The organism is Planococcus maritimus (assembly GCF_001592825.1).
GTDB lineage: Bacteria > Bacillota > Bacilli > Bacillales_A > Planococcaceae > Planococcus > Planococcus maritimus_C.
Window position 1 is genome coordinate 1 of record NZ_LTZG01000021.1, and the last position, 357,204, is coordinate 357,204.

At 47.6% G+C, this 357,204-nt stretch carries 343 protein-coding genes, 21 tRNA genes, 1 other RNA gene, 4 riboswitches and 5 other annotated features; of the genes, 47 read left to right on the plus strand and 318 right to left on the minus strand.

Annotated elements, in window-relative coordinates:
* Positions 1-836: 836 nt before the first annotated feature.
* From AY633_RS10425 to mce, 3 genes are all read right to left on the minus strand, one after another.
* Positions 837-1,955: a M20/M25/M40 family metallo-hydrolase gene (locus AY633_RS10425; RefSeq protein WP_068488315.1), complete on the minus strand. Its 1,119-nt coding sequence runs from the start codon at positions 1,953-1,955 to the stop codon at positions 837-839.
* A gap of 121 nt (positions 1,956-2,076) precedes the next feature.
* Positions 2,077-3,618, minus strand: a complete 1,542-nt coding sequence (locus AY633_RS10430) for an acyl-CoA carboxylase subunit beta (protein WP_068488316.1) — start codon at positions 3,616-3,618, stop codon at positions 2,077-2,079.
* Positions 3,619-3,633: 15 nt separating this feature from the next.
* On the minus strand, positions 3,634-4,032 hold the full coding sequence (gene mce / locus AY633_RS10435) for a methylmalonyl-CoA epimerase (protein WP_068488317.1): 399 nt from the start codon (positions 4,030-4,032) through the stop codon (positions 3,634-3,636).
* A 165-nt stretch (positions 4,033-4,197) separates the two neighbouring features.
* On the opposite strand from mce, the gene prli42 reads away from it, so the two are divergent.
* Positions 4,198-4,293, plus strand: coding sequence for a stressosome-associated protein Prli42 (gene prli42 / locus AY633_RS16640; RefSeq protein WP_156889046.1), 96 nt, complete (start codon positions 4,198-4,200; stop codon positions 4,291-4,293).
* Between the two features lie 106 nt (positions 4,294-4,399).
* Here the strand turns inward: prli42 and AY633_RS10440 are convergent, their stop codons facing one another.
* The 13 genes from AY633_RS10440 to AY633_RS10500 all read right to left on the minus strand — a co-directional run bounded on the left by AY633_RS10440 (position 4,400) and on the right by AY633_RS10500 (position 21,520).
* Positions 4,400-5,392 carry an aromatic acid exporter family protein gene (locus tag AY633_RS10440; RefSeq protein WP_171900886.1) on the minus strand — a complete coding sequence of 331 codons (993 nt, stop codon included), beginning with the start codon at positions 5,390-5,392 and terminating at the stop codon, positions 4,400-4,402.
* Between the two features lie 53 nt (positions 5,393-5,445).
* Complete coding sequence (locus AY633_RS10445) at positions 5,446-5,886, minus strand: BrxA/BrxB family bacilliredoxin (RefSeq protein WP_068488318.1); 441 nt, start codon at positions 5,884-5,886, stop codon at positions 5,446-5,448.
* Between the two features lie 65 nt (positions 5,887-5,951).
* Positions 5,952-7,019 (minus strand): methylmalonyl Co-A mutase-associated GTPase MeaB, encoded by a 1,068-nt coding sequence (gene meaB / locus AY633_RS10450; RefSeq protein ID WP_068488319.1) that lies wholly within the window; start codon positions 7,017-7,019, stop codon positions 5,952-5,954.
* Positions 7,019-9,166, minus strand: a complete 2,148-nt coding sequence (scpA, locus tag AY633_RS10455; protein WP_068488320.1) for a methylmalonyl-CoA mutase — start codon at positions 9,164-9,166, stop codon at positions 7,019-7,021. Before scpA ends, meaB begins: the two co-directional genes overlap by 1 nt.
* Positions 9,167-10,861 (minus strand): methylmalonyl-CoA mutase family protein, encoded by a 1,695-nt coding sequence (locus AY633_RS10460; protein ID WP_068488321.1) that lies wholly within the window; start codon positions 10,859-10,861, stop codon positions 9,167-9,169.
* A 98-nt stretch (positions 10,862-10,959) separates the two neighbouring features.
* Positions 10,960-12,306 (minus strand): dihydrolipoamide acetyltransferase family protein, encoded by a 1,347-nt coding sequence (locus AY633_RS10465; RefSeq protein WP_068488322.1) that lies wholly within the window; start codon positions 12,304-12,306, stop codon positions 10,960-10,962.
* 372 nt (positions 12,307-12,678) lie between these two features.
* Positions 12,679-13,662, minus strand: coding sequence for an alpha-ketoacid dehydrogenase subunit beta (locus AY633_RS10470; protein ID WP_068488323.1), 984 nt, complete (start codon positions 13,660-13,662; stop codon positions 12,679-12,681).
* On the minus strand, positions 13,662-14,666 hold the full coding sequence (locus tag AY633_RS10475) for a thiamine pyrophosphate-dependent dehydrogenase E1 component subunit alpha (protein WP_068488324.1): 1,005 nt from the start codon (positions 14,664-14,666) through the stop codon (positions 13,662-13,664). The genes AY633_RS10470 and AY633_RS10475 overlap by 1 nt, the downstream gene beginning before the upstream one ends.
* A 13-nt stretch (positions 14,667-14,679) precedes the next feature.
* Positions 14,680-16,107 (minus strand): dihydrolipoyl dehydrogenase, encoded by a 1,428-nt coding sequence (lpdA, locus tag AY633_RS10480; protein WP_068488325.1) that lies wholly within the window; start codon positions 16,105-16,107, stop codon positions 14,680-14,682.
* Between the two features lie 23 nt (positions 16,108-16,130).
* Positions 16,131-17,216, minus strand: coding sequence for a butyrate kinase (gene buk, locus AY633_RS10485; protein WP_068488326.1), 1,086 nt, complete (start codon positions 17,214-17,216; stop codon positions 16,131-16,133).
* Between the two features lie 31 nt (positions 17,217-17,247).
* Entirely contained in the window at positions 17,248-18,348 is a 1,101-nt protein-coding gene (locus AY633_RS10490; RefSeq protein ID WP_068462091.1) for a Leu/Phe/Val dehydrogenase, read from the minus strand.
* Positions 18,349-18,437: 89 nt separating this feature from the next.
* Positions 18,438-19,355: a phosphate butyryltransferase gene (gene yqiS / locus AY633_RS10495; RefSeq protein WP_260804561.1), complete on the minus strand. Its 918-nt coding sequence runs from the start codon at positions 19,353-19,355 to the stop codon at positions 18,438-18,440.
* 122 nt (positions 19,356-19,477) lie between these two features.
* Positions 19,478-21,520 carry a sigma-54 interaction domain-containing protein gene (locus AY633_RS10500; RefSeq protein ID WP_068488328.1) on the minus strand — a complete coding sequence of 681 codons (2,043 nt, stop codon included), beginning with the start codon at positions 21,518-21,520 and terminating at the stop codon, positions 19,478-19,480.
* A gap of 128 nt (positions 21,521-21,648) precedes the next feature.
* Between AY633_RS10500 and AY633_RS10505 the strand changes: the two genes are divergently transcribed.
* Positions 21,649-21,885, plus strand: a complete 237-nt coding sequence (locus tag AY633_RS10505; protein ID WP_068462085.1) for a DUF2627 domain-containing protein — start codon at positions 21,649-21,651, stop codon at positions 21,883-21,885.
* 318 nt (positions 21,886-22,203) lie between these two features.
* On the opposite strand, the gene AY633_RS10510 is transcribed toward AY633_RS10505, so the two are convergent.
* The 18 genes from AY633_RS10510 to AY633_RS10595 all read right to left on the minus strand — a co-directional run bounded on the left by AY633_RS10510 (position 22,204) and on the right by AY633_RS10595 (position 40,317).
* Positions 22,204-22,953, minus strand: a complete 750-nt coding sequence (locus tag AY633_RS10510; RefSeq protein WP_068488329.1) for a glycerophosphodiester phosphodiesterase — start codon at positions 22,951-22,953, stop codon at positions 22,204-22,206.
* 190 nt (positions 22,954-23,143) lie between these two features.
* Positions 23,144-23,902: a sporulation transcription factor Spo0A gene (spo0A, locus tag AY633_RS10515; protein WP_068488330.1), complete on the minus strand. Its 759-nt coding sequence runs from the start codon at positions 23,900-23,902 to the stop codon at positions 23,144-23,146.
* Between the two features lie 33 nt (positions 23,903-23,935).
* Positions 23,936-25,633 carry a DNA repair protein RecN gene (gene recN, locus AY633_RS10520; protein WP_068488331.1) on the minus strand — a complete coding sequence of 566 codons (1,698 nt, stop codon included), beginning with the start codon at positions 25,631-25,633 and terminating at the stop codon, positions 23,936-23,938.
* Positions 25,634-25,651: 18 nt separating this feature from the next.
* Positions 25,652-26,101, minus strand: a complete 450-nt coding sequence (gene ahrC / locus AY633_RS10525) for a transcriptional regulator AhrC/ArgR (RefSeq protein ID WP_058380870.1) — start codon at positions 26,099-26,101, stop codon at positions 25,652-25,654.
* Positions 26,102-26,278: 177 nt separating this feature from the next.
* Positions 26,279-27,124, minus strand: coding sequence for a TlyA family RNA methyltransferase (locus AY633_RS10530; RefSeq protein ID WP_068488332.1), 846 nt, complete (start codon positions 27,122-27,124; stop codon positions 26,279-26,281).
* The gene (dxs, locus tag AY633_RS10535; protein ID WP_068488333.1) at positions 27,121-29,025 is read right to left on the minus strand and encodes a 1-deoxy-D-xylulose-5-phosphate synthase; all 1,905 of its coding nucleotides are present in this window, start codon (positions 29,023-29,025) and stop codon (positions 27,121-27,123) included. Before dxs ends, AY633_RS10530 begins: the two co-directional genes overlap by 4 nt.
* A 93-nt stretch (positions 29,026-29,118) precedes the next feature.
* On the minus strand, positions 29,119-29,997 hold the full coding sequence (locus tag AY633_RS10540) for a polyprenyl synthetase family protein (protein WP_068488334.1): 879 nt from the start codon (positions 29,995-29,997) through the stop codon (positions 29,119-29,121).
* On the minus strand, positions 29,994-30,230 hold the full coding sequence (xseB, locus tag AY633_RS10545; protein ID WP_068488335.1) for an exodeoxyribonuclease VII small subunit: 237 nt from the start codon (positions 30,228-30,230) through the stop codon (positions 29,994-29,996). The genes AY633_RS10540 and xseB overlap by 4 nt, the downstream gene beginning before the upstream one ends.
* Positions 30,231-31,583, minus strand: coding sequence for an exodeoxyribonuclease VII large subunit (xseA, locus tag AY633_RS10550; protein WP_068488336.1), 1,353 nt, complete (start codon positions 31,581-31,583; stop codon positions 30,231-30,233).
* A 72-nt stretch (positions 31,584-31,655) separates the two neighbouring features.
* Positions 31,656-32,531, minus strand: coding sequence for a bifunctional methylenetetrahydrofolate dehydrogenase/methenyltetrahydrofolate cyclohydrolase FolD (folD, locus tag AY633_RS10555; RefSeq protein WP_068488337.1), 876 nt, complete (start codon positions 32,529-32,531; stop codon positions 31,656-31,658).
* Positions 32,532-32,548: 17 nt separating this feature from the next.
* Positions 32,549-32,938, minus strand: coding sequence for a transcription antitermination factor NusB (gene nusB / locus AY633_RS10560; RefSeq protein WP_068488580.1), 390 nt, complete (start codon positions 32,936-32,938; stop codon positions 32,549-32,551).
* Between the two features lie 165 nt (positions 32,939-33,103).
* A complete protein-coding gene (locus AY633_RS10565) occupies positions 33,104-33,496 on the minus strand; it encodes an Asp23/Gls24 family envelope stress response protein (RefSeq protein WP_068462066.1) in 393 nt (130 codons plus the stop codon).
* A gap of 14 nt (positions 33,497-33,510) precedes the next feature.
* Positions 33,511-34,863, minus strand: coding sequence for an acetyl-CoA carboxylase biotin carboxylase subunit (gene accC / locus AY633_RS10570; RefSeq protein WP_068488338.1), 1,353 nt, complete (start codon positions 34,861-34,863; stop codon positions 33,511-33,513).
* A 13-nt stretch (positions 34,864-34,876) separates the two neighbouring features.
* The gene (gene accB, locus AY633_RS10575; protein ID WP_068488339.1) at positions 34,877-35,386 is read right to left on the minus strand and encodes an acetyl-CoA carboxylase biotin carboxyl carrier protein; all 510 of its coding nucleotides are present in this window, start codon (positions 35,384-35,386) and stop codon (positions 34,877-34,879) included.
* Positions 35,387-35,512: 126 nt separating this feature from the next.
* On the minus strand, positions 35,513-36,073 hold the full coding sequence (gene efp, locus AY633_RS10580; RefSeq protein ID WP_068462060.1) for an elongation factor P: 561 nt from the start codon (positions 36,071-36,073) through the stop codon (positions 35,513-35,515).
* Between the two features lie 17 nt (positions 36,074-36,090).
* Entirely contained in the window at positions 36,091-37,149 is a 1,059-nt protein-coding gene (locus AY633_RS10585) for a M24 family metallopeptidase (protein WP_068488340.1), read from the minus strand.
* 5 nt (positions 37,150-37,154) lie between these two features.
* Positions 37,155-37,595, minus strand: coding sequence for a type II 3-dehydroquinate dehydratase (gene aroQ, locus AY633_RS10590; protein WP_068462057.1), 441 nt, complete (start codon positions 37,593-37,595; stop codon positions 37,155-37,157).
* Positions 37,596-37,758: 163 nt separating this feature from the next.
* Positions 37,759-40,317 carry a vitamin B12-dependent ribonucleotide reductase gene (locus AY633_RS10595; RefSeq protein ID WP_068488341.1) on the minus strand — a complete coding sequence of 853 codons (2,559 nt, stop codon included), beginning with the start codon at positions 40,315-40,317 and terminating at the stop codon, positions 37,759-37,761.
* Positions 40,318-40,705: 388 nt separating this feature from the next.
* Here AY633_RS10595 and AY633_RS10600 point away from each other — a divergent pair, with 388 nt between their 5' ends.
* Positions 40,706-41,086 (plus strand): rhodanese-like domain-containing protein, encoded by a 381-nt coding sequence (locus tag AY633_RS10600; protein WP_058380884.1) that lies wholly within the window; start codon positions 40,706-40,708, stop codon positions 41,084-41,086.
* Positions 41,087-41,127: 41 nt separating this feature from the next.
* Here AY633_RS10600 and gcvPB read toward each other — a convergent pair whose 3' ends face one another.
* The 10 genes from gcvPB to comGA all read right to left on the minus strand — a co-directional run bounded on the left by gcvPB (position 41,128) and on the right by comGA (position 49,695).
* Complete coding sequence (gene gcvPB / locus AY633_RS10605; RefSeq protein WP_068488342.1) at positions 41,128-42,600, minus strand: aminomethyl-transferring glycine dehydrogenase subunit GcvPB; 1,473 nt, start codon at positions 42,598-42,600, stop codon at positions 41,128-41,130.
* Positions 42,593-43,960 (minus strand): aminomethyl-transferring glycine dehydrogenase subunit GcvPA, encoded by a 1,368-nt coding sequence (gene gcvPA / locus AY633_RS10610; RefSeq protein WP_068488343.1) that lies wholly within the window; start codon positions 43,958-43,960, stop codon positions 42,593-42,595. Before gcvPA ends, gcvPB begins: the two co-directional genes overlap by 8 nt.
* Before the next feature lie 27 nt (positions 43,961-43,987).
* Positions 43,988-45,088 carry a glycine cleavage system aminomethyltransferase GcvT gene (gcvT, locus tag AY633_RS10615; RefSeq protein ID WP_068488344.1) on the minus strand — a complete coding sequence of 367 codons (1,101 nt, stop codon included), beginning with the start codon at positions 45,086-45,088 and terminating at the stop codon, positions 43,988-43,990.
* A gap of 149 nt (positions 45,089-45,237) precedes the next feature.
* Positions 45,238-45,327, minus strand: a riboswitch (glycine riboswitch).
* Positions 45,328-45,470: 143 nt separating this feature from the next.
* Positions 45,471-45,983, minus strand: coding sequence for a shikimate kinase (locus tag AY633_RS10620; protein WP_068488345.1), 513 nt, complete (start codon positions 45,981-45,983; stop codon positions 45,471-45,473).
* A 200-nt stretch (positions 45,984-46,183) separates the two neighbouring features.
* Complete coding sequence (locus tag AY633_RS10630; RefSeq protein WP_068488347.1) at positions 46,184-46,624, minus strand: ComGF family competence protein; 441 nt, start codon at positions 46,622-46,624, stop codon at positions 46,184-46,186.
* Positions 46,612-46,857: a hypothetical protein gene (locus AY633_RS10635; RefSeq protein WP_260804562.1), complete on the minus strand. Its 246-nt coding sequence runs from the start codon at positions 46,855-46,857 to the stop codon at positions 46,612-46,614. The genes AY633_RS10630 and AY633_RS10635 overlap by 13 nt, the downstream gene beginning before the upstream one ends.
* A 40-nt stretch (positions 46,858-46,897) precedes the next feature.
* A complete protein-coding gene (gene comGD, locus AY633_RS10640; RefSeq protein WP_145915678.1) occupies positions 46,898-47,341 on the minus strand; it encodes a competence type IV pilus minor pilin ComGD in 444 nt (147 codons plus the stop codon).
* On the minus strand, positions 47,326-47,643 hold the full coding sequence (gene comGC, locus AY633_RS10645) for a competence type IV pilus major pilin ComGC (protein ID WP_068462041.1): 318 nt from the start codon (positions 47,641-47,643) through the stop codon (positions 47,326-47,328). Before comGC ends, comGD begins: the two co-directional genes overlap by 16 nt.
* 11 nt (positions 47,644-47,654) lie before the next feature.
* Positions 47,655-48,689 (minus strand): competence type IV pilus assembly protein ComGB, encoded by a 1,035-nt coding sequence (gene comGB / locus AY633_RS10650; protein ID WP_068488581.1) that lies wholly within the window; start codon positions 48,687-48,689, stop codon positions 47,655-47,657.
* Entirely contained in the window at positions 48,670-49,695 is a 1,026-nt protein-coding gene (gene comGA, locus AY633_RS10655) for a competence type IV pilus ATPase ComGA (RefSeq protein WP_068488350.1), read from the minus strand. The genes comGB and comGA overlap by 20 nt, the downstream gene beginning before the upstream one ends.
* Positions 49,696-49,981: 286 nt before the next feature.
* On the opposite strand from comGA, the gene AY633_RS10660 reads away from it, so the two are divergent.
* On the plus strand, positions 49,982-50,224 hold the full coding sequence (locus AY633_RS10660) for a DUF2626 domain-containing protein (protein WP_068462036.1): 243 nt from the start codon (positions 49,982-49,984) through the stop codon (positions 50,222-50,224).
* A gap of 55 nt (positions 50,225-50,279) precedes the next feature.
* Here AY633_RS10660 and AY633_RS10665 read toward each other — a convergent pair whose 3' ends face one another.
* Positions 50,280-50,915, minus strand: a complete 636-nt coding sequence (locus tag AY633_RS10665) for an MBL fold metallo-hydrolase (RefSeq protein ID WP_068488351.1) — start codon at positions 50,913-50,915, stop codon at positions 50,280-50,282.
* Positions 50,916-51,068: 153 nt separating this feature from the next.
* Here AY633_RS10665 and AY633_RS10670 point away from each other — a divergent pair, with 153 nt between their 5' ends.
* Positions 51,069-51,251 (plus strand): DUF2759 domain-containing protein, encoded by a 183-nt coding sequence (locus AY633_RS10670; protein ID WP_058380897.1) that lies wholly within the window; start codon positions 51,069-51,071, stop codon positions 51,249-51,251.
* A 90-nt stretch (positions 51,252-51,341) separates the two neighbouring features.
* Here AY633_RS10670 and AY633_RS10675 read toward each other — a convergent pair whose 3' ends face one another.
* From AY633_RS10675 to AY633_RS10730, 13 genes are all read right to left on the minus strand, one after another.
* Complete coding sequence (locus tag AY633_RS10675; protein WP_068488352.1) at positions 51,342-53,246, minus strand: LTA synthase family protein; 1,905 nt, start codon at positions 53,244-53,246, stop codon at positions 51,342-51,344.
* Between the two features lie 155 nt (positions 53,247-53,401).
* A complete protein-coding gene (locus AY633_RS10680) occupies positions 53,402-53,608 on the minus strand; it encodes a YqgQ family protein (protein ID WP_068462030.1) in 207 nt (68 codons plus the stop codon).
* A complete protein-coding gene (locus AY633_RS10685; RefSeq protein WP_068488353.1) occupies positions 53,605-54,180 on the minus strand; it encodes a 5-formyltetrahydrofolate cyclo-ligase in 576 nt (191 codons plus the stop codon). The genes AY633_RS10680 and AY633_RS10685 overlap by 4 nt, the downstream gene beginning before the upstream one ends.
* Before the next feature lie 112 nt (positions 54,181-54,292).
* A complete protein-coding gene (gene rpmG / locus AY633_RS16370) occupies positions 54,293-54,442 on the minus strand; it encodes a 50S ribosomal protein L33 (protein ID WP_082799233.1) in 150 nt (49 codons plus the stop codon).
* Between the two features lie 163 nt (positions 54,443-54,605).
* Positions 54,606-55,265: a phosphate signaling complex protein PhoU gene (gene phoU, locus AY633_RS10690; RefSeq protein WP_068488354.1), complete on the minus strand. Its 660-nt coding sequence runs from the start codon at positions 55,263-55,265 to the stop codon at positions 54,606-54,608.
* Between the two features lie 71 nt (positions 55,266-55,336).
* On the minus strand, positions 55,337-56,158 hold the full coding sequence (gene pstB / locus AY633_RS10695) for a phosphate ABC transporter ATP-binding protein PstB (protein WP_068488355.1): 822 nt from the start codon (positions 56,156-56,158) through the stop codon (positions 55,337-55,339).
* Between the two features lie 26 nt (positions 56,159-56,184).
* Positions 56,185-57,063 carry a phosphate ABC transporter permease PstA gene (pstA, locus tag AY633_RS10700; RefSeq protein WP_068488356.1) on the minus strand — a complete coding sequence of 293 codons (879 nt, stop codon included), beginning with the start codon at positions 57,061-57,063 and terminating at the stop codon, positions 56,185-56,187.
* Between the two features lies 1 nt (position 57,064).
* Complete coding sequence (gene pstC / locus AY633_RS10705) at positions 57,065-57,991, minus strand: phosphate ABC transporter permease subunit PstC (RefSeq protein WP_068488357.1); 927 nt, start codon at positions 57,989-57,991, stop codon at positions 57,065-57,067.
* A gap of 71 nt (positions 57,992-58,062) precedes the next feature.
* On the minus strand, positions 58,063-59,019 hold the full coding sequence (locus tag AY633_RS10710) for a PstS family phosphate ABC transporter substrate-binding protein (RefSeq protein WP_068462018.1): 957 nt from the start codon (positions 59,017-59,019) through the stop codon (positions 58,063-58,065).
* 195 nt (positions 59,020-59,214) lie between these two features.
* Positions 59,215-61,383, minus strand: coding sequence for a penicillin-binding transpeptidase domain-containing protein (locus AY633_RS10715; protein ID WP_068488358.1), 2,169 nt, complete (start codon positions 61,381-61,383; stop codon positions 59,215-59,217).
* A 112-nt stretch (positions 61,384-61,495) separates the two neighbouring features.
* Positions 61,496-62,104: a superoxide dismutase SodA gene (gene sodA, locus AY633_RS10720; protein WP_068462014.1), complete on the minus strand. Its 609-nt coding sequence runs from the start codon at positions 62,102-62,104 to the stop codon at positions 61,496-61,498.
* A gap of 117 nt (positions 62,105-62,221) precedes the next feature.
* Positions 62,222-62,704, minus strand: a complete 483-nt coding sequence (locus AY633_RS10725; protein WP_068488359.1) for a DUF456 domain-containing protein — start codon at positions 62,702-62,704, stop codon at positions 62,222-62,224.
* A gap of 84 nt (positions 62,705-62,788) precedes the next feature.
* Positions 62,789-64,420, minus strand: a complete 1,632-nt coding sequence (locus AY633_RS10730) for a Na/Pi cotransporter family protein (protein WP_068488360.1) — start codon at positions 64,418-64,420, stop codon at positions 62,789-62,791.
* A gap of 170 nt (positions 64,421-64,590) precedes the next feature.
* On the opposite strand from AY633_RS10730, the gene AY633_RS10735 reads away from it, so the two are divergent.
* The 3 genes from AY633_RS10735 to AY633_RS10745 all read left to right on the plus strand — a co-directional run bounded on the left by AY633_RS10735 (position 64,591) and on the right by AY633_RS10745 (position 67,010).
* A complete protein-coding gene (locus tag AY633_RS10735; RefSeq protein WP_068488361.1) occupies positions 64,591-65,106 on the plus strand; it encodes a DUF1189 family protein in 516 nt (171 codons plus the stop codon).
* A gap of 185 nt (positions 65,107-65,291) precedes the next feature.
* A complete protein-coding gene (gene ispG / locus AY633_RS10740; protein WP_171900920.1) occupies positions 65,292-66,410 on the plus strand; it encodes a flavodoxin-dependent (E)-4-hydroxy-3-methylbut-2-enyl-diphosphate synthase in 1,119 nt (372 codons plus the stop codon).
* A 12-nt stretch (positions 66,411-66,422) separates the two neighbouring features.
* Positions 66,423-67,010 carry a hypothetical protein gene (locus tag AY633_RS10745; protein ID WP_068488362.1) on the plus strand — a complete coding sequence of 196 codons (588 nt, stop codon included), beginning with the start codon at positions 66,423-66,425 and terminating at the stop codon, positions 67,008-67,010.
* A 107-nt stretch (positions 67,011-67,117) separates the two neighbouring features.
* Here AY633_RS10745 and AY633_RS10750 read toward each other — a convergent pair whose 3' ends face one another.
* From AY633_RS10750 to AY633_RS10770, 5 genes are all read right to left on the minus strand, one after another.
* Positions 67,118-67,528 (minus strand): Fur family transcriptional regulator, encoded by a 411-nt coding sequence (locus tag AY633_RS10750; RefSeq protein ID WP_068462005.1) that lies wholly within the window; start codon positions 67,526-67,528, stop codon positions 67,118-67,120.
* Positions 67,525-68,379, minus strand: a complete 855-nt coding sequence (locus AY633_RS10755) for a metal ABC transporter permease (RefSeq protein ID WP_068488363.1) — start codon at positions 68,377-68,379, stop codon at positions 67,525-67,527. Before AY633_RS10755 ends, AY633_RS10750 begins: the two co-directional genes overlap by 4 nt.
* A complete protein-coding gene (locus AY633_RS10760) occupies positions 68,372-69,145 on the minus strand; it encodes a metal ABC transporter ATP-binding protein (protein ID WP_068488364.1) in 774 nt (257 codons plus the stop codon). Before AY633_RS10760 ends, AY633_RS10755 begins: the two co-directional genes overlap by 8 nt.
* A gap of 246 nt (positions 69,146-69,391) precedes the next feature.
* Complete coding sequence (locus tag AY633_RS10765) at positions 69,392-70,291, minus strand: deoxyribonuclease IV (protein ID WP_068488365.1); 900 nt, start codon at positions 70,289-70,291, stop codon at positions 69,392-69,394.
* Between the two features lie 11 nt (positions 70,292-70,302).
* Complete coding sequence (locus tag AY633_RS10770) at positions 70,303-71,598, minus strand: DEAD/DEAH box helicase (RefSeq protein ID WP_068461998.1); 1,296 nt, start codon at positions 71,596-71,598, stop codon at positions 70,303-70,305.
* 131 nt (positions 71,599-71,729) lie between these two features.
* Here AY633_RS10770 and AY633_RS10775 point away from each other — a divergent pair, with 131 nt between their 5' ends.
* Positions 71,730-72,710 carry a 4-hydroxy-3-methylbut-2-enyl diphosphate reductase gene (locus AY633_RS10775; protein WP_068488366.1) on the plus strand — a complete coding sequence of 327 codons (981 nt, stop codon included), beginning with the start codon at positions 71,730-71,732 and terminating at the stop codon, positions 72,708-72,710.
* A 307-nt stretch (positions 72,711-73,017) separates the two neighbouring features.
* Here AY633_RS10775 and AY633_RS10780 read toward each other — a convergent pair whose 3' ends face one another.
* The 8 genes from AY633_RS10780 to AY633_RS10815 all read right to left on the minus strand — a co-directional run bounded on the left by AY633_RS10780 (position 73,018) and on the right by AY633_RS10815 (position 81,483).
* Positions 73,018-74,130, minus strand: a complete 1,113-nt coding sequence (locus AY633_RS10780) for a Nif3-like dinuclear metal center hexameric protein (protein ID WP_068488367.1) — start codon at positions 74,128-74,130, stop codon at positions 73,018-73,020.
* Entirely contained in the window at positions 74,117-74,830 is a 714-nt protein-coding gene (locus tag AY633_RS10785; RefSeq protein WP_068488368.1) for a tRNA (adenine(22)-N(1))-methyltransferase, read from the minus strand. Before AY633_RS10785 ends, AY633_RS10780 begins: the two co-directional genes overlap by 14 nt.
* A 60-nt stretch (positions 74,831-74,890) precedes the next feature.
* The gene (gene cccA, locus AY633_RS10790) at positions 74,891-75,280 is read right to left on the minus strand and encodes a cytochrome c550 (RefSeq protein WP_068488369.1); all 390 of its coding nucleotides are present in this window, start codon (positions 75,278-75,280) and stop codon (positions 74,891-74,893) included.
* A gap of 193 nt (positions 75,281-75,473) precedes the next feature.
* Positions 75,474-76,613: an acyl-CoA dehydrogenase gene (locus AY633_RS10795; RefSeq protein WP_068488370.1), complete on the minus strand. Its 1,140-nt coding sequence runs from the start codon at positions 76,611-76,613 to the stop codon at positions 75,474-75,476.
* 191 nt (positions 76,614-76,804) lie between these two features.
* Positions 76,805-77,959, minus strand: coding sequence for an RNA polymerase sigma factor RpoD (gene rpoD / locus AY633_RS10800; RefSeq protein WP_068461987.1), 1,155 nt, complete (start codon positions 77,957-77,959; stop codon positions 76,805-76,807).
* Positions 77,960-77,992: 33 nt separating this feature from the next.
* Positions 77,993-79,798, minus strand: a complete 1,806-nt coding sequence (dnaG, locus tag AY633_RS10805; protein WP_068488371.1) for a DNA primase — start codon at positions 79,796-79,798, stop codon at positions 77,993-77,995.
* Between the two features lie 226 nt (positions 79,799-80,024).
* Positions 80,025-80,834 (minus strand): pyruvate, water dikinase regulatory protein, encoded by an 810-nt coding sequence (locus tag AY633_RS10810; protein ID WP_068461983.1) that lies wholly within the window; start codon positions 80,832-80,834, stop codon positions 80,025-80,027.
* 10 nt (positions 80,835-80,844) lie between these two features.
* Complete coding sequence (locus AY633_RS10815) at positions 80,845-81,483, minus strand: helix-turn-helix transcriptional regulator (RefSeq protein WP_068488372.1); 639 nt, start codon at positions 81,481-81,483, stop codon at positions 80,845-80,847.
* 311 nt (positions 81,484-81,794) lie between these two features.
* Here AY633_RS10815 and AY633_RS10820 point away from each other — a divergent pair, with 311 nt between their 5' ends.
* Positions 81,795-83,171, plus strand: coding sequence for a glycine--tRNA ligase (locus AY633_RS10820; RefSeq protein WP_171900885.1), 1,377 nt, complete (start codon positions 81,795-81,797; stop codon positions 83,169-83,171).
* Between the two features lie 21 nt (positions 83,172-83,192).
* Here AY633_RS10820 and recO read toward each other — a convergent pair whose 3' ends face one another.
* The 20 genes from recO to lepA all read right to left on the minus strand — a co-directional run bounded on the left by recO (position 83,193) and on the right by lepA (position 103,415).
* On the minus strand, positions 83,193-83,978 hold the full coding sequence (gene recO / locus AY633_RS10825) for a DNA repair protein RecO (protein WP_068488373.1): 786 nt from the start codon (positions 83,976-83,978) through the stop codon (positions 83,193-83,195).
* A 12-nt stretch (positions 83,979-83,990) separates the two neighbouring features.
* The gene (gene era, locus AY633_RS10830) at positions 83,991-84,908 is read right to left on the minus strand and encodes a GTPase Era (RefSeq protein WP_068488374.1); all 918 of its coding nucleotides are present in this window, start codon (positions 84,906-84,908) and stop codon (positions 83,991-83,993) included.
* A complete protein-coding gene (locus tag AY633_RS10835; protein WP_068488582.1) occupies positions 84,892-85,302 on the minus strand; it encodes a cytidine deaminase in 411 nt (136 codons plus the stop codon). The genes era and AY633_RS10835 overlap by 17 nt, the downstream gene beginning before the upstream one ends.
* Positions 85,303-85,353: 51 nt before the next feature.
* Entirely contained in the window at positions 85,354-85,707 is a 354-nt protein-coding gene (locus tag AY633_RS10840; RefSeq protein ID WP_068465661.1) for a diacylglycerol kinase family protein, read from the minus strand.
* On the minus strand, positions 85,694-86,179 hold the full coding sequence (gene ybeY, locus AY633_RS10845; protein ID WP_171900884.1) for an rRNA maturation RNase YbeY: 486 nt from the start codon (positions 86,177-86,179) through the stop codon (positions 85,694-85,696). The genes AY633_RS10840 and ybeY overlap by 14 nt, the downstream gene beginning before the upstream one ends.
* 19 nt (positions 86,180-86,198) lie before the next feature.
* Positions 86,199-88,334, minus strand: coding sequence for an HD family phosphohydrolase (locus AY633_RS10850; RefSeq protein ID WP_068488376.1), 2,136 nt, complete (start codon positions 88,332-88,334; stop codon positions 86,199-86,201).
* A 163-nt stretch (positions 88,335-88,497) separates the two neighbouring features.
* Positions 88,498-89,457 carry a PhoH family protein gene (locus AY633_RS10855; RefSeq protein ID WP_068488377.1) on the minus strand — a complete coding sequence of 320 codons (960 nt, stop codon included), beginning with the start codon at positions 89,455-89,457 and terminating at the stop codon, positions 88,498-88,500.
* 137 nt (positions 89,458-89,594) lie between these two features.
* Entirely contained in the window at positions 89,595-90,146 is a 552-nt protein-coding gene (locus AY633_RS10860; RefSeq protein ID WP_068488378.1) for a hypothetical protein, read from the minus strand.
* 30 nt (positions 90,147-90,176) lie between these two features.
* Positions 90,177-91,169, minus strand: a complete 993-nt coding sequence (floA, locus tag AY633_RS10865; RefSeq protein WP_068461963.1) for a flotillin-like protein FloA — start codon at positions 91,167-91,169, stop codon at positions 90,177-90,179.
* Positions 91,170-92,456 carry an NfeD family protein gene (locus AY633_RS10870; RefSeq protein ID WP_068488583.1) on the minus strand — a complete coding sequence of 429 codons (1,287 nt, stop codon included), beginning with the start codon at positions 92,454-92,456 and terminating at the stop codon, positions 91,170-91,172.
* A 287-nt stretch (positions 92,457-92,743) separates the two neighbouring features.
* Positions 92,744-92,917: a 30S ribosomal protein S21 gene (rpsU, locus tag AY633_RS10875; RefSeq protein WP_006828698.1), complete on the minus strand. Its 174-nt coding sequence runs from the start codon at positions 92,915-92,917 to the stop codon at positions 92,744-92,746.
* Between the two features lie 95 nt (positions 92,918-93,012).
* Positions 93,013-93,681, minus strand: coding sequence for a deoxyribose-phosphate aldolase (deoC, locus tag AY633_RS10880; protein ID WP_068488379.1), 669 nt, complete (start codon positions 93,679-93,681; stop codon positions 93,013-93,015).
* 71 nt (positions 93,682-93,752) lie between these two features.
* The gene (locus AY633_RS10885; RefSeq protein ID WP_068488380.1) at positions 93,753-94,490 is read right to left on the minus strand and encodes a 16S rRNA (uracil(1498)-N(3))-methyltransferase; all 738 of its coding nucleotides are present in this window, start codon (positions 94,488-94,490) and stop codon (positions 93,753-93,755) included.
* Positions 94,491-94,502: 12 nt separating this feature from the next.
* Positions 94,503-95,444, minus strand: coding sequence for a 50S ribosomal protein L11 methyltransferase (gene prmA, locus AY633_RS10890; RefSeq protein ID WP_068488381.1), 942 nt, complete (start codon positions 95,442-95,444; stop codon positions 94,503-94,505).
* A 92-nt stretch (positions 95,445-95,536) separates the two neighbouring features.
* A complete protein-coding gene (gene dnaJ, locus AY633_RS10895; protein ID WP_068488382.1) occupies positions 95,537-96,658 on the minus strand; it encodes a molecular chaperone DnaJ in 1,122 nt (373 codons plus the stop codon).
* Between the two features lie 116 nt (positions 96,659-96,774).
* Positions 96,775-98,604 carry a molecular chaperone DnaK gene (dnaK, locus tag AY633_RS10900; protein WP_068488383.1) on the minus strand — a complete coding sequence of 610 codons (1,830 nt, stop codon included), beginning with the start codon at positions 98,602-98,604 and terminating at the stop codon, positions 96,775-96,777.
* Positions 98,605-98,643: 39 nt separating this feature from the next.
* Positions 98,644-99,246 (minus strand): nucleotide exchange factor GrpE, encoded by a 603-nt coding sequence (gene grpE, locus AY633_RS10905; protein ID WP_068488384.1) that lies wholly within the window; start codon positions 99,244-99,246, stop codon positions 98,644-98,646.
* A gap of 19 nt (positions 99,247-99,265) precedes the next feature.
* Positions 99,266-100,297, minus strand: a complete 1,032-nt coding sequence (hrcA, locus tag AY633_RS10910; protein WP_068488385.1) for a heat-inducible transcriptional repressor HrcA — start codon at positions 100,295-100,297, stop codon at positions 99,266-99,268.
* Between the two features lie 91 nt (positions 100,298-100,388).
* Positions 100,389-101,528 (minus strand): radical SAM family heme chaperone HemW, encoded by a 1,140-nt coding sequence (gene hemW / locus AY633_RS10915; protein WP_068488386.1) that lies wholly within the window; start codon positions 101,526-101,528, stop codon positions 100,389-100,391.
* A 57-nt stretch (positions 101,529-101,585) separates the two neighbouring features.
* Positions 101,586-103,415, minus strand: coding sequence for a translation elongation factor 4 (gene lepA / locus AY633_RS10920; RefSeq protein WP_068488387.1), 1,830 nt, complete (start codon positions 103,413-103,415; stop codon positions 101,586-101,588).
* Between the two features lie 215 nt (positions 103,416-103,630).
* On the opposite strand from lepA, the gene rpsT reads away from it, so the two are divergent.
* Positions 103,631-103,879: a 30S ribosomal protein S20 gene (gene rpsT / locus AY633_RS10925; protein WP_068461938.1), complete on the plus strand. Its 249-nt coding sequence runs from the start codon at positions 103,631-103,633 to the stop codon at positions 103,877-103,879.
* Between the two features lie 109 nt (positions 103,880-103,988).
* On the opposite strand, the gene holA is transcribed toward rpsT, so the two are convergent.
* A complete protein-coding gene (gene holA, locus AY633_RS10930) occupies positions 103,989-105,023 on the minus strand; it encodes a DNA polymerase III subunit delta (protein WP_068488388.1) in 1,035 nt (344 codons plus the stop codon).
* Positions 105,024-105,201: 178 nt separating this feature from the next.
* Between holA and AY633_RS16375 the strand changes: the two genes are divergently transcribed.
* Positions 105,202-105,336, plus strand: a complete 135-nt coding sequence (locus tag AY633_RS16375; RefSeq protein ID WP_082799234.1) for a YqzM family protein — start codon at positions 105,202-105,204, stop codon at positions 105,334-105,336.
* A gap of 35 nt (positions 105,337-105,371) precedes the next feature.
* Here AY633_RS16375 and AY633_RS10935 read toward each other — a convergent pair whose 3' ends face one another.
* The 12 genes from AY633_RS10935 to AY633_RS10990 all read right to left on the minus strand — a co-directional run bounded on the left by AY633_RS10935 (position 105,372) and on the right by AY633_RS10990 (position 114,757).
* Positions 105,372-107,537: a DNA internalization-related competence protein ComEC/Rec2 gene (locus tag AY633_RS10935; protein ID WP_260804563.1), complete on the minus strand. Its 2,166-nt coding sequence runs from the start codon at positions 107,535-107,537 to the stop codon at positions 105,372-105,374.
* A gap of 104 nt (positions 107,538-107,641) precedes the next feature.
* On the minus strand, positions 107,642-108,214 hold the full coding sequence (locus AY633_RS10940; protein WP_068488389.1) for a ComE operon protein 2: 573 nt from the start codon (positions 108,212-108,214) through the stop codon (positions 107,642-107,644).
* 71 nt (positions 108,215-108,285) lie between these two features.
* Positions 108,286-108,708: a helix-hairpin-helix domain-containing protein gene (locus tag AY633_RS10945; RefSeq protein ID WP_082799240.1), complete on the minus strand. Its 423-nt coding sequence runs from the start codon at positions 108,706-108,708 to the stop codon at positions 108,286-108,288.
* Positions 108,709-109,022: 314 nt separating this feature from the next.
* The gene (locus AY633_RS10950; RefSeq protein ID WP_068488390.1) at positions 109,023-109,745 is read right to left on the minus strand and encodes a class I SAM-dependent DNA methyltransferase; all 723 of its coding nucleotides are present in this window, start codon (positions 109,743-109,745) and stop codon (positions 109,023-109,025) included.
* Positions 109,742-110,080: a ribosome silencing factor gene (rsfS, locus tag AY633_RS10955; protein ID WP_068461926.1), complete on the minus strand. Its 339-nt coding sequence runs from the start codon at positions 110,078-110,080 to the stop codon at positions 109,742-109,744. The genes AY633_RS10950 and rsfS overlap by 4 nt, the downstream gene beginning before the upstream one ends.
* Positions 110,073-110,651, minus strand: a complete 579-nt coding sequence (gene yqeK / locus AY633_RS10960) for a bis(5'-nucleosyl)-tetraphosphatase (symmetrical) YqeK (protein ID WP_068488391.1) — start codon at positions 110,649-110,651, stop codon at positions 110,073-110,075. Before yqeK ends, rsfS begins: the two co-directional genes overlap by 8 nt.
* Positions 110,605-111,213, minus strand: a complete 609-nt coding sequence (locus tag AY633_RS10965) for a nicotinate-nucleotide adenylyltransferase (protein ID WP_082799235.1) — start codon at positions 111,211-111,213, stop codon at positions 110,605-110,607. Before AY633_RS10965 ends, yqeK begins: the two co-directional genes overlap by 47 nt.
* The gene (gene yhbY, locus AY633_RS10970; protein WP_068488392.1) at positions 111,210-111,500 is read right to left on the minus strand and encodes a ribosome assembly RNA-binding protein YhbY; all 291 of its coding nucleotides are present in this window, start codon (positions 111,498-111,500) and stop codon (positions 111,210-111,212) included. The genes AY633_RS10965 and yhbY overlap by 4 nt, the downstream gene beginning before the upstream one ends.
* Complete coding sequence (aroE, locus tag AY633_RS10975; RefSeq protein ID WP_068488393.1) at positions 111,487-112,311, minus strand: shikimate dehydrogenase; 825 nt, start codon at positions 112,309-112,311, stop codon at positions 111,487-111,489. The genes yhbY and aroE overlap by 14 nt, the downstream gene beginning before the upstream one ends.
* Positions 112,312-112,322: 11 nt before the next feature.
* Complete coding sequence (gene yqeH, locus AY633_RS10980) at positions 112,323-113,426, minus strand: ribosome biogenesis GTPase YqeH (protein WP_068488394.1); 1,104 nt, start codon at positions 113,424-113,426, stop codon at positions 112,323-112,325.
* A complete protein-coding gene (locus AY633_RS10985; RefSeq protein WP_068461917.1) occupies positions 113,423-113,944 on the minus strand; it encodes a YqeG family HAD IIIA-type phosphatase in 522 nt (173 codons plus the stop codon). The genes yqeH and AY633_RS10985 overlap by 4 nt, the downstream gene beginning before the upstream one ends.
* A 39-nt stretch (positions 113,945-113,983) precedes the next feature.
* Positions 113,984-114,757, minus strand: a complete 774-nt coding sequence (locus AY633_RS10990; protein ID WP_068488395.1) for a phosphatidylserine decarboxylase — start codon at positions 114,755-114,757, stop codon at positions 113,984-113,986.
* 108 nt (positions 114,758-114,865) lie between these two features.
* Here AY633_RS10990 and pssA point away from each other — a divergent pair, with 108 nt between their 5' ends.
* The gene (gene pssA, locus AY633_RS10995) at positions 114,866-115,387 is read left to right on the plus strand and encodes a CDP-diacylglycerol--serine O-phosphatidyltransferase (protein WP_416383631.1); all 522 of its coding nucleotides are present in this window, start codon (positions 114,866-114,868) and stop codon (positions 115,385-115,387) included.
* A 312-nt stretch (positions 115,388-115,699) separates the two neighbouring features.
* Here pssA and mtnN read toward each other — a convergent pair whose 3' ends face one another.
* The 15 genes from mtnN to cymR form a co-directional block, all read right to left on the minus strand.
* Complete coding sequence (gene mtnN / locus AY633_RS11000; protein ID WP_068488396.1) at positions 115,700-116,404, minus strand: 5'-methylthioadenosine/S-adenosylhomocysteine nucleosidase; 705 nt, start codon at positions 116,402-116,404, stop codon at positions 115,700-115,702.
* A gap of 48 nt (positions 116,405-116,452) precedes the next feature.
* Complete coding sequence (locus AY633_RS11005) at positions 116,453-117,163, minus strand: YrrS family protein (protein ID WP_068488397.1); 711 nt, start codon at positions 117,161-117,163, stop codon at positions 116,453-116,455.
* 120 nt (positions 117,164-117,283) lie between these two features.
* Complete coding sequence (greA, locus tag AY633_RS11010; RefSeq protein ID WP_068488398.1) at positions 117,284-117,760, minus strand: transcription elongation factor GreA; 477 nt, start codon at positions 117,758-117,760, stop codon at positions 117,284-117,286.
* An 81-nt stretch (positions 117,761-117,841) separates the two neighbouring features.
* A complete protein-coding gene (udk, locus tag AY633_RS11015) occupies positions 117,842-118,486 on the minus strand; it encodes a uridine kinase (protein ID WP_260804571.1) in 645 nt (214 codons plus the stop codon).
* Positions 118,487-118,492: 6 nt separating this feature from the next.
* Positions 118,493-119,098: an O-methyltransferase gene (locus tag AY633_RS11020; RefSeq protein ID WP_068488400.1), complete on the minus strand. Its 606-nt coding sequence runs from the start codon at positions 119,096-119,098 to the stop codon at positions 118,493-118,495.
* Positions 119,099-119,620: 522 nt separating this feature from the next.
* A complete protein-coding gene (gene mltG / locus AY633_RS11025) occupies positions 119,621-120,745 on the minus strand; it encodes an endolytic transglycosylase MltG (RefSeq protein ID WP_141705852.1) in 1,125 nt (374 codons plus the stop codon).
* Positions 120,746-120,837: 92 nt separating this feature from the next.
* Complete coding sequence (locus AY633_RS11030) at positions 120,838-121,146, minus strand: DUF1292 domain-containing protein (protein ID WP_058380964.1); 309 nt, start codon at positions 121,144-121,146, stop codon at positions 120,838-120,840.
* Positions 121,147-121,159: 13 nt separating this feature from the next.
* Entirely contained in the window at positions 121,160-121,576 is a 417-nt protein-coding gene (ruvX, locus tag AY633_RS11035; protein ID WP_068461903.1) for a Holliday junction resolvase RuvX, read from the minus strand.
* 2 nt (positions 121,577-121,578) lie between these two features.
* Positions 121,579-121,845 (minus strand): IreB family regulatory phosphoprotein, encoded by a 267-nt coding sequence (locus AY633_RS11040; protein ID WP_058383651.1) that lies wholly within the window; start codon positions 121,843-121,845, stop codon positions 121,579-121,581.
* Between the two features lie 87 nt (positions 121,846-121,932).
* A complete protein-coding gene (gene alaS, locus AY633_RS11045; RefSeq protein WP_068488401.1) occupies positions 121,933-124,557 on the minus strand; it encodes an alanine--tRNA ligase in 2,625 nt (874 codons plus the stop codon).
* Between the two features lie 305 nt (positions 124,558-124,862).
* Positions 124,863-127,310, minus strand: coding sequence for an SF1B family DNA helicase RecD2 (gene recD2 / locus AY633_RS11050; protein ID WP_068488402.1), 2,448 nt, complete (start codon positions 127,308-127,310; stop codon positions 124,863-124,865).
* A 26-nt stretch (positions 127,311-127,336) separates the two neighbouring features.
* Entirely contained in the window at positions 127,337-127,996 is a 660-nt protein-coding gene (locus tag AY633_RS11055; RefSeq protein WP_068488403.1) for a tetratricopeptide repeat protein, read from the minus strand.
* 14 nt (positions 127,997-128,010) lie between these two features.
* Positions 128,011-129,129, minus strand: a complete 1,119-nt coding sequence (gene mnmA / locus AY633_RS11060) for a tRNA 2-thiouridine(34) synthase MnmA (protein ID WP_068488404.1) — start codon at positions 129,127-129,129, stop codon at positions 128,011-128,013.
* Between the two features lie 15 nt (positions 129,130-129,144).
* Complete coding sequence (locus AY633_RS11065) at positions 129,145-130,278, minus strand: cysteine desulfurase family protein (protein ID WP_068488405.1); 1,134 nt, start codon at positions 130,276-130,278, stop codon at positions 129,145-129,147.
* A gap of 14 nt (positions 130,279-130,292) precedes the next feature.
* Entirely contained in the window at positions 130,293-130,709 is a 417-nt protein-coding gene (gene cymR, locus AY633_RS11070; RefSeq protein WP_068488406.1) for a cysteine metabolism transcriptional regulator CymR, read from the minus strand.
* 137 nt (positions 130,710-130,846) lie between these two features.
* Here cymR and AY633_RS11075 point away from each other — a divergent pair, with 137 nt between their 5' ends.
* Positions 130,847-132,130 (plus strand): replication-associated recombination protein A, encoded by a 1,284-nt coding sequence (locus AY633_RS11075; RefSeq protein WP_068488407.1) that lies wholly within the window; start codon positions 130,847-130,849, stop codon positions 132,128-132,130.
* Positions 132,131-132,178: 48 nt separating this feature from the next.
* Here AY633_RS11075 and AY633_RS11080 read toward each other — a convergent pair whose 3' ends face one another.
* The 4 genes from AY633_RS11080 to hisS form a co-directional block, all read right to left on the minus strand.
* A complete protein-coding gene (locus tag AY633_RS11080) occupies positions 132,179-132,940 on the minus strand; it encodes a tRNA threonylcarbamoyladenosine dehydratase (RefSeq protein WP_068488408.1) in 762 nt (253 codons plus the stop codon).
* 105 nt (positions 132,941-133,045) lie between these two features.
* Positions 133,046-133,229, minus strand: a non-coding RNA gene (ssrS, locus tag AY633_RS11085) — 6S RNA.
* 44 nt (positions 133,230-133,273) lie between these two features.
* Positions 133,274-135,058: an aspartate--tRNA ligase gene (gene aspS, locus AY633_RS11090; RefSeq protein ID WP_068488409.1), complete on the minus strand. Its 1,785-nt coding sequence runs from the start codon at positions 135,056-135,058 to the stop codon at positions 133,274-133,276.
* A 2-nt stretch (positions 135,059-135,060) separates the two neighbouring features.
* On the minus strand, positions 135,061-136,344 hold the full coding sequence (gene hisS, locus AY633_RS11095) for a histidine--tRNA ligase (protein WP_068488410.1): 1,284 nt from the start codon (positions 136,342-136,344) through the stop codon (positions 135,061-135,063).
* 47 nt (positions 136,345-136,391) lie between these two features.
* Positions 136,392-136,632, minus strand: a binding site (T-box leader).
* Positions 136,633-136,749: 117 nt separating this feature from the next.
* Here hisS and AY633_RS11100 point away from each other — a divergent pair.
* Positions 136,750-138,318: an SH3 domain-containing protein gene (locus AY633_RS11100; RefSeq protein ID WP_068488411.1), complete on the plus strand. Its 1,569-nt coding sequence runs from the start codon at positions 136,750-136,752 to the stop codon at positions 138,316-138,318.
* Positions 138,319-138,743: 425 nt separating this feature from the next.
* Here AY633_RS11100 and dtd read toward each other — a convergent pair whose 3' ends face one another.
* From dtd to ruvA, 13 genes are all read right to left on the minus strand, one after another.
* Entirely contained in the window at positions 138,744-139,196 is a 453-nt protein-coding gene (gene dtd / locus AY633_RS11105) for a D-aminoacyl-tRNA deacylase (RefSeq protein ID WP_068488412.1), read from the minus strand.
* A gap of 9 nt (positions 139,197-139,205) precedes the next feature.
* The gene (locus AY633_RS11110) at positions 139,206-141,398 is read right to left on the minus strand and encodes a RelA/SpoT family protein (RefSeq protein ID WP_068488413.1); all 2,193 of its coding nucleotides are present in this window, start codon (positions 141,396-141,398) and stop codon (positions 139,206-139,208) included.
* A 117-nt stretch (positions 141,399-141,515) separates the two neighbouring features.
* A complete protein-coding gene (locus AY633_RS11115; RefSeq protein WP_068488414.1) occupies positions 141,516-143,069 on the minus strand; it encodes a glycosyl hydrolase family 28-related protein in 1,554 nt (517 codons plus the stop codon).
* Between the two features lie 88 nt (positions 143,070-143,157).
* The gene (locus tag AY633_RS11120) at positions 143,158-143,670 is read right to left on the minus strand and encodes an adenine phosphoribosyltransferase (RefSeq protein WP_068488415.1); all 513 of its coding nucleotides are present in this window, start codon (positions 143,668-143,670) and stop codon (positions 143,158-143,160) included.
* The gene (gene recJ, locus AY633_RS11125) at positions 143,661-146,003 is read right to left on the minus strand and encodes a single-stranded-DNA-specific exonuclease RecJ (RefSeq protein WP_068488416.1); all 2,343 of its coding nucleotides are present in this window, start codon (positions 146,001-146,003) and stop codon (positions 143,661-143,663) included. Before recJ ends, AY633_RS11120 begins: the two co-directional genes overlap by 10 nt.
* An 84-nt stretch (positions 146,004-146,087) precedes the next feature.
* Positions 146,088-146,528 carry a LapA family protein gene (locus tag AY633_RS11130; protein WP_082799237.1) on the minus strand — a complete coding sequence of 147 codons (441 nt, stop codon included), beginning with the start codon at positions 146,526-146,528 and terminating at the stop codon, positions 146,088-146,090.
* A 107-nt stretch (positions 146,529-146,635) separates the two neighbouring features.
* A complete protein-coding gene (secDF, locus tag AY633_RS11135; protein ID WP_068488417.1) occupies positions 146,636-148,912 on the minus strand; it encodes a protein translocase subunit SecDF in 2,277 nt (758 codons plus the stop codon).
* 63 nt (positions 148,913-148,975) lie between these two features.
* Complete coding sequence (locus tag AY633_RS11140) at positions 148,976-149,296, minus strand: post-transcriptional regulator (RefSeq protein WP_068488418.1); 321 nt, start codon at positions 149,294-149,296, stop codon at positions 148,976-148,978.
* A 185-nt stretch (positions 149,297-149,481) separates the two neighbouring features.
* Positions 149,482-149,739 carry a preprotein translocase subunit YajC gene (gene yajC / locus AY633_RS11145; RefSeq protein WP_058380984.1) on the minus strand — a complete coding sequence of 86 codons (258 nt, stop codon included), beginning with the start codon at positions 149,737-149,739 and terminating at the stop codon, positions 149,482-149,484.
* A 40-nt stretch (positions 149,740-149,779) separates the two neighbouring features.
* Positions 149,780-150,922, minus strand: coding sequence for a tRNA guanosine(34) transglycosylase Tgt (gene tgt / locus AY633_RS11150; RefSeq protein WP_068461866.1), 1,143 nt, complete (start codon positions 150,920-150,922; stop codon positions 149,780-149,782).
* Positions 150,919-151,998 carry a tRNA preQ1(34) S-adenosylmethionine ribosyltransferase-isomerase QueA gene (gene queA / locus AY633_RS11155; RefSeq protein ID WP_068488419.1) on the minus strand — a complete coding sequence of 360 codons (1,080 nt, stop codon included), beginning with the start codon at positions 151,996-151,998 and terminating at the stop codon, positions 150,919-150,921. The genes tgt and queA overlap by 4 nt, the downstream gene beginning before the upstream one ends.
* A complete protein-coding gene (gene ruvB, locus AY633_RS11160; RefSeq protein WP_068488420.1) occupies positions 151,995-152,993 on the minus strand; it encodes a Holliday junction branch migration DNA helicase RuvB in 999 nt (332 codons plus the stop codon). The genes queA and ruvB overlap by 4 nt, the downstream gene beginning before the upstream one ends.
* Before the next feature lie 16 nt (positions 152,994-153,009).
* The gene (gene ruvA / locus AY633_RS11165) at positions 153,010-153,606 is read right to left on the minus strand and encodes a Holliday junction branch migration protein RuvA (protein ID WP_068488421.1); all 597 of its coding nucleotides are present in this window, start codon (positions 153,604-153,606) and stop codon (positions 153,010-153,012) included.
* Between the two features lie 455 nt (positions 153,607-154,061).
* Here ruvA and AY633_RS11170 point away from each other — a divergent pair, with 455 nt between their 5' ends.
* Positions 154,062-154,595 carry a transcription repressor NadR gene (locus AY633_RS11170; RefSeq protein ID WP_068461859.1) on the plus strand — a complete coding sequence of 178 codons (534 nt, stop codon included), beginning with the start codon at positions 154,062-154,064 and terminating at the stop codon, positions 154,593-154,595.
* A 53-nt stretch (positions 154,596-154,648) separates the two neighbouring features.
* On the opposite strand, the gene pheA is transcribed toward AY633_RS11170, so the two are convergent.
* From pheA to AY633_RS11240, 14 genes are all read right to left on the minus strand, one after another.
* Positions 154,649-155,509: a prephenate dehydratase gene (gene pheA / locus AY633_RS11175; RefSeq protein ID WP_068461857.1), complete on the minus strand. Its 861-nt coding sequence runs from the start codon at positions 155,507-155,509 to the stop codon at positions 154,649-154,651.
* 19 nt (positions 155,510-155,528) lie between these two features.
* Positions 155,529-155,981 carry an ACT domain-containing protein gene (locus AY633_RS11180; protein WP_068461855.1) on the minus strand — a complete coding sequence of 151 codons (453 nt, stop codon included), beginning with the start codon at positions 155,979-155,981 and terminating at the stop codon, positions 155,529-155,531.
* Between the two features lie 16 nt (positions 155,982-155,997).
* Positions 155,998-157,287: a GTPase ObgE gene (gene obgE / locus AY633_RS11185; RefSeq protein ID WP_068488422.1), complete on the minus strand. Its 1,290-nt coding sequence runs from the start codon at positions 157,285-157,287 to the stop codon at positions 155,998-156,000.
* Positions 157,288-157,291: 4 nt separating this feature from the next.
* Positions 157,292-157,804 carry a Spo0B domain-containing protein gene (locus AY633_RS11190; protein ID WP_068488423.1) on the minus strand — a complete coding sequence of 171 codons (513 nt, stop codon included), beginning with the start codon at positions 157,802-157,804 and terminating at the stop codon, positions 157,292-157,294.
* A gap of 126 nt (positions 157,805-157,930) precedes the next feature.
* The gene (rpmA, locus tag AY633_RS11195; protein WP_068461850.1) at positions 157,931-158,221 is read right to left on the minus strand and encodes a 50S ribosomal protein L27; all 291 of its coding nucleotides are present in this window, start codon (positions 158,219-158,221) and stop codon (positions 157,931-157,933) included.
* Between the two features lie 12 nt (positions 158,222-158,233).
* On the minus strand, positions 158,234-158,563 hold the full coding sequence (locus tag AY633_RS11200; RefSeq protein ID WP_068488424.1) for a ribosomal-processing cysteine protease Prp: 330 nt from the start codon (positions 158,561-158,563) through the stop codon (positions 158,234-158,236).
* A 2-nt stretch (positions 158,564-158,565) separates the two neighbouring features.
* Positions 158,566-158,874: a 50S ribosomal protein L21 gene (gene rplU / locus AY633_RS11205; protein WP_068488425.1), complete on the minus strand. Its 309-nt coding sequence runs from the start codon at positions 158,872-158,874 to the stop codon at positions 158,566-158,568.
* 14 nt (positions 158,875-158,888) lie between these two features.
* Positions 158,889-158,962, minus strand: a sequence feature (ribosomal protein L21 leader region).
* 898 nt (positions 158,963-159,860) lie between these two features.
* The gene (gene minD, locus AY633_RS11210; RefSeq protein ID WP_068488426.1) at positions 159,861-160,664 is read right to left on the minus strand and encodes a septum site-determining protein MinD; all 804 of its coding nucleotides are present in this window, start codon (positions 160,662-160,664) and stop codon (positions 159,861-159,863) included.
* Between the two features lies 1 nt (position 160,665).
* The gene (gene minC / locus AY633_RS11215) at positions 160,666-161,355 is read right to left on the minus strand and encodes a septum site-determining protein MinC (protein WP_068488427.1); all 690 of its coding nucleotides are present in this window, start codon (positions 161,353-161,355) and stop codon (positions 160,666-160,668) included.
* Complete coding sequence (mreD, locus tag AY633_RS11220) at positions 161,355-161,885, minus strand: rod shape-determining protein MreD (RefSeq protein WP_068461841.1); 531 nt, start codon at positions 161,883-161,885, stop codon at positions 161,355-161,357. Before mreD ends, minC begins: the two co-directional genes overlap by 1 nt.
* On the minus strand, positions 161,882-162,763 hold the full coding sequence (gene mreC, locus AY633_RS11225; protein ID WP_068488428.1) for a rod shape-determining protein MreC: 882 nt from the start codon (positions 162,761-162,763) through the stop codon (positions 161,882-161,884). Before mreC ends, mreD begins: the two co-directional genes overlap by 4 nt.
* Before the next feature lie 46 nt (positions 162,764-162,809).
* Positions 162,810-163,838 carry a rod shape-determining protein gene (locus AY633_RS11230; RefSeq protein ID WP_068488588.1) on the minus strand — a complete coding sequence of 343 codons (1,029 nt, stop codon included), beginning with the start codon at positions 163,836-163,838 and terminating at the stop codon, positions 162,810-162,812.
* Positions 163,839-163,933: 95 nt separating this feature from the next.
* Complete coding sequence (gene radC / locus AY633_RS11235) at positions 163,934-164,626, minus strand: RadC family protein (RefSeq protein ID WP_141705850.1); 693 nt, start codon at positions 164,624-164,626, stop codon at positions 163,934-163,936.
* A complete protein-coding gene (locus AY633_RS11240) occupies positions 164,616-165,227 on the minus strand; it encodes a Maf family protein (protein WP_068488430.1) in 612 nt (203 codons plus the stop codon). Before AY633_RS11240 ends, radC begins: the two co-directional genes overlap by 11 nt.
* Before the next feature lie 353 nt (positions 165,228-165,580).
* Here AY633_RS11240 and AY633_RS11245 point away from each other — a divergent pair, with 353 nt between their 5' ends.
* Positions 165,581-167,131 carry an AbgT family transporter gene (locus AY633_RS11245; RefSeq protein ID WP_390176118.1) on the plus strand — a complete coding sequence of 517 codons (1,551 nt, stop codon included), beginning with the start codon at positions 165,581-165,583 and terminating at the stop codon, positions 167,129-167,131.
* A 299-nt stretch (positions 167,132-167,430) separates the two neighbouring features.
* Here AY633_RS11245 and AY633_RS11250 read toward each other — a convergent pair whose 3' ends face one another.
* The 15 genes from AY633_RS11250 to AY633_RS11320 all read right to left on the minus strand — a co-directional run bounded on the left by AY633_RS11250 (position 167,431) and on the right by AY633_RS11320 (position 182,774).
* Positions 167,431-168,186, minus strand: coding sequence for a prepilin peptidase (locus AY633_RS11250; protein ID WP_068488432.1), 756 nt, complete (start codon positions 168,184-168,186; stop codon positions 167,431-167,433).
* Between the two features lie 75 nt (positions 168,187-168,261).
* Entirely contained in the window at positions 168,262-169,008 is a 747-nt protein-coding gene (locus AY633_RS11255; RefSeq protein WP_260804564.1) for a type II secretion system protein M, read from the minus strand.
* 5 nt (positions 169,009-169,013) lie between these two features.
* On the minus strand, positions 169,014-169,742 hold the full coding sequence (locus AY633_RS11260) for a fimbrial assembly protein (protein ID WP_068488434.1): 729 nt from the start codon (positions 169,740-169,742) through the stop codon (positions 169,014-169,016).
* Between the two features lie 2 nt (positions 169,743-169,744).
* Positions 169,745-170,680: a type IV pilus biogenesis protein PilM gene (gene pilM / locus AY633_RS11265; protein ID WP_068488435.1), complete on the minus strand. Its 936-nt coding sequence runs from the start codon at positions 170,678-170,680 to the stop codon at positions 169,745-169,747.
* A gap of 17 nt (positions 170,681-170,697) precedes the next feature.
* A complete protein-coding gene (locus tag AY633_RS11270) occupies positions 170,698-171,156 on the minus strand; it encodes a prepilin-type N-terminal cleavage/methylation domain-containing protein (protein WP_069575836.1) in 459 nt (152 codons plus the stop codon).
* Between the two features lie 136 nt (positions 171,157-171,292).
* Positions 171,293-172,504 carry a type II secretion system F family protein gene (locus AY633_RS11275; RefSeq protein WP_068488436.1) on the minus strand — a complete coding sequence of 404 codons (1,212 nt, stop codon included), beginning with the start codon at positions 172,502-172,504 and terminating at the stop codon, positions 171,293-171,295.
* On the minus strand, positions 172,505-173,557 hold the full coding sequence (locus AY633_RS11280; protein WP_068488437.1) for a type IV pilus twitching motility protein PilT: 1,053 nt from the start codon (positions 173,555-173,557) through the stop codon (positions 172,505-172,507).
* Between the two features lies 1 nt (position 173,558).
* Complete coding sequence (locus AY633_RS11285) at positions 173,559-175,217, minus strand: GspE/PulE family protein (protein ID WP_171900882.1); 1,659 nt, start codon at positions 175,215-175,217, stop codon at positions 173,559-173,561.
* A gap of 23 nt (positions 175,218-175,240) precedes the next feature.
* Complete coding sequence (locus tag AY633_RS11290) at positions 175,241-176,671, minus strand: VanW family protein (RefSeq protein WP_068488438.1); 1,431 nt, start codon at positions 176,669-176,671, stop codon at positions 175,241-175,243.
* 1 nt (position 176,672) lies between these two features.
* Positions 176,673-177,086, minus strand: a complete 414-nt coding sequence (locus AY633_RS11295) for a hypothetical protein (protein ID WP_068488439.1) — start codon at positions 177,084-177,086, stop codon at positions 176,673-176,675.
* A gap of 33 nt (positions 177,087-177,119) precedes the next feature.
* The gene (locus AY633_RS11300) at positions 177,120-178,628 is read right to left on the minus strand and encodes a hypothetical protein (protein ID WP_068488440.1); all 1,509 of its coding nucleotides are present in this window, start codon (positions 178,626-178,628) and stop codon (positions 177,120-177,122) included.
* 10 nt (positions 178,629-178,638) lie between these two features.
* Positions 178,639-179,097, minus strand: coding sequence for a PulJ/GspJ family protein (locus AY633_RS11305; protein ID WP_068488441.1), 459 nt, complete (start codon positions 179,095-179,097; stop codon positions 178,639-178,641).
* On the minus strand, positions 179,097-179,615 hold the full coding sequence (locus AY633_RS11310; protein WP_068488442.1) for a type IV pilus modification PilV family protein: 519 nt from the start codon (positions 179,613-179,615) through the stop codon (positions 179,097-179,099). Before AY633_RS11310 ends, AY633_RS11305 begins: the two co-directional genes overlap by 1 nt.
* A 222-nt stretch (positions 179,616-179,837) precedes the next feature.
* Positions 179,838-181,541, minus strand: a complete 1,704-nt coding sequence (locus AY633_RS11315) for a sensor domain-containing diguanylate cyclase (protein WP_068488443.1) — start codon at positions 181,539-181,541, stop codon at positions 179,838-179,840.
* A gap of 51 nt (positions 181,542-181,592) precedes the next feature.
* Positions 181,593-182,774, minus strand: coding sequence for a bifunctional folylpolyglutamate synthase/dihydrofolate synthase (locus AY633_RS11320; RefSeq protein ID WP_068488444.1), 1,182 nt, complete (start codon positions 182,772-182,774; stop codon positions 181,593-181,595).
* A 74-nt stretch (positions 182,775-182,848) separates the two neighbouring features.
* Here AY633_RS11320 and AY633_RS11325 point away from each other — a divergent pair, with 74 nt between their 5' ends.
* Both AY633_RS11325 and AY633_RS11330 read left to right on the plus strand, forming a co-directional pair.
* Positions 182,849-183,712, plus strand: coding sequence for an ATP-grasp domain-containing protein (locus AY633_RS11325; protein ID WP_068488445.1), 864 nt, complete (start codon positions 182,849-182,851; stop codon positions 183,710-183,712).
* Complete coding sequence (locus tag AY633_RS11330) at positions 183,709-184,503, plus strand: ATP-grasp domain-containing protein (protein ID WP_068488446.1); 795 nt, start codon at positions 183,709-183,711, stop codon at positions 184,501-184,503. Before AY633_RS11325 ends, AY633_RS11330 begins: the two co-directional genes overlap by 4 nt.
* Before the next feature lie 39 nt (positions 184,504-184,542).
* Here the strand turns inward: AY633_RS11330 and AY633_RS11335 are convergent, their stop codons facing one another.
* From AY633_RS11335 to zapA, 36 genes are all read right to left on the minus strand, one after another.
* Positions 184,543-187,176 (minus strand): valine--tRNA ligase, encoded by a 2,634-nt coding sequence (locus AY633_RS11335; protein ID WP_068488447.1) that lies wholly within the window; start codon positions 187,174-187,176, stop codon positions 184,543-184,545.
* Between the two features lie 80 nt (positions 187,177-187,256).
* Positions 187,257-187,474 (minus strand) — a binding site (T-box leader).
* Between the two features lie 21 nt (positions 187,475-187,495).
* A complete protein-coding gene (locus tag AY633_RS11340; protein ID WP_260804566.1) occupies positions 187,496-188,563 on the minus strand; it encodes an AbrB family transcriptional regulator in 1,068 nt (355 codons plus the stop codon).
* 209 nt (positions 188,564-188,772) lie between these two features.
* Positions 188,773-190,059 carry a glutamate-1-semialdehyde 2,1-aminomutase gene (gene hemL, locus AY633_RS11345; protein ID WP_068488448.1) on the minus strand — a complete coding sequence of 429 codons (1,287 nt, stop codon included), beginning with the start codon at positions 190,057-190,059 and terminating at the stop codon, positions 188,773-188,775.
* A gap of 1 nt (position 190,060) precedes the next feature.
* The gene (hemB, locus tag AY633_RS11350) at positions 190,061-191,041 is read right to left on the minus strand and encodes a porphobilinogen synthase (RefSeq protein ID WP_068488449.1); all 981 of its coding nucleotides are present in this window, start codon (positions 191,039-191,041) and stop codon (positions 190,061-190,063) included.
* Positions 191,038-191,724 (minus strand): uroporphyrinogen-III synthase, encoded by a 687-nt coding sequence (locus AY633_RS11355; protein ID WP_068488450.1) that lies wholly within the window; start codon positions 191,722-191,724, stop codon positions 191,038-191,040. The genes hemB and AY633_RS11355 overlap by 4 nt, the downstream gene beginning before the upstream one ends.
* On the minus strand, positions 191,717-192,646 hold the full coding sequence (hemC, locus tag AY633_RS11360) for a hydroxymethylbilane synthase (RefSeq protein ID WP_068488451.1): 930 nt from the start codon (positions 192,644-192,646) through the stop codon (positions 191,717-191,719). Before hemC ends, AY633_RS11355 begins: the two co-directional genes overlap by 8 nt.
* 18 nt (positions 192,647-192,664) lie before the next feature.
* A complete protein-coding gene (gene ccsA, locus AY633_RS11365; RefSeq protein ID WP_068488452.1) occupies positions 192,665-193,495 on the minus strand; it encodes a cytochrome c biogenesis protein CcsA in 831 nt (276 codons plus the stop codon).
* Positions 193,496-193,656: 161 nt separating this feature from the next.
* Positions 193,657-195,039 carry a glutamyl-tRNA reductase gene (hemA, locus tag AY633_RS11370; protein WP_068488453.1) on the minus strand — a complete coding sequence of 461 codons (1,383 nt, stop codon included), beginning with the start codon at positions 195,037-195,039 and terminating at the stop codon, positions 193,657-193,659.
* A gap of 957 nt (positions 195,040-195,996) precedes the next feature.
* Positions 195,997-196,578, minus strand: coding sequence for a ribosome biogenesis GTP-binding protein YihA/YsxC (yihA, locus tag AY633_RS11375; RefSeq protein WP_068488454.1), 582 nt, complete (start codon positions 196,576-196,578; stop codon positions 195,997-195,999).
* A complete protein-coding gene (gene lon, locus AY633_RS11380; RefSeq protein WP_068488455.1) occupies positions 196,575-198,902 on the minus strand; it encodes an endopeptidase La in 2,328 nt (775 codons plus the stop codon). The genes yihA and lon overlap by 4 nt, the downstream gene beginning before the upstream one ends.
* Positions 198,903-199,067: 165 nt before the next feature.
* Positions 199,068-200,336, minus strand: coding sequence for an ATP-dependent protease ATP-binding subunit ClpX (gene clpX, locus AY633_RS11385; protein WP_068488456.1), 1,269 nt, complete (start codon positions 200,334-200,336; stop codon positions 199,068-199,070).
* Positions 200,337-200,739: 403 nt separating this feature from the next.
* Positions 200,740-202,041, minus strand: coding sequence for a trigger factor (tig, locus tag AY633_RS11390; protein WP_068488457.1), 1,302 nt, complete (start codon positions 202,039-202,041; stop codon positions 200,740-200,742).
* A 103-nt stretch (positions 202,042-202,144) separates the two neighbouring features.
* The gene (locus AY633_RS11395) at positions 202,145-203,125 is read right to left on the minus strand and encodes a tetratricopeptide repeat protein (RefSeq protein WP_068488458.1); all 981 of its coding nucleotides are present in this window, start codon (positions 203,123-203,125) and stop codon (positions 202,145-202,147) included.
* A 189-nt stretch (positions 203,126-203,314) separates the two neighbouring features.
* The gene (locus AY633_RS11400) at positions 203,315-203,878 is read right to left on the minus strand and encodes a YdcF family protein (RefSeq protein ID WP_186008769.1); all 564 of its coding nucleotides are present in this window, start codon (positions 203,876-203,878) and stop codon (positions 203,315-203,317) included.
* A gap of 197 nt (positions 203,879-204,075) precedes the next feature.
* Positions 204,076-204,149: transfer RNA gene (locus tag AY633_RS11405), tRNA-Arg, on the minus strand.
* Positions 204,150-204,232: 83 nt separating this feature from the next.
* Positions 204,233-204,829 carry an XTP/dITP diphosphatase gene (locus tag AY633_RS11410; RefSeq protein ID WP_068488460.1) on the minus strand — a complete coding sequence of 199 codons (597 nt, stop codon included), beginning with the start codon at positions 204,827-204,829 and terminating at the stop codon, positions 204,233-204,235.
* Positions 204,826-205,575, minus strand: a complete 750-nt coding sequence (gene rph / locus AY633_RS11415) for a ribonuclease PH (protein WP_068488461.1) — start codon at positions 205,573-205,575, stop codon at positions 204,826-204,828. Before rph ends, AY633_RS11410 begins: the two co-directional genes overlap by 4 nt.
* 76 nt (positions 205,576-205,651) lie before the next feature.
* Positions 205,652-206,461 (minus strand): glutamate racemase, encoded by an 810-nt coding sequence (racE, locus tag AY633_RS11420; protein ID WP_068488462.1) that lies wholly within the window; start codon positions 206,459-206,461, stop codon positions 205,652-205,654.
* A 10-nt stretch (positions 206,462-206,471) separates the two neighbouring features.
* Positions 206,472-206,924: a MarR family winged helix-turn-helix transcriptional regulator gene (locus AY633_RS11425; protein WP_068488463.1), complete on the minus strand. Its 453-nt coding sequence runs from the start codon at positions 206,922-206,924 to the stop codon at positions 206,472-206,474.
* A gap of 68 nt (positions 206,925-206,992) precedes the next feature.
* Complete coding sequence (locus tag AY633_RS11430; protein WP_068488464.1) at positions 206,993-207,466, minus strand: acyl-CoA thioesterase; 474 nt, start codon at positions 207,464-207,466, stop codon at positions 206,993-206,995.
* A gap of 132 nt (positions 207,467-207,598) precedes the next feature.
* Positions 207,599-208,369: a succinate dehydrogenase iron-sulfur subunit gene (gene sdhB / locus AY633_RS11435; RefSeq protein WP_058381037.1), complete on the minus strand. Its 771-nt coding sequence runs from the start codon at positions 208,367-208,369 to the stop codon at positions 207,599-207,601.
* Between the two features lie 25 nt (positions 208,370-208,394).
* The gene (gene sdhA / locus AY633_RS11440) at positions 208,395-210,143 is read right to left on the minus strand and encodes a succinate dehydrogenase flavoprotein subunit (RefSeq protein ID WP_068488465.1); all 1,749 of its coding nucleotides are present in this window, start codon (positions 210,141-210,143) and stop codon (positions 208,395-208,397) included.
* Between the two features lie 45 nt (positions 210,144-210,188).
* Complete coding sequence (locus AY633_RS11445) at positions 210,189-210,800, minus strand: succinate dehydrogenase cytochrome b558 subunit (RefSeq protein WP_068488466.1); 612 nt, start codon at positions 210,798-210,800, stop codon at positions 210,189-210,191.
* A 382-nt stretch (positions 210,801-211,182) separates the two neighbouring features.
* On the minus strand, positions 211,183-212,409 hold the full coding sequence (locus AY633_RS11450) for an aspartate kinase (protein WP_068488467.1): 1,227 nt from the start codon (positions 212,407-212,409) through the stop codon (positions 211,183-211,185).
* Between the two features lie 103 nt (positions 212,410-212,512).
* Positions 212,513-212,688, minus strand: a riboswitch (Lysine riboswitch).
* A gap of 41 nt (positions 212,689-212,729) precedes the next feature.
* Positions 212,730-214,523 (minus strand): excinuclease ABC subunit UvrC, encoded by a 1,794-nt coding sequence (uvrC, locus tag AY633_RS11455; RefSeq protein WP_068488468.1) that lies wholly within the window; start codon positions 214,521-214,523, stop codon positions 212,730-212,732.
* Between the two features lie 53 nt (positions 214,524-214,576).
* Positions 214,577-214,891, minus strand: a complete 315-nt coding sequence (trxA, locus tag AY633_RS11460; protein ID WP_068488469.1) for a thioredoxin — start codon at positions 214,889-214,891, stop codon at positions 214,577-214,579.
* 319 nt (positions 214,892-215,210) lie between these two features.
* The gene (locus AY633_RS11465) at positions 215,211-216,179 is read right to left on the minus strand and encodes an electron transfer flavoprotein subunit alpha/FixB family protein (protein ID WP_068488470.1); all 969 of its coding nucleotides are present in this window, start codon (positions 216,177-216,179) and stop codon (positions 215,211-215,213) included.
* 47 nt (positions 216,180-216,226) lie between these two features.
* Positions 216,227-217,000: an electron transfer flavoprotein subunit beta/FixA family protein gene (locus AY633_RS11470; protein ID WP_058381044.1), complete on the minus strand. Its 774-nt coding sequence runs from the start codon at positions 216,998-217,000 to the stop codon at positions 216,227-216,229.
* A gap of 20 nt (positions 217,001-217,020) precedes the next feature.
* Entirely contained in the window at positions 217,021-217,794 is a 774-nt protein-coding gene (locus AY633_RS11475) for an enoyl-CoA hydratase (protein ID WP_068488471.1), read from the minus strand.
* 18 nt (positions 217,795-217,812) lie between these two features.
* The gene (locus AY633_RS11480; RefSeq protein WP_068488472.1) at positions 217,813-218,397 is read right to left on the minus strand and encodes a TetR/AcrR family transcriptional regulator; all 585 of its coding nucleotides are present in this window, start codon (positions 218,395-218,397) and stop codon (positions 217,813-217,815) included.
* Between the two features lie 98 nt (positions 218,398-218,495).
* On the minus strand, positions 218,496-220,187 hold the full coding sequence (locus tag AY633_RS11485) for an AMP-binding protein (RefSeq protein ID WP_068461742.1): 1,692 nt from the start codon (positions 220,185-220,187) through the stop codon (positions 218,496-218,498).
* 227 nt (positions 220,188-220,414) lie between these two features.
* Complete coding sequence (locus AY633_RS11490) at positions 220,415-220,828, minus strand: DUF350 domain-containing protein (RefSeq protein ID WP_068461740.1); 414 nt, start codon at positions 220,826-220,828, stop codon at positions 220,415-220,417.
* Positions 220,829-220,849: 21 nt separating this feature from the next.
* Positions 220,850-223,210: an endonuclease MutS2 gene (locus AY633_RS11495; protein ID WP_068488473.1), complete on the minus strand. Its 2,361-nt coding sequence runs from the start codon at positions 223,208-223,210 to the stop codon at positions 220,850-220,852.
* Positions 223,211-223,223: 13 nt separating this feature from the next.
* Positions 223,224-224,927 carry a DNA polymerase/3'-5' exonuclease PolX gene (gene polX, locus AY633_RS11500; RefSeq protein WP_068488474.1) on the minus strand — a complete coding sequence of 568 codons (1,704 nt, stop codon included), beginning with the start codon at positions 224,925-224,927 and terminating at the stop codon, positions 223,224-223,226.
* Between the two features lie 61 nt (positions 224,928-224,988).
* Positions 224,989-225,525, minus strand: a complete 537-nt coding sequence (locus AY633_RS11505; RefSeq protein WP_068488475.1) for a CvpA family protein — start codon at positions 225,523-225,525, stop codon at positions 224,989-224,991.
* A gap of 5 nt (positions 225,526-225,530) precedes the next feature.
* Positions 225,531-225,791 (minus strand): cell division protein ZapA, encoded by a 261-nt coding sequence (zapA, locus tag AY633_RS11510; RefSeq protein WP_058381052.1) that lies wholly within the window; start codon positions 225,789-225,791, stop codon positions 225,531-225,533.
* A gap of 82 nt (positions 225,792-225,873) precedes the next feature.
* Between zapA and rnhC the strand changes: the two genes are divergently transcribed.
* Positions 225,874-226,809, plus strand: coding sequence for a ribonuclease HIII (gene rnhC, locus AY633_RS11515; protein WP_068488476.1), 936 nt, complete (start codon positions 225,874-225,876; stop codon positions 226,807-226,809).
* A gap of 46 nt (positions 226,810-226,855) precedes the next feature.
* On the opposite strand, the gene pheT is transcribed toward rnhC, so the two are convergent.
* The 9 genes from pheT to AY633_RS11565 form a co-directional block, all read right to left on the minus strand.
* Positions 226,856-229,255, minus strand: a complete 2,400-nt coding sequence (pheT, locus tag AY633_RS11520; protein WP_068488477.1) for a phenylalanine--tRNA ligase subunit beta — start codon at positions 229,253-229,255, stop codon at positions 226,856-226,858.
* 12 nt (positions 229,256-229,267) lie between these two features.
* Positions 229,268-230,305 (minus strand): phenylalanine--tRNA ligase subunit alpha, encoded by a 1,038-nt coding sequence (pheS, locus tag AY633_RS11525; protein WP_068488478.1) that lies wholly within the window; start codon positions 230,303-230,305, stop codon positions 229,268-229,270.
* A 38-nt stretch (positions 230,306-230,343) separates the two neighbouring features.
* Positions 230,344-230,571, minus strand: a binding site (T-box leader).
* A 36-nt stretch (positions 230,572-230,607) separates the two neighbouring features.
* Positions 230,608-231,381 (minus strand): TrmH family RNA methyltransferase, encoded by a 774-nt coding sequence (locus AY633_RS11530; protein WP_068488479.1) that lies wholly within the window; start codon positions 231,379-231,381, stop codon positions 230,608-230,610.
* 52 nt (positions 231,382-231,433) lie between these two features.
* Entirely contained in the window at positions 231,434-231,877 is a 444-nt protein-coding gene (locus AY633_RS11535; protein ID WP_068488480.1) for a small multi-drug export protein, read from the minus strand.
* Entirely contained in the window at positions 231,874-232,368 is a 495-nt protein-coding gene (locus AY633_RS11540) for a hypothetical protein (RefSeq protein WP_068488481.1), read from the minus strand. Before AY633_RS11540 ends, AY633_RS11535 begins: the two co-directional genes overlap by 4 nt.
* Positions 232,369-232,370: 2 nt before the next feature.
* Positions 232,371-232,571: a helix-turn-helix transcriptional regulator gene (locus AY633_RS11545; RefSeq protein WP_068488482.1), complete on the minus strand. Its 201-nt coding sequence runs from the start codon at positions 232,569-232,571 to the stop codon at positions 232,371-232,373.
* Between the two features lie 245 nt (positions 232,572-232,816).
* Complete coding sequence (locus AY633_RS11550; protein ID WP_068488483.1) at positions 232,817-233,779, minus strand: nuclease-related domain-containing protein; 963 nt, start codon at positions 233,777-233,779, stop codon at positions 232,817-232,819.
* 262 nt (positions 233,780-234,041) lie between these two features.
* Entirely contained in the window at positions 234,042-235,130 is a 1,089-nt protein-coding gene (locus AY633_RS11560; protein ID WP_068488485.1) for a M42 family metallopeptidase, read from the minus strand.
* Between the two features lie 71 nt (positions 235,131-235,201).
* Positions 235,202-235,687, minus strand: coding sequence for a dUTP diphosphatase (locus AY633_RS11565; RefSeq protein ID WP_068488486.1), 486 nt, complete (start codon positions 235,685-235,687; stop codon positions 235,202-235,204).
* Positions 235,688-235,776: 89 nt separating this feature from the next.
* On the opposite strand from AY633_RS11565, the gene AY633_RS11570 reads away from it, so the two are divergent.
* On the plus strand, positions 235,777-236,169 hold the full coding sequence (locus AY633_RS11570; RefSeq protein ID WP_068461713.1) for a sigma-w pathway protein ysdB: 393 nt from the start codon (positions 235,777-235,779) through the stop codon (positions 236,167-236,169).
* A 16-nt stretch (positions 236,170-236,185) separates the two neighbouring features.
* On the opposite strand, the gene AY633_RS11575 is transcribed toward AY633_RS11570, so the two are convergent.
* The 31 genes from AY633_RS11575 to AY633_RS11725 all read right to left on the minus strand — a co-directional run bounded on the left by AY633_RS11575 (position 236,186) and on the right by AY633_RS11725 (position 269,760).
* Complete coding sequence (locus tag AY633_RS11575) at positions 236,186-236,449, minus strand: DUF1294 domain-containing protein (protein WP_068488487.1); 264 nt, start codon at positions 236,447-236,449, stop codon at positions 236,186-236,188.
* A gap of 90 nt (positions 236,450-236,539) precedes the next feature.
* A complete protein-coding gene (gene rplT / locus AY633_RS11580) occupies positions 236,540-236,896 on the minus strand; it encodes a 50S ribosomal protein L20 (RefSeq protein WP_068461708.1) in 357 nt (118 codons plus the stop codon).
* Positions 236,897-237,074: 178 nt separating this feature from the next.
* Positions 237,075-237,275: a 50S ribosomal protein L35 gene (gene rpmI / locus AY633_RS11585; RefSeq protein WP_058381064.1), complete on the minus strand. Its 201-nt coding sequence runs from the start codon at positions 237,273-237,275 to the stop codon at positions 237,075-237,077.
* A 28-nt stretch (positions 237,276-237,303) separates the two neighbouring features.
* The gene (gene infC / locus AY633_RS11590; RefSeq protein WP_068461706.1) at positions 237,304-237,825 is read right to left on the minus strand and encodes a translation initiation factor IF-3; all 522 of its coding nucleotides are present in this window, start codon (positions 237,823-237,825) and stop codon (positions 237,304-237,306) included.
* A 260-nt stretch (positions 237,826-238,085) separates the two neighbouring features.
* Positions 238,086-240,014, minus strand: a complete 1,929-nt coding sequence (thrS, locus tag AY633_RS11595) for a threonine--tRNA ligase (RefSeq protein ID WP_068461704.1) — start codon at positions 240,012-240,014, stop codon at positions 238,086-238,088.
* A gap of 413 nt (positions 240,015-240,427) precedes the next feature.
* Entirely contained in the window at positions 240,428-240,625 is a 198-nt protein-coding gene (locus tag AY633_RS16645; protein ID WP_068488488.1) for a hypothetical protein, read from the minus strand.
* 209 nt (positions 240,626-240,834) lie between these two features.
* The gene (gene dnaI / locus AY633_RS11605; protein WP_068488489.1) at positions 240,835-241,773 is read right to left on the minus strand and encodes a primosomal protein DnaI; all 939 of its coding nucleotides are present in this window, start codon (positions 241,771-241,773) and stop codon (positions 240,835-240,837) included.
* The gene (locus AY633_RS11610; RefSeq protein WP_068488490.1) at positions 241,774-243,150 is read right to left on the minus strand and encodes a replication initiation and membrane attachment family protein; all 1,377 of its coding nucleotides are present in this window, start codon (positions 243,148-243,150) and stop codon (positions 241,774-241,776) included. It abuts the gene before it with no gap.
* A 12-nt stretch (positions 243,151-243,162) separates the two neighbouring features.
* A complete protein-coding gene (nrdR, locus tag AY633_RS11615; RefSeq protein ID WP_068488491.1) occupies positions 243,163-243,639 on the minus strand; it encodes a transcriptional regulator NrdR in 477 nt (158 codons plus the stop codon).
* Positions 243,640-243,760: 121 nt separating this feature from the next.
* Positions 243,761-244,144, minus strand: coding sequence for an adenosylmethionine decarboxylase (gene speD, locus AY633_RS11620; RefSeq protein ID WP_068461696.1), 384 nt, complete (start codon positions 244,142-244,144; stop codon positions 243,761-243,763).
* Between the two features lie 311 nt (positions 244,145-244,455).
* Positions 244,456-245,475 carry a glyceraldehyde-3-phosphate dehydrogenase gene (locus AY633_RS11625; protein WP_068488492.1) on the minus strand — a complete coding sequence of 340 codons (1,020 nt, stop codon included), beginning with the start codon at positions 245,473-245,475 and terminating at the stop codon, positions 244,456-244,458.
* A gap of 109 nt (positions 245,476-245,584) precedes the next feature.
* Entirely contained in the window at positions 245,585-246,181 is a 597-nt protein-coding gene (gene coaE / locus AY633_RS11630) for a dephospho-CoA kinase (RefSeq protein WP_068488493.1), read from the minus strand.
* A gap of 9 nt (positions 246,182-246,190) precedes the next feature.
* A complete protein-coding gene (gene mutM / locus AY633_RS11635; protein ID WP_068488494.1) occupies positions 246,191-247,060 on the minus strand; it encodes a bifunctional DNA-formamidopyrimidine glycosylase/DNA-(apurinic or apyrimidinic site) lyase in 870 nt (289 codons plus the stop codon).
* A gap of 13 nt (positions 247,061-247,073) precedes the next feature.
* A complete protein-coding gene (gene polA, locus AY633_RS11640) occupies positions 247,074-249,710 on the minus strand; it encodes a DNA polymerase I (protein WP_186008770.1) in 2,637 nt (878 codons plus the stop codon).
* Positions 249,711-249,776: 66 nt separating this feature from the next.
* Positions 249,777-250,757 (minus strand): protease modulator HflC, encoded by a 981-nt coding sequence (gene hflC / locus AY633_RS11645; protein WP_068488496.1) that lies wholly within the window; start codon positions 250,755-250,757, stop codon positions 249,777-249,779.
* Positions 250,757-251,728: an FtsH protease activity modulator HflK gene (gene hflK / locus AY633_RS11650; protein WP_068488497.1), complete on the minus strand. Its 972-nt coding sequence runs from the start codon at positions 251,726-251,728 to the stop codon at positions 250,757-250,759. Before hflK ends, hflC begins: the two co-directional genes overlap by 1 nt.
* Positions 251,729-251,898: 170 nt before the next feature.
* Positions 251,899-253,119 carry a carboxylate--amine ligase gene (locus tag AY633_RS11655; RefSeq protein ID WP_068488498.1) on the minus strand — a complete coding sequence of 407 codons (1,221 nt, stop codon included), beginning with the start codon at positions 253,117-253,119 and terminating at the stop codon, positions 251,899-251,901.
* A gap of 9 nt (positions 253,120-253,128) precedes the next feature.
* Complete coding sequence (gene pnpS / locus AY633_RS11660; RefSeq protein ID WP_068488499.1) at positions 253,129-254,529, minus strand: two-component system histidine kinase PnpS; 1,401 nt, start codon at positions 254,527-254,529, stop codon at positions 253,129-253,131.
* Positions 254,526-255,233 carry a response regulator transcription factor gene (locus AY633_RS11665; protein ID WP_068488500.1) on the minus strand — a complete coding sequence of 236 codons (708 nt, stop codon included), beginning with the start codon at positions 255,231-255,233 and terminating at the stop codon, positions 254,526-254,528. Before AY633_RS11665 ends, pnpS begins: the two co-directional genes overlap by 4 nt.
* A gap of 45 nt (positions 255,234-255,278) precedes the next feature.
* On the minus strand, positions 255,279-255,755 hold the full coding sequence (locus AY633_RS11670) for a MaoC/PaaZ C-terminal domain-containing protein (protein ID WP_068461675.1): 477 nt from the start codon (positions 255,753-255,755) through the stop codon (positions 255,279-255,281).
* 157 nt (positions 255,756-255,912) lie between these two features.
* Positions 255,913-256,851 (minus strand): malate dehydrogenase, encoded by a 939-nt coding sequence (gene mdh, locus AY633_RS11675; protein ID WP_068488501.1) that lies wholly within the window; start codon positions 256,849-256,851, stop codon positions 255,913-255,915.
* A 62-nt stretch (positions 256,852-256,913) separates the two neighbouring features.
* Positions 256,914-258,182, minus strand: a complete 1,269-nt coding sequence (icd, locus tag AY633_RS11680) for an NADP-dependent isocitrate dehydrogenase (protein WP_068488502.1) — start codon at positions 258,180-258,182, stop codon at positions 256,914-256,916.
* 78 nt (positions 258,183-258,260) lie between these two features.
* Positions 258,261-259,376 (minus strand): citrate synthase, encoded by a 1,116-nt coding sequence (gene citZ, locus AY633_RS11685; RefSeq protein WP_068488503.1) that lies wholly within the window; start codon positions 259,374-259,376, stop codon positions 258,261-258,263.
* Positions 259,377-259,563: 187 nt separating this feature from the next.
* Complete coding sequence (locus tag AY633_RS11690; RefSeq protein WP_068488504.1) at positions 259,564-259,950, minus strand: FxsA family protein; 387 nt, start codon at positions 259,948-259,950, stop codon at positions 259,564-259,566.
* A gap of 24 nt (positions 259,951-259,974) precedes the next feature.
* Positions 259,975-261,735, minus strand: a complete 1,761-nt coding sequence (gene pyk / locus AY633_RS11695) for a pyruvate kinase (protein WP_068488505.1) — start codon at positions 261,733-261,735, stop codon at positions 259,975-259,977.
* 22 nt (positions 261,736-261,757) lie between these two features.
* A complete protein-coding gene (gene pfkA, locus AY633_RS11700; RefSeq protein ID WP_068488506.1) occupies positions 261,758-262,717 on the minus strand; it encodes a 6-phosphofructokinase in 960 nt (319 codons plus the stop codon).
* Between the two features lie 140 nt (positions 262,718-262,857).
* Positions 262,858-263,823: an acetyl-CoA carboxylase carboxyltransferase subunit alpha gene (locus tag AY633_RS11705; RefSeq protein WP_068488507.1), complete on the minus strand. Its 966-nt coding sequence runs from the start codon at positions 263,821-263,823 to the stop codon at positions 262,858-262,860.
* Positions 263,816-264,688, minus strand: a complete 873-nt coding sequence (accD, locus tag AY633_RS11710; RefSeq protein WP_068488508.1) for an acetyl-CoA carboxylase, carboxyltransferase subunit beta — start codon at positions 264,686-264,688, stop codon at positions 263,816-263,818. Before accD ends, AY633_RS11705 begins: the two co-directional genes overlap by 8 nt.
* Positions 264,688-265,320 carry a FadR/GntR family transcriptional regulator gene (locus AY633_RS11715; RefSeq protein WP_186008771.1) on the minus strand — a complete coding sequence of 211 codons (633 nt, stop codon included), beginning with the start codon at positions 265,318-265,320 and terminating at the stop codon, positions 264,688-264,690. The genes accD and AY633_RS11715 overlap by 1 nt, the downstream gene beginning before the upstream one ends.
* 427 nt (positions 265,321-265,747) lie before the next feature.
* Complete coding sequence (gene dnaE / locus AY633_RS11720; RefSeq protein ID WP_068488509.1) at positions 265,748-268,801, minus strand: DNA polymerase III subunit alpha; 3,054 nt, start codon at positions 268,799-268,801, stop codon at positions 265,748-265,750.
* A gap of 17 nt (positions 268,802-268,818) precedes the next feature.
* On the minus strand, positions 268,819-269,760 hold the full coding sequence (locus AY633_RS11725) for a DHH family phosphoesterase (protein WP_068488510.1): 942 nt from the start codon (positions 269,758-269,760) through the stop codon (positions 268,819-268,821).
* 93 nt (positions 269,761-269,853) lie between these two features.
* Here AY633_RS11725 and AY633_RS11730 point away from each other — a divergent pair, with 93 nt between their 5' ends.
* Positions 269,854-270,153, plus strand: coding sequence for a YtpI family protein (locus AY633_RS11730; RefSeq protein WP_068488511.1), 300 nt, complete (start codon positions 269,854-269,856; stop codon positions 270,151-270,153).
* 70 nt (positions 270,154-270,223) lie between these two features.
* On the opposite strand, the gene AY633_RS11735 is transcribed toward AY633_RS11730, so the two are convergent.
* Entirely contained in the window at positions 270,224-271,531 is a 1,308-nt protein-coding gene (locus AY633_RS11735; RefSeq protein WP_068488512.1) for a DRTGG domain-containing protein, read from the minus strand.
* Between the two features lie 168 nt (positions 271,532-271,699).
* Positions 271,700-272,380 (minus strand): metal-dependent hydrolase, encoded by a 681-nt coding sequence (locus tag AY633_RS11740; RefSeq protein WP_068488513.1) that lies wholly within the window; start codon positions 272,378-272,380, stop codon positions 271,700-271,702.
* A gap of 90 nt (positions 272,381-272,470) precedes the next feature.
* Between AY633_RS11740 and AY633_RS11745 the strand changes: the two genes are divergently transcribed.
* Positions 272,471-273,571 carry a M24 family metallopeptidase gene (locus AY633_RS11745; RefSeq protein WP_068488514.1) on the plus strand — a complete coding sequence of 367 codons (1,101 nt, stop codon included), beginning with the start codon at positions 272,471-272,473 and terminating at the stop codon, positions 273,569-273,571.
* 59 nt (positions 273,572-273,630) lie between these two features.
* On the opposite strand, the gene ald is transcribed toward AY633_RS11745, so the two are convergent.
* Positions 273,631-274,746, minus strand: coding sequence for an alanine dehydrogenase (gene ald, locus AY633_RS11750; RefSeq protein WP_068488515.1), 1,116 nt, complete (start codon positions 274,744-274,746; stop codon positions 273,631-273,633).
* 298 nt (positions 274,747-275,044) lie between these two features.
* On the opposite strand from ald, the gene AY633_RS11755 reads away from it, so the two are divergent.
* Entirely contained in the window at positions 275,045-275,545 is a 501-nt protein-coding gene (locus AY633_RS11755; RefSeq protein ID WP_068488516.1) for a universal stress protein, read from the plus strand.
* 42 nt (positions 275,546-275,587) lie between these two features.
* Here the strand turns inward: AY633_RS11755 and AY633_RS11760 are convergent, their stop codons facing one another.
* Positions 275,588-276,526, minus strand: coding sequence for an NADP-dependent oxidoreductase (locus tag AY633_RS11760; protein ID WP_068488517.1), 939 nt, complete (start codon positions 276,524-276,526; stop codon positions 275,588-275,590).
* A 106-nt stretch (positions 276,527-276,632) separates the two neighbouring features.
* Positions 276,633-276,676: riboswitch (PreQ1 riboswitch) on the plus strand.
* A gap of 8 nt (positions 276,677-276,684) precedes the next feature.
* On the opposite strand from AY633_RS11760, the gene queC reads away from it, so the two are divergent.
* From queC to queE, 3 genes are read left to right on the plus strand one after another with little or no spacing between them, the layout of a single operon-like run.
* Positions 276,685-277,347: a 7-cyano-7-deazaguanine synthase QueC gene (gene queC, locus AY633_RS11765; protein WP_068488518.1), complete on the plus strand. Its 663-nt coding sequence runs from the start codon at positions 276,685-276,687 to the stop codon at positions 277,345-277,347.
* Positions 277,344-277,766: a 6-carboxytetrahydropterin synthase QueD gene (queD, locus tag AY633_RS11770; RefSeq protein ID WP_068488519.1), complete on the plus strand. Its 423-nt coding sequence runs from the start codon at positions 277,344-277,346 to the stop codon at positions 277,764-277,766. The genes queC and queD overlap by 4 nt, the downstream gene beginning before the upstream one ends.
* Complete coding sequence (gene queE, locus AY633_RS11775; RefSeq protein ID WP_068488520.1) at positions 277,763-278,470, plus strand: 7-carboxy-7-deazaguanine synthase QueE; 708 nt, start codon at positions 277,763-277,765, stop codon at positions 278,468-278,470. Before queD ends, queE begins: the two co-directional genes overlap by 4 nt.
* Before the next feature lie 67 nt (positions 278,471-278,537).
* Here the strand turns inward: queE and AY633_RS11780 are convergent, their stop codons facing one another.
* From AY633_RS11780 to ezrA, 11 genes are all read right to left on the minus strand, one after another.
* Positions 278,538-278,867: a zinc ribbon domain-containing protein YjdM gene (locus tag AY633_RS11780; RefSeq protein ID WP_068488521.1), complete on the minus strand. Its 330-nt coding sequence runs from the start codon at positions 278,865-278,867 to the stop codon at positions 278,538-278,540.
* Positions 278,868-278,926: 59 nt separating this feature from the next.
* Complete coding sequence (locus AY633_RS11785; RefSeq protein WP_068488522.1) at positions 278,927-279,346, minus strand: universal stress protein; 420 nt, start codon at positions 279,344-279,346, stop codon at positions 278,927-278,929.
* Between the two features lie 123 nt (positions 279,347-279,469).
* Complete coding sequence (locus AY633_RS11790) at positions 279,470-280,390, minus strand: class I SAM-dependent methyltransferase (protein ID WP_068488523.1); 921 nt, start codon at positions 280,388-280,390, stop codon at positions 279,470-279,472.
* A 53-nt stretch (positions 280,391-280,443) separates the two neighbouring features.
* On the minus strand, positions 280,444-280,950 hold the full coding sequence (tpx, locus tag AY633_RS11795) for a thiol peroxidase (RefSeq protein WP_068488524.1): 507 nt from the start codon (positions 280,948-280,950) through the stop codon (positions 280,444-280,446).
* Between the two features lie 36 nt (positions 280,951-280,986).
* Positions 280,987-281,556 (minus strand): RDD family protein, encoded by a 570-nt coding sequence (locus AY633_RS11800; protein ID WP_068488525.1) that lies wholly within the window; start codon positions 281,554-281,556, stop codon positions 280,987-280,989.
* Between the two features lie 14 nt (positions 281,557-281,570).
* Positions 281,571-282,581, minus strand: a complete 1,011-nt coding sequence (gene sppA / locus AY633_RS11805; protein WP_068488591.1) for a signal peptide peptidase SppA — start codon at positions 282,579-282,581, stop codon at positions 281,571-281,573.
* A 61-nt stretch (positions 282,582-282,642) separates the two neighbouring features.
* Positions 282,643-283,575 (minus strand): EamA family transporter RarD, encoded by a 933-nt coding sequence (rarD, locus tag AY633_RS11810; protein ID WP_068488592.1) that lies wholly within the window; start codon positions 283,573-283,575, stop codon positions 282,643-282,645.
* A 127-nt stretch (positions 283,576-283,702) separates the two neighbouring features.
* Positions 283,703-285,277: an acyl-CoA synthetase MbcS gene (gene mbcS / locus AY633_RS11815; RefSeq protein ID WP_068488526.1), complete on the minus strand. Its 1,575-nt coding sequence runs from the start codon at positions 285,275-285,277 to the stop codon at positions 283,703-283,705.
* A gap of 223 nt (positions 285,278-285,500) precedes the next feature.
* The gene (gene thiI, locus AY633_RS11820) at positions 285,501-286,703 is read right to left on the minus strand and encodes a tRNA uracil 4-sulfurtransferase ThiI (protein WP_068488527.1); all 1,203 of its coding nucleotides are present in this window, start codon (positions 286,701-286,703) and stop codon (positions 285,501-285,503) included.
* Positions 286,700-287,812 carry a cysteine desulfurase family protein gene (locus AY633_RS11825; RefSeq protein WP_068488528.1) on the minus strand — a complete coding sequence of 371 codons (1,113 nt, stop codon included), beginning with the start codon at positions 287,810-287,812 and terminating at the stop codon, positions 286,700-286,702. Before AY633_RS11825 ends, thiI begins: the two co-directional genes overlap by 4 nt.
* Positions 287,813-287,869: 57 nt before the next feature.
* Positions 287,870-289,564: a septation ring formation regulator EzrA gene (gene ezrA, locus AY633_RS11830; protein WP_068488529.1), complete on the minus strand. Its 1,695-nt coding sequence runs from the start codon at positions 289,562-289,564 to the stop codon at positions 287,870-287,872.
* A 150-nt stretch (positions 289,565-289,714) separates the two neighbouring features.
* Here ezrA and hisJ point away from each other — a divergent pair, with 150 nt between their 5' ends.
* Together hisJ and AY633_RS11840 are read left to right on the plus strand one after the other, a co-directional pair.
* Positions 289,715-290,515: a histidinol-phosphatase HisJ gene (hisJ, locus tag AY633_RS11835; protein ID WP_068488530.1), complete on the plus strand. Its 801-nt coding sequence runs from the start codon at positions 289,715-289,717 to the stop codon at positions 290,513-290,515.
* Between the two features lie 29 nt (positions 290,516-290,544).
* Positions 290,545-291,024, plus strand: coding sequence for a GAF domain-containing protein (locus AY633_RS11840; protein WP_068488531.1), 480 nt, complete (start codon positions 290,545-290,547; stop codon positions 291,022-291,024).
* A gap of 38 nt (positions 291,025-291,062) precedes the next feature.
* Here the strand turns inward: AY633_RS11840 and megL are convergent, their stop codons facing one another.
* Complete coding sequence (gene megL / locus AY633_RS11845; RefSeq protein ID WP_068488532.1) at positions 291,063-292,271, minus strand: methionine gamma-lyase; 1,209 nt, start codon at positions 292,269-292,271, stop codon at positions 291,063-291,065.
* A 326-nt stretch (positions 292,272-292,597) separates the two neighbouring features.
* Here megL and rpsD point away from each other — a divergent pair, with 326 nt between their 5' ends.
* A complete protein-coding gene (gene rpsD, locus AY633_RS11850) occupies positions 292,598-293,200 on the plus strand; it encodes a 30S ribosomal protein S4 (protein ID WP_068488533.1) in 603 nt (200 codons plus the stop codon).
* Between the two features lie 160 nt (positions 293,201-293,360).
* The gene (locus AY633_RS11855; RefSeq protein WP_068488534.1) at positions 293,361-294,173 is read left to right on the plus strand and encodes a cobalamin-binding protein; all 813 of its coding nucleotides are present in this window, start codon (positions 293,361-293,363) and stop codon (positions 294,171-294,173) included.
* 56 nt (positions 294,174-294,229) lie between these two features.
* Here the strand turns inward: AY633_RS11855 and AY633_RS11860 are convergent, their stop codons facing one another.
* Together AY633_RS11860 and tyrS are read right to left on the minus strand one after the other, a co-directional pair.
* Positions 294,230-294,778: a general stress protein gene (locus tag AY633_RS11860; RefSeq protein WP_068488535.1), complete on the minus strand. Its 549-nt coding sequence runs from the start codon at positions 294,776-294,778 to the stop codon at positions 294,230-294,232.
* A 130-nt stretch (positions 294,779-294,908) separates the two neighbouring features.
* Positions 294,909-296,174: a tyrosine--tRNA ligase gene (gene tyrS / locus AY633_RS11865; RefSeq protein ID WP_068488536.1), complete on the minus strand. Its 1,266-nt coding sequence runs from the start codon at positions 296,172-296,174 to the stop codon at positions 294,909-294,911.
* A 367-nt stretch (positions 296,175-296,541) separates the two neighbouring features.
* On the opposite strand from tyrS, the gene AY633_RS11870 reads away from it, so the two are divergent.
* Positions 296,542-299,559, plus strand: a complete 3,018-nt coding sequence (locus tag AY633_RS11870) for a transglycosylase domain-containing protein (RefSeq protein WP_068488537.1) — start codon at positions 296,542-296,544, stop codon at positions 299,557-299,559.
* A gap of 34 nt (positions 299,560-299,593) precedes the next feature.
* On the opposite strand, the gene acsA is transcribed toward AY633_RS11870, so the two are convergent.
* Positions 299,594-301,315: an acetate--CoA ligase gene (gene acsA, locus AY633_RS11875; protein ID WP_068488538.1), complete on the minus strand. Its 1,722-nt coding sequence runs from the start codon at positions 301,313-301,315 to the stop codon at positions 299,594-299,596.
* Between the two features lie 166 nt (positions 301,316-301,481).
* Here acsA and AY633_RS11880 point away from each other — a divergent pair, with 166 nt between their 5' ends.
* From AY633_RS11880 to AY633_RS11890, 3 genes are read left to right on the plus strand one after another with little or no spacing between them, the layout of a single operon-like run.
* Positions 301,482-302,114 carry a GNAT family N-acetyltransferase gene (locus AY633_RS11880; RefSeq protein ID WP_068461600.1) on the plus strand — a complete coding sequence of 211 codons (633 nt, stop codon included), beginning with the start codon at positions 301,482-301,484 and terminating at the stop codon, positions 302,112-302,114.
* A 19-nt stretch (positions 302,115-302,133) separates the two neighbouring features.
* The gene (locus AY633_RS11885) at positions 302,134-302,772 is read left to right on the plus strand and encodes an acetoin utilization AcuB family protein (RefSeq protein ID WP_068488539.1); all 639 of its coding nucleotides are present in this window, start codon (positions 302,134-302,136) and stop codon (positions 302,770-302,772) included.
* Positions 302,769-303,923 (plus strand): acetoin utilization protein AcuC, encoded by a 1,155-nt coding sequence (locus tag AY633_RS11890; protein WP_068488593.1) that lies wholly within the window; start codon positions 302,769-302,771, stop codon positions 303,921-303,923. The genes AY633_RS11885 and AY633_RS11890 overlap by 4 nt, the downstream gene beginning before the upstream one ends.
* Before the next feature lie 106 nt (positions 303,924-304,029).
* Here AY633_RS11890 and ccpA read toward each other — a convergent pair whose 3' ends face one another.
* From ccpA to AY633_RS11955, 13 genes are all read right to left on the minus strand, one after another.
* A complete protein-coding gene (gene ccpA, locus AY633_RS11895) occupies positions 304,030-305,028 on the minus strand; it encodes a catabolite control protein A (protein WP_068488540.1) in 999 nt (332 codons plus the stop codon).
* 192 nt (positions 305,029-305,220) lie between these two features.
* Positions 305,221-306,306, minus strand: coding sequence for a bifunctional 3-deoxy-7-phosphoheptulonate synthase/chorismate mutase (locus tag AY633_RS11900; protein WP_068461594.1), 1,086 nt, complete (start codon positions 306,304-306,306; stop codon positions 305,221-305,223).
* Positions 306,307-306,554: 248 nt separating this feature from the next.
* Positions 306,555-306,884: a bacillithiol system redox-active protein YtxJ gene (gene ytxJ, locus AY633_RS11905; protein WP_068488541.1), complete on the minus strand. Its 330-nt coding sequence runs from the start codon at positions 306,882-306,884 to the stop codon at positions 306,555-306,557.
* 17 nt (positions 306,885-306,901) lie between these two features.
* Complete coding sequence (locus tag AY633_RS11910; protein ID WP_068488542.1) at positions 306,902-307,657, minus strand: YtxH domain-containing protein; 756 nt, start codon at positions 307,655-307,657, stop codon at positions 306,902-306,904.
* A 36-nt stretch (positions 307,658-307,693) separates the two neighbouring features.
* The gene (locus tag AY633_RS11915) at positions 307,694-308,188 is read right to left on the minus strand and encodes a DUF948 domain-containing protein (protein ID WP_068488543.1); all 495 of its coding nucleotides are present in this window, start codon (positions 308,186-308,188) and stop codon (positions 307,694-307,696) included.
* A 175-nt stretch (positions 308,189-308,363) separates the two neighbouring features.
* A complete protein-coding gene (gene murC / locus AY633_RS11920; protein ID WP_068488544.1) occupies positions 308,364-309,677 on the minus strand; it encodes a UDP-N-acetylmuramate--L-alanine ligase in 1,314 nt (437 codons plus the stop codon).
* A 154-nt stretch (positions 309,678-309,831) separates the two neighbouring features.
* Positions 309,832-312,483, minus strand: a complete 2,652-nt coding sequence (locus tag AY633_RS16470) for a DNA translocase FtsK (RefSeq protein ID WP_068488545.1) — start codon at positions 312,481-312,483, stop codon at positions 309,832-309,834.
* A 2-nt stretch (positions 312,484-312,485) separates the two neighbouring features.
* On the minus strand, positions 312,486-313,094 hold the full coding sequence (gene ytpR / locus AY633_RS11930) for a YtpR family tRNA-binding protein (RefSeq protein ID WP_068488546.1): 609 nt from the start codon (positions 313,092-313,094) through the stop codon (positions 312,486-312,488).
* A complete protein-coding gene (locus AY633_RS11935; protein WP_068488547.1) occupies positions 313,091-313,906 on the minus strand; it encodes a DUF1444 family protein in 816 nt (271 codons plus the stop codon). The genes ytpR and AY633_RS11935 overlap by 4 nt, the downstream gene beginning before the upstream one ends.
* Positions 313,907-313,970: 64 nt before the next feature.
* Complete coding sequence (locus AY633_RS11940; RefSeq protein ID WP_068488548.1) at positions 313,971-314,288, minus strand: thioredoxin family protein; 318 nt, start codon at positions 314,286-314,288, stop codon at positions 313,971-313,973.
* A 5-nt stretch (positions 314,289-314,293) separates the two neighbouring features.
* Entirely contained in the window at positions 314,294-314,812 is a 519-nt protein-coding gene (locus AY633_RS11945) for a hypothetical protein (protein WP_068488549.1), read from the minus strand.
* A gap of 124 nt (positions 314,813-314,936) precedes the next feature.
* Positions 314,937-315,446 carry a DUF84 family protein gene (locus AY633_RS11950; RefSeq protein WP_068488550.1) on the minus strand — a complete coding sequence of 170 codons (510 nt, stop codon included), beginning with the start codon at positions 315,444-315,446 and terminating at the stop codon, positions 314,937-314,939.
* A gap of 74 nt (positions 315,447-315,520) precedes the next feature.
* On the minus strand, positions 315,521-316,594 hold the full coding sequence (locus AY633_RS11955; protein WP_068488551.1) for a M42 family metallopeptidase: 1,074 nt from the start codon (positions 316,592-316,594) through the stop codon (positions 315,521-315,523).
* A 176-nt stretch (positions 316,595-316,770) separates the two neighbouring features.
* Here AY633_RS11955 and AY633_RS11960 point away from each other — a divergent pair, with 176 nt between their 5' ends.
* Positions 316,771-317,085 (plus strand): PepSY domain-containing protein, encoded by a 315-nt coding sequence (locus tag AY633_RS11960; protein ID WP_068488552.1) that lies wholly within the window; start codon positions 316,771-316,773, stop codon positions 317,083-317,085.
* Between the two features lie 33 nt (positions 317,086-317,118).
* Here AY633_RS11960 and AY633_RS11965 read toward each other — a convergent pair whose 3' ends face one another.
* From AY633_RS11965 to pepV, 6 genes are all read right to left on the minus strand, one after another.
* A complete protein-coding gene (locus AY633_RS11965) occupies positions 317,119-317,976 on the minus strand; it encodes a YtnP family quorum-quenching lactonase (protein WP_068488553.1) in 858 nt (285 codons plus the stop codon).
* A gap of 25 nt (positions 317,977-318,001) precedes the next feature.
* Positions 318,002-318,649, minus strand: a complete 648-nt coding sequence (trmB, locus tag AY633_RS11970; protein ID WP_068461566.1) for a tRNA (guanosine(46)-N7)-methyltransferase TrmB — start codon at positions 318,647-318,649, stop codon at positions 318,002-318,004.
* 21 nt (positions 318,650-318,670) lie between these two features.
* Positions 318,671-319,582, minus strand: a complete 912-nt coding sequence (locus AY633_RS11975; protein ID WP_068488594.1) for a diacylglycerol/lipid kinase family protein — start codon at positions 319,580-319,582, stop codon at positions 318,671-318,673.
* Positions 319,583-319,599: 17 nt separating this feature from the next.
* On the minus strand, positions 319,600-320,136 hold the full coding sequence (thpR, locus tag AY633_RS11980; protein WP_068488595.1) for an RNA 2',3'-cyclic phosphodiesterase: 537 nt from the start codon (positions 320,134-320,136) through the stop codon (positions 319,600-319,602).
* 88 nt (positions 320,137-320,224) lie between these two features.
* A complete protein-coding gene (gene dat, locus AY633_RS11985; RefSeq protein WP_068488554.1) occupies positions 320,225-321,073 on the minus strand; it encodes a D-amino-acid transaminase in 849 nt (282 codons plus the stop codon).
* A gap of 22 nt (positions 321,074-321,095) precedes the next feature.
* Positions 321,096-322,463: a dipeptidase PepV gene (pepV, locus tag AY633_RS11990; protein ID WP_068488555.1), complete on the minus strand. Its 1,368-nt coding sequence runs from the start codon at positions 322,461-322,463 to the stop codon at positions 321,096-321,098.
* Positions 322,464-322,590: 127 nt separating this feature from the next.
* Between pepV and AY633_RS16650 the strand changes: the two genes are divergently transcribed.
* Together AY633_RS16650 and AY633_RS12000 are read left to right on the plus strand one after the other, a co-directional pair.
* A complete protein-coding gene (locus AY633_RS16650; protein ID WP_068488556.1) occupies positions 322,591-322,770 on the plus strand; it encodes a hypothetical protein in 180 nt (59 codons plus the stop codon).
* The gene (locus AY633_RS12000) at positions 322,767-322,988 is read left to right on the plus strand and encodes a DeoR family transcriptional regulator (protein ID WP_058381140.1); all 222 of its coding nucleotides are present in this window, start codon (positions 322,767-322,769) and stop codon (positions 322,986-322,988) included. Before AY633_RS16650 ends, AY633_RS12000 begins: the two co-directional genes overlap by 4 nt.
* 27 nt (positions 322,989-323,015) lie before the next feature.
* Here the strand turns inward: AY633_RS12000 and AY633_RS12005 are convergent, their stop codons facing one another.
* Both AY633_RS12005 and AY633_RS12010 read right to left on the minus strand, forming a co-directional pair.
* A complete protein-coding gene (locus AY633_RS12005) occupies positions 323,016-323,729 on the minus strand; it encodes a pseudouridine synthase (RefSeq protein WP_068488557.1) in 714 nt (237 codons plus the stop codon).
* 11 nt (positions 323,730-323,740) lie between these two features.
* Positions 323,741-325,345, minus strand: coding sequence for a putative polysaccharide biosynthesis protein (locus tag AY633_RS12010; RefSeq protein ID WP_068488558.1), 1,605 nt, complete (start codon positions 325,343-325,345; stop codon positions 323,741-323,743).
* Positions 325,346-325,474: 129 nt separating this feature from the next.
* Between AY633_RS12010 and AY633_RS12015 the strand changes: the two genes are divergently transcribed.
* Positions 325,475-326,761: a BaiN/RdsA family NAD(P)/FAD-dependent oxidoreductase gene (locus tag AY633_RS12015; protein WP_068488559.1), complete on the plus strand. Its 1,287-nt coding sequence runs from the start codon at positions 325,475-325,477 to the stop codon at positions 326,759-326,761.
* Between the two features lie 1,264 nt (positions 326,762-328,025).
* On the opposite strand, the gene leuS is transcribed toward AY633_RS12015, so the two are convergent.
* The 3 genes from leuS to AY633_RS12030 all read right to left on the minus strand — a co-directional run bounded on the left by leuS (position 328,026) and on the right by AY633_RS12030 (position 332,118).
* Positions 328,026-330,437: a leucine--tRNA ligase gene (gene leuS / locus AY633_RS12020; protein ID WP_068488560.1), complete on the minus strand. Its 2,412-nt coding sequence runs from the start codon at positions 330,435-330,437 to the stop codon at positions 328,026-328,028.
* Between the two features lie 83 nt (positions 330,438-330,520).
* Positions 330,521-330,715 (minus strand) — a binding site (T-box leader).
* A gap of 44 nt (positions 330,716-330,759) precedes the next feature.
* A complete protein-coding gene (locus tag AY633_RS12025; protein WP_068488561.1) occupies positions 330,760-331,413 on the minus strand; it encodes a 3-oxoacid CoA-transferase subunit B in 654 nt (217 codons plus the stop codon).
* Positions 331,414-331,431: 18 nt separating this feature from the next.
* Complete coding sequence (locus AY633_RS12030) at positions 331,432-332,118, minus strand: CoA transferase subunit A (protein ID WP_068488562.1); 687 nt, start codon at positions 332,116-332,118, stop codon at positions 331,432-331,434.
* Between the two features lie 163 nt (positions 332,119-332,281).
* Between AY633_RS12030 and AY633_RS12035 the strand changes: the two genes are divergently transcribed.
* Both AY633_RS12035 and AY633_RS12040 read left to right on the plus strand, forming a co-directional pair.
* Positions 332,282-333,235, plus strand: a complete 954-nt coding sequence (locus tag AY633_RS12035; RefSeq protein ID WP_068488563.1) for a TIGR01212 family radical SAM protein — start codon at positions 332,282-332,284, stop codon at positions 333,233-333,235.
* Positions 333,232-333,801: a class I SAM-dependent methyltransferase gene (locus AY633_RS12040; protein WP_068488564.1), complete on the plus strand. Its 570-nt coding sequence runs from the start codon at positions 333,232-333,234 to the stop codon at positions 333,799-333,801. Before AY633_RS12035 ends, AY633_RS12040 begins: the two co-directional genes overlap by 4 nt.
* 46 nt (positions 333,802-333,847) lie before the next feature.
* On the opposite strand, the gene AY633_RS12045 is transcribed toward AY633_RS12040, so the two are convergent.
* The 4 genes from AY633_RS12045 to AY633_RS12060 form a co-directional block, all read right to left on the minus strand.
* Positions 333,848-334,870 (minus strand): zinc-binding alcohol dehydrogenase family protein, encoded by a 1,023-nt coding sequence (locus AY633_RS12045; protein WP_068488596.1) that lies wholly within the window; start codon positions 334,868-334,870, stop codon positions 333,848-333,850.
* A gap of 60 nt (positions 334,871-334,930) precedes the next feature.
* Positions 334,931-336,529, minus strand: coding sequence for a pyruvate oxidase (locus tag AY633_RS12050; RefSeq protein WP_068488565.1), 1,599 nt, complete (start codon positions 336,527-336,529; stop codon positions 334,931-334,933).
* 106 nt (positions 336,530-336,635) lie between these two features.
* On the minus strand, positions 336,636-337,655 hold the full coding sequence (locus tag AY633_RS12055; RefSeq protein ID WP_068488566.1) for an LLM class flavin-dependent oxidoreductase: 1,020 nt from the start codon (positions 337,653-337,655) through the stop codon (positions 336,636-336,638).
* 47 nt (positions 337,656-337,702) lie between these two features.
* Positions 337,703-338,503 (minus strand): alpha/beta hydrolase, encoded by an 801-nt coding sequence (locus AY633_RS12060; protein WP_068488567.1) that lies wholly within the window; start codon positions 338,501-338,503, stop codon positions 337,703-337,705.
* 100 nt (positions 338,504-338,603) lie between these two features.
* On the opposite strand from AY633_RS12060, the gene AY633_RS12065 reads away from it, so the two are divergent.
* Complete coding sequence (locus tag AY633_RS12065) at positions 338,604-339,113, plus strand: gamma carbonic anhydrase (RefSeq protein WP_068488568.1); 510 nt, start codon at positions 338,604-338,606, stop codon at positions 339,111-339,113.
* Positions 339,114-339,148: 35 nt separating this feature from the next.
* Here the strand turns inward: AY633_RS12065 and metK are convergent, their stop codons facing one another.
* Positions 339,149-340,345: a methionine adenosyltransferase gene (metK, locus tag AY633_RS12070; RefSeq protein WP_068461530.1), complete on the minus strand. Its 1,197-nt coding sequence runs from the start codon at positions 340,343-340,345 to the stop codon at positions 339,149-339,151.
* Between the two features lie 204 nt (positions 340,346-340,549).
* Positions 340,550-340,660, minus strand: a riboswitch (SAM riboswitch).
* Positions 340,661-340,897: 237 nt separating this feature from the next.
* Here metK and pckA point away from each other — a divergent pair.
* Positions 340,898-342,487: a phosphoenolpyruvate carboxykinase (ATP) gene (gene pckA / locus AY633_RS12075; RefSeq protein ID WP_068488569.1), complete on the plus strand. Its 1,590-nt coding sequence runs from the start codon at positions 340,898-340,900 to the stop codon at positions 342,485-342,487.
* A 99-nt stretch (positions 342,488-342,586) separates the two neighbouring features.
* Here the strand turns inward: pckA and AY633_RS12080 are convergent, their stop codons facing one another.
* The 3 genes from AY633_RS12080 to AY633_RS12090 all read right to left on the minus strand — a co-directional run bounded on the left by AY633_RS12080 (position 342,587) and on the right by AY633_RS12090 (position 344,328).
* The gene (locus AY633_RS12080) at positions 342,587-343,351 is read right to left on the minus strand and encodes an alpha/beta hydrolase family protein (protein ID WP_068488597.1); all 765 of its coding nucleotides are present in this window, start codon (positions 343,349-343,351) and stop codon (positions 342,587-342,589) included.
* 4 nt (positions 343,352-343,355) lie between these two features.
* A complete protein-coding gene (locus tag AY633_RS12085) occupies positions 343,356-343,814 on the minus strand; it encodes an NUDIX domain-containing protein (RefSeq protein ID WP_068488570.1) in 459 nt (152 codons plus the stop codon).
* 67 nt (positions 343,815-343,881) lie between these two features.
* Complete coding sequence (locus AY633_RS12090) at positions 343,882-344,328, minus strand: Dps family protein (RefSeq protein ID WP_068461525.1); 447 nt, start codon at positions 344,326-344,328, stop codon at positions 343,882-343,884.
* 111 nt (positions 344,329-344,439) lie between these two features.
* Between AY633_RS12090 and yidD the strand changes: the two genes are divergently transcribed.
* Together yidD and AY633_RS12100 are read left to right on the plus strand one after the other, a co-directional pair.
* A complete protein-coding gene (yidD, locus tag AY633_RS12095; RefSeq protein ID WP_068461522.1) occupies positions 344,440-344,670 on the plus strand; it encodes a membrane protein insertion efficiency factor YidD in 231 nt (76 codons plus the stop codon).
* A 107-nt stretch (positions 344,671-344,777) separates the two neighbouring features.
* Positions 344,778-345,818 (plus strand): metal ABC transporter solute-binding protein, Zn/Mn family, encoded by a 1,041-nt coding sequence (locus AY633_RS12100; RefSeq protein ID WP_068488571.1) that lies wholly within the window; start codon positions 344,778-344,780, stop codon positions 345,816-345,818.
* Positions 345,819-345,849: 31 nt separating this feature from the next.
* Here the strand turns inward: AY633_RS12100 and menC are convergent, their stop codons facing one another.
* The 6 genes from menC to AY633_RS12130 form a co-directional block, all read right to left on the minus strand.
* On the minus strand, positions 345,850-346,914 hold the full coding sequence (menC, locus tag AY633_RS12105; protein ID WP_068488572.1) for an o-succinylbenzoate synthase: 1,065 nt from the start codon (positions 346,912-346,914) through the stop codon (positions 345,850-345,852).
* On the minus strand, positions 346,905-348,335 hold the full coding sequence (locus AY633_RS12110; protein WP_068488573.1) for an o-succinylbenzoate--CoA ligase: 1,431 nt from the start codon (positions 348,333-348,335) through the stop codon (positions 346,905-346,907). The genes menC and AY633_RS12110 overlap by 10 nt, the downstream gene beginning before the upstream one ends.
* Before the next feature lie 79 nt (positions 348,336-348,414).
* Positions 348,415-349,236 carry a 1,4-dihydroxy-2-naphthoyl-CoA synthase gene (menB, locus tag AY633_RS12115; protein ID WP_058381162.1) on the minus strand — a complete coding sequence of 274 codons (822 nt, stop codon included), beginning with the start codon at positions 349,234-349,236 and terminating at the stop codon, positions 348,415-348,417.
* A gap of 11 nt (positions 349,237-349,247) precedes the next feature.
* A complete protein-coding gene (gene menH / locus AY633_RS12120; protein WP_068488574.1) occupies positions 349,248-350,060 on the minus strand; it encodes a 2-succinyl-6-hydroxy-2,4-cyclohexadiene-1-carboxylate synthase in 813 nt (270 codons plus the stop codon).
* Complete coding sequence (menD, locus tag AY633_RS12125; RefSeq protein WP_068488575.1) at positions 350,051-351,754, minus strand: 2-succinyl-5-enolpyruvyl-6-hydroxy-3-cyclohexene-1-carboxylic-acid synthase; 1,704 nt, start codon at positions 351,752-351,754, stop codon at positions 350,051-350,053. The genes menH and menD overlap by 10 nt, the downstream gene beginning before the upstream one ends.
* A complete protein-coding gene (locus tag AY633_RS12130; protein WP_068488576.1) occupies positions 351,741-353,132 on the minus strand; it encodes an isochorismate synthase in 1,392 nt (463 codons plus the stop codon). The genes menD and AY633_RS12130 overlap by 14 nt, the downstream gene beginning before the upstream one ends.
* Before the next feature lie 161 nt (positions 353,133-353,293).
* On the opposite strand from AY633_RS12130, the gene AY633_RS12135 reads away from it, so the two are divergent.
* Positions 353,294-354,208 (plus strand): 1,4-dihydroxy-2-naphthoate polyprenyltransferase, encoded by a 915-nt coding sequence (locus AY633_RS12135; RefSeq protein WP_068488577.1) that lies wholly within the window; start codon positions 353,294-353,296, stop codon positions 354,206-354,208.
* A 139-nt stretch (positions 354,209-354,347) separates the two neighbouring features.
* On the plus strand, positions 354,348-355,328 hold the full coding sequence (locus tag AY633_RS12140; protein ID WP_068488578.1) for a DMT family transporter: 981 nt from the start codon (positions 354,348-354,350) through the stop codon (positions 355,326-355,328).
* A 12-nt stretch (positions 355,329-355,340) separates the two neighbouring features.
* On the opposite strand, the gene AY633_RS12145 is transcribed toward AY633_RS12140, so the two are convergent.
* The 20 genes from AY633_RS12145 to AY633_RS12240 all read right to left on the minus strand — a co-directional run bounded on the left by AY633_RS12145 (position 355,341) and on the right by AY633_RS12240 (position 357,165).
* Positions 355,341-355,412: transfer RNA gene (locus AY633_RS12145), tRNA-Glu, on the minus strand.
* Positions 355,413-355,416: 4 nt separating this feature from the next.
* A tRNA-Ser gene (locus tag AY633_RS12150) sits at positions 355,417-355,508 on the minus strand.
* Between the two features lie 4 nt (positions 355,509-355,512).
* Positions 355,513-355,587 (minus strand) — tRNA-Asn (locus AY633_RS12155).
* Between the two features lie 4 nt (positions 355,588-355,591).
* Positions 355,592-355,668, minus strand: a tRNA-Ile gene (locus tag AY633_RS12160).
* A 5-nt stretch (positions 355,669-355,673) separates the two neighbouring features.
* A tRNA-Gly gene (locus AY633_RS12165) sits at positions 355,674-355,747 on the minus strand.
* A gap of 4 nt (positions 355,748-355,751) precedes the next feature.
* Positions 355,752-355,827: transfer RNA gene (locus AY633_RS12170), tRNA-Phe, on the minus strand.
* Positions 355,828-355,846: 19 nt separating this feature from the next.
* Positions 355,847-355,922, minus strand: a tRNA-Asp gene (locus tag AY633_RS12175).
* Positions 355,923-355,925: 3 nt separating this feature from the next.
* A tRNA-Met gene (locus tag AY633_RS12180) sits at positions 355,926-356,002 on the minus strand.
* A 44-nt stretch (positions 356,003-356,046) separates the two neighbouring features.
* Positions 356,047-356,139: transfer RNA gene (locus AY633_RS12185), tRNA-Ser, on the minus strand.
* 15 nt (positions 356,140-356,154) lie between these two features.
* Positions 356,155-356,231, minus strand: a tRNA-Ile gene (locus AY633_RS12190).
* A gap of 8 nt (positions 356,232-356,239) precedes the next feature.
* Positions 356,240-356,313, minus strand: a tRNA-Met gene (locus AY633_RS12195).
* 21 nt (positions 356,314-356,334) lie between these two features.
* Positions 356,335-356,410: transfer RNA gene (locus AY633_RS12200), tRNA-Ala, on the minus strand.
* A gap of 6 nt (positions 356,411-356,416) precedes the next feature.
* Positions 356,417-356,493: transfer RNA gene (locus AY633_RS12205), tRNA-Pro, on the minus strand.
* A gap of 25 nt (positions 356,494-356,518) precedes the next feature.
* A tRNA-Arg gene (locus AY633_RS12210) sits at positions 356,519-356,595 on the minus strand.
* A 25-nt stretch (positions 356,596-356,620) separates the two neighbouring features.
* Positions 356,621-356,709: transfer RNA gene (locus tag AY633_RS12215), tRNA-Leu, on the minus strand.
* A 24-nt stretch (positions 356,710-356,733) separates the two neighbouring features.
* Positions 356,734-356,808: transfer RNA gene (locus AY633_RS12220), tRNA-Gly, on the minus strand.
* Position 356,809: 1 nt separating this feature from the next.
* Positions 356,810-356,894 (minus strand) — tRNA-Leu (locus AY633_RS12225).
* A 21-nt stretch (positions 356,895-356,915) separates the two neighbouring features.
* Positions 356,916-356,991: transfer RNA gene (locus AY633_RS12230), tRNA-Lys, on the minus strand.
* Between the two features lie 9 nt (positions 356,992-357,000).
* Positions 357,001-357,076: transfer RNA gene (locus AY633_RS12235), tRNA-Thr, on the minus strand.
* A 13-nt stretch (positions 357,077-357,089) separates the two neighbouring features.
* A tRNA-Val gene (locus AY633_RS12240) sits at positions 357,090-357,165 on the minus strand.
* Positions 357,166-357,204: the final 39 nt, after the last annotated feature.

Sequence of the window (357,204 nt, forward strand, 5' to 3'; positions counted from 1 at the left end):
AATCCACCATCTGTTGCTTGAATTCACGCGAAAAAGCGCGACGTTCTTGAGACATGATAAGGACTCCTTTTCGGGGGTTGATGTGGTACTAGCTTACGCGCCCTTAATTTTTCTGTCCAACAAAGTGTAGACTATCTATATTGCGTCGGCTCGCCCGTGGGCGCGGTTCGGCTTTTAGAGTTCTTTGAATGGTATGTGCGATGATGTGTCTTTTTCGATTGTATTCATCCACTGGTGGATATTGCTTAGTTGGACTTGCGAGGAAGTACCATTGTTAGTTGTCTTCATCCGGTTTGGAGACGCTTAATTGAACTTGATAGATACAAAGATGCTCAGTATCTATTCAATTTATATATTCTAAGCTGTCCAAAACTGCTCATGCTAATTACAACGGCAGAAGAATTTCAATTCTACACTTCACTTAGAGATGGAGCGGAAAGGGGCGACTCCGGGAGGATCAACGAGACAATTGAGACCCTGCAAGCGAATGCGCGAAAGGCAGTGAGCGGATTCGTTTGCGAAGCGCGAACAACGTGAGAGTTGAGCAGACGGGGGTTTGCGCAGCGATCGAAGCGGCTCAATGAATGAATGAATGAGCGAGTTGAACCGAGTCCATTCATTTGCGACGCATCTGCATGCAGATGTGGGAGCACAAGGGTTTAGCCCTGTACCCGGGCAGCTGAAAGCGCGACGTCCTGTCGCATCAGCTGCATGACCTGCGTCCTGCAGGCCTAAAGCGTCCCCTTGCAGCGCAATCTCCAGAACATTTCTATATACAAACAACTGCCCCCAAAAACCATATTGAATGATTTTCGAGGGCAGTTGTTATAATTTGATTAACGTGTTGCTGCTTCTTTGACGATTTCGACCAGTAGCTCAGTTAGTTTCTCAAGTTCTAGCACCGGCATGCGTTCGTTTGTTGTGTGGATTTCTTCATAGCCGACACATAGATTGACCGTCGGGACGCCATGGCCGTTGATGATATTGGCATCACTGCCGCCTCCGCTTGTGAGGACAGGTGACGGGCGCCCGATGCGCTCGGCTGCAGTTTTTGCAATATCGACGACAGGATCCATTTCGTCAAAACGGAAACCAGGATACATAAGCTGAACGTCTGTCTCTGCACGTCCGCCCATTTCCTTGGCCACTTCTTCGAATACCGATTCCATGTGCGCGGTTTGATCGGCTAATTTGTCCTCGCTAATCGAGCGGGCTTCTGATAAGATATGGACTTCGTCGCAAACGATATTGGTTGCTTTGCCGCCTTCAAAACGCCCGATGTTGGCAGTGGTCTCGTCGTCGATACGGCCAAGCTTCATGCGCGCTATCGCTTTTGAAGCGATGGTGATGGCAGAGACGCCTTTTTCTGGTGCCACGCCGGCATGGGCTGTCTTGCCGTAAATGGTGGTCCATAGTTTTGCTTGGTTCGGAGCGGACGTTACAATGCCGCCGACCTCTCCGTCGCTGTCGACCGCATAGCCGAACTTCGCTTTTAAGAGAGATGCGTCAAATTCTTTCGCTCCGACCAAACCACTTTCTTCGCCGGCAGTGATCAAGAATTGGATATCTCCATGCTCGACGTTTTCTTCTGACAAGTGGCGCGCAAGTTCCAGTAGCGCTGCAACTCCCGCTTTGTCATCAGCGCCGAGGATGGTTGTGCCATCTGAATAAACATAGCCGGCGCGGACTTCCGGCTTGATGCCTTTGCCTGGAACGACAGTGTCCATATGTACGGTGAAGTAGATTGCCGGCGCGTCTTTTTTGGTGCCTTCAAGTGTTGCCACTAGATTTCCAGCCCCGTGCCCTGTCCGTTGTTTGGAATCATCTTCGACAACACTGAAGCCCAACGCTTCTAGTTTATTCGTCAATACTTCCGCAATAGCGGCTTCTTCTTTTGTTTCGGAGTCGATTTGCACAAGCTCCAAAAATTCTTCCAATAAGCGATCGGTTTTCATTCGAAAAACTCCTCTTCTAATGCATTTATTCCAATTTCCATTATAGCCTTAGCACGTGTCGACTTCATGTAAAACGCATCAATCTCTCCCTTTAATAGGAAGAGATTGATCAAGAAATATTTTATAGGGGCATATTGCCATGTTTTTTCTTCGGCCGTTCGTCTTTCTTATTGCGCATCATCTCAAGCGCCTGAATCAATTTAATGCGTGTTTCACGCGGGTCGATGACATCATCGACCATGCCGCGCGAAGCCGCGACGTACGGGTTCGCGAATTTTTCGCGGTATTCTTCAATTTTCGCTGCACGCGTCGCTTCAGGATCGTCGCTTGCAGCGATTTCGCGTGCGAAAATGATATTTGCTGCACCGTTCGGGCCCATGACGGCGATTTCGGCATTTGGCCAAGAGAACACCAGATCCGCACCGATCGATTTCGAGTTAAGCGCCACGTAAGCGCCACCGTATGCTTTTCGCAAGATGACGGTCATTTTCGGAACGGTTGCTTCCGAATAAGCATACAAGATTTTCGCTCCGTGGCGAATAATCCCGCCGTGCTCTTGCTTGATGCCCGGGAAGAACCCAGTGACATCTTCAAAGGTAATGAGCGGGATATTGAAGCTGTCGCAGAAGCGGATGAAACGCGCCGCTTTATCGGAAGAATCAATATCGAGGCCACCCGCCATCACTTTCGGCTGGTTGCACACGAGCCCGACGGTTTCACCTTTAATGCGAGCAAGCCCAACGACGATATTGCGCGCGAATTCCGGTTGCACTTCCATAAAGCTGTCTTTGTCGACAACTTGTTCGACGACTTTTCGGACGTCGTATGGGCGGATTGCTTCGTAAGGGACGACATCCGCTAAATTCGGGCGGTAATCATCTTCCGTGTCGACTTCGAGGCGCGGCGGCATTTCCTGGTTGTTCTGCGGTAAATAGCTGACCAACTGACGCACCATTTCCAATACCTCTTGTTCTGAACCTGAACGGAAATGGGCGTTTCCGCTGATAGCGGTATGTACACGTGACCCTCCGAGATCCTCAGAGGAAATTTTTTCTCCTGTAACTGTTTCGATGACTTTCGGTCCAGTGATGAACATCTGGCTCGTCTTATCGACCATGAAAACGAAATCCGTAATGGCTGGCGAATAGACTGCGCCGCCTGCAGATGGCCCCATAATGACGGATATTTGTGGAATCACACCGGAATAAATGGAATTGCGGTAGAAAATATGGCCGTAGCCATCCAGCGATAAGACGCCTTCTTGGATACGTGCACCGCCGGAATCGTTCAAGCCGATAAACGGAGCGCCGTTTTTAGCCGCCATGTCCATAACATTGGCTATTTTTTTTGCATGCATTTCACCTAAGGCACCGCCAAAAACGGTGAAATCTTGTGAGAACAAATAAATCGGCCGACCGTTGACCTTGCCATAGCCGGTCACGACACCTTCTCCTGGACCTTTGCCCATGCCGAAGTCCGTCGTACGATGCTCAACAAACGGGCTCAACTCGACAAAGCTGCCTTCATCGACCAATAAATCAATGCGTTCGCGTGCTGTCAGTTTACCTTTTTCATGTTGCTTATCGATGCGGGCTTCGCCGCCCCCTAGTTCGATTTCTCTTTTTCTGTCATACAACTCGTTGATGCGTTCATAAATGTCCATTTCCCCACTCCTCCGTCACTTCTTTTCACAAAGTTCGTACAAGACACCGTTTGACGATTTCGGGTGTAAAAAGGCAACCATTGCCCCGCCCGCTCCCGGTTTTGGCTCTTCATTTAATAATTTGACACCGTTTTCACGAAGTTCCGCCATGCGTTCTTCGATGCCGTCGACACCGAATGCGATATGATGAATGCCTTCGCCTTTTTTCTCGATGAATTTATGGATCGGGCTGTCTTCGCTCATTGGTTCTAGCAGTTCCAATTTAATGTTGCCGGCATCGATGAATGCCACTTTCACTTTTTGCCCTTCCACTTCTTCGATTTTCATCAACGGACACCCCAGTGTCTCTGTGTAATAAGGCAGGACCTGCTCTAAATCTTTGACTGCGATTCCGATATGATCGACTTTCTTCATCCTTATTCACTTCCTTTTTTGGCTTCCTCTTCATTGTACCCATTCAAGCTCAAAAACTCTAGTTGTTATGGAATATTAAGAAAATGGCGTGACTGGCAGTTTAAAATCCGGCCCATATGTGGTATGATTCTCTCAAAGTACAGGAGTAAAGGAGCTATGCTATCCATGAGAAACCAAGCTTTCCGTAAAGTCATTGTCTACGCAATGGTCGGATTGATGCTGCTGTCGAGCCTGATGATGGGCTTAAGCTTCGTCATTTAATATGAACGTGCAAAAGGTCATTTACAACGCTTGCAATATGCGTTTGGATGCCCTTTTTTTCTGCTCAAAAAGAGACCCGAGAGTTATGCTCTCGGGTCTCTTTCAATTACACAGCACTTGGGTTTAGCCCTTTTTTATTGTGGAAGCCTTTATAGCTTTGCTTGATTTCTAAATACGTCTCCATTTCCTGGATAATCGCATTTAAGTCGGCCATCGCCAGAAACTTTTCGTGTGTATCGGGAAGTGGCATCGCAGCGAAATTCGCCTTTAGCCGCTCCAATTTGCTGATATACTGATCGGCGGTATTTCCAGAATGCACATGTTCCGATAAATCCTCTAGAAAGTCGGCGACAAGCTCTGTCTGCCCCACAATCACCGGCAGAGCGGTGATTTTCGGCAGGATGCGTTCGATGATTTGAAGCTGCTGCTCTCGCATATCGAAATAATGGTAATACTTATTTTCGTGACGCAACAAATGGTTCTCGACGTCCTGATAGGCGAGCGCCTTAGCTTTATCGATTAGTTTTTCCGATTCCATCAATTCCTTGCCGGTCCAACCAGATTCGCCGTGGCGGAGGAAAATGGTCGTTTCCCGAAAAATGGTCGAGTATAGCCTTTCGACCTCTTCTCTATAACGATCAAGTTTTTTCTCGATGCTCGGCATGTACATGTTAACGATCAAAGCGGTCCCAAAACCGATCAGCATCAACAGCAATTCATTAAGAAATAAATCCATGGTCAAATTTTTCGCATCATATAGATGCATCAAAATAACTGCACTGGATATAAAACCATCCGAAAAGCCGAGGCTCACGAGCACTGGAATGAACAGCAAGATCATAATGCCGAGCACAACCGGATTATAGCTGCCTAGTTCGAAAAAAACCAAAGCAAACACAACCGCGATCATGCTTGCGACAAAACGGGAAAATGCCGCACGAACCGACTTCTTTTTCGTCGGCTGGATGCATAAGATGGTCAAAATACCGGCCGAGACGTAGTATTCGAGCCCGATCATCTGCGCTAAATAGATGGCAATCGCAGCTCCTAATGCAGTTTTCATGGTCCGGTAGCCAATACGGTATGGTTTCAGTTTCATAGGCCTCTCTCCTCAACATGCAAAAATGCCCCCGACAACGGGGGCATTTTTTCTTACATTTCTTCGCAATGCTCTTCGAAAATGGATTGGATATGTGTAATGACCGACATCGGATCGTGCCCTTCGATTTCGTGGCGGCCGATTTCATCCACTAATTTGCCATCTTTCAAGAAAGCAAATGATGGGGATGAAGGCAAATGGTCATCGCCGAACAACTCGCGCGCTTGTGCTGTTGCTTCTTGATCTTGTCCGGCAAACACTGTAAACAAGTGATCTGGACGTTTGTCGTAATGGACCGAGTGAAGAGCTGCTGGTCGTGCAATCCCGCCTGCACAGCCGCAAACCGAGTTGATCATCACAAGGCTTGTGCCAGGTTTAGCGAATGCTGCTTGCACATCTTCAGCTGTTTCAAGCTGTGTATAGCCACCATTTGTTAGTTCTTGGCGGGCTTGTGTAACAATATCATTCATTAAAAAATTAAAATCCATGCTCATCTGTACCACTCCTTCATTATTGCTGTTCTTATCATATCAGGACGGCAGCACAGTTGCAAAAATGCTTACTTGAACAGTTCGGCTACCGCTTGTGAGACGGTTAACCGATCGTTCAAAATTCGCTGTTCCATGTCTTTGACTCGCTGTTTGCGCTCTGTATCGCCGTAAAATTGTCCGAGCAATTCATCGGTGATCATTGAATGGAACCAGTCGCGCGTCTGTTCCTGGCGCCTGGTGTCCCAGTAGCCACTTTCTTTGACAGCTCGTTCGAAGTCCTCGACCATTTCCCAGATTTCTTTCATGCCAGTGCCTTCAACGGAAGAAACCGCCAATGGGCGCGTCGTCCAGCCTTCAGTTGCCGGTTGGAGGAAATGAAGCATTTGTTGATATTCTCTCACGGTTTTTTTCGCCAGCGGCAAATTGTCCTGATCCGCTTTGTGGACGATCATGGCATCCGCCAATTCCAAAATGCCTTTTTTCATGCCTTGCAATTCATCTCCTGCTCCGGTCAAGACAAGCAACAAGAACATATCGACCATGCCGCGCACCAAGGTCTCGCTTTGTCCGACACCGACCGTTTCGACCAGGATAATATCGTATCCTGCCGCTTCGCACAACAGCATTGTTTCGCGGGTCTTTTTATGGACGCCGCCAAGCGTGCCGGCAGTCGGTGATGGTCGGATGAATGCTTTAGGGTTTCGCGCCAGTTCTTCCATACGTGTCTTATCGCCGAGTATACTGCCACCGGTACGCGTAGAACTTGGGTCGATCGCAAGCACCGCCACCCGATGGCCGAGCTCTGTCAGCATTGTCCCAAAAGCTTCGATGAATGTGCTTTTGCCTGCACCCGGCACTCCCGTAATTCCGATGCGGATGCTATTGCCCGTTTTCGGCAGCAGCGCGTTCAGTAATTCCTGTCCATGCTTTTTATGTTTCTGATTGGTGCTTTCTAATAAGGTGATCGCTTTGCCTAAATGCAAACGCGATCCACTCTCGACGCCACGCGCGAGTTCGTTTAAATCGAACGGGTCGGCAGCGGGTTTCTTGAATTTTTTTCGCGGCAAAGCCTTCATGCCATCGTGTGCATCCGAAACTCCCGACATGACCTGTCTGGATTGCTTCTCGCGGTCCATCAGTCTGCCTCTTCCTCGTAGCCTAGGCGCGCGTAGATTTCTTCGATGACTTTTTGGGCAGCTACCGGGATGACTGTCCCCGGCCCGAAGATAGCACTTGCACCGTTATTGCGCAGGAACTCGTAATCCTGCGCTGGGATAACGCCACCCACAACGATTAAAATGTCCTCACGCCCGACTTTTTTCAGTTCTGCCGCGAGATCCGGCACAAGTGTCATATGTCCGGCTGCAAGGGAGCTGACGCCAATGACGTGGACATCGTTTTCCGCTGCTTGCTGAGCCGTCTCGGCCGGGGTTTGGAATAGCGGCCCGATATCGACATCAAAGCCAAGGTCAGCAAACGCAGTCGAAATGACTTTCGCGCCGCGATCGTGCCCGTCCTGGCCCATCTTGGCGATCAGGATGCGAGGGCGCCGTCCTTCGTTGTCGATGAATTCTTCAGTCATTTGTTTGACGATCTGCATTTCTTCTTGGTTCGAGAAGTTTGAACTGTATACACCGCTCACGGAACGAATCACCGCCTTATGTCTGCCGGAAGCTTTTTCAATAGCGTCTGAAATCTCACCGAGTGATGCCCGGTGGCGTGCCGCTTCAATGGCGCAGGCCAGAATATTGTCTTCCCCGCTCTCTGCCGCTTTGGCCAATTCCAGAAGTGCTTTTTCTACTTTTTCCTGATCACGCGTTTCGCGCATCCGCTCGAGTCGCTCGATCTGCTTTTTGCGCACCATTGTGTTATCGATGTTCAAAATATCGATCGGGTCTTCCTCATCCAATCGGTAACGGTTGACGCCGATGATCGTTTCTTCATTCGAATCGATTTGCGCTTGTTTTTTCGCAGCCGCTTCTTCGATGCGCATTTTCGGTAGTCCCGTTTCGATGGCTTTTGCCATGCCGCCGAGCTCTTCTACTTCCTCGATCAATGTCCACGCTTTTTCCATCAATTCTTCTGTAAGTTTCTCGACATAATACGAACCACCCCAAGGATCGATCGTATTATTCATCAAAGTCTCTTCCTGAAGGAATAATTGCGTATTGCGTGCAATGCGTGCAGAGAAATCAGTAGGCAGGGCAATGGCTTCATCCAAGGCATTGGTATGCAAGGATTGGGTATGGCCCATTGCGGCTGCGTTCGCTTCAAGCAATGTACGCGTCACGTTATTAAACGGATCCTGTTCAGTCAAGCTCCAGCCCGAAGTTTGGGAATGGGTGCGGAGCGCTAAGGATTTAGCGTTTTGCGGATCAAAGCTCTTCATCATTTTCGCCCAGATTTCCCGGCCAGCACGCATTTTCGCTACTTCCATAAAGTAATTCATGCCGATGCCCCAGAAAAATGACAAGCGCGGTGCAAACTGGTCTATGCCGATGCCTGCTTCTAGCCCTGTGCGCACGTATTCCAGTCCATCTGCCAGCGTATAGGCAAGTTCGATATCTGCTGTGGCGCCCGCTTCTTGGATATGATAGCCCGAAATGGAAATCGAGTTGAACTTTGGCATATGAGAGGATGTGTATTTAAAAATATCTGCGATAATTTGCATCGACATGGCCGGAGGATAAATATACGTATTCCGGACCATATATTCTTTCAAAATATCATTTTGGATGGTGCCTGCGAGTTGCTCTGGCGATACGCCTTGCTCTTCTGCAGCGACAATGAAAAATGCCATGATCGGCACGACAGCCCCGTTCATCGTCATCGACACTGACATTTGATCGAGCGGAATGCCGTCAAAGAGAATTTTCATGTCTTCTACGCTATCGATGGCTACGCCCGCTTTCCCGACATCACCCACAACACGCGGATGATCGGAATCATAGCCGCGGTGCGTGGCAAGGTCAAAAGCAACAGACAAGCCTTTTTGCCCCATGGCTAAGTTCCGGCGATAGAATGCGTTACTTTCTTCAGCTGTCGAAAAACCGGCATATTGGCGTACTGTCCAAGGCCGTGACACGTACATCGTCGGGTAAGGCCCGCGGACGTTCGGTGCAAATCCAGGATAGCTTGTTTGCTGTTTATTCAAGTCCTTTGAAGAATAAAACGGTTTCACGGCAATGCCTTCATTGGTCATAAAAGCGCTGTCATTTCGTTCGCCCAGTTTAGCCGTATCGAGTTTTGTGACGTCAATTTTCGTGAAATCGGGTGTCGTCATTTACAGCGCCTCCTTTCCAAGTGATAGAATAGCTTCCAATTTGTCGATTAACGGTTTGCCAGCATATATAGAGTCGCTGATCCCGTTCGTTTGCCAACTTTCCAATGTTTTGGCGTCAATTCTTCCAGCGACATCGATCACTGTTTCCGAATCAAGATGCGGAATGAATTTTTCATATGTCTCGCGGCTGCCGCACAACACAGCATAGTCGAGCTCTTCTGCACGAATGTAGCGGTTTACCTCATCAGCGGATGAAAGATATGGGCTTAGTTCAGGCTCTATTCCTGCGACGGATAGGAAACCTTGGACGAAATCCACCTGCGGTTTTACGGATTTTAACGGTTCTAACAGGATAACTGCTGATCTGATCGTCGTTTCTCGGCTTTTCGCTCGCAGTGTCTCGAATGGCGTCGCTAACCGTTTGGCTGTCATGTATTCCAAATGCGCCGTATCGATTTTCGCGTCTTTTACCGGTTCCTGAGGATTGGCGTAAATGTTTGTGCCGATTAACGAAGTTTTCCGATTGGCCACTTGCTGTTCACGATCGAGCCATTTCGCTTGAATATCATCTGTCAGCCAGCCGGTTCGCTTCACCTCGGAATAGCCCCCTGCTTGTTGAATCTCCAGGAAATATTGCCAAGCAACATCTACGTATTCACGCGTCAGGCTTTCAATATAATAGGAGCCCGCTGCCACATCCGTGACATGCGAAACATGGGATTCTTCTTTAATAACCAATTGCACATTGCGTGCGATGCGCCGGCTTGAGCCAGTCGGAACGGTCAGGAAATCATGTGGGTGTACGGTATGTCCATCCGTTCCGGCAAGTACGGCGGAAAAAGTAGAATTGCCGGCCCGCAGCAAATTGACGTAAGGATCCAGTTTGGAGTATGAGCGCACTGAGGTTTCCGTAAATACGGGAATGCGTGGCGCTTGCTTTCCATAAGCAGAACAGAACGCTTGCCATAGTACGCGAAACGCCCGTATTTTTGATATTTCTTGAAAAAAGTGTGTGTCGACTGCAAAACGCACCCAAAAGTTCTTGGCCGCTGATTCGAAATCCTGCTGCTCTACCGCTTCAGCCATCATGCTAAGTGCCACGCCCAGTTCATGAATGATCGTGCCCCCGGCATTATGCGTTGGCAATGTATCAATCAAGCCGGTTCGGACATTCTCAGGTGCCTGAATGGTTTCTTCCGTGAAAATGACACCTTGCACGCTTGCTTGCTGTTCAACTGTCAGGCGATCGAATACGCCCAAAATAGGATCTTCATCTTCTGTTACTTTGAAATAAATCGGATAGCGAACAATCAACTCGGCAAGCTGATCCAGTTGTGCTTCAGTCCAGTTGAATGGTTTTGCCCCGGAATAAACGACCGCTTCATTGCCTCTCGACAAATCCTCTTCTGTGACAGACAAAAACTCTTCAGCATCATGCGCCGTGATTTCCTGTGCCACGATCCACGAGTCGCTGTACTTTCCGCTCTGGACAGCCGCCACTTGCGCATTGATATCTGATACGGAGCGCTCTAGCATATCTTTCGTATAGAGGGGTTCGAGAGTGATGTCTTCAATCGTGCGCGTTCTCATCACCTTTTCAAAATCTTTCCCTTTCAGTGCAGCATCTGCTGCTTGTTTCCATTCCTCGTATGTACGCTCAGGAAACTGAATGTTTTTCATCGATTCAATCGTCAAACTATTCCCTCCTCAAAGCTTTCTGTCTTCATTTTACCTGACTGGCTAAGTTACTGAAAGAAAAAAAAGCTTGAAGTCCGAAGACTCCAAACTTTTTATCAATACACGGATGTATTGTCTTTGTTCATTTTTTCAAGAATTTCTTTAACACGTGCCAAGAATTGACCGCACACGAGCCCGTCGAGCACGCGGTGGTCGAGCGATAGGCATAAGTTGACCATGTCACGTGCAGCGATCATGCCGCCGTCCATGATGACCGGGCGCTTAACAATCGATTCGACTTGGATGATCGCAGCCTGTGGGTGGTTGATGATGCCCATTGACTGAATCGAACCGAATGAACCGGTGTTATTGACGGTGAATGTACCGCCTTGCATATCCGCTGACTTCAATTTGCCGCTACGCGCTTTTTGCGCCAATTCGTTGATTTCGCGGCCGATGCCTTTTGCCGATTTTTCATCAGCATTCTTGATGACCGGAACGAACAATGCGTTATCAGAAGCGACAGCGATTGAGATGTTAATGTCTTTCTTCTGGATGATCTTGTCGCCGGCCCACATCGAATTCATCATCGGGAATTCTTTCAAGGCTTGCGAGATAGCTTTCACGAAGAATGCAAAATACGTGATGTTGAAGCCTTCTTTTTTCTTGAAGTCGCCTTTGATCGAATCGCGGAATTGCGCAAGGTCCGTTACGTCAACTTCAATCATCATCCATGCATGCGGTGCTTCGTGTTTGCTCTTGAGCATATTCGCAGCAATCGCTTTACGCACGCCCGTCACCGGAATTTCGATATCGCCAGGAGCCGATTCAATCGATTGTTCCTTGGCTGCCGGTGCTTTCGGCGCTTGTGCCGGTGCAGCTTGTTGAGCCGGTTCTGCAGCTTCAGTTGCTTGAGGGGCTTGTGCCGTCTCGCTGCCAGCTTGTGGGATGTTGCCGCTGTCGATCAATTTCATCAAGTCCTTGCGGGTGATGCGGCCTTCGTTTCCAGATCCTTCGACTTGGTTCAAGTCGATATCGTGGTCTTGCGCGAGGCGAAGGACGGCTGGTGAATAACGCGCTTTGCCGCCTTGTGGTTTCGCTGGTTTTGCAGAACCTTTTTCACCTTCGAGATTTTTCGTCGGTGCCGCTCCTGCAGCCGGTATTTCATTAGCTTTTTCGCCTTCAGCAGGCTTCGCTTCTTCTACAGGGGCTGAATCTCCACCTTCAGTTTCAATGGTACAGACCACTTCACCGACTTCCAAAGTATCGCCTTCTGAAGCGATCAATTCCTTAATGGTCCCCGTAAAGGATGAAGGAACTTCTGCCGTTACTTTATCCGTATTGACTTCTGCCAATGGGTCATACTTGTTTACATGATCGCCTGGCTGAACGAGCCATTTTTCGATCGTGCCTTCTGTTACACTTTCGCCAAGTTGGGGCATCGTGATTTTTTCAATAGCCAAAGGGATTCCTCCTTTTCAATCTGTGATGCGTATTCCGTTATAGAGTTTGCTGGACGGGCAAAAAGCGCCAGTACCGGCGTTACCTCCAGCGCTTGTCGGGGCTAGATGGGCAACTCCGCTTTTCTTCTGTCTAGCTCCGTTGCCCAGCCCCTCGAGGTCGCTTCGGTCCCACCTGCACTGGCAAAGAGCGCCAGTGCTGGCGTTACCTCCAGCGCTTGTCGGGGCTAGATGGGCAACTCCGCTTTTCTTCTGTCTAGCTGCAACGGCCAGCTTCTCGAGTCATAAGCCATTCTGGCTGTGCGGCAAAAAAGCGCCGCTTCGCCAGCCTGCTTTATGCCTGTCGAAGCTAAACGGCCGTTTCCGCTTTTCTTCTTAAAATTCAGCTAGTTCTCTCATGGCTTTTTCTACTTTATCTGGGTTGATCATGAAGAATTTCTCCATCGTTGGTGCGTAAGGCATGGCCGGGATATCCGGTCCTGCTAGGCGCTTGATTGGCGCGTCAAGGTCGAATAAGCAGTTTTCGGCGATGATCGCTGCCACTTCTCCGATGATGCTTCCTTCTTTATTGTCTTCTGTGACTAGAAGAACTTTTCCGGTCTTTTTCGCTGCTTCGATGATGCCTTCTTTGTCCAATGGATAGATTGTGCGAAGATCCAAAATGTGGACAGAGTAACCGTCTTCAGCCAAACGTTCTGCAGCTTGCAAAGCAAAGTGCACAGCCAATCCGTAAGTGATGACAGTGATGTCTTCGCCTTCGCGTTTAACGTCGGCTTTGCCGATTTCGATTGTGTAGTCATCTTCTGGTACTTCGCTTTTAATGAGGCGGTAGGCACGCTTGTGCTCGAAGAACATGACAGGATCTTCATCGCGGATCGCGGCTTTCAGCAAGCCTTTGGCGTCATATGGAGTGGACGGAATGACGATTTTAAGTCCCGGTTGGTTAGCGAATACCGCTTCCACCGATTGAGAATGGTACAATGCGCCGTGGACGCCGCCGCCGAATGGTGCGCGGAAAACGATCGGGCAAGACCAGTCGTTGTTCGAACGATAGCGGATGCGTGAAGCTTCCGAAATGATTTGGTTGACGGCCGGCATGATAAAATCCGCGAACTGGAATTCAGCAATCGGACGCAGGCCATACATTGCCGCTCCAATTCCGACTCCAGCAATGGCTGATTCCGCAAGCGGCGTATCGACTACGCGGTCTTCGCCGAATTCATCGTAGAGACCTTGTGTCGCTTTAAAAACGCCACCTTTTTTCCCGACATCTTCCCCGAGTACGAAAACGTTTTCGTCACGTGCCATTTCTTCTTTCATGGCGAGCGTGATGGCATCAATATAACTCATAACTGCCATTATTCGTTTCCTCCTTCTTCAGCATAGACATGCTCCATCGCACTTTCAGCGAGTGCATATGGTGCATTTTCTGCATAATCCGTTGCTTCATTGACCAAGACCATGATGCGGTCGTTGATTTCTTTTTCAAGATCGTCGTCCATAATGCCATTTTCTTTCAAATAGGCACCAAACAACAGAATTGGGTCTTTTTCTTTTTGTGCCGCGAGTTCGTCCGCTGAACGGTATTGGCGGTGATCATCGTCGGATGAGTGAGCCGTCATGCGTTCTGATACTGTCTCGATCAAGCTCGGACCTTCGCCGTTGCGTGCACGGTCCGCTGCTTCTTTTACATGTTTATAAACTTCAATTGGGTCGTTTCCATCAATCGTAACGCCTGGCATGCCGTAGCTTGCCGCACGGTCCGAAACGTTTTTGCTCGCTACTTGGCGTTCAAAAGGAACGGAAATGGCATAACGGTTGTTTTCGACCATCGTGATGACCGGCAATTTATGGACGCCCGCAAAGTTCAAGCCTTCGTGGAAATCGCCTTGGTTGGAAGAACCTTCTCCCAGCGTGTTGAATGTAATGAAATCTTTTTTCTTCATTTTTCCGGCAAGCGCAACACCTACTGCATGTGGCAATTGCGTTGTTACAGGTGAAGAACCTGTCAGGATCCGGTTTTTCTTTTGGCCGAAATGTCCAGGCATTTGGCGGCCGCCAGAGTTTGGATCTTCCGCTTTAGCGAATGCTGACAACATCAAATCTTTCGGCGTCATGCCGAAATGGATAACAACGCCTAAGTCGCGGTAATAAGGCGCGACGTAATCTTTCGTGTTGTCGAGCGCATAAGCCGCTCCGACTTGTGCAGCCTCCTGGCCTTGGCAAGAGATAACGAATGGAATTTTACCTGCACGGTTTAAGAGCCACATGCGTTCATCAACGCGGCGTGCCGTCAACATCGTTTCGTAAATGTTCAGGACATCTTCATTTGTCAAACCTACTTCTTCGTGTTTCGTAGCCATTGAATTTCCTCCTTTAACTATGGATCGCTTTGCCGTCTACGGCTAGAGCTGCTTCGCCCATAACCTCTGATAGCGTCGGGTGCGGGTGAATGGTATCTGCAATTTCCCAAGGGGTTGCATCAAGAACCATGGCAAGGCCGGCTTCTGAGATCATGTCCGTCACGTGTGGACCGATCATATGGACGCCGAGAATATCATTCGTCTTTTTATCGGCGATGATTTTCACAAAACCATCTGATTCACCATAGACCAGCGCTTTGCCAATCGCTTTAAAGGAGAATTTTCCGGTTTTCAGTTCGTAACCTTGTTCTTTTGCCTGGTCTTCCGTGATGCCGACACTTGCCGCTTCCGGATTTGAATAAATGCATCGGGATACAAGGTCGTAATCAATAGCGTGCGGTGCATTGCCTTTGATATGCTCAATTGCCGTAATGCCTTCATGTGAAGCTACATGAGCTAGCTGCAATCCGCCGATAACGTCACCAATCGCATAAATATGGGATTCTTTTGTTTGGAAAGTCTTTTTCACTTGGATAAAGCCTTTTTCGACCAATATATCGGTGTTTTCGATGCCGATATTTTCCACGTTTGCTTGGCGACCGACAGATACTAACATTTTTTCAGCTGTAAAGGTTTCGTTGCTGCCATTGATTTCAGCTTGGATGGATACTTGGCCTTCGCCTTTTTCTACTGTTTCTGACAATACTTTTGCGCTTGTCGCGAATTTCACGCCTTTTTTCTTCAATAGTTTCTGCATTTCTTTTGAGATGTCTTTGTCTTCTGTTGGGATGATGCGGTCTGCGTACTCAAGCACCGTTACCTCAACACCGAAATCATTGAGCATAGACGCCCATTCGATTCCGATAACGCCGCCGCCGACAATCAAAATGGATTTCGGCAGCTCAGTCATTGCAAGCGCTTCTTCTGAGCTCATAACAAATTCTCCGTCGATATCAAGTCCTGGCAACGTGCGCGGGCGAGAACCAGTAGCGATGATGACGTAGTTCGGGATGAGCATTTCGTTTTCTTCACCATTGTTCATCTCCACAGAAATCGTACCTGGGTTTGGCGAGAAAATCGATGGCCCAAGAATACGGCCAATGCCTTCATACACATCAATTTTGCCTTTTTTCATCAAGCCTTGCACACCAGCATGAAGTTGATCGACAATTCCCTGTTTACGCTGTTGGACACGCGAGAAATCGAGCGATACCTCTCCAGTATTGACGCCAAAATCAGCAGCGTGATTTTTGGTCGTTGCGTAAACTTCTGCACTGCGAAGCAATGCTTTACTTGGGATACAGCCTTGGTGCAGGCATGTACCACCCAACTTGCCTTTTTCGACAATTGCCGTTTTGAGGCCGAGCTGTGCCGAGCGGATTGCCGCTACATAACCGCCCGTACCGCCGCCTAGGATGACGACATCATAATTTTGAGCCATTGGGTATTCCTCCTTTGGAATGATTAACCGTTTGGATAAATTCGAGCTTGTTCTTCGCCGTCAAGCACACGGCTTGCGCCTTCTGCAAGTGCTTGCAATTCGTTCTCCCCGGGATGGACAACGACATCGCCAATCCAAGAAATACGGTCAGATATCGATTTGACGAATTCTTTCCCATACGCCAAACCGCCCGTTAAAATGATGGCATCGACTTGCCCTTTCAACACTGCGCTTGCAGAGCCGATTTCGCGTGCGACTTGATAAGCCATCGCCTCGTACACCAATTCGGCTTCTTTATCGCCTTTTTGGATGCGCTTTTCGACCGTCACGGCATCATTTGTGCCTAGATAGCCAACTAAACCGCCTTGCCCGACTAATTTTTTCATAATTTCGTGTCGGTAGTATTGGCCGGAAAAGCACAGTTCGACTAAATCTCCAGCCGGTACTGTTCCTGCACGCTCTGGGCTGAATGGGCCGTCGCCGTGCAAGCCGTTGTTGACTTCAACCACTTTGCCGCTCTCATGGACACCGACCGTAATGCCTCCGCCCATATGCGTCACGATAAGGCGCAAATCTTTATAATCGCGTCCTGTTTCTTTCGCATAGCGTTTGGCTACTGCCTTTTGGTTCAAGGCATGAAAAATCGATTTGCGTTCGATCAATGAAAAGCCGGAAACTCGCGCGATGGGCGATAATTCATCGACTACGACAGGATCGACGATAAATGCCGGGATGTTAAGTCCTTCAGCAATTTCGTGGGCGATGATGCCCCCTAAATTGGAAGCATGCTGGCCGGAATAGCCTTCACGCAAATCTTCTAACATTGCTTCGTTGACAGCGTAAGTTCCTCCTTCGATTGGGCGAAGCAGTCCGCCTCTTCCGCATACAGCAGAGAGGTTCGAGACGTTCATGCCCTCTTCATCCAAGGCTTCTAGTATATTTTGTTTTCGAAATTGAAACTGGTCAATAATGGCAGGGAAATCCGCCAACTCTTCAGTTGAGTGGCGGATTGTTTTTTCAAGGATCTGGACATCGTTGTCAAAAACGCCGATCTTTGTTGATGTGGAGCCGGGGTTAATGACCAGGATTCGATTCAGCTGTTTTTGCACACCGATTCCTCCATTCTTCCTTCTGTCTGTTTTAGCGTCTGCTTAAAATATCGTGGCCATGGCCGCTACGCAAAAACTGGCTTCTGGAATTACGGACGCGTTCGATGCGCTCTTCAGCCATACGCTCTGCTGCGATATAGCTCGGAATTCCGTCGCGTTTCGCGATTTCGAAGATGCGTGTAATGCTGTCGTAGATCGTTTCAACGCGTTTCATGGCGCGCTCGTTATTGTAGCCATAAAGCTCATCTGCAACGTTGATAACGCCGCCTGAGTTGATGACGAAGTCCGGTGCATAAACGATACCGCGTGCTTCAAGTTCATCGCCGTGACGTTCTTCTTTCAATTGGTTGTTCGCAGATCCTGCAACAACTTTCACTTTTAATTGTGGGATCGTGTCATCGTTGATGATCGCGCCCATCGCACACGGTGCGAAAATATCTGCATCTTGCGAGTAGATTTCGTTCGGCTCAACAGCTGTTGCCCCAAAGGCTTCGACAGCACGTTGAACAGCTTCTTTGTTAATATCCGTTACGATCAACTTCGCGCCTTCTTTATGCAAGTATTCGCATAGCGGGTAAGCAACGTTACCGACGCCTTGCACAGCTACTGTTTTGCCTTCAAGCGAATCGTCGCCATAAGCTTCCATTGCAGCTGCTTTCATGCCGATATACGCGCCGTAAGCCGTTACTGGTGATGGGTTGCCTGAAGAACCAAATGCCGGAGAGATACCTGTTACAAAGTCTGTTTCTTCGTGGATCATATCCATGTCAGCAACAGTCGTTCCAACATCTTCAGCAGTGATGTAACGCCCATTCAACCCTTGGATGAAACGGCCGAAAGCGCGGAACATTTCTTCGTTTTTGTCTTTTAATGGATCCCCGATAATAACGGTTTTCCCGCCACCGAGGTTTAAGCCGGCTGCAGCGTTTTTGTAAGTCATGCCACGTCCTAGGCGAATTGCATCTTCGATTGCTTCTTCTTCACTTTCGTAGTTCCACATGCGCGTGCCGCCAAGAGCTGGCCCAAGCGTTGTGTCGTGGATACAAATGATGGCTTTTAGGCCAGAGTTTTTGTCTTGGCAAAATACCAATTGCTCGTAGTCATGTTCTTCCATTTTTTTGAAAATTTCCATTGTAAATTCCTCCTAGTAGTGTTTGGATTAGATCCAGAGATCCGGTTTGGCAGCCTGCAACCGATGATTTCAATCAATTGAAACCGCTTTTATGAATTCGCTGAGTGTATAGCTAAAGCGAGAGAATATAATTTACTTTCTGCACTGTCGGCACGTGATGTCAACACAATCGGCGCTTTAGCACCAGCGATGATCCCGCCGACTTTGGCTTTGGAAAAATAGACTAATGATTTATAAAGGATATTGCCGGCTTCGATATTCGGCACCAGCAAAATATTTGCGTGTCCGGCTGTATCACCTTCAATGCGCTTGTGCTTAGCCGCTTCAACAGAGATAGCGTTGTCTAAAGCGAGTGGCCCATCAACGACGCAATCCGTAATCTGTCCACGCTTGTTCATGGCGGCCAGTGCTGCTGCATCTAGCGTGGCTTGCATATTCGGATTGACGACTTCTACAGCTGCAAGAGCTGCCACAATCGGCAATTCCACACCAGTCGCCCGCGCCACTTGAACGGCATTACGGATGATCTGGGCTTTTTCTTGCAATGACGGTTCAATGTTCATGCCGGCATCGGTTACGAAAATCAGCCGGTCATAGCCCTCGACTTCAAAAGCAGCGACGTGTGATAACACTGAGCCAGTGCGGAGGCCGTATTCTGCGTTCAGCGCGGCTTTCATTAAGGTTGCCGTTGGGATATGCCCTTTCATCAAGACGCTAGCGTCATTCATGAAGACAGCTCGAACGGCTTCTTTTGCCGCTTGTTGAGGCCCGTTCACATGGTGGATCATGAGTTTCGGATGGCCTTGTAAATGGGGGAAATCAGTTGAGATCAATTGTTTAATAGTTGCTTCATCATCATAGAGATGAAAGCTTGCCAGGTTTTGGTCAAGTGCCAATGAAATGGCTTCCATAACTGCGTGGTTGGCAGCAGCTGCTACAGCGACAGCGTGCTCATCCTGCAAGTCGATTTCATCGACGATGTTTTGCAAAGTAGTCATATCTATCACCTCGTTCTTTTTAATTAAAACAGAAGAAAACTCGAGATATAAGGGATGTAAGCGTTTTATTTGCAAAATACAGCAGTTCTCTTTGCAAATTCTTGCAAAACCTTGCAAAGAGTTGCAAAACTCTATAATAGTCCGAATTTTTCCAACTTATAGTATAAAGTACGCAAAGAAATTTGGAGTTGTTTGGCCGTTTTCGATTTATTGCCTTTGGCTTCTTCCAGTGCCCGGTGCAAGATGCCGCGTTCGACTGTCTCCAGTTGCTCTTGCAAAGGGGCAGATGCCGGAATGACCACTTCGTTTTTAGCCTCTTTCGCTTTTAGCATATTCAAAGGAATGTGGTCTTCAGTCATAATCTTATCGTTCATCTGCATAAAGATCATTGAACGGCTTAAAATGTTTTCCAGTTCTCTTACATTGCCTGGCCAATCGTACATTTTCAAATACTGCAACGCTTTCTCCGAAACACTCTCTACATTGCGGCCATATTCTTGATTGAGTTTCAATAACAAGCGGTCAATTATACGCGGAATGTCCTGTTTTCTGTTGCGCAGCGGTGGAATCAAGATCGGCATGCGGTTCAACCGGTAATATAGATCTTCGCGGAATGCGCCGTCAAGCAATGCTTTTTCCATATTGGCATTGGTAGAGGCGATGACACGGACATTGACAGGAATAGGTTTGGTTCCGCCAATTCGCATCGTTTCATGTTCTTGTAACACCCGCAGCAATTTACTTTGGATTTGCGGTGACAATTCACCGATTTCATCCAGAAAAATACTGCCATTATTTGCCTCTTCCAACAAGCCCCGCTTTGCCCCAGTCCGACTTTCGGCCGTTGCCCCTTCCTCATAGCCGAACAATTCGGCATCTAATTGCTCACTCGATACTGCGGCACAATTGACGCGAACGAATTTATTGAACTGGCGCTCACTCGCGCTGTGGATGGCATGAGCAAATAATTCCTTGCCCGTTCCCGACTCGCCTCGCAATAACACTGTGACAAGCGTCTGCGCAGCCAATTTCGCCTGTTGCAGTGATAATTGCATTTCAGATGACAGCCCGATGATATCATCAAAGGTATATTTCGATTCAAGCGTCCGGATGATGCTTCTCGCTCGGTCCAATTCTTTCATGAGCGAACGAATCTCTGTCGTATCGTGGATAACCCCGACACTTCCCTTTAATTGATTATCGACGATGATGGGTGCCACATTGACAATGACTTCCCGTCTGGCTGGACCAACTTTTAAATTGACACCGCGTACAGGCTTCCGGGTTTGCAAGGCTTTCAAGTGCATGCTTTCGCCTTCTGAAATATCCGCAGATGCCGGGCGGCCAATTACTTGCTCCATCTCAAGGCCCGTAATTCTCGTATAAGCCGGATTGACAAGCAAGCCATTGCCTTTTTCATCCACCACTGAAATAGCATCGTCGCTCGACTGGATGATCGCCTGCAGCATTGTTTGAATCTCTTTTAAGTCAGTAATTTCTTCAGCGAGTGACACAACTTCTGTAATGTCCTTAAACACAGCAAAGGCACCGATCAATTCGCCAGTCTCATCAATCATCGGAAATCGGCTTGTAACGATTTTCGAGCCATCCTTGAGCTCTAGCTCGCGATTCAATTCTGTCCTTCCGGTCTCAAGAATCCTTGGCAATTCGCTCATCGAAATCAACTCATGAATATGGCGCCCGATGGCTTCGTCTTGCTTTACAGAAAGCATGCGGGCAGCGCTGCGATTGATGAAATGGATGTGGTTGTCGAGGTCAATGCCAACCATACCTTCGTCGATTGAATTGAAAATGATTGAGCCTTTATGACTCTCGGTACTAAGTCGGTTGATATAATGTTCTTTCTCATCCATTAAGCGCACAAAGATATTGGCGACACTCCCCGGGATGATGACCGTCCGTGGTGGATAATAACGCCGCAAACGCTGTGTTAGTTCATCATCACCCGTTACATTGAAGACGATATCAACGGCTTTGGGCAATTCGCGATAATCGGATCCGGTGAAAATATTAAATTTTTCCGCCTCGACCAATGCTGGTGCCGCAGCATCGATATCCGCAACCCCTTCAACGTGGAACCAACCAGACTCAACGAGCAGTTTTAGAATCGATGACCCGCCGTTTCCTCCGCCTATAATGATCACTTTTTGCAATTCACTTCAAACCTTTCTGGTCCAATTCATGCAAGAGACTGCACATATGTTTCTAGCCTACCGCAGGGGACAATTCTTGACAACTTTAAGCGGATTGGAAACAATGGAACATGAAGGATGTGGATTAGATGGGACGATTGATTGCATTTATCATTTTGCTCATTCCTGGCATCATGGCCGCTTACGGCATTAAATTGATGCGGGATACCCTTTTTAATAAATTGCTTGAGCCGTATCCAGCCCTCTGGATGCAGTTTACGCTCGGGACGCTCTTCACAGTGATCGGCATTGGTTTCTTTGCCGGCTTCCTGTTGAATCGCGACCGCAAAAAAGGCAATGTGTCTGAACGGTTCCAAAAGCGATAAACGAGCGCATGCATGTAAACAAACGAAAAACCAGCCAGGGGCTATTGCTCCTGGCTGGTTTTTTCAGGTTGTAGCGAAAGGTAGGAAGTCGTATTTTCCGAAGCTTATCGCACGACTCCGTGGGCTCGCGCCCAAGCCTCCTCAGTCGCTTTGCGCCTTGCGGGGTCTCGGTCGTCTCGCTGTTCCACAGGAGTCGAGCGAACGCTTCTTCAAATACTTAGATAGTTATTTGATTTTCACTTGTGGAATAGCGTCATATTTCTTTTCAATTATAGAAGATTATAGACTTTTTCAACACTCTGGAAAACCAGCCAGAGGCTATTGCTCCTGGCTGGTTTTTTGTCTATGATGCTGCGGTTGTTGTGTCCATAAAGCTTTGACGCGGGCCGGATAGTCTGTGATGATTCCTTTGACTGAAGGGTGAAGCGCACGCAATATGCGTTCGTTTCCGGAAATTCCATACAGCCGCACCGGTTTCCCCATCTTCGCGATTGGTTCCAGCCATTTCGCTTTATGGTATCTCTTATGGAAATGGTAACTGTCGAAATCCTTGTATTTCCCCAATTCATTCCATTGCACAGCTCGTTTTAAGATCCACGCCACCTCTATATGCGGCTGCAAGCTTTTCATCTTTTTCAAGAGCTCAGCATCAAATGACGATAATTGGACATTGCCCGCCCCTTCAAGCAAGGCAGAGACGATTTCAGGACCCTCCGGATGTTTTGCAACAGATGACTTCAATTCGATATTCAACGGGATGTTTTTCCGCTTAGCCCAGTGTATGACTTCATAGGCAAGCGGAATCGAATGGCTCCCGAAACGGCGGAACCGTTTCCGGATCGACAGCAGCCTCAGCGAATCATACGCCATCGCATAGACATCCGACCGCATTCCGGCTAATCGGTTCAATTGATCGTCGTGATAGACAACTGCAATTCCGTCCTGCGTCATCTGGATGTCCAACTCAATTCCCACTTGCAGTTGATGCGCTAATTGAAATGCTTGCCATGTATTTTCAAGTGCATGGCCTGAGGCTCCGCGATGCGCATAAATTTCGATTTCAGACATAGCTTTCTCCCCTTTATCCGATAGGACTTAGCTTTAATCAACCATTTTATCACGTCATCAACTCACTGCAAATGTTGCGTTTGTTGTGGGCGGTTTTTTATTTTTCATAAGACCTTATGTAGTTAATTACATTTATCAGTAAGGCGCTCTCGCGCAAAAAAAACCGATGCCTATAACAGGCACCGGTCGTTCATTTTTTATTGTCATTCATGCCAAGGCTGTCGACAATCATAGCGATGAACTCAGAGTTGGCCGGTTTCGCTTGCAGGTGAGCTTCGCTATAGCCAAAGACACTTGCAATATGGGACACGGACTCGCTGCGCACCCATACTTGCTCGATGGCATGGCGGATCGACCTCTCAACGCGTGCTGGTGTCGTATCGAATTTCAATGCGATTTTCGGATACAGCTCTTTCGTCACTTTGCCAAGCGCAGAAGGTTCATCTACCACAATCGACACCGCTGCTTTTAAATACATATAACCTTTAAGATGCGGCGGCACACCGATGTCTTTTAAACGCGAAGTAATCAGCTCATCCTTTGTTACCAAACCATTTCTTGCGACTTGGTCCCCATTTTTCATGATGTGATTGATCTGGACGACCAATCGCTCCGTCTCAAATGGTTTCATGATGAAATAAGAAGCCCCGTAATCCGCAGCCTGGCTCATGATTGACTCCTGGCCAAATGCGGACAACATGATCACATGGATTTTACTCAGACGCTCATTCGAACGCAACACATCGAGTACCGCAATGCCATCTAAATAAGGCATGATGATATCGAGAAGCAAAATATCTGCCTCGGTCTGTTCCAGAATCCCGATACATTCCCTGCCGTCATGAGCCACGCCCACCACTTCCATATTCGGCTGTGAATCGAGAAATTCAGTCATCAATTCAACAAGCTCTCGGTTGTCATCGGCAATGGCGATTTTTATTTTCTCCATATTTTTCTCTCCTAATTGACAGGCTCCGGACCCTTATTTCATCAACAACTTCCGGTCCCTCGCCAAAGTCAGCAATTCATCAGCATGCTGTAAGGTTAATTCAGTGATTTCTGCCCCTGACAGCATACGGCTCATTTCTTCCGTACGTTTACGCCCTGCAAGTTCTTTTACCACAGTCGTGGTACGGTCTTTTGATACTTTTTTCTCGATAAACAAATGCTGGTCTGCCATCGCGGCAACTTGTGGCAGATGCGAAATACATAGCACCTGTGAGTGGCGGGCAATGGCTGCGATTTTTTCAGCGATCGCCTGCGCCACCCGGCCACTGACGCCTGTATCGACTTCATCGAAAATGATCGACGTAATGCCTTGGTGCTTGGAGAAAATCGTTTTCAGCGCCAGCATCATACGCGACAATTCGCCGCCTGATGCCACTTTCGTTAACGCTTTCAACGGCTCGCCGACATTTGTCGAGATATGGAACGCGATGCTGTCCTGGCCAAAGCGGTCGAATTTGCCTTTTGGCAACAAATTAAATTGGACTGCGAATGACGCTTTGCCCATATGGAGTTCTTTCAATTGTTCCATGATTGCTTTCGATAATTTCGTCGCCGCTTGTTTTCTAAGCATCGTCAATTCTTCCGCTTCGATGCGCAAGTCCTCGGTCAACTCTTTGAGCTTTTCTTGATCGAGGCGCAAACGCTGGTCGCGATTCAGCAGTTTATCCAGTTCATCTGCCTGTTCTTCTTGATACAGCAGCATATCTTCAACCGACGCGCCGTATTTACGTTTCAAAGATTGCAATAAAGCAAGGCGCTGTTCGATGTCATTGAGCCGTTCCGGATCGAATTCCAATTGATCCAAGATGCGCTTGATTTCCGTCGAAGTATCCTGCAATTGATAAAACGCCCCTGCCACCGATTCTGAAGCCTCTTGGAATTGTTCATCGACTGATGCGGCATGCTCGAGTTCGCTCATGGCATTGCCGACCCAATCAAGTCCTTTCGACTCTCCTTGAATCGCTTCGTGAGCTTGTGAGATCGATTCGTAAATTTTAGTGAAATTCTGCAAGCGTTTACGTTCGTCGAGCAAGGTTTCCTCTTCGCCAGGCACGAGCTGCGCTTCTTCAATTTCACGCAATTGAAATGTCAGCAAATCAATGCGTTGGGCAATCTGTTGCTCGTTTTCGTTATAAGTCGCAAATTCTCGCTTTAGTTTCGTGTATTTTTCAAACGTATGATTATAGCTTTCTTTTGCTTTGGTCAGGAGTTTCCCGGCAAATTGATCCAATAGGTGCAAATGTTGTTTTTCATCCATCAATTCCTGGGTTTCATGTTGGCCGTGGATATCAATCAATGCAGCCCCCACTTCACGCAAGATGGAAATGGTCACAAGCTTGCCGTTAATGCGGCAAACATTTTTGCCTTTGCCATTCAACTCACGCCGCAATAATACATCGCCGTCGCTCGCCTGGATGCCAAAATCCTCGAGCTTGCGATGGACAGGATGCGCCGCACTGTCGATATGGAACAATCCTTCAATTTCAGCTTTTTGCGCCCCGTGGCGAATAAATTCCTGACTGCCCCGACCGCCAGCCAATAAATGCACAGCATCGATAATAATCGATTTCCCTGCACCGGTTTCTCCTGTCAAAACGGTCATGCCTTCTGTAAAACTGACCGATAATGTATCAATGATCGCAAAATTGCGGATATCCAATTCTCGCAGCATATACATCCACCTCTTTAATTAAAGCATTTCAATCAAGCGTTGTTTCAATACTTCACGGTGTTCGACATCTCGGCAGATAATTAAACACGTATCATCCCCGCAAATGGTCCCCAAAATTTCTTCCCAATCTAAATGATCAATCAATGAACCGATTGCATGGGCATTGCCCGGCAAAGTTTTCATAACCAAAAAATGACTTGCGCCGTCAATACTGACGAATGCATCGGTTAATGCGCGGTGTAATTTCTGCATTGGGTTAAAGCGCTGGTCTGCCGGCAAGCTGTATTTATAACGCCCATCCTGCAACGGTACTTTTACTAAATGCAATTCTTTAATATCGCGTGAAACGGTCGCTTGCGTCACTTCATAGCCCGCTGCTTTCAATAAGTCGACCAAATCATCTTGCGTTTCGATTTCGCGATTTGAAATCAAGTCGCGGATTTTGATATGACGTTGTCCTTTGTTCATGGTGCTCCCCCTTGAGTGAATAATTATTCCAGATACTTTATATCGTACATCTAAACCACTTCGAAAACAAGGAAACTAGCTAGCACACTAGAACTATTTACCCCTTATAATCAAAACTAAGTCATTTTTATTAATAAGATAATAAAAAAAGAACAGGGATTGGAATCCCTGGCCTTTTTATGGTAAAAGTGTATTTTTTTCCTTAAATGCCAAGTGGGCATTCTCGACTACAGATGCCACTAAAGGCGCATCTGGCAATTCACTTTTAGCTGCCTGTTCATTCGATACCAAATGGAACAGGAACTCGATATTGCCTTCTCCACCCGTAATCGGCGAATGGGTCATTGCCTTCAGCTCGAATCCACAATCGACAGCATAAGCAGCCACTTTTTGCAGCACTTCCTGATGCACCTTTGGATCCCGGACGATGCCTTTTTTACCGACTTTCTCACGTCCTGCCTCAAATTGCGGCTTGACGAGGGCGATGCAATCGCCTCCAGGAACTAAAATGGTCTTCAGTACTGGCAAGATAATGCGCAACGAGATAAAGGACACATCGATTGTCGCCACTTCCGGCAAGCCTTCCTGAAAATCTTCCGGCTTCGAATGGCGGAAGTTGGTGCGCTCCATGACCGTGACGCGCGGGTCTTGGCGTATTTTCCAGGCTAATTGATTATATCCGACATCCAGTGCATAGCCGTGGCGTGCACCGTTTTGAAGCGCGCAATCGGTAAATCCGCCGGTCGATGAGCCGATGTCGAGCATCATTTTACCTTCCACTGCGACATCAAATTCAGCAAGCGCTTTTTCGAGCTTCAAACCACCCCGGCTCACATACCTCAAATCGTTTCCCTTTTTCTCAAGCGGTGCGTCTTCCGGTATTTTCTCGCCGGGCTTTTCCAAACGTTCACTGCCTGAGAAAATAACGCCTGCCATGATGGCACGTTTAGCTTTTTCACGTGTTTCGCAAATGCCCCGTTCAACTAACAGAACATCTACCCGTTCTTTTTTCACTTTATTCATAGAGCGTTCGACCGCTCCTGTTGTGAATGCTTTATGCGCGATTTCACTTTCTTGACGACTTCGTCACTATTGAGATCAATTTCATCCATCAATTCAGCGACATCGCCATGTTCAACAAAGAGATCCGGAATTCCCATACGGTCAATAACCGCACCCGTATGGCCATTATCCTGTGCGAATTCCAGTACCGCGCTGCCAAAGCCACCTTGCAATACCGCTTCTTCAATCGTCAGGACCGGTACGTTGCGGCCGAAAATTGAGGAAAGCATTTCTTCGTCCAACGGTTTGATAAAGCGGGCGTTGACAACTTCCACTTGAATACCTTGTTCGCGCAATTGCTCAGCTGCATGAAGCGCCATTGGAATCGTTGTGCCGAAAGTGAGGATGACGGCATCGCGCCCTTCTTCCAATACTTCCCAGCTGCCGATTGGAATGGCTTTTAACTCTTCGTCCATTGCAACACCTAGGCCATTGCCTCGAGGATAGCGCAATGCAATTGGGCCGTCATTGTAATCAATTGCTGTTTTGACCATATGCTGCCCTTCGTTTTCATCTTTAGGCATCATCAATACCATGTTCGGTAAATGGCGCAAGAAAGCGATATCGAACACGCCTTGATGCGTTTCCCCATCCGCTCCGACCAGGCCAGAGCGGTCAATGCCGATAAAGACATTTAAGTTCTGGCGACAAATGTCATGGACAATTTGATCGTAAGCACGCTGAAGGAACGTTGAGTAGATAGCCAAGAACGGCTTCATCCCTTGCGTTGCAAGTCCGGCTGCCATTGTGGTGGCATGCTGTTCGGCGATGCCAACATCAAACATCCGCTCAGGGAACTCAGAAGCAAAGCCTTCGAGTTTCGATCCGACCGGCATTGCCGGTGTAATCGCAACGATACGTTCGTCAGTACGCGCCAGTTTGCGGGCAGTCTCAGCGATCAAACCGCTCCATGAAGGGGCTTTGGAAGAGGATTTCACCAAATCGCCAGTTTCCATCTTATAAGGCCCAATTCCGTGCCATGTGCCGATTTTATCTTGCTCGGCAGGCAAATAGCCTTTGCCTTTTTTCGTGATGACATGAAGAAGCACAGGGCCTTTCGTTTTCTTCGCATATTCTAGGTTGTCTTGTAGTTCTTCCAGGTCATGGCCATCAATTGGGCCAAGATACGTGAACCCAAGTTCCTCGAAGAACATGCCGGAGACGACCAAGTATTTTAAGCTATCTTTTACGCGCTCAGCTGTAGAAGCGAGCTTGCCGCCAACAGCCGGCACTTTTTTCAACAAGTACTCAAGGTCGTCTTTGACTTTATTGTATTTTCCAGCTGTCCGCATACGGCCGAGTACGCTGTGCAGCGCCCCGACATTCGGTGCAATCGACATTTCGTTATCGTTGAGAATGACGGTCATGTCTGTCTGGGCGTGGCCGATGTGATTCAACGCCTCAAAAGCCATACCACCCGTCAAAGCGCCATCACCGATGATCGGAATAACGTAATTCTTGTCTTTTTTAATATCACGCGCTGCCGCCATGCCCATTGCTGCAGACAGGGAAGTGGAACTATGGCCAGTTTCCCAGACATCGTGATCGCTTTCATTGCGTTTAGGGAAGCCGCAAAGGCCCTTGAATTTACGTAGCGTGTCGAATTGATCCGCGCGTCCCGTTAAGATTTTATGGACATAAGATTGATGCCCAACATCCCAGATCAATTTATCGTCCGGGCTGTCGAATACTCGGTGAAGCGCAATTGTTAATTCCACCACGCCGAGGTTTGGTCCGATATGCCCCCCCGTTTTTGAAAGATTTTCTATCAGAAATCGACGGATATCTTCACTTAAAAGCTCTAATTGCTCAGAATTCAGCTCTTTTAGGAAAGATGGACCAGTTATCGAATGAAGATCCATTTGCCATCACACACCTTTTTCTATATTTTCCTGTATTGTTGTCTCCCCATATTATAGCAAGACAGGGCAAATGTACAAACAAGAGCCCTATTTTCAGCTTTTGCGCTGGACGATCAGCTCGGTCAATTCCTTCAATAATTGCTGGTCACCCGGCAGCCCAGCAATAGCATCGAGCGCTTGTTGTGCGTGATAGTCCAATTTTTCTTTTGCTTTTGGCAATGTCAAAATGCCGGGATACGTACTTTTATCGCTCGTTTCATCTTTACCCGCCGTTTTTCCGAGTTCTTCGGAAGTGCCCGTAACATCCAAAATATCATCTTGGATTTGGAAGGCTAAGCCAAGATGGCGGCCGAATGTTGAAAGCGCCATCAATTGTTCAGCGTTTGCACCGCCTAAGATCGCACCAGAAATGATGCTGTACGTCAATAATGCCCCTGTTTTCAATAAATGCACTTGTTCTAATTGCTCTAGAGTCAGCTGTTTTTCTTCCCCTTCGATGTCGAGCACTTGACCGCCGACCATTCCTTCCGCACCGGCTGAAGTCGACAACAGATCAATGAGTCGCACTTTATCTTCAGCGGAAACATTTTCCAAGCGCGCCAAGATGCCAAAGCTAAACGTTAATAAAGCGTCTCCTGCCAGAATGGCAATAGCTTCCCCGAATACTTTATGGTTGGTCGGCATGCCGCGCCGCAAATCGTCATTGTCCATGCTCGGCAAATCATCATGGATTAAGGAATATGTATGGATCATTTCAATCGCAGCCGCTACTTTCAAGGCATCGGGATGGGCTGCACCTTGTTCATGCATGGTCGCGAGCAAGAGCATCGGCCGGATGCGCTTACCACCGGCCTGAAGCGAATAATGCATCGATTCCTTTAAGGATTCAGGAATGGACAAAGCACTGATTAATTCCGCCATCTCTTGCTGAATTACCGGTTCATAATGGGTTCTGAATTGGCTTAAGTTCATTGGGCATTTCCTTCCCCTTCGATTTCAGCCGGAACTTCTTTTCCATCTTTCATCATCGTCACCAGCTGGGTTTCGGCATTTTTCAATTTGTCATGGCATAGTTTCGACAACTCCATACCTTTTTGGTAAAGCGTTAGCGCTTCTTCAAGCGGCACATCGCCTTGCTCCAGAAGTTTGACAATTTCTTCTAATTGCTCCATTGCGTCATTGAACATCATGTTCTTTTCTGCCATTTACTCGCGCTCCTTTTCTTTTGCATCGATTGCTTCGATGACGGTTTTGATTTCCCCGTCTTTCAATGAAAGGCTCAGCTGGTCACCAAGCTCCAGCTGGTCAACTGATTTCACCACTTCGCCATGCTTAAAAGGGATCGCATAGCCCCTATCCATGATCTTCAACGGACTTAGTGCATCTAGCGTACGGATAGCAGATTTTAATTGTTGCTCCCGTTGATTGAATACATTGGCGATACGCTGGTCGAGACGGTCGCCGAGAATGGCCAAATCCCGTTCGGCCTGGCGGATGCGGTCGCTTGGGTTGCGGTTGTCCAATTGGCGTGACAGCATGGTTAAGCGGTCTCCTGTGCGCCGGACTGTCAGCACGGTTTCCCGCTGCAGCGCATCCGCAGCACGTTCAATGCGTTCGATAAATGGCCGATATAGCCGGTCCGGATAAGCCATCGGATAGGAATTTTGCAGTTGCGTCAGCCGGATGCGACGCTGTTCCAAATCATTTGTCATATGGCGGAACATTATTTGTCGCTGCCCCATGACTCGCTCAAGCAATTCAATACGGCTTGGCACCGCGAGCTCTGCGGCAGCTGTTGGAGTAGCTGCGCGCAAGTCTGCGACGAAATCAGCGATGGTCGTATCCGTTTCGTGACCAACCGCTGAAATGATGGGGATCTTTGAGTCGTGGATCGCTCGTGCCACCGCTTCTTCGTTGAACGCCCATAAATCTTCGATTGAGCCGCCTCCGCGCCCGACAATCAATACATCGCTGTCGGTACGGTTGGCTTGCTGGATCGATTGGACAATCGACTGGACGGCCCCTTGTCCTTGTACGAGTGTCGGAAACAGCACGATTTGTGCTAGCGGATAACGGCGCTTGAGCGTCGTGATGATATCGCGCACCGCAGCACCTGTCTGCGCCGTGATAACCGCCACTTTTTCAGGGAATCGAGGAAGTGCCTGTTTGTGATCGGCGTTGAAGATGCCTTCTTTGTTGAGCTTTTCCTTTAACTGTTCAAACGCCAAATAATAATCGCCGATGCCATCAGGCTGCATCGACTGGGCATACAATTGGTATTGGCCCGATGCCTCATAGACGGAGATATCGCCGCGGATCAACACCGTCATGCCGCTTTCCGGGCGAAATTTCATCGATTTCGCACGCGCTGAGAACATGACAGCCGGCATGCGGGCTTTTTGGTCTTTCAACGTGAAATAGATATGCCCGCTCGTATGGATTTTAACGTTCGACAACTCGCCTTTTACGTAAACATCACGCAAATGAGGATCGGCATCGAATTTTTTCTTTATGTACTTCGTTAACGCTGCAACACTTAAGTACGGGTCGGTCGCCAAAATGTCAACCCCTGTCTATAGAAAGTAAAAAGCTGTCTTTCTTTCGAAAAACAGCTCTATTTGCTATTCATTTTACACGCTTTCGGCAGCTTTGTCTTTCGATAATCCTTTTTCTGCCGACTGCAATGTGTTTTCCATCAACATCGCGATCGTCATCGGCCCAACGCCGCCCGGTACAGGCGTGATGAAGCTTGCTTGCTCGCGTACTGCTTCGAAATCGACGTCGCCGCAAAGCTTGCCGTTTTCGTCGCGGTTCATGCCGACGTCAATGACGACTGCGTCTTTCTTGATATGGTCTGCACCGATAAACTTCGCCCGCCCAATGGCCGCGATAATGATATCCGCTTGATTGGTCATCGCTTTCAAATCCGGCGTCTTGGAATGGCAATAAGTCACAGTCGCATCTTTTTGCAGCAGCAATTGGCCAACCGGTTTTCCAACAATATTGCTGCGGCCAATCACGACGGCGTGTTTGCCTGCTGGGTCAATGCCGTAATGTTCAAGCAGCACCATCACCCCATGCGGCGTACACGGTAAAAACGCCTCTTTGCCGATCATCATATTGCCGACTGAAATCGGATGGAAGCCATCGACATCTTTCTCTGGGGCAATTGCGGTGATGATCTTGAATTCGTCAATCTGGGCAGGAAGCGGCAATTGTACCAAGATGCCGTGGATTTCCGGATCGTTGTTCAATTCGTCAATCTTCTCCAGCAGTTCCTGCTCGGATAGTGAGGCAGGGTATAGATGAAGGTCCGAGCGCATGCCGAGCGATTCACAGGTCTTCTTTTTATTTTTAACGTAAGTTTGCGAAGCGGAATCGTCGCCCACCAGAATGACCGATAGGCCAGGAGTGATTCCATTTGTTTTCAATCTTTCTACACGTTGTTGCACTTGCTCTTTAATTTTCAGGCTAACGGCTTTTCCATCAATCAATTCAGCAGTCACGTAGATTCCTCCAATGATTAGTTCGCAGTTTGGTCAGTAAATTTCGAAAGAACGCCGTTGACGAAGCGGCTTGACTTGTCGTCCCCAAAAGTTTTGCTCAATTCAATCGCTTCGTTCAAAACGACTCGGCTAGGAGCATCATCCATGTATTCCAGTTCAAAAACAGCCATGCGCAAAATCGTCCGTTCGACTTTTGGCAAACGTTCAAGCGACCAGTTTTGTAAGTGGCCTTTCAATTTATCGTCAATTTCCTGTTGCTTGCTGTTCGTACCTTCTACTAACAATTTATAGAATTGGTCTGTCTCGCCTTCCATGACATGTTCCATTGCTTCTGCAATCGTCAATTCGGTTCCATCGAGCTGGAATAGCGTCTGAAGCGCTTTTTCCCGTGCTTCGTGTCGTTTCATCATAATTCCGGTCTCCTTTTCAAGCTGATTATCCACCCATTATACAGGTAATCGCACGGAACTTCCAAGTTTGAAATGTTCCAACAAATCGCCACAGTGACTGTGGGATCCATAAAAAAGAAGGCTGGCCGGAACATGCATCAGCATGTCCGGGCAGCCTGCTTATCAGTCCTGGGGATGGTCGAAACGTATACCGGTAATGTGCACGTTCACTTCTTGCGTCTGCAATGAAGTCATCGTCTCTAAGGTCTGGCGGACTTGTTCTTGGATCTTTTTAGCCGTATTCGGAATCGATACCCCGAAATCGACGACACAATAGACATCAATCGCCAAGCCTTCATCCGATAATTCGGTTTTGATGCCTTTGCCGTGGACTTTTTTGCCCAGTCGTTCCACAACGCCGGATGCAAAATTGCCGCGCATGCTGGCAACGCCTTCGATATCAGTCGCAGCAATACTCGCGATTATTTCCAGCACTTCCGGCGCGACTTCGATATTTCCAAGATCCTGTGCGCCGGGTGATTTCATTTTCACATAAGGGATTACTTTTTCTGCCATTTAACTATTCCTCCTCAGGAGCCCATTACATCGTATTTTTCCAGGAATTTGGTATTAAAGTCCCCGGATTTGAACACCTCATGATCCATGAGGCGAAGATGGAATGGAATGGTCGTGAAGACGCCTTCGACGACAAACTCATCGAGCGCGCGCTTCATCTTGGACACCGCTTCTTCGCGCGTATCGGCGAATGTGATGAGCTTCGCCACCATCGAATCATAATAAGGCGGGATTGAGTAGCCTGAATACATCGCAGAATCGACGCGCACGCCCATTCCACCCGGCGGCAAGTACATGTCTACACGGCCGGCTGAAGGCATGAAATTCTTCAACGGATTTTCAGCGTTGATGCGGCATTCAATCGACCAGCCTTTGAACGTCACATCTTCTTGTTTATAAGCGAGAGTTTCGCCCGAAGCGACTTTCAATTGCTGTTGGATCAAATCAATGCCGGTAATCATTTCAGTGACAGGATGCTCAACTTGAATTCGTGTATTCATTTCCATGAAATAGAACTTTTGGTTGACGGCATCAAAAATAAACTCAACCGTGCCGGCACCGCGGTAATTAACTGCTTGTGCTGCTTTTACAGCCGCTTCGCCCATTTCCGCTCTCAACTCTGCAGACAATGCAGGAGATGGCGCTTCTTCGACAAGCTTTTGCATGCGGCGTTGGATCGAGCAATCGCGTTCGCCGAGATGGATGGCGTTGCCATGCGAATCAGCCAGCACCTGGATTTCGATATGGCGGAAATCCTCGATGAATTTCTCGATATAAACGCCGGGATTACCGAAAGCCGCTGCTGCTTCTTTTTGCGTCATATTGAGGCCTTTGATAAAGTCTTCGCGTGTTCTCGCTACGCGAATCCCTTTGCCCCCGCCTCCTGCTGTCGCTTTGATGATGACCGGGAAACCGATTTTTTCAGCAATTTCCAAGCCTTCCTCTTCGCTGCCGACGATCCCTGTAGAGCCTGGGACAACCGGTACGTTCGCTTGGCGCATCGTTTCGCGGGCTACGTCTTTTGTACCCATTTTCGAAATCGCCGCTGCGGTCGGTCCGATGAACATGATGTCGCATGCTTCACACAGTTCGGCAAAGCTGGAGTTTTCAGCGAGGAACCCATACCCCGGATGGATGCCGTCGCAATTCGTCAACTTGGCCACGCTGATGATATTGGAAAAGTTCAAATAGCTGTCTTTTGATAGTTTCGGTCCGATGCAATACGCTTCGTCAGCCAGTTCAACGTGAAGCGCTTCCTTATCCGCTTCAGAATAAACCGCTACGGTCTGGATATCGAGCTCTTTGCAGGCACGGATGATCCGTACGGCGATTTCTCCGCGGTTGGCAATTAATACTTTTTTCATCATTGTCAGCCCCTCCTCAATTTGCTTTTACGAGGAACAAAGGCTGACCGTATTCGACCAATTGGCCGTCTTTGACTAGGATTTCAGCGATTTCCCCATCCACTTCTGCTTCGATTTCGTTAAAGAGCTTCATCGCTTCAACGATGCAGACAACTTGATCTGCAGAAACTTTCGTCCCGACAGCCACATAAGCTTCTTCTTCCGGTGATGGCGATTGATAGAACGTGCCGACCATCGGCGACAGGATCTTATGCAAGTCTTCGTTTGAAGCATTTCCAGCCTCTGCCGTTTCCGTTTGTACCGGCTGTTCTGTTGGTGCCGATTCAACTGATTCGACTTGTTTTGGAGCGGATGGTGCATCTTTTTGTACAGGCGCTTCCACCACTTTGGATTGGACGGCTGGTTGTGAAGGGTTAGATGCATTTTTCTTCATCTTGACTTTCACCCCGTCGAATTCATAGCTGAATTCGTCGATAGAAGATTGATCTACCAATTTAATAATTTCGCGAATTTCCTGGATTTTCATAGAATACCTACTCCCCTGTTATGTAATGATTTTTAGCTACTTTCCCATTTTAGACTTTTTCGAATCATTTTGAAATAGCAAGCCCGACATTTTAAAAAAAGGCCCCTTAAAAGAGGCCTTTCTTACTTATTGGGCACGTGAGACGTATGAAGAATCGGTTGTATTGATGATTAGTTTATCCCCTTGATTGATGAAAAACGGCACTTGGACAGAAAGCCCAGTTGTTAAAATCGCCGGTTTTGATCCACCGCTCGCCGTATCTCCTTTGATGCCCGGATCTGTTTCAGCCACTTCCAGAACAACCGTGTTCGGCAATTCGACACCGAGCACTTCCCCGTGATATTGAATCACTTGGACGTCCATGTTTTCTTGCAGGAACTTCAATTCATACTCGATGCTTTTTTCCGGCAATTCGATTTGGTCGTATGTTTCGTTGTCCATGAATGCGTGCATATCGCCATTAGCATACAAATACTGCATTTTGCGGTTATCGATTTGGGCTTTTGCTACTTTCTCGCCAGCGCGGAAAGTTTTTTCATTGACCGCTCCAGTGCGCAAATTACGTAGTTTCGAACGGACAAACGCCGCCCCTTTACCTGGTTTTACGTGCTGGAATTCCATGACACGCCAAATATCGTTATCTACTTCGATGGTCAATCCTGTTTTAAAATCGTTTACTGAAATCATTATAGTTCCTCCGTTTGTTATAAAATGCGAAGCTCTTTTGAAGAATGCGTCAAGCGCTCATTCCCCGTTTCGGTTATCAGTATATCATCTTCAATGCGCACTCCGCCAATCCCCGGCAAATAGATGCCAGGTTCGACAGTGACAGCCATGTTCGGCTCTAGTACCGTTTCTGAACGGAACGACAAGCCGGGACCTTCATGGACTTCAAGGCCGATGCCATGTCCTGTCGAATGGCCAAACGCTTCGCCGTAGCCTTTAGACTTGATGTAATCGCGGGCAATCGCATCTGCTTCGATGCCCGTCATGCCTGGTTTGATTTTTTCTAGCGCCAACACTTGAGAGTCCAAAACGATTTTGTAGATTTCCTTTAGCTTATCGGATGGTTCGCCGACCGCGACCGTGCGCGTGATATCCGATACATAGCCCTGGTACAAAGCTCCAAAATCGAGTGTAATCAAGTCGCCTTGTTCGATCTTTTTGTCGGATGCGACACCATGAGGCAATGCGGAGCGCAAGCCAGATGCCACAATGATATCAAAGGACGAAGAAGTTGCGCCTTGTGAACGCATGAAAAACTCCAATTCGTTCGATACTTGTAGTTCTGTCATGCCCGGTTTGATATATGTGCAGATGTGTTCGAATGCATCATCAGCAATTTTCGCTGCCGCTTTTAGCACGTCGATTTCTTCCGGAGCTTTTACCATGCGCAGCTGTTCGATCAAGCCGCTTACCGGTTCTAGTGTTGCTGATAATTTGTCTTGATATTGTGAGTAAGTCGCAAAGGTCATATAATCCTGTTCAAATGCTAAACGTTCAACTGCTGCTTCTTGAACAATGCGCGCTACTTCGTCAAGCAAACCTTTTTGCGCTTGGACCACTTTGAATTCTTTCACTTGCTCACCGGCTTGTTCTGTATAGCGGAAATCGGTGATGAACCATGCGTCGTTCGGTGTGATGAGCGCAAGCCCAGCCGTTCCGGTGAAGCCTGTAATAAAACGAAGATTGTACGGATTGGTCACTAACAAGGAATCTAATTCCTGCTTTTGCATTTGTTCGCGCAGTTTCGTCAATTTCATCAATGTCATCCTTTCTGTTGTCGAAGCAAAAGTGCCTGCAGCCCTAGATGGTATACATCTTTACCGAAACCGGCGATTTGGCCAATCGCTACCGGCGCGATATGGGATTCGTGGCGAAATGCTTCACGTGCATGAATATTGGAAATATGTACTTCAACGACCGGCACTTGAATCGACGCGATGGCATCTCGAATTGCGATGCTCGTATGCGTGTAAGCGCCGGCATTTAAGACAATGCCTGATACGCCGTCATCATCCGCACCGTGGATCCAGTCGATCAGTTCCCCTTCGTGATTGGACTGCCGGCAAATCAACTCGAAGCCTTCACTGTCTGCAAACGCGGCAAGTTCCTGCTCCAGCTCTTGCAAGGTGAAACTGCCATAGGCTTGTTTGTCGCGCTTGCCGAGACGATTTAAATTGGGACCGTTTAATACCAGGACTCTCATGCCCTTGCACCCCCTTCTTGGCTATCCTTTTCCATTTTAGCATACGATCAATAAGCATCAAGCCAGAAGACGGGCTTAAGAGGGAACATAAAAAAACGGAAGCCTGTTTTGGCTTCCGTTTTTTTCACTGGAGAATATTACTCCGGCTATATGAAGTTTTGTATTACAGTCCGCATTTCAATTGGGCCGCACAATTGGTGCAGGTATTGCATCCGCCCATTTCTTCGACAGTCCCTTTGCGGCAGACAGGGCACGTGTCGCCAACTTCCGAACCGATCGTGACATTCGTTGAACGCAAGTCTTGGATCGTGTCGATCAAGACAACAGGGCGTTTGCCTGTGTCTTCTTCGGTATGCTCTTCTTCAAAAGTATTATCTTCTGCCTTCAAGGTCAATACCTGGGAATCACGGCTGCCATCGACATAGACCGTTCCGCCTTTAGCACCGCCTTTATACAGTCGTTCATAGACGCCTTCTACCTGTTCGACGGTATAGCCTTTCGGGGCATTGACCGTTTTTGAAATGGAAGAATCGATCCAGCGCTGGATGATGCATTGCACATCTGCGTGCGCTTCCGGAGCCAAGTCCATGGATGTAATGAACGCTTTCGGCAAGTTGTCTTCATCCGCGTCCGGGTTATTCTTCAAATATTCGCGGACAATATCCGCTTTCACTTCGATGAATTTCCCGAGGCGGCCGCTGCGGTAATACGTGAAGGAATAGTACGGTTCAAGACCAGTCGAAACACCGACCATCGTGCCAGTCGAACCGGTTGGCGCAACTGTCAATAAGTGAGAGTTGCGAATCCCTTTATCAAGCACAGCTTGGCGGATTTCTTCTGGCATGCCTTGCATAAAGCCCGTTTCCGTGAAGGCGCGGCGCAATTTTTCCGTTTCAGCGTCTGTTTCGCCTGTAAGGAATGGGAAGCTTCCTCGTTCTTCAGCAAGCTCTGTCGAGGCTTCGTACGCTGCGACAGCAATCGTCTTGAAGATTTCATCGACCAGCTCGTTGCCTTCTGGAGAACCATACTCGCGGTCCGAATAAATGAGCAAATCGGCGAGGCCCATAACGCCAAGACCAACACGGCGTTCGCCTAGTGCCTGGATGCGATTGTCTTCTAGGAAGTATGGCGTTGCGTCGATGACGTTATCCTGCATGCGAACGCCGACGCGCACCGTTTCTTTCAATGCTTCAAAATCGACTTGCTTCGTTTTTGGATCCGCAAAGCGCGCCAAGTTAACAGCTGCCAAGTTGCAGACAGAATAAGGAGCCAATGGTTGTTCGCCGCATGGGTTTGTCGCTACGACTTTTTGGCCGTATGCGGTGGCGTTTGTTTTTTCATTGGCGTTATCGATAAAGAAAATGCCAGGTTCTGCGGAGTAGGTTGCACATACATTGATCAAGTTCCAGAGCTCACGCGCTTTGATCACACGGTATGTCCGGACTTGATGACCAAGTTTTTCCCATTCGCGGACATCGCCGATCTTAGGCCATTCTTCGTTATAGACGGCCATCTGTTCTTTAGAATATGATTCGACTGCCGGGAAGCGCAACTCGAAATCTTCGTCTTTTTCGACCGCTTCCATGAAGTCTTTCGTCAAGGTGACAGAAATATTGGCGCCAGTCAAAAATTCTTCATTATGGACTGCATATGTGCCTCCGTCGCGCAATTTTGTTTCGGCATCGCGCATGATTTTTTCATTGAACCCGCCCATGCCTGGAATTGTTCTGTAGTTAAGCAAGCCTTGATACATCGCTTCTTCCTGTTCGGTCAAAGGCTTGAACTTCAATTTATCGTTCGCCAGGCGTTTGATCGTTTCGTCTTCTGTGTTTTCGATCAAATAGCGCAAGATGCGCGGATTCTGCATTTTGGAAATGATGAATTCAGCAATATCCGGATGCCAGTCAGCAAGCATAATCATCTGCGCACCGCGGCGTGAACCGCCTTGTTCGACAAGATGCGTTAGTTTCGCAATGTCATCGAGCCAAGAAACGGAACCGGATGATTTGCCGTTGACTCCGCGAGCGAGCGTGTTGCGCGGGCGTAGTGTCGATCCATTCGTACCAACACCGCCCCCGCGGCTCATGATTTCCATTACTTGCTTGCGGTGGTCTGAGATACCTTCGCGTGAATCGGCGACAAATGGCATGACGTAGCAGTTAAAATACGTGACGTCCGTGTCGGCGCCTGCTCCGTAAAGCACACGGCCTGCAGGAACAAAGTTCAAATTGACCAGCTGCTCATAGAATTTCGTGAACCATTCGCTTTGTTTCTCAGGCGTTTTCTCGACTGCCGAAAGCCCAGTGGCATTGCGTTTAGCGATTTGCTCATAAAATACTTCAAGCGGCTTTTCGATGACATCAATTGGCCGGTTGACGATGCCTTGCTCGACTTCATCCGGGTTGTCGATGGCGCTGCGGTAATCTTCTTCGATCCACACGCGTGCTTTGTTCGCCGCTTCGTCGATCGAGACAATATAGCCGAGGCCACGTGCAGGAAATTTCGGATCTTCTTTGACTGTTAAGACGACAAAGTCACCCGGCTTTAATGTGCTTTTGCTAGTATCTTTAAAGGAATAGCGGTCGATCATGACTAGGCGTGACACGCCTTTATGGGTTTGCTTCATATCTTTTGTTACCGCGTGGACTTGCGGGAACGCTTCAATGTCTTTGTTCAGGGACTCGACGTTTAATGTATATTCGGATTGTGTGGCGGAAACCATTTGACAAATCCTCCTTTGTATTATATGGAGTTAACACTATATATAGTATTATTACAATTCCCATGATACTATATGTTGAAACTCAGTCGCAATAACATTTTTCTGATGGAAAATGTCAGCAGCCGAACAAGCGAGTAACGGCAAGGTTTTGGCGTTTTGACATTAGTTAAAATGAGACAAAAGACACGTATGTTCGCATAATACAGCGCAAAAATCGATTGATTTTCCCGCCGCAGGCACTTGACAAGTGAAAGTGCAGCAATGGCACGCTTTCAGTACACAGGCTTCACAAGATTGTCTCTGATTTGCCCAGATTACTGTAACATAGCCATTGAATATCCGTCACCTTATCTCTTATAATGAGAAAGTATAGAAAGGGGCAAGAACAGTGGAATTATTGTATATCACTTTGGGTGTCGTCATTGCCATCCTCATATTTGCGGTCGTCTCCTTCCTGCGCATCCGCAAAGCGGTCACCGATTTGAACCAGGAAGAATTTATCCAAGGCTATCGTAAAGCGCAGCTTATCGATGTCCGGGAACCTAAAGATTTTGCAGCCGGCCACATTCTCGGGGCACGCAATATCCCGCAATCGCAATTGCGCCAGCGCTACAAGGAAATTCGCGCTGACAAACCGGTTTATCTGTACGATCAAAACGGAGCAAGAAGCGGACGTGTCGCGTTGTTCTTGAAGAAAAAAGGCTACGAGCAATTGTTTCAGTTGCAAGGCGGCTTCAAGAAATGGACAGGCAAAATCAAATCTAAATAAGCAAAACCCCAGAAGCCCTGCTTCTGGGGTTTTTTTCGTACTTATTCGTTGTCCGTCGGTTTTTGGTAACGAAGCACCGGCTTGCGTGCCGCTTTTGTTTCATCCAGTCTATTGATGACTGTTGTATGCGGTGCGTTTTGAACAATTTCTGGATTTTCTTCTACTTCGCGCGCAATTTGGATCATGGCATCGATAAAGTCATCGAGCGTTTCTTTCGATTCCGTCTCGGTCGGCTCGATCATCATGCCTTCTTCCACATTGAGTGGGAAGTAAATCGTTGGCGGATGGTAGCCGAAGTCAAGCAGGCGCTTCGCCATATCGAGCGTTCTGACGCCAAGTTTCTTTTGGCGACGGCCACTCAAGACAAACTCATGCTTGCAATGGCGGTCATATGGCAAATCAAAATGAGGCGCAAGACGGCGCATCATGTAATTAGCGTTTAATACCGCGTATTCCGTCACTTTTTTCAAGCCGTCTGGCCCCATCGTGCGGATATAGGTATAGGCGCGGACATTGATGCCAAAGTTGCCATAGAATGGTTTGACGCGTCCGATTGATTCAGGACGGTCATAATCAAAAGTAAAGCCTTCGTCGGTCTTGATAAGGATCGGTTTTGGCAAGTACGGAATGAGGTCTGCACTCACGCCAACTGGCCCAGAACCTGGACCGCCACCGCCGTGAGGGCCAGTGAATGTTTTATGCAAGTTCAAGTGGACAACGTCAAAGCCCATGTCGCCAGGGCGTGCTTTCGACATGACGGCGTTCAAGTTCGCCCCGTCATAGTACAACTTGCCGCCAACTTGATGAATAATTGACGCCATTTCGAGAATATCTTCCTCAAATAGCCCGAGCGTATTCGGGTTTGTTAACATAAGTGCCGCCGTATCGTCGCCGACCACGCGTTTCAAGTCTTCCAAATCAACCAGTCCGTGTTCATTTGACTTCACGGTGACGGTCTCGAAACCAGCAACTGTCGCAGAAGCCGGGTTGGTGCCGTGAGCCGAGTCCGGAACGATGACTTTCGTACGGTTAAAATCGCCATTTGCCTCATGGAAAGCACGGATCATCATGAGACCCGTCCATTCCCCATGTGCGCCTGCAGCCGGTTGAAGCGTGACTTCGTCCATACCGGTGATTTCCTTCAAGTGTTCCTGAAGGTCATACATCAATTCCATTGCCCCTTGCACAGTTGATTCTTCCTGTAATGGGTGAATATTTGCGAACCCCGAGAAGCGTGCAACGGATTCATTGATCTTCGGATTGTATTTCATCGTGCACGAGCCGAGCGGATAAAATCCGGAATCGACGCCATGGTTGCGTTTAGACAATGCCGTGTAATGGCGCATGATATCGAGTTCCGATACTTCCGGCAGTTCTGCAAACTCATCGCGAACCAGTTCCTCGCCAAGCAATTCAGTCAAATCCACTTGCGGTACATCTAGTTCCGGCAAGCTATAGCCGACGCGGCCTTGTTTAGTCATTTCAAAAATGAGTGGCTGGTTGTCTTTATGCATGGGAAGCCTCCATTTCTCGCACGTATGCATCGATTACTTGTACAAACGCGTCGATTTCTTCTTTAGAACGCTGTTCAGTGACGGCAATCAGCATATGCCCTTGCAATTCATCGTAGCTTAAGCCGAGGTCATAGCCGCCGATCATGCCTTTTTCAAACAAGGCTGCATTTAATCCCTTAACCGATGAACCAATCTTGACGGCAATTTCGTTAAAGTGAGCGCCAGCAAAAGCAATTTCAAGACCGGATTTCGTCAGCTGCTGCTTCATGTATTGCGTCTTAGCGATATTCTGCACTGCAATCTCTTTTGTGCCTTCCTTGCCAAGTGCGGTCATGGCGACAGAAGCCGCAAGAGCATTCAAAGCTTGGTTCGAGCAAATATTTGACGTCGCTTTATCGCGACGGATATGCTGTTCGCGCGCTTGCAAGGTCAACACGAAGCCACGTCTGCCTTCATCGTCTGTTGTTTCGCCGACAAGGCGTCCTGGAACTTTTCGCATTAATTTCTGTGTGACAGCGAAATAGCCGCAATGGGGGCCGCCAAACGCTTCAGGAATGCCAAATGGCTGGGCATCGCCTACTGTGATATCAGCACCGAATTTACCTGGAGGCGTAAGTGCGCCAAGTGCCAACGGATTCGATGACACTGTAAACAAAGCGCCGGCTCCGTGGACGATTGGTTCGATTTCTTTCAAGTTCTCTACTTGGCCAAAAAAGTTCGGGTATTGGACCATGACGGTCGCCGTGTTTTCATCGACCATCTCTTTTAATGCCTCGATGTCTGTGCGGCCGTCTTTTAGCGGAATCTCCACCACATCGATTGATTGGCCTAGCGCATACGTCCGTACCACATCTCTTGACTCTGGATGGACAGCACGGGAGACAAGAATTTTCTTGCGGCGCGTTTGTCCGGCTGCCAGCATGCCGGCTTCCGCCAGTGCTGTGCCACCGTCATACATGGAAGAGTTTGCGATATCCATGCCGGTGATTTCAGCGATCATCGTCTGAAACTCGAAAATGGCTTGCAACTCCCCTTGAGAAATTTCTGGTTGGTACGGCGTATAGGCTGTGTAGAATTCAGAACGAGAAATGACGTGATCAACAATGATTGGCTTGTAATGATCGTAAACGCCTGCGCCTAGAAAAGAAGCGTAGCGTGCCGAATCTGCATTCTTTCCAGCCAGCTGTGCCAATTCTTTTGTCAAAGCCGATTCAGACTTGGCAGGCTTGATATTGTATTCGCCTTTAAAACGTAATTTTTCAGGAATGTCTGAAAACAATTCGTCGATTGATTGGACGCCGATCGTCTCGAGCATGTCTTTTTCATCTTGGGAAGTCATTGGTAGATAGCGATGTTTCATCGTGTGCAGTCCCCTTCTTTAGTCGGATTATTTAGAGCGTTTGTAAAATGGCGCTGCGACAATTTGTGCTTTCAGGCGCTTGTTGCGAATTTCCACTTCCACTTCAGTGCCGAGCTCGTTGTGCTCCACATCGAGCAAAGCCAACCCGATATTCTTCTTCAAGGTCGGTGACTGTGTGCCGGTAGTGACTTCGCCGATTTTCACGTCATCTTTGTAAACAGCGTAGCCGTGGCGTGGGATTCCCTTATCAATCATTTCAATACCAACGGATTTGCGCGGAACTCCAGCTTCCTTTTGGTCCACTAAAGCCTGTTTCCCGATAAAATCTGCTTCTTTTTTCAGTTTCACCGCAAAACCGATGCCGGCTTCGAGTGGCGTAATGTCTTTAGACAACTCTTGCCCGTACAGCGCAAGACCCGCTTCAAAGCGCAGTGTATCGCGGGCGCCTAACCCTGCCGGTACGATACCTGTTGACTCACCTGCTTCAAGGATTCGATCCCACAAAATAGTAACAGCTTCAGGGCTTCCGTAAATTTCAAAACCATCTTCACCCGTATAGCCTGTGCGTGAGACCAATACTTCTTGGCCTGCCACTTCCATGCGCTCTTTAAAGCGGAACGGGCGGATGGACGATAACTCTTCTTCCGTTAATTGGCTTAACACATTTTCGGCAAGCGGCCCCTGGAGCGCGAGCAGGCCGAATCGCTCGGATGCATTGTCAAGTTCGACTTGACCTTCAAGTTGCTCTTGCATCCAATTGAAATCCTTGTCGATGTTCGATGCATTGACTACCAGCAAGTAGCGATCATCGCCAAGTTTATAGGTAAGCAAATCGTCTATAGTACCTCCATCTTCGTAGCACATCGCCGTGTATTGCGCTTGGCCGTCTTGCAGCTTCGAAACGTCATTGGTCAGCAGTTTCTGCAAATAAGGCAGACTGTCTGGGCCCGATACAAAAATCTCGCCCATATGCGAGACATCAAACAATCCGGCTTTCGTCCGGACCGCTTCGTGCTCGTCTTTGATAGAAGAAAATTGCACCGGCAATTCCCATCCGCCGAAATCGATCGTTTTTCCGCCATAGCGGGCATACGAGTCAAACAAAGGTGTTCGCTTCAATTGTCCCAATCTTTTTCCCTCCTGTTTTCAAAGCACGTAAAAAGGACAGAAAATCCCCTTTTTTTAAAAAAAGGGAATTCTCTGTCCTGGCACCTGAAAGTTTACCATAACGGCTTTCCTCATCGGTAGCTGCGTATCAGCAGCGTTCTCCAGAGATGCGTCCTGTACGAGTCTTTTTGCCTGAGAGATTCATGACGAATCATTTGCTCCTTCGGCGACGCTGCTGCGTTCTCTCCCCGTACACTCATCCGCCCAAATCAATGTTGAATTGGTCCATCCCGCTATACAGAATAGTATAACTTCGACTACATCCTAACATTGAATCGACGAAAGCGCAATCTTTTTTACCTTATTGCTTCAAAAACGAATATTCGTGTTTAAAACTTTTAAATCATTCGTTTTTTAAGCGTTTGACTTGAAACGCGGCATACTGGGTAATCTGCCGCAGTGAGCGATGTTCGGTTCGGATTGTAATATGCGCTGTCCGTTTATAATCACGGTATCGCGCTTTATGGAGCGCTTCAATCTCCTCACGCGTCGAGCGTCTGACGATTGGTCGGTTCGGGTCTTTATGGATACGCCGCCAGATTTCCTTAAACGGCGCATCCAAAAATAACACGAGCCCTGTCTGGCGCATTATCCGTTGATTCACTTTGCGCATCGTGACCCCGCCGCCTGTAGAAATGATGCATTGCTCCTGTTGCAAATTTTGCAAAAATTTTGTTTCAAGGTCTCTGAAATAATCTTCGCCGAACCGTTCGAAAATCTCAGGGATCGACATGCCCAGTTGACGGACGATTTCCTTGTCCATATCGTAGTAAGGCATTTTCAATAAAAAGCTTAGCCGCCTGCCTATCGCGCTTTTGCCGCAGCCCATAAAACCGATCAAATATATTCTGTTCATTGCTCCCACCCGTACTACCCTACTTAGGGATTTTATTTTGCCCAATTTCCATCAGTAGTTGTATAGTAGCATTTCTATGAACATTTTCCAAACTATCATAAGTCTGATATTCGATCGTATAGAGCATGACCATGTGGGACAGCAATGTCAATGCGGACAGAAAAAACACCAAGGACAATGGATATACTACCCCGGACTGGCTAGTCAGAAAGCAAAAGCGCATAATCTGCCTCCTCTTTTGCACCGCTGTGGAATTCCAGTTCGATCGCCAAACGCTTGCCTACCAGTTGAAATTCACCACTCTTCACATTAGTCAGCATGATTTCATGGCCTAGTTGGCCTTTTCGCTTGCGCACAACTGTGCCATACAATTCAATATCGTAGACACCATCCTGCCGTACGATGTGCACGCCTTTGCCATCTCGCGTAATAAAAACTTGCTGGATGTCGTCTAGATATTGCTGCAACTCTAGACTGAATAGCCGATACTCTGTCTCAGCGGAATCTAAGTCCACCAAATATTGTGAGCCAAACAGATAGAACATCGCTGCAAGTGGAAGCATAATTGACAAAGCCACTAGTTCCATGAGGCTATCTAAAAATGTGAATCCAGCTGAAGAGCGGATCGTCACTCGACGCATAAGTGTTCCTGCTTCCCTTTAAAATTCACATATTCCACACAATGACCGTCAGCCTGCCAAGAATATACGATGCCGTTGACAGAGCGCTGTCCTTCTGTACGGCCAGTCGAGGCGATGGTCCTTGCTGCCTCATGCAATGTCTCAAAAGCGACAAGGCGCTCTTTTTTCAGCTCTAGCCGCACGTGCATCTCGTGTGCTAGAGGCAGTAAAGACCCGAATACGAGAAATACCATAAACAGGCTGAGCATTGTTTCTGCCAGGGAAATGCCCTGATTATTTCGAAACCACCACACGCCCTTTGCCAAGATGGATGGTCACCGCCCTTTCGCCGCTGCTGGTCGAAAAGCGCATCGTGCCTGGCTGGAAGATCGATCCGCTCGGTGTAAAATGCACGACGCTGATGTTGCTGGCCTTGGTCAAAGTGACTGACTTCGGTATCGGCCTGGCATATATTGGCCGACTTAAGCTATACATCACCTCATAGCCTGGTTTATTGTCCCAAAAAACCAACATCACCGACGTCTTTTGTGCATAACTTTGACTTTGCGCATAATGGATGTCTTGCTCCAACAATGCAAAAAAACGATCTTCTTCACGCTTTTTTTCGAGTGGGGCAGCCGAGGTTATGACGAACGAAGCACCGATACCGACCACCATCAAGACCAACAGCATTTCAAGTAAGGTAAAGCCTGAACTGCTTTTTACGATCCTTTCGATGAGCTCACCACGCCCTCAGCCGAAATATTGATCACCTCTCCGTTAGGACAACTGGTATTACCTTCTTTTAAATAATCCTCTGCCAACAATTGAGCCATTGTCGGCACCACTTTTTTATCCATGCGGTAAGATTCTACTTGACCCTGGACCATCTGAACAAAAGCCTTACAGCCTTTATCATCAACTGATGAAGTCTGTTTTGAAACATTCGGGATCGCGATGGCAATCAGCACCGTAATAATCAACATGACAATCAACATCTCAATGAGCGTAAAGCCTCTTTGGTTTTTTAATCGTTTCATGATATTCCTCCTTATATGGTATGGACGAGATTATACATCGGCAACAAAATTGCCAAATAAGCGGCGACAATGCACACTGCGATTAACACAAAAAAACTGGGCTGGATAATTTTTAATGAACGTTGGGCTTGTAATTCCATTCGATCAAGTAATACATCGCTATAGAGCATCAATTCTTTTCCGAGCATGCCCGTCGCTTCACCGTGACGAACGAATGCAGCCATGTCATTCGCCGCAAACGCATGGCGTTCCACCGCGAACGATAGTGCAAGGCCGGTTTTGACCTCTTCGTGCAAGGCTCCGGCGATTCGGCCAATGATGGGGTGATGACGTTGTTGATTCAAGAGCCCCAATGCTTCCTGAAGCGACAGGCCGCTATGCAACAAAGTCCCAAGTTCCCTAGAAGCTAACTGAGACCAATACAGCCGCATCACTTGTCCAACGAATGGTAGTTTGGTCAACAAGCCGATTTGTCGATCGATAGACTGCCGCTTGAGAAAGATGCGAAACCCCAAAATGAGCAATGCCGCCAGTATAAAGAACGCAATCGCCAGGTCTGGAATTCGCAGCAAATAAACCGGAACTCCCTGACCTTCATCACCGTGCTGCAGCGAAGAAATCAAGGCAGTCAGATTGGGCACATAATTGGTTCTGAAAAATAAGAATAAAGCAGCAGTCAAGATTAACAGCGAAACCGGATAAATGAGGATGCTGCGCAGTTTTTTCTGAACCTCCTCTGTTCGTTTGAATCCCGCCGCAATGCCTTGAATGGCTTCGCCTAACTTGCCATGAAACTCGGCAATTTCGACTGGAAACAGTACACGTTCACGAAACCCTAAAAATTTCAGTACTTCGGCGGCATTGCCTCCGCCCTTTAGGATGCGATCCATACCGGCAAGCGCTTCGTCTGCGCGCGTTGTATGCATGGGTAATAGAAGCGTCATGGCAACGGGGAACAAATACCCTTCCGACATCAATACTGAAAGCCTGCTCAGAAATTGGGCTCGCTCACGAAACGGCAATCGTTTAGCATTCAAAGCCTGCATGAAGCGCACCGATCCTCACTCCTTCTCGGATTTGTCCACCGAACGATAGGTGTTCAGGAAGTTCGTATTCCTGCTGCTGCTTCGCCGAACGAATGGCATCCGCTAAACTTTCATCGCATAGAATTTCATAGAGTGCCCGGTGCTTCGTCTCGAGCTGGTCCAAATCTTCGTACATCGGCACAATTTTCTGCGCCGCAATGCCAATTAAGGTCTGCAACATGTCTTCATAAGGAATGCCCAAATCGTGGAGCCTGTGGAGACAGCCGACCGAATGCCGTGCATGGATCGTTGAAAACACCAAATGCCCCGTTAAGGCAGCCCTTACGGCTATCTCAGCTGTTTCGGCATCACGGATTTCACCAATCATGATGATGTCCGGATCATGCCTTAAGATTGCTTTTAAGCCTGTTGCATAATTCATGCCAGATTTTTCATTTACTTGAATTTGCAGAAACGCGGGATTTTGACGTTCGACCGGATCTTCGAGCGTGATGACGTGGCGGTTGAGCCGTTCAGAGCAGTGGCGCAATAAGGAATACAAGGTCGTTGATTTGCCACAGCCGGTCGGCCCGGTTAGTAGCATCAAGCCTTGTCGTTCGCCAGCCAGTTTCTCAAGCAATCTGGCCGAATCGCGGAAGGCGGCTAATTCATCAAGAAACAAAGCGGTGCTATCGGGAATCACACGGATTACAATGCTTTCTTTCGTCAAAACTGAAGGCAGTGTAGAAATACGGAAATGGTGCGTGTGGCCATCCATCTGGAGATGAAATGAGCCGGTTTGGGGTTTTCGTTTTTCGCTCATGTCCAAAAGAGAGAGGTATTTGAAATAAGCAATCATGCGATCGCCTAAATCGAAGGGGATTTTCGCCACCGGCTTGAACTGGTGGTAGCTGCGGTAAGTGATGCTGTAGTCGCGGGGTTCTGGCCTGATATGAATATCTGTGGTTTTTTCTGCTACGGCGGAATGCAATAAATCAACGCATCGCCGTTCAATTATCTCTTGCATAGTCACCTCCTATCCGGGTCTTCTTGCGGAGGCTGCCTCTCCGCTCCCCATTAGTATAAGCACATGACAGACACTTGAAAATCGAAAATACCAAAATAATTATTTGAACGCTTCCATGCCTTGAAATCCAAGTTTTCACGGCTTACGTCTATCGCATAGGAACGCTTTATGAACAAGCCTACACCGCTTTGTCACAAACTAGCATGAAGTCCTTGTTTACACATAGACTCGTCTTCCTATATAATGAATAGGAGATTATTGTATAGTGGCAAAGGAGGGATTACCCATGGATAATATGTTTAAATTAATGGGATGGTGGACTGGAATCTTTGCAATTTTATTTTACGTCGGCGACATGGTAGAAGTATCATTGCTGATGGTTGCCAATACCGGCTTGTTCGTTCTTCTTGGATACTTAAACATTTCTGAACGCATGTACATGTATATTTTTGCAGCCTACCTGACAGTCTTTTTCGTTGGCTTTACTTACTACTCTACGTTCATCCACATCCCAGGAGCAGGTCATTAATAGAACTTGAATGTGAACACAAAAAAACGGCCATCGCGGCCGTTTTTTTTTACGTTTAAATGCGCAAGAACGGATTGTGCTGGCGTTCTTGCCCAGGCGTTGTTTCCGGGCCATGCCCAGGAAACAGGAACGTTTCTTCTGGCAAGGTCAATAAGGAATCACGGATCGATTTTAACAATACCGATTCCGAACCTTCCGTTAAATCAGTCCGTCCAATGCTTCCCGAAAATAACGTATCGCCAACAATCGCGAAACGGTCTTCCGGAAAATAGAAGCTCACGCTGCCCGGTGAATGCCCGGGCGTATGGAATAGCTCCATTTGGAACGGACCGATTTCTAGTGTCTGTTCATCGCTTATCCATTCATCTGCATCCGCTACGCGATAATCCGGCAATGCTGCATATTTGCCTGAGCCGTTCAAATTCGGGCGCCCAAGGAAATCGCGCTCTTTATGGTGCAGATAGACGGGAATCTTGTAAATGCCCCGTAATTCGTCCACCGCCCCGATGTGGTCAAAATGGGCATGTGTCAAAAGGATGGCGAGCGGTGTTAATTGCTTGCGCTTCAAGACTTCCTGGATTTTCCCCGCTTCTTCGCCGGGGTCAAAAATGATGCATTGTTTGTCTTCTCCTGAAATGATATAACAATTCGTTTGCACAGGGCCGAGTTCTAGCCGATCTATTTTCAACATTTCTTTCACCTCATTAGCAGTATATCATGAACACATTTGTTTGCTTGTTCAATAGAATGACATTTTTACGGCTCGACAAACTTGTAGAATTTCTTTACAATATAAAGAGTAGAAGACGGCACTGGCTGTTAAAGTTGAAGGGAGTGTCATAAGATGAGTTGGATTTTGATGGTTATTTTCGGCCTCACAGCAGTTCTTGCTGCAATCGGTACAGTTCAAACCCTAAGAAACAAAGAAGTGTTAGGATTCTTATTTAATTTTGGGACCTTTGTTATTTTCGGCGGTTTCACCGTTGCAACTCTCATTACACACGGTTACCCACCTGGCCTTCATTAAGAAAAGCACCGGCGCATCCATTGCGCCGGTTTTTTTATTGATCAAACAAAAAGGCTGCCAAACCGCTAGCGGTTTGGCAGCCTTTTTTCTTTATGGTTGTTCTTGTTCATCCAATGTTTTCAATTGGCCGTTTTCTTCTTCATAAAATCTCAGCAAATCGCCATTGATGATCGATTCGGAATACTGAAGCTCCTCTAAAGCACGCTCAGCATAAGGATCACATAGACTTTGGTCCTCTACCGGTTCTCCCGTCTCGATATCGTAGCAAACATTCGCTGCATAGACATATTCATCAGTCACAAAACGCCCATCGCGGAAAATAACGAATTCTTCATGTTCTTCAGAGAATAAGTCTCCGCCGAATTGAATATCCTTTTCAGTTTCCATGCCCATCAAATGAAGGATGGTCGAACGCATGTCCACTTGGCCGCCAATTTCTTCGTTTACATACCCTTCCTCATATCCAGGAATATGGACGAAGAAAGGAACTTTTTGCAATTGTGCCGATTCGTAAGGCGTGATTTCCTTGTCTAGGTACTGCGCCATCGCTTCGTTATGGTTATCGGAGATGCCGTAATGGTCACCGTACATGACGATGATGGAGTTTTCGTAAAGCCCTTGTTCTTTCAAGTCTTCAAACAAGGTTTTCACCGCTTCATCCAAATAACGCACGGTTTGGAAATAACGGTTCAAAGTACCTGAGTTGGAATCGTACTCGTCGATCATTTTATCCTCTTCATCCAATGTAAACGGATGGTGGTTAGTCAACGACAACAAGCGCGTGTAGAACGGTTGCTGCATTTCTGACATGTGGCCAACCGATTGTTCGAAGAACGGAATGTCTTTCATGCCCCAGTTGACCGCTTCTCCATCTCCGACGGTAAAGCTTTGGATATCGTAGAATTTATCGATCTCAAGGGATTCATACATCATGTCGCGGTTCCAGAAGCTTTTCGTATTAGCGTGCTGGACATTGGTTGCGTAGCCTTCATTGCCCATCTTTTCCGCCATCGAGTTAAAGGTATTGCCGCTATGCGTAAAGAATACGGCTCCCCCGCTCAAGGGATACATGCCTGTTTCGAGCAGGAACTCTGAGTCGGACGTCTTGCCGAGTCCGGTTTGGTGATAGAAGTTCGGGAAGTAGATCGTGTCTTCATCTTGCGTCAATTCGTTCATGAAAGGCGTAATGGTCTCGCCGTTCATTTCGTTATTCAACACGAAAGTTTGCAATGACTCAAGTGTGACGACGATCAAATTGCGTCCTTCCGCAGCACCGAACATTTCCTCAGACGGTTCCGCCTGATTCGACCGGACGTAGTTGGTCACTTCCGTCAATTCCGAGCCGTCTGCAAGTGCACGTTGCGCTTGTGATTTCGACTGGATATAAACATCATACAAATGGTAATTGTACATTCCCAAGTTTTTGACGAGCATTTCGCGGTCGAAACTTCTCGTCAATAGCTGCGGGCGCTCCGCTTCGGCCAGGCCAAGGTTGAAGAACAGCACAGCTGCCGACAAAACAAAATAGGCTTTGCGATGTGTCGCTGCCGACTTGGCTGCGGTTTGCTTTTCGTTGACAAAGCGCATCGCCAAGAGAATGATGATGATATCAGCGAAATAAACGATATCGGTCCAGAAAATACTCGCCGCGGCACTATTGCCAATGTCGCCGAAGTTATCTGTCTGGAATAATACAGGCAAGGTAATGAAATCCGTGAAGAAGCGGTAGAACGCCACATTCCCGTATAAGATCACCGAAGTCAAAACGGCGATAACCAGGATATAGCGGTTCCGCGCTTTTTTGCTCTTAAAAAAGAGCGCGCCTCCATAGGCGAATAATAATAAACTTAAGGGATTTAAGAACAGGATAAATTCCTGCAATGCATTGTCAATGGTAATGGAAAAGGCCGTTTTGTAGACGACGTATGTCGTCAGCCATGTCGCAATGACTGCGATGGCCAGGACCGAATGCTTAGGCCATTCTTTGTTTTTCATTGCCGCACATCCTCCTTATTATACCGGAGCGTTTGTCCGGTTCGTGCAGATTTCTATCTCGAGTAAATTGGAAATTCAATACCTTATAGTATAGAACAAATTCCCGCTCAGTGAAAGCAATTCCCCTTAATAGACGCACCAAAACGCTTCTGGTTTCATGATTTTCCCTTTTTCTCATATTCTGTGCGTTTCTGCCTCAAAATCATCAAGGCCGATGCGTATTCACGCGGCGTGATAAAATCGTGATCGTATAGGTCACGGATGTCGGATTCCATCAAATCGAGATCCGAAATGAAATCCGCCGTGTAGATGATTGTTCCGTATCTTTTCAGCAACTGCATGACGTCGTAAAGTTCTTTCATGTTCTCACCGCCTTTGAGTCGATTGTTCTTTGTTCCGTGATAATGCCATCGACAGGGATGTCGTGGCTCTCGACCGGCAAATCGTCAGTCACTTGAAAATCAAATGCCAGTGAACGGGTTTTGCCACTAAATCCGCTCAAATACCGGTCGTAATAGCCCCCACCAAAGCCAATTCGGTAGCCGCTTTCAGTAAAGACGACTCCGGGCACAATTAATAAATCGATGTTTGATGGGCCGATCGCTTCGGTTTGGGCTTCGATAGGTTCTTGGAGGTTCATGTATACCACTTCCAATTGATCGAGATGATCAAACAGCCGAAAATCCATCGTCCGGTCTTTTGCAAAACACTTCGGGGCAGCCACTCTTTTTTTCAGTCGCCAACACGCTTCGATCAGCGGGATTGTATCAATTTCCGGCCAACGCGAAACGGTCACTCCGATGGTTTCAGCTTTTTGAAAATCGGGATCGTCCAACAGGTTCTCTAAAATCGCCGTCGACATACTAGCATGTTGTGATGTTGTGAGCTGCCCCATTCGGCCGATGACTGATTTTCTTAACATAGCTTTCTCCATTATGCATCTGCCCCTTCCGTTGTTTTGTTATTTTTTATGTATGATTCCTATAATAAACTGCGCAGAACAAAAGAAAAAGCCAAAACCCCGAGAGGTTTTGGCAGTCAATTACTTACTTCGTTTCACGGTGTGTTGTCATTTTCTTTTCACGTGAGCAATATTTTTTCAATTCAAGACGCTCAGGGTTGTTGCGCTTATTTTTAACAGTGCTGTAGTTTCTTTCGCCACAGTCTGTGCAAGCTAGTGTAATGTTTACACGCATCGATATCCCTCCCAATTCTTTCAAAAATCCATTTCATTAATAAGCGTGATCTATACGACTTAATTATTATAGCATACCTTCAGTGAATGTCTACTGAAAAATGCCGCTTCCTGAGGATTTCCTCTAATAAAAAACCACAAGCTCAGCTGTGGTTTTTCTTCACTCATTTATTCAAATCGTAATGGCGTCCGCGCACAAGATAGAACAATTGTTCAGCAATATTGGTTGCATAATCCGCAGAGCGTTCCATGTAACGGGAGATAAATGCCAATTGGGTTACTTGGCTGAGCTGTTCCGGAGCTTTGGCGCTGTGCTGGAACAATAACCGGATCACTTCGCCATACAAATCGTCGACTTCGTCATCGAGGTCAGCGATTTCTTTGGCTTTTTCCACATCTTCTTCGATCAAGGCATCAATTCCCTGGCGCAGCATAGAAGTGGCGAGTTCATGCATATGTTGAATTTTATTGATCGGCTCAAGTAAGTCCTGTTGGCCGATGCGAATCGTTTCTTTCGCGATGTTAACTGCATAATCCCCGACCCGCTCCATATCAGAGGCGACTTTGATGGTGACGATCAAACGGCGAAGATCCGTTGCAACCGGTGATTGCTTAGCGATCAAGAGAATGACCTGGTCGTTAAGGTCCTCTTCAAGACGATTGATATGGGCGTCATTATCGATTACTTGAAGCGCCTGGTCGATGTCGTGGGCGACCAGTGCTTTCATGGATTTATCGAGTGCATCGATGGCCATCGTGCTCAATGTAATTAATTGTTCTTGTGCTGAATGTAGTTCATAGTCAAACTTTTCACGTACTGACATTAACTATTCCTCCCATTTTTCCAATTATTACGGCCAGCAGGAATCGCTTCCCTACTGATTAAGTTTGTGCATCAGCCGAATCGACCTGAAATGTAATCCTCTGTCCGTTTATCGGCGGGGGTGGAAAAAATGGCATCCGTGCGGTCATATTCAATGACTTCCCCATTCAAGAAGAAAGCAGTTTTATCAGAAATCCGTGCAGCTTGCTGCATATTGTGCGTGACGATGATGATGCTGTATTGTTCTTTCAATTCTTGCACCAATTCTTCAATTTTCAAAGTCGAGATCGGGTCAAGCGCCGAAGTGGGTTCATCCATCAAGATGACGTCCGGTTCGATCGCCAAAGTCCGCGCGATACAGATTCGCTGTTGCTGACCGCCCGAAATGCCATAGGCGTTTTCGTGCAAGCGATCTTTCACTTCGTCCCAAATGGCTGCGCCGCGCAAGCTTTTTTCGACGATTTCATCGAGAATTTTCTTATTTTTGATGCCGTGAATGCGTGGCCCGTAAGCGATATTATCGTAAATCGATTTTGGGAACGGGTTCGGCTTTTGGAACACCATGCCGACACGCGTGCGCAATTCTTCAACGCCATAGCTGGATTCGAAGATATTGCGGCCGCGGTATTGGATTTCTCCTGAGGTTTTCACAGAAGGCACCAATTCCACCATGCGGTTCAATGTTTTCAAATAGGTCGATTTCCCACAACCCGAAGGCCCGATAATCGCGGTTACTTCGTTTTCCCCAATTTCCAGATCAATGTTTTTCAAAGCGTGATTATTGCCATACCATAGATTCAATTGGCGCGTGCTGTAGACACTTTCCTTATCGACTTGTTCTGCCGAGATGGGTTGTACCGCATCGATTTTTGTTTTAATTGTTGCTGTGTTCATAATGAACTCCCCTTCCACATGACACTTTAATAGGATTTATCAAATTTGTTGCGAATATAAACTGCTATTGAATTCATGAAAAGCAATACGACCATCAAGACGATGATTCCGGCAGCTGCAACCGTTTGGAACTCAGCTTGCGGGCGGCTTGACCAGTCATAGATTTGCATCGGCAAGGCCGTGAAGGTGTCCATGACCCCTTCCGGCAAGAATTGGATGATAACCGGGATGCCGACGACGATCAGCGGGGCCGTTTCGCCGATTGCCCGAGACAAGGCCAAAATGCTGCCTGTCAGAATGCCGGGAATCGCAGCCGGTAAAATGATGCGCACAATTGTTTGCCATTTTGTTGCGCCCATTCCGTAAGATGCATCGCGCAATTCTCTCGGTACCGAGCGGATCGCTTCTTGTGCCGAGACGATAATGACTGGCAAAATGAGCAAGCTCATCGTAAAACCTGCAGCGAGTATGCTGTTGCCGAGTGCTAGTGCACGGACGAAGATTGTCAGTCCTAGAAGTCCAAAAACGACCGATGGAACCCCTGCTAAATTGGAAATATTCATTTGAATAAATGAAGTGATGCGCCCTTTTTTAGCATACTCCTCTAAATAAATGGCAGATCCTACACCGAGTAAAATCGATGTAGGGGCAACTACTGCCATTAGCCAAATTGATCCAACAAGCGCCGCTTTGATGCCCGCTTTTTCTGGGAAGCGAGAGGCAAAGTTCGTTAAAAATTCAAGTGACAAATGCCCAGCACCTTGGCTAACAATGCGGTACAGCAAAATGACTAGCGCGAGTAGGGCGAGTGCTGTCGCGAACATGAAGAACCCTTGAAAAATCCGGTTGATGACCATTCGGCCGTTCATGCGCCGGATGACCTTTTCCTGTTCGATGTATCTCATCTTAATATTCCTCCCGGAAACGTTTTGACATATAACCTGCCAGAATATTCATCGCCATCGTGAAGAGGAATAAAGTGAACCCGACTGCATAGATGGAATAGTAAATGGTCGTCCCATAGCCGGCATCGCCTTTGGATACTTGCACGATATAGGCGGTCATCGTCTGGATCGACCCAGTGAAATCACCATCGAATTTCGGCGTCGAACCGGCCGCAAGCGACACGATCATCGTCTCGCCGATTGCTCGGGACAAGCCAAGCACAACTGAGGCGATGATGCCGGATAGCGCGGCAGGGACAGTGATTTTCCAAGCGACTTCAAACTTTGTCGAGCCCATGGCAAGCGCCCCGTCGCGAATGCTTTTTGGAACGGACGACATGGCGTCTTCAGACAACGATGCAATCATTGGAATAATCATGATGCCGACAACGATCCCTGGAGAAATCGCGTTGAAGATTTTGATCTCCGGGAAAAAGCTTTGCAAAACTGGCGTCACGAATGTCAGGGCGAAAAAGCCGTAGACGATGGTCGGGACTCCTGCTAGCACTTCAAGAACCGGCTTAACGATGCGCCGGACGTTGTCAGACGCATACTCGCTCAAGTAAATGGCAGCCGAAATGCCGATCGGCACAGCCACGACAATCGCGATACCGGTAATTTTCAATGTACCAACAATCAATGGCCAAATGCCGAACTGCGCTCCGCTATTAGCGAACGGCAGCCATGTCGTGCCAAGGACGAAATCGGCCAGAGGCACTCTTGTAAAGAACGTGACGGTTTCAATGATTAAGGTCAAGACAATCCCGATAGTTGTCAAAACCGATACAGAAGCGACTAAAAACAACAGGATCGGTATAAGCTTTTCAATAATTTTTTTACTTTTCTTATCCTTCGACTTTGCGATCAGTTCTTGAACCGATGTCCGCATAATAGAATCCCCTTTCAACCGCAAAAGGCGAGCAGCAGCTGCTCACCCTAAGACTGAACTTGCAACTAGATTTATTTCAACGCTTTAAGGTCTGACAAGCCTTGCTCGTAATCTTCTACTGCTAGTGGCACATATCCGACAGCTTCAGCCATTTGACCAGCATTCTCTAACGTGAACTGCATGAAATCGTAAGCCGCTTCATCTTCAGCAATTTTTGCATTGTTGGCGTATGTGAAGAGCGGTCGTGATAGTGGCGAATAGTCGCCAGATTCGATTGTTTCAGGATTTGGTTCAACGCCATCGATTGTCACGACTTTCAATGTGTCTTGGTTTGCGATGTAGTATGCATATCCGAAGAATCCGATCGCATTAGGATCTCCTTGGATTCCTTGCACGAGTGTGTTGTCGTCTTCAGACAATGTCGCCGATTCGACGATGTCTTCCTCTTCTAGGATGACTTCATTGAAATAATCGTAAGTACCAGATGCCGTACCTGGTGCATAAAAGACAACTTCTTCATCCGGCCATTCCGGGTTGATGTCAGACCACATTTTATTGCTGCCATCTTCTACCCATAGTTCTTTCAAGTCTTCTACGGTCAAGTCTTCCACCCAGTCATTTTCCTGATTGACGACGACGGATAGCCCATCATAAGCAAGAAGAAATTCTGAGTATTCGATGCCGGCTTCTTCTAAAGCAGCCGCTTCTTCATCTTTAATCGGTCTAGAAGCATTTGAGAAAGCTGTTTCACCTTGGATGAATTTTTCAAATCCGCCTCCTGTTCCAGACACGCCAACGGTTACTTGGACTTCTGGTTGGACTGCTGCGTATTCTTCGACAATGCCCTCTAAGATTGGGGCTACTGTTGAAGAACCATCTCCAGCGACCGAACCTTCTACTACTGCTTCGTCTGAAGAGGAATCAGCCGTTTCGCTGCCTGTTGCAGTTTCTTCCGTGCTGCCGCATGCTCCAAGTACGAATGCCGTTCCAAGAATTGTTGATGCCATAGCGAACTTCCAGTTTCTCATTTTAATGTTTCCCCCTAATATGGTTTGTTGTTTACAAGACCAACTATACGGTTCTATTGTTGAGGACATATGAAGCCATTGTTAAGAAATTGTAAATGACGAAAGTCTTAGTAAAAACGCAAAAAACCACCCGGCCATCATCCTCATAAGGACTTTGGTCGGGCGGTTTCTTCTATCTACTATTGGATAGTTCAATTAATCAAGCCGAGTGCCGCTAAAAGGCGGCTTGATTTCATTCGCTTCGTCTTCACTGCGCTGTTCTTTCAACTCAAAATACTTGTCAGCTGCCGCACGGGCAATTTCGTTATTCGTTCTCGGCACTTTGGTCGGATCAGTCGTCACATATGGAATAACAACGGCGTAAGCGATTTCCGGGTCTTCGTAAGGAGCGAAGCCGACGTGTGCGATGTTAACGTTCAATGTACCATGTAATTCATGACCGCGCTCGAAGAAATACGCTTCCGCTGTCCCGGTCTTGCCGGCTGCGGTGTATGGCGTGTCGCTGAACTGGGCGCGCGCTGAACCGGAGCTGCCGATATAAACATTGCGCATGCCTTCTTTGACACGGTCGATTTCTTCTTGCGTATTATTGATGCGGTTCATGATTTTGGGCTCAATGATGGTTTCGATCGGCCCGAGCGTTTCGCCGTCTGGTGATGCTTGGCGTATTTCCTTGACGACATGCGGCTGCATGCGGTAGCCGTCGTTTGCGATTGTAGAAATATATTGGGCGAGCTGCATCGGGGTATACGTATCAAACTGGCCGATCGCAAGGTCCAATAGTTTCGGTCCAGGATATGTGCCGCCAGGATATCCAGTGCCTTCGTTCGGCAAATCGATGCCGGTTGCTGCGCCTAAACCAAATTGTGCAAATGAATTGCGCATCAAGTTAAAGCTTTCAGGAGCCACGCTTAACGGACTGTTGTATTGATATTGTCGATTCGCGATTTCCAACGCAATTTTGAACATATAGACGTTGGACGATCGTTCAATCGCCATTATATCGTTCAATGGAATGCGGTTGAATGGAGTCGTGTTGAAAATTGAGTTTTTCTGTTTCGTCCCGGCAAACTTTAACGGTTCGTCGATTTGCACTTCTCCCATTTCCACTGCATCTTCAGCATATCCGGTCAGCAGGGTCGCACCCTTGACGGTTGATCCCATTTCATGGGCCGCTGTGAACGTGCCGAACGCATAATCGCTCACGATGCGCTTGCCGTCTTCATCTTCGCCGACGCGTTTGCCGACCATAGATAGCACTTCCCCGTTGCGCGGATCCATCATGACCAAATAAGCGTCTTTGACCAATTGTGAATTCGGCCCTGCTTTTAATGCCAGTAATTTTTCTTCAACGATTTGTTCCAGTTCGTATTGCAGTTCACTATCGATCGTTAAAACTAAATCTTTGCCGGGTTCGCCCTCATCTACCGTTTCCGTTTCAATGACGCGGCCGCGGCCATCCGTGACGTTTTTGACGATTGACTTCTGACCTTGCAGCACGTCTTCATACTGCTGCTCCAAAAAGCTCGTTCCCACGCGGTCATTGCGCGAATAATCCCGGCTTAAATAATAATCAAGACGGTTGGCCGGGATCCCTTGGTCAGGCGTCGTCGTGCTGCCAAGAATCGTCAAATCGGTCATTTTTACGCGTTTCCAATCAGTGATGGTGTTGACGCCTTCAAGTTTAGGGTCCGTCAAACGCTCTGAAACCACTGCGAACTCTTCGTCGGTTACACCCTCACCTTTGATGATCTGGGGCGATAAGGCGTAGCCTGAAGACATTTCGCGATAGATCGCGAGGACCTCGAGTTGTTCATCTGTCAGACTGTCGAGTTCTTCATCGGTAATTTTCTCCCGAATCAAGGCATCGAGTTTTTGCTGCTTTTCTTTTTGCGTGGCATCTTCTGCTTCAATCGCAGCGCGTTCTTCAGCTGTAACTTTTTCTGTTGCGCTTTCCGTATTTAATTGTATGTAAAAATCTTGCTTATCGCGCAAAGTGACTTTTTTCGTATCTTTCTCGATCAACTTGGCTAACTCTTTAGCTACTTCCATCATTTCACTGCTCTTAGTTGTCTGCATTTTCGTGTAAGTAATGCTGTTGACGGGTTCGTTATCAACCTGCAGGCGACCGGCAGAATCAAAAATACGTCCACGCGGAACACTCGTGTTGACTGCTACTTCTTCGGTTCTGGCAATTGCGCGGGCGTAATCTTCGCCTTTGACAATCTGCAAATACCCTAAACGCAGGATGAGCATGGAAAACAGCAGAAAAATAGCAAAAAATAGAATGTTCATCCGAAAGGTCGTATTGGACTGGAGTTTTGACTTCGCCAGTGACACACGCCTTTTTTGAGGGGTTTTCATGAGCGCGTAGCTCCTTTCAAAAAAATATCCAGTTGTTAGTATAGCATGGACATAAAAAAACACACACTTTTTCAGACGAAAAAGTGTGTGTCCGGGTTTCAATATTTAACAATTATTTAGCAGCTTCAAAGCGCTTGGACACTTCGTCCCAGTTGACAACGTTCCAGAATGCTGCCAAGTAATCCGGACGGCGGTTCTGGTATTTCAAGTAGTAAGCATGTTCCCAAACGTCTACTCCTAGAATCGGCGTTTTGCCTTCTGATAGTGGAGAGTCCTGGTTTGGTGTTGATGTAACTTCCAATTCGCCGTTAGAAACGACTAGCCAAGCCCAGCCAGAACCAAAACGTGTTTTGCCTGCAGCTTCGAATTTTTCTTTGAATTCGTCAAAGCTTCCGAATTTGCTGTTGATTGCGTCTGCTACTGCGCCAGTTGGCTGTCCACCGCCGTTAGGGGAAAGAAGCTGCCAGAATAGCGAGTGGTTTGCATGTCCGCCGCCATTGTTGCGGACAGCTGTGCGGATGTTTTCCGGCACGGCGTTCAAGTCAGAAACCAATTCTTCGATTGATTTTGAAGAAAGATCGTCATGACCTTCCAAGGCCGCATTTACGTTCGTTACGTACGTGTTATGGTGTTTCGTGTGGTGGATGTTCATTGTTTCTTTGTCGATGTGCGGTTCTAGCGCATCGTACGCGTAAGGTAGTTCCGGTAATTCGTATGCCATGATTAAATTCCTCCTTGAGTCTATTGTTCTACTTTATTAGCGTATCAAAATTTTCAGACCGACACAAACATAAAGCATATAGACCTGCCTTTTTCAGACCTTAGTCGGAGAAGGCCATCAAATGACCCAGAAAAACAAGCCAACCATTACCGCCTGGATAATGCCTTTAGTCAATGCAGAAGTGATAAAGCCGACTACTGAACCGATTCCAGAACGGATTGATTTTTTGATTGATGATCTATTGACGATAATTTCTGCCAGTATGGCGCCGAGGAATGGACCGATGAGAATGCCGGCAAACGGGATGACGAATGGGCCGAAGATCAATCCGACAGTACTCCCCACTAAACCTGCTTTTGAACCGCCGAATTTCTTCACGCCGACTGCATTGGCTAAAAAGTCTGCACCGAACAACAACAGGACGAATAAGATTTCAATCAGCCAGAACCACCAAGGCAAATCAGAAAAGCTGAAAAACAGGCCATAAATGATGAATCCGCCAAAAATGAATAGCGACGCCGGGATGACCGGATAAACCAAGCCGATGAAACCAATGGCAAAAAACACAAGCACAAAAATCCAGCCGACAATTTCAAGCATCACGAGCCCTCCTTTACGATATAAAAACTCCCTTTCATCGTGCCCTACATTTCAAGAAATGTAAAGGATGAAAGGGAGTGTGGATCATGTGCGGTTGCCGAGGATGGCTTCCGCGATATTAACAGAGTGATCGCCGATGCGCTCCAAGTTGCTAACGATATCGACGAAAACGATTCCCGCTTGCGCAGAACATGCACCTTCGTTCAGGCGAAGAATGTGTTTCTTACGGAATTTGCGTTCCATTTTGTCGATCAAGTCTTCCTGCTCTGCTACTTCACGCGCAAGTTCATGGCTTGTCGTGTCGAGTGCATCAAGTGATTTTGAAACAGTGGCAATGGTCAATGTGAACATTTCGTCCAAGTCTTCCATCGCTTCCCCTGTCAATTTCACTTTATTGGCTTCCTGGTAATCGATCAATTCGATGATGTTCTCGAAGTGGTCGCCGATCCGTTCGATATCACGGACCGTTTCCATTAGCATTGTGTGGCGAGTCGAATCCGCTGCTGAAATCGACTCTGCGGAAATGAGCACCAGGTAATCGGTGATTTTGCCATCCAAGTTATTGATGGCATCTTCCAATTGATAGCCCATTTCAGCATTTTTCTTACTTTTCGTTTTCAAATATTCATACGTTTCTTCAAGACCTTGCACAGAATATTTACCCATGCGCAATACTTCTTCTTTAGCTTGTCCAAGAGCGATCGATGGTGACTGCTCGATAAAGTTCAAGTCCAAATGCTTCGGCTTGAATTCGATCAACACTTCATCCCCTGGAATCACTTTTGTTACAAGATATGCCCAAGCACCGATCAACGGGAATTGAATCATGGTGTTTACAATGTTAAATGTCCCGTGAGCGAATGCGATTTGCATTTTCGCCTCCAGATTCAAAACAACTGTGATCCACTCAACATATGCTGTAAATGGCACGAGCAAGATCAAGAAGATAATGGAGCCAATGACATTGAACAAGACATGGACAGCTGCTGCACGGCGCGCGGCAATGGACGTTCCAAGCGCGGCAAGAACGGCTGTTACCGTCGTCCCGATATTGTCACCGAATAGAACTGGCAAGGCGGCATCAAGAGAAAGTAGATTCTCTGCATAAAGCCCTTGCAGAATGGCAATCGTCCCACTCGAACTTTGAACGATGAAAGTGAAAATCGTCCCTGCTGCAACGCCGAGGACCGGGAATTCACTCAAGTTGACGGTCATGTCGATGAAAGCCGGCAATTCGCGCAACGGTTTCATTGCCCCACTCATCGTTTCCATCCCGAAGAACAATCCACCAAAACCAAAAATGACTTGCCCAATATTTTGGATTTGATTTTTCTTGATGAAGAAAATCAAGAACGCCCCTACTGCCATGATTGGCAAGGCAAATTCACCAACATCTAAGCCGATGATAAAGGCTGTTACCGTCGTCCCAATGTTCGCTCCCATGATAACGCCGATTGCTTGTCTTAGCGTCATGAATCCTGCACTAACGAGGCCGACGACGATAACGGTCGTCCCTGAACTCGATTGAATCAGAATCGTTACTACGATACCGACCAAGACTCCCATGAATGGATTGGTCGTAAAGCGGTCCAAGATATCCCGTAGTTTATCGCCTGCAGCTTTCTGCAAGGCATCGCCCATATACTTGATTGAGAATAGGAAAATACCGAGTCCCCCGAAGAAGGAAAACAGCAGTTCCTGCCAATTCATTTCCACGATTCACATTCAACTCCTAAATATAACGTAATGACACCTCACCTATTATGAAGACTTCGCTAAGTAAATGTAAATACCTTTATTGAAAATTTACAAACCCGTAACATAAGCCCCCTACAATCCTCATTTTACGTGATAATATTACAGTACAAACGGAAAGGAAGATCATTGTGAATCTGTACCAATTATTGAAAGCGAGCTTCATGGAACCGAAAAAACGGGCGGCGGTCCGTATTATGCCGATCGGCCGTATTCTCAAGTTCGTGTTTCTGTTCATCACCTTGCTGTCGATCCTGTCATTCACCGAGTTTCAACTCGGGATCGGTTCGAGCTCCTCAGACCTGGAAGGCTTACTGCAATTCATAGAAGAAATCGATTGGCTGCTGTACCCATTTGCGCTCGTTTTCCTATTTGTTTCAACGACGCTCTACCATTTTATTAAAATTAGCGTCTTTGCGGCATTTGGCTATGGCTTTCTTGTCTTGCTCAAGCGTCGCGGCGAATACCGGCATATGTGGCGCACAACGGCACTTGCCGTAACCGTCCCGACAATCACCGCGTATGTGGCAAGCTTCTGGGTCAATAGCTTATGGGTATCCTTCATCACCAGTTTGTGGACGCTGTTTCTTCTATATAGTGCAGCGCGATTTTACCCGAAAGCCCCGCCCGCCAAAAAAACACGCTAATATTGCATGGCTGTAAAGAATCCGCTCGGTACAGCCGTCTTTCTTGTCTTTTCAAACGAGACACTGCTAAAATGGCTATAGGCAAGAGAAATAGACCTGCACGGGAATTTCGTGCCAAGGTAAGCTGAGTAACCGTCCGGATTACCGGAAACTCACAAAAAGGAGAGATTTTTAACATGAGTGAAATGACTCACCGTTCAAAAACACGCCCCGTCAAAGTCGGCGATATTACGATTGGCGGAAGCAATGAACTATTCATACAAAGTATGGCGACAACAAAAACACACGACGTAGAAGCAACGGTCGCGGAGATTCTCCGCCTCGAAGAAGCCGGCTGCCAAGTCGTCCGTGTCGCATGTCCCGATGAGCGTGCAGCTTATGCCATCGGCGAAATCAAAAAACAAATCAACATCCCGCTCGTCGTCGATATCCATTTCGATTACAAATTGGCGTTGATCGCCATTGAGCAAGGCGCTGATAAAATCCGCATCAACCCGGGCAATATCGGCCGCCGCGAAAAAGTCGAAGCGGTTGTCAATGCAGCAAAAGCAAAAGGCATTCCAATCCGTATCGGCGTCAACGCCGGTTCACTTGAGCGCAAGATTCTCGAGAAATACGGCTACCCAACAGCGGACGGCATGGTCGAATCGGCCTTGCACCACATCAAGATCCTAGAAGACCTCGATTTCCACGACATCATCGTTTCGCTAAAAGCATCCGATGTTAGCCTGGCTGTTGAAGCATATGAAAAAGCTTCGAAAGCATTCGACTACCCGCTTCACCTCGGCATCACAGAATCCGGCACTTTGTTCTCCGGTACCGTGAAAAGTTCTGCAGGGCTTGGGGCATTGCTCGCTAAAGGCATCGGCAACACACTCCGCGTTTCGTTGAGTGCAGACCCTGTCGAAGAAGTCAAAGTGGCTCGTGAACTATTGAAAGTGTTCGGCTTGTCATCAAACGCAGCCACACTCATCTCATGCCCGACTTGCGGACGCATCGAGATCGACTTGATTTCCATCGCGAACGAAGTGGAAGAATACATCTCCCACATCAAAGCACCGCTTAAAGTCGCGGTACTCGGCTGCGCTGTTAACGGCCCAGGTGAAGCACGCGAAGCCGACATCGGCATCGCCGGTGCACGCGGTGAAGGCCTGCTGTTCATGCACGGCAAAACAGTCCGTAAAGTGCCTGAAGAAACCATGGTCGAGGAATTGAAGATCGAAATCGACAAATTGGCTGAAGAGTACTTTGCTAAACAAGCTGAAGAGAAAAAGCAAAAAGAACTGGAACAACAACAAGCATAAGGTTGTGATCATATGTACCGATTTGGCATTGATATCGATGGCACCGTCACCTGCCCCAGTTCATTGATTCCCCATATCAATGAAGCATTCGGCAGCGAACTAACTATCGAGGATATCCGGGAATACGACCTGACAGCTGCCTTGCCGCAGCTTGATAAAAAAGAGTTTTACTCCTGGTTCAAAAAGCACGAACCAAAAATTTATGCATCTTCCCCTATCTCGAAAGATGCCAAGCAAATTATTAACAATTGGAAAAACCAATACGAACTATATTTCATCTCTGCTCGTGGAGACAATGTTCGAAATGTCACATTCGATTGGTTTGAAGAGCATGCCATTGCTTATGACCATATTGAGTTAATCGGCACGCACAAGAAGATCAGTACCGCCAAAGCCCATCAAGTCGATTTGTTTTTTGAAGATAAACATGACAACGCGGTAGAGATTTCCGAGGAATTGGATATCCCAGTCATCTTGTTCGACACCCCTTACAATCGTGAGCCGGTGCCGAATAAGGTAGTCCGTGTCTATGATTGGCTTGAAGCCGAACAATGGGTGAAAAAAGAGTTCGGTGTTCAACAGGAAGTGCTTAAAGGATAAACGAAGAGCGCAAGTCTATCTTGCGCTCTTTTTCTATGGCATTTTATCTCCAAAGCCCAAAAAGGAGCTGACAGCATTAGCTGTCAGCTCCTTTTTGTTCGTGCAGTTTATTTACACTCCGGGCATTTCCCGTAGATTTCGAATTTGTGGTTGTCAATCTCATAAGCCGGCAATGCCGCACCCAATAAATCCATTGGGCATAGCGGAATTTCTTTGATTTTGCCGCAGTCCATGCAGATAAAATGATGGTGGTGATGGTCGCTTTCACAATGCATGCGGAAATGCTTTTCACCAGACAACTCGGTCGCTTCTAAAATATCGAGCGAGACAAACGTTGCCAAATTACGGTAGACCGTGTCATAGCTCATGCTTGGATAGTCTTTTTGCATGACATCCAAAATATCGCGAGCCGTCAGATAGCGTTCGTCCCCCTCAAAAATTTCCAGAATCTGATTGCGTTTTGTCGTTTCTTTAAAACCGTTTTCTTTCAGGATGCCCCACGCTTTATTTAAGTTCATGCGGCTGCCCCCCTTTTCTTAGATAACGAGATTTTCCGATAAGCCAGAATGACCAATAAAATAGCTATGGACGTGACGACAATCGTACCGCCTGGTGCCAAATCGAAGTAAAAAGCAGCCACCAGGCCGGCGAGGACCGAGATTTCACCGAATAAAATCGATAGCCAAATCGTTTGCTTGAAACTCTTGGCGACGCGCATGGCCGTTGCCACTGGAATGGTCATCAAGGATGACACCAATAGGATACCGACAATGCGCATCGACCCGGCAATGACTAAGGCGGTAACGATCATAAATAAAAAATGAATCCATTTTGCCGGCAAACCGGATGCCCGCGCGTATTCGTCGTCAAAAGACAAGACGAAAAGCTCTTTAAAGAAAATGCGGATAAACGCCAGTACGATAACAGCGATCCCAGCGACGATATAGAGATCCTGCCGGCTAACGGCTGACACTGTGCCAAACAAATAACCGAACAAATCGCTAGAAAACCCTTCTGCAAGGGAAATGAAAATGGCACCAAAGCCAATCCCTGCAGACAAGATAATCGGAATTGCCAGTTCCTCATAATGTTTATAGACACCGCGCAGGCGCTCAATGAGCATTGAGCCCATTACCGATGAGGCGATTCCGAGATAAAGCGGGTTCAATAGGGCAAGCGCGCCGACACTTTGGCTTAAATACAGGCTTCCGGCAATGCCGGCAAGCGTTACGTGGCTAAGGGCATCGGCGATCAGCGACAGCCTTCGGACGACGATAAAGACACCAAGCAATGGCGCAATAACGCCGATGATCAAGCCGGATGCAAATGCGTTTTGTAGAAATTCATAGGATAAGATGGCTTCAAGCATGCGTATGGCTTCCTCCCGTGTGATGGATTTTCCGAACGGAATGGCCATACCAAGCTTCACGCTTCTCGTCGCTCATCGTATGCAATTGGTCTTTGAAGCCGTGGAAATGGATGGTCTGGTTCAAGCACGCCACATGCGAAATGCGGTCGGTCACCGTATCGACGTCATGCGTTACCAGAACAAGAGTGATATTGCGCTCGCGGTTTAGCGCTGCGAGCATATCGTAGAATGCCTGAACGTTTTGGACATCGATGCCGACAGTCGGCTCATCAAGAATGAGCACTTTCGGCTTAGCAACAAGTGCCCGGGCGATAAAGATGCGCTGCTGCTGGCCCCCAGAAAGTTCGCTAATGCTGCGGTACTTGAACGATTTCATGCCAACCGCATCCAGCGCTTCTTCGACCTGCTCCGAAGTGTTTTTCGGCAGTTTATGGAACAACCCAGCTTTTTTAGCGAGCCCCCCTGCTACCACTTCTTGGACAGTAGCCGGAAAAGCAGAGTTAAACGAATTCGATTTCTGTGACACGTAACCGATCCACTCGCGATTTTTGAATTTTTTGGAGTCAATGCCAAACAATTCGACACTGCCTTCGGATGGTTGGATGAGCCCGAGCATAATTTTCAATAAAGTCGATTTTCCCGATCCATTAGGGCCGAGTATCGCTAGAAAATCACCTTCTTCCACGGCCATCGAAATGTGGTCCAATGCTGTTGTTTGTTCATATTCATAACTGACTTCTTTAATGTTGATCAATGGCGCTGCCATAGAGACGCCCCTTTTCCAATAAGAATGATTACGATTTACTTTAAAAGTATAGTGCAGTTGGACGCTTCTGTAAACCGTTTGGGCTTTAATTAAAGCTTTTTAGAGTTGGAATAGGAAAATTGTAAATCGTAAAGACCCGTCCGCTAATTCTTTTTTTGCGGTGTCTATCCCTTTTTTCCGAATACAAAAGGCTGTTTGAAATGCCTTATTTCATGGCATTTCAGAACAGCCTTTTCACTTGCTTTATTAGGATTCAATCGGGAACTTCATCTTTTCGATTTCAGCGGGTGCGAATACGCCGTTTTTAAACATCTCAATTTCGTATGCATAAGGCGCTTGCTTGTTTTTCGCATCTAGGCCGACATAAGGCGTTTCCAATATTTTCGGCACATGCATCAATTGTTTATGGTGGACAATTGAATTGAGTGCCTTAAATCCGATTTCGCCGAAGCCGATGTTTTCATGGCGGTCTTTTCCTGCCCCGCGCACATTTTTGCTGTCATTGATATGCAGCACTTGCAGGCGGTCGATTCCGATCAAGCGATCGAATTCCTCGAGCACTCCGTCAAAATCTTCTTTGATATCATAACCGGCATCATGAACGTGGCATGTATCAAAACAGACCGACAAACGTTCGTTATGCGTTACCCCGTTGATGATTGCTGCGAGTTCCTCGAAGCTGCGGCCGATTTCACTACCCTTTCCAGCCATCGTCTCAAGGGCGATATTGACCGGAAAATCCTGTGTTAATACTTCGTTCAAGCCTTCGATAATTTTCTGGGTTCCGGCTTCGACTCCGGCACCAACATGGGCGCCGGGATGCAGTACAATCTGTTCCGCTCCAAGCGCTGCGGTACGTTCGATTTCGGATTGCAGGAATTCAACGCCGAGCTCAAAAGTAGCCGGTTTGGTGGTGTTGGCGATATTGATGATATAAGGTGCGTGAACGATGATATTTGACAGCCCATGCTCCGCCATATGCGCTCTGCCTGCTTCGATATTAAGTTCCTCGATCGGTTTACGGCGCGTATTTTGCGGTGCGCCCGTATAAATCATAAAAGTCGAAGAGCCGTAGGAAGCGGCTTCCTCACTGGCTCCGAGAAGCATTTTTTTGCCACTCATCGAGACGTGCGATCCTAATAGCATATAACTACCCCTTACTTTTTGCGGTTTTTGCGGCGTTCCGCTTTTTTGATTTCATCCATTTTCCATTTCATTTTCTTCTTGTACATCGGTTTAACACTTTTCGGTTTATGGACCATCGATTTTGCCTTAGTATCGGCCTCATTTTCCGTACGCACACGTTTTTTACGGCCGTGGCGCTCTTTCATGTCAGCAAATTCACCTTTGACGATATCTTTTTGCTGGAAAGGAATGCCCATCTTCTCGACGCGGACAATAGCATCTTCATCTTCCGGGCTGAACATGGTGATCGCGACGCCTTTAAGTCCTGCGCGCGCAGTACGCCCGACGCGGTGAATGAAGAATTCCAGATCCTCTGGCAATTCGTAGTTGATGACATGGCTGACGCCTTGGATATCGATTCCACGTGCGGCAAGGTCTGTCGCCACGATATATTGATACTCCAGATCGCGTACTTGTTTCATCATCTTAACGCGTTCGCGCGGTGCCAAGTCTCCATGGATTTTCCCTACGCGAATGCCGTTTTTCGATAATTCCTCTGCGATGTAATCAGCATTGGTACGCGTGTTAACAAAGATAATCGCAAGGTATGGATTGATAATCTTCATAATCTCTTGCAAGCGCTCCACTTTTTTCTTGCTGCGCACTGGCACAAGATAAAAGTCCAAGCCTTCAGCAGCCGGGCGCTTGTCACCGATTTTGATGTGCGCTGGGTTAGCCATGTATTTTTTCAAGAAAGGCTTTAATTTTTCCGGGATGGTTGCAGAGAACACGTACATCTCCAAATCATCACGCATTTTTCCAGCGACTTGGTCAATTTCTTCGATAAAGCCCATGTCAAATGCCAAGTCCGCCTCATCGACGACTAGGATTTTTGCTGTATGGACGAGCAAAGCGTTTTCGTTAACCAGATCTTTTAAACGTCCTGGCGTCCCGATGACGATATGCGGCTGTGTTTTCAGTTTATTGATCGAACGTTGTTTGTCTGTTCCACCGATAAATGATTTGACTTCGATGCCGGAATCGCCAATCAGTTTCTGGATTTCATTGAAAATTTGCGTTCCCAGTTCTCGCGTTGGCGCTGCGATTACTGCTTGAACTTCCTGTTTCGACACATCTATGCGTTCGACGATTGGGATGATAAAACTATGGGTCTTGCCTGTACCTGTATGGGACTGGCCAATGGCACTGTTTCCACTCATGATTTGTGGAATCATTTCCTTTTGGATTGCTGTCGGTTCTTTAAAACCGAGTTTTTCGACCGCTTCAAGCAAAAATGGCTTGAGACGGTATTCGTTGAATTTTGTCATGGGATATAGTTCCCTCCTTAAGCTCTCGCTATTATAGCATAAAATGGCGCTGCTACGCGATGCAACTTTTGTAAACAAGCGGCGTCTCCGTTATAATGAAGTCATGATGTTGAAAGGAGTGCGGTTTGATAATGAAAGTAAAAAAGATTTCGCCAAGAGGCTATTGCTACGGGGTAGTGGATGCCATGGTCATCGCAAAAAACGCAGCCATGGATGAGACTTTGCCGCGCCCGATTTATATACTGGGCATGATTGTCCATAATAAACACGTAACCGATGCCTTTGAACAAGATGGCATCATTACACTCGATGGTACCAACCGACTCGAGATCCTGGAAAAAGTTGAAACGGGTACCGTGATTTTCACAGCGCACGGCGTTTCCCCTCAAGTGCGTGAACTGGCCCGCAGAAAAGGGCTTGTGTCGATCGATGCCACTTGCCCGGATGTGACAGTGACGCATGACTTGATCCGCGAGAAAACTGCAGAAGGCTACCATATCATTTATATTGGCAAGAGCGGCCACCCGGAACCGGAAGGCGCAATTGGCGTTGCTCCGGACCTCGTCCATTTGGTCGAAAAGATCGAAGACGTCAACGCCCTTGAGCTGGAAGAAGATAAGATCATCATCACTAACCAGACAACGATGAGCCAATGGGACGTTGTTCATTTGATGGAGCGCTTGAAAGAACGCTTTCCACAAGCAGAAGTGCATAAGGAGATTTGTCTCGCTACACAAGTTCGGCAAGAAGCCGTTGCGGAACAAGCCGGTGATACCGATCTATTATTGGTTATCGGCGACCCAATGAGCAATAACTCCAACCGGTTGGCGCAAGTCTCTCAAGATATCGCCGGCACGCCTGCTTACCGTATCTCTGACTTGTCCGAATTAAAATTAGAATGGCTCGAAGGCATCGAAACTGTCGCCTTGACGGCTGGTGCATCGACGCCGACGCCAATCGTTAAAGAAGTCATGAAGTTCTTGGATCAATACGATCCGGAAGATCCGGAAACGCACACACTCGAGCGTTCCGTCCCACTTAATAAAATCTTACCGAAGATCAAGCATCCGAAACCATCGGATCGCATTGAACCGTATCCAGTAAATGAATAAGCTATGAAAAAGAGGCCCTGAATGGGGCCTCTTTTTCAGGTTGGCGAGAAAGGTAAAAAGTCGTATTTTCCGAAGCTTATCGCTCGCTTTCCTCGGGGCGGGAATCGAGCCTCCTCGTCACTTCGTTCCTGCGGGGTCTCTCAAACCCGCTAATCCCGTAGGAGTCGAGCGAACACTTCTCCAAATACTTAGAGAGTTCGTGGACTTTCATTGTAGAATTATCTCCCACTCTTTTCATCAATAGAGGATAATATACTTCTTCAACACTCTGAAAAAGAGGCCCTGATTGGGGCCTCTTTTTTAAAGTTTATTTTAAACGAAACGGCTCTGTATTTACTTCAGATGGCAAAAACTCGCATTGCCAATTTGCGCCTTTTTCCGTCATATGGTCGACGACCCCACGGATCATCACCTTTTCAACATGATGGCCTGGGTCGATCACGGACAAGCCAATTGCCTGGGCATCTTGTGCTACGTGGAAATATAGATCTCCTGTGATATAGGCATCCGCTCCGGCACGTTTGGCTTGCTGGATGTATTTATTGCCGTCACCGCCGAGAACGGCCACTTTTCTTATAGTTTCATCACCAGTGCCGACAACACGGACAAAAGGCACATCCAAGCTTGTTTTCACATGTTCCGCGAACATATCCAAGCTCATCTCTTCTTTCAAGCGTCCAACACGCCCAAGCCCCATCGGCAGTTCTTTGTTTTCCAAAGTGAAGACGTCGTATGCCGGCTCCTCATAAGGGTGCGCCGCAATCATAGCCCGGATCACGCGATCTTTCTCGGCCTTTCTGACGACGACTTCAATTTTAGATTCTGCTGTTTTTTCCATTTTTCCGGTCTCGCCGATATAGGGATCCGCTGAGGCTGTTGGCCGGAAGCGTCCAGTGCCTGATAAAGTATAACTGCAATGCTCATAATCACCGATGGCTCCGGCACCTGCATCGCCAAATGCTTTTCGCACTTGGTCTTCGTGACTTTCCGGTACGAATGCCGCGATCTTCACAAGTTCCGCTTCATAGGTTTTCACCAATACGCTTGTCTCGCTCAAGCCAAGCGCCTCTGCCAACAAGTCATTGACGCCGCCCCATGCGACATCGAGATTGGTATGCGCGGCATATACCGCAATATCATTTTTAATCAATTTCTCCATCAGACGGCCTTGAGGAAAATCGGTCTGAAGATGCTTTAGCGGCCGAAAAATTGGGGGATGATGCGCAATGATGAGCCCTGCTCCTTTTTCGATCGCTTCGTCCACCACAGCCTCATCAACGTCTAGCGTTACTAGCACACGTTCGACTTTTTTATTCAAGGTGCCAACGTGCAGGCCGATGGGGTCCCCTTCCATCGCCAAGTATTTCGGCGACCATTTCTCAAATTCTTCAATAATCTGTTGCCCGTTAGGAATTTTCATCCGCGAACACCTCTTCCATCAATGCGATTTTTTCGAGCAATTGCTCTTTTTTCGTACGAATGTCTTCGGTTTGTGTTGTGTTTTCCAAGCGTTCGGCGATGGCTTTCCACTGCGCCGCTTCGCGTTGCCATTTTTCCTTGAATACTTCAGTTCGCTGTTTGAGCAACTCCGGGCCGAATAATAATTGCTTAGCATCCAGCTCTACTTTTTCTTCAGTTGGCTCCAGCACGAGAATTTCATAGATTTTGTCTTTTTCTTTCAAAATCTCTTCTGCAACTGTTTGCCAGCCGTTTTCAACAGCCCATAGGCGAATCGCTTGGGCGTGGACGTTCGGCTGCAAAATCAAGCGCTCTACGCCTTTAAGACGGTCTTTGCCATCTTCCAAAATCGACGCAATAAGCGAGCCGCCCATGCCAGCGATGGTCACTGTTGTTATGCCATCAGACGGTTCGATGGCTTCCAGCCCTGGTGCGAGCCGAACCGTGATCTTGTCTTCCAGTCCCTCTGCTTGAACTTGTTTTTTCGCCGATTCATAGGGACCTTTGACGATTTCTCCGGCTACTGCGCGGACGGCCCCGCCGTTATGTAAAAGATGGCAGGGCAGGTATGCGTGATCCGACCCGATATCTGCGACGACCGCATCCGCCTGCACATGGGCGGCCACTTTCATTAATCGAACTGATAATTGCTGCGCGTTCATAAAGTTCCTCCTAATTGACAAAAAACCCTTAGCTCCAAAAAGAACTAAGGGTTTTTGATGCTATTCGAGTGATAATACCCACTCAGCCATTGCTGCTACGTTCTCTTCAGGAACAAGACCTGCAGGCATCGATCCTTTACCGTTGATCAAAATCTCTTCGATTTCTTCTTGGCCAAGTTCAGTAGCCACTAGTGATGGGCCTACTCCGCCTTCATAGCTTGAACCGTGGCAAGAAATACAGTTGGCTTCTGCTGTAGCTGCTGGGTCGAAGTCGCCGCTTTCTGCTTCTTCTCCGCCTTCGCCTTCAGCCGCTTCGCCGCCTTCTTCTTCTGCTGCATGTTCTTCAGCAATTTCAGCTTCGTTGCCGACTCCTTCCAATGATAGGAAGAAAATCAGGCCAATACCGAAAGCCATGATTAAGATATAAGGTACAATTGCATTCTTTTGCATCCGTAACCCTCCTTCTGCTGTGTTCTGCTTGATGATAGTATAAGTATCACTCATTATTGTACTGTATTATCCAGTAAACGAAAAGCCATAACGAATAATATTTGCCGTATTGTGACAAAATCGGTAAATTCGAAGGATTCAGTTGACGGCAGTCAACAAGCAGTTAAAGTCACACAGTTTTCATGTCCCTCGCTCAGCAGCCGACCATCCGCGAGATGACCATGCGCTGCACTTCAGAAGTTCCTTCACCGATCTCTAGGAGCTTGGCATCACGCATATAACGTTCGACTTCGTACTCTTTCATATAGCCGTAGCCGCCATGGATCTGGATGGCTTCATCAGCCACTTCCATCGCCATTTCGGATGCATACAGCTTCGCCATAGACGCTTCTTTTGTGAACGGGCGCCCCTGATCTTTCAGCCATGCCGCTTTGTAGACCATATTGCGTGCCAGTTCAATCTTCATCGCCATATCCGCAAGTTTGAATTGCGTGACTTGGAACTCGGATAAAGTTTTGCCGAATTGCTTGCGCTCTTTTGCATAGGCAAGGGCTTTATTGAACGCGCCTTGCGCGATCCCGACTGCCATCGCTGCAATGCCGATGCGTCCGCCGTCAAGCGTCACGAGAAATTGCTTAAAGCCTTCGCCGCGTTTGCCGAGCAGGTTTTCTTTTGGCACACGAACATTTTCGAGAACCAATTCCGTCGTATTCGATGCATTCAAGCCCATTTTCTCGTAATTATCGATAATGGTGAAGCCTTCTGCATCCGTCGGCACGATAATGGCACTGATTTCTTTTTTGCCATCATTCATGCCTGTTATGGCGGTGATCGCCAAATGTTTCGCATGGCTTGCATTTGTGATATATACTTTCGATCCATTAATGACCCAATCGTCCCCGTCTTCTACCGCACGGGTTTCCGTACCACCAGCATCCGACCCGGCATTTGGTTCAGTCAGTCCGAATGCGCCAAACGATTCTCCCGTACAGATCGGCGTCAAATATTTCTGTTTCTGCTCTTCTGTACCGAACAAGCTGAGCGGTGCACCGCCAAGTGAAATATGGGCAGAATACGTGATACCTGTTGAAGCACAGACACGGCTCAATTCTTCCGTAACAATCGCAAAACTGGTACTATCTGCTCCAGCGCCCCCATAAGCCTCATCAAACGGCAAACCCATCATCCCCATGTCAGACAGCTGCTTGAATGCTTGTTTCGGAAATTCTTTTGTGCGGTCGCGCTCGACAGCGCCGGGTGCCACTACTTTATCGGCGAATTCCCGCATCGTTTTTTTGATCATCTGTTGTTCTTGTGTCAAATCGAAATTCATGTCTTACATCCCCTTTGTTGTGAATACGCTTACAATATTCATTATATAGCTAAAATTCCGACACAAGCAAGGCATAACGGAAAGTTATTCCAATATCTCGTTAAGTATCGCGATATGCAGTGTTTATCGGGCAGCCGATTTGCAAACAAAAAAATCCTTCCAAGCATATCGCTCGGAAGGATTGACTCATTTTATTCTAAGAAGTCTTTCAAACGTTTGCTGCGCGATGGATGGCGCAGTTTACGCAAAGCTTTCGCTTCAATTTGGCGAATGCGCTCACGCGTTACTCCAAATACTTTGCCGACTTCCTCGAGTGTCCGCGTGCGGCCATCGTCCAAGCCGAAGCGCAAGCGCAATACGTTTTCTTCTCTATCGGTCAATGTATCCAGTACATCTTCTAATTGCTCTTTCAATAGCTCGTATGCCGCATGGTCAGATGGCGATTGCGCATCGGAATCTTCAATGAAATCTCCCAAATGTGAATCGTCTTCTTCACCGATTGGCGTCTCAAGCGAAACTGGCTCTTGTGCGATTTTTAGAATCTCGCGTACTTTTTCAGGCAATAGGTCCATTTCTTCGCCGATTTCCTCTGGCGAAGGCTCACGGCCAAGATCTTGCAATAGCTGACGCTGCACACGGATCAATTTATTGATCGTTTCCACCATGTGAACCGGGATTCGAATGGTGCGGGCTTGGTCAGCGATGGCGCGGGTAATGGCCTGGCGGATCCACCATGTAGCATAGGTACTGAATTTAAAGCCTTTCGAGTAGTCGAATTTCTCGACTGCTTTGATCAAGCCCATATTCCCTTCCTGAATCAGATCCAGGAATAGCATACCGCGGCCCACGTAGCGTTTGGCAATCGATACGACAAGACGCAAGTTAGCCTCTGCCAAGCGTTTCTTCGCTTCCTCGTCGCCTTGTTCGATCAGTTTGGCAAGGCGAACTTCTTCTTCCGCCTTCAACAGATCCACGCGCCCGATTTCTTTCAAGTACATACGGACCGGGTCGTTGATTTTAACGCCTGGCGGGACGCTTAAGTCGTTCAAGTCGAACTTCTCTTCTGTCGGTTTCATGAGACGGTCCAAATGTTCTTCATCGTCGCTTTTGCGTTCGAGTTCGATGCCGTGCCCTTCCAATTGATCGATGAATTCTTCTACTTGGTCCGATTCCATTTCAAAAATAGCTAATTTGTCGGCAATCTGTTCGTAGTTCAATTCTCCGGTTTTTTTCCCTTGCTCGATCAATTGCTTTTTCGCGTCTTCTACACTTGCTTCCGGACCTTCAGTAGGCATCGGGATGCTGTTTGTTACGACTTCTGTTTGGCGTTCAGATTTCTCAGCCATACAACTTCCTCCTTTAGAAAAAACCGGAATAATCTACAATGATTTCCGTAAAGCAATCACTTCTTGTGCTAGAAGCAAAGCGCGCTTCAAATCATGCTGTTTTTCCGCTTCTTTTGATTGCTGGATTTTTAAATTAATTTGTTGCTCGATGCGATGCTTATTCAAATGCTTCAAACAATCTTCAATCTCTTCTTCCGGGTGATCGGGATCTCTCTCAGCTAAAGCTGTTTCCATTACAAGTTTTCGGAGCTCCTGGTCTGTCAGGGTTTCCAGAAACTTATGAAAATCTGCCTTTTCCCATTCTTCGTAAAATCCGAGAAGCTGAACATACAGCGCTTGGTATTCCTCGCTGATGAACGGGATGGTTTCTACTTCACGGGCCAGCTTGTCCATTACGGCGGGGTCTGCAAGTGCATGAGCAAACAATAACCGTTCTGCCCGGTGCAGCGACGTAATTTTCTTTTGCTCTCTTCTGGGAGCTGCCTGGACCGATTCCGCTGCTTTTGGCCGGCTGCGTTCAATGCTACGTGTTTCTAAGCGCCTGTACTGCTGCAAAATGGCTTCTTCTGAAAGCTTGGTTTCGGCCGACAGCTGCTTAATATACAAATCCCTTTCAACAGGAGAGGATTTTCCAGCCAATAACTGAAGCACCTCTTGAATGTATTGAAGGAGATCGTTTTCGTATTGGAAGTTCTTGTGACGGCGCGCATGCATCATCGCAAAAGCGATAAAGGTTTGCGGCTTTTCGATAATGTGCTCCCGAAAAGCATCGGCACCGTTTTGACGAACATAATCATCGGGGTCCATGCCATTCGGCAACACCGCAATCCCGACTTTAAAATTCGCTTCCTCGAGCGGAACAGCTGCTCGTTTTGCTGCTTCCCATCCAGCGTCATCTCCATCAAAGCACACCACCACCTCCTGCGCGAAGCGCTTCATCTGGCGGATATGCTGTGAGGTCAGCGAAGTCCCCATGGTAGCGAGGGCATTGTCGATGCCAGCTTTTCCAGCGGCGATGACGTCCATGAATCCTTCAAATAGAATGATTTTCCTATTTTTCCGGATCGCGCCGCGTGCTAAATGAACGTTATAGAGAACTTGGCTTTTTTGAAAGATCGGCGACTCCGGGCTGTTCATGTATTTCGCTTCCTGTTTCGACTGTTCAAGGACCCTTCCCGAAAAGGCAATAGCCTTGCCATTCTCGTTCATGATGGGAAACATGATACGGCCGCGGAAACGATCAAACCAGCCATCGGACTTTTCACGTTTGATGGCTAGGCCGCTCGCTTCCAGTTGTTCATCGTCATACCCTTTTCTGCGCAGCGCCACTTCCATATAGTTCCATTCTGGAAGAGCCCAGCCGATGCGGTATTTTTCGATGATTTCCTGAGTGAAGCCTCGATTTTCCAAATAATCAAGTGCTGCTTGCCCTTCTTCAGTGTTCAGCAAAATATGATGGTACATATCAGCAGCGAATTCATGCATCAAAATGAGCGGGTCGTCATTTCTAGTTTGTGCTGCCCCTTTGCCTTCGCTTGACTGCACATCGACTTCGATTCCTGAGCGCTCGCCTAATTTGGCCAGTGCTTCCTGGAAGTTAATGTTTTCAATATCCATCAAGAACGTAATGGCGTTGCCGCCAGCTCCGCAGCCAAAGCAATGGAAAATCTGTTTATCAGCCGTCACAGAAAACGACGGTGTACTTTCCCCGTGGAATGGGCAAAGGCCGAACCAATTGCGGCCCCTTTTTGTCAATTGGACATATTCGCCCACAACATCCACAATATCCGCTTTGGAACGGATTTCTTCGATTACTTCTTCAGGAATTCGATTGGACACTTTATCACCATCTTTATTTGCTTACTTTACTTTATTCGTTGAAATTTAGTGAAATCCTTCAAATTTCGACAAAAAAGATGGGAAAGCTCATTATGTTATTAGTAAGCTTTAGCCACAATTCTTCATTATAAAACGTTTTTTTGTAAAAATCCACAGAAAGGCGTAGAAAAAGGGTCTTTACATTAATACAAGCATAAGAAAAACCGCCCTGACAGGCGGAGTCTTCTTACTGTTTCTGGAGTTTGCCAAGAATTAAATTAGCAGTTTCCTCAACGGCGCGATTCGTGACATCAAGTGTTTCGCAGCCGATACGATCGACCACTTTACGGAAATGGACGATTTCTTCATGGATACGGTCTAACTTCGCATAATTGGCATCATCATTCAAGCCGAGTGCAATCAAGCGTTCTTTCCGGATATTGTTCAGTTTCTCCGGTGAAATGACTAAGCCGAAGCATTTTTTAGGATCCACATCGAACAGTTCATCCGGAGGGTCCACTTCTGGCACTAGTGGGACATTGGCGACTTTCAAGCGTTTATGGGCCAAGTACTGAGATAATGGGGTTTTTGACGTTCGCGATACGCCGACTAAGACGATATCCGCAAGTAAAATGCCGCGCGGGTCGCGCCCGTCATCGTATTTAACAGCAAACTCGATCGCTTCGACTTTTTTAAAGTAGTCATCGTCAAGCTTACGGACAAGCCCAGCTTCGCCGATGGGTGCCGAATGCAGCTCTTCCTCGAGTGCATCGAGCAACGGGCCCATCAAGTCGATCGCCTTGATGCTGTGGCGGGCCGTTTCGCGTTCGACGAAATGGCGAAGTTCTTTTGATACAAGCGTATAAACGATTACAGCTCGCTGTCCTTCTGCCAATTTGATGATCTCTTGTAAGTGATCGACGGAATCGATATAGGGAAACCGTTTCAAGACAGCATTTTGTTCTGTGTTCAAGTATTGGCTAATCGCCGCTTTTGCGACCAGCTCGCCAGTTTCTCCTACCGAATCGGAGACAATAAAAACACGCAATAAACTCATATTCTGCACCTCACAGTTCGTGGTTTTCCGAAAGGGACAAAAATGCCCATGTGATATTAGTCTTAGTCAGCCTGCCGACGACCTTATACCCTTCCGGTTGTTCTTCAACGACCGGCAATGCGTCGATTTGTTGGTTGATCAGCCGGTTTGCAGCCTGTATGAGCGAATCATTGCGCAAGCAAAACGTAATATTCGGCATGCGCGTCATGATAATATGTACAGGAATAGCATTCAGATCCTGATTGCCAAGGCTCGTGCGCAATAGATCTTTACGCGACAAAACACCAGCGAGGCAGGATTTTTTATCCACAACAAAAAGCGTCCCGACGTCATCCAAAAACATCTGGCTGATGGCATCGTATACGCTGACATCTTCCCTGACTACGACAGGGATTGACTGAAAGTCTTTTACTTTCATATTGTTCATCGTATCGGTGATATCCTGGCCCGGTTTCTTGCCCGAGTAAAAATAACCGACACGCGGCCTGGCATCCAAAAAGCCGGCCATCGTCAAAATCGCCAGATCTGGCCGAAGCGTTGCACGCGTTAGATTCAGACGGTCCGCAATTTGCTCGCCTGTAATCGGGCCATTGCCTTTGACGATCTGTAAAATTTCCTCTTGCCGCTTATTGAGTTCGATTGGACTCACCGCCTCAAATTCAAATATGTTATACTCAATATCGATTATTATATACTATTACATGCTATATTGCGAAGAAAAGATTGCCGTGATACAATAATCGGGAATCAAATATTGGCATTGAGGGATCGATAAGTACCGCGCATGAAGCGAGCAGGGATGGTGAAAGCCTGCAACTGCGGGAAACGGCAATCCGGAGCCATAGGTAAGCAAGAGGGCTGGAGTTTCAGCCAATCGAGGTGGAACCGCGGGTAACGTACTCGTCCTCGGACATTAGTCCGTGGCGTGTGCGATTTTTTTATTTTATGGAGGTTATGAAGATGTCAATGGAAAAAGTAGTATCATTAGCCAAACACCGGGGATTCGTTTTTCCGGGCTCAGAAATTTACGGCGGCCTTGCCAACACATGGGATTATGGCCCACTCGGCATTGAGCTGAAAAACAACATCAAAAAAGCATGGTGGAAAAAATTCGTCCAGGAATCGGTTCATAATGTCGGTCTAGATGCCGCTATCTTGATGAACCCAAAAACTTGGGAAGCATCTGGCCACCTTGGCAATTTCAACGACCCGATGATCGATTGCAAATCCTGCAAATCGCGCCACCGTGCAGATAAACTCATCGAAAACGCATTGGATGAAAAAGGCATCGAATTGATCGTCGACGGCTTATCGTTCGATCGCATGAAAGAATTGATCGACGAGCACGAAATCACATGCCCGACTTGCGGCAAAGCCGATTTCACCGAAATCCGCCAGTTTAACTTGATGTTCAAAACGTTCCAAGGCGTTACCGAGTCTTCTACAAACGAAGTTTACTTGCGCCCGGAAACAGCGCAAGGGATTTTCGTCAATTATAAAAACGTCCAGCGCTCGATGCGCAAAAAAATGCCTTTCGGGATCGCCCAGATCGGTAAGAGCTTCCGTAACGAAATCACACCGGGGAACTTCACGTTCCGCACACGTGAATTTGAACAAATGGAACTTGAGTTTTTCTGCAAACCAGGCGAAGACCTTGAATGGTATGCATACTGGCGCGATTTCTGCAAAAACTGGCTGCTTGAGTTGAATATGAGCGAAAGCAATATGCGCTTGCGCGAGCACGATGCTGATGAGTTGTCCCATTACTCGAATGCCACTGTCGACATCGAGTATAAATTCCCGTTCGGCTGGGGCGAACTATGGGGCATCGCTGACCGCACCGATTTCGATTTGAAGCGCCACATGGAGTATTCGGGAGAAGACTTCAATTACATCGACCCGCAAACAAACGAACGCTACGTGCCGTATTGCATCGAGCCATCCCTCGGCGCTGACCGCGTGACACTCGCTTTCTTAGTCGATGCATTCCAAGAAGAAGCATTGGACAATGACGATACCCGTACGGTCTTAAAATTCCACCCGGCACTTGCGCCGTATAAAGCTGCCGTATTGCCGTTATCAAAAAAACTATCCGAAGGCGCAACAGAAGTGTTCGCCGACCTTGCGAAGCATTTCATGGTCGATTACGACGAATCTCAATCGATCGGTAAACGCTACCGCCGTCAGGATGAAATCGGTACGCCATTCTGCATCACTTACGATTTCGACTCAGTCGAAGACGGGGAAGTGACCGTTCGCCACCGCGATTCTATGGAACAAGTCCGCATGCCAATTAAAGACGTGCAAGCTTATATCGAACAGCATATTCAATTTTAATGAAAAAAAGACATCCCGAGGCTAATCGCCTTCTGGGATGTCTTTTTTAGGTTCTGGAAAGAATTCCGGGGTGCGTTCGAGTTGTTCAAGAAATGAGCGCGATTTCAGTCGGATGCCCGCCTGTTCTTCGTAAATCGTCCGAACGATTTGCTTGAGCAAAGTCTTGGATTCTTTCTTTAAAGTCAAGGCGCCGACGCGTTCGATCGGCACGAAATAAAACGTGCGGATCAACTTCACGAGCGCCGGGCTCAAACGGATAATATAGCGGTCGAGATGGAAGCAACGGTGGCATAGAAAGCCTAGTTCCTGGAACGAGAATGCGAATTCCCCTTCCGTCGCCCCGCAATTGGCACATTCGTGCAAGGTAGGGGTCAGCCCGGCTACGCGCAACATTTTCCATTCGACAAATAAGGTAATCGCTTCCGGGTCATAGCCGTCTGCAATTGCATGGAGAGCTTGATACAGCATGTCGTAAATGGCCGGCTGAGGCTCGTCTTGTTCGGTCAGCCGGTCGACAAGTTCTGTTACATAGCTCGCATAAGCAGTGGCCATAATGTCTTCGCGGATGTAACGCAGCGATTCCAATTGGTCACCCGCCTGCAATGTGCCCATGCCACGTCCTTTGTAGATAGAAAAGACGCCATGCGTGAATGGCTGGGTGATCGCGGCTAAGCGGCTTGCGGGCTTTTTGGCACCGCGCGCCATGCACGTGATCTTTCCCGCTTCTTTTGTAAACAAAGTGACGATTTTATTATTTTCGCCATAGGGGCGTGTACGGATAACAATGGCTTCGAGTTGGTTCTGCATGAGCCAGGCTCCTTAGTATTCGTCGTCTCGGAAACCGAAATCACGGAGATGCATTGCTTTATTGCGCCAATCTTTCTGGACTTTTACCCACAGTTCCAAATACACTTTCGTGCCAAGCAAGTTTTCGATATCCTTGCGTGCACGAGTTCCAATTTCTTTCAACAATGCACCCTTTTTACCGATAACAATCCCTTTTTGGGAATCGCGTTCGACCATGATTGTCGCTTGAACACGGATCATGTTTTCGCTTTCTTCATCTTTGGCGATTTTGTCAATAACCACAGCGATCGAATGCGGAATTTCCTCGCGCGTTAAATGCAAAGCTTTTTCGCGGATCAATTCCGAAATGATAAAGCGTTCCGGATGGTCCGTCACTTGATCAGATGGATAATACTGAGGTCCTTCCGGCAAGCGTTCGCCAATTTTCGCGAGCAAGTTCTCTACATTATTGCCTTGCAAGGCAGAAATCGGAATCGCTTCGGCAAAATCGAATTCATTGCGGTAGGATTCAACGATTTTTGGCAAATTATCGGGATGCACTTGGTCGATTTTGTTAAGTACCAAGAAAACCGGCACATCGATGCCCTTCAACATATCGAGCACATAACGATCCTGTTTGCCGATACGGTCTGCTGCACTGACGACAAATAACAGGACATCTACTTCGCGGAATGTGTTTTTCGCGACTTTCAGCATGAAATCCCCAAGCTTATGCTTCGGTTCGTTGATGCCTGGTGTGTCGATAAAGACCATTTGGCTATTGTCATTCGTCACGACGCCTTGAACTTTATTGCGTGTTGTTTGCGGCTTGTCGCTCATGATGGCGATTTTCTGCCCAACTACACGGTTCAAAAACGTTGATTTCCCAACATTTGGACGGCCGATAATGGAGATGAACCCTGATTTGTATCCGTTATTTCCTTGCTGCATAGTCTAAATCCCCCGTTGTGAAAGCGCCTGGTAGCAATTCAGCGATTGTCGTCTCAGACACCGCGCCTTCTAGATTCGTTAAATAAACCGGCATATCCGGAGCACAGAACTCCACCAATACTTGTCGGCATGCCCCACACGGCGCAACCGGCCCTTTCGTGTCAGCAGCTACTGCCAAAGCCTCAAACTGCATAACGCCTTCTGATACAGCCTTAAAGACTGCTGTGCGCTCTGCACAATTGGTCAATGAATAGCCCGCATTTTCAATATTGCAACCCGTATAAACTTCGCCATCTTTCGTCAATAGCGCCGCTCCTACCGGGAATTTCGAATACGGCACGTAGGCATTGCCACGCGCCGAAATTGCTTGTTCCATCAATTGTTGTTTGTCCATTTTCATCACTCACTTTTCTGTATTCACCATAGCACCCTGCTGCCTGAACGGTTAAAACCATTTAGGCAAAAAGATCAGTAAACCGATTATAGCACTTGTCACAGCAAATACCAAAACCGCTCCTGCTGCCATGTCTTTTGCCTGCTTCGCCAAGGGGTGGCGTTCTTCGGTAACGAGGTCCACGGTCCGCTCTAGCGCAGAATTGATCAATTCAAGTGCGAACATGCCGCCGATCAATATAATCACCAGCATCCATTCCATCTGGTCAAGGCCGGTCCAGATCCCAGCAATCGCAACAATCACGGCCGAAAACAAGTGGACTTGCATATTCTGTTCCCGTTTTAATGAAGTGCCAATCCCTTGCGCAGCAAAACGGAAAGAGGAGAGAAACCTAGTCAGCCTCATGTGCATCACGCGTAACGCCAAGAGAAACTAAAATCTCTTCCTGTTTGCCGAACATTTCTTTTTCGTCCTGCTCATTCATATGATCGTAACCAAGCAGATGCAAGAAGCCATGCACCGCTAAAAACCCGAGTTCGCGTTCGAAGCTGTGCCCGTATTCCTCTGCCTGAAGCTTTGTGCGTTCTACCGAGATAATGATATCACCGAGCAAACGGGGCCCTGTTTCACCGATGATCGCTACTTCCTCTTCTCCTTGTTCTTCCATTGAAAAAGAAATGACATCCGTGGCTTGATCTTTTTCCCGGTAATCCCGGTTAATCGCGCGAATCGATTCGTCATCTGTGAATGTGACCGATACTTCTGCCTCACCCGTCTTTTCATGATGTGCCGCATGTTCTAGCACCTTGCTGACAAAGGCCAGCGCCTCATCGCCTAATTGTTTCGTTTCGTCAATAAAGTCAATCGTTAGCATCACTTTTCCTCCTCTATTCGTATTATTTTCTGTCATCGGGATAAGCGATCCTGGAATGAAAAATGCCATTCAAAGTTTCGCACATGACATTTTTTACCCGCTTCAGTTCTTTTAACGTTATATCACATTCATCAAACTGTCCATCTTTCAACTTGTCTTCCGTGATCGCATCGACCATTTCGCGGATTTTCTCTGTGCTCGGTGCTTCCATCGAACGCACTGCCGCTTCTAGACTGTCCGCCACCATAATAATAGCAACTTCTCGCGTCTGCGGTTTCGGCCCCTTGTAACGGTATTCCTGCTCAGGAATCTCGTCATTGTGCTTTTTCGCTTTATAATAGAAAAACTTCAATAATGTCGTGCCATGGTGCTGTTCTGCAATATCGATCAATTCTTTCGGCATTTTATTTTTTCGTAAAATCGCAGCGCCATCTTGTCCATGCGCAAGGATGATATTCCGGCTTTGTTGTGGTGTCAGCTGGTCATGCGGATTGCCATGGGACTGATTTTCGATGAAATACTGTGGGGTGATGGTCTTTCCGATATCGTGATAATAACAGCCGACACGCGCAAGCAATCCATTCGCTCCGATCGCTTCACATGCCGCATCCGAAAGATTCGCCACCATGACGCTATGGTGATACGTGCCTGGTGTTTCAGTCAAAATCTTTTTAAGCAAAGGATGGTTCGGATTCGACAACTCCAGCAGTTTCATCGTCGATAAGATGCCAAATGCCGTTTCAAACAGCGGCAATACACCGGTCGCAAGCGTCCCAGACAAGAGACCAGCTGCCAGTGCGGCTGCTACATAAAATGCAATTTCTTCTACGGTGTATTGGCTTTGGTTAACCAAAAGGTAAAATGCGACATACAATAAGTGGACACCGCCGACCGCCAAACTGATCGGCAGAATACGGATGCTTCTGTGCCCATTGCGTATTAAGTAAATACCGGTCAAGCCACCAAACAACACGTACAAAGCGGAATCCATCTGAAATACACCAGCATAGCCGCTTTGCAGCATCATTCCTGCGCTGGCACTTAGCAAAATCGTCACATAGACCGCTGTCCGCTCATCGATCAATAAGCGTATCAAAATGCCAGCCAGCGCGGTCGGATAGATAAAGTCGATGACCACTTCAAAATTGCCGCTGATGATTTCAAGCAGTTTCATAATGGCCAAAGACAAAGCGATCACCACAAACACGATGGTTAAGCGGATCGCCTTTTTGACGCCTTCAATTTTTGCGCTTTGCAAAACCAGCAGCAACAGTCCTGCTGCGATGAGTACAAACAAGCCTAAGGCAAGCACTGAACGGTAATTCGATTGTTGTTCAGTCATACCCGCCAGTTCCAATTGACGGTATACTTCCCGGTCAATCAATTGGCCTTCTTGGATCAGAACTTGCCCTTGCAAGATACGCGTCGGTTCAACGCTTGCCCGTGCCTGTTCGATTTGTTGTTCTGTCAAATCATCATTGACCAGTTCATTTGGGACAATGCTTGACCGGGCAATAGCCGCAGCTGCCGGGATTGCAGTAGCCGGCACTTGTTCGTTTTCACGGATTTCTTGCTCAGCCGCATTGCGTGCTTGTGTCAGCCCTGCTTCCCGAAGTGGGTCTTGCAAGACGGATAACACTTGATTGCGTACTTCCCGTTCGATGCGCAAGATCATGTCTTCTTCCAAGTCAAGCAGCGACATGAGCATATCATCAGTCAAGCGAAGCCCATTTTCATTTTGTTCAAACAAGCGGATCGATTCACGCAGGCTACTCAAGGACGCATCTAGATTTCTTGGTCCCGGTTCGCTTTCGTCCTCTCCGCTTGGTTCAGCCGCGCTCTTTGCTTCTAGCACATAACCGAACAGTGAATCGACGACTGCCGCTTGGTTATCGGCCACTTCTTCAATGTAACGGTAACTAGGCTGCACTTCCTGAGCTGCCCGTGTCCGTTCCAGTTCTGTCCTCACGGGATCTTCAACCGTTTTCGCCGCCCGTATGGTTTCCTCTGACAATTGGAATAATTCCACTTCGTATGTATCTGTTGTCATTGTATTATACAAAAACCCAAACATGAGCAGCGCTGTCAATAAACTGATGCCGATCAAGACTGCAGGAGCCCCGAATCGCACATAAATGCGTCTGATCCACCTCGCCATTCGACCACCTCACTATTCTTCTTTCATCATACCAATACAACAGGCTTTTTTCATCGCCCCTTGCAAATTAATAACAATTTTCTAGACCTTGCTGCGCTCTTTTTTCACATCATACCAATCGTATCCACTGAATTGATTTCCACTCGGCACAAAAAAACCAGCCTTAGCCAGGCTGGTTTTCGTAAGCTTCAATGATTCTCGAGACGAGCGGATGCCGAACGACATCACCTTTTTCCAAATACTCAAACTCGATGCCTTTAACGCCGTGCAAATTCTTTTCAGCAGCGATCAAACCGGATTCTGCGCCGCGTGGCAAATCGATTTGCGTTTTATCGCCTGTGACAATCATTTTCGAGTTAAAGCCGAGACGTGTCAAAAACATCTTCATCTGGGCTTTTGTCGTATTCTGGGCTTCATCCAAAATAATGAACGCTTCTTCTAATGTACGGCCTCTCATATAAGCGAGTGGTGCTACTTCGATCGTTCCGCGTTCAATCAATCGGTTCGTTTGCTCTTGGCCCATGACGTCATGCAAGGCGTCGTATAGAGGACGTAAATAAGGATCCACCTTTTCCTTCAAGTCGCCTGGCAAGAACCCAAGACTTTCCCCTGCTTCAACCGCAGGACGTGTCAGGACAATTTTTTTGACATGGCCGTTTTTCAACGCTTGCACCGCTAAAACAACGGCAAGATAGGTTTTTCCGGTTCCGGCAGGGCCGATTCCGAAAACCATGTCGCTTTTCTTGATGGCGTGGATATAATGGCGCTGACCAATGGTTTTTGCGCGAATTGAACGCCCTGTTGCGCTGCGGGCCACTTCCTCATCGTATAATTCGGCAAAGTATTCAATCGTTCCGCTTTTTGCCATTTCGATAGCTGAAACGATATCGCGCTGGTCGATATTGATGCCTTTACGGATGACTTTCAGTAATTGTTCCAATAGCAATTTCCCTGTTTGGCGGCTTTCTTCAGGCCCTTCAAGGCGAATCACTTCGCCTCGGGTGATGATGTGTATATCGAAACTTTCTTCGATCAGCGACAGATGGCTGTCGGATGTGCCGAGAAGCTGAACGGCTTCATTCGGATCTTTCACATGCAATTCGAGTAGGCTGTTTTCTGTCATTTAGACGCTCCTTGGATCGTGTTTTTTCTTCTTCTCAACTCTATCATTATCTATATGGAAATGTAAATTAATTCAGATGATTCTAGTTTACATAATATTAATATATAAAATTATATGACCAAAAGAAAAGACCGGCATCAAATATGCCGGCCTTGCTTTTGACGTTTTGATTTGGGCGGCTGCAAAATCTCTGCCATGATCACGCCTCGACGTACGTCTTCTTGGTCGAACGGGAACAAATCCCGCTCTTTTTCTTTTTTAACCGCCCGCTTGAATGGCTCATTTTGATGCGCGCTTAATCTTCCCGGGCGGCTAGTTTGTTGTGCAACTTGCTTTGCTTGAGCCGGCATCCGCTTTTCAGCTTCCTCCGTCACACGTGATTTGGCACGCTCTGCCTGTTCTTTGACTTGGCGTGCCTGTTCTTTGCGTTTAGGGTCGCTCTCCATCTGGGTTTGAAACTCGCCGTAAATTTCCTTGGCGTAGTCTTCAATCCGCTTAAAGCTTCGCTGCCCGCCTCGTTGAGATTGCTGAGGTGATTGCGTTCGCTGCTGCGATCTGCCCGCAGGTGCCCCAGGGCCTTGCTGACGCTTTGGCTGCTGGGTCGTCTGCTCTTTGCCGTCAGACTTTTTGTTTTTATTGAACACAGCGCTTACTGCCGCAATGATCAACATCATGATGAGGGGTTCCATTCCAAAACCTCCCTTGAGTTATGGCGGAATTTATTGATTTTCGTCCTCTTGTTTTTCCGTTCCGCTTTTCGAGATGGACTCGCGCATGCTTGTATCAGCTTGAACATTTTTGTAATTGATATAATCCATTACACCGATGTTTCCTGAACGAAGCGCTTCTGACATCGCCATTGGCACTTCTGCTTCGGCTTCTACAACTTTCGCGCGCATTTGTACGACTTTCGCTTTCATTTCCTGTTCGCTTGCAACGGCCATTGCACGGCGTTCTTCCGCTTTAGCCTGCGCGATTTTCTTATCGGCATCCGCTTGTTCTGTTTGAAGCTCTGCTCCAATGTTTTTACCGATATCGACGTCTGCGATATCGATCGACAGGATTTCAAAGGCTGTACCGGAGTCTAGACCTTTGCCAAGAACGGTTTGAGAAATGAGATCTGGATTTTCAAGAACCTTTTTATGGTTTGTACTTGAACCGAGTGTCGAAACAATCCCTTCACCTACACGGGCGACGATGGTTTCTTCACCAGCACCACCGACTAGACGGTCGATGTTGGCACGCACGGTAATACGCGCTTTTGCTTTTACTTCAATGCCGTCCATTGCAACACCGGCGATAAATGGCGTTTCGATGACTTTCGGGTTAACGGACATTTGAACTGCTTCTAGCACGTCACGGCCGGCCAGGTCGATTGCTGCTGCACGTTCGAACGGCAAATCGATATTGGCGCGATGAGCTGCGATCAAAGCATTGACGACTCGGTCAACGTTACCGCCTGCCAAGTAATGGCTTTCCAATTGGTTGATCTGTACGGAAAGACCCGCTTTAGAAGCTTTGATCAACGGGTTGACGATACGCGATGGGATAACCCGGCGCAATCTCATCCCGATCAATGTGAAGATGCTGATGCGGACGCCGGCAGCTAAAGCCGAAATCCATAATGTAACGGGTACGAATGTGAAAAAGATGGCGAGTACGACGATAATCCCAATTATCGCGGCGCCTAAGCCGATTGCTTCAAGTCCCATTTATTCTTCCTCCTCTTGTTTTTCGAGTTCTCGCACAACAATGCGAGACCCTTCTACCTTGATAATTTTAACATCTTTGTTACTGTCGATAAACCGTCCTTCCGACACCGCATCGATATACTCGTCACCAAGCCGGATCGTGCCAGAAGGCCTTAGGGCGTTGGTGGTACGGGCAATCTGGCCAATCAGTTCCGGACGGTTGACGGCTGACACGTAGCCATGCTCCGTATCGGTGGCGTCGGTTAAGATAATTCGCTTGAACATGTTCAATTTCTTGCCGAAAAATTTCACTAAAATCACCATCCCCGCTGAAGCTACAAGTAATGCAATCAAAATTGCAATTGCTGTTGTCTGGACATCTTCACCCGCTAGTAAAACACTCCCGATGACCGCCAGTATCCCCAGAATCCCCAGTATGCCACCCGGGACAAAAAATTCCAGCAGGATTAAGCCAAGGCCGAAAACCAAGAGCAAGATCGATTCATATCCAGCGAGCCCTGCCACCAAATGGCCGTAAAAGAATAGCATCAGTGAAAACAAACCGAAAAATCCAGGAATCCCGACTCCGGGCGTGAACAGCTCAAGCAACAATCCGAGACCTGCTACTGACAGCAAGATCGGCACCACAATCGGGCTCGTCAGAAAACGAGCCAAGGTTTCTGACCAATTTTCTTCTACTTGAACCACTTCTGCGTCCGCCAGGCCTTTCATGTCGAGAAGTTCCTCAAGAGTCGACACGGTGCCTTCTGAATACTCGACATCAAGCGCTTCTTGCGCACCAAGCGTTAATAATTCACCTTCTGCCGCCCGGTATTCCGGAAGGTCGATGCTGGCATCCGCCATTGCGAGCGCAAATTGCGGATTACGGTCTGACGATTCCGCTGCACTTCTCATCGAAGACAGCCAAGCAGAATTTGCCTTATCGGCAGCTGCATTGCCAGATTGATCGATGACTTGTGCCGCGCCCATTCGCCCATTCGGATGCATATAAATTTCATCATTATGCAAGGCGAGAAATGCCCCAGCTGACAGGGCATCCTGGTTGATGAAAGCCACTGTTTCAGGCTCGGCATCATCCAATAGGCGGGCAATGCTATCTGCTGCATTGACAAAACCGCCCGGCGTATCAATTTCAAAGACGATAGTTGTGGCCCCGGCTTCTTCAGCTTCCTCAATACCCCGCTCCAAAAACGACTGCAAACCCCGCTCCACTTCCGCTTCGATCGGAATGACATAAACTTTACCGTTATCCGCAGAGATGGCTGGAATCGCTAAAGCGAATGCCATGACTAGGAATAAAAAGCCGATCCACGCTTTTTTTCTACGCACGGCAAGTTCCCCCTCTCCTCCATGAAAACTTTAGGATAATTATGTATACGGATGAGTCGAGCTGTGGTTTCACCAGTCGGCTTCTTTTTCATTATAAAGCAATTTTCTCCAAGTTACGATGGAATGCGCTTACATCTTGATCATTTAATGACCATTTTAAGTCAATAAAAAACCGGAAGCACAAATGTGCTTCCGGTCTTAGCTGTTCGTTGCTATTTTTAAAAGTCATTTAAGATCAAAGTCAATTAAAATTTACGTTTACGCGCAGCTTCTGATTTCAATTTACGTTTCACGCTCGGCTTATCATAATACTCGCGCTTTCTTACCTCTTGCATTGTTCCGGACTTCGAAACAGTGCGTTTGAAGCGGCGAAGAGCATCTTCAATTGATTCGTTTTTACGAACTGTAGTTTTTGACATCTCTTTTTCCCTCCCTCCGAACACACGTTGAAGCAAATAACAACAAGTGTTATATACTAGAAAATTATAACGCAAGAAAAGATCTTCGTCAATACTTAATAATCGTTGTCTGAAGTAAGACCTTGCATGATCTGAACACCTGAACTTGCACCGATGCGAGTCGCTCCTGCTTCGACCATTTTCTCGACATCTTCCAAGCTGCGAACGCCGCCTGAAGCCTTAACACCAAGGTCTGGTCCTACCGTTTCGCGCATCAAACGAACTGCTTCGATAGTTGCTCCACCAGTTGAGAAGCCAGTTGAGGTTTTAACAAAATCTGCTCCCGCTTCTTTCGACAGGCGGCTTGCTACTTTGATTTCTTCATCTGTCAATAAGCAAATCTCAAGAATAACTTTGACGATTGCTTTTCCTTTTGCTGCATTCACGACTGCCTCAACATCTGCTTTTACAACATCTTCTTGCCCGCTTTTCAATGCGCCGATGTTCAAGACCATATCGATTTCGCCTGCGCCCTTTTCAATTGCGTCTTTTGTTTCGAACGCTTTTGTTTCAGAAGTTGATGCACCAAGTGGGAAGCCAATGACCGTGCAGACTTTGACCTCGCTTTCTTCAAGGTGTTTAGCCGCAAGTGCGACCCATGCCGGGTTAACACATACAGAAGCGAAATGATGTTCTGCCGCTTCTTTGCAAAGCTGCTCGATTTGAGGAGCTGTAGCTTCTGCTTTCAATAAGGTGTGGTCAATTAAAGATGCAATATTTGTCATGATCTAATTCTCCATTCTTTACACTAAGTTTTTCAGTTGATGACTTGCGTCAGTTTTGTAATTGGCTCGCTTTATTCAAACTCATAGGATATTGCAGACAAAGCATAAAGCGGAGCTGTCTCTGTGCGCAGTATGCGCGGGCCAAGTGCAGCGAATTGCGCACCGGCTTCTTTGAGTGCAGCTGCTTCCGCCTCTGAAATGCCGCCTTCCGGACCAAAAACAAGTAAGATTGAATCCTTATCATACAATGATTCCAGAATTTCGGCAAACCGGCTCCCACCGTTCTTTTTCGCCTCTTCTTCATAAGCAACGATCACCGCATCGTAATTTTTCGCTGCGCTCAACAATTCTTTAAAAGTGTGCACAGACTGGATGGTTGGAATGCGGCTCCGATGCGATTGCTCGGCAGCTTCCTTAGCAATTTTACGCAAGCGCTCGATTTTCTTCGCGCTTTTGGCACCATCCCATTTGACGATCGACCGTTCCGCCGAATAGGGCAGCAGCGAACTCATCCCGAGCTCTGTCGCTTTTTGAGTGATCAGTTCGAGCTTATCGCCTTTAGGCAAACCACAGGCAATCGTCACTTTTTTTGGCAACTCACTGTGGTCTTCGAGCTCACGGATCAATTTAATGTGGACATCCGTAGCAATTTCCGTGATTTCTGCTAAATGTACAGTTCCTGATACCACTGCGATCAGCTGATCACCTACTGATTGCCTCATTACTTTGGCAATGTGTTTGGCATCGTCTCCCGTAATCGCCAAATCATCTTTGCCGGATTCTGTCTCTTCTAGAAAATATCGTTGCATGGTCGCACCCCGTTATAGCGGTTTTTTTGAAATGATCGTTACCCAGTCTTCCATCATCATAATGTCTTCGATGACAAATCCTGAAGTTTCGAGCGCTTGTTTCACATCGTTCTTCTTCTGTGCAATGATGCCGGAAGTAATGTAAATGCCGCCCGGCTTGACCGCCTGAAACGCATCGTCTGTGAACGACATGATAATCTCAGCAAGAATATTCGCCACGACCACATCCGCTGGGTTATCGATTGCTTCGAGCAAATTTCCATGGAACACATCGACACGGTCTTGGACTTTGTTCAATTTCACATTCAATCCTGCCGCTTTTACAGCAATTTCATCGAGGTCTAGCGCTCTGACAGAAGCAGCTTCGAGCAAGGCCGCACCGATTGCGAGAACGCCTGAACCGGTTCCAACATCGATGACTGTATGGTTCCGCTCAACATGCTTTTCAAGTGCCTGCAGGCTCATGACGGTCGTCGGATGTGTTCCGGTACCGAATGCCATGCCTGGGTCAAGTTCAATGATCAGTTCATCACTCGAAACCGGGTGATATGTTTCCCAAGTCGGAACAATGGTGAATCTTTTCGAAATTTTAACAGGGTGGTAATATTTCTTCCACGATGTCGCCCAGTCTTCTTCATTGACTTCGCTAATAGTGACGACATTGCGCCCGACATTGATGTTGAATTCTGCCAGGTTATTGATGGCTAGTTTGATGCCTTCTACCGCTTCCCCTAAAAAACTGTTAACGGGAAGATAAGCTTTCAAGATGACACCTTCTGTCGGAAAATCTTCAGGATCGAGTGAATAGATCTCACCGAATACATCTTCACGGTCTTTCGTCAAATCCTCTGAATCCTCAATGACTACTCCGCTCGCCCCTGCCTCGTGCAGGATGTTGGAAATTGATTCAATCGCCTCGTTCGTTGTATGAATCGACAACTCAGACCATTTCACTTACGATCAGCTCCTTTATTGAACAAGTATGTAACAGACAGAAAACTCCCTAGTGCACGGGAGTTTTCCATTTGTCCAAGGCTGTTTGCCTTTTAATCACCTTTGATGGTTCTTTTGATCTTGTCAAACAATGAACTGCTTTGCTCTTCTGGGATATCTCCAGAAACTTCCGCAAACTCACGTAGCAATTGGCGTTGTTTTTCGCTCAATTTTGATGGCACTTTCACTTTGATGGTGATGTGCTGATCGCCAACACCGTAGCCATGAACATTTTGAACACCTTTTCCACGCAAGCGGAAACGTGCGCCGTTTTGCGTTCCTGCCGGGATCTTCAGTTTCACTTTTCCGGAAATCGTCGGCACTTCAATTTCATCGCCTAGCGCCGCTTGAGGATACGTAATTGGCAATTCTAAATGGATATCGTCGCCGTCACGCTCGAACTCGGCATGAGGCTTGACGCGGAACAATACGTAAAGATCTCCTGCAGGACCGCCGTTGATGCCGGGTCCACCCTGGCCTGATACGCGCAACTGCTGCCCATCATCGACGCCAGCTGGAACGGTCACTTTGATTTTCTTCAGTTTTCTTACTTTTCCTGCTCCGCGGCAAGTGGTGCATTTCTCTTCGATGATCTGCCCAGTGCCTTCACAATGATGGCATGCTCTGCGGTTGACCATCCGTCCGAACGGCGTATCTTGCGCCACGTTCAATTGGCCAGCGCCTTCACAATATGGGCAAGTTTTCTTGCTCGTCCCAGGCTTCGCTCCGGAACCGTCGCAAGTTTCACAAGTTTCGTCTTTTGGAATTTCGATTTCTGTTTCTTGGCCGAATACGGCATCCAGGAAATCGATGGTCATGGAATATTGCAAGTCATCGCCTTTTCTCGGGGCATTCGGATCGCGGCGACGCGTGCCACCACCAAAGAATGTACTGAAAATATCGTCGAAGCCAAAGCCTTCTGCTCCGCCGAATCCTCCACCGCCAAAGCCTTGATTTGGATCTTGGTGGCCGAATTGGTCATACTGGGAACGTTTTTGCTCGTCGCTCAGTACTTCATAAGCTTCCTTGACTTCTTGAAACTTTTCCGATGCATTCGCTTCTTTGTTGATGTCCGGGTGATATTGTTTGGAAAGCTTTCGATACGCTTTCTTAATTTCCTCTTTTGAAGCATCCTTAGAAACACCAAGGACTTCGTAATAGTCTCGCTTATTCATAGGTCACTCTCCCTCTTGCAGTCAACTGTAATTGTACACGGTTTAAATTGCGCTTGCAAAGACATTGAAAAAGCCAAAGCAGTTGCTTTGCTTTGACTTTTTCGGCCTTGCATATCTTACTTGTCTTTATTGTCGTTTACTTCTTCAAAATCAGCGTCGACCACGCCGTCATCATTTCCTTGCTCTGCTCCGCCTTCAGCACCCTGTTGAGCCTGGGCTGCTTGCTCGTAAGCTTTCATGGCAAAGCCTTGAAGAAGCTCTTGTAATTTGTCTTTCTTCGTACGGATATCTTCGATGTCTGTGCCTTCAAGCGCTGTTTTCAACTCATCGCGCGCCTCTTCAGCTTGTTTTTTCTCATCTTCAGAAACCGCTTCACCTAGGTCTTCAATTGTTTTGTCTGTCGTGAAGACTGCTTGGTCTGCTTCGTTGCGAAGTTCCACTTCTTCTTTACGCTTCGCGTCCGCTTCAGCATTTTCTTCCGCTTCTTTCACCATGCGGTCGATTTCGTCATCTGTAAGCGTAGTGCTTGATTGAATCGTGATGGTTTGTTCTTTTTGCGTGCCAAGGTCTTTCGCTTTGACACTAACAATGCCGTTTTTGTCGATATCGAAGCTAACTTCGATTTGCGGTACGCCGCGCGGTGCTGGCGGGATATCCGTCAATTGGAAACGGCCAAGCGTTTTGTTATCCGCTGCCATCGGACGTTCACCTTGCATAACATGAATGTCAACGGCTGGCTGGTTGTCCGCTGCCGTAGAGAATGTCTGCGATTTAGATGTCGGGATTGTCGTGTTGCGTTCGATCAATTTCGTGAACACGCCGCCCATGGTTTCGATACCTAGAGACAATGGTGTTACGTCTAGCAATACCACGTCTTGGACGTCGCCAGTCAATACGCCGCCTTGTACAGCTGCACCCATTGCAACAACTTCATCCGGGTTAACGCCTTTATGAGGCTCTTTTCCTGTTTCTTTCTTAACAGCTTCTTGGACAGCTGGGATACGAGTAGATCCACCAACTAGAATTACGCGGTCAAGTTCTGAAGCGGAAACGCCTGCGTCTTTCAATGCTTGGCGAGTAGGCCCCATCGTGCGTTCAACTAGAGCTGAAGTCAACTCATCGAATTTCGCGCGTGATAGGTTCATCTCCATGTGAAGCGGTCCGGCTTCACCAGCTGTGATAAACGGCAAGGAGATTTGAGTCGTTGTCACGCCAGACAAATCTTTTTTCGCTTTTTCAGCAGCATCTTTCAAGCGCTGTGTCGCCATTTTGTCTTTCGACAAATCGATGCCGTTTTCTTTTTTGAATTCTTGTACTAGGTAATCGATGATCAGTTTATCGAAATCATCGCCGCCCAAACGGTTGTCGCCGGCAGTTGATTTTACTTCGAAGACGCCGTCGCCTAGTTCAAGGATCGATACGTCAAATGTACCGCCGCCAAGGTCATAGACCAAGACTGTTTCATCTTTTTCCATTTTATCAAGGCCGTAAGCAAGTGCTGCAGCTGTCGGCTCGTTGATGATACGTTCCACTTCAAGTCCAGCGATGCGGCCAGCGTCTTTCGTCGCTTGGCGTTCTGCATCGTTGAAGTATGCCGGTACCGTGATAACGGCTTTCGTGACTTTTTCTCCGAGATAATCTTCAGCATAGCCTTTGATGTATTGAAGAATCATCGCAGAAACTTCCTGCGCTGTGTACTCTTTACCTTCAGCTGTTACTTTTTCTTGTGTACCCATCAAACGTTTAATAGATTGGATCGTGTTTGGGTTCGTGATGGATTGGCGTTTTGCTACTTCACCGACTTGGCGTTCGCCGTTTTTAAACGATACGACCGATGGTGTTGTGCGGTTGCCTTCTGGGTTTGGGATGATTTTTGGTTCGCCGCCTTCTAAAACTGCGACCGCTGAGTTTGTTGTACCTAAGTCAATTCCGATAATTTTGCTCATTTAAAATTCCTCCATTTACAGTAGATTGTTGAGTTTCAGTTATTCGTTCACTTTTACCATAGCCGGGCGGAGCACTCTGCCATTCAGGGTATACCCCTTTTGAAGCTCTTGTAACACCGTTCCTGGCTCGCTGTCTGCATCGCTTTCCTGCATGACTGCTTGATGGAAATGAGGGTCGAATGGTTCGCCGACCGCTTTGATCTCCTCTAAGCCTTCCGACGTCACAGCGTCCGTCAAGGATTTCTTGACCATTTCAAGGCCTTTCAAAAGCGAGGCGGATTCTTCGCTTTTCGCTTCGACAGCAAGAGCTCGGTCGAAATTATCCAACACTGGCAGAAGATCTGTCAGTAAAGATTGGGAACGGAATTGTTTTGCCAGTTCCTGGTCTTTTTTCGCGCGACGCTTGAAATTGTCATAATCCGCAAGCAAACGCAAGTATTTGTTCTGCTCTTCTTCGAGCTGGGCTTGAAGTTCAGCTTTCTCATCTACCGGCTCATCTGCTTGTGCCTGCTCAGCCGATTCGGCAGTTGCCGGCTCCGCATCAACGGTTTCAGCTGTTTGGTCTACAGCATCCTGCTTTTCTTGCTGTGCAGCGTCCTGCTCTAGGTCTTGTTGTTTGATTGTTTCTTTTTCATTCGACAAAATATATGCCTCCTTTGGTTCACTTTCCTTGAAACAGCCGTGTCAGCTCTTTCGATAAATCACTGCTGACATAATCCAGCAGTGAGACGATTCGGCGGTAATCCATTCTTTTCGGTCCAACGATCGCGATAGAGCCTGTTTGCTCGTCACCGATCTCATAAGATACCGTGATGACCGAGCAATCTTCCATGGCGGCCAGCGCGTTTTCGGAACCGATGCGAATTTGAAGGCCTTGTGCACCGATCGGCAGGATTTCAGGAATGTGCTTTCCTTCTTCCATCACATCCATAAGCTCACGGATTTTTTGGATATCATGGAAATCCGGCTGCTTCAAAATATTCAGCTTGCCGCCATAATACACATTATCCGAGCGCGGAAGCAGTAAAGCTTGCTTGAACGTCCGGAACAATTCCCCGTAGCGTTCGATATGCTGTCGCAAGAGTGCCAGCGTTTCCTGCTCGAGGCGTCTATGCAAATCATGCAGAGAGACGCCAATGAGCCGATCGTTCAAGATATTGACCATCTTTTCGATATCGGATGGGTCCATATCCACCGGGATGGAAAATACCCGATTTTCCACGTGGCCCGAATCGGTGACAATAATTGCCACAGCCATTCCTGGAGACAAAGGAACGATCGACAATTTCTTGACGATATGCCTTCGAATATCCGGCCCTAAAAGAATCGACGTATAATTTGTCAATTCAGACAGGATACCAGCCGAACGTTTGATGATTTCCTCGGTTTCGTTCACTTTTTCCTCAAAAACCGAACGAAGCTGGACAATGTCCTGGTGCGGCACTGGATTCGGCGTCAGCAAATGGTCCACATAATAACGGTATCCTTTTTGAGACGGAATCCGGCCTGAGGATGTGTGAGTCTTTTCGAGGTAGCCCTGGCCTTCGAGTTCAGCCAATTCATTGCGAATGGTTGCCGAACTGGAAGTGATCCCTGGCTTTTTAGCTAATTGGTTCGATCCTACCGGCTGCGCTGATTGGATATAATCATCGACTGTCACTTTCAAAATGAGCAGCTGCCGTTCTGTTAACATGATCATCACCTCTGTTAGCACTCTATTGGTTCGAGTGCTAAGACTACACTAAAATTACCAAAACTTTTTTTGCTTGTCAACGGATGAGCATCTATGAAAGCAAAAATTGCTCAAAAACTTCATTCCCAACAAATCGACCTTTGTGAGTCAACTTGACTCGGCCTTGTTCGACTACCAAATTGCCTTTCGCTTGTTCATTTTGCAAAATCTCTCCGTACACTTGCTCTAACGCAGCGCCAAACTTTTCTTCAAATCGGGCGAGCTCTACTCCTGCCGTCTTGCGCAGCCCTAGGAACATTTCTTCTTCCATTTGTGCTTTAACAGTCACTGTCGTCGCATCGAGCACAGGGCGTTCTCCAGCTTCTAGCGGCTCCATGTACTTTTTCAGCGGCCCATGATTGGAATACCGAACGCCGTCCACATAGCCATGGGCGCCTGCGCCGACGCCGATGTATTCTTCATTATCCCAATACAATAGATTATGGCGGGATTCATGGCCAGGCTTGGCAAAATTAGAAATCTCGTATTGATGCAAGCCATGCTTTTCCATTTCGTTCATGAGGCGCTCGTACATATCGCCCTCTAAATCTTCCGTCACCGTGTTGAGCTTGCCTTTAACCATCAGATTATAAAACACCGTTTTCGGTTCAATGATCAAGGAATAGGCAGAAAAATGGGGCATGCCAAATGCAAATGCGCGTTCAAGCGTTTCGTCCCATTGCGCCATCGTTTGACCTGGCAATCCGTACATCAAATCGAAGCTGATATTCGAGAATCCGACTTCCCGTGCAGTTTCGACCGCGCGCAACACATCATCATTGGCATGAGTACGGCCGAGACGCTTTAATAAATCCTGGTCGAAGGTCTGGACGCCCATGCTGAGGCGGTTGACGCCACCTTTATAGAGCACTTCCATTTTTTCGCGCGTCAGTTCATCGGGATTCGCTTCTGAACTCCATTCCACATCTTCGCTCATCGGTACATATTGATGGATCAATTCGAGCAATCGCTTTAATTGATCAGGTGTCAAGGCAGTCGGTGTCCCGCCGCCGAGAAAAACCGTCTCAAGCGGCACTTCGAGTGCGCCTTGTTGTTTCCACAGCGCCAATTCCTTGCCGATTGATTCAATATAAGCGTCCACCGGCTGGTCTTTGAAAAATACTTTATTGAAATCGCAGTAAAAACAAATCTGGTGGCAGAATGGGATATGGATATACATGCCTTTTACCATAAAAATCCTTCTTTCTAATAGGAAAAGGAGGCAGAAAAACCGCCTCCTTTTTTTCGTTTATTTGGATTGGTCATCCATTTTGAGAACAGCCATAAATGCTTCTTGCGGGACTTCTACGGAGCCAACTTGCTTCATCCGCTTTTTCCCTTCTTTCTGTTTGTCTAATAGCTTACGTTTCCGGGAAATATCGCCGCCATAACATTTTGCGAGAACGTTCTTCCGGATGGCGCTAATGGTCTGGCGAGCTACAATTTTTTGGCCAATGGCCGCTTGAATTGGCACTTCGAACTGCTGGCGAGGAATCAAAGTCTTCAATTTGTCGACAATAATCTTGCCGCGTTCGTAAGCAAAATCTCTATGAACAATAAAGCTCAAGGCGTCTACTTTTTCTGCATTCAATAGAATGTCCATCTTCACCAATTTCGAATCTTTGTAACCAATCAATTCATAATCGAACGAGGCATAGCCTTTTGTGCCCGATTTCAATTGGTCAAAGAAATCATAAACGATCTCAGCGAGCGGCAATTCATAAATAATGCTGACGCGTGAGTTATCGAGGTAATCCATGGTCAAGAAATTGCCGCGTTTTTGCTGACAGATTTCCATGACGGCGCCAACGAAATCATTCGGCACCATAACGGTCGCTTTCACATAAGGTTCTTCCACATATTCGATTTTTTGCGGATCCGGCATCATCGCCGGGTTATCGATATTCAGCACTTCCCCATCTGTCATGTGGACGTGGTAGATAACACTCGGTGCTGTGGTAATCAAATCAATATTGAACTCGCGCTCGATGCGTTCTTGAATAATCTCCATGTGCAACAGGCCAAGGAAACCACAGCGGTAGCCAAAGCCGAGTGCTTGTGAGGATTCAGGCTCAAATTGCAAAGCTGCATCGTTGAGTTCCAATTTTTCGAGTGCGTCGCGCAAATCATTGTATTTGGATGTATCGATCGGGTACATGCCGCAATAAACCATCGGATTCAAACGGCGGTAACCAGGCAGCGCTTCTTCTGCCGGATTGTCGGCAAGCGTAATGGTGTCCCCGACGCGAGAGTCCGCAACGTTTTTAATGGAAGCAGTCAAAAAGCCGACATCGCCAACGGTCAATTCGTCACGCAATGTTACTTTAGGCGTGAAGACTCCTGCTTCGACCACGTCAAACTCTTTGCCGCTCGCCATCATCTTGATTTTGTCGCCCGGCTTAACGGTACCTTCCATAATCCGGATATAAGCGACAACGCCTCGATATGGATCGTACAAGGAGTCAAAAATCATCGCTTTTAGCGGTGCCGATGAATCTCCTTGTGGCGCTGGAACTTTTTCGACGACTTGCTCCAAAATCTCTTCGATGCCAATCCCGGCTTTTGCAGAGGCAAGCACCGCTTCAGATGCATCGAGGCCGATGACATCTTCGACTTCCTGGCGCACGCGCTCAGGGTCTGCTGCTGGCAAATCAATTTTATTGATGACCGGAAGAATTTCGAGATCGTTGTCGAGCGCCAAATAGACATTGGCCAAAGTCTGGGCTTCGATTCCCTGTGCCGCATCAACGACCAAGACTGCGCCTTCACATGCTGCGAGACTTCTAGACACTTCGTACGTGAAATCGACATGACCTGGCGTGTCGATCAAATGCATAATGTATGTCTCTCCGTCTTTTGCTGTATAATTAAGCTGGACGGCATTCAATTTGATGGTAATTCCCCGCTCCCGTTCCAAATCCATGGAATCGAGCAATTGGGATTTCATTTCGCGTGCTGTCAATGCATTCGTTCTTTCCAAAATGCGGTCGGCCAGCGTCGACTTTCCATGATCGATGTGCGCGATGATGGAAAAGTTGCGGATTTTCTGTTGTCTCGCTAATCTCTGTTCTTGGTCCATTTTCTTCACTCCCATATAAACTACTTTGAATTATAGCAGTCAGGCGGGCAATGGGCAATGAATGACCGCATAAAGGTTTCAGTGTCAAGGAAAACTTCTTTCCACGTAACTATTGCATTCGGCCAGCCGATTTGATAAAATAACTTTTGTTGTATAGAGACACTGAAGAGCTAGGGCTTGCACCTGCCGCTCAAATTGTCTAGGAGGTGAAAGATATGCCAAACATTAAATCTGCAATCAAACGTGTTCGCACGACTGATAAGAAAAATGCTCAGAACTCATCTGTTAAAACTGCAATGCGTTCTTCTGTGAAAAAGGCTGACAACGCTGTAGCTAATAATGAAGAAAACAAAGGGGATTCCCTTAAAGCAGCAATCAAACAAGTTGAGAAAGCAGCTTCTAAAGGTTTGATCCACAAAAACACTGCTGCCCGTAGAAAATCAAGCCTCATGAAAAAAGCGTAAAACGCATCAAAAAGCCGGTCCTATATAGGGCCGGCTTTTTTCTGTGTGAAAAAAGAAACCGCGCTGCCTTTGGATTGGCTTTGCAGTTCCTCTTTTCAATATCTACCATTCAAGACGACTGTTTGGCATGCCCAGCGCGTTTCATCAAGAAAAATTCAAGCACCCGCTCCCGATTGCCCGAAACGGTTTTTAATTGCAGATCGATGTCTGCTAAATCGCCAAGTACTTGAAGCAAGCGTGTTTCGGATATTTGCCGACGCCTTTCCACCAAAAGCTTTACGCGATAAGGGTGTGCTTTCAGTTGCTTAGAGATTTGTTGTGCGTGATAGCCTTTTTTTTGCAAATAATAAACATGTACCATGAAACGGATTTGTGACGAAAGCAAAGCAGCCAGCGCGACCGGCTCTTCCTTTTGGCGCAGCAGGTCATAATAGACGCTGAGCGCCATTTCGACATCTCCATCGAGATATGCCTGCAGCATCTTAAAAGCATCTTGCTCCAAGGTACGTGCCGTCATGTCTTCGATAAGCATTTCGGTAATTTCTTCTTGTTCCGAGCCGAGGTATAAGGACATCTTCTCAATTTCCGAAGCGAGCAAAGTCAAATTGGTGCCTGCCATTTCAATAAGTTTTTGGGCACTTTGTCGCTCAAGCAGTTTGCCATGAGATTTTGCTTCGTGCGCAATCCAGCTTTCTAGTTCATGAGGCTGCAACGATTTCGCTTCAATGAGTACAACGTTTTTCTTCATTAACTTGACGATTTTTTTACGTTCGTCCAATTTCTCATATGGTGCAACAAAAACCGTCACACTCGTAGTTGGAGGATTTTCAAGCCACGCTTCCAAAGATTTGAGGTCATGGTTGATTTTTTCTTTCCCGCGCTCTGCCGCTTTCAGAAACGAAGCATTGCGCGCGATGATCAATTTACGGTCGCTGAAAAATGGAATGGTATCCGCTTCTTCGAGCACATGACCGACTGGCACTTCATCCAAATCGAAATTAGAGACATCCGTTTCCCCCGCCTCCGCCATTTGCGCTTTCAGCAATTCGATTGTCTTGGTGATGAAATAGCTCTCAGATCCGACAATTAGGTAAACCGGATCGATTTTATCCGCGCGGATTGACTTCCATATTGATGTAATCATACGTTTCACTCCCTCTTCTGATAACTATACCGGATTTTTCGGTGGCGGTCTGCCTTACAGAACAACTCTGCTTTTGACAGTTGTGTGACGTTGGTGAAAATCGGCATACATTGTCGAGTTCGATATGGATTTTTCGCTTTTGTTCCCTTATAATAAAATCAACTAGGAGGGATTTTCAATGAATGAATTTGAACAGAACGTTCAGTCCAAACGCAACGATGCCATCGATGCAGGGATGGGCTTCGTCGTTTCCTTTGGTTTCTTCGCACTTATTTTCATCATCGCCGGCGTCGTGCAATTCGTAGCCCGCTGATTATAAAAAAGCTTCGGCCTTGGCCGAAGCTTTTTTTATTTTCGGCTGCCGTCAATAGACATACGTCCAGCTTCGACCAGTATGTGGATGGTGCCATGTTCAGCCGTGGACCATAGCGCCAAGCCGAGTTCCTCAAACCGTTCTGTTACTTCGGGGCTTGGATGCCCATAACGGTTATCGATTCCCGCAGAAACGACCGAAATTTCCGGACGCAAGGCTTCCAGAAAAAGGCGCGAGCTGGAAGTTTTGCTGCCATGATGCCCGACTTTCAAGACCGCGGCATCTGCCAATTTGTCTCCGTACCGTTCAACCACACCAGCTTCTCCTTCAGCTTCAAGATCTCCCGTAAAGACAAACCCTTGCCCCTGATGCTCCATCAGCAACACCAGTGAATCATCATTGCCTTCATACCGATTATCTTCCGGCGATAAATAAGTGAATTGCGTTTCGCCCACCTGCCAATACGAACCACTTTTCGGCAGTTCCACGCGGGCTTCGGTGGCGGCAGGTGTAAGTTCTAGCATCAATGCGTTCGCTTCGGAACCAGGCGTAATATGCAAATGTTCTACAGCCAGTTCTTCAAACACCTCATCCGCTCCTTCAGCATGATCTGCATCCGGATGGCTCAAGATAAAAAGGTCGATATTGGAGATGCCTCGCCCTTTCAAATACGGCACGACCGTTTGCCGCCCCACTTCAAACGGCCGACTTTTTTCTTGGTATGGCTGACTATCAAAACGCAATACTCCCCCGGCGTCGATTAAATACACCCCTTTGCGAAAAGGCAGCTCAATCAACGCGCTGTCGCCTTGCCCGACATCAATAAAACTGACATGGAGCCGAGGATCCAGATACGGCTTTGCTGTCAGCAACATTGCAGGAATGAGCAAAATGCTCAATAAACGCAGGCGAAAGCCTTTTTCCGCCTGGATAAAAAACACCAACACGCTTACAACCATAAACAAAAGCCAAATGGCGGACGGCCTTCCCGGTGTCCACACTTGATGAGCCAAGCCCGCTAAAAAAACAGTCAATTGTTCGATCAAGCTGCGCAGCGGCTCATAAAATGAAAACAGGAGGTTATCGACTCCAATCGGCACGAAGCTTGCAGCCAGTAAAATGAAATTTGCCGGCAAAATCAACAATGTAAATAAGGGAACATAGAGCACATTCACCAAAAAGGAGGATAAAGAGATTTCGTAAAAGTGGAGCAATAACAGAGGATACAAGCATAGCTGAGAAACTGCAGTGACAATCAAGCCGCTTTTGATAACAGAAGCGCCTTCCATTAATTTAAGGGAAGCAATGATCCCAAAACTCGCCCCAAAAGACAATTGAAAGCCAATCTCTTGCAATAAGCCAGGGTCGAGCCATAAAAACAAGAGGAAACTGGCTGATAAGGCTTGGACGGCTGACACGTGATGTCCGATCAGCCTCGCCCCAAGCACCATCATCACCATCGCACAAGCCCTCATAACCGATGGAGCAGCTCCTGCCAACATGGCATACAACGGCAACACAAGCAATAATAAGACGGTCGCATTTTCTTTCCTGACCCTCAAGCGCAGCAGAATGAAATACATCATGGTCGTAACAATGCCAATATGCAGGCCGGATATCGCAAATAAATGAGTGATGCCAAGCGTTCGCTGGATCCTGGTTTGTTCAGCATCCATACTGCTGCGTTCCCCGAGCAGCAGCGCTTGAGCTTCGACTGCTAAGGAGACCGGAAAGGTTTTGTCGATATGCTCTATCAACTTGCTGCGCTGCTTAGCCAAACGGGCACGAAACCCCGAGCTTGATTGCGCAGTGGAGATGGATCCCACTTCGAGCATGCCGGAAGCGTTATGGCGCTTTAAATAACGCAGCATGTCGAATGCGTAGCTATGTGCCGGCATTCTCGGTTCTTGGAATTCGCCCGACACATAAAGTGACGCTGAGGGTCCAAGCGCTAGTAAGCTTTGCTGTTCTTCAATAGAACGGATCCGGTAACTGGCGTATATTACTCGGCCTGTGGTATCCGCCGCAAAACCAGACAAGCGGTCCCCGTCGATTGAGATTTCATCAAATGTGAGCACCCCTTGATAGTCTCCGGCTAAAAGCGGGCCTTCGACAATACGGGCGTCCATCGACAAATAGGAAATCATGGATATGCCCAATACGATGACCAGCCAACTGAGACGCGCTCTTTTGTAAATCATCCAGCAAAAAAGCAGCATCATGAGCAAAAGCTGATTAGCTGAGCCATGTGCTGCTTGTGCCGCAATCGCTACAGCAATTGCCACATAGAGAAATAACGTTTCCGTTAAATGAGAAGTTCTCCGAATAATTCCTTCACCCGTTCTTTATAATGGGCCAATTCTTCCTCGCTCGCCCCTTTTGCGCCAAGCTGTTCGATCAATTCCATATACAATGCCGTTTTTTCGACGCTTAGAAAATCGATAGCTCGTTCATCAAACACAACTTGAATCACTTCAACATTTGCCTGTTCCAGCAATTCGATGGCGTATTCATGATTTTTGTAATCGGCCGCGTAATAAAGGCGCGAAATCCCTGCTTGGATAATGGATTTGGTGCACTGAAGACAAGGAAAATGACTGACATACATATCGGCTCCGCTAACGCTGACACCGTATTTCGCACATTGCAACAAAGCATTCATTTCTGCATGAATCGTCCGCACACAATGATTGTCGACGACATAACAGCCTTTATCAATGCAATGGTCCCCACCAGAAATCGAACCATTATAGCCCCCTGCCATGATGCGGCGGTCGCGGACAATGGTGGCTCCGACAGCCAATCGAGTACACGTGCTTCTTAGCGCTAAAAGATGGCTTTGAGCCATAAAAAATTGATCCCACGTTATTCGCTTCATCTGAATGCCTCCTGCTGTTCTGTTAAATTAAGTGTAGCAGAGGCAGTCGGTTCGTCAAGAGCTGTCCACCCTCATTTGATGCTGACCAGCTCTTTCAATTGTTCAAAGCTTTTTTCACCGATTCCTGTCACGTCCATCAATTGCTCTATTGCTTCAAATGGGCCATTTTCCGTCCGGTGTGCGACGATCGCCGCTGCCTTGGCTGGACCGATTCCCGGAAGCTCGGTCAATTCCTCTTCATCAGCCGAATTCACATTGATCAGTCCTGACTCAGCACTTCCGCCTGCTGTTGCTGTGACCGGCGCCAGGATTTCTTCGCCTTGTGTCGGTACGTAGACGGCTGATTCATCCAGCACGATGACCGCCAGATTGATCGAGCGGCTGTCCGCTTCCGGCAAAAAACCGCCGGCAGCTTGGATGGCATCATTGATACGTGAACCGGAAGGCAATTCATACAGGCCGGCATTTTTGACAGCTCCTTTTACATCGATCATGACGCTTGTGCTGACGGCGGTTTCAGGTTCCGGTGGGGGTTCTTGTTCAATGGGTGGAGTGGTGAGTTCATTGAGGCGAGTGGCCTCAGGAGGTTCGCGCAGAAGAAAAAAATAGAGAAGGGCCAAAATAACAGCGAATGGCAAAACAATGCGACCGTATTTGGCGACTTGCGGAGAAAGTTTCAGTGGGCATCCCTCGTTTCCGCAGAAAGCAAACAGCTGAAGCTGACTGAATTATATAATAACGATAGAGCAGAAGTCCATCTTTCCATAAAAAAACCCGCATATAAAAATATGCGAGATTGTGTGGTTGTTTATTTTTTTGCACGGAAAAAAATCCGTTCGCTTTCATCGCTCGGCGCATCCGCAGTAAAATCAGCAGTCACTGATTCCACCGTGAATCCCGCCTCAGCGAGCCATTTCTTGTACGACTCGATCGGGAAAGTCCGTTGCTCGTGGGTTTCTTCAAAGCGCTCAAACATCCAGCCTTCGCGTACAAAAAACGTCAAATCATGGATGACACTATGAGGCGAAGAGCCTTTTTCAGTATGCCACATATAGGCAAGGTCTTCCCCATCGTAAACAAATGGGCTATTCATGAAAATCTCATCAACTTTGAATACCGAGTGGACATCAAAAAAGAAATATCCCCCTGGCTTCAATGCTGCATACACTTGGTCGAAAGTTTTCGTAACTTGCGCTTCTGTCGCTAAATAATTCAAAGAATCGATCGCGATTGTCACAGCGTCAAAGCCCTCTAAGCCTTCAAGATTGTCCATAGACAATTGAAGCACTGGAATATCCAGCTCTGATTCTTTAAAGCGCTTCTGTGCCACAGTAAGCATATCAGCAGATAAATCACTTGCCGTTACCTCATAGCCGAGTTCAGCCATCAATTCCGACAGCACACCGGTGCCGCACGCGAGATCGAGTACCGATCCAGAACGCATCGTTTCAGCAATCCATTCCACATACTGCTCGTATGGAATATCTTCCATCAAGTCGTCGTACACTGCCGCAAATCGTCCGTAGTTCATACTTCGAGCTGCGGGGCGTCGCGCCATAGACGCTCTAGGTTGTAATACGAGCGCTCGTCGCGATGGAAGACGTGTGCTACGACATCGCCAAGGTCAACCAAGACCCAACGCGCTGCGTCGAAGCCTTCGACACTTTTGACTTCATAGCCGGCTTCTCCCGCTTTATCCATCAATTCACGCGCAATCGACTGCACTTGGCGGTCTGAGTTTGCGCTGCAGATGAGGAAATAATCCGCCAATAGCGAAATTCCCTCCATATTCAATACTACGATATCTTCAGCTTTTTTGTCTTCTGCGGCTTGGTACGCCACTTGCAATAATGTCTCTTTAGTCATACTTCACGTTCCCTTTCTGTTGCTCAAAATGCTTTAGGCATTTCAAGGAATCCGGATAAACCGGCTGATTTTTTGAGGTGAGAAATTCGATCGATTGCCGGATCGATGCTTCCATCAACTGATTAAGGCCATCATTTTTCATGGCTCTCAAGCGCTCGACTCCCGGAAACTTACGGCTTGGTTCGATCATATCTGCAATGTAGACGATTTTCTCAAGATCGGTCATGGCAGCACGACCGGTTGTGTGATAGCGAATCGCATCAAGAATCTCTTGATCGGCGACGCCAAATTCATATGCAGCCAAATACGCACCGACTGGAGCATGCCATAATTCGTGGTGATAGTCGAGCAATAAAGGATCCATGTTTTCCTTTTCAATGATGCCGCGCATCCAGTCGCGATCCGCATACTTCGCCACATCGTGTAGAATTGCAGCAATGCGGGCTTGCTCTTCAGGTACTCCATACACTTTAGCAAGTGCCACCGCGGTATTCATCACGCCTAGCACATGGTTATAGCGTTTCTCAGGTAGACGTTCTTTGACTTTTTGCAACATCAGGCTCGGATCCATACAATCGCTCCTTCCGTATCAGCGCTTCCACTTGCTCGGGAACGAAGAAAGTCAAGGGCTTGCCTGCTGCGACACGCTCCCGGAGCATCGTCGAAGACACATGCATTTCTGGTGAATCGATCATCCTTACCGGGTAATCGGTTTCAGCTATATATCCCGGACGGCCAATGCCAACAAACTGCACCAATTTAGACAGTTCGCCAACCCGGTGCCAAGTATGAAGGCTTTCAACCATATCACCGCCGATAATGAAATAAAATTCGCATTCTGGTTCACGGTCGATCAGTTTGACCATCGTCTCATGCGTATACGACACCCCGCCGCCCGACACTTCAATATCTTCTAGTCGGAAATGGGCTTGCCCTTCAATGGCCAGGCGCGTCATCTCGACTCGTGTTTTTGTATCGATGCCATTCGCTTCTTTATGCGGTGCGATGGCATTCGGCATAAAACGCACTTCATCCAAGCCTAGTGTGTAGTAAGCTTCATTGGCCATGATTAAATGGCCGATGTGCGGCGGGTTGAAGGTGCCGCCCAGAATGCCGATTTTGCGTTTTTTCACGGAAGTTCAATCCGTTTGTTGTTGACTGAAACTTTATACAAAACAACCGTATGGCCGATCAATTGAACCAATTCAGCTTTTGTCCCTTCAGCCAGATGCTTGGCCACTTCGTGCTTGCCGTCTTCATTGTTTTGCAGAATGCTGATTTTTACGAGTTCGCGTTTTTCAAGAGCTTCCCCGATCTGTACGAGCATCGCTTCATTGACGCCGCCTTTTCCGACTTGAAAAATCGGGTCCAAATGGTGCGCTTCACTTCTTAAAAAACGTTTTTGTTTACCTGTTAACATGATTTCCTCCTAGTTTTTCCGTAATCAATTCAATCATTTCTTCTGTATCCGGACGGATGCCTGTCCATTTTTCGAAGGCGATGGCTCCTTGGTTGACGAACATGCCGACACCATTCAGCACCAAACAGCCTTTTGCTTTCGATTCTTTCAAAAATGGTGTTTCCAGTGGATTGTAGATAATATCCGCGACCACCGATCCGCTTCCAAGGTGTGTCAGCGATAACGGCAATGCTTCCTCTGTCAAGCCGACAGAGGTGGTCTGGACGATCGTATCAAATTCACTCAAATTCGATTCCGCTTCAGTCAACACGATCGCTTTGCTGTCGATTTCCTCTGCCAATTCTTGCGCTCTTCTGAATGTACGGTTTGTAATGGTAATATTACTGAAGCCGGCACGGGAGAGTGCAAAACTGATGCCTCTTGCCGCCCCGCCCGCACCGATTACGAGTAACGCACCGTCTTTATCGACAGGATAACTCAAAAGCGAACGGACAAAGCCATCCCCATCTGTGTTGAATCCTTTTAGGCGTCCATTTTGTGCTACGACGGTATTGACCGCATTCATAATGCGTGCCGTTTCGTCCAATTCATTCAAAAGCGGAATCGCCGCCTGCTTATGCGGCAACGTAATGTTAAATCCGCTATTGCCAAGCAATTTCATCGAGTGAAGCACTTGTTCTAGCTGTTTTGGTTCCACATGTACAGGGATATAGGAAGCATCGATGCCATGTTTGTCAAACCAGTAGTCGTGCATAAAAGGCGATAAGGAATGCGCGATCGGGTCTCCAATGACTGCATACCATTTCTTCATTTGGTCCCCTCCTAGATGAGCGATGGGCGGACGATGACTTCTACCCCTTTTGGTGCATGGGCAGCGATCGTCACATCGTCGTGCTGGACCGTAATCCAGCCTAGCCCTGAAAAGACGATGTCTGTTTTGCCTTCTTTGATGCGGAATTCGTGGCGCACCAATTCAGGAAAATCTTCTTTATATTCAGCAGATGGCGGGGCAAGCATGCCGCCGAGATGTTGTGCGTACAAATCATCTGCATTGTCCAATTTGGTCCGATGAATATTCAATGAATTGGCCGCGTGCACCGTGAAAGATGAACGTTTGCCATTGATGAAATCAAAACGCGCCAATCCACCGATGAACAAGGTCTGTTCAGGGTTCAACTGGAACACACGAGGCTTGATTTCTTTTTTCGGCATGATTGCCTTAAGATCTTCCGTATGCAGATGGTGCGCCAATTGATGATGATTGATGATGCCCGGCGTATCGTATAACGACCGTTCATCATCCAGCGGAATGCCGATCATATCCAGCGTTGTTCCAGGGAAATGAGAAGTCGTAATGACATCACCTTCGCCTGTCGCTTGCTTGATGACTCGGTTGATGAAGGTCGATTTCCCGACATTCGTACAGCCGACCACGTAGACATCGCCACCGTCACGGTATTGTTCAATCGCATCCATCGCTTCTGCGACGCCTGTTCCTTTGTGTGCGGAAACAGCCAAAATATCGATTGGGTTCAAGCCTAATTTACGCGACTCTTGTTTCATCCAATTGAGCAGTTTTTTCTCTTTGACTGATTTCGGCAACAAGTCTGCTTTGTTGGCAATGAGCAAAATCGGGTTGTTTCCGACAAAGCGGTGCAAGCCCGGTAGCCAGCTGCCGTTGAAGTCGAAAATATCGACGATTTTCACGATTAGCCCTTTACGTTCTCCAAGGCCGTTCAAGATGCGTAGGAAATCGTCGTCCGTCAAGGAAACCGGCTGCAATTCGTTATAGTTTTTTAAACGGAAACAGCGTTGGCAGATGATTTCTTCTTTATCGAGCGAAGACGGTGGCGCGTAGCCGATCTCGCCTTTTTGTTCTGTTTGGATCTGTACACCGCAACCGATGCAATATGGCATTTCTGTCAATTTTCTTCCTCCCACATCAATTGTCCTTTATCTTTCAATCTTTTCATGATCCGTCGTTCTACCATTCGGTTAAAACGTGTAAAAAAGCCGTCTGATTGCGCGACTGGCAATACGAGAATCGTATGAAGCTTATTGCGGTTGCCCCCGAAAATATCCGTCAGCATCTGATCGCCGATAACGACAACTTGTTCGCGTTTAACACTCATAATTTTCAGCGCTTTCCTGAAGGCTTTACCCATCGGCTTTCTTGCCTGGTAAATAAATGGAATGCCGAGCGGGTCAGCGAACGACTTCACGCGCATCTCATTGTTGTTGGACACAATAACCACTTGAATGTCCGCATCCTTCATCGCTTTCAGCCACTCGATAAGGCGTGGCGTCGCTTCGGGACGGTCCCATTCCACTAAGGTGTTGTCGAGGTCGGTAATAATCCCGCGCACCCCTTTTGCTTTCAATGACTCTGGCGTGATGTCAAAAACTTCTTTCACATACTGCCTTGGAATAAAATATCGATACACACGTAACAACTCCTGTTTCTACGGACTTAAGTTCATTGATTATACCATATATGCAAGCGGTTCTCCCACCTTGATGTGGTGGCCGTCCTTGATTTTCTCATCAAACTGAAGATCGCGGCTTTCAAAAAACAAAGCGACTGTCGAACCAAAGCTAAAGTAGGCGACTTCATGGCCTTTCTGCCATTTAGTGCCGAACTCGGTCAATTCAATGGAGTTGACATACATGGCGCCGACTTTTACAACGAGCAGACGGCCGTTTACGGTCTCTAGCTCTGTGATGAGACGCCGATTGCCGCTGATTGGCGATTTGCCATAAGTCAATCCGAGGCGATTGACCGGATAGGATTTTTCGCCGAGCATGTATTGATTTACGACGTGGCCATCTGCTGGGCTGTGGATCCGGTGGTAATCTGCAGGCGATAAATACAAGATCGCATATTGGCCGTTTGCATAGCGCTGCGCTGATTTCTTGCTGCCTAATAATTCTGCGAGTGAATAGCTGATGCCTTTAACCGCAAAGCGGCTATCGTTTTGAATCGCGCCATGGATCTCAACGCGCCCATCAACAGGAGAGACGAGTTCAGCCTCCGCAACCGGTCTCGCATGTGTTTTCAAACGACGTGTAAAAAAATCATGCAAACTCGTGTATTGCCTACTTGGACGTTCTATTTCATCAAGTTCGATGTTATAGGCCTTGATAAATCCAGGCACAGCCTTCTGGCTAATTGTCGATTGGGAAAAGCGTTTTAACGCTGCGGAGCTAGTTTTGCCATTGCCCAATTCAATCATCGATTGATATAGCCATTTTTTCATACCGGCACCTCCATTGTTAAAATAGTCTACCATTTTTTGTCGATTCGCAGTATAATTGGCGAAAGGATATCGAAAAAAGGAGCGCTTGCATTGATATTGATCGACAAGATGGATCACACCATCAAACGGCTGAAATGCCAGGCGGCCAACACGTTAACGATCGGCAATATGATGTTCGGCGGCGCCTCATTGATGGCAACGTTGAACCAACAATACAGTTATAGTGTGCTGTTTATTTTCATAGCTGCATTTTTAGATCGCTTTGATGGGATGGTCGCCAGAAAATACAATCAGGAATCCGAACTCGGGAAACAATTGGATTCCATGGGGGATATCATTTCATTTGGCGTCGCCCCTGCACTTTTGATCTATCAACTGGCCCTGCAGGATTTCGGGCTATCCGGCATGGTATTTACGGTTATTTATATTTCATGCGGCGCCTTCCGCTTGGCGCGCTTTAATATTTGCGAACCGAATGGCTATTTTACCGGCTTGCCAATTACTGCAGCCGGAACTGTGCTGACTTTGTCATATTTCGGGTTTGGCCATTGGTCGCCCGCTGTTTATATGTTCATCTTATTGATTTCTTCATTATTGATGATCAGCACATTTTCATTGCGGAAAGTATAAAAGCTGATGGCTTGATGCCCTCAGCTTTTTAAGGCTAAAAACCGTATTTTCCTATGCTTACCGCTTGCTTTCCGTGGGGCGGGAATCGAGCCTCCTCAACCGCTTCGCGGCCTGCGGGGTCTCTCAAACCCGCTAGTCCCACAGGAGTCAATCGGACGCATCTCCAAACACTCAGATAAGCCATTGACTATATCATACTAAACAGGAGTTAACTTTAAAAAATCAGATTAGATCATTACCCTATTTAACATTTTGAAAAGCTGAGGGCTTGATGCCCTCAGCTTTTTTGCTTGTTTTGGGATGAAGTTTCTTTTATACGCGCTGGAGCATCTTTTCAATGACACGCAAGACGATTTCAGTCGAATGCTTGGCAGCCACTGGCAGGAATTCATCGAAGGAGACCGAGGATTCCTTACCGGCGATGTCTGACAAAGCGCGAATGACGACAAACGCCGTATCGTATTGGAAACAAACTTGCGCGACGGCAGCCGCTTCCATTTCCGCTGCTTTCATCGCGGGAAATTGCTGTTTCACCGAGGCGACACGTTCAGGATCGCTCATAAATGAATCACCTGTTGCAATAAGCCCGACCGCATGTTGATGTTCACCGATATCATCGACCGCCTGGACGGCAAGTTCAACCAATTCCTTGTTGGCGATATAAGCAGCCGGCATTTGCGGGACTTGGCCAAGCTCATAGCCGAATACGGTTGCGTCGACATCATGATGGCGCACTTCATCTGAAATGACTACTGCGCCGACTTCGAGTTCTTCATCAAAGCCGCCGGCAGACCCGATATTCAAAACCAGGTCTGGTTTGAACTCCTGCATCAGAATCGTCGTAGTCATCGCTGCATTAACTTTGCCAATGCCGCTTTTTAGCAGAATGAGTTCCTGGCCCTTATATGTACCGGTCGTGAATTCGCTGTTGGCGATTTCACGGACAGATGTGTTCGCTAATTGTTTGCGCAATAACTCTACTTCTTCTTCCATTGCACCGATTACACCGATTCTCATTGTATCCGCTCCTTACGCTTAAGATTCCGCCGGAAAAACGGCGCCCTATTAATAGGCGCCGTCCAGCGTTTTGAGTACATCCATTTTTTCTGGTTTCCAACCTTCTCCGTCCACCCATTCAAGATAGACGCGATATTTCTCGGATTGGTCTTTCGACTGGACTGTCGCAATCGATTGTTGAGGGCCGCCGCCATTTTGAACCATCATGATATACATGTCATTTTGAGACAATCCTGTAGCGTAAGTGACCGCTTCAATTTTTTCGTTCCAATCGACAGAGTTTTTCTGGTAAGAAGAGACGTGGTCGCCGCTTTGGCTTGTGCCGACAGGCTCCCAGCTTGTGTTGACGATGGTTTCACTGACGATTGGATCGTTGGACTCTTCACGTGTGATGGTACCGCCTTTTGTTTCTTCTTCTTCTTCTTCTTTTTCTTTTTCTTTTTCTTCAGCTTCTTTTTTAGCTGCTTCTTCTTCAGCCTTGGCTTCCTCTTCCGCTTTTTCTTCCGCTTCGAGGTCATTTTCTTCTGCCGTTACTTGCGGATCATCATCGCCGCTCGTTTGGCTTTCCGTTGCCGGCGTGTTTTCTGTGGATTCAGGATCTGCTGAATCGTCGCCGCCGCCGAAAAGCAATGTCGCCCCGATGATAATCACCAAAGTAAATACTAAGGCGATCATGATATTCAGGATCGAATTCGAACGATTTTTATTGTTCTTATTCTTATTCAAACGAGAGGGATATGATTTTTCTTCGTTAGCCATGCAATGCCCCCCTTTACACATATTTTATCATATTTAGCCCATGACAAATTTGACGTTTCAACTAAAGTTTTGTTTCATTCATCAAAAAAACAGCCACTCCCAAAGGAATGGCTGGGTTCATCAATTGATCGAAACGATCTTGACTTCCATTTCCCCGCCTGGTGTCAAGACTTTGACGCTGTCACCGACAGTGCGTCCAAGCATGCTTTTAGCAATTGGTGAATCGTTTGAAATACGCCCTTCCAATGGGTCTGCTTCCGCAGAGCCCACGATGGTGTAAGCTTCTTCCTCACCGTCTGGAATTTCCATAAACGTAACTGTTTTACCGAGACGCACGACGTCGTTGCCGGCTTCCTCTTCATTTATAATCACCGCATTGCGGATCATGGATTCCAATGTAGAAATACGCCCTTCGACAAAGGCTTGGTCTTCTTTCGCAGAATCGTACTCGGAGTTCTCGGATAAATCTCCGAAACTTCTTGCTACTTTGATGCGTTCAACCACTTCTTTGCGTTTGACCGTTTTCAAATAATCCAGTTCATCTTCCAACTTCTGCTTTCCGGCAGCTGTCATCGGAAATTGTTTATCATTTGCCATACTCTTCCCACTCCTTCAACTGCTGACTATGGATGCGCTAACACCCGTCAGTCTCGTATCATTCTATTATAATTTTCCAATCTATTCAAGAATTGTTTTAATTTTTGTAACCATTAGATCGATTGCGACTTCGTTTTGGCCGCCTTCCGGGATAATCACGTCTGCATAGCGTTTCGTCGGCTCGATAAATTGGTTATGCATCGGGCGCACGACGGTTAAATATTGTTCAATAACCGAGTCGATCGTCCGTCCGCGCTCGTTGATGTCGCGCATTAAGCGGCGAATGATGCGCAGATCCGCATCGGTGTCGACGAAGAGTTTAATGTCCATTAGTTCACGCAAACGTTCGTCTTCTAGGACCAGGATGCCCTCCAAGATGATAACGTCTTTCGGGTCAATTACAACACTTTCTTCTGCACGGGTGTGCAAAGCGTAATTGTAGATTGGCTTTTCAATCGCTCTTCGTTCAATCAATTCGTTGACATGATCGATTAACAGATCCGTATCAAACGCGAGCGGATGGTCGTAGTTGGTTTCAAGACGTTCTTCGAATGCGAGATCGCTTTGATCTTTATAATAATAATCCTGTTCGATGACCACTACAGAATGTTCTTTGAACACTTCGTAAATGGAATTGGTGACACTGGTCTTGCCTGATCCTGAACCGCCAGCGATGCCGATGACGACCGGTCTGTTTTTAGACATATACGTTAACTCCTTGTGTATCGATTTTCATTTTTTCCTGCAGACGAGAAGCCCGTCCCCGACCGGTAATAGTTCACAGTCGAATCCGGGATGCCCATCCATTTTTTCACGAAACGCACGGATATTGCGAATCATTGTCCGTTTGCGTCTTGGCACTTCTTTGATCGGCTGGTCCACCATACCATGCATGGACATATTATCGCAGTAAATGATGCCACCTTTAGCAAGCAAACTTTCGTATTTATTGAAAAAACGTTCATATTGCCCTTTTGCGGCATCGATGAACACGGCATCGTACGAAGGGGTCAATTCTGCAATATCCAATTCAAGCGCATCGGCACAGATGACTTGCACGCGGTCTTGCATTGCCGATTGCTGAATAAATCCAAGTGCTTTGTGGTACCGCTCTTGATCCCGTTCAATCGTGTCAATCCTGACGTCGGGCAAAGCCTGGGCTATCCGAAGCGCCGAATAGCCGATTGCTGTTCCCAATTCGAGCAAGCGGTGCGGGTTCTGTTCTTGCAATAATTCGAGCAGCTCCCCGATGCCCTGCTCTTCCATGATCGGCACATGATGTTCTGCCGCATAGGAGCGCATCGTTTTGAATAATGCTTCTATTGGTGTCTTAGGCATTGTAGATATCCGCCCCTTTCATGCGCTTTTGCCTCATTTGAACAGAAAAGAAGAAGGGAAACGTGCGCTCCCTTCCTTTTTATACAAATTGAACTAATGGTTTTGTAATTAAAATCTTATTAAAACGATATTCCGCAAAACAGCTGAGAAGCTTTGCTCCACTCTCTCTACGATTGAGCATAGCAAACGAATTGACTCAGCTCCGCTTCGCTAATTCGCTTCCTGGGGGCTTGCGCTGAACTAATTCGGGCTAGTCGCCCGAATTAGTTCAGCACTTCGTCGAAACAGAGTTGGAAAGCCCTCTCCGTTTCTGCTCCCCAAGGAGTCTGCGCTGTTTCACTTCATATCTCTCGAATAAAACACACTAAAGAGTGGAAGGCGGCGACTCCTGCGGGAATAGCATGAGCCTTGAGACCCCGCAGGAAGCGTAGCGAACGAGGAGGCTCAAGCCATGCCCACGGAAAGCGTCCGCCTGGAACGATTTATTCACACTTACTCATTCACTAGTTCAAATTATATTTATCAATTTCCGATATATTCATCACGGTATTGAAGATGCTGTTCGTAGCTGGTCGAGAAGTAGTTCTTGCCTTCTGAGTCAGCTAAAAAGTACAGATAATCCGTTTGGTTCGGATCGAGCACCGCTTCAATGGATGATGCGCCGGCAGCGGCGATCGGTCCAGGCGGCAAGCCTTTATTTGTATAGGTGCTATAAGGATCTTCGAACTCGTAATCCGAGTTGAACAAACGGTCCTTATGCTCGCCCATCGCATAAATGACAGTTGGATCTGTTTGCAACGGCATATCTTGATCCATCCGGTTATAAAAGACACTGGCAATAGTTTGGCGATCTGATTTCGCAGTCGCTTCCTCTTCAAGCAACGAAGCAAAAGTCAATAGCCAATGAGGCGATTTTTCTTTTTCCTGCAAGACGCTTTGGTATGGTTCAATTGTCGCTTTGGTGGCATCAAGCATCTGCTCGATTAACACGGTCAATGAAGGATTTTCTTCATAGATTGGATAAGTGGCAGGGAATAAATAACCTTCCAATGCGAATTTAATGTCCTCGCCTTTGATGTCTTCTGTCAGCAAATCAGGATATTTAACCATCAATTCTTCGATATATGTTTCGTCCTGCACTTGTTCCATAAACTGCTCGGCGCTATAATCCGTTTTTTCGGCAATGACGCGTTCAGCAATTTCTTCCAATGTCAGGCCTTCTGGAACATTGATCGTATATAAAGGTTCATGATAGACTTTCCCGGTTTTCAAACTTTCCGTAATTTCTTCCAATGTCATCGATTGTGTCAAACCATAATTGCCGGCCTGGAACTCCGATTCGTTTTGGAATTTGACATAATACTTGTAAATGCGGGCATCTTTGATGACTTCATTTTCTTCAAGCAATGCGGCAATACTATCCAAGTTCGAGCCAATCGGCACCTCGACATCAATCACTTTCTCAGAATCCGGATCCATTGGCTCGAGTGCATCGGTGACATAGCTATAGGCTTGCCAGCCGACTACTGCGACGACCACTAGAAGGACGAGCGCGACAATCAGCACGATACGCCGAACCACTCTCACTTCTTTTTTCTTTTCCTTCATCCTGTCGAACATGACGTCTTTTTTTGACTGCTTTTCCACGGGTGTTCCCCCTCAGCGATTCATCTTCCCAAAACAGAAGGCGATTCAAATGAAAGGGACGGAATCAAGGTTCAATTCCGTCCCCCTTATGGTTATTGCTCTTCGTTTTCTTCTTCTTCCTCGAGGAAAGTGTTAAGCATTTCTTCGATCATGTCCCATTCTTCTTCAGTTTCTACTGGGCGAAGTTCGCCACCGGAAACTTTCTCATCAGAATCCAGGTTTTCAGTGAAAGAAGATGCGTGGATTTCAATCTCGCCTTCTTCGTCTTCATCTGCTCCTACTGGGAAATACAAGACGTATGACTTTCCGAAATCTTCCGATTCAAATGTGAACAACACTTCGAATAATTGCTCGTTTCCGTGCTCGTCCACTACTGTAATATGCTCTTGACCATGTTCCATTTGTGTCACCTCATCATTTTTTTGAATCAAGATAGCCTTGTAAAATCATCACTGCGGCCATCTTGTCGATTACTTTTTTGCGATTTTTTCGGCTGACATCGGCAGAAATCAGCATTTTCTCTGCTGCCATTGTTGTCAGTCTTTCATCCCAAAGCACTACCGGTATATCATATCCTTCTTTTAGCAATGCTGCAAACTTTTCGGAAGCTTCTGCCCGTGGCCCGATAGAGTTATTCATGTTCTTCGGGTAGCCCACGACCGCTTCCGTTACTTTGTACTCCTTGATCAATTCGCCAAGACGTTCAAGGCCAAACTGGCCATTCGCCTCATCGATTTTGACGGTTTCAATGCCCTGGGCTGTCCAGCCAAGCGCATCACTAATCGCCACTCCGATCGTTTTGGAGCCAACATCCAATCCCATTGTTCGCATAATTATTCCTCGTTATTCTTTTTGATATAGAACTTCACCAGTTCTTCCAAAATTTCATCCCGCTCCAGTTTCCGGATCATGTTCCGGGCATCCTGGTGGCGAGGGATATAAGCCGGATCACCTGAAAGCAGATACCCGACGATCTGATTGATCGGGTTATAGCCTTTTTCTTCTAGAGCAGCATGGACCTGCAACATTACTTGCTTTACGTCCTGCTCCATCGACTCATCGGATGAATCAAATTTCATCGTGCGATCAAATGAGCTCACGACAAGCACCTCACTTTCGGAATGTGTATTGGCAATTCGTTCCTCGTGCTGAATCCCATTATAACTGAAAGCGCGGATTTGTTAAACCTATTTGACTAAAGTGTAGACCGATTCAAGAGCGGCCTCTAGTTGCTCTGGATTTTTTGCCCCAGCCATCGCCATGTCCGGGCGTCCGCCGCCTTTGCCGCCGCATTGTTCAGCGACCGCTTTGACGATATTGCCGGCGTGGTAATCCTGGCCCGCAATGTTTTTCGAAACACCCGCTGCTAGCATGACTTTGTCGCCGTCGCTTGCTCCCAGAACAATCACAGCCTGCTCAAATTTCGCTTTCAAATCGTCGACCATTTGGCGTAATTGGTTATTATCTTTTGCTTGAACTTTTGCTGATAATACTGTCACATCTCCGACTTTTCTTGCCGATTCCAGCAATTCACCGGACTGGGCATTAGCGATTTTCTGCAGCAGTGATTCATTTTCGCGCTGCAAAGCTTTGACATCGGCTTGCGTCGCTTCAATTTTTTGAACGACATCACGTGGGTTGGCTTTCAAAAGAGAAGCTGCTTGTTCTAACACTTTCTCCCCTTGTTTAATGCTGGTAAACGCACCCTTGCCGGTCAATGCTTCAATGCGGCGAACTCCAGCTCCGATGCCGCTTTCTGAGACGATTTTAAAGACGCCGATTTCAGAAGTGTTCGCTACATGGATACCGCCGCACAATTCGAGCGAGTAATCGCTGATCGCAACGACGCGGACCACATCACCGTATTTTTCGCCAAATAAAGCCATTGCGCCCATGTCTTTTGCTTCCTGCAAGTTATGATAGCCTGACTCGACTTCAATGCCTTCCCAGATTTTTTCATTCACTGCCTGCTCGATCGTTGCCAGCTCTTCTTTTGTCACTTGCCCAAAATGAGAGAAGTCAAAACGCAGGCGGTCTGGACCAACATAGGACCCCGCTTGGTTAACATGTGTACCAAGAACGTCTTTCAATGCCTGATGCAAAAGATGAGTCGCGGTATGGTTTTTCACCGTGTGGCGTCGTTCAGAAGCATCGACTTTCGCTTTCACAGCCGTTTTCGTCAATTCGCCGGATTCCACTCTGACACGGTGCAAGTTCTGGCCATTCGGTGCTTTTTTGACATCGAGCACAGTAGCCAAAACCAGATCGTTGGTCAGTGTCCCTTTATCGGCAATCTGTCCACCGCTCTCGGCATAAAATGGCGTACGGTCCAGCACGAGCTGCACTTCTTCGCCTTCTTGGACACTGTCGACCAATTCTCCGTCTTTTACGATGGCGACGATTTCAGCGTCTGCCACTGTATGCGTATAGCCGATAAATTCGCTTTCTGCTTTGATATTGCCAAGCACTTCGGATTGCGTCTGCATGGAGTTAACATTCTGGCGAGCATTTCTCGCACGTTCACGCTGAGCGTTCATCGCCAGTTCAAAACCTGCGTGATCGACGGTCATTTCCTCGTCTTCTGCGTATTCTTCCGTTAGCTCTACAGGAAAGCCGTACGTGTCATATAAACGGAAAACATCTTCACCCGGAATTTCGCTGTGGCCTTGTTGTTTTTGCTTTTGGATGACGGTAGACAAAATTTCCAAACCGTCGTGCAAAGTTTCAAGGAAGCGTTCTTCTTCAAGCTTCATGACACGGACAATGAAATCTTCCTTGTCTTTCACTTCAGGATAGAAGCTCTGCATGATTTCCCCCACGACCGGCACCAGTTGGTACATGAACGGTTTTTCGATACCAAGTTTCTTCGAATAGCGAACAGCACGGCGCAGCAAGCGGCGCAGCACGTAACCTCGGCCTTCGTTTGACGGCAATGCGCCGTCTCCAATTGCAAACGCGACGGTGCGAACATGATCGGCAATCACTTTGAAGGCCATATCCTGCTCTTGGCTGTCGCCATAGGATTTCCCTGAAATTTCTGCGGTCTTCTCAATAATTGGTACAAATAAATCTGTATCGTAATTGGTCGGCACGTCCTGAACGACTGAAGCCATGCGCTCGAGACCCATTCCGGTATCAATGTTCTGTTTTGGCAGCGGCGTGTACGTGTGATCTGCATTATGGTTGAATTGAGAGAACACCAAGTTCCAGATTTCCAAATAACGGTCGTTTTCACCACCTGGATACAATTCTGGGTCTTTCAAGTCGTTTCCGTAGAACTCACCGCGGTCGTAAAAAATTTCCGAGTTTGGTCCACTTGGGCCTTCCCCGATATCCCAGAAATTCCCTTCCAGTCGAATAATGCGTTCAGCTGGCACACCGACTTCATTCAGCCAAATAGCATAAGCTTCTTCGTCTTCCGGATGGATGGTCACAGACAATTTCTCTGCATCAAAGCCGATCCATTTATCGTCCGTAAGAAATTCCCACGCCCAGTGAATAGCCTCCGTTTTGAAATATTCCCCAATCGAGAAGTTGCCGAGCATTTCGAAAAATGTATGATGTCGCGCCGTTTTCCCGACATTTTCGATATCGTTTGTGCGGATCGATTTTTGCGCGTTGACGATTCGTGGATTTTCCGGAATCACACGGCCATCGAAATATTTTTTTAACGTCGCCACGCCACTGTTGATCCACAATAAAGACGGGTCTTCAAACGGCACGAGCGGCGCGCTCGGTTCTACGTCATGTCCTTTTTCTTTAAAAAAATCGAGATAGAGCTTACGGATTTCTTCAGCTTTTAAATTCTTCATCAAAATTCCTCCTTTTGCATAATAAAAAGCCTTCATCCCCTAATAAAAAGGGACGAAGGCTTGATTCGCGGTACCACCCTGGTTACACAAGGCCTGGGCCATGTGTCTCTCAAGCGCCTTAACGCGGCGGGACGGCAGTGATTAGCTGCACTCGGGAGTAGCGTTCAATAGATACGGCAGAAGGCCCTTTCAGCCAAGGGAGCCTTTTTCTAAGCAGCCGGATTCTATTTACTGTCTCCGTCTAAGTGTTGTTTTTCTGTTATAAATTGAATTATAGAAAACCCTGATGGCCTTGTCAAGCACACTCACGCTTCTTGAAAGTCGCGCGGCGTGATGCCTTCCATGCCGATCATCGGATGGATGCGGTGGGCATTTTGCTGTGTCAGGCTTTTTGGCTCGTCGGCTTGTGTTTCGGAAACCGTTTGTTCGGTTTTTGCTTGCGCCGGATTCTCTGTTGCTGTTGTCGCTGTTGCTGCTGGGGCCTCTGCGATTCCCAGTCTATCTGCCAGCGTCGTCAAGCGGCTCGAATCGTCTGTACGCTCGACGCCATATCGGAACACGCCCGGGTCGCCGCAAAGAATGAGGAAATCCCGGCTTCTTGTGATGCCGGTGTAGAGCAAATTGCGGCGCAGCATCTTCATATAACCGCGGACGACCGGCATGATGACTGTTGGGAATTCCGAGCCTTGTGCTTTATGAATCGAACAGCAATAAGCGAGCGTCAGCTGGTTTAAATCACTGCGCTGGTACGTTACTTCGATGCCGTCAAATGACACGACAAGCAAATCCTGCTTTTCCACCGTTTCTTTCGCTTTCATGATGGCGACTACTTCGCCCATATCCCCGTTAAAGACATTGCTCTCAGGCTGGTTCACTAACTGCAACACTTTGTCGTTGATACGGTAAGTGATGTCACCAAATGCCAGCTCTTTGCGGGAACCGTCGTCATTCGGGTTGACCATCTGCTGGATCATTTGGTTAAGCGCATCGATGCCTGCTGGCCCTTTATACATTGGCGCAAGCACTTGAATGTCTTTGATCGTATGGCCTTTTGACAAAGCACTCTTGACGACTTTTTCAACAACTGTCGAAATTTGGTCTGCCCCGGCACGGATGAACGAACGGTCGGAGGTTTTTGCTTCGATATTATCCGGCAGTTTCCCGGCTTTCATTTGGTGTGCGAGTTCAATGATGGACGAACCCGAACTTTGGCGGTAAATTTCCGTCAGCTCGACTTTCGGGATGCGGCCGGATGCAAGCATATCGCGCAGCACTTGTCCGGGGCCGACTGGCGGCAATTGATCCTGGTCGCCAACAAAAATCAGCTGGGCGTCAACAGGCACCGCTTTTAATAATTGATGGGCAAGCCAAGTGTCGACCATCGACATTTCATCAATGATGATCAATTTGCCTTCAATTTCTTTTTCGGTTTCTTCATCTTTTTCCTGGCCGTTAAAGCCAAGCAAGCGGTGAATCGTCATCGCCGGCAAATCGGTTGATTCGCTGAGCCGTTTCGCCGCACGCCCTGTCGGAGCTGCCAAAATGATTGGGAATGGCTCTTTTTTCTTGCCATATTCTTTCGGGTCAAGCGACAAGCCATGCAGTTCGGCATAGACTTCGACCAAACCACGAACGACCGTCGTCTTGCCTGTCCCTGGCCCGCCGGTGAGAATCATGACGCTGGAATTCAAACTTTTTTCAATCGCATCGATTTGCGTCTCTGCATAATTGACGCCAAGCCGCTCTTCGGCATCGCCAAGTGCTTTGCGGATTTCAGAAGATGGAAAGCCATCGCGCGTTTCCTGCTCGGCAATCAAGGTCTCGAGCTTGGTTGCGATGCCGACTTCGGAATAATACAATGACGGCAAATAAAGGCGGGTTTCTTCCCCCGCCACTTTGCCTTCCTCATTCAGTTCGATAGCTGCTTGTGTAATCGAGTCGATTGGAATGTCCGCTGATTGGCTCGCTTCAAGCAATTGCTTGACGAGCGGGATTAAATTCTTCGCATCGACAAAGACATGCCCTTCTGATAACGATGCTTGGTTCAGCACGTGTAGAATCGCCGCTTTGATACGATCGGGGTGGCTGCCGGTGATGCCAAGCTTTGAACCGAGTTCGTCCGCACGATGAAAGCCGATGCCTTCGATTTCCTCGATCAGCTGAAACGGGTTTTTCGAAAGAATGTCGATCGTTTCTTCCCGGTAAGCTTGATATATTCTCATACCGATTTGCGGGCCGAATCCCCAATCGTTTAATTGGATCATAACGCGCTCAAGTCCTAAATTCATTTGCAAAGTCGAGCGGATGGTATCTTTTTTTTCATCCGAAAGACGCGGGACCCCGTCAAGTGCATCCGGGTCTTCTAGAATTTTTTTAATGGCGTCGCTGCCGAGTTTCTTGACGATGGTCTCAGCCGTTTTGCGACCGATTCCGTTGAACAAATCGCTCGATAAATAATGGACAACGCCTTGTTCGGTTTCAGGCACTTCTTTCTTGAAGGTTTCTGCCTGGAACTGTACGCCGTATTTCGGATGGTTTTTGACGCTGCCGGTAAACTTGTATTGTTCTTCAAGCGATAGCTTCGGGAAATAACCGGAGACGATAATTTCCTTTTCGGTATAGGGGGTGTTGGTTTGCTGGATTTTCACTTTGATGATGGAGAAGAGGTTTTGGGGATTGTGAAAAATCGAGACGACCGGACGCCCCAGCACAAATTCACTTTCTTTTTGGAATAAATCAATCTGTCCGGACATGCGGCCGTCTCCTCTCTTTCATTTCTTCAATTCAATCGTTCGTTAATCATATCGTAGGCGTAACGCGCCATTTCGTTTTTGTCATCTAATGTATATGCACGCTGCAAATGATACATGGCATCTTCTGTACGATCGCTCGAGACGGCATACAAAACACCTAAGTTGTAATGGACATCTGAGTTATCCACATCAATCTCTAGCGCTTGAACAAACTGTTCTTCAGCCATATCAAAAAATTCAAGCGAGGCCAATGCGATGCCGTAACTGAGACGCGCCTGCAAGTCAGTTGGGTCCAGTTCAACGGCACGCTGCAAATAAGGCAAAGCAAGTTTTGGCTGGTCGATGCGCTCAAAGCATTTGCCGACCATATAATGGGCATCCGAACCTTCGATGCCATGATGAATTGCTTTTTCATAGAGCTTTAACGCTTCTTCAAAACGTTCTGCGTTGTAATAGAGATTCGCCAAGCCGTAATACGCCGTTGCGGAGGTTTCATCAAGCGTCAAGGCTTTCTGAAAAAACCGTTCCGCACGCTCTGTTTCGTTCATTGAAGCTAAGACATGACCGAAATTGATATAGCCGAGTGCGTCTTCTGGCTGTTCTTCAATGGCATTCGTAAATGCTTGAATGGCATCTTCTGCTCTGCCTTCTTGCAAGGCTTTGATGCCGATTTCGTTATAATTCATCGCCGATTCCTCCATCATCCTACATAGTCCAGTTGCGTGCCGTTTTTGAAGACGCGGTCAATCGTGCCGCCGCCTAGGCATTTATCGCCGTCATAAAAGACGACTGCTTGGCCGGGTGTAATGGCGCGGACTGGCTCATCGAATGTGACAACCGCTTCGCCGTCTTTCATATCGACTGTGACGCCAACATCTTGCTGGCGGTAGCGGAATTTTGCTGTGCATTGGAACGATTCAGCAGGCGCGTCGCCTGTTGTGAAGCTCAAGTTGACAGCCGTCAAGCTATCGGAAAACAAAGCATCGTGGTGAATGTTTTGTCCAACGTAGAGGACATTTTTCTCCAAATCTTTTCCGATGACAAACCACGGGTCGCCCGCTCCGCCGATGCCAAGTCCTTGGCGTTGGCCGATTGTGTAATACATCAAACCGTCGTGCGATCCTTTTTTGACGCCATCCAAAGTTTCCATCGAACCGGGTTGAGCCGGAAGATACTGGCTTAAGAATTCTTTGAAATTGCGTTCGCCGATAAAGCAAATACCTGTTGAATCTTTTTTCGTTGCCGTGGCAAGACCAGCTTCAAGTGCGATTTCACGCACTTCTTTTTTCTCAATCGCCCCAAGCGGGAACATGACTTTCGCCAATTGCTCTTGATTGAGCTGATTAAGGAAATACGTTTGGTCTTTATTGTTGTCGATCCCGCGTAACATATGTGTGATACCTTGGTCGTCTGTTTCTACGCGTGCATAATGGCCCGTTGCAAGGTAATCTGCACCCAAGCTTAGCGCATGTTCCAGGAATGCCTTGAATTTGATTTCTTTATTGCACATGACATCTGGGTTTGGCGTGCGTCCTGCTTTGTATTCCTCGAGGAAATACGTGAACACTTTGTCCCAATACTGCTTTTCGAAATTGACCGCGTAATACGGGATGCCGATTTGGTTGCAGACGCGAATGACGTCTTCGTAATCTTCCGTTGCCGTGCAGACGCCATTTTCGTCGGTGTCGTCCCAGTTTTTCATGAAGATGCCAATCACATCATAGCCTTGCTGTTTCAATAAATAAGCGGCAACCGAAGAGTCGACCCCTCCGGACATGCCAACGACTACACGCGTATCTTGTGGAGCTTTTGTTTGCATTTTTATTCACCTTTTCTATTTTTGCGCCAAGCGCTTCGTGATTTGAGCCGTTTTTCCGGCCGCTAGTGTAATATCCTCTGCGGTCAGGCCGATACCGAAACTGAAACGAATCGAATTGCGCAGTTCTTTTGCGTCATGTCCATACATCGCGACCAGTACGTGCGACGGGTCGATTGAACCGGCTGTGCACGCAGAACCACTCGATGCCGAAATACCGGATAGGTCCAAATTGACCAAAAATGATTCAATATCGATGCCTTCCAAGGAGACATTGAAAATATGCGGCAATTGATCGGTGCCATTTTCTTTAAAGTCAATGCCGTGTTCCTGGAACTCAGCCCGAAAAATCTCCTTGAAACCGTTAAATGCCTGCCTTTTCTCTTCCATTGTTTCCTGTGCGATTTTCACCGCACTTGCAAACGCTTGGATTGCCGGAACGTTTTCTGTGCCGGCGCGGCGTTTGCGTTCCTGCTCACCGCCGTGCATCAACGGTTTGAGTGGAGTATTTTTGCGCTGATATAGAAATCCCGTACCTTTTGGGCCGTTTACTTTATGCGCAGAAACCGATAATAAATCGACATTCAACGCATCCACGTCGATCGGCAACAAGCCGTAAGCCTGTACTGCGTCGGTATGGAACGTGATACCAGTGCCTTTTAACAGCTCTCCGATTTCTGCGACTGGCTGAATGGTGCCGATTTCATTATTGGCAAGCATAACGGTCACGAGAATCGTATCATCCCGAAGCGCTTGTTTCACGTCATCTGTCTTGATGCAGCCCATTTTATCGACCGGCAAATACGTCACGTCGTAGCCTTGTCTCTCCAACTCATTGCAAGCATGAAGTACGGCGTGATGTTCGGCCTGTGTGGTGATGATATGGCGCCCTTCTTTGGCGCTTGCTGTTCCAAAAATCGCCAAATTATCCGCCTCTGTGCCGCCGGATGTAAAAATGATTTCGGTGTCGTCTGCTTGAATGCTTTTGGCGAGTGTTCGCCGTGCTTCATCTAAAATGCGCCGCGCATCGCGTCCTGTCTGGTGGATACTTGATGGGTTTCCATAATGCTCACTTAAAGCTTCGGTAAACACTTTCGCCGCTTCAGGATGCATCGGCGATGTCGCCGCATGGTCCAAATAAATTTGTTTCATGATTCATTAACTCCTTATATATAGAACATATAATGTTCGGTGTCGCCTTCTTCAGTTTGCGCCAAGTCTTCGATCGTTGTTGTGTCCAAAACGTTTTTCACGGCGTCGCGGATGCGTACCCATAGTTCACGCTGGGGTTGCTTCTCGTCTTCGATGCCTTCAACCGGTTGAATCGGCCCCTCGAGCACGCGGATGACGTCTCCTGCTGAAATCTCTTTCGGGTGGCGCGTCAACATATAGCCGCCATAAGCACCTCTTACACTTTTTACGAGTCCCGAATTGCGCAGCGGTGCAACGAGCTGTTCGAGGTATGCTTCTGATAATTCATTGTCCGCAGCAATCTTGCGCAACGGTACCGGTCCTGCTCCGTATTGTTTTCCGAGTGCGATCATAATCGTTAAGCCGTAACGGCCTTTTGTTGATATTTTCATCTAAAACTACTCCTCTGGAACCTAATCGTCAATTCTTCAAATAAGTATAGCATATCTTACAGGACATAGGCTTTCAATGACTTTCAGGAGCGAATTCGCTATACTGATGGAATGAATAGACGGAAGGAGTTTTCTTCGTGCACAATGAACCACTTGCTTTTCGCATGCGTCCGCGGACGATCGATGAAGTTGTCGGCCAAAAAGACGTCATCGGTCCCTCCACGGCCCTTTATAAAATGATCAAAAGCGGCCATGTGCCGTCCATGCTCCTATACGGCGACCCGGGAATCGGCAAGACCTCGATCGCCCACGCCATTGCCGGCACGTCCGATTTGCCTTTTATCGCGCTTAACGCGACGACTTCCGGCAAAAAAGATGTCGAATCGGTCGTTCAAGAAGCCCGCATGACCGGCAAAGTGCTGTTGTTTTTAGATGAGATCCACCGCTTTAACAAACTCCAGCAAGATGCTCTGTTGCCGCATGTCGAATCCGGCTCGATCGTGCTGATCGGCGCGACGACAGAAAATCCGTTCCACGATGTCAATCCGGCGATCCGTTCGCGCTGCGGCGAAATTAAGCAGCTCAAGCGGCTGACGCAAGAAGATATCGTCGAGTTGTTGAACAGTGCTTTGTCAGATGAAAAACGCGGGCTCGGCCGCGAGAAGATTCGAATCTCTAGCGAGCAAGTCGCAAGAATCGCTGAAGGGACAAATGGCGATGCGCGAAAAGCGTTGACAATGCTCGAATCGATTGTCATCGCCTCAGATGAGGAAGAGGGCGAATACCTCGTCGATGACGGCATCATCGAGCAGATGATTAAGCGCATCGGTGTGTTCGGCGACAAGAAAGGCTCCCATTTCTTCAACCTGTTGTCGGCGCTGCAGAAATCCGTTCGCGGCAGTGATGTCAACGCCGCCATGTATTATTTGGCCCACTTACTCGAAAATGGCGACCTTACCGCAGTAACAAGACGCCTGCTTGTCATGGCATACGAAGATATCGGGCTTGCCAATCCCGCAGTTGGCGGCCATGTACTTGCGGCTTGCCAGGCAGCGGACCGGCTAGGCTTACCGGAAGCGCGCATCCCACTCGCACAAGCCGTCGCTGAGATGTGCTTGTCCGAGAAATCCAATTCGGCTTACCGCGCGATCGATGCCGCTACTGCCGCCATCAATAAAGGCCAGGTGGGCGATATTCCCCCTCACTTACGCGATACTCATTACGCTGGCAGTGCAGAGCTCGGTCATGGTGGATATAAATACCCCCACGACACGCCAATTGGCTCGTTCGGCGGTTGGGCAGATCAGGATTACTTGCCAAAAGAATTGAAAAAGGCAGAATTCTACAAGCCGGTCGTCGCTGGAGAAGAAAAGAAATTTGCCGGCATCTACGAAAAGCTGAAAGGCTTCCGAAAAAAATAAATAAAAACGGACGGAGAATGATGACATTCTCCGTCCGTTTTTTATTGGCTATTGATTGACGCGCTGGATATGGATCGATTTAGTCATTTGGTTAATGACCCAGCTTGCTGCGATCAAGCCGACTGTCGATGGGGTGAACGCGTTAGAAGATGGCGGCATTTGCGCTTTACGGATCGCCGCGTCTTTTTTACCAACGGTCTCGACAACATCTTCACGTACCACGATTGGGCTTTCATCAGAGAAAATAACCGGTACGCCTTTGCGGATGCCCGCTTGTTTCAGTTTTTTGCGAATCATCTTCGCTAACGGATCGGTATGGGTCTTCGAAATGTCCGCAATCTGGAAACGGGTTGGGTCCGTTTTATTGGCTGCGCCCATACTTGAGATAATTGGAATACGGCGGCTATAGCATTCTTTGATCAAATGTACTTTGTAAATTAATGTATCTGAAGCATCGATGACGTAATCAGGCTTATGGCTGAAAAACTCTTCATAAGTGTCTTCCGTGTAAAACATATGGAGCGTCACCACTTCACACTCCGCATTGACATCCAGAATGCGCTTTTTCATCACTTCGACTTTAGACTGGCCGACCGTAGAAAGATTGGCGACCAATTGACGGTTAATATTGGTGATATCGACATCGTCTTTATCGACGAGGATGATTTTTCCGACGCCGCTTCTAGCACACGCCTCGGCTGCAAACGAGCCCACTCCGCCAACGCCTAGAATGGCGACCGTAGATCCTTTTACGAGATCCATACCATCTTTACCGATGGCGAGTTCATTTCTTGAAAATTGATGTAACATACACACACTGCCTTTCCGATTCAATATGAAATAGGGATACTAGGGATTATACACATAGAAAATCCCTCCGGCAAATGCCGGAGGGACTTGGATTTCTTATGTAAGAAGAATCCCGATCGTGCCGTCCTTTGTGTTGCGCATCGTTTGAACCCGCTTATAGCAGGTGGGTGACCGCATCACCACTTATAACTTCCGGTTAGGGCATGTTAGCCATGATGATATGTAGGTCTCCCGACGACAAAATGTTGGGTCAAAATCGAATTGCTAAAAACGAACACATCAGGATTCTCTATACACGTATAGTAGCATACTTAAAAAAGATGTACAAGTCTTTTACTGTGAATCTTTTTCACTATTCTGAATAGTTACAGCTAGGTTTAATTCCTCTAACTGGGCGTTTGATACGGCACTTGGCGCTTCTGTCAGCATATCGCTGGCAGAGGCTGTCTTAGGAAACGCAATGGTATCACGCAAATTGGTGCGCCCGGCGAGGAGCATCACCAAGCGATCCAGTCCGAATGCAATGCCGCCATGCGGAGGCGTACCGTATTCGAATGCTTCAAGCAAGAAGCCGAATTGCTCCGTCGCTTCTTCTTTTGAGAAGCCGAGCACTTCGAACATTTTTTCCTGGATGTCGCGTTTGTAAATACGCGCAGATCCCCCACCGAGTTCGTAGCCGTTTAATACCAAGTCATATGCTTGTGCACGAACGTTTTGCGGTTCTGTCGACAATTTATTAAGGTCTTCTTCAAAAGGCATCGTAAATGGATGATGCGCAGCGTAGAAGCGGCCATCTTTGTCATCATATTCGAGCAACGGCCAATCCGTGATCCATAGGAATTTGAAGACTGATTGGTCGATCAAGTCCAAATCTTTGCCGAGCTTCATGCGCAAAGCGCCGAGTGCATCCGCAACGACTGTTTTGGCATCAGCCACAAACAGTAGCAAATCTCCTGCTTCCGCTTGTGCGGCCTCAATCAAGCGATCAGCGGCTTCGCCTTCAAAGAATTTGGCGATCGGTCCTTTGACGCCGCCCTCTTCGACTTTCAACCACGCTAAGCCTTTTGCTCCGTAACGTGATGCGAATTCGCCAAGAGCGTCAATGTCTTTGCGTGAGTAATTGGCAGCTTGTCCTTTGGCGTTGATCAGTTTCACTTGCCCACCGGATTCGACTGCACCAGTGAAGACTTTAAAGGCAGAGTCTTTTACCAGTTCCGATACATCCGTCAATTCCATGCCAAAGCGGACATCCGGCTTGTCAGAACCAAAGCGTTCCATTGCATCCCGGTAACTCATGCGCTCGAAGCCTGTGTCGATGTTGATGCCTTTAACGTCTTTCATCACTTGAATCATCAAGCGCTCATTTAATTCGATGATGTCCTCCATTGTTTGGAAGCTCATTTCCATATCGATTTGCGTAAATTCCGGCTGGCGGTCCGCACGCAGATCCTCATCGCGGAAACAGCGGGCGATTTGATAATACTTATCCACCCCTGAAACCATCAGCATTTGCTTGAACAATTGCGGAGATTGCGGAAGCGCATAAAACTCACCGTCATGAACACGGCTTGGCACCAAATAATCGCGCGCGCCTTCTGGTGTGGACTTTGTCAAAATGGGTGTTTCCACATCTAGGAACCCTTCGCTGTCAAGGAAATTGCGGATCGTTTTTGTCACATCCGAACGCATTTTCAAGGTTTCGAACATCGCTGGGCGGCGCAAGTCCAAATAACGGTATTTTAAGCGTAGATCTTCGCTGACATCCGTTTGGTCTTCAATCGCAAACGGCGGGTTTTTCGCAGCGTTGATAATTTCCGCACTATCCACTTGCACTTCAACTTTCCCTGTTTTCATTGCGGCGTTCACTTGGCCTTCTGCTCGTTCCACCACAAGCCCATCAATATGGACGACGAACTCATTGCGTAGTGTTTCACCAATTTTCGATGCCGTTTCAGAAATTTCCGGGTTGAAAACCACTTGGACAATTCCTGAACGGTCGCGGACATCGACGAAAATCAAACCGCCGAGGTCGCGGCGTTTGCGAACCCATCCCTTCAATGATACGCGCTGGCCAATTGACGTTTCGTTCACTTCTCCACAATAATGTGTTCTCGACATATCTATTCCCCCAATGATTTCTTTTTCTGGATGTTTTCAGCTAATTCATCGAATGGCACTTCCTGCTGGTCACGCGTCGCCATTTCTTTGACGGCCGCTTTGCCACTCTCAAGCTCTGATTCACCGATGACGATGACAAAGCGCGCTTGTTTGCGATCGGCAGACTTCATTTGCGCTTTCATCTTGCGGTCAGTGAAATCCATGTCCGCGGAAATGCCATTTGCGCGCAGATCCCGAACAATCGAGACGGCTTTCTTTTTCGACGGCGCATCCATCGCGATCACATAGGCGTTAAGTGATTGGCCCTTGCCAATTTCTACTTTCTCCATTTCCAAAGCGAGCAATAATCGCTCGATGCTCATCGCAAAACCGATTCCTGGAGATTCCGGGCCGCCGAGGTCTTCGACAAGCCCATTATAGCGGCCGCCGCCTGCAAGCGTCGTAATCGCTCCGAAGCCTTCCGCCTCGCTCATGATTTCAAACGCGGTGTGATTATAATAATCGAGCCCTCTCACCAGGTTCGGGTCGACGACATAGCTGATGCCAAGTTCATCTAGATACCCTTTGACCTGTGCAAAATACGCACTCGATTCTTCGTTCAAATAATCCGCAAGGGACGGGGCCGTCGCCATTAACGGATGCTCACGGTCTACCTTGCAATCGAGTATGCGCAGCGGGTTCTTCTCCAGGCGATTTTGGCAATCGCCGCAGAATTCTTCAATTGACGGGGCGAAATGTTCGATCAGCGCTTGCTTGTGTGCCAAGCGGCTTTCCGTATCACCTAGTGAATTCAAGACGAGGCGCAAACTTTTCAAACCACTCGATTTGTAGACGTCCATTGCCAGTGCAATGACTTCTGCGTCGATGGCCGGATCTTTTGAACCGATCGCTTCTACGCCGAACTGAACAAACTGGCGCATGCGCCCGGCTTGTGGCCGCTCATAACGGAACATCGGGCCTGTATAGTAGAGCTTGACGGGCTGGTCAGGTTGTCCGAATAATTTGTTTTCGACATAGGAACGCACGACAGAGGCCGTTCCTTCCGGTCGCAGGGTCAAAGAACGATCCCCACGATCCTGGAATGTATACATTTCCTTTTGGACGATATCCGTCGTGTCGCCAACGCCACGCTGGAAGAGTTCTGTGTGTTCGAAAACCGGCGTGCGGATTTCCTTGTACTGATACAAGTTGCATAATCGATTAATTGTTTGTTCAATTTCCTGCCATTTGGCAGAGTCTTGCGGCAGCACATCATATGTGCCGCGCGGTGCTTGGATATTGCCCATTTTCATCTCTCCTTTTCCATACAAAAAAGCCCCCGCCCCTTGCTTTCGCAAGGGACGAGAGCTAAAAATTAGCTTCCGCGGTTCCACCCTAGTTGACGCAAAGTTCTGCGCCCTCTCTGTCCGGATAACGGCCGGAACCGTCTTAGCCTAATAAGCGCAGTGCGCCGTTCAGTAAAGAACCTCAAGAGTGTTTTTCATTGCAGATCTCTGCAGGAAAGCTTTCAGCCCAGGGCTTTCCCTCTCTTTTCAGTCGACGCCAACAATTACTTTCTCCGTCTTCAGCAAAATTATATAAGTAGAATAAATCAATCTTAATCAGCTGATGAAATCTTGTCAAGCTTTTGCATACATTGCCTGATTTTTTTGATATTATAATGAAGATGAACTTAATTTAGGAGGGCCGCTATGCAACGACGATTATACCTCACTTTACTGATTTTTATTTTAGCTTTATCGGGCACGATCCCGCTGGCTCTATCAAACTCAGCCTTAGCCGATAATGGCGAAATATCTGCAACAGGTTCAACGGTCAATATACGGTCCGGTCCGGGATTGAGTTACGAAGTAATCGGCTCGATGAAACAAGGCGACACAGCGCAGCAACTTTCACGCAGCGGCGATTGGATCGAGATCCGCTACGGCAATTCTGAAGGATGGGTCGCTTCTTGGCTCGTCAGTACAGAACAAGCAGCCGACACATCTTCACAAACCGCAATCTCGTCCGTCGACAGCTTGAACATCCGTGCACAGGCAGATTTGTCTTCCGCAGTGCTGTCGAAAATGAATGCCGGCGAACAAGCGAAAGTTATCGCTAGTCACGGCGACTGGACAGAAGTGCAATTCCGCAACGTCCGCGGCTTCGTGTCTACACAGTACATAAGTTTGACTGACCAACAAAATGCGTCTTCCGAAGACTCAACTTCTGATGTAGAAGCCAATACTGGTCAAGCGCTCGAAAAACTCGCGTCCTTCCGCATTGCGGTCGACGCATTGAATGTTCGTGCCGAACCGAGTTTGAACGCTAAAATTCAAGACTCTGTAAAACAAGGGCAAGTATTTAATGTAAAAGGCATGGAAGGCAATTGGGTCCAATTGGAACTGGCAGACGGCAAAACCGGCTGGGTCTATGCTTTCTACGGTGAATTGTCTGATCAACCCGCACAGCAAGCCAGCTCTTCCGGTGAACAAGTGACTGTCATAACCGATGGCACAAATTTGCGCGCACAAGCAAGCACCTCTTCACAAGTTGTTACACACGCCGATGCCGGCACGCAATTAACGGTGGCAGGCAAAGAAGGCCAGTGGTATTTGGTAGCGCTTGAAGATGGCCGCCAAGCCTATATCGCTGATTGGGTCGTGCGTTCCGGAACATCTACGGAACTGGTTGAAGCTGAAAAGCAACAACCGCTAAGAAAAGCGGGCACCTTGAACGGCTTAACGATCGTTTTGGACCCAGGTCATGGGGGCAATGACGGCGGTACGGTTGGCGTCCGCAAAACGAACGAAAAAGACTTAACGTTGAAAACGGCAGAAATTCTGTCTCATCAATTGCGATCTGCAGGAGCGGAAGTCGTTCTGACGAGGCAATCAGATGTTTATGTCGATCTTCGACAACGGGTATCTGAGAGCCATCAAGTAGCAGCTGACGCATTTATCAGTATCCATTACGATGCTACGGAAGATAGCACGGTTTCCGGCTTTACTTCGTATTACCAACATCCGTACCAGCAAAAATTAGCGGAGCACATCAATGGTGGCTTGGCTGGGAAATTGACGCTTGACGACCGCGGCGCAAGAAAAGGCAATTACCTTGTGTTGCGGGACAATCGCCAGGCTGCGGTACTCGTCGAACTTGGCTTCCTCAGCAATTTCAATGAAGAACGCATCGTCTCAAGCGACCAATTCCGCGAACAAGCTGCACTTGGTCTATACAACGGCATTATCAGTTATTTTGATTCTGAACTAAGCGAATAAATCCAAATGGGCTGTCCCAAAAGGTCATGAAAAGTGACTTTTAGGGGCAGTCTTTTTCTTCTAAAGAAATGGCTGATGTCCATTTCGACGGACGCTTTCCGCGGGCACGGCCTTAGCCGCTTCCCTCGCTTCGCTCAGTCCAGGGTCTTCGGCTCGCGTCGCTCCTTCGCTTAGCTCAGTCACTATTCCCGCTGGAGTCGCCGTCTCCATTCCCATCAGCTGGCTACTCTCAGGTGCCTCACCGATAAATCAAAAACAGACAGAGAAAAAGAATTTTTTCTCCGTCTGTTTTATTTTAGGGACTTATGAGACAGCCCCATTTTTTTGCAAAATGGATGCGATTTTGTTGGCGATGGCCCCAAGAACCCGTCCTTTGTGTTGACCCATTGAAAAAGAGGCGAGCTTAGCCGCTCACCTCTCCAAGGTTATTTTTTAGCACCATCTGAGTCAACGACAATGGTGACAGGCCCATCGTTCGTAAGCTGGACATCCATCATGGCACCGAATACGCCGGTTTCAACCTGAAGACCGTGGCTTGCCAATTCATCGTTGAATTTCAACCATAAGGGTTCCGCTTGTTCCGGGCGCGCCGCTTCGACAAAGCTTGGGCGCCGCCCTTTTTTAACATCTCCGTATAAGGTGAATTGGGAAATCGACAGGACGCTGCCTCCCGCTTCCGCGATTGAATGATTCATCTTGCCGTGTTCGTCCTCGAACAGGCGAAGGCCGGCAATTTTTTTTGCGGCATAGGCCGCATCTGCTTCCGTATCGCTGTGGGTGATGCCAACAAGCAACACATAGCCTGAATCGATCGCACCTGTCATTTGGCCATCCACCGTCACGGACGCTTGTTTTGAACGCTGTAAGACAACTTTCATGGCTCCTCCTTAATTTGTCACACGTTTGACCGAATAAACGTCAGGAATTTGCTTGATGCGCTCGACGACACGGTTCAAATGAGAGAGATGCGGAATCATAATCGATAAGTTGATCGTGGCAATCTTATCTTTGTCAGCACGCCCGCTGACGGCCGTGATTGTTGTCTTTGTCTCACTGACCATATGCATCACTTCATTGATCAAGCCTGTGCGGTCATATGCCTGTACTTCGATATCAATTTGATACGATTTGTTTTCAGGCGACCCTGCATTTTCCCATTCGACCGGGATCAATCGGTCAGATTCGTCCGCTTGGATATTCGGGCAATCTGCACGGTGAACTGAGACGCCGCGGCCTTTGGTGATAAAACCGAGGATGGCATCGCCAGGAACTGGGTTGCAGCATTTCGACAAGCGGATCATCATATTGTCAATGCCGCGCACGATCACACCGGATTCCGTCTGTTTTTTCGGCTGGTTGGATTTCATTTCTACGGTGATTTTCTCAATAGCTTCTTCCTGCTCGCGCTTTTTGCGCTGGCGCTCTGCCAGGCGATTGACGACTTGCTGTGCGGTGATGCCGTTGAAACCGACAGCCGCATACATGTCGTCTTCACTAGCAAAATTGTATTTCTCAATAACGCGTTTGATGTTCTCTCCCGTCAGTACTTCTTTTTGGGTGAACTCCTGTGCTTTGATCTCTTTTTCAACAAGGTCGCGTCCTTTATGGACATTATCATCGCGGACTTGTTTCTTGAAAAATTGCTTGATCTTATTTTTAGCTTGCGTTGATTTGGCGATGTTTAGCCAGTCGCGGCTCGGGCCGACCGATTGCTTGGACGTCAAAATTTCGACGATGTCGCCCGTATGGAGTTCAAAATCAAGCGGCACCATTTTGCCGTTCACTTTCGCGCCGATTGTTTTATTGCCAATTTCGCTATGGACACGGTAGGCAAAATCAATTGGGCAAGAACCATCCGGCATTTCAATTACGTCGCCTTTTGGCGAGAAGACATAGACCATATCCGAGAACAAATCGAATTTCAGCGATTCCATAAATTCTTCGGCGTTGTCGGATTCGTTTTGGAAATCAAGGATTTCTCGGAACCACGACAAACGGGAATCAACCGAACTGAGTGGTTTGTCAGATGTCTTGCCTTCTTTATACGCCCAGTGCGCCGCTACCCCGTATTCGGCGATGCGGTGCATTTCTTCTGTGCGGATTTGCACTTCCAGCGGATCGCCTTGTGGACCGATGACTGTCGTATGCAGCGATTGGTAAAGATTTTGCTTCGGCATAGCGATATAATCCTTGAATCGTCCAGGCATCGGCTTCCAGGTGGAATGGATAATGCCAAGCACCGCATAACAGTCTTTAATGCTGTCGACCGTAATGCGCACAGCAAGCAAATCATAGATTTCGTTGAACTGCTTATTTTGCATGGCCATTTTTTTATAGATGCTGTAAATATGCTTTGGACGCCCAAACAGATCCGCTTCTAAGCCAACTTCATCAAGCTGGACGCGAATTTCACCCATGACATTGTTCAAATAATCTTCCCGCTCTGTGCGTTTTTTCTTCATAAGATTGACAATGCGGTAATATTGCTGCGGATTCAAATAACGAAGAGCTGTATCTTCGAGCTCCCATTTGATCGTATTGATCCCAAGACGATGAGCAATCGGCGCAAAAATTTCCAGCGTCTCGTTTGCCTTAATGCGCTGTTTCTCAACTGATTGGTATTTCAAGGTTCTCAAATTATGCAAACGGTCCGCTAGTTTAATAAGAATGACGCGGATGTCCTGGGCCATCGCAACAAACATTTTGCGGTGGTTTTCCGCCTGCTGTTCTTCTTTTGACATATACTTAATCTTGCTGAGTTTTGTCACGCCATCGACCAATAAAGCGACTTCTTCATCGAAATCGCGGACGATGTCTTCGCGGCTGACATCGGTATCTTCTACGACGTCATGCAAAAAACCCGCTGCGACAGTAGCCGGATCCATCTGCAGTTCTGCCAGGATCCCGGCTACTTGCACCGGATGCACAATATACGGTTCGCCGGATTTCCGGAATTGGCCATCATGGGCTTCATAGGCAAGTTGGTACGCCTTTTTAATCGTTTCAACGTGCTCTGCATTCATATAGGACGCAACCATTTCGAATACATCTTCAACTGTTCTCACTTGATCTTTCGCCATAATTGCCCACCTTGCTTTATTTATTTCCAGAAGAGTATTTCTATATTATAGATAACTTTCCGCTGAAAAGTAAAGCTTTTGCGTATTTTCATCTATCTCCAGGAAATACCCCATAGGCTACAGGCGGTCGCCTCTTTGTTTGCGAATGCCGTCCACCATGATCCATTTGCTGTCATCGCCAACCGCCACGGTCTTATTCGCCGAATCCACACTCATGATATTTTTGACACGGACATTTCGCGCACTTTGCTGGCCGCCCATGATGGAAATGTCTGAACCTGCCGTACGAAAGCCACGCACTACGCCGTTAGACAGCGAAATATGCTCGGCACGATACTGGATAGCCGATGCTGGGCGCCCTTTATAATCGTATAGCGGGTCGCCTTTAAACAAAAAGCGGTTGACCGCAACGTTGCGGTAACCCGAAACGACGAGCGCACGTGGCGATGAATCTTTGTAGAGCCTCGTCTCGACAGGTGCCAAGGAAACGAGGCGCTGCGCTTTGATGTTATAGGCAGACAGCGATTCCGGGTCTTCTCGCAGATGATGCCCGATATGACGAAAATTAAACGAACGGTTGTCGTTAACGGATAAATGACCCGAAATGAAGACGCCAGACGCTGCCGAAGAATTGGCGTGGGCTTTGATTTCCACTCCCCCAAAACAACGCGAAGTGGAATTATTAAATAACCAAACATGTCTCGACCCGTCATCGATTTCAATACCATTGGAATTGGAAAAGCCTTTTTTATGCGCTTTTCCACTCGGGTCAGAGAAATGGCAATTGGAGACAAACACATAATCGCTATGATGAGTCGTCAAACCGTCGTCGCCAAAACCGAAGCCATTGACCTTATCAACCCAAATATATTTGCTGCCGCCCCTGCCGCGCATGCCGTCACCCGCGTAATTATAAAGCGGCGAGGTGATGTCAACGCAATGCAAACCGGGATTGATCGCTTCGACATCTCTCACCCAGCCGTTGGTAACCCCCGCAAAAGTGATGCAGCTCGAGTAATTGCCCCAACTATTCGTGCGGTCTGTATGCCCGAGCCGTTCTACGTTCCAATCGAGGCTCAAGCTTTCGACCGAGATATTGCGATTGCCATTGACATAATTGGAATTCGTCAATAGCCGGGAACGTTTTGGTGCTTTTGGGTGCAGTTTGATAACAGAAGCAGTTTTTCCTGCACCAACGATTCGGCTCCATGAAGGGACACGGATGCCTCTCGCGATATAGATCCCAGGAGGAACTGTCACTTCCACCCGGCCGTTGCCAAGTGCTTTTTTGAACGCTTCGGTGCAATCCGTCATGCCATCGCCAACTGCGCCATAGTCGCGTATATTGACGCGGCGGTTGATCGTCGAATCGAGTTTTTTGTATTCGCGGTCAAGTTTGCCTTTCCACTCTGGAAACAGATCCTGCCCAAAAACAATGGTGCCATAGCCGTTATCATCCGCCACTTCATAGTCATCGGCAAAAACCGACCACAATTTTTCGAAGAAATGGACCGGCCGCTTGATGCGTACGCGGGGAAGATCTTTCTTGATGTCATTGAACAGCGCTTCGGTCTCCCTGGTGACCTGTTCTAGAGGAGTGGCATCGTTCAACAGCTGCCCAATCAGTTCATTATTTTGCACAGGATCATACCGTCTGTCCAATTCGATCATGGAAATCACCTCTCTCCCAAGTTTCTTTCTCTACCATACCCTACCGTCAGAAAAAAAATCACCTTGCCCAAAAGGCAAGGTGATTTTCTTAATATTGCATCAAAGTTGTAACATCGTAGCCGTCGAGGTTCTTACGGCCATCCAAATAAGTCAATTCGATCAAAAATGCACAGCCAACTACAATGCCGCCCAGTTGTTCGACCAAATTGATCGTAGCATTGATTGTGCCGCCCGTTGCCAAAAGATCATCTGTAATCAAGACGCGCTGTCCTGGTTTGATCGCATCTTTGTGCATCGTCAATACGTCCGTGCCGTACTCAAGGCCATATTGTGCGCGAATCACTTCACGCGGCAATTTGCCTTCTTTGCGAACCGGCGCAAAACCGATTTCCAGCGCATAAGCAACAGGGCAGCCAATGATAAAGCCGCGAGCTTCCGGCCCAACGATAATTTCTGCGTCCACTGTTTTCGCGTATGCAACGATTTGGTCCGTTGCGTATTTATAGGCTTCGCCACTGTCCATCAAAGATGTAATATCCTTGAACCTGATTCCTGGCTTTGGCCAATCTTCGACAATCGTAATATACTGCTTTAAATCCATAATTCTTCCTCCTTGGCTGACACTTGGGCGTCAAACCAGTCTTTTAGATCCCGATAGGATGCATACAAGAGCTTCTGTTCTAAAGCAATTTGCCGCTCGCGCTTTTTATAAGCCGGCGCTTCCGTCAAATCACGTTTTCCCGGAGCCTGTGCAATCTCGGTAATTCCATTGTTAAGTGTAACAAAACCGAGTTCAAAAAACACCTGAAGCATGAAAAATAATGTTTCTCGGCTCCAGCCTTTATGTTTGGCGAGTTCGTCGCCGTTCTTTTTGAAGTCGAACGTGCCGCGCTTTTTAACGAAACCGAATAACCATTTAAACTGGTCGCGGTCCGGAATGCGTTCAAAGTATTGGGATTCCTGGGCATAGAAATGCGCATAGACCCGTTTTGGCTTTAATTGCTTCAGCACAGACGATAATTGCTCTTCAGAATCCGGCAAATCCAGCAATACTAGATGATCTTTTGCGGTTCCCTGCTCAGCGAGTGACTGTGCCGAAACGATCGGCCCATCGAGCAATGAGCTGAATACCGCTTCTGTCTCTTGTTGAAAAGCGACGTACACTTGGTTTTGAGCCGGGATAAGCTTAGACCAGCGGCTTACTTGGCGAATGCCGCGGATGTCGAATAGCTGCCATTCGTCCGTGCGGATATCTTCTACCAAGAGTTGTGGCTTTTTACGGCCGTTCCATTCGTTGATCTGCAAGTCGCCGATGACATCGATTTTAACGTCGGGCGTCAGTTGATCGCCGAGTTCACCGATGCCAAAGCCTACTGCATCCAATGTGGAGCTGTTTTGCGCAAGCTCCATTTTGAGATGCGCTTGGCTTGCGCCGATTTTCCGGATGCCCGCCACTTTAACGCCTTCTAGATAGAATTTAGGCTTCGCGAAACCCATGCCAAATGGCGCAAGCCGGCGCATGCCTTCAATCGTTTCCGTATCCACTTCATCTAGAGAAACTGGAATATCGATCGACACAACCGGCACCAAATCTTCAGCCGTCAATGAATTTTTTGCCTGTTCGTTCAAGCGTTCACGTAATTCATCTACATCCGCTGCCGCAAGCGTCATGCCCGCTGCCATCGGGTGGCCGCCAAAATGTGGCAGGATGTCGCGGTTTTTGGCAAGTTCGTTGTATAGATGAAAGCCTTCAATGCTGCGCGCCGAACCTTTTGCTTTGCCATTCGCCAAATCAAGTGACAATACAATTGAAGGACGGTAAAATTTCTCGGTCAATTTCGAGGCCACAATGCCGACAACGCCAGGGTTCCAGCCTTCTTGGGCAACGATAATGACGTGCGGCAACTGCTCGCCGTAACGCGCCTCTACTTGTTCAATCGCTTGCTCAGAGATCGCCTTGACGATGGCTTGGCGTTCCTTGTTCAAAACGTCTAAGCCGTCTGCGAGCGACCGTGCTTCTGACGGGTCATCCGTCATGAACATCCGCACCGCCGGATCAGCCGATTGCAGGCGGCCAATCGCATTGATACGCGGGCCGAACATAAAGCCGATCGTCTCTTCTGTAATATCGCGTTGCTTAACACCCGCAACGTCCGCGAGCGCTGCAATCGCAGGCATCGGCGAATCCTGCAAGGCCCGTAAGCCTTCTTTGACGAGCACGCGGTTTTCACCGTGCAAAGGCACTAAGTCAGCAATGGTGCCGATTGCGACTAACTCCGTCAAATGTTCCGGAATGTCGCCATATAGCGCTTGCGCCATCTTGAACGCCACTCCCACGCCGGCCAACTCGCCGAATGGGTAATTGCCCTGCGGATGCCGAGGGTGGATGATCGCAAGCGCTTCCGGCATCTCGTCGCCGATATCGTGGTGGTCACTGATGATGACGTCCATCCCCAGTTCATTCGCCAAGCGTACCGGCTCGATGCCGGACACGCCGTTGTCTACGGTGACGATCAAGTTGACGCCTTCAGCGTGAGCTTCTTTAAACAGTTCTGCGTTCGGGCCGTAGCCATGATCAAAACGGTTGGGGATTTTAAACGACACATCAGCACCCAAATCTTCGAGCACCGTCATCATGACGGTTGTGCTCGTTACGCCATCGGCATCGTAATCGCCGTAAACCAGAATTTTTTCTTCCGCTTCAATCGCCTGTTGGATACGCGCCACGGCGACGTCCATATCCTTCATCAGAAACGGATTATGTATGCCGGATAATTCGACGGCCAGAAATTCTTCAGCTTTGTCCACCGTGTCGATTCCGCGCGTGACGAGAATCTTCGCCAACACAGAAGACAAGGATAGCGCTTGCTGTAAATTTTGTACCGCTTGTTCATCCGGACTTGTCAATTGCCATCTTTTTTTGGATTCAATCATTGATTCTCACTTCCTCACCCGTCCATTATACAGCATCAGCGAGCAGACAAAAACCTTTCGGCTAAGCGCCGAAAGGTTCATTTTTTACAATCCGTCACGGCTCGAGTCCTGGCGGCGATCTTCTGTATCGTTGACGCCAAAGTCATCGCGTTTAGGCTGCGAGCGAAGTGACTCGTCCTGATCATGTGTCCGTTCTTCACCGGTCACAACCATCGCATCAGGCGAGACACCCGCCTTCTGGTATTCTGCAATTTCGTTTTGCTGTGTCGCGATAAGTGATTCTTTAACCGCCACTTCTTTTTGAAGCGTCTTCACTTTGCGCTTCAATTGGTAATTGCGCGTCATGGCGAGAATGCTCGACAATAGGAAGCCAAGCAAAGCAGAGACAAGAATGACGAGGATCAACGGCCACTCTGATTCACCGAAGACATAATTGACCGGCACATTATCGACATTAAAGACTGCGAAAATCGCGATGATGATAGCAAAAACAAGTCCGAGCAATAGGAGCCATTGCAATTTCATATAAACCATCCTTTCTTCGTTCAAGCTGCGTACACCTTGCCTCATTCTGCACAGAAAAAGGGACAAGGTATCATTATTCTATACCCTGTCCCTTTGTCCTATTAAACTTATACGACTGGTTCGTCAGAGCCCCATTTGGACTCTTGCTCTTTCTTCTCGATATCGATCGGCCCTTTCTTTTTCAATTCGCCTTTTTTCAAGACAAGCCATAGCTGGGCAGCGATGAAAATCGATGAATAGGTTCCTGCGATCAAGCCGATCAAGAGCGCAATCGAGAAATTGGTAATCGATGCAGCCCCGAAGATCAACAGTGCCAGCACGACGAGGAATACCGTCAGTACCGTATTGATCGAACGCGTCAAGGTCTGGCGCAATGAAGTATTGACGATTTTCTCCAATTGCTCCACCGTCTCGACTTTTTTGACACGGCGCATGTTCTCCCGGATCCGGTCAAACGTGACAATCGTATCGTTGATGGAATAACCAATGATCGTCAGTACAGCGGCGATAAAGGTAATATCCACCTCCAGACGCAAAATGCTGAATGCCGCAACAATGAAGAACGCATCATGCAATAGCGCCACGACAGATGCAACCCCCATGCGCCATTCAAAGCGGAACGCCACATAGATGATAATGCCGACTGCAGCGATGGCAAGGGCGTACAAGGCATTCTGTGCCAGTTCAATGCCGACGGTCGGCGATACGGTCGAGACGTTCGGTTCGATGCCGTATTCATCCACAGCCGCCGATTTCAATTCCTCAATTTCTTGCTGGCTAAATTCCTCTGCATAGCGAACAACACCAATGGAAGAACCTTCTCCTGCCATGACAATATCATCGGAAGGGAAGCCAGCGCCGTCAAGGAAACTTGCCACTTCGTCTTGTGATAAGGAAGATTCAGACGTGACTTCCACGCGTGTACCGCTGGAGAAATCAATGCCTAAATTCAATTGGAAAATCGACAGCACGACCATACCTGACAAAATCAGCGCAAGCGAACCAGCGAAGAATTTACGGCGGTTGCCAGCAAAGTCAAAGCGGTCGTAAGGCGTTGTTAAATCGGTGATGTGTAATCCCTCTTCTTTTGTATGGATCTTGTTCTTCGATAAGCCAAACCAACCAGGCTTGTTATCCAAGAACCCGCTCCACACCCACAGCCCAAGTAACAAGCGAGAGCCCCAAACGGCCGTCAAGAAGCTTGCGAGAATCGAAATGATTAGCATCGTCGCAAAGCCTTTAACAGAGCTGGTACCGAAGTAGAACAACACAGCTGCAGCGAGAAGCGTCGTGATGTTCGCATCGATGATTGCAGAGAACGATGACTTGGCACCCGTACGGAATGCATCCCGCACAGACTCGCCGGTCCGCAGCTCTTCACGTATCCGCTCGTAAGTGATGATATTGGCATCGACTGCCATCCCGACACCGAGCATGATGGCCGCAATACCTGGCAACGTCAAGACGCCGCCGATCCATTCGAAGATCACGAGGATCAAATAAACGTAAGCGGAAAGTGTGACAACAGCAATCGCACCTGGAAAACGGTAGAACAATAGCATGAAGATCAACACTGCCGCGATGCCGATACCGGCTGCGAATGTTGTCTGTTCAAGTGCCTGTTCACCAAACTGCGCACCAACTGAAGTCGAATAAATTTCTTCCAATTTCACCGGCAAGGCCCCAGCATTTAAAATACCCGCCAAGTTTTGCGTTTCCTCTACTGTAAATGAACCCGAGATTTCAACGCTTGGTGAATTGATGCGCTGGGAAACGCGCGGGTCAGAAACAAATTTCGGATCAGGTTTTAAACGTTCTTCCTGATAAGAATCAACGCCTTCTTCAAAATCGAGCCAGATGACTAAGACATTATCCGGCGCGGATTTTTGGGCAATTTCGCCAGTCACTTCGGCGAATTTACCGGGTTCATTCAGTTCCAGCGTAACGATCGGCTGGCCTTCCTGATTGAAAGTGGCCGTCGCGCCACCTTGTGCGAGGTCGTTACCGGACAACATGACGTTATCGTCCGCATCACGGAACGATAAATTGGCTTCTGTTGAAAGCAGTTCGCGTGCTGATGATTGATCTTCGATTCCCGCCAACTGAACGCGAATTCGGTTGCCGCTTTCGATTTGGATGTTCGGCTCACTGACGCCGAGCACATCAATTCGGCTTCTCAGCGCATCCGTAGTATCCGATACAACTTCTTCTGTGATTTCCTGGCCTTCTTCGAGCGGTTCGACTTGGTAAAGAACTTCGAATCCGCCCTGCAAATCGAGCCCAAGATTGATGTCTTTGGCGATCGGCAGGCTGGTTGTGCCAAGCAGCCCGATGAGCATGAATACCAGCAGGAAAAAGGCGATGATGCGAGATCTTGCTTTCATATGTATAGTTCCTCCTCAATATAGAACACAGCACTTACATTATCGGTGACGTGCCAAAAGGTGTCAAATCCCACGCGATTTCGGGCGCGCCGGACGAAGAAGCTGCTGCAGGTCCTCCATGCTGTCTTCCGTGAAAAAGTTTGCGGTTTTAAAGCCTTCTACCTGATGATACGCGACATAGTCGGAAGCGGTCAGATCCATGATATCCGACACCATTTCATGCAAGCGCATATCTTCGACTTTTTTCTTTTTCCACGCTTTTTTCAGGCAATACTCCCACAACGCTTCCGGGGTGAATGTATCGTATTGCAAATACGTGAATTCGCTGCATTTGCTCTCTAATGCTGGCAGCACTTGCTCGTATTTTTCCGGATAGCTCATCATGTTGGTTCTCCTTTCTGCAGTTCTGCTTCCATTGTAACTCCCAGATGGAAATTTTAGAACAAATGCATGAAAATTTTTGGAAAATTGTTTAATTTATTTTGGTTTATAATTACCGTTTTCTGAAAAACATTTTCCTCTTGGACGAAAAAAACGCCTCCCGAAAGGAAGACGGTTTTTGCGGTTGCTTATTCTACGATGCGGGCGATTGCCTGGCGCTCGAATTGCATGCGCGTGCCATCTGCTACCGTGATGTAGATGGTTGAATCGTCTACTGCGTCGACTTGGCCATGCAAGCCGCCGATCGTCACGATACGGTCCCCACGCTTTAGTTCCGACTGCATGTTAGCTGTCGTTTTTTGGCGTTTTTGCGCCGGGCGGATGATGAAAAGCCACATCAGCAAGAACATCAATAGTAAAGGTGATAACGCAATTAATGTTTCCATTGTTCAATTTCCCCCTTTCGTGTTCTCTATCGTTTCGAACTCAGAAGTTTTTCGCATTCGGTTTGTTGAATCCGTACGCTTCAAAAAATTCTTCGCGGAAATCTCCCAGGCGGTCTTCACGAATCGCTTGACGCACCTGTTCCATTAAGTTTAACAGAAAATGCAGGTTATGATAACTCGTAAGGCGAATTCCGAAGGTTTCATCGGCACGCAATAAATGGTGCACGTATGCACGCGTGTAATTCGTGCATGTATAGCATGTACATTTCTCATCGATTGGCGTAAAATCACGCTTGAACTTCGCATTTTTCAAGTTCAGACGGCCTTCACTCGTCATGAGCGTACCGTTTCGTGCGATGCGCGTCGGCAACACGCAGTCGAACATATCGATGCCGCGAATGGCACCATCGATCAAGGAATCCGGTGAACCGACGCCCATCAAATAACGCGGCTTATCGAATGGCATGAACGGTGTCGTGAATTCAAGCGCACGGTTCATGACGTCTTTCGGTTCACCGACAGACAATCCACCGATCGCATAGCCCGGGAAATCGAGTGCGACGAGGTCTTCTGCACTTTGTCGGCGAAGGTCTTCGTATTCGCCGCCTTGAATGATGCCGAACAAGCCTTGGTCCTCAGGACGTGCATGTGCTGCTAGGCAGCGTTCCGCCCAGCGAGAGGTCCGTTCCACACTGGATTTCATGTATTCATGCGTCGCCGGGTAAGGCGGGCATTCATCAAACGCCATCATGATGTCAGAACCGAGGTCGTTTTGGATTTGCATCGCTTTTTCCGGGCTCAAGAACAATTTATCGCCGTTCATATGGTTGCGGAAATGAACGCCTTCTTCTTTGATGTTGCGGAACTCGCTGAGCGAGAACACTTGGAAACCGCCGGAATCGGTCAAAATCGGGCGGTCCCAGTTCATGAATTTGTGTAAACCGCCTGCTTCTTTGATGACGTCATTTCCCGGGCGCAGCCACAAATGATAAGTGTTGCTTAAGATAATGCCAGCGTTCATGGCTTTCAATTCTTCCGGGCTCATCGTCTTAACGGTCGCTTGTGTCCCGACTGGCATAAATGCCGGCGTTTCAAAAGAGCCGTGTGGCGTATGGACGATGCCGAGGCGTGCGCCTGTTTGTTTGCATGTTTTAATGTGTTCGTAAGTTACTGCATGGGTCATGATTCGGTCTCCTTTTTCTGTGGTTCAATAAACATCGCGTCGCCAAAGCTGAAAAAGCGGTAGCGCTCTTTGACGGCTTCATTGTATGCATTTAAGATAGCATCCCGGTTCGACATCGCACTGACGAGCATGACGAGCGTCGACTTTGGCAAGTGGAAATTGGTGATCAAGCCGTCCACCGCTTCAAAGCGGTACCCTGGATAGATGAAAATATCTGTCCAGCCATTGTCTTCTTGCAAAGTGCCGCCGAATTTCTTCGCGACCGACTCGAGCGTGCGCGTTGACGTCGTACCGACGGAAATGACGCGACCGCCTCGCTGTTTTGTTGCGTTAATGAGGTCTGCGGTTTGTTGCGTGATGCGGTAAAATTCCGCGTGCATTTCATGGTCTTCGATCGACTCGACCGATACCGGACGGAACGTGCCAAGCCCGACATGCAAAGTGATAAATGCGATGTTGACCCCTTTATTGCGGATGTCACTGAGCAATTCGTCGGTAAAATGCAGTCCGGCTGTCGGCGCTGCGGCACTGCCCCGCTCTTTCGCGAAGACCGTCTGATAGCGGTCCTGGTCTTCCAGCTTTTCGCGGATATAAGGCGGCAGCGGCATTTCACCTAACTGGTCCAGGATCTCATAGAAAATGCCGTCATAAATAAATTTAAAATAGCGGCCTCCGTGGTCCAAGACCCCTGTGCATTCCGCGCGCAATAAGCCGTCGCCAAATGACACGACCGTACCGATTTTCACTTTTTTCGCTGGCTTAACAAGCGTTTCCCACACATCTTCTTCGGTCTGCTTTAATAGCAGCACTTCGATATTGGCGCCTGTCTCTTCTTTAGTCCCCATCAGGCGCGCAGGAAGCACGCGGGTGTCGTTCAAGACGAGCGTATCGCCTTCGTGCAAATGGTCCAGGATATCGCGGAAATGCTTATGCTCTACCGCTCCTGTCTCTTTGCCCATGACCAAAAGCCGGCTCGATGTTCGGTCAAGCAGCGGCGTTTGGGCGATCAATTCCTCTGGCAGTTCAAAATCAAAATCGTTTACATTTAATTGCTGTTCGTTTGTAAGTTTCGTCATTCAGGCATCTCCATTTTAAAGTGTTCGTAAGCAAGAGGCGTTACCATGCGCCCTCTTGGCGTCCGTTGAATAAATCCGATCTGCAATAAATACGGTTCGTAGACATCTTCAATGGTCGTCGATTCTTCCCCGATGCTTGCAGCGATCGTGTCCACGCCAACCGGCCCGCCACGAAAACGGCTAATCATGCCAGTCAGTAGCTTGTGGTCAATGTGATCCAGTCCGAGCGGATCGACTTGAAGCATCTCGAGAGCTTGCTCGGCCATATCGGTCGTGATCGAACCGTTGCCTCGCACCATCGCGTAGTCGCGTACGCGTTTTAATAAACGGTTGGCGATACGCGGGGTTCCACGGGAACGGCGGGCAATTTCAATGGCCGCGAGCGGATCGATATCCGCTTCAAACAGAGTGGCGCTGCGCTCGACGATATTGGTCAAAGCTTCCGTGTCGTAATACTCAAGCCTTGATAACACGCCAAAACGGTCCCGCAAAGGAGCGGACAAGGCCCCTGCGCGTGTCGTCGCACCAATCAAGGTGAACGGCGGCAAGTCGAGCCGAACAGAGCGCGCGGTCGGGCCTTTGCCGACGACGATGTCGAGACAGAAATCCTCCATCGCCGGATACAGCACTTCTTCGATCGAACGGTTCAAACGGTGAATTTCATCGATGAACAAGACATCTCCTGGCTCAAGGGATGAGACAATGGCTGCCAAATCGCCCGGCCGTTCAATCGCAGGACCTGAAGTCATCTTCACCCCGACTTCCATCTCATTAGCAATGACCGTCGCAAGCGTCGTTTTCCCAAGACCCGGCGGCCCGTAAAGCAGCACATGATCAAGCGATTCGTTGCGCATTTTCGCCGCTTCAATAAAGATCTCCAGGTTATGTTTTACTTTTTGCTGGCCGATGTATTGCGACAAACGCTGTGGACGCAAGGATTGCTCAAAGCGCTCATCAAATTCCGAAACTTCGCCGTCAATGATGCGTTCTTCCATGGCGTTCGCCTCCTCGTTAAGTTTGTTTCAATAATAATTGAAGGGCTTTTTTCATGTAGCCTTCTGTGTCGAGCTCGAGGCCCTTGAGTTGTGGTTTCACTTTCGTGATCTCGCGCTCTGAATAGCCAAGTGCGCCAAGTGCAAGCATCGCTTCTTCAAGCTCTGATTCGTCGCCGCCAAACAAATCTGGCTGCCCTTCTTCTGTATACGATTCCCCGAAGAAATCCGTCAGCTTGCCTTTTAGGTCCAAGATCATCTGGCGGGCGGTTTTTTTGCCGACGCCAGGGAATTTCACTAAATACTTCTCGTCTTCCTGCTCGATTGCCTCGATGACAAATTGCGGCTGGCCAGATGCCAAAATCGCAAGCGCACCTTTTGGGCCGATGCCGGATACGCTGATGAGCTTACGGAATAATTCCCGCTGCTCAAGCGTCGGGAAGCCAAACAAGAACTGAGCGTCTTCCCGTACGTGATGATGCACAAAAATCTGCAATTCATCCGAGCCGAAAGAATACGGGTTCGGGGCAAAGATTTGCCAGCCGACCCCTTGCTGTTCCACTACCAAATATTCAGGTGTCACACGGGTGACTTGCCCTTTTATGTAATCGTACATTGCACTCGCCCTTTCATTTTCAACCTATTGATTATACCATATTCCGCCCGCTCCTACGAAGAAAGCTATCCGGTACAGCTGGACATTGTGAAGCGTTAAAGGAACTCCCCGCTGATTGAAGTTTCTCTTTATCCCGCTTTAACGGTCTGTATGGATTTCGCTTTACCAAGCGAAACCCGACAGGCCGTAAAAGTCCGATTGGATCAACTAACAATCATCGGGGAGGAAAGCGTTCCCCGATGATTGAAGTTTCTCTTTATGCTAAAATAAAATTATATGGTGAAGTCAAATTCACTCACTCAACGCATTCCGCAAATCTGCTTCGCTTTCCCGCGGGAGTCTTCGCAGTTTTGCTATATATATTGCTGAACACACCAAGAGTGGCTTGAAATGATTTTTACAGAAAGGCAATTTCAGAGTACAATATGCAATTTGGTTATCAACGGAGGGTTTTCATGAAAAAATTATATGGCGAAGAACGCCGCAATGTTTTATTGGATGAGCTGAAGCAGTCAGGGCGACCGATGACTGGCAGTGAACTCGCAAAACTCGCGCACGTATCGCGGCAAGTCGTGGTCGGCGATATGACCTTATTGAAGGCAAAAGGTGAACCGATTATCGCCACGAGCCAAGGCTATTTATATTTAGACCCGAGCGGCAATAAGCAAGTGAGCCGCCGCATCGCCTGCAATCACTTGCCACAAGAAACAGAAGCGGAATTGCGCTTATTGGTCGATTGTGGCGTCACCGTCAAAGACGTATCTATTGAACATCCTGTATATGGCGAGCTGACTGCAGGAATTCATGTGTCGACGCCACTTGACGTGGACTTGTTCATGCAGCGCGTACGCGAAACCGGCGCAAGCTATTTACTGGAGCTGACCGAAGGCACACACATCCACACCATCACCGCAGATCTCCCCGAAACACTCTCACAAGCGGTTGAAGCGATGAAGCAGCACGGCTATTTGCTTGAAGAAGCGGAATAAACGAAAATCCCCGGATGCCAATGAGGCGTCCGGGGATTTTTTATGCATGCTTCTTATGAATTGTACGTATAGTAGGAACCGAGCGTCTTAACGCCGCAGCCTAGAGCCGTGAGCTCTTCGAACGCCCCACGCATCATCGCGGCATTCTCGTCTTCCAACACATCGGCAATGAAAAAATAATTGCCGAGCCCTGTTTTCAAAGGCCTCGATTCAATCTTCGACAAGTTCAACTGGCGCCATGCAAAAACGGACAGCACTTGGTGCAAAACACCAGAACGGTCATCTTTTGGCGGCGTAATCATCAAGGTCGTCTTGATTTGCGCTTCGTGTCCCGGATCCGTCAATTTGTGATTGCTTCTCGACAAGACGAAAAACCGCGTATGGTTGAAGTGGAAATCGTGAATGTCGCGCTGCACGATGTCCAAACCGTACTTTTCCGCTGCGTAATCATTGGCAATCGCCGCAATATTTCGCTCCGGAAGCTCTGCGACCATTTTCGCAGCCGCTGCCGTCGAACTGTATTGTTCGAGCGGCGTATGCTTATACGTGTAGAACAAATATTTATGGCATTGCGCCAAAGCATGCGGATGCGAATAAATCGCTTCAAACGATTCCGCCCCCCGGTTTTCGGGATGAACGAGTAAATGCTGCTCAATTGGCGACAGCACTTCCGCCGTCACATACAGTTCCGCTTCGTGAAATAAATAATCCACCGTCAGCGGCACCGAACCTTCGAGCGCATTCTCTAGCGGCACCACTGCATAATCGACCGTACCATCCGCTACCGCTTCAATGCATTCGGGAATGGTCGTATAAGGCATCAGCTGTTCTGTTGGAAACACTTTCGAAGCAGCCAAATGTGTAAACGACGCTTCCGGGCCTAAAAACGAAATTCTCTTTTTCTCTCTAGTCATGGACTCATTCCCCCTACATTTATGACGAACCGCTCGATACCACATCGGCCGACTCAACAAAGTCGAGTTTTTTCAATTGCTGCAAGAACATGTCCAAGTCCACGTCCATCGCCGTCACATCCAATGACAAAGTGACGTTCGCACGCCCTTGAATCGGGATGGTCTGGTGGATGGTCAAAATATTGCAGCCCATTTCCGCGACCGCCTGAAGCAAAGTCGCGAGCGTACCCGAACGGTCTTCCAATTGAAGAAAGACCGTCAAGATCCGCTCTTTGACGATGGAATGAAACGGAAAAACCGCGTCTCGGTATTTATAAAATGCCGAGCGCGATAAGCCGGTTTTTGAAACCGCATCTAAAATGGACATGCGGTCGCGCTGAAGGAGTTTTTTCACTTCCAGCGTCTTAACCATCGCTTCCGTCAATACATCTTCCCGCACCAGGTAATAGCGTTGTTCCGAAATATCCTTCATTCAAGTACCCTCCGCATCAATCGGTGAATTCGAACTCAAATTCGAGCAAACGGACCGTGTCGCCATTTTCCGCTCCACGCTCGCGAAGAGCATCGTCAATGCCCATGCCGCGCATTTGGCGGGCGAATCGGCGAATCGAATCTTCACGAGAGAAGTCCGTCATCTTGAACATCCGCTCGATCGCGTAGCCAGAAAGGACAAAAGCGCCATCCGGGTCGCGTGAAATATCGAATCCGTCGCCTTGCATTTCGTGCTTGTATAGCACCGTATCCGCTGCATCCGGATCTGCCTCGTCTTCCATTGGGAATTCAGGCGTCACTTCAAGCAAATCGGCTACTGCGAACATCAGGTTGTTCAAGCCTTTTCTAGACAAGGCAGAAATCGGGAATACTTTTGCGTCTTCCGGCAATTTCTTGCGGAACTCTTCCAATTTCTCTTCTGCATCTGGCATGTCCATCTTGTTCGCCACAATCAATTGCGGGCGTTCCGTTAAACGCATATTGTATTGCTTTAATTCTTCGTTGATGGTCACATAATCCTCATACGGATCGCGGCCTTCCATGCCGGACATATCGATAATGTGGACAATGACGCGCGTCCGTTCGATGTGGCGCAGGAATTGGTGGCCTAGGCCGATGCCTTCATGTGCGCCTTCGATCAATCCTGGCAAATCTGCCATGACAAAGCTGCGCTGGTCTTCTGTTTGGACCATCCCGAGGTTCGGAACAATCGTCGTGAAGTGATAAGCGCCAATCTTCGGCTTAGCTGCAGTAACGACCGACAATAACGTCGATTTACCGACACTTGGGAATCCGACCAAGCCGACATCTGCCAATACTTTCAATTCTAGAATGACATTGCGCTCAAGACCCGGTTCGCCTTTTTCCGATAGTTCAGGAGCCGGGTTTTGAGGCGTTGCAAAACGCGAGTTGCCGCGTCCGCCGCGCCCTCCGCGTGCGATGACTGCAGATTGCCCTTCTTCGACCAAATCAGCGATCGTTTCGCCAGTTTCTGAGTCTTTGACCACAGTGCCCGGTGGAACTTTGATGATCGTATCATGCGCTTTAGCGCCGTGCTGATTTTTGCTCATGCCGTGCGTTCCGCGTTCGGCTTTAAAGATCCGTTTGAAACGGAAATCCATTAATGTACGCAAGCCTTCGTCAACTTGAAAGACGATATCCGCGCCTTTCCCTCCGTCACCGCCGGCTGGCCCGCCGTTCGGTACGTATTTTTCGCGGCGGAATGCTACCATGCCATCCCCGCCGTCGCCACCTTTTACATATACTTTTACGTGATCGACAAACATATTCTTATCCCTCCATCTGTGCGTGGATCTCAACTTTCGAGCGATCCGATCCGCACGCTTTACCAATTGCTAATTGCGGTGAATCCAAAACCAGGGACGACCAGTCGCCGGGACCGGAAAGTTCCAGCGAAAATCGGCCGTCCACTTCTATAATGCGCAGCTCTACCGGATATGGCCAAGCATCGGAAAATGCCTCTTTCACAGCCTTTGCAAAGGACTCAAGCCATTGGCAAAGAATCGTATCCAACTCGCTAGGCGCTTGCGGCGCTTCGCAGGACATCGTGAGGCGCAATTCCGGAAAACGCCAGCCAGCTGTTAGTAGCCACTCTTCCGTTTCGGGCAAAGAGAGAGCCGACAGCCGGCTTTGGTGCATAGCCGCTTCGGCATACGTACGAATAAGCGCTTGGGCTCTATCTGTGCGCCCCAAATCCAGATTCAATTTGATCATCTGCAGCTCATTCAAAAAATCATGGCGCGCATGCCGAAGCGATTGTGCCACCGTTAGCCTATCGTCCATACTGCACTTCCTTTTACACACTTTTACTTAGTATACCAAGATTCCGGCCGGATTTCCCGGCACGGGTTTTGGTTTGTCTTGTTTCAAAAGAAAAAGGACTGCGAAAGCAGCCCTTTTCGTTTTGTATTAAGCTTCCTGAGCAACCGGGTAGACGCTCACTTTTTTCTTATCGCGGCCGTAGCGCTCGAAGCGTACTGTTCCGTCGATTTTCGCGAAAAGTGTGTCATCTCCGCCGCGTCCAACGTTCTCGCCTGGATAGATTTTCGTACCGCGTTGACGGTAGAGAATAGATCCGCCAGTTACGATTTGTCCGTCAGCGCGTTTTGCGCCAAGGCGTTTTGATTCCGAATCACGACCGTTCTTCGTTGAACCAACACCTTTTTTGGATGCAAAAAACTGAAGATTTAATTTCAACATATGTCCCACCTCCTAAGCTGTGAAGGTTATTTTTATAAAGTCTGCATAATCATGTTCAATCGTTTCCAAAGAAATGACCATAGCGCGTACAAGCAGTTGAACCTGCTCATCCGTCTTTTTGTCCATGTTCTTTGGAAAGGCGATTTTCAAAAAACCGCTATCTGCCTGTTCGATTTCCGGCTCAATTCCCGTCAACTCCATAATGGCGTTCACTGCCCCGAAGGAAACAGCTGAAGCCCCGGCACATACCAGATCCTTGCCGTGCTCGGCAAAGTCCGCATGTCCCGACATTTCAAAGCCTTTAATGTAGCTGTCGGTTTGATGAATAGTCACCTGAATCATTCTTACAGGTTGATTGCATCAACAGTCAATTTTGTGAATGGCTGACGATGACCTTGTTTTTTGTGATAGTTCTTTTTCGCTTTGTATTTGAAGACAGTGATCTTCTTGCCGCGGCCCTGTTTTTCAACTTTCGCTGTAACAGTTGCTCCTTCTACGAAAGGAACTCCCACTTTAGTATCGTCTCCACCTACAAATAGAACTTTATCAAATGTTACTGTGTCACCAGCTTCTGCGTTCACTTTCTCAACGTAGATTTCTTGGCCAGCTTCCACTTTGATTTGTTTTCCACCAGTTTCAATAATTGCGTACATATCCTTGCACCTCCTCTTAGACTAAGACTCGCCTCTCCAGGTGATCTTGCGATGCTTAACAACCTGGTTCGAGCGGTTGTAGCACGGGTGCGCTACAAACATAACATTAGAATAATATCATGCGAGAGAGACCCGCGTCAACAGAGAACTGAAAAGAGTTGGGAATGTGTTCTTTTCATTTTTGGGATTGTGCTTGAATGAATGCAATATCCCTTCTTTACTGGCTTGTGAATTATTGAATGAAGGGTGTGGCAATGTTTCTTGTGTTCGATTTCATTTCACTTTTGAATTGCGCCTCCCGGCTTTGGGTTGGCCTCTTGCCATAAGCCAAGAAGAACGCTTGTCTTACGGCATCGGCTCACCCTTGGCGCTGGTCGGCTTAGAGATTTCATTGGTTTATGTTTGTTTAAACAGATCTGCTTTTATCGTTAGTTGCCGGCTAGTGAGGAAATCGCTTCCCTTTCAGGGTTTGTGATTTGCAAGATGAAGTGTGCGACGATAAATCCAGCGTTCGAGTTTGCGTCATTATAGAATTTCGCCTCCCGGCTTTGGGTTGGCCTCTCACAATGAGCCAGAAAGAACGTCTGTCTCATTGCTTCGGCTCACCCTTGGCGCCGGTCGGCTGGAAGATTTCATTGGTTCATGTTTGTTTAAACAGATCTGCTACTGTAGGTAGTTGCCGGCTAGCGGGGGAATCACTTCCTGTTATGCCGATATGAATTGTTAACTACATCTCATAGTTCAAAGCAACAGTGAGCTTGTAAAGATCCCGCTCACAACAGTGGCTGGAGCGCAGGGCAATGACTCCTGAGGGATCAGTGGGTTTGAGAGACCCCGCAGGAGCGGTTCTTTGCGACGAGGAGGCTCGATCCCCCCCTCGGAAAGCATCCGCCCGGAGCGCAAGCCATTCGCTACACTTCTTCTTTATTAAGTTCTTCAAAACAAAAACGCCACCGCAAATGCAGTGGCGTTTCTACTATTGAATATTATTTACTTGAGAAAATAGATTTCAGTTTGCCGAACATGCCGGGTTTTGGCTTGTCCATCGTCATAAGCGGGACCGATTCGCCGAGCAGGCGGCGCGCGATGTTGCGGTAGCCGAGTGCTGCTGGGTTCGATGGATCCATAACGACCGGCTCGCCTTTGTTCGAGCTTGAAATAACGCGTTCGTCATCTGGCACGATGCCGAGCAAGTCGACCGATAAATGCGTCGTGATTTCGTTGACATCAAGCGCATCCCCCGCTTCCATCAAATGTGGACGGATGCGGTTGATGATGAGTTTTGGCGCTTCAAGGTTTTCCTCGAGCTCCAGTAAACCGATGATGCGGTCGGCGTCACGTACGGCAGAGATTTCTGGCGTCGTGATGACGATCGCGCGGTCTGCACCAGCGACAGCATTTTTGTAGCCTTGCTCAATGCCTGCTGGGCAATCGATGATGATGAAATCGTAGTCTACTTTCATCCCTTCGATCAGTTCTTTCATTTGTTCCGGGTTGACGTCGTTTTTATCGGCCGTCTGTGCTGCTGGAAGCAAGAATAATTTGTCTTCAAAACGCTTGTCTTTCACAAGCGCCTGATGAATCTTGCAACGGCCTTCGAGCACATCGATCAAATCGTAGATGATGCGGTTTTCGAGGCCTAAAATGACATCCAGGTTGCGAAGCCCGATGTCGGTATCGATCAAGCACACTTTTTTGCCTTGAAGAGCCAATGCAGTGCCGAGGTTCGCAGTAGACGTCGTTTTGCCGACGCCTCCTTTGCCTGATGTAATTACGATAGCTTCTCCCACACTAGCTTCCTCCTTTAAACGTAGAAATTTGCGGCCGCAGGAATCTCAGTTCTTGCAAACGGTCGATAATGATTTTGCCGCTGGTATGTAAATATGCGCATTCCATTTCTGGCTGCTCCGATAAGCTGTCGAGTTCGTCGGTCATCGTCTCGAGTTCATCGGCAATTTTCAGATGCGTCGCTTCAAGCCAAGAGGCGGCGATGACTGCTTCTTTATTGCCGCTCGCACCGGCGTGGGCAAAGCCTTTAAGCCGCCCAAGCACATAGACGTTGCCGCCCGCTTCGATACGGCCGTTCTGGTTGACGTCGCCAATGACGACAAGGTCGCCTTTCGCTTTCACGACTTGCCCGGAACGGACGATGCCGACATAAGTTTCCGACTGGCGCTCACTGATCATCCGGTTGCATTCTTCGACAGTGACAACATCGCATTTTGTGCTGATCACTTTCATCTTCGAATGGTCGTGGATGACTTTCTTAATTTCTTCCAATTGGCCATCGCTGTAATGGCGCTTCGCCAATTGGATCTGGACTTCTGCGTCCCCTTCGAGCGCAGGGTCGGATACTTTCTTTTTCAGCTCATCGAGGATTTCCGTATAGGAGGCCATATCATTGAGCTGGATGAGAAGCCCTTTGTTCGTTCCTTTGATATTCACGATATTTTTCAAAAAACCTGTCACCTGCGCTTTCATTAATATAACCCGAACTTAGTGCCACGCTGTGGATCTTGCGTGACCATCATCGACCTGAACACCCAGCCAAGCAAGCCTAAGTACAGGGCGTTGGCGATTAAGGTCGGCCACAATCTTGAGGTCAGGAACGTTCCGGCTGGCGCATCGGTCAACCCAATCAATTGGAAGAACAGGTAAAGTGCCACTTCCATCGCGATGAGGAGACCGAGTGCCAAGAGCGTCGCTGACAATAGATTTTGTGGAATCTTTTTGAAAAAGTACGCGGCGATCAGGCAGACGGCCGGATACAGAAAAGAATATAATCCAATAATATCAATGTAAAAGACATCATACAAGAGCCCGAAGAACAAACCGTAAAACAGCGCATGGCGCAGTTCATAAAAAACGGTCAAAAAGATCAGGAATAAGATAAGAAAGCGCGGGACTACATAATAAAATGATCCGCCAATCGATAAAGGCGAAAACAAGCCGAAGATCGGTTCGACGAAAAACAGCACGAGACAGACGATGGGAACGAGAAAGCGGATCATGATTCCTCATCCTCTGTTACGCCATTGTCTTCGCCGTCGACTTCCGGTACGAGGCGGTCTGCGATGACGACGTGATTAAGCATCGAGAAGTCAGCAGCCGGTTTCACATATGCCAGTTTCGTCAAGCCGAATTCATCGATTGTCACTTCCGTGATTTCCCCGATGACAATGCCTTTCGGGAAAATGCCGCCGAGACCGCTTGAGACAACTTGGTCGCCTTCTTCAAGATCGATCGAAAAGTCGATGCGTTTCAGTAATAGTTCACGGCGTTCTGCATCATATCCTTCAATCAAACCGAACACATCGTCTTCACCGAGCACCATTGCCGATACGCGGTAGTTCGGGTTTTGTGTCGTCACCAACTCCACTGTCGATGTTGTCGGCGTGACGATGGTTACCTTGCCGATCAAGCCGCCAGCGGTCATGACAGCCATATTTTCCTTGACGCCGTGGTTGGTGCCACGGTTCAAGATGATTTTTTCTTCCCATTGATCCGGGTTACGCGCAATAACGACTGCCTGGATTGGGTTGTATTCGCGTAAATCTTCTTCTTTGCCGACCAGTTCTTTCAGTTCCTCGTTTTCGGAACGGAGATCGGTCACTTCTGCCTGCACGCCTGCAAATTCCTCAAGGCGCGCTTTTAGCAAGCGGTTTTCTTCAAATGTGTTGATCAGCGAGTCGATATTGTCAAAGACGCCCGTCACGAAATGAGCAGGCCGTGAAAATACCGATTGCCCGGCACCTACAGCTTCTTTGACGATCTCCTCAGGCAGCGACACTTGGCCGCGGTCCCGGAGCGTCAAAGAAATCAAGGCGACGAGCAGGATGACGCCGATCAACAGCAGGATAAGCCGCTTGTTGGATAAAAATTGTGGCATATGAGGCCATCCTCCTTATTGATAGGCTCGAGTCGAGCAATAAAAATCAGCGTCTTTCGATCGCATTGCGGTAACGGTCAAAATCTTCCAGTGCCCGTCCTGTTCCAAGCGCGACACAATCGAGTGGATGGTCTGCAGTGAATACAGGCATGCTGACCGCATCCGCGATTACTTTGTCGAGGTTTTTCAGCAACGCCCCGCCGCCTGTTAACACAATGCCGCGGTCCATGATATCAGACGCCAGTTCAGGCGGCGTTTTCTCAAGAGTGGCGCCCAATCCTTCGACAATGCGCGTCACAGGTTCTTTCAACGCTTGTTGCATTTCTTCTGCGGTGATCGTCAAGGTTTTCGGAAATCCGGTCACGAGGTCACGCCCGCGAATATCCATCTCCGCTTGCGCTTCCTCATCACTCAAGACAGCCGCGGTGCCGATACCCATTTTCAGGTTTTCGGCCGTACGTTCCCCGATGACGACGTTATAGCGCTTGCGCACGTATTGCTTGATCGCTTCGTCCATCTCATCTCCGCCAACGCGAATCGATTCACTCGAGACGATGCCGCCGAGCGAGATAATGGCGACTTCCGCCGTTCCGCCTCCTATATCGACGACCATGCTGCCGACAGGTTCCCATACCGGGAGCCCTGCGCCGATTGCTGCCGCGAACGGCTCTTCGATCGTATAAGCTTCCGCCGCTCCGACCGCTCGTGCTGCATCAAGTACGGCCCGCTGTTCAATGGAAGTCACGCCGTATGGCACGCAAATCATGACTTTTCCGCCGCGCCATTTGCCCGGTGCTTTGCCGGTCGCTTCAGCGATGCAATGCTTGATCATCGCAAGTGTCGTGTCGTAGTCAGAAATGACACCATCTCGCATGGGCCTCAAAGCAACGATATTAGCAGGCGTTCTGCCCATCATGTCGCGCGCGCGTTTTCCGACCGCGACGATTTCATTGGTGCGAGTGTTCTTAATGACAATCGATGGTTCTCGGAGCACGATGCCGCGCCCTTTTAAATAGACGAGCGTATTTGCTGTTCCGAGGTCGATGCCGATATCTTTTGAAGCAAATCCAAACACATGAATCGGTCCTTTCTTATGTAAACCGGGTGATACCGGCAACTGCTTTGCGCAATACCACCCATTATAGAACATCCGGAAAAAAATATACAGTGCTACATGAACCCCTTTTCTTTTAATGAAGTGAATTGATGGTCGCCGATGATGATATGGTCGAGCAGTTCGATGCCGATGATCGAACCGGCTTCCATGAGACGCTTGGTGACATCGATGTCTTCAGGTGACGGGGCGGGATTGCCAGAAGGATGATTGTGTGCGCAAACGATCGATGCTGCCGAGCGTCTGACGGCTTCGCGGAAGATCTCGCGTGGATGAACGATAGAGGCGTTGAGGCTGCCGACAAAGATGGTTTGGCGGTGCATCACTTGGTTTTTGATGTTGAGGAATAAACAGACAAAATGTTCTTGCTTGAGCGAAGTCATATCGTCCATTAAATACGTAGCGGCGTCTTTCGGGGAACGAATCGTAAAGCGTTCATCGGTTTGTTTAGAAGCAAGCCTTCGCCCGAGTTCAATGGCCGCAAGCAGCTGGACGGCTTTTGCTTCACCGATGCCATTGATCGCGGTCATTTCTTCGATGGCGGCGTGTTTTAATTCGTGGAGGTGCTCGAATTGTTTGAGCACGCGGTTCGCGAGGTGCAATACCGATTCCTCGCGGGTTCCGGTACGCAAGAGAATGGCGATGAGCTCTTGGTTAGACAAGCTCACCGCTCCTTGTTTAATGAGGCGTTCTCGCGGCCGGTCGGCAATGTGGACATCTCGTATCATCAGCGCTTGGTCATTGGGCATAATCATGCGCCCCTTCGACTTTTACGTAGCCCGCATGCGTCAAGTGCTGGAGCAGCTTCGCAATAGGCAAGCCGACGACTGCGTTGTAATCGCCTTCGATTTTTTCCACAAACAAGCCCGACACCGTTTGGATGCCGTACGCTCCTGCTTTGTCGTAAGGATCTTCTGTATCGGTATAGGCGTCGATCCAACCCTCTGGCAATTTGTAGAACCGCACTTCTACACGTTCATGGAATGATACTTCTTTCTCGCCTTGGCGTACGCATACGGCAGTGATGACTTCGTGGGTTTTGCCGGATAGCTTGCGTAAATACGCAGATGCTTGCTGTTTGTCTTTAGGCTTCAATAAAATCTCCCCGTCCAACACGACGACTGTATCCGAGCCGATGACGAACGCTTCGGGATGGTTCCCTGCGATATCATTCGCTTTTTGGACAGCACATGCATTGACATAATCGACCGGTGACTTGAAGCCTTTCGGATCGGGTTCCGGGATATCGCTCGGCACGATGTCGAACGGAATTCCGAGCAAGCTGAGCAGCTCTTGGCGGCGCGGCGATTGCGAGGCCAAGATGAGCGGGTGTTTCGATGTGAACTTCATGAAAAAATCCCTCCTTTTTTCAAGCCATCATACCATTATCAAAAAGCCAGGGCAAAATGGTGAAATACTGAATTCCGTTTAAAATTAGACATGAAATCCTCCTTTTCAAGATAGCGCTTTCACGTAAACAGTCAGCCGTTGAATTTTTTTATTCACTACAAAAAGTTATTGCACACTTCTCCATCCCCGTCCTAAGCGCATTCCTGCAACTTGTCAAAAATTATACAAAATTAGCGCAATTGGCACTTCCTCAAATAGCTTTTATTATGTTTACCAAGGTTTTATAATAGATGGAGTCTTTAATTTTTTGAAAATTACTATTACACAATAATTTAATAGTCTTTTTCACACTTATGCTTGAAGGGAGCTTATCTATTTTGAAAAAGCAAAAACGAGGATTGTTTCAAAAATCACTCGACCGCATCGAAACGATCGGTAATAAACTGCCACACCCAGTGACTTTGTTTGCGGCTCTCGCCATCATCGTCCTTGCGCTTTCCGCTTTATTGGCGAACCTCGGCATTTCAGTCGAGCACCCAGGTCAAGAAGGCGAAATCGTGGAAGTGAAGAACTTATTGAACGCTGAAGGCATTCAATACATTTTCGCGAGCATGGTCGATAACTTTATCGGCTTCGCACCGCTCGGCGTTGTGCTTGTCACGATGCTCGGGATCGGGGTCGCAGAACGCACGGGCCTCATTTCCGCAGCACTGCGCGGATTCGTCCTATCGATTCCGAAATTCCTGATCACTGGCGGATTGGTATTCGCCGGGATCATGTCGAGTGTTGCATCCGATGCAGGATATGTCGTCTTGCCTCCACTTGGCGCAGTGATCTTCATCGCACTCGGCCGCCATCCGCTTGCCGGACTTGCCGCAGCGTTTGCAGGTGTTTCTGCCGGATTCTCCGCTAACTTATTGCTATCGGCAACAGACGCGATGCTTGGGGAATTGACGATCGCAGCCGCATCGATCATTGACCCAGGGTACGCTGAAGGCATGAACATCGCGATGAACTATTACTTCATCATCGTGTCGGTCTTCTTATTGACCATCGTCGGCGCAGTCGTAACGGAAAAAGTCGTTGAGCCGCGCCTTGGCGAATACAAAGGCGAGTTCCGCGAAGAAATGACGAGCCTGACAACTCTTGAGAAAAAAGGCTTGCTATGGGCTGGACTAACAACTTTAGTGGGTGTCGTTTTGACAGCGTTACTGATTGTCCCTGAAAACGGCGTCTTGCGCGGTGAAGGCGGCGCAATCGTCCAATCGCCGTTCATGAGCTCGCTCGTTCCGATTATTACCATCTTGTTCTTCCTGCCTGGCCTTGCATACGGCATCGCCACGAAGAGCATCAAGAGCGACAAAGACGTCGCCGCACAAATGTCCGATACGATGGCTTCAATGGGCGTCTTTATCGTCTTGGCGTTTACTGCTGGACAATTCGTCGCTTACTTCGCTGAATCGAACATGGGCATGGTGCTCGGCGTTTACGGTGCTGAAGCACTTGAATCGATGAGCCTGACCGGTATTCCGTTAATCATCGGCTTTGTCATTGTGGTCGGGATCATCAATTTGTTCATCGGTTCCGCATCCGCGAAATGGGCAATGCTTGCACCGGTCTTCGTGCCGATCATGATGCAGCTTGGCTATTCCCCGGAACTGACGCAAATGGCTTACCGCATCGCCGATTCATCGACGAACATCATCACGCCGCTCATGACGTATTTCGCGATCATCATTGCATTCGCGCAAAAATACGACAAGAAAATGGGCATCGGTACATTGATCTCGGTCATGTTCCCGTACTCGATTTTCTTCATGATCTTCTGGACTTTGATGCTCATCGTTTGGATGTTGTTCGGTCTTGATCTTGGGCCGGCTTCACCGATCCGCTATAACGGATAATAGTAAAAAGCGACAGACCCGAATTTGGGTCTGCCGCTTTTTTTCTTTTTAATACACTTTGTATCATTATGTTTTCCGAAGCTTACCGCTCGCTTTCCGTGGGCTCGCGCCCAAGCCTCCTCAGCCGCTTTGCGCCTTGCGGGGTCTCGGTCGTCTCGCTGATACACCGTAGTCGAGCGAACGCTTCTCCAAACATCTAGATATCTCATTGTTTTATAACATTTTAATACCTTTGAATGTCGTAATTAAAATACTAACATCGTCAAACATATTATAAGTTTACATAATTATTTTATAATCTACATAAACAAATTAACATACCAACCGATGAATTGTTCTCCCCATAAATAAACGAGCACGGCGGATAAAGCAATCGATGGGCCGAACGGGATCGGTGTCTTGCGTCCTTGCTTGCGAACTCTAAGTAAGATAATGCCTGCAATAGCTCCTATGAACGACGCCAAAAATAACGTCAGCAAGCTTCCGGCAGTTCCGAGCACGAGCCCAATGACAAAAAACAGTTTAATGTCGCCCCCGCCCATGCCGCCTTTTGACAATGTCGCAATCAATAACAAAACCGAAAATCCGACTGCTGCACCGAGCAGTGAATCCCACCATGGATTGAGCGGAATCACAAAACGCAATACCAACAGCACCGCCGCGAACGGCAATAGCACTTTATCAGGTATGAGCATATAGGCAATGTCTGAGACCGTGATGATCACGAGCATCGACACGAACAACAAACCGACAATCAGTTCTGGCGTAAAGCCGAATTTCAGGAAGACGGCAGTAAACAACACAGCGGTGATCGCTTCCATCAGTGGGTAAACCCAGTGAATTTTCGAACCACACGTCCGGCATTTGCCGCGCAAGAACAGATAGGAAAACACTGGAACCAAATCAAGTGCCGTCAAGCGACGGTCGCAAGTTGTGCAATGCGACGGCGGGTAGGCGATCGATTCGTTTTTCGGCACGCGCAAGCCGACGACGTTATAGAACGAGCCGAACACTAGGCCGAAGATAGAGGCAAATACAGAATATACAGCTATCATCATGTCCCTCTTTTTCTAATTGGATTTTCGACACAAAGTCAGGAAAAGAAGAAAAGGAAATCGCAATGATTTCCTTTACTCCTCCCCTGATGCACTTTCTTCAACAGTTACTTCAACATCCACATCGACGTCAGAGTCTATTTCTTCTTCGTCGTCATCGGCGTATTCCGTGCCGTCGTTCGCTGGCAGCGGATCTTGTTTATCGGCCGGAGACGGCGCGTCAATTTTGGGCACAGTGTCTTCTAATGCGATGAGATCCGGTCGGTAATACGCCGCAAACGACAGCGTCACTTGCAGCCGTTCGGTTTCTTCAACAACTTCACGCACTTCCGGGTTGGCACCGAAATTAATCGCCTCGATGACAAGAATGCGTTCCATTTCTTCAATTTCAGAAATAAAGTCCGTGATTTCGCCATAATTTTCCGCAGAGAACGCAACCGTCGCCTCGACTTCTTTTAAATTCTCTAAGCCTTCGACCGGAATCGGCAACTCTACGTCTGCTTCTGCAAGCTGGATCGCTTCGATTTGAGTGCCGGAAACAAGCTCGGCTTCTTCAATCTGCAGCACCATCAATTCCGACAGAGGATCAATGGAGACTTTTTTCTGCAATTCCAGTGTGCTGACAGTTTCACCTTCTGGCAATTCCTTCACTTGCGTCTGCAGCGCCATCAACACGTCACGTTCCGAACGCAGCGATTGCTGGGCTTGTTCTCGTGCATCTTGTGCGGGTGCATATAATAGGAAATACGAATAGAATCCCAAGGTCAGTAAAAACAGGACAGCGAGTGCGATGAGCCCTTTTTCTTTTTGGCTTTTGGTCATACTGCTCATGCGGCTTCATCTCCCGGTACTGTTTCATCTGTCTCGACGTCTACATCAACTTCGACATCCGTTTCCGTCTCTGTTGTCTCTGCCGGTTGTTCTGACGGCACTTCCGTAGTTGCCGCTTCTTCAGGCACTTCACCTTCTTCGCCGCCTTCTATCGGAATGCGCTCATCTTGGAACAATAAGGTATATGTCGCCAAATAGCGCGGTTCACTCGGGTCGACAATGACTTCCTCTTCTGTAGCTTCGTCGAAAATCTCTGTCGCGACATTATCGAGTGTAGCCGATGCCAGCAACTCAGACGATTTCAGCTGCGCTAAATAATATGCCGCTTCCCGTGATGAATCAAATTGAACAATCAGTTGTGCCTGGTCCAAGCCAGTATAGGAGAAAGTCTGGAAAAAGCCGCGTGCTGGAAGCAGCGACACCAATTCTTCAAGCAATGGAATCGTGTCGAATTGATAACTCTCCGCCCATTCGACGGTCGCTTGCAATTGCTGTTCTTCGTTCATGCCTTGACGTTCTTCAAGTTCGTTGCGGATTTGTTCCTGCTCGGCAATGACACCTTGCGCTTGCGCTTCAAGAGCTTGTTGCTCGTCTGTTTCTGCGCTGGCCATCATGGCGAATACCGCCCAGACAAGGAGCGCCAATAATAAAATCGCGACCGCCGCGATTAAAACAGCTGGCCGGTCGCGCTCTTTTTGTGGAAGTAAATTAATATCGACTAACATAACTACACCTCTTTCAACGCCAGGCCGATTGCCCGGTTAAAGCGTGGCGGCACAATTTTCCCGTCCACTTCGACGCCCTCTTTGACGAGCGGCTCGACATCCAACTGAAAACGGTTGGACAAGCGCAGGCAAAACGCGTCCCACTTCCCGAACTCTCCGTTGCAGATGACCCTCGTGATGCCTTGTTCGCCTTCGTTCATATTGTAACGGTAAAAATTACCGAGCTTTTCAGCTTCTTCTTCAACAGCTTCAAGCAATTGCGCCGGATCTTCCGGGTCCGCAATGAGCACTGTGAGATCAACCGACCGCATGAACATTGGAAAATGCTCATGGAAAATCGACACCGTCATTTTCTTGCCTTGCATATCGATGAGCATGATGTGTTCATGTTCTGGAAAATCGTGTTCAAGATACGCCAAACGATACAGCGCGAGCGGCGTAATATCCGCCACGAGCGGCTTTAATTTGGCGCTATCAAAAACATCTTCGTAATCTTTCATGACCGATTCTTTCGAGGCGATAATAATCGCTTCCGGTTCATCGGAATCCAAGTGATAAGGCACCACGTCGAACACCGGGTCTTCGAATGGCAAATACAAAGTAGAGCCAATCTCGATAAAGAAATGCCCTTTTAATTCGTCGGTTTTGACGTCTTCGGGGTAAGGGACTTTGCGGATAATAACAAATTCGTCAGGGGCGAGGAATCGGACTGACTTTTTGGAGAGACCCCACTGATCGACCGCCTTACCGAGTTCCACAGCAAGCGCTTGTGCGTCTGCGATTTTGCCGCTGTCCATGATGCCTTCGGGAAGCATGAATTCTTCCGCCTGGATCAACGACACCGGCTCCGCAGACTTCAGCTCAACATAGCGGATTGCATCTTCTTCTATTGTAATCGTCGCTACGCGCGCTTTTTTCTGGAAAAACGGTAAGGCCATTTGATCAGCTCCTAAATTTATCGTCCTGAAATGGTAATATTATTAGTTGTTCCATTACCAGTGTTATTTGGTAATGTAGTTATATTTTCTTTTGTAGCACCTGTAGTAGCATTACCAAATACAAGTTGCAAAGCTGAAGATTCCCCTGCTGTACCAGTCATACTTGCTTCAGTTGTTCCTGAAGCTGGTGTATAAGTGAATTCTTTCAAAGTGCCCTCGTCATCTAGATAGCTTGCAATTGTCGCTAAGTCTGGAACTGAGGCTACGGTTGGATTATCAGCAAGATATAATTCTGAAGCTGCCATCGCATTTAGAGCATCGGATTTCATTGCTCCAACACGGCTATTTTCGATCAAATTTCCAATCGCTGGAATAGCAATCGCCGCAATAATCGCAATGATAACAATAACTGCCAAAAGCTCGATCAGCGTCATGCCTTTCTGATCTTTTAATTTTTTCTGTAAAAATTTCTTCATTGTCTTTTCCCCCTTATTGTTTATATAAAGTAAGTACCAGTTACAGTACAGCTTAATTATATCAATGGTCACAGATTAAACAATATCTTTTTAGCATTTTTTTAGAAATTTTTTCTTGTTATTCTCACTAAATTACCTACAAATTATCCACATTATTAAACATTTCGAACATCGGCATCATAATAGCCAAGACGATAGTCCCGACGAGAGTTGCGAGTACGACAATCATTAAAGGCTCGATTAAGGCTTTTAATCGGTCGGTTTCTGCTTCGACTTCTTTCTCGTAAAACTCCGCTACTTTAGCAAGCATATGATCGAGTGAGCCGGTTTGTTCGCCGATCGCGATCATATGCGGAATGAGCGGTGGGAATGCCCAATGCTTTTTCATCGGGGCGGTAAGCGAGCCTCCGCGTTCCAAGGAATCACGGGAAGCCAGCAGCACTTTCGACATGACCGCATTGCCGACGACTTTCTCGGTCATGGTCATTGCTTGAAGGATCGGGACCGAACTGGTGAACAAGGAGCTGAGCGTCCGTGTTAGCCTGGCAAGTGCCGATTTCTGGAGAAGCTTGCCGAAGATCGGGATTTTCAATACGAGCGTATCGAGCACCATGCGCCCTTGCTCACTGCGTTTCATGAGCCAAATGGTGCCGACAAACCCCAACGCAAATAGTACAAGCAAATACCAATACTGGACGGTGAACTCACTCGCCCCCATGACAAGTTGCGTCACAAGCGGCAGTTCGCCGCCAAAGCCCTGGAACATATCGACGAACATGGGGACGATGGTCGACAATAGGAAAATCACAACACCGATTGCGAGAAAGCCGACGACCACTGGATAGCTCATTGCCGAAATAACTTTCTGTCTCGTCTGGTAGGCTTTGTCGTAATGCGTTGCAAGCCGATCGAGAGCATCATCGATATTCCCGGATAACTCGCCTGCCTTAACCAAATTGACTGTTAAGGGCTCGAATATTTTCGGGTATTTGGCGAGTGAATCGGATAAGGCATTGCCTTTTCGCAGCTCTACTTCAATTTCCGCAAGCGTTTTGCGTAATTGCTTGGATTCGACTTGTTGGGACAAGATTTTAACCGCATCCACAATGGTGACACCTGCGCGCATCAAAGTTGAAAACTGACGCAAGAACATGATGAATTGGTCGCGCTTGACCGGGTTGCCGAACGTAATGTCTTTTTGCAAAGCACCAACCGGTACTTCACGGATGTCGATGACACGTATGCCGTCTTCGCGCAGCTTTTGTACCGCTTCCCGCCTATTGCTTGATGTGACATAACCCGTCCGGATTTTTTTCCGGTCGCGTCCTTCGTATTTAAAACGCGCCACTTAGTCTTCCCCTCCGATCAAATAAGGAGCTGCGATTTGCTTAGTGATACGCCCTTTATTGAGAAGTTCCTGCACCGAGGTTTGCATCAAGTGCATGCCGGCTGCCCGGTTCGTTAAAATGACGTTGGGAATCTGGTGGACCTTCTCGGTGCGGATAAGGTTAGCGATCGCTGTGTTGTGAATCATGATTTCGGTCGCGGCGACGCGGCCTTTGCCATCTGCAGTGGGAAGCAACCGCTGGGAAATTACGGCTTTCAAGACACCCCCAAGTTGTGTGCGGATTTGCGCATGCTGCTGGGGCGGGAATACATCGATAATCCGTTCAACGGTCGATGCGGCACTTGATGTATGGAGCGTTCCCATAACCAAGTGACCGGTTTCCGCTGCAGTAATTGCGGTTGTGATGGTCTCGAGATCCCGCATTTCTCCAACCAAAATGACGTCCGGGTCTTGCCGAAGTGCAGCACGCAAGCCATTCGCGAAAGATTTGGTATCAAAGCCGACTTCTCGTTGATCGATGACCGACGAGCCGTGCTTGTGCATATACTCGATCGGGTCTTCAAGCGTGATGATGTGCTTCGTCATGTGCTCGTTCATATGGCGGATCATCGCCGCCAAAGTCGTCGATTTCCCGGAACCGGTCGGGCCCGTCACGAGAATCAATCCTTGGTGCGTATCGGATAATCTTTTTAAGGTATCCGGCATATGCAAATCATCGATTGACGGAATGACCGTCGGAATGGTTCGGAAGGCATGTGAAATGGAACCGCGCTGATGGAAAGAATTGACCCGGTAACGCGCAACGCCAGGAATCGAGTAAGAGTAGTCCATTTCGCCTTTTTGCAGAAACGTCTCCCATAGACTTTCCGGCATTAACGCTTTAGCGATCGCTTCGGTATCTTCCGGCATCAGCCGCTCTTCACCAAATCTCTTTAAGCTGCCGTGCATGCGGAAAACCGGCGGAATGCCTGTCGTCATATGAATATCGGATACTTCAAGTTCCCGCGCCGTCGTTAATACTTTATCGATGAAATCGATTGTGGTCTCGCTCATATTAATCACTCATGGCAACGCGGAGCACTTCTTCCGTCGTTGTCATGCCCTCCTTTACTTTTAATAAACCATCGTCAATGAGAAAAATCGTGTCGTTGGCGATAGCGATTTTCCGGATTTCGGCTGCCGATCCTCCCCGGTTGATGATATCTTTCATCGCATCGTCGACGACCAGCACTTCGTGAATCGCCATTCGCCCTTTATAGCCGCTCATATTGCATTGTGAACAGCCGCTGCCGCGGGCAATCGTATCGATTGATAAGCCCCTTTTGGCGAAAATCTCTTGCTCACGGACCGTCGCCGGCTGAATTTCCTTGCAGTCTCGGCAAACACGACGAATCAATCGCTGGGCGATGACCGCATTTAACGAGGCCGTAACGAGGAACGGTTCAATGCCCATGTCGAGAAGTCTCGTAATCGAAGCGATTGAATCGTTGGTATGAATGGTACTCAGCACCAAATGCCCTGTCAAAGAGGCGCGGATAGAAATGTCCGCCGTTTCCTTATCGCGAATCTCACCTACCATGACGATGTCGGGATCTTGGCGCAGAATCGAGCGCAGCCCTGCCGCAAAGCTTAAACCGACATTCGCATTCACTTGGATTTGGTTAATGCCTTCCAATTGATACTCCACCGGATCTTCAACGGTAATGATATTGACTTCCTCAGAATTCAATTTATTGAGCGCCGCATACAAAGTAGAGGACTTACCGGAACCGGTCGGGCCTGAAATCAGTACGATGCCGTTCGGCTTATCAATTTCTTTCATAAAACGTTCCATATTCGTATCATTAAATCCGAGCTTTGAAATATCGGTCAAGTTTTGGCTCAAGTCCAAGATCCGCATAACGATTTTCTCTCCGAATACTGTCGGCAAGGAAGAGACGCGAAGATCAATGGCACGGAAGTCTACGGTCGTTTTGATGCGTCCGTCTTGCGGGATGCGGTTTTCCGTAATATCCAGGTTGGCGAGAATTTTGATACGTGCTGTCACCATTTGCTGCATCGATTTTGGCAAAATTCGCTCGGTGCGCAAGGTCCCGTCAATTCGGTAACGCACCAATAATTTGCCTTCATGCGGATCTAGGTGGACGTCGGATGCTTTCATGGCAACAGCATTTGATAAGAGTTGATTGACAAGTCGAACAACCGGCGCGTCAAGGTCCGTAAGCGCGTCTTCTTTTTCTTCTGTTGCATCCGGCATTTCTTCCAATAATTCTTCGTACGATTCTTCTTCGTAATACTTGGCGATGGTCTTCAAAATATCTTCTTTCGAGGCAATGGTGGGCTCGATCTGGAAGCCGGTCGCTAAGCGAAGGTCATCGATTGTGATGAAATCAGTCGGATCTGTCATCGCGATAAAAAGCCGATCGCCTTCTCGCTTCAACGGCACGAGCAACTTGCGCTTGGCGAAATCTTTTGGCACGATGTTGAACAATAAGGGATCAAAGGGATAGCGGAACAGCGAGACATGCGGGATGCCGAGCTGTACTTCTAGCGTTTCGATCAATTGTTGTTCGGTGATGAATCCCCGTGACAATAAGGCATCTCCCAGTTTCTGGTCATTTTGTTTGGAATCGAGCGCCCCTTGCAAATCATCTTGCGTCAATAAGCCTTGCTCGACCAAAATGTCACCAATGCGTTTCCGTTTAATTGCCATTCAATTCCCCCCCTTGCACTTTCTTACTTATTGACTCGGTTTCCTGCTTTATCATAGACAGGCTCGTCTGTCGGTGAATCGTTTTCGGTATTTTTATCCTCGTTTGAATCATCAGTTTCAGTTCCCTCATCCTGGGCGGAACCATCTGTCGATTCACCTGTGTCGCTATCTACGGTTTCTTCTTCCCCCACAAGCGTGCCGTCTTCTACAGTTTGTTCTGAGGGGTCGTGAATGCCGTTATTATTTTCATCGATAAAACCTTCATCTCCAGGCTGCGGAATTGGATCTCCATTGGCATCTGTTGCAGGTGTTTCAGGCACCTTGAGCGGATACACTTCAACGCGATGGATGGGCGGATAAAAATCGCTCGATACGGGTTCAACACGCACTTCTTTATCGCCTTCCAAGATGCTTCTCACCACTTCAATGCGCTTGCCACCGTTGCCTTTTTCTTTTACTTTTTTGCCGCTTGAGACGAATGCACTGTATTGTTTGATGAGACGCGGTTCGATTTCTTTATCGCTAGCGGCTGAGATGTAATACGTATGGACAAACGGCTGTCCATGTATAGACGCCTTTAACTCATCATTTTCTAAGTAGATATTTAAAGTGAACGAGCTCGTATTGGGATTGGAAAAAGCGAAATCAACCCCCAATGTACGATTGATGGCTGCTTCTTCACCCATGGGCACATTTTTCGGCAATTGTTCACCGATACTGCGCTGCTCAACGAGAAAGTTCGTTCTCAACACTGCTCCATATATTGCGGAAGCGATTTCCGTCAGTTCTGCATCCGACGCATCAAGCGCAGTCAATTCTTCAAGCTTTGGCAAAAAAACGAATGTTTCACTTGGTCCGATTACCGTGCCATTCAGTACTTCGATCAACTCGTTTGCGCCTTGACTGCTTATACTATGGGAAAAACTCGACTGCGCCGTTTCTTCAAGAGGCATTTCAAGAGAATCGCCGCTAATGTCGACATGTGTCACAGACTGTCCGCCTTCAAGCGCTGTTTCCAGTTGCTGGTGGATATTGGCAATATCTGCTTCCGTAAACGGAATATCAGTGAATTGCTTTTTCAGAAAAGAACGTGTCGTCGATTCCGATAAGTCGAAAACAAAATCATTTTGCGCACCGCTCTCGGCTCTTTCCAAAGTTTCGTCTAAGGAAATCTCGACATCTTTTAATGGATAGTTCGCAGTCGCATCTAAATAGGTCACACGCAGTTCCGACGACTCCCGGACGGCGGAAGCCTGACCTAAAAACAAAGTCCTGGCATCTGCAAGCTCCATATTCGAGACGTCAGTCGTGCCGATATATGTATAATCACCGTATTCGGCCGATGGAAACACCCATTCATCGACCGCATATGCCCCGGCATTCGCGGTGCCAAATACAACAAGGGCGGCTCCAAATACGCCGCCGAATACTTTGCCGAATTGCTTATTGTCCATCTTAATTCCCCTTTCCGACCGGGCCGATGGACTCCATGCCAAATACCTTGTCGGATTTCTCTATTTTGGATTCCTGCTTTTGTACAGATTCTTCATGCACGGTTTTGGATGGCTGGGAGTTTGCAGCCGATTGCTTTTTAAGCTCCTTGCGCTCTTCTTTCAAGCGCATTTTTTTCTGTTGTTCGCGTTCTTCTATTTTCATGAAAAGTAATGCCGTTACAAGCGACAAGCCAAGAATCGCAAGCAAGCTCATGTGCCAGGCAAAACTCCCTTGCATCCATAGCGCTACAGCAGCCGTTAACAAACTGCCAATTGCAATAATATAAGTCTTTTTCTTCTTCTCTGTTTTCTTAAAAAAGACAATTCCCGCCATGACCGCCACAGTGATCATCAGCCAAATGAATAATTTAATCATAGTTCTTCCCCCTACATGTTGCGTATTTCTGCTTTAATATTCGACTTCTAGACCAAAGCCTGACCCAATTGGCTCTGGAACAGATACTTCAATTGGCACAATTTTGCTTTCTTTCATTGAAATCCCGCAATTTTCTAAAAATGTGGAATAATCACTGGATCTTGTCACATATATTTTTGTCATTTCTTGGTTGATACTATTATTATTGTTTCTCAATACAAATTTTTTATCCGCAAAATCTGTATAATAAATCAAATGCCCACTATCAGAAAAAGAAATTTCCTTTTCTAAGCGCGTTAAATCATCAGGATAAATGCGATCTATGTCTATACAAAAATTAGAGTGATTAGAAACTTCGATATGATTTTTCCAATCGATTTGTGCTTTTTTTGTTTTGTCTTGATACCCCAATACAAGAAAATTGGTATTATACATGTTTTTCAAGTTAACGTTTACATCCAGTTCTTTCACCACAATGGTTTGTTTTTCACCTTTTTTTCCAAGGTTTATAATGTTATTTCCTATAGTTAGCTTTCCAGAGATGAATAAATTCGCATTTACTAAATTATTCATATTATTTGGCGCTCCCACATCATTTTCATTTACAACAATATTAATTCCTCGGAAATCAGTTCCATTACAATTATTTTTACAAACAAATTTTGTATAATTATCGGTAAACACACGGAAGTCTTTAGGATCCATATCTTCATCGAGAGAATCTAGAAAATTATCTAAAGTCTCATTTGTTTGGGCTTTGCATTCATAGGGAGCTTTTGCCTGATTATTTTTAACGGCTAATATCAATTCTGAACAAGAAATCGTAGGCGGTGTAAATGAAAATACTTTATCGTAAGTCAAATCCTCGTCTTCTGTAATTAAGACCGTGTTGATTTTCCGAGTTTCTGTGCTATTGAGAAAACTATCCGGAATTTCCACTTGAAAAATTGCAGTTAGTTCTTTTTGACTATCTAATGCTTTGCCCTCAACGTTTAACACAATTTCCACCCATTTGACTGCTTTGTCCATGACTAAAATGTCATTCACATCTTTTTGTGCTGCATTCATCTTCTTAGCTATTGCCGATTTAACGTGGTATTGTACTTGTTCCCCAGTAAAAGGAGTTTCTTCAGCCGCCAATTTCAATGCATCCAACTCGGTACTCTTTTCTATAATCTTTTGGACATACAATTCTTTCATCTCTTTATCGACCTTTTCTTCCCATGTAGAACGTTCTAATTCACTGTCACAAGCGGCTCCTAACGGCAGCTCAATGCAAGCAATGAGTTCATTTAGCTTGAGCTGAGTTTCCTGCTGCATTTCCGCTTTTAATAATTTTAGTTCTCGTTCAAAATCAGAACTGTAGTAGATAGTCCCCATTTCTGCGGCGGCTACTGCCTGATTGCCGGTATCTACGACTTTTTCCTGCTGGGCATGATTTAATGAGCCGGCCATGAATGTAGCTGCCAATCCCATAAACAGGACGATGATGAGCAGGACGATGACAAGCGCATAAGCTTTTTCGTTTTTAATATTTTTCATATAGCTCCTCCTATGGCCGGTCAGTTCGGATGCGCGTCAATGTCGTCTGGATAGTTAAGCTTCGGCCGTTTTTTGATAAATTCAATTGAATATTGGCATGATTTTTCTTTGGTTCAATGTATGACTCTACGGTTAAATCACCTTCCCCGTTTATAGTGGTACCAGTGAAATCGTATTCTTTGTCGAGCACCGGTTCAAAACCCCCACATCCTGTCTCTACACATGCTCTCATCAATAGCTGATTGTTCTGAAACTTAATGGTGTAAGTTTCGCTTTGTCTGTGGGCTGACGAAAGTTTACTAATGATGATGTTGGCGTCCTGTTGAATTTCTGTTTTGCTGGTTTCTGCTGTTGTATGCTTCATGCCAATCGACAGCGCTGTCCATGCAGCTGTTGCAATGATGGATACAAGGAGAAGAGCTGCCAATACTTCAATAAGGCTAATACCTTTTTCATTCAGTCTCTCCATCAGTTTTGTTCCTCTACACGGTATTGAAGATAACCGTATGTTTCACTGCTGATTTGACCGTCTCGGTAGATCTTTAAATGCATTTTGTGCAGTTGTGCAAGTGTTGGGTCATCACATTTTAATAGGCTCGACTCATTTTCAGTTAAGAAAGGTGTACATGCTAATGCAATTTCCACTTCGTACTTATAGTTATCCTGCTTTTCGAATCGCGCATAGCCATTTTGCACAGAAACTTTTGTGTAACTCAAACTAGCCATTGTATCTTCGTACTTCTCGGCAAACTTTTCGTAAATAACTGGGTCTGCTTCACTACGATCTCCTAGCCAACCAGCATTAGCAATCACTGCCATCTCCTGCCTCGCCAAGTTCATCGTATCCAGCTTTGCCTCAGTTTTATTATTGAACAAAGTCATCTGGGGAAATACAGTCATGATGCCGACAAAGACGATTCCAAGGATGACGAGCGCCGCCAAAACTTCAACGAGCGTTAAGCCTTGCTGTAATTTCAGCTTGTTCATTTCCTGTATTCCCCCTAAAATTTCATCGTTTAATGTAATTAAATTCCTTATTGTAAAGCCTTTCTATCTAAATCACTCTACGCCTATATTATTGCATGTTTACTTGTATTTGACACGGTATTTTTGCAGGATAATCTATACTTTTTAATAAAACTTTAGCTTTTATTTCCATATTTCCTGAGATAAAAAGACTACAGAAACGACCGAAGCCGTTCTGTAGCCTTATTTCGAATATGCCGCCACTTTATTGCGCCCCGCCTGCTTTGCCCCGATATACAAGGCTCGGTCAGCGTTGCGGATCATCGCCATGGCGTCATCGCTGTCATCTGGTGCGGATGAGACGCCGATGCTCATGGTGATGTGGATGCTAACGGTCCCGCGATTGTCGTCGAGGTCGCTTTGCACGAGAAATTCGTGACTTTCAATTTCTTTGCGAATGTTCTCTGCGAGCAGCATCGCCACTTCTTTACTGTAGTTTGGCAGCAGGACGACAAATTCCTCGCCACCGTAACGGGCGACTGTTCCTTCTTCGCCGACCATTTCCTTCAGCAAGTTGGCAAGGGCGACGAGAATTTCGTTGCCGCTTTGATGTCCATATTTATCGTTAATGGCTTTGAAATGATCAATGTCCATCATGATGACAGAAAGGTGATTCAAGTCGCCACTGTTAACCTGTTCCATGCATTTTCCGATCGCTTCGTCGAGATAGCGGTAATTGTATAATTTCGTCAGCCCGCAGCGTTCGCTCTTGGCGATTGCGTTTTGGACGAGTACCGCTTTTTCCAGTGACACAGCGAAATAGGTGCTTAAGATATCGAGAATTTGAAGCTGGTGATGGAGAAACGCATGCTTTCTGCGAGCCGCGAGAACCAGAACCCCTTCAATTTTATTATTGCGTGAAATCGGCATCGCCATGAGGCTCTCTGATTCTGGGTGGATATGATCGCTTTGAATGTCTTCCCATTGGGATCTTCTGCTGAACATAAAGGAATCGTTTTCAATAATCGCTTTTCCTGCTATCCCTTGATCGCAATTAACGGCTTCTACGTTAAGTGGCTTGAATTCATCGTCTTCGTATATTCTCAGCATCAATAATTGTTCTTTGTGATAGTCAATGACGTAGGCATAGTCCACTTTGAAAAGCTCTGCGACTTGGATGACGAATTGATCGAGCACTTCATCTGAAGACAGCCGTGCAGCCAATTGATGGCCGATTTCTCCCGCTTTCTTCAAGTCGTTATTAACCTTCTCAGAATTGGTATACATGTGAATGACAGCGGTCATTGTAAAAAATGGGATGCCTAGCAATAACAAGGCCGCCAATCCGAAATAGGCTTCGGACATATAAAGGGCGATTGAAAATGGAAATACTAAGAAGGCAATGGTGAAATCCCAAATCGTATCGAGCGAGAAAAAGTTTTTGTGTTCGCCGAGAATCCGGATATAACTATAAAGAATCAGTTGATTGGCGACAAATGACACCGTCTGGAACAACAAGCCAAATACGATGACATGAGCCAGGCTCAAGGAACCAACCTCACCGCCGGCAAACAGGAACAATAATCCGGCAATCGCCGAGACGGCAAAGAACATAATGGAATTAAAGGGAAATCGTGCCGACAGACTTTCGGAAGTCCGCAGCCTCAAGATCACGATAATCATCGCTACTTGAGACAAAATGACTTCTGTGAAGATTCCGTATTTCAAGAACACCGCCACTGTCAGCCACTGGACGAGATAGGTAGGCACGCCGCTGATATTCATCGGGAATAAACAAGCCAGCACAAAAAAGGCTAAATAAGCTAAAGCATCGGTCAGTTCCATGGCAGGAGGCGGGTAATATTGATAGATAAGGTAAAGACCTGGCGGCACTACGAACAACCAAGCTGTCCATAGGATTCGCGTTCTTTTGGTTATTGGATCCATCGCTTTTCTCCCTCGCTATGCTCACGGATTGACCCGTTTCCCGATCAATGGCTATTTATAAAGCCGGAACATTTCATAATTTTGTTGTTTCAAGAGACTCAGTAGGTACAGAGAACCCGTGACTATTGTCACTTCCACTTCTTCGTGTACAGGTAATATATCATATTCATTTTGAATTGTCTTTATTTTACTTATATTTTCTGAAAATAAAATTTTTGCCGGCATAGCACGCTCATCTTTAAAATTTATAAATGTGAAGCGGGTGGCGATATTTTCCAGAGGTTTTAAAATGGATAAATAGTCCTTTCCTTGAATCAAGCCCATAACAATATGAATTTTTTTATTTGGGTAATTTTCCTCGATGGTTTCAACAAGCGCATGGATGCTCGCTTCGTTGTGCGCACCGTCCAAAATAACGCCTGGAAGTACTTCCTCAAAACGGAAGGGAATGGCTGCTTGCGCCAAACCGGAAATCGCTTTTTCTTCATTAAAGCAATCCCCAAGTATTCGTTTTGCCGCCGTCCACGCCAGTGACGCATTGACTTCCTGATGGGCTCCTTTCAATGTTAACGGGCCTTTATACGGCTGCACGGTAAAGACAGGAGCATTTTTGTCTTCTGCGATTTTTATTACTTGTTCATGCGCTGATTCCGGCAATTCACCGATAACGACCGGTTTGCCTTGTTTGATAATGCCCGCTTTATGCCAAGCGATTTCTTCAATCGTGTCGCCAAGAAATGCTGTGTGTTCTTTGGAAATGCTTGTGATAATACTGACAAGCGGCTCAATGACATTGGTGCTGTCAAACCTGCCTCCCATCCCCGCTTCCATGATGATGTAATCGGGAGATTGTTCTTTCAACATAAGAATTGCCGCCACCGTCAACAATTCAAAATCCGTCAGCGCTGTTTTCACTGTCGCAAGCTGTTCCATCGCCAAATCAAATTCTTTTTCCCCAACTGGCTGTCGGTTGATTTGAATCTGGTCATGAACATCTTCGATCGCAGGCGAGAAGAAATTGCCAACCCGTTTGCCGTGAGCCATCAAGATGGACGAGACGAAAGCAGCCGTCGAGCCTTTGCCATTAGTTCCGGCAATATGGATAAATGGCAACCCGTGGTGGGGATTCCCTAATTCGGCTAAAGCCGCTTCCATTGCTTTGAGTCCAGGTTGAATGGAAGCGTCCGACAGAATGCCCCATTTTTCTTTATAGTGATCGAGCCCTGTAATCATGAATAAAAACCTCTTTCCTTAAGTAAACGTGATACACTTTTTACGTATGAGTATATCATGAAGGTGGAATGGAAATGCTGAGTTGTTGGGTGATCTATAACGGAAGCCTCGTTTCCGATAAATTTCAAGACCAGGCGCAATTGATGGCAGAAGCTGCCAAGCGCCAAGGAATCCAAGTGAACATCAAAAAAAACTACGAAATTCAAATGTCGCTGTCTGAACAGCAAGAGTTCCCGGACTTCGCGGTGTTGCTCGACAAAGACATTCTGCTGGGGTATTTCCTTAAAAGCCGTGGCGTGCCGGTTTATAACGATCCCGCGATCATCGACTTGTGTGACAATAAAGCTACGCAATACTTGCGTCTCTCAGAACGGCAAATCCCGATGCCAAAAACAATCGTCGCACCGAAAGTCTATCCGAATTTCTCCATCCAAGGTTCGGGTTATTATGAAGGCGTCTTAAATCAGCTTGGCTTGCCGATGATCATCAAGGAAGGCCACGGCTCGTTCGGCATGAAAGTGTATTTGATCGAAACCGAAAAGCAGTTTTACGAAAAAGTCGAAAGCCTGTCCGGCATCGATTACGTCTTCCAGGAATTCATCTCAGAAAGCCGTGGGCGCGACATTCGCGTCAATATTGTCGGCGGGAAAATCGTGGCAGCGATGAAGCGCCAATCTGATACCGATTTCCGTGCGAACATTACCAATGGCGGCCGTGCGTTTCCCGTCGAATTAACTCCCGAGCAGCAGCAACTTGCCCTAAATGCGGCTGAAGCCGTCGGGGCAGTATTTGCCGGCGTCGATTTGCTCTACGGTCCGAACGACGAGACGCTGGTCTGCGAGGTCAATGCTGCGGCACATATTCGCAATATCCTTAATGTCACCGGCATCAACGTAGGCGATGCGATGATTCGTTTTATTGTTGAGGATTTGTCATGATCGTTTTGTATGAAACTACGTCTGCTCAACACAATATGGCATGGATTGACGACTTAAAACGCTTTTATCCGACAGAGTTGCTCACGTGGGATGACTGGAGTGAGCCCGGGCTCAAGGAATTGCTCGAACGCGTTCACGGCCAATCGGTCTTCTTTCGCGTTCGGAAGCCTAACGCTGCGCTTTTTTTAGAAGATCACGGGGTCCGGTTGATCAACCGCGCAGAAGTGAACCGTATCGCTAACGACAAATGGCAAAGCTATCAATTGCTGCAGCTGCTCGGTGTGCCGGTGATCCCGACACAGAAAACGCCGCTCACGGTCCCTTATATCACCAAAACCGCAGACGGCCATGGAGGCCAGGAAGTGTGGCTAGTCGAATCGCCACAAGATCAGCCGGACACTAAAGCCTCTCTTCTCTATCAGCCTGTTGTTCCGCACATAGCCGATGTCCGGGCCTATGTGATTGGCAAGGAAATCGTTGGTGCGGTGAAACGCAGTGCTACCGATTCATTCAAAGCGAATTATTCACTAGGCGCTACCATCGAGCGCTTTGAGCTATCGACTGTGCAGCGGCAAGACATCAAAAAAATTGCTGAAGCCTTGAAGAGCGATTATCTCGGCATCGATTTTCTTCTATTAGAAGACGGCCGCCATCTGTTTAACGAACTTGAAGACCCCGTCGGCGCCCGCTCTTTTTATCAGACACACGACGACAACATCGCCGAACTTTTGGCACGTCATTTCACGAACTTGGAACGAAACGATCCGTTCCGCGAACATGACCGGAACTAAAAAAGCGATTCCCCAATCGAGGGGAATCGCTTTTTTGTATTACAAATTCTTCAATTCTTCCATGCGTTTTTCAACCGTTGCGTGTTTCTCGAGGTAATCCGCTTCTTTTTTGCGCTCCTCTGCCACTACCGCTTCCGGTGCTTTCGATACAAAGCGTTCGTTCGACAACTTGCCTTGAACAAGTTTCACTTCTTTTGCCCATTTGTCGAGTTCTTTTTGCAGGCGTTTCAGTTCTTCTTCGATATTGATTAAACCTTCAAGCGGCATGAACAATTCCGCTCCGGATACGACCGCTGACATCGATTTCTCTGGTGCTTCGATGTTGTGCCCAATTGTCAAAGTCTCCGGGTTGCAGAAACGTTCGATGTACGCCGCATTTTCTTCCAGTACCGATAACGTCGTTTCGTCTTTCGCGCTGATCGTCATTGGCACTTTTTTGCTCATCGGTGTCTGGACTTCGGCGCGAATCGTGCGGACCGAACGGATCACGTCCATCAACAGTTTCATGCTGTTAGCTTTATCGTTGTCGCTAAGTTCAGCGTTCACTGTCGGCCAAGCGGCAATCGTGATGGATTCGCCTTCTGTCGGCAAGTTCTGCCAGATTTCTTCTGTGATGAATGGCATGAACGGGTGGAGCAAGCGCATCGTGTTATCGAGCACGTATGCGAGCACCGAACGCGTCATTGCTTTCGCTTGCTCGTCTTCTCCATACAATGGCAATTTCGCCATTTCGATATACCAGTCACAGAAATCATCCCAGATGAAGTTGTACAATAGGCGGCCGACTTCCCCAAATTCGTAACGTTCCGCAAGGCCTGTCACTTGCTCGATCGTTTCGTTGAGGCGTGTCAAGATCCACGTGTCAGCCACGGACTTCTCGCCGGACAAATCGATATCTTTATGCTCCATGCCTTCCATGTTCATCATCGCAAAGCGCGAAGCGTTCCAGATTTTATTGGCAAAGTTCCACACCGACTCGACTTTATCGTTCGAGTAGCGCAGATCTTGTCCTGGAGACGAGGCAGTCGCCAGGAAGTAGCGCAAGGAATCGGCACCGTATTCTGCGATGACATCCATCGGGTCAACGCCATTGCCGAGAGATTTCGACATTTTTCGGCCTTCTGCATCGCGAACAAGTCCGTGGATGAGCACGTCTTTAAATGGCTTTTCACCAGTGAACTCCAGCGCCTGGAAAATCATGCGCGATACCCAGAAGTTGATGATGTCATAGCCCGTTACGAGAGCATCGGTCGGATAATAACGGCTCAACTCGTCGTTTTCTTCCGGCCAGCCGAGTGTCGAGAACGGCCATAGTGCAGATGAGAACCATGTATCCAGAACGTCTTCATCTTGCGTCCAGTTTTCGGCATCCTCTGGTGCAACGTGGCCGACATAGATTTCGCCGGTTTCGTTATGGTACCAAGCCGGAATTTGATGACCCCACCACAATTGACGGGAGATGCACCAGTCGCGGATATTTTCCATCCAGTGCAAATACGTTTTCTCAAAACGGTCCGGCACAAAGTTGACGCCGTCTTCGCTCTTCTGGCTATCCACAGCGGCTTTCGCAAGTGGCTGCATGTCTACGAACCATTGCGTCGATAAATACGGTTCAACCACGGCGCCGCTGCGCTCGGAATGTCCGACTGAATGCAAGTGTTCTTCGATTTTGAATAAAACGTCCATGTCTTGCAAATCTTTGATGATCGCTTTACGGCATTCAAAGCGGTCCATGCCTTCATATTTGCCGGCATTTTCGTTCATGGATCCATCTTCGTGCATGATCAGAACGCGTTCCAGGTTATGGCGATTGCCGATTTCAAAGTCGTTCGGGTCGTGGGCAGGGGTAATCTTGACAGCGCCGCTTCCGAACTCACGGTCTACGTATTCATCGGCAACAATGTCAATTTCACGGCCGACGATCGGCAGTATGACTTTTTTGCCGATTAAATGCTGATAGCGTTCGTCTCTTGGATGAACCGCTACCGCTGTATCGCCGAGCATCGTTTCTGGACGCGTCGTTGCGATTTCAATATGTCCGGACCCATCAGCGAGCGGATAGCGCATATGGTAAAACGCGCCTTGGACATCTTTATAAATTACTTCGATATCGGAAATCGCCGTTTGTGTCGCCGGGTCCCAGTTGATGATGTATTTGCCGCGGTAGATCAATTTTTTCTCGTACAATTTGACGAATACTTCACGCACTGCTTTTGACAAGCCATCGTCGAGTGTAAAGCGCTCGCGGGAATAATCAAGACCGAGCCCAAGCTTCGACCATTGCTGGCGGATATGGCCTGCATATTCTTCTTTCCATTTCCACGACTCTTCAAGGAAGGCTTCGCGGCCCATGTCGTGGCGTGAACGTCCTTCTTCTTTCAATTTGCCTTCTACTTTTGCCTGTGTTGCAATTCCGGCATGGTCCATTCCCGGAAGCCACAATGCATCATAGCCTTGCATACGCTTCATGCGTGTCATGATGTCTTGTAAAGTGGTATCCCATGCATGGCCTAAATGAAGCTTGCCCGTGACGTTTGGCGGCGGAATGACGATTGTGTACGGTGTTTTGCCGCTTTCTGGTTTTGCTTCGAAAAATTTATTGTCCACCCACCAGTCGTAACGTCCTTGTTCGATTGCCTGCGGTTCGTATTTCGTTGATAATTGTTTGCTCATCCAAATTCCTCCTCTTGGCCAATATGCGGCACATATTCTGTCGAACTTAAAAATGAATACAAAAAAACTCCTGTCGTCTCGTAAAGGACGAAGGAGTTTTTCGCGGTACCACCTTTATACACAGGCAGAATTCGCCTGGCTCTCAAGTTCGATAACGGATTCGCATCCGGTTCCCGCTACTCATTTCACGGCAACTGCTCCGAGGTGACATTCAAATGCGGTCCATGAAAGCCTCTCACCACTCGGCTTTCTCTCTGAAATGTTCCCGGCATTTTACTATCCTCATCTACGCATCTATATCCTATTAAGCTTATTGTACTCAATAGCCTGATTTAGCGTCAAGCTTTTTCACGTAGTAAGAGACGAGCGGTGCGGCAACGAGCAAGATGAAGAATAAACGGAACAAATGAAAGCTTGTCACAAGCGGCACATCCGCCCCCGCTTCGAGTGCTGTGATGGTCATCTCCGCCATGCCACCGGGCGCTGCACTCAAAAAGAAATCGAGAAACAAATATTCCGGCAAGAGCAACTCCAACCCGTAAGCGAGACCAGCTGAAAATACGATAAGTAAAACCGTGTTGAGGAAAACGGCTCCCGCAATCCGGCCGTCCATGGAATCGCCAAGCTTTTCCATCGACAAGCCAAGGTGCGTTCCAATAAGTACTTGCGCAACAATGACGACAAGGCTCGGCAAGTCGACCAAATCACTGCCGGTTAAAGTTTGAACGAGTGCCATCGCCAAAACAGGCGCCATTAATTCACGAGCTGGAAAGGAAATGCGTTTCATGATCCAGTACAACACATAACCGACGACCAGGGCGATGCCAAACGCATAAGGCGAGAACCGAAAGCTCGCTTCCGTCATATCACCAGGCGCGCGTCCCGACAAGAATCCTGCGGCAAGCGGAACGCTAAACACGATGAGCAAGATGCGAAAGGTCTGCATGACCGAAACAACGGTGACGTTGGCCGATTTTACTTCTTCAGCGATCAGCACCATTTGCGACAAGCCCCCCGGCATTGAACCGAGCAAGGCTGTCGACATGGTTACGCGCGTCATGCGCCGGAACAATAAGCCAAGCAGTAAGGAAAATGCGACAACCGCAATGGTCATCACGAACATATACGGCAGATCTGCCCCCATCAGCAGCACCGACTCCTGCGTGAACGCTGCCCCGATCTGGACGCCGAGCAGCAATAATCCCAGTGTCCGGAATACTTTTGGCCAGCGGAAGTTCATATCGGTCAGTTGCCGTAAGATAAGAAAAGCTGCCATGGGCCCTAGCAGCCAGGGCAGAAACAAGCCGGTCAAGCTAAACAAAAAGCCAGCTGTAAGCGCGATGGCCAAAGTGAGTAGAAATGATTTCAAAGCGTTACCAACTTTCACTAAATAAAATTCACATTAGTTTTATATTACCAGACTATCAAAAAGAAATAGACCTTCTCAAAAATAATAAAGACTAGTCGATGTAAAGCACTCCTGCTAAACCATGCGCTTGATAAAATAATGATTTTCTAAACACAGGTTAAATTAATTCACAAAAAAACCGCCCCCAAAAGCCATTTCAACTGGCCTGCGAGGACGGAATATTTCACTTATCGCGCCAGTTTTGCAAACACATTGTGGAATGCTTGAACCGTGCGTTCGATATGTTCAGGTGTATGGGCAGTCGATAGGAACATGCCCTCGAACTGGGATGGCGGCAAGTAAATGCCTTCTTCCGCCATCAAGCGGTAATACTCCGCAAACAATTCCAGATCGGAACTCGAAGCCGTTTCAAAGTTCGTCACTTCTTCATTCGTGAAGAAGAAACCAATCATCGAACCAGCACGGTTAACTGTATGCGGGATATTGTATTTTTCAGCCGCTTCACGGAATCCTTTTTCAAGCTCATCACCCCGTTTAACGAATGTTTCGTAGCTTGATTCGTCGAGACGGGACAAAGTCTCAAATCCTGCACGCATCGCGAGCGGGTTACCCGACAACGTACCTGCTTGATAAATAGAACCGCTCGGTGCCACTTGTTCCATGATTTCGCGCTTGCCGCCGAATGCGCCGACTGGCAATCCGCCGCCGATGACTTTGCCTAGGCAAGTCATATCAGGCGTCACGTTATAGTGCCCTTGAGCGCAATTATAGCCAACGCGGAAGCCGGTCATGACTTCATCGAAGATCAAAACAGTGCCATTTTCATGCGTCAAATTGCGCAACTCTTGTAGGAATCCTTCAGTTGGCGGCACAACGCCCATATTTCCGGCAACCGGCTCGACAATTACTGCTGCCAAGTCGTCGCCGAATTCACGGAATGCAAGACGCACGCTTTCCAAATCATTGTAAGGCACCGTGATGGTGTTTTTCGCAACTGATTCCGGAACGCCTGGTGAATCGGGCAAACCGAGTGTCGCGACACCCGATCCTGCTTTGATCAATAGGCTATCGCCATGTCCATGGTAGCAGCCTTCAAATTTCAAGATCTTATTGCGCCCGGTATAGCCACGCGCCACGCGAAGTGCGCTCATAGTTGCTTCAGTACCAGATGATACCATGCGGACCATTTCAATCGATGGCACGCGTTCTTGGACCAATTTCGCCATGTCGTTTTCAAGGATGGTCGGCGCACCGAATGAAGTGCCGAGCGTTGCTTGTTCCTGAATGGCCTCAACCACTTCAGGATGTGCATGGCCAAGAATCAGCGGGCCCCACGACAAAACGTAATCGATATACGTATTGCCATCGATATCCGTAATGGTCGCGCCGCTTCCGGATTGCATGAAGATCGGTTCCATATTGACTGATTTAAATGCGCGGACCGGGCTGTTAACGCCGCCTGGCATCAATGGTTTTGCTGCTGTGAATGCTTGTTTAGAGTTTTCGTATCCCATCTTATTTCCCCTCCAACCAGCGTACCGCATCTTTTGCGTGGTACGACATGAGAATGTCTGCTCCAGCACGTTTCATGCTGAGCAAAGTTTCAAGAACGATTTTCTCTTCATCAACCCAGCCGTTTTGCGCGGCTGCTTTGACCATAGCGTATTCGCCGGAAACATTATAAGCGACAATTGGAATATCAAAATTATCGCGGACTTCACGAATAATATCAAGGTAAGAGAGTGCTGGTTTAACGATCATGAAATCTGCGCCTTCATTGACATCGGATGATGCCTCGCGTAGTGCTTCCATGCGGTTGGCCGGGTCCATCTGGTAAGTTTTGCGGTCGCCGAATTGAGGCGTTGAATGGGCTGCCTCGCGGAACGGCCCGTAATATGCAGAGGCGTATTTCACACCGTACGACATGATTGGAATATGGCTGAATCCAGCTTCATCCAGGCCGTAGCGAATCGCTGCTACAAAGCCGTCCATCATATTCGACGGCGCAATGATGTCTGCCCCAGCTTTCGCTTGAGACACAGCGGTGCGCGCCAATAGATCAAGCGACTCATCGTTCAAAATAACGCCGTCTTCGATCACACCGCAATGGCCATGATCTGTATATTGGCACAGGCACGTATCGGCGATGACAACGAGTTCCGGGTGGCGCTGTTTCGCAAAACGGATCGCTTCTTGTGTGATCGCGTGGTCATGATACGCTTGGGAACCGACGGGGTCTTTATCTTTCGGCACACCGAAAAGAATGACCGACGGAATGCCGAGCTCGACCACTTCGTCCAACTCTTCGCCAAGGCGATCAATCGAGTAGTGGTAGACACCTGGCATAGAGGAAATTTCTTTTTTATAGTCTTCGCCTTCTACGACAAAAATCGGGTAAATGAAATCCTCTTTTTGAATTGAGGTTTCACGGACCATAGCACGAAGATTGGCAGAACCGCGCAAACGGCGATGGCGATCGAATTTCAAGTCTTTCATAAGCTGCAACTTCCTTTCGCTATTGACTGGATGATTTCAAGATAGGTATAGGTTTCCGGGCGGAAATCAACGTCTCCTCCCGCTTCTACTATGGCTCTTTCGGTAATATGGCCAATCGCAGCAGTCCGGATGCCCTTGAAATTTCCGCCAGCTTCCGTATAAGCAGCAACTGCCGACGGGCTGGCGAAAATAATCGTGACATCGGACATTTCAGCGAGCGCTTGTGCATTGCTATGTTTTTTAACCGTGTCGTAGACGGTCCATTCATCGATTTCAAGAGGCATCGACAAGATCGTTTCTTTCGCAAGAGCGCCCCTGACAAACAAACAGCGTTCCTTGCCGGCGATGTCCGGGAATTCCCGGACAAAAACATCGGCACTGAACGTTGTGGGGATGAAGTCGACTGAATAGCCGTTCGCTTCAAGCATTTCAGCGGTCTTGTCGCCGACAGCCGCAATTTTCGCTGAGGTTTTAGGGCGCAGCTTGCAAAATGCCTCCGCGCTGTTGCGGCTCGTGAAAATGAGCCAGCCGTAACGCCCGAAATCAGGTGCTGAAGTATCTCGCAGCACCGTTTCAATCAGCGGAAAATACTCTACTTGCGCCCCTATCTGCTGGGCCAGTTCCACCGCTTCTTTCGGCAGGCGGCTGCCGGTGAAAATGATGACCGGTTTTTTCTTATACATTGCTCTCGGCAATGACGCGTTGAATCAAATCATAACCGCCTTGTGCACTGATTTTTTCAGCCACAATGCGCCCCGCTTCAACCGGGTCTTTGCCTGCTGCGGATTCTTTGTACACTTGGTCAGCTTCTGGAGAAGAAATCAAACCAGTAAAGGAAACTTCATCTCCCTTAACTGTCGCATAACCTGCAATCGGCACTTGGCAGCTGCCGTTCATGTCTTTTAGGAATTTGCGTTCCGCTGTTACGGCTAGAACTGTTTCTTTATCATTTATTTTCGCCAATTCTGCAAGAAGCTCCTCGTCGCCTTCGCGGCATTCAATAGCGAGTGCTCCTTGGCCAATTGCTGGCAGACAATCTTCTGTTTTCATGAATTCGGTAACGATGTCATCGCCCCAGCCCATACGCTTCAAGCCGGCTGCTGCCAGGATAATGGCATCGAAATCACCTGCATGCAATTTCGAAAGGCGTGTATCAATATTGCCACGGATCCACTGGACATCAAGGTCCGGACGCAGCAAGAGAAGTTGTGAACTGCGCCGCAAGCTGCTTGTGCCTACGACAGCGCCAACTGGCAAATCCATCAATTTTACGTGGTCATTTGAGATAAACGCATCGCGTGGGTCTTCCCGTTCCGGGATACAACCGATCGTCAGTCCTTCCGGAAGAACGGCTGGCATGTCTTTCATGCTGTGGACGGCAAAATCAATTTCTTTGGCATAGAGCGCTTCTTCGATTTCTTTAACAAACAGCCCTTTGCCTCCGACTTTTGATAATTGCACATCCAGGATGCGGTCGCCTTTTGTGACGATCTCTTTGATTTCGAACTCGAACGGCGCACCTGCCGCTTTCATTTTGTCGATAAATTGATTGGTTTGCGTCAACGCAAGTTTACTTCTTCTTGACCCTACAATGATTTTTCTCAACTGAATCCTACCTTTCTATTAATACCAAAAATGAAATTCCGATAACCGGCTGCCGAAAAAGAAATTAAGCAGCAATAACAAAAACGCATATAGATGCGCCCAGGCATAATTCATGCCATTCAGGTTCCCTCTGCGATGGCGCCATAAAATGAAGCTATAGACAATCAGCAGAATGAACGACCCCACAATTTTAACATCTAACAAAGAAAACTCTTCCAGCGATACGATAGCCCATTGAAATCCAAGCACTAGCGACACAAACAGCATCGGAATCCCAATTAAAATAGAGATCGTCATGCCTTGCTCGGTCTGCCCGAGTGACGGCAAGCTGCTCCACTGCTTGGTCCATTTCTTTTGCTTCAATAGCCGATACAATAGTAAATGCAATGCGGAAAAGACGAATGACAATGAAAATGCAGCATAAGACAAGATGGCGAAGGTGATGTGGATGAACAACAGCTCAGACACCAATGCCTCCCCGACCGGCGACCGTTCGATTTGCACCGGCGCAAATGTGTGGATAACCATAAAGATGAATCCGATAATATTGATCAAGAATACCGCAAAGTCGAAACGGTAAAAAATCCGCAAGACGAGCGATAGCGTAACCAATAGCCACGCATAAAAATAAATGCCTTCAAACAAAGTCAGTACCGGGAAGCGCTGCGTCTCAACGATATACAGCACTAGAAACACGGTCTGCAATAACCATACGGCCCCAAGAAGTGACATGGCGACCCGGATAGCTTTTTTCGTGGTATATAAATAATCGACAAAATAAAAGACAAGGCTGATAGCATATAGTATAACCATAGCTTCGTGCAGCCTTGCCATTGTTATATCAGCCATCCTATTCCCCTTCATTTCCATAATTAAAGGCGTTTCGCCTCTATATTTTAACATATAGATTCGAAAACGCCTCATTATAAGATAGCCCTGTCCCGCATTCGCGGCCCGATTGGGTCATTTACAGCGATGGAGATGAAAACCCATGCTAGTTGAAGATGTGTTTAGACAGTATAGCCTGGATTTTCCTGTGCTTGGAGCGATTCCTGTTGCTTTTCAAGGCGTGCTCGCTCCGCTTTTTGACGCGTCGCAAGTGCTTGTTTTTCACGCTGTTCTTCGACTTCTTCTTCGATGCCGAAAATCTGCATGAACATCTCAAGCTGCTCGCGTGATTTTTTCGCTGTTCCCATTTCCTTAGCTTGCAAAATCGGCTCTTTCAACAATTGATTGATGATCGATTTCGTGTGCTTGTTGAGAATTTTTTTCTCGCGATCCGTCAAATCCGGCATTTTGTTCTCGATGCTCTCCATCGTTTCTGCCTGGATGCCGAGTGCTTTTTCACGCAATGCGGAAATGACCGGTACCACGCCGAGTGTGCCGAGCCAGTCGTTGAATTGCTCTGCTTCTTGTGTGATCATGACGGCAATTTGCTTCGCCGCCCGTTCGCGTTCTGCAAGATTCGCTTCAACGATGCCTTGCATATCATCGATGTCATAGAGGAAAACATTTTGCAGGTCACCGATGCGTGGATCCATATCACGCGGTACTGCGATATCAACCATGAACAAAGGTTTGCCTTTTCTCAGTTTCTCGACAAACTGCATCAATTCCAAATCAATCACAAAATCCGTCGAACCGGTAGACGAAATGAGGATATCCGCTTCGAGTAATGCGCATTGCAATTGGTTTAATGGTTTTGCCGTTCCGCCGAATTTGTCAGCGAGCACTTCTGCTTTCTCGAAGGTGCGGTTGATGACTGTAATGCGGTCTGCCCCGCTACCTTGCAGGTTCTTGATGGCGAGTTCGCCCATTTTGCCGGCACCGAGAATGACAACATGTTTGTTCTTCAATGAACCGAAGATTTTCTTGCCAAGCTCGACCGCTGCATAAGAAACTGATACGGCATTCTCGCCGATGGCTGTTTCGTTATGCGCACGCTTCGCTAGCGTCACCGCTTGCTTGAACAATTGATTGAAGACAGTTCCAGTCGTGCCGATTTCCTGTCCTGCGAGGAAACTGGATTTCACTTGACCGAGAATTTGCGTCTCGCCAAGGACCATTGAATCGATTCCAGCAGTGACACGGAACAAATGATCAATCGCTTCGTCCTGTTCATGAATGAATAAGTATTGGGAGAACTGCTCCATCGGAATATCGAAATAGGAAGCCAAAAATTGCTTCACGTAAAAACGACCGGTATGCAATTGATCCACAACGGCATAAATCTCCGTCCGGTTGCATGTCGATACGATGACATTCTCCAATATGCTTTTTTGTTGTTGCAGGGCTTGCATCGCTTGCGGAAGCTCGCTTTCGATGAACGACAGCTTCTCACGAATGGATACAGGCGCTGAACGGTAATTGACCCCGACTACGAGTGTATGCATGGGTTTAAAACACCTTTCGCGTTCAATATTTCATTTCCCTAAGTATACCACTTTTTCATTAGATTATGCCTGCGATTTTGTGAACAAGGCATGAACCTACTCGATTTTCACTATATGCTCTATACGTTTCCGCAACAGAAACTCTAGTTTATAATCATTCTAAACTTAATCCAATTACAATTCTAGCAAAGCGATTATCGAGTCACAAGTATAACGCTTGTAGTCGGAATTGACTGTGAACTGCCGCCCAATGAATGGTGAATTTCCTAGTGTTGAATTAGTAAAAGTATGTGAGTTATTAAATTTTAATAGGAAATGTATGTGGGGAGATTGCGCTTCAGGCCCGCAGGATGCGGGTCATGCAGCCGATGCGGACAAGACGCCGCATCGGCTCATCCTATCCCTCCAAAGCCGCCTCTTTCCGCCCTATCTCTAGTTTTAGAGTGGAATTATAAACCATCATACACTGCAGGAAGCGTAAGAGGTTTTTAGTCATTTTTCAAATTCAAATTAAACAGCGCACGGAACTTTTCTACAATTATCAAGTCCAGCTAAATTCCCTCACCAGAGGATGAAAGCAATTAACAGCGATACTTTCTCACACACCACATTCAATGAAATCTAAAAGCCGAACCGCGCACAAACCCGTGCTCCCACATCTGCGAGCAGATGCGTCGCAAATAAATGGGCTCAACTTCCTTTCGCCCATTCATTGGCTAGCCGACGCCATAAGACGAGTGCTCTTCTCGGCTTATGGCAAGAGGCATGCCCCAAGCGGGAGGCGGCTACTTTACGAAGAAATAACCTATACGCCATTCACCTCATTCACTCGTCTAATTATCTTGTTCATCCATCTCAGCTAAAGATCATATTTAAAACAAAAAACAAGACCCGGAAAATCGTTGATTTTCCAGGTCTTGTTTAATTTAAAGCCAGCCATGCAAATAGCTTGCTAGCTTACATGCGTTTTTCGATTTCCGCCCAGGCGGCTTCTTGGCCGAGTCCTGTTTCGGAAGAAAAGACGATTAATGGATCGCCTTTTTCCATATCCAGTCCTTCACGGACGATTTTCTTATGCTTATCCCATTTGCCTTTCGGGATCTTGTCCGCTTTTGTTGCGATGATGATACACGGAATGTCGTAATGCTTCATGAAATCGTACATCATCTGATCATCTTTGCTCGGTGGATGGCGCAAGTCGACGATTTGAATTACTGCGCGCAATTGCTCACGGCTTGTGATATACGTCTCAATCATCTTGCCCCAGGCCTCGCGTTCACTTTTCGATACTTTCGCATAGCCGTATCCTGGAACGTCGACGAAAAATAAGTCCTCTTCGATTTTGTAAAAGTTCAAGGTTTGTGTTTTGCCCGGCTTGGACGAAATACGCGCCATGCTTTTACGCCCGATCAACCTATTGATAAAAGATGATTTCCCGACATTTGAACGTCCTGCGAGTGCAAACTCGGGAAGTTCAGTTTCCGGGTACTGCGCTGGACGAACCGCGCTGATCACCAGTTCTACGTTATGAACCTTCATTGTTTAGCTCCTTCCAGCGCAATTTCGAGCGCTTGTTCCGCTTGGCTGACGAGATGGAATTCCAATTCTTCGCGGATGGTCTCCGGAATATCGTCGAGGTCGCGTTCATTTTCTGCAGGAACGATGATTGTCTTCAATCCTGCACGATGAGCGCTCAATGTTTTCTCTTTCAGGCCGCCAATCGGCAAGACGCGTCCGCGGAGCGTAATTTCCCCTGTCATGCCGACGTCGCGGCGCACTGGCCGCTTCGTCAGCGCCGAAACGAGCGCTGTCGCAATTGTTACACCCGCGGATGGCCCGTCTTTTGGAACGGCTCCTTCCGGCACGTGAATATGGATATCATGCGCTTCTTGGAAATTCGGATCGATGCCAAGCGATTCTGCTTGAGCACGGACAAATGACAATGCCGTTTGTGCGGACTCTTTCATGACATCGCCCAGTTTGCCTGTCAATTGTAGTTTTCCTTTACCGGCAGACAATGACACTTCGATTTGCAGAGTGTCTCCGCCGACAGCGGTGTATGCGAGACCCGTTGCCACGCCAATTTGATTTTGCGTTTCAGCCACGCCGTAACGGAATTTTTTCTTGCCGAGATAACTCTCGACTTCTTCCGCACCGACCGTCACCTGTTCTTTTTCTTTCGAGACGATCTGTTTGGTCACTTTCCGGCATACAGAAGCAATTTGACGTTCCAATCCGCGCACACCGGCTTCACGTGTGTAATAGCGGATCATCGAGACGAACGCGTCTTCTTGGAAATCCAATTGCTCCGGCGTTAAGCCGTGTTCTTTCAATTGTTTGGGCGCCAAATGGTTGTTGGCGATCAATTTCTTCTCCAGTTCCGTATAGCCGGCAATCGAGATGACTTCCATGCGGTCACGCAATGGACCTGGAATCGATCCCAGGTCATTCGCTGTCGCTATGAACAATACATTCGACAAATCATAGCTTTCTTCGATGTAATGGTCGCTGAAGGAATTGTTCTGTTCCGGATCCAGCACCTCAAGCATCGCAGACGACGGGTCGCCGCGGAAGTCGTTAGACATCTTGTCAATTTCATCTAACAAGAAGACCGGGTTAACGGTGCCGGCTTTTTTCATCCCTTGAATGATGCGTCCTGGCATTGCCCCGACGTAGGTGCGGCGATGGCCCCGGATTTCGGATTCATCACGCACACCACCAAGTGAGATACGGACAAAATTACGGTCGAGTGAATCGGCGATTGAGCGGGCAAGTGATGTTTTCCCGACGCCTGGAGGACCTACAAGACAAAGAATCGGCCCGCGCAGCGATTTGGTCATTTGCTGGACAGCTAAATACTCAAGCACGCGTTCTTTTACTGTTTCAAGACCATCGTGATCGCGGTTCAGCACATCTTCAGCGTAATTAATGTCCAAACGATCTTCTGTCGTTTCAGACCATGGAATCGTTACTAGCCATTCAATATAATTGCGGATGATGCCACTTTCCGCTGCAGCTGAAGGCAATTTCTCGTAACGGTCCAATTCCTTGAACGCTGTTTTCTCGGTTGATTCAGGCATACCCGCTTCTTCGATGCGTTTTTTCAAATCAGCCACTTCTGCGCCTTTGCCGTCCTTGTCGCCTAATTCTGTTTGGATCGCTTTCATCTGTTCACGCAAATAAAACTCTTTTTGCGTTTGCTCCATCGCTTTTTTTACACGGTCGTTAATGCGTTTTTCGATATCGGCCACTTCTTGCTCGTTATGCAGTCGGCTGATCAATAACTCAAGGCGTTTCGTGACATCGAAAGTTTCGAGTACTTCCTGCTTGGCAGGCAATTTTAAGGAAAGATGCGAAGCAATCATATCTGCTAAACGGCCCGGCTCTTCGATATCCGCTACCGTATTGAAAGTTTCAGTCGTCACTTTCTTCGAGCCTTTGCCGAAGATTTCAAATTGCTCCAGTAAAATGCGCATCAAAGCATCCTGTTCAGCATCGCGTTCAGGTTCATCAGGGAACGACGTCACTTCCACTTGCGTGAATTTGTCGCCGTCCTCGTATTGGCCCCATTGTCCGCGTTCCAAACCTTCTACTAGCACACGAATTGTACCATTTGGCAATTTCAGCATTTGCTTCACATATGCCAAGGTACCGATTTTATGCAAATCGTCTTTTTCTGGCTGTTCGACAGCCATGTCTTTTTGAGTCGCCAAAAAGACGATTTGGTCATCCATCATCGCTTGCTCAAGCGCTGCTACTGAACGTTCCCGGCCTACATCTATATGCAGAACCATTGTCGGGAAGACAAGCAGTCCGCGGAGCGGCAAGAGCGGGACTTGTTTAGTCACTTTTTTCTTCGCCATAATTTAAGTGCACCTCCGTCAATTCTCTTTCTCTCTGTCAGTTCGCCTCCAAATACAGGAAAACTATTGCATTTTTCGTGAAAAAAGGGCTGACCCCCATACGCGCGGATGTGCACGATTCAGAGTCAGCCCGTATCATCCTATTCTTGTGCATCCACTCAAAATTTAAGCAGATGTTTTTTCGTTATTGCTATCGTACTCAGTGCCATCTTCTAGCATCAGTTTCGGCTGCGAGTTCTCCGTCACTGTTTCTTTCGTGATAATGCACTCGACGATATCTTCACGGGACGGCAAATCATACATGACATCAAGCATGATGTTTTCGATGATTGAGCGCAATCCACGTGCGCCTGTTTTCCGCTCGATTGCGAGACGGGAAATTTCGATCAATGCATCGTGTTCGAATGTCAATGTCACGCCATCAAGTTCCATCATCTTCTGATATTGCTTGATAAGTGCATTTTTCGGCTCGGTCAGAATTTGCACAAGTGCATTTTCATCCAATTGCTCAAGGCTTGCGAGCACTGGCAGACGGCCGATAAATTCAGGGATCAAGCCGAATTTCAACAAGTCCTCTGGAATCAATTGGCTAAGAAGCGATTTCTCATCCATTTCTTCTTTGTTCGGATCTGCGCCGAAGCCAATGATCTTATTGCCGAGACGGCGTTTGATGATTTGATCGACTCCGTCAAACGCGCCGCCTACGATGAACAAGACATTCGTCGTATCGATTTGGATGAATTCCTGATGAGGATGCTTGCGTCCGCCTTGCGGGGGAACACTCGCGGTTGTGCCTTCCAGGATTTTCAGCAAGGCTTGCTGTACGCCTTCGCCGGAAACGTCGCGTGTAATCGACGGGTTCTCGGATTTACGTGCCACTTTATCGATTTCATCGATATAAATGATGCCTTTTTCTGCACGGTCCACGTCATAATCTGCAGCTTGAATCAATTTAAGCAAGATGTTCTCGACATCTTCCCCGACATAGCCAGCTTCAGTCAGTGAAGTTGCATCCGCAATGGCAAATGGTACATTCAGGATGCGTGCGAGTGTTTGCGCAAGCAAAGTTTTCCCGCTACCTGTTGGCCCGATCAACACAATATTCGATTTCGAAAGTTCAACGTCATCGATTTTGCTTTGCGAATTGACCCGTTTGTAATGGTTATAAACTGCTACTGCCAAGGATTTTTTCGCCTTGTCTTGGCCGATCACATAGCCACCAAGGATATCCATGATTTCTTTTGGTTTTGGTACTTCTTTGAACTCAGTTTCTTCTTCCGTGCCGAGTTCTTCTTCTACGATTTCTGTGCAAAGTTCGATACATTCGTCGCAAATATATACACCTGGCCCTGCGACCAGTTTACGAACCTGTTCCTGCGGCTTACCGCAAAATGAACATTTTAAATGCTCTTTTTCATCGTTAAATTTGAACAATGTAGTCACCCCTATTCAAGCCATTATGTTACAAGATTATTTTGATTGTATCAACTAATTAGAACTATGCCAAAGAAACTGCCTTTATATGTAGGAACGTGAATTAGTCAGCAGTGTCCTAACTCTGTTGTTTAGAAAACCAAACCTTTTCATCTGGTAAAATCGCCGTAAGACTACTACGCTTTCCTGCGGGCGAGCGCCAAGCCCCCTCAGAAGCTATACTTCTTGCGGGGTCTCCTGTCTCGCTATCCCGCGGGAGTCTCCGTAGTATTACGGCTGATATAGACTCATCATAAGTATTATTCACTTATGATCTGGCATAAGCCATCCCATTTTTGTTTGCCATTATGTATAGAAAACAAGGTGCGGTTGCCGCACCTTGTTTTATTGGAAATCTTATGTGTTATTCTGCAGCTTTTGCGTCAGAAATTTTAGCGTTCTCTACAAGGAACTCAACCGTGTTTTGCATACGGATGTCGTTCTCAAGCATTTCAGTGCCGCCTAGAGCTGTTTTGATTTGTTCAGCGTCCATGTTGAATTGGCCAGCCATTTTCTCAAGCTCTTTGTCGATGTCTTCAGAAGTGACTTCCATGTTTTCCGCTTTCGCGATCGCTTCAAGCGTCAATGATACGCGTACACGTGTTTCAGCGTCAGCAGTCATTTGCTCGCGAAGTGCATCTTCGTCTTGGCCTGAGAACTGGAAGTACAATTCCTTGTTCATGCCTTGTTGGCTTAGGCGTTGCTCGAAGTCTTGCATCATGCGGTCGATTTCAGAATCGATCATTGCTTGTGGGATTTCGACTGTTGCGTTTTCTGCCGCTTTTTGCACAAGCTGGTCGCGCATTTGCGTCTCAGAAGCGTTTTCTTTCTCCGCTTTCAAGTTTTCTTTCATTTTCGTGCGAAGCGCATCAAGGCCTTCGACTTCTTCGTCAAGCTCTTTTGCGAACTCGTCGTTTAGTTCAGGCAATTCTTTTGCTTTCACTTCGTTTACCGTTACTTTGAACGTTGCTGATTTTCCAGCAAGCTCTTCAGCGTGGTACTCTTCAGGGAAAGTGACTTCAACGTCTTTTTGCTCGCCTGTTTTAGCGCCGACCAATTGCTCTTCGAAGCCTGGGATGAATGAGTTTGAACCGATTTCTAGGGAGTAGTCATTGCCTGCTCCGCCTTCAAACGCTTCGCCGTCTACAAATCCTTCGAAGTCGATAACAGCTGTATCGCCGTTTTCAACTTGTCCGTCTTCTTTAACAGTCAATTCAGCCATACGTTCTTGGCTTTCTTTCAATTGAGCTTCGATTTCTTCATCCGTCACGTTAGTGTCTTCTTTAGAAACTTCAAGCCCTTTGTATTCGCCAAGTTCTACTTCAGGTTTCACGATTACTTTAGCAGTGAAAACCAATGGCTCGTTCTTTTCCAATTTTTCGATGTCGATTTCAGGGCGGTCAACCGGGTTGATGCCTGCTTCTTCGACTGCGTTTGCGTAAGCATCAGGCAGGATGAAATCAAGTGCATCCTGATAAAGAGATTCTACACCGAAACGTTTTTCGAACATTTGGCGTGGCATTTTCCCTTTACGGAATCCTGGTACGTTAATTTCTTTAACGACTTTTTTGAACGCTTTATCAAGCGCGCCGTTTACTTCTTCAGCCGGTACTTCTACTGTAAGAACTCCGACATTACCTTCTTGTTTTTCCCATTTTGCTGACATATATAAGCCCTCCAAACAATTTTTTACAAAGTCATGTACGATATTTGTACGATTTTTGACAACCTCCACATTATATCATACATGTGAGCAGGTTCAACTATTTCTATCCATTGCGCAATTCTATGTATGTTTCGGCCTGCATGAGCCACTCCAACAATTTCGGATCGGCTTTTGCTTCCGCTTCTCCGCTAAACAAACTATCGAGGTAGGCGTGATAGGCTTCAGCGATTTCTGCTTCCTCAAACTCTTCCCAAAAAAACGGATACAACAGATAGATGTGGCGGTCGACCAATTCCATCGCCATCTGTAGTTTGGCTGGTTCTTTCTCCAACGCCTCTTCTAAACGCTTGCGAATCCCAAGAAGCCGTGCGTCTTTTAGAGGCTCAGGCAGCTCTTCAATCGATAGTTCTTTAGCATAATGAAATTTACTAACGCGCACCGTTCCGCTGATTTGCTGTTCTCGGAGCATGAGAAGCAAATAGGATTTCGCCACCCAGTCCACTTCCGGATGACCGATCAGCTTAATTAACTGCTTTTTCATTGCACCGTAAGCTTCTTTTGGCAATTCGGTCACGCGTTGTTCTTGTTCAGATGCGCTGAGCGACAAAAACTGCTCCAGACTGAACTGACCTGTTTCTTTTTGTGCAGTAGCTGCGCTTTCGGCAATCCGTTCGTTCAGGTCGCGGAGTTGATGGAATTGCTCCAAGCGTTCTTTCGGCAAAATATTTTCTTCGATAAGTACCTCGATCATCTTCTCGGCTTCTTCGAATTCTTTCACTTGCATTAAAATACTTATGTATAGCTCCATCGTCTCCAAATAATGGATCGGGCCAATGCGCAGCAATTCCTGCACCACTTCAAGCGCTTCTTCGAATTCAGTTAGCTCATACAAGCTATATGCGTATCCGCCAAGCGCTGCAGCATGTTCCGGCTCGTAAACAAGCACTTGGTGTAATTTATCGCGCGCCTCAGCATATTGCTCATTCTTTAAACTGGTCATCCCTTCCGATAAAAGCCGTGTGACCGTTGTCGGAAAAACAATAACATTGCCCTTACGCTTCAAATCCCCAAATTTCTTCCGCATCCTACCACCTCTTTGTCCATTCATCATACCATAGGGAAATACGCTGTGAAAACGAAAGCCGGCGCTCTGATGCGCCAGCCTCCGTGCGGATCTTCTCCGTTTCTTAAAGCTTTTCAATAGTGTATCACTTAGAGCCTGTGCGTTCATCTGCAAAATTAAAAAAACCGCCCTCTTGTTTGGGCGATTTTTCTAGATGACTGCATGCATTGCAACATAAGCCATGTAACAAACGACTTCACGCGCAAAGAATGGTGCGATATTTGTAACTCCTGTGAACTCAGTCGACGGTGTCGGTGATGTGTGGGCATCAATTCCGGCATGTTCAGCCATAAGCAACGCCCGTTTCATATGCAAGGGGTCACTGACAACCAGAAAACTCGACAAGCCATTGTCTTCCGCTATTTCACCAGCGAAAAGAAAGTTCTCTTCGGTGACGAGCGATCGGGTTTCGATCAAAATATCTTCTTCAGGGACATGGTGGCGGATCGCAAAATCCCGGCTCACTACCGACTCGGCTATCTCCGCTCCGTCCGTCATGCCTCCTGTAAATATAATTTTCTTCACATAACCTGCTTCATACAAGTCGATCGCATGACGTATGCGTTGCTCCAGCACCGGCGAAGGCTCGTTGCCGATGACTTTTGTGCCTAACACGATTGCTGCATCGGCTTCGATCAATTCTGATTCGCTAGCGTACGTCCAAATGCTCGTTGCCGTCGCCGCAATCAATATCGTTTGTATTAGTGATAGCACAAGTAAAATCCGCTTCCAATTGTTTCTGAACACGTATGATTTCCACCTTTAGGTCTGTTTTTTCTCTATCTTTTTCCATTATACGATATGGCGCGCAAATAAACAGTGAAAAATCAAATGTCCATCATTTCTTCACAATCAGTTTCTGACAATAAAAAAACCTTGCTTTCCCGATTGGGGAAAACAAGGTTTTAGGACGTCCCAGGAGGGATTCGAACCCCCGACCGACGCCTTAGAAGGGCGTTGCTCTATCCAGCTGAGCTACTGAGACATGACTTCCTCACGAAAGACAATTTTAATTATAGAAATCATCTGAGGAAAAGTCAATACTATTTCAAAAAAATATTTAATTTCTTATTTCAGCCATTCAGGCATCGCCTGTTTGAGCTTGTTCAAAGCTTGTCCACGGTGGGAGATAGCGGCTTTTTCTGCAGGTTCAAGTTCAGCCATGGCACGCTCTTGTGCAGGAACGTAGAAAATCGGGTCGTAGCCAAAACCGTGTTCGCCTCTGCGCAAACGCAGGATCTCGCCTTCACACGCACCAGCGAATGTTTGTGTTTGTTCTCCGGGCGCCGCAACCGCTAAGACGCAGCGAAAGCGTGCTGTACGCTCGCCATCGGGTACATCAGACAGCTTCTCCAGCACTTTATCAATATTGGCCTCGTCGCTTTTGTCGCCTCCTGCATAGCGTGCAGAATAGACCCCTGGCTCTCCGCCTAATGCATCAATTTCGAGCCCGCTATCATCAGCAATGACCGGAATGCCGAGTTCCTTGGCAACGCCTTCCGCTTTTAAGATAGCGTTGGCTTCAAAGGTCGTGCCGGTTTCCTCAATATCGAGGTCTTTTGCGACGTCTCGCAAGGTCAATACTTCATACCCCAGTGGAGACAGCAAAGTTTCGAAGTCTTTTGCTTTTCCTTTGTTCTGTGTTGCAATGACGATCTTCTTCATAGCGTGGATTCCACCTTTTCGCCGATCCGCGAAGACAATTCACCAATCGCCGATTTCTGGATTTGAATCAATTGCTGGATGCCCGCTTCACCGAGATCAAGCATTTCATTCAATTCTTTGCGGCTGAAGGTCGCTTCTTCACCCGTTCCTTGCATCTCGACAAATTCACCGGACCCTGTCATGACCAAGTTCATGTCGACGTCTGCAGTTGAATCCTCTTCATAGTTCAAGTCCAAGATGGCTTGCTTGTCGCTGTTGATGCCAACGCTTGTCGCTGCCAAATAATCCGTCACCGGGAATACCGGCACATCCAATTTGCCAAGCGCGATGGTCATGGCGATGAAAGCACCGGTTATGGAAGCTGTGCGTGTTCCGCCATCTGCCTGGATGACATCGCAGTCGATCCATAGCGTGCGTTCACCGATCTTTTCTAGATCCACGACAGCGCGTAAAGACCGGCCGATCAGGCGTTGGATTTCCATCGTACGGCCGCCGAGCTTGCCGCGTGTCGCTTCACGCTGATTGCGGCTGTTGGTGGCGCGTGGCAGCATGGAATACTCCGCCGTGACCCATCCTTTGCCTTGCCCTCTCAAAAAGCCCGGAACGCGCGATTCAATGGTCGCCGTGCAAATAACCTTGGTTTGGCCGACTGTAATCAAGACCGAGCCCTCGGGGTGGATCAAATAATCCGTTTCCACTTCTATTGGACGCAGTTCGTTTGCTTGTCTATTATCAATTCTCATCATTAGTGAATCCTCCTCATGTACTCAAAAAATCTTACCATAATTCTTCTTTGACGACAAAAACCCAGAGGCTATGCCGTCAGGGTTTCGGGAACTGGATCGAATGGATGCACGGATTTTCAATGGCGAGCCATTTCTTGATAATCGTGCGGAAAATCGCTGTCGAACCGGATGTATAAAACTGATGGACAGGTGGTTTGCGGCGATCCGCAAATTTGTCCGCGAAACTCAAATGACGAGCTACATCTTTCGCAGTTTCCTGCGCTGATGACAAAACCGTCACCGTACTGCCAAGCTCTTGTTCAATAAAGCCTTGCAATAATGGATAATGGGTGCAGCCAAGGATAGCGGTATCGAACTCCTTTGATTTAATCGCCGATAAAGTCTCCGCTACCATGCGGCGGGCAAACTCCCCTTCATACTCATCACTTTCCACAAGTGGAACAAAACGTGGACATGCCAATTGGATGACGTCAGACGCAGAAACGAGCGACTTGATCGCTTTTTCATATGCCCCACTTTTAACGGTCCCGGAAGTGCCGAGAACCGCAATTTTTTTCGTCGAAGAGGACTTGATCGCTGCACGCGCTCCCGGAAAAATGACGCCGATGACTGGAATCGGCAATTTTTTTTGCAAGGAATTGAGCGCTGCAGCGGTCGCGGTGTTGCACGCGATGACGAGCATTTTAATATTCATTTTCATGAGCGCTTCTGCCATTTGCCACGTATAGCGCCGAACTTCCGCAAGAGGGCGCGGGCCATACGGGCAGCGGGCATTATCGCCGATGTAACAAATTTTCTCATTAGGTAGAAGTTTCATGATTTCTTTGGCGACGGTTAACCCGCCGACGCCTGAATCAATTACTCCGATTGGCGCATTCGATGTCATAGCCCCGCTCCTATTTCATGTTGATATGCATTTTCTCCAACAAACTCGAAAATTGCTCGACTTCTTCTTCACTGAAGTCATCCAGCACTGCTTCTAAATATTCTTGGCGCTTCTTGATTACTTCTTCGATAATCCGTTCGCCTTCTTTTAATAACTTAATACGTACGACGCGGCGATCTTGTTCCTCGCGAATGCGTACGACCAAGTCATTTTTCTCCATTCGATCGACCAAATCAGTCGTGGTGCTGAACGCCAGAAACATTTTGTTCGACAAATCGCCGATGGTCATATCGCCGTGCTCGAATAGCCATTGCAATGCCACAAATTGTGGCGGCGTGATGGTATACGAATTGAGGATTTCACGGCCTTTTTGCTTGATGATTCCTGATATATAACGCAATTCCTTTTCCATAAATGCCACATGCTCTAAATCGTGGCGATGGTTTAAGTTGTCTTCGGTCATTGGCTTGGCTCACTCCCTAGCTACTGGTATTTGTTTCATCGTAAAGTTTTTGAAGCCGTCAGGCACGGTTAGTTTTTATTGCCGGCGGAAGTCAGGCTTCCATTTTGCAACATTGCCTTATCTTGATCGCTCCATGGATGCCCTTTGCCGCTTGCTTTCGAGATTTGGACAATGGCGCCTCTGCCGGTGAAACAAGTTTCATGCTTGTCATTTACTGCCCAATAATGAAGATCGGCGGACGAGTTTCCAATTGACTCTACTTTTACGAACACTTTCAATTGCTCATCGAAAAACACTTGGCGGACAAAATCGACTTGCATATCCGCTACGACGGGTATTAAATCGCTGTTTTTTGAAAGCCACGCTTGCATCAAGCCGACTTCTTTCATGAACTCGATTCGTGCGTACTCAAAATAAGCAATCGGCACTGTGTTATTGACATGCCCGAACATGTCCGTTTCTGAAAAACGAACATGGACCGGTGCATAAAAACTAAACCCTTGCTGCCATTGATCGAAATCTTCTATGTATGCCGCTGTCATTTCAGTTCCCCCTGTAAAACGCTTGTCATCTTGATAGTATAGCAAAAACTAGCGCAAAGGACATCTGTTTCAGCCAAGCTCATTGATTTTCCATTGATACAAAAAAACTCCGCCATAAAGGCGGAGTTAGGATTAGTCGACCATATGATCGCTTCCGAAGAAATTACGGAACATTTGGATGCTGACATCGCGGTTCAAAGCTGCGATTGACGTTGTCAATGGAATGCCTTTCGGGCAAGATTCCACACAGTTTTGTGAGTTACCGCAATCCGCAAGGCCGCCTTCTCCCATGATCGCGTTCAAACGCTCATCACGGTTCATGGAGCCTGTTGGGTGCGCGTTCATCAAGCGTACTTGAGAAAGAGGCGCTGCGCCGATAAAGTCGGATTTATCGTTAACGTTCGGGCAGGCTTCTAAGCATACGCCGCACGTCATGCATTTAGACAATTCATAAGCCCATTGGCGTTTGCGTTCAGGCATACGCGGACCTTCGCCAAGATCATGCGTACCGTCGATCGGCACCCACGCTTTGACTTTCTTCAGTGAGTCGAACATGCGGCTGCGGTCTACGATCAAATCGCGGACGACCGGGAATGTTCTCATCGGCTGAAGACGGATTGGTTGTTCCAATTGGTCGACAAGCGCCGTACAAGACTGGCGTGCTTTGCCATTGATGACCATAGAACAAGCCCCACAAACTTCCTCAAGGCAGTTCATGTCCCAGTTGACTGGAGTTGTTTTCTTCCCGTCCATATTGACCGGGTTGCGTCGAATTTCCATCAACGCAGAAATGACGTTCATGTTGGCACGATATGGCAATTCGAACTTTTCCCAGTACGAACTTTCGTCTGTGGAGTTTTGGCGTTCGATTTCGAAAATAACCGTTTTTGCTGCTTCACCCATAGTGAATTAGCTCCCTTCTATAATGCTATGCTTTCGCGGAATAGTCGCGTTTGCGTGGCGGGATCAAGCCAGTGTCGACTTCTTCATAATGGAAGATCGGCGCATCATAGCCATTGAACTTCGCCATAGTCGTCTTCAGGAATTCCTCATCATTACGTTCCGGGAATTCCGGTTTGTAATGAGCGCCGCGGCTTTCGTTGCGCTTTAATGCACCGATAGTGATGACACGTGCTAAATGTAGCATATTTTTCAGCTGGCGAGTAAACATTGCCCCTTGGTTGCTCCAAAGTTGCGTATCCGTCATGCTGATATGGTTAAAGCGTTCAAGCAGTTCCTGAATTTTACGGTCCGTTTCTTCGAGGCGGTCATTATAGCGCACGACCGTCACGTTGTCCGTCATCCATTCTCCTAGTTCCTTGTGCAGGACGTAAGCATTTTCTGTTCCGTCAAGCGCAAGAATTTCATCCCATTTACGCTGTTCTTCAGCTTCATGCTTTTCGTAAATATCGTTTGGCAAGTCTTCTGCAAGAACTTCCAAGCCTTTGACATATTCAAGAGCATTCGGCCCAGCAACCATGCCGCCGTAAATAGCTGACAGGAGTGAGTTGGCCCCGAGGCGGTTTGCACCATGCTGGGAATAATCACATTCACCTGCTGCCAAAACGCCAGGGATGTTCGTCATCTGATGGTCGTCAACCCATAGTCCGCCCATTGAATAGTGTACAGCCGGGAAGATTTTCATCGGTACTTTGCGTGGATCGTCGCCCGTGAATTTCTCGTAAATTTCGATGATGCCGCCCAATTTGATGTCGAGTTCTTTCGAATCTTTATGAGAAAGGTCCAAGTACACCATGTTCTCGCCGTTGATGCCGAGCTTTTGGTTAACGCACACGTCGAAGATTTCGCGTGTCGCGATGTCACGAGGAACCAAGTTTCCGTAAGCCGGATACTTTTCTTCTAGGAAGTACCAAGGCTTGCCATCTTTATACGTCCAAATCCGTCCGCCTTCACCGCGTGCAGATTCTGACATCAAGCGGAGCTTGTCGTCGCCAGGAATCGCTGTTGGGTGGATTTGAATGAATTCGCCGTTCGCATAATAAGCGCCTTGCTGATAAACGATCGATGCAGCAGAACCTGTGTTGATGACTGAGTTTGTGGATTTCCCGAAGATAATCCCAGGTCCGCCAGTCGCCATGATAACAGCGTCTGAACGGAACGATTTGATCTCCATTGACGTCAAGTTCTGTGCCGTGATTCCTTTTGATGCGCCTTCATCATCGATAACGAGGCCAAGGAATTCCCAACCTTCATACTTCGTGATGAGTCCTGCTACTTCATAGCGGCGGACTTGCTCATCAAGTGCATAAAGCAATTGTTGGCCAGTCGTTGCGCCGGCAAATGCTGTTCTGTGGTGCATCGTCCCGCCGAAACGGCGGAAGTCGAGCAAGCCTTCTGGTGTACGGTTGAACATGACGCCCATGCGGTCAAGCAGGCGGATGATGCCAGGTGCTGCATCGGCCATCGCTTTAACCGGTCTTTGGTTCGCTAGGAAGTCACCGCCGTAAACGGTGTCGTCCAAGTGAATTGCTGGGGAATCCCCTTCACCTTTTGTATTCACCGCTCCGTTAATGCCGCCCTGTGCGCACACAGAGTGAGACCGTTTAACGGGAACGATGGAAAATAGATCGGCAGGTGCTCCTGCTTCGGCAACTTTGATCGCTGCCATTAAGCCAGCTAGTCCCCCACCGACGATAGAAATTTTGCCTTTCGCCATTGTACTGTTCACTCCTCTTTTAATTCACCAATGTTTAGGACATTCTTAAATGAATGCAAACAATGCTCTGATACCAATGATCGATAATACAATAAAGACTAGAAGTGTGAAATAAGTTGAGTAGCGCTGTGCTTTCGCTGAAACCGTGACTCCCCACGTAACCAGGAAAGACCACAATCCGTTCGCAAAGTGGAACGTTGCAGACAAGACACCGACAACATAAAACGCAAACATCAACGGATTCGACAAGATGTTTTCCATCATGTTGAAATCTGCTTCACCTGCGCCAATCGCCACTTGGAACCTTGTCTCAAAAATGTGCCATGCGATAAAGACCACTAGGAAAACCCCGGTGTAGCGCTGTGCAACAAACAACAAGTTGCGCATATAGCTGTAATGTCCCGGGTTGTTTTTCGCCGTGAACGCTATGTATAATCCGTAGAAAGCATGATACATTAGCGGCAAGTAGATGACGAAAATCTCCAGGAAAATGACGAATGGAAGATTTGCCATGAAGTGGGCAGCTTGGTTAAACGCTTCCACGCCTTGCGTAGCGAAATGGTTGACGATCAAATGCTGCGTCAAGAACAATCCGATTGGAATGACCCCGAGTAAAGAGTGCAGCCTGCGCATTAAAAATTCACGATTGTTATCCAAAAATTTTACCCCCCTCAAAAACATTTGTTGGCAACGTAAACATTTCCCTATATCAGGAAAATATCTTCACGTCACTGTAAGCATCATGTACAAGAATATGACATATTTATTGTACTCCCCCCCTCTAGGAGCGTCAAGGCAAGGGAGCGTTTTTAAGCGCTTCCTATCTAGGGTTTAGGGGGCCTTTTCCAGATAATAAATAGGAAAGAATTCATGAAAAGCTATATTTTTATTTCGAAACAGCTGAGATACAGGCATCTGTTTCGAGTATTTATAAGCTCGTCTAGGACTCCTGCGACACGATTTCAAATTTGAACAAAATGTGAATCTTTACACAATCAATCAGCAACAGAAAAAAGCCCAGCTCGGCTGGGCTTTTCGCTTATCTGACAGAAGCTGGCGTTAGTTCATATGCGTCGTGAAGCGCATTCGCTGAGCTCTCCATTTTGCTTGCCGGCACGACGACAGAGACTTTGATTTCTGAAGTGCTGACCATTTTTACTGGCACATCCTGCGTGCGAAGAATGTCGAACATTCTTGCCGCGACACCTGGATTCGATACCATTCCGGAGCCGACGATGGAGACTTTCGCCAAGCCGGTTTCGATATCGATGGCGTTATAGCCGATATGCTCTTGCGCTTCCGACAACACGCGCTGCGCTTCTGCCAGGCTGTCTTCTTTGATGGAGAACGAAACAGATGGCGGAAACTCTTCGCTAATGCTTTGCACAATAATATCGACATCGATGAAATGATCCGCTAAGATCGTGAAAATATTGGCGAGCGACCCGTTAAACGGCTTCGTGTAACTAATAGTAATCCGGGCGATGTCTTTTTCAAACGCCACACCGCGCACGATTAGATTTTTTTCCACAGTGATCACCTCTTGAATGATAGTCCCCGGCTCATCCGAGTAGCTGGCCCGTACAGACAGGGGCACTTGATTGTTCTTAGCAAATTCCACAGCGCGCGGATGAAGTACGCCCGCACCCAGATTCGCCAGTTCAAGCATTTCGTCGTATGAAATTTGTTCGAGCTTGCGGGCGCCTGTGACATAACGGGGATCGGATGTGTAGACTCCGTCAACGTCTGTATAAATCTCACATTTTTCCGCGCCTAGTGCGCCGGCAAGCGCCACAGCCGTTGTATCGGAACCACCGCGGCCGAGTGTTGTGATATTGCCGCTCTTATCGACGCCTTGGAACCCTGCGACCACGCAGAACAAGCCGAGGTCAAGCGCTTCTTCCAAACGCTCGGTATGGATGGTTTCGATGCGCGCATTGCGCGGAACCGATTCCGTCTCGATTCCTGCCTGCCACCCGGTAAAGCTTAATGCATCATGGCCAAGCTGCTTAAAGGCCATCGCTAATAGCGAAATGGTCACTTGTTCGCCAGTTGCAAGCAACATATCCATTTCACGCTTTGGCGGCTCACCAGAAATCTCTTCCGCCAGTCCTAGCAGCGTGTCAGTCGTCTTGCCCATCGCGGAAACGACGATGACGACGCGTTTGCCTTGCTGTTTTTCCCGGATGGCGCGTCTTGCCACGCCTAAGATTTTCTCCGGAGACGCCACAGACGTCCCGCCGAATTTCATTACGATTGTTGTCATTCTCTCCACTCCCACTTAAGTTAAGTGGCCCTCAACAAAAAAGAGGCAACTCGCCGATTGCCCGGCAAGCTACCTCTCTTCTCATGTACGATTTCAAACGTCCATGTGAGATAGCCCTCCAGAGTTTAAACTCTGACAGCCCTGCATTTCTTAAATGCAGAACCAGCATACGCGCAAGCAGTGCGACGTAAACTTCGGCGGGCGTCCCTTTCGGCATCCTTCGCAGATTCTGCAAATCTCGGAATGCTTACTCTTGACGTCCGCTCCTCTATCATCACTTTTTACAAGTGATTCAATTGTGTTCTTACAATACCATGAAGTTATTCTTGTTGCAACGGCTGTTCCTTAAAATGCTGTTCGATTTCTGCGGCCAGCTTCTCGGGAATACCTGCCTGTTGGATTTCCGCAGCATTCGCTTCTTTGATTTTTCGCACCGACCCAAAATGCTTCAACAATTGTTGCTTGCGCTTCGGCCCGACACCTTGCAGACCGTCGAGTGCGGATTGAATCGAATTCTTGCCGCGCAATTGGCGGTGGAACGTGATGACGAATCGGTGCACTTCATCTTGTATGCGCTGCAATAAATAAAATGCTTCGCTTGTGCGTTTAAGTTCCACCATCTCGATTGGGTTGCCGTACAGCAACTGGGAAGTTTGGTGCTTGGCATCTTTAGCGAGACCCGCGATTGGGATGTCGAGGCCAAGTTCGTCTTCGACGATTTCGCGTGCCGATTCGATTTGGCCTTTGCCGCCATCGATAATGATCAAGTCAGGCAAAGGCAAGCCGTCCTTCAGCACGCGGCTATAGCGCCTGCGAACCACTTCACGCATGGCCGCATAATCATCGGGCTTTTGGGCAGAGCGCGTTTTGTATTTCCGGTAATCTTTCTTCGATGGTTTGCCGTCAATGAAGACAACCATCGCCGATACGGCATCCGCTCCTTGGATATGGGAGTTATCGAATGCTTCAATGCGCAAAGGCGTGTGGATATTCATTGCTTCGCCCAGTTCGTTGCAAGCACCGACCGTCCGTTCTTCTTGACGCTCAAGCAGCTGGAATTTTTCCTTGATGGCAATTTCCGCATTTTTTTGCGCGAGTTGCACCAAATCTTTTTTCTTACCGCGCTGCGGGACGAGCACTTTCGCCCCGAGCCACTCTTTAAGGAATTCTGCATCTTCAGTTTCTTGCAGCAAGATTTCATTTGGCTTGATATGATCCGGTTTTTCATAAAACTGTCCAAGGAAAGTCAAAAATTCTTCATCCGGGTCTCGGTATAAAGGAAACATCGAAACTTCGCGTTCGATCAGCTTTCCTTGCCGCACAAAGAAGACCTGTATGCATATCCAGCCTTTATCGACCGCATAAGCGAAAACGTCGCGGTTGGTGAAATCGTTCATCGCCATTTTCTGTTTTTCCATGACCGATTCGATATGGCTGATTTGGTCGCGGTATTCTTTTGCCCGCTCGAACTCCAGGTTCTCTGCCGCTTCACTCATCTTCTCCGTCAGGTCTTGCTTGACATCACGAAATCCGCCGTTGAGAAAACGGCTAATGCCATCGATCATTTCCTTATACGTATCTTTCTCCACCGGCTTAACGCAGGGCGCTAGGCATTGTCCGAGATGGTAGTACAGGCAAACACGGTCCGGCATCGTATGGCATTTGCGGAGCGGATACAACCGGTCCAGCAGCTTTTTCGTTTCGCTCGCTGCGTAGGCATTCGGATAAGGGCCGAAATATTTCCCTTTGTCTTTTTTGACTTGACGGGTAATGACCAGTTTCGGATGCCGCTCGCCCGTAATTTTCAAATACGGATAGGTCTTATTGTCTTTTAACCGGATATTGTATTTCGGATCATGCTTTTTGATCAAGGTCAATTCGAGAATCAAGGCTTCTTTGTCAGAAGACGTAACAATGTATTCAAAATCCTCGATCTCGTTGACAAGGCGCTGCGTTTTTGTATCGTGGCTGCCCGTAAAATAAGAACGCACACGGTTTTTCAGCACTTTCGCCTTGCCCACATAGATGATGGTCCCTTGTCGATCTTTCATCAAATAGCAACCCGGCTGATCCGGCAATACTGCTAATTTATGTTGAATCATCTCATTTTTCATTTTCTCACCCTATTTAAAAAACCGGGTTCCACGAATGGGACCCGGTTTTGGAATTATGCGTGTTTTTCAACCAATTCAGCCAAAGCTTCTTTTGGACGGAAGCCGACAACTTTATCGACCGTTTCGCCATTTTTCATGAAAAGAAGTGTCGGGATGGACATGATGCCGTATTCACTAGCTGTTTGTTGGTTTTCATCAACATCCACTTTTACGATTTTCACTTTGTCGTCCATGTCTGCATCAAGTTCTTCAAGAACTGGAGCGATCATTTTACAAGGTCCGCACCATGCAGCCCAAAAGTCTACCAATACGAGTCCTTCTGAAACTTCTTGTTTGAAATTCTGATCTGTACCTTTAACGATTGCCATGTATAATTCCTCCTTAAGTGATAACCAAACTATATTTCGATTATAGCAGACGTGATTTACGCTAGCTATTTATTTGCCTAGTCCTTCCATACCCGGCTGTCGATGCCGTTAAACGGACTGGGTTTGATGTAGGTAATGTACTTAAAAGTCAGAAAGATTCCGCTACAGGGGCACGCTTTCCGCGGAGTGGGCATCGAGCCTCCTCATTCGCTACGCTCATTCCGGGGTCTCTCAAACCCACTTTTTCCGCAGGAGTCGGCCCCTTTCGCTCCATATCCAGTTGCAAAAAAAACAGCCCGCATTAATGCGGGCTACTGAATTACATAACTTTCTTGAATTCTTCCGTGAGCAACGGGATAACGTCGAATAGGTCTCCGACGATTCCGTAATCTGCCACTTTGAAGATATTCGCTTCAGGGTCTTTGTTGATCGCGACGATGACTTTAGAGTTGGACATTCCCGCCATGTGCTGAATCGCGCCGGAAATCCCTGCTGCAATATACAAATCAGGGGTAACGACTTTCCCCGTCTGTCCGATTTGCAAGGAGTAATCGCAATAATCCGCGTCACACGCACCGCGTGATGCACCGACAGCGCCGCCAAGGAGGTCAGCCAGTTCCTGCAAAGGCTCGAAACCGTCTTTGCTCTTGACGCCACGCCCGCCAGCGATAATGACCTTCGCTTCGGAAAGATCTACGCCTTCTGCGGATTTGCGGACGACGTTTTTGATGATCGTGCGCAAGTTCGTAATATCGACCGACAAGCTCGATACGTCACCAGAACGCTCTTCGCGCTCAAGTGGCGCAATGTTATTCGGACGCACGCTGATGAAGACTACACCGTCTTCTTTCAGCTTCACTTTTTCAAAAGCTTTCCCGGAATAGATCGGGCGGATAAAGACAGCATCTGCGCCTTCGCCTTCAATATCCGTAACGTCTGAGATCAAACCAGTTTGCAATTTCGATGCAATTTTCGGCGATAGGTCTTTTCCGACTGCCGTATGACCGAAGACAATCGCTTCTGGCTGTTCCTGGTCAACGACCGCCATGAATGCTTGGCCATAGCCGTCAGATGTATAGGATTTCAAGTGTGGATGTTCAACAGTGATGACGCGGTCTGCGCCATACGCTATCAATTCGTTTCCAAATTCGCTCACCGCTTCACCGAGCAGGACAGCGACGACTTCTCTGCCGCCTGAAATTTTCTTCGCTGCGGCAATTGCTTCAAATGATACGTTGCGCAAAGCGCCTTCGCGCGTTTCGCCCAATACTAATACTTTTTTCGACATAGTCCGTTAACCCCCTAAGTAGATGTGAAAATAAATGTAGCGTACGTTTATATAACTTTCGCTTCAGAGCGAAGCAAGCTGACAAGTTCAGACACTTGGCTCGGGATTTCGCCTTCCAAAATACGGCCGGCTTGTTTTTTCGGTGGCAAGTAAACCTCGATCGTTTCGGTTTTCGCTTCTACATCCTCTTCATCGATATCCAAATCATCTAGTTCCAGCTCTTCAAGCGGTTTTTTCTTCGCTTTCATGATCCCTGGAAGTGAAGGATAGCGCGGCTCGTTCAAGCCTTGCTGAGCTGTGACCAATAGAGGCAAAGAAGTTTCCAACTCTTCTGCGTCCCCTTCGATATCACGGACGATTTTCACCGTTTCGCCTTCGATTTCCAAGCTCGTGATAGTCGTTACATAGTTGATGTCCAAAAGATCAGCTACGCGTGGTCCGACTTGTCCGGAACCGCCATCGATGGCTACGTTTCCTGCAAGGATCAAGTCCGCTTCTTTATCTTTCAAGTATTCTGCCAGTATGTATGCTGCCGTAAACTGGTCCATTTCTTCTACATCATCTTCGGTGTTGATCAACACCGCTTTATCAGCGCCCATTGCTAGTGCAGTGCGCAATTGCTTTTCAGCTTCCTCGTCGCCGATCGTGACCACTGTCACTTCGCCGCCGTGAGCGTCACGGACCGTAATGGCCTCTTCGATTGCATACTCGTCATATGGGTTGATGATGAATTCAGCGCCATCTTCTTGAATCTGGCCACCGGAAACAACCAGCTTTTCTTCTGTGTCAAACGTACGTTTTACCAATACATAAATGTTCATGAACGTAAACCTCCCAAGTATTATTTCCCTTTAAATTGTGCTTCGCGTTTTTCCAGGAAAGCGCTAATGCCTTCCTTTGCGTCTTCCGATACGAAAACCGTACCGAATGAATCCGCTTCTGCCTTGACCCCTTCTTCAAAAGCGCCGCGCTTCGAATACTGAAGCATGTCAATCGCTGCCTTAACAGATACCGGACTCTTTTTCGCAATTTTCTTCGCAATTGAAAGCGTTTGCGAAAGAAGTTCTTCTTCGCCGTAAAAACGGTTCGCAAGACCGAGCTGCACCGCTTCTGTGCCTGTAATCGGATCACTCGTCAAGAGCATTTCAGCAGCCTTAGCCACTCCGACGTAACGCGGCAAGCGCTGTGTTCCGGCAAATCCTGGAATCAAACCCAGTTGAAGTTCCGGCAATCCCAGTTTAGCATTTTCTGTAACAAAACGCATATGGCAACTCATCGCAAGCTCTAAACCTCCGCCGAGCGCTGCCCCGTGGATAGCTGCGATGACCGGCTTGTGGAAGGTTTCCACGCGTTCAAAAACAGCTTGGCCACTAGCCGACAGTTTTGAAAATTCTTCCCCTGATGTTACTTGCGTGAACTCTTTGATGTCGGCTCCAGCCGAGAAGAAGCGCCCTTCCCCGTGCAAAACGATGGCACGAACATCTGAATCATTTTCCACTTCATCTAGAAGTGCATCGACTTCTAAAATCAGCGCGCGAGACAACGCATTTGCCGGCGGCCGGTTGATTGTTGCAATCGCTACCCCGTCTTCTTTTTTCCAGCTGATAAATTCCACCTGCTCATCCCCTCCCTTTTACGCTTGCATGCCTTTAAGCAATAAGCGCTGCACTTTCGGTGCGAGTTCGACCAAATCATATTTGTGATCGTTCATCACCCATGTAGTAATGGTCTCATCCATTGTACCAAAAACCATCTGGCGAGCTAAACGAATATCCATATTTTGATCAAATTCTCCCGACTCGATGCCGCTGACCAAAATCCGATCCATTAATTTCAAATAGCCTCGCAATACATTATTAATCTTCATGCGGATGTCGTGATTGGATTGCCGCAATTCAAGCTGCGTCACAATCGCTAAGTGAAGATCGCTCGCGAGCAAACTGAAATGGCTATTGATCATCATGCCAAGCTGATCCGCGGCACTTGCGTCTTTCGCGATAATTTTCTCCAACTCACTGACGAATACGCCCATCTTCTCTTCGAAGACAGAAATGAGAATGTCTTCTTTATTCTTGAAATACAAATATATTGTCCCGTCTGCTACACCTGCTTGCTTGGCAATTTTCGAAACTTGCGCTTGGTGGTAACCATTCTCTGCGATGACGATGACCGCAGCGTCGATGATTTGCTTATATTTCGGTTTATCCTTTTTTACCATCCTGTCACCACCCAAAAAAAATATGAAAATATGAATGGCGATTCATTCATATTTTCATATTATCGTTTAGTTTAATTTGTGTCAAGCTTTTGCCTAGGTCAGGAAGGAATTGCTTCGTCGCGTTTAGCGATTTCTTCATCCACTAAGGATCTGCGCAAAATCTTGCCCACTGCCGTCTTCGGAAGTTCATTACGGAACTCGTAGATGCGCGGCACTTTAAAGGCAGCCAGATTTTCGCGACAATGTTTATCCAGTTGTTCCTCTGTTACAGTATACCCTTCTTTTAGCACGATGTATGCCTTAACCGTCTCGCCGCGGTACGGATCCGGGATTCCGGCGACGACACATTCCTGTATCGCTTCGTGTTCATACAGCACTTCTTCGATTTCCCTCGGATAAATATTGAACCCTCCAGCGATGATCATGTCTTTTTTCCGATCGACGATAAAGAATTGCCCTTCGTCATTCATATAGCCAAGGTCTCCAGTCAACAACCAGCCATCGACGATTGTTGCTGCCGTCGCATCCGGCCGGTTCCAATAGCCTTTCATCACTTGAGGGCCCTTGATGGCGATTTCCCCAATCTGGCCGTTCGGCACCGGATCGGTTGTTCCAGGAAGAAAAATTTCGCAGTCTGTATCCGGATAAGGCATGCCGATCGAACCTTTTGTCCGGTCGCCCCATACGAGATTCGAGTGGCTGACAGGCGATGTTTCGGTCAGGCCATAGCCCTCGACAAGCTTGCCTCCTGTGATGCGCTCGAATTTCTCCTGTACTTCCGTTGGCAGCGGCGCGGACCCGCTCAAACACGCTTCAATGGAAGAGAGATCGTATTTCTGGATGTCCGGATGATTCAATAAGCCGATGTATAGCGTCGGTGCTCCTGGGAACAAGGTCGGCTTTTGCTTATTGATCGTTTTCAGCGCCTGTTCCGGGTCGAACTTCGGCAATAGCACCATCTTATTGCCTTGCATGACGGATAAGATCAAGACCGTCGTTAATCCGTAGACGTGAAACAATGGGATGATCCCCATGATGGTCTCTTCTCCGCGCGTCGATTTATACAACCATGCGTCACACATCGTTGCATTGGAGATGAGGTTTCGATGGGTCAGCATAACGCCTTTTGGCGATCCGGTTGTGCCTCCGGTATACTGCAATAGTGCGAGATCTTCATCAAAATCGAATGGCGGCTTGGTAATTTGCGGTGAGGCTGTTTTCATGATTTCCGTAAAGAGGTGATTAATTCCCCGATGTTCGACTTTCACCGTCATCCCGTATTGTTTTTTCTGGATGAACGGATACACTAGATTTTTCGGGAATGTCAGATAATCCTTGATGCCCGTGACGATAACGTTTTCGAGTTCCGTTTCTTTGATCACTTTGTTGATACGCGGGAATAAAATATCTAACGCAATGATGGCCTTAGCACCGGAATCTTTCATTTGATAGGAGATCTCCCGCTCGGTGTAAAGCGGATTGGTCATGACGACGACTCCCCCAGCGTAAAGAATTCCGTAAAAACTGATGACCGCCTGCGGGCAGTTTGGCAACATGATGGAGACCCGATCGCCTTTTTGAATACCGAGCTTTTGAAGGTAATTGGCCATCTTCATAGCAGACTCGTATAACTCTTCGTAGCTCAGTTCCCTGCCTAGGAAATGAATGGCGGTTTTCTGCGGAAAGTCTTCATAAGCTTTCGTCAAATATTCCTGAACCGGCATGCTCGGGTACGTGAGCGTGTGCGGCACTTCCTCCGGATAATGGGCTAACCACGGTTTTTCGGACATACTTTCTACCTCCCCCTCTTTTGTCGGAATCGTGAGAATATTCCTATTTTAATTATAAAGAATTATGATAACGCTTTCAAACATTATTTTCCTTCTTATTTTACTCCATAAAAAAAACGGCACACAGGCCGCTTTTAAAAGATGAATAAGAAGACAATTCCCACAAGTACAAACAAGATACAAAAAACGATTAAAATTTTGATGAGGTTTTCCATTCGCTCCAACTCCTATGAAATACTCGCTCCAATGACATATGACAACCCAACCGAAATGGTCATCGATATCAAACCGACCGAACGGTTGTCGCGGGCGATTTCTTCGTCCACTTTGAATTTTGGTGTCAAAAACTCAAAGAGAAGATACGCAAAGATCAATAGCACGAATCCGAAAAAACCCCAGCCGATCATTTCAAAAAGTGTCGTATGCTGTTCAATGGAAAAGCGGAAAATATTCGTGACGCCGAAAATTTTCCCGCCCGTCGCCATTGCTACTGCTAAATTGCCGCTCTTGATTTCTTCCCAATTTTTATACTTCGTCACGATCTCAAAAATGACCATCGCTACAATCAGGCATAATACTACGACACTGAAATAGCCAGCCGTCTCTACGAGCGGATGTGTCCAGAATCCTTCTTCAAGCATGTCCAAGCTCCCCTTCCGCCCTTACTTCAGTTCAGCGACTGTTACGCCTGAGCCGCCTTCACCCGGCTCCCCAAAGCGATAGCTTTTGACGCGCGGATGTTTTTTCAAGTACTGCTGCACTCCTTGACGAAGTGCACCGGTTCCTTTTCCGTGGATAATGGAGACTTGATGATAATTCGACAGCAACGCATCATCCAAATATTTCTCTACGCGTGACAGCGCGTCCTCGTAACGTTCCCCGCGCAGGTCCAATTCCATCTTCGTATAGCCTTCCCGGCCCTTCAAGCTGGTCATCGTACGCGTTTCTTTTTGCTTCTCCGGTTTGGTGTAGCTCAGATCGGATTCAGGCAACTTCATTTTCAGGATGCCAACTTGAACGATCCATTCCGTATCGGAGACTTTCTCGACCAATGTCCCTTTTTGCCCGTAGGACAGCACTTTCACCTCATCGTTTTGCTTTAAAGCGACTGGTTCGTTTTTCTTTTTCGCTTTTTTCAACACGCGGTTTTCCGGCATGGCCGATTCTAAGCGCTTTTTCGCATCAATTAGTTGATGTTCTTTGACGCCAGTTTGCTGGTTCAACTGCATTTGACGCAGCTCTTTGATGACGGTTTCCGCTTCAGCGCGTGCCTGATCAACAATTTTACGCGCCTTTTCTTTGGCCTTGTCTTCTAACAGCTCTTTGCGGCTCTCGTAGTCCGCCAAGCGTTTTGCCAAGTCCTCTTTCAAGCTCTCGGACTCTTCGAGTACAGATCGCGTTTGGTTTGCATCTTGCTCAGCCTCACGGCGACTCTTCTCTAGCGAGGCGATCATCGAATCGACTTCTTTGCGATCTGTCCCGGTGAAACTTTTTGCATGGGAAATGATATGCTCCGGTAAGCCAAGACGCTTGGAAATTTCAAACGCGTTGCTGCGTCCCGGCACTCCAATCAAAAGACGGTATGTCGGGCTCAAGGTCTCGACATCGAATTCGACACTGGCGTTCGCGACACCTTCCCGGTTGTAGCCATAAGCTTTCAGTTCCGGATAATGAGTCGTTGCGATGACGCGCGCGCCTCTTCCGTGCACTTCGTCCAATAGAGAGATGGCAAGTGCTGCCCCTTCCTGCGGATCCGTACCGGCACCGAGTTCATCAAAAATGACGAGTGAGTTTTCATCAAATTTCTCCAAGATGTCGACAATGTTCACCATGTGAGAGGAAAATGTACTTAAGCTTTGTTCGATTGATTGCTCGTCGCCGATATCGGCAAAAATTTGGTCGAAGACGGCCAGTTCGGAGCCTTCAAGCGCCGGAACAGGAAGCCCTGCCTGCGCCATCAACGTCGACAAACCGACCGTTTTCAAGGTAACAGTCTTACCGCCCGTATTTGGCCCGGTGATGACGATCGCTGTAATATCCCGGCCAAATTCAATATCGTTTGGCACCACTTCATCTAATGGAATAAGCGGATGTCGAGCTTTTTTCAATTTGATATAGCCTTCTGTGTTCATATCAGGCTTTGAGCATTTATGGGCTTGCCCGTATTTGGCTTTCGCCAAGATCAAATCGACTTCCGCCAGTACGCCGACCAAGGTGAACAATTCATGCGCGACTTCCTGCACCTTAGCTGATAGCATCAGCAGGATGCGGTCGATTTCTTCTCGCTCTTTTAGCTTGAGACGGCGCACTTCGTTGTTTGCCTGAACGACAGCGTCCGGTTCAATGAAAAGTGTTTGGCCAGAAGATGATTGGTCATGGACGATGCCGCCATAATGGCTTCTGTATTCTTGCTTGACCGGAATGACGAAACGGTCATTGCGGATCGTAACAATCGAATCCGACAGCATTTTCGATGCATTGCGTCCGCGGATTAAGCTCTCAAGCTTTTCACGCACACGGCTTTCTTGCGCGCGCAAGGACTGACGTATGCTGCGCAGTTCAGAACTGGCACTGTCGACCACTGACCCGTTGTCATCGATGCACGCATTGATGTCGTGTTCGAGCTGCGTCAAAATCGGCATGCTTTCTTTTTTCTCCATGAAATGGGGAATGGCGATATCCTCTTCTGCATCGATGGCTTCAAGGAAGTGGCGTAGAATACGGCTGGCCCGAATGGTTGAAGAAACTTCCATTAATTCCACCGGACTCAAACTCCCGCCGATCTGCGCGCGTTTAGCTTGGGGGCGGATATCTGAGATGCCACCCATTGGCACATTGTTTTTAATGCGCAATAATTGCGCCGCTTCATCCATTTCTTCGAGCAAACGGTTTACTTCCGCAATATCCGTAGACGGCAATAATTCTTTCACTAAGCCTTTACCAAGCGATGATGTGCAAAATGCCGCCACTTCTTCACGGATTTTATAGAATTCGAGAGTTCGTAATGCGCGCTCTGCGATCATATAAACTCCTCCTTTATCGTTTCAAGAAATCTCTTAACTTCTCAAGCGGCCATGTATTGACCACATTGTCTTTTTTCAGCCATGCTTTTTGTGCATGACGAACCCCAGTTGCCATGACATCCAAGCCTTCCGTGGCATGGGCATCAGTATTGATAGCGACCGGAACTCCCTTTTCCTGCGCCATGACGAGCCATTCAACGGCAAGATCAAGGCGGTAAGGACTGGCGTTCAATTCGACGATTTTGCCGTATTCTTTGGCCCAATCGAGGATTTGTTCGACGTCTGGATTATAGCCATCGCGTTTTCCGACGATGCGGCCAGTTGGATGCGCGATCATATGCACGTATGGGTTTTTCATCGCCGTCAGGATGCGTGCCATGATCTGGTTTTGCGGCTGTTGGAAGCTCGAATGGATACTGGCAATGACGAAATCCAATTGCGCAAGCACTTCATCATCAAAATCCAAACTGCCATCCGGCAAAATATCCATTTCGGTACCAGACATTACGTCGATGCTGTCATGACGTCCGTTCGCTTCACGTATTTTCTCATTTTGTTCTAATAGACGCTCGGGCGTCAAGCCGTTCGCGACTTTCAAGTATTGCGAATGATCGGTGATGACCATGTATTCGTAACCACGTTCACGGCAAGCGTCGATCATTTCATCAATTGAATGAGCGCCATCTGACCAAGTGGTGTGCATGTGCAAGTCGCCTCGGATATCATCTAGTGAGACAAGCGATGGCAATTCATCGATCCGATCGATTTCACGGCCGTCTTCGCGGACGGTCGGTGGAATGAAAGGCAAATTAAAATGAGCAAAAAAGGCTTCTTCCGTTTCGAAAGTCAATACGGACCCGTCTTCTTGTTCCACGCCGTATTCGCTGATTTTCTCTTTTTTCGCTTTGGCCAGCTGCCGCATGCGAACGTTATGATCTTTTGAACCCGTAAAATGATGCAGCGCCGTTGCGAATTCTTCCGGTGCCACCAAGCGAAAATCGACATCGATGGGCTCAACCACTTCCACTGCGACCGATACTTTCGTGTCCCCGGAGGCGATCGTTTCTTTTACAGGCAAGCCGGCGAGCAGCTGTTCTTTCACTTTAGCTGGTTCATCGGTCGCCACGATAAAGTCGAGGTCTTTACTCGTCTCTTTCGTCCGGCGGAAGCTGCCGGCCACTGAAAATTTTGCCACATCGGAAATCGTCGTTAGCAAGTTTTCAATAAATGCCACCGTTTCTTCTGTTTTCCAAATAGGATGGCGGCCTGGGTCTGTTTCAAAGTTCTCCAGTTCGAGCAGGATTTTCTCTTCTGATTTCGCCCCAAACCCTGGAAGCGCTTGAACACGTCCGTCAATGCAGGCTTGTTTCAGCGATTCCATTGAATCCACGCCGAGTTCTTTGTACAGCTTGGCAATTTTCTTGCCGCCAAGGCCTTGCAATTTGAGCATCGGCACAAGCCCTTTTGGCACTTCTTCCTGAAGTTCTTCGAGGACCGAAGATTTCCCTTCCGCAATCAGTTCCGTAATGACATCCCCCGTCCCTTTTCCGATGCCTTTCAGCTTTGTGACATCTTCGATTTCATCCAAGCTGCGCTGGTCCAGTTCAAGTGCTTGGGCGGCTTTTCGGAAAGCCGATACTTTGAATGGGTTGTCCCCTTTTAATTCCATATATAACGCAATATTTTCCAAAGTGCGGATAATAATTTTTTTATTCATCGGAAACATGCCTCCCTAATCGGTTCATAAAAAAACTCCCCTCGTAAGAGAGAAGTTCCTACTACATATAAATATACCACCATTCTTTCACTTTCTCAGAGAAATAAGGCGTATGCTCCAGGATGGCGCGTGCGATTCCGGAGTTTTCGATTTGGTTTTGAATCACGTCGATCGGCAATAGCGCAAATACATACAAACCGATGAACAACAGGATGTGTGCTTCGATTAATCCGAGGACAGCACCGAAAATGCGGCTCAAGAACCCGAGCACCGGGATGTATTTGATAAAATCGAACATTGAGGCAATCAGCGTCAGCAAAAACTTCACGACAAAGAAAATGAGTGCGAATGCCAAGAGCTGGTAAAAGGTTTCGTCCAGATTTAATTGTTCGAAAGCCATCGCAAAGCGCGAAGTCTCATCGACTGTCGGGTATGGAACCCATAACACAAAGTTTTCCGATAGCGGTTTATAATACGTGTAAGCGACAATTAGCGCAACAACAAAGCCGACCATGTGCAAAAATTGCAGCACGAGCCCTCGTTTGAAGCCGACTAAAATTCCCGCTAGAAGCAATACCAATAAGATTAAATCAAGCATATCCGTCAGCCCTTCAAGTTATTCAATTCAATTTCCATTTGTTCTAGCTGCTCTTTCAGTTTAAGATATTCATGTGTCGCATTTACCGCAGTCAATACGGCTAGTTTTGCCTGGTCAAGCGATGGATTGGCGGCGTTGATCTCCCGCATCTTGCTATCGACCATGGACGCGACAAGCCTCATATGGCCGGATGTCTCAGTACCAAGCATCTTATATGTATGGCCATATATATCAACGACAGTGCGAATTTTATGCTGCTCTTGCAATGCACGTTCCCCCTTTGGAATTCTATAGACCATCATAACACGAACACGAGCGGATTGTGAATCATAAGAAAGGGGCCTCCCTATGACCAATAGCGTCTTAAAACTACAGGAAGAAGCCTTGAAACGGCTCATCACACATTACCAAGAAAAGGAAATAACAACCAAAAACCCCCACGCCCGCTTCGCTGCCAAATTGCCGGATACGATGATTACCGTCTATACTTCCGGCAAAGTCATGTTCCAAGGCGCTGGCGCCGAACGCGAAACGGCCAAATGGGGGGCTATCGACAGTATTAAAGAGAAAACGGCCAAAGCAAAAGGCGACGAACTGCCGCCCGATTTTGCTACACGCTCGGTACTTGGCTCTGATGAAACCGGAACAGGCGATTTTTTCGGGCCCATCACCGTTGCCGCTTGTTTTGTCCCCGCACAACAAGTAGAGCTCGCCAAGGAACTCGGTGTCAAAGACTCCAAGCAATTGACGGATGATTATATGCGGAAAATCGTGCCCGACTTGAAAACAGCATTTCCTCACAGCGTCTTGACCTTGTCCAATGAAAAATACAATAAAGTACAGGCGCAGGGGTGGTCTCAAGGCAAGATAAAAGCAATGCTCCACAATCAAGCGCTGAAACACGTCTTGCGGAAGATGGCGCCCGAAAAACCGCAAGCGATTTTAATTGACCAATTCGCAGAGCGTGGCATCTACTACCGGCATATCGCTGAGGAAAAAGACATTATACGGGAAAATGTACTGTTCTCCACGAAGGCGGAAAACTTGCACGTATCCGTTGCCTGCGCCTCCATCATTGCACGGGTCGCTTTTCTGGAGGAAATGGACCGACTCAGCACGCTTGCCGGAGTGACCTTGCCAAAAGGCGCCGGGGCGATTGTCGACGAAGCTGCAGCAAAAATCCTGTTATCACGCGGGGAAGAATTTCTAAAAAGTATCACGAAAGCTCATTTTGCCAACACGAAAAAAGCACAAGCCTTGGCATTAAAGAAAAAACGCAACTAAAAAAGCTGTCTTGGGCTCATCGTGAGTCCAAGACAGCTTTTTGGTTTTAGCGGAGTTCCGCTCCTGATTCCGTCAGTGCATGGATGATTTTCTCATGCACCGCATTTACTTCTTCATCAGTCAATGTTTTTTCTGGATCGAAATACTTCAGCGAGAACGCTAAAGACTTCTTGCCTTGTTCCATCCGATCGCCTTCATATAGATCGAAGACGCGGACATCTTTCAATAGCTTGCCGCCCGCTTTGCGGATGATGCCTTCAATCGTCTGCGCTTCTACGATGTTCGACAAGACTAACGCCACATCTCGTGAAATTGTCGGATAGCGGGAAACTTGAGTATAGACAAGTGCCTCTGTTTCACGCGTCAGCAACGTCGCCAAATTCAATTCCACAACAACGGTTTCTTTTAAATCACGCTTTTTCTGCTCGGACGGATGCAATGCGCCAATGACGCCGATGCGCTTGCCATCAAGTAAAATGAAAGCAGTTCTGCCCGGATGCAAGCCATCCATTTCGCCACGTTCGAATGACACTTCAAGACCCAATTTTTCAGCTAAGCCTTCTACGATGCCTTTGGCTACGAAAAAGTCGACCACTTTCTTTTCGCCCTGCCAGCTATGGTCTACCCACAGTCCTGTCATGACAATCGCTAAATGCTCTTGTTCATCGAGCAATTCGTCCTGCCCTTTTAAGAACACCGATCCCGTTTCATACAAAGCGACCGAATCGGTACGGCGTGCTGTATTGTATGAAAGCGACTCAAGCAAATGAGGCAGTAAGCTTTGGCGCAGGGTGCTGCGCTCTTCACTCATCGGCATCAATAGACGCGTCGTTTCTGTCGACTCAAGCGCAAACTGCGTCGCTGCAGATTCTGAGGTCAAAGAATATGTCGTCGCCTGCAATAAGCCAGCGCCTTCTAGAAAATGTCGTGCGATGCGACGTTTCGCCTGGTAAGGACTCAAGCCGCCGGATGTCGCATCAGTACGCGGCAAGGTTGCCGGAATTTCGTCGTATCCGTAAAGACGCGCTATTTCTTCCACGATGTCTTCTTCGATTTGGATATCCTGGCGGCGAGTCGGTACATCGATGATCAATTGGTTATTTGCCGCTTCCGTATTGAATTTCAAACGGCTAAGGATATCGAGCATATCTTCCAAGCGAATTTTCATGCCGAGGCGGCTATTGATAAAGTCAGGAGAGACTCGGACCGTACGCTCTTGTTTGTCCAGTTGGTCAAAGATGAGCGAGCCTGCGAGCACTTCGCCTTCTGCAAGTTGTGCGAGCAATTGCGCAGCACGCTCTGCAGCTGGAATCACGCGGTTCGGATCGACACCTTTTTCAAAACGCGAGCTTGCGTCGCTTCTCAGATTATGGTCTTTCGATGTGCGGCGAACGGAATCGGCAGCGAAATACGCGGATTCGATGACAACCGTTGTCGTCTCTTCGCTCACTTCAGAATTTGCACCGCCCATGACACCCGCAAGCGCAACAGGATCCGTGCCGTTGGTGATAACCAATTGATGCGCGGATAACGTACGTTCCGTGTCATCCAGTGTGGTGATTTTTTCGCCTTCTTTTGCCTGGCGGACAGTAATATTTCCAGAGCCCAATGAATCGTAATCGAAGGCGTGAAGCGGTTGGCCATATTCCATCAACACATAATTCGTCACGTCGACGACATTATTGTGCGGACGGACGCCAGCTGCCATTAAACGTTGCTGCAACCATAGCGGCGATTCTTTCACTTTAATATTGCGTACGACTTTCGCGACATAAAGTGGATTCGCTTCAGGCGCATCCACTTCGAGCGACAGCATGCTTTCCGCACGATCCTCTGCTTCTGGGTAGTCGATTTCAGGCAAACGCACGTCCTCTTCCAAAATCGCGCCCACTTCATAAGCGACGCCAAGCATGCTCATCGCATCTGCCCGGTTCGGTGTGAGGCCAAGTTCAAGGACCGTGTCATCCAAGTCGAGATAGGACAATACATCCGTACCCGGTGCCACTTGTTCTGGCAAGACATAAATGCCTTCTGCATAGTTTTTCGGAACCAATTTCGATTCGATGCCGAGTTCCTGAAGTGAACAGATCATGCCGTTTGACACTTCCCCGCGCAACTTCGCTTTTTTGATCTTCATACCGCCTGGAAGTTTTGCGCCCGGGCGCGCTACGATAACCGACTGGCCTTTAGCGATATTCGGTGCGCCGCAGATGATCTGGTCGATTTCCCCACCTCCGACATCCACTTGGCAAATCGACAATTTGTCCGCTTCCGGATGCTTCACGCAGTCCGTCACGTAACCAACGACTAAATTCGCCAAGCCTTCTGAACGGTCGAGCACTGCGTCGACTTCGATGCCTGCCCGGGTGATTTTCTCTCCGAGTTCTGCCGGCGGCAATTCTTGTGTAATTACATATTCTTTTAACCATTTTGTCGATACTAACATGAAAGTTCCTCCTTAAAGTTCCGTCCGTTGAAATTGCGTTAAGAAACGCACGTCGTTCGTGTAGAAATGGCGGATGTCCTCGATGCCGTATTTCAGCATCGCAATGCGTTCCGGCCCCATGCCGAAAGCGAATCCTGTCAGGCGTTTTGAATCGTAGCCGGCCATTTCCAGAACGTTTGGATGTACCATGCCCGCGCCGAGAATTTCGATCCAGCCGGTTTTTTTGCAGACATTACATCCGTTACCGCCGCATTTAAAGCAGGAAATGTCCATTTCAACGGAAGGTTCCGTGAATGGGAAGAAGCTCGGACGCAGACGGATTTCGCGGTCATCGCCGAACATTTTCTTAGCGAAAACCGATAAAGTCCCTTTCAAATCGCTCATGCGAATATCTTCTCCAACAACGAGCCCTTCGATTTGCGTGAACTGATGAGAATGCGTCGCGTCGTCGTTATCGCGGCGATACACTTTGCCCGGGCAGATGATCTTGATTGGCTCTCCGCCTTTCGCTTCCATCGTGCGTGCTTGTACCGGTGACGTATGCGTACGCAGGAGAATGTCTTCCGTTATATAGAAAGAATCTTGCATGTCTCGCGCTGGATGCCCTTTTGGCAAGTTGAGCGCTTCGAAATTATAATAATCCTTTTCGACTTCCGGGCCTTCCGCGATTTCATAGCCCATCGAAAGAAATAAGTCTTCAATTTCTTCGACAACGCGTGTTAATGGATGTGGATTTCCTGATTTTGCCGGACGGCCTGGCAAAGAAATATCAATCGTTTCGCTCTTCAGCTTTTCATTGATGGCCTGCTCTTCTAAGATAACCATGCGCGCATCGAGAGATTCTGTTACTTCTGCACGCACCTCGTTTGCAAGTGCGCCCATTTTCGGCCGTTCTTCTGCCGGCAATTTGCCCATGCCTTTCAAGACATCGGTAATCGGCCCTTTTTTTCCTAAATATGCGACACGCACATCCGTCAATTCTTTGACCGTTTGTGCTGATTGGATCTTGTCCAACGCTTCATTTTTTAACTCCTGCAATCTTGCTTCCATTTTCTCTCCTCCTTGAACATAAAAAAGCCCCGCCCCCAAAAAGGGACGAGGCATTGATTCGCGGTACCACCCTAGTTATCGCGCATTGGCGATCACTCGATTGAATAACGGCTCATCACCGGCCAGACTTTACGGCACTCGGCCGGTCCCCGTCAGGCAGCTCGCGGGGTGAACTTCCGAAGTTCCTGCATATTCGCGCTTTCAGTCGAGGGCGAACTTCCTTGGATACAGGGGGACTACGTACTTTTCCCGGTCAACGCTTGTTTATTTCTCTTTTATTATAATGAACTTTCACCGGTTAATCAAACACCAGTTTTCGGAACAAGGCTGTACAATAAAATGCCAGTCGCTACGGCCACATTCAACGATTCAGCAGGGCCATAAAGCGGCACCATCAAATTCTGATCGGTCTGTTCCAATAGCTGGGGCTCGACGCCGCTGCCTTCATTGCCAACGATGAGGGCAAAGCGTTCTTTCGACTCCGCTTCGTACATTGGCACTGATTGATAAAGCGCAGTGCCGTAAACCGGAATAGCGCGGTCTTTCAAGCCTTCCACCCAATCGAACAAATCGCCTTTGACGATCGGTACTTGGAAATGTGCGCCTTGTGCCGAGCGAACCGTTTTCGGATTATACGCATCCGCCGAACCTTTTCCAAGAACGACTGCATCGATTCCGGCAGCTGCTGCGGTGCGGACCATCGTCCCGACATTGCCCGGGTCTTGCACAGCGTCGATCAAAAGTAGCGTCTCCCATTGTTCTTGCATGGCCTCATCATATTCTGGCTGTCTGCAATGAGCGAATATGCCTTGCGTATGCTCAGTTTCTGCAATTTCTTTTGCGATTTGCGCCGTTACCACGTACAATTCCAAGCCTTCAATGTCCCAAGCATCCGGAATATCGGTGCCTTCCCGGACGATCAAGCCTTTGATATCGGCTTTCTTATTCAATGCTTCTTCTGTTAAATGAAAGCCTTCAACCAAGAATTCCCCAAATTTATCACGCTCTTTGCGGGTTGTGCTCAGTTTCTTCCAATGTTTGACGAGCGAGTTTTGCAATGATTCAATTCGTTTCATTATATGTCACCACTTTTTCAAAAGAATAGCTACAGTATAGCATAGGCCTGTTTTACACAGTGAAGAAATCAAAGCCCAGTGCCGTTAAAATGCCAAATGCGAGCGTCCAGACTCCAATGCTGATGATCATCCAAATGGTCGTATTGCGTTTGGTCGCACCTAGTGTCATCCCGATAAACGCAGCAATATGCGTACCAATCAAGATCGGCCCCAAAAGCGACAGACCCGGAAGCCCGTATTTATTCCAGATGCGCACTGCGCGTTCGTTTTTCTTCGACGGTTCCTTGCCTTTCGCTTGCTGGCGTTTATCGTACCAAATACGGAATTTATCAAATCCGACAATGAGCATCATGACTGTCAGCATATTGCCAATAAACGCTGTGATCATAACCCAAACAGGTGACAATCCCCAAATAATACCGAGGGGGATGACAAGCGCAATTTCGAACCAAGGAATCGCTGCCCCCAAAAAAATTAAAGCATATTCGTAAATCATTCAGTCGCTCCTTTCAACTGACGGCGCATTTCCAAATAGTAAATCAGGTTCTGCCCGAATGCGACCGCGAGAATTCCCCAGACAATGAAAAGTCTTGGAATCGGGAAAAGCATCACGATTAATGCGAAGAATGGCAATGTCCAGGTGATGAATGTATACACTTTCTGCACCGCTTTTCTTGTGATGAAGGTCATGCCTTCGTCTTGTTCCATGTATTCAGGAGGGCGCATTGAAAATGGAGAAATTTTCTTATCCGGATTTTTCCGGTTATATGAGCTTAAGGCAATCAAATAAATTGTGATCAAAACCAAATATGCAATCAGTGCCGCGAACAATAAAAAGCCTTCCAGCGCTTGTGCTTGGATGCTCAAGCTCGAATCGGTCTTTGTGACATTGACAAAGCTTGAAGTGAACCCGACTGCCATTACTGCCAATATTAAGATAAATGCCATATTCCAAAGCGGGTATGTCATACGAAAATCCTGTTTCATTTTTACTCCTCCTCCAACCAAAATAAGTCTCCCACTTCCACTTTCAAGACCTTTGCAAGTTTCAAGGCCAATGTAATTGACGGTGAAAATTCGCCTTTTTCGATGAACGCGATCGTTTGCCGCGTGACATCCACTTGCTTGCCCAGCTCGCTTTGCGTAAAGCCATAGCGTGCCCGTAGCTCTTTGACACGGTTACTCAGCATCCGCTTCACCCTTCCTTTTGAAATGTTAGGTTTACATTACATAATGTACATTAAACTTAACATTATATCAAGTGAAAATAAGGCTGACGCAATTATTTAATTGGGGAGTTTGGACTTGTTTGCGGAATGTATTAAGTTATTTACGAAATTCGTTAAGTTATTTGTGGAATTCGATTCTTTTTTTGCGGAATACATCGGTTTATTTGCAAAACCCCCAAAAAAAGCTTTCCGCAGTTCGCGAAAAGCTAGTCATTTTTCTTTAAAAAGTATGTCCGGTTGCGCAGAGCACCAGCAGTCTCTAAATCATATGCTCCCAACAGACGGGAAGTCATATATGGCGAATCGAGCTTGCAGAATTTCCGGAGTTGCCTATTGCTAAGCTGTGTATTAATCAGTGAAAAATATTCCCGAACTGTATGTTGAAAAGCGAGTGGATCTACCGCTTGGCAGTCGACACACAACCATCCTTTCTTATGTTTTCGCATCATGTTAAGACTTTTACAGCTTGTGCACAAGATGCCCGTAAACAGCTCGGTTTCTTCTATTGAATATAATTGACACAATGGTTTTCTCTTATAAGGGGTACGAGATTGCTCGAGGAGTTTCTGAATTTCCGATAAATCTTGAGGTTTGCTTTTTAGGGGGAATTCCTGAAGGATGTCGAACAAATAATCGACCAATTGATAGGTTTTACAGATGTGGTGTTGCTTTGGCTTAGACAGAAATTCACAATGTTTCGATGTAAATACGATAATTCCTGAAATGGGCAAATCGATATTCTGCTGTTTGAAAAATAAGGTCAAGAAGCGAATATGTTTGTTCAACTGGACCGTCGGATCTTCCATTATCGTTTTTACGCCTTCTGTAGTGGTTCTTGAAAATTCGCCGGTGCTATCATCAAAATAAAGTTGGCCGCTAATATTTTTTGATTCGATGACGATCGCCCCGCGCTCCGTCAGTAACAATCCGTCCATTTGGACTTTCCATCGCCCTCTCGACAAGCAAATATTTTTTAAAAACCGGTACTGCTCCTCTATCTCAAATTCAATCATCTTCCGGAACAGCCTCTCTTCGCCTCTTTTTCCGGCAATCGCTTTGAAAATTTCAACTTGGATAAATTCCCGGCTCGAATGATTGTCAGGCAATCGATACAACAGTCTCTCCAGCGACTCAATTTCAGATAATAATGCTAGTTCTTTTTTACCCATTGAACACCTCCTAATATGATAGTTGAAGTATAGCACTCCGCGAGGCCTCCTTCACCACCAATTGGCGCTTATGAACTTTTCCAATCATTTTGTTTGCGGAATGGTTCTCGTTGTTTGCAAAAACCTTTGATTTATTTGTGGTATTTCTCTGGCTGTTTGACAACCGGCTTATTTTATTTGCGAAATACAAACGCTTTTTTGCCCATTCCACTTCGGCTTTACCCAATAAAAAACCCCTCCACAAAATTGGAGGGGCTTTAAATTAATCGAATGTAATTTTTGTTACCGTGTCGCGGTCGAGCTTTTTGATTACTTCAATGATCAATTTAACAGCATTTTCATAATCGTCGCGGTGCAGGATGCCTGCGTGTGAATGAATATAACGTGTTGCAACACCGATTGACAAGGCAGGTACGCCGTTTGCCGTTAAGTGGATCGAGCCGGCATCTGTTCCGCCGCCAGCAATTGTTTCAAACTGGTACGGGATACCTGACGCTTCCGCTGTATCGACAACCAACTCACGCAAGCCGCGGTGAGAGACCATCGAGGCATCGAATAACAGAATTTGCGGGCCATCGCCCATTTTGCTGTTGGATTCTTTAGAGGTAACGCCTGGCGTGTCCCCTGCGATGCCGACATCCACTGCAAAACCGATATCCGGTTGGATGAACGATGTCGCCGTTTTCGCGCCGCGTAAGCCGACTTCTTCTTGAACCGTTCCAACGCCGTATACCACGTTCGGGTGGTCCACACCTTTCAAGCCTTTCAAAACATCAATCGCGATGGCGCAGCCAATACGGTTGTCCCAAGCTTTCGCCATTAATAATTTTTCGTTGTTCATAACGGTGAATTCGAAATAAGGAGTCACCATATCGCCTGGTGTCACGCCCCATTCTTTTGCTTCTTCGCGTGAAGAGGCGCCGATATCAATAAACATGTCTTTGATTTCCACCGGTTTTTTGCGCGCTTCTGGGGACAGGATGTGCGGCGGCTTCGAACCGATAACGCCTGTCACATCCTTGCCGCTTCTAGTCGTGATAGTTACGCGTTGTGCCAGCATAACCTGGTTCCACCAACCGCCGACTGTTTGGAATTTCAAGAATCCTTTGTCGTCGATCTGTGAAACCATGAATCCGACTTCGTCCAAGTGTCCCGCGACCATGATCTTCGGCCCATCAGCGAGTCCTTCTTTTTTGGCGATCAAGCTGCCAAGGTTATCCGTTTCAATGCTGTCCGCAAACGGTTCTATGTATTTCTTCATGACCTCGCGGGATTGGCGTTCGTTGCCGGGAATGCCATTCGCATCCGTAAGTTCTTTCAACATTTGTTGAGTATCATCTAATTTCGACATTATTTCGACCTCCTAAATAGTCATTGCTTTTTCAGTATATAGGAAAGCGGTTACGTTATCAAAAGATTCATTCAATACCCTTGTTGTTGGCGTTTATAATTCGTTTCGTTTTTTTCGATATAAGCTGCTAGCACTTCTTCATAACTAAACCCGAGCGCCTTTGCTAACGCGCCAAAAGTCCGCCATAAGTTGCTATAATCTTCATGAGTTGCGTGTTCAGTAAACTCGCTGACCGATTGATGCGCTAATAGGAACAGCTCAGTCAAATCCTGTTCTTCTAACGGAGCTGGCCATTCGCCTAACGAATTGTACCCTTTTTCAATACCGAGCGATAAGAGAAAATGAATGCAATCGACATATTCCTCGAGCAAGGTGCTTTTATCGGACGGTCCTTTTGTGCTCCAAAACTTGAAACATCTTGTTTCATTTGCCAGCTCTGATAATTCCACCTGTAGGGCAAGCACTTTCTTGCGAAAAACCGACTCCTCTACGTTGCGGTTTGACTGGATGTATCGGTCGAGCTCTTGTTGCATGTGAAATAATTTTTGAAGGTTCATAGACTTTCTCCTTTTCCTTGAAATTAGTGAAACTTCCAGGCTTCTGTTACGTATTATACACAAGACTATCTTGATAAGGGGGCAATCCGATGGCATTTTTGATCCGTTTGATCATCATCGCCTTGATCATTTACATGTTTTACCGTCTCCTCAAATTCATTTTTGACCCGAAGCGCAAGCTTGATGCAGCGCTTGAATCCGGCACTTATTATTTCCATGACGACGTAAAGAACGTTCGCAAGAATTTTTTCATTGCTTTGCGAGGTGTTCTTTTCGAAGGGGAGAAATATTTAGGGACCACAAAAGAAGCATTTGACGTCGTCTCGATTTTTGTCTGGACCGAATCGCCTGACAAGCTTATTGGCTTCTCTAAAGAGGATTTTCAATTTTTGGAGAAGGAAATCCGCATGAATTATCCAGATGCAGACATTTCATGGAAAAGCCCAATTGAACAATTGATGAAAAAAGAGGGTGAAGCCTGAGCTTCTCCCTCTTTTCTTATGCTATAGCGAGCCACACGAGCAAGCCAGCCTGTATCAGGGCAAGGATAAAAAACCCCACACGGAAATTCGTGTGCTTGGTCTTGTGGCGGAATAGCATCATCCCTGCGTATGCACCGATGCCGCCGCCAATTAACGCGACCAACCATAATCGTTTTTCAGGAATACGCGGACCACGCGACTGTGCTTGGCGTTTATCCGCCCACATCATGATAAAGGCAAAACTCGACATAGCCGCGAAATAAGCTGCCAAAATAATCATACTTTCCCCTCCTAAGTGCCATCAATAAAAAAAGGCCAGCTAAGAAGCCGGCCTTTTTTCTATCGAACCAGGCGCAAGGCCCAGCGTGAATTAGTTAGAAGCTTTTTTCGCTTGGTCAACCAAAGCTGTGAAAGCAGCTGCATCAGATACAGCGATTTCAGCTAGCATTTTGCGGTTGATGTCGATGCCGGCAAGTTTCAATCCGTGCATCAAGCGGCTGTAAGAAATATCATTCAAACGAGCTGCTGCGTTGATACGTGTGATCCACAATTTGCGGAAATCACGTTTTTTGTTGCGACGGTCACGGTAAGCATAGTTACCTGACTTCATGACTTGTTGGTTCGCTACTTTAAATAGTAAGTGTTTAGAACCGTAATAACCTTTAGCTAATTTTAATACTCTTTTACGACGCTTGCGCGTCACTGTTCCGCCTTTTACGCGTGGCATATTGAATTACCTCCTGCTTGAATATGAAAAATTCGATTTTTGTAGTTGTTGGTGTTGTCTAGACTGCAGCGCCTAGATTCTCGGGGTCATCAGTTAAAGTGGCTGTGCGGCAAAAGCGCCGCTTTGCCCCTTCGTCTGATGCCTGTCGAATCTAACCGGGCGTTTTCGCTTTTCGTTCTTATTTCATGTTGTAGATCAATGATTTGATGCGTTTCAAGTCGCCTGCAGAAACCAATGAGCCCTTACGGAGCTTACGTTTTTGCTTAGTAGACTTGTTTGCGAACAAGTGGCTTGTGTGGGAACGGTTGCGTTTTACTTTACCAGTTCCAGTTTTCTTGAAGCGTTTAGACGCTCCACTGTGGCTTTTCATTTTCGGCATTTCGGGTTCCTCCTAAACAATTATGCTATTATTCCTTCTCGTTGACCGGGTTCAGCATCAAGAACATGCTGCGGCCTTCCATTTTCGGGCGCTGTTCAATCGTTGCGACTTCCTTGCACTCTTCTGCGAAGCGCTCAAGGACGCGTTGTCCGATTTCTTTGTGCGTAATTGCACGGCCTTTGAAACGGATTGAAGCTTTCACTTTGTCGCCTTTTTCAAGGAACTTGATGGCATTGCGGAGCTTCGTGTTAAAGTCGTGATCATCGATGCCTGGGCTCAAGCGAACCTCTTTCACATTGATGATTTTTTGGTTTTTACGAATTTCGCGCTCTTTTTTCTGCTGTTCAAACTTGAACTTGCCGTGGTCCATGATCCGTGCGACCGGTGGCTTAGCTTGAGGAGCCACAAGCACTAGGTCCAGGTTGGCACGGGTTGCAATCTCGAGCGCCTCGTTGCGTGATTTAATACCGAGCTGTTCACCATTTTGGTCAATAACCCGTAATTCACGTGCACGAATGCCTTCGTTTACATTGTTGTCTCTGCTAATAATGATCCACCTCCGGGTAGTGTCGCGAATAGCTTAAATGTGTGAACCGGTCGATCCGGTTTACAGGTGCAAACAAAAAGCGGGCGAACCCCGAGGAGTTCGCCCGCCGTAATATGACAGCACGCTAAGCGTGTAAAAGTCAAAATCGTGTCTACCTGCCAACAATCGGTCGATCAGGTGAGAAGCGGGCGCTCCTGCTTGCACATATAAGTATTCAATAACCTAAATAAGAATAGCACGCAGTCTTTTTACTGTCAAGCCTTTTAGCGAAGTTCGGATTGCACGAGTTTGACGAAGTCCTCAAACGGCATGCTCTCGGAGTTCTGCTCGCCGTACTTACGAACATTGACCGATCCGCTTTCCAGTTCCTTGTCGCCGATAACGAGCATATATGGAACTTTCTGCATTTGTGCTTCGCGGATCTTGTAGCCGAGCTTTTCATCCCGCTCATCGATATCAACGCGAAGTTTATGCTGCTGCATTTTCTCTTGAAGCTCTTTTGCGTATTCGCTGTGGACATCAAGCGACACCGGGATGATCTCCACTTGGACCGGTGCGAGCCATGTCGGGAATGCGCCTTTGTATTCTTCGATCAAGAAAGCGACAAAACGTTCCATTGTAGAAACGACGCCGCGGTGAATGACAACTGGGCGATGCTGTTTGCCGTCCTCGCCGATATACGTCAAATCGAATTTTTCCGGCAATAGGAAATCGAGCTGTACAGTCGATAATGTTTCTTCTTTGCCGAGCGCAGTTTTTACTTGGACATCAAGTTTCGGTCCGTAAAACGCCGCTTCGCCTTCTGCTTCGAAATAATCAAGGCCCAGCTCGTCCATCGCTTCTTTCAACATCGATTGGGCACGGTCCCACATCGCATCATCATCGTAATACTTCTCTTTATCAGCTGGGTCGCGATACGACACGCGGAACGAATAATCCTTCAAGTCGAAATCTTTATAGACTTCGATAACAAGATTGACGACGCGTTTGAATTCTTCTTTGATTTGGTCTGGGCGTACAAACAAGTGAGCGTCATTTAATGTCATGCCGCGCACGCGCTGAAGTCCAGACAAAGCACCTGACATCTCGTAGCGATGCATAAGCCCCAGTTCCGCGATGCGGATCGGCAATTGACGATAAGAATGGATGCCTTGTTTGTAGATCATCATGTGGTGCGGGCAGTTCATTGGGCGCAGGACTAGGTCTTCGTTGTCCATTTGCATGACTGGGAACATATTTTCCTGGTAATGGTCCCAGTGGCCGCTTGTCTTGTACAATTCGACACTGCCCATCACTGGCGTATACACATGGTCATAGCCCATGCGTTCTTCTTTATCGACGATATAGCGTTCGATGATGCGGCGGATCGTCGCGCCTTTTGGCAGCCACATCGGCAAGCCTTGTCCGACTTTTTGGGAGTTCATGAACAAATTAAGTTCTTTGCCGATTTTGCGGTGGTCGCGCTCTTTCGCTTCCTCGAGCATGTCAAGATGCGCTTTCAATTCTTCTTTCTTGAAGAATGCAGTGCCGTAAATGCGCTGCAGCATTTTATTGTCGCTGTTGCCGCGCCAGTAAGCACCGGCAACACTCAATAATTTAAATTCTTTCAGTTTGCCAGTGGACGGTACATGTATGCCGCGGCACAAGTCGAAGAATTCGCCTTGTTCGTAGATCGACACTTGCTCATCTTCAGGAATCGCTTCAAGCAACTCTAATTTATAAGGATCGCTGATTGCTTCAAAACGTTGCTGTGCTTCATTTCTGGACACTTCTACACGGACAATGTCCAAATTTTCGTTGATGATTTTCTTCATTTCTTTTTCGATGACTGGCAAGTCTTCGGCTGTGATGGCTGACTCTGTATCAATATCATAGTAAAAGCCATTTTCAATAACCGGCCCCACACCCAGTTTGGCATCCGGATACAGGCGCTTGACTGCTTGTGCCATCAAATGCGCAGAGCTGTGGCGAAGTACTTCCAACGCTTCCTCGGATTCTGGTGTGATGATGGCAATGTCGCCGTTTTCTTCAAGAGGAGCTTTCAAATCAACCAACTGGCCGGAAAGCTTTCCTGCTACTGCTTTTTTGCGAAGACCCGGGCTGATCGATTGTGCAATTTCTTCAGTAGATGTTCCTTTGGCGAACTCTTTTACTGCGCCGTCTGGGAATGTTAAGTGAATCATGTCTGCCATGTGAATCTCTCCTTTAAATGGTTTGGGTGGATGGGCTAGCCACAGGGTCTGGTTCGCCGCCTCCGCTATTCTTGGTGTCTAGCTTCAGCTGCCTGCTCCTCGGGGTCTTAAGTCACCTTGGCTGTGCGGCATAAAGCGCCGCTCCGCCAATGCGTCTTCAGCCTGTCTGGGGTCCACAGGATGTGGGTCAGCTAAGCGTTGCGACAGGACGTCGCGTTCTTAGCTTAGCTTCCGCTGCTAGGCGCTTCCGCTTTTCTTGATGTCTAGCTCCGGCAACCAGACCCTCGAGGTCACAAGCCAATTTGCTTTTGCGGCAAAGAGCGCCGCTTCAGCAAACCGTCTTGTGCTTGTCGGGTCTTGACGGCTGCCTCCGCTTTTCTTGATGTCTAGCTCCGGCAACCAGACCCTCGAGGTCACAAGCTAATTTGCTTTTGCGGCAAAGAGCGCCGCTTCAGCAAACCGTCTTGTGCTTGTCGGGTCTTGACGGCTGCCTCCGCTTTTCTTTTTTTCCACACAAAAAGCCCCATCCCAAAAGGGACGAAGCTCTGTTCGTGGTTCCACCCTTCTTCTCTTCCGCGTAAGTTTTTCGCGCGCGAAATGAAGCTCTGCATCGGCTAACGGGCCGGTACCGTCACCTGCTACTGGGTTTCGCAGGCGCTGCTCGAAGGGGGTAAACCAAAACGCTGTGCCGGGAAGCTTTCAGCCGTGTCTTCCCTCTCTGTGTGCCGCGCGAAATGGCTCATGTCCTTGTCAATGCATGTAAATCAATATTGATGTTTCTTACTATACGATGAAAAAAATCAAAAGGCAATAGTTTCTATTATTTATTGCGGCGGTTTTCGCCTTCTAGTTTTACCGGGACGGTCAATGTCTCGATACGTTCCATGATGCGCGCTGCTTTCAGGTCTTCTTTTTCGCCGCGCTGGGAATATGTCAAATGGTGAGCCAGTTCAGAGTAGCTGAAATTTGAGCTCATGAAGGTCGGCAATTTCTCTGCCATCCGGTAGTGAAGGATGGTGCCGAGCACTTCGTCGCGCGTCCAGCTCGACATTGCCTCAGCTCCGATGTCGTCAAGCATGAGCACATCGGCTTTTTTAACGTATTCGATTTTTTCCTGCAGCGTATGGTCGCCGATTGCTTGCTTCATTTCGCGCATGAATTCCGGCACGAACACGAGAACGGTTTTCACATTGATTTCGGCCAGTTCGTTCGCGACCGCGCTAAGCAGATACGATTTGCCGGTGCCGAATTTCCCATACAGGTACAAGCCTTTTTCCGGCAGCGAATCCGGGCCTGTCGATTTTTCCAGAAATTCATCGACTGCTCGGAAAGCAGGGAGACGCCGGTCGTCCAGCTCAAAGTTTTCAATTCGCGCCGCCATCACTTCTTTTGGCATATACATGCTGTGGATCAAAGAGGAAGCGTGGCGTTTGTTGTCTTCTGCGGTTTTTAAGCGGCATTTGGTGTACGAGATGCCAATATTGCCGCGTTCCAATACGAGGTTTGGTTCGAATCCTTTTAAATGATTGATGCAGCCGCCAAGATTAGGGCATTTATTGCAGTCATGCGACTGGTCGATGTATTCGTAAAGCTTGCCCATGCCTTTTTCCACTGTCGGGCCGTCAATTTCCTCTTCGTGTTCTTTAAGGAATTTAAGGACACCTGGATGTTCCAGCACTTCTTTTTTCATCGCATCATAGCGCTCGGAAAATGAGGGCGCATTGACCACTCGCTTCATCGTTTCACGAATCGGTTCCATCTAATCACCCTTTCTTTTCTTCAACGCAAGCTTCGCCAGCAATTTTTGTTTTTCCTGTTCGAGTTGTTCGCTTGATGTTCCTTGAGACGGCGGTTCCACTTCGTCTTTCTTATTGAACCATTCAGGCAGCTTTTCTTCGCGGATCGGTTTGCGGCCGGAAGATGCCGATTTCTTAGGCGCGGCGCCTGATTCGTTTTTCCATTTCATGTATTGCGTATGCTCGATGCGTGCAAATTCCATCGCCTGTTTAGCGGTCGTGACATTTTTTCTGAGCCAATGCGAGGCGATTTTTTCTACATACGCTTTTGTCAGTTTCATATCTGTCCGCAACAAGACGTATTGAAGCAATACATTGACGACAGCCGGCTCCATGCCATGCTGTGTCACGAGCTGGTTCGCCAATTGCACATCGGCCGGCAGCGGCTCTTTGCCATTCGCAATATCGCGCAACACTTGGAGCGGCGATGCCGATTCCAAATAAGCTATCAATTCGTCTTCTTTATTGATCGGCGCTTGTTGCGAGTCCGGCTTTTGCTCCTGCACTTTTGGTTCTGCCTTTTTGATTGGCTCAAGTTTCGGTGCAGTCGTCGTTACGGTCATTTTATAATAGTCCGAAGCGGCTTTACGCAGCCCGTCCTCATCAATCCGGTAGTCATCTTCAATCGCCAGCAACACCACTTTTTGCATTTCCAACGGCCCAAAGCCATAAAGGAAAGACAATTTGGCGATAAAATGACGGATGCCCGGCGTTAATACACGCTTTGGCACGAGTTGTTCGGATAAGCCTTGGCGCAGCAGTGCGAAATCGAAATCCTGCTCCATTTCGTATTCCCCATCTGTTCGTGCCTCTAACTCTTTTTGATCTGCAGGATAGCCAGACTTTGCATGCACCGGTTGAAAAATATCCGTGAAGGTCCTAGATACTTCCTCGTATCCTTCGGCAATCGGCGACTGGATGACAAATCGGTCGCGAACACGACGATAAGAAGATTCCCCTATTTTACTGAACAGGAACATCGACAGGAGCGGGTCTGCAAAAAAAGTTTTTGGATCGAGCGGTGGGCATAGCTCATAAATAAAGGAGCGGTCATCTCCGTCTTTTCGGTAAGTCTTCAACAAACCGATGGCTTCAAGTTGAATGCGCGATTCAAAAATTGACTTGGCTGGTTTCCCAAGCGTATTCATCAAATTATAATGCGTGGAATCGGCAGTGTGGATTTCTCCATCCGCCCACAATGTTAAATAAAGTGAGATGGCCTCCGAACCGATCATTGGCTGATAAAGCAGTGTCAACAATTGGCGGTCATAATTGGAAAATGGGTACGGCATGCGGATCCGGTATAAGTCGGCGGCCTGCAGTTCTTTGTATATCGTCATTTCGTCACCGCCTTATTTGCTGTCCTTATCGCCAGGGTTACGGTCAAGCAAATCTTTCAGTTCGTCGATGAAGACGGTGATGTCTTTAAACTGGCGGTAGACCGAAGCGAAGCGGACATAGGCGACTTCGTCGATATCCGCTAAGCGGTTCATGACCAATTCTCCGACTTCTTCCGACTTCACTTCAGGGTTGCCGCTCCGGCGAAGTTCTTTTTCGATATCGAAAACGACACTTTCGAGCATATCAAGTGAGACAGGGCGTTTTTCACAAGCACGGATTAAACCGCGCAATACTTTTTCGCGGCTGAACTCTTCACGGGAGCCATCTTTCTTTACAACGATCAGCGGCATTTCCTCCACTTTCTCAAATGTGGTGAAGCGGTAACCGCACGCTTCGCATTCACGGCGCCTGCGGATTGATTTCATTTCATCTATTGGCCGCGAATCTACAACGCGGGTGCCGTTATGCTGGCAAGCTGGACATTTCATGGTAGACATCTCCCCGATAATTCTCTTTCTAGTAGTAACAGTATAACAAAAATATTCTCTATACATTAGAAAAAGCAGAGGAATTTCTCCTCTGCTTGTGTTTTGCCTTATTAGCGGTCCATTACACCGTCAGTGATACTTTTGTCGCTCCGGCGCCGACTGGTCCCATGCCGCGTGGCACTTCCGTTACTTCGCTCTGTTTTGAGTTCAAAGCTTGCGCGATGTAATCTGCTGCGATTGTCGGATCGAGATCTCCACAAGTATAGACATCTACACTTGCATATCCGTGTTCCGGGAAGCTGTGGATAGTCAGGTGTGATTCCGAAATGATGACTACGCCGCTGACACCCTGTGGTGCAAATTTATGAAAAGCGACTTCGCGGATTTCCGCACCTGATTTGAGTGCTGCATCAACAAAAGTCTTTTCGATATAGTCCATATCGTTTAATTTGTCAAAATCACACTGCCAAAGTTCTGCGATTACGTGACGTCCCATAGTTTCCATGGTTCGTTTCCCCCTTTGATAACATTTTGTTTTTGCGCAAAATATTCAAAGTTGACTACCACGGGGGAAAGTTAGTCCAGAGAGGTCCTAACCCTTTAAGCAGCCATAAGAATAATAATATACGCTCCTAATTCCTTGCTCTTCAAGTAAATAGAAATTGAGAAGTGGCAGCCATTTTTGGCTACGATTCATAGTATATGATGAATGTTTTCGAATTGCAATAAATAAATGCGCCAACGGGCATTTTTTTTCGTAATAATGAAAAAAAGATTCCGCTTTTCTAATAAGAAGAAAAGCAGAATCTTTTTGCATTATTTTGAAGTGACCGCCATAGAATTGGCTACTTTTTTCATCAAGTCGACAACGCGGGCAGAATAACCCCATTCGTTATCGTACCATGCCAGCACTTTCACTTTGCGGTCTCCCATAACAATGGTAGTTAGACCATCAACGATTGCTGAGCTTGGGTTGGTGTTGAAGTCGATCGATACAAGCGGTTCCATCGTCAAATCAAGAATGCCGGAAAGTGCGCCTTCTGACGCTTCCGTGAATGCACGATTGACGTCTTCAACCGTCACATCCTGCTGGACATCAACCACGAGGTCCACAAGGGATACGTTAGGTGTCGGCACACGAAGCGCTAAACCATGTAATTTGCCTTCGAGTTCGGGCAAAACCAAAGATAAGGCTTTGGCAGCCCCCGTTGAGGTCGGGATAATCGATTGTGCACATGCACGGGCGCGACGCAAATCCTTGTGTGGGTTGTCGAGATTTTTTTGATCATTTGTATACGCATGGACGGTTGTCATCAATCCATTTTCAATGCCGAACGCATCATTCAACACTTTAGCGACAGGTGCCAAGCAATTGGTCGTACAGCTGGCATTCGAGATAATGTGATGTTTTTCGACATCCAATTTGTCATCATTGACGCCCATAACAATTGTGATATCCTCATTTTTACCAGGCGCAGTCAAGATGACTTTTTTCGCCCCAGCATCCAAATGAAGCGCAGCTTGATCGCGTGAGTTGAACTTGCCGGTCGCTTCAATGACAATATCGACGCCCATTTCTCCCCATGGAAGTTTCAACGGATCACGTTCGCTGACCAATTGTATGCGCTTACCATTTACAACTAACACATTCCCTTCTGCTCTTACATCACCAGAGAAAGTACCATGGTTTGTGTCATACTTAATCAAATGGGCAAGTGTTTCTGCCGGATAACTGGCATTGACCGCCGAAATTGTCACGTCATCCATTAACACTGCTTGTCTGAAAACCATACGGCCAATACGGCCAAACCCGTTAATTGCAATCGATACTGTCATGTATTTGTCCCCCAATTAAATAAGTCATACTTATATTTTCAATTCGTTATATAGTATAACACATTATTCATTTTAGAGAACCTCGAAACAAAAGAAAGCGCATACTTTTTTATAATTGTGTCTGCCATCTATCCAATATGCGCATTAATTGGCGTTTAGTGTCGTCGATTGATCCGTTGTTGTCGAGCACTTCATCTGCTCCTTCTTCTTTGACACTCATCGGCAATTGGGAAGCGATACGCGCTTTTGCTTCTTGCTCGGTCAAGCCGTTGCGTTCCATTAGTCGTTTTAACTGCTCTTGTTCCGAAACGCTGACGACCAATATTTTATCGACCATATGCTGTAATTTGCTTTCAAATAGCAGCGGAATGTCCATGATAACGGTTTCATTTCCCGCTTCAAGAAAAACCTGCCTTTGTCTGAGCATTTCCCGGCGTATAGCCGGGTGGATAATGTCATTTAATTTTTTTCGGCTAGCCGGATCGTTGAAAATAATCGTCCCCACTCGCTCGCGGTCCATTGAACCATCAGCCCGGATGACTTCCGGACCAAATATTTCTTCAATGCTCTTTAATGTTTGAGTTCCGGGTTCGACAACCTGTCTGGCGACCAGATCTGCGTCTACAACCGGATACCCCAGGTCTTGGAGCATTTGCGAGACGGTGCTTTTACCGCTCGCGATGCTGCCGGTCAATCCAATAATCATTTGCTTTCCTCATTTCTGGCAAGACGGGCAATAAACAGAAGCCCGGCCTGCAATTTTCACTGTCTTTGTTTCTGTTCCGCAAAATGAGCACTCTTTTTTGCCATACATTCCAAAGCGATTCTGCATGCTGCCCGATTCGCCGTTGATGTTGCGGTAATCGGAAATTGTGCTGCCGCCTGCATCGATACTTTCAAGCAAAATCGCGGCTATTGCTTGGAATAGTTCGACTTTCCGCTTACGGCTGATCCGACTCGCTGCTCGTTTCGGATGAATTCTCATCCGAAACAACGCTTCTGTTGCGTAGATATTGCCGCATCCTGAGATGACCGTACCGTCCATGATGACTTCTTTGATTGGCTTATTGCGGAACTTCGGACTTTCCGCCTGCTGCAAAAACCACTCTAGTGCTTCATCGACAAAAGGTTCAGGCGCCATCAACAATAAGGGAGGGAAATCCGCTTCTGTTTCCAGCACACGCATTTCCCCAAATCTCCGGATGTCTGAGAACGCCAGTAAATTGCCATCATCAAGCGTCAGGACTACATGAACGTGTCGCCTGAACTTGTCTTCTGGAATAGACAGCAGGCTGTCGACGAAAAACCATGCCCCCGACATGCCTAGATGATTGACGAGCAAAAATTCCTGCTCACTTTTCAAGGTCATATAAATATATTTGCTGCGTCGTTCGACAGCGAGTATTTGGGCACCAGTCAAGCGCTCTTGAAAGCTATCTGCTCCGATTCGCTTCAAGATCGCCTCTTTGCCCAAATGCTTCGATTTTCGGATCGTCTCGGACACATCAACAGAGACGATGCGTTTGCCGATCGATACGGGGCGGATTTGCCGGACCACCCCTTCTACTTCCGGAAGTTCCGGCATCTTGCATTCCTCCTTATTTCGTATCGTACCAAGTATCTCCTGTGGCAATATCCACTTTCAGAGGCACGTTGAGCTTAACCGCTGACTCCATTACTTCTGGAACCAATGCCATCAACTTTTCCAATTCTTCTGCAGGCGCTTCAAAGATCAACTCATCGTGCACTTGCAGAATCATTTTCGATTGAAGCCCTTCGCGTTCAAGTGCCGTATCCATTTCAATCATCGCCTGTTTGATGACATCGGCTGCACTTCCTTGAATCGGCGTATTCATCGCCGTCCGTTCCGCAAAGCTGCGCAAATTGAAATTCGAGCTATTGATGTCTGGTAAATAACGGCGGCGGTTCATCAAGGTCGTGACGAATCCGTCTTTTTTCGCTTGTTCGACGATTGATGTCATATAGCCTTGGACCCCTGGAAAACTGGCTAAATACTGTTCAATAAATTCGGCTGCTTCTTTTCGCGTGATGTTCAAGTTTTGCGACAAGCCGTAGTCACTAATTCCGTAGACAATGCCAAAGTTGACTGCTTTGGCAGCACGGCGCATATCCGAGGTCACGTCTTCAAGCGCTACATTGAACACATCGCTAGCCGTTTTCGTATGAATATCCAAATCCGACTGGAATGCTTCAATCAAACTTTCATCTTTCGACATATGGGCGAGGACACGCAATTCGATCTGGGAATAATCTGCCGCAACCATGACCCATCCCGGTTGTGATGGGACGAAGGCTTTGCGGATTTTGCGGCCTTCATCAAGGCGTACCGGGATGTTCTGTAAGTTCGGGTTTGTGGAACTGAGCCTGCCAGTCGTCGTTAAGGCTTGCTGGAAACGCGTATGGACTTTGCCATCTTCGTGAATCTCTTTTAGTAACCCTTCAATATACGTTGACAACAATTTTCCAAGCTGGCGATACATAAGAATATGGTGAATGATTTCGTGCTTGCCTTCCAATTTCTCGAGCACATCTGCAGCCGTCGAATAGCCGGTTTTTGTCTTTTTGATCGCTGGTAAGCCAAGCTGCTCGAATAGGATAACTCCTAGTTGCTTCGGTGAATTGATATTAAATGCCCCTCCGGCAAGTGCGTAAATCTCTTGCTCGATCATGCCGAGCTTGCGTTTCAATTCTACGCCCATGTCAGCCAATTGCTCCCGGTCCACTTTGACGCCAAGCGATTCCATTTGGCCGAGCACTTTCGCAAGTGGCAGCTCCAATTTATCGTACAAGTCAAATTGCTCGTTTTCTTCTAATTTGTCAACAACCACAGGCCGCACATTGAAAATGGCTCTCGCTTTTCTAGCCATATGCTCATTCAAGTCGTCAGCTTCAGGAACTTTTTTCTTTGCGCCTTTGCCGTAGACTTGCTCGTTGGTCGACACGTCCGAATAACCGTATTCCCGGACGATATCCGAAAGGTCGGTATACTTTAGTGATGGATTGACGATATATGCCCCCAACATCAAATCGAAGTCCACTCCATCGATTTTTATGCCCTTTCTAAGAAACGCCGCAGTGGCCGCTTTTGAATCCGACATATACTTAGCGGCGGATGGATCTTCTAGCCAAGTTTTGAATTCGTCGGATTGCTCCACCACTTCCATCGGGATGACATATGTTGCTGTCTCAGATGCCAAAGAGACGCCCAGTAAATCGCAGCTGTGATAATGCTCATCATATAGCTCTAAATGGACCGCCATGCCGTCTTCCAGCAAGCTCTTATCAACTGTTTCAAGCACTTCGAAATGCAGTTCTTTCTTCTCGGTTTCCTCTGCCGTATAATCTAGTTTTTCCAATAAAGATTTAAATCCAAGTTCATTCCAGATACGCACCAATTCGTCTTGGTCAGGTCCTGTGTAATCGAGTTCGCCGATTGACACTTCGACCGGCGCTTGCCGTTCGATGGTGGCCAATTTTTTGGACAAATGCGCAAGCTCTTCGTTTTCTACAAGCTTTTCCTTCATCTTGCCCTTTTGTTCCTCTATCGCTTCGTACACGCCTTCTACTGAGCCATGTTTGGCGAGCAGCTTCAAAGCTGTCTTTTCACCGACGCCAGGAACTCCTGGAATGTTATCAGAGGAATCACCCATCAAACCTTTCATATCAATGATTTGCAATGGGGTCAGGCCATATTTTTCCTGAATATGCTCCACAGTGTATTTCTCGATATCGGTAATGCCTTTACGGGTGATGTAGACAACTGTCGATTCCGAGGCAAGCTGAGTCAAATCTTTGTCTCCTGATACGACGACGACTTGATCACCCGCTTGTTCTGCTTGAAGGCTCAATGTGCCAATGATATCGTCCGCCTCATAATTATTGAGCTCGTATTGTTTAATTTGGTATGCAGAAAGCAGCTTACGCAAATACGGGAACTGCTCCGACAGTTCCGGCGGAGTTTTTTGCCGGCCGCCTTTATATTCCGAATAGGCTTCGTTGCGGAAAGTCGTTTTACCGGCATCGAACGCCACCATCATATGCGTCGGCTTTTCTTCCTCCAACAGCTTTTGCAGCATCGTCGTGAATCCGTAAACTGCATTCGTATGTACACCGTTGTCATTTGTCAGTAGTGGCAGCGCGAAAAAAGCGCGGTATGCCAGGCTGTTGCCATCGAGCAATAAGATTTTCTTTGACACAAAATTACCCCTTTCCATAAAAAAAGCCGTCATTCCCTTTATTTTACCACGCAGGCAAATAGAAGAGAAATGACGGCTCACTAGCTATTCAAGATTTCCGGACAACAACCTTGCATACGGCGAATCTGACGGCATAATGATCACCGTATCTTCACCAACCGTTTTCGAATACGATTCGAGTGAACGGTATAACTCATAAAACTCAGGATCTTTCGAGAACGATTCGTTATAAATTTGAGCGGCTTCCGCTTCCCCATCCGCTTGGATCAAGGCGGCTTCTTTCTTAGCTGTCGCAATGACCTCCTGCGCTTCACGGTCGGCTTGAGCTTCGATTTCACGTTTGCGTGCATCACCTTGTGACAGGTAATCCTGTGCAGTTGAATCACGCTCTGAGATCATGCGCGTAAAGACGGCCTGTTCGTTTTCTGCAGGCAAGTCGGTGCGTTTCATGCGGACATCGACAACTTCGATGCCGTATTGGTCTGTTTCTAGTAATTCATTGACTCGCGTCGTTACTGTATCATTCAAGCTGCCACGCGATGAGTTTTCATCGTTGATGATTTCATCGTAATTCAGTTGGCCAAGCTCTGTTCGCACGACAGAATAGATAAACTCTTCCATACGCGATTCCGCGTTAATGATCGTGCCGGCATTCGAAATCATGCTTAAAGGATCGGTCACATGCCAAACCGCGTAATTATCGATGAGAATTCTTTTTTTGTCTCTCGTATTGATTTCTGCTTCCGTCACATCGTAGGTCATCTGGTATTTCGGGATGGTCGTCACGCTCTGAATGAACGGAACTTTCATTTTGATGCCGGGATCTTCTTGGACTTTGACGACTTCACCGAACTGGCGAACGACGCGATATTCATTTTCTTTCACGACATAAATATTGGTCAGGACAATTAATAGGGTAAAAAAGACGATCGCCGAAATGACAATGGTTTTCCAGTGTTTACGGAAATTGATCGGCTCTCTAGGCTCTCTCGGTTTTTTGGCACGGTTTTTATTGCCAAAAATATCTGTTGTGTTGGAGTTTCCAAATGGTTGTTTTGGATCCATCAGTTGCCGCCTCCTTCTTCTGTTTCTTCTTCAGCTGCCGGCGGTACGACGGTCTGCATTTCACCGAGCGGCAAATATTTCATCGTTCCTTCATCGTCATTCATAATATAAAGTTTGGCATCCGGCAGAACCGATTCCAAGGTTTCCATGATCAAGCGTTGTTTTGTCACTTCAGGATTGCCTTCGTACTCGGCATACAACTTGTCGAATACCGCAACATCCCCTGTTGCTTGCTCGACACGTTCCACTTTTTGCGCTTCTGCACGGGAATTGATGGCCGATTTCTCACCTAAAGCTTCATTACGTTTCTGGTTTTCGTATTTATTCGCTTCGTTGATTTTTGTGTTCATCGTCTCACGAGCATCTGTCACATTCGTGAATGCTGCACGGACTTCTTCGTTCGGCAATTCAACATCTTGCAATTTAACTGCCAAGACCGAAATGCCGATATCGTATTCTTCTATAAGTGAAGACAAGAGATCACGCGTTTCCGCTTCGATTTCTGCTTTCCCGGAAGTTAATGCATCGTCAATCAACGAACTGCCGATAATCGACCGGATCGAGGCGGATGTGGCATCATGAAGCATTTCCCGGGGATCTTCTGCATTGAACAGGAATTTTTTCGGGTCAGTGATCTTCCACTGGACGACCAGATCCGTCAAGACGATGTTCTCATCTCCCGTAATCATTTTAGTTTCTTTGTCGTAGGATGTGACTTCCCCTTCTGCGTTTTGGTCATAACCAAATTGAAGGCTGTAAGTTTCTTTTGACATCACTTCCGCTTTTTGGATCGGCCAAGGCATCTTGAAGTGGAGCCCTGATTCAGTTACCGGCTCTCCCGCCTCGCCGAATGTAATGATGACCGCTTGTTCAGACTCATCGACTGTATACCAGGATGTAAAGACCGCAACCAATAAAAGTATGCCGACGACCGACAGCCCGATAATCGATAGCACTCGTTTCGTAGTCATGTTGTTTCCCCCTTTTTCTTTATAATTATGTATACGGAATGATTGTGAAATAGTTTCATGAAAATAGAAAAAGAGCCCGGGGAGGGGCTCTTTTTCAAGTCATGCGGTTGAAGGGGGTTCTATTAAAGAATAGCACCCCATTATGAAGCTAGTGTTAAGCCTTTGTAAACTTACCATTGATTATTTTTATATTTTTTATAATAATTCACTTGGCGCGCAAACAGATACAGTTTGCGTTTCATATGAGTATCTTTTTTATAGAATAGCGGATTGCCGTATTTCTTTTCCTTGATCAAGCGCTTGATATCTTTTTGGACTGCCTGGTTTTGAACGAAATTGCGTAACACGACTTTTGGAACGACCGTAAACAGGAAATCCTCGTTCAAATAAGTGATCGGCTTCTCTGTTTTGTAGATCAAATCATCGACTAGGTATTGTGCCATATTATGGCCAAGCGCAGTTACGTAATAACTAGACCGTCCTTGACGGATATTCACTTCAAAGACTTTGAATTTCTTATCGCGCGAATCGTATTTTAAATCGAAATTAGCGAATCCGGTATAACCGACCGCTTCGAGGAAATGCTGGAGTTTTTCCATCATTTCTTTGTCAAAGCGCGTGATGAGTGCCGTATAATTGCCGATAGCCGTGACGGTGTGCTCCTGCAAGACAACTTGTGCATAAGTCACCAATTGCGTCTGGCCCTTTGCACTGGCGTAAATGACAGAATCCCACATGTATGTATCATCGCCAGGGATGAAATCCTGAATGATCAATTCATCACGGTAGCCGCTCGCTTTAATTTTTTGGATGACTTCGAATAATTCTTTCGGGCTGTCCACTTTATAGACTTTTTCCTGCCCCGCGAATTTGTTGCGGCTGTATTCGATGCCATTGCTCGGTTTAACGACAACCGGATACATCATATCGCTGTCGTCGAATGGCACATCTTTGCTGCAGTCGTAAAAATAAGTAGTCGGCGTATCGATGCCATGCTCTTTGCATAATGCGTAAAAATTCGCCTTCATCTGCAATTGGTTCATCAAATCTTCAGTCGGATAATTAAAGACATAATGTTCACGTAGCACTTTAGCGTTTTCAATAATTAAACGCACGTACAAATCGTTCGTGCCGACCAGCAGCAAAGTTTTGCCGGGCGCTCTGTATTTGTCAGCCATGCCGATCAAAATATCAGCGAAATGCTCCGGCTCAGACAATTTTTTATCAAATTCGATTGTTTCCGTAATCGAGCTCATCTCTGTAAAGGATAAAGGCTCTTTTCCGATCAAGATCGGCTTGATTCCGTATGCTTCATGAAATGAAATCGCCATATTATAAGCATTCATATCAGTGCCGACAATGATCGGCAAAAATGGGTGATTGGTTTCCATATGTTCCTCCTAAAATTCTTCCGCAAGCGGCAAATAAACGGTAAAAGTCGTCCCTATGCCGACTTCGCTTGTTACTTCGACATCGCCATGATGCGCTTCAATGATATGTTTAACAATCGACAGCCCTAATCCCGTACCACCCGAATTTCGGCTGCGGGCGCGGTCAACCCGGTAAAAACGCTCAAACAATCGGCCAATTTCAGAAGCTTCGATCCCGATTCCCTGATCCACCACTTCCACGACGGCCATATTTCCTTCGCTATAGAGCTTTAATGACACCAAGGTATTTTCCTGTGAATAGGTGGCGGCATTGATCAATAAATTGACGATTACTTGAATGAGCCGGTTGCCATCTCCTTTAACTGCGATCGGTTTCAAGTTCAACTCAAGACCGATATCCTTTTCTGCGAGTTTCGGATGCACCGTTTCGATCGCCCTTTCGATGACTGCTTTCATATCTGTCGGTTCGAGTTCAATATGAAAAGCAGAACGTTCCATATTCGACAGGTTCAGCAAATCATTGATCAGCATTTCCAAACGATTGCTTTCTGTCTGGATGATCTCTAAAAATGACAATAAGGTATCCTTATCCTGATAAGCCCCGTCCAATAAGGTTTCAGAAAAACCTTTAATCGATGTAACAGGCGTGCGTAACTCATGGGAGACATTCGCCACAAAATCTTTGCGCACTTGCTCCAATTTTTTCAACTCGGTAATATCGTGAAAGACGATGACCACACCGAGCCATCGCTCATGCTCACCGATAACCGGCGCCCCATATACATCCAGGTTTTTCATTTTCATCCCGTCGGCAAACTCGATTTGATCGCGTGATCGATTTTCCGTCATAAATACGGTTTCGATGAAGGATTTCAACTCCGGTGCAATATTGATTTCTCGGTACAAACTGCCAAGGACCGTTTCACTGCTCAAAGTTGTTTCTTCCAGAAACGCCCGGTTGACCAATGAGATCGTCCCTTGACGGTCAATCATGACCAGTGCACTTCCCATATTCTCAATGAGTGTTTTCAATCGCTCCTGCTCCATTTGGCGAACAGTGGAGACTTCTTGCAAATTACGGGCCAGTACGTTGATCGTTTTGTTTAATTCCAGGCTGCCCTGGGCATCGGATTCATAGGCGCGTGCACGATAATTCCCTTTTACCAATTCCACTGCGGTTGCTGTCGCATTCTCTATCGGTTCCACTTGCAGACGAATGATGCGGTTGCCAATAACCGCTGATGCGCCAAAGCCAATGAGAAAGACCAGTCCCATCGCCACCCACACAGCAGACTTGTTTCCTTCCTCCGCGTACAAAGGAAGGAACTGAAGAACGATCAAATAAAGACCCACAAGCAGCGTACCGATCCATAGTAACAAGGAAAGCAACAAGCGGCGACGGAAGGTCATGTATTTTTCGGCTCCTCGAATTTATAACCCAATCCCCGGATCGTTTTAATAAATATCGGTTTGCGAGTATTGACTTCTATTTTTTCGCGCAGATGGCTGACGTGGACATCGACAATTCGCGTATCTCCAGCAAAATCGTACTTCCAGACCGCACTCAATAATTGATCGCGAGTCAATACTCTATTTTTGTTTTCCACCAAATAGACAAGCAGTTCGAATTCTTTTGGCGTAAACTCCAATTGCTTGTCATCCAAAAACACTTCGAAGCGTTCCGGGAAAATCTGCAATTTGCCAAATTCGTATGTGGCAGCCCCTTCCTGCTGAATGACAGGACTGGTTTCTGCCCTGCGCAGTACCGCCTTGATGCGGGCCACCACTTCACGTGGGCTAAACGGCTTCGTCATGTAATCATCTGCACCAAGCTCTAGGCCGAGAACTTTATCGAATTCATCGCCTTTTGCCGTTAACATGATAATTGGCGTATTCACTTTCTGCTGGCGCAGCGATTTGCATACTTCCACACCATCCATCGATGGCAACATCAAATCGAGAACAATCAGTTCAGGGTTTTCGCTCATCGCAAGCTCATAGCCCTGTTTTCCGTCATTCGCTATGATTGTTTCATACCCAGCTTGCACCAAATTATAAGATAACAGCGTCGCAATCGAATGTTCATCTTCAATAATCAAAAGTTTCTTCGGCATTTTACATCCTCCACACTCAATTTGGAACCCCCATTCCAAATCGCTTTAGAAATTCTCCATCGCCTGCGTCGTCAATTTACTTGATGTCTTCGGCGGCTGTGCCACAATTTTCCCTTCAATGCAAATTGCACCTTCTTCATCCGTGCCTTCTACGCGAATCGTCGCCAGATTAGCTCTTACGTCCACATCCACGACTTCCAAAAGAAAATCGACAGTGGCATAATGGTAGACCGGTTTTTTGAATACCAATTGCTGTTCACAAATATACGAACCTGGTCCTGGCATATACTTGGATACTGCAGATGTGACGATACCCGTCAGCATGATGTTTGGCACTACTGGCTTTTCGAAACTAGTAGTTGAAGCAAAGTCGTGCTGGATATACAACGGATTTCCATCGTTTGTAAGGCCAAGATACAAGAGCAAATCCTTGTCTTCAATCTTTTCCGTCAACTTCAATTTCTCGCCAACTGTAATGTCTTCAATCTTTCTGCCTAATTTACGTTTTTTCCCGAGTAACACGGGCGTTCCCTCCCCTAAGTGGTTCATATCCTTATAGTATCAATTTCATGAGTACAAGTGCAAGCTCGCTTGCTGTGGCAGCAGGTGAATAAAGTTTTCAACAAGCTAATTCTATGTATGAAAAAAGCCAGGCAGCTTATTCTGCCTGGCCCTTAAATTACGCCAATATGTCCATGACTGCTTTTACTGAAGCAGCGGACTTGTCGAGCGCCCGTTTTTCTTCTTCATTCAACTCGATTTCAATAATCTTTTCAATTCCAGATGCACCGAGCACTGCCGGGACGCCCAGATAAATTCCATCCATGCCGTATTCCCCTTGAAGATAGGCGATTGACGGCAAGACGCGTTTTTGGTCCAGGATGATCGCTTCCGCCATTTCCACTAAAGAAGCAGCAGGGGCATAATAAGCCGAGCCGTTGCCTAGCAGGTTGACGATTTCTGCCCCGCCTTTACGAGTTCGCTCGACAATTTCATTAAGACGTTCTTTCGGAATCAAGCTTTCGAGCGGCACACCTCCAGCGGAAGAATAACGAACGAGCGGCACCATATCATCCCCGTGCCCACCCAGTACAAAGCCTGTAATGTCTTTAACAGAAAGATTGAGTTCTTGCGCAACAAAGCTTCGGAAGCGTGCAGAGTCCAGTACACCTGACTGTCCGATAACGCGTTCTTTCGGGAATCCGGATTCCTTGAAAACAGTGTATGTCATTGCATCTACCGGGTTCGTCAGCACAACGATTGTCGCTTCTGGTGAATGCTCGACAATTTCTTTGGTGACGGACTTCATGACTTTTTGATTGGTCTGTACTAAATCATCACGGCTCATGCCTGGCTTTCTTGCCACGCCCGCTGTAATGATGACCAGGTCAGAATCTTTCGTATCCCCATAATCCGAAGTTCCAGTAATGTGCGCATCGAAGTTCAAAACAGGTGCTGCTTCTGCCATATCCAGCGCTTTTCCCTTAGCCGGATTTTCCATGGCGGGAATGTCAACAATGACCACATCCCCTAATTCCTTTTGCGCCAGCAAAAATGCTGTCGTTGCGCCAGTAAATCCAGAACCGATAACTGAAATCTTTTTCCGTTTGAATGTCATGCAAAACTCCCCTTTCCATCGGATGATACAACAAAGAGGAAGCAAAAGCCTCCTCTTTCATCTTACATGTTTTTAATTAGTTCATCAGCGAATGCAGATGTTTTCACTTCTGTCGCTCCGTCCATTAGACGGGCGAAGTCATAAGTGACGACTTTAGACGCAATTGTTTTCTCCATTGAATCGGAGATCAATTTCGCAGCTTCAGTCCATCCAAGGTGCTCAAGCATCAAGACGCCTGAAAGGATAACAGAAGACGGGTTTACTTTATCAAGGCCAGCGTATTTCGGAGCAGTACCGTGAGTCGCTTCGAAGATAGCGTGTCCTGTGTCATAGTTGATATTCGCGCCTGGCGCGATTCCGATGCCGCCGACTTGCGCAGCAAGTGCATCAGAGATGTAGTCGCCGTTCAAGTTCATTGTTGCAACAACGTCGAACTCGCTCGGGCGTGTAAGGATTTGCTGAAGGAAGATGTCAGCGATGGAATCTTTAACAAGGATTTTGCCTGAAGCCAAAGCGTCTTCTTGTGCTTTGTTCGCAGCATCTGTTCCTTTTTCGTCTTTGATTGCATCGTATTCGTTCCAAGTGAAGACTTTATCGCCGAACTCTTGCTCAGCCACTTCATAGCCCCAGTTTTTGAAAGCTCCTTCAGTGAACTTCATGATGTTCCCTTTGTGGACAAGTGTCACAGAGTCGCGGCCTTCAGTCAACGCGTAGTTGATTGCAGCGCGTACTAGACGTTTAGTGCCTTCTTCAGAAATTGGTTTGATACCGATACCTGATGATTCAGGGAAGCGGATGTTTTTAACGCCCATTTCGTCTGTAAGGAATGAGATCAATTTTTTCACTTCGTCGCTGCCGTTAGCGTATTCGATACCCGCATAAATATCTTCAGTGTTTTCACGGAAGATGACCATGTCTGTATCTTCTGGACGTTTAACTGGTGAAGGCACGCCTTCGAAATAACGCACTGGACGCAAGCAAGTGTATAAGTCTAGTTCTTGGCGAAGTGCTACGTTCAATGAACGGATACCGCCGCCGATTGGCGTAGTAAGTGGTCCTTTGATAGCGATCAAGTATTCGCGGATAACGTTAAGCGTTTCTTCTGGAAGCCATTCGCCAGTTTCGTCGAATGCTTTTTGGCCAGCCAAAACTTCTTTCCAAACGATTGATTTTTCGCCGTTATAAGCTTTGTTTACCGACTCTTCAAGTACGCGCGAAGCTGCGTTCCAGATGTCCGGTCCAGTTCCGTCACCGATAATGTATGGAATAACTGCATTGTTAGGGACGTTCAAGACGCCATTTTCTACTGAGATTTTTTCACCGTTCGTCATGTGTAAGTTCCTCCTGATTTCAAAGTCATGGGGCTGCACAATGTGTCAGCCCCATCAAATTTTATTGTATTGCCAAAATTAACGTTCTTCAACCGGCACGTAAGTTTGCATGCCTGGCCCGATGTATTCCGCGCGCGGGCGGATTAGACGGTTGTTTGAGTATTGCTCCAAAATGTGTGCAAGCCAGCCCGATGCACGGGATACTGCAAAGATCGGCGTGAACAAATCATGTTCGATGTTCAAGGAATGGTAAACCGAAGCCGAGTAGAAATCGACGTTTGGTGGAAGCGGTTTAGCGCTTGTCACCAATTCCTCGATTTTCACGGACATGTCATACCATTTCGATTCGCCGCGAAGCTCCGTGAGTTTTTTCGACATTTCGCGCAAATGCTTCGCACGCGGGTCGCCTTGTTGGTAGACACGGTGGCCGAAGCCCATGATTTTTTCTTTGTTCGCCAATTTTTCGTTGATGACTGGCTCGACATTATCGACAGAACCGATTTCTGTCAACATCTTCATCACTTGCTCGTTAGCGCCGCCGTGAAGTGGGCCTTTCAAAGCACCAATCGCTGCTGTCACGCCCGAATAGACGTCAGACAATGTTGCGACTGCAACACGCGCTGTGAACGTTGAAGCGTTCAATTCGTGGTCCGCATGAAGTACAAGCGCTTTATTGAATGCTTCGACTTCGATGTCTTTTGGCTCTTCGCCAGACAACATGTACAGGAAGTTCGCTGCAAAGCTGTAATCCGTTTTCGGCTGGATCGGTTCTTTGCCGGCGCGAATGCGGCCGAATGCCGTCACGAGCGTCGAGATCTTCGCCTGGATTTTGATCGCTTTGCGGTAGTTCGCTGCTTCTTCCATTACTTCCGCTTCTTCGTCGAAGAGGCCAAGCATGGAAACCGCTGTACGGAGTGCCGCCATCGGGTGAACGTTTTTAATGTCGTATGTCTTGAAGTGGTCGAGTACCGCTTGCGGCACCGCCATGTTGTCAGCAAGCTGTTGCTTGAGCTCTGCGAGTTCGTTTGCTTTTGGCAAACGTTGATGCCAAAGCAGGTAGATCACTTCTTCGAAGCTGGCGTTGTCCGCCAGATCGTCGATATTGTAGCCGACGTATGTAAGGGTATCGTCGATGATCGAACTGATCGCCGATTGAGTTGCGACTACACCTTCTAAACCTTTTGATGATGTCATGTAAATCTCTCCTTCTAGAATCTACTTCATCATTCCAAAAAAAAAACAGAATAATGAGCCATCTGCTTTCATGCACTTTTCCGTAAATGGACTTACCTAGTCATTATAATCAACTTTGTAGAATTTGTGAATGAAAACGATTGGTAAAATTTAAAACCTCTTGCTTTTTTGATGAATGAACCCGGTATTATCCAACGATAATCCGGGTATTTTTCATCTTTTTCTGCAGCATCCGATAAACCAACGGCTTGTATAGCTTTTGTGTCGGGGTGAACAATAAACTAAACCCGACTGCATCCGAAATAAATCCAGGCGTCAGCAGCAATGTGCCGCCGACTAGGATAAAGGCTGCACCAATCAAGCGGTCTCCCGGAGGCTGCATTTGGTTCATGCTCGATTGGATGTCGCGGATCGCTTTTAAGCCTTGGCGTTTCGCCAAGAAAGCCCCGAGCAAACCAGTCGCCAAAATTAAGGCCAGTGTCCAGAAGAAACCAATCTGCCCGCCTGCCCAGATTAAAATCGCAAGCTCAAGAGTCGGTACGATTATCAATGCTAAAAAGATCCACTTCATCATAGTCAATCGACCTCCAAATTTTCGTTACAGAACGCTTGCGTGCCCGTGGTAAATGACACCTGCATCTGCATCAATCGTAATTTCCTGTCCAGACTCCACTTTTGTCATCGCCTCTTTAACGCCGACGATAACGGGAATTCCAAGGCTCAAGCCAACAACTGCTGCGTGGCTGGTCAATCCGCCTTCTTCCGTTACAATTCCTGCACAATTATTGATGGCATCCATCATATCGCGATCCGTACCGTAAGTGACAATGATTTTGCCTTCCGTGTCGACCGCTAAAGCTTCTTCAGCGTTGCGAACGACGACCGCTTCTCCAAAACCGACGTTTTTGCCAATGCCTTGACCTTTCGCCAAGATGTCACCAATCACTCGCAACTTCATCAAATTGGTTGTGCCAGCTTCACCGACTGGTACGCCCGCTGTAATGATGACTAGGTCGCCATGTTTGATCAATCCATGCTTAAGCGCTTCTTCCACTGCGACTTCGAGCATTTGATCCGTCGATTCAACGCGTGTTCCGACAATCGGTTGAACGCCCCAGATCAAGGTCAGTTTACGCGCTGTGCGAGTCGTGGATGTCACTGCAATGACTGGAGAACCTGGGCGGTACTTGGAGATCATTTTTGCCGTATGGCCACTTTCAGTCGGCGCCAGAATTGCTTGAACACGCAGGTTAAGAGCTGTGTAAGCGACCGCTTGACCAATCGCTTCTGTCATATTCGATTCTTTTTCCTTACGGCGGTTGGAAACGATTTGTTTGTGGTTTAGCGCAGCTTCTGTCGTTTCAGCGATACGGTGCATCGTCTCAACTGACTCGACCGGGTAAAGCCCTGCTGCGGTTTCGCCTGACAACATGATGGCATCAGTGCCGTCAAAGATGGCATTGGCTACATCACTTGCTTCTGCGCGAGTCGGGCGCGGGTTGCGTTGCATGGAGTCCAGCATCTGTGTCGCTGTAATGACCGGCTTTCCTGCACTATTGCATTTATTGATCATCGATTTTTGGACGATCGGCACTTCTTCCGCAGGAATTTCTACCCCAAGGTCTCCACGCGCCACCATTAGGCCGTCTGAAACGACGAGGATTTCATCCAAGTTATCGACGCCTTCCTGGTTTTCGATTTTCGGAATGATTTGGATATGCGATCCGCCATTTTTTTCCAACAAGCTACGGATTTCCATTACATCTGAACGTCTGCGGACGAAAGATGCAGCGACAAAGTCGACATCCTGCTCGATACCGAACAATAAATCAGCTGCGTCTTTTTCAGTAATTCCCGGTAATTGTACCGAAACTCCTGGAACGTTAACGCCTTTTTTCGTTTTTAACGTGCCGGCATTTTCAACGATTGTATGAATTTGGCCTTGCTCTTTATCGATGCTCGTAACGCGCAATTCGATCAAGCCATCATCCAACAATATTGTAGATCCTTCATGTACGTCTTCAATCAATTTGTCGTATGTGATTGAAAACATTTCTTTTGTGCCCAACACTTCTGTCATGGAAATCGTGATTTCCTGGTCGGTGTCGAGTTCAATGGAATCATTCTCCATTTTATGCGTTCTAATTTCCGGCCCCTTTGTATCGAGGAGAATCCCGACTGTAATACCCGTTTTTTCAGAAGCTTCGCGAATGCGTTTGATGCGCAAGGCATGCTCTTCATGGTCACCGTGCGAGAAGTTCAAGCGCGCAACATTCATGCCCGCCTTCATCAATTGTTCTAATACTTCCGGCGATTCACTTGCCGGCCCGATTGTGCAGACGATTTTCGTTTTTCTCAATAGACTCACTCCATTTAACTATTTAAATTGATAACTCTTTAGAAAGTTCATACAAGCTCATATCGGCATCATGATCTTTTTCGAATGCCGTTGTCATATCATAGTCTACCACCTGATGATTTTTCATGCCAATCGCCAGGCCGCCTTTTCCTTCAAGCAACACTTCTACAGCCCGTGCTCCGAACAAGCTTCCAAGCACACGGTCGCGGGCAGTTGGTGTACCGCCGCGTTGGATATGGCCAAGAACAGAGACGCGCGTTTCCACATTGGTCTTGCCAGCGATTAGCTTGGCCAATTCCCCGCCGCTCATGACGCCTTCAGCAACGATGATAATACTGTGTTTCTTACCGCGCTTACGGCCGCTTTCTAGGCGTTCAAGCGTATCTTCTAGGTCAAATGGCGCTTCCGGGATAAGAATGGTCTCAGCACCGCCCGCAAGCCCTGCCCACACAGCTAAATCGCCGGCATCTCTGCCCATTACTTCGATAATGAATGTCCGCTCGTGGCTGGTCGCCGTGTCGCGGATCTTATCGATCGCTTCAATGACGGTATTTAACGCTGTGTCAAAACCGATTGTATAATCCGTTCCGGGAATATCGTTGTCGATTGTCCCAGGAACCCCGATGCTCGGGAACCCTCTTTTAGTCAAGGCCATCGCCCCGCGGTATGAACCATCTCCGCCAATGACCACAAGACCTTCGATGCCGTTTTTCTTCATCTGTTCGATTGCCTTTAATTGTCCTTCTTCAGTGCGGAACTCATCACAGCGGGCAGAATACAGTTTTGTGCCTCCGCGCTGGATAATATCACCGACGTCCCCTGCTTGCAGGTCTTTGATATCTCCATTAATCAAGCCTTGGTAACCATAATAGACGCCAGCCACTTCAACGCCATGGAAAATACCTTTTCGGACAACTGCGCGAACCGCAGCGTTCATCCCCGGCGAATCGCCGCCACTTGTCAATACACCAATCTTTTTCATCAAAAACGCCTCCTGCACTTCCTTTTTACTTTATTCACCTTACCACGCAGGGCCTGAGCTGTCAGTCCATAACTTCTGTTCTTCTTGCGTTTTTTGTTAAATTGCGAAAAATAAAAAGACCGCATTACGCGGCCTGAGTATTATTCAGAGAAAACTCCGATCGCCCGGAATTTTTCGTAGCGTTGTTCAATCAGTTGCTGAGGACTCAAACCACCCAGTTCCGTTAAGGAATGGCGGATCGCGCCGCTGATTAGCTGTGCTTGTCGAGCCGTATCGTGATGCGCCCCTCCGCGCACTTCGGGAATCATGTGCTCGATGATGCCCATCTCCAATAGATCAGGTGCTGTTATTTTCATCGCTTCTGCAGCCGTTTTCGCAAGTGCCGAATCTTTCCACAAAATCGATGCTGCCCCTTCCGGTGAAATGACCGAGAAAGTCGAATTTTCAAGCATCAAGATCTGGTTGCCAACGCCAAGCGCAAGTGCCCCACCGCTTCCGCCTTCTCCGATAACAATTGACAGCACTGGCACTTCAAGGCCTGCCATTTCGACCAAATTGCGGGCGATGGCTTCACTTTGGCCACGCTCTTCAGCAGCTCTGCCCGGATATGCACCTTTCGTATCGATCAGGCAAATGACTGGGCGTCCAAATTTTTCTGCTTGCTTCATCAAGCGCAGTGCTTTTCGGTAGCCTTCTGGATGAGGCATCCCGAAATTGCGACGGACATTTTCTTTCGTGTCCTTGCCGCGCTGATGGCCGATGATGGTTACAGCTTGCCCTTCAAAACTGCCGATACCGCCGATGATTGCCTCATCGTCTCCGTAGACACGATCTCCGTGCAGCTCAATGAAATCATTGAATACAAGTGGCAAATAATCCAAAGTCGTCGGACGTTCCGGATGGCGCGCCACTTGAACACGATCCCAAGGTTTCATGTTTTCATAGATTTCTTCCTCGAGTTTTGCAAAGCGCTCTTCTAGGGAAGTGATTTCTGAACTGAGATCAACATCTGCTGTTTTCGTGTATTCCTTCAGCTCAGAAATCTTTTTTCTTAATTCAATTAAAGGTTCTTCAAACGCCATTGTCTTCATTTTCTTTTTAGACATTGGATACAGCTCCTTTCACATGCAGTTTCACAATGGTCGATAATGTCTCACGCATTTTCGACCGATGTACGACCGCATCCAGCTGCCCATGAGCCAGTAAAAATTCTGCTGTTTGGAAGTCTTCCGGCAATTTTTCACGGACCGTTTGTTCGATGACGCGGCGTCCTGCAAAGCCGATCAATGCCTTCGGTTCCGCCAAATTGATGTCGCCGACAGATGCAAAACTCGCGGACACGCCGCCAGTTGTCGGATGCGTCAAAATCGACACAAACAACAAGCCCTCGTTCGAATGGCGTTTAAGTGCGACACTTGTTTTTGCCATTTGCATAAGCGACAACACGCCTTCTTGCATACGCGCCCCGCCACTCGCCGTAAAGATTAAAAATGGCACTTTTAATTTGGTGGCCAATTCCACCGCACGGGTGATTTTTTCGCCTACTACCGAGCCCATCGAGCCCATGCGAAAATGTGAATCCATAACAGCCACGACCACTTGCTGTCCTTTAATCGCCCCTGTTCCTGTTAATACAGCTTCGTTCAAACCGGTCTTTTCGCAGTCCGCTTGAACTTTTTCGCTGTATCCCGGGAAATTTAACGGATTTTCAGATTTCAAGTGGTCGTCTACCGATTCAAAGCTCGCTTCGTCCAATAGATGAACAATCCGTTCGCGCGCCGTCATCTTGAAATGATGATCACATTTCGGGCATACTTTCCCCAAATTCTCCAACTCTTTAGTTAAAGTGATGTGTTTGCAGTTCGGACATTTGGTCATCAAGCCTTCAGGCACGTCTTTAGCCGCTTTAGACGGGATAGTAGCCTCTTTTTCATCTCGTTTTCGCTTGAATATATCTCTTATCATTGCCATTACGCATTCTCTCCTTTAATTAAGACGCTGCTCCAAGTTTTGAATTCGCGGATGGCTGTTTGGCCATCCTGTTGTTCAATGGCCAGCAGGATGTTCTTCAATAAGGCTTTTTCTTCAAGGCTTGCTTCGCCGTCGTAAGGATTGCCCCCGTACTGCTTCAATAAGAACCAAATTTTCAGCGATAACCGGTTGCCGGACAATACCATTAACTCGCGAACGAAATCTTCCCTAATGAATTCATGCCCGTCGAGCCGCTCGCGCAAACTCTGCCAGACCGGTAGTTTCCAAGCTTCACTTGAACAAATGGCCTGGATTGCCGCAGTTTCATGAATACACATCGTTTCCCGTATATCTTCTAGGGTTTTTGTATCTTGCAAGATGAATGTGGCCAATAATTCAACGAGCCGATGTTTCCCGGGATCGGTCAAAAATGTCCCTTCCCCGCGACGGGTTTCGATAAGCCCGAGCAATTCCAAGCTTCGGAGCGCCTCGCGGATCGTCGAACGGCCGACTGCCAGCTTTTCAGCTAACTCCCGTTCTGATGGAATCCGATCACCCGGACGAATATTCTGTTCCCGAATCATGTCCCGCATTTCACTTACAATATTTAAATAACGCTTTGGTTGAGTCATGAAAACTCCTTTTGTTTCCATTTTTTTGAAAGTGGTCTGACCACTAATCCTTCTATACCTTACAAAAAAATTCCGCTGCCGTAAAGAAAAAACTGCATTTCTTTTTAAGAAATGCAGTCCAAGCTGTCCAAAAATCAGAAAATCGTATTTTCCGAAGCTTATCGTACGACTCCGTGGGCTCGCGCCCAAGCCTCCTCAGCCGCTTCGCGTCTTGCGGGGTCTCGGTCGTCTCGCTTTACCACTGGAGTCGAGCGAACACTTCTCCAAATACTTAGAGAGTTCGTTGATTTTTTATTGTCGAATAGTCTCCCGCTCTTTTCATTAATTGAGGATAATAGACTTCTTCAACACTCTGAGACTACCTTTCTTTTTAAGAAATGAAGTCCAATGTCGATTATTTTATACGCATGTGATTCATCCTGTACCTTCATACGATGTTTTTGCAGATGATGGTCGTCTTGCCTTGGCGGGTTTCTGCTGTTCCTTGGATTTCTAGCAAGGCATCTTTATCCAACATTTCGTTGTATTGTGCATACTCTTTTGGGAACAGCGTAACCGATGCGACGCCGGTTTCGTCCTGTAAGGTTACAAAAGCCATCGCGTCGCCTTTTTTCGTACGGATGCGCCGCACATCTTCTACCAGACCGAGCACTTCCACGCGCTCACGGTCCTTTTTCTTTGGCATGTCGTTGAGCGCTGTATACGTCTTGTTACGCTGTTCTTTTTCACGTTCAACAGGATGGGTACTCAAATAAAAGCCGAGTGCTTCTTTTTCAAAATCGAGTTTGAGTCCGTCTGGCATCGGTTCTGCTTTCGTGTATTTCGGTTTCATAAAGCTAGACCCCATTTCATCGAACAAACCGGGGTCTTCATTTGGCTTAACCAGTTCCGCATGCTTGATTGCGCTGTCTAGGGATGCCAGCAGCACAGCGCGGTCTTTGCCAAGCTCATCCAATGCGCCTGCTTTGATCAATGGCTCTAACGCTTTGCGAGTGAAATGCACAGCCGATATGCGTTCGGCAATATTGAAAAGACTTTCAAAAGGTCCATTTTTTCTTGCTGCAAGAATCGCTTTCACTGCCGTGCCAGGAACGCCTTTTACGGTGCTCAGCCCCGCACGGACTTGTTGGGCCTCCGATGAAAATCCATATCGGCTGTTTCGTATGCAAGGCGCCGCAAGGGCAATTCCGCGATCTTTCATTTCCCGCATGAACTGAGCTGTTTTCTCATTATTGCCTTGGCTGTTCGATAATAGGGCAGCATAAAACTGCACAGGATAATGGGCTTTCATATACGCCAGTTGATAGGAAATCATGCTATAAGCGACCGCATGGCTTTTCGGGAAGCCGTAATCGGCAAATCGCACGATCAAATCGTAAACATCTCCCGCTTCTTTAGCGGTATAGCCTTTCGCAGTAGCACCGCCAACAAAATGCTCACGCTCTTCGTCAAGAATTTGGCGACTTTTTTTACTGACAGCTCGGCGCAATAGATCGGCTTCGCCTAAACTAAAGCCCGCCATGTCAGCAGCAATTTTCATGATTTGCTCCTGATAGACGATGACGCCATATGTTTCCGATAAAATCGGCTCTAGCACCGGATGAATATAGGTGACCGCTTCTTCTCCATGCTTGCGCCGCGCATAAAGCGGGATAAATTCCATCGGGCCTGGGCGGTACAAGGCATTAACCGCGACAATATCCCCAAATGCGTTCGGTTTAATGAGCATCAATGCACGCCTCATCCCTGGTGATTCCAGCTGGAAAATGCCCGCTGTATCGCCTTTGGCCAATAAGCTAAAGCTTGCTTGATCGTCGAACGGCAAGTTTCGGTAATCCATTGTCATGTTTCGGTCGCGTTTTAGCATATGCGCCATGTTTTCCAAAATGGTTAAATTGCGCAACCCAAGAAAATCCATTTTCAATAAGCCGATCGCTTCAAGTTCCTGCATCGGCCATTGGGTAATGAAAATACCGTCATTGCCTTTTTCAATCGGTACGTAATTCACTAACGGGCCTGGGCTCAAAATGACGCCTGCCGCATGAATAGAAGAGTTGCGGGGAAGGCCTTCCAGCCGAAGCGCAGTTTTGAACCAACGTTCACGGGTTTCATTGCCGATAATCCATTCTTCCAGCGCTTTTGATTCGCGAAGTGCTTCGCGCAAAGTGATGCCTGGACGGCTCGGGATAAGTTTCGAAATTTTCTCAAGTTCTTCAGCCTCGAACCCGAACACCCTCGCTGTATCTCTTGCAACCGCTTTTGCTGACAATGTTCCGAAAGTAATGATTTGCGCCGTTTGCAAGGCGCCATATTTTTTCGCAACATATTCGACGACCTCATGGCGGCGGTGATCTGCGAAATCAATATCGATATCCGGCAAAGTGACACGCTCTGGATTCAAGAACCGTTCGAATAACAAACCGTGTGCAAGCGGGTCGACGTCCGTAATGCGCAGTGCAAAGGCCACGAGTGAACCGGCCGAAGATCCACGGCCCGGCCCGGTCAAGATGCCTTTTTTTCTGGCAAAGGCCATAAAATCGGACACGATGAGAAAGTAATCGATATAGCCCATGGACGAAATGACGCCCAGTTCGTAATCGAGCCTGTCCGAATAAGTTTGTTCCAATTTCCCGACACGTTCCTGTAAGCCCTTCAAGCAAAGCGAACGGATGACCTCATGTGTATCGCTACCTTCTTTCACCGGATATTTTGGCAGCAATTGTCGATTCAAGGAGATGGTGACACGGCAGTTCATGAGCAACGCACGGCTTTGCTCCAGCCATTCCGGATGGTCTGAAAACCATTCCGCCCATTGGCTTTTCGTTGGCACAAAAGCTGATGAATGCTCAGGTTTTGCCCGGTCGGGATCGCTAAGCTTAAAGCCGTCGCCGATTGCACTTGCTACTTCATAAGCGAAAGCATCTTGCTCTTTGACATAGCGGCATTCATGGCTCGCCATGAATTGTAGCCCAAAAGATGAACAGCTGTCGATAAATGCGCTTTCGGTTTCTTTGATCATGCCACCAGGCCGCTCGATACTGGCAATCAAGCGCTCCCCAAATAAACGCGATAGAATGCCGAACGCTTCACTACGATCTGTCAACACCCACATGGCATGATCGGGAATGACACAGAATAAACCTTCCTGATAGGCAGCTAGCCATTTTTGCGGGATTGCTTCCACATCACGCGTTGCTAACGCACTGCTTAGTTTTAACAACATATGGTAGCCAGTGTTGTTCTGTGCATAAAGCACAACAGGCAGCGCGGCACCATCAAAATCAACGGGCACGGAAAGGCCGAGCACCCCGTGGATGCCGGCCTTTTTGCATGCGTCCCAAAAAGGAAGAACGCCGTATAATTTAGAATTGACCAGAGCTGCCGCACCTGCGCCTTGTTCAGTGAGAACTGCGAACAATTCTTCAAGGCGAATCGTGCTTTGGAGCGGATCAGCCGCCGTCACGATATGCGGATAGACCATTTCAACACCTTCTTTCCTTATGCCTTCGCGCAAATTTCCTCCAGGCGCCCGATGACCCGGTCGGCCTCATCCCAAGAATATGCAACGGCTCCAGAGGCCATCGGGTGCCCCCCGCCTCCAAATTCTTTTGCGAGCGTATTGATAACGGGTCCTTTAGAACGCAGCCGAACCCGAATTTCAGTATCTTCTTCTATTAGGATGACCCAAGCTCTAATGCCTTTCACATTGCCGAGAGAGCCGACCAATAATGAGGTGTCGGTTGCCGTTACGTCGAATTTCGCCAAAATATCTCGTGTGATTTTCACAAACGCCGCACCGTTCTCATTCATTTGGAAATTTTGATACATATATCCTTGTAAATGAAGCAATTTACGATCCATTTCGTACATGCCGTTATGGAGCTGATTGCGATCAAAATCAAATTTAATCAACTCGCCGGCCACGTCGAATGTTTTCTGGGTAGTACTCGGAAACAAGAAACGCCCAGTATCGCCAATTATTCCAGCATAGAGCAGTCTTGCCCCTTTATCGGGCATGGTCCAATTTCCTTCCGCTTGCCCACACGCAAACAATTCGTAAATCATTTCAGAAGAAGAGCTGGCTTTGGTATCAACATAACAAATATCCCCATAATTATCATCATTTGGATGATGGTCGATTTTCACCAATTTCGCTCCCTTTAGATAACGCTGATCGTCGATGCGGTCTGTATTGGCCGTGTCTGTAACGATGACCAACGCCCCTTCAAAATCTGCGTCCTCGACTGTATCGGGAAAATCAAGGAAATCCATGGTGTAATCATGCTCTCCCGCCGCAAGAACGCGCTTGTCCGGGAAATTATGGCTGATTATGTATTTCAAGCCGATTTGGGAACCGTATGCATCGGGGTCTGGTCGTACATGGCGGTGAATGATGATGGTATCGAATTGTTTAATTGTGTCGATGATTTGACTATACATTGCTTTAATCCTCCAGTAGGCAGGGAAATCCATTCGCATTTTCAGATCATCCCCATTACAATGGAAATAGATTTGCATAACAGGAGGTTCCCCATGCTTATATTTATATTTTTGATTATCGTTTCAGCTGTATTTTATCTTTACTATAAAACGAAACAAATCCGCACACGTCTGCCGGTGCGTAAAAACTGGTATGCTAGCCGCGCCCAAATTGCACTCGGCAGTTTTATTGCCTTTTTCGGCGTCAACCAGCTGTTTATCTTCCAAACTGCTGTCACTTATATCATCGCAGGAATCTTCATCGTCCTAGGCTTGGTGCTGATTGTTCATAATTACAAGGCCAACCGCCATTACCAGGCATTTCTAGACGAAGAAACCCGCTTGAACCCATAAAACAGCCCCTCCCATGTGGAGAGGTTTTTTTTTGGCGTTTTTCACTTCTTCTGTATGAAGACAGCAATCTTTAACGGTCGAGCAATTGGAATGTCAACATCGATTTGCCGATTACTTGCTGATCGTAAAACACTTCAACATCAACTTTTGCCGACTTTCGGCTAATGTCCAAAATTGTCGGCCGGATGATCAATGCGGCGTCCAACTGCACCGGCTTCAGGAAATAGACTGTCATGTTTTCTAGCACGCTGTCTTTACGGTTTTTCGTCTTAAGTGCTGTCGCCGCCGCTTCTGTCAGCACCATCGTATAAGCCCCATAAGACAAAGAGCCGTACGCATTGGTCATTTGAGGCGTGACACGGAATTCAAGGCTGAGCCGGTCTTCTTGTACCAGGTTTAATTGGCTTTTGATAATATCATCGATCGTTTCGCCTTGCTGCGGCTGGCGCTGGGCTGTTTGAATCGCTTTCAACACATCTTGTCGGCTGATGATGCCCATCAAATTGTGATGGTCGTCTGTAATCGGCAATAAGTCGATGCCTTCCCAAATCATCCGGTGGCCTGCCGCTGCGACACTCGTCTGCAGTGAAACGGTAATCGGATCTTTGGTCATCACTCTGTCAATCGCTTCCGTATCAGATGCACCGATAACGTCGCGTGAAGTGACGATTCCGACCAGCCTGCCGCTGCTGTCGACGACGGGAAATCCACCATGCGTCGTTTCGTTATTCAGTTCATTATAGCGACTGATCGGATCCTTGACGTGCAGAAAATGTGTATTTTCAAGCGGAATCAAAATATCTTCAATGAGCAAAATCTCTTTTTTGATTAATTGATCATAAATCGCCCGGTTAATCATCGTCGCCACAGTAAATGTATCGTAACTCGTGGAGATTACCGGCAGTTCCAGTTCGTCGGCGAGCTTCTTCACTTGGTCCGAGGCGTCAAAGCCTCCGGTGACAAGAACCGCAGCTCCTGCTTGCAGGGCATACTCATGAGCTTTGTAGCGATTGCCGACAATCAGCAAATTGCCCGCTTCTGTATAGCGCATCATGTCTTCAAGCTGCATCGCACCGATGACAAATTTATTGAGCGATTTATGGAGCCCTGCCCGTCCCCCAAGCACTTGGCCATCGACGACTTTGACGATTTCCGCATACGTCAATCGCTCGATGTTCTCTTTTTTCTTGCGCTCGATGCGAATGGTGCCGACCCGTTCGATCGTTGACACCAATCGTTTGTTTTCCGCTTCTTTAATGGCCCGGTAAGCGGTGCCTTCTGAAACTTGAAGCTCTTTGGCAATCCGGCGAACGGAGATTTTCTCCCCTACAGCCAAAGTCTCGATATAGTCCAAAATCTGTTCGTGTTTCGTTGCCATGGTTTCACCATTCTTTCTGCTATCCTCTACTCCCTAGTTTATCATAATCCAAAGGGAAGTCGACAACACTCCAGGAGCAGCGCGAGCGACTCTGGTCTCACCCATCAAAAAAAAAACGGGCAAAAGGAATACTTCTCCCTTTTGCCCGTTTGCATACGGTGTTGTTCCTTATAACTCGATGCTGTCTCCAGGCTCCATAATTTGGACTTCCGCCTGCTTAACTGCTTGCTTGAATTGTTCCGGGTCTTGCTTGATCGGTGGGAAAGTATTGTAATGGATCGGCACCGCCGTCTTCGGATTGATCAGCTCGACTGCATAAGCCGCATCCTCCGGTCCCATCGTGAAGAAATCGCCGATCGGCACAAATGCCAAATCGATTGAATGGCGCTTGCCGATGATTTCCATATCGCCGAAAACTTCTGTATCCCCGGCGTGATAGACGGTCTTGCCTTCCGCTTCAAAAAGAATTCCAGCTGGCATACCGCCGTAAATGACTTCCCCCTCATCTGTTGTATAAGACGAGCTGTGGAACGCTTTTGTGTATTTCACTTTCCCGAATTCGAACTCTTTGGCACCGCCAAGGTTCATGCCGACCGCATCCAAGCCTTGCCCACTTAAATAATTCGCTAGCTCGACGGGTGCAACGACGACAGCCCCGCAGGCTTTAGCGATTTCAACGGTGTCACCGACATGGTCATTATGCGCATGCGTCAACAGGATCGCATCCGGCTTTTCTTCATTTGCAATCAGGTCTGTCAATTCGTTGCCGTTAATGAATGGATCGATGAGAATCGTTTTGCCGCCTGTGTGGATTTTCACCACCGAATGTCCGTGAAATGAAATTTTCATATTATCCCTCCAATAGAGTTTTGACTCTTGGCTTTCTGCTGTTTTATACCCTGAATTTTGATATGCTACACATGAAGGGGAGGAATACATATGACCAAATTAACGAATTTGCAGAGTTTTTTGAAACAGCAACAACTTGATGCGGCGCTCATTACCGATCCGCACAACGTTTTCTATTTGACCGGTTTTAACAGCGACCCAAAAGAGCGACTGCTCGCCGTCATGGTATTTGCCGATGCAGAACCGTTTTTGATTTGCCCGGCGATGGAAGCAAGTGATGCGAAAGCGGCTGGTTGGACAGGTGATATCGCAGGACACACCGATACGCAAGACGCCATGCAAGTGCTTTACGAAACCGCAGCTGCCCGCAACCAGCCATTGAAACGCATCGCCATCGAGAAAGCACATATGATTGTCGAGCGATACGACGCCATCAATCAGTATTTCCAGTCGCCTGAGATTCACTCTATCGACGGACAAATGAACGCGATGCGCGTTATTAAAGACGCCGCCGAACTCGACATCCTGCGCCATGCTGCATCGCTTGCAGATTACGCCATTGAAGTGGCAGCGGATGTTATGCAAGAAGGCATGACAGAAATCGAGTTGATGACGGAGATCGAGACGGCCCTTAAAAAGCGCGGTATCACTCATATGTCATTTGACACGACCGTGCTGACGGGCCCTAAAGCCGCTTCTCCGCATGGCAAAACAGGGCAGCGCAAAATTGAACGCGGCGACCTCGTATTGATGGACCTCGGTGTTATCTATGAGGGCTATTGCTCGGACATCACCCGCACGCTCGCTTTCGGTGAACCGAGTGAGCAAGCAAAAAAAGTATACGATATCGTCAAGCGTTCAGAACAAGCGGCACTTGATGCCGTGCGTCCTGGTGTGACAGCGGCTGAGCTTGACGGCATTGCCCGCAAAACCATTGAAGATGCAGGCTATGGCGACTATTTCACGCATCGCCTCGGACACGGACTTGGCATTTCTGTCCATGAATTCCCATCGATCCACGGCAGCAACGATATGCCGCTTGAAGCGGGCATGGTGTTTACAATCGAACCCGGCATTTATGTCACCGACCAAGTCGGCGTGCGCATCGAAGACGATTTGGTCGTCACTGAAAACGGCTACGAAGTCCTGACCAAATACCCGAAAGAACTAACGATTATTAACCGGCAATAGAAAAAGAGCGGCCCCGAGAATCCATCAGATGGATTTTCGCGGGACCGCTCTTTTTTTGCTTATAGCAGCAATTCGTCAATCGCTTTGTATTCAAGGCCTTGATCGTCAGCTACCGCTTTGTACGTAACATGGCCGTCCATCGTATTGACGCCTTTTTTCAATGCTTCGTTATCAAGAACTGCTTGCTTGAGTCCTTTATTGGCAATTTGCACTGCGTAAGGGACCGTCACATTCGTCAAGCCGATTGTCGATGTGCGCGGAACGGCGCCCGGCATGTTCGCCACCGCATAGTGCACAACATCATGCTTCACATACGTCGGTGCATCGTGTGTCGTGATACGGTCGCTTGTTTCGAAAATACCGCCTTGGTCGATAGCGATATCGACTACGACAGAACCCGGCTTCATCGATTTGATCATGTCTTCCGTGATCAATTTCGGTGCTTTCGCTCCCGGAATCAATACCGCTCCAATGACCAAATCGGATTTTTCGACTGATTGGGCGATGTTCAACGGGTTCGAAATCAATGTTTGCACATCTTTGCCGAATAAGTCATCCAATTGGCGCAAGCGCTCTGGATTCAAATCGAGGATGGTCACATCAGCGCCCATTCCAATCGCCACTTTGGCAGCGTTCGTACCGGCGACGCCTCCGCCAACCACCGTTACTTTCCCGCGGGAAACGCCTGGGATGCCACCGAGCAAGATACCGCCGCCACCATGGATTTTCTCAAGGAACTGCGCACCGATCTGCGTCGACATGCGGCCTGCTACTTCACTCATCGGTGTCAGAAGCGGCAAGGAATTGTTCGGAAGCTGAACCGTTTCATATGCGACACCGGTCACTTTCGATTCGATCAATGCATTCGTCAATTCCACTTCCGGTGCCAAGTGCAAATAAGTGAAGAGGACTTGGCCTTCACGGAAGTGCTTGTACTCGCTCGCTACCGGCTCTTTCACTTTCATGACCATGTCCTGTGCCCAAGCTTGATCAGCGTCGGCAACAATGACAGCGCCTGCCGCTTCGTAATCAGTGTCGGTAAAGCCTGACCCGAGCCCTGCGCCGGATTGAATGAAAACTTCATGGCCGAAAAGTGCCAAGTTCACTACTCCCGCCGGTGTCATTGCTACACGGTTTTCGTTGTTCTTCACTTCAGTAGGTACCCCAATGCGCATTACAAAACCCTCCAATATATTGTGTCTGGAATAATAAAATAAATGAAACTAAAAGCATTTGAAACCACATCCATTCTAACAGATTCCATTTCATATTGCTCCATTAATTTGTCTTTTAAAAAGATAATTTTTTATAGTCCCAAGCACGGAATACAAGCGCTTACAAAAGGAGGAAATGATATACCGGTATATTAAAAGAAAAAGAGTTGTCAAATAATTTAGATAATCTACTTCTCAAAGGAGGAACAATTTGCCTATGTACCGAAAGATATAGTATAGACAAAGGAGGAATGTAGAGATGACATTAAAGTATGATCACATCCTGGTAGCTGTCGATGGATCGAAAGAAGCGGAATGGGCGTTCAAGAAATCCATCGGCATCGCCACCAGAAACCACGCGACCTTGAACCTGGTAAACGTAATCGACACCCGTTCATTCGCTGCCATTGAAGCATATGACCGCTCAATCGCGGACCGTGCCCAAAAATTCGCTGAAGATTTGCTGGGGGATTACAAAAAAGAAGCCGAAGCAGGCGGTGTTGAAAACGTCAATATCGTGGTCGATTACGGCTCGCCTAAAACGATGATCCCACGCGAACTGGCTAAGAGAGTCGAAGCCGATTTGATCATTTGCGGAGCTACCGGCTTGAATGCTGTCGAACGTTTCCTCATCGGCAGTGTTTCAGAACATATCGTTCGCTCCTCTAAATGCGATGTGCTCGTTGTTCGTACAGATGAAGCACAAAGCGATGCACCCGACGATTATTATTCAGAAGAACGTTCCGGCAAATCGGAATAACAGATAAAAGCACGCGGCTTGATGGCCGCGTGCTTTTATCTGTCATCCTTTTACTTTGAGAACAATTTTACCTCTGGCATGATGAGATTCGCTTAACTCATGCGCATCTCGTACACCTTGTTCCGTCAGCGGATAAATATGCCCTACTTCCGGCTTTACTTCCCCGCTAACGAATAAATCGCCCAACTTTTTCAATTGCTGGCCATTCGGCTCAAGCCAATAACTGCTCGCTTCGATCCCGAGCTGTTCCGCTTTTTCTTCATCTGGCTGACCGGCTATGCTGACTAGCTTGCCGCCACGTTTTAAGACGCCATAGCTTTTGTCGAGCGTTTCGCCGCCCATCGTGTCCAACACGAAATCAAAATTCTCCAGCACTTCTGAGAAATCCTCTTCGCGATAATCGATGACGCGGTTTGCGCCAAGTGAAGTAACAAGTTCATCGTTTTTATCGCTCGCTGTTGTTGCTACGTAGCAGCCAATGCTGTTGGCAATTTGAATTGCCATGCTGCCGACGCCACCAGCTCCTGCATGTATGAGCACTTTATCGCCTTTTTTAATCTGGCCGGTCTCTACTAAACATTGCCATGCTGTCAGCCCTGTCAATGGAATTGCTGCGCCTTCTTCAAAACTCATGCTTTCAGGCATGCGTGCCAGCAAATTCTCATCGACAGGGACGAATTCTGCATAGGTTCCTTGACGCGTCGTAGCGGGACGCGCGAAAACCCGGTCGCCCGGATGATAATGCCTCACTTCATCGCCCACTTCTTTTACGACTCCGGCGACATCCCAGCCAAGAATAATCGGGAACTCCCATGGCAGCATTTCTTTTAAATAGCCTTCTCTCAACTTCCAATCAATCGGATTGATTGAAGTCGCGTGGACTTCCACCAAAACTTGATGCGCTGAAATGGCTGGCGTTTCCACTTCCCGTTCTTTCAATTGTTCTTTTCCTCCGTACTGATCAATGACTATTGCTTTCATCTGCAGCCACTCCTCCCTTTTAACCCCTGTATACCCTGACAACATTTTCGCTACACATGAAAAAACACAGGAACTCGCCTAATTATGCTATTATGGTAACTGTTTCATAAAAGAGGTTCGCAAACTCCCTCTCAAAAAAACTAAGGAGCTGTAGTTACATGAAAAATGAAAAAGCCGTCGTCGTGTTCAGCGGCGGACAAGATAGCACCACTTGCCTATTTTGGGCGTTAGAACAATTCAGCGAAGTGCTCGCCGTCACTTTTGATTACGGCCAGCGTCATGTGCAGGAAATTGAACATGCCAAACACATCGCAGAAACGCTTGGCGTCACATTACAAGTACTCGATATGGGGCTTATCAATCAATTATCCGCCAATGCCTTGACGCGCGACTCGATCGAAGTCAAAGAACAAAGTGATGGCCTGCCATCTACATTTGTGCCAGGGCGCAATTTGTTGTTCCTATCTTTTGCCGCAATTTATGCCGACGCATTCGGCGCGCGACATTTGGTCACGGGTGTCAGCGAGACCGATTTCAGCGGCTATCCGGATTGCCGGGATACTTTCATCCGGTCGCTGAATGTCACACTCAATTTATCGATGGATAAGCAGTTTGTTATCCACACGCCGCTTATGTGGCTCGATAAGGCGGGAGTCTGGGAATTGTCCGACCAACTCGGCGCATTCGATTTCGTCCAAAAAGAAACCTTAACTTGCTATCATGGCATTCCGGCAGAAGGCTGCGGCACATGCCCATCCTGTAAGTTGCGAAACGAAGGCTTGCAGACTTACCTTTCTCAAAAGGCAGGTGCAAAGTCATGATGCAGCAATTCTATCCAACGGTTTCGCATTCGTATTGCTTTGAATTAAACAAAGATATGCATTTTTCAGCTGCCCACTATATCCCTGCCGATGAAGCAGGTAAATGCGCTAAGATGCATGGCCATACCTATCACCTGAATCTAACAATTGCCGGCGACCAGTTGAATGATACCGGCTTTCTGATCGACTTTAAACACTTGAAAGACCTGGTGCATAAACGCTATGACCATAGCGTATTGAACGATCACCCGGAGTTCAGCGACACTTTCCCCACGACTGAATTACTCGCCAGACAAATTCATACGTTGATCCAAGAGATGCTTGACCAAACGGATAACCAACCGGAATGCTTGCAAGTCATTGTCCGTGAAACGCCGACAAGCTATGTGATCTACCGGCCGAAGAAGGTGTCGTCATGAAAATCCCGGTAATGGAAATTTTCGGTCCGACCATCCAAGGCGAAGGCATGGTCATGGGACAAAAAACGATGTTCGTCCGAACAGCCGGATGCGACTATTCCTGTTCCTGGTGCGACTCCAAATTCACATGGGATGGCACAGGCAAAAGCACAGCGATGGCAGCCAATGACATCGTTACTCAGTTAAAACAACTCGGGAAAGATGCCTTTTCCCATGTCACTATTTCCGGCGGCAATCCGGCTCTCCACAAAGGAATAGCGGATCTTGTCGCGTTGTGCCGCGAAAACGGCTGGCGCACTGCGGTCGAAACACAAGGCAGCATTTGGCAGGACTGGCTCACAGAAATTGATGACGTCACCGTGTCGCCGAAACCTCCAAGTTCAGGCATGATTTTGGATTACTCCAAACTCGATGCGATGCTTGGCAGGCTATCTGCGGCTCAAGCGAGTTTGAAAGTGGTCGTATTTGACGAAGCTGATTTCTTTTTTGCGGAACAGCTTCACTTGCGCTATCCAGCATTTCCATTCTTTTTGCAAGTCGGAAATGATGACACACAAACGACTGACGATGAGCAACTCGTCCAGCATCTGCTCGGCCGTTACCAATGGCTAATTGACAGACATCTGTCATCCGCTGAACTTAACGATGCCAAAGTGCTGCCTCAGTTGCACACCTTGTTATGGGGAAATAAACGCGGAGTTTAACTCAAGTATAAAACCCGGTCGGTTCGCTATTTCTGGCGAACTGACCGGGTTTTTGCCTGCATCGACCTCAGGCTTTTTTCACAAATTCCGATTTCAATTGCATTGCACCCAAGCCATCGATTTTGCAATCGATATTATGGTCACCGTCTACAAGTCGGATGCTTTTGACTTTCGTTCCGATTTTCAAGGTATTCGAACTGCCTTTTACTTTCAAATTTTTGATCACCGTGACAGCGTCCCCATCCTCTAAAATGTTTCCAACCGCATCGCGCACCGCTTCCTCTTGCAGTTGTTCAATCGGATTCCATTCATGGGCACACTCTGGGCACACCACCATTCCAGCATCTTCATACGTGTACTCACAACCGCATTGTGGGCAATTCGGCAACTCCATCATGTATCTTCATCTCCCTTAATTTACGATGATTTCAGTATACCAAATCGCCACGGCGGTTTTCACCGAACGACAAGAACGGGGCATTCTGCATGGTTGACGACTTTGTGGCTAACGCTGCCTAGCATGACTTCACGGATCGGCGACAATCCACGACTCCCAATGACCACTAAATCGTATTGCTTTTCCTTGGTCATCTTGACGATTGCGGGGCCTGGAATACCATGCAACACTTCGACTTGGTGGAATATTTTTTCCCTATCCAGCAGCTCGGCAACTGGCTGGATCTTTTTCTTTCTGGCCAAATCGAATTCCATCGCTGCGGCGTCATGAATCACTTCATTTGCATCTTCTTTGTAATCGGACACATAGACAACCGTCACTTCCGCTCCATCAACCAAACTAGCAATCTTTACGGCTTCTTTAGCTGCACGAACCGAATTTTCGGAACCGTCGACAGCCAGTAGAATCTTCTGATACATACTCCCACTCCTTTCGAGATGATCATTCTCTTACTTAACGCTATTCGCCGTCCCCTGAAAAGTTCCTGCCTTTTTCCAAGAACGAAAAAACCGGCCCTCTACGAATAGAACCGGTTTATGCCTTTATTTATTTTCTTTGAACCATCCATTGACTTGTGTAAAGAATTTCGCCATCGTTTCAGGCTTCGACATATTCGGGACGCGGGCAAGGAGCACTTCTTTCGGTGCTTTCAAGCCGTCTTGTTTTTTCTGCAAAACCAACACTGCCTTAGCATGCTGAGCGTTTTTAAAGATGTTCTCCGGCAGTTCCATGACCGCCTGGATATGCGCTTGATGTTTCAGGAAGCTGTGCAATTGTCCCGCCATTGGTGATTCGAAAATATTTCTTGGGATGACAAAGAACAGATAGCCGCCTGCTTTTGTATGCTTCAACGATTGCTCGATGAACAAATGATGGGCATAAGACATGCCTTCTTCCGCTTTCAACTCGTAATTTGAGGCAGTTGCTTCATCCGGATAATAACCGACCGGCAAATCAGAAACGACGCAATCGACCGGATCGATCAATAGCGGTTGCAGGGCATCCTGCAAATAAAACGTCACTGGCTGCTCGATCAAATTGCCGATATTCGAAGCCAGGCGGATTAACAGATCATCGAGTTCGACAGCGGTTCCGCTCATGCGGCCATCCAAATAATTCATCACCGTAAACAATAGATTGCCTGTGCCCGCTGCTGGGTCCAGCACAGTCGCTTGCTGTTCTTTGACGAATAGTTCCACCAAATAGCCGATCAATAAACCGAGCGCATCCGGTGTCATTTGGTGATGTGGCTGGACATGCTCTTTCATGCCTTTTAAAATCGACAGCTGCAGCGCTTTTCGCATATCTTCTTTCGTCGCGCTTCCTGCAATAGACAATTGCCCGTCCAGCCAACGCTCTGTCGTCGTGAGTAGACTTTCTAAATAGGAACTGTCTTCCTGTTTTTGGATTGACACCGTTTCATTGTCAATCGCCGTAAAAATACTTTCCATAGATGAATTCATAAATCTCCGTCCTCAATAAGGAAACCCACTCGGCAAGAGTGGGTTTCTTGGTATTAGTTTGTCAGTTTCTTAACTGCTTCAAGTGCTTTGTCGTAATCCGGGTGATCGGTGCCTTCTGACACATATTCCACATATGCCACTTTGCCGTCTTTATCGACCACAAAAATGGAACGTGCCAACAAGCGCAGTTCTTGCATCGTCAAGCCGTACGCTTCACCGAACGAAAGATCGCGGTGATCGGACAATGTCGTGATGGAGTCTACACCGTTAATTTCGGTCCAGCGCTTCTGTGCGAATGGCAAGTCACAAGAAACCGTCAATACTTCTACGTCTTCTCCTAGTGATGCCGCTTCATCGCTGAAGCGTTTTGTCTGATCGGAACATACTCCTGTATCAAGCGATGGGACGACACTAACCAATAGCACTTTGCCTTTAAAGTCTTCTAAAGACTTCGGTTCCAGGCTGTTCGATAACGCCGTGAAGTCCGGTGCCTGATCGCCTACTTTCACTTCATTGCCTGGCAATGTTACAGGGTTTTGCTTGAATGTGATTTGTACCAAATTGCAACGCCTCCCTTTCAGATTACCTTTATCATACTAAATGCTTTCGCTTTCTTGCAACCGAGACCCTTCCAGCCTCTTTCTCGCCATTTGCTGTTTTCGGTAAGCGTCCTCGTGAACAACCGTCGTATCTGCAATGAAATCATGGACACCTTGCTTTAAAGCAGTGAATCCGACAATCCAATACAAAGGCAAAATCGTTGCCGAGATAAAACGGCCGATCCATTCGCGGAACAATAAGGTCGACCAGGATAGTCGCTCCGTTTTCAACGAAACAACGCGCAGGCCAAACACCATCTTCCCGAGTGTCTGTGCAAAAAACTTTGTCATCAACACAAAATATCCATAAAAAACAAACGCGGTCACAATCGCATATGGGGCATACCACACAGTTTCAGCCGTTTCCCATCCAAATAGCGCAAACAGCGGCCGTACTAGAATAGAGGATACTGCCGAAATGGCCAGGAGATCGATTAAATACGCCCAAAAGCGCATCCAAAATCCTGCGGGCTTACGCTCGTAAAATAGGATGGTATCGTTTTCCGGCCGGGCCGGCGGAGTTGCAGCCGCCCGTTCTGCCGACTCGTTATTGACGTAATCAGTCATGCTTCTCCACCTCCTTAGTTTTCACCGTATAGATACATCATGCGCGGTCCGCTATTTTGGGATAGCATATCCGAGATGAACTTGGTTTCCATATCCATGCCGAAGAATGAACCGGCTTTCATTGCAAATAGTGAAGACCAGTTCTCGCTAGCACCGTATTCGAACACTTCGCCGCCCGCTAAATCAAAGTCATCCTGCATCGCCTGGATGACATCTTCTTCAAAGCCGAAATCATCTGCGAGGTTGGCTTCGACCGCTTGGCGGCCATTCATGATGCGGCCGTCTGCGTATTCTTTTACTTCCGATTCGGTCATATCGCGGCCTTCTTCGATTACGTCGACGAACTCTTCATATGAACTATCGAGCATTTCCTGTAAAAGGGCACGCTCATCATCTGTCATTTCACGCGTCGGGCTCATGATGTCTTTGTATGGACCCGATTTGATGGTGACAAAGTTTACGCCATAGCGTTCTGCCAATTCACCGTAATTGACGCTTTGCATAATAACGCCGATTGAGCCTGTCAAAGTCTCTTCGCTAACGAAAATCTTTTCAGCAGGCGCCGCAATGTAGTAACCTCCAGAAGCAGCGATTGCCCCCATCGATACGTAAAGCGGTTTTCCGGTCTCATCCTGGATCTCTTTGATCTTGTCATGGATCTGTGCCGATTCAACGACTCCTCCACCCGGAGAATTGACTTTCAAGACAACGCCTTTGACGCTACTGTCCTCTTTGATAGCCTGTAGTTGCTCCATGAACAGATCATGGTTGTAACCGGCAGCGGAAAATAGGGACGCTTCCCCAGTATCTTGAATCGCCCCGTCCACATTCAATACAGCAATGCGGTTGGATCCGTTGCCTGGTTCCACTACGTGTTCGCTCAAGGCTGTCTGTTCTGTTCCTGTCCAATCATCAAATCCCGAAGTGAAATCTGACTGCAGTATTGTGAATGCCGAGTTAATGACGAGTGATATCGCAAGCAAAATGGCAGCGGCAAGCAAGGCAATCCATCGTTTTTTGTTCATCATGTTTCTATTCCCTCCTTAAGTATTTCAGTTAACTATACGGTATAGACCCTAAAATGTTTCACTTTCCGCTAAATTCAGCACCAACTAAGCGGCGATTTCTTTTCGTTCGCCTCGCCTCCATGATTTTCGAGCCTGTGAACAAGATCAAAGCACTCCAGATAAAGGAGAAGGAAATGATCGACACTAAGCCAAACGCTTCCCCATAGAGAAAGACGCCGATCAATAGCATCAAGCTTGGGGCGATGTATTGAAGAAAGCCAATCATGTACAACGGAATTAACGGCGCGCCCATGGCGAATAATAGCAGCGGCACAGCCGTCAGAAATCCACTGAGAATGACGAGCAGGTCGGTCGAGACACCGCTGTGCAGGAATGCCGCGCGGTCGATCGAAAACAAATAGACGTAATAAGCGGTCGCAAACGGCAAGACGAACATCGTCTCGATTGCGAGTCCCCTCAGTGCATTTAAACGGATGGTCTTTTTGATCAATCCGTAAAAGGCAAAACTGAACGCCATGCCAAGTGCTAGCCACGGCAACGTGCCGTACGAAATCGTAATGACCGATACGCCAATTGCCGCAAGTCCAAAGGCGATTTTAACAGCAGGCGATAGTTTCTCCTTTAAAAAGAACGAACCGAGCAAAACAGAAATCAATGGATTGATGTAATAACCAAGGCTGGTTTCAACGATTCGATCGTTGGTCACCGCGTAAATATAGAAAAACCAATTTGCCGAAATGAGGAACGAAGCCAGCATTAGTAGAAAAAAAGTTTTCTTCGATTTCCACAATGACTTAACGTCATCCATAAACTGCCTGCCGCCCCCTGTCAGAACGATAAAGCCGAGCGTCAGCCAAAACGCCCAAAAAATACGCCCGGCCAACAACTCATCGGCGGGCACATGGTCGACTTGTTTCCAAAATATCGGGAGAAATCCCCAAATCGTATAAGTTAGTATCGTCAGCAAGGTTCCTTTTTTCTCTTCAGTCATTTTCGCATCGCGCACCATTCTTCAAGTATTTTTATTCACGAAATAATAGACCCATTATATGCCTGCCATATTGGAAAGTAAATACAGCAAAAGCCCCCGGTATAAGCGGGAGCTTTTGAATAAATTATTATTTTTTTGCGATTTCCGCTTGTCGCAGTTCGACACGGCGAATCTTCCCTGATGCGGTTTTTGGTAACTCTGAGCGAAACTCAATAGCTCGTGGATATTTATATGGCGCTGTCAATTCTTTGACGTGTTGCTGGAGTTCTTTTATCAGCTCATCACCGATGTCATGGCCTTCAGTTAAAACCACAAAAGCTTTGACGATGGTTCCGCGAATTTCATCCGGTGAACCAATGACGGCGCATTCCTGCACGGCGGGATGTTTGACGAGCGCATCTTCCACTTCGAATGGCCCGATCGTATAGCCAGAGGAAATGATGATATCGTCGCCACGCCCTTCAAACCAGAAGAACCCATCTTCGTCTTTTGAAGCCTTATCGCCTGTGACATAGTAATCGCCACGGAATTGCATTTGAGTGCGTTCTGCATCCTTGAAATATTCCTTGAACAGCGCCGGCGTTTCAACGTGTACGGCAATGTCGCCAACTTCTCCCACTTTACAAGGCTCTCCGTTATCATTGATGATTTCCACCCGGTTGCCCGGTGTTGGTTTGCCCATTGAGCCCGTGCGGCCCTCCATTCCCTTCATGGTACCGACAAGCAATGTATTTTCGGTCTGCCCATAGCCGTCGCGAACATCCAATTCAAAATGTCTTTTGAAAACATCGATCACTTCCGCATTTAAAGGCTCACCTGCTGATACCGCACTGTGAAGCGAACTGAGGTCGTATTTCGCTAAATCTTTCTGTTTTGCCATCAACCGGTATTCAGTCGGCGTGCAGCACAATACATTGACCTTACGCTGTTCAAGCAGTTCCAGGTAAACGGCCGGATCGAACTTGCCATTATAGACAAACGCCGTCGCGCCGCTTCCGAGCGTTGCAAGAAACGGGCTCCAAATCCATTTTTGCCAACCTGGACTTGCTGTTGCCCAAACCAAATCGCCTTTTTGCGCACCGAGCCAATGCTCTGCAGAAGTTCGTAGATGCGCATATGCCCAGCCATGGCTGTGGACGACGCCTTTTGGATTACCAGTTGTCCCAGAGGTGTACGAGAGAAATGCCATATCATCATTTTTGGTTTGCGCCGCATCGTAATGATCGGAAGCGACTGCCATTTCATCCGTCAACGAAAGCCACGAATCCGTTCCTTGGCCGATGACGAAATTCGTCAACGCAGCCATTTCATCCACGCCTTCAAATTGACTTAAAAACGGCTCATAAGCGATGACCGCTTTTGCTTCGCTATGATTCAGACGGTAAGAAATGTCTTTCGCTCGCAACATCTCCGAACTCGGAATCACCACCAACCCTGCTTTTAATGCCCCGACATAAACAATATAGGCTTCGATGAGCCGTGGAACCATGACTAGCACAACATCACCTTTTTGAAGTCCTGCCGCTTCGAAGCTATTCGCCGCCCGGTTCGCTTGTTTGACCAATTCATCGTATGTAAGATTTTTCTTTTCCCCTTTGTCATTTTCCCAAATAATTGCCTTGCGTCCATCTCCGTCGGCAAATCGTTCGAATTCTTCTACCAAGTTATAGTTTTCAGGTGCTAATAATTGCTCGCGTTTCATTCCAATCTCCCCTTTGCCCATGAACTATTATTATTCTTGTATCATTATACAGCAACTATTTAATTATTCAAAATAATTGTAAAAGAGAATTTTATTGAATCCCATCAGTTTCATTGAATCGTAAGTTGCATATTATTGTTCTCATGCAATAGCGAATAACGCCATCAATAAAGCCCAGCCAGAAACTTGGTTTGAGTTCCTGACTGGGCTAGTCATTTTAAACTTATAGCAAATCTTCAAATCGTTGTTCTTTCTTTCTTGGAAATTCAATAATCTCGCGCTGTGCTACTGCTTGGTCGATCATATCATCGAATGATACAAAGCTTTCGTAATGCTCCACTTTGTCTGTTTTCGGTTTCGTTTTCGGATTGGCCGGCGTGAAGATCGTGCAACAATCCTCATATGGCCGGATGGAAATATCGTAAGTGCCGATCGCTTGTGCCGTTTCGATGATTTCGAGTTTGTCTTGCGCGATCAACGGGCGCAAAATCGGCGTATTGGTCACAGCGTTGATTGCCTGCAGACTTTCTAATGTTTGGCTGGCAACTTGGCCGAGGCTTTCGCCGGTAATAATCGCTTTCGCATCGGTCTTCGCTCGCACAGCATCCGCTATGCGCATCATCATCCGGCGTGTCGACGTCATCGTCATATTATCCGGCACTTGCTTATGGACTTCCTGCTGGATTTCAGTGAATGGAATAATGTGCAAGGTGACAGGCGAGCCAAAGCCGCTCAATTTCTCCGCCAAGTCGAGCACTTTTTCTTTTGCGCGCTCGGTTGTGAAGGGTGGACTGAAGAAATGAATCAATTCAAGTCTCACGCCCCGTTTTAACATATGATATCCAGCAACCGGGCTGTCGATACCGCCGGACAGCATCAATAATCCTCTGCCGCCTGCGCCAATCGGCAAGCCTGCTGCGCCTTTAATTGTTTCGGCCATCATATAGGCGGCATCTTGGCGGATTTCGACCTGCAAATCGATGTCGGGTTTTTTCATCGCGACGGTCAATTCCGGCGTGTTGCCGAGCACATAGCCGCCGATGGTCCGCATGATTTCTGGCTTTTCATAAGGAAATTCTTTAAAGGGCCGTTTAACAGACACTTTAAAGCTTTTGTTTTGAGTGTCCATTTTGCTGACAATCGATAACGCGGTACGCTTCATCTCATCCAGTTCTAGGCTAGTCTGCGTGACTGGGCTAAATGACTGGATGCCAAACACATAAGGAAGCCGTTTTAAGATGTCCTCCATGCCTTGTTCATCATCACAGAATAAGAACATGCGGTCACGCTCAGCTTTAATGCGCAATGTCGGAATACCGGCAAATAATGTTTGAATGTTGTTCCGGAGCCGCGAAATAAAAGCTTGCCGGTTGCGCCCCTTTGTAGACAGCTCACCATAGCGGATGAGAATTTGATTGGTTTTCATGATGATTCGACTCCTTTGATCAATTGATGCGCTTTATGGAAACGTTTTTTCAGTTCGGTAATGTCTTCCTGTGTCGTATTGGCACCGAAGCTGATGCGAATTGTACCGTCGCGATATTCGCGCGGCAACCCGATCGCTTCGATCACATGGCTTGCTTGTTTATTCTTAGAAGAACAGGCACTCGAAGTCGAGACGATGACGCCTTCTTGCCCCAAAGCGCCGACCAAGGTCTCACCTCGTACATGCTTTATGGCCAAAGCCAAAATATGCGGTGCCGCGTTATCCGGGCTGACAATGTAGATATCCTGGTATCCGGCGAAAAAAGAGCGCAATGCCGCATTCCATTCTAGATGATCCGCCATTGGTCTGGCAAGGCGCAATGCTTTTGCCATCGCAGCGGCGTTTGGAACCGACACGGTGCCGCTGCGAAGCCCATTTTCTTGCCCACCTCCAAAGAGGATGGGTTCGATTGCCGCTTTATTTATAGCCAATAGACCGCTGTTTTTCAAACCATGCAATTTATGGGCAGAGATCGTCAGTAAATCTGGCTGCTCCTCTTTACCGAGAGGCAGTTTGCCGGCACCTTGTACAGCATCGACGTGAAATAAGGCCCGGTGATGTTCTAGCATGCTGCGGACTTCAGCTAGTGGATGAATCGTGCCGATCTCGTTATTGACTTGCATAAGGCTCACGAGAATCGTTTCGTCGCGAAGTGCCTCCCGCAGCTCTTCTAGATCAATCGCTCCCGACCGATCCACAGACAACAAAGTGATGTCAAAGCCTTCTTGTGCCAGTTGCTTCAACGGTTCCAAAACCGATGGATGCTCGGTTTTACAGGAGATGATGTGGCGTCCTTTTTCCTGATTGGCGTAAGCCACTCCGCGGATCGCCAAATTATTCGCTTCGGTCCCGCCTGATGTAAAAATGATTTGCTCATAGCCAAGCAAGGCTTTTATCTGGTTGCGTGCCGATTCCAGTAAATCTTCCGCTTCATTTCCTAAGCGGTGCAGCGATGCCGGATTCGCGAAATAACGGCTGCTTGCCTTTACATACGTTTCGAGCACCTGTGGGTCCGGTTCGGTCGTTGCACTATTATCTAAATATATCATTGCTATCCCTCCGAAAAGAAAACCACCAGCTCGTCTGCTGGTGGTTTCGTTATTATCTTAGTCTTGATCTTTTACGAGAACTTCAATGCGTTTCATCGAGCCAGGTTCAAAATTTTCCACAGCTGTCGCCGCTTCTTCCAAAGCCTTCGTATAGCGCATTTGGCGGAATGATTCTTCGGCTTCCAATAGATGGGCGTGAAGCTGGGGATTCGTCTTCCGGTAACGGTTTCCGTATTGAATGATGCGTTCTACAAGCAAGACATTTTCAACCATTTCTTTTGCTTTGATCTCTACGTCCGTAATGCTTGTTTCTGCCTGTTCCATATAATTATCGACTAGCTTCATATTAAGGGGCACTTCGCGAAGCGCACGCATCGCGACAAACAAATGCTCTTCCGCTTCTTCGAGACGGACATCCATATCTTCTGGAATTCCCGGGATATTCGCCTTATGAAGCATGCGATCGGTTTCCTGGAGACGGCGTCTCAACTCTTCCACATGGATGCGGGCTTTGTTTTCCTCGACTCTCAGGTTTTTCAACGCATCAGTAAAGTCCATTTGCGTCGAATCTACGATCGATAAATCTTCACGGATATGCATCAATTCATCCTGTAAGCTTGAATATGCAGACTGGTCTTCTTCTAAGCGCGCCGATAATAGTTCGAAGCGCTTTGCCAATTGTTGAACTTTTTCTAGGCAAGTTTTTGGAATTGCCGCTTCTTGGTCGGTAATTTTGTAGCTATGTTGCACATAACGGCTTTCTTCTTCCAGTTCCTGAGTGTCGCGGGCTACTACTTGAAGGTGGCGCTCCGTATCCATGAGATGCTGGTCGATATAATGCTTAGCAGCCACTTCTTTTTCCAATAGCTCGTACATCGCATCAATCCGGTCCTTAATTTTATCGACCTGGTTTTTGCTATCGGAAACTTCCAAGGAATCCAATTGTTTTTTCAATACAATTAGTTCTTGTTCAATTTCTTCGATTTTTTCGGTCAAGCCGAGATGGTTTAAGTAATAAGACTGCTCTTCCATTTCTTGTTTACCTAAGCGCAACTGTGCTAAGTCCTGTGGAATCTTACCATCGATTTCTGTTAGCATCATTGGGATATCGTCTACGAGCATGAATGCCTGTGCACTGTCTGATGATAAATTGATGACCATTTCACGAGCTCTTAAGTAATTGCCTTCGTCCGTTAGCTGGTCGTATTCCTCGAAACGCTGAACAAATGATTCCAGGCGTTTTTCAAGAGGTTCAGCGGCCGCGCCATATGAAGATTTATGGGCCAATAGATTCTTGCGAGCCCTCACGTATTTGTCTTGGATCAAGTCCATTTCGCTGCGGTTTTTTTCTTCGCTGCCGATCAATTCGTCCAATTCCGCGAAAATGACCGCGATTTGCTGGTCGGCGTCATCTATTTTTACTTCCGCTTGTTTTTCAAGCTTGGAAGCTTTTGGGAAGTTAAAGCGCTTAATCGATTCTTCTGCGTCATAGAGTGTTGCGTCTATTTTGGGGATATCGACATCCATGATTTCGTCCCATTTATTGCGCCAGCGCTCGAACATTTCTTCTGTCTGGCCATTCAAGTTCAATTGTTTCACTTTAGTAAGTTCTTCCATAATTGGTTTCTTTTTTAGTTGCAGTTTCAGTTGTTCCAGACGCTCGATTTCCGCATTGTGTTGTTTTCGAAACACCATGCCGACAATAAGCAGCGCCAATAGAATGATGACCGCAATGATGATATACTCCATCATAAGTCATTTAGCCCCCTGTTCCAAATACATTACCGGTTACATAAGTATGTTTAATGATTCTTTTATTTTAACATGTATTCTACTCTTTTGTTTGCCAAATTAGAAGAAAACAGGGAATAATTTTATCAAATTGAAAAGATGGTGAACTTTATGAATAAACGAGATGGCCACATTCACACCCCGTTTTGCCCTCATGGTACAAGCGACCCGCTTCACGCTTATGTGGATAAGGCAGAAAAATCCGGATTTACCGACATCAGTTTCACGGAACACGCCCCGTTACCTGCAGGTTTTATGGATACGACCCCTGCACAAGACAGCGGCATGAATAACAGTGAAATGCCAGCCTACTTCAACGCGCTCAATGAAGTAAAGCCAAACTACCCCAATATGCGTATTCGCAGCGGACTAGAAGTGGATTTTATCCAAGGCTTTGAAAAACAAACGTCCCACATATTGGAACAAGTCGGTTCTTATCTGGAAGACGCCATTCTTTCGGTCCACTTCTTGCGTTACCAGAATCGCTTTATTTGCTGCGATTTCAGTGCAGAGGTGTTTATGCAACTTGCGAATGACATGGGTTCTGTCCAGGCAGTCTACGACCTGTATTACGATACAGTCGAAGCCTCCATTATAGCTGACCTCGGCCCCTATAAACCGAAGCGCATCGGCCACCCGACGCTGTGCCATAAATTTCAGCATGTCCACGGGGAGCAAATAGATGATGATGCACGCATCCGAAATATTTTGCAGCTGATCAAAAAACATGGCTATGAGCTTGACGTCAATTCGGCAGGGCTATCCAAACCCGGCTGCCAGGAATTCTACCCGCCCGCGCCTTATATCGCTTATGCGCGTGAACTCGGCATCCCACTTGTTTTCGGTTCGGATGCCCATAGTACAGAAGGCTTGCACAAATACGCAGAACACTTTTATACTGAACACTATTAAATAGAAACTATTAGAAATGAGATGATTCCATGTTTGCTACAACTTCTTACAGCGGCACACGCGAAGAGCAATACAATCTGCTCAATAAGCAACTTGACGCCTTGCTTGCAGGTGAACCGAACCGCATCGCTAATTTGTCGAACGCTTCTGCCCTCCTTGGCCAATTCCTCGATCGTATCAACTGGGTCGGCTTTTATTTAATGGAAGAGGGCGAGCTCGTCCTCGGCCCATTCCAAGGAATGCCTGCATGCGTCCGAATTCCGGTCGGCAAAGGCGTATGTGGTACGGCCATCGACAAAAATGAAACCATGCTTATCGATGATGTTCATGCCTTCCCTGGCCATATTGCCTGCGATGCCGCTTCTCGTTCAGAGATCGTCATTCCACTCGTCAAAGACGGCGAAGCCATTGGCGTACTCGATATCGACAGCCCGGAGCTTGCGCGATTCACCGAAGAAGACCGCAACGGGCTTGAAAAATTTGCAGACACTCTATTGAAGCATATCTAAATGCAAGAAAGATCCCGGCAGACTGCCGGGATCTTTTTTTAGATTTCCTGCAAATTGGACTTAATCTTGACAAAAGCCTGTGCAAGGTCCGCCATTAAATCTTCGACGTTCTCAAGCCCGACCGATAAACGGACGAGTGAGTCACTGATGCCCATCTTTTCGCGCTCTTCCGGTGGCACGACGGCATGCGTCATAGTCGCCGGATGCTGTATCAAAGTTTCAGCATCCCCTAGGCTAACGGCAATTTTAATCAGCGACAAAGCATTCAGAAATTCCTGCGCTTGCTTTTTGCCGCCTTCAAGTTCGAATGAAATCAGCCCGCCTCCTCGGCGCATCTGTTCTTTGGCCAGCGCCATTTGAGGATGTCCTGCATCAAATGGATACAAAATACGGGTCACTGCTTGTTCCTCTTGGAGAAACTCGACAATTTTTTCTGCGTTATCGATATGGCGGTCCATGCGCACATGCAATGTTTTCAAGCCGCGAATCAATAGCCAAGCATCAAACGGCGACATAATGCCACCGAAATCCTTTTGGACAGTCATACGGATTAACTGCATTTCTTCCGCGTCTGCTCCGACTAATACCCCGCCGACAATATCGCCATGGCCGTTCAAATACTTGGTGGCACTATGGAGTACAAAATCAGCACCATACTCAATCGGATTCTGTAGATATGGCGAGCTGAACGTATTGTCGACCACCACGCGCAAGCCGTGTTTCTTGGCCACGGCTTCGACCGCCCGCAAATTAACGAGCTCCATTGTCGGATTGATTGGTGTCTCCACATAGATGACTTTCGTCTCAGGACGTAGCGCCTGCTCGATCTCCTGTTCATCACTCATGCCAATAAGCGAATGCGTAATGCCATACTTTTCTTCCATAATTGACAATAAACCGAATGTACACCCATAGATGCCTCGCGAGCACAGCACATGATCGCCCGCTTTCGTCAAATGTACCAGAATCGTACTGACTGCAGCCATCCCTGATCCGAATGCCAGTGCACCGGATCCACCTTCGACCTCCGCCAACCGCTCTTCTAATACGCGCACCGTCGGATTGCCGAGGCGCGAGTAGATGTTTCCGTCCTGCTCCCCAGCAAAACGGGCTTCTCCTTGTTCGGCATTTGCAAATGAAAAAGTAGACGTCTGATAAAGTGGCGTCGACAAGCTGTCGTGATGCACTTTACTGTCATAGCCCTTGTGAATTATCGCTGTCTCAAACTTGTGTTTTTGTTTCATCATTCATACACCCCTCACCAATTATAGAAAGCGCTTACATTTATAACTATCTCCATTTTACTCTGAGATAGGCGAAAAAGAAAGCTTCATTTCTTCGTATATTGCTGTATATCGATTGACTGATACATCTCCAATCGGTTATACTAGCCTTTGTGTAAAATAATCGCAGCAGTTGTATGTGCGGGTTTGTCCATTTTGTTCCTCTGCGGAGGTGTATCGCGTAACTCTTGGCTGCTGAGCGAAGGTACATGAAAACAAAATGGCTTACAGCATGAATGCATCTGGTTTTTATTTTACTCTAAAAACCAAATTAGAGGAGGAGACTCATTATGTCTCGTTATACAGGTCCAGCATGGAAACTGTCACGTCGCCTTGGAATTTCTTTGAGCGGCACAGGTAAAGAACTCGAAAAACGCCCTTACGCACCAGGTCAACACGGTGCTAACCAACGCCGTAAAGTTTCTGAATACGGTTTGCAATTGCAAGAAAAGCAAAAACTACGCTTCATGTACGGAGTAAACGAACGTCAGTTCAAAACTTTGTTCAACAAAGCTGGTAAAATGGAAGGCAAACACGGCGAGAACTTCATGATCTTGCTTGAAACACGCCTTGACAACGTTGTTTACCGCCTCGGCCTTGCGCGCACTCGCCGCCAAGCTCGTCAATTGGTAAACCACGGCCACATCCTTGTTGATGGCAAACGTGTAGACATCCCGTCTTACAGCGTGAAACCAGGACAAACAATCGCTTTCCGCGAAAAGTCTAACAACCTTGATGTTGTCAACGAAGCGATCGAAGTAAACAGCTTCGTTCCAGAATACGTTTCAATCGACGCTGACAAAAAAGAAGGCACATTCGTCCGTCTCCCAGAGCGCAGCGAATTGTCTGCTGAAATCAACGAACAATTGATCGTTGAGTTCTACTCACGTTAATCGATTGACCAAAACCCTTCAGGTTTACCTGGAGGGTTTTTTCTATGCCATCATTTTCAGGCTGTTTTTCAAACTGCCGCGAGAAATATGCCTCCTCTCTTGGTTTCGTCGATTCCTTACCCTGACTGTGCTAAACTGGTTCCATAAAGGAGGCGTTTTAATGCGAATCGTATCCATTTGCCCAAGCAATACTGAATTGCTCGCTTTTTTAAATGCCGATCACTTGCTCGTCGGTGTCGATGATTATTCCGACTGGCCAAAGAGCATTGATGGCCTTCCGCGTCTCGGACCGGATTTATCCATCCGCATGGACGAAGTAGAAGCTCTTGCACCGGACCTTGTACTGGCGTCACTCAGCGTACCTGGCATGGAAAAAAACATTGAAGAACTCAAACAGCGCAAGATCCCCCACCTTATCCTCGATCCACAATCGCTCACTGACATCCGAAGCGATTTGAAGACAGTGGCTGATGCCATAAACTTTGACAGCTCAGCAGTGCTCGAGGAATACGACGAGGCGATCCACGAACTGAAAAAACGCGGCGACAGTACAAGCTCCTCCCCTTCCCTGTACTGGGAATGGTGGCCAAAGCCTGTGTTCACTCCCGGAGGCGTCAACTGGCTCAGCGAAATTAGCCGGTTAATCGGTGCCCGCAATTGTTTCGAAGATGAAGAGACCGCGAACATCCAAACCGATTGGGATGCAGTTAGGCAACGAGAGCCAGACTTTATTTTACTTGCTTGGGTCGGCATCATGACTTCAAAGGTCAAACCAGAATTGGTATTAAAACGGCCTGACTGGCAATCCATGAAAGCGATCGACCATATCCACGTCATGGAAGAGGCTTTATTTTGCCGGCCATCCCCTAGATTAATCGAAGGCGCCATTAAGCTCGGCAAACTTGTTCACCCACTGGCGTTCGAAGATTTTCCGCTTCCTTCTTTTATTAAGGAAAAGCAATCGAATAGATAGGATCGACACGCAAAAAATCCAGCGGCGCATTGAAAGCGCCGCTGGATTTTTTTCTTTTAAAGTTGGTTGCGTCCCGGTTCAGTATCCCCGCGAATATTCGTCGAGCCTTGTGTTCCGATCAATGGATCTTCGCCTTCTTTCAAGCGGTTCACGTCGCTTGGCTCAGATTGCTTCGTTTTATCTTCTTCCACTAACACAAGAATGCGTCCTTCTTTGAATTGCTCTTCGTAACTTTTCGCTTCATCTTCCGGCACGCCTAGGCCGATTAAAGCACCCGCAATCCCGCCAACGCCCGCGCCAGCTACTGCGCCAGTCAGGCCAGCCGCAATTGGACCCGCTGCGACAATTGGCCCAATCCCAGGGATCGCTAGCGCCCCAAGGCCTGCCAACACACCTCCAAGGCCGCCAAGCGCACCTCCAGTAGCCGCGCCAGCTGCCGCGCCTTCACTGGCCTGGGTTCCGGTTTCTTCGGTTACACGCTCCACGTCTTTTTTATCTTTACTAAGAACCGAAATGTCTTCATCTCGGTAGCCTTGCCGCTGAAGATCCTCGATTACTTCCACTGCTTCCATTTCCGTTCCGTATGACCCGACTACTCGTGACATCTCTTTCGTCCTCCCTTGTATGAGTTCCTATATTGGTTTATGTATCTAAGATTGTCTTTCCCTGTCAAAAGGGTATTAAACCTGTGCGGGCACTTGAAAAGCCGCCTGCGTCAGCAAGCGGCTTTTGTGTTTAAACAAAATGAATCATATGATATTTTTTCTTGCCGCGGCGGACAACGGCAAACTCATCGTCCAAGCGGTCTTTTTCATCGACTACGTATTCAAGGTCTCGAATTTTTTCACCATTGATGGAAATGGCACCGTTCGTGATATCTTCACGCGCTTGTCGTTTCGAAGGGGATACTTTGCCATCCACAATCAAATCCACAATCGGTTTTGCTAGTTTTGGCATCTCAACAGAAGGAACATCTTTGAACGCCGCCTTCATTTCGTCCGCGCTCAAACTTTTCAAATCACCGCTGAACAAAGCCTTCGTAATACGTTGTGCGTCAAGAAGTGCTTCTTCGCCGTGAATGAGCTTGGTCATTTCTTCTGCTAGTACCGTTTGTGCTTTTCTAAGATGTGCTTCCGTCTCTACACTTTCAGCGAGTGCTTCAATTTGTTCCTTTTCAAGGAAAGTGAAAATCTTCAAGTATTTAACAACGTCCGCATCCGCTGTATTAATCCAGAACTGGTAAAACTCATAAGGAGAAGTTTTTTTCGCGTCGAGCCAAACAGCACCGCCAGCCGTTTTGCCGAATTTCGTGCCGTCCGCTTTAGTCACAAGCGGAATCGTGATGCCGAACGCTTTCGCTTCTTCTTCATGTGTCTTGCGGATTACTTCAAGACCGGATGTGATATTGCCCCATTGGTCCGAACCGCCAATCTGCACGCGGCAATTATATTCATTGTACAAATGATTAAAGTCAATGGCTTGGATCAAGGTGTAGGAGAACTCTGTAAATGAAATCCCGCCTTCAAGACGCGATGCCACCGAATCTTTTGCCAGCATGTAATTGACGGAAATCAATTTACCGAAATCACGTAGGAATTCGATAACGCTCATGCCGCCGATCCAGTCACGGTTATTGACCATCTTCGCTCCATTTTCTGTTTGGAAATCAAAAATCTGTTCCATTTGCTTTTTGATGGAATCGACATTGCGATCGATCTGTTCTGTCGACTGCAATTGACGTTCTTCGTTGCGACCAGACGGATCTCCAATCATACCGGTGGCCCCGCCCACCAATAGGATCGGCCGATGTCCATGCAGTTGGAAGCGGCGCAATGTTAATAGCGGGACAATGTGTCCAATGTGCATGCTGTCAGCTGTCGGGTCGACGCCGCAGTATAATGAGATTTTTTCCTGGTCCAGTACACTTGCCATTCCTTCTTCATCCGTTTGTTGATATAGAAGCCCGCGCCAGTTCAAGTCTTCGATTAATGCATTCGTCATCTAATTTTCCTCCTCTATTTTTGATTCACCTGATTGCCGGGACACAAAAAAGCCCCTGCATGAAATTCATGCAGGGACGCATATGCGCGGTACCACCCAGCTTGGAGGACGTAGCCTCCCACTCGAATGTGCCAGACGGGGCACTTCCGCAAACTCCAGGCCTGTAATTCGTGGCATGCGTTTTGGCCGGTTCGCACCTCCCACCGGCTCTCTGATTTCAAAACTGCATGCCCTACTGCGGACCTTTCTTCGCTTGATTATAAAGATTCTATACTGTAGTGTACTCGAATCCTAAAGATTGTCAATATCTTTCGTTTCAATTATCGGATTATGCTATAATAGAAAAGATTTTTAGGAGGGGGATAATGTGCAAGATAAACTCAGAAGATGGTTATTGAAGGCAGAAGAAACAACCGATAAATGGACGTCCCACAAATGGTTTAAACGATTCAAAATCACCACGGGAGTCATTTGGAATTTGGCAATCATTGTAGCGATTATTTTGGTAGCAGGTGGCGTATTCGCTGCATCGGCAGGAGCTGGCTATTTCGCTTCCCTCGTGGACGAAGAACAGCTGCGGACCGAGGATGAAATGCTGTCAGACATTTACAGCTATGAGGAAACTTCTCAATTGTATTTTGCCGACAATACCTACCTTGGCAAATTGCAGACCGACCTTGACCGTGAAGAAACGACATTAGAAGATGTTTCTGATGTTGCTATTGATGCGGTACTAGCTACCGAAGACGAATATTTCTTCGAACATGATGGCATTGTCCCGAAAGCGATCATGCGCGGATTGTTCCAGGATGTCTCTAACTCAGACAGCCAATCAGGAGGATCCACGTTAACTCAGCAATTGATTAAAAACCAAATTCTGACGAACGAAGTCTCCTACGAACGAAAAGCAAAAGAAATTCTCTTGGCTATGCGCCTCGAAAAATTCATGACCAAAGAAGAAATCATGGAAGCCTATTTGAACATCATTCCTTATGGCCGAAATTCAGCTGGCATGAACATCGCTGGGATTGAGACTGCGGCAAAAGGCATATTTAATGTGCCAGCGAGCGACTTGAACTTGCCGCAAGCGGCATTCATCGCCGGCATCCCGAAAGCGCCTTTCAGCTATACGCCTTATGCGGCCGGTGGGGTCCCTAAAAAAGGGGAGGCTTTGGAACCTGGCCTCAACCGTATGAAAACGGTACTTTATCGCATGCTTGAAACAGGCTACATCACAGAAGCTGAATACCAAGAAGCGCTGGAGTACGATATCGCTGCAGACTTTAGAACGGGCGAAACCCGTTCATACGAAGACCATCCTTTCGTGACGACTGAGTTGGAAAAACGTGCAACTCGTATCATTATGGATGTGTTGGCAGAACAAAATGGCGTCGATCCTGAAACACTTGACCAAGACCAAAACTTATACGAAGAATATGCGATTTTAGCTGACCGTGCAGTGCGTTCGAATGGCTACCGTATCCATTCAAGTATCAATAAAGACCTGTACATCGCACAAGATAAAGCACAAAAAGCGTACCAAGGATACGGCACGACCTTGTCCGAGGATTATATTGACGAAAACGGCGAAACCAAAACCCGCCAATTGCCTGTCCAAGTCGGCAGTGTCACTTTGGAAAACGACACCGGCCGCATCTTGAGCTTTGTCGGCGGGCGTGATCACGAAATTGAAAAACTGAACCACGCAACCCAAGCCTACCGATCGATCGGATCGACGGTTAAGCCTTTACTTGTTTATGGCCCAGCCTTGGAAAATGGCTTGATCGGCGCTGGCAGCCCAGTAGTCGATGTGAAGTTCACATTAAACGACAACGGTAAACCATATGAACCAGCTAACTTTGTTCCAACAAGCGAGCAAGGCATCATGCCAGCGCGTGACGCACTGGCCCAATCGCAAAACCTTCCTGCATTGCGTTTGTTTGCGCAAATGCGTGACGATATGCCGATCCAATACTTGATCGACAATGGCTTCTCGCGCGTAGAGGAAAATGATGGCGTCGTTTCTGCAGCACTCGGCGGCGGTATCGAAGGTTCTGTTGAAGAAGTTGCGAACGCTTATGCCGCACTCGCCAATGGCGGCAAGCATATGGAAACGACCATGATCGATAAGATCGAAGATGCAGACGGCAATGTCATTTATGAACACGAAGTCGAAGCAAAAGATGTCTTCACGCCACAAGCGTCGTATGTATTGACCGATATGCTGCGCGATGTTTTCAAAACGGACCGCGGAACGGCTAGCCGTGCGAATGGCATGCTGAAATTCAATGCCGATTTTGCTGGTAAGACCGGAACGACACAAGACACTAAAGATGTCTGGCTTGTCGGCTATAACCCGAACATCACGATGGGTGTTTGGCTTGGCTATGATCAAGAAAAATTCACCCTGGATAATTTCCGGAACCAGAATTTACAGCCATCCGTCCGCGTCAATCAATTGTGGGCAAACTTAATGAATACAACTTATGATGTGGCACCTGACGCAATTGGCTCTGGCGATACATTTAAAGAACCTGAAGGTGTCGTCTCCCGTTCATTCTGCGGCATTTCTGGATTTGCGCCAAACGATGCTTGTAAAAAAGCGGGCTTGGTCCGTTCCGATTTGTTCATCGCGGATATCATGACGCCAAAAGCTGGCGATGATAGCTTGAGCAGTGGATCGTATACGACCATCAATGGCAAGCGCTATGCTGCCTTATCAACTACACCAAGTGAATTTGTATCTGGCGGTGGCCTCGGCGTGTCTGAGGAATATGTTGACCGCATGCTCGCACCATTCGGCGGAGATGCAGGGAAATTATTCCCTGGCAGTTCACGATTCAGCAACGTCGTTTCAAGTGCTACATTTGATGCAGACAGTGCAGCCCCTGCCCCGGTCGGAACTTCGATCAACGGACGCACCATCACGTGGAGCGATTCCGCTTCGAATGATGTCGTCGGTTACCGCGTATTCCGAAACGGCAGCAGAGTTTCTTCTGTATCAGAATCGAGCAGCAACTCCTATAGTGCGCCTGGCCCTGGAACGTATACAGTTGTCGCAGTGGACATTACAGGCCGTCAATCGGCTGCTTCCAACGGCGTAACGATCGAAGCGCCAAAACCGGAACCGAAGCCGGAACCAGCTCCTGAACCGGAACCGGAAAAAGAACAAGCTCCGGAACCACCGCAAGAAACTGAAAAACCGGAACCGGAAGAAAAACCGGCCGAGGAAAAACCGGCTCCTGAAGAACCAGAGGAACCGGAGGAACCCGAAGAAGAAGAACCTGAAGAGGAAGAACCTGAAGAGGAAGAAGAAGAGGAAGAACCCGAAGAGCCTTCAGAACCAGACACTGAAGCTCCTGAAAGTGAAGAAGACGCAGCATAACGAAAGCCCCTCTGCATTAGCAGAGGGGCTTTTACTAGTCTTCCATTGTGGACAAATCGCCAGTCGGCAAATCCAATTCCCACGCTTTCAAGACGCGGCGCATGATTTTGCCGCTTCGTGTTTTCGGAAGCTTGTCTTTAAATTCGATTTCACGCGGTGCTGCGTGTGCAGCCAATTCTTTTTTAACGAACTGACGGATTTCTTCAATCAATTCATCGGACGGCTCATAACCTTCTACGAGCGCAACGAAGGCTTTAATGATTTCTCCGCGTACCGGATCGGGTTTTCCGATGACACCTGCCTCGGCTACCGCTGGATGCTCCAGCAGTTTGCTTTCTACTTCAAACGGGCCGACCCGTTCGCCAGAAGTCATGATGACATCATCGACTCTGCCCTGGAACCAGAAATACCCGTCTTCATCCATATAGGCTGAGTCGCCGGACACATACCACTCATCATTCAAGAAATAGGAATCGTATTTTTGCGGATTGTTCCAGATTTGCCGCATCATGGATGGCCATCCTTTTTTGATCGCCAGATTGCCCATTTGGTTGGCTGGCAATTCCGTGCCTTGATCGTCAACGATCGCTGCTTGAACCCCCGGGATCGGTTTGCCCATTGAACCTGGCTTGATCGCCATCGACGGGTAATTGCAAATGACTTGTCCACCTGTTTCCGTCATCCACCACGTATCGTGGATGCGTTTATCGAAAACTTGCGCTCCCCATTTGACGACTTCTGGATTTAGCGGTTCCCCAACAGACAAGACGTGGCGCAAAGTTGAAAGATTGTATTCTTTCACTAAAGCGTCTCCTGCTCCCATCAGCATGCGGAATGCTGTAGGTGCGCTATACCAGACCGTAACGCCGTAATCTTCAATAGCTTGATACCAAGCATCAGGAGAAAAGCGTCCGCCCAGAATAACGGTTGTGACACCATTGAGCCACGGAGAGAACACGCCATATGCTGTGCCTGTAACCCATCCGGGGTCAGCTGTGCACCAGTAAATATCTTGCTCTTGAAAATCCAGTACCCATTTACCGGTTTGATACTGTTGCACCATTGCATATTGCGCATGCAAGACACCCTTAGGTTTGCCGGTAGAGCCGGAAGTATAATGAAGCACCAAGCCATCTTCTTTTTCCAGCCACTCCACATCGAATTCGTCCGAGCAGGAATTCAGATGCTTCAAGACGTCGACATGGCCATCTGTTTCTTCTGCCCCTTCTTCCCCGACCAGGAAGATGGTTTTCAAATTTGGAAGGCGGTCTTTCGGGATACGCGGAAGCAATTCTGGCGTCGTAATGATTGCTTTGGCATTACTATCCTCGAGACGGTCATAAATGGCCCCTTCCATAAATGCTTCGAATAACGGTCCAACGATCAAGCCCATCTTCAACGCTCCGAACATAAGGAAATATAATTCAGGAGAACGGGGCATAAAGATGAAGATACGGTCCCCTTTTTCCAAGTCGGAATGTGATTTCAATAGATTTGCCGCACGGTTCGTCATGCGTTTCATTTCGTAAAATGTATAAGTTTCATTCCGATGTTGATCTATATAATAGAGAGCAACTTTGTTTTTACGATCCGATTCAGCATGGCGATCAATCGCCTCATGGGCCATATTGATTTTCCCGGTTTTCGCCCAGCTGAACTCTTTTTCAACTTCGGACCAGTCAAAATTCGCTGACTGCTCTTCGTAATTATGTAAATGATGCTTTCCTGGTTTTGCTGGTAACGCTTCCACTCTCACATAAATCATCCTTTCCTATTGTTTCTCTATATTCTACATCAAGCTGGAAGGGAAATGCTAATAATTTTAATTCTTTAGAAAATACGGTGTATTTATCCAAGCAACTTTCTTTTCCTTTCCCCCTTCATGTATAATAAAACTAATTGCAACCACAGGCGGTGAAATGATGGAACATAAGAAGACGTACAATGCGATGGAGTTAAAAACGAAACACGGACGTATCATCATCGAGGGACCAGTCCCTTCTAGAGAGTTAAAAGAGCTCGATTTCCATGAAGACTTGACGGCTTTCCGGCCTCCAGAACAGCAGCACAAAGCCATTACAGATATTGCTGATTTGCCAGAAGGGCGCATCTTGATTGCGCGTGACCAGAACATGATTGTTGGGTATGTCACATACCTCTACCCCGATCCGCTCGAGCGTTGGTCTGAAGGAAAAATGGAAAATTTGATTGAGCTCGGGGCAATCGAAGTCATCCCGAAGTATCGGGGCGCCGGCGTCGGCAAAGCGCTGTTACAAGTGTCGATGATGGACGATGCTTTCAACGATTTTATCGTCATCACGACAGAATATTATTGGCATTGGGATTTAAAAGGTACTGGACTGAATGTTTGGGAGTACCGTAAAATCATGGAAAAAATGATGCAAGCGGGTGGACTTGAATATTTCGCTACCGACGATCCGGAAATTAGCTCACATCCAGCCAATACGCTAATGGCACGCATCGGTTCGCGTGTCGATACAGACTCGATCCAACAGTTCGACCAGCTGCGTTTCATGAACCGCTATATGTACTGATTACTAAAGGGGTGTTTGTATGCTGATAGAAGAAATTATGAAGAAAGACGTATTCACGCTGCGTTCAGACCAGACCGTCCAAGACGTGTTGGATTTGTTTGAAGAAAAACGAATTCGCCACGCCCCCATCGTTGACGATGGAAAAGTTGTCGGCATCGTCACCGATCGTGATTTAAAAGACGCGATGCCTTCCATGTTTACCGTATCTCCAAAAGGTGAACCGTATAAAAAGAAAGTATCGGAAATCATGACCAAGGATCCGATGATCGCTCACCCGTTAGACTTCGTAGAGGAGATTGCTTTATTGTTCTATGAGCAAAAAATCGGCTGCTTGCCGGTCGTCAGCCAAAATGAACTTGTGGGCTTTCTAACAGAGACCGACTTGTTGTATACGTATATCGAGTTGACTGGTGCGCATCAGCCCGGGTCTCAAATCGAAATTAAAGTGCCCAACCGCTCTGGTGCTCTATACGAAGTGAGCAAAGTGTTTTATGAGCATAAAGTTAATGTATTAAGCGTCCTCGTCTATCCGGACCGGGAAGACAATGCCAATAAGATATTGGCTTTCCGTATCAAAACGATGAACCCCATTTCCATTATTGAAGATTTGCGCAAAGAAGGTTTCGATGTCCTATGGCCGAATCTCTTACAGGAATGAAAAAACACGCTGTCTTCATCTATTCAGAAGATCAATTGGGGTATAAATTTTCTGAAACGCATCCGTTCAACCAAAAACGGCTCATTTTAACGATTGACTTGCTGAAGGAAATGAAAGCCCTTCCAGAGGATTTGATTGTGCCTGCACGGACTGCAACAGATGAAGAATTATTGCTTGCGCACGACCAGCGCTATATCGACATCGTCAAAAAAGCGAGCCGCGGCGAAGTCACACCGGAAGCTGGCGAAGGCTATGGCATCGGGACAGAAGATACGCCGATTTTCGAGAATATGCACGAAGCGAGCGCCCGCTTAGTCGGCGGCACTTTGACTGCGGTTGACCAAGTAATGGAGGGCAAAGCGGAACATGCATTAAACCTTGGTGGCGGTCTTCATCATGGCTTTCGCGGAAAGGCATCGGGTTTTTGCATCTATAATGACAGCTCAGTCGCCATCCATTATTTGAAACAGAAGTATGGCGCACGCGTCTTGTATATCGATACGGATGCACATCACGGGGATGGCGTCCAATGGTGTTTTTACGACGACCCCGACGTCTGTACGGTATCTATTCATGAAACTGGCCGCTATCTGTTCCCTGGCACTGGCAATATCAATGAGCGCGGAAGCGGCCAAGGCTATGGCACTTCATTCAACTTCCCGATCGACGCGTTCACAGAGGACGAGTCGTTTCTGGACATTTACCGGACCGCTATGCGCGAAATCATCGAGCATTTCAAGCCCGATGTCATTTTAAGCCAGAACGGCGCCGATGCACATTATCTAGATCCCTTGACTCACTTGAGCAGTACAATGGAAATCTACCGCGAAATCCCCAAAATCGCCCATGAACTGGCACATGAATTCTGCGATGGCAAATGGATAGCGGTCGGTGGCGGCGGGTATGACATCTGGCGGGTCGTACCACGCGCCTGGTCAATGCTATGGATGGAAATGAACAGTCAGCCTTTGCCGCACGGGAAACTGCCTGAAGCATGGCTCAAGCGATGGCAAACAGAATCTCCTGTCCCTTTAATCGAGACCTGGTCAGATCCAGAAAACATGTACAAGCCCATTCCAAGGAAAATGGAAATCACAGAGAAAAACCAACAAATGCTCGACAAAGCTCTCTACATGATTCGTAATCAGTGAATTCCACTTGATTCATTCGGAATATTCCGCAGCTAAAAAAAAAACGCCCTTGCGACGGGATTAAATTCAATCCTAATGCAAGGGCGTTTTTTATTGTATTCGCCGATTACTCGTTTTTTGTTGACTGCCGTTCTTCCAATCGATAAGGCAGCACGACTTGATTTTCTTCAATTTCTTCATCATTCATATACTTTGTCAACAAGCGCATCGCAACAGCACCGATATCGTATAACGGCAAAGCCACAGCTGTCAGCATCGGGCGTGCCATGCGGGCAAGTTTCGAGTTTTCGTAAGTGATGACTTCCACATCTTCAGGAATCTTTTTGCCGAGTGCTTCCACTGCATGGATAACACCGATCGACATTTCGTCATTGCTGACAAAATACGCCGTCGGTTCAACCGTTTCCAGTGTCTGCACAGCCGCTAAACCTTCCTCGTATGTGTTATTGCATTCAACGACCAACCGCTCATCATAGCCAAGGCCCGCTGCTTTCAAAGCATCCTGATAGGCTTTCAACTTGTGTTCACGATTAATCTCAGAGGACAAGGGTCCCGAAATATAAGCGATTTTCTTATGGCCGCTGTCGATGAATTTTTGCACCGCTTCATATGCCGCCGCATAATAATCAATGTTTACAGAAGCAATCGTTGCCGTATCATCAAGCGACCCTGCTAAAACGATCGGTGTAGGCGATCGCTCCATTTCCTTGCGCAATTCATCAGAAATCACATCGCTCATGAAGACGATGCCATCAACTTGCTTGCCAAGCATTGTTTCAAGTAATTGCAATTCTTTGTTTGGATTTTGATCGGAGTTGGACAAGATGATATTGTAGCGATACATCGTCGCAATATCTTCGATGCCCCGTGCCAGTTCAGAATACGAACTGTTTGAGATATCTGGTAAAATGACGCCGACCGTTGTGGTTTTTTTGCTCGCCAATCCGCGAGCTACGGCATTCGGACGATAGCCGAGTTCTTCAATCACTTTCAGTACTTTTTTTCTTGTGGCCGGTTTTACATTTTGGTTGCCATTCACTACACGGGATACGGTAGCCATGGAAACGTTTGCCTCACGTGCCACATCATAAATCGTAACGGTCATTTTGCGCCCTCCTGTTCCATTCTTTCATTCAATGATACGATAACCGCTTTATGAATATCAACTCTTATTATGTATTGAAGCAGCGCTTACAAGGAAAGTTCATGAAACTGTCCATCTTTCTGGCGTTTTCATGCCCTTTATCGCTTACTGCTTATGAAAAATAAAAAAAGCCGGAACGCGTCCGGCTTTTTCTTATATTTTCAATTCATACTGCTTCATGAATTTCATCAATGAATCGTAGTATTCATCGAATTGCGGCAAACTCATTTGTTGCTGAGCATCAGACAGTGCGACTGCTGGATCCGGGTGGACCTCCGCCATCACGCCGTCAGCTCCAATTGCGATTGCTGCTTTAGCAGCAGGCAAAAGCAAATCGCGGCGTCCTGTAGAATGCGTAACATCTACGAATACCGGCAAATGCGTTTCTTGTTTCAAGATTGGCACGGCAGAAATATCAAGCGTGTTGCGTGTCGCTTTTTCATATGTGCGGATGCCGCGCTCGCACAGGATGATCTGGTCGTTTCCGTTCGCGATAATATATTCAGCTGCTTTGATGAACTCATCAACAGTCGCAGACATGCCGCGCTTCAAGAGCACCGGTTTATTGATCTGTCCAACTGCTTTCAATAGTTCGAAGTTTTGCATATTACGTGCGCCGACTTGAACAACGTCTACGTAATCAAGTGCTTCTTCCAAATGATGAGGTGTAACAATTTCAGAAACAACGCCAAGCTTGTATTGGTCAGCTGCTTTTTTGAGCATCTTCAATCCTTCTAAGCCTAGCCCTTGGAAGTCATATGGCGATGTGCGCGGCTTGTATGCGCCGCCGCGGATCAATTTCAAGCCTTTGTCGCTAATAGCCTGTGCTACTTGGTCGACTTGCTCTTGGGACTCTACTGCACACGGACCGAAGATGAATGATGGTGCGCCTTCGCCGATCTTTTCACCGTTAACGGAAACGATCGTGTCTTCTGCCTTTTTCTTGCGTGAAACGAGAAGTGCTTTGCGGCTATCTTCTTCCTGCATATCAAGTGCAGATTTGAAAATTTCCTTGAAAATATGATCAACGGTCTTTTGATCGAGTGGGCCTTTGTTGTTTTCTTTTAATAGATTCAACATGTGGCGCTCGCGCAATGGATCGTATTTCGTTGCACCTTGTTTTTCCTTAATCTTTCCGATCTCTTGGATCACGGAAGCTCTCTCATTGATAAGAGATAGAATTTGCAGGTTCACTGCATCCACTTGTTCTCTAAGCTGTTCTAATTCTGTCTGACTCATTCTCAACTTCCCCTTTCAAGAGTGACGCTATAATAGCTGTCATATTAACACGATATGACCATTATAAGCAAACTATTCAGCAAAGTCACGAAATATGTTTAGCGATTCAACGCACTAAAGCGTTTTCACTAGCAAAATCAGGCCAGAAATGTACACGTGGCGGGGCATAGAACATTTCCATAAAATATTTTTTGCATAGTAAAAGCGGATGGAATCACTCCATCCGCTTTTCTTAAACACTCGTTACCTTAAGCAATGAATTCCTTCATCGCTGCGTTTTTGATTTTATTATGGCTTGCATGCCAATCAACTTGCTCGCTGGCAAAATGGAAAAGTTGGGGAGACTCATGGCGAATTCCCGTTATCTCTTCCATAGCCGTCGAAAGTTGCTTGTCTTCCTGGACGACCAAGTAAAGAAATACTTGCTGGGGGTGCAATGATGCATACTCAGCGTATTCTTTCCAGGCGCCTGCTGAGATTGGGCAAGTGTTACTGTGCTTGAGCAACCAATAATGCTGCTCGTTGCCTACCGCTTGCTTAAGCTCATCCAAGTTTCTCACATGTACAAAGTTTTCCATTTTAACCGCTCCCAAAATTAATTCTTTTTGTTTTGATTGCCTTGTGAACTTGAAGATCCCTTAGCCGCTGAAGAGCTTTTAGCGTTTGATGAAGAAGTCGAATCGGCCGAACCTTGAGAGCTTGCGGCGGCATTTGTCGCTGCAGATGTTTTCGAATCGTTATGGCTCGATTTGTTTTCTTCTTTCACTTCTTCAACCGCTTCTTTCAATGCATTGGCTGTAGATGTAAACGCATCGTTACCGGCTTTGTCACCGCTATCGACTTTGTTTTGAACAGTTTCCAGCAATTCTACACTTTCTTCGCCCTCAGACGAAGCCGTGCCGTCATCCATCGGCGAATTGCTTGCTTTCAGGTTTTTTACTTTGTCGACTACTTTTGTCGATTGCTCTTTCAATTGTTGCGTAAAGCCTTGGCCATCGTTTGAATCGCTTGATTCTCTCGACTGCTGTGCTTTTTCTTTGAAGGTATTAGCTTGTGTCTTCAAATCTGCTTGCAGCTCTTTTCCAGCTTTAGGAGCGAAAAATAACGCTGCTGCCGCACCTACTAAGCCGCCTACGATCATGCCCGTTAGGAAACCAGATCCGCCAGTTGACTCCTCGTAATCATATAGGTCGTCATAACGGCTTGATGAACCGTATGATTGAGGCACATATTGGCTTTGTTCGTATTGTCCGCCTTGGTCGCTGTATTTGCCGCCTTGCGTGTAATATTCGCCATTGTATTGGGATTCGTTATAATCAGGTTTAGAATACGTGTTTTTGTTTTTTCCCATTGTCCATTCCTCCATTATGTTCATGATTTGATTGTTTTAATATTGATCGCTGCTGCCTGGCAATTTCTTCTGGCCAGGAACCGGCGCGTACTGTTCTGTGCTGCGTGATTGATAGGCTTTGCGTTCTTTCCATTTGTCTGCAATGCCCATGGCAACATTGCTCCACTGAACTACTTGGGCAATTTTGTCTTCGTTTTCTTCGACTTGCACGCCAACGCGTGAAGTGATGCTGCGGACTGTAGAGTTCAAGTCCGTCACGGAGTTTCCGACGCCTTTAACTGCATCGACGACACCATTCAGTTTCTCTGATTTGACTGAAATGTCTTCTGCCAATTCATTTGTCTTATGCAAAAGGTTTGTTGTCTCTAATGTAACTCCCTGCAATTGGTTCTCCAGCCCTGAAACAGTTCCGGAAACCTCTTTTAATGTATTCTTGAGTGAGTTCAAGGTCATTGCCAGCGCTATACATAGTACTAAAAATCCAACAGCGGCTACAATCGCGGCAATGTAAAGCAAAATTGACCAATCCATTCTGTTTCCTCCTTCGGTTTTGTTAAGTATCGTATACCTGTTTCTACCCTGCCCTATATGGGTTTAAACACGCCTCTAATATTATTCGGCAAAAGCTTTGAAAGCCCTTCTCCATCTATAAATTTTTTCGTATTTCTTGTCGTATCCAATAAAAAAACCTAACCATACGTGATGGTTAGGCTTTTTTAGGCATTGTTAAAACTTCTTCATAAGCTTGCTGAAATTTCGTTACATCTCCAGCTCCCATGAAAAGATATACTGCATTATTGTGTTTCGCTAGCTTCTCAACATCTTCTAATGGCAATAGCTGGCTGCCGTCGATTTTCTCTTGAAGGTCCCGAATCGTCAACGTACCCGCTTCTTCCCTCGCAGAACCAAAAATATCGCATAAATAGACATGGTCTGCCTCTTGCAGACAATCAGCAAATTCCTGAAGGAAGGTCTGGGTGCGGCTGAAAGTATGCGGTTGGAAAATCGCGATCAGTTCGCGCTCCGGATATTTCTGGCTTGCCGATTGCAAAGTCGCGCGAATTTCTGTTGGATGATGTGCGTAGTCGTCAATTAGCACGCGATCATCGATGACTGTTTCCGTAAAGCGGCGTTTAACTCCTTCGTAGCTGAGAAATTGGCTTTGGATAATATCCGCAGGAATGCTTTCGTATTGGCAGAGTGAAATAACTGCCAAAGCATTTTGCACAGCATGATCCCCATACATCGGAATAGTGAAAGTATGGAAAAACTCATTGCGGATGACAACATCAAACGTTGTTCCTTCTGTCGATTTGACGATATTGCGTGCTTGGAAATCATTTTCTTCGCCGAAGCCATAGTAGACAACGGGCACTGGCGCTTGAATTTGCTGAAGGTACTCATCATCTCCACAAGCGATAATGCATTTTTTCACTTGCTGCGCCATTTCTTGGAACGCTTTGAAGACATCATCAATGCTCCCGAAATAATCAGGGTGGTCAAAATCGATATTGGTCATGATGGCATAGTCCGGGTGATACGCCAGGAAATGGCGACGGTATTCACACGCCTCGGCCACGAAGAAATGGGATTCTTCCTGCCCTGAGCCCGTACCGTCTCCAATCAGATATGACACGGGTTTATAGCCGTTTAGTACATGTGCCATCAGTCCGGTCGTCGAAGTTTTACCATGTGCGCCTGTGATGGCAACTGAGACGTATTGCTTCATCAAGTCGCCAAGAAATTGATGATATCTAATGATAGTCGCTCCGCTTTCACGGGCTTTTACCAGCTCTGGATGCTCGTCGTTAAACGCATTCCCCGCAATAATTGTCATCTCTTTCGAAATATTTTCGGGATCGAAAGGCAAAATCGTAATGCCTCTTTCGCGCAGCCGTTCTTCTGTGAAGAAATGTTGCGCGATATCAGAGCCTTGCACCGATTCGCCCATATCGTGCATGATTTGGGCGAGCGCGCTCATGCCTGAGCCTTTAATGCCCGTAAAATGTAATACTGTCATAAATGAACCTCCTGTGGGAGTGGAAAATTAGTCTAGTCAAACCGCCTGTGCGGAATCAATAGCCGAGTGGTTTTTCACAATGCTCCGATTATATCACAAAGTGGGGAGGCACTGAAATAATCAATAATTCCTGTAATTTCAGAGACAGCTAGGTTTAACGGAACACTTCTTCAATATCGCTTTCCGTAATTAGCACCGTTCTTGCTTTACTGCCGTTCTGTTCTGAAATGAAACCATATTCTTCGATCAGGTCCATCAAGCGCGCTGCTCGGTTATAACCAATATGGAATTTCCGCTGCAGCAAGGAAGTCGAGGCGCTTCCTTGTGACATGATGAAACGGCAGGCTTCTTCAAACAAATCATCTTGCTCAGAAGGAGACTGGCTGCGCTGCATTAATTCCTCTTCTTTGAAGATATACTCCGGTTGACCTTGTGCACGGACATGATTGATGACTTTTTCGATTTCATCATCTGTTACAAACGTTCCTTGCAAGCGGCTAGGTGCAGCCATGCCATTTCCTAAGTAAAGCATATCTCCGCGTCCAAGAAGTCGTTCTGCCCCTTGAGTATCCAGGATTGTCCGGCTGTCGACTTGAGACGATACCGAGAAAGCAATACGCGTTGGAATATTGGACTTGATCAATCCAGTAATAACATCCACCGACGGACGCTGGGTAGCGATAACTAAATGGATTCCGCAAGCACGTGCTTTTTGTGCAATGCGGCAAATAGAATCTTCTACATCCGATGGTGACATCATCATCAAGTCAGCCAGTTCGTCTATGACGATCAGGATATATGGTAGATGCTGTGCCGGCTGTCCCTTTTCATGGACCAGTTTATTGTAACGATCCAAATCACGGACCCCTGTGTGCGCAAACAGCTGGTAACGGCGTTCCATTTCTTCCACTGCCCACTTCAATGAAGCTGTAGCAGCCTTAACGTCAGTGATGACTGGACTGACCAAGTGTGGAATATGGTTATAAGGAGCTAGTTCGACCATTTTCGGATCAATCAGCAGCATTTTCAAGTCGCGCGGTGATGATTGGTAAAGTAGGCTGACGAGCAGCGAATTGATGCAAACACTTTTGCCTGAGCCTGTAGCTCCTGCGATCAAGCCGTGCGGCATCTTCCGCAAATCAAGCGTCACCGGATTTCCCGCAAGGTCGAGCCCAAGTGCAGCTTCTAGCGGTGAGTCTGAGGCCTTAAAATTGGGGCTTCCGATTACTTCCGATAAGCGTACAGCACGGCTTTGGCGGTTCGGGATCTCGATGCCGATCGAGCTTTTCCCCGGAATCGGTGCTTGTATGCGGATATCCCGCGCAGCGAGCGCCAGCTTCAAGTCGTCGGCCAAATTACGGATTTTGCTAACTTTGATTCCTTGGGCGACACGCAACTCGAAACGAGTAACAGCCGGCCCTTGAACAGTATCGACAATTTCCGCCTTGATCTGAAAATGGGACAAAGCTTCGATTAGGCGTTGGCCCTGTTCTTCCATCCAAGTTTCATCTTTCAAATCGTTTTCAGGCTTCAGAAGATACTCCTGGCCTGGCAATTGATAGCGCGAATGGCTTCTCTCGTCAGGATTTGCCGTTTCTGTTGCCGTTTTCTCTATTAATGCCGTTTTTTTTTCCGTTGTCGTAGCTAGCGATTGCTTTGGCAACCGTTCTTTATCAGACTTCAGCATTAACACATTAAATGGCACTGTCCGTTCTTTTTTGCCTTTGCTTGGCGATTTCGCCTGCGGCAATACCGTTTTCGGCTCCGGGCTATGTACCAGTTCTTTCTCGCTTGCTTCCAGCTCGGCCATCTCTGTTTCTGTTTCTAATTCTGCTTTTGTATCCGTTTCCACTGTTGTTTCTGACAGCGCTTCGGCTTCAGGCAGCCCAGAAGTTACCGGTACGTTGCTTTGTTTGACCTCTTGGTCGAACGTATCATCCGTTTTCTCGACATTGCCGACCGTTAAATTTTCCGGTGATTCAGGTTTTGAGTCTGCTGCTTCGTAAACTGTCTCATCTGTTTTTTCCGGCTGGCTTGCGGATTTTTGATTTTTCGGCAACAAGTCCTGTAAGCTGCGGTCCGCCCACTCATAATGAGGTTCAGGCTTTTTTTCCGTTGCCTGGCTATCTCCCGCTTCTGTGTTTACATTTGTTTTTTCATCGGCAACTGAAGTTTCTAGCGTATGCTCTTTATGTTCTTTTGGCTTATTAACCGTCGTTTTCGTACCAGTTTCAGATTTATTCACTTGCGGTAAGCGGTCATCGCTTTTTTTGTACAGTTCCTGCAAGCTGCGTTGGGACCAGTCATTTTTGCGTTCTAGTTCTGCCCTCTTTTTCGCTTCCTGTTCCAATAATTCATCAATTGGTGTCGGGCGGTCTGTGAAGCCGTGGACAGGCGATGCTACACGCGTTGGCTGGAAACGTCTTGTCGTGTTGCCCGGAAGGTCAAGGCCTTGCGGTTCAGCTGTTTTCGGCACATGAGGACGTTTTTTCTTATTGCGTCCTGCGTTGGGTTTTGGCAATTTGCCACTTGGTTCTAAGGCATCCAGCTCATATGTTTTTTCTTCTGCCTCTTTTGGTGTTCCGTCAAAACGTGGCTTTTCTTCCCGACGTTCGGGTTTACGGTTGTCCATAGGCAAGCCTTTTGCTTCATCGTCAGAAATAAGCGGAAATCGGAATGGGGCAGGTTTGCTTTCCTGCTTTTCCGGTTCAGCATTTGGCGCTTGGTCGTTACGGGCCAATGGCTTTTCTTCAGTTTCCGTTTCTTCTGTGAACATTTTATTCCACATATTTTTCATCCAGCTCATCGTTACACCTTCATTTCAAATGGAGATCCTGTTTGTACATCTTCCGACAATACCAAAATTCCCTTTTCAGCCGGTGCATCCGGCAAAGCCAATTCTTTCGCTGAGCAAATCATGCCACTAGAAGCGATGCCGCGCAGTTCCGCATCGCGGATGACCATACCTGAAGGCATGACTGCACCCACTTTGGCAACGACTACTTTTTGGCCAGCCTCGACATTTGGCGCGCCACAAACAATTTGCAAGGTTTCTTCACCAACCGCTACTTGGCACACATTCAATTTGTCAGCATTCGGATGCTTGTCTTTCGACTCAACATAGCCGACCACAAATTTAGGTGTCAAATCGACTTCTAGCGTATGGGAGACACCGTTTTTCTCCAATGCATTTTGAAGTGCAGTCACTAAGGACTCAGTCACTTCTACAGGCTGTCCTTCTGGAAGATCCACATAATCGCTTGCTTGGAACAAATTGAACCCGGCAATCTCTTGCTGTTCATTTTTGATCAAAGTCACATCTCCAAATTGTTCCGTATGGATTTTTTCTGGTTTTTCCAACATTAATTGGACGAGCAGCACATCGCCGACGCCTTGTTTATTATAAAATGCATTCATTTTTTATCGTTCTCCTTCTCGGGTCTGTTTTTCGCTAAGATGAATATCGGTTCAAGCGCCTCGTTTTCATAGACGAACGACAAGGACGTAATCGGTACTTTGCCATTCGTGAAGAAATGCATCGCCATCTGGGCTAGCACATCATATCCGGCTTCGTTGCGGATATCCCCGATGATCAAGACGTCTTGATGGGGGACCGATACAGTCATATCCCCTTGGACTTTCTTTTTCATGTCTTTCAGAAATGATTCGTTCAAAATGCGCGTGGCATCATAGCCATCGTTTTCATTTAGGAAGTAGAAGACATTTCCTGCGACGTGGTCTTCTTTGACCGCCGTCTTCAACTTCTTCACTTGGAATTTAGCGATTTCCTGGACTTGTTCGCTTGTCATCCCCAGGGTCTCCAAAACCTTTTCATCAATCAGGCGGTAAGTCGTTCCTGCATCGAGCGCATAATAAACCCGTGTTTCCGCGGTGTGCGGAGATGTCAGAAAACGATGGCCTTCACGGGATTCCTCAGGAAAGGAAGTCGAGCGGATGACTGGGTAAATATGCTGTTCGTCCGGCAATTCCCCGACTGACTCACGTTCCATCGCATTGAAAGTTTCGGAAATGGTATAGGTGATTTCTTCGATCGCTGCGTCACCTTTCGTTTCAAAACGGTTGATCACTTGCGGCAAGGAAATGGTCATGCCTTTCCCTAGCTTTTTATGTCTAACATTCGCGATATCTTTTTGGCGGTCCAATGTCCAGTTCAACTGGTCATTTGCAACCCGCTCTTTCAGTATAGTAAATAACTCGGCGGATTTCATTCCTATTTTCCTCCTTTTCACAAACAAACGGTTCATCCTGCACACAGGAGAACCGTTTTCCCTTTTATTTCGACAGGTTGGAGATAAACGATTCAATTTCCCCCTGTGTTTTACGGTCACGGCTGACAAAGCGCCCTTGCTCCTCGCCGCCACGGAATCCAAGAAAACTTGGAATTCCATAAATATCTTTTTCGATGCATAGATCGATGAACTCATCCCGGTCGACCGAGATAAACGTATAGTCAGAGAATTTCTTTTCGATTTCAGGCATGATGGGATCGATCACCCGGCAATCCGGGCACCATCCTGCAGTAAACATGAAGATGACGTCTTCCGTATTCGCCAAGTTCGTGAATTGTTCGGCAGATTGTAATTTTTCCATGTGGTTCACTCCTCTTGAGCGGCTTCGATGGAACGGGTCGTTTTCATCATCCATTCCATTTGGCTTCGAAGCGCTGCTTGCTCTGTAATCGTTGATAGTTTGGCGCCTCCAGAACTGACGACCAATTCGTAGCGGTCTTCTGCAATGGCCCGGACCGTGACGAAACCAAAACGGCCATGCTGGCTGAATTTCTCATCTGTAAGCCAGGTCTCTTCCGGATTCGCTTTTTGCAGATCATAAAAGAACGTGCTGTCTGGTGCTTCGTTTGGATTGAGAGACAACGCAAACGCTTGGCTGCCGCGGGTGATCAAGACATTGTGATCATCTGAAGGCTGTTCCACTTCATAGCCACCAGGAACATACAACTCCGTGTCGCCGGCTGCCTCATTCGGTTCCGGCGCCTCCTGTTCGAATACCGCTCTGGCAGTTGAGATGCCTTCTGCCAGGTCGTCCTCAGGGCTGACGCAGCCAGCGAGGATCAAAACTGATGAACACAATATTGTTTGCAAACCCAATCGACGCACAGCATTTCCCCCACTTTTTTCTCCATTTGCTTCCCGTTGTCAAAATAATGCCGGGAAATAGACAAACTTGTTTAAGCATTTCTTTTCTAGCTATATTTTAAAGATGTTTAGTAGCACATGCAACTTAATCGCTGTTTGCTTGCCATTGCCCAAACAATAAGACGACGATTTGAGAAAATAACTCGACGCGGTTGAGATTGCCAGCCGTCAAAATGCCAATAGCGCCTTTGTGTTGGCGAATGCCGGTTTCTTGCGCGTAGCGATCCATCACGGGACCTAGCTCTTCCCCAGCACGCAACGGCTTTTCAATTTCCATAGGTAAAGGCACTTGCGCACCGCCCGCTACATATACCGTACCATCTGACGTGACGAGTGCTCCCCAATTGCATAAATACAATTGCCCATCAAGTTCAAAAACTCCACCTTCCAACCCGATGGCTGCGTCAAAATCTGCAAGAACGTGATGCGCTCGGTTGATTGCACCAGTTCTTGTTTCTTCAATCGAAAAAGGTTGTGCCGAAACGCCTGATTCTGCTGCTTGTTCGATAAGCTCGGCTTGAATGCCTAATTGCTCAAGAGCTGATGAGACAGCCCCAGTTTTCGCCGGATTGGTCGAGGCGACGCCTATTTTCATGTTTTTCTCTCCTTTTCATCGTGTTGAATGTTTATTTCTAGCCAGATAAAAAGCGGCCCGGGGGCCGCTTTTTATTAGACGTTTTGTTTGATCGTGTCCATTGTTGATTGGTCTGTCGCTTTCACCAGTTTGACGAGCAGCTCTTTCGCTGCTGCATAATCATCGGTGTGGATGACCGATGCCGAGGTGTGGATATAGCGAGAGCAAATGCCGATAACAGAACTCGGGATCCCTTCGTTAGCGATGTGGACCTTCCCTGCATCTGTACCGCCTTGAGAGACAAAATACTGGTATGGGATGTTGTGCGTTTCGGCTGTATCCAAAATGAATTCGCGCATGCCGCGATGCGTAACCATTGTGCGGTCGAGAATTCGCAAAAGCGCTCCTTGGCCGAGCTGGCCGAATTCATTTTTATCGCCTGTCGCATCGTTTGCCGGGCTTGCATCAAGTGCATAGAAAATGTCTGGCTGGATTAGGTTCGCTGCTGTTTGTGCACCGCGCAGTCCGACTTCTTCCATAACCGTCGCACCGGAGAACAATTGGTTCGGCAAAGACTCGCCTTGCAGTTCTTTCAATAATTCAATCGATAAGCCGCAGCCATAGCGATTGTCCCAGGCTTTTGCCATGATCTTTTTGTCATTGGCCATTGGCGTGAACGGGCTGAACGGGATGATTTGCTGTCCAGGACGGATCCCCATCGACAGCGCATCATCTTTATCGTCTGCACCGATATCAATCAGCATGTTTTTGATGTCCATCGGCTTTTGGCGCGTCGCCTCATCCAACAAATGTGGAGGGATCGACCCGACGACACCTGGAATGGTGCGCTCGCTCGTAATGACATCGACGCGCATAGCCAACATGACTTGATTCCACCAACCGCCAAGTGGCTGGAAGCGCAGCATGCCGTTGTCGGTGATTTGCGTGACCATAAAGCCGACTTCGTCCATATGGCCTGCCACCATAACACGTGGGCTGCCTTCTGGGCCTTTTTTGACGCCAAAAATGCTGCCGAGATTATCCTGGATCAGTTCGTCTGAATATTTTTCGAGCTCGCTTCGCATGAATTTTCGTACTGCATATTCATTGCCTGGCGCTCCCGGAAGTTCCGTTAAAGTTTTAAACATTGCTCTTGTATCCTGGTTCATTTTGGTTCCCCCTTAATCTAATAAGTACATGCATCCTTTACCAGTTTAGAGGTTTTGCCCACTGAATGCCAGTTCAGCTAGTTCGATTGACGAAATATTTAGAGTCCTTATCGTTCTTCACGTGCATTTTTCTTCTTTATGGTACAATTTAGCCAGAATGCAAAGGAGGGGTTTTCATGAAAAATCGTGATTTGCTCATTGGATTTGCTGCCGGCGCAGCCGCAGCTTATATCGCTAAGGAAGTTTACGAAAACAAACAAACGCTTTATCCGGCTGACGATGTGTTGAAAAAAGTTAAACAGTCTTTTAAAGAGGAAGGCCCGATCGACGGTTCATGGATCTTTATGAAAACCGAACCTTACAACCAACATGCGGTCAAGACTGATGTCTATAAAGGCGGCATCACACGTCATCGGGACGATGAACTTGAGCAATATGAGTTCTTGGCCGACGCTTATACAGGCGCTGTCCTAGAAGTCACCAAATCATAAAAAATGCCCTGCGATATAGCCGCAGGGCATTTTTTATTCAAACACTTTTTCTTTACGTTCCAAAGCATCAACGACTTCTTTTCCATCCTCAGTCCATTTGATGAGGCGGTAAAAGGCATCGTGATAGAAGCTAAAATAGAAATTGCCCGGCAAGGCCTCTTTCATCAGCTTGTCTTTTGCATAGATAGAGTCCATCGGATAATCGTCAAACGCCAATACCCAAAGCGGGTTTTGGTGCGCATGGGTCGGCATAATGTCGCCCATATGGAGAACCGTCTCTCCGTTTTGCTCAAATTTAATGACGCTATGGCCGTTTGAATGCCCACCTGTATGGATCATGGTGATCGCATCGAAAATGGTCATTTCGTCAGTAAAGGTTTCGACCTGGCTGATAATCGGCTCCCAGTTTTCTTTCCAATACGTATTGCGTGAGCGGATATTCGGGTTTTGCATTTCCTCCCATTCCACTGCCGATACGTAAATTTTCGCATTCGGGAACGCCGAGACATACGCTTCGCCTTGTTTTTTCGTCAAGCCAGCCGCATGATCGCCGTGAAGGTGTGTCATCAATACCGTGTCAATATCGCCTGAAGACAGACCCAGTTCTTCTAGCTCTTCTTCTACACGCGATTCCGAGGAAACGCCCAAATTGCGCTTTTGGCGCTCGGTCAATTTACCATTGCCAAGGCCGCTGTCGACCAAAATATTATGGCCTTTAAATTGCACCAAAATCGGATGCGTCGGCAATTCGATTTGATTGTGCTCATTTACAGGATAGCGTTTTGACCATACTACTTTGGGAACAACGCCGAACATCGTGCCCCCGTCGAGCCACGTCGTTCCCCCATCAAGCCAAGTTAACTCCATATCGTGAAATTGAAATTTCTGCATACAAACTCCCCCTTATGAGTTGATGTTACGCTTGGAATTTCGCCTCCAGCCGGTAGATCGGCTGCCCTTTTTTCAAAAATTTCTCTTCATATTCCGTCATAATATTCCATTCCGGTTCGTTGGCATGAAGGTCCAATGATACATCCTTCAATAACATACCATATTCGGAAATACTTGTGAGCGAATATTCAAAAAGCCCTCGATTATCGGTTTTGAAATGAATTTCGCCGCCTTCTGGTAACACGCGTTCATATAGTTTCAGGAAACTTTCGTGCGTCAATCGGCGTTTCGCGTGGCGAGTTTTTGGCCAAGGATCCGAAAAATTCAAGTAAACACGACCGATTTCGCTCGCTTCAAAAAAAGTTTCAAGCTCTTGCGCATTCACTTGCAACAGGCGCAAGTTTGGGATGCCGTCTTCTGGCTCGAGCGCCCCTTGAAGAGCTGTCACAATCACGCTTTCGAACAACTCAATACCAATATAATTGATATCCGGATTGGCTTGTGCCATTCCCGTAATGAAACGGCCTTTTCCGCTTCCGGCTTCGATGTGGATCGGATGGTCATTGCCGAACTCCTCGTGCCACTTGCCTTTCAGTGTTTCCGGATTCGGAATGACGATTTCCGGATGGGCTTCGATCAATTCTGCAGCCCATGGCTTGTATCTTGCTCTCATGTATAGACATCCTCTTTCTGGTTATAATTTTGCTTGTTGCCATTGTTTGGCGGATACGCGAAATTCAAGTTCTTCTTTTACAGACGCCATTTCTGCCTCATCGCCGTCCATATGGCGCGGCACTGGGCGGTCCACGGCGAGTACAAAACACTTTCCGCTGAACTGCACGACTTCCGAAAAATTCGTATGGCTTCCGCTAAATACCGTACCAAAAACAGCCAGCAGTTTCAATCTCGGCAAGCCGTGGACGACCGTCAATTCTAGCAGGCCGTCATGAACTGACGAGTAAGGTGAAATTTTCATCCCTCCACCGAAATACGGCTGGTTGCTGACGGTGGCGAGCCATACATCATCAAAATGGTGAACCGCTTCATTCGCTTCGACCGTCAGTTGAAATTTCTGGAATGTAAACAAGGTCTTTATGACAAAAATCAAATAGGCCAGTTTGCCAAGCCGGATTTTATTCAGCCATCGTTTCATGCGTGAGTGATTGACGGCTTGAGCAACAGCCGCATCAAAGCCGATTCCTGAACTGCTGGCAAATAGCTGCTCCGTTGTGCCCGTCACTTGGCCGATGTCGGTCGCTAATGCAGCTGGGCTTTCTATGTATCGCTGAATTTCCTGCGCATTGGAGAAGCAGCCGAACGTCCTGGCGAAATCATTGCCCGATCCTGCAGGTACCGAAGCGATAATTAATTGCCCTGCACCGGATGCCGCCGCGGCAATTTCTCGCATCGTGCCGTCTCCACCAAAACCTATCACTAGGCTTTTGTCCGGCTGTGCTGCCAACTGGCTGACCAATTGAAAGGCATGCCCAGAGAACTGTGTGATAAATGCTTCGTGTGGAAAGTCGATCGTTTTGACAAACTTGTGCCATTTCAAGAGTGCCGCGCCGTTTCCAGCTTGTGGGTTGATGATAAAGATAATTTTCATATGGATGTGCCGGACGCTCAAGCGTCGCCTTTCAACGAATAAGTTTGAATTTCCCTGTAACGAGGGGTTTTCTGCGGATGAATTTCGAATAAAGAAAATGAGTCGACCGGAAATTCCAGGTCTTCAAGCATCCAATTTTCCGGCAAGCTTCCGCCTCTCCAACGGCTGGCTAGCGTGATATGCGGGACAAATGGTTTCGGGTCTGTAGCAAGCGCCAATGGCTCTAGTTGCTGCTCCACAGCACGTTGAAGTCCCATCAACTTTGGGCAGTCCGCAAGCGCTGCATAGACGATGCGTGGGGTTTCCGGGTTGCCGAATGTCTTTACGCCAGCAAGTTTCAAGCGAAATGACGCTTGGTCAATTTTTCCGAGCCGCTCGGCAATCTCCTGTAGTTCATCGAAACGGTCTTCGCCGATAAACACCAAGGTAATATGCATATCGCCCGGCGGTGTCAGGCGCTTATGTGTGGACAAATTCCAGGAATCTCTCGCTTGCCCGATTTGCTGTGCAATTTGCTGGGGAATTCGGATACCGATAAAATAATGCGTACTCATGGTCATCACCTCACTTCATTATAACTGACAAGCGCAAAAAAAGGACCGGCTGTTTGCCGGTCCCGGGATTGAATAATAAGTGCAGGAATCAGGAAATGACACCCAATTTGATCCGCGCTTCAAAAGCTTGTTGCAGTTTGCGCGTCAACTCGCCAGGTGTACCGTCCGCTATTTTCTGTCCAGAAATCTCGATGACCGGCATAACTTCCGAGGTCGTAGATGACATGAAGAATTCATCCATCTCAAGTGCCTGCTGTTTAGTGAACGCCGTTTCCACTACATCAATGTCAAGCTCTTCGCAAAGTTCGAAAATGACGCGTCTTGTGATGCCGTTCAGGATCAAGTTCGTCGCTGGATGAGTGTAGAGTACCCCGTCTTTAATGCCGTACATATTCGAAGACGAGCCTTCTGTTACGGTATCGCCACGGTGAAGAATCGCTTCGAAATAGCCTTCTTCAGAAGCCTGCTGTTTCGCGAGCACATTACCAAGCAAGTTTAAGCTCTTGATATCACAGCGCAACCAGCGCATGTCTTCGAGCAGCAACGCTTTCACTCCGTTTTCCATAGCTTCCACCGGGCGTTCGACCGATTTCGTGTAACCGACAACAACCGGCTCTGCACTTTCCGGGAATTGATGATTGCGCGGAGCCGCTCCCCGGGTGATTTGAACATACACTTGGCCATTGTCGATTTGGTTCAATTCGACCAAGTCGTGCAGCATCTTATGAAATACGTCTTTCGTGTAAGGAACCGTAATGCGAATTTTCTCTGCACTGGCATAAAAGCGGTCGATGTGTTCGGTTGCGGTAAACAAATCTCCTTCGTACACGCGGATTACTTCATAAATGCCGTCTCCGAACTGATAGCCGCGATCTTCTTTTGAAATTTCTACATCCTGTTCTTTTACCGTTTCCCCATTGAACAAAATCCATTCCATTGCCATTCCTTCTTTCCTGTCGTTATTTGCAAGCCAATTGATAGATGGCTTCTGCATAGATGGCTGTAGCTTTTACTAAATTGTCGATATCAACGAATTCATCCGCTTGATGCGCAACATCCGGTTCTCCAGGAAACAACATGCCAAAAGCAACTCCTTTATCGAGCACGCGGGCATATGTGCCGCCACCGATCGCCAATAAGTCTGCGTGTTCACCGGTTTGTTTTTCGTATGACTGCTGTAATGTTTTGATAAATGGATCATTTGCATCTACATAGTGCGGCCTCGAATTTGATACTATATCTACCTTAACGCCTTCTAATTCATGGCCAGCCATCCATTCATCGAATGGGCAACTGACCGAATAACGCATGCTGACGCGTACATCCGCTCGCTCTCCTGCCTTGTAGCGCATGATGCTGGCATTGAAAGTCGTATCACCTGAGGCCTCATCTGTATAGTCAAGCCCAAGCTTTCTTCCCCTGGAATCACCGCTGAAATATTGGGCGATAAAGCGGGTAAATACCGCTCCGTCTTGCGTCACTTTATCCTGCAAAAACTTCGCGAGCAAAATACCCGCATTGACGCCGGCATCTGGCTCCATCGCGTGTGCCGATTTGCCGTAAAGAGTCAAAACGGTTTCATCAGCTATGTGTTCGCAATCGCCCGAGACCTGTTCCGCTTCACAAAATTCCCGGAATGCTGAATCGATTTCATCGGATGCCAGCCCCACTCTTGCCACTGCTCGGTCCGGCACCATATTGGTTCGTTCCCCTGAAGTGAACTCCAACAACTCACCTGCATCCCCTGAAGCCAATGAATACTTGATGTCGGCAATGCCTTTTTCCGCATTGATGATCGGAAAATCCGCATCGGGAGCAAAACCGATATCCGGCATTTCTTCCGTCTGAAAATACCGCTCCACACAGCGGAATCCGCTTTCCTCATCTGTACCAATAATCAAACGGACACGGCGCTTGAAATCGTATCCTGCATCTTTGACCATTTTCAGCGCCATCCATGCAGCGATTGTCGGCCCTTTGTCATCAATAGCTCCGCGGCCGAATAGTTTGCCGTCTGCGATTTCACCGGCGAACGGATCTTTTGTCCAGCCGTCTCCAGCCGGAACGACATCTACATGGCCAAGGATCCCGAGAAGTCCTGTCCCTTCGCCAGTTTCCAAATGCCCCGCCACATTATCGACGTTTTTCACTTGGAACCCTGCACGGTCTCCTTTTTCCAAAAACCAATCCAGCGCTTTTCTCACTTCTTTTCCGTAAGGAGCGTCAGGATTTCCAACTTCGCTTAATACGCTCGGAATTGCGATCAACTCCTGCAATTCACTGAGCAATTCTTCTTTACGCCGCTCTGCTTCCTGCTGCCAATCCATGCCTCACACTCCTTTTTGTTATGGCTATTGTACACCTTTTTCAAATAATTTAAAGAACAGCCGGTTATTTTCTGCAAAAACTTTCTATTTCACGCATATTAAGTTCCAGTAAAGAAAACTCGAAATCATGGAATTCGAAACGTTTTTCCGCTATAATCAAATTGTCAGACAAGTCAAATTGACGGATTTTCTAAAAAAAGGAGCTGTCTACCGCTATTATTCCTTAATTGCTGTATACACCACACTCACGCGTCCGCTAGTCTTTGCCATTGGTATTAAAGATGAAGGAGTGGTTCTTAACTTATGAAACCCACAACTGACCGCATGCTCATTCGAATCAAAGACATGTACAAGTACATTCTCGAGAACGGGACTGTGACCACACAGGATCTGGTCGATGAATTCGGCATCACTCCTCGCACCATTCAAAGAGATTTGAATGTGTTGGCCTTTAACGAACTGATCAAAAGTCCGGTTCGGGGCAAATGGACAACGACGGAGAAAAAAGTCAAGATGACATCCTGAAAACAAAGAAAATGACCGCCTAGGCGGTCATTTTCTTTGTTTTAATGTGGCCAATTCTTCTTCGCTCAATTCGCGGTATTCTCCGCTAGCGAGCGATTCATCCAGCGATAGCGGACCCATCGACAAACGCTTTAAAAACACCACTTGTTTGCCGACGCTTTCGAACATGCGCTTGACTTGGTGAAACTTGCCTTCAGTGATGGTCAATTCGATTTCGGATTCTTCTCCGCTGCGTAAAATACGCAGCTTTGCAGGCTTCGTCTCATAGCCATCATCGAGCACGACACCTCGCTCGAATGCCACTGCATCTTCCTCTGTCACCGGGCTATCGATTTTCGCATAATAAGTTTTGTCGACATGCTTTTTCGGCGACAACAGCTCGTGCGACAATTTGCCATCGTTAGTGATTAGCAATAGCCCTTCCGTATCTTTATCGAGTCGCCCAACCGGAAACGGCTCAAAGCGCTTTTCCTCAGGTGTCAGAAGGTCGATAACGGTTTCATCAAAACGGTCTTCTGTCGCGGAAATGACGCCTGGCGGTTTGTTCATCATCAAATAGATGAATTCCCGGTAGACGACCGATTCGCCCCCGACAGACACTTGGTCTAGTTTTTCGTCTACGTGGAATTTAGGGTCACGCACCGTTTCACCGTTGACTTCCACATCTTTCGATTTCAGCAAGATTTTCACTTCTTTTCGTGAGCCAAATCCTGAATTCGATAATAATTTATCGATTCTCATATTGTTTCCTCCTAGAAGCCGAAGCGTCTTGTAATGCGTGTAATTCTCGCTCCGAGCAGCTTCTGGGCAAGGCCTGTCTTCAAGCTGAGGTATCCGTAAACAATCGCGCCTACCCCACCGATCAAGATGATGCGGATCATCGACAAGAATTTATTGTCCATGCCGATCAAGTAATCCAGACCATTCATCGCAAAATATACAGCTAGCGCCATGATGGCATTCAAAATGAGGATCAGTAAAATTCGGCGGAATACCATTTTCGAGCGATAATTCATTGTTCTTGAAATAATGATCATGTTCATCGTAATGGCAACGACATAACCAATGATCGTCGCAGCGATTGCGCCATCCGTTTCAAACCACATGACTAGAGGTGTATTCAGTAACGCCTTCAAGGCTAGGCCGATCACTAAGTTAATGACAATCCATTTTTGCTTATTGATGCCTTGCAAGATGGAAGCAGTCACAGGAAATGCAGCGAACAGAATCGCGACTGGTAAATAATGCGATAAGATCTCCGAACCGATGTCGCTTACTTGGTAAAAGACATGATATAGTTCATCCGATAGCATCGTCATGCCAATGACTGCAGGCAAGGTCAAGAATAAGATTAACTGGAACGATTGGTCCAATGTTTTCGTTACTTGTAGGTGCTCGTTGCGCGTAAAGTGCTTCGTGATGAGCGGGATGAGCGCCATTGAGAAGCCTGTCGCGAGCATGACCGGAATCATGACCAGTTTGTGTGCGGTCAAGTTCAAGATTCCAAGCAAATCCGTTTCCATGATGTTATTGCCAGCTGCCATCGCCCGGTTAAAGGTCATCAAATCGACAAACTGGAATAATGGGTTGGCGATGCCGAGGAAAATGACCGGTACGGCATATAACAGGATCTCACGGTACATATCGCGCAAGCGGACGTCATAGGATTCCACCGACGTCGACAGCAAATGATTATATTCCGGTTTCTTTTTGCGCCAGAAATAATACAAAGTGACAAGTCCGCCAAGTGCACCGATAGCAGCGGACAATACCGCAAACTGAATGGCGGTTTTTGGCGTGCCGTTGAATATGTAAATGACGGCGAATGCCCCGCCGAGCAAGAAGATGATGCGGACGATCTGCTCAATCAATTGCGACACGGCGGTCGGCATCATGTAATTATAGCCTTGGAAAAAGCCGCGCCATAAACTCATGAACGGCACGACGATCAACGCGAAGCTGACCCAGCGGATGGCATCTGCGATATCGCCTACCGAGTAGATAAGCTCATCGTCTGAGATGGTAATACGAGCAAGCGGTTCTGCCAATAGATACAGTGCCAAGAACGACACGAATCCTGTAACCATCATCGTCAATAAGCCTGAACGCAATAATCTCCTCCCGGTTTCATAATCACCGAGTGAATTGTATTTGGCCGTGAACTTGGAAAACGCGATCGGCGCACCGGAAATCGCCAGTGCCAGCATCAAGTTGTACGGGATGTAAGCATACTGGTAAAGCCCGATATTATCTTCTCCCACCATGCTGTAAAACGGGATGATATAGATGACGCCGAGCACTTTCGACAGAAATAAACCCAATGTTAATATAGCTGTTCCTTTAATTAATGAGGACATTTTGCACTCCCTGACTTGTTCAAAATAAAAAGCAATCTACACGATAGTTTACACCTATAGACAAAATTACTCAACGTGTTTTGACTCATCGTGTATACTGAAAAGAAAACGAAAGTGAGTTTTTACTATATGTATGACATCATCATCATCGGCGGCGGCCCTTCCGGCTTAATGGCTTCTATCGCTGCCGCATCAAACGGCAAGCGCGTATTGCTCGTCGAAAAAGGCAAAAAGCTAGGAAAAAAATTAATCATCTCCGGCGGCGGCCGCTGCAATGTGACGAACCGCTTGCCTTTAGAAGAAATCGTCCGCCACATTCCCGGCAACGGACGCTTTATGTACAGCCCGTTCTCCGTCTTTAATAATGAAGACATCATCGAATTTTTCGAGAGCCTCGGTGTGGCGTTAAAAGAAGAAGACCACGGCCGCATGTTTCCGGTGTCCAACCGTGCACAAGACGTCGCTGATGCGATGTTTGGCGAAATGGATAGGCTCGGCGTTGAACGCAAACTGGATTCTCCTGTCAAAAGCCTATTGATGAATGACGATAAAGTGACTGGCATCCGCCTGCACTCCGGGGAGGAATTCGAATCGCTCGCAGTCGTCGTGGCAGTCGGCGGAAAAGCCGTCCCGCAAACTGGATCGACCGGAGATGGCTATCCGTGGGCGGAAAAAGCAGGACACACCGTCACCGACCTCTATCCGACAGAAGTTCCGTTATTGTCGAACGAAGCGTTCATCAAATCACGCGACCTGCAAGGGCTTGCCCTGCGCGACGTTGCCGTTACGGTTTTGAACAAGAAAAACAAAGCACTCGTGACCCACCAAATGGATATGCTATTTACCCATTTCGGCTTGAGCGGCCCAGCTATCTTGCGCTGCAGCCAGTACGTTGTCAAGGAACTGAAGAAAAATGGCGGCCAAGAGGTAACGGTCCGCATCAATTCCATGCCGGATGACAATGCGGAATCAGCTTTCCAGCTATTGAATAAGCTGATGAAAGAAGAACCGAAAAAAGCTTTGAAGAATGTCTGGAAAAGCTTGGCGCAGGAACGCTGGCTGCTGTTCTTGTTGGATCGTGCAGGTATCGATCCGCAATTGACCGGTGCTGAATTGCCGGCGGATAAAGTTCGTTCACTCGCTAGTGAGATGACGGCATTCACGATGACCGTTTCCGGTACGCAGCCGATTGAGAAAGCCTTTGTTACGGGCGGCGGCGTGTCGATTAAGGAAATCGAGCCGAAGACGATGCATTCAAAGAAAAAGCCCGGCTTGTTCTTCTGTGGCGAAATCCTCGACATCCACGGCTATACCGGCGGCTATAATATCACTTCCGCGCTTGTCACTGGTCATGTCGCAGGGAAAAACGCGGCTGAGTTTGCTGCTTCTTATCAAACCGAAAGCCCTATTGCTTAAGCAATGGGCTTTTTTCTTTGGAATGAAGCGAAAAATAATGGGACTTTACTTCTTGACGTATATGGAATCGAAGATAGTGAGTGTTTTCTTGTAGCAATGTTGCTGAACATTGAAGTGAGTTTCTTGTTGGTATTCGCCGCCGTGCTTTGGGTTGGCCTTTGGCAATAAGCCAGAAAGAACGTCTGTCTTATTGCGTCGGCACACCCCTTTACGCTCGGCGGCAAAGAGATTTCATTGTGTGAAGACTGTTTAAGCAGATCAGCTTCTTTAGTCAGTTGCCGCCTAGTGGGGGAATCGCTTCCCTAGTCCAGCTTCGAATAGGATAGCGAGCGCTTTCCTGTATAAATATTATTGAGCATTGGAGTGAATTTCATCTGGATCGTCGCCGCCGTGCTTTGGGTTGGCCTCCTGCAAGAAGCCGAGAAGGACACTCGTCTTCTTGCGTCGGCTCTCCCCTTTACGCTCGGCGGCTAAGAGATTTCATTGAATGAAGACTGTTTAAGCAGATTTGCTTCTTTATTCAGTTGCCGGCTAGCGGGGGAATCGCTTCCTGGGACGCGGCGTCTGGTCATATGATGTTTTATTCGGTCCGCTTTTTATTGTATTCAATAGACGATGACCAGCGATACTTCATTCTTTGACCTGGTTGAAGCAGACTACAGAACATGAATGCACCTCCACTTCTTCTGCTGAGTGAGCTAAAGAAATTAACTTCCACTCTAAACTAGGAGACGGAGCAGAAATGGCTGACTCCTGGGGGACCGAGCGGGCTGGCGAGACAAATGTGCCGCGTTCTTCGGCACATTGGCCGGGCACCCGCCCCATACCCGGGCAGCTGAAAACGCGACGTCCTGTCGCATCAGCTGCATGACTCGCATTCTGCGAGCCCCAAGCAGCCCCCTGCAACGCAGTCGACAAGCGGAAGCTATTCTATATTACTTCGTCAGTTTTATCCCTATTCACTAGTTGCAAAGTGCGATGCATCTCTCTACCTTCTGCCGAGTGAGCTAAAGAAATTAACTTCCACTCTAAACTAGGAGACGGAGCAGAAATGGCTGACTCCTGAGGGACCGAGCGGGCTGGCGAGACAAATGTGCCGCGTTCTTCGGCACATTGGCTCAACCCCCGCCCCCCGGAAAGCAGCCATTGGAGCGCAGTCTACAAGAAGTAGCTTCTACACTCATTTCTCTAATATGTCCTGTCACATTCACACTCAAATCACCATAAAAACCGCCAGGGAAATCTCCCTGGCGGTTTTCATTATTTATCCTATAACAATATTGACCAATTTTCCTGGAATGGCGATGACTTTGCGTACTTGCTTACCTTCTGCCGCCTTTTGGACGTGCTCGTCGGCGAGTGCCGCTTCTTCCAGTTGTTCTTTCGTGATGTCTTTTGCGACAGTCAGCTTACTTCTTACTTTGCCATTCACTTGGACGACGATTTCGATTTCATCGTCTACTAACTTCGACTCGTCGAATGTCGGCCATGCTTCATACGTTACCGTTTCGCTATGCCCGAGTTTATTCCAAAGCTCTTCAGCCAAATGCGGCGCGATCGGCGACAGCATCTTCACGAAGCCTTCGATATACTCTTTCGGCAAGTTGTCGGCCTTATACGCTTCATTGATAAAGACCATCATTTGCGAAATTGCCGTATTGAAGCGCAGTCCGTCGAAGTCTTCGGTCACTTTCTTGACGGTCTGGTTATAGATTTTCTCCAGCTTGCCGTCATTTTGTTCAACGACTTTACTTGAGATTGTTCCTTCTTCAACCAGCAAACGCCACACGCGGTCAAGGAAACGGCGAGATCCGTCTAGACCGTTCGTCGACCAGGCGATGGACGCTTCGAGCGGCCCCATGAACATTTCGTACATGCGCAGCGTATCCGCCCCGTGGCTTTCGATGATTTGGTCCGGGTTGACGACATTGCCTTTGGATTTCGACATTTTCTCATTGCCTTCACCGAGGATCATTCCTTGGTTGAATAATTTCTGGAACGGCTCTTTTGTCGGCACGACGCCAAGGTCATAAAGCACTTTATGCCAAAAACGCGCATACAATAAGTGAAGGACGGCGTGTTCCGCACCACCGATATAGACATCAACCGGAAGCCAGCGTTTCAATAATTCCGGATCTGCGATGGCTTCGTCGTTGGTCGGATCGATAAAGCGCAAATAATACCAGCAGCTACCTGCCCATTGCGGCATCGTGTTCGTTTCGCGGCGGCCTTTCATGCCGGTTTCAGGATGCGTCACGTTGACCCATTCTTCGATATTGGCAAGCGGCGATTCGCCAGTTCCGCTCGGTTTGATGTCTGTCGTGACCGGAAGTTCGAGTGGCAGATCCGCATCGTCGACCGGTGACATTGTACCGTCTTCCCAGTGGATGATCGGAATTGGTTCTCCCCAATAACGCTGGCGGCTGAACAGCCAATCGCGCAGGCGGTACGTGATTTTCTTCTCGCCGACGCCTTCCGTCTCGAGCCAGTCGATCGCTTTTCCGATCGCTTCGGTTTTGTTCAAGCCGTTAAGGAATCCGGAATTGACGAGTTCGCCGTCACCAGCGTAAGCTTCTTCAGCGATATTGCCGCCTGAAACGACTTCAACGATCGGCAATTCGAATTGTTTGGCGAATTCGTAATCGCGCTCATCATGTGCCGGAACCGCCATGATGGCACCAGTTCCATAAGTTGCGAGGACGTAATCGGCGATCCAGATCGGCATTTTCTCGCCGCTTGCCGGATTGATCGCATAAGCACCTGTGAAGACGCCCGTCTTGTCTTTAGCCAGATCGGTACGTTCCAAATCGCTTTTCGTTTTCACTTTGTCGATATAGGCAGCGACCGCTTCACTTTGTTCGGATGTCGTGATTTCCCCGACCAATTTATGTTCCGGGGCAAGTACTGCATACGTCGCGCCGAAAATTGTATCCGGGCGAGTCGTAAAGGCGCGGAAAGAAAGCCCTGTGCCGTCGATGTTGAATTCGAGCTCAGCCCCTTCGGATTTGCCGATCCAGTTGCGCTGCATGTCCTTCAAGCTTTCCGGCCAATCGAGTTCGTTCAAATCTTCGAGCAAACGGTCTGCGTATTCTGTAATGCGCAATACCCATTGGCGCATCGGGCGGCGTTCAACGGGATGGCCTCCGCGTTCAGAAACGCCGTCGACCACTTCTTCATTAGCAAGCACTGTACCGAGTGCCGGGCACCAGTTGACCGCTACTTCATCAACATACGCCAAGCCTTTATTGTAAAGCTGGATAAAAATCCATTGCGTCCATTTGTAATAATTCGGGTCGGTCGTATTGATTTCACGGTCCCAATCATACGAGAAGCCAAGCTCCTGAATTTGGCGCTTGAAAGTCTCGATGTTTTTAGCCGTAAATTCTGCCGGGTCATTGCCGGTATCAAGCGCGTATTGTTCAGCCGGCAAACCGAAGGCATCCCAGCCCATCGGATGAAGTACATCAAAGCCTTGCATACGTTTTTGGCGGCTCAAAATATCGGTCGCCGTGTAACCTTCCGGGTGCCCTACGTGGAGACCGGCACCTGATGGATACGGGAACATATCCAGCGCGTAGAATTTTTCCTTGCCTGGCGTATTTTCGGTTTTAAAGGTTTTGTTTTCCTGCCAGTGACGCTGCCATTTCTTTTCAATTTCTTTGTGATTAAACGACATTTCTTATTTTCCTCCTCTAATTACAAGCGGATGTCCGCATGCCTTACAGATTTTCAGCAAAATAAAAAATCCCGCCCCTTAAACTAAGGGACGGGATTTTTCCCGCGGTACCACCCAAATTAGCGCTATAGCGCTCAACTTGATTCCTTAACGCGGAAAACGGCGCAATGATTGCGCAGACTCCAAGGCGAGTTCGGATATGTTGCAGGCCGGCTCACACCATCCGCCGGCTCTCTGTGCTGCAAAAACATCCTACTATTCCTCTTCACGGCCATTTGCTATTGATTTCATTTTAGCTGAGCGCTCATTTTTATGCAATAGCTCAGTGTACTTTGACGCCTTCTGTATTCAGCTCGGCATCAGTTGCAGCGACGACGTCGTCGACCGAGAAGCCTTCGAACACTTCTTTTAGGACGAGCCCAGCATCCGTCACTTCGATCACCGCGCGTTCCGTGATGATCAAATTGACGACGGCTTTGCCGGTCAGCGGCAATTCGCAAGCCTTCTTGATTTTAGCCGATCCGTCTTTTGAAACATGATCCATGATAACAATGACTTTTTTCGCGCCGTGCACGAGGTCCATCGCACCGCCCATGCCTTTAATCATTTTTCCGGGAATCATCCAGTTGGCCAGGTCGCCATTCTCTGCGACTTCCATGCCCCCAAGAATGGCCACGTCGATATGACCACCGCGAATCATCGCGAATGACTCAGCGCTCGTGAAAAAGGCGGAGCCTGGGATGGTAGTAACCGTTTCCTTGCCGGCGTTGATCAAATCGGGGTCAACTTGATCTTCGGTCGGATAAGGCCCAATGCCAAGCAAACCGTTTTCAGATTGCAAGACGACTTGCTTGTTGTCGGAAATGAAGTTTGCGACCAAAGTCGGCATGCCGATGCCGAGATTGACGTAATCTCCGTTGTTGATTTCTTTTTCTGCCCGTTTTGCGATTCGTTCTCTGATAGCTTGTTTGTCCACTTCTGTCCCCACCCTTTCTTAACGCGTCGTCAAACGCTCGATTCGTTTTTCCTGATCTGCCTGGAACAAGCCTTGCACATAAATGCTCGGTGTTTGCACCTGATTCGGGTCGATATCGCCGATTTCCACTAAATGCTCAACTTCTGCAATAGTCACTTTTCCAGCTGCCGCTGCGAGCGGGTTGAAATTCTGTGCCGTTTTGTTGTAAACAAGATTGCCCATTTTATCAGCCTTATGTGCACGGACGAGTGAAAAATCTGCTTTCAAAGCCATTTCCAGCACATGTTCCTTGCCATCAAATTCGCGGATTTCCTTGCCTTCCGCAACAGTCGTGCCGACGCCAGCCGGTGTAAAGAAAGCCGGGATGCCCGCGCCGCCTGCACGCATTTTTTCAGCGAGCGTGCCTTGTGGCGTAAGTTCCACTTCGATTTCGCCAGATAACACTTGGCGTTCAAATTCTTTGTTTTCACCGACATAGGAGCCGATCATTTTTTTGATTTGTTTGTTTTTCAGCAATAAGCCGAGTCCCCATTCATCTACTCCGCAGTTATTGGAAATAACAGTCAAGTCTTTAACCCCTTTATCGACTAGCGCCAGGATTAGCTGTTCTGGAATTCCTACCAGTCCAAATCCTCCAACCATGATGGTGGCGCCGTCTTGTATCGGTTCGACTGCCTCTTTGGCAGAATTGTAAATCGGTTTCATTGCGCGTTTCCCCCTCTGCAACATTAACTGAATTTTAATTCAATAAAACGCTTCCATTACCAATTTAACCAAAAGTCCTTTGTAAACGCAACAAGGATCGTGACGCACAAGCTTTCCGGCTAGCAGCCGCGTGTTATAATAGCGAGCAAGGAGTGGTTTTAATATGAACAAGGAATTCCCTTTCCCAAGTGACGGGAAGCGCTACTATACATGGAATCGCCATTTGCGCGGCAAGTTCGGCGAAAAAATCATGAAAATTTCGCTCGATGCAGGATTTGATTGCCCAAACCGCGACGGTACGGTCGCTTTTGGCGGCTGTACCTTTTGCTCGGTTGCAGGATCCGGCGATTTCGCCGGCGATCGCGTCGATCCGATTCCCGTTCAATTCGAGCAAGTCAAAGCCAATATGCACCGCAAATGGAAAGACGCCAAATACATCGCCTATTTCCAGGCTTATACGAATACTCATGCGCCGATCGACGTCATCAAAAAGCAATTCGAAGCGGCCCTCGCGCAGGACAATGTCGTCGGCATCAGCATCGGCACACGTCCTGATTGTTTGCCTGATGAAGTCGTTGAATACTTGGCCGAACTCAATGAACGCACGTATTTATGGGTAGAACTTGGCTTGCAAACGGTTCACGAGCGCACCGCCCGCCTCATCAACCGCGCACATGATTTCGATACGTACAAAATAGGAGTCGACAAACTGAGGGCACACGGCATCAATATTTGCAGCCATATCATCAACGGCCTACCGCTTGAAGACCAAGACATGATGATGGAAACAGCTCGTGCCGTCGCACAGCTCGACGTTCAAGGGATCAAGATCCACCTATTGCATTTACTGAATGGCACCCCCATGGTCAAACAATACGAAAAAGGCATGCTCGAATTTATGGAAAAAGATGCCTATATCCAATTGGTCGCCGATCAATTGGAAATCATCCCGCCTGACATGGTCGTCCAGCGCATCACAGGAGACGGGCCAATCGATTTGATGATTGGACCGATGTGGAGCACCAATAAATGGGAAGTGTTGAATGGTATTGACAAAGAACTTGAAACACGCGGCAGCTGGCAAGGAAAGCATTTTGCCGGGAGTGTGGCTTTATGACTTTGCAACGTGTCTTGCCGTTCACTAAATCTTTGCTCGAACAAGCTGTTCAACCTGGGGACATTGCGGTAGATGCCACCGCCGGAAACGGGCACGATACCCATTTCCTCGCAGGACTTACCGGTAATAGCGGAAAAGTGTACGCCTTCGATATTCAAACACAAGCCATCGAAGCGACCAAACAGCGTGTCGAAAATTTTTCCCATGTCGAATTGATCTGCGATAGCCACGCGAAAATCGAACAATATGTATCAGAGCCGATTGCCGCCGCCGTCTTCAATCTCGGCTATTTGCCAAAAGGCGACCACTCTATCATCACAAAAGCTGCTAGTACTTTGCAGGCAATCGGCCAATGCCTAGAGCGGTTAAAAGTTAATGGCTTGGTGCTGGTGGTCATTTATTCAGGACATGATGGCGGCAGCGAAGAGCGCGACGCTGTCATGGATTACGTCAAGCAATTGCCGCAAACTCGCTACGATGTCATGAAATATGAATTCATCAATCAACAGCATTCTCCGCCCTTTTTGGTCGCCATCGAAAAAAAACAACCGCGCAAACAAAAGTGAGTCCTAAATTAAAAGAGCAGCGTGCATTTGCACGCTGCTCTTTTACTCATTTCTCTACCGGGCCTTCTAGGACGATTTTTCCGATTGTCTTGCCGGACATCAATTTTCCGTAAGCTTCTTTCAAATTTGCAGCATTGATTGGTGTCATCGTGTCATTAAGTGTCGACCGGATCTTGCCCATATCCGCCCAATCCGACAATTCATTCAACAAATGGTGCTGATCGATCATATCCTTCGTTTGATACATTGAGCGCGTGTACATTAATTCATACACAAAAGTTACGCTTTTTCCGAACAGGGACGGAGCAAGTGGTTCAAACGCTGGCAGGATGGAACAAATCTTACCTTGAGGCTTGATTGCCTCAGCCATTCCTGCCATGTGGTCATCGGTATTGGTCAGACAGAAAATATAGTCCACACCTGCAATACCTACTTTCTCTAATTGAGGCAACAATTCCTCATGATGGTCAATTATAAAATGTGATCCAAGTTTTTCTGTCCACTCCATCGTTTCCTGCCGTGACGCCGTTCCAATAACCGTCAGTCCAACTAAGTTTGCAATTTGCGTCGCAATCGAACCGACACCGCCTGCAGCCCCGATGATGAGAATATTTTTGCCTTCGTTGTCTTGAGGGTTTTTGGAGATGCCCAAGCGGACAAATAAAGCTTCCATCGCCGTGACGCCTGTTAAAGGCAAGGCTGCCGCATGCGCAAAATCCAACTTTTTCGGTTTATGGCCAACGATGCGCTCATCAACTATATGAAATTCGCTATGACCGCCTGCTCTAACGTTGGTGCCTGCGTAGAATACTTCATCACCTACTGCGAACAATGAACACTCATTGCCAACGGCCACCACCACTCCAGCAACGTCTCGCCCGACGATCGTCAAGGAATCATCGTCCTGCTTTTTTGCATCGCGTGTTTTATAATCGGTCGGGTTCACTGACACGGCCTTTACCTCGACAAGCAAATCATGCTCTTTTGGCTCAGGCTTATCCAATTCTACCGCTTCAAATTCCGGTGGCTGTTCCGTATTTCCAGGTTTGTAAAATCCAAGTGCTGTCATTTTTGAACTCAATTCACTTCGCCTCTCTTTCCTTTATTCATATATTCATTGCCATTCGTTCTATTGCACAGCCGAAATATCTTCAACGTAAGCATCAACAACCACTGGCCGTTTGCTTGTTTTCGCTTTCGATAAGGCATCTTGTAATTCTTCGCGCGTTTTTACGGTATACCCCTCTCCGCCGCACGCGATGGCGAATGCCGCAAAATCGATATTGGCAAGTTCGACATTTGTCGGCTTATTGCCCGTCATTTTTTGTTCATCTTCGATCAATTGAAGCTTTTGGTTGTTAAAGACAACGACGAGCATCGGCAACTCGTATTTCACTGCGGTGACAAAATCTTGCATGCCCATAGAAAATCCGCCGTCTCCGACGATCGCGATCGCTTGTCTATCGGGATAGGCCAGTTTTGCCGCCAAAGCCCCAGGCAGACCGCAGCCCATCGTGCCGAGCCACGACGACAAGACAAGTTTTTGTCCAGTCAGCTGCAAGTATTTAGCCGTCCAGATGGTGATGCTCCCGACATCGAGTGAAACGACGGCATCCCGCTCCATGATGTGCTGGATTTCGCCAAGCACTTGCTGGGGCTGCAGTTTATCGGTCTGTTTATCGATATCTGCCTGCAGCTTGTCATGCCAATCGTTCCTTTTTTCCTTGAATTCCTCCAAAAAAGCAGAATCTTTTTCACCTAGCTTGTCTGTCAGCCAAGAAAGTGCCGGCCCAAGATCGCCCACGACCCCGACAGTCGCCGGATAATATTTGCCAATCACGCGCGGGTCGACATCAATCTGGATCGCCGGTGCTTTATTTGGCAAATACTCGCGGTATGGATAGGCAGTGCCTGCCAAGATGACGAGGTCCGTCTGCTTCATCGCCTGTTCAGCCGGTTCTGTCCCCAACTGCCCGAGCTGTCCCAGATTGTTCGGGTGGTCATCGGGGATTAAGCCTTTAGCCGGCAGGGAAGCAATCAGCGGTGCTTGTAATTTTTCAGCGAATGCCAGTACTTCACCCGAGGCGTGTTGTGCGCCTTTGCCAGCCAGGATCACCGGCTTTTTAGCGGCCTGCAATTGCTTTAATGCCTCGTTCAAATCTTCTTCTGCCGCCCGGATGTTCGGGGCTGAATATTCCGGAGAGGTCATCTGTTGTTCCCGCTTGATTTTCGTGCTGAATAAATCATCCGAGACGACGAGGACAGCCGGCCCTTTTTCGGCATATGCTGCACGCACTGCCTGATTGAGCATATCCGGCAATTGCTCGGCATTTTGCACGCGGCGGTTATAGACCGACACGTCATCGAACATCGATTCCAATTTCAATTCCTGGAAAGTGTCGGTGCCAACAGAACTGCTGGCCACTTGGCCCACAATCGCAAGTAGCGGCGTTTTGTCTTTCTTCGCATCATACAAGCCATTTTGCAAATGAATCGCCCCAGGCCCTGCGATCGATAGGCACACGCCGATGCGGCCGGTCAATTTCGAGTATGCCGAAGCGGCAAGGGCTCCGGTTTCTTCGTGCCGGATCTGGATAAAGCGGATGTCCACCTTACGCAATTCCTCCATCAATTCATTGATGGAATCTCCCGGCATGCCGTATATATGGTCTACATTCCATTGCTTTAATAATTCTACTGTGTGGCTGCCTGCGGTACGCTCGAACATATTCATTCCTTCTTTCCTGATTTCTGTTGTTTCAACTCTTTATCCTTCCAGCGCATCTCTAAACCTTTTTCTATCCATATAAAAAAGCAGCAAGCTGTTTATCAGCCTACTGCTTTTCAGAGATTCTTTTTTTCATTTCTTCAGCGATCAATCGAAACGTCGTTAATTTATCATTGAAATCATAGGCGACGGAAACGATCATCACTTCATCGGCGCCATATTCCTCGCCGAGAGCTTCCAATTGATCCACCACTTGTACAGGATCGCCGACGACCATGCGCCGGCGATTTTCTGCAACGAGCAGCTTTTCGAATTTTGAATACTCGTAAACAATCGCTCGATCCGGCGGGGGCGTCCCGTCAGAAGGCATTGCTTGCGCCCCCATCGCAAGAGACAGATCCAAGGAAGACGCGACGTATTCCGCCTGTTCTTGTGTATCCTGACATACGGCAAAAATCGCTAGGCCCACATACGGCTTGTTGCCTTTATGAGGGACGAATGTTTTTCTATAGCTTTGCGCAAATGGCTGTCCGCCTTCGCCATTAATGAAATGAGCGAACATATATGGCAAGCCCTTTTCGGCAGCCAAGCGCGCAGATCCTTCGCCAGAGCCGAGCATCCAGATCGGCGGTGCATGAGGCGGCAGGGGGGTCGCTTTCATGCCGTAGTAATCATGACTTTCTGGAATGCTGTTTTCCAAATACATGCGCAGCTCATCCAGCTGCGCCGGGAAACGCCCCGCATCCCGCAAGCGACCGTTCGATAAAGCAAACGACGCCCTAGGCATGCCACCAGGTGCACGGCCGACGCCGGCATCGATGCGGCCAGGATATAGACTCTCCAGCAAATTGAAATTCTCGGCCACTTTGAAAGCCGAGTAATGCGGCAGCATGACACCGCCGGAACCAAGGCGGATTGACCTCGTTTTCGCGCCGATATGGCTGATCAAGATCTCCGGCGAAGAACCGGCTAAAGTTTTGGCGTCGTGATGTTCCGATACCCAAAAACGGGTATAGCCCCAGTCTTCTGCGTGCTGCGCCAGCCGTACCGTATCAGCTAGCGCTTGTTGGGCTGTCTGTCCCTCGGAGACCGGGGATTGGTCCAATATACTAAAACGAAGCGGCATCTCCATCTCTCCTTTTTATTAACTATAGTTGTGAATAGATTAAAGGATTATTGGCTGCGGCGCATTCTTTCCGCTTCGGCTGCCGATTCGGCAAAGTACAGCATGGCCTTGAATATTTCATCCCGCTCCGGTTCCTGCAGCAAATCGTGGTAACAGAACGGCCATTCCTTGAAATGAAATTCATTCACAAGCTGTCTCGATAGCCATTTCCGCCCCGCTGCCGTCTGTGTCATCAAATCCCGCTGGCCCGCCTGGAGCATGACCGGGATATCCACGAGCTGCATTTGTGCGGCTCTCTCCATATAGCCTTGCAATTCCTTCCACCAGGTCGGCGAACTGAGCGACTGAATCGCTTGAGGCGAATTCGACGAGTCATCCTGGAACTTGCGTCTCGTCAAATGGCGCAATTCGACTCCGTGGTCGATTTTCCCTTTGCCGGTCAATTTGCTGAGGCCGGACAAGGCAAGTGCCGGCTTGCTTGGGGCTTTTTGCAGCTCGAACCAAGGAGAAGTCAGTATGGCGCCAGCCACGGGATAGCGCTGTTCTGACAGGGCATGGATGGCGATCGAAGCGCCAAGTCCGTGTCCAGAAAGGATGATCGGCAAACCCGTTCCCGCTGACAAGCGCAATAGTTCGGCAGCTGTCTTATCATATTCAAAAAAAGGTTCCCGGTGCACTGAATCAGGAGATGCCAGTGTGCCGTGGCCCGGCAAGTCTCCCATATAGACATGAAAGCCGTTCCTGCGCCATTTTTCGATTTGCCATGCATAGCGCTGATGTTCCTCATAGGCACTATGTATCAATACGACGACGCCTTTTGCCTCGCCTTCTGCTTGCCATTTCCACATAACCTGCGCCTCCCTTATCCAGCTTGATCGATTGACCTTTTCCAATGTTTTGATACGATTAGAACTAATTACATCTTATCAAGCTTAAAGGAGCTTTGCCATGATCTATCCATATAAAGACAAATCACCAAAGATTGACAAATCGGCATTTATCGCTGATTACGCGACCGTTACAGGCGACGTTACAATCGGCGCCCATTCATCGGTCTGGTTCAATACCGTCATCCGTGGAGACGTTGCCCCGACCATTATCGGAAACAACACCAATATCCAGGATCTATCAATGTTACACCAAAGTCCGAACACCCCTCTTATACTTGAAGACAATGTAACGATTGGCCACCAAGTGACCTTGCATAGCTGCACCGTGAGAAAAGGTGCGCTCGTAGGCATGGGCTCGGTCATTCTAGACGGTGCCGAGATTGGTGAAGGTGCTTTTATCGGCGCCGGAAGCCTTGTGCCGCAAGGAAAAACCATTCCAGCCGGCACGCTCGCATTCGGACGCCCCGCAAAAGTAGTGCGCGAATTAAACGAAGCGGACAAAACAGATATGGAACGCATCGTCCGGGAGTATGCTGAAAAAGCCGCCTACTATAAATCTCTTCAATAGAAAAAGCAGACGGAATTTTTCCGCCTGCTTTTTTCTTATGCGTTCGCTTGTTGTTTCAAAGCATCCGCTTTGTCTGTGCGTTCCCACGGAAGGTCGACATCCGTGCGTCCGAAATGGCCATAAGCCGCTGTCTGTTTGTAGATCGGGCGGCGCAGATCCAACATTTTGATGATGCCGGCTGGGCGCAAATCAAAGTTCGCGCGTACTAGTTCGATAAATTTGTCTTCGCTGACTTTCCCTGTACCGAACGTATCGACCGCAATCGATACCGGATGTGCAACGCCGATTGCATAGGCAAGCTGCACTTCACATTTATCAGCAAGTCCAGAAGCGACGATGTTTTTCGCTACATAACGGGCTGCATAGGCACCGGAACGGTCAACTTTCGTTGCGTCTTTACCGGAGAATGCACCTCCGCCGTGTCTTGCGTAGCCACCGTAGGTATCAACAATGATTTTACGGCCAGTAAGACCGGCATCGCCTTGTGGCCCGCCGATTACGAAGCGGCCAGTCGGGTTGATGAAGTATTTTGTCTCGGCATCAAGCAATTCAGCCGGTACGACTTCATTGATGACATATTCCTTCAAGTTGCGTTGGATTTGCTCCAAAGAAACTTCCGGATGGTGCTGCGTTGAAATGACAATCGTATCGACACGCACCGGTTGATTGTTTTCATCGTATTCAATCGTTACTTGCGTTTTGCCATCTGGGCGCAAATACGGCAAGATTTCTTCTTTGCGCACTTCCGCCAGGCGGCGTGCGAGTTTATGAGCCAAGCTGATCGGCAATGGCATCAATTCTTCTGTTTCGTTTGAAGCATAACCGAACATCAAGCCTTGGTCGCCTGCCCCGATTTCATCCAATTCCTTATCGGTCATCTGGCCTTCACGTGCTTCAAGTGCCACGTTGACGCCAGCAGCGATATCCGCCGACTGCTCATCGATTGCCGTCAACACAGCGCTCGTCTCGGAGTCGAATCCGTATTTCGCACGCGTATAGCCGATTTCCTTAACGGTTTGGCGGACGACTTTCGGGATGTCTACGTATGTAGATGTCGTGATCTCGCCTGCGACAAGGACAAGTCCTGTCGTCACGGTTGTTTCGCATGCGACACGCGCATTTGGGTCTTCTGTTAGGATGGCATCCAGGATCGCGTCTGAAATTTGGTCGCAAATCTTATCCGGATGGCCCTCTGTTACTGATTCTGATGTGAATAATCGACGGTTTGTCAAAAAAAGTTCCTCCTTATATCCTGCGAGATTGCTCTCGAAATTGATACGGTACTCGTTTTCCCATGTCAAGTCCGTTTCCGGTGATCGGAATTGAACTTCCAGCTTTTTCAGCCTGCACACGAGGATTAAGGGCATTCCATAAAAAAATCCCTTCTCTCATCTTCAAGCAATGAGGAAAGGAATAATCATCATAAGCACCTTTCACTCTTATCGTCCAAGGCATTCGCCTTGCTTCAGGTTGGGCACCATCGCTGCAATTGCAGCAGGTTGCCGGGTTTCATTGGGCCTGCACCCTCCACCAGCTCGGAATAAGAGTATCCGTTCAATTTCCCATCATACGGAATGAGTCAAGCGCTGTCAACGTTTTTAGGGGAAACGGTTGTCAGACTTTTAAGCATGCATCTTTTTCTACTATTGAATAAACACAAATCCTCAACATTGACAGATTTCTAGTTATTAGTATAGACTAATCGCGGCAATGTGTTATACTAATGTTCGAATATACATCTTCCCCATTCATTTGGGAATAAACGAAAAGGAAGGTACATATATATGACTTCAGTGAACCTATCAAATGATTTGAAAGAGCTATTGAACGGCTCAAATATCAATACGCAATTGTCCGTTCCCCAATTGGTGGAAGCGGCTACATCCCGCGGGGAGGCTGTATTGACGCGTGAAGGCGCTGTCAAAGCGGAAACCGGCAAATACACAGGCCGTTCGCCTAAAGACAAGTATATGGTAGAAGAAGCGATTTCGAAAGATAAAATTGACTGGGGCAACGTCAACCGCCCGATTTCCTCTGAAATCTTTGAAAACCTATATGCTAAAGTCATCAATCATTTGAAAGAGAAAGACGCTTTGTACGTCTTCAAAGGCTTTGCCGGCGCAGATCCTGAATCGCGCCTTGCGATTCAGACGATCAATGAATATGCATGGCATAACCTATTCGCCCATCAATTGTTCATCCGCCCGACAGCGGAAGAACTGAAGACGCACGAAGCTGAATTCTCTGTCGTTTATGCCCCGACTTTCCACGCAGACCCAGCGGTGGACGGAACGGATTCTGAGACCTTTATCATCGTATCGATGGAAAAGAAAATCATCTTGATCGGCGGTACGGAATACGCTGGCGAAATGAAGAAATCCATCTTCTCAATCATGAACTATATCCTTCCTGAAAAAGACATCCTCCCGATGCACTGCTCGGCAAACGTCGGCAAAAACGATGATGTTGCTTTGTTCTTTGGCCTTTCCGGTACAGGAAAAACAACCTTGTCGGCTGATGAAGACCGTAAATTAATTGGCGACGATGAGCATGGTTGGTCCGATAACGGCGTCTTCAACATCGAAGGCGGCTGCTATGCCAAAACGATCAACCTATCACGTGAAAACGAACCACAAATTTTTGACGCGATTCGTTTTGGTTCGGTGCTAGAAAACGTCGTGGTCGATGAAGATACCCGCATCCCGGATTACGATGACGGTTCGCTGACTGAAAATACGCGTGCAGCCTATCCAATCGATGCCATCGACAATATCGTCGTCCCTTCTGTTGCAGGACACCCGAAAACGATCGTCTTCCTGACGGCCGATGCATTCGGCGTATTGCCTCCAATCAGCAAATTAACGAAAGAACAAGCGATGTATCATTTCCTTAGCGGTTACACATCGAAATTAGCTGGCACAGAACGCGGTGTCACGTCACCTGAAGCAACGTTTTCGACTTGCTTCGGATCTCCATTCCTTCCCCTTCACGCGACTGTTTACGCTGAAATGCTTGGCGACAAGATCGATGAGCACGGTGCAGACGTCTACCTCGTGAACACGGGCTGGACTGGCGGCGAATACGGCGTTGGGAGCCGCATGAAATTGTCATACACCCGCACAATGGTCCGCGCAGCAATCCGTGGCGACTTGAACGGTGTCGACATGGAACACGAATCAGTCTTCGGCTTGAATATGCCTAAAGAAATCCCTGGCGTGCCGACTGAAGTCTTGAATCCGCGCAACGCATGGGCCGATAAAGAAGCTTATGACCAAAAAGCACAGGAACTGGCGAAGAAATTCAAGGACAACTTTGAAAAATTCGGTACTGTGGATGCTGGCATCAGCCAAAAAGGCGGCCCTACCCATAATTAAACAAGTAAAAGACGAAGAGAAATGATTCATTTCTCTTCGTCTTTTTTATATTCTTTATTCACAGTCAGTGAAGCTTCTTGATGTCATGGCCATTTCAAGCTAGGTTCTTCGCTGTTCCTGTTCTTTCATCCACACCGTCAACGCTTTCGCAGTCTTGCGATTCGCCAATGGCGGGAAAAAATGCGTATATTCTGGGAAATACCAGGTTTCACACGGCTGCTGATTGAGCTGCAATGCTTGTTCCAACAGAAATGCTTGCTGGGGAGAAACATTATCATCTTTCATGCCATGGATAATCAGGTAAGCAGCATCGCTTTCACCAATGCGCATCAAGGGATTACGTTCTTCAAATGCCGGAAGCGCGGTGTTCGGCGTGCCGCCAAATAGCCGTTTCATCATGCGGCGCATATCCAGCCGCTCTTTATACGTCAGCACCGTATCCGTGACGCCAGCCCAGGTTACGACAGAACAAATATCATTTCTCAAAATAGCTGTCCACAAGGCCATAATGCCGCCCCGTGAAAAGGCCAATAAATGTACCGGGCCAGTGCTGAATTTTTTTAGCACATCCACGGCATGAACAGCATCATAGCGATCTGCACCGGCAAATTCGTCTTTCCCTTCACCGCCCCGATTCCCCCTGTAATAAGGCGCGAACACAGTAAATCCCATGCCTGCAAATTGCGCGATCCGTGCCGGTCTTACCATTCCAATTGATTGGATGCCACCACGCAAATATAAGATTCCGCTGCCGCTTAAAGCGGTTTTCGGTTCTGCCAGCAAGCCTTTAATGCGCAAGCCCTCAGACCAATACGTTACTTCGCGCAAGCGCACATTCGGATTCGGTGAAGGATACCACCTCATCGATTCAATGTCTCCATTTTTCAACAGTCTTCACCTTCTCTATAATCGCTTCCATCCCCGCATCGCGCATAAGGAAGCTGTAATTTTCATTGACCACTAGATTCGGGACCAGTACCGGGCCTTCCGTTTCCAGCCATTCCACTTTTTCCATACTATCGATCGTAGCCATGAATACCGTTTTGCTAAAAGGTTTATCTGTACACACTGTATATTCCGCAATCCAGTTTAATTCATTTACAATGGCTCCGGTTTCTTCAAACACTTCTCGTTTCGCCGCTTGCACCAATGATTCCATTGGTTCCGCTTTGCCCCCCGGAAACTCAAGCCCGCGCACAGAATGCTTTGTCAAAAGCCAATTCCCTTTAAATTTCCCAATGACCAGCACATGCCGGCTATCGATCTGCGACTGTCCTTGTTTAAAAAACAAATGGCAAACACATCCATTCAAATCTCTATACTCCATCGAACATCCTCCCGGCTTCAGAAAAAGCGTACAACCGGCTATCGGTCGTACGCCCATTTCTTCTATTCTACTTCTTTTCGCCGAGAAATGCAGACAGCATCCATGAATGCTTTTCCAAGTTTTGATGAATGGCATTGAACATGTCTTCTGTCATGTCATCACCGTCTTGAGAAGCGAGTTCCATTCCCTTTTTCAAAGATTTCATGATTTTATCATAATCGGAAACGATGTTATCAACCATTTGCTCCGCGCTTTCGCTGCTTGTCGCTTCATCGACAACCGACAGTTCAAGTTGTTCTTTCATCGTCGCAACAGGCTTCCCGCCTAGTGCCAGCAAGCGCTCCGCAATTTCATCCATATGAAGTGTCGCCTCGTTATATAGTTCTTCAAATTTCACGTGCAAAGTAAAGAAAGAAGGTCCTTTAACATACCAGTGGAAATTATGTAATTTCGTATAAATTACTGACCACGAAGCGACTTGAACGTTTAATTCTTCATTTAAAGCTGTTGACACAAGACATCACTCTCCATTTTTTAATAAGTTCCTATGCTTTATAATTACCTCTGAAAGCTCTACAATAAACATCAACGAATCTCAATCAAACGTGAAAGAAGTGTTCCCACCATGAAAACCGCATTGATCAAATTGTTTCGTTTTTATCAACGCTTCATCTCTCCCTTGTCCCCGCCGAGCTGCAGGTTCTATCCAACTTGTTCTCATTACGGCATTGAAGCTGTAGAAAAACACGGAGCTTTAAAAGGCGGCTATCTCGCAACCCGTCGCATATTGAGCTGCCATCCGTTCCATAAAGGCGGAGTAGATTTTGTCCCCGAAGAATGGCCCCCTAAAAAATAGGCGGGTTTTTCTTGTGTTCAAGAGCGTTCTATTGTATGATTCTAAGAGTCAATAAAACGTAACGATTACATTTTATCATTCACCAAAAACTCGGAGGGACATTTAATATGAAGAAATTAGCAGCATTATCGGGAATCGCACTTATTTCATTGCTAGCCGCGTGTGGCAATACCACAGAACCCGGCAACGGAGCGGAAGATGAAGCAGCGGAAGGAAAGCTCGATGTTTATGCGACCGTTTACCCGCTCGTCTATTTTGCAGAACGCATAGGCGGCGATCGCGTCAATGTAAAATCGGTTTATCCAGCTGGTGCGAACGAACACAGTTTTGAACCGACTCAAAAAGACATGATCAATATGGCAGACGCCGATTTGCTCTTTTATGTCGGATTAAACCTTGAAGGCTTTATCGACAGCGCACAGGAAACGCTGCAAAACGAAGACCTTGAATTTGTCGCTACGGCTGATGGCATCACCGATGAACAGCTAGAAGCGGCAGCAGGTACACATTCAGAAGACGAACACGGCCATGAAGAGGAAGATGCACATGAACACGAAGAAGATGGCCATGATGGAGAAGGCGAAAGCCAAGAGGAAGAAAGCGGCCATGAAGGTCATGATCATGGCTCCACCGACCCACACGTGTGGATCTCCCCAGTATTAAGCCAAGAACTCGCCGCTTCTGTCCGTGACTCCTTATCTGAACAAGATCCACAAGGCGCGGAACAATTTGAAGAAAATTACGAGGAACTCGTTGCAGAACTTGAAACACTTGATGAATCCTTCCAAAACTTGCACGAAAAAGTCGAGCGCGACACCTTTTTCGTGTCACACGCGGCTTTTGGCTATCTTTCCGAACCCTATGGATTTGAACAAGTTGCCGTTGCGGGATTGAACAGCCAAGATGAACCATCCCAGAAAGAATTGACGGAAATCGTCGATATGGCTCGCGAGAAAGACATTCAATACATCGTCTTTGAGCAAAACGTCTCGTCGAATTTGACGGAAGTCATCCAAAAAGAAGTCGGCGCTGAAGCGATCGAAATGCATAATCTTGGGGTATTAACTCAAGAAAACATCGATAACGATGAAACGTATTTCACTTTGATGGAAAAAAATCTTCAAGCACTCGAAACTGTATTGAAATAGCAAAAACTCGCCGGATAGCCGGCGAGTTTTTTTATATATTCAGCTGATACCCGATTCCTGGGTGTTCGCTAAGTTTGATTTCCCCATGCTCCACGCGGATTTCTGGATCCACGATATCTACCTGCCAAAAATGGCCGGAGTCTGAAAAATCACCTGTCAGTTTGATTTCCGGCAACGAAGCCAACGCCAGATTATGTGCTTTTGATATACCGAATTCAATCATGCCGCCGACCCACATTTCAATCTGCGAATGTTTGCAGAACTCGACAATTTTCAAAGTTTCCGCCCAGCCGCCAAGACGCCCCATTTTCAAGACAACGATATCGCCAGCCTGCTGCTCTGCCATACGCTGCACATCCTCCAAACTATGAATGCTTTCATCCAGACAAATCGGCGTTTTCATGTTCGCCCGTGCCATTCGGTGGGCTGCCCATTCCTGTTCACCGTATGGCTGCTCGATTAATGCAAAGCCAGCCTCATCAAATGGCAGTAACTCCTCTAATGCCAATCCTGAAAAACTGCCATTGGCATCAGCGTAGAAAGATATTTCGGCATGCGCCGCTACTATCTCTTTGAGCATTGCGGCATCGGTTGCAGGTGAAACTTTCAATTTGATGCGACGGTATCCGCTTTCGATAGCTGCTTTTACATTCCCGAGTAATTGATCACTGCTTCCAGCGACCACCACACCCGCAGGCACTGGGCTCTGAACTCCTCCGACATACTCATAGAGCGGCATGCCTTTTTGTTTGGCGAATAAATCCCAGACAGCCATCTCTATCGCCGCTTTCGCCATCTGATTGCCTTTCACTTTTGAAAATAGCCGCGCTGCGTCAGTAGGATGATCCAATAACTGTCCCTTGAGCAATGGCGTCAATACGGTATCCATAACAAAACGGCTACCCACTACTGTCTCTGCGGTATACCAAGGCGTATCAAACGCCACACATTCCCCGTAGCCCTCTTGCCCATCCTCATCCTGGACGATCACCACTGTAGCTTCCCGCTCCTCCACTTTCTGCAAGACGGTCACAAAAGGCTGATTCAACGGCTTTTTCACTTGATGGAATTGGATGTCTGCGATTCTTACAGCCATTGCTTTAATTCCCTTCTGAGCAATTTATTCGACGCATTTCGCGGCAGTTCATCTACTAGCTTGAACAGTTTCGGCACTTTATAGCCAGCCATCTTGCCGCGGCAAAAATCCGAGAGTTCCTCTAGCATCTGCGGGTCTTCTAGGACGACAAACGCTGCCGGCACCTCGCCCCATTTGCTATCTGCCATCGCACAAACTCCGGCTTCGCGTACAGATGGATGCGCCATTAAAACGTTTTCGATTTCAGCCGGATAGACATTCTCACCGCCAGAAACCAGCATGTCCGAACGCCTGTCGACTACGTATAAAAATCCTTCTGCGTCCAAATAACCGATATCGCCCGTCGCGAGCCAGCCGTCTTGTTGGACAGTACGTTCTTTAAAACGTCCGATGTATCCCGGGGTCACTTGTGGCCCTTTAATCAAAATTTCTCCCGCTTCCCCCGGATTCGCCCCATCGATTTTCACTTGATACAAAAACAAAGGTTTTCCAGCGGAACCGATTTTTGTTTTCGCATCAGCCGGCTGCAAGGTCGTCGTCTGTGACGATGTTTCCGTCATGCCGTAAGTTTGGAGCACTTGAATACCATGCGCTTCCGCCCGTTGCAAATAAGACACCGGCACTGGGCCACCACCCGCCAGAATTTGCTTGAAACGCGAAGATACCCGTAATTCGCGTTGCTCGATTTCCCGCAACACTTGGTCAAGCGTCACACCGACCATCGAACTATGCGTCACATGCCCCTTGCACAATTCCTCCGCACACGACGAAGCGTCGAACTTGTCGTAAAGCCGAACCCCCATGCCGTAGACGAGCGAGCGCATCAAAATCGAAAAGCCGCTAATGTGAAACAAGGGCACCGTACATAACCAAACGTCGTCAGGAGCAATGCCTAAATTCAGTGCAGAAGACACCGCGCTCGAAAAATGGTTTTCAGCGGTTTGCCTAACCCCTTTTGGCTGCCCCGTCGTTCCTGATGTATACATGATCGAAATGGTTCTGTCTTTCGCCCATTCCGCTATTAAGTTAAACTCAGCAGGTTGTGTTTGTTTTAATTGCTCGAAAGAAACCGGCTTTGCCGCCGACACTTTTTCGATTAATTTTGCATCCACAAATACTCGGTCCACGCCCGCATCTTCGATTTGATAAGCCAGTTCCGCTGCGGCGAGCCGTTCATTGAGCATGACCATTTCACAGCCAAGGTGTAAGCAGCCATACATGACAAAAACCGCTTCAGCATTCGATTTCGCCAACAAAGCCACTCGTGATTGTTCCGTGATGCCAAAATGCGCCAGTTTTCCGGCATAGTCAAGTGCGATAGCGTTTATTTCTGCGAATGTCCAGTTATCCTCACCAAATGATAAAGCCAGTTTATTGCCCGTCACATAAGCACGTTGAGTCAACCAATTCGGATAAGTCATCTTCAAAATCCTTTCTTTTATAGCCGATTGATTGAAAAAAAGCTGCCTCCGAAGAAGACAGCTCAATTCATTCATATAATCAAGGGAAACGTGGGAATTGACCAAAGTCCGGTTTGCGTTTTTCTTTGAACGCATCGCGGCCTTCTTTTGCTTCATCCGTAGTGTAGTAAAGCAATGTTGCATCGCCAGCCATTTGCTGAAGACCAGCAAGGCCATCCGTGTCCGCATTCATCGCTGCTTTGACGAAGCGCAATGCAGTCGGGCTCATTTCGAGCATTTCCTCACACCATTTCACTGTCTCGTCTTCCAATTGCTCGTAAGGTACGACTGTGTTGACAAGGCCCATATCAAGCGCTTCCTGTGCATCGTACTGACGGCACAAATACCAGATTTCGCGTGCTTTCTTGTGGCCGATGATGCGTGCCAAATAGCCGGAACCATAGCCTGCATCAAATGAACCGACACGCGGCCCTGTTTGGCCGAAGCGTGCGTTATCCGCTGCAATCGTCAAATCGCAAACGACGTGAAGTACGTGTCCGCCGCCGATTGCAAATCCAGCGACCATCGCGACAACTGGTTTTGGAATGACGCGGATTAAGCGCTGCAAGTCCAGGACGTTAAGGCGCGGAATTTCATCTTCCCCAACGTAGCCGCCATGTCCGCGGACAGATTGGTCTCCGCCTGAACAGAATGCTTTTTCGCCTTCACCTGTCAAGACGATGACGCCGACGTCCGAATTGTCGCGCGCGCGTGAAAACGCATCGATCAATTCGTGAACCGTTTTCGGACGAAAAGCATTGCGCACTTCCGGACGGTTAATGGTGATTTTCGCAATCCCATTATATGTTTCGTATTTAATGTCTTCATATGTAAGTTCTGTAACCCATTGACGTGTTGACATTCTAGTCCTCCTCAGTAATTCTGATTTAATCGTTCCATAACCATTGTAGCAAATTCAGCCGGTTTTTCCACATGAATCGCATGTCCCGCTGAAATGATACGGTGTTCCGCATTCGGTAATAATTGCTGCATCCTCTGGGCAATGGCGCAAAACTTCGAATCCAGTTCCCCGGTCAACAGCAACACCGGTACGTTTAGATCTTGCAAGCAATCCCAGTAAGAACGCTGTGAACCTGTGCCCATGCCAAGCAAACTATTCGCCAACCCTTGTGCAGATTGCGCCAGCCGCTCTTGCCTTATTTGTTGTTGCACGCTTTTGGGCAAGGATGTCTGGCTATCAAACAATGGAATATTTTCCCATTTGGCAACGAAAGGCTCAATACCAAATCTCAAAATTTCTTGTGCCGATCGGGCATCCACTTCTTGTCGCTGTAGTCTGTCGGCTTCTAGCATCAATCCGGGTGACGCACTTTCTAAAATAAGCTTATTGACCCTATCTGGATATTCATAAGCATACGCAAGTGCCGTGCGCCCGCCCATCGAATAGCCGAGCAAGCTGAATTGACTTAACTTTAATTCCCGGAAAATGCTCTCCAGATCCTCTAACTGTCGTTCCATCGCGTATCGCTTTGCATCTCTCGGGCTGTCCGTCTTGCCATGGCCAATCAGGTCGATTGCCACTACCCGGAAATCCTGCCAATATTCGATTACAGGATGCCACGTAGCTGTGCTGCCTGTAAAGCCATGGAGTAAGACGAGAACAGGGCGTTTCTCGTCCCCGGTTACCTCAATATGATAGCGAACTCCATTTGCCATCAATTCCATGCGTCTAGACCCTCACCCAGCCGGCTCCAGAATTTTCGGTGAATCGTTACATTATTGGCACGGTCCGTCGCCACTTCTATAATGCGCACCGGTTTTTCTTTCGGTGTTCGAAGGGCCGCTTGCAATTGTGCGACCGTCTCCGCAGAGAAATACTCCGCACCGTACATGTCAGCGGCCGCTTTGAATTGAATCCCGGTCGGGGTACCGAAAAGTTCCTCATAATAACGCTTTTCTTTCGACTGCGGCAAATAAGAGAAGATCCCACCGCCGTCATTATTCATCACAACAATCGTCATATCCGCATGCTGCAGTTTCGAAGCGATCAAGCCGTTTAAATCATGCAGCAAGGCCAAATCCCCGATCAATAGATACCCAGGCCGTTTGTTTGCTGCCTGGATCCCGAAAGCTGTCGATACCACCCCATCAATGCCATTAGCGCCGCGGTTGGCAAAAATTCGCACGTCCCGCTGCGTCGTTTGGAAATACGTATCGGCATCCCGGATTGGCATACTGCTGCTGACGGTCAAATCGCAATCGTTCAGCTCATCGAAAAAGGCTTTTGCTAACACCCCTTCGTCCAATTCTTCCTGACAATGAGTCTCCATTGTCTCCTGCACCAATTTTTGTGCTGTTATCCAAAGATTCAAGTACGGATGAGAAGATTTCGCGTTCAATTTCAACTGCCACAAGGCAGAAAAATGCTGCTGGATATGATGCGTAGCTGCTGATTGTGGATCTCTCAGCATCGGACTTTCATCCAACACGACATAACGCGCTGGCTTGGCTTTCCTCAAGAATAAGCTGAGCGGCTTAGACACAGGCTGAGGCCCGATTCTTACTACGGCATCCGGCGCTACACGATCAGCGAATTCAGCATTTTTCAGCAACGCATCATAGGAATCGATAATGAGCTCATGAAGATCCGCTGGCACATTTGCCCGTAAATTCGACAACGGATCGGCAAGCACCGGCCAGCCGAGACGGCGGATAAATTCCCATTGCTCAACTGGTATCTCACCGGTGTTCTCTCCTGCAATTAGCAGACCGCGAGACTGCGTGAACACTTCTGTTAAGAAATCAGCTGCTTTATCAGTTAACCGCTCGCCGCTTTCGAAACGATATAATTCAGTGCCACTTACATAAGCTTGATCGAAATCAATGCTAAGCGGTTCCCGGAATGGCACATTCAGATGGACCGGGCCCTTAGGCGCTGTTTTAGCTAAGGTGGCGGCACGCCCCAAATGGCGTTTCAACGAATCCAGATGATTGCCTTGCTCTGGCAGTGCCAGATCGACTGACCACTTAACATGAGATCCGAATAAGTTGATTTGATTAATTGCTTGCGGGGCCCCAACTTCGCGCAGTTCATGCGGACGGTCTGCCGTGACGACAATAAGAGGCACACGCGCATAATAGGCTTCTACGATGGCCGGAAAATAATTGGCTGCTGCAGTGCCTGATGTACAAAGCAAAACGACCGGGGCGTTTGACGCTTTCGCCAAACCGAGCGCGTAAAAGCCGGCTGAGCGTTCATCTATTTGGCGATAGGTCTCTATCCCTTCCTGCTTCATGAATGCATAAGCAAGAGGGGTTGAACGCGAACCCGGGCTGATAACCGCTTTTTTCACCCCCGCATGGAGCAAGGAATGTGTAAAAGCCGATACGTATTCAGTTAAAAACTCACGATTCGTCATGTAGATTTCCTCCCAGTACACGAAGCATCGGGCGGAACTTCACCCATGTCTCATCGTATTCTGCTTGTGGCGTAGAATCTGCCACAATGCCGCCGCCTGCGAATAAATAAGCTTTATCCCCATCCAGTAACGCCGAGCGAATCGCTACAGCAAATTCACCGTCGCCTTTCGCATCGATCCAACCGATCGGTGCAGCATAATAGCCTCTATTCAAAGGTTCATAAGAACGGATCAAACTGAGCGCCTGCTGTTTCGGTTCGCCGCCTAGTGCTGGCGTTGGATGGAGTGCTTCGACAAGGTCCAGTAGCGAGCTGCCATTTTTGAGTTCCCCTTCCACTGGGGTATATAAATGTTGAATATCTCGGATTTTCATCAGTTTCGGATGCTGCGGAATCCGTGGATCTATACAATGTTCCTTAAATACATCTCCAATCATTTGAACCACATATTGGTGTTCAGAACGATTTTTGGAATCACCGAGCAAAGCTTTTCCTAATGCTTCGTCTTGTTCTACGGATTGGCCACGAGGTGTAGAGCCTGCCAAGCACGTAGACAATGCTTTTTGCTGCTCTACTTTAACAAGGCGCTCTGGCGTTGCGCCAAAGAAAAATTGCTCTCCTGCTTCCAAGCCGAACAAAAAGCTTTCAGGCTGCTCATTCGCCGCCTGATATAGAGCCGATGCCGGGGATAGAGCTTCATCAAAACGAAGACCCAGCGCCCTTGCAATCACAACTTTATCCACTTCGCCTGAACGAATCACTTGAGTGACCTGTTCAATAGAACGCATATACTCCTCTTTTTTTAATTCTTTCTTTTCGGCGACACGGGGCTTTTGATACGCTTTGGGCTCGGATACTTGCGCTGCGTGAATCAGCCGGTCACGTTCTTTCCGAAGTGCTTCAAAATCTGCAAAACTATTTGGTGCCTTCGTGATCAGGTGGACACTAACATAAGCCTGCTCGCCTTTAATAATCAGCTGAAAAGTCGGGACGGCAAAATAAGCCTGAGGGAAATTTCTCCACTCGCTCGGCTGGTCATTTAAAGGATCAAATGAAAAGCCACCAAATAACACTGGCTGAACGGCTGTCTCTTCATTCACCAATTGGGCACTCAATGCTTTCCAATCTTTTTGTATGTTGTTAAACCGCCCCTTATAATCATCTGCTGTGAGAACATAGGCATGCCCTAGGCCAACTAGCGTAAAGGACTTCTCCCGATTCTGCCAGAACATCCGCTTGCCTTTATATTCCTCTTGCCCTGCCTCGAAAAATGCCAAGGCAGACATCGTTGATACTTCAATGGTTTCTGTATAAAAGCGATACTCGCTAAAGCGGTTCGCTTCCATCTGTTCAGTTGATGAATACGATTGTGAATTCACCGGATTACCTCCGTTTACTGCAGCATTAACTGACTGCGATACATTTTAATCTCTACTTTCTATCATACCCCTTTCTCTGGAATTCAGCACAACATATGCTGTAAATCTCTGCGTTTTGCAGTACAATATAGGTTGGAAAGAAATGAATAGGAGAGATAGAAATGACACATTCGATACAAGCTGATAGCGGCTGGCGTGTCTGGTGGCAACTTACCCGCCCCCATACCTTGACCGCATCATTTGCCCCTGTATTCCTGGGAACAATGATCGCCATCCACTACACCGCTTTAAATTGGGCGCTATTCGCAGCCATGTTAATAGCAAGCCTGCTGATTCAAGCAGCAACCAATATGTTCAATGAATACTACGATTTTGCACGCGGTCTCGACAATGAAGAATCCATCGGCATAGGTGGAGCCATTGTGCGTAACGGCGTTTCACCGAAAACCGTTTTAGCATTGGCATTCCTACTCTATGCGATCTCTGCGATACTCGGGCTTTATATTGCAGCTTCTACTAGCTGGTGGTTATTGGCAGTCGGTGGCATCGGCATGCTAGTCGGCTACTTTTACACAGGAGGTCCTTATCCAATCGCTTACACGCCACTTGGCGAATTGTTCTCAGGACTGTTTATGGGCTTCCTGATTGTCATCGTTGCTTTTTATATCCAGACAGAAACAATCACCTCGACTGCTGTGATGCTCGCGATCCCTAGCACATTGCTTGTAGCGGCCATTATGATGTCCAATAATATTCGAGACATAGTTGGGGATGAAAAAAGCGGCCGGCGTACTTTAGCCATTCTGGCCGGCAGACCAGCTGCCGTCACCATCTTCATGTGGTTCTTTATTTTGTCCTATGCCTGGATTATTTTATTAGTAGTGCTCGGCATTATCACTCCATGGGCATTATTAGTACTGCTTAGTGTAGTTAAGCCCGTAAAGGTAATCAAAACATTCAAACGCCACACTGAACCTTTGAAAGTAATGCCAGCTATGAAAGATACAGGAATCACGAATACTTTATTTGACTTCCTACTAGCAATTGGTTTACTAGTAGATTACTTTTTGTCTTAATATCCTAGAGCTGATGGCAATTTGCCACCAGCTTTTTGTTATTGAGTTAGATAACGAAAGCCCTCTTAACTAAATAAGAATGGTGAAAATTCATTAACTGCGATATATTGAATATAACATATAGAAAAGGTGGAGTTTTATGAAACCGATTATATTTGGTCTTGCCGGCGCAATGTTTTTTGCAGTCACTTTTATCGTCAATTCCTTAATGGAAGTGCAAGGAGGCCATTGGATATGGAGCGCTTCACTCCGCTACCTGTTTATGATCCCATTCCTTTTGTTGATCGTAATAATCAGGGGGAACTTATATCCGCTCTTCAAAGAAATGAAGAAGCACAAAATTAAATGGATAGTGTGGAGTTTTGTAGGCTTTGGTCTTTTTTATGCCCCTTTATGCTTTGCAGCAGCCCATTCACCAGGTTGGTTAATTGCTGGAACGTGGCAATTTACTATCATTGCTGGAACCTTAATGGCTCCACTTTTTTTCGTTAGAGTTCCTATAGCTGGTCAAATTTTAATGCACAGACAACGTATACCTATTAAAGGATTACTCTTCTCTACAATTATCTTAGCTGGCATAGCTCTCATTCAACTTGACCACCTAGCCAATGTTTCGATTTCAAGCTTATTGTTGGGATTGATACCTGTTTTAATCGCAGCTTTTGCTTATCCACTTGGAAATCGAAAAATGATGGAGGTATGCGAAGGTAAACTCGACGCATATCAACGTGTACTTGGAATGACGATAGCCAGTTTACCTCTATGGTTAGTTCTTTCTATTTATGGGGTCTTGACAACTGGATTACCCTCTAATTCTCAGACTTATCAATCGTTGATAGTTGCGATTAGTTCAGGAGTCATTGCGACTGTACTCTTTTTTATGGCGACCGACATGGTTAGAACTAGCATGCCGAAGCTTGCAGCAGTAGAAGCTACACAATCAATGGAAGTCATATTTGCACTGATAGGTGAATTTTTACTTTTAGGCATTGCTTTCCCTTCCCCAATCGCATTTGCGGGGCTAATTTTGGTAATACTAGGAATGGTCATTCACAGTTTCGCTTCAAGCCAGGAACAAAAATTAGAAAAAGAAAAAAGCGCCATGCATATAAATGCATGACGCTTTTTATAATGACCCCTACGGGATTCGAACCCGTGTTACCGCCGTGAAAGGGCGGTGTCTTAACCGCTTGACCAAGGGGCCTTACTGGCGGAGAAGGAGGGATTTGAACCCTCGCGCCGGTGTTACCGACCTACACCCTTAGCAGGGGCGCCTCTTCAGCCACTTGAGTACTTCCCCAGTATGGCTCCGAAGGTAGGACTCGAACCTACGACCATCGCATTAACAGTGCGGTGCTCTACCACTGAGCTACTTCGGAACAATGGTGGGCCTAAGTGGACTCGAACCACCGACCTCACGCTTATCAGGCGTGCGCTCTAACCAGCTGAGCTATAGGCCCATTGTTGGAGCGGGTGAAGGGAATCGAACCCTCATCATCAGCTTGGAAGGCTGAGGTTTTACCACTAAACTACACCCGCAATATGGTGGGTCAGGACGGAATCGAACCGCCGACACTTAGAGCTTCAATCTAATGCTCTACCGACTGAGCTACTGACCCACATATTTATTGATAAAAATGGCGGTCCCGACCGGGATCGAACCGGCGATCTCCTGCGTGACAGGCAGGCATGTTAACCGCTACACCACGGGACCATTTGGTTGCGGGGGCAGGATTTGAACCTGCGACCTTTGGGTTATGAGCCCAACGAGCTACCGAACTGCTCCACCCCGCGATAATAATATTAATTGAAAATTGTCCACTCATTTTTTTAAAAGATGGAGGAGGAAGAGGGATTCGAACCCCCGCGGGATTTGACTCCCCTGTCGGTTTTCAAGACCGATCCCTTCAGCCAAACTTGGGTATTCCTCCGTGATAAATATTGAATGGTGGACCTTGCAGGACTCGAACCTGCGACCGGACGGTTATGAGCCGTCTGCTCTAACCAACTGAGCTAAAGGTCCTAAAAAAGTGGCGGCAGAGGGGATCGAACCCCCGACCTTACGGGTATGAACCGTACGCTCTAGCCAGCTGAGCTACGCCGCCAGGATCTTTAAATTGTATAGTTGGTGGAGCCTAGCGGGATCGAACCGCTGACCTCCTGCGTGCAAGGCAGGCGCTCTCCCAGCTGAGCTAAGGCCCCATAAAGTGGTCGGGAAGACAGGATTCGAACCTGCGACCCCTTGGTCCCAAACCAAGTGCTCTACCAAGCTGAGCTACTTCCCGACTGAATAGGATGATGACAAAAATATGGCGCGCCCGAGAGGACTCGAACCTCTAACCGCTTGATTCGTAGTCAAGTACTCTATCCAATTGAGCTACGGGCGCTTAATATAAAATTTGATAAAATAGTTGGTGCCGAGGACCGGAATCGAACCGGTACGGTAGTCACCTACCGCAGGATTTTAAGTCCTGTGCGTCTGCCAGTTCCGCCACCCCGGCGGGGCATTGGACAGATAATAAAATTGGAGCGGAAGACGGGGGTCGAACCCGCGACCTCCACCTTGGCAAGGTGGCGTTCTACCACTGAACTACTTCCGCTTGGTGCGGGTGAAGGGAGTCGAACCCCCACGCCCGAAGGCGCTAGATCCTAAGTCTAGTGCGTCTGCCAGTTCCGCCACACCCGCGTGGCAATTATAAAATTAAAATGGTGAGCCATGAAGGATTCGAACCTTCGACCCTCTGATTAAAAGTCAGATGCTCTACCAACTGAGCTAATGGCTCAAACATGAGTGGTGCCGGAGAAAGGACTTGAACCCTCAACCTACTGATTACAAGTCAGTTGCTCTACCAGTTGAGCTACTCCGGCATGGAGTAAAAAATGGTGGAGGATGACGGGATCGAACCGCCGACCCTCTGCTTGTAAGGCAGATGCTCTCCCAGCTGAGCTAATCCTCCGTATGTATGCCCAGCGACGTCCTACTCTCACAGGGGGAA

Excerpts from the sequence above, each read along its gene's own strand:
- AY633_RS10425 (WP_068488315.1), bottom strand. The coding sequence starts at position 1,955 with ATGAAAACCGATCGCTTATTGGAAGAATTTTTGGAGCTTGTGCAAATC.
- AY633_RS10430 (WP_068488316.1), bottom strand. The coding sequence starts at position 3,618 with ATGGACATTTATGAACGCATCAACGAGTTGTATGACAGAAAAAGAGAA.
- mce (WP_068488317.1), bottom strand. The coding sequence starts at position 4,032 with ATGAAGAAAGTCGATCATATCGGAATCGCAGTCAAAGATTTAGAGCAG.
- prli42 (WP_156889046.1), top strand. The coding sequence starts at position 4,198 with ATGAGAAACCAAGCTTTCCGTAAAGTCATTGTCTACGCAATGGTCGGA.
- AY633_RS10440 (WP_171900886.1), bottom strand. The coding sequence starts at position 5,392 with ATGAAACTGAAACCATACCGTATTGGCTACCGGACCATGAAAACTGCA.
- AY633_RS10445 (WP_068488318.1), bottom strand. The coding sequence starts at position 5,886 with ATGAGCATGGATTTTAATTTTTTAATGAATGATATTGTTACACAAGCC.
- meaB (WP_068488319.1), bottom strand. The coding sequence starts at position 7,019 with ATGGACCGCGAGAAGCAATCCAGACAGGTCATGTCGGGAGTTTCGGAT.
- scpA (WP_068488320.1), bottom strand. The coding sequence starts at position 9,166 with ATGACGACACCCGATTTCACGAAAATTGACGTCACAAAACTCGATACG.
- AY633_RS10470 (WP_068488323.1), bottom strand. The coding sequence starts at position 13,662 with ATGGCAGTTATGAGTTATATTGATGCCATCACGCTCGCCATGAAAGAA.
- AY633_RS10475 (WP_068488324.1), bottom strand. The coding sequence starts at position 14,666 with ATGGCTACGAAACACGAAGAAGTAGGTTTGACAAATGAAGATGTCCTG.
- lpdA (WP_068488325.1), bottom strand. The coding sequence starts at position 16,107 with ATGGCTCAAAATTATGATGTCGTCATCCTAGGCGGCGGTACGGGCGGT.
- AY633_RS10490 (WP_068462091.1), bottom strand. The coding sequence starts at position 18,348 with ATGGAAATTTTCAAAAAAATGGAAGAACATGACTACGAGCAATTGGTA.
- AY633_RS10505 (WP_068462085.1), top strand. The coding sequence starts at position 21,649 with ATGGGACGATTGATTGCATTTATCATTTTGCTCATTCCTGGCATCATG.
- AY633_RS10510 (WP_068488329.1), bottom strand. The coding sequence starts at position 22,953 with ATGTCTGAAATCGAAATTTATGCGCATCGCGGAGCCTCAGGCCATGCA.
- spo0A (WP_068488330.1), bottom strand. The coding sequence starts at position 23,902 with ATGGAGAAAATAAAAATCGCCATTGCCGATGACAACCGAGAGCTTGTT.
- recN (WP_068488331.1), bottom strand. The coding sequence starts at position 25,633 with ATGCTGCGAGAATTGGATATCCGCAATTTTGCGATCATTGATACATTA.
- ahrC (WP_058380870.1), bottom strand. The coding sequence starts at position 26,101 with ATGAACAAAGGACAACGTCATATCAAAATCCGCGACTTGATTTCAAAT.
- AY633_RS10530 (WP_068488332.1), bottom strand. The coding sequence starts at position 27,124 with ATGAATAAAGTGAAAAAAGAACGGGTAGATGTTCTGTTAGTTGAACGG.
- dxs (WP_068488333.1), bottom strand. The coding sequence starts at position 29,025 with ATGGATCTTCATTCGATAACTGGTCCATCTTTCCTAAAAGAGCTGAAT.
- AY633_RS10540 (WP_068488334.1), bottom strand. The coding sequence starts at position 29,997 with ATGAACTTAAGCCAATTCAGAACCCATTATGAACCGGTAATTCAGCAA.
- xseB (WP_068488335.1), bottom strand. The coding sequence starts at position 30,230 with ATGGCAGAAAAGAACATGATGTTCAATGACGCAATGGAGCAATTAGAA.
- nusB (WP_068488580.1), bottom strand. The coding sequence starts at position 32,938 with ATGAAACGACACGAAGCACGGGAAAAAGCGCTTCAGACGCTATTCCAG.
- AY633_RS10565 (WP_068462066.1), bottom strand. The coding sequence starts at position 33,496 with ATGGCAGAAAAAGTAATCCCTTATGTGAAAATGAAATCACCCGGCGCA.
- accC (WP_068488338.1), bottom strand. The coding sequence starts at position 34,863 with ATGATGAAAAAAGTATTAATTGCCAACCGCGGAGAAATCGCCGTACGG.
- accB (WP_068488339.1), bottom strand. The coding sequence starts at position 35,386 with ATGAAAATCCAGGAAATTCGCGAAATTATTAAATTGGTAGATCAATCT.
- efp (WP_068462060.1), bottom strand. The coding sequence starts at position 36,073 with ATGATTTCAGTAAACGATTTTAAAACAGGATTGACCATCGAAGTAGAT.
- AY633_RS10585 (WP_068488340.1), bottom strand. The coding sequence starts at position 37,149 with ATGAAATTGACGAAACTGCGCGAACAAATGCAAAAGCAGGAATTAGAT.
- aroQ (WP_068462057.1), bottom strand. The coding sequence starts at position 37,595 with ATGAGAGTCCTGGTATTAAACGGTCCCAATTTAAATCGTCTCGGCAAG.
- AY633_RS10595 (WP_068488341.1), bottom strand. The coding sequence starts at position 40,317 with ATGGTTTCCGCCACACAATCCGAATATACATTAAACGTCGAGTCCCTG.
- gcvPB (WP_068488342.1), bottom strand. The coding sequence starts at position 42,600 with ATGCATAAAGACAACCAGCCACTCATTTTTGAAATGACTAAACAAGGC.
- gcvPA (WP_068488343.1), bottom strand. The coding sequence starts at position 43,960 with ATGAAACATCGCTATCTACCAATGACTTCCCAAGATGAAAAAGACATG.
- AY633_RS10620 (WP_068488345.1), bottom strand. The coding sequence starts at position 45,983 with ATGAACAGAATATATTTGATCGGTTTTATGGGCTGCGGCAAAAGCGCG.
- AY633_RS10630 (WP_068488347.1), bottom strand. The coding sequence starts at position 46,624 with ATGCGTCGAGTGACGATCCGCTCTTCAGCTGGATTCACATTTTTAGAT.
- AY633_RS10635 (WP_260804562.1), bottom strand. The coding sequence starts at position 46,857 with ATGGTATTTCTCGTATTCGGGTCTTTACTGCCTCTAGCACACGAGATG.
- comGC (WP_068462041.1), bottom strand. The coding sequence starts at position 47,643 with ATGAAACGATTAAAAAACCAAAGAGGCTTTACGCTCATTGAGATGTTG.
- comGB (WP_068488581.1), bottom strand. The coding sequence starts at position 48,689 with ATGCAGGCTTTGAATGCTAAACGATTGCCGTTTCGTGAGCGAGCCCAA.
- comGA (WP_068488350.1), bottom strand. The coding sequence starts at position 49,695 with ATGCAAGAGATAATTGAACGGCGATGCGTTGATTTATTGCATTCCGCC.
- AY633_RS10660 (WP_068462036.1), top strand. The coding sequence starts at position 49,982 with ATGGATAATATGTTTAAATTAATGGGATGGTGGACTGGAATCTTTGCA.
- AY633_RS10665 (WP_068488351.1), bottom strand. The coding sequence starts at position 50,915 with ATGTTGAAAATAGATCGGCTAGAACTCGGCCCTGTGCAAACGAATTGT.
- AY633_RS10670 (WP_058380897.1), top strand. The coding sequence starts at position 51,069 with ATGAGTTGGATTTTGATGGTTATTTTCGGCCTCACAGCAGTTCTTGCT.
- AY633_RS10675 (WP_068488352.1), bottom strand. The coding sequence starts at position 53,246 with ATGAAAAACAAAGAATGGCCTAAGCATTCGGTCCTGGCCATCGCAGTC.
- AY633_RS10680 (WP_068462030.1), bottom strand. The coding sequence starts at position 53,608 with ATGAAAGAACTTTACGACGTCATGCAGTTGCTGAAAAGATACGGAACA.
- AY633_RS10685 (WP_068488353.1), bottom strand. The coding sequence starts at position 54,180 with ATGGAGAAAGCTATGTTAAGAAAATCAGTCATCGGCCGAATGGGGCAG.
- rpmG (WP_082799233.1), bottom strand. The coding sequence starts at position 54,442 with ATGCGTGTAAACATTACACTAGCTTGCACAGACTGTGGCGAAAGAAAC.
- phoU (WP_068488354.1), bottom strand. The coding sequence starts at position 55,265 with ATGTCAGTACGTGAAAAGTTTGACTATGAACTACATTCAGCACAAGAA.
- pstB (WP_068488355.1), bottom strand. The coding sequence starts at position 56,158 with ATGAACACAGCAACAATTAAAACAAAAATCGATGCGGTACAACCCATC.
- pstA (WP_068488356.1), bottom strand. The coding sequence starts at position 57,063 with ATGAGATACATCGAACAGGAAAAGGTCATCCGGCGCATGAACGGCCGA.
- pstC (WP_068488357.1), bottom strand. The coding sequence starts at position 57,991 with ATGCGGACATCGGTTCAAGAACTGATCGCAAAGTCGAAGGATAAGAAA.
- AY633_RS10710 (WP_068462018.1), bottom strand. The coding sequence starts at position 59,019 with ATGAGAAACTGGAAGTTCGCTATGGCATCAACAATTCTTGGAACGGCA.
- AY633_RS10715 (WP_068488358.1), bottom strand. The coding sequence starts at position 61,383 with ATGAAAACCCCTCAAAAAAGGCGTGTGTCACTGGCGAAGTCAAAACTC.
- sodA (WP_068462014.1), bottom strand. The coding sequence starts at position 62,104 with ATGGCATACGAATTACCGGAACTACCTTACGCGTACGATGCGCTAGAA.
- AY633_RS10725 (WP_068488359.1), bottom strand. The coding sequence starts at position 62,704 with ATGCTTGAAATTGTCGGCTGGATTTTTGTGCTTGTGTTTTTTGCCATT.
- ispG (WP_171900920.1), top strand. The coding sequence starts at position 65,292 with ATGACTCACCGTTCAAAAACACGCCCCGTCAAAGTCGGCGATATTACG.
- AY633_RS10745 (WP_068488362.1), top strand. The coding sequence starts at position 66,423 with ATGTACCGATTTGGCATTGATATCGATGGCACCGTCACCTGCCCCAGT.
- AY633_RS10750 (WP_068462005.1), bottom strand. The coding sequence starts at position 67,528 with ATGAACTTAAATAAAGCGTGGGGCATCCTGAAAGAAAACGGTTTTAAA.
- AY633_RS10755 (WP_068488363.1), bottom strand. The coding sequence starts at position 68,379 with ATGCTTGAAGCCATCTTATCCTATGAATTTCTACAAAACGCATTTGCA.
- AY633_RS10760 (WP_068488364.1), bottom strand. The coding sequence starts at position 69,145 with ATGGCAGCGCCATTGATCAACATTAAAGAAGTCAGTTATGAATATGAA.
- AY633_RS10765 (WP_068488365.1), bottom strand. The coding sequence starts at position 70,291 with ATGCTATTAGGATCGCACGTCTCGATGAGTGGCAAAAAAATGCTTCTC.
- AY633_RS10770 (WP_068461998.1), bottom strand. The coding sequence starts at position 71,598 with ATGACAAAATTCAACGAATACCGTCTCAAGCCATTTTTGCTTGAAGCG.
- AY633_RS10775 (WP_068488366.1), top strand. The coding sequence starts at position 71,730 with ATGAAAGTAAAAAAGATTTCGCCAAGAGGCTATTGCTACGGGGTAGTG.
- AY633_RS10780 (WP_068488367.1), bottom strand. The coding sequence starts at position 74,130 with ATGAAAATTCCTAACGGGCAACAGATTATTGAAGAATTTGAGAAATGG.
- AY633_RS10785 (WP_068488368.1), bottom strand. The coding sequence starts at position 74,830 with ATGAACGCGCAGCAATTATCAGTTCGATTAATGAAAGTGGCCGCCCAT.
- cccA (WP_068488369.1), bottom strand. The coding sequence starts at position 75,280 with ATGCAAAAGAATGCAATTGTACCTTATATCTTAATCATGGCTTTCGGT.
- AY633_RS10795 (WP_068488370.1), bottom strand. The coding sequence starts at position 76,613 with ATGAATTTCGATTTGACACAAGAACAACAGATGATCAAAAAAACGATG.
- rpoD (WP_068461987.1), bottom strand. The coding sequence starts at position 77,959 with ATGGCTGAGAAATCTGAACGCCAAACAGAAGTCGTAACAAACAGCATC.
- AY633_RS10810 (WP_068461983.1), bottom strand. The coding sequence starts at position 80,834 with ATGAGTTTATTGCGTGTTTTTATTGTCTCCGATTCGGTAGGAGAAACT.
- AY633_RS10820 (WP_171900885.1), top strand. The coding sequence starts at position 81,795 with ATGTCAATGGAAAAAGTAGTATCATTAGCCAAACACCGGGGATTCGTT.
- recO (WP_068488373.1), bottom strand. The coding sequence starts at position 83,978 with ATGCAGAACCAACTCGAAGCCATTGTTATCCGTACACGCCCCTATGGC.
- era (WP_068488374.1), bottom strand. The coding sequence starts at position 84,908 with ATGCAGCAAGGAAATAACGGATACAAATCAGGGTTCATCTCCATTATC.
- AY633_RS10835 (WP_068488582.1), bottom strand. The coding sequence starts at position 85,302 with ATGGACAAACAACAATTGATGGAACAAGCAATTTCGGCGCGTGGCAAT.
- AY633_RS10840 (WP_068465661.1), bottom strand. The coding sequence starts at position 85,707 with ATGAGGCTGACTAGGTTTCTCTCCTCTTTCCGTTTTGCTGCGCAAGGG.
- AY633_RS10850 (WP_068488376.1), bottom strand. The coding sequence starts at position 88,334 with ATGGCGAGGTGGATCAGACGCATTTATGTGCGATTCGGGGCTCCTGCA.
- AY633_RS10855 (WP_068488377.1), bottom strand. The coding sequence starts at position 89,457 with ATGACAGAAAACAGCCTACTCGAATTGCATGTGAAAGATCCGAATGAA.
- AY633_RS10860 (WP_068488378.1), bottom strand. The coding sequence starts at position 90,146 with ATGGAACCCCTCATCATGATGTTGATCATTGCGGCAGTAAGCGCTGTG.
- floA (WP_068461963.1), bottom strand. The coding sequence starts at position 91,169 with ATGGGACTTGAAGCAATCGGCTTAGGCGCCGCGATAATTGGGATTATC.
- AY633_RS10870 (WP_068488583.1), bottom strand. The coding sequence starts at position 92,456 with ATGGCATTCGCTTTAGCGATTCCAGCCATCTCTGCGGATAACGGTAAA.
- rpsU (WP_006828698.1), bottom strand. The coding sequence starts at position 92,917 with ATGTCAAAAACTACAGTTCGTAAAAACGAATCAATTGAAGATGCTCTT.
- deoC (WP_068488379.1), bottom strand. The coding sequence starts at position 93,681 with ATGACAAATATTGCATCTTTAATTGACCACACCTTATTGAAAGCAGAA.
- AY633_RS10885 (WP_068488380.1), bottom strand. The coding sequence starts at position 94,490 with ATGCAACGATATTTTCTAGAAGAGACAGAATCCGGCAAAGATGATTTG.
- dnaJ (WP_068488382.1), bottom strand. The coding sequence starts at position 96,658 with ATGAATAAGCGAGACTATTACGAAGTCCTTGGTGTTTCTAAGGATGCT.
- dnaK (WP_068488383.1), bottom strand. The coding sequence starts at position 98,604 with ATGAGCAAAATTATCGGAATTGACTTAGGTACAACAAACTCAGCGGTC.
- hrcA (WP_068488385.1), bottom strand. The coding sequence starts at position 100,297 with ATGTTAACAGAACGGCAGCTGCTCATTTTGAAAGTGACAGTCGATGAT.
- hemW (WP_068488386.1), bottom strand. The coding sequence starts at position 101,528 with ATGGTAAAAGGCATGTATATCCATATCCCATTCTGCCACCAGATTTGT.
- lepA (WP_068488387.1), bottom strand. The coding sequence starts at position 103,415 with ATGGACCAAGAACAGAGATTAGCGAGACAACAGAAAATCCGCAACTTT.
- rpsT (WP_068461938.1), top strand. The coding sequence starts at position 103,631 with ATGCCAAACATTAAATCTGCAATCAAACGTGTTCGCACGACTGATAAG.
- holA (WP_068488388.1), bottom strand. The coding sequence starts at position 105,023 with ATGATTACATCAATATGGAAGTCAATCCGCGCGGATAAAATCGATCCG.
- AY633_RS16375 (WP_082799234.1), top strand. The coding sequence starts at position 105,202 with ATGAATGAATTTGAACAGAACGTTCAGTCCAAACGCAACGATGCCATC.
- AY633_RS10935 (WP_260804563.1), bottom strand. The coding sequence starts at position 107,537 with ATGATTTACAAAAGAGCGCGTCTCAGTTGGCTGGTCATCGTATTGGGC.
- AY633_RS10940 (WP_068488389.1), bottom strand. The coding sequence starts at position 108,214 with ATGAAGCGAATAACGTGGGATCAATTTTTTATGGCTCAAAGCCATCTT.
- AY633_RS10945 (WP_082799240.1), bottom strand. The coding sequence starts at position 108,708 with ATGATCGATGTAAAAGGAGCTGTCAAAAATGCCGGCCTGTATGAATTG.
- AY633_RS10950 (WP_068488390.1), bottom strand. The coding sequence starts at position 109,745 with ATGAACTACGGACGATTTGCGGCAGTGTACGACGACTTGATGGAAGAT.
- rsfS (WP_068461926.1), bottom strand. The coding sequence starts at position 110,080 with ATGACTAAAGAGACATTATTGCAAGTGGCGTACCAAGCCGCAGAAGAC.
- yqeK (WP_068488391.1), bottom strand. The coding sequence starts at position 110,651 with ATGGATCCGAGCCTGATGTTGCAAAAAGTCAAAGAACGTCTACCTGAG.
- yhbY (WP_068488392.1), bottom strand. The coding sequence starts at position 111,500 with ATGTTAACAGGTAAACAAAAACGTTTTTTAAGAAGTGAAGCGCACCAT.
- aroE (WP_068488393.1), bottom strand. The coding sequence starts at position 112,311 with ATGAAGAAATGGTATGCAGTCATTGGAGACCCGATCGCGCATTCCTTA.
- AY633_RS10990 (WP_068488395.1), bottom strand. The coding sequence starts at position 114,757 with ATGAAAAAATGGCTATATCAATCGATGATTGAATTGGGCAATGGCAAA.
- pssA (WP_416383631.1), top strand. The coding sequence starts at position 114,866 with ATGGATCACACCATCAAACGGCTGAAATGCCAGGCGGCCAACACGTTA.
- mtnN (WP_068488396.1), bottom strand. The coding sequence starts at position 116,404 with ATGAGAATCGGTGTAATCGGTGCAATGGAAGAAGAAGTAGAGTTATTG.
- AY633_RS11005 (WP_068488397.1), bottom strand. The coding sequence starts at position 117,163 with ATGGCTAACGAAGAAAAATCATATCCCTCTCGTTTGAATAAGAATAAG.
- greA (WP_068488398.1), bottom strand. The coding sequence starts at position 117,760 with ATGGCAAATGATAAACAATTTCCGATGACAGCTGCCGGAAAGCAGAAG.
- AY633_RS11020 (WP_068488400.1), bottom strand. The coding sequence starts at position 119,098 with ATGCCTAAGACACCAATAGAAGCATTATTCAAAACGATGCGCTCCTAT.
- AY633_RS11030 (WP_058380964.1), bottom strand. The coding sequence starts at position 121,146 with ATGGAACATGGTCAAGAGCATATTACAGTAGTGGACGAGCACGGAAAC.
- ruvX (WP_068461903.1), bottom strand. The coding sequence starts at position 121,576 with ATGCGAACAATGGGATTGGATGTTGGCTCCAAAACGATCGGAGTGGCG.
- alaS (WP_068488401.1), bottom strand. The coding sequence starts at position 124,557 with ATGAAGAATTTAAAAGCTGAAGAAATCCGTAAGCTCTATCTCGATTTT.
- recD2 (WP_068488402.1), bottom strand. The coding sequence starts at position 127,310 with ATGTCCGGACAGATTGATTTATTCCAAAAAGAAAGTGAATTTGTGCTG.
- AY633_RS11055 (WP_068488403.1), bottom strand. The coding sequence starts at position 127,996 with ATGAATTATAACGAAATCGGCATCAAAGCCTTGCAAGAAGGCAGAGCA.
- mnmA (WP_068488404.1), bottom strand. The coding sequence starts at position 129,129 with ATGCAAACAAAAGCTCCACAAGATACGCGTGTAGTCGTTGGCATGTCC.
- AY633_RS11065 (WP_068488405.1), bottom strand. The coding sequence starts at position 130,278 with ATGAAACAAATTTATTTGGACCATGCGGCGACATCGCCGATGCATCCT.
- cymR (WP_068488406.1), bottom strand. The coding sequence starts at position 130,709 with ATGAAAATATCAACAAAAGGCCGTTACGGCTTAACGATTATGATCGCA.
- AY633_RS11080 (WP_068488408.1), bottom strand. The coding sequence starts at position 132,940 with ATGTTACATCAATTTTCAAGAAATGAACTCGCCATCGGTAAAGATGGT.
- aspS (WP_068488409.1), bottom strand. The coding sequence starts at position 135,058 with ATGTCGAGAACACATTATTGTGGAGAAGTGAACGAAACGTCAATTGGC.
- hisS (WP_068488410.1), bottom strand. The coding sequence starts at position 136,344 with ATGGGCAATATCCAAGCACCGCGCGGCACATATGATGTGCTGCCGCAA.
- AY633_RS11100 (WP_068488411.1), top strand. The coding sequence starts at position 136,750 with ATGCAACGACGATTATACCTCACTTTACTGATTTTTATTTTAGCTTTA.
- dtd (WP_068488412.1), bottom strand. The coding sequence starts at position 139,196 with ATGAAAGTTGTCTTACAGCGTTCAAAACAAGCGTCCGTGACGGTGGAT.
- AY633_RS11110 (WP_068488413.1), bottom strand. The coding sequence starts at position 141,398 with ATGGCGAAAGATCAAGTGAGAACAGTTGAAGATGTATTCGAAATGGTT.
- AY633_RS11115 (WP_068488414.1), bottom strand. The coding sequence starts at position 143,069 with ATGATCGAATTGGACAGACGGTATGATCCTGTGCAAAATAATGAACTG.
- AY633_RS11120 (WP_068488415.1), bottom strand. The coding sequence starts at position 143,670 with ATGGATTTAAAGCAGTATATTACGATTGTCGAAGATTGGCCAAAGCCA.
- recJ (WP_068488416.1), bottom strand. The coding sequence starts at position 146,003 with ATGATTGAATCCAAAAAAAGATGGCAATTGACAAGTCCGGATGAACAA.
- AY633_RS11130 (WP_082799237.1), bottom strand. The coding sequence starts at position 146,528 with ATGAAATTGCAATGGCTCCTATTGCTCGGACTTGTTTTTGCTATCATC.
- secDF (WP_068488417.1), bottom strand. The coding sequence starts at position 148,912 with ATGAAAGCAAGATCTCGCATCATCGCCTTTTTCCTGCTGGTATTCATG.
- AY633_RS11140 (WP_068488418.1), bottom strand. The coding sequence starts at position 149,296 with ATGATGAGCTATCCGGAAAAATACGAGCAAGTGCTGCCAGCATTAGAG.
- yajC (WP_058380984.1), bottom strand. The coding sequence starts at position 149,739 with ATGGAAACATTAATTGCGTTATCACCTTTACTATTGATGTTCTTGCTG.
- tgt (WP_068461866.1), bottom strand. The coding sequence starts at position 150,922 with ATGACCCATGCAGTAACTTACGAACACATTAAAACATGCAAACAAACA.
- queA (WP_068488419.1), bottom strand. The coding sequence starts at position 151,998 with ATGACGAAACTTACAAACGAACAGCAATTAAATGTAAACGATTTTGAT.
- ruvB (WP_068488420.1), bottom strand. The coding sequence starts at position 152,993 with ATGGAAGAACGCATCATTGACGGCGAAGTTTCGGAATTTGATGAGCGC.
- ruvA (WP_068488421.1), bottom strand. The coding sequence starts at position 153,606 with ATGTACGATTACATAAAAGGGCAAGTCACCCGTGTGACACCTGAATAT.
- AY633_RS11170 (WP_068461859.1), top strand. The coding sequence starts at position 154,062 with ATGAAAAAATTATATGGCGAAGAACGCCGCAATGTTTTATTGGATGAG.
- pheA (WP_068461857.1), bottom strand. The coding sequence starts at position 155,509 with ATGACTAGAGAGAAAAAGAGAATTTCGTTTTTAGGCCCGGAAGCGTCG.
- AY633_RS11180 (WP_068461855.1), bottom strand. The coding sequence starts at position 155,981 with ATGAAGGATATTTCGGAACAACGCTATTACCTGGTGCGGGAAGATGTA.
- obgE (WP_068488422.1), bottom strand. The coding sequence starts at position 157,287 with ATGTTTGTCGATCACGTAAAAGTATATGTAAAAGGTGGCGACGGCGGG.
- AY633_RS11190 (WP_068488423.1), bottom strand. The coding sequence starts at position 157,804 with ATGGACGATAGGCTAACGGTGGCACAATCGCTTCGGCATGCGCGCCAT.
- rpmA (WP_068461850.1), bottom strand. The coding sequence starts at position 158,221 with ATGTTGAAATTAAATCTTCAGTTTTTTGCATCCAAAAAAGGTGTTGGT.
- AY633_RS11200 (WP_068488424.1), bottom strand. The coding sequence starts at position 158,563 with ATGATTCAGGTGACTATTCATCAAACCGACAGCTACATTAAAGGCTTT.
- rplU (WP_068488425.1), bottom strand. The coding sequence starts at position 158,874 with ATGTACGCAATTATTGAAACTGGTGGAAAACAAATCAAAGTGGAAGCT.
- minC (WP_068488427.1), bottom strand. The coding sequence starts at position 161,355 with ATGAAAGCGCAGGTGACAGGTTTTTTGAAAAATATCGTGAATATCAAA.
- mreD (WP_068461841.1), bottom strand. The coding sequence starts at position 161,885 with ATGATCCGCTTTCTCGTTCCCATCGTCTGTCTCGTGCTGTTTTTCGTC.
- mreC (WP_068488428.1), bottom strand. The coding sequence starts at position 162,763 with ATGCCACAATTTTTATCCAACAAGCGGCTTATCCTGCTGTTGATCGGC.
- radC (WP_141705850.1), bottom strand. The coding sequence starts at position 164,626 with ATGCCCAATGACCAAGCGCTGATGATACGAGATGTCCACATTGCCGAC.
- AY633_RS11240 (WP_068488430.1), bottom strand. The coding sequence starts at position 165,227 with ATGAAGTTCACATCGAAACACCCGCTCATCTTGGCCTCGCAATCGCCG.
- AY633_RS11245 (WP_390176118.1), top strand. The coding sequence starts at position 165,581 with ATGCTTGAAGGGAGCTTATCTATTTTGAAAAAGCAAAAACGAGGATTG.
- AY633_RS11250 (WP_068488432.1), bottom strand. The coding sequence starts at position 168,186 with ATGATAGCTGTATATTCTGTATTTGCCTCTATCTTCGGCCTAGTGTTC.
- AY633_RS11255 (WP_260804564.1), bottom strand. The coding sequence starts at position 169,008 with ATGACCAAAAGCCAAAAAGAAAAAGGGCTCATCGCACTCGCTGTCCTG.
- AY633_RS11260 (WP_068488434.1), bottom strand. The coding sequence starts at position 169,742 with ATGTTAGTCGATATTAATTTACTTCCACAAAAAGAGCGCGACCGGCCA.
- pilM (WP_068488435.1), bottom strand. The coding sequence starts at position 170,680 with ATGGCCTTACCGTTTTTCCAGAAAAAAGCGCGCGTAGCGACGATTACA.
- AY633_RS11270 (WP_069575836.1), bottom strand. The coding sequence starts at position 171,156 with ATGAAGAAATTTTTACAGAAAAAATTAAAAGATCAGAAAGGCATGACG.
- AY633_RS11280 (WP_068488437.1), bottom strand. The coding sequence starts at position 173,557 with ATGAGCGAGACCACAATCGATTTCATCGATAAAGTATTAACGACGGCG.
- AY633_RS11285 (WP_171900882.1), bottom strand. The coding sequence starts at position 175,217 with ATGGCAATTAAACGGAAACGCATTGGTGACATTTTGGTCGAGCAAGGC.
- AY633_RS11290 (WP_068488438.1), bottom strand. The coding sequence starts at position 176,671 with ATGGACAATAAGCAATTCGGCAAAGTATTCGGCGGCGTATTTGGAGCC.
- AY633_RS11295 (WP_068488439.1), bottom strand. The coding sequence starts at position 177,086 with ATGATTAAATTATTCATTTGGCTGATGATCACTGTGGCGGTCATGGCG.
- AY633_RS11300 (WP_068488440.1), bottom strand. The coding sequence starts at position 178,628 with ATGAAAAATATTAAAAACGAAAAAGCTTATGCGCTTGTCATCGTCCTG.
- AY633_RS11305 (WP_068488441.1), bottom strand. The coding sequence starts at position 179,097 with ATGGAGAGACTGAATGAAAAAGGTATTAGCCTTATTGAAGTATTGGCA.
- AY633_RS11310 (WP_068488442.1), bottom strand. The coding sequence starts at position 179,615 with ATGAACAAGCTGAAATTACAGCAAGGCTTAACGCTCGTTGAAGTTTTG.
- AY633_RS11315 (WP_068488443.1), bottom strand. The coding sequence starts at position 181,541 with ATGGATCCAATAACCAAAAGAACGCGAATCCTATGGACAGCTTGGTTG.
- AY633_RS11320 (WP_068488444.1), bottom strand. The coding sequence starts at position 182,774 with ATGATTACAGGGCTCGATCACTATAAAGAAAAATGGGGCATTCTGTCG.
- AY633_RS11325 (WP_068488445.1), top strand. The coding sequence starts at position 182,849 with ATGCTGAGTTGTTGGGTGATCTATAACGGAAGCCTCGTTTCCGATAAA.
- AY633_RS11330 (WP_068488446.1), top strand. The coding sequence starts at position 183,709 with ATGATCGTTTTGTATGAAACTACGTCTGCTCAACACAATATGGCATGG.
- AY633_RS11335 (WP_068488447.1), bottom strand. The coding sequence starts at position 187,176 with ATGAGCAAACAATTATCAACGAAATACGAACCGCAGGCAATCGAACAA.
- hemL (WP_068488448.1), bottom strand. The coding sequence starts at position 190,059 with ATGGGATACGAAAACTCTAAACAAGCATTCACAGCAGCAAAACCATTG.
- hemB (WP_068488449.1), bottom strand. The coding sequence starts at position 191,041 with ATGAAAGACTTGAAATTCGATCGCCATCGCCGTTTGCGCGGTTCTGCC.
- AY633_RS11355 (WP_068488450.1), bottom strand. The coding sequence starts at position 191,724 with ATGTATAAGAAAAAACCGGTCATCATTTTCACCGGCAGCCGCCTGCCG.
- ccsA (WP_068488452.1), bottom strand. The coding sequence starts at position 193,495 with ATGGCTGATATAACAATGGCAAGGCTGCACGAAGCTATGGTTATACTA.
- hemA (WP_068488453.1), bottom strand. The coding sequence starts at position 195,039 with ATGCATACACTCGTAGTCGGGGTCAATTACCGTTCAGCGCCTGTATCC.
- yihA (WP_068488454.1), bottom strand. The coding sequence starts at position 196,578 with ATGAAGGTTCATAACGTAGAACTGGTGATCAGCGCGGTTCGTCCAGCG.
- lon (WP_068488455.1), bottom strand. The coding sequence starts at position 198,902 with ATGGCGAAGAAAAAAGTGACTAAACAAGTCCCGCTCTTGCCGCTCCGC.
- tig (WP_068488457.1), bottom strand. The coding sequence starts at position 202,041 with ATGTCAGCAAAATGGGAAAAACAAGAAGGTAATGTCGGAGTTCTTACA.
- AY633_RS11395 (WP_068488458.1), bottom strand. The coding sequence starts at position 203,125 with ATGCGGAAGAAATTTGGGGATTTGAAGCGTAAGGGCAATGTTATTGTT.
- AY633_RS11410 (WP_068488460.1), bottom strand. The coding sequence starts at position 204,829 with ATGAAGAAGATCGTCATTGCAACACAGAACAAAGGAAAAGCAAAAGAC.
- rph (WP_068488461.1), bottom strand. The coding sequence starts at position 205,575 with ATGATGAGAATTGATAATAGACAAGCAAACGAACTGCGTCCAATAGAA.
- racE (WP_068488462.1), bottom strand. The coding sequence starts at position 206,461 with ATGACATCGAATGCGCCAATCGGAGTAATTGATTCAGGCGTCGGCGGG.
- AY633_RS11425 (WP_068488463.1), bottom strand. The coding sequence starts at position 206,924 with ATGACCGAAGACAACTTAAACCATCGCCACGATTTAGAGCATGTGGCA.
- AY633_RS11430 (WP_068488464.1), bottom strand. The coding sequence starts at position 207,466 with ATGACAGCGGCATACATAGAAGATTTCGATCAATGGCAGCAAGGGTTT.
- sdhB (WP_058381037.1), bottom strand. The coding sequence starts at position 208,369 with ATGGGTGAAGCAGCAAAAACGGTTATTTTCGAAATCGAACGCCAAAAC.
- sdhA (WP_068488465.1), bottom strand. The coding sequence starts at position 210,143 with ATGGCGAAAGGCAAAATTTCTATCGTCGGTGGGGGACTAGCTGGCTTA.
- AY633_RS11450 (WP_068488467.1), bottom strand. The coding sequence starts at position 212,409 with ATGACAACAATCGTAATGAAATTCGGCGGGACGTCTGTGGCGTCTCCG.
- uvrC (WP_068488468.1), bottom strand. The coding sequence starts at position 214,523 with ATGAAAAATGAGATGATTCAACATAAATTAGCAGTATTGCCGGATCAG.
- trxA (WP_068488469.1), bottom strand. The coding sequence starts at position 214,891 with ATGGCAATCGTTAAAGGTACAGATCAGAATTTCAAACAAGAAGTTTCA.
- AY633_RS11465 (WP_068488470.1), bottom strand. The coding sequence starts at position 216,179 with ATGTCGAAAAAAGTATTAGTATTGGGCGAAACGCGCGAAGGCGCTTTG.
- AY633_RS11470 (WP_058381044.1), bottom strand. The coding sequence starts at position 217,000 with ATGAACATTTATGTATTGGTAAAACGTACGTTTGACACAGAAGAAAAG.
- AY633_RS11480 (WP_068488472.1), bottom strand. The coding sequence starts at position 218,397 with ATGGTAAAAAAGGATAAACCGAAATATAAGCAAATCATCGACGCTGCG.
- AY633_RS11485 (WP_068461742.1), bottom strand. The coding sequence starts at position 220,187 with ATGTCCGAAAAACCGTGGTTAGCCCATTATCCGGAGGAAGTGCCGCAC.
- AY633_RS11490 (WP_068461740.1), bottom strand. The coding sequence starts at position 220,828 with ATGCTTGAAGAAGGATTCTGGACACATCCGCTCGTAGAGACGGCTGGC.
- AY633_RS11495 (WP_068488473.1), bottom strand. The coding sequence starts at position 223,210 with ATGATCGCAGAGCGCGCATTACGAACTCTCGAATTCTATAAAATCCGT.
- polX (WP_068488474.1), bottom strand. The coding sequence starts at position 224,927 with ATGAATAAAAAAATTATTATCCGCACTTTGGAAAATATTGCGTTATAT.
- AY633_RS11505 (WP_068488475.1), bottom strand. The coding sequence starts at position 225,525 with ATGCTTGATTTAATCTTATTGGTATTGCTTCTAGCGGGAATTTTAGTC.
- rnhC (WP_068488476.1), top strand. The coding sequence starts at position 225,874 with ATGACCAATAGCGTCTTAAAACTACAGGAAGAAGCCTTGAAACGGCTC.
- pheT (WP_068488477.1), bottom strand. The coding sequence starts at position 229,255 with ATGTTAGTATCGACAAAATGGTTAAAAGAATATGTAATTACACAAGAA.
- pheS (WP_068488478.1), bottom strand. The coding sequence starts at position 230,305 with ATGGAAGCAAGATTGCAGGAGTTAAAAAATGAAGCGTTGGACAAGATC.
- AY633_RS11530 (WP_068488479.1), bottom strand. The coding sequence starts at position 231,381 with ATGAAACGAATTGAATCATTGCAAAACTCGCTCGTCAAACATTGGAAG.
- AY633_RS11535 (WP_068488480.1), bottom strand. The coding sequence starts at position 231,877 with ATGATTTACGAATATGCTTTAATTTTTTTGGGGGCAGCGATTCCTTGG.
- AY633_RS11540 (WP_068488481.1), bottom strand. The coding sequence starts at position 232,368 with ATGAAACAGGATTTTCGTATGACATACCCGCTTTGGAATATGGCATTT.
- AY633_RS11545 (WP_068488482.1), bottom strand. The coding sequence starts at position 232,571 with ATGCTGAGTAACCGTGTCAAAGAGCTACGGGCACGCTATGGCTTTACG.
- AY633_RS11550 (WP_068488483.1), bottom strand. The coding sequence starts at position 233,779 with ATGGGTAAAAAAGAACTAGCATTATTATCTGAAATTGAGTCGCTGGAG.
- AY633_RS11560 (WP_068488485.1), bottom strand. The coding sequence starts at position 235,130 with ATGTCGAAATTAGATGATACTCAACAAATGTTGAAAGAACTTACGGAT.
- AY633_RS11565 (WP_068488486.1), bottom strand. The coding sequence starts at position 235,687 with ATGAACCTTCAAAAATTATTTCACATGCAACAAGAGCTCGACCGATAC.
- AY633_RS11570 (WP_068461713.1), top strand. The coding sequence starts at position 235,777 with ATGGCATTTTTGATCCGTTTGATCATCATCGCCTTGATCATTTACATG.
- AY633_RS11575 (WP_068488487.1), bottom strand. The coding sequence starts at position 236,449 with ATGATTATTTTGGCAGCTTATTTCGCGGCTATGTCGAGTTTTGCCTTT.
- rplT (WP_068461708.1), bottom strand. The coding sequence starts at position 236,896 with ATGCCACGCGTAAAAGGCGGAACAGTGACGCGCAAGCGTCGTAAAAGA.
- rpmI (WP_058381064.1), bottom strand. The coding sequence starts at position 237,275 with ATGCCGAAAATGAAAAGCCACAGTGGAGCGTCTAAACGCTTCAAGAAA.
- thrS (WP_068461704.1), bottom strand. The coding sequence starts at position 240,014 with ATGGCAGACATGATTCACTTAACATTCCCAGACGGCGCAGTAAAAGAG.
- AY633_RS16645 (WP_068488488.1), bottom strand. The coding sequence starts at position 240,625 with ATGCAGAGCTTCATTTCGCGCGCGAAAAACTTACGCGGAAGAGAAGAA.
- dnaI (WP_068488489.1), bottom strand. The coding sequence starts at position 241,773 with ATGGAACCGATTCGTGAAACGATGAAGCGAGTGGTCAATGCGCCCTCA.
- AY633_RS11610 (WP_068488490.1), bottom strand. The coding sequence starts at position 243,150 with ATGACGATATACAAAGAACTGCAGGCCGCCGACTTATACCGGATCCGC.
- nrdR (WP_068488491.1), bottom strand. The coding sequence starts at position 243,639 with ATGAAATGTCCAGCTTGCCAGCATAACGGCACCCGCGTTGTAGATTCG.
- speD (WP_068461696.1), bottom strand. The coding sequence starts at position 244,144 with ATGGAAACTATGGGACGTCACGTAATCGCAGAACTTTGGCAGTGTGAT.
- AY633_RS11625 (WP_068488492.1), bottom strand. The coding sequence starts at position 245,475 with ATGACAGTATCGATTGCAATTAACGGGTTTGGCCGTATTGGCCGTATG.
- coaE (WP_068488493.1), bottom strand. The coding sequence starts at position 246,181 with ATGATTATTGGATTGACCGGCAGCATCGCGAGCGGTAAAAGCACCGTC.
- mutM (WP_068488494.1), bottom strand. The coding sequence starts at position 247,060 with ATGCCGGAACTTCCGGAAGTAGAAGGGGTGGTCCGGCAAATCCGCCCC.
- polA (WP_186008770.1), bottom strand. The coding sequence starts at position 249,710 with ATGGAAAGGGGTAATTTTGTGTCAAAGAAAATCTTATTGCTCGATGGC.
- hflC (WP_068488496.1), bottom strand. The coding sequence starts at position 250,757 with ATGGATCCAAAACAACCATTTGGAAACTCCAACACAACAGATATTTTT.
- hflK (WP_068488497.1), bottom strand. The coding sequence starts at position 251,728 with ATGACTACGAAACGAGTGCTATCGATTATCGGGCTGTCGGTCGTCGGC.
- AY633_RS11655 (WP_068488498.1), bottom strand. The coding sequence starts at position 253,119 with ATGGAAACCAATCACCCATTTTTGCCGATCATTGTCGGCACTGATATG.
- pnpS (WP_068488499.1), bottom strand. The coding sequence starts at position 254,529 with ATGACCTTCCGTCGCCGCTTGTTGCTTTCCTTGTTACTATGGATCGGT.
- AY633_RS11665 (WP_068488500.1), bottom strand. The coding sequence starts at position 255,233 with ATGCCGAAGAAACTTTTGATTATTGAAGATGAACATTCGATTGCGACG.
- mdh (WP_068488501.1), bottom strand. The coding sequence starts at position 256,851 with ATGACATTCAAACGGAAAAAGATTTCAGTTATCGGTTCTGGATTTACT.
- icd (WP_068488502.1), bottom strand. The coding sequence starts at position 258,182 with ATGACGAACGGTGAAAAAATCTCAGTAGAAAATGGCGTCTTGAACGTC.
- citZ (WP_068488503.1), bottom strand. The coding sequence starts at position 259,376 with ATGACATCATCAAAAGGTTTAGAAGGTGTAGTCGCAACTCAATCGGCG.
- AY633_RS11690 (WP_068488504.1), bottom strand. The coding sequence starts at position 259,950 with ATGATGAAGTGGATCTTTTTAGCATTGATAATCGTACCGACTCTTGAG.
- pfkA (WP_068488506.1), bottom strand. The coding sequence starts at position 262,717 with ATGAAAAAGATTGGTGTATTGACAAGTGGCGGCGATTCGCCGGGGATG.
- AY633_RS11705 (WP_068488507.1), bottom strand. The coding sequence starts at position 263,823 with ATGTCTAAAAAGAAAATGAAGACAATGGCGTTTGAAGAACCTTTAATT.
- accD (WP_068488508.1), bottom strand. The coding sequence starts at position 264,688 with ATGGCAATGATAAGAGATATATTCAAGCGAAAACGAGATGAAAAAGAG.
- AY633_RS11715 (WP_186008771.1), bottom strand. The coding sequence starts at position 265,320 with ATGACTCAACCAAAGCGTTATTTAAATATTGTAAGTGAAATGCGGGAC.
- dnaE (WP_068488509.1), bottom strand. The coding sequence starts at position 268,801 with ATGGTCTATCCGCATATCGTGACGGCGGCTGATCCGCTCCAAAGCACG.
- AY633_RS11725 (WP_068488510.1), bottom strand. The coding sequence starts at position 269,760 with ATGTATAGTCAAATCATCGACACAATTAAACAATTCGATACCATCATC.
- AY633_RS11730 (WP_068488511.1), top strand. The coding sequence starts at position 269,854 with ATGCTTATATTTATATTTTTGATTATCGTTTCAGCTGTATTTTATCTT.
- AY633_RS11735 (WP_068488512.1), bottom strand. The coding sequence starts at position 271,531 with ATGGCAACGAAACACGAACAGATTTTGGACTATATCGAGACTTTGGCT.
- AY633_RS11740 (WP_068488513.1), bottom strand. The coding sequence starts at position 272,380 with ATGAAAATTTCATTTCACGGACATTCGGTGGTGAAAATCCACACAGGC.
- AY633_RS11745 (WP_068488514.1), top strand. The coding sequence starts at position 272,471 with ATGACCAAATTAACGAATTTGCAGAGTTTTTTGAAACAGCAACAACTT.
- ald (WP_068488515.1), bottom strand. The coding sequence starts at position 274,746 with ATGCGCATTGGGGTACCTACTGAAGTGAAGAACAACGAAAACCGTGTA.
- AY633_RS11755 (WP_068488516.1), top strand. The coding sequence starts at position 275,045 with ATGACATTAAAGTATGATCACATCCTGGTAGCTGTCGATGGATCGAAA.
- AY633_RS11760 (WP_068488517.1), bottom strand. The coding sequence starts at position 276,526 with ATGAAAGCAATAGTCATTGATCAGTACGGAGGAAAAGAACAATTGAAA.
- queC (WP_068488518.1), top strand. The coding sequence starts at position 276,685 with ATGAAAAATGAAAAAGCCGTCGTCGTGTTCAGCGGCGGACAAGATAGC.
- queD (WP_068488519.1), top strand. The coding sequence starts at position 277,344 with ATGATGCAGCAATTCTATCCAACGGTTTCGCATTCGTATTGCTTTGAA.
- queE (WP_068488520.1), top strand. The coding sequence starts at position 277,763 with ATGAAAATCCCGGTAATGGAAATTTTCGGTCCGACCATCCAAGGCGAA.
- AY633_RS11780 (WP_068488521.1), bottom strand. The coding sequence starts at position 278,867 with ATGATGGAGTTGCCGAATTGCCCACAATGCGGTTGTGAGTACACGTAT.
- AY633_RS11785 (WP_068488522.1), bottom strand. The coding sequence starts at position 279,346 with ATGTATCAGAAGATTCTACTGGCTGTCGACGGTTCCGAAAATTCGGTT.
- AY633_RS11790 (WP_068488523.1), bottom strand. The coding sequence starts at position 280,390 with ATGAATTCATCTATGGAAAGTATTTTTACGGCGATTGACAATGAAACG.
- AY633_RS11800 (WP_068488525.1), bottom strand. The coding sequence starts at position 281,556 with ATGACTGATTACGTCAATAACGAGTCGGCAGAACGGGCGGCTGCAACT.
- sppA (WP_068488591.1), bottom strand. The coding sequence starts at position 282,581 with ATGAACAAAAAACGATGGATTGCCTTGCTTGCCGCTGCCATTTTGCTT.
- rarD (WP_068488592.1), bottom strand. The coding sequence starts at position 283,575 with ATGACTGAAGAGAAAAAAGGAACCTTGCTGACGATACTAACTTATACG.
- mbcS (WP_068488526.1), bottom strand. The coding sequence starts at position 285,277 with ATGAAACGCGAGCAATTATTAGCACCTGAAAACTATAACTTGGTAGAA.
- thiI (WP_068488527.1), bottom strand. The coding sequence starts at position 286,703 with ATGAAAACCAATCAAATTCTCATCCGCTATGGTGAGCTGTCTACAAAG.
- AY633_RS11825 (WP_068488528.1), bottom strand. The coding sequence starts at position 287,812 with ATGATATATTTAGATAATAGTGCAACGACCGAACCGGACCCACAGGTG.
- ezrA (WP_068488529.1), bottom strand. The coding sequence starts at position 289,564 with ATGATGGAGTATATCATCATTGCGGTCATCATTCTATTGGCGCTGCTT.
- hisJ (WP_068488530.1), top strand. The coding sequence starts at position 289,715 with ATGAATAAACGAGATGGCCACATTCACACCCCGTTTTGCCCTCATGGT.
- AY633_RS11840 (WP_068488531.1), top strand. The coding sequence starts at position 290,545 with ATGTTTGCTACAACTTCTTACAGCGGCACACGCGAAGAGCAATACAAT.
- megL (WP_068488532.1), bottom strand. The coding sequence starts at position 292,271 with ATGATGAAACAAAAACACAAGTTTGAGACAGCGATAATTCACAAGGGC.
- rpsD (WP_068488533.1), top strand. The coding sequence starts at position 292,598 with ATGTCTCGTTATACAGGTCCAGCATGGAAACTGTCACGTCGCCTTGGA.
- AY633_RS11855 (WP_068488534.1), top strand. The coding sequence starts at position 293,361 with ATGCGAATCGTATCCATTTGCCCAAGCAATACTGAATTGCTCGCTTTT.
- AY633_RS11860 (WP_068488535.1), bottom strand. The coding sequence starts at position 294,778 with ATGTCACGAGTAGTCGGGTCATACGGAACGGAAATGGAAGCAGTGGAA.
- tyrS (WP_068488536.1), bottom strand. The coding sequence starts at position 296,174 with ATGACGAATGCATTAATCGAAGACTTGAACTGGCGCGGGCTTCTATAT.
- AY633_RS11880 (WP_068461600.1), top strand. The coding sequence starts at position 301,482 with ATGGAACATAAGAAGACGTACAATGCGATGGAGTTAAAAACGAAACAC.
- AY633_RS11885 (WP_068488539.1), top strand. The coding sequence starts at position 302,134 with ATGCTGATAGAAGAAATTATGAAGAAAGACGTATTCACGCTGCGTTCA.
- AY633_RS11890 (WP_068488593.1), top strand. The coding sequence starts at position 302,769 with ATGAAAAAACACGCTGTCTTCATCTATTCAGAAGATCAATTGGGGTAT.
- ccpA (WP_068488540.1), bottom strand. The coding sequence starts at position 305,028 with ATGACCGTTACGATTTATGATGTGGCACGTGAGGCAAACGTTTCCATG.
- AY633_RS11900 (WP_068461594.1), bottom strand. The coding sequence starts at position 306,306 with ATGAGTCAGACAGAATTAGAACAGCTTAGAGAACAAGTGGATGCAGTG.
- ytxJ (WP_068488541.1), bottom strand. The coding sequence starts at position 306,884 with ATGGAAAACTTTGTACATGTGAGAAACTTGGATGAGCTTAAGCAAGCG.
- AY633_RS11910 (WP_068488542.1), bottom strand. The coding sequence starts at position 307,657 with ATGGGAAAAAACAAAAACACGTATTCTAAACCTGATTATAACGAATCC.
- AY633_RS11915 (WP_068488543.1), bottom strand. The coding sequence starts at position 308,188 with ATGGATTGGTCAATTTTGCTTTACATTGCCGCGATTGTAGCCGCTGTT.
- murC (WP_068488544.1), bottom strand. The coding sequence starts at position 309,677 with ATGACAGTATTACATTTTACGGGCATTAAAGGCTCAGGCATGAGCGCG.
- AY633_RS16470 (WP_068488545.1), bottom strand. The coding sequence starts at position 312,483 with ATGAGCTGGATGAAAAATATGTGGAATAAAATGTTCACAGAAGAAACG.
- ytpR (WP_068488546.1), bottom strand. The coding sequence starts at position 313,094 with ATGAATGCATTTTATAATAAACAAGGCGTCGGCGATGTGCTGCTCGTC.
- AY633_RS11935 (WP_068488547.1), bottom strand. The coding sequence starts at position 313,906 with ATGAAATCCGCCGAGTTATTTACTATACTGAAAGAGCGGGTTGCAAAT.
- AY633_RS11940 (WP_068488548.1), bottom strand. The coding sequence starts at position 314,288 with ATGGAAAAATTACAATCTGCCGAACAATTCACGAACTTGGCGAATACG.
- AY633_RS11950 (WP_068488550.1), bottom strand. The coding sequence starts at position 315,446 with ATGAAAATAGGCGTCGCCTCGACCAATCCGGCGAAAACTGGGGCTGTC.
- AY633_RS11955 (WP_068488551.1), bottom strand. The coding sequence starts at position 316,594 with ATGAACCAGGATACAAGAGCAATGTTTAAAACTTTAACGGAACTTCCG.
- AY633_RS11960 (WP_068488552.1), top strand. The coding sequence starts at position 316,771 with ATGAAAAATCGTGATTTGCTCATTGGATTTGCTGCCGGCGCAGCCGCA.
- AY633_RS11965 (WP_068488553.1), bottom strand. The coding sequence starts at position 317,976 with ATGCAGAAATTTCAATTTCACGATATGGAGTTAACTTGGCTTGATGGG.
- trmB (WP_068461566.1), bottom strand. The coding sequence starts at position 318,649 with ATGAGAGCAAGATACAAGCCATGGGCTGCAGAATTGATCGAAGCCCAT.
- AY633_RS11975 (WP_068488594.1), bottom strand. The coding sequence starts at position 319,582 with ATGAAAATTATCTTTATCATCAACCCACAAGCTGGAAACGGCGCGGCA.
- thpR (WP_068488595.1), bottom strand. The coding sequence starts at position 320,136 with ATGAGTACGCATTATTTTATCGGTATCCGAATTCCCCAGCAAATTGCA.
- dat (WP_068488554.1), bottom strand. The coding sequence starts at position 321,073 with ATGGAATGGATTTTGTTCAATGGGGAAACGGTAAAAGAACAGGATGTA.
- pepV (WP_068488555.1), bottom strand. The coding sequence starts at position 322,463 with ATGGATTGGCAGCAGGAAGCAGAGCGGCGTAAAGAAGAATTGCTCAGT.
- AY633_RS16650 (WP_068488556.1), top strand. The coding sequence starts at position 322,591 with ATGGAATTCGAAACGTTTTTCCGCTATAATCAAATTGTCAGACAAGTC.
- AY633_RS12000 (WP_058381140.1), top strand. The coding sequence starts at position 322,767 with ATGAAACCCACAACTGACCGCATGCTCATTCGAATCAAAGACATGTAC.
- AY633_RS12005 (WP_068488557.1), bottom strand. The coding sequence starts at position 323,729 with ATGAGAATCGATAAATTATTATCGAATTCAGGATTTGGCTCACGAAAA.
- AY633_RS12010 (WP_068488558.1), bottom strand. The coding sequence starts at position 325,345 with ATGTCCTCATTAATTAAAGGAACAGCTATATTAACATTGGGTTTATTT.
- AY633_RS12015 (WP_068488559.1), top strand. The coding sequence starts at position 325,475 with ATGTATGACATCATCATCATCGGCGGCGGCCCTTCCGGCTTAATGGCT.
- leuS (WP_068488560.1), bottom strand. The coding sequence starts at position 330,437 with ATGTCGTTTAATCACAAAGAAATTGAAAAGAAATGGCAGCGTCACTGG.
- AY633_RS12030 (WP_068488562.1), bottom strand. The coding sequence starts at position 332,118 with ATGAAACCGATTTACAATTCTGCCAAAGAGGCAGTCGAACCGATACAA.
- AY633_RS12035 (WP_068488563.1), top strand. The coding sequence starts at position 332,282 with ATGAACAAGGAATTCCCTTTCCCAAGTGACGGGAAGCGCTACTATACA.
- AY633_RS12040 (WP_068488564.1), top strand. The coding sequence starts at position 333,232 with ATGACTTTGCAACGTGTCTTGCCGTTCACTAAATCTTTGCTCGAACAA.
- AY633_RS12045 (WP_068488596.1), bottom strand. The coding sequence starts at position 334,870 with ATGACAGCACTTGGATTTTACAAACCTGGAAATACGGAACAGCCACCG.
- AY633_RS12050 (WP_068488565.1), bottom strand. The coding sequence starts at position 336,529 with ATGTTCGAGCGTACCGCAGGCAGCCACACAGTAGAATTATTAAAGCAA.
- AY633_RS12055 (WP_068488566.1), bottom strand. The coding sequence starts at position 337,655 with ATGCCGCTTCGTTTTAGTATATTGGACCAATCCCCGGTCTCCGAGGGA.
- AY633_RS12060 (WP_068488567.1), bottom strand. The coding sequence starts at position 338,503 with ATGTGGAAATGGCAAGCAGAAGGCGAGGCAAAAGGCGTCGTCGTATTG.
- AY633_RS12065 (WP_068488568.1), top strand. The coding sequence starts at position 338,604 with ATGATCTATCCATATAAAGACAAATCACCAAAGATTGACAAATCGGCA.
- pckA (WP_068488569.1), top strand. The coding sequence starts at position 340,898 with ATGACTTCAGTGAACCTATCAAATGATTTGAAAGAGCTATTGAACGGC.
- AY633_RS12080 (WP_068488597.1), bottom strand. The coding sequence starts at position 343,351 with ATGAGGTGGTATCCTTCACCGAATCCGAATGTGCGCTTGCGCGAAGTA.
- AY633_RS12085 (WP_068488570.1), bottom strand. The coding sequence starts at position 343,814 with ATGGAGTATAGAGATTTGAATGGATGTGTTTGCCATTTGTTTTTTAAA.
- yidD (WP_068461522.1), top strand. The coding sequence starts at position 344,440 with ATGAAAACCGCATTGATCAAATTGTTTCGTTTTTATCAACGCTTCATC.
- AY633_RS12100 (WP_068488571.1), top strand. The coding sequence starts at position 344,778 with ATGAAGAAATTAGCAGCATTATCGGGAATCGCACTTATTTCATTGCTA.
- menC (WP_068488572.1), bottom strand. The coding sequence starts at position 346,914 with ATGGCTGTAAGAATCGCAGACATCCAATTCCATCAAGTGAAAAAGCCG.
- AY633_RS12110 (WP_068488573.1), bottom strand. The coding sequence starts at position 348,335 with ATGACTTATCCGAATTGGTTGACTCAACGTGCTTATGTGACGGGCAAT.
- menB (WP_058381162.1), bottom strand. The coding sequence starts at position 349,236 with ATGTCAACACGTCAATGGGTTACAGAACTTACATATGAAGACATTAAA.
- menH (WP_068488574.1), bottom strand. The coding sequence starts at position 350,060 with ATGGAATTGATGGCAAATGGAGTTCGCTATCATATTGAGGTAACCGGG.
- menD (WP_068488575.1), bottom strand. The coding sequence starts at position 351,754 with ATGACGAATCGTGAGTTTTTAACTGAATACGTATCGGCTTTTACACAT.
- AY633_RS12135 (WP_068488577.1), top strand. The coding sequence starts at position 353,294 with ATGACACATTCGATACAAGCTGATAGCGGCTGGCGTGTCTGGTGGCAA.
- AY633_RS12140 (WP_068488578.1), top strand. The coding sequence starts at position 354,348 with ATGAAACCGATTATATTTGGTCTTGCCGGCGCAATGTTTTTTGCAGTC.